Annotated in this window: 406 protein-coding genes, 2 tRNA genes, 2 other RNA genes, 11 pseudogenes, 2 CRISPR repeat arrays and 3 riboswitches (1 of these 426 only partly in view); of the genes and pseudogenes, 217 read left to right on the plus strand and 204 right to left on the minus strand. The window is 61.9% G+C overall.

What is annotated here, in order from left to right:
- Positions 1–943: 943 nt before the first annotated feature.
- Positions 944–2,014 carry an energy transducer TonB family protein gene (locus tag RVAN_RS07725; RefSeq protein ID WP_155942385.1) on the minus strand — a complete coding sequence of 357 codons (1,071 nt, stop codon included), beginning with the start codon at positions 2,012–2,014 and terminating at the stop codon, positions 944–946.
- A 124-nt stretch (positions 2,015–2,138) separates the two neighbouring features.
- On the opposite strand from RVAN_RS07725, the gene RVAN_RS07730 reads away from it, so the two are divergent.
- The gene (locus RVAN_RS07730; RefSeq protein WP_013419184.1) at positions 2,139–2,579 is read left to right on the plus strand and encodes a DUF1810 domain-containing protein; all 441 of its coding nucleotides are present in this window, start codon (positions 2,139–2,141) and stop codon (positions 2,577–2,579) included.
- Between the two features lie 12 nt (positions 2,580–2,591).
- Here the strand turns inward: RVAN_RS07730 and RVAN_RS07735 are convergent, their stop codons facing one another.
- The 3 genes from RVAN_RS07735 to RVAN_RS07745 form a co-directional block, all read right to left on the minus strand.
- The gene (locus RVAN_RS07735) at positions 2,592–4,142 is read right to left on the minus strand and encodes a glucan biosynthesis protein (RefSeq protein ID WP_013419185.1); all 1,551 of its coding nucleotides are present in this window, start codon (positions 4,140–4,142) and stop codon (positions 2,592–2,594) included.
- 203 nt (positions 4,143–4,345) lie between these two features.
- Positions 4,346–5,044 carry a glutathione S-transferase N-terminal domain-containing protein gene (locus RVAN_RS07740; RefSeq protein WP_013419186.1) on the minus strand — a complete coding sequence of 233 codons (699 nt, stop codon included), beginning with the start codon at positions 5,042–5,044 and terminating at the stop codon, positions 4,346–4,348.
- The gene (locus tag RVAN_RS07745) at positions 5,041–5,649 is read right to left on the minus strand and encodes a TetR/AcrR family transcriptional regulator (protein ID WP_013419187.1); all 609 of its coding nucleotides are present in this window, start codon (positions 5,647–5,649) and stop codon (positions 5,041–5,043) included. The genes RVAN_RS07740 and RVAN_RS07745 overlap by 4 nt, the downstream gene beginning before the upstream one ends.
- Before the next feature lie 108 nt (positions 5,650–5,757).
- On the opposite strand from RVAN_RS07745, the gene RVAN_RS07750 reads away from it, so the two are divergent.
- Positions 5,758–6,453, plus strand: a complete 696-nt coding sequence (locus RVAN_RS07750; RefSeq protein ID WP_013419188.1) for a glutathione S-transferase family protein — start codon at positions 5,758–5,760, stop codon at positions 6,451–6,453.
- Positions 6,454–6,492: 39 nt separating this feature from the next.
- On the opposite strand, the gene RVAN_RS07755 is transcribed toward RVAN_RS07750, so the two are convergent.
- Complete coding sequence (locus RVAN_RS07755) at positions 6,493–8,211, minus strand: HAD family hydrolase (RefSeq protein WP_041788597.1); 1,719 nt, start codon at positions 8,209–8,211, stop codon at positions 6,493–6,495.
- A 71-nt stretch (positions 8,212–8,282) separates the two neighbouring features.
- The gene (locus tag RVAN_RS07760; RefSeq protein ID WP_013419190.1) at positions 8,283–9,215 is read right to left on the minus strand and encodes an MBL fold metallo-hydrolase; all 933 of its coding nucleotides are present in this window, start codon (positions 9,213–9,215) and stop codon (positions 8,283–8,285) included.
- A 97-nt stretch (positions 9,216–9,312) separates the two neighbouring features.
- Here RVAN_RS07760 and RVAN_RS07765 point away from each other — a divergent pair, with 97 nt between their 5' ends.
- The 8 genes from RVAN_RS07765 to obgE all read left to right on the plus strand — a co-directional run bounded on the left by RVAN_RS07765 (position 9,313) and on the right by obgE (position 14,830).
- Positions 9,313–9,987: an O-methyltransferase gene (locus RVAN_RS07765; protein WP_013419191.1), complete on the plus strand. Its 675-nt coding sequence runs from the start codon at positions 9,313–9,315 to the stop codon at positions 9,985–9,987.
- 109 nt (positions 9,988–10,096) lie between these two features.
- Positions 10,097–10,441, plus strand: a complete 345-nt coding sequence (locus RVAN_RS07770; protein WP_013419192.1) for an AtpZ/AtpI family protein — start codon at positions 10,097–10,099, stop codon at positions 10,439–10,441.
- A gap of 113 nt (positions 10,442–10,554) precedes the next feature.
- Complete coding sequence (locus RVAN_RS07775) at positions 10,555–11,298, plus strand: F0F1 ATP synthase subunit A (protein WP_041788601.1); 744 nt, start codon at positions 10,555–10,557, stop codon at positions 11,296–11,298.
- Between the two features lie 46 nt (positions 11,299–11,344).
- The gene (locus RVAN_RS07780; protein WP_013419194.1) at positions 11,345–11,572 is read left to right on the plus strand and encodes a F0F1 ATP synthase subunit C; all 228 of its coding nucleotides are present in this window, start codon (positions 11,345–11,347) and stop codon (positions 11,570–11,572) included.
- A gap of 174 nt (positions 11,573–11,746) precedes the next feature.
- Entirely contained in the window at positions 11,747–12,232 is a 486-nt protein-coding gene (locus tag RVAN_RS07785; RefSeq protein WP_013419195.1) for a H+transporting two-sector ATPase subunit B/B', read from the plus strand.
- Between the two features lie 5 nt (positions 12,233–12,237).
- Positions 12,238–12,723: a H+transporting two-sector ATPase subunit B/B' gene (locus tag RVAN_RS07790; RefSeq protein ID WP_013419196.1), complete on the plus strand. Its 486-nt coding sequence runs from the start codon at positions 12,238–12,240 to the stop codon at positions 12,721–12,723.
- Positions 12,724–13,496: 773 nt separating this feature from the next.
- Positions 13,497–13,712 (plus strand): cold-shock protein, encoded by a 216-nt coding sequence (locus RVAN_RS07795; protein WP_013419197.1) that lies wholly within the window; start codon positions 13,497–13,499, stop codon positions 13,710–13,712.
- Between the two features lie 83 nt (positions 13,713–13,795).
- A complete protein-coding gene (gene obgE, locus RVAN_RS07800; protein ID WP_013419198.1) occupies positions 13,796–14,830 on the plus strand; it encodes a GTPase ObgE in 1,035 nt (344 codons plus the stop codon).
- 178 nt (positions 14,831–15,008) lie between these two features.
- Here obgE and RVAN_RS07805 read toward each other — a convergent pair whose 3' ends face one another.
- From RVAN_RS07805 to RVAN_RS07820, 4 genes are all read right to left on the minus strand, one after another.
- Positions 15,009–16,445 carry a coniferyl aldehyde dehydrogenase gene (locus tag RVAN_RS07805; RefSeq protein ID WP_013419199.1) on the minus strand — a complete coding sequence of 479 codons (1,437 nt, stop codon included), beginning with the start codon at positions 16,443–16,445 and terminating at the stop codon, positions 15,009–15,011.
- Between the two features lie 147 nt (positions 16,446–16,592).
- Complete coding sequence (locus RVAN_RS18860; protein WP_049779268.1) at positions 16,593–17,312, minus strand: energy transducer TonB family protein; 720 nt, start codon at positions 17,310–17,312, stop codon at positions 16,593–16,595.
- Positions 17,313–17,320: 8 nt separating this feature from the next.
- A complete protein-coding gene (locus tag RVAN_RS07815) occupies positions 17,321–17,827 on the minus strand; it encodes an ExbD/TolR family protein (RefSeq protein ID WP_013419201.1) in 507 nt (168 codons plus the stop codon).
- A gap of 33 nt (positions 17,828–17,860) precedes the next feature.
- On the minus strand, positions 17,861–18,526 hold the full coding sequence (locus RVAN_RS07820) for a MotA/TolQ/ExbB proton channel family protein (protein ID WP_013419202.1): 666 nt from the start codon (positions 18,524–18,526) through the stop codon (positions 17,861–17,863).
- Positions 18,527–18,846: 320 nt separating this feature from the next.
- Here RVAN_RS07820 and RVAN_RS07825 point away from each other — a divergent pair, with 320 nt between their 5' ends.
- The 4 genes from RVAN_RS07825 (at position 18,847) to RVAN_RS07840 (ending at position 20,937) form a co-directional block, all read left to right on the plus strand.
- A complete protein-coding gene (locus RVAN_RS07825; protein ID WP_041787362.1) occupies positions 18,847–19,593 on the plus strand; it encodes a matrixin family metalloprotease in 747 nt (248 codons plus the stop codon).
- Positions 19,594–20,075: 482 nt separating this feature from the next.
- Positions 20,076–20,273 (plus strand): KGG domain-containing protein, encoded by a 198-nt coding sequence (locus tag RVAN_RS21130; protein WP_013419204.1) that lies wholly within the window; start codon positions 20,076–20,078, stop codon positions 20,271–20,273.
- Between the two features lie 187 nt (positions 20,274–20,460).
- Positions 20,461–20,640, plus strand: a complete 180-nt coding sequence (locus RVAN_RS07835; protein ID WP_013419205.1) for a hypothetical protein — start codon at positions 20,461–20,463, stop codon at positions 20,638–20,640.
- A 48-nt stretch (positions 20,641–20,688) separates the two neighbouring features.
- Positions 20,689–20,937, plus strand: a complete 249-nt coding sequence (locus RVAN_RS07840) for a DUF6496 domain-containing protein (RefSeq protein WP_013419206.1) — start codon at positions 20,689–20,691, stop codon at positions 20,935–20,937.
- A 32-nt stretch (positions 20,938–20,969) separates the two neighbouring features.
- Here the strand turns inward: RVAN_RS07840 and RVAN_RS07845 are convergent, their stop codons facing one another.
- Complete coding sequence (locus tag RVAN_RS07845) at positions 20,970–21,851, minus strand: WYL domain-containing protein (protein WP_013419207.1); 882 nt, start codon at positions 21,849–21,851, stop codon at positions 20,970–20,972.
- Positions 21,852–21,977: 126 nt separating this feature from the next.
- Here RVAN_RS07845 and RVAN_RS07850 point away from each other — a divergent pair, with 126 nt between their 5' ends.
- The 4 genes and pseudogenes from RVAN_RS07850 (at position 21,978) to RVAN_RS07860 (ending at position 25,505) form a co-directional block, all read left to right on the plus strand.
- Complete coding sequence (locus tag RVAN_RS07850) at positions 21,978–22,505, plus strand: hypothetical protein (RefSeq protein ID WP_013419208.1); 528 nt, start codon at positions 21,978–21,980, stop codon at positions 22,503–22,505.
- 101 nt (positions 22,506–22,606) lie between these two features.
- Positions 22,607–22,774, plus strand: a pseudogene (locus RVAN_RS21135) (TetR/AcrR family transcriptional regulator); the annotation flags it as partial.
- Positions 22,775–22,970: 196 nt separating this feature from the next.
- Complete coding sequence (gene fabI, locus RVAN_RS07855; protein ID WP_013419209.1) at positions 22,971–23,744, plus strand: enoyl-ACP reductase FabI; 774 nt, start codon at positions 22,971–22,973, stop codon at positions 23,742–23,744.
- A 117-nt stretch (positions 23,745–23,861) separates the two neighbouring features.
- Entirely contained in the window at positions 23,862–25,505 is a 1,644-nt protein-coding gene (locus RVAN_RS07860) for a Na+/H+ antiporter (RefSeq protein WP_013419210.1), read from the plus strand.
- Positions 25,506–25,587: 82 nt separating this feature from the next.
- Here RVAN_RS07860 and RVAN_RS07865 read toward each other — a convergent pair whose 3' ends face one another.
- Entirely contained in the window at positions 25,588–27,096 is a 1,509-nt protein-coding gene (locus RVAN_RS07865; protein WP_013419211.1) for an alkaline phosphatase, read from the minus strand.
- Between the two features lie 381 nt (positions 27,097–27,477).
- Between RVAN_RS07865 and RVAN_RS07870 the strand changes: the two genes are divergently transcribed.
- Together RVAN_RS07870 and RVAN_RS20095 are read left to right on the plus strand one after the other, a co-directional pair.
- A complete protein-coding gene (locus tag RVAN_RS07870) occupies positions 27,478–29,211 on the plus strand; it encodes an MFS transporter (protein WP_013419212.1) in 1,734 nt (577 codons plus the stop codon).
- A gap of 219 nt (positions 29,212–29,430) precedes the next feature.
- Entirely contained in the window at positions 29,431–29,658 is a 228-nt protein-coding gene (locus RVAN_RS20095; protein ID WP_013419213.1) for a hypothetical protein, read from the plus strand.
- 51 nt (positions 29,659–29,709) lie between these two features.
- On the opposite strand, the gene RVAN_RS07875 is transcribed toward RVAN_RS20095, so the two are convergent.
- From RVAN_RS07875 to RVAN_RS07885, 3 genes are all read right to left on the minus strand, one after another.
- Positions 29,710–31,989: an NADP-dependent malic enzyme gene (locus tag RVAN_RS07875; protein ID WP_013419214.1), complete on the minus strand. Its 2,280-nt coding sequence runs from the start codon at positions 31,987–31,989 to the stop codon at positions 29,710–29,712.
- Between the two features lie 126 nt (positions 31,990–32,115).
- Positions 32,116–32,481 carry a (2Fe-2S) ferredoxin domain-containing protein gene (locus tag RVAN_RS07880; RefSeq protein ID WP_013419215.1) on the minus strand — a complete coding sequence of 122 codons (366 nt, stop codon included), beginning with the start codon at positions 32,479–32,481 and terminating at the stop codon, positions 32,116–32,118.
- A gap of 268 nt (positions 32,482–32,749) precedes the next feature.
- Positions 32,750–33,175, minus strand: a complete 426-nt coding sequence (locus tag RVAN_RS07885; protein ID WP_013419216.1) for a Rieske (2Fe-2S) protein — start codon at positions 33,173–33,175, stop codon at positions 32,750–32,752.
- 238 nt (positions 33,176–33,413) lie between these two features.
- Between RVAN_RS07885 and RVAN_RS07890 the strand changes: the two genes are divergently transcribed.
- Both RVAN_RS07890 and RVAN_RS18865 read left to right on the plus strand, forming a co-directional pair.
- The gene (locus tag RVAN_RS07890; RefSeq protein WP_049779270.1) at positions 33,414–33,770 is read left to right on the plus strand and encodes a lysozyme inhibitor LprI family protein; all 357 of its coding nucleotides are present in this window, start codon (positions 33,414–33,416) and stop codon (positions 33,768–33,770) included.
- Positions 33,770–34,900 (plus strand): rhomboid family intramembrane serine protease, encoded by a 1,131-nt coding sequence (locus tag RVAN_RS18865; protein WP_049779271.1) that lies wholly within the window; start codon positions 33,770–33,772, stop codon positions 34,898–34,900. Before RVAN_RS07890 ends, RVAN_RS18865 begins: the two co-directional genes overlap by 1 nt.
- Before the next feature lie 36 nt (positions 34,901–34,936).
- Here RVAN_RS18865 and RVAN_RS07900 read toward each other — a convergent pair whose 3' ends face one another.
- From RVAN_RS07900 to RVAN_RS07925, 7 genes are all read right to left on the minus strand, one after another.
- On the minus strand, positions 34,937–35,833 hold the full coding sequence (locus RVAN_RS07900) for a transglutaminase family protein (protein WP_013419219.1): 897 nt from the start codon (positions 35,831–35,833) through the stop codon (positions 34,937–34,939).
- Positions 35,830–38,379 (minus strand): circularly permuted type 2 ATP-grasp protein, encoded by a 2,550-nt coding sequence (locus RVAN_RS07905; RefSeq protein ID WP_169309531.1) that lies wholly within the window; start codon positions 38,377–38,379, stop codon positions 35,830–35,832. The genes RVAN_RS07900 and RVAN_RS07905 overlap by 4 nt, the downstream gene beginning before the upstream one ends.
- A gap of 477 nt (positions 38,380–38,856) precedes the next feature.
- Positions 38,857–39,177, minus strand: a complete 321-nt coding sequence (locus RVAN_RS07910) for a YbaB/EbfC family nucleoid-associated protein (protein ID WP_013419221.1) — start codon at positions 39,175–39,177, stop codon at positions 38,857–38,859.
- Between the two features lie 98 nt (positions 39,178–39,275).
- Complete coding sequence (locus RVAN_RS07915) at positions 39,276–41,000, minus strand: DNA polymerase III subunit gamma/tau (protein WP_013419222.1); 1,725 nt, start codon at positions 40,998–41,000, stop codon at positions 39,276–39,278.
- A 164-nt stretch (positions 41,001–41,164) separates the two neighbouring features.
- Positions 41,165–41,261: signal recognition particle sRNA small type (ffs, locus tag RVAN_RS19390), an RNA gene on the minus strand.
- Positions 41,262–41,308: 47 nt separating this feature from the next.
- On the minus strand, positions 41,309–42,304 hold the full coding sequence (locus tag RVAN_RS07920) for a CHAD domain-containing protein (protein WP_013419223.1): 996 nt from the start codon (positions 42,302–42,304) through the stop codon (positions 41,309–41,311).
- A gap of 76 nt (positions 42,305–42,380) precedes the next feature.
- Complete coding sequence (locus tag RVAN_RS07925) at positions 42,381–43,208, minus strand: UDP-2,3-diacylglucosamine diphosphatase (protein ID WP_013419224.1); 828 nt, start codon at positions 43,206–43,208, stop codon at positions 42,381–42,383.
- Between the two features lie 233 nt (positions 43,209–43,441).
- Between RVAN_RS07925 and argB the strand changes: the two genes are divergently transcribed.
- Positions 43,442–44,371 carry an acetylglutamate kinase gene (argB, locus tag RVAN_RS07930; RefSeq protein ID WP_013419225.1) on the plus strand — a complete coding sequence of 310 codons (930 nt, stop codon included), beginning with the start codon at positions 43,442–43,444 and terminating at the stop codon, positions 44,369–44,371.
- A 154-nt stretch (positions 44,372–44,525) separates the two neighbouring features.
- On the plus strand, positions 44,526–45,323 hold the full coding sequence (locus tag RVAN_RS07935) for a pyrimidine 5'-nucleotidase (protein WP_013419226.1): 798 nt from the start codon (positions 44,526–44,528) through the stop codon (positions 45,321–45,323).
- 11 nt (positions 45,324–45,334) lie between these two features.
- Here RVAN_RS07935 and serS read toward each other — a convergent pair whose 3' ends face one another.
- The 7 genes from serS to gatC form a co-directional block, all read right to left on the minus strand.
- A complete protein-coding gene (serS, locus tag RVAN_RS07940) occupies positions 45,335–46,720 on the minus strand; it encodes a serine--tRNA ligase (RefSeq protein ID WP_013419227.1) in 1,386 nt (461 codons plus the stop codon).
- A gap of 131 nt (positions 46,721–46,851) precedes the next feature.
- Entirely contained in the window at positions 46,852–47,889 is a 1,038-nt protein-coding gene (locus tag RVAN_RS07945; protein WP_013419228.1) for a quinone oxidoreductase family protein, read from the minus strand.
- Between the two features lie 179 nt (positions 47,890–48,068).
- Entirely contained in the window at positions 48,069–49,544 is a 1,476-nt protein-coding gene (gene gatB / locus RVAN_RS07950) for an Asp-tRNA(Asn)/Glu-tRNA(Gln) amidotransferase subunit GatB (RefSeq protein ID WP_013419229.1), read from the minus strand.
- Between the two features lie 51 nt (positions 49,545–49,595).
- Positions 49,596–50,249 (minus strand): DUF2141 domain-containing protein, encoded by a 654-nt coding sequence (locus RVAN_RS07955; RefSeq protein WP_013419230.1) that lies wholly within the window; start codon positions 50,247–50,249, stop codon positions 49,596–49,598.
- A 3-nt stretch (positions 50,250–50,252) separates the two neighbouring features.
- Complete coding sequence (locus tag RVAN_RS07960; RefSeq protein ID WP_013419231.1) at positions 50,253–50,570, minus strand: chorismate mutase; 318 nt, start codon at positions 50,568–50,570, stop codon at positions 50,253–50,255.
- Positions 50,567–52,138 (minus strand): Asp-tRNA(Asn)/Glu-tRNA(Gln) amidotransferase subunit GatA, encoded by a 1,572-nt coding sequence (gatA, locus tag RVAN_RS07965; protein ID WP_049779603.1) that lies wholly within the window; start codon positions 52,136–52,138, stop codon positions 50,567–50,569. The genes RVAN_RS07960 and gatA overlap by 4 nt, the downstream gene beginning before the upstream one ends.
- A 16-nt stretch (positions 52,139–52,154) precedes the next feature.
- A complete protein-coding gene (gene gatC / locus RVAN_RS07970) occupies positions 52,155–52,451 on the minus strand; it encodes an Asp-tRNA(Asn)/Glu-tRNA(Gln) amidotransferase subunit GatC (RefSeq protein WP_013419233.1) in 297 nt (98 codons plus the stop codon).
- Between the two features lie 217 nt (positions 52,452–52,668).
- On the opposite strand from gatC, the gene RVAN_RS07975 reads away from it, so the two are divergent.
- Entirely contained in the window at positions 52,669–54,060 is a 1,392-nt protein-coding gene (locus RVAN_RS07975) for a class II 3-deoxy-7-phosphoheptulonate synthase (protein WP_013419234.1), read from the plus strand.
- Between the two features lie 77 nt (positions 54,061–54,137).
- Here RVAN_RS07975 and RVAN_RS07980 read toward each other — a convergent pair whose 3' ends face one another.
- The 3 genes from RVAN_RS07980 to ssrS all read right to left on the minus strand — a co-directional run bounded on the left by RVAN_RS07980 (position 54,138) and on the right by ssrS (position 55,783).
- The gene (locus RVAN_RS07980; RefSeq protein WP_013419235.1) at positions 54,138–54,995 is read right to left on the minus strand and encodes a TIGR00282 family metallophosphoesterase; all 858 of its coding nucleotides are present in this window, start codon (positions 54,993–54,995) and stop codon (positions 54,138–54,140) included.
- On the minus strand, positions 54,995–55,603 hold the full coding sequence (locus RVAN_RS07985; RefSeq protein ID WP_049779272.1) for a 5-formyltetrahydrofolate cyclo-ligase: 609 nt from the start codon (positions 55,601–55,603) through the stop codon (positions 54,995–54,997). Before RVAN_RS07985 ends, RVAN_RS07980 begins: the two co-directional genes overlap by 1 nt.
- A gap of 17 nt (positions 55,604–55,620) precedes the next feature.
- Positions 55,621–55,783: non-coding RNA, 6S RNA (gene ssrS, locus RVAN_RS19605), on the minus strand.
- Positions 55,784–55,990: 207 nt separating this feature from the next.
- Here ssrS and RVAN_RS07990 point away from each other — a divergent pair.
- Positions 55,991–56,380 carry a DoxX family protein gene (locus RVAN_RS07990; RefSeq protein ID WP_013419237.1) on the plus strand — a complete coding sequence of 130 codons (390 nt, stop codon included), beginning with the start codon at positions 55,991–55,993 and terminating at the stop codon, positions 56,378–56,380.
- A 22-nt stretch (positions 56,381–56,402) separates the two neighbouring features.
- Here RVAN_RS07990 and RVAN_RS07995 read toward each other — a convergent pair whose 3' ends face one another.
- Positions 56,403–56,756: a cell division protein ZapA gene (locus RVAN_RS07995; protein ID WP_013419238.1), complete on the minus strand. Its 354-nt coding sequence runs from the start codon at positions 56,754–56,756 to the stop codon at positions 56,403–56,405.
- 442 nt (positions 56,757–57,198) lie between these two features.
- Here RVAN_RS07995 and RVAN_RS08000 point away from each other — a divergent pair, with 442 nt between their 5' ends.
- Complete coding sequence (locus tag RVAN_RS08000; RefSeq protein ID WP_013419239.1) at positions 57,199–58,368, plus strand: MFS transporter; 1,170 nt, start codon at positions 57,199–57,201, stop codon at positions 58,366–58,368.
- A gap of 32 nt (positions 58,369–58,400) precedes the next feature.
- Here RVAN_RS08000 and RVAN_RS08005 read toward each other — a convergent pair whose 3' ends face one another.
- The 3 genes from RVAN_RS08005 to RVAN_RS08015 all read right to left on the minus strand — a co-directional run bounded on the left by RVAN_RS08005 (position 58,401) and on the right by RVAN_RS08015 (position 60,906).
- A complete protein-coding gene (locus tag RVAN_RS08005) occupies positions 58,401–59,465 on the minus strand; it encodes an NAD(P)-dependent alcohol dehydrogenase (protein WP_013419240.1) in 1,065 nt (354 codons plus the stop codon).
- A gap of 67 nt (positions 59,466–59,532) precedes the next feature.
- Positions 59,533–59,799: a N(2)-fixation sustaining protein CowN gene (gene cowN / locus RVAN_RS08010; protein WP_013419241.1), complete on the minus strand. Its 267-nt coding sequence runs from the start codon at positions 59,797–59,799 to the stop codon at positions 59,533–59,535.
- 390 nt (positions 59,800–60,189) lie between these two features.
- Positions 60,190–60,906: a DNA-3-methyladenine glycosylase gene (locus tag RVAN_RS08015; RefSeq protein ID WP_013419242.1), complete on the minus strand. Its 717-nt coding sequence runs from the start codon at positions 60,904–60,906 to the stop codon at positions 60,190–60,192.
- A 161-nt stretch (positions 60,907–61,067) separates the two neighbouring features.
- Between RVAN_RS08015 and RVAN_RS08020 the strand changes: the two genes are divergently transcribed.
- Positions 61,068–61,514, plus strand: a complete 447-nt coding sequence (locus RVAN_RS08020; RefSeq protein ID WP_013419243.1) for a MaoC family dehydratase — start codon at positions 61,068–61,070, stop codon at positions 61,512–61,514.
- A gap of 86 nt (positions 61,515–61,600) precedes the next feature.
- Positions 61,601–62,566 carry a bifunctional riboflavin kinase/FAD synthetase gene (locus RVAN_RS08025; RefSeq protein ID WP_013419244.1) on the plus strand — a complete coding sequence of 322 codons (966 nt, stop codon included), beginning with the start codon at positions 61,601–61,603 and terminating at the stop codon, positions 62,564–62,566.
- A gap of 106 nt (positions 62,567–62,672) precedes the next feature.
- Here RVAN_RS08025 and RVAN_RS08030 read toward each other — a convergent pair whose 3' ends face one another.
- Positions 62,673–65,189 (minus strand): PAS domain-containing sensor histidine kinase, encoded by a 2,517-nt coding sequence (locus RVAN_RS08030; RefSeq protein WP_049779274.1) that lies wholly within the window; start codon positions 65,187–65,189, stop codon positions 62,673–62,675.
- A 285-nt stretch (positions 65,190–65,474) separates the two neighbouring features.
- On the opposite strand from RVAN_RS08030, the gene RVAN_RS08035 reads away from it, so the two are divergent.
- Positions 65,475–66,500, plus strand: a complete 1,026-nt coding sequence (locus RVAN_RS08035) for a LysR family transcriptional regulator (protein WP_049779275.1) — start codon at positions 65,475–65,477, stop codon at positions 66,498–66,500.
- Positions 66,501–66,695: 195 nt separating this feature from the next.
- On the opposite strand, the gene RVAN_RS08040 is transcribed toward RVAN_RS08035, so the two are convergent.
- Complete coding sequence (locus tag RVAN_RS08040) at positions 66,696–67,478, minus strand: succinate dehydrogenase iron-sulfur subunit (RefSeq protein WP_013419247.1); 783 nt, start codon at positions 67,476–67,478, stop codon at positions 66,696–66,698.
- Between the two features lie 130 nt (positions 67,479–67,608).
- Positions 67,609–69,018 carry a methylenetetrahydrofolate--tRNA-(uracil(54)-C(5))-methyltransferase (FADH(2)-oxidizing) TrmFO gene (gene trmFO, locus RVAN_RS08045; RefSeq protein WP_013419248.1) on the minus strand — a complete coding sequence of 470 codons (1,410 nt, stop codon included), beginning with the start codon at positions 69,016–69,018 and terminating at the stop codon, positions 67,609–67,611.
- A 119-nt stretch (positions 69,019–69,137) separates the two neighbouring features.
- Here trmFO and RVAN_RS08050 point away from each other — a divergent pair, with 119 nt between their 5' ends.
- The gene (locus RVAN_RS08050; RefSeq protein ID WP_013419249.1) at positions 69,138–69,788 is read left to right on the plus strand and encodes a hypothetical protein; all 651 of its coding nucleotides are present in this window, start codon (positions 69,138–69,140) and stop codon (positions 69,786–69,788) included.
- A gap of 92 nt (positions 69,789–69,880) precedes the next feature.
- Here RVAN_RS08050 and RVAN_RS08055 read toward each other — a convergent pair whose 3' ends face one another.
- Positions 69,881–71,578 (minus strand): electron transfer flavoprotein-ubiquinone oxidoreductase, encoded by a 1,698-nt coding sequence (locus RVAN_RS08055; protein ID WP_013419250.1) that lies wholly within the window; start codon positions 71,576–71,578, stop codon positions 69,881–69,883.
- 170 nt (positions 71,579–71,748) lie between these two features.
- Between RVAN_RS08055 and RVAN_RS08060 the strand changes: the two genes are divergently transcribed.
- Together RVAN_RS08060 and RVAN_RS08065 are read left to right on the plus strand one after the other, a co-directional pair.
- Positions 71,749–72,600 carry a uracil-DNA glycosylase gene (locus RVAN_RS08060; RefSeq protein WP_041788634.1) on the plus strand — a complete coding sequence of 284 codons (852 nt, stop codon included), beginning with the start codon at positions 71,749–71,751 and terminating at the stop codon, positions 72,598–72,600.
- Positions 72,597–73,706, plus strand: a complete 1,110-nt coding sequence (locus tag RVAN_RS08065) for a calcium:proton antiporter (protein WP_013419252.1) — start codon at positions 72,597–72,599, stop codon at positions 73,704–73,706. Before RVAN_RS08060 ends, RVAN_RS08065 begins: the two co-directional genes overlap by 4 nt.
- A gap of 26 nt (positions 73,707–73,732) precedes the next feature.
- On the opposite strand, the gene RVAN_RS08070 is transcribed toward RVAN_RS08065, so the two are convergent.
- The 5 genes from RVAN_RS08070 to RVAN_RS08090 form a co-directional block, all read right to left on the minus strand.
- Complete coding sequence (locus RVAN_RS08070; protein ID WP_013419253.1) at positions 73,733–74,410, minus strand: NnrU family protein; 678 nt, start codon at positions 74,408–74,410, stop codon at positions 73,733–73,735.
- Between the two features lie 103 nt (positions 74,411–74,513).
- Positions 74,514–75,902: a vWA domain-containing protein gene (locus RVAN_RS08075; RefSeq protein WP_013419254.1), complete on the minus strand. Its 1,389-nt coding sequence runs from the start codon at positions 75,900–75,902 to the stop codon at positions 74,514–74,516.
- Positions 75,895–77,004 (minus strand): AAA family ATPase, encoded by a 1,110-nt coding sequence (locus RVAN_RS08080; protein WP_013419255.1) that lies wholly within the window; start codon positions 77,002–77,004, stop codon positions 75,895–75,897. Before RVAN_RS08080 ends, RVAN_RS08075 begins: the two co-directional genes overlap by 8 nt.
- A gap of 135 nt (positions 77,005–77,139) precedes the next feature.
- Complete coding sequence (locus RVAN_RS08085; protein WP_013419256.1) at positions 77,140–78,138, minus strand: hypothetical protein; 999 nt, start codon at positions 78,136–78,138, stop codon at positions 77,140–77,142.
- A gap of 254 nt (positions 78,139–78,392) precedes the next feature.
- Positions 78,393–79,445 carry a CBS domain-containing protein gene (locus tag RVAN_RS08090; RefSeq protein WP_013419257.1) on the minus strand — a complete coding sequence of 351 codons (1,053 nt, stop codon included), beginning with the start codon at positions 79,443–79,445 and terminating at the stop codon, positions 78,393–78,395.
- A 239-nt stretch (positions 79,446–79,684) separates the two neighbouring features.
- On the opposite strand from RVAN_RS08090, the gene RVAN_RS08095 reads away from it, so the two are divergent.
- From RVAN_RS08095 to RVAN_RS08150, 11 genes are all read left to right on the plus strand, one after another.
- Positions 79,685–80,479, plus strand: a complete 795-nt coding sequence (locus RVAN_RS08095; RefSeq protein ID WP_013419258.1) for a methyltransferase — start codon at positions 79,685–79,687, stop codon at positions 80,477–80,479.
- Positions 80,480–80,637: 158 nt separating this feature from the next.
- On the plus strand, positions 80,638–81,654 hold the full coding sequence (locus RVAN_RS08100) for an acetyl-CoA carboxylase carboxyltransferase subunit alpha (RefSeq protein ID WP_013419259.1): 1,017 nt from the start codon (positions 80,638–80,640) through the stop codon (positions 81,652–81,654).
- A gap of 186 nt (positions 81,655–81,840) precedes the next feature.
- Positions 81,841–83,202: a L,D-transpeptidase family protein gene (locus RVAN_RS18870; RefSeq protein ID WP_013419260.1), complete on the plus strand. Its 1,362-nt coding sequence runs from the start codon at positions 81,841–81,843 to the stop codon at positions 83,200–83,202.
- Between the two features lie 847 nt (positions 83,203–84,049).
- Entirely contained in the window at positions 84,050–84,913 is an 864-nt protein-coding gene (locus RVAN_RS08115; protein WP_013419261.1) for a DUF1499 domain-containing protein, read from the plus strand.
- Positions 84,914–85,312: 399 nt separating this feature from the next.
- Positions 85,313–86,311: a glutathione S-transferase family protein gene (locus RVAN_RS08120; RefSeq protein WP_013419262.1), complete on the plus strand. Its 999-nt coding sequence runs from the start codon at positions 85,313–85,315 to the stop codon at positions 86,309–86,311.
- Complete coding sequence (locus RVAN_RS20100; RefSeq protein ID WP_155942387.1) at positions 86,308–86,568, plus strand: hypothetical protein; 261 nt, start codon at positions 86,308–86,310, stop codon at positions 86,566–86,568. Before RVAN_RS08120 ends, RVAN_RS20100 begins: the two co-directional genes overlap by 4 nt.
- 486 nt (positions 86,569–87,054) lie before the next feature.
- A complete protein-coding gene (locus RVAN_RS08130; RefSeq protein WP_013419263.1) occupies positions 87,055–88,035 on the plus strand; it encodes an RluA family pseudouridine synthase in 981 nt (326 codons plus the stop codon).
- Positions 88,036–88,162: 127 nt separating this feature from the next.
- Positions 88,163–88,873: an HAD-IA family hydrolase gene (locus RVAN_RS08135; RefSeq protein ID WP_013419264.1), complete on the plus strand. Its 711-nt coding sequence runs from the start codon at positions 88,163–88,165 to the stop codon at positions 88,871–88,873.
- Between the two features lie 54 nt (positions 88,874–88,927).
- A complete protein-coding gene (locus tag RVAN_RS08140) occupies positions 88,928–89,866 on the plus strand; it encodes an alpha/beta hydrolase (protein ID WP_013419265.1) in 939 nt (312 codons plus the stop codon).
- 429 nt (positions 89,867–90,295) lie between these two features.
- Positions 90,296–90,778, plus strand: a complete 483-nt coding sequence (fldA, locus tag RVAN_RS08145; RefSeq protein WP_013419266.1) for a flavodoxin FldA — start codon at positions 90,296–90,298, stop codon at positions 90,776–90,778.
- Positions 90,757–91,203, plus strand: coding sequence for a DUF2023 family protein (locus tag RVAN_RS08150; RefSeq protein ID WP_013419267.1), 447 nt, complete (start codon positions 90,757–90,759; stop codon positions 91,201–91,203). Before fldA ends, RVAN_RS08150 begins: the two co-directional genes overlap by 22 nt.
- Before the next feature lie 57 nt (positions 91,204–91,260).
- On the opposite strand, the gene RVAN_RS08155 is transcribed toward RVAN_RS08150, so the two are convergent.
- Positions 91,261–92,154 carry a LysR family transcriptional regulator gene (locus RVAN_RS08155; protein ID WP_013419268.1) on the minus strand — a complete coding sequence of 298 codons (894 nt, stop codon included), beginning with the start codon at positions 92,152–92,154 and terminating at the stop codon, positions 91,261–91,263.
- 130 nt (positions 92,155–92,284) lie between these two features.
- Here RVAN_RS08155 and RVAN_RS08160 point away from each other — a divergent pair, with 130 nt between their 5' ends.
- On the plus strand, positions 92,285–92,527 hold the full coding sequence (locus RVAN_RS08160; protein ID WP_013419269.1) for a DUF1127 domain-containing protein: 243 nt from the start codon (positions 92,285–92,287) through the stop codon (positions 92,525–92,527).
- Between the two features lie 80 nt (positions 92,528–92,607).
- Here RVAN_RS08160 and RVAN_RS08165 read toward each other — a convergent pair whose 3' ends face one another.
- Entirely contained in the window at positions 92,608–92,949 is a 342-nt protein-coding gene (locus tag RVAN_RS08165; protein ID WP_013419270.1) for a hypothetical protein, read from the minus strand.
- Positions 92,946–93,299, minus strand: coding sequence for a hypothetical protein (locus RVAN_RS18875; RefSeq protein ID WP_013419271.1), 354 nt, complete (start codon positions 93,297–93,299; stop codon positions 92,946–92,948). The genes RVAN_RS08165 and RVAN_RS18875 overlap by 4 nt, the downstream gene beginning before the upstream one ends.
- A gap of 157 nt (positions 93,300–93,456) precedes the next feature.
- On the opposite strand from RVAN_RS18875, the gene RVAN_RS08175 reads away from it, so the two are divergent.
- Both RVAN_RS08175 and RVAN_RS08180 read left to right on the plus strand, forming a co-directional pair.
- Positions 93,457–94,149, plus strand: coding sequence for a hypothetical protein (locus RVAN_RS08175; protein ID WP_013419272.1), 693 nt, complete (start codon positions 93,457–93,459; stop codon positions 94,147–94,149).
- Between the two features lie 211 nt (positions 94,150–94,360).
- Positions 94,361–96,184, plus strand: coding sequence for a cation:proton antiporter (locus RVAN_RS08180; RefSeq protein WP_013419273.1), 1,824 nt, complete (start codon positions 94,361–94,363; stop codon positions 96,182–96,184).
- A gap of 17 nt (positions 96,185–96,201) precedes the next feature.
- Here the strand turns inward: RVAN_RS08180 and RVAN_RS08185 are convergent, their stop codons facing one another.
- Positions 96,202–96,591 (minus strand): hypothetical protein, encoded by a 390-nt coding sequence (locus tag RVAN_RS08185; RefSeq protein WP_041787368.1) that lies wholly within the window; start codon positions 96,589–96,591, stop codon positions 96,202–96,204.
- Positions 96,592–96,864: 273 nt separating this feature from the next.
- Between RVAN_RS08185 and ykgO the strand changes: the two genes are divergently transcribed.
- The 3 genes from ykgO (at position 96,865) to hemW (ending at position 98,897) form a co-directional block, all read left to right on the plus strand.
- On the plus strand, positions 96,865–96,990 hold the full coding sequence (ykgO, locus tag RVAN_RS08190) for a type B 50S ribosomal protein L36 (protein ID WP_013419275.1): 126 nt from the start codon (positions 96,865–96,867) through the stop codon (positions 96,988–96,990).
- A gap of 88 nt (positions 96,991–97,078) precedes the next feature.
- Entirely contained in the window at positions 97,079–97,702 is a 624-nt protein-coding gene (gene rdgB, locus RVAN_RS08195; protein WP_013419276.1) for an RdgB/HAM1 family non-canonical purine NTP pyrophosphatase, read from the plus strand.
- Entirely contained in the window at positions 97,638–98,897 is a 1,260-nt protein-coding gene (gene hemW / locus RVAN_RS08200; protein WP_081449421.1) for a radical SAM family heme chaperone HemW, read from the plus strand. Before rdgB ends, hemW begins: the two co-directional genes overlap by 65 nt.
- On the opposite strand, the gene RVAN_RS08205 is transcribed toward hemW, so the two are convergent.
- Positions 98,894–100,111: a penicillin-binding protein activator gene (locus tag RVAN_RS08205; protein WP_013419278.1), complete on the minus strand. Its 1,218-nt coding sequence runs from the start codon at positions 100,109–100,111 to the stop codon at positions 98,894–98,896. The two genes, hemW and RVAN_RS08205, sit on opposite strands and share 4 nt — an antisense overlap.
- A 129-nt stretch (positions 100,112–100,240) precedes the next feature.
- Between RVAN_RS08205 and rsmI the strand changes: the two genes are divergently transcribed.
- From rsmI to RVAN_RS08230, 5 genes and pseudogenes are all read left to right on the plus strand, one after another.
- Positions 100,241–101,203 (plus strand): 16S rRNA (cytidine(1402)-2'-O)-methyltransferase, encoded by a 963-nt coding sequence (gene rsmI, locus RVAN_RS08210; RefSeq protein ID WP_013419279.1) that lies wholly within the window; start codon positions 100,241–100,243, stop codon positions 101,201–101,203.
- Positions 101,200–101,574, plus strand: a complete 375-nt coding sequence (locus tag RVAN_RS08215) for a YraN family protein (RefSeq protein ID WP_013419280.1) — start codon at positions 101,200–101,202, stop codon at positions 101,572–101,574. Before rsmI ends, RVAN_RS08215 begins: the two co-directional genes overlap by 4 nt.
- A 51-nt stretch (positions 101,575–101,625) precedes the next feature.
- On the plus strand, positions 101,626–102,582 hold the full coding sequence (gene gshB / locus RVAN_RS08220) for a glutathione synthase (RefSeq protein WP_013419281.1): 957 nt from the start codon (positions 101,626–101,628) through the stop codon (positions 102,580–102,582).
- A gap of 73 nt (positions 102,583–102,655) precedes the next feature.
- A pseudogene (locus RVAN_RS08225) lies at positions 102,656–103,600 on the plus strand (YifB family Mg chelatase-like AAA ATPase); the annotation flags it as partial.
- A 43-nt stretch (positions 103,601–103,643) separates the two neighbouring features.
- Positions 103,644–104,102, plus strand: a complete 459-nt coding sequence (locus tag RVAN_RS08230; RefSeq protein WP_013419282.1) for a hypothetical protein — start codon at positions 103,644–103,646, stop codon at positions 104,100–104,102.
- Positions 104,103–104,659: 557 nt separating this feature from the next.
- Here RVAN_RS08230 and RVAN_RS08240 read toward each other — a convergent pair.
- Positions 104,660–105,370 carry a DUF5343 domain-containing protein gene (locus RVAN_RS08240; protein WP_013419284.1) on the minus strand — a complete coding sequence of 237 codons (711 nt, stop codon included), beginning with the start codon at positions 105,368–105,370 and terminating at the stop codon, positions 104,660–104,662.
- A gap of 358 nt (positions 105,371–105,728) precedes the next feature.
- Complete coding sequence (locus RVAN_RS08250; protein ID WP_041787372.1) at positions 105,729–106,688, minus strand: IS1595 family transposase; 960 nt, start codon at positions 106,686–106,688, stop codon at positions 105,729–105,731.
- Between the two features lie 84 nt (positions 106,689–106,772).
- On the opposite strand from RVAN_RS08250, the gene RVAN_RS08255 reads away from it, so the two are divergent.
- The 4 genes from RVAN_RS08255 to RVAN_RS19610 are packed head-to-tail and all read left to right on the plus strand — an operon-like array spanning position 106,773 to position 109,215.
- Positions 106,773–107,060 carry a DUF6471 domain-containing protein gene (locus tag RVAN_RS08255; protein WP_013419286.1) on the plus strand — a complete coding sequence of 96 codons (288 nt, stop codon included), beginning with the start codon at positions 106,773–106,775 and terminating at the stop codon, positions 107,058–107,060.
- Positions 107,061–107,070: 10 nt separating this feature from the next.
- Complete coding sequence (locus RVAN_RS08260) at positions 107,071–108,093, plus strand: hypothetical protein (RefSeq protein WP_013419287.1); 1,023 nt, start codon at positions 107,071–107,073, stop codon at positions 108,091–108,093.
- Positions 108,093–108,542 carry a type II toxin-antitoxin system death-on-curing family toxin gene (locus RVAN_RS08265; protein WP_013419288.1) on the plus strand — a complete coding sequence of 150 codons (450 nt, stop codon included), beginning with the start codon at positions 108,093–108,095 and terminating at the stop codon, positions 108,540–108,542. Before RVAN_RS08260 ends, RVAN_RS08265 begins: the two co-directional genes overlap by 1 nt.
- Before the next feature lie 40 nt (positions 108,543–108,582).
- Entirely contained in the window at positions 108,583–109,215 is a 633-nt protein-coding gene (locus RVAN_RS19610; RefSeq protein ID WP_280642136.1) for an ATP-binding protein, read from the plus strand.
- A gap of 184 nt (positions 109,216–109,399) precedes the next feature.
- On the opposite strand, the gene RVAN_RS08275 is transcribed toward RVAN_RS19610, so the two are convergent.
- A complete protein-coding gene (locus RVAN_RS08275) occupies positions 109,400–110,821 on the minus strand; it encodes a glutamate synthase subunit beta (RefSeq protein ID WP_013419289.1) in 1,422 nt (473 codons plus the stop codon).
- A 146-nt stretch (positions 110,822–110,967) separates the two neighbouring features.
- Positions 110,968–115,674 carry a glutamate synthase large subunit gene (gene gltB / locus RVAN_RS08280; RefSeq protein ID WP_013419290.1) on the minus strand — a complete coding sequence of 1,569 codons (4,707 nt, stop codon included), beginning with the start codon at positions 115,672–115,674 and terminating at the stop codon, positions 110,968–110,970.
- A gap of 516 nt (positions 115,675–116,190) precedes the next feature.
- Here gltB and RVAN_RS08285 point away from each other — a divergent pair.
- The gene (locus RVAN_RS08285) at positions 116,191–117,450 is read left to right on the plus strand and encodes a GTPase family protein (RefSeq protein WP_013419291.1); all 1,260 of its coding nucleotides are present in this window, start codon (positions 116,191–116,193) and stop codon (positions 117,448–117,450) included.
- Positions 117,447–119,006, plus strand: coding sequence for a GTPase family protein (locus tag RVAN_RS08290; RefSeq protein ID WP_013419292.1), 1,560 nt, complete (start codon positions 117,447–117,449; stop codon positions 119,004–119,006). Before RVAN_RS08285 ends, RVAN_RS08290 begins: the two co-directional genes overlap by 4 nt.
- A gap of 40 nt (positions 119,007–119,046) precedes the next feature.
- On the opposite strand, the gene RVAN_RS08295 is transcribed toward RVAN_RS08290, so the two are convergent.
- The 3 genes from RVAN_RS08295 to RVAN_RS08305 form a co-directional block, all read right to left on the minus strand.
- Entirely contained in the window at positions 119,047–119,307 is a 261-nt protein-coding gene (locus RVAN_RS08295; protein ID WP_037236817.1) for a DUF2312 domain-containing protein, read from the minus strand.
- A 289-nt stretch (positions 119,308–119,596) separates the two neighbouring features.
- On the minus strand, positions 119,597–120,613 hold the full coding sequence (locus RVAN_RS08300) for an SDR family oxidoreductase (RefSeq protein ID WP_013419294.1): 1,017 nt from the start codon (positions 120,611–120,613) through the stop codon (positions 119,597–119,599).
- Between the two features lie 96 nt (positions 120,614–120,709).
- Positions 120,710–121,624 carry an N-formylglutamate amidohydrolase gene (locus RVAN_RS08305; protein ID WP_013419295.1) on the minus strand — a complete coding sequence of 305 codons (915 nt, stop codon included), beginning with the start codon at positions 121,622–121,624 and terminating at the stop codon, positions 120,710–120,712.
- Between the two features lie 219 nt (positions 121,625–121,843).
- Between RVAN_RS08305 and RVAN_RS08310 the strand changes: the two genes are divergently transcribed.
- Positions 121,844–123,748, plus strand: a complete 1,905-nt coding sequence (locus RVAN_RS08310; protein WP_013419296.1) for an ABC-F family ATP-binding cassette domain-containing protein — start codon at positions 121,844–121,846, stop codon at positions 123,746–123,748.
- A gap of 340 nt (positions 123,749–124,088) precedes the next feature.
- On the opposite strand, the gene RVAN_RS21140 is transcribed toward RVAN_RS08310, so the two are convergent.
- Positions 124,089–124,355 (minus strand): hypothetical protein, encoded by a 267-nt coding sequence (locus tag RVAN_RS21140; RefSeq protein WP_425337401.1) that lies wholly within the window; start codon positions 124,353–124,355, stop codon positions 124,089–124,091.
- A 278-nt stretch (positions 124,356–124,633) separates the two neighbouring features.
- Between RVAN_RS21140 and bfr the strand changes: the two genes are divergently transcribed.
- Positions 124,634–125,125 carry a bacterioferritin gene (bfr, locus tag RVAN_RS08315; protein WP_013419298.1) on the plus strand — a complete coding sequence of 164 codons (492 nt, stop codon included), beginning with the start codon at positions 124,634–124,636 and terminating at the stop codon, positions 125,123–125,125.
- Positions 125,126–125,194: 69 nt separating this feature from the next.
- Here bfr and RVAN_RS08320 read toward each other — a convergent pair whose 3' ends face one another.
- Complete coding sequence (locus tag RVAN_RS08320) at positions 125,195–125,869, minus strand: carbonic anhydrase (protein WP_013419299.1); 675 nt, start codon at positions 125,867–125,869, stop codon at positions 125,195–125,197.
- Between the two features lie 235 nt (positions 125,870–126,104).
- Here RVAN_RS08320 and RVAN_RS18885 point away from each other — a divergent pair, with 235 nt between their 5' ends.
- The 4 genes from RVAN_RS18885 (at position 126,105) to RVAN_RS08340 (ending at position 130,225) form a co-directional block, all read left to right on the plus strand.
- On the plus strand, positions 126,105–126,767 hold the full coding sequence (locus RVAN_RS18885) for a CAP domain-containing protein (RefSeq protein WP_013419300.1): 663 nt from the start codon (positions 126,105–126,107) through the stop codon (positions 126,765–126,767).
- Between the two features lie 101 nt (positions 126,768–126,868).
- Positions 126,869–128,794 (plus strand): potassium transporter Kup, encoded by a 1,926-nt coding sequence (locus RVAN_RS08330; protein WP_013419301.1) that lies wholly within the window; start codon positions 126,869–126,871, stop codon positions 128,792–128,794.
- Between the two features lie 70 nt (positions 128,795–128,864).
- Positions 128,865–129,833 (plus strand): quinone oxidoreductase family protein, encoded by a 969-nt coding sequence (locus RVAN_RS08335; protein ID WP_013419302.1) that lies wholly within the window; start codon positions 128,865–128,867, stop codon positions 129,831–129,833.
- Between the two features lie 95 nt (positions 129,834–129,928).
- Entirely contained in the window at positions 129,929–130,225 is a 297-nt protein-coding gene (locus RVAN_RS08340; protein WP_013419303.1) for a hypothetical protein, read from the plus strand.
- A 91-nt stretch (positions 130,226–130,316) separates the two neighbouring features.
- On the opposite strand, the gene RVAN_RS08345 is transcribed toward RVAN_RS08340, so the two are convergent.
- Complete coding sequence (locus RVAN_RS08345) at positions 130,317–131,939, minus strand: acyl-CoA synthetase (RefSeq protein ID WP_013419304.1); 1,623 nt, start codon at positions 131,937–131,939, stop codon at positions 130,317–130,319.
- A gap of 221 nt (positions 131,940–132,160) precedes the next feature.
- Positions 132,161–132,385, minus strand: a complete 225-nt coding sequence (locus tag RVAN_RS08350) for a hypothetical protein (protein ID WP_013419305.1) — start codon at positions 132,383–132,385, stop codon at positions 132,161–132,163.
- 411 nt (positions 132,386–132,796) lie between these two features.
- Here RVAN_RS08350 and RVAN_RS08355 point away from each other — a divergent pair, with 411 nt between their 5' ends.
- Entirely contained in the window at positions 132,797–133,909 is a 1,113-nt protein-coding gene (locus tag RVAN_RS08355; RefSeq protein WP_169309532.1) for a Ppx/GppA phosphatase family protein, read from the plus strand.
- On the plus strand, positions 133,872–134,594 hold the full coding sequence (locus RVAN_RS08360; protein WP_013419307.1) for an RlmE family RNA methyltransferase: 723 nt from the start codon (positions 133,872–133,874) through the stop codon (positions 134,592–134,594). Before RVAN_RS08355 ends, RVAN_RS08360 begins: the two co-directional genes overlap by 38 nt.
- A gap of 259 nt (positions 134,595–134,853) precedes the next feature.
- Here the strand turns inward: RVAN_RS08360 and RVAN_RS08365 are convergent, their stop codons facing one another.
- The 3 genes from RVAN_RS08365 to RVAN_RS08375 all read right to left on the minus strand — a co-directional run bounded on the left by RVAN_RS08365 (position 134,854) and on the right by RVAN_RS08375 (position 137,275).
- Positions 134,854–135,402 (minus strand): hypothetical protein, encoded by a 549-nt coding sequence (locus RVAN_RS08365; RefSeq protein ID WP_013419308.1) that lies wholly within the window; start codon positions 135,400–135,402, stop codon positions 134,854–134,856.
- 149 nt (positions 135,403–135,551) lie between these two features.
- Positions 135,552–136,331, minus strand: coding sequence for a rhomboid family intramembrane serine protease (locus RVAN_RS08370; RefSeq protein ID WP_013419309.1), 780 nt, complete (start codon positions 136,329–136,331; stop codon positions 135,552–135,554).
- 17 nt (positions 136,332–136,348) lie between these two features.
- Entirely contained in the window at positions 136,349–137,275 is a 927-nt protein-coding gene (locus RVAN_RS08375) for an alpha/beta fold hydrolase (RefSeq protein WP_013419310.1), read from the minus strand.
- A 111-nt stretch (positions 137,276–137,386) separates the two neighbouring features.
- Here RVAN_RS08375 and RVAN_RS08380 point away from each other — a divergent pair, with 111 nt between their 5' ends.
- The 4 genes from RVAN_RS08380 (at position 137,387) to RVAN_RS08395 (ending at position 142,765) form a co-directional block, all read left to right on the plus strand.
- Complete coding sequence (locus RVAN_RS08380) at positions 137,387–137,893, plus strand: Hsp20/alpha crystallin family protein (protein ID WP_013419311.1); 507 nt, start codon at positions 137,387–137,389, stop codon at positions 137,891–137,893.
- Between the two features lie 174 nt (positions 137,894–138,067).
- Positions 138,068–140,356, plus strand: coding sequence for an adenosylcobalamin-dependent ribonucleoside-diphosphate reductase (locus RVAN_RS08385; RefSeq protein WP_013419312.1), 2,289 nt, complete (start codon positions 138,068–138,070; stop codon positions 140,354–140,356).
- 101 nt (positions 140,357–140,457) lie between these two features.
- Positions 140,458–142,404, plus strand: coding sequence for an acetate--CoA ligase (acs, locus tag RVAN_RS08390; RefSeq protein WP_013419313.1), 1,947 nt, complete (start codon positions 140,458–140,460; stop codon positions 142,402–142,404).
- A 178-nt stretch (positions 142,405–142,582) separates the two neighbouring features.
- Positions 142,583–142,765, plus strand: coding sequence for a hypothetical protein (locus RVAN_RS08395; RefSeq protein WP_155942393.1), 183 nt, complete (start codon positions 142,583–142,585; stop codon positions 142,763–142,765).
- Positions 142,766–143,249: 484 nt separating this feature from the next.
- Here RVAN_RS08395 and cimA read toward each other — a convergent pair whose 3' ends face one another.
- Both cimA and cysS read right to left on the minus strand, forming a co-directional pair.
- Positions 143,250–144,914: a citramalate synthase gene (cimA, locus tag RVAN_RS08400; protein ID WP_013419315.1), complete on the minus strand. Its 1,665-nt coding sequence runs from the start codon at positions 144,912–144,914 to the stop codon at positions 143,250–143,252.
- A gap of 101 nt (positions 144,915–145,015) precedes the next feature.
- A complete protein-coding gene (cysS, locus tag RVAN_RS08405; protein ID WP_013419316.1) occupies positions 145,016–146,365 on the minus strand; it encodes a cysteine--tRNA ligase in 1,350 nt (449 codons plus the stop codon).
- A gap of 12 nt (positions 146,366–146,377) precedes the next feature.
- Between cysS and RVAN_RS20105 the strand changes: the two genes are divergently transcribed.
- Positions 146,378–146,605, plus strand: coding sequence for a hypothetical protein (locus RVAN_RS20105; RefSeq protein WP_155942394.1), 228 nt, complete (start codon positions 146,378–146,380; stop codon positions 146,603–146,605).
- A gap of 45 nt (positions 146,606–146,650) precedes the next feature.
- Entirely contained in the window at positions 146,651–147,919 is a 1,269-nt protein-coding gene (locus tag RVAN_RS18890; RefSeq protein ID WP_013419317.1) for a DUF2865 domain-containing protein, read from the plus strand.
- A gap of 188 nt (positions 147,920–148,107) precedes the next feature.
- Here the strand turns inward: RVAN_RS18890 and RVAN_RS08415 are convergent, their stop codons facing one another.
- The 4 genes from RVAN_RS08415 to RVAN_RS08430 all read right to left on the minus strand — a co-directional run bounded on the left by RVAN_RS08415 (position 148,108) and on the right by RVAN_RS08430 (position 152,389).
- Positions 148,108–148,386, minus strand: a complete 279-nt coding sequence (locus RVAN_RS08415; protein WP_013419318.1) for a hypothetical protein — start codon at positions 148,384–148,386, stop codon at positions 148,108–148,110.
- A 155-nt stretch (positions 148,387–148,541) separates the two neighbouring features.
- A complete protein-coding gene (locus tag RVAN_RS08420; protein ID WP_013419319.1) occupies positions 148,542–149,717 on the minus strand; it encodes a vWA domain-containing protein in 1,176 nt (391 codons plus the stop codon).
- A 101-nt stretch (positions 149,718–149,818) separates the two neighbouring features.
- Positions 149,819–151,294: a hypothetical protein gene (locus tag RVAN_RS08425; protein WP_013419320.1), complete on the minus strand. Its 1,476-nt coding sequence runs from the start codon at positions 151,292–151,294 to the stop codon at positions 149,819–149,821.
- Positions 151,295–151,420: 126 nt separating this feature from the next.
- On the minus strand, positions 151,421–152,389 hold the full coding sequence (locus RVAN_RS08430; RefSeq protein ID WP_013419321.1) for a GNAT family N-acetyltransferase: 969 nt from the start codon (positions 152,387–152,389) through the stop codon (positions 151,421–151,423).
- Between the two features lie 362 nt (positions 152,390–152,751).
- Here RVAN_RS08430 and RVAN_RS08435 point away from each other — a divergent pair, with 362 nt between their 5' ends.
- From RVAN_RS08435 to RVAN_RS08450, 4 genes are all read left to right on the plus strand, one after another.
- Entirely contained in the window at positions 152,752–153,315 is a 564-nt protein-coding gene (locus RVAN_RS08435; protein WP_013419322.1) for a TIGR00645 family protein, read from the plus strand.
- A 299-nt stretch (positions 153,316–153,614) separates the two neighbouring features.
- The gene (locus tag RVAN_RS08440; RefSeq protein ID WP_013419323.1) at positions 153,615–155,210 is read left to right on the plus strand and encodes a 2-isopropylmalate synthase; all 1,596 of its coding nucleotides are present in this window, start codon (positions 153,615–153,617) and stop codon (positions 155,208–155,210) included.
- Positions 155,211–155,315: 105 nt separating this feature from the next.
- Complete coding sequence (locus tag RVAN_RS08445) at positions 155,316–155,972, plus strand: Pr6Pr family membrane protein (RefSeq protein WP_013419324.1); 657 nt, start codon at positions 155,316–155,318, stop codon at positions 155,970–155,972.
- Between the two features lie 76 nt (positions 155,973–156,048).
- Positions 156,049–157,722, plus strand: a complete 1,674-nt coding sequence (locus RVAN_RS08450; RefSeq protein ID WP_013419325.1) for a L,D-transpeptidase — start codon at positions 156,049–156,051, stop codon at positions 157,720–157,722.
- Between the two features lie 67 nt (positions 157,723–157,789).
- On the opposite strand, the gene RVAN_RS08455 is transcribed toward RVAN_RS08450, so the two are convergent.
- The gene (locus RVAN_RS08455) at positions 157,790–158,965 is read right to left on the minus strand and encodes a glycosyltransferase family 8 protein (protein WP_013419326.1); all 1,176 of its coding nucleotides are present in this window, start codon (positions 158,963–158,965) and stop codon (positions 157,790–157,792) included.
- 174 nt (positions 158,966–159,139) lie between these two features.
- On the opposite strand from RVAN_RS08455, the gene RVAN_RS08460 reads away from it, so the two are divergent.
- Both RVAN_RS08460 and hspQ read left to right on the plus strand, forming a co-directional pair.
- Complete coding sequence (locus RVAN_RS08460; RefSeq protein WP_013419327.1) at positions 159,140–160,174, plus strand: HpcH/HpaI aldolase/citrate lyase family protein; 1,035 nt, start codon at positions 159,140–159,142, stop codon at positions 160,172–160,174.
- A gap of 73 nt (positions 160,175–160,247) precedes the next feature.
- Positions 160,248–160,580, plus strand: a complete 333-nt coding sequence (gene hspQ / locus RVAN_RS08465; RefSeq protein WP_037234462.1) for a heat shock protein HspQ — start codon at positions 160,248–160,250, stop codon at positions 160,578–160,580.
- 56 nt (positions 160,581–160,636) lie between these two features.
- On the opposite strand, the gene RVAN_RS08470 is transcribed toward hspQ, so the two are convergent.
- Positions 160,637–162,262, minus strand: coding sequence for a GMC family oxidoreductase (locus RVAN_RS08470; RefSeq protein WP_013419329.1), 1,626 nt, complete (start codon positions 162,260–162,262; stop codon positions 160,637–160,639).
- Between the two features lie 293 nt (positions 162,263–162,555).
- On the opposite strand from RVAN_RS08470, the gene RVAN_RS08475 reads away from it, so the two are divergent.
- Together RVAN_RS08475 and RVAN_RS18895 are read left to right on the plus strand one after the other, a co-directional pair.
- Positions 162,556–164,175: a chorismate-binding protein gene (locus RVAN_RS08475; RefSeq protein ID WP_210160458.1), complete on the plus strand. Its 1,620-nt coding sequence runs from the start codon at positions 162,556–162,558 to the stop codon at positions 164,173–164,175.
- A 233-nt stretch (positions 164,176–164,408) separates the two neighbouring features.
- Positions 164,409–167,573 carry a PAS domain S-box protein gene (locus RVAN_RS18895; protein WP_013419331.1) on the plus strand — a complete coding sequence of 1,055 codons (3,165 nt, stop codon included), beginning with the start codon at positions 164,409–164,411 and terminating at the stop codon, positions 167,571–167,573.
- Between the two features lie 186 nt (positions 167,574–167,759).
- Here the strand turns inward: RVAN_RS18895 and RVAN_RS08485 are convergent, their stop codons facing one another.
- The 4 genes from RVAN_RS08485 to lspA form a co-directional block, all read right to left on the minus strand.
- The gene (locus RVAN_RS08485) at positions 167,760–169,709 is read right to left on the minus strand and encodes an SPOR domain-containing protein (protein ID WP_013419332.1); all 1,950 of its coding nucleotides are present in this window, start codon (positions 169,707–169,709) and stop codon (positions 167,760–167,762) included.
- A gap of 46 nt (positions 169,710–169,755) precedes the next feature.
- On the minus strand, positions 169,756–171,513 hold the full coding sequence (argS, locus tag RVAN_RS08490; RefSeq protein WP_013419333.1) for an arginine--tRNA ligase: 1,758 nt from the start codon (positions 171,511–171,513) through the stop codon (positions 169,756–169,758).
- A gap of 197 nt (positions 171,514–171,710) precedes the next feature.
- The gene (locus RVAN_RS08495; protein WP_013419334.1) at positions 171,711–172,193 is read right to left on the minus strand and encodes a hypothetical protein; all 483 of its coding nucleotides are present in this window, start codon (positions 172,191–172,193) and stop codon (positions 171,711–171,713) included.
- Positions 172,194–172,228: 35 nt separating this feature from the next.
- Positions 172,229–172,729 (minus strand): signal peptidase II, encoded by a 501-nt coding sequence (lspA, locus tag RVAN_RS08500; protein ID WP_013419335.1) that lies wholly within the window; start codon positions 172,727–172,729, stop codon positions 172,229–172,231.
- A 175-nt stretch (positions 172,730–172,904) separates the two neighbouring features.
- Between lspA and RVAN_RS08505 the strand changes: the two genes are divergently transcribed.
- The 5 genes from RVAN_RS08505 to guaA all read left to right on the plus strand — a co-directional run bounded on the left by RVAN_RS08505 (position 172,905) and on the right by guaA (position 178,865).
- Complete coding sequence (locus RVAN_RS08505; protein ID WP_013419336.1) at positions 172,905–173,639, plus strand: hypothetical protein; 735 nt, start codon at positions 172,905–172,907, stop codon at positions 173,637–173,639.
- Positions 173,640–173,979: 340 nt separating this feature from the next.
- Positions 173,980–175,050 (plus strand): ferrochelatase, encoded by a 1,071-nt coding sequence (hemH, locus tag RVAN_RS08510; protein ID WP_013419337.1) that lies wholly within the window; start codon positions 173,980–173,982, stop codon positions 175,048–175,050.
- A gap of 300 nt (positions 175,051–175,350) precedes the next feature.
- Positions 175,351–176,649: an RsmB/NOP family class I SAM-dependent RNA methyltransferase gene (locus RVAN_RS08515; RefSeq protein ID WP_013419338.1), complete on the plus strand. Its 1,299-nt coding sequence runs from the start codon at positions 175,351–175,353 to the stop codon at positions 176,647–176,649.
- Between the two features lie 308 nt (positions 176,650–176,957).
- Positions 176,958–177,164, plus strand: a complete 207-nt coding sequence (locus RVAN_RS08520) for a hypothetical protein (RefSeq protein WP_013419339.1) — start codon at positions 176,958–176,960, stop codon at positions 177,162–177,164.
- Between the two features lie 123 nt (positions 177,165–177,287).
- Positions 177,288–178,865 carry a glutamine-hydrolyzing GMP synthase gene (guaA, locus tag RVAN_RS08525; protein ID WP_013419340.1) on the plus strand — a complete coding sequence of 526 codons (1,578 nt, stop codon included), beginning with the start codon at positions 177,288–177,290 and terminating at the stop codon, positions 178,863–178,865.
- A gap of 16 nt (positions 178,866–178,881) precedes the next feature.
- Here guaA and RVAN_RS20810 read toward each other — a convergent pair.
- Positions 178,882–179,034, minus strand: a pseudogene (locus RVAN_RS20810) (uridine kinase); the annotation flags it as partial.
- Positions 179,035–179,352: 318 nt separating this feature from the next.
- On the minus strand, positions 179,353–180,267 hold the full coding sequence (locus RVAN_RS18900) for a L,D-transpeptidase family protein (protein ID WP_169309533.1): 915 nt from the start codon (positions 180,265–180,267) through the stop codon (positions 179,353–179,355).
- A gap of 650 nt (positions 180,268–180,917) precedes the next feature.
- Between RVAN_RS18900 and RVAN_RS20115 the strand changes: the two genes are divergently transcribed.
- Together RVAN_RS20115 and RVAN_RS08540 are read left to right on the plus strand one after the other, a co-directional pair.
- On the plus strand, positions 180,918–181,214 hold the full coding sequence (locus RVAN_RS20115; protein ID WP_155942395.1) for a hypothetical protein: 297 nt from the start codon (positions 180,918–180,920) through the stop codon (positions 181,212–181,214).
- 392 nt (positions 181,215–181,606) lie between these two features.
- A complete protein-coding gene (locus RVAN_RS08540) occupies positions 181,607–182,167 on the plus strand; it encodes a response regulator (protein ID WP_169309534.1) in 561 nt (186 codons plus the stop codon).
- Between the two features lie 29 nt (positions 182,168–182,196).
- Here RVAN_RS08540 and RVAN_RS08545 read toward each other — a convergent pair whose 3' ends face one another.
- Positions 182,197–182,598: a YchJ family protein gene (locus RVAN_RS08545; RefSeq protein WP_013419343.1), complete on the minus strand. Its 402-nt coding sequence runs from the start codon at positions 182,596–182,598 to the stop codon at positions 182,197–182,199.
- A 175-nt stretch (positions 182,599–182,773) separates the two neighbouring features.
- On the opposite strand from RVAN_RS08545, the gene arfB reads away from it, so the two are divergent.
- Complete coding sequence (gene arfB, locus RVAN_RS08550; protein ID WP_013419344.1) at positions 182,774–183,196, plus strand: alternative ribosome rescue aminoacyl-tRNA hydrolase ArfB; 423 nt, start codon at positions 182,774–182,776, stop codon at positions 183,194–183,196.
- A gap of 53 nt (positions 183,197–183,249) precedes the next feature.
- On the opposite strand, the gene RVAN_RS08555 is transcribed toward arfB, so the two are convergent.
- Entirely contained in the window at positions 183,250–184,614 is a 1,365-nt protein-coding gene (locus RVAN_RS08555; protein ID WP_013419345.1) for a TrpB-like pyridoxal phosphate-dependent enzyme, read from the minus strand.
- A 283-nt stretch (positions 184,615–184,897) separates the two neighbouring features.
- Here RVAN_RS08555 and RVAN_RS08560 point away from each other — a divergent pair, with 283 nt between their 5' ends.
- The 4 genes from RVAN_RS08560 (at position 184,898) to RVAN_RS08575 (ending at position 187,674) form a co-directional block, all read left to right on the plus strand.
- A complete protein-coding gene (locus tag RVAN_RS08560) occupies positions 184,898–185,614 on the plus strand; it encodes a TerB family tellurite resistance protein (protein WP_013419346.1) in 717 nt (238 codons plus the stop codon).
- A gap of 55 nt (positions 185,615–185,669) precedes the next feature.
- Positions 185,670–186,461 carry an N-acetylmuramoyl-L-alanine amidase gene (locus RVAN_RS08565; RefSeq protein ID WP_013419347.1) on the plus strand — a complete coding sequence of 264 codons (792 nt, stop codon included), beginning with the start codon at positions 185,670–185,672 and terminating at the stop codon, positions 186,459–186,461.
- A 181-nt stretch (positions 186,462–186,642) separates the two neighbouring features.
- Entirely contained in the window at positions 186,643–187,086 is a 444-nt protein-coding gene (locus RVAN_RS08570) for an EamA family transporter (RefSeq protein WP_245258047.1), read from the plus strand.
- A gap of 102 nt (positions 187,087–187,188) precedes the next feature.
- Positions 187,189–187,674 (plus strand): CreA family protein, encoded by a 486-nt coding sequence (locus RVAN_RS08575; protein WP_013419349.1) that lies wholly within the window; start codon positions 187,189–187,191, stop codon positions 187,672–187,674.
- A gap of 52 nt (positions 187,675–187,726) precedes the next feature.
- Here RVAN_RS08575 and RVAN_RS08580 read toward each other — a convergent pair whose 3' ends face one another.
- From RVAN_RS08580 to RVAN_RS08595, 3 genes are all read right to left on the minus strand, one after another.
- Positions 187,727–188,188: an MgtC/SapB family protein gene (locus RVAN_RS08580; RefSeq protein WP_013419350.1), complete on the minus strand. Its 462-nt coding sequence runs from the start codon at positions 188,186–188,188 to the stop codon at positions 187,727–187,729.
- A gap of 255 nt (positions 188,189–188,443) precedes the next feature.
- The gene (locus tag RVAN_RS20120) at positions 188,444–189,064 is read right to left on the minus strand and encodes a hypothetical protein (RefSeq protein WP_155942396.1); all 621 of its coding nucleotides are present in this window, start codon (positions 189,062–189,064) and stop codon (positions 188,444–188,446) included.
- The gene (locus tag RVAN_RS08595) at positions 189,061–189,537 is read right to left on the minus strand and encodes a GcrA cell cycle regulator (protein ID WP_013419351.1); all 477 of its coding nucleotides are present in this window, start codon (positions 189,535–189,537) and stop codon (positions 189,061–189,063) included. The genes RVAN_RS20120 and RVAN_RS08595 overlap by 4 nt, the downstream gene beginning before the upstream one ends.
- Before the next feature lie 343 nt (positions 189,538–189,880).
- Here RVAN_RS08595 and RVAN_RS08600 point away from each other — a divergent pair, with 343 nt between their 5' ends.
- From RVAN_RS08600 to RVAN_RS08655, 13 genes and pseudogenes are all read left to right on the plus strand, one after another.
- Positions 189,881–190,135 (plus strand): helix-turn-helix domain-containing protein, encoded by a 255-nt coding sequence (locus tag RVAN_RS08600; protein WP_013419352.1) that lies wholly within the window; start codon positions 189,881–189,883, stop codon positions 190,133–190,135.
- A 53-nt stretch (positions 190,136–190,188) separates the two neighbouring features.
- Positions 190,189–190,620, plus strand: coding sequence for a LexA family protein (locus RVAN_RS18905; protein WP_049779293.1), 432 nt, complete (start codon positions 190,189–190,191; stop codon positions 190,618–190,620).
- Between the two features lie 115 nt (positions 190,621–190,735).
- Positions 190,736–191,272, plus strand: a complete 537-nt coding sequence (locus RVAN_RS08610) for a CoA-binding protein (protein ID WP_013419354.1) — start codon at positions 190,736–190,738, stop codon at positions 191,270–191,272.
- 9 nt (positions 191,273–191,281) lie between these two features.
- Positions 191,282–192,403, plus strand: coding sequence for a class I SAM-dependent methyltransferase (locus RVAN_RS08615; RefSeq protein WP_013419355.1), 1,122 nt, complete (start codon positions 191,282–191,284; stop codon positions 192,401–192,403).
- A gap of 11 nt (positions 192,404–192,414) precedes the next feature.
- On the plus strand, positions 192,415–193,191 hold the full coding sequence (gene pgeF, locus RVAN_RS08620) for a peptidoglycan editing factor PgeF (protein WP_013419356.1): 777 nt from the start codon (positions 192,415–192,417) through the stop codon (positions 193,189–193,191).
- A gap of 265 nt (positions 193,192–193,456) precedes the next feature.
- Positions 193,457–194,488 (plus strand): hypothetical protein, encoded by a 1,032-nt coding sequence (locus RVAN_RS08625; protein WP_041787381.1) that lies wholly within the window; start codon positions 193,457–193,459, stop codon positions 194,486–194,488.
- Between the two features lie 135 nt (positions 194,489–194,623).
- Positions 194,624–195,556 (plus strand): ribose-phosphate pyrophosphokinase, encoded by a 933-nt coding sequence (locus tag RVAN_RS08630; protein ID WP_013419358.1) that lies wholly within the window; start codon positions 194,624–194,626, stop codon positions 195,554–195,556.
- Positions 195,557–195,817: 261 nt separating this feature from the next.
- Positions 195,818–196,435, plus strand: a complete 618-nt coding sequence (locus RVAN_RS08635; protein WP_013419359.1) for a 50S ribosomal protein L25/general stress protein Ctc — start codon at positions 195,818–195,820, stop codon at positions 196,433–196,435.
- A 55-nt stretch (positions 196,436–196,490) separates the two neighbouring features.
- A pseudogene (gene pth, locus RVAN_RS20815) lies at positions 196,491–197,027 on the plus strand (aminoacyl-tRNA hydrolase); the annotation flags it as partial.
- A 2,032-nt stretch (positions 197,028–199,059) separates the two neighbouring features.
- Positions 199,060–200,163, plus strand: coding sequence for a redox-regulated ATPase YchF (ychF, locus tag RVAN_RS08645; RefSeq protein ID WP_013419361.1), 1,104 nt, complete (start codon positions 199,060–199,062; stop codon positions 200,161–200,163).
- A gap of 57 nt (positions 200,164–200,220) precedes the next feature.
- The gene (locus RVAN_RS08650; protein ID WP_013419362.1) at positions 200,221–201,186 is read left to right on the plus strand and encodes an IS481 family transposase; all 966 of its coding nucleotides are present in this window, start codon (positions 200,221–200,223) and stop codon (positions 201,184–201,186) included.
- Positions 201,187–201,303: 117 nt separating this feature from the next.
- Positions 201,304–201,505, plus strand: a pseudogene (locus RVAN_RS21145) (IS5/IS1182 family transposase); the annotation flags it as partial.
- Positions 201,506–202,067: 562 nt separating this feature from the next.
- Positions 202,068–202,733: a hypothetical protein gene (locus tag RVAN_RS08655; RefSeq protein ID WP_155942397.1), complete on the plus strand. Its 666-nt coding sequence runs from the start codon at positions 202,068–202,070 to the stop codon at positions 202,731–202,733.
- 49 nt (positions 202,734–202,782) lie between these two features.
- Here the strand turns inward: RVAN_RS08655 and RVAN_RS08660 are convergent, their stop codons facing one another.
- The 7 genes from RVAN_RS08660 to RVAN_RS08690 all read right to left on the minus strand — a co-directional run bounded on the left by RVAN_RS08660 (position 202,783) and on the right by RVAN_RS08690 (position 212,312).
- On the minus strand, positions 202,783–203,007 hold the full coding sequence (locus RVAN_RS08660) for a hypothetical protein (RefSeq protein WP_041787382.1): 225 nt from the start codon (positions 203,005–203,007) through the stop codon (positions 202,783–202,785).
- A 630-nt stretch (positions 203,008–203,637) separates the two neighbouring features.
- Positions 203,638–204,630: an N-acetyl-D-Glu racemase DgcA gene (dgcA, locus tag RVAN_RS08665; RefSeq protein WP_013419365.1), complete on the minus strand. Its 993-nt coding sequence runs from the start codon at positions 204,628–204,630 to the stop codon at positions 203,638–203,640.
- 4 nt (positions 204,631–204,634) lie between these two features.
- On the minus strand, positions 204,635–205,669 hold the full coding sequence (dgcN, locus tag RVAN_RS08670) for an N-acetyltransferase DgcN (RefSeq protein WP_013419366.1): 1,035 nt from the start codon (positions 205,667–205,669) through the stop codon (positions 204,635–204,637).
- Positions 205,670–206,042: 373 nt separating this feature from the next.
- Positions 206,043–208,283: a TonB-dependent receptor gene (locus RVAN_RS08675; protein WP_013419367.1), complete on the minus strand. Its 2,241-nt coding sequence runs from the start codon at positions 208,281–208,283 to the stop codon at positions 206,043–206,045.
- Between the two features lie 70 nt (positions 208,284–208,353).
- Positions 208,354–208,755: a DUF2946 family protein gene (locus RVAN_RS21150; protein ID WP_013419368.1), complete on the minus strand. Its 402-nt coding sequence runs from the start codon at positions 208,753–208,755 to the stop codon at positions 208,354–208,356.
- A gap of 129 nt (positions 208,756–208,884) precedes the next feature.
- Positions 208,885–211,620 (minus strand): bifunctional acetate--CoA ligase family protein/GNAT family N-acetyltransferase, encoded by a 2,736-nt coding sequence (locus RVAN_RS08685; protein ID WP_013419369.1) that lies wholly within the window; start codon positions 211,618–211,620, stop codon positions 208,885–208,887.
- 347 nt (positions 211,621–211,967) lie between these two features.
- On the minus strand, positions 211,968–212,312 hold the full coding sequence (locus RVAN_RS08690; RefSeq protein ID WP_013419370.1) for a hypothetical protein: 345 nt from the start codon (positions 212,310–212,312) through the stop codon (positions 211,968–211,970).
- Positions 212,313–212,576: 264 nt separating this feature from the next.
- On the opposite strand from RVAN_RS08690, the gene RVAN_RS08695 reads away from it, so the two are divergent.
- The gene (locus RVAN_RS08695) at positions 212,577–213,191 is read left to right on the plus strand and encodes a YqgE/AlgH family protein (RefSeq protein ID WP_013419371.1); all 615 of its coding nucleotides are present in this window, start codon (positions 212,577–212,579) and stop codon (positions 213,189–213,191) included.
- A 38-nt stretch (positions 213,192–213,229) separates the two neighbouring features.
- On the opposite strand, the gene RVAN_RS08700 is transcribed toward RVAN_RS08695, so the two are convergent.
- The 4 genes from RVAN_RS08700 to RVAN_RS08715 all read right to left on the minus strand — a co-directional run bounded on the left by RVAN_RS08700 (position 213,230) and on the right by RVAN_RS08715 (position 218,386).
- A complete protein-coding gene (locus tag RVAN_RS08700; RefSeq protein ID WP_013419372.1) occupies positions 213,230–214,837 on the minus strand; it encodes an AAA family ATPase in 1,608 nt (535 codons plus the stop codon).
- Between the two features lie 179 nt (positions 214,838–215,016).
- Positions 215,017–215,883: an outer membrane protein gene (locus RVAN_RS18910; RefSeq protein WP_013419373.1), complete on the minus strand. Its 867-nt coding sequence runs from the start codon at positions 215,881–215,883 to the stop codon at positions 215,017–215,019.
- A gap of 337 nt (positions 215,884–216,220) precedes the next feature.
- A complete protein-coding gene (locus tag RVAN_RS08710) occupies positions 216,221–217,597 on the minus strand; it encodes a glutamate--cysteine ligase (protein WP_013419374.1) in 1,377 nt (458 codons plus the stop codon).
- Positions 217,598–217,663: 66 nt separating this feature from the next.
- Positions 217,664–218,386, minus strand: a complete 723-nt coding sequence (locus tag RVAN_RS08715; protein WP_245258048.1) for a 16S rRNA (uracil(1498)-N(3))-methyltransferase — start codon at positions 218,384–218,386, stop codon at positions 217,664–217,666.
- A 116-nt stretch (positions 218,387–218,502) separates the two neighbouring features.
- On the opposite strand from RVAN_RS08715, the gene ubiA reads away from it, so the two are divergent.
- The 4 genes from ubiA (at position 218,503) to lpxK (ending at position 223,679) form a co-directional block, all read left to right on the plus strand.
- Positions 218,503–219,498 (plus strand): 4-hydroxybenzoate octaprenyltransferase, encoded by a 996-nt coding sequence (gene ubiA, locus RVAN_RS08720; protein WP_013419376.1) that lies wholly within the window; start codon positions 218,503–218,505, stop codon positions 219,496–219,498.
- Positions 219,499–219,503: 5 nt separating this feature from the next.
- Complete coding sequence (locus RVAN_RS08725) at positions 219,504–220,292, plus strand: 3'(2'),5'-bisphosphate nucleotidase CysQ (RefSeq protein ID WP_013419377.1); 789 nt, start codon at positions 219,504–219,506, stop codon at positions 220,290–220,292.
- A gap of 170 nt (positions 220,293–220,462) precedes the next feature.
- Positions 220,463–222,478 (plus strand): glycosyltransferase N-terminal domain-containing protein, encoded by a 2,016-nt coding sequence (locus RVAN_RS18915; protein ID WP_174261948.1) that lies wholly within the window; start codon positions 220,463–220,465, stop codon positions 222,476–222,478.
- The gene (lpxK, locus tag RVAN_RS08735; protein ID WP_013419379.1) at positions 222,468–223,679 is read left to right on the plus strand and encodes a tetraacyldisaccharide 4'-kinase; all 1,212 of its coding nucleotides are present in this window, start codon (positions 222,468–222,470) and stop codon (positions 223,677–223,679) included. Before RVAN_RS18915 ends, lpxK begins: the two co-directional genes overlap by 11 nt.
- 63 nt (positions 223,680–223,742) lie before the next feature.
- Here the strand turns inward: lpxK and RVAN_RS08740 are convergent, their stop codons facing one another.
- A complete protein-coding gene (locus RVAN_RS08740) occupies positions 223,743–224,552 on the minus strand; it encodes a polyphosphate kinase 2 family protein (RefSeq protein WP_013419380.1) in 810 nt (269 codons plus the stop codon).
- Between the two features lie 139 nt (positions 224,553–224,691).
- Positions 224,692–225,339, minus strand: coding sequence for a protein-methionine-sulfoxide reductase heme-binding subunit MsrQ (gene msrQ / locus RVAN_RS08745; protein WP_013419381.1), 648 nt, complete (start codon positions 225,337–225,339; stop codon positions 224,692–224,694).
- A gap of 252 nt (positions 225,340–225,591) precedes the next feature.
- On the opposite strand from msrQ, the gene RVAN_RS08750 reads away from it, so the two are divergent.
- On the plus strand, positions 225,592–226,089 hold the full coding sequence (locus RVAN_RS08750) for a hypothetical protein (protein ID WP_013419382.1): 498 nt from the start codon (positions 225,592–225,594) through the stop codon (positions 226,087–226,089).
- A 49-nt stretch (positions 226,090–226,138) separates the two neighbouring features.
- Here the strand turns inward: RVAN_RS08750 and RVAN_RS08755 are convergent, their stop codons facing one another.
- Complete coding sequence (locus RVAN_RS08755) at positions 226,139–226,663, minus strand: invasion associated locus B family protein (protein WP_013419383.1); 525 nt, start codon at positions 226,661–226,663, stop codon at positions 226,139–226,141.
- A 287-nt stretch (positions 226,664–226,950) separates the two neighbouring features.
- On the opposite strand from RVAN_RS08755, the gene thrC reads away from it, so the two are divergent.
- From thrC to RVAN_RS08775, 4 genes are all read left to right on the plus strand, one after another.
- Complete coding sequence (gene thrC / locus RVAN_RS08760; protein WP_013419384.1) at positions 226,951–228,348, plus strand: threonine synthase; 1,398 nt, start codon at positions 226,951–226,953, stop codon at positions 228,346–228,348.
- Positions 228,349–228,582: 234 nt separating this feature from the next.
- Complete coding sequence (locus RVAN_RS08765) at positions 228,583–229,863, plus strand: M16 family metallopeptidase (protein ID WP_013419385.1); 1,281 nt, start codon at positions 228,583–228,585, stop codon at positions 229,861–229,863.
- A 7-nt stretch (positions 229,864–229,870) separates the two neighbouring features.
- Entirely contained in the window at positions 229,871–230,461 is a 591-nt protein-coding gene (locus RVAN_RS08770; RefSeq protein ID WP_013419386.1) for a GNAT family N-acetyltransferase, read from the plus strand.
- Positions 230,462–230,626: 165 nt separating this feature from the next.
- A complete protein-coding gene (locus tag RVAN_RS08775; protein WP_049779297.1) occupies positions 230,627–233,854 on the plus strand; it encodes a sensor domain-containing phosphodiesterase in 3,228 nt (1,075 codons plus the stop codon).
- Between the two features lie 227 nt (positions 233,855–234,081).
- Here RVAN_RS08775 and msrP read toward each other — a convergent pair whose 3' ends face one another.
- The 4 genes from msrP to dusA form a co-directional block, all read right to left on the minus strand.
- Entirely contained in the window at positions 234,082–235,104 is a 1,023-nt protein-coding gene (gene msrP, locus RVAN_RS08780) for a protein-methionine-sulfoxide reductase catalytic subunit MsrP (protein ID WP_013419388.1), read from the minus strand.
- Positions 235,105–235,201: 97 nt separating this feature from the next.
- On the minus strand, positions 235,202–236,077 hold the full coding sequence (gene rarD / locus RVAN_RS08785; RefSeq protein WP_041787386.1) for an EamA family transporter RarD: 876 nt from the start codon (positions 236,075–236,077) through the stop codon (positions 235,202–235,204).
- 58 nt (positions 236,078–236,135) lie between these two features.
- Positions 236,136–236,981, minus strand: coding sequence for a sulfite exporter TauE/SafE family protein (locus RVAN_RS08790; RefSeq protein ID WP_013419390.1), 846 nt, complete (start codon positions 236,979–236,981; stop codon positions 236,136–236,138).
- Between the two features lie 318 nt (positions 236,982–237,299).
- Positions 237,300–238,331 (minus strand): tRNA dihydrouridine(20/20a) synthase DusA, encoded by a 1,032-nt coding sequence (gene dusA, locus RVAN_RS08795; RefSeq protein ID WP_013419391.1) that lies wholly within the window; start codon positions 238,329–238,331, stop codon positions 237,300–237,302.
- Between the two features lie 116 nt (positions 238,332–238,447).
- Between dusA and RVAN_RS08800 the strand changes: the two genes are divergently transcribed.
- On the plus strand, positions 238,448–239,551 hold the full coding sequence (locus RVAN_RS08800) for a tyrosine-type recombinase/integrase (protein WP_013419392.1): 1,104 nt from the start codon (positions 238,448–238,450) through the stop codon (positions 239,549–239,551).
- Between the two features lie 12 nt (positions 239,552–239,563).
- On the opposite strand, the gene RVAN_RS18920 is transcribed toward RVAN_RS08800, so the two are convergent.
- Complete coding sequence (locus RVAN_RS18920; RefSeq protein WP_049779298.1) at positions 239,564–240,004, minus strand: helix-turn-helix domain-containing protein; 441 nt, start codon at positions 240,002–240,004, stop codon at positions 239,564–239,566.
- A gap of 150 nt (positions 240,005–240,154) precedes the next feature.
- Positions 240,155–240,301, minus strand: coding sequence for a hypothetical protein (locus tag RVAN_RS20130; RefSeq protein WP_155942398.1), 147 nt, complete (start codon positions 240,299–240,301; stop codon positions 240,155–240,157).
- A gap of 2 nt (positions 240,302–240,303) precedes the next feature.
- Between RVAN_RS20130 and RVAN_RS08810 the strand changes: the two genes are divergently transcribed.
- The 4 genes from RVAN_RS08810 to RVAN_RS08820 all read left to right on the plus strand — a co-directional run bounded on the left by RVAN_RS08810 (position 240,304) and on the right by RVAN_RS08820 (position 243,002).
- Positions 240,304–240,510 carry a hypothetical protein gene (locus tag RVAN_RS08810; protein WP_041787390.1) on the plus strand — a complete coding sequence of 69 codons (207 nt, stop codon included), beginning with the start codon at positions 240,304–240,306 and terminating at the stop codon, positions 240,508–240,510.
- Positions 240,511–240,921: 411 nt separating this feature from the next.
- Positions 240,922–241,479, plus strand: coding sequence for a gamma carbonic anhydrase family protein (locus tag RVAN_RS08815; protein ID WP_013419395.1), 558 nt, complete (start codon positions 240,922–240,924; stop codon positions 241,477–241,479).
- Between the two features lie 108 nt (positions 241,480–241,587).
- Positions 241,588–241,725: a hypothetical protein gene (locus RVAN_RS20135; RefSeq protein ID WP_155942399.1), complete on the plus strand. Its 138-nt coding sequence runs from the start codon at positions 241,588–241,590 to the stop codon at positions 241,723–241,725.
- A gap of 362 nt (positions 241,726–242,087) precedes the next feature.
- Positions 242,088–243,002: a hypothetical protein gene (locus tag RVAN_RS08820; protein WP_155942400.1), complete on the plus strand. Its 915-nt coding sequence runs from the start codon at positions 242,088–242,090 to the stop codon at positions 243,000–243,002.
- An 846-nt stretch (positions 243,003–243,848) separates the two neighbouring features.
- On the opposite strand, the gene RVAN_RS08835 is transcribed toward RVAN_RS08820, so the two are convergent.
- The 11 genes from RVAN_RS08835 to trbB form a co-directional block, all read right to left on the minus strand.
- Entirely contained in the window at positions 243,849–244,772 is a 924-nt protein-coding gene (locus tag RVAN_RS08835; RefSeq protein ID WP_013419398.1) for a sulfite exporter TauE/SafE family protein, read from the minus strand.
- Positions 244,769–245,722, minus strand: a complete 954-nt coding sequence (locus RVAN_RS08840) for a sulfite exporter TauE/SafE family protein (protein ID WP_013419399.1) — start codon at positions 245,720–245,722, stop codon at positions 244,769–244,771. Before RVAN_RS08840 ends, RVAN_RS08835 begins: the two co-directional genes overlap by 4 nt.
- A gap of 30 nt (positions 245,723–245,752) precedes the next feature.
- Positions 245,753–247,045, minus strand: coding sequence for a TrbI/VirB10 family protein (locus RVAN_RS08845; protein ID WP_013419400.1), 1,293 nt, complete (start codon positions 247,043–247,045; stop codon positions 245,753–245,755).
- A 97-nt stretch (positions 247,046–247,142) separates the two neighbouring features.
- Positions 247,143–248,063, minus strand: a complete 921-nt coding sequence (gene trbG, locus RVAN_RS08850; RefSeq protein ID WP_013419401.1) for a P-type conjugative transfer protein TrbG — start codon at positions 248,061–248,063, stop codon at positions 247,143–247,145.
- A 16-nt stretch (positions 248,064–248,079) separates the two neighbouring features.
- Positions 248,080–248,769, minus strand: coding sequence for a conjugal transfer protein TrbF (trbF, locus tag RVAN_RS08855; protein ID WP_013419402.1), 690 nt, complete (start codon positions 248,767–248,769; stop codon positions 248,080–248,082).
- A 63-nt stretch (positions 248,770–248,832) separates the two neighbouring features.
- Positions 248,833–250,179, minus strand: a complete 1,347-nt coding sequence (trbL, locus tag RVAN_RS08860; RefSeq protein WP_013419403.1) for a P-type conjugative transfer protein TrbL — start codon at positions 250,177–250,179, stop codon at positions 248,833–248,835.
- Positions 250,179–250,934 carry a P-type conjugative transfer protein TrbJ gene (gene trbJ, locus RVAN_RS08865; protein WP_013419404.1) on the minus strand — a complete coding sequence of 252 codons (756 nt, stop codon included), beginning with the start codon at positions 250,932–250,934 and terminating at the stop codon, positions 250,179–250,181. The genes trbL and trbJ overlap by 1 nt, the downstream gene beginning before the upstream one ends.
- Complete coding sequence (locus tag RVAN_RS08870; protein ID WP_013419405.1) at positions 250,918–253,422, minus strand: transporter; 2,505 nt, start codon at positions 253,420–253,422, stop codon at positions 250,918–250,920. Before RVAN_RS08870 ends, trbJ begins: the two co-directional genes overlap by 17 nt.
- An 8-nt stretch (positions 253,423–253,430) precedes the next feature.
- Positions 253,431–253,718, minus strand: a complete 288-nt coding sequence (gene trbD / locus RVAN_RS08875) for a conjugal transfer protein TrbD (protein ID WP_013419406.1) — start codon at positions 253,716–253,718, stop codon at positions 253,431–253,433.
- Entirely contained in the window at positions 253,718–254,056 is a 339-nt protein-coding gene (locus RVAN_RS08880) for a TrbC/VirB2 family protein (protein ID WP_013419407.1), read from the minus strand. The genes trbD and RVAN_RS08880 overlap by 1 nt, the downstream gene beginning before the upstream one ends.
- Positions 254,057–254,060: 4 nt before the next feature.
- Entirely contained in the window at positions 254,061–255,026 is a 966-nt protein-coding gene (trbB, locus tag RVAN_RS08885; RefSeq protein WP_013419408.1) for a P-type conjugative transfer ATPase TrbB, read from the minus strand.
- Here trbB and RVAN_RS08890 point away from each other — a divergent pair.
- Together RVAN_RS08890 and RVAN_RS08895 are read left to right on the plus strand one after the other, a co-directional pair.
- On the plus strand, positions 255,025–255,207 hold the full coding sequence (locus RVAN_RS08890; protein ID WP_041787395.1) for a hypothetical protein: 183 nt from the start codon (positions 255,025–255,027) through the stop codon (positions 255,205–255,207). The two genes, trbB and RVAN_RS08890, sit on opposite strands and share 2 nt — an antisense overlap.
- Before the next feature lie 361 nt (positions 255,208–255,568).
- Complete coding sequence (locus tag RVAN_RS08895; protein WP_013419409.1) at positions 255,569–255,874, plus strand: helix-turn-helix transcriptional regulator; 306 nt, start codon at positions 255,569–255,571, stop codon at positions 255,872–255,874.
- A 140-nt stretch (positions 255,875–256,014) separates the two neighbouring features.
- Here RVAN_RS08895 and tnpC (RVAN_RS08900) read toward each other — a convergent pair whose 3' ends face one another.
- The 3 genes from tnpC (RVAN_RS08900) to tnpA (RVAN_RS08910) are packed head-to-tail and all read right to left on the minus strand — an operon-like array spanning position 256,015 to position 258,475.
- Entirely contained in the window at positions 256,015–257,622 is a 1,608-nt protein-coding gene (tnpC, locus tag RVAN_RS08900; protein ID WP_013419090.1) for an IS66 family transposase, read from the minus strand.
- 59 nt (positions 257,623–257,681) lie between these two features.
- Entirely contained in the window at positions 257,682–258,035 is a 354-nt protein-coding gene (gene tnpB / locus RVAN_RS08905) for an IS66 family insertion sequence element accessory protein TnpB (RefSeq protein ID WP_013419091.1), read from the minus strand.
- Positions 258,032–258,475 (minus strand): IS66-like element accessory protein TnpA, encoded by a 444-nt coding sequence (gene tnpA / locus RVAN_RS08910; protein WP_013419092.1) that lies wholly within the window; start codon positions 258,473–258,475, stop codon positions 258,032–258,034. The genes tnpB (RVAN_RS08905) and tnpA (RVAN_RS08910) overlap by 4 nt, the downstream gene beginning before the upstream one ends.
- 767 nt (positions 258,476–259,242) lie before the next feature.
- On the opposite strand from tnpA (RVAN_RS08910), the gene RVAN_RS20140 reads away from it, so the two are divergent.
- Positions 259,243–259,938: a hypothetical protein gene (locus tag RVAN_RS20140; RefSeq protein ID WP_155942401.1), complete on the plus strand. Its 696-nt coding sequence runs from the start codon at positions 259,243–259,245 to the stop codon at positions 259,936–259,938.
- A 942-nt stretch (positions 259,939–260,880) separates the two neighbouring features.
- Here the strand turns inward: RVAN_RS20140 and RVAN_RS08920 are convergent.
- Positions 260,881–265,617, minus strand: coding sequence for a DEAD/DEAH box helicase family protein (locus RVAN_RS08920; protein WP_049779301.1), 4,737 nt, complete (start codon positions 265,615–265,617; stop codon positions 260,881–260,883).
- Here RVAN_RS08920 and RVAN_RS18925 point away from each other — a divergent pair.
- Positions 265,603–266,043: a hypothetical protein gene (locus RVAN_RS18925; RefSeq protein WP_049779302.1), complete on the plus strand. Its 441-nt coding sequence runs from the start codon at positions 265,603–265,605 to the stop codon at positions 266,041–266,043. The two genes, RVAN_RS08920 and RVAN_RS18925, sit on opposite strands and share 15 nt — an antisense overlap.
- Here the strand turns inward: RVAN_RS18925 and RVAN_RS18930 are convergent.
- Both RVAN_RS18930 and RVAN_RS08925 read right to left on the minus strand, forming a co-directional pair.
- A pseudogene (locus RVAN_RS18930) lies at positions 266,040–266,327 on the minus strand (TnpV protein); the annotation flags it as partial. The gene RVAN_RS18925 and the pseudogene RVAN_RS18930 overlap by 4 nt on opposite strands.
- Before the next feature lie 194 nt (positions 266,328–266,521).
- Positions 266,522–266,872 carry a plasmid mobilization protein gene (locus RVAN_RS08925; protein WP_013419413.1) on the minus strand — a complete coding sequence of 117 codons (351 nt, stop codon included), beginning with the start codon at positions 266,870–266,872 and terminating at the stop codon, positions 266,522–266,524.
- A gap of 334 nt (positions 266,873–267,206) precedes the next feature.
- Between RVAN_RS08925 and RVAN_RS08930 the strand changes: the two genes are divergently transcribed.
- From RVAN_RS08930 to RVAN_RS21070, 6 genes and pseudogenes are all read left to right on the plus strand, one after another.
- Complete coding sequence (locus RVAN_RS08930) at positions 267,207–267,566, plus strand: hypothetical protein (protein ID WP_013419414.1); 360 nt, start codon at positions 267,207–267,209, stop codon at positions 267,564–267,566.
- Between the two features lie 13 nt (positions 267,567–267,579).
- On the plus strand, positions 267,580–268,335 hold the full coding sequence (locus tag RVAN_RS08935) for a conjugal transfer protein TraL (RefSeq protein ID WP_013419415.1): 756 nt from the start codon (positions 267,580–267,582) through the stop codon (positions 268,333–268,335).
- On the plus strand, positions 268,304–268,819 hold the full coding sequence (locus RVAN_RS08940) for a hypothetical protein (protein ID WP_013419416.1): 516 nt from the start codon (positions 268,304–268,306) through the stop codon (positions 268,817–268,819). Before RVAN_RS08935 ends, RVAN_RS08940 begins: the two co-directional genes overlap by 32 nt.
- A 42-nt stretch (positions 268,820–268,861) precedes the next feature.
- Positions 268,862–269,497, plus strand: a complete 636-nt coding sequence (locus tag RVAN_RS08945) for a tyrosine-type recombinase/integrase (protein WP_013419417.1) — start codon at positions 268,862–268,864, stop codon at positions 269,495–269,497.
- Positions 269,498–269,724: 227 nt separating this feature from the next.
- Positions 269,725–270,045 (plus strand): hypothetical protein, encoded by a 321-nt coding sequence (locus RVAN_RS08950; protein WP_280642137.1) that lies wholly within the window; start codon positions 269,725–269,727, stop codon positions 270,043–270,045.
- Positions 270,046–270,236: 191 nt separating this feature from the next.
- A pseudogene (locus tag RVAN_RS21070) lies at positions 270,237–270,614 on the plus strand (DUF6632 domain-containing protein).
- A gap of 223 nt (positions 270,615–270,837) precedes the next feature.
- Here the strand turns inward: RVAN_RS21070 and RVAN_RS20145 are convergent.
- From RVAN_RS20145 to RVAN_RS20155, 7 genes and pseudogenes are all read right to left on the minus strand, one after another.
- Positions 270,838–271,182, minus strand: a complete 345-nt coding sequence (locus tag RVAN_RS20145; RefSeq protein WP_155942403.1) for a hypothetical protein — start codon at positions 271,180–271,182, stop codon at positions 270,838–270,840.
- A gap of 196 nt (positions 271,183–271,378) precedes the next feature.
- Positions 271,379–271,584 (minus strand): annotated as a pseudogene (locus RVAN_RS20150) (transposase domain-containing protein); the annotation flags it as partial.
- A 96-nt stretch (positions 271,585–271,680) separates the two neighbouring features.
- The gene (tnpB, locus tag RVAN_RS21155; RefSeq protein WP_425337404.1) at positions 271,681–271,863 is read right to left on the minus strand and encodes an IS66 family insertion sequence element accessory protein TnpB; all 183 of its coding nucleotides are present in this window, start codon (positions 271,861–271,863) and stop codon (positions 271,681–271,683) included.
- Positions 271,850–272,029 (minus strand): IS66 family insertion sequence element accessory protein TnpB, encoded by a 180-nt coding sequence (gene tnpB / locus RVAN_RS21160; protein ID WP_425337402.1) that lies wholly within the window; start codon positions 272,027–272,029, stop codon positions 271,850–271,852. The genes tnpB (RVAN_RS21155) and tnpB (RVAN_RS21160) overlap by 14 nt, the downstream gene beginning before the upstream one ends.
- Positions 272,026–272,433, minus strand: coding sequence for an IS66-like element accessory protein TnpA (tnpA, locus tag RVAN_RS21000; RefSeq protein WP_041787398.1), 408 nt, complete (start codon positions 272,431–272,433; stop codon positions 272,026–272,028). The genes tnpB (RVAN_RS21160) and tnpA (RVAN_RS21000) overlap by 4 nt, the downstream gene beginning before the upstream one ends.
- Positions 272,434–272,853: 420 nt before the next feature.
- Positions 272,854–274,125 carry an AAA family ATPase gene (locus RVAN_RS08975; RefSeq protein ID WP_013419421.1) on the minus strand — a complete coding sequence of 424 codons (1,272 nt, stop codon included), beginning with the start codon at positions 274,123–274,125 and terminating at the stop codon, positions 272,854–272,856.
- A 114-nt stretch (positions 274,126–274,239) separates the two neighbouring features.
- Positions 274,240–274,725, minus strand: coding sequence for a hypothetical protein (locus RVAN_RS20155; RefSeq protein ID WP_013419422.1), 486 nt, complete (start codon positions 274,723–274,725; stop codon positions 274,240–274,242).
- A gap of 771 nt (positions 274,726–275,496) precedes the next feature.
- On the opposite strand from RVAN_RS20155, the gene RVAN_RS08990 reads away from it, so the two are divergent.
- Positions 275,497–276,819, plus strand: coding sequence for a S41 family peptidase (locus RVAN_RS08990; protein WP_049779305.1), 1,323 nt, complete (start codon positions 275,497–275,499; stop codon positions 276,817–276,819).
- Positions 276,820–277,273: 454 nt separating this feature from the next.
- Here RVAN_RS08990 and RVAN_RS08995 read toward each other — a convergent pair whose 3' ends face one another.
- From RVAN_RS08995 to RVAN_RS09020, 6 genes are all read right to left on the minus strand, one after another.
- The gene (locus RVAN_RS08995) at positions 277,274–278,167 is read right to left on the minus strand and encodes a hypothetical protein (RefSeq protein WP_041787403.1); all 894 of its coding nucleotides are present in this window, start codon (positions 278,165–278,167) and stop codon (positions 277,274–277,276) included.
- 42 nt (positions 278,168–278,209) lie between these two features.
- Positions 278,210–279,817 (minus strand): IS66 family transposase, encoded by a 1,608-nt coding sequence (gene tnpC / locus RVAN_RS09000; protein ID WP_013419090.1) that lies wholly within the window; start codon positions 279,815–279,817, stop codon positions 278,210–278,212.
- Between the two features lie 59 nt (positions 279,818–279,876).
- Entirely contained in the window at positions 279,877–280,230 is a 354-nt protein-coding gene (tnpB, locus tag RVAN_RS09005) for an IS66 family insertion sequence element accessory protein TnpB (RefSeq protein ID WP_013419091.1), read from the minus strand.
- Positions 280,227–280,670 (minus strand): IS66-like element accessory protein TnpA, encoded by a 444-nt coding sequence (tnpA, locus tag RVAN_RS09010; RefSeq protein ID WP_013419092.1) that lies wholly within the window; start codon positions 280,668–280,670, stop codon positions 280,227–280,229. The genes tnpB (RVAN_RS09005) and tnpA (RVAN_RS09010) overlap by 4 nt, the downstream gene beginning before the upstream one ends.
- Before the next feature lie 22 nt (positions 280,671–280,692).
- On the minus strand, positions 280,693–282,900 hold the full coding sequence (locus RVAN_RS09015; protein WP_245258050.1) for a DUF927 domain-containing protein: 2,208 nt from the start codon (positions 282,898–282,900) through the stop codon (positions 280,693–280,695).
- Positions 282,901–282,967: 67 nt separating this feature from the next.
- Positions 282,968–283,285 (minus strand): 3,4-dihydroxy-2-butanone-4-phosphate synthase, encoded by a 318-nt coding sequence (locus tag RVAN_RS09020; protein WP_013419425.1) that lies wholly within the window; start codon positions 283,283–283,285, stop codon positions 282,968–282,970.
- An 82-nt stretch (positions 283,286–283,367) separates the two neighbouring features.
- Between RVAN_RS09020 and RVAN_RS18940 the strand changes: the two genes are divergently transcribed.
- From RVAN_RS18940 to RVAN_RS09045, 5 genes are all read left to right on the plus strand, one after another.
- Positions 283,368–283,967 (plus strand): helix-turn-helix domain-containing protein, encoded by a 600-nt coding sequence (locus RVAN_RS18940; RefSeq protein WP_155942405.1) that lies wholly within the window; start codon positions 283,368–283,370, stop codon positions 283,965–283,967.
- 102 nt (positions 283,968–284,069) lie between these two features.
- Positions 284,070–284,468 carry a hypothetical protein gene (locus tag RVAN_RS09030; RefSeq protein WP_013419427.1) on the plus strand — a complete coding sequence of 133 codons (399 nt, stop codon included), beginning with the start codon at positions 284,070–284,072 and terminating at the stop codon, positions 284,466–284,468.
- A gap of 967 nt (positions 284,469–285,435) precedes the next feature.
- Complete coding sequence (locus tag RVAN_RS09035; protein WP_013419429.1) at positions 285,436–285,696, plus strand: pyocin activator PrtN family protein; 261 nt, start codon at positions 285,436–285,438, stop codon at positions 285,694–285,696.
- 91 nt (positions 285,697–285,787) lie between these two features.
- Positions 285,788–286,474: a type IV toxin-antitoxin system AbiEi family antitoxin domain-containing protein gene (locus RVAN_RS09040; RefSeq protein ID WP_245258051.1), complete on the plus strand. Its 687-nt coding sequence runs from the start codon at positions 285,788–285,790 to the stop codon at positions 286,472–286,474.
- Positions 286,467–287,342 (plus strand): nucleotidyl transferase AbiEii/AbiGii toxin family protein, encoded by an 876-nt coding sequence (locus RVAN_RS09045; RefSeq protein ID WP_013419431.1) that lies wholly within the window; start codon positions 286,467–286,469, stop codon positions 287,340–287,342. Before RVAN_RS09040 ends, RVAN_RS09045 begins: the two co-directional genes overlap by 8 nt.
- Positions 287,343–288,031: 689 nt before the next feature.
- Here RVAN_RS09045 and RVAN_RS09055 read toward each other — a convergent pair.
- From RVAN_RS09055 to RVAN_RS18945, 3 genes are all read right to left on the minus strand, one after another.
- Positions 288,032–288,784 (minus strand): outer membrane protein, encoded by a 753-nt coding sequence (locus RVAN_RS09055; protein WP_013419433.1) that lies wholly within the window; start codon positions 288,782–288,784, stop codon positions 288,032–288,034.
- Between the two features lie 197 nt (positions 288,785–288,981).
- Positions 288,982–291,648, minus strand: a complete 2,667-nt coding sequence (locus tag RVAN_RS09060) for a spermidine synthase (protein WP_013419434.1) — start codon at positions 291,646–291,648, stop codon at positions 288,982–288,984.
- 43 nt (positions 291,649–291,691) lie between these two features.
- Positions 291,692–293,740 (minus strand): hypothetical protein, encoded by a 2,049-nt coding sequence (locus RVAN_RS18945; protein WP_049779307.1) that lies wholly within the window; start codon positions 293,738–293,740, stop codon positions 291,692–291,694.
- A 347-nt stretch (positions 293,741–294,087) separates the two neighbouring features.
- Between RVAN_RS18945 and RVAN_RS09075 the strand changes: the two genes are divergently transcribed.
- The 11 genes from RVAN_RS09075 to pilO all read left to right on the plus strand — a co-directional run bounded on the left by RVAN_RS09075 (position 294,088) and on the right by pilO (position 303,100).
- Positions 294,088–294,993: a peptidyl-prolyl cis-trans isomerase gene (locus RVAN_RS09075; protein WP_013419436.1), complete on the plus strand. Its 906-nt coding sequence runs from the start codon at positions 294,088–294,090 to the stop codon at positions 294,991–294,993.
- A complete protein-coding gene (locus RVAN_RS09080; protein ID WP_013419437.1) occupies positions 294,990–295,976 on the plus strand; it encodes a HupE/UreJ family protein in 987 nt (328 codons plus the stop codon). The genes RVAN_RS09075 and RVAN_RS09080 overlap by 4 nt, the downstream gene beginning before the upstream one ends.
- A gap of 10 nt (positions 295,977–295,986) precedes the next feature.
- Entirely contained in the window at positions 295,987–296,601 is a 615-nt protein-coding gene (locus RVAN_RS09085; RefSeq protein ID WP_013419438.1) for a HupE/UreJ family protein, read from the plus strand.
- Positions 296,598–297,197 carry a HupE/UreJ family protein gene (locus RVAN_RS09090; RefSeq protein ID WP_013419439.1) on the plus strand — a complete coding sequence of 200 codons (600 nt, stop codon included), beginning with the start codon at positions 296,598–296,600 and terminating at the stop codon, positions 297,195–297,197. The genes RVAN_RS09085 and RVAN_RS09090 overlap by 4 nt, the downstream gene beginning before the upstream one ends.
- Before the next feature lie 124 nt (positions 297,198–297,321).
- On the plus strand, positions 297,322–297,819 hold the full coding sequence (locus RVAN_RS09095; protein ID WP_013419440.1) for a prepilin peptidase: 498 nt from the start codon (positions 297,322–297,324) through the stop codon (positions 297,817–297,819).
- A 74-nt stretch (positions 297,820–297,893) separates the two neighbouring features.
- Positions 297,894–298,424, plus strand: a complete 531-nt coding sequence (gspG, locus tag RVAN_RS09100) for a type II secretion system major pseudopilin GspG (RefSeq protein WP_013419441.1) — start codon at positions 297,894–297,896, stop codon at positions 298,422–298,424.
- Positions 298,425–298,427: 3 nt separating this feature from the next.
- On the plus strand, positions 298,428–299,618 hold the full coding sequence (locus RVAN_RS09105) for a type II secretion system F family protein (RefSeq protein WP_013419442.1): 1,191 nt from the start codon (positions 298,428–298,430) through the stop codon (positions 299,616–299,618).
- Positions 299,615–301,171 (plus strand): GspE/PulE family protein, encoded by a 1,557-nt coding sequence (locus RVAN_RS09110; RefSeq protein ID WP_013419443.1) that lies wholly within the window; start codon positions 299,615–299,617, stop codon positions 301,169–301,171. The genes RVAN_RS09105 and RVAN_RS09110 overlap by 4 nt, the downstream gene beginning before the upstream one ends.
- 137 nt (positions 301,172–301,308) lie before the next feature.
- The gene (locus tag RVAN_RS09115; protein WP_041787409.1) at positions 301,309–301,998 is read left to right on the plus strand and encodes a hypothetical protein; all 690 of its coding nucleotides are present in this window, start codon (positions 301,309–301,311) and stop codon (positions 301,996–301,998) included.
- Positions 301,999–302,267: 269 nt separating this feature from the next.
- Positions 302,268–302,576 carry a PilN domain-containing protein gene (locus tag RVAN_RS20160; protein WP_155942408.1) on the plus strand — a complete coding sequence of 103 codons (309 nt, stop codon included), beginning with the start codon at positions 302,268–302,270 and terminating at the stop codon, positions 302,574–302,576.
- Positions 302,576–303,100, plus strand: a complete 525-nt coding sequence (gene pilO / locus RVAN_RS09125; protein WP_041787412.1) for a type 4a pilus biogenesis protein PilO — start codon at positions 302,576–302,578, stop codon at positions 303,098–303,100. Before RVAN_RS20160 ends, pilO begins: the two co-directional genes overlap by 1 nt.
- A gap of 15 nt (positions 303,101–303,115) precedes the next feature.
- Here pilO and RVAN_RS09130 read toward each other — a convergent pair whose 3' ends face one another.
- The 6 genes from RVAN_RS09130 to RVAN_RS09155 form a co-directional block, all read right to left on the minus strand.
- Positions 303,116–303,601, minus strand: a complete 486-nt coding sequence (locus RVAN_RS09130) for a hypothetical protein (protein WP_041787413.1) — start codon at positions 303,599–303,601, stop codon at positions 303,116–303,118.
- A gap of 47 nt (positions 303,602–303,648) precedes the next feature.
- On the minus strand, positions 303,649–304,062 hold the full coding sequence (locus RVAN_RS09135) for a type II secretion system protein (protein WP_013419448.1): 414 nt from the start codon (positions 304,060–304,062) through the stop codon (positions 303,649–303,651).
- Entirely contained in the window at positions 304,049–304,534 is a 486-nt protein-coding gene (locus tag RVAN_RS09140) for a hypothetical protein (protein WP_155942409.1), read from the minus strand. Before RVAN_RS09140 ends, RVAN_RS09135 begins: the two co-directional genes overlap by 14 nt.
- A gap of 79 nt (positions 304,535–304,613) precedes the next feature.
- Complete coding sequence (locus RVAN_RS09145; protein ID WP_013419450.1) at positions 304,614–306,524, minus strand: FecR domain-containing protein; 1,911 nt, start codon at positions 306,522–306,524, stop codon at positions 304,614–304,616.
- Positions 306,525–306,546: 22 nt separating this feature from the next.
- A complete protein-coding gene (locus RVAN_RS09150; protein ID WP_013419451.1) occupies positions 306,547–307,059 on the minus strand; it encodes a hypothetical protein in 513 nt (170 codons plus the stop codon).
- 814 nt (positions 307,060–307,873) lie between these two features.
- Positions 307,874–309,286: an alginate export family protein gene (locus RVAN_RS09155; protein WP_013419452.1), complete on the minus strand. Its 1,413-nt coding sequence runs from the start codon at positions 309,284–309,286 to the stop codon at positions 307,874–307,876.
- Between the two features lie 553 nt (positions 309,287–309,839).
- Between RVAN_RS09155 and RVAN_RS09160 the strand changes: the two genes are divergently transcribed.
- From RVAN_RS09160 to RVAN_RS09175, 4 genes are all read left to right on the plus strand, one after another.
- On the plus strand, positions 309,840–310,679 hold the full coding sequence (locus tag RVAN_RS09160) for a transporter (RefSeq protein ID WP_013419453.1): 840 nt from the start codon (positions 309,840–309,842) through the stop codon (positions 310,677–310,679).
- 275 nt (positions 310,680–310,954) lie between these two features.
- The gene (locus RVAN_RS09165; RefSeq protein ID WP_013419454.1) at positions 310,955–312,826 is read left to right on the plus strand and encodes a methanol/ethanol family PQQ-dependent dehydrogenase; all 1,872 of its coding nucleotides are present in this window, start codon (positions 310,955–310,957) and stop codon (positions 312,824–312,826) included.
- A 165-nt stretch (positions 312,827–312,991) separates the two neighbouring features.
- Positions 312,992–313,609 carry a pentapeptide repeat-containing protein gene (locus RVAN_RS09170; RefSeq protein WP_013419455.1) on the plus strand — a complete coding sequence of 206 codons (618 nt, stop codon included), beginning with the start codon at positions 312,992–312,994 and terminating at the stop codon, positions 313,607–313,609.
- Complete coding sequence (locus RVAN_RS09175) at positions 313,606–314,100, plus strand: c-type cytochrome (RefSeq protein WP_013419456.1); 495 nt, start codon at positions 313,606–313,608, stop codon at positions 314,098–314,100. Before RVAN_RS09170 ends, RVAN_RS09175 begins: the two co-directional genes overlap by 4 nt.
- Before the next feature lie 463 nt (positions 314,101–314,563).
- Here the strand turns inward: RVAN_RS09175 and pedF are convergent, their stop codons facing one another.
- The 3 genes from pedF to adh all read right to left on the minus strand — a co-directional run bounded on the left by pedF (position 314,564) and on the right by adh (position 317,872).
- Positions 314,564–314,986 carry a cytochrome c-550 PedF gene (pedF, locus tag RVAN_RS09180; RefSeq protein ID WP_013419457.1) on the minus strand — a complete coding sequence of 141 codons (423 nt, stop codon included), beginning with the start codon at positions 314,984–314,986 and terminating at the stop codon, positions 314,564–314,566.
- Between the two features lie 279 nt (positions 314,987–315,265).
- Positions 315,266–316,033, minus strand: a complete 768-nt coding sequence (locus RVAN_RS09185) for a cache domain-containing protein (RefSeq protein WP_013419458.1) — start codon at positions 316,031–316,033, stop codon at positions 315,266–315,268.
- A 318-nt stretch (positions 316,034–316,351) separates the two neighbouring features.
- Positions 316,352–317,872 carry an aldehyde dehydrogenase gene (gene adh, locus RVAN_RS09190; RefSeq protein ID WP_013419459.1) on the minus strand — a complete coding sequence of 507 codons (1,521 nt, stop codon included), beginning with the start codon at positions 317,870–317,872 and terminating at the stop codon, positions 316,352–316,354.
- A gap of 395 nt (positions 317,873–318,267) precedes the next feature.
- Here adh and RVAN_RS09195 point away from each other — a divergent pair, with 395 nt between their 5' ends.
- Entirely contained in the window at positions 318,268–320,619 is a 2,352-nt protein-coding gene (locus tag RVAN_RS09195) for an ATP-dependent helicase (RefSeq protein ID WP_041787421.1), read from the plus strand.
- Positions 320,620–320,704: 85 nt separating this feature from the next.
- On the opposite strand, the gene metE is transcribed toward RVAN_RS09195, so the two are convergent.
- The 5 genes from metE to RVAN_RS09220 form a co-directional block, all read right to left on the minus strand.
- Positions 320,705–323,017 (minus strand): 5-methyltetrahydropteroyltriglutamate--homocysteine S-methyltransferase, encoded by a 2,313-nt coding sequence (gene metE / locus RVAN_RS09200; RefSeq protein WP_013419461.1) that lies wholly within the window; start codon positions 323,015–323,017, stop codon positions 320,705–320,707.
- 99 nt (positions 323,018–323,116) lie between these two features.
- Positions 323,117–323,310, minus strand: a riboswitch (cobalamin riboswitch).
- A 60-nt stretch (positions 323,311–323,370) separates the two neighbouring features.
- Positions 323,371–324,279, minus strand: a complete 909-nt coding sequence (gene prpB / locus RVAN_RS09205; protein ID WP_013419462.1) for a methylisocitrate lyase — start codon at positions 324,277–324,279, stop codon at positions 323,371–323,373.
- Positions 324,280–324,288: 9 nt separating this feature from the next.
- Positions 324,289–325,482: a bifunctional 2-methylcitrate synthase/citrate synthase gene (gene prpC / locus RVAN_RS09210; protein ID WP_013419463.1), complete on the minus strand. Its 1,194-nt coding sequence runs from the start codon at positions 325,480–325,482 to the stop codon at positions 324,289–324,291.
- Between the two features lie 10 nt (positions 325,483–325,492).
- The gene (locus RVAN_RS09215; protein WP_013419464.1) at positions 325,493–327,046 is read right to left on the minus strand and encodes an MmgE/PrpD family protein; all 1,554 of its coding nucleotides are present in this window, start codon (positions 327,044–327,046) and stop codon (positions 325,493–325,495) included.
- 46 nt (positions 327,047–327,092) lie between these two features.
- The gene (locus RVAN_RS09220; RefSeq protein ID WP_013419465.1) at positions 327,093–327,485 is read right to left on the minus strand and encodes an acyl-CoA thioesterase; all 393 of its coding nucleotides are present in this window, start codon (positions 327,483–327,485) and stop codon (positions 327,093–327,095) included.
- Between the two features lie 231 nt (positions 327,486–327,716).
- A riboswitch (cobalamin riboswitch) is annotated at positions 327,717–327,914 on the plus strand.
- Positions 327,915–328,012: 98 nt separating this feature from the next.
- On the opposite strand from RVAN_RS09220, the gene RVAN_RS09225 reads away from it, so the two are divergent.
- The 3 genes from RVAN_RS09225 to RVAN_RS09235 are packed head-to-tail and all read left to right on the plus strand — an operon-like array spanning position 328,013 to position 330,912.
- Positions 328,013–330,070, plus strand: coding sequence for a ribonucleoside triphosphate reductase (locus RVAN_RS09225; RefSeq protein WP_013419466.1), 2,058 nt, complete (start codon positions 328,013–328,015; stop codon positions 330,068–330,070).
- A 24-nt stretch (positions 330,071–330,094) separates the two neighbouring features.
- The gene (gene nrdD / locus RVAN_RS09230; protein ID WP_013419467.1) at positions 330,095–330,298 is read left to right on the plus strand and encodes an anaerobic ribonucleoside-triphosphate reductase; all 204 of its coding nucleotides are present in this window, start codon (positions 330,095–330,097) and stop codon (positions 330,296–330,298) included.
- A complete protein-coding gene (locus RVAN_RS09235) occupies positions 330,295–330,912 on the plus strand; it encodes an anaerobic ribonucleoside-triphosphate reductase activating protein (protein WP_013419468.1) in 618 nt (205 codons plus the stop codon). The genes nrdD and RVAN_RS09235 overlap by 4 nt, the downstream gene beginning before the upstream one ends.
- A 115-nt stretch (positions 330,913–331,027) precedes the next feature.
- On the opposite strand, the gene RVAN_RS09240 is transcribed toward RVAN_RS09235, so the two are convergent.
- Positions 331,028–331,246 carry a hypothetical protein gene (locus RVAN_RS09240; RefSeq protein ID WP_041787422.1) on the minus strand — a complete coding sequence of 73 codons (219 nt, stop codon included), beginning with the start codon at positions 331,244–331,246 and terminating at the stop codon, positions 331,028–331,030.
- 127 nt (positions 331,247–331,373) lie between these two features.
- Between RVAN_RS09240 and RVAN_RS09245 the strand changes: the two genes are divergently transcribed.
- Together RVAN_RS09245 and RVAN_RS09250 are read left to right on the plus strand one after the other, a co-directional pair.
- Positions 331,374–332,807 carry a short-chain fatty acyl-CoA regulator family protein gene (locus RVAN_RS09245; RefSeq protein ID WP_013419470.1) on the plus strand — a complete coding sequence of 478 codons (1,434 nt, stop codon included), beginning with the start codon at positions 331,374–331,376 and terminating at the stop codon, positions 332,805–332,807.
- Positions 332,808–332,904: 97 nt separating this feature from the next.
- Positions 332,905–333,117: riboswitch (cobalamin riboswitch) on the plus strand.
- A gap of 38 nt (positions 333,118–333,155) precedes the next feature.
- A complete protein-coding gene (locus tag RVAN_RS09250; RefSeq protein ID WP_013419471.1) occupies positions 333,156–333,833 on the plus strand; it encodes an energy-coupling factor ABC transporter permease in 678 nt (225 codons plus the stop codon).
- A gap of 56 nt (positions 333,834–333,889) precedes the next feature.
- On the opposite strand, the gene RVAN_RS09255 is transcribed toward RVAN_RS09250, so the two are convergent.
- The 11 genes from RVAN_RS09255 to RVAN_RS09305 all read right to left on the minus strand — a co-directional run bounded on the left by RVAN_RS09255 (position 333,890) and on the right by RVAN_RS09305 (position 347,701).
- A complete protein-coding gene (locus RVAN_RS09255) occupies positions 333,890–334,606 on the minus strand; it encodes a superoxide dismutase (protein WP_013419472.1) in 717 nt (238 codons plus the stop codon).
- Between the two features lie 106 nt (positions 334,607–334,712).
- Positions 334,713–337,376, minus strand: coding sequence for a bifunctional acetate--CoA ligase family protein/GNAT family N-acetyltransferase (locus RVAN_RS09260; RefSeq protein ID WP_013419473.1), 2,664 nt, complete (start codon positions 337,374–337,376; stop codon positions 334,713–334,715).
- Positions 337,377–337,517: 141 nt separating this feature from the next.
- Positions 337,518–338,234 carry an ABC transporter ATP-binding protein gene (locus tag RVAN_RS09265; RefSeq protein ID WP_013419474.1) on the minus strand — a complete coding sequence of 239 codons (717 nt, stop codon included), beginning with the start codon at positions 338,232–338,234 and terminating at the stop codon, positions 337,518–337,520.
- The gene (locus RVAN_RS09270) at positions 338,231–340,024 is read right to left on the minus strand and encodes an ABC transporter permease subunit (protein ID WP_013419475.1); all 1,794 of its coding nucleotides are present in this window, start codon (positions 340,022–340,024) and stop codon (positions 338,231–338,233) included. The genes RVAN_RS09265 and RVAN_RS09270 overlap by 4 nt, the downstream gene beginning before the upstream one ends.
- A gap of 1 nt (position 340,025) precedes the next feature.
- Entirely contained in the window at positions 340,026–340,886 is an 861-nt protein-coding gene (locus RVAN_RS09275; protein WP_013419476.1) for a branched-chain amino acid ABC transporter permease, read from the minus strand.
- 76 nt (positions 340,887–340,962) lie between these two features.
- Positions 340,963–342,147 (minus strand): ABC transporter substrate-binding protein, encoded by a 1,185-nt coding sequence (locus RVAN_RS09280; protein ID WP_013419477.1) that lies wholly within the window; start codon positions 342,145–342,147, stop codon positions 340,963–340,965.
- A gap of 293 nt (positions 342,148–342,440) precedes the next feature.
- Positions 342,441–343,853 carry a porin gene (locus RVAN_RS09285; RefSeq protein WP_013419478.1) on the minus strand — a complete coding sequence of 471 codons (1,413 nt, stop codon included), beginning with the start codon at positions 343,851–343,853 and terminating at the stop codon, positions 342,441–342,443.
- Between the two features lie 94 nt (positions 343,854–343,947).
- Positions 343,948–345,039 carry an MBL fold metallo-hydrolase gene (locus tag RVAN_RS09290; protein WP_013419479.1) on the minus strand — a complete coding sequence of 364 codons (1,092 nt, stop codon included), beginning with the start codon at positions 345,037–345,039 and terminating at the stop codon, positions 343,948–343,950.
- A 3-nt stretch (positions 345,040–345,042) separates the two neighbouring features.
- A complete protein-coding gene (locus tag RVAN_RS09295) occupies positions 345,043–346,230 on the minus strand; it encodes an acyl-CoA dehydrogenase (protein ID WP_013419480.1) in 1,188 nt (395 codons plus the stop codon).
- Positions 346,231–346,539: 309 nt separating this feature from the next.
- On the minus strand, positions 346,540–347,346 hold the full coding sequence (locus RVAN_RS09300; protein ID WP_013419481.1) for a lytic murein transglycosylase: 807 nt from the start codon (positions 347,344–347,346) through the stop codon (positions 346,540–346,542).
- Positions 347,347–347,443: 97 nt separating this feature from the next.
- A complete protein-coding gene (locus tag RVAN_RS09305) occupies positions 347,444–347,701 on the minus strand; it encodes a hypothetical protein (protein ID WP_013419482.1) in 258 nt (85 codons plus the stop codon).
- Between the two features lie 173 nt (positions 347,702–347,874).
- Between RVAN_RS09305 and RVAN_RS09310 the strand changes: the two genes are divergently transcribed.
- From RVAN_RS09310 to RVAN_RS09360, 11 genes are all read left to right on the plus strand, one after another.
- Positions 347,875–349,239 (plus strand): pyridoxal-phosphate dependent enzyme, encoded by a 1,365-nt coding sequence (locus RVAN_RS09310; RefSeq protein ID WP_013419483.1) that lies wholly within the window; start codon positions 347,875–347,877, stop codon positions 349,237–349,239.
- 1 nt (position 349,240) lies between these two features.
- On the plus strand, positions 349,241–350,407 hold the full coding sequence (locus RVAN_RS09315) for a trans-sulfuration enzyme family protein (RefSeq protein ID WP_013419484.1): 1,167 nt from the start codon (positions 349,241–349,243) through the stop codon (positions 350,405–350,407).
- Between the two features lie 234 nt (positions 350,408–350,641).
- Positions 350,642–350,929 (plus strand): accessory factor UbiK family protein, encoded by a 288-nt coding sequence (locus tag RVAN_RS09320; RefSeq protein ID WP_013419485.1) that lies wholly within the window; start codon positions 350,642–350,644, stop codon positions 350,927–350,929.
- A gap of 396 nt (positions 350,930–351,325) precedes the next feature.
- On the plus strand, positions 351,326–351,823 hold the full coding sequence (locus RVAN_RS09325; RefSeq protein ID WP_013419486.1) for a YbjN domain-containing protein: 498 nt from the start codon (positions 351,326–351,328) through the stop codon (positions 351,821–351,823).
- Entirely contained in the window at positions 351,820–352,632 is an 813-nt protein-coding gene (gene proC / locus RVAN_RS09330) for a pyrroline-5-carboxylate reductase (RefSeq protein ID WP_041787424.1), read from the plus strand. Before RVAN_RS09325 ends, proC begins: the two co-directional genes overlap by 4 nt.
- A 150-nt stretch (positions 352,633–352,782) precedes the next feature.
- Positions 352,783–353,151: a hypothetical protein gene (locus RVAN_RS09335; protein WP_013419488.1), complete on the plus strand. Its 369-nt coding sequence runs from the start codon at positions 352,783–352,785 to the stop codon at positions 353,149–353,151.
- A gap of 75 nt (positions 353,152–353,226) precedes the next feature.
- On the plus strand, positions 353,227–353,745 hold the full coding sequence (locus RVAN_RS09340) for a copper chaperone PCu(A)C (protein WP_013419489.1): 519 nt from the start codon (positions 353,227–353,229) through the stop codon (positions 353,743–353,745).
- 117 nt (positions 353,746–353,862) lie between these two features.
- Positions 353,863–354,564: a superoxide dismutase gene (locus RVAN_RS09345; protein ID WP_013419490.1), complete on the plus strand. Its 702-nt coding sequence runs from the start codon at positions 353,863–353,865 to the stop codon at positions 354,562–354,564.
- Between the two features lie 298 nt (positions 354,565–354,862).
- Positions 354,863–358,504 (plus strand): AsmA family protein, encoded by a 3,642-nt coding sequence (locus tag RVAN_RS09350; RefSeq protein ID WP_013419491.1) that lies wholly within the window; start codon positions 354,863–354,865, stop codon positions 358,502–358,504.
- Between the two features lie 135 nt (positions 358,505–358,639).
- Positions 358,640–358,948 carry a hypothetical protein gene (locus RVAN_RS09355; protein WP_041787425.1) on the plus strand — a complete coding sequence of 103 codons (309 nt, stop codon included), beginning with the start codon at positions 358,640–358,642 and terminating at the stop codon, positions 358,946–358,948.
- A gap of 234 nt (positions 358,949–359,182) precedes the next feature.
- Positions 359,183–359,257 (plus strand) — tRNA-Glu (locus tag RVAN_RS09360).
- Between the two features lie 120 nt (positions 359,258–359,377).
- Here RVAN_RS09360 and RVAN_RS21165 read toward each other — a convergent pair.
- Positions 359,378–360,367, minus strand: a pseudogene (locus RVAN_RS21165) (tyrosine-type recombinase/integrase); the annotation flags it as partial.
- A gap of 41 nt (positions 360,368–360,408) precedes the next feature.
- Positions 360,409–360,567 carry a hypothetical protein gene (locus RVAN_RS20165; protein ID WP_155942410.1) on the minus strand — a complete coding sequence of 53 codons (159 nt, stop codon included), beginning with the start codon at positions 360,565–360,567 and terminating at the stop codon, positions 360,409–360,411.
- A 386-nt stretch (positions 360,568–360,953) separates the two neighbouring features.
- Here RVAN_RS20165 and RVAN_RS09370 point away from each other — a divergent pair, with 386 nt between their 5' ends.
- The 4 genes from RVAN_RS09370 to RVAN_RS20170 all read left to right on the plus strand — a co-directional run bounded on the left by RVAN_RS09370 (position 360,954) and on the right by RVAN_RS20170 (position 363,036).
- Positions 360,954–361,586 carry a ParA family protein gene (locus RVAN_RS09370; RefSeq protein WP_013419494.1) on the plus strand — a complete coding sequence of 211 codons (633 nt, stop codon included), beginning with the start codon at positions 360,954–360,956 and terminating at the stop codon, positions 361,584–361,586.
- A complete protein-coding gene (locus RVAN_RS09375) occupies positions 361,583–361,879 on the plus strand; it encodes a toxin-antitoxin system HicB family antitoxin (protein WP_013419495.1) in 297 nt (98 codons plus the stop codon). The genes RVAN_RS09370 and RVAN_RS09375 overlap by 4 nt, the downstream gene beginning before the upstream one ends.
- On the plus strand, positions 361,854–362,039 hold the full coding sequence (locus RVAN_RS09380; protein WP_013419496.1) for a hypothetical protein: 186 nt from the start codon (positions 361,854–361,856) through the stop codon (positions 362,037–362,039). The genes RVAN_RS09375 and RVAN_RS09380 overlap by 26 nt, the downstream gene beginning before the upstream one ends.
- Positions 362,040–362,745: 706 nt before the next feature.
- Positions 362,746–363,036 (plus strand): hypothetical protein, encoded by a 291-nt coding sequence (locus tag RVAN_RS20170; RefSeq protein WP_013419497.1) that lies wholly within the window; start codon positions 362,746–362,748, stop codon positions 363,034–363,036.
- An 87-nt stretch (positions 363,037–363,123) separates the two neighbouring features.
- Here RVAN_RS20170 and RVAN_RS20175 read toward each other — a convergent pair whose 3' ends face one another.
- A complete protein-coding gene (locus RVAN_RS20175; RefSeq protein WP_013419498.1) occupies positions 363,124–363,294 on the minus strand; it encodes a hypothetical protein in 171 nt (56 codons plus the stop codon).
- Positions 363,295–363,376: 82 nt separating this feature from the next.
- On the opposite strand from RVAN_RS20175, the gene RVAN_RS20180 reads away from it, so the two are divergent.
- The 3 genes from RVAN_RS20180 to RVAN_RS09400 all read left to right on the plus strand — a co-directional run bounded on the left by RVAN_RS20180 (position 363,377) and on the right by RVAN_RS09400 (position 364,736).
- Positions 363,377–363,523 carry a hypothetical protein gene (locus RVAN_RS20180; protein ID WP_013419499.1) on the plus strand — a complete coding sequence of 49 codons (147 nt, stop codon included), beginning with the start codon at positions 363,377–363,379 and terminating at the stop codon, positions 363,521–363,523.
- Positions 363,524–363,624: 101 nt separating this feature from the next.
- On the plus strand, positions 363,625–363,906 hold the full coding sequence (locus RVAN_RS09395) for a hypothetical protein (RefSeq protein ID WP_013419500.1): 282 nt from the start codon (positions 363,625–363,627) through the stop codon (positions 363,904–363,906).
- On the plus strand, positions 363,903–364,736 hold the full coding sequence (locus tag RVAN_RS09400) for a zeta toxin family protein (protein WP_013419501.1): 834 nt from the start codon (positions 363,903–363,905) through the stop codon (positions 364,734–364,736). Before RVAN_RS09395 ends, RVAN_RS09400 begins: the two co-directional genes overlap by 4 nt.
- Positions 364,737–364,940: 204 nt before the next feature.
- On the opposite strand, the gene RVAN_RS09405 is transcribed toward RVAN_RS09400, so the two are convergent.
- The 10 genes from RVAN_RS09405 to RVAN_RS09450 all read right to left on the minus strand — a co-directional run bounded on the left by RVAN_RS09405 (position 364,941) and on the right by RVAN_RS09450 (position 378,245).
- Positions 364,941–365,165, minus strand: a complete 225-nt coding sequence (locus RVAN_RS09405) for a Fic family protein (RefSeq protein ID WP_049779313.1) — start codon at positions 365,163–365,165, stop codon at positions 364,941–364,943.
- Between the two features lie 38 nt (positions 365,166–365,203).
- The gene (csb2, locus tag RVAN_RS09410) at positions 365,204–365,956 is read right to left on the minus strand and encodes a type I-G CRISPR-associated protein Csb2 (RefSeq protein ID WP_081449440.1); all 753 of its coding nucleotides are present in this window, start codon (positions 365,954–365,956) and stop codon (positions 365,204–365,206) included.
- Positions 365,953–366,834, minus strand: coding sequence for a reverse transcriptase domain-containing protein (locus tag RVAN_RS09415; protein WP_013419502.1), 882 nt, complete (start codon positions 366,832–366,834; stop codon positions 365,953–365,955). Before RVAN_RS09415 ends, csb2 begins: the two co-directional genes overlap by 4 nt.
- A 14-nt stretch (positions 366,835–366,848) precedes the next feature.
- Positions 366,849–367,142: a CRISPR-associated endonuclease Cas2 gene (gene cas2, locus RVAN_RS09420; RefSeq protein WP_013419503.1), complete on the minus strand. Its 294-nt coding sequence runs from the start codon at positions 367,140–367,142 to the stop codon at positions 366,849–366,851.
- Complete coding sequence (cas1, locus tag RVAN_RS18950) at positions 367,139–368,239, minus strand: CRISPR-associated endonuclease Cas1 (RefSeq protein ID WP_013419504.1); 1,101 nt, start codon at positions 368,237–368,239, stop codon at positions 367,139–367,141. Before cas1 ends, cas2 begins: the two co-directional genes overlap by 4 nt.
- Positions 368,240–368,646: 407 nt before the next feature.
- A CRISPR array of direct repeats spans positions 368,647–369,436; the repeat unit is 36 nt; unit sequence CTCTCAGGCCGCTTCGGCGGCTTGCCCGCGTGAAAC.
- A 65-nt stretch (positions 369,437–369,501) separates the two neighbouring features.
- Positions 369,502–371,802 carry a TIGR03986 family type III CRISPR-associated RAMP protein gene (locus tag RVAN_RS09430; RefSeq protein ID WP_013419505.1) on the minus strand — a complete coding sequence of 767 codons (2,301 nt, stop codon included), beginning with the start codon at positions 371,800–371,802 and terminating at the stop codon, positions 369,502–369,504.
- Positions 371,799–372,440: a type III-D CRISPR-associated protein Csx19 gene (gene csx19, locus RVAN_RS09435; RefSeq protein ID WP_013419506.1), complete on the minus strand. Its 642-nt coding sequence runs from the start codon at positions 372,438–372,440 to the stop codon at positions 371,799–371,801. The genes RVAN_RS09430 and csx19 overlap by 4 nt, the downstream gene beginning before the upstream one ends.
- Entirely contained in the window at positions 372,437–374,125 is a 1,689-nt protein-coding gene (locus RVAN_RS09440; protein ID WP_013419507.1) for an RAMP superfamily CRISPR-associated protein, read from the minus strand. The genes csx19 and RVAN_RS09440 overlap by 4 nt, the downstream gene beginning before the upstream one ends.
- Positions 374,122–376,515 carry an RAMP superfamily CRISPR-associated protein gene (locus tag RVAN_RS09445; RefSeq protein ID WP_013419508.1) on the minus strand — a complete coding sequence of 798 codons (2,394 nt, stop codon included), beginning with the start codon at positions 376,513–376,515 and terminating at the stop codon, positions 374,122–374,124. Before RVAN_RS09445 ends, RVAN_RS09440 begins: the two co-directional genes overlap by 4 nt.
- Complete coding sequence (locus RVAN_RS09450) at positions 376,512–378,245, minus strand: Cas10/Cmr2 second palm domain-containing protein (RefSeq protein WP_155942411.1); 1,734 nt, start codon at positions 378,243–378,245, stop codon at positions 376,512–376,514. Before RVAN_RS09450 ends, RVAN_RS09445 begins: the two co-directional genes overlap by 4 nt.
- 403 nt (positions 378,246–378,648) lie before the next feature.
- Positions 378,649–379,300: direct repeats of the CRISPR family, unit length 36 nt; unit sequence CTTTCAGGCCGCTTCGGCGGCTTGCCCGCGTGAAAC.
- Positions 379,301–379,368: 68 nt separating this feature from the next.
- Between RVAN_RS09450 and RVAN_RS19645 the strand changes: the two genes are divergently transcribed.
- The gene (locus RVAN_RS19645) at positions 379,369–379,824 is read left to right on the plus strand and encodes a hypothetical protein (protein WP_013419510.1); all 456 of its coding nucleotides are present in this window, start codon (positions 379,369–379,371) and stop codon (positions 379,822–379,824) included.
- On the opposite strand, the gene RVAN_RS18960 is transcribed toward RVAN_RS19645, so the two are convergent.
- The 4 genes from RVAN_RS18960 to csx16 are packed head-to-tail and all read right to left on the minus strand — an operon-like array spanning position 379,760 to position 382,749.
- Positions 379,760–380,842 (minus strand): putative CRISPR-associated protein, encoded by a 1,083-nt coding sequence (locus RVAN_RS18960; protein WP_013419511.1) that lies wholly within the window; start codon positions 380,840–380,842, stop codon positions 379,760–379,762. The two genes, RVAN_RS19645 and RVAN_RS18960, sit on opposite strands and share 65 nt — an antisense overlap.
- An 11-nt stretch (positions 380,843–380,853) precedes the next feature.
- Positions 380,854–382,020, minus strand: a complete 1,167-nt coding sequence (csm6, locus tag RVAN_RS18965; protein WP_013419512.1) for a CRISPR-associated ring nuclease Csm6 — start codon at positions 382,018–382,020, stop codon at positions 380,854–380,856.
- Positions 382,013–382,384, minus strand: coding sequence for a hypothetical protein (locus RVAN_RS09470; protein ID WP_013419513.1), 372 nt, complete (start codon positions 382,382–382,384; stop codon positions 382,013–382,015). Before RVAN_RS09470 ends, csm6 begins: the two co-directional genes overlap by 8 nt.
- Positions 382,385–382,431: 47 nt before the next feature.
- Entirely contained in the window at positions 382,432–382,749 is a 318-nt protein-coding gene (csx16, locus tag RVAN_RS09475; RefSeq protein ID WP_342410968.1) for a CRISPR-associated protein Csx16, read from the minus strand.
- 270 nt (positions 382,750–383,019) lie between these two features.
- Here csx16 and RVAN_RS09480 point away from each other — a divergent pair, with 270 nt between their 5' ends.
- The 3 genes and pseudogenes from RVAN_RS09480 to RVAN_RS21170 all read left to right on the plus strand — a co-directional run.
- Positions 383,020–383,286 (plus strand): BrnT family toxin, encoded by a 267-nt coding sequence (locus RVAN_RS09480; RefSeq protein ID WP_013419515.1) that lies wholly within the window; start codon positions 383,020–383,022, stop codon positions 383,284–383,286.
- Positions 383,264–383,563 carry a BrnA antitoxin family protein gene (locus RVAN_RS09485; protein ID WP_013419516.1) on the plus strand — a complete coding sequence of 100 codons (300 nt, stop codon included), beginning with the start codon at positions 383,264–383,266 and terminating at the stop codon, positions 383,561–383,563. Before RVAN_RS09480 ends, RVAN_RS09485 begins: the two co-directional genes overlap by 23 nt.
- A 41-nt stretch (positions 383,564–383,604) precedes the next feature.
- Positions 383,605–383,838, plus strand: a pseudogene (locus RVAN_RS21170) (hypothetical protein); the annotation flags it as partial.
- A gap of 180 nt (positions 383,839–384,018) precedes the next feature.
- On the opposite strand, the gene RVAN_RS09495 reads toward RVAN_RS21170, so the two are convergent.
- The 4 genes from RVAN_RS09495 to RVAN_RS09510 form a co-directional block, all read right to left on the minus strand.
- Positions 384,019–385,854 carry a hypothetical protein gene (locus tag RVAN_RS09495; RefSeq protein WP_013419517.1) on the minus strand — a complete coding sequence of 612 codons (1,836 nt, stop codon included), beginning with the start codon at positions 385,852–385,854 and terminating at the stop codon, positions 384,019–384,021.
- Between the two features lie 228 nt (positions 385,855–386,082).
- Positions 386,083–387,030: a hypothetical protein gene (locus tag RVAN_RS09500; protein WP_013419518.1), complete on the minus strand. Its 948-nt coding sequence runs from the start codon at positions 387,028–387,030 to the stop codon at positions 386,083–386,085.
- Positions 387,031–387,319: 289 nt separating this feature from the next.
- Positions 387,320–389,122 (minus strand): relaxase/mobilization nuclease domain-containing protein, encoded by a 1,803-nt coding sequence (locus RVAN_RS09505; RefSeq protein WP_013419519.1) that lies wholly within the window; start codon positions 389,120–389,122, stop codon positions 387,320–387,322.
- Entirely contained in the window at positions 389,119–389,403 is a 285-nt protein-coding gene (locus tag RVAN_RS09510) for a plasmid mobilization protein (RefSeq protein WP_013419520.1), read from the minus strand. Before RVAN_RS09510 ends, RVAN_RS09505 begins: the two co-directional genes overlap by 4 nt.
- A gap of 531 nt (positions 389,404–389,934) precedes the next feature.
- On the opposite strand from RVAN_RS09510, the gene RVAN_RS09515 reads away from it, so the two are divergent.
- The gene (locus RVAN_RS09515) at positions 389,935–392,040 is read left to right on the plus strand and encodes a DUF262 domain-containing protein (RefSeq protein WP_013419521.1); all 2,106 of its coding nucleotides are present in this window, start codon (positions 389,935–389,937) and stop codon (positions 392,038–392,040) included.
- Between the two features lie 52 nt (positions 392,041–392,092).
- Here the strand turns inward: RVAN_RS09515 and RVAN_RS09520 are convergent, their stop codons facing one another.
- Entirely contained in the window at positions 392,093–395,161 is a 3,069-nt protein-coding gene (locus RVAN_RS09520; RefSeq protein WP_013419522.1) for an AAA family ATPase, read from the minus strand.
- A complete protein-coding gene (locus tag RVAN_RS09525) occupies positions 395,158–396,330 on the minus strand; it encodes an exonuclease SbcCD subunit D (RefSeq protein ID WP_013419523.1) in 1,173 nt (390 codons plus the stop codon). Before RVAN_RS09525 ends, RVAN_RS09520 begins: the two co-directional genes overlap by 4 nt.
- Positions 396,331–396,407: 77 nt before the next feature.
- On the opposite strand from RVAN_RS09525, the gene RVAN_RS09530 reads away from it, so the two are divergent.
- Positions 396,408–397,208 carry a WYL domain-containing protein gene (locus RVAN_RS09530; protein WP_013419524.1) on the plus strand — a complete coding sequence of 267 codons (801 nt, stop codon included), beginning with the start codon at positions 396,408–396,410 and terminating at the stop codon, positions 397,206–397,208.
- Between the two features lie 503 nt (positions 397,209–397,711).
- Here RVAN_RS09530 and RVAN_RS18970 read toward each other — a convergent pair.
- Complete coding sequence (locus RVAN_RS18970; protein ID WP_013419525.1) at positions 397,712–398,584, minus strand: hypothetical protein; 873 nt, start codon at positions 398,582–398,584, stop codon at positions 397,712–397,714.
- 153 nt (positions 398,585–398,737) lie between these two features.
- Here RVAN_RS18970 and tnpA (RVAN_RS21005) point away from each other — a divergent pair, with 153 nt between their 5' ends.
- The 3 genes from tnpA (RVAN_RS21005) to tnpC (RVAN_RS09550) all read left to right on the plus strand — a co-directional run bounded on the left by tnpA (RVAN_RS21005) (position 398,738) and on the right by tnpC (RVAN_RS09550) (position 401,169).
- Positions 398,738–399,145, plus strand: a complete 408-nt coding sequence (gene tnpA, locus RVAN_RS21005) for an IS66-like element accessory protein TnpA (RefSeq protein WP_041787200.1) — start codon at positions 398,738–398,740, stop codon at positions 399,143–399,145.
- A complete protein-coding gene (gene tnpB, locus RVAN_RS09545) occupies positions 399,142–399,489 on the plus strand; it encodes an IS66 family insertion sequence element accessory protein TnpB (protein ID WP_013419097.1) in 348 nt (115 codons plus the stop codon). Before tnpA (RVAN_RS21005) ends, tnpB (RVAN_RS09545) begins: the two co-directional genes overlap by 4 nt.
- A gap of 96 nt (positions 399,490–399,585) precedes the next feature.
- Positions 399,586–401,169 (plus strand): IS66 family transposase, encoded by a 1,584-nt coding sequence (tnpC, locus tag RVAN_RS09550; RefSeq protein ID WP_013418084.1) that lies wholly within the window; start codon positions 399,586–399,588, stop codon positions 401,167–401,169.
- A gap of 173 nt (positions 401,170–401,342) precedes the next feature.
- Here tnpC (RVAN_RS09550) and RVAN_RS09555 read toward each other — a convergent pair whose 3' ends face one another.
- The 5 genes from RVAN_RS09555 to RVAN_RS09575 form a co-directional block, all read right to left on the minus strand.
- Positions 401,343–401,666 carry a hypothetical protein gene (locus RVAN_RS09555; protein WP_013419526.1) on the minus strand — a complete coding sequence of 108 codons (324 nt, stop codon included), beginning with the start codon at positions 401,664–401,666 and terminating at the stop codon, positions 401,343–401,345.
- Positions 401,666–402,136 (minus strand): hypothetical protein, encoded by a 471-nt coding sequence (locus RVAN_RS20185; protein ID WP_155942413.1) that lies wholly within the window; start codon positions 402,134–402,136, stop codon positions 401,666–401,668. The genes RVAN_RS09555 and RVAN_RS20185 overlap by 1 nt, the downstream gene beginning before the upstream one ends.
- Before the next feature lie 75 nt (positions 402,137–402,211).
- A complete protein-coding gene (locus RVAN_RS09565) occupies positions 402,212–405,382 on the minus strand; it encodes a type I restriction endonuclease subunit R (protein WP_013419528.1) in 3,171 nt (1,056 codons plus the stop codon).
- On the minus strand, positions 405,382–406,611 hold the full coding sequence (locus RVAN_RS09570; protein ID WP_013419529.1) for a restriction endonuclease subunit S: 1,230 nt from the start codon (positions 406,609–406,611) through the stop codon (positions 405,382–405,384). The genes RVAN_RS09565 and RVAN_RS09570 overlap by 1 nt, the downstream gene beginning before the upstream one ends.
- Positions 406,608–408,164, minus strand: a complete 1,557-nt coding sequence (locus RVAN_RS09575; RefSeq protein WP_013419530.1) for a type I restriction-modification system subunit M — start codon at positions 408,162–408,164, stop codon at positions 406,608–406,610. Before RVAN_RS09575 ends, RVAN_RS09570 begins: the two co-directional genes overlap by 4 nt.
- Before the next feature lie 1,130 nt (positions 408,165–409,294).
- On the opposite strand from RVAN_RS09575, the pseudogene RVAN_RS09580 reads away from it, so the two are divergent.
- The 4 genes and pseudogenes from RVAN_RS09580 to RVAN_RS09595 all read left to right on the plus strand — a co-directional run bounded on the left by RVAN_RS09580 (position 409,295) and on the right by RVAN_RS09595 (position 412,422).
- Positions 409,295–410,367 (plus strand): annotated as a pseudogene (locus RVAN_RS09580) (IS630 family transposase).
- A 249-nt stretch (positions 410,368–410,616) separates the two neighbouring features.
- The gene (locus tag RVAN_RS20190) at positions 410,617–411,066 is read left to right on the plus strand and encodes a hypothetical protein (protein WP_155942414.1); all 450 of its coding nucleotides are present in this window, start codon (positions 410,617–410,619) and stop codon (positions 411,064–411,066) included.
- A gap of 70 nt (positions 411,067–411,136) precedes the next feature.
- Positions 411,137–411,604: a helix-turn-helix domain-containing protein gene (locus RVAN_RS20490; protein ID WP_169309536.1), complete on the plus strand. Its 468-nt coding sequence runs from the start codon at positions 411,137–411,139 to the stop codon at positions 411,602–411,604.
- A gap of 167 nt (positions 411,605–411,771) precedes the next feature.
- Positions 411,772–412,422: a tyrosine-type recombinase/integrase gene (locus RVAN_RS09595; protein WP_049779324.1), complete on the plus strand. Its 651-nt coding sequence runs from the start codon at positions 411,772–411,774 to the stop codon at positions 412,420–412,422.
- 148 nt (positions 412,423–412,570) lie between these two features.
- On the opposite strand, the gene RVAN_RS09600 is transcribed toward RVAN_RS09595, so the two are convergent.
- A tRNA-Glu gene (locus RVAN_RS09600) sits at positions 412,571–412,645 on the minus strand.
- Between the two features lie 273 nt (positions 412,646–412,918).
- Positions 412,919–413,296 carry a hypothetical protein gene (locus tag RVAN_RS09605; protein ID WP_013419533.1) on the minus strand — a complete coding sequence of 126 codons (378 nt, stop codon included), beginning with the start codon at positions 413,294–413,296 and terminating at the stop codon, positions 412,919–412,921.
- Positions 413,297–413,347: 51 nt separating this feature from the next.
- Here RVAN_RS09605 and RVAN_RS09610 point away from each other — a divergent pair, with 51 nt between their 5' ends.
- The 4 genes from RVAN_RS09610 (at position 413,348) to RVAN_RS09625 (ending at position 417,914) form a co-directional block, all read left to right on the plus strand.
- Positions 413,348–414,424 (plus strand): RluA family pseudouridine synthase, encoded by a 1,077-nt coding sequence (locus RVAN_RS09610; protein WP_013419534.1) that lies wholly within the window; start codon positions 413,348–413,350, stop codon positions 414,422–414,424.
- Positions 414,425–414,527: 103 nt separating this feature from the next.
- Positions 414,528–415,454 (plus strand): RNA polymerase sigma factor RpoH, encoded by a 927-nt coding sequence (gene rpoH / locus RVAN_RS09615; protein ID WP_013419535.1) that lies wholly within the window; start codon positions 414,528–414,530, stop codon positions 415,452–415,454.
- 392 nt (positions 415,455–415,846) lie between these two features.
- Positions 415,847–417,457, plus strand: coding sequence for a malate synthase A (aceB, locus tag RVAN_RS09620; RefSeq protein WP_013419536.1), 1,611 nt, complete (start codon positions 415,847–415,849; stop codon positions 417,455–417,457).
- 181 nt (positions 417,458–417,638) lie between these two features.
- The gene (locus RVAN_RS09625; RefSeq protein ID WP_013419537.1) at positions 417,639–417,914 is read left to right on the plus strand and encodes a DUF1153 domain-containing protein; all 276 of its coding nucleotides are present in this window, start codon (positions 417,639–417,641) and stop codon (positions 417,912–417,914) included.
- Between the two features lie 21 nt (positions 417,915–417,935).
- On the opposite strand, the gene RVAN_RS09630 is transcribed toward RVAN_RS09625, so the two are convergent.
- Entirely contained in the window at positions 417,936–418,211 is a 276-nt protein-coding gene (locus RVAN_RS09630; RefSeq protein ID WP_041787445.1) for a hypothetical protein, read from the minus strand.
- Between the two features lie 355 nt (positions 418,212–418,566).
- Between RVAN_RS09630 and RVAN_RS09635 the strand changes: the two genes are divergently transcribed.
- Together RVAN_RS09635 and RVAN_RS09640 are read left to right on the plus strand one after the other, a co-directional pair.
- On the plus strand, positions 418,567–419,673 hold the full coding sequence (locus RVAN_RS09635; RefSeq protein WP_013419540.1) for a polysaccharide deacetylase family protein: 1,107 nt from the start codon (positions 418,567–418,569) through the stop codon (positions 419,671–419,673).
- A complete protein-coding gene (locus RVAN_RS09640; RefSeq protein ID WP_013419541.1) occupies positions 419,670–420,179 on the plus strand; it encodes a GNAT family N-acetyltransferase in 510 nt (169 codons plus the stop codon). Before RVAN_RS09635 ends, RVAN_RS09640 begins: the two co-directional genes overlap by 4 nt.
- A gap of 34 nt (positions 420,180–420,213) precedes the next feature.
- Here the strand turns inward: RVAN_RS09640 and RVAN_RS09645 are convergent, their stop codons facing one another.
- Both RVAN_RS09645 and RVAN_RS09650 read right to left on the minus strand, forming a co-directional pair.
- Positions 420,214–421,293 (minus strand): hypothetical protein, encoded by a 1,080-nt coding sequence (locus RVAN_RS09645; RefSeq protein ID WP_013419542.1) that lies wholly within the window; start codon positions 421,291–421,293, stop codon positions 420,214–420,216.
- A 122-nt stretch (positions 421,294–421,415) separates the two neighbouring features.
- Positions 421,416–422,405, minus strand: a complete 990-nt coding sequence (locus RVAN_RS09650; protein ID WP_013419543.1) for an MDR family oxidoreductase — start codon at positions 422,403–422,405, stop codon at positions 421,416–421,418.
- A gap of 556 nt (positions 422,406–422,961) precedes the next feature.
- On the opposite strand from RVAN_RS09650, the gene nagZ reads away from it, so the two are divergent.
- From nagZ to RVAN_RS09665, 3 genes are all read left to right on the plus strand, one after another.
- The gene (gene nagZ, locus RVAN_RS09655) at positions 422,962–423,978 is read left to right on the plus strand and encodes a beta-N-acetylhexosaminidase (protein ID WP_013419544.1); all 1,017 of its coding nucleotides are present in this window, start codon (positions 422,962–422,964) and stop codon (positions 423,976–423,978) included.
- A gap of 125 nt (positions 423,979–424,103) precedes the next feature.
- Positions 424,104–425,063 carry a segregation and condensation protein A gene (locus RVAN_RS09660; protein ID WP_013419545.1) on the plus strand — a complete coding sequence of 320 codons (960 nt, stop codon included), beginning with the start codon at positions 424,104–424,106 and terminating at the stop codon, positions 425,061–425,063.
- A gap of 191 nt (positions 425,064–425,254) precedes the next feature.
- Entirely contained in the window at positions 425,255–425,479 is a 225-nt protein-coding gene (locus RVAN_RS09665) for a hypothetical protein (RefSeq protein ID WP_013419546.1), read from the plus strand.
- A 212-nt stretch (positions 425,480–425,691) separates the two neighbouring features.
- Here the strand turns inward: RVAN_RS09665 and RVAN_RS09670 are convergent, their stop codons facing one another.
- Entirely contained in the window at positions 425,692–426,054 is a 363-nt protein-coding gene (locus RVAN_RS09670; RefSeq protein ID WP_013419547.1) for a hypothetical protein, read from the minus strand.
- A 445-nt stretch (positions 426,055–426,499) separates the two neighbouring features.
- Here RVAN_RS09670 and RVAN_RS09675 point away from each other — a divergent pair, with 445 nt between their 5' ends.
- Both RVAN_RS09675 and RVAN_RS18980 read left to right on the plus strand, forming a co-directional pair.
- Entirely contained in the window at positions 426,500–427,291 is a 792-nt protein-coding gene (locus RVAN_RS09675; RefSeq protein ID WP_013419548.1) for a ceramidase domain-containing protein, read from the plus strand.
- Between the two features lie 59 nt (positions 427,292–427,350).
- A complete protein-coding gene (locus RVAN_RS18980) occupies positions 427,351–427,725 on the plus strand; it encodes a hypothetical protein (protein ID WP_155942415.1) in 375 nt (124 codons plus the stop codon).
- Between the two features lie 34 nt (positions 427,726–427,759).
- Here RVAN_RS18980 and RVAN_RS09685 read toward each other — a convergent pair whose 3' ends face one another.
- On the minus strand, positions 427,760–428,509 hold the full coding sequence (locus tag RVAN_RS09685; RefSeq protein ID WP_013419550.1) for a class I SAM-dependent methyltransferase: 750 nt from the start codon (positions 428,507–428,509) through the stop codon (positions 427,760–427,762).
- A 217-nt stretch (positions 428,510–428,726) separates the two neighbouring features.
- Here RVAN_RS09685 and RVAN_RS09690 point away from each other — a divergent pair, with 217 nt between their 5' ends.
- Complete coding sequence (locus tag RVAN_RS09690; RefSeq protein ID WP_013419551.1) at positions 428,727–431,123, plus strand: efflux RND transporter permease subunit; 2,397 nt, start codon at positions 428,727–428,729, stop codon at positions 431,121–431,123.
- A gap of 71 nt (positions 431,124–431,194) precedes the next feature.
- Positions 431,195–431,608 (plus strand): hypothetical protein, encoded by a 414-nt coding sequence (locus RVAN_RS09695; RefSeq protein ID WP_013419552.1) that lies wholly within the window; start codon positions 431,195–431,197, stop codon positions 431,606–431,608.
- A gap of 58 nt (positions 431,609–431,666) precedes the next feature.
- On the opposite strand, the gene RVAN_RS09700 is transcribed toward RVAN_RS09695, so the two are convergent.
- Together RVAN_RS09700 and RVAN_RS09705 are read right to left on the minus strand one after the other, a co-directional pair.
- Complete coding sequence (locus RVAN_RS09700) at positions 431,667–432,290, minus strand: heat shock protein DnaJ domain-containing protein (protein WP_013419553.1); 624 nt, start codon at positions 432,288–432,290, stop codon at positions 431,667–431,669.
- Between the two features lie 100 nt (positions 432,291–432,390).
- Entirely contained in the window at positions 432,391–433,122 is a 732-nt protein-coding gene (locus RVAN_RS09705; RefSeq protein ID WP_013419554.1) for a hypothetical protein, read from the minus strand.
- Positions 433,123–433,297: 175 nt separating this feature from the next.
- Here RVAN_RS09705 and RVAN_RS18985 point away from each other — a divergent pair, with 175 nt between their 5' ends.
- The 4 genes from RVAN_RS18985 (at position 433,298) to RVAN_RS09725 (ending at position 437,892) form a co-directional block, all read left to right on the plus strand.
- Complete coding sequence (locus tag RVAN_RS18985; protein WP_013419555.1) at positions 433,298–434,200, plus strand: hypothetical protein; 903 nt, start codon at positions 433,298–433,300, stop codon at positions 434,198–434,200.
- A 322-nt stretch (positions 434,201–434,522) separates the two neighbouring features.
- Positions 434,523–436,295 carry a Clp protease N-terminal domain-containing protein gene (locus RVAN_RS09715; protein WP_013419556.1) on the plus strand — a complete coding sequence of 591 codons (1,773 nt, stop codon included), beginning with the start codon at positions 434,523–434,525 and terminating at the stop codon, positions 436,293–436,295.
- Between the two features lie 179 nt (positions 436,296–436,474).
- Complete coding sequence (locus tag RVAN_RS09720; protein WP_013419557.1) at positions 436,475–436,729, plus strand: zinc-finger domain-containing protein; 255 nt, start codon at positions 436,475–436,477, stop codon at positions 436,727–436,729.
- A complete protein-coding gene (locus RVAN_RS09725; protein ID WP_013419558.1) occupies positions 436,726–437,892 on the plus strand; it encodes an FAD-dependent monooxygenase in 1,167 nt (388 codons plus the stop codon). Before RVAN_RS09720 ends, RVAN_RS09725 begins: the two co-directional genes overlap by 4 nt.
- Before the next feature lie 89 nt (positions 437,893–437,981).
- Here the strand turns inward: RVAN_RS09725 and RVAN_RS09730 are convergent, their stop codons facing one another.
- Positions 437,982–438,221, minus strand: coding sequence for a hypothetical protein (locus RVAN_RS09730; RefSeq protein WP_013419559.1), 240 nt, complete (start codon positions 438,219–438,221; stop codon positions 437,982–437,984).
- Positions 438,222–438,623: 402 nt separating this feature from the next.
- On the opposite strand from RVAN_RS09730, the gene RVAN_RS09735 reads away from it, so the two are divergent.
- Entirely contained in the window at positions 438,624–438,896 is a 273-nt protein-coding gene (locus tag RVAN_RS09735) for a DUF6460 domain-containing protein (RefSeq protein ID WP_049779611.1), read from the plus strand.
- A gap of 10 nt (positions 438,897–438,906) precedes the next feature.
- Complete coding sequence (locus RVAN_RS09740; protein ID WP_013419561.1) at positions 438,907–440,271, plus strand: MATE family efflux transporter; 1,365 nt, start codon at positions 438,907–438,909, stop codon at positions 440,269–440,271.
- A 17-nt stretch (positions 440,272–440,288) separates the two neighbouring features.
- On the opposite strand, the gene RVAN_RS09745 is transcribed toward RVAN_RS09740, so the two are convergent.
- Positions 440,289–443,009, minus strand: a complete 2,721-nt coding sequence (locus RVAN_RS09745) for a hypothetical protein (RefSeq protein ID WP_013419562.1) — start codon at positions 443,007–443,009, stop codon at positions 440,289–440,291.
- A gap of 206 nt (positions 443,010–443,215) precedes the next feature.
- Here RVAN_RS09745 and RVAN_RS09750 point away from each other — a divergent pair, with 206 nt between their 5' ends.
- The 7 genes from RVAN_RS09750 (at position 443,216) to RVAN_RS09780 (ending at position 450,335) form a co-directional block, all read left to right on the plus strand.
- Positions 443,216–444,160 carry a DnaJ C-terminal domain-containing protein gene (locus RVAN_RS09750; protein WP_013419563.1) on the plus strand — a complete coding sequence of 315 codons (945 nt, stop codon included), beginning with the start codon at positions 443,216–443,218 and terminating at the stop codon, positions 444,158–444,160.
- 1 nt (position 444,161) lies between these two features.
- Positions 444,162–444,497, plus strand: a complete 336-nt coding sequence (locus tag RVAN_RS09755; protein WP_013419564.1) for a hypothetical protein — start codon at positions 444,162–444,164, stop codon at positions 444,495–444,497.
- A gap of 112 nt (positions 444,498–444,609) precedes the next feature.
- Positions 444,610–445,782 carry an FAD-dependent oxidoreductase gene (locus RVAN_RS09760; RefSeq protein WP_013419565.1) on the plus strand — a complete coding sequence of 391 codons (1,173 nt, stop codon included), beginning with the start codon at positions 444,610–444,612 and terminating at the stop codon, positions 445,780–445,782.
- A 60-nt stretch (positions 445,783–445,842) separates the two neighbouring features.
- The gene (locus tag RVAN_RS09765; RefSeq protein ID WP_013419566.1) at positions 445,843–446,820 is read left to right on the plus strand and encodes a radical SAM protein; all 978 of its coding nucleotides are present in this window, start codon (positions 445,843–445,845) and stop codon (positions 446,818–446,820) included.
- Positions 446,820–447,584: a TVP38/TMEM64 family protein gene (locus RVAN_RS09770; RefSeq protein WP_013419567.1), complete on the plus strand. Its 765-nt coding sequence runs from the start codon at positions 446,820–446,822 to the stop codon at positions 447,582–447,584. The genes RVAN_RS09765 and RVAN_RS09770 overlap by 1 nt, the downstream gene beginning before the upstream one ends.
- 76 nt (positions 447,585–447,660) lie before the next feature.
- Complete coding sequence (gene typA / locus RVAN_RS09775; protein WP_013419568.1) at positions 447,661–449,490, plus strand: translational GTPase TypA; 1,830 nt, start codon at positions 447,661–447,663, stop codon at positions 449,488–449,490.
- A 206-nt stretch (positions 449,491–449,696) separates the two neighbouring features.
- Positions 449,697–450,335 carry a hypothetical protein gene (locus tag RVAN_RS09780; RefSeq protein ID WP_013419569.1) on the plus strand — a complete coding sequence of 213 codons (639 nt, stop codon included), beginning with the start codon at positions 449,697–449,699 and terminating at the stop codon, positions 450,333–450,335.
- Between the two features lie 31 nt (positions 450,336–450,366).
- On the opposite strand, the gene RVAN_RS09785 is transcribed toward RVAN_RS09780, so the two are convergent.
- Both RVAN_RS09785 and RVAN_RS09790 read right to left on the minus strand, forming a co-directional pair.
- Complete coding sequence (locus RVAN_RS09785) at positions 450,367–450,807, minus strand: ArsC/Spx/MgsR family protein (protein WP_013419570.1); 441 nt, start codon at positions 450,805–450,807, stop codon at positions 450,367–450,369.
- 5 nt (positions 450,808–450,812) lie between these two features.
- Positions 450,813–451,263 carry the 3' portion of a xanthine dehydrogenase gene (locus RVAN_RS09790; RefSeq protein ID WP_245257972.1) on the minus strand. Its footprint extends 434 nt past the window's final position, so the window shows 451 of its 885 coding nt (coding positions 435–885); its start codon lies off the right edge, out of view; its stop codon occupies positions 450,813–450,815.

The raw sequence follows: 451,263 nt of genomic DNA on the forward strand, positions 1-451,263 counted from the left end.
TTTTAAGAGTCCTAATAGTCACTCGACTTGCCGCCCGGTGGGGGCTGCAAGATTTTACAGAGTGACCCGAAACAGGACCGCCGAAGTCTTTAGTCCCCCTAGCGTTTTACCGCCAGGAGCGCCAGAGCTCCGCCGTCCACGTTTCTCTTTCCTCTAATGTCCAACTTGTCAAAGAACCCGAAACCAAAGTCCCGGTCTGAGCCTAAGCTCCAAAATCTCAAACCCCGCAAAAGCAATCGATCCATAAAGACCAATCAAACCCTCGCCAGAGCGGAAACCCCTTCAGCGTCGCCATCTCGGCAGTGCCTCAGAGCAACCTTTATAACCGAACCTCAAATCGTTGTCAAGAACTTTTTTCTCGACCCACTCTTTTTTAGTTCGCCCCGGAAGCTCAAACCTAAGTCAATCAAGAAAGACTAACCGTAGACCCAAGTAATCCCGAAGTAACCGCCGTTCCGAAACCTTCAAAACCGCGGAGCACGCTACCTATCCCGCTAAGCTAACCCCGTCAAGCTGTTTTTTAAAACAAACTCACCAGGAAATTCGCTCGCAACAGCCTCCCAAAGAGCTACCATCGCCAGTCTTGCGACTGGCTCACGGCCACGTCCCTTTCTAAGGAAGCTGTTCCCACCTCTATCGAAAAAGGCCCGATAAGCGGCAGGGGGAATACTATTTAATCGAACCAGCAAGCGATGTCAAGAAGGTCGTTCCTGAAAAATTTGCTGCTCGAACCGAAGCCAGATCACCAATCAATCCGGAGACTGATTATTGCTTCTCTGTTTTCGGGAAAGCTTCCCGCGATTTCTCAATGACTTGGTCAATCGCTGGAGGCCGTTTTCTAGCCACAGGGCCGCCCTCTGTCAACGCTTAAAACGCGCGCTTGTGGAATTCGTGGGAAAACCGGTTTCGGCCCCACAAGGACAGCTTCGCGCAAGCCTCGCAGCTACAATCTCGGCGTCGAGATATATTCCACCACGAATGTGCGATCCCCGACGGTCAAACCGGAAGGCGGCGTCGGCAGTCTCGCCTGCCGAACGGCCATCAAAGCGCCCTGGTCGAGCCAGTTATCGCCGCTGCTTTTCATGAGGCGCAGACCGTCCACACGGCCCGTCTCGCCCACTGCAAAAGTGACGACCACGCTGCCCCATTTGCCATTACCCATGGGCTTCGTGCCCGCCAGCGCCCAGATAACCGCGCGCTCGAACTCGTTCGACTTGCCGCTCGACGACGCGCCGGGGCGGAACGCCTTCACATTGCCCGCTCGCGTGGCTGGCCGCCGCGATGCTTCACGCTGCTCTTTTTTCTGGAAAGCATGGTCGAGCTGCTGTGAGAATCGTCTCGTTGCCGCCGCGGCGAAGCTCTCCGGATCGAACGGCTTCTCCTTCTCGTCCGACTTGGACTCAAGGGGCGATGCAGATGCCGTCTTTTGCTCCTGTGGAAGAGGCTCGGGCTTTTGCTGCTGTTCAGGCGACTGCTGCGCCTCCTGTACGGGCTCTGGCGGCGTTGGTTCTGCCTGCATTTCGGGCTGCGGGGGCGCAGGTGGCGCCGGCTCGGGCGCGACGCTTCCCTGTTGTTTGAACGGATCCGAGCTAAGCCGCTTCAAATCCTCCGCCGTGATGACAGTGACATTCAGCGGTTCGCCGGTCTCCATGCCGAGACGCTGTGTCGCGTCATCGTCAGGGCTGGGTGCCGACAAGGGAATCAGCGGAGCGATCAAAAGAAGATGCAACGCCAGCGCCGCCACGATTGTCGCGATGATTGCGCGCTGTGACCCTCGCAGCGGTGGAAGCGCTGTCCGTTCGGGGACAAGATCGCAAGCGCGCGGCAACGCTCCGGATGGGATCGACGTGCGCGCGAAAAGCGGCGACGAAACAGCCCCCGCGCGATCGGCCGCCCGCGTCGCGCGCTCCGCCACGAGAGAAAAACCTCCCCATCCGCGACCTGTCGGCGCGGCACGTCCGGAATCGGCATCCGGAATGCGAAGGCTGTGAGCGATGTTGGCCAAGGACGTCACGCGCGAAATCTATCCGCTTCGCGGCAGAGTTGAATAGTTTTCTCTCGCCCCCTCAACACCATTTGAGGAGAACGCACTCGCTCGATCGAATATGTCGGGCGAAAGAGCGGCCACGGCGGAGATCATGACAAGAAAAAGCCCCGAAAGTTTCGATTTGCAGCGATTCGTGGACGCTCAAGAGGCCTCCTACGCCCTCGCGGTGGCGGAGTTGCGGCAAGGCCTCAAGCTCACACACTGGATGTGGTACATCTTTCCGCAACTGTGCGGGCTTGGCCGTAGTCCAACGGCTTGGCGCTACGGGATCGCGTCGCTCGATGAGGCGCGCACCTATCTTTCCCACGCTGTGCTCGGGCCGCGCCTCGTCGAATGCACGCAGCTCGTTCTCGACGCAGGCAAGCCCATCAGCGCAGTCTTTCCCGCACCCGATGACATGAAATTCCACTCGTCGGTGACATTGTTCGCGGAGGCTGCGGGCTCCGGCGAGCCGATCTTCGCCGAAGCCATCGAAAATCTCTGTGAGGGAGAGCCAGACGCCGCCACGCTCCGGCTTCTCGATAAAGCTTAAGCCCTCACGGCGCTATAATGTCGCGAGCGATGCGAGGTGCTGGAACAGCCAGGTTTCGCTCAACGCGTCATTGCCCTTCTTGAGGTAAACGCGGATGTCGACGGGCGTTTCCGACGCGGCTGTGTAGTCGAACATCACCCGCCAGCGCTCGCTATCCACCACGGGGTAAACCGCCTCGCGCTCGACGCGCCCCGTCGGAACCGTGATGACGACATCGATATCGCCGCGCCGCCGAAGCTCGGAAAGCTTGCCGCCTTCAAAGTCGACGACATATTTCACGAGGCCGCGCGGGCGCGGACGCCCCGGAATCCCGCCTGCCCCGACGCGCGTCGAGACCACCTTCGCGAGCGGCGATGGGAACGGCTCTTCGAGGCTCCAGTAAAGCTTGTAGCGCACCTCGCGATGCTGTCCGCGCTTGAACGGCTCCTTCGGCGTCCAATAGGCGACGATGTTGTCGTGGATTTCGTCGTCGGTCGGGATTTCGACGAGTTGCACCGCGCCCTCGCCCCAGTCGCCCTGCGGCTCCACCCACACATCGGGCCGCTTGTTGTAGAACGCGCCATCGTCTTCATACTGCGAATAGTTGCGCTCGCGCTGGAGAAGGCCGAATCCCTTCGGGTTGGTGTCGTAGAACGAACTCGTCTGGATCGAGCGCGGATTGTTGATCGGCCGCCAGATGCGTTCATTGCCGCCCGACCAGATGCTGAGGCCGTCGCTGTCGTGAATTTCCGGCCGCCAGTCGACCGCAACCTTTCGATTCGGCTTGCCGTACCAATACATGCTGGTGAGCGGCGCGATGCCGACGCGTTCGATGTCCATGCGCGGGAAAAGATGCGCGCGAACGTCCATGACCGTGCGGCCCGGATGCTCGACATCGAAGCGATAAGCGCCGGTAACGCTCGGCGAATCGAGAAGCGCATTCACGATCACGCCCTTGCGCCCATCCGCCGGTTTCTCCAGCCAGAACTGCGTGAAGCGCGGGAACTCCTCGGGTCGGTTGAGCGCGGTGTCGATGGCGAGGCCGCGCGCGGAAAGGCCGTATTGCCCAGTCTCAGCCGGGCTTCTGAAATAAGAGGCGCCGAGGAACGCGAGCCAGTCCGGCACGCCGGGCGCGGTCATGACGCGGAAACCGGCGAACCCCGTGTCCGGCGGAAGCGCCTTCGCGAATTCGCTCGTGCCATAAGAAAAGAGGTCGGGGCTGTATTTCACTTCGCGCGCGCTCGCCCCGTCGACGACAAAGATGCGCACCGGCTCCTTGAACCATTTGCCGGGGTGGAACAGCTCGATCGGATAGGGGCCGTCGCCCTTCACCCAGATCGCCGAATCGGAACGGAAGCGGATCTGCTGATGCTCGTCGAAATCGAGCCGTTCCAGCGTGTCGCGGTCCTTCACCTGCGCCTTCTCGAACGGCTTTTCGGAGAGCGCCTTCGCGTCGGCGATGAGCTTGTCGAACGAGAAGGGAATTTGCGGCCCGGACAAGACGCCTGTGCCCTCGGCTGCGAAAGCCTTCGACGCGAGCGCCGCGGCAGCCGTGCCCACCAAAAATGCCCGACGATCTATCATCGCGATCTCCGCTTTATATCTCTACCGAACGCGTATTCTCCGGCGAAAAGAAAAACCCGCCGCGATTTTGACCGTGACGTGACGGCCTTGCGCGTACATTGCGGCAATCGCGAACTTATCAACCGCGCGGGCCATCGTTGCCTGAAAAATCGGGGTCGGCGTCCCGCCCCCGACAATGCCGGTTGCAGAAGTCGCCATCCAGCCTAACGCTTCACCACGCCCGCCGTTTGGCCGAAGAGGATTTTCTTGCCCTCCTCCGTCATCACCGAAGTGTTGCTGATAGCCGCGCCCTTCTCATAGGCGCGTTCCGTGGCTGGCCGCGCCCGGATGGCATCGAACCAGCGCTTCAGATGCGGAAAGTCATCGAGGTTCTGCTGCTGCTTCTTGTGCGGCACGATCCACGGATAGCTCGCCATGTCGGCGATGGAATAGTCGCCCGCGATGAACTCACGGTCGGCGAGCCGCCTGTCGAGCACGCCATAAAGCCGGTTCGTCTCCTTCACGTAGCGATCGATCGCGTAGGGGATACGCTCCGGTGCATATTGGACGAAATGATGATTCTGCCCCGCCATCGGTCCAAGCCCGCCCATCTGCCAGAACAGCCATTGCAGCGCGTCGAACCGCCCGCGCAGATCGGCGGCCACGAACCGGCCCGTCTTCTCCGCGAGATAAAGCAGGATCGCACCCGACTCGAACACCGTGACCGGCGCACCGCCATCCTTCGGCTCGCGGTCGATGATCGCGGGCATGCGGTTGTTGGGCGAGAACGCAAGAAACTCGGGCTTGAACTGGTCGCCAGCGCCGATGTTAACCGGCTTTATTTCGTACGGAAGCCCCGTTTCTTCCAGAAACAGAGTAATCTTGTGACCGTTCGGCGTCGGCCAGTAATAAAGCTCGATCATGCGACTTCCTCCTTGTCAGAATGGTTGCGGAGAGCGGCGAGCGCAGGCGCTACCGCCGCTTCAAGAAACGCGCGGTCGGGATAACAGCGCGAAAGCGCGCGCAGCCCCATGTGCACCGCGAGCAGATTCGCGGCGTGGGCATGGGGATTGATGGGCTTCGGGCACTCGCCGCGCTCGATGGCGGTCTGGATGTGCCACACGAAGAAGCTTTTCATCTCCATGAGATAGCCCGCGATCACATTGGCGAGGCCGGGATCGTGCGGCGCAACGTCGAGCGCAGAATTGACGATCAGGCAGCCCTTGCGCTCGCAATCGGCCGTCGCGCGCTCGATCCCGGCCGCGAAGAACGCCTCGATGGCGGCAAGCCCGCTCGTCTGCGCCTCGATGGCGGCCATGCGGGCGCGCGCGCCCGTATTCCAATAATAATAAAGTGCCGCCTCGAACACGCCGCGCTTGTCGCCATAAGCGTTGTAGAGGCTCGCCCCCGTGATGCCCATCGCGCCCGCCAGGTCGCGCACGGAGGTCGCCGCGAAGCCCCTCGCCCAGAAACAGGCGGCGGCGGCTTCAAGCACCTTCTCCTCATCGAATGCGCGCGGTCGGCTCATGTGGCTCATTTACCATTGAATTAGAGCGATCGATCTAAAATATATTGTCGCGCGCGCCGCTTGCAACCACCTCCCGTGCAGAAAACGCGTCACGCAAGGAGAGCCCCGATGCTGAAGTTCTATTTCAACCCCACGCCGAACCCGATGAAGGTGGCGCTGTTTCTGGAGGAAGCCGCGATTCCCTTCGAGGCCGTCCCCATAGACGTGCGGCTCGGTCAGCAGTTCGCGCCGGAATTTCTCGCGCTGAACCCGAACGGCAAGGTGCCGGTCATTGTTGACGGCGGTCATGCCGTGTTCGATTCGACCGCGATCCTGCTTTATCTCGCGGACAAGACGGGCAAGTTCCTGCCGCCGAACAACACCTGGGCAGCGCGCGGCGAAATGCTCTCGTGGCTTGAGTTCGTCGGAACCGGCGTCGGGCCATTCGCCGGGCAGGCCGTCCATTTCCGGCATTACGCGCCGGAAAAGGTGCCCTATGCGGAGCAGCGCTATTTCTTCGAGGCGGAGCGGCACTTCCGCATCCTCGACGACCGGCTGAAGAATCGCCGCCATATGGTGAGCTACGCCTACACCATCGTGGACATGGCCGTGTGGGCCTGGTCGCGGAACGTGGAGCGCGTGCTGGGCGAAGGCGCGTGGGAGAAGTTCCCCTATCTCAAGCGCCATTGCGACGAGATCGAGAAGCGGCCCGCAGCCCAGCGCGCGCTCGCGCTGAAGGACGGCTTCACGTTTGTGACCGAAACGGATGACGAGGCCCGCCGCCACATGTTCAGGCATCTCGGACGCGAGAACGCGGGCGTTTAAAGACAAGGCCAAGCGGCGGCGGGCGCCGTTGCCGCTTGGCTAATGCTCGTCGGACTTCGCCGGTCCCGTATAGCGCGCGAGAACGGCCTCGCGGATGCGCCTGCGGCTTTCCTTGTGATCGAGACTCGCGTCCCGCTCAATGGCTGCTGCTTCCTCCGCAAGCCCCTTGTCCTTGATCGCGGTTCGGAACCACTCGGAATAATGCGCGCCCTGCCGATGAAACTCCCACGTTCGGTCGTCCACGCCGTCGGCCATCTGAAGGAAGATCATCAAATTCTGGGCGCGCAGATTGAGGGCGTTATCCGGCCCGCGAAAGAAGAAGCTCCGATCCTCGCCGAGTTGGCCTTCCGCGTATTTGCGGCTGTGACGCTTCTGCATACGCATCGGCCGGTCCGGGATGACCGGCGATACGTGACCGTCGCGCACGGTGTAAGCCAGCACCTCCTCTTCGGGGTCGAACGCGGGAAAGCTCGCGGGCGGAATTGCGCCGATTGCCCGGCTGAAGCCCGAGATGACGCCCGCCGCGCCTTCGCCTAACGCGAACACGGTTCTAACGCTGTTGAGAATCTCGACCGCGATGGCTTCGGGATGAACCGTGATGAGGATCGCCGCGCGCAGGTCGTTCGGCAGCACGCGCTCAAGCCCTTCGCGGCGCTGCGGCAGAAGGTGATGCGCCTCGTCGATAAGGAGCCAGTGCGGGCGACCGGTCTCGGCGCGCAGCGAAGAAAAATGCGGAAAAAGCTTCGCGAAAAAAGGCGGCCGATCCTCGACCGGTATCGCCTGCGTGTTCACCACGACGTTTGCATCCACCTTGTGCAAAAGCTTCAGAAGCTGCGCGCGATTCGGCGGCTCCTTCACCCCGCCGACCGAAACAGCATGATCGAGGTCGTCGTAATCGCCTTCCGGGTCGAACACGCAAAACTGAAACTCCGCTTCATGCATACGCTCCGTCAACGCCGTCGCGAGCGTGGACTTGCCGATGCCGGAACTCCCCGCGATCAGCGCGCAACCTTCTTCCGGGTCGATGGTGATCGCGCGGCCGTCGCGATCCTGGCCCACGCGAATCGCGCGCTTCGTCCTTGGCGCGATGGCGGAGTCCTCCCGGCAAATCCGATCCACGAGGTCGCGCACACCTTCGCCGCGCGGCTTGTCGAGCACGACATCGGCGGCTTTCTTCACGCTCGGGAGCGCATTCGCCACCGCAACCGCGCATCCGCACATGCGAAGGAACGGGAAATCGTTCTCTGCATCGCCGACTGCCATGACGTTGTGCGGCGACAATTCGAGATCGTCGAGCGCGCTTTTGAGCCCCGTCGCCTTGTTCACGCCCGAGGGCAGCACCATCACCGCCCCCTTGTTGAAACTGATCTGAAGGCCGAGCCCCTGCTCGCGAATGATTTCGAGGACGGCTTTTTCGTTCGGCTCCCACGTCGCGACGATGCAATCGCCGACCGACAGCGGCTCGATTTGCCGCGCCTTCAGCGCCGCGACGAAAGCGGGTGACGGGGCTTGGCAAACAAGCGTCTTCTGCTTCGTCGCCGGATCGTAGACCACCGCGCCATTCTCTGCCACGACGCGGTCAAACACGCCATATTTGGGAAAAGTGTCCGCGAGTTCGCCGAGTTGGCGGCCCGTTACAAGGATGAGCCGACGCCCGCTCTCCTTGAGGTTCCGCAGAGCTTCAAAGGTCGCATCGTCCACGACGCCGTTTTGGGCAATGGTGCCGTCGAAATCGGCAGCAAGAGCGAGAAAATACACAAAGTCCTCCAACGACAACCGTGTCATCGAAGGAAACCTGTGGGGCGAAGGTTACGTTCCGCCGCCGCCCGTCATGCGAGAAGCGCGAACTCCTGCGCCATGTCGAGCGAACCGGGCCTCGTTGCCGCCACCAACTGCTTTTCGACGAGATGTTCGAGTGTCGCGAACACCGAAAGCGCGGCGGCGGGCACGAGCGCTGGCTCAAGACCGTTGTAGATGCGCGGCACCATGTCGCCGATGCGCGTGGCGCCCGCCCGCAACGCCTCCAGCACTTCAAGTTCGCGCCAGCGCCGGTGGAAGATCAGCGCCTTCACGAAGCGCTGCGGCTCATGCACCGGGCCGCCATGCGCGGGGAAATAAACCGCGTCGTTGCGGCCGATCAGCATATCGAGCGACCGCAGATAATCGCCCATGTTCCCTTCGGGCGGGGCGACGACGCTCGTGTTCCAGCCCATCACCGTATCGCCCGAGAAAAGGATGTCGCCGTCCGCGAGGCGAAAGCAGAGATGATCCGGCGCGTGTCCCGGCGTATGCACGGCGTGGAGTTCAAAGCTCGCGTCGCGCACCGTATCGCCGTGGTGGAGCGGCACATCGAAGGCGACGGGAATCACGAAGTCGCCGCCGGACGGGCCGCGCTTGCCGATGACAGGATCGTCGATCTTGCGCGCCATTCCGTAAGTCGGCGCTCCGGTCCGCTTCTTCAGTGCCGCCGCCGCGCCGCTATGATCTGCGTGGCAGTGCGTGAGTATAATGTGGGCCACCCGCTCGCCGGTCTGGCGCAACGCGTCCAGCAGAAGGTCGACCTGCGCACCGCCCGCCGGTCCGGGATCGATCGCCGCCACATCGCCCTCGCCAACCACATACAGATTCGTGCCCTTGAACGTGAACGGCCCCGGGTTCTCGCACACGATGCGCCGCACGCCCGGCGCAATCTGCTCCAGCTTGCCGTATTCAAATGGCATCTCCCGCGAAAAGGACGGCGTCTTGTGGTTGGGATTCGTCAAGGAAACCTCTAAAATAACGTATCGTTGCGAAGAGCTTTGGGCGCGGGGCGCTTTTGTCAATGCAAAACCCCGCGCGGCAGAGCGCAAGGAGTCTCCGATGACCGACATCTTTTCCGCCGTCGACGGCTATATCGAGGGCCTGTTCGCGAAGGAGGACGACGCGCTCGCCGCGGCCGTCGCGGACATGGAGGCGGCGGCGATGCCGGGAATCAGCGTCTCGCCGGTTCTCGGGCGCTTGCTGTTCGTTCTCGCGAAGGCTGTGCGCGCGCGGCGCATTCTGGAAATCGGCACGCTCGGCGGCTACAGCGCGATCTGGCTCGGCCGCGCGCTTCCTGAGGACGGCCGGATGATTTCTCTCGAAGTCGATCCGCGCCATGGCACCGTCGCGCGCAAGAACCTCGCCCGCGCTGGCCTTTCCGAAAAGGTGGAGGTGCACGAGGGCGCGGCGCTCGACATCCTGCCCCGACTCATCGCCTCAGACGAGCCGCCCTTCGACTTCATTTTCATCGACGCCGACAAGGAACCGTATCTCGACTATTTCGAGCTGTCGTTGCGGCTTTCGAAGCCGGGAACGATGATCGTCGCGGATAATGTGATCCGCCATGGCGCGGTGATCGATCCGGCGCGCGCGGAAAATCCAGCCGTGGCGGGCGTAAAGCGCCTTTCCGACGCGCTCGCCGCTCATCCTGCCGTCGACGCAACCATCATCCAGACGGTGGGTGTGAAGTCTCACGACGGCCTCGCACTTGCGGTTGTGCGGGAGGGCCGATGAAATTCATTTGCCGCACCGCAACGCGGTGGTTGACTTCGCTTTGTAGCGTAGCTTAGAAACGACCTGAAATTTTATACGCGCTTATTATTCCTAACGTGATCGGGCTTCTATGAATCCCTCCGGCGACGGCGATCAGGGCGACCGAAAAAGTTCGCCCGAGACAAGCGAAAGCTTGCGAGAGCGGCTGAGGGAGCTGGAACGAAAGCTCGATCCGGAAGGCAATAAGCGCGAAGGCATGTCCGACGAGGAACTGGAAAAGCGCAGTTCCATGCTCGGGAGAGCGTTCAAGATCTCCACCGAAATGGTGGCAGGTGTGTTCGTGGGGGGCTTTATCGGCTGGGCCTTGGATCAGTGGCTTGACACCCGCTTCTTTATAGTGGTGTTCCTGTTTCTCGGCATCGCTGCCGGGTTTCTGAATGTGATCCGCGAGGCCCAGAGGATGGGTGACAAGTAGAAACGGCTGAGTCTTTCGGCTCGGCGGGGATTGCTATGATCGATTGGTTTATCAGTGCGGCGCATGCCGCCACGCAAGATGGCGGCCATCATGGCGGTGGGGGCTTCGACCCCATGCACCAGTTCGTCATCAACCGCTACACGCCGATTGAGCTGTTCGGCTACGACGCGTCGTTCACCAACGCGTCGCTATGGATGGTGATTGCGACGACGCTGGTGACGGCGGTCCTCGTTTTCAGCACCGCAGGCGCCAAGCTCGTGCCGGGCCGCCTGCAATCGCTCGGCGAAATTTCGTATGAGTTCGTGGCGAACATGGTCCGCCAGAACGCCGGAACGTCGGGAATGCCTTATTTCCCGATCATCTTCACGCTGTTCATGTTCATCCTTTCGCTGAACCTGCTCGGCATGATCCCGATCCCGGGTCTTGGGCAGTTCACGGTGACGAGCCACATCATCGTCACGTTCGCGCTCGCGGCCTTCGTGTTCCTCGGCGTGACTCTCATCGGTATCTTCAAGCACGGCTTCGGCTTCCTGAAGTTGTTCGTGCCGTCCGGTGTGCCGATCGCGCTTCTGCCGCTGATTTCGGTCATCGAGATCATCTCCTACTTCACCCGCCCCATCAGCCTCTCGGTTCGTCTTTTTGCGAACATGATGGCGGGCCACACCATGCTTGCGGTCTTCGGCAGCTTCGTGGTGGGACTTGGCGTGAATGTCGGCTTGGCCGCCGGTGGCGTGCCTCTCATCTTCATGGTCCTTCTCATGGGCCTCGAAATTCTGATTGCGTTCCTGCAGGCCTACGTCTTCGCGGTGCTGTCCTGCATCTACCTCAGCGACTCACTTCATGCGGGCTCGCACTGATTAACTCCCAGCCACTCAACCGAACGATCGAATAGGAGATTTCGTTATGGATCCAGCAGCAGCCAAGCTCATCGGCGCGGGCCTCGCCTGCTCGGCCCTGATCGGCGCCGGTATCGGCATCGGCAGCATCTTCGGCAACTTCCTGCAGGGCGCGCTGCGCAATCCGTCTGCCGCTCCGGGCCAGTTCCCGAACCTTCTCCTCGGCTTTGCGCTGGCCGAAGCGACGGGTCTGTTCGGCCTCGTGGTCGCGCTTATCCTTCTGTTCGTGTTCTAATTAACGAAGAACTGGCGGCGCCAGGAGCCCTTTCCGAACGGATTGCGTCGCAGTCTGGTCGGTTAAAGGGGTTTCTGCTTCAAGTTAAGAGACGAATTCACCGGTCAGGTTGCCACAACCTGATCGGATTCTGTTCTAGCGGCGCCATATCCTAGCGCACAGGCGGTTTTTTCCATGCCACAACTGCAACCCGGCGATTTCGCTCCCCAGTTGATCTGGCTGGCGATTATCTTCACGCTTTTCTATATCGCGCTTTCCCGCCTTGCGTTACCGCGCATCGCGAGAGTCCTCGCCGACCGCAAGGCGAAACTCGGAGGCGATCTCTCGGCCGCCCGCGAAGCGCAGGCTGCGGCAGATCAGCAAGCTCAAATATACGAGTCGGAACTTGCCAACGCCAAGGCGAAGGGCAATGGCACGATCCGGAATGCCCGAGAAAAGCTCGAAGCGGAACTCAACGACAAACGGCGGGTGCTCGAAGCCGAGCTTGCAGCCAAGGCCGCCGAGACAGAGAACAAGGTCAAGGCCGTTCTCGAAAAAGCTTCCGGCCAGATGGAAGCCATGACCGCAGATGTCGTCGCCGACATCGTCAAGGAATTGGCGGGCATCGACGTCACTGAAAACGAGGTTCGAGAGGCGATTCGCCAAGGATCTAAGGAGTGACTAGCATGTTGATGGATCCTGAAGTCTGGGTTGCTATCGCCTTTGTTCTCTTCATTTGTCTCATCCTGTATTACAACATTCCGGGTATGGCTTTGAAGGCGCTCGACCAGCGCTCCGACGCCATCGGGCGGGAACTTGAAGAGGCGCGGAAGCTTCGCGCCGAAGCCGAGACGTTGCTCGCGGATTACAAGCAGCGCGCGGCAAACGCTGAAATCGAAGCTGGGGAAATCATCGCGCAGGCGGAGCGGGAGGCGGCAGCGTACGCCACCGAAGCCAGGGCTTCGTTCGACGAGTTGATTACGCGCCGCCTGTCCGTTGCCGAGCAGAAGATCAAGCTCGAAGAGGAGAAGGCTCGCAAGCAGATCCGCGCGAAGGCCGCAGAGCTTGCGGTTTCGGCCGCAGAGCAGCTTCTCCAGCATAAGGTCACGGGCAAGATCGCCGAGAACACGATCACGGCTAGCCTCGATCGCATCAAGAAGCGCCTTCATTAAACAGGCTCCGGTCCGTTGACGGTTTGAAACGCCCGCCATCGCGTAACGGCGGGCGTTTTTCGTTTTAGCAGCCCGAAGTCCTATTTCACGCCTCGGCAGCGTTGAATTCCTTGCCGGTCCGGTGCGTGCGCGCCGCCAGCCTCGGGAGCACGATGCGCATCCTGCCCGCGCCTTAGAGTGATCCGCTTTTGATTGAATCAAAAGCGCACTTTACCTATTTATTTTGACGCGCGTCTTGTCGGAACCGCCGGCCCAGGAACGCACACCGCCGATCGGCTGGTAACCGGACCCTCCGAGCTGCTACCCCTCGCTTGTCCCGTTTCTGCGGCATTTCCTGTCGTGGAGGGTTATCGGCCGCAACAACTTGGGCGCGACAACCTGGGGCTGACCAACGGTGCGCATCAGGTTGCGCAAAGCGGCCTGTTCGCCCGCAATCTTGCCTGGCTTTTACCCAACGGTAGAGCGTCGGGGCCAGATATATCCTGTTCCCGATAGGCTACAGCCCGAGGCACCTGATGCTGTTCAGCACCAGTTGTCGCAAGTTGTCAAAAAGTGTTTGAAAACTTATCGCTCGGCGCTTTACGAAACGGAGCCGTTCGCGCATACTTCGCAGCAATCGGGCAAATGATCGGAACCCGTGGAACTGCGCGTTTAATAGAATACCGCATTAGCGGGACAGATACGCATGACTTCCCCCGATACCGCTTGCTCGCATAAGTTAAAACACGGTCCGAGACCTTGTTTTTTTCGTTGGGGAAGAGGAGTGTCATCCCATGCGCCAGACCGGAACGGTCAAATTCTTTAATCAGGCGAAGGGCTTTGGTTTCATCACGCCGGACGAAGGCGGCAAGGATGTGTTCGTTCACATCTCTGCAGTCGAGCGCTCGGGCGTCGGCATGCTTGATGAAGGCATGCGGGTGACCTACGAAACCCAGCCGGATCCCAAGGGCAAGGGCCCGAAGGCTGTGAACCTCGAACGCGCCGACTAGCCGATCTGCCAAATCGCCCGGCGAGACTGAAAAACCTCACCGTGTCGCTTGCGTCGGAGAGCAAATCTCCTTAACTGCGAGCTATGCGATTTCTTGATCAGGCAAAAGTTTACATTCGCTCTGGAGACGGAGGCAGTGGCTGCCTCTCTTTCCGGCGCGAGAAATTCATCGAGTTCGGTGGCCCCGACGGTGGCGACGGCGGGCGCGGCGGCAGTATCTATGTCGAATGCGTCACCAACCTCAACACCCTCATCGATTTCCGCTACCAGCAGCACTTCAAGGCCGGAAACGGCCGACCGGGTGAGGGCGCCAACCGACACGGCGCGAGCGGCTCCGATACCGTTCTGCGCGTGCCACCCGGTACGCAGGTCTTCGGGGAAGATAATGAAACGCTGATCGCCGATCTCACGACGCCCGGGCAGCGCGCTCTGATCGCGGCGGGTGGTAATGGCGGCTTCGGCAACGCGCATTTCAAATCGTCGACCAACCGCGCGCCCCGGCGGATCAACCCCGGACAACAGGGCGCGGAGCTGACGATCTGGCTCAGGCTGAAGCTCATCGCCGACGCGGGCATCGTCGGGCTGCCGAACGCCGGAAAATCCACGTTTCTCGCAGCCGTAAGCGCAGCGAAGCCCAAAATCGCGGATTATCCCTTCACCACGCTTCATCCCAACCTCGGCGTCGTCAAGGTGGGCGATACGGACTTTGTGCTCGCCGACATTCCCGGTCTGATCGAGGGCGCGCATGAGGGCGCTGGCATCGGCGACCGCTTCCTTGGACACGTGGAGCGCTGTCGCGTCATCCTGCACCTCGTCGACGTGACCGAGCCCGATGTCGCGGCCGCCTATCGCACGATACGCGGCGAGTTGAAGGCCTATGGCGCGGGCCTCGGACGCAAGCGTGAGATCGTGGCGCTGTCGAAATGCGATGCCGTCACGCCAGAGGTTGCCGCCGAGAAGGCCGCCGCGCTCAAGGCCGTCGCGCGCAAAAATCCGCTGCTCATATCTGGTGTGTCGGGGGCGGGCGTGAGGGACGCGCTGCTGCGCCTGGCAAAAGTCATCCGCGAGCCCACGCGCGACGAGAAGCCGGCTCCGGTCGCTTGGCAACCGGAGCTATAGAGCGCGCGTATTTGGCGACGTTTCGCAAGCGCGAGCGTCGCTTGGCTGCGGGCGCTGCCTCTCCCCGCGTCCTCGCAGCTTAACGAACGCTTGCTGCGTTGGCATATTGTGAATCACCGCGTTCACTGGATAGCCCTCAGGCTCCACGCACTCGCTGCTCAAAACGCCGGGCGCTCGGCTACCGCCCGAGCAGAAACTTGCGCATGAAATCGGCCGCGCGACCATAGGGGGGATGCAGCAGGCTCGCGGCGTTGAAGCGGTTTTGCAGAAACACGCTCTTCGCGTGGCTGAAGGTGCGGAAACCGGCATCGCCGTGATACGCGCCCATGCCGGACGCGCCGACGCCGCCGAACGGCAGGTTCTCCGCCGCAACATGCAGCAGCGTTTCGTTGACCGCCGCCCCGCCCGAGGTCGTCCGCGCAAGCACACGGTCGCGACCCGCCGTGCCCGCTCCGAAATAATACAGCGCAAGCGGACGCGGACGTGCATTCACGAACGCGATGGCGTCGTCGAGCGTGTCATAAGACAGGATCGGCAGCACCGGCCCGAAGATTTCCTCGCGCATCACGGTGAGGTCGGTGGGCGGCTCGATGACAAGCGTCGGAGCGAATTTTCGCGCTTCCGGCACGAGCTGCTCGGACGCCGGATTAATCTGCACGACGCGCACGCCGCGCTCGCGCGCCTCGTCCACGAGCCGCCAGATGCGGGCGTAATGGCGTGCGTTTATGATGCTCGTGTAGTCGGGATTGTCGCGAAGCTTGGGATATAGCGCGCGGATAGCGGCTTCGAGCCCCGCGGCGAAATCGGCGAGCATCGGCTTCGGCACCAGCGCGTAATCGGGCGCGATGCAGGTCTGTCCGGCGTTCAACAGCTTGCCGAACGCGATGCTCCGGCAGGCGGCGGCGAGATCCGCATCCGCGCCAATGATGCAGGGCGACTTGCCGCCCAGTTCGAGCGTGACGGGCGTCAGGTTGTCGGCGGCCGCGCGCATGACGCGGCGGCCGATTTCGGTTGAGCCGGTGTAGAAGAGGTGATCGAAGGGCAACGACGAAAACGCCGCGCCGACCTCCGCGCCGCCAAGCACCGTCGCGACCTTCTCCTCCGGGAAAAGCTTCGCGAGGAACCCGGCCAGAAACTCCGACGTGCGCGGCGTCAGCTCGGACGGCTTCAGCATGACGCGATTGCCTGCGGCCAGGGCTGCGACGAGCGGCGCGATGGCGAGCTGGAACGGATAGTTCCAGGGGCTGATGATGCCCACCACGCCGAGCGGCTGATACAGGATGCGCCCGCGCGCTGGCAGAAGCTCGATGCCGACGCCGACGCTCTTCGGCTTCATCCAGCCGGGCAGCCGCTTCACGGTGTTGCGCGCGCCTGCGACCACCGGCCAGACGTCGGCAACAATCGTCTCGTGCTTCGAGCGCGAGCCGAAATCGGCGGAGATCGCGGTTGCGATGGCGTCAGCGTTTTCCTTGATTGCCGCGATGAGGCGCTTGAGGTCGTCGCGGCGCTCGTCGAGGCCAGGCGCGCCGTCGCGAAGAAAGGCCGCGCGCTGAAGGTCGAGGACCGCATCAAGGCGGGACTGCGGTTTGACGTCCAAAGCCTCAAGAGTGGTCATACTGCCGTCCTCCCCCGTTGCCCGCTTCGATGTACCGATATGCGGGAGTTTTCGAGAAGATAAGACGAACGGGGCTGCCCGAGAAGAGACCCCGCGCCTTTCTGACAGTTTTGTCACCCGCCAGGGCGCGCAGGCAACGGTTTCAACTCAGTTGGACGAGTAATCGAATGGCACAAGCAGGGTGCGCGGCCCCTTCGCGATGTCGTTCGGCATCGGCGGAAACGGTGCCGCGCGCTTCAGCGACGCCATGGCCGTTTCGTCGAGGTCGTTTGCGCCCGAGCTTTTCACCACGCGCTGCGAGAGAAGCTCGCCTGTCGGCGCGATGGTCAGTTCGAGCATGACGCGGCCCTTTTCCCTGTTCTTCGGCCGCGACGCGCTGCGCATGAGCGCTTGATGAACCTTGTGATTATAAGCGGCGAGAAGCTGGGCGACCCGTGCCTGATAGGCGCGCGTCGACGCGCGGGCTTCATCCTGTGCCACGCTCGAAGGCGCGGGCATCGACGGCTGCTCCTGCGGCTTCTCCGGCTGTTCCTCTTCCTTCTTCGGCAGCGTGACCTCGGCCTCCTCCGGCGGAACCTCGATCTCTTCGGCCTCTTGCACCGGCTCGGGCTCTGGCGGCGGGGATTGCTCGCTCCCGGCGGAGGCCGCGCTCTGCTCGACGTTCGCCGTGTCGGGGCCGATACTCTGCACCTCGTCGAGCGAGATGGTCGCGACGATCGTCAGGTCATCGACGCCCGAGCCGGACTGGATCGCGTCCGAGTCGAAATCGGCGGCGCCGGACATCAGCAGCGCGAATGGCGCGGCGTGAAGGACGAGCGCCGCAAGCGCGGAGGCGAGGCGGATGCGGGTCAATGGAATGGCGGTCATGGGAGGCATCACTGCGCGGGCGAAGGCTGACCGTGCGCGGCGTGGGAGCCTCCCGCTTCCTTCTGCACGACCAAGCCCGCAGGCGCGCTTTCGGCAGACGCTTCTGACAACAGCGAGATGCGCTTGTAGCCGGACGCGTCGAGGCGGCCCAGAAGCTCCATCACCTCGCCGTAAGGGATCGTCTTGTCGGCGCGCAGGAACACAAAGCCGTCGCCCTCGGCCGCATGGATCGAGGACAGGCGCGGAACCAGCGAACCGGCGTTCACTTCCTCGTCGCGGATATAAAGGCGGCGCTCGGCGGTGAGCGACACGATCACCGGCTTCTCAGGCTTGGCGATCTTCTGCGCTGAAGTCTTCGGCAATTGCACCGGCACGCCCGCCATGAGCAGCGGCGCCGTCACCATGAAGATGACCAGCAGCACGAGCATCACGTCCACCATCGGCGTGACGTTGATGTCGGCCATGATCTTCGTTTGCGGGCGCGACGACCCATCTCCGGGGATCAGACCTGCCATTCAATCCTCGCAACCACGCGTCGCATTACCATATCAGCGTCTCGCCTGCGCCAGAACCGGCTCGCGCGGCGTTTCACCCTGCCCTGCTCCGTAAACCTTGAGCTTTGCGTAGCGCGTGGAAGCGGCGGCAAAGCGCTCGGCGACGCGGCCAAGCATCACATTGATCTGATTGTAGAAGATGACGGCAGGTATGGCGGCAACAAGGCCGACGGCTGTCGCGAACAGCGCTTCCGCGATGCCCGGCGCAACCACGGCGAGGCTCGTATCCTTTGCCGCCGCGATGCCAGCGAAGCTTCGCATGATGCCCCACACGGTGCCGAACAGGCCGACGAAAGGCGCCGTCGAGCCGACAGTCGCGAGGAACGGAAGCCCGGCCTGAAGGCGCTGCAACTGCGCCGCCGCTTCGCCATGCAGGCTTTTTTCGAGCCGCGCGCTGAACTCGGAAGGCCGTTCGCCGGAAGACCGTGGCTCCTCGTCGACGATCTGGCGCATGCGCGCGACGAGCCAAGAAGACGGCGCGCCGTCCGCCGGGTTCGCGCTCTCAAGCGCCGCGACCTCTTTGGAGAAGGCGATAAGGCGTGCAAACTTTTCGATCGCGATCGTCCAGCAGGCGATGGACGCGACGACGAGGATGGCCATCACGCCTTTGACGACCGGATCGGCATTTGCTAACAGGTCGCCAATCGCGAGGTGATCCATGCTGCTCTCTCTGGGAAGTGGCGTTCGGATCGCAGGCCACCAAGGCGGCAAGCGTTACCTGAAGCTATGCCCCATGAGGAATGACTTCGCAACCATGGCTTCCGCGAAAACACGCCGGCATTGTCCACGTTGACGCAGGCTAACCCTCTCGCCAGCCGCCCAGCACCGCTACAAACGGGGTTTGGCCCAACGCTTGCATTCACTATGTCGCCAATCACGTTCTTGATTTGTTAGTGTTAAACGTGAGTTAATGGCGGTGTTTCGCGTAATCCTGCGGGGGCAGGGGAAGTAAGTAGGTTGAAATGAGACGAGCTTTGCTGATGAGCGTCTTGGCACTTTGCCTCGGAAACGCAGTCGCAACGCAGGCAGGAGTGCTCTTGCAGGTCGATGGTCGGCCGATACGCTGGTCGCCCGAAGGCCCCGGCAAGAAGACCGTCATTACCTATGCGCTTCTATCCGCACCCTACACCGTGCAAAGCAATCGCAGCATCCTGAGCCCGAGCAACTGCGCACATATGCGCTCTTTCGCCGACATCGTGGCGATCTCGCCGGGCGTGACAGAGGAAGCCGCGAAGACCGAGTTGCGCGAGGCCCTGCGTACCTGGGAAAGCGTAGCCAACATCACGTTCGAGGAAGTTTCCGATCCGAGCCGGGCGCAGATCGTCATCGGCGCTGCAAACGATCCGGGAGGGCGCGCCTTCGCCAATCTCAGCTATCGCAGCGGAAAAGGCATCCCGACGCCGGTGACAATGGCGCTCGGCAAGCCTGGCGTGCCCGCCCCGGCCGAACGCGCACCGATAGTCGATGACGGCGACAGTGTTGCGATCGACCAGGCTTATGTCTGCCTCAATCCGAAGTCGCCGTGGAAGGTCGGCTTCGACGGCAATCTCAATGTGTACGACCTCCGGCACACCTTTACGCACGAGGTGGGCCACGCCATCGGCCTCGATCACCCGGACGCGACGGGGGCCATCATGGGCTACCGCTACGATGAGCGGGTGCGGACATTGCAGCAGTCGGATATCACGGGCGTACAACGCCTTTATGGGGTGGCGACCGAGCGCTGAGGTGGTGGCGGGCGAATGTGCCGGGAAAGGATTGAGGAGGCGGCCTCTGCCGCCTTCAGTCTTTTCCAGCAGCGGCATCCCCTTACGCCCCGTCTGGAGACACGCAGACCTTTCACGCAAACCGGTTGCAGCCTGCGACGTCACATGTCCCAAGAGCGACACATCTCTTTCGCCGTGTGGCATTGCTCACATTATGACGCATACGGCCAAGTGGAAACGTATTCTCTCCAAGGTTAAGCCGAGCTTGGCCAATATTTTATCCGTCCACGGCACAATAAGCGGAGCCATAGCCGGTTTCCTGTTAACTTCTCACAATAACCATTGCCTCAGGCTTCGCTGATTCGAAATAAGTTCCGAGCGAATGCCCCGAATTGGGACAATAATCTTTTCCGGACCGCTCCATGGAACCTACCCGGCTTCAACGCCTTCTCCTTCCCACGCGATACAACAAGAGATCGCATGTTCCAGATGGAGTCTACGTCATGGCTGACAAACAGTCGCAGGACAAAAATCCCGGCAACTTCAAGAATGACCCGCAGCGCGCCTCCGAAGCAGGAAAAAAGGGCGGCGATCAGTCCCACAGTGGACAGTCTCAGGGCGGTCAGGGGAGCAAGTCCTCGCAGGGCGGTACGCACGAGCAGCATGTGAAGGCTGGCCAGCAGAGCCACAAGAACAAGTAATTTCCCTGAAAGAAGCGGTGGGTAAGATCCGCCGCTTTTTTGTCTTAATGAGTAATATTTTCGTATAAATGTATTCATTGAGCGGAGATCACGCCCATTCCTGTCAAATAGTCTCTTTTTTGCGGATCAATACAGATAGCGCTGCGTTCCTATCAATGGGCAATGCATCCCGCCAAGGAGGAAGCTTTTGATCAACAACGAAAACATCATCCCCACCCTCGCTTTCGTGACGCTCGGCATCGTGCTCGTGTTCGTTGCAGTGCATTTCGCGCGCTTCAGGCAGAGGCGGCGCGAACGCCAGAACACACCGCTCGTCCGCAGGAGCGAAAACTCGCGGGAAAACGAGCGCGTGTATGACAGTCGGTAAGGAGCGGCGGGCGGCCTGATGGCCGTCCGCCAACAGCGAGGTACGATCATGCCAAAGGACTCCGCCGATCAGAAGGAAGTCGTCGAGCGCGTGATGCATGAATACAAGCACGGCGAGCTCGAATCGGGCAGCGGTAAGCCCGTCAAATCGCGCAAGCAGGCGGTTGCGATCGCGCTGAACGAGGCCGGTGCATCGAACCAGAACAGCCCGCAGAAAAATCGCGAAAACCTTCGCCATACAAAAAAGAAGGAGCGCGAAGGTGCCACCGCCAAACAGCAGAAGGAAGGGCACTCCTGAGTTCGCCGCAAGCAGGGGCGCCCGGGAACACCCTAACCTGATGCCTCGTCGAGCGCTTGCCGGAGCGCCTCGATATTCGCCACCACGACAGGCCGCTCCGCCGGCTTGTCGATCCCAGCGGGCACATCAAGGCGCATTCGCTTGTTGAAATAGTAAAGCAGCGCGTGTCGGATCGGGATCTCGGCCTGCCCGTTCGTCATCCCGTAATCGAGGGCGATCGTCTCCCGCTGGCTCGGCGCAAGCTCGGGGTTTGGAACGAGAACCGCCGTGAACATTGTGTGCCAAAGGCTATCGTCCGCTGCGTCCGCGCCCGCCGCTCCCTCGCCGCGTACCTCTCGGCAACGCGACAACAGGAAATCCTTGAACTTTTCATCCAGGTGACAGAAGGCCCGAACGTGCCAGCGCATCCCGTCATGCGCAAAGGCGTGGGGTGTGATGCGACGCCAAATGGGTTGATCCGCGCGCCTCGATGTCATGGATTGGTAGAGGATTTCGATGGAGCGCCGGTCCCTGATGACACCGACAAGCCGCTTCAGCACGGATGACTCGATGCGCCGCCTCGGCACCGGCACAACGCCTGCTTCCGGCGCGCGCACGATCCACGTCTCATCGAAGCCGATGAGACCGTCGGCCACGCACCAAAGCTGATCGAGATAGCGATCCGCGTCCGGCTTCATGAAGCGCGGCGCGAAGTCGGCCGTGGGCACATAGCGCTTCTCGCTCGCGTCGTAACGCAAATTCAGCGGTGCCAGACGCTGGTAAAGGGCGAGATCGTTGGAGGCCTGGGGCACGGAAACGCCGAATTGCCCGGTGATGTCGCCCCGGCGAATGCCACCTTCCCAGAAGGCGCGAAACTCAATGAACTCCAGACGTTGCTCTGTGCCCCAGCGCAGGCGTTCGTCCGTCGTGTCCAAAATTCGCTCTCCCTACGGATCAAGTTTCTTGACGGGTCGTAAAATTATACGCATAATTGACTATAATCTCGTTCTCCTTGTCTTTCAACGGGGTAGACAGAGATTTCAGTGAAGGGTGGGGCTGTCATGGTTGGAAAGATCGACATTATTGCGGCCACCGGAGCTTTGCTCATTGATATTGGGGACGGCCGGTTGACGCTCGTCTATTCGCAGGAAGTCTCCGGTCGCGACCTTCGCCGGGACGGTGGAAAGGAAGCGAGAGCAGAACTGCGCCGCCATCTGGAAAAATCGGGCCATGATTGCCTCGAAACCGTCTGCATTACTCAACGGGCCGCCTGCAAACACTTCGGCGAGGTCTTCTGGCTCGAACATTCCGTCGCCTATCAGGCGGTGAGCCGCATCCGTATCGGCGAACTGCGCGTGCCTGCCTCGCTTCTGATGGAGGAAGATGCGCGAGACGGGGACGAACTCGTGCGCCGCGAAGCGCTGTTCCGTCTTCGGCGGGGCGAAGGGGTGCTCGTCTTCTGCGGCGTGGCGAACGTCCGGGCATGGATGAATCGCCACGACATCGATTTCGAAAGCCACCAGCATCTGTTTGTCGAGTCCGAAAGCCGCCGTCACGTCGCGGGCGTTCGGACCGCGGCCACGCAGTAGAAACTGGCTTCCTCCACTTGTGGAGCCGTCCATCGATCGCTTTGAACGTCGCACCTTGCGCAGATTCCGGCATGGTGCAATGATCGGCGCGCTCTCTTTCCAGCCCCGACGCGGCAAGGGTTTTGCGCGAGACGATTCTCAAGGATTTCATCGGCTCGCTCGCCGAAAAAATGGGCGAGCCTATTGATGCGCGATTTGCCGCAATCACCGCATTCCTGTCAGGTTTGGGCATTATCAGGAACGTGCTCCAGATTCACCTCCTCGCGTGAGGGCGGAGACCTCGAAGACATGATCGCAAGAGCGATCGAGGCCATGTTGACCACGCCAGTATCTCAGGCACCGCAAACGCCGGCTCACCAAGCCACGGCGTGCGAGTGACCGTAAACCGCACATCAGAAAGCGGAACAGGCAAAAGTTCAGGGGAGAACGCGCAAGGAACGTGTTCAAACTCGAAAAGGAATTGCCATGACCGCTATCGTCGATCTTAATGGAAAACGCGGCCTTGTTATCGGCATCGCGAACGAAAACAGTATCGCGGCCGGATGTGCTGCGGCGTTTCATCAGGCCGGGGCCGAACTTGCGGTCACATACCTCAACGACAAGGCGTTGCGGTTCGTCAGCCCTGTCGCGGAAGCGGTCAGAGCGAGGATCATGCTGCCCTGCGACGTCCGTGTTCCCGGCGAACTTGAGGCTGTATTCGAGACGATCGCCAAGCAATGGGGGCAGCTCGATTTCGTGCTGCATTCCATCGCTTTCGCGCCGCGCGAGGACTTGCAGACGAGCATCGTGAATTGCACCGCGGAGGGCTTCGCGCTCGCGATGGATATCTCGTGCCACTCCTTCATCCGCGTGGCGAAGCTGGCCATGCCGCTGATGACTGACGGCGGCTCGCTTCTCACGGTCACGTTCTATGGATCGGAGCGCGTGGTGCAGCACTATAACCTGATGGGGCCGGTGAAGGCCGCGCTCGAATCGACCGTGCGCTATATCGCGGCCGATCTCGCCGACAAGCGCATCCGCGCGAACGCCATCTCGGCCGGTCCGGTCAAGACGCGCGCGGCTTCGGGCATCGGGCGCTTCGACGAGCTTCTCGACGAAGTTCGCGATCGCACGCCCGGTCATCACCTCGTCGGCATCGACGATATCGGTCGCGTAGCAGCTTTCCTTGCGAGCGATGCGGGCTCATCGACCAACGGTTCCGTAGTGTTCGCCGATAACGGCTTCCACACCGTGGCCTGACGCGAGTTGCGCCGAGGGGCGGTCGCGGGCTTGCGCTCGCGACTGCCCCGGAGCCTCGCACAACGCTTCGGCGCGAGCGATCCCCAATCCGCGCGCCGTTGAAAGGTTAAGAGAAACATGGACACGATCACGACCGCCCTCGTGCTCGCGCTCGCCGTCGTACTGAGCGGATGGGTTTCGCGCGCGCTTCCTGTCGCGTTGCCGCTGCCGCTCGTTCAGATCGCGCTCGGCGCCGCCATCGCCAATGTCGCGGATCTCGGCGTCGAACTGAAGCCGGACATCTTCTTCCTCCTGTTCCTGCCGCCGCTTCTCTTTCTCGATGGCTGGCGCATCCCGAAGGAGGGCCTGTTCCGCGACGCGAACGCCATCCTCGAACTCTCCTTCGGCCTCGTAATTTTTACGGTGCTCGGCGTCGGGTTGTTCGTGCATTGGCTGATCCCGTCGATGCCGCTCGCCGTGGCCTTCGCGCTCGCGGCCGTGGTGTCACCGACTGACCCGATCGCTGTGTCCGCCATCGCCCAACGCGTGCCCGTGCCGCAGCGGTTGATGCACATTCTTGAAGGCGAGTCGCTCCTGAACGACGCTTCGGGCCTCGTCTGCATGCAATTTGCCGTCGCGGCGGCGCTGACGGGGACGTTCTCGCTGATCGACGCGGCGGGCACATTCGTCTGGCTCGCGGCGGGCGGCATCGCCATTGGCACCGGCGTGACATGGGCCGTAACGCGGATGAAGAACTGGTTCGCTCGCACCTTCGGCGAAGATCCCGGCACGCAGATCCTCATCAGCCTTCTCATTCCATTCGGCGCTTATCTCCTGGCGGAGCACCTCCACTGCTCGGGCATCCTGGCCGCGGTGGCTGCCGGCATAACCATGAGCTATGCGGAGCAGACCGGGCAAGCCATGGCTCTCACGCGCGTGAGCCGCGCCGCTGTCTGGGACACTGTGCAGTTCGCGGTGAAGGGCGTGATCTTCGTGCTTCTCGGCGAGCAATTGCCGACGATCGGAGCGGGGGCGGCGCAGGTCGTGCGCGATACAGGGCATATCGACCCGGCGTGGCTCATAGTGTACGTCATGGCGATCAGCGCCGCGCTGATCGCACTGCGGCTCGTCTGGGTGTGGGTGTCGCTGCGCTTCACGCTTTTTCGCGCGGCGCTTCGGGGCGAAGTCATGCGGAAGCCGGGCTGGCGTATCGTCGCCGTCACCGCGCTCGCGGGTGTGCGGGGTGCGATCACGCTTGCGGGCGTGCTGACGCTCCCACTCGTGATGGAAGACGGATTGACGCCATTCCCGGCGCGCGACCTCGCGATCTACCTCGCGGCGGGCGTGATTATCGTCTCGCTTATCGTGGCAAGCATCGCCTTGCCGTTTCTTCTCGGCAAACTTCAGCTTCCGCCTGAGCCCGCGCAAGAAGAAGAAGAGGACAAGGCCCGAAGTCTTGTCGCCGAGGCGGCATTGAAAGCAGTCGAGACGCATAAGCGCACGGGCGGAGACGATATCGAAGACGCGGCTCTCTATGCCGATGTTGCGGCGAATATCGGAGACTTCTACCGCCAGCGTATCCGCGACAAGACCGCCGACGGCGAAGGCCGTGAAACCGTGCGCCGCGCCTATGAGATCGAGCGCGAGCTTCGTCTGGCCGCGATCCGGGCCGAGCGTGTGGAGATTCTCCGCCTGCGGCGCTCGCGGCAAATTTCGGAGGAAGTGGCGCGCAAGCTCGTCCGCGAACTCGATTTCATCGAAGCGCGCCTGATGTCGGCCTGACGTGAGGCACAAAAAAATGGCCACCGCCGGTGGCCATTCATTTTCTATTCGCGCGCTCGCGCGAGGACAGCCGCAAATGTCGTTACTTCGCGGCGGCCGTATCCCGGCCCACCTTCTCCAGAATGCCCGACGCATGCGTCATGACATGGAAGATCATGTTCTGCTCGATGACGCCCTGAAACAGGTGCGCCGAGGGCCCCTGCGCGAAGACGGCCACGTCGTCGCCCGCGTGCGATTCCGCGTCGAGCGGGATCAGCGCCTGCTGGCGGAAGTCGAGGGCGGTGGTATCCACGCCGTTGAGATCGGCGCGCGCCTCGTTCGCCTTGGCGCCCGGCCCGTTCAGATAGCCGAGCGTGGTGTAGGGCTTGCCGTCGAGGCCGTAGCCCGCGAGGCCGAGGATCGGGTTGCCGCGCTTCGGATAGCCCGAGATGGAGAAGACGTGGCTGTGGTCCGCCGTCAGGATAATCAGCGTTTCCTCGGGATCGACCTTGGCGTAAGCGGCCTTCACCGCCTCGTCGAGCGCCAGCGTATCGAGGAGCGCGAGACCGGCCTTGCCGTCGTGATGAGCGTGGTCGATGCGGCCACCCTCCACCATCAGCACGAAGCCATCCTTGTTCTTCGACAGAAAGTCGATGGCCTTGGTGGTCATCTCCGCGAGTGAGGGCTCGCCCGCCTTGTCCTTCGCGCGTTCCGCCTCGTATTGCATGTGGCTGCGCTCGAAAAGGCCGAGCACATGGCCGGTTTTGGCCGGATCGATTGCGTCGAACTGCTCCTTGTTCCAGACATAGGCCGCGTCGTTGTATTTGCGCTGCCACTCATCGACGAGATTGCGGCCATCGGCGCGCGTGCCCGTCTTGCCTTCGGTTTCAGGGTCGGCGACTTCCTTCGGCAGGAAATACGATCGGCCGCCGCCGAGAATCACCTCGAAGCCGTTGCCTGCGGGCCATTCGACGAGTTGCGTGGCGATGTCCTTGCAGCCCGCCGCTTTCGCGGGGCCGGGAAGGTTCGTATCGACTTCCCAGTCGCGGCCCGCCGTCTTGGCGTATGCTGCCGCGGGCGTCGCATGCGTGATGCGCGCCGTCGAAACGATGCCGGTCGAAAGCCCGGCCTTTTCGGCCAGTTCGAAGATCGTCGTGACCTCGGTGCCCTTCTGGCTCGCGCAATTGCCAACCGTCACGTGCTGATCGACGCCGATGGTGCCATTGACCGACTTTACGCCGGACACCAACGCGGTCGCAGTCGGCGCGGAATCCGCCACCTGGCTGTCATGCGTATAAGTCTTCGACAGCGCCACATAGGGAAGAAGGGTCTCGAACGCGAGCGAGTTGCTTTCGCCATCCACGCCGCGCCGCTGCCCGTCCATGATGCGGGCGGCCGTCACCGTCGGAATCGACATGCCGTCGCCGATGAACAGGATGATGTTCTTCGCCTTCTTCGTATTCGGCTGGCGTGCGAGGATTTTTTCGAGATCAGCCTTCGCCGCAAGGAAATAGCTGTCCTGCGCCTGCTTGATGCCCTGCGCCTGGGCGGGTGCGCATAGCGCTGCCACGCCCGCGAGTCCCAAGGCCACCGCGAGGGTTCGTGATGTCATTTCGTGCTCCCGTAATGAGCCGCCGGCCGGTCGGCGAGCCCCAGCTTCCGTTATTACGATAGCCTTGTCACAGATATATGTCGGTGCCCGACAGAAGGGGCAAAGCAAAAGGCGAAGCCTACGTTTGCTATATTAGGCATGCTTTATTTGCATGGCCTAGCCTCAGTCGCGCACAGAGTTGTTCCTCCCTCTTTCGTGGGTATTTGCCAAATTTTCGCTTTGTTTTCAACGTTAAGCCGAAAGTCTTAGCCCCAATGTCTTAGCTCCGTCGCATGGGAGCTATGCTAAATCTGCGATGTATTCGCGCACCGGAAACGCCTCCGGCAAACGCCATTTGTCCGGTTTTTCGAAACAGACGCATATCCAGATTGGGAGGGTTTAGTGACAGACATCGCAGCAGGCAGAGCCTACACACCAGCGGGCGCAATCAGCCCCGCTGAGCAGCGGAAGGTGGTCTTTGCATCTTCGCTCGGCACCGTATTCGAGTGGTACGACTTCTACCTTTACGGTTCGCTCGCGGCCATCATCGGCTCGCACTTCTTCTCCGGCCTGACCGAGTCCGGTCAGTTCATCTTCGCGCTGCTCGCCTTCGCTGCGGGCTTCTTCGTGCGCCCCTTCGGCGCCATCGTGTTCGGCCGCCTCGGCGACCTCGTCGGCCGTAAATACACCTTCCTTATCACCATCCTCATCATGGGCCTGTCGACCTTCCTCGTCGGCGTGCTGCCCGGCTACAATACGATCGGCGTCGCGGCGCCCGTCATCCTGATCGTGTTGCGCCTGCTGCAAGGCCTCGCGCTCGGCGGCGAGTATGGCGGCGCTGCGATCTACGTGGCGGAGCATGCGGAACCCAACAAGCGCGGTTACCGCACGAGCTGGATCCAGACTACGGCAACGCTCGGCCTGTTCCTTTCGCTGATCGTCATCCTTCTTTGCCGCTATTTCTCCCCCGGTGACACGGCCGCCGAAAAGGCTGCCTCGTTCGCGGCCGAATACGGCTTCTGGCGCATTCCCTTCCTCGTTTCCATCGTGCTGCTCGGCGTCTCGGTCTGGATCCGCATGACCCTGAACGAGTCGCCCGTCTTCAAGGCGATGAAGGAAGAGGGCCGCACTTCCAAGGCACCGCTCTCGGAAGCGTTCGGCAACTGGAGCAACGGCCGCCTCGTTCTGCTCGCGCTGTTCGGTCTCACCGCCGGTCAGGCCGTCGTGTGGTACACGGGCCAGTTCTACGCGCTGTTCTTCCTGACGCAGACGCTCAAGGTCGACCCCTATTGGTCGAACATCATGATCGCGATTGCGCTCCTCATCGGCACGCCGTTCTTCGTCATCTTCGGCTGGCTCTCGGACAAGATCGGCCGCAAGCCCATCATCATGGTCGGCCTGCTGCTTGCGATCCTCACCTACTACCCGACCGGCCTTCTGAAGCCGCTCGGCCTCGGCTCCTACGCCTATCCCGGCGTGTTCGAACTCCTGACGCATGCAGGCAACCCGCAGCTTGCCAAGGCCATCGACACGTCTCCGGTTTCGGTCTTCGCCGACCCGAGCCAGTGCCGTCTCCAGTTCGACCCCGTGGGCAAGTCGAAGTTCACCTCGCCTTGCGACGTTGCGAAGTCTTCGCTCGTGAAGGCCGGCGTACCTTACATCAACGAGACGGGTGCGGCTGGTACAGCCACGATCAAGATCGGCGAGACAGTGGTGCAGTCGTATGATGCGGCGGCCCCCGACGCCAAGGTTCAGGGCGAACGCTTCAAGAAAGAACTCGCCGAAGCGCTCAAGACTGCGGGCTATCCGGCGAAGTCTGCGCTCGAAGGCGTGAGCTGGCCGGTGGTCGCGCTTCTCGTCTACCTCGTCTTCCTCGTGACGATGGTGTACGGCCCGATCGCGGCGATGCTTGTCGAACTCTTCCCGACCCGCATCCGCTACACCGCGATGTCCCTGCCCTATCACATCGGCAACGGCTGGTTCGGCGGCTTCCTTCCGATCACCGCCTTCGCCATCGTGGCCTCGACCGGCAACATCTACGCTGGCCTGATGTACCCGGTGATCGTGGCGATCATGACCCTCGTCCTCGGCGTGCTCTTCCTGCGCGAGACGAAGGGCCGCGACATCGTCAACTAAGACAACTCCGCCCTCGGGTCTCGGCCCGGGGGCTTACCGCTCAATGGAAAAGCCCGCGTTTTCACGTGGGCTTTTTTGCGTTTCCGGTAAGGCCCCGCAAGGCATCCGCTGTCATTTGTCGATCAATTCCCGCGCTCCCGTGAGCCATCGCGCGCGAAACGCGTTTCACCGCAATCGCGCACAACGCGCCAAAAATCGAGAACGACAGGAGAGGAAACGATGAAACGAGTGCTCACGGCAGCCGCGATGACCGTCTGTTTCAGCGGCGCCGCGTGGGCCGCTTGCAGCGGCGGCTCGCTCCCGGACGGAAAGGGCGGGTGTTACTACCCGCCCTTCGCATCCGCCGACTGGTACAAGAAGCAAAAGATCCGCGAAGCCCGCATGCGCCGTCTTTGCGCGATGGGGCGGAAATGGGCCTGTCCCGGACCGGGGCCGGTGGTGAGATAGGGCCGGGTCGAACGCGCCAGCCGCGAAGCTCGGCGCGACCGAGGCCGGGCCTTACTTCGCCTCCCGGCTTTCGCCCGCGCCGACCACAGCCACCGCCGTCATATTGACGAGTCCGCGCACGGAAGCGGACGGCGTCACGATGTGGGCAGGCATAGCCGCGCCGAGCAGGATCGGCCCGATGGAGATGGCCGAGCCCAGCACCTTGATCGCGTTATAGGCGATGTTGGCGGCGTCGAGCGACGGCATGATGAGCACGTTCGCCTCGCCTTCGAGCTTCGAATAGGGGAACAGCTCGCGCCGCACGCCTTCCGACAGCGCCATATCGGAATGCATCTCGCCCTCGGCCTCGACGCCCGGCTCGCGCTCCCAGAACAATTGCAGCGCCTCGCGCATCTTCTTCGCGCTGGGCGTATTGCCGCTGCCGAAGTTTGAATGCGAGAGGAAGGCGAGTTTCGGCGTCAGACCGAAGCGGGCCACCTGCCGCGCCGAAAGCACGGCGGCTTCGGCCACCTCCTCTGCGGTCGGGTCGTAGTTCACCTGCGTGTCGGCGACGAAGAACGTGCCCGACTCGAGCACGAGCGCATTCAGCGCGGCGAAATTCTTCACGCCCGCGCGCAAGCCGATGATGTCGGAAATGTCCTTCAGGTGCCGGTCGAAGCGCCCGGTCGTGCCGCAGATCATCGCGTCCGCCTCGCCGCGCTTCAGCAGCATCGCGGCGATCACGGTGTTCTGCCGACGCGCCGCGACGCGCGCATCAGAGCGGGTGATGCCCTTGCGGTCGGTAAGGCGGTGATAGTCGGCGGCGAGGTCGTCGACGGTCGCATCTTCGGTCGGGTCGAACACCTGGAAATCGACGCCGGGCTTCATCGGCAACGCCAGATCGCGCAGGCGCTCTTCCATGAATTTGCGGCTGCCGACGAGGATCGGCTGAGCGATGCCTTCCGAGAGCACCTGATACGCCGCCTGAAGCACCTTCACGCGGTCGCCTTCCGCGAAGATGACACGCTTCGGCGCGCGTTTCGCGGCCTCGAACACGGGCTTCATGACGAGGCCGGAGCGGAACACGAAGCGCACGAGCTTTTCGCGATAGGCGGCGAAATCCGCGATGGGCCGCGTCGCAACGCCGGACTCCATCGCGGCGCGGGCGACGGCGGGCGCAAGCCGCGTGATGAGGCGCGGGTCGAACGGCTTCGGGATGATGTAATCAGGCCCGAAATGGAAGCTCTCCGCGCCGTAGGCCGTCAGCACGATGTCGTGCGCCTCGGCCTGCGCAAGATCGGCGATGGCCATGGCGCAGGCTTTTTTCATTGTCTCGTTGATCTCGGTCGCGCCCGCATCGAGTGCGCCCCGGAACAGGAAGGGGAAGCACAGCACGTTGTTGACCTGGTTCGGAAAGTCCGAACGGCCCGTGGCGATGATCGCGTCCGGGCGAACCGCCTTCACCTCGTCCGGCATGATCTCGGGCGTCGGGTTCGCGAGCGCCATGATGATGGGCCGTTCCGCCATGGTCTTCACCATGTCGGCGGAGACGACGCGCGGCGCGGACAGTCCGAGGAAGATATCCGCGCCCACCAGCGTCTCGGCGAGCTTGCGGAATTCCGTCGGCTGCGCATAGCGCGCGAGGTAGGGATTCATCTCCTCGGTGCGGCCCTCATAGACCACGCCCACGCGGTCGGACACGAAGATGTTTTCGCGCCTGAGGCCGAGGCTGACGAGCAGGTTGAGGCAGGCGAGCGCCGCCGCACCGCCGCCGCAGCACGCGAGGCGCACGCTGCCGATGTCCTTGCCGACGAGTTTCAGCCCGTTAAGGATCGCCGCGGCGACCACGATGGCGGTGCCGTGCTGATCGTCATGCATGACCGGGATGTTCATGCGCTCACGGAGCTTCTGCTCGATCTCGAAGCACTCGGGCGCCTTGATGTCTTCAAGGTTGATCGCGCCGAAGGTCGGCTCAAGCGCCGCCACCGCATCCACGAACCGGTCGGGGTCTTTCGCATCGACTTCGATGTCGAACACGTCGATGCCCGCGAACTTCTTGAACAGCACCGCCTTGCCTTCCATCACGGGCTTGGAGGCGAGCGGGCCGATATTGCCGAGGCCGAGCACGGCGGTGCCGTTGGTGATGACGCCGATCAGGTTGGCGCGCGCGGTGAGGCGCGCCGCCGCCGCCGGGTCGGCCACGATCTCGTCGCAGGCGAACGCCACGCCCGGCGAGTAGGCGAGCGACAGGTCTCGCTGGGTAGACAGCGGCTTCGTCGGCGTGACGGCGAGTTTTCCCGGCGGGTCGCTCTCGTGATATTCGATCGCGCTCTGCTTGAAATCCTTCGCCATCGGGGCCGTTCTCCTGCGGGTGTTTGTCACCCCCACAGCTAGGCCATTCGCGGCGGCTGTTCAATGCACGCTTGCGCTACGCCGACGCGCGACTATCAGCCATGCGGAGGATGGGCGAAACGCGCGTCACACCTTCGGCACGAAGATGAGCCGCTCGACGGGTTCGCCCTCGCAGAGATGCGACACGCAGATCTCGTCGATGTCCTCGACCGTCTTCGGCGCGTACCAGATGCCCTCGGGATAGACGACGACCACCGGTCCCGCCTGACAGAAGCCGAGACAGCCCGTCACCGTGACGGCGAGTTCCGGGTCTTGCAACGCCTGTATCTTCGCGGAAAGGCGCTCGATCAGCGGCATCGCGCCGGAGGCCGCACAACTGCCGCGCGGATGCATCGGCGGCCGCTGCTGCGCGCAGATGAAGACGTGGCGCTTGAACACCAGCGGCAGGTCGAAAGGTCTGCCTTCCGGGGTGGCTGTGAGGGCTTCGGTCATTCGCTTCTCCTGTGCGTAGGCCGCGCGCGGCAGAAGGCAGAGAGCAAGGTTCGTACCGAAAGCGTCGCCGGGTGCTAAACGGCGGATCGCGGGAGATGCGCGCTTCCTGCGGCCGAGCGCGAAGGCTGGAACTGGACTAATTAAACAAAGCGAATGTTCCGTTCCGGCCAAAATGACGCATGCTGAGCGCGCTCGTCCCGACGTTGCCGGCACGAATAAGGCGGCGCGCGTTCGCACACCGCCTGAAACCGCTGCGCTCGCGCGTCGCCTATTCGGAAACGATCATGATTTCCGGCGGACCAGCGTCGTCGTCCTCGGCAAGTTCGACGCCCGCGATACACACGTCGCCGTCGATGATCGCGACGGGTATGCTTTCGAGGCTCTGAAACTTGCAGTCGCCTTCGACGCAAAGCCCCGTATTCGGCTCGAACCTCGCGTCATGCTGCATGCAGTGCAGATGGCGCCGCCCGTCCGACACGTAATTCTCGGACTCTTCGTAAAGCGGCTTCTTCTCGTGCGGGCAGGCATTCACGTAGGCGTAAAACTTCCGAGCCTCGTCGCGCACGATCAGAATGGGGAACGGCTCATCCTTGCCATCCGCGCCTACCTTAGCAAGGGTGAACGGCTGCACCCAGCCGGGCGCAATGTTCGCCTCGCAAACGGCGTAGACGATGGTTTCTTTCGTATCGGTCATCTGATGTCCCTGTGCTGGGTTCACGCCCTGATCTTTCGCCATGTCATGCAAGGAGCATGCCCCGTTGAGCCGACTTTAGAGACATTCCGAAACGGATACCAGCGCATCTTCCCTACGGTGGCATGTCGCTCTAACCGTTGCCTCGCGCGCGGTCGCCGGACATAGTGCGCCCTGCGACGCTCGGCCTTGTGAGACGGACGGAGAGCCCATGAGGATATTTTTCGCATTTTTTATTTGTATGGCTGCGTCTTCGCACGCGCGCGCCGAAGAAGTTCGGCAACCTCTCGACGCCTGCCTCGACAAGGCCATGTCGACGGCGGCCACGGTGGATTGCATCGGCCGCGACTTTGAGCGGAACGATGCCGAGTTGAACCGGATTTACAAGACGCTCCTCGAAAAGAACTCCAGCGAGGACGACGCGCAAGAAATCCGCGGGCGGCTCATTGAATCTCAACGCGCGTGGCTCAAGTTCCGCGATACGAATTGCAATTGGCGGGGAAGCGTAATGCTGGGTGGCACGGGTGAGAAAGTCATCGTTTCGGGATGCGTAAACCAGATGACGATAGACCGGGTCAAGGAACTGAAGGCCGACTGATGCGAGACATCCCCCTGCCGGACGGCCGCGACGCGGTGAGCGCATACCAGCGGCCGCCGTTGACCGCCACGTTGGGCCTGATCGGCGCCATCCTCGCCGTGTATCTGTGCGAGGCCGTGTTTCGCATCGACGGAAGCGGCACCCTCTTCGATCCCGGCATCTCGACGCTCGTCGCACTTGGCGCGCTCGACAAGAGCCTCGTCGTGGAGGGCGGCCAATGGTGGCGGCTGTTCTCCGCGCCGCTGCTGCATGGCGGCGTGCCGCATCTTGCGTTGAACAGCCTCGCGCTTCTGTTCGCGGGCGCGGCGCTGGAACGCGTGGTCGGCCCCATCTGGTTCGCGGCGATCTTCGTCGTTGGTGCGCTCGGCGGCGGGCTGGCGTCGCTCGCCATCAACGCGGCGGACCTCATTTCGGTCGGCGCGTCGGGCGCGATCATGGGCCTTTTCGCGGCGGCGCTCGTCATCGCCTATCGCTTTCCGATGCAATCCCGCCAGCGGCGGCTGATGCTGTCGGGTTCGCTCGGCGTGCTCATTCCGTCGCTTATCCCGCTGTTCGACGGGCTGTTCGGGCAACGCATCGACTTCGCGGCGCATATCGGCGGCGCAATCGCCGGCGGCATCGTCGGGGGCACCCTGCTCGGCCTGTGGCATCCAGATACCGAGGCGCCGCCGCACCGCAAGACGGCTATCGCGATCGCGGTCCTCGGCCTGTGTGGCGCGATCTTCGCCGCGTCGCAGGTCGTCGCGACCTACAGTTCGCAGACGCTTGCGGTTCACGTCATCCCCGACGCGCGGTTGCCCAAGGGCATGGACGAGATCCGGGCGCGCTCGGCGGAGCTTCTCGCGGAGTTCCCGCGCGATCCGCGCTCGCACATTTACCGTGCCGTGACGCTGCAAGGCGACAACGACAACGCCGGTGCGGAACGCGAATGGCGTGCGGCGCTCGCCGAACGCGAGATGCTGCGCGCGTTCTTCAAGCCCGAGCTGGAGCACCTGATCCGGGTGAACCTTGCGCTGCTTTTGAAGGAGAGCGGGCGCAGGGCGGAGGCCGCGGCGATGGCGCAGCCCGTCTGCGCCTTCAAGGGCGAACGTCAGATCTTGCTGGAAAATGCGGGGCTTTGCCGGCGTTGAAGGAGAAGGCCGCGCGATGGCCCGGCGGAGGAAACGTCAGCGCGCGATACTGGCCCAGCCGTTGACGGGGTTCACGTCCACGGCCACCTCGACCTCATGCTCGCCGCCGCCCAGCAGCACGCCGCTGACCGGGCTTACGTCCTGAAAGTCGCGCCCGAAGGCGATGGCGATATGCTCCTCGCCGGGGATCATGTTGTTCGTCGGGTCGAAATCCACCCAGCCGATTTCGGGCGACCACACCGAAATCCACGCGTGGCTCGCATCCGCGCCGATGAGCTTCGGCTGTCCCGCTGGCGGGTAGGTCAGCAGATAGCCGCTCACATAGCGGGCGGCGAGACCCATCGTCCTGAGACACGCAATTTCGAGATGCGCGAAGTCCTGGCACACGCCGCGCCGGATGCGGAGCACCTCCTCGACCGAAGTCGCGGCATCGGTCGCCCCACTCTCATATTTGAAATCGCGGTTGATGCGCGCCGTGAGATCTTGCACGGCTTCGAGCATCGGGCGGCCCTCCACAAAGCTCGCCCGCGCGAATTTGTGGATGTCGCGCGACGGCCGTATGAAGCGCGACGGGCATGAATATTGGATCGCCTCGAACGTTTCCGGGCCGAGATTGGCGCGAAGCGTCGCGGCGACGTCGTTCCAGCTTGCCGTGCGGCTCGTGTCGATCTGCATCGGCGCGAACACCTCGACCTGCGCGCGCGAATGAATCAGCAACTCGCGATGATCCTGCTCAATGGCGATCAGCGAGACGGGGTTGCCGAAATCGTCGACCATTTCCGCCTTGGAGGCGGGCGCCGGATCGATGATGAGGCTGTGCCGTGAAACCGTCTGGCGGTAGTGGGAGCGAGGCGTCAGGTGCAAGACATGGTGGGACTGCGAAACCGGTGCCGAATAGCGATACGTCGTTCGATGGCTGATCTCGAAATTCATGAATGGCTACCGAAGCGGGTGTAGACGCGCCGAAGCTCTTCTTCGGTCAGGTTGAAGTAACGGCGCGTAATCGCTTCGGAGAGCTTCGGCAAGCCCGAAAGCAGGGCGCCCAGCAACTCCTGAAGCTCCACGCGATTGCCGGACGCGTCGGCATGCTCAAGGCTGGCGACCTTCGCGAGGCGCACCTTCGTCAGAAGCTCCAGAATGAGCCGTTGCTCCTCGTTGTGCGGGGCGTGCGGCGAAGCCTGCGGCAGCGCCTGAAGATGGTCCGTGATCGCGCAGAGCTGGAAGCCGATACCACGCGGGTTCGCCTCGTCCACCATGAGGAGGTCGAGCACGAGCGAGAGGATCGGCGCAAACAGATAGCGCTGGCGGAAGGTGATGGTGCTGTCCGCCACGTTCAGCACGAAGAAGAGGCGCGCCGTCTCGTCGTCCTCGCGCTTTACCTCGCCGAACAGAGCGAGCAGAAGTTCAGCCAGATTATACGCGCGTTCGAGCCGCCTACCGATGTCCGTGAAGCGCCAACCATAGTTCCGCGTCATGTTCTCGGCGGTCAGGCCGTTGAGCGACGCCATGGTGACGATGCCCGCATTGAGCCGGTCGAGCAGCTTCACCGAGTCGGAGAGGTCGTTCGCTTGCGGAGACGCAATGTTCGAGAAGCGGAGCAGCGTCTGCCAAACCTCTAGCGAGAGGCGCTCGCGCACGATGCTGCCCACGCGAAGCATGTTGCTTTCGAGGCCGGGCAAGCTGTGCGAGCGGCCGGGCGCGGTCATCAGCAGGCGCACCGATTGCTCGATGGCGCGCGGGTCGTGGCCGATCCCCGGCGCCGAAGCGGGCTGATCCTTCGACAGGATGAGTTCGAGCGCGCGCCGTCCGCCAGCGCCGATGGGCACCGTGCCGGAATCCTCCGAGCGGCTCAACGCGCCGCGCATGAGACGCATCACCCAATCCGCTCGCTCGCAATACCGGCCGAGCCAATAAAGGTTATCCGCAATGCGGCTTCTAAGGCCGATGCCAGCGCGAAGCACGCGCGCAACCTCGGCGGCGGGCCGCATCAGCGAGATATGCGGCGGCATCACCTCCTCGTCGGAGGCGATCCACACATCCCGCGAATGGCCGTCGCGCGCCGACATGGCGACGCCCGGCGTCCCGTCGAGCGACATCGCGAGGCCGCCCGGCATGACACGATAATCGCCGTCGATGCCCGCCACGAACAAGCGCATCGCAAAGCGGCGCGAGGTCAGCCCGTCGGCGGTCCACGACGGTGCATAGGCGCTGTCGGAGCGCTCCTCGGCGACGTAGTCCTGCCCGTTCACATCGAGTTCGAAGCGAAGCGCGTCGAGCGCCTTGGGCGTCAGCGTTTCGAGCATGATGCCGACTTCCGCGCGGCCCGGTCGGCCGGTGCCCTCATGCGCGTGGCGGATCACGAAGCGCTCGGGATGAGCGAACACATAGACCCGCGATTCCATGTCGCCGAGCCAGCGCCGATGTGTGTCGTGGAGGACGAGATCCTGACCGAGAAGCGTGCGGCTGACGTCCTGCAGGAGCGGACCGAGGCCGCGATTCTCCACAATGGACGAGCCGAGGAAGTTCATCATAAGGCGCGGATTGCGCCTGAGCGCTTGCACGAGGCCAACCGGACCGGCAAAGCCGTTCGGGTCGAGTTCGAGCGGATCGCAATGAGAACCTTCCACGCAGCGGATCATGAGATCGATGGGCTTCAGCCCTTCCAGCGTCTTCATGTAGACGCGGCTGCCGATCACGCGCAGGTCGCCGCCTTCCACGAGCTGGAAGCCGAGATAGCGCGAGAGATAGGCGTGGCTGAAATAGTCGTCGTGCTGGGGACCGGGCGTGAGCAGCGTGATGAGCGGATCGTCGCGCTCGATGCGCTGCAAAAGCTCGCTCTGGATATGCTGGAAATGGGACGCGAGCCGAACGGCCCTGCAGCTTCGGAACACGTCGCCCATGAGCTGGCCATGCAGCAGCCGGTTCGCGAGCGCGAAGCCCACGCCCGCCGGCGTCTCGGCATGCACGTCGATGATGCGCCACTCGCCGCTCGCATCACGGATGAGATCGGCGGCGAAGAAATTGATGAGGTGGCCCGTATTCTTCGGCTCACGGCAGGCGCGCAGGAACGCGGGATCGCTGAACACGAGGCGTGGAGGCACACGGCCCGAGCGAAGCAGCGTTTGCGGCCCGTAGAAATCTTTCACCATCATGTCGCAGAGCTGCACGCGCTGGATCATGCCGCGTTCCAGCATCGCCCATTCGGCGGCCGAAATCATGATGGGGATGAGATCGATGGACCAGGGTTGTCGGCTGCCGGGCTCGGCGAAGAGATCGTGCGCTATGCCGTTCTCGGCGACGAGGCGGCGAAGCCTTTCCTGACGCTGGGCCTGTTCTTCGGGAGGAACTGCGCCGAACGCCTCGGAGAAGGCCTGCCATTGCGGCCGGATCCTTCCATCGGCGTCGATGGCTTCATCGTGTCCGACCGTGGGCGGCGTGTAGGCTGCAAGCAAGTCCTGCGGCATAATGGGATTTTGCACCGTGCTGCTCATGGCCGGCACTTAAGCTTCCCCCGGCAATGCCGGAGGACACCATCCGTTTCGGTCGATCATTTCGCCCCCAAGCGGCCGTGGAATGCTTCCAATTTCACGCAACTGTAACATTCCTTCCAGGGCTTCGCCAGCGTGGCGGTTGAAAACGCTAATATCGCCGCGCCCTTCGCAAAAAAAGACTGTTGCAAGCTGCGACAAGGCAGCGCGAGGTGCTCGTACATGTCGTCGGACAGCACCCACACCTGCGGACTCGGACGCTCAGAAGGCCGCCGTTGCGGTCGCGCGCCTCTCCGCTTAGGAAGCGCGGCGAAGCATCATCGTTCGAAAGCGGGAAGCGAACAAGTTCCATTAGCCGGAATGGACCATCCGACCACCGGCGCACTCAATCGGGTGATCGAACGCGAGGTGGCCGAACAAAGGGTGCGACGCGAACCGCCAAAAGGCGCTTGAAAGATGGAGCCGCCTCTAGAACAGCTTCAGGCCCGGAGGCAACGGCAGGCCCGCCGTCAGTTCCTGCATCTTCTCTGCCATGACATGCTCAGACTTCTGTTTGGCGTCGTTGTGCGCGGCGACGATCAGATCTTCCAGAATTTCGCTCTCTTCCGGCTTGATGAGGCTCGGATCGACGGACAGGCCCGCCATCACACCCTTGCCGGTGAGCCGCACCTTGACGAGCCCGCCGCCCGAGGTGCCTTCCACCTGCATGGTTTCAAGCTCGGTCTGAAGCTCGGCCATCTTCGTTTGCAGTTCTTGCGCCTGCTTCATCATCGACATGATGTTTTTCATTCAAAGCCTCTTCTTGGTTCGGCTCCGACCCTCGGCCGAAGCCCGGAACCCGTTTTCGCTCTTCGACCGATCCGCGCGGACGATCTGCCCTGACGCTCTCAATCGAGCTTTCGCACATCCGTTATCTCGGCATCAGGGAAGTGATGGAGAATGCTCTTCACCGCAGGATGCTTGCGAATCTCTTCCTTGGCCTGCGCCTTTTCGTCCCTCATGCGCGCGCCGAGCGGAGGAAGCCCGCGCTCCTCCGACAGCGAAACGATCCAGCGCTCGCCCGTCCAGGCTTGCAGTTTCTTCGCAAGCTCTGGCGCGAGTGATTGAGGCGCGCCTTCGAGCAGGCGAAGTTCCAGAAAGCCCGGCCCGAATTTCACGAGTTCGACCCGTTCTTCAAGGGCTTTTTGCAGCATGATGTCGCGGGCCGCCCTGACTTTTTCAACGATCTCCTCGAAGGACGCGAAGCTGCGCGCGGCTTCTCTTGGTGCTTCGGCCGCGACGGCTTCGCTTCCGCGCGACGAGAGGACGCGGGAACGGGCCGGCTCGAACCCGCCGCTCGTTGCCGAAGCGCCCGCAGCCGAATCGCGGGCCGGAGCGCTGGAGGCCGAATCACGGACTGGAGCGCGTTCGCCGCTGCGCTTCAACTCGCCGATGACATCGGCCGGAGACGGCAACTGCGCCGTATAGCACATGCGGAAGACGAGCATCTCGGCGGCGGCCAAGGGGCGCGGCGCGCGCGCGGCCTCGTCGATACCCTTGAGAAGCATCTGCCAGGCCATGGCGAGGCGTGGAACCGGAAGCGACGCGGCGAGACGGTCGGCGCGGGCGCGATCGTCGGCGGACAAATCGTGCGGGTAGGCGCCGGGCAAAACCTTGAGCCGCGACAGCGCATGCACCGCGTCGGCCACGTCGGAAATGATAAGCGTCGGGTCCGCACCGCGTTCGTTCAGCGCACCGAGTGCGGTGAGCGCGCCCGCCGCGTCGCCGTCGAAGATGCGTTCCAGCAGGTCGAAGATCGCGTCGCGGCCCGAAAGACCCAGCATGTCGAGCACGGAGGCGGCAGTGAGGCGGCCCTCCGCCATGGTCAGCGCCTGATCGAGCAGCGACAATCCGTCGCGCACCGAGCCTTCCGCCGCACGCGCAATGAGCGCCAGCGCCGAATCGTCGGCGGCGTAGCCTTCCTTTTCGAGGATGCGCGCGAAGTGGGCGGACAAGACTTCCGGCTCGACGCGGCGCAGGTCGAAGCGCTGGCAGCGCGACAGGATCGTGACGGGGACTTTGCGGATTTCCGTCGTCGCGAAGATGAACTTCACATGCGGCGGTGGCTCTTCAAGCGTCTTGAGCAGGCCGTTGAAGGCCGACTTCGACAGCATGTGCACTTCGTCGATGATGAAGACGCGATAGCGCGCGGCAGCGGGCTTGTAGCGCACCGCCTCTATGATCTCGCGGATGTCGTCGATGCCGGTGTTGGAGGCCGCGTCCATTTCGAGCACGTCCACATGACGGCTATCCATGATGGCCTGGCAATGGCGGCCGAGTTCGGCGATGTCGAGCGACGGGCGGTCTGGCAGGCCGTCGCGCTCGTAATTCAGCGCGCGGGCGAGAATGCGGGCGGTGGTGGTCTTGCCGACGCCGCGCACGCCCGTGAGCATGTAGGCTTGTGCGATACGGTCCATCGCGAACGCATTTCGAAGCGTGCGAACGAGGATATCCTGGCCGATGAGATCGTCGAGCGTCTGCGGGCGGTATTTTCGCGCGAGAACGAGATAGGACTGCGCTTTTCCCGAAACTTCGGAGGTGGGGAGCGCCGGGGCGTTATCGCTATTGCTCATGTCCCAGATCCGGCAGGCGGACCGTCATGCGCCCGTTTACATGGTGCCGCGAAAGCGGCGTCGAAGGCTCGTGCCGCCAAAGGCGGAACAAGCTGGTGCCGCGACGGGGCATCAAACGCTTCTGCCGCGAAACGGCTACGAAAGCTGTTGCCGCGCAAGGCGGCAGTGAGAGGCTGGACAGCAACCCGCATCGGATTCGTTAGGGCTGCTTCCTTCCGGACCTGACCCGGTTGGCGAGCGATACGCCTGCGCCAACCTCCCGCCCCTTATATCGCCGTTTCGCGCGTTTCTGGCAAGAGGGCTTTGCGTTACGCTTTGGCCGCCAGCTTCTTTTCGCATTTGCAGCCCGGCCCGCATGGCGGCTTCTTCGTGCATTTCTGCTTTTTTCGCCGACCGGGGCGCTTTTCGTCGGTGCGGTTGACGCTCTTCCAGTGGGCTTTCAGCCGAGCATGAAACCCCTTCGGCTTCTCCGAGAAGAGGTGTTCGCCGCGTTCCTTTGCATCGGCGAGCAGCGACGCCTGCTTTTCCTCGATAAAAAGGAGCAGCGTATTCACGTCGGCGGGCGTGCGAAACACTGCGCGGTTTTGCTCGATCATCTCGCGCAGCACGGCGAGGTCGTGATGGAGCCCGAGCGCATCCGACAGCGTCTTCGCGAGTTTCGCGCGCGCCTTCGCTTCCTTGGGCCACGCCGTTCGGAGCAGCAGCGTCTGCCGCCAGTGGCGCTGCACTTGCTTGCGCCACTCGTGCAGATCCTCGGCGTGTTCGGAGGCGAGCGCCTTTTTCATCTCACGCCGGCCGCGCTTGTAGGTTCGCGCGGAGGCGGCCAGCAAATCCTTCGCGGATGCGTCGCCGAAATCGAACTGCGAAAGACACGCCTTCGCCTTGGCGACCTCAGCGATGGCGTTTCCTATGTTTTCGGAAACCGCCCGCTCCAGCACGTGCTCGTGCCGCGCCTGCAGCCATGACGACAGATCAGAAAAAAGCCGTTCATGGGAAGCGTCGGCGAACTCTTCGCGCAGTGTCTCCGCCGCACCTACGGCCACCTGCGCGTCGCGACTCGCGGAAAGCAGCTTCCCCGCACCCGACAGAAGCTTCTGCGAGCTTCGGGCCGCGTCTCCCTTATCCACCGATTTCACAAGATCGAGGAGCGCGCGGGTCCGCTTGAAATGCCGCCTTGCCGCGTGGATAGCGGTTTCGTCATGATCGGCAGTCATGAGCCGCTCAAGCGCGGCGTCCAGTTGCTCGCAGCCAACGGCCGGAACCGACTGACTCAATAGGTCGAACAGGTTTAGCCGATAATTCACTTGAGTATGCTCGTCACAACGGGATGACTCACAAGGTCGGGTGTTGCCGCCGCCTCGTCAAGCGTCGAGATTGCACCTAGGCCGCCTTGAGCACGGGCTCGCGAATTGCCGCCGGTTCGCTTTCGCGATCCCCTTGAAGCCAGCGCAGGATCTCGATTTGTCCGTCTGCGTGCTCGGCTATGGCTGTGCAGTTTTCTGTCCAGTCTCCGCAATTCAGATAGCGGACGCCATTGATCAGGCGGTCGGCCGGATGATGGATATGGCCGCACACGACACCGTCATAACCGCGACGTTTTGCCTCAGCAGCAAGCGCTGTCTCGAACTCGTCAATAAAGACCGCCGCCGCCTTCACCCGCGTCTTCACGTAGACGGAAAGCGACCAGTGCCCGAAGCCGAGCTTGCGCCGCGCCCAGTTAAGCGGCCCGTCGCACCAGAGCACGAATTCGTAGGAGCGGTCGCCGAGGAAGCGAAGCCACTTCGCGTAACGCACCACCACGTCGAACTCGTCGCCATGGAGCACGAACAGCTTGCGACCGTTGGCCGTCGTGTGGACGCAGTCGCGCGTGATCTCGATGCCGTTGAAGGTCATGCCGCAATAGGCGCGCAGTGCTTCGTCGTGATTGCCGGGCACATATACGATGCGCGTGCCCGAGTGCATGCGTTCCAGAAGGATTTGCAGAATTTCGTCGTTGCCGCCGGGCCAGATCACGCCGCGTTTCAACCGCCAGAAGTCGATGATGTCGCCCACGAGGTAGATCGTCTCGGCGTCGTGGGTTCTCAGGAACTCGACCAGCGCGTGCGTTTTCGCCGCACGCGTGCCGAGATGCAGGTCCGAAAGGAAGAGCGCGCGATAACGCCTTTTGCCGAACCGGATCACCGGCACGTTCCGAAAGAAGCCATGCATAAGCGTGTCCCTCATCCCCTTGGCTTACGCTAGACAAGAAAAGGGAAACGCATTGCAACCGTGTGACAGCCGGGCGTTTTCGATTGCGCACACTACAACGTGACCGCGTACGGACGAGAACGCCGCAGGTGCCTCCGCGCCCGGTCCCGAGTGACGCCATCCGCGCGAACGCCCTTGCATCTTCGTGCGCGCGCCGTAATTTTGGACAAGCGCAAAGCCGACCTGGAGACTGCATGTCCGCCGCCGAACCCGATCCGAACGAAGAATTCTACCGGGGCCTCAGAAAGCCCAGCATCGCCGCCGAGATTCTTTCGGAAGCGCTTCCCTACATGCAGCGCTACGATCAGGCGACGGTTGTCATCAAATATGGCGGCCACGCGATGGGCGACGCCAAGCTCGCGGAGAGTTTCGCGCGCGACATCGTCATGCTCGAACAGGCGAGTGTGAAGCCGGTGGTGGTGCATGGCGGCGGCCCGCAGATCGCGAAGCTGCTGAACCGGCTCGGCATCAAGAGCGAGTTTTCCGGCGGTCTTCGCGTGACCGACGCCGCCACCGTCGAGGTGGTGGAGATGGTGCTCGCGGGCTCCATCAACAAAGGCATTGTGGCGGAGATCAACGCCCTAGGCGGCCATGCCTGCGGCATCTCCGGCAAGGACGGCAATCTGATGATTGCGAAGAAGCTGACGCGCACCGAGATCGACCCCGATTCGGCGATCGAGCGTGTGGTAGACCTTGGCTTCGTGGGCGACCCGGAGGAGGTGAACCCGCGCATCGTGCAGGTGCTCGCTGAAAACGAGATCATCCCCGTGGTTGCCCCGCTCGGCCTCGCGCGCGACGGCACGACCTACAACATCAACGCCGACACGTTTGCGAGCGCGCTTGCGGGCGCGCTGAAGGCGAAGCGCCTGCTTCTTCTCACCGACGTGGCGGGCGTGCTCGACCAGAACAAGAAGCTCATTCACCGCCTCACCGTGAGCCAGGCGCGCGCGATGATCGCGGACGGCACCATCACCGGCGGCATGATCCCGAAGGTGGAAGGCTGCATCAGCGTCATCAAGCAGGGCGTGGAGGGCGTCGTGATCCTCGACGGGCGCGTGCCGCATGCCGTTCTGCTGGAGCTGTTCACCGAGCACGGTGTCGGCACGCTTATCGAGCGCGATTAGGATACGGCCGGGGCATCCCGGCCTTTTCTTTTCGACGAGGGGGATCAGCCAAGGCTTGACGCGTAGCCGGATCGAAGCAGGCGCACCATATTTGGCGTGCGGCCGCGCAACGCCGTGCGAAACCGAAAGTAAAATTTTGTCCGACGAGTCACCGATGCGAGCGAGAGCAAGCGCTCACCCCTCCGAATCCCTTCCGGTCCCGGAGGCGGAAGACGCCGACGCGGCCGCCGCAACGCTCGTGGAAGCCGCGGCCGAAGCGGCGCAGCTCGCGCAAGCCTTCGCCGATACGCGGCTGTGGATCTTCGACCTCGACAACACGCTCTATCCGGCCGAATGCAACCTCTTCGCGCAGATCGATCAGCGCATGTCGGGCTTCATCCAGAAGCTGCTCGGCCTCGACCACGCGGCGGCGCGGAAGGTGCAGAAGGATCTCTACTATCACTACGGCACCACGCTTGCCGGGCTGATGGCCGAATATGGCGTGAAGCCGGAAGAGTTCATGGACTACGTCCACGACATCGACCTGGCGCCGGTCTCGCCCATGCCGGAGCTTGACGCCGCCATCGCGCGCCTCGAAGGCCGCAAGTTCATCTTCACCAACGGCTCGACGCGCCATGCCGAGCGCGTCGCGGCGAAGCTCGGCGTGCTCGACCGTTTCGACGGTATTTTCGACATCGCGGCGGGAAATTATGTGCCGAAGCCGAAGCCCGAAAGCTTCAGCGCCTTCATGCGCTATTGCGAGGGCGGCGACTGCAAGGCCGCGATGTTCGAAGATCTGCCGCACAACCTCGAAGCGGCGCATGCGCTCGGCATCAAGACCGTGCTCGTCCGCTCGGACTACCTCGACCACCCGTCGCAGCACGCGCTCGCCGCCGCGACGGCGCTGCCGCCCTACATCCACTACGAGACGGACGACCTTACGCGCTTCCTCGACAGCATCGCGGCGAAATAGCCACGTTGCCCCTATGCTCCGATGCGCGTGACGCCGCCCATGTAGGGCAAGAGCGCGTCAGGCACGCGGATCGAGCCATCCGCCTCCTGATAGTTTTCGATCACGGCGATGAGCGCGCGGCCAACCGCGAGGCCGGAGCCGTTCAGCGTGTGGACGAACTGCAAGTCCTTCGCGGCCGAGGGCCGGAAGCGCGCCTGCATGCGCCGCGCCTGGAAGTCGCCGCAGTTCGACACGCTTGAAATCTCGCGATAAGCGCCCTGTCCCGGCAGCCAAACTTCGATGTCGTGCGTCTTGCGCGCGCCGAAACCCGTGTCGCCCGCGCACAGCACGACGACGCGATACGGCAGGCCGAGCCGCTTCAGGATTTCTTCGGCGCAACTCGTCATGCGCTCATGCTCGGCGGCCGAGGCGTCGGGCGTCGTGATCGACACCATCTCGACCTTGTAGAACTGGTGCTGGCGGATCATGCCGCGCGTGTCGCGGCCCGCCGCGCCCGCTTCCGCGCGGAAGCACGGCGTCAGCGCGGTGAAGCGCAGCGGCAGATCGGCTTCGGGGAGGATGCTCTCGCGCACGAGGTTTGTGAGTGGAACTTCGGCGGTCGGGATGAGCCAGTACAATTCAAAAGCTTCTTGTCGCCCCGTTTTTTCGTTCCGCCGGACATCAACTTCGTCCGCAAATGCCCCAACTGCATCTCCTAAGGAAGTCGTTCCGGCGGTTTTATATAGGTCATCCTCGAATTTCGGAAGTTGAGCAGTGCCGTATAAAGCCCGATCTCTAACCAGCAACGGCGGGTTCACCTCGGTGTAGCCGTGCTCGCTCGTCTGCACGTCGAGCATGAACTGGCCGAGCGCGCGTTCAAGCCTCGCAAGCTTCCCCTTCAGCACCGTGAAGCGCGCGCCGGAAATCTTCGCCGCCGCCTCGAAATCCATAAGGCCGAGCGCCTCGCCCAACTCGAAATGCTGCTTCGGCGCGAAGTCCTCGGCGGCGAAATCGCGGGGTGTGCCGACGCGGCGAAGCTCGACATTCTCGCTCTCGTCCTTGCCGTCCGGCACCTCCGGCGCGGGCAGCAGCATGTTCGGGATGCCCGCGAGCAGCGCGGTGATCGCCGCGTCAAGCTCGCGCTCCTTCGCCTCGCCCGCCGCAATCGCGCCCTTGAGGTCCGCCACCTCGGCCATCAGCGCCTCGGCCTTCGCAGGATCGCCGCCCTTGCCCTTCGCCTTGCCGATCTCCTTCGATGCCGCATTGCGCCGCGCCTGCAAATCCTGCAACGCCTTCTTGTGCGCGCGAAGCTCCTCGTCGAGCGCCAGCACTTTGGACGACAGCGGCTCCGTGCCCCGGCGTGCGAGGCCCTGATCGAAGTCGGCGGGGTTCTCACGAATCCATTTGAGGTCGAGCACGGAAGGTCTCCCAAAGAAGCATGGCCGGGAATGCCCCGGCCATCGAACAAGTTGCGTCAGCTATAGAAGGCTCGCGCGCGGGCGTAAAGACGGTGCGCCGTCGTTCCACCGGCGAAGCGGTCGCGCTGCGGTTAGTTCCCGCCGCCGTCGCCACGATGTGCGTTCGGCACGCGCCGCGTCGCATAATCCGGAAGCAGCACGATGGAACTCGTCGTCTCACGCGCTTCAAGGGCTCGGTGCGCTTCGGCAGCTTCCGACAGGCGATAGACCTTGCCGGCATTGATCTTTACGTGGCGCATTTGCACCATGTCGATGACATCGTTCGCGGCTTCAAGCAGCGCGGCGCGCGTGGCGATATAGGTGTTTAGCGTGGGCCGCGTGGCGTAGAGCGATCCCTTCTGCGACAGAAGCCCCAGTTCGAACGGCGGCACCGGGCCGGATGCATTGCCGAAGCTCACGAACAGGCCGCGCGGGCGCAGGCAGTCGAGCGACCCCGTGAAGGTGTCCTTGCCGACGGAATCGTAGACCACGTCCACGCCGCGCCCGCCGGTGATTTCCTTCACGCGCTCGACGAAATTCTCGGTGCGATAATTGATGACATGCGTGCATCCATGCACCCGGGCGAGTTGCGCCTTCTCGTCCGACCCTGCCGTGCCGATGATCGTTGCGCCGATATGGTGCGCCCACTGGCTGGCGATGAGGCCGACGCCGCCCGCCGCCGCGTGCCACAGGAGCACGGTGTCCTTCGTGACCGGGTAAGTCTCCTTCAGGAGATATCGGACCGTCATGCCTTGCAGCATCATGGCCGCCGCCGTCTCATAGGGAAATTGGCTCGGGATCTTCACCAGCCGGTCCGCCGGGATGAGGCGTTCCTCGGCATAACCGCCGAGCGCCCCGGCATAGGCCACGTGGTCGCCCACCGCGAGATCCGTCACGCCCTCGCCGAGCGCAACGACCTCGCCCGCGCCTTCGCTGCCCGGGATGAACGGAAAGGACGGCTGCGGGTAGAGCCCGGTGCGGTGATACACGTCGATGTAATTGACGCCCACTGCGTGCTGGCGAATCTTGACCTGGCCCGGCCCCGGCGCGCCGACCTCGACCTCTTCCCACTGGAGGACTTCGGGGCCGCCATAGGCGTGGATGCGGATAGCGTGGGTCGGACGCGGCATGCCTCACCTCTCGTGCAAAAGCGCGCCGGACAATCCCAGCGTGCCTTATGGCCTGTTTGTCGCAGTTATGCGGTATTTTTACTCAAAAGTCGACCGAAGTCCAAGGATGCCGCCGCTTATTGCGCTGGCTCCGAAACGCCGCGTTTCAGAACGACGAAGCGCGGCCTGAGCCGCGCCCCTCAGACCTCCTCTGGCACCTGAAGCTTTTGCCGCAGCAGCGCATTGACCGCGTCGGGATTCGCCTTGCCGCCCGTCGCGCGCATCACCTGGCCGACAAACCAGCTCAGCGTCTTCGGCTTCGTCTGCACCTGCTCGACCTGCTTCGGGTTCGCGGCGATGATCTCGTCCACTACCTTCTCGATGGCGCCGGTGTCCGTCACCTGCTTCAGCCCGCGTTCCTCGACGATTGCGCCCGGCGTGCCGCCCTTGTCGAGCATGATCTCGAAGACTTCCTTGGCGATGCGGCCCGAAATCACGTCGGACGAAATAAGGTCGATGAGCTCACCAAGCTGCGCCGCCGAAATCGGGCTCTCGGTGATGTCCTTGCCCGTCTTGTTCAGCGCGGCGAAGAAATCGCCCATCATCCAGTTCGCGGCGAGTTTCGGGTCGCGGCCCCTGGCAACGGTTTCGTAGAAGTCGGCCGAGGCGCGGTCCAGGATGAGCACGCCCGCATCGTATGCCGAAAGCGCGTATTCGCTCATGAAGCGCGCGCGCTTTTCGTCCGGCAATTCCGGCAATACTTTCTTCAAATCCTCGACGAACGCCTCGGATACTTCGAGCGGGAGCAGGTCCGGGTCGGGGAAATAGCGGTAATCGTGCGCCTCTTCCTTCGAACGCATGGGGCGCGTCTTGCCCGACTTCGCGTCGAACAGCCGCGTCTCCTGCTTGATCGTGCCGCCGTCTTCGATCACGTCGATCTGGCGGCGCGCCTCATATTCGATGGCCTGACCGATGAAGCGGATCGAGTTCACGTTCTTGATCTCGCAGCGCGTGCCGAGTGGCGCACCGAGCTTCCTCACGGACACGTTCACGTCCGCGCGCAAGCTGCCCTCTTCCATGTTGCCGTCGCACGTGCCGAGATAGCGCAGGATCGTGCGAAGCTTGGTGATGTAGGCCTTCGCCTCCTCCGACGAGCGGATGTCCGGCTTCGACACGATTTCCATCAACGCGACGCCGGAGCGGTTCAGGTCCACGTAGGAATGGTCGGGATCCTGATCGTGCAGGCTCTTGCCCGCGTCCTGCTCAAGGTGCAGGCGCTCGATGCCGACATCGAAGGAATATTCCTTGAGATCGACCGTGACGATGCCCTCGCCCACGATGGGAAACTTGAACTGCGAAATCTGATAGCCCTGCGGCAGGTCGGGGTAAAAGTAGTTCTTGCGGTCGAAAACCGAACGGCGATTGATCTGCGCCTTGAGCCCGAGGCCGGTGCGGATCGCCTGCTTTACGCATTCCACGTTGATGACGGGCAGCATGCCCGGCATGGCCGCGTCCACGAGGCTCACATGGCTGTTGGGCTCGCCGCCGAAAGCCGCCGAAGCGCCGGAAAAAAGCTTCGCGTTGGAGAGCACCTGCGCGTGCACCTCCATGCCCACGATCACTTCCCAGGGGCCGGTTGCGCCGTCGATGAGGTTTTCTTTTCTCGTGTCTGCCATGGGTTTCGTCCGAAGTCCGGTTTAGATGAAGCGGGTTCGCCCTGTCGCGCGCTAGAAGCGCGGCGGATAGCGAAGCCCGATGACAAGCGTTCTCGGCGCGGCGAGCGCAAAGCGCGCCTTGTAGAACCCGATCCGCGCCGCGACGGGGTTCACGTCTTCAGGAAGCGTCTGGCTGAAGCCGCGTCCCTCGATGGGCCGTTTGAAAAGGCCGGTGTCAAAAATGCCATTGCTGTTTTCGTCGTGGAACACGAACACCGCGTAGTCGCCCTCCGGTACATGCGGGAAGGTGTAGGACACGGTCAGGTTTTGCAGGCTGCCGATCGAGCGGATGCATACCGGGAAATTCGCGAAGTCGCAGGGCGGATCGCCGGGGCGCTCGTCGCGGAACTGGATCTTGGTATGGTCCGGATACTTCGACGAGTCGGTCGCGTCCGCCCAAAGCGCGAGGACCACGCGCCCCTTGTAGCTGCGCAACCCCGAAATATCGACGCGCAGATCCGCGAAATCGTCCGCGAGCGCGGGTGCCGCTCCGGCCAAAGCCGCGAGCGCGATACCGAGATGCACGCCAATGCGCCTTGCTGCAACGCCTGCGTGCAAGGCTTCTGGAATGGCCGTCGAACCGCGCGCGCGCCACTTGCCCCGATCCCGCTGCGGAACAGCGAAAGGCAACGGCAAGCTTCGGAGTATGCGGTCAGGGCGAGCCATGCGTCAGTCCTTCGGCTCTCCGCGTTTCGCGAGTTTCTCTTCCTCGTACTGAATAAACCAACCGATCATCTGACGCCAGAGCGCAACGGCCAGTTCCGGCGGCAGGTCGCGTTCCTTCGCGCGTGCCTCGACCCTGTCGATGACCTGCCGGATGCGCCACGGCACGGTCGCCTCATGCGTGTTCTTCTTCAGTTGCCACGCACGGTCCACATAGGAAAAACGCTCGGCGACAAGGTCGAGAATCGCGTCGTCCACGCGGTCGATTTCCACGCGAACCTGATCCATGTTCTCGCAATCGGCGGCTTTACGGGGCGTCGTCATTTTTTCTTCTTCGCTTTCTTCTCTGGCGCGGTGTCGGCGGCTTCGGCCTTGTTTTTCGCGTTGCCGGAGGGCGTCGCAGCCTCGGCTGCCCACCAAGCGCCGGGGATCGGCATGCGGCCCACCGCATCCTCGATCACCTGACCGGCGCGCAGCACCGTCGCTTCGTCGAACGGCTTCCCGATGAGCTGGAGGCCGAGCGGCAATCCTTCGGCGGAGAGGCCGCCCGGAACCGAAAGGCCCGGAAGGCCCGCCATGTTCACGGTCACGGTGAAGATGTCGTTCAGATACATCTCGACCGGATCTGCGTCCTTCTTCGAGCCGAGTCCGAAGGCAGGCGTCGGCGTAGTTGGCGTCAGCACCACGTCCACCGTTTCGAAGGCGTCGTCGAAGTCGCGCTTGATGAGCGAGCGCACCTTCTGCGCCTTCAGATAATAGGCGTCGTAATAACCAGCGGAAAGCACATAGGTGCCGATGAGGATGCGCCGCTTTACTTCCGCGCCGAAGCCGTGGCTCCGCGTCTCCTCGTACATGTCCACGATGTCGCGGCCATCGGCGCGAAGCCCGTAGCGCACGCCGTCATAGCGCGCGAGGTTGGACGACGCCTCGGCGGGCGCGACGATGTAATACGCGGGCAGCGCCGCCTTGGTGTGCGGCAGGCTGATATCCACGATCTCGGCGCCTGCCTGACGGTAGATGTCGATGCCCTTTTCCCAGAGCGCCTCGATCTCCTTCGACATGCCGTCGACGCGGTATTCCTTCGGGACGCCGATCTTGAGGCCCTTGAACTTCTGCGTCAGCGCCTTTTCAAGGTCGGGCAGCGGACGGTCGACGCTGGTCGAATCCTTCAGATCGTAGCTCGCCATCGCCTGAAGCATCAGCGCCGCGTCCTTGATGGAGCGCGTGATCGGCCCAGCCTGATCGAGCGAGGAAGCGAACGCCACCATGCCGTAGCGCGAGCAGCGGCCATAGGTGGGCTTGATGCCAACGGTGCCGGTGAAGGCTGCGGGCTGGCGAATGGAGCCGCCCGTGTCGGAGGCCGTCGCCCCGAGGCAAAGCCCGGCCGCGACCGCTGACGACGATCCGCCTGACGATCCGCCCGGCACGAGGTTCTCGTCCGAGTCCTTCGCGCGCCACGGATTCACGGTCTGGCCGTAATAGCTCGTCTCGGTGGATGAGCCCATGGCGAACTCATCCATGTTGAGCTTGCCGAGCATCACGGCGCCCGCATCCCATAAATTCTGCGTGACCGTTGATTCATACGGCGGCTCGAAATTGCCGAGGATGTGCGAACCGGCCGTCGTGCGGACGCCATCGGTGCAGAACAGATCCTTGATGCCGAGCGGAATGCCTTCGAGCGCGCGCGCATCCTTTGCGTTCGCGGCGAGGCGCTCGTCGCTCTTCTTCGCCTGTTCCAGCGCCTTGTCGGCGGTGACGACGAGATAAGCCTTCAGCGCGTCGTTGCCCGCCTCGATCGCGGAAAGACAGGCTTCGGTGAGTTCGGTGGCGGTGATTTCCTTGGCGCGGAGCTTGTCGCGCGCGTCGGAAAGTGTCAGCTCGTTCAACGACATGGTTTTCGACATGGGGCTATTCGATGACCTTCGGCACGAGGAAAAAGCCGTCTTCGGACTTCGGCGCGTTCTTGAGCACGTCGGCGGGTTTGTTGCCGTCCGTAACCACGTCCTCGCGCATATGGAGCTTCGCTCCGCCGACGCTCGTCAGCGGTTCGACACCGTCCGTCGGGATCGCGTTCAGTTCTTCCACCCACGAGAGGATGCCGTTCAGTTCGCGTTGAAGGCTCTTCGCCTCTTCCGCGGTCACTTTGACACGGGCGAGATGCGCGATCCGCCGCACCGTCGCTTCATCGATTTCAGATTTTGTCATTTGGGATTTTGCCGACGATTAGGCTGAAAATAGTCAAGGTTTTTGTACGCCGGTTCAGCTTCGCTCCGCAACAGTCTATTGCCAGACTAAATTCTGGAATGGCACATTTGCAAACCGAAATCGTAAAAGTTGTCGGAACGCTTCACAATCCTTATAACACGGCTTGGGAAATGGGACTGTAGGGCGCAAGCGCATGCTCGCGCGAAGGAGCTTGATGATGTCATCGCCGCGTTGGACGCCGGAAAGCTGGAGGTCAAAGCCTGTCGAGCAGGTTCCGGTGTATCCCGACGAAGCAGAACTTGTCGCGGTCGAGAAGGAGCTTGCCAGCTTCCCGCCGCTCGTATTTGCAGGCGAGGCGCGCGGACTGCAAAAGGGCCTTGCCGAAGTGGCGCACGGGCGCGGCTTCCTGCTTCAGGGCGGCGACTGCGCGGAGAGCTTCTCCGAGCATGGCGCGGATTCCATCCGCGACTTCTTCCGCGTGTTCCTGCAAATGGCCGTGGTGCTGACCTATGCCGGCAGCCGCCCGGTGGTGAAGGTCGGCCGCATCGCGGGCCAGTTCGCGAAGCCTCGTTCCGCGCCGACCGAGAAGCACGGCGACGTAGAACTGCCGAGCTATCGCGGCGACATCATCAACGACATCGCGTTCTCGCCGGAGTCGCGAACCCCCGATCCGCGCCGACTGCTCAAGGCCTATCGCCAGTCGGCGGCAACGCTGAACCTGCTGCGCGCCTTTGCGCAAGGAGGTTACGCCGATCTCGAACGCGTGCATCAGTGGACGCTCGGCTTCGTGAAGGACAGCCCTGCCGGTGAGCGCTACGAGGAGCTTGCGAACCGCATCTCCGACACGCTGCACTTCATGCGCGCCTGCGGTGTCACGTCGGACAATTCCGAGCGGCTGCGGACGACCGATTTCTACACGAGCCATGAAGCGCTGCTTCTCGGCTACGAAGAGGCGTTCGCGCGGGTCGATTCGACCAGCGGCAACTGGTATGCCACGTCCGGCCACTTCCTGTGGATCGGCGACCGCACGCGCCAGCTCGACCACGCGCATGTCGAGTTCCTGCGCGGCATCCGGAACCCGATCGGCGTCAAGATCGGCCCGAGCATGAAGCCGGACGAACTCATCGACCTGATCGACATCCTGAACCCGACGAACGAGCCGGGCCGCCTCACCCTCATCGGCCGTTTCGGTGCGGACAAAGTGGGCAAATATCTGCCGGAGCTCATCCGCGCGGTGAAGAGCGAGGGCAAGATCGTGATCTGGTCCTGCGATCCGATGCACGGCAACACGATCAAGTCTGCGAGCGGCTACAAGACGCGACCGTTCAATCAGGTTCTCGCCGAGGTCGAAACCTTCTTCGACATCTGCCAGGCGGAGGGCGTCTATCCGGGCGGCCTGCATGTGGAGATGACCGGCAAGGACGTGACCGAGTGCACGGGCGGCGCGCATTCGATCTCGGACGCCGATTTGTCGAACCGCTACCACACCTATTGCGATCCGCGCCTCAACGCCGATCAGGCGCTGGAACTGGCGTTCCTCGTCGCGGAGCGCCTGCGCCGTGACCGCACGCTCCATGAGACGAAGGCGGTGTTTTTCGCCGCGGAGTAGTTGCACGGCACAGATGCAAAAAGCCGCCCAATGGGCGGCTTTTTTGTGGCTCACAGAGAGACGAACGGGCCATAAGCCTAACGGTTCTTCTCCAGCCACTCGGCGATGGCGCGGCTCGTAAGCTCATCCTCGCGCTTGCCGCCGAGCGCCGCGCCGTCGCGCACCGGCACAATGGAAGTTGCGAGCCCCGTCGCGTCGTCGATCTCGATGAACGCACCGCAGATCGTGGCGGGGCCGAGCGCCGGCGTGAACCGCCCCGAGGGGATGCGCGTCAGGAAGCGATGCACCGGCTCTTCCTTGTCCATGCCGATGATGGAATTGTAGTCGCCGCACATGCCCGCGTCGGTGAGATAAGCCGTGCCGCCGGGAAGCACGCGCGCGTCGGCCGTCGGCACATGGGTATGCGTGCCGATGACCGCAGTCACGCGCCCGTCGAAAGCAGCGCCGAGCGCCTGTTTCTCCGATGTCGCTTCCGCGTGGAAATCGATGAAGATCGCGTCCGCTCCGCGCTTCAGCGGACAGGCCGTTATCTCGCGCTCGACCATCTTGAACGGGTCTTCGAGCGCGTCCATGAACACGCGGCCCATCACATTCAGCACGAGCACATCGGCGCCGTTCGTCGCGCGGAAGAGCCCCGCGCCGAGCCCGGGTGTGCCAGAGGGAAAGTTCAGCGGACGAAGCATGCGCGGCTGGCGGCCGATGAAGACGAGCGCCTCCCGCTGGTCCCACACATGGTTGCCGGTAGTGACGACGTCCGCGCCCGCATCCAGCAGATCCTGGCATATCACCTCGGTGATGCCGAAGCCGCCCGCCGCGTTCTCGCCGTTGACGATGACGAAATCCGCCGCAAGCCGCGCGCGAAGATCGGGCAACGCCTCGCAAACGGCATTGCGGCCCGCGCGGCCAAGCACGTCGCCAAGGAAAAGAAGGCGCATCAGGAAGCCTCGCGGGTGAGGAGGCGTGTCGGTGTCAGCACCATGTCGAGCGGCTGATCCAGCGGTTCGGCGGGAATGGCGGGAAACTCCTGTTCATCGAATGCGACGCCAACCGCCAGCACGCGCCGTTCAGCGCGCATCGTGCTCAGCGCCACGTCGTAAAAGCCTGCGCCGTAGCCGAGGCGATTGCCGCGCGCGTCGAAGGCGAGAAGCGGTACGAAGAGGACAGACGGATGCAGTTCCTCGGCCGTTTCGGGCGGTTCCAGCATTCCGAGCTTTCGGCGTTCCAGGGGTGCGCCGGCCGTCCAGGCGTGAAAGGTAAGCCGCCGCTCCGGGTGCGAGCGCGGCAGCGCGACAGGATAGCGCTTCGCCTGAAGGGCGGCGAGGAGCGGCACCACGTCGAGTTCGTAACGGAAAGGATGATAACCGGCGATTATTTGCTCGCCATCGAGGTTTGCGGCAAGGCGCAACCCGGCCTCGGCGACGGCTTTAGCCGCGCTTTCGCCCGCCCGCGTCCACGCCTCGGAGCGGCGCGCGGAGGCCTCTTCACGGAGCCGGACTTTGAGCCCAGATACCGCGTCGAGGTCGTGAGTCGCTTCTGTCAGCACGAAAACCGGTCTTGAATAATGGAGCCGCGAAGGCCGTCGGGGCATTTCGATCCCCTGGGTCCCTGGCTAGCAGGTGGGTGCCGAGTATCCGAGGCCAGGGCCTCAGTCAGGGTCAGCTCCCTTAAGGATCTTATAGGGCCCGGGTATTCAGTGAGCCCCTAACGCACCCCGCAGCTATCAAGATATAAATGACGCAGCGGAAAATGCTAGCCCCGGCGTCGGTCAAAAGCTAAAAAACGGAGCGTATTTGCGCAATTCGCGTGGCGCGCGCTTTTAATGACGCGTTGGACGCTCCACGCTTCTGCTGGCGATCAGCGCATCCGCGTTCGTTTGGATGCGTGTCTGTCCTGTTCCGGCTCAACGTCCGCAATTCGAGAAGGATCCGCAATGACGAGCATCAATTATATGGCTGCCATCGGCCGCATCATGATGGCGCTGATATTTATTGCCTATGGGTTTTTCCATCTGCTGACGAAGGACGAAACGATTGCGCGGTTTGCGTCCATCAACATGATCGAGCCGACGATCGTCTATTACGTCGCGACATCGATTGAAATCTTCGGCGGCATCTTCCTTGCGTTGGGCCTCGGCACCCGCTACGCCGCGCTCATCCTTGCCTTCTACACGCTCGCGGCCGCGATCGGGTTCCACAGCAACCTCGGCGACTCCAACCAGCTCCAGCACTTCATGAAGAACGTCGCACTCGCGGGCGGTCTCATTCAGGTGTTCGCCTTCGGTTCCGGCGGGTTGGCGCTGACGCATCGGCGCCCGAGATAGGGGCGCGGCCGCCGCGAAGACGTTACGAGCCGTTCGAGATCCGCGGCAACGGTTCAACCCTTGCAGCCGCGGCTTCGAGCGCCCTCGACAGGTCGCGCTGCATCGCCTGCGCGCCGCCTTCGATGACGTGATAGGCTCGGCCGTCCACCAACTGACGCGCGCGCTGCAATTCGGCCTGCGCGTCGGAAAGCTGATCGGCCAGCACCAGCGCCGCCATGAGAAAAAGGCGGTCGTCCTGCGTGGCTTTCGCGTTGCCTTTGAGCTTCGAGATCAGCGAATCGATTTCTCCGGCCAACTCCTGAACGCGGGGTTCTTCCCCGTCACGGCAGGCCAACCTGAAGCTTCGACCGTTCACGACAACTGAGACCTGGGCCATCGACGCCCTCCTTCGTTACATCACGCTCAAAAGCCCGACTTTGCCGCATCGGCCCTGGAGCATTTGCGGTTAAGGAACACATGCCGGCGAGGGTTAACGCATCGTACCTGATCAGCGTTCATTATGAGCTAAAGGTCGTGAACAATCCGTAAATGCGATTTAACCATCTGATTGCGCAGCGTCGTGCGGCCGAACCATTGCATCGGAATATCCGATCCATCTTGCACCAGACTTGAAGCGGTGGCGACGCCAGGTTAACGCTCCGCGAGCTCCGGCGATTGACCGCGCGGAAGTGTTCGTCTAATTCTTCCGCCATGAACGAGGATCGTTTCACGCCCGACATCAAACCGCGTTAAAGCTTTTTCCGCGTACCATCCAATCGCGAAAAGCTCTCGGCTCGCCGGTCACGTATTCTCTCAACTCGTTCGAAAGCTTCAGCCCGATGAAAGCCCTTGCCCGCGCTCAAGCCGCCCGCCTCGGCTGCGCCTATTTCTTTCTCGTCAACGGCCTCGCCTATGGCAGCGTCGTCGCGCGCATGCCCGCGCTCAAGATGCAGACGGGCGTGAACGACGCGCAACTCGGTCAGGCGATCTTCTGCCTCGGCATCGGCGGACTGTGCGCCTTTCCGGTCGCGGGCGTCCTTCAGGCGCGCATCGGCTCGAAGATGCTCGTCGGAGTTGGAACCGCTCTCATGCTCGCGACATGGCCGCTGATCGGGCTCGCCGGCGAATGGTGGCAACTCGCCGCCTCGTTCTTCGTGCTCGGATACGCTTGCGGCACGCTGGAGGTGGGCGGCGGCGTGCAGGCCGTCATGGTGGAGCGCGCGCTAGGCCGCCCGGCGATGTCCGGCTTCTTCGCGCTGTTCAGCACGGGAGGCCTTGCGGGCGCGCTCATTTCCGCCGCCGCGAGTGACATCCCGCCTGCCGCTCAGTATGCGGCGCTCGCGGCCGTTTTCCTCGCGCTGCTGCCCTTCGCCATGCGCCCTCTCCTTGCCGACGCCGAAACCGAAAGCGGGGAGAAAGGCGGCCTCAGGCTACCGCCGCTGCCGATCCTCGGTCTCGCGCTTCTCTGCCTGTGCGCGTTCCTCTCGGAAGGCGCGATCTCCGACTGGGGCGCGCTCCTTATGAAGGCCGCCCATGGAAGCACCGACTCCGTCGCCGCCCTCGCCTTCGCAGCGTTCTCGGCGACGATGATCGTCGGGAGACTCGCGGGCGATGGCCTGCGCGCCCGCTATGAAATGACTGCGCTCGTGCGCACCCTCGCGGCCGTCGCTACCGTCGGCATGGCTGTGGCGTTGCTCGCACCCCATCCCGCCCTTGCCATCGGCGGGTTCGCGCTCGCGGGGCTGGGGCTGTCGGTGATCGCACCGGCGCTTTTCAGCGCGGCGGGCAATCATCCGGGCGTCGATCCGGGCATCGCGGTGGCTTCGATCTCGACGCTCGGCTATGGCGGGCTGCTGCTCGGGCCGTCGGTGATCGGCTTCCTCGCGCATGGCATCGGGATACCGGCGGCGATGCTCCTTATCGTGGCGATGTGCGCGGCGATTGCTGTCTTCGCGGGTGGGTTGAAGCGGAGCGTGCCATCCGCCTACGGCGCTCGCCCCGCCGAATGAAAAAGCCGGGTCGACGCCCGGCCTTTCCAAACTCACGCCGCCTGCTTCAACGTCTCCATATCGATGACGAAGCGATACTTGACGTCGCTCTTCAGCATGCGATCGAAGGCGGCGTCGATGTCTTGCATCGAGATCATCTCGATGTCGGCGACGATGCCGTGATCGGCGCAAAAATCGAGCATCTCCTGCGTCTCGCGAATGCCGCCGATGAGCGAGCCAGCAATGGCGCGGCGGCTGAAAATCAGGTTCGCCACGTTCGGCGAAGGGTGCGGCTCGGACGGCACGCCGACGAGCGTCATGGTGCCATCGCGCTTCAACAGCGACGTGAACGCATCGAGGTTGTGCGACGCGGCGACGGTGTTGAGGATGAAATCGAACGTGCCCGCGTGCGCCGCCATCTCGGCCGCGTCCTTTGAGACGACCACCTCGTCGGCGCCGAGCGCCAGCGCCGCCTCGCGCTTCGAGGGCGACGTTGTGAAGGCCACGACATGCGCGCCCATCGCGTGCGCGAGCTTGATGCCCATGTGGCCGAGGCCGCCAATACCGACGATGCCGACCTTTTCGCCCGGCATGATGCCCCAGTGGCGCAACGGCGAATAGGTGGTGATGCCCGCGCAAAGCAGCGGCGCCACGGCGGCGAGGTCGGCTTCCTTGTGGCGGATCTTCAGCACGAAGCTGTCCTTGACCACGATGGACCCTGAATAGCCCCCGAAAGTGTTTTCGCCACCACCCTTCATAGCGCCGTTATAGGTCTGGATGAAGCCGTGCTCGCCTTCGCAATACTGCTCCTCGCCCTCCTCGCAGGAAGGACACTCGCCGCAACTATCGACCATGCAGCCGACGCCGACGATGTCGCCCGGCTTGAAGGCGGTCACTTCATCGCCGACAGCGGTCACTCGACCGACGATCTCGTGGCCCGGCACCATCGGGAAGCGCATGCCCGGCCACTCGCCGCGCGCGGCGTGCAGGTCGGAATGGCAGACGCCGCAATAGAGGATGTCGATCGCGACGTCGTCCGCGCCGGGTTCGCGGCGGTCGAGGGAAAACGGCGCGAGAGGCGAGGACGAGGCGTGCGCCGCATAAGCTTTGGTTTGCATTGGACTATCTCCGTTCAGAGGCAAACACCGATGCAGGCAATTTAGTGCGCGTTGCGGCTCTCGCCTATCACATGCAGGTGTATTCGAGATCTTCCAGTTGCGCGAGAAGCTCGTCGTCTTCGATCAACTCCTTGAGCGTCGGCAGGTAGTTATGCAGCACGCGCAAATCGTCGTAGCCCTTCGCATTGAATTCGGCGCGCTTCTGCTGGAAGTAGGCCCAGAACGGATTTTCCGCCGCCTGAATATAGGGCTGCAACGCGTCCATCATCTGCCCGGCGCGCGCATTGCAATCGATGTTCTTGAAACTCACGTAGCGGTCGATCTGCTCTGACATCTGGTCCTGTTTCCTGCCTGATACTGCGCGCGAAGCGTTGCGGCAGAACACCGATCCTGCCTGAAAAAAGTGCGCCGAACCCGCCAAGCGGACAGCGGGCGCGCCACCGGCCACAATCCAGGTAATCCCATCGAAGGGCATCGGCTTCTTATCTTACAACAACCGAAATCGAAAGAATGTCGTGCACACGACATTTCGCGGCCTTTTCTCCGACGGCTCCGTCGCCCGGCGTGCAGGACAGCTACACCGAAACGCGGGGTTGATTGCTCGCACTCTCGCATTACACTATAGGTTGTATAGAGGTTTGTAATGCGTACCCTTGCCATCTTGTCCGTCCTGCAAAGTATGACGACAGGCGCCTATATCGCGTCGTGCGTGGAAGCGCGCGTGTCAGCGGTCGAGTGGGTCTTCGCGATCAGCCTTGCGATCATGAGCGCGGTCTTCGCCTGCTACGTGGCCGTCGAGCGCGACCGGCGCTGAACGAGCGTTGCGGCGTGCCCTCCCCTGCCCGTTGAGCGCGGCCGGACCGCTGACGAACCGGCTGCCTTTCAGATAGAATCGGAGCGGAAGATGCGCGTCGCGCGTGATGCCGATGCGCGTGCTCATCCCGATGTCGCCGCCCGCCGCGCCGTCCGAGCCGAGCCACAGCGGACCGCGCGCGCAAAGATCGGCGCCGTCGTGGCTGCGGTCGATGGCCAGCGCGCTGGCGAGCCGCCCCGGCCCCCGCAGGAGATCGCGCGTCGGCACCTCGCCCCGATGGCGCATCATCGCGTCAAGCCCCGTGACCGGCTCCGCCGCCCGAATGAGCACCGCCTCGCCGATGCCAATGGCCGCGTTCGTCACGTTCAGCATCCAGCACACGCCATAGGCGCGATACACATAGGCGTGGCCCGGCGGACCGAACATCGTACGATTGCGCGGCGTCGGCCCACGAAAGGCATGGCACGCGGCGTCATCGGCAAGGTAAGCCTCGGTTTCGACGATGCGCGCCACGGCGAACCCGTCGGGAAGCGCGCGCAGCACGAGCTTGCCGATGAGAAAGCGTGCGAGGTCCGCCGTGCTTGCGGGAAGCTCGTCGCGGGAAAGCGGGCGTGCGAACTCATGCATGCCGCCACCATAGAAAAGTGCGCAGTGGCCGCCAAGCCTTCCGCGCTTCGGGCCTCGACCGACTTCATGGCCAATGGCGTGACGCGATCGCTCGCACGATGTTGCGCAAGTCAGGGCCGACGCCTATGACAAAGGCTCGGTTTGGCGTCACGGAGGAACACATGACGGGCACGGCACAGCAGGGGCTTTATTTCGAGGATCTGTCGGTCGGGCAGGAGGGCAGCCTCACCAGCACGGTGAAGGACGAGCACATCACCGGTTTCGCCGAGATTTCCGGCGACACGAACCCCGTCCATCTCGACGAGGCGTTCGCCGCGACGACGCCATTCAAGCAGCGCATCGCACACGGCATGCTGTCGGCGGCCTATATCTCCGCCGTGTTCGGCACGAAACTGCCCGGCCCCGGCTGCATTTACATCTCGCAGACGCTGAATTTCAAAGGCCCCGTCCATATCGGTGACGAAGTTGTCACCACGGTGCGGGTTACGGACTTGATCACGGAAAAGAGACGGGCAATCTTCCACTGTGAGTGCAAAGTGGGTGGGAAAACGGTTGTCGTCGGCGAGGCCGTTATCATGGTTCCGTCGCGCGAACCGAAGCAGAAGTAGCGCAACCCCTTCTCGCGAAGAACGCGTTAACAGGACTGAACCTTTTCGCGGGGCATGACTTCGCGAAAAGCTCTGAGTGAGGTGGAATGGACGTTGTCCACGGGTGGCATGAAGTTCCGGACTCCGCGAAAGGTGCATCGCTCGCGATCGGCACCTTCGACGGGGTCCATCGCGGCCACCGCGCCGTGCTCCACGCCGCGCAGGAGAAGGCTCAGGACGGCCGTCTGCCGATGGGGGCGATGGTCTTCGAGCCGTACCCGCGCAAATTCTTTCAACCGCAGAAGACGCTGTTCCGGCTGACGACGCTTCAGCGCAAGCTCGACCTGCTGGCCGCCTATGGCTGCGGCTTCACGGCGGTGATCCCGTTCGACGCGGACCTTGCGGGGCTCCCGGCGGATGCTTTCGTCGAGCAAATCCTCGTCGACGCCTTCGCCATCAAGCACGCAAGCGTTGGCTACAACTTTTTCTTCGGCAAGGGCCGCAGCGGCAACCCGGACGTGCTTGCCGCGCTCGGGCGACAACATGGATTTGGGGTGACGGTCGTGTCGGCACAGGGTTACGCAGGCGACGTGTTTTCATCGACGCGCATCCGGGAATTGCTCGCGGAGGGCGATGTTGCGGCGGCGGCCGAAATGCTCGGCTCATGGTGGCGCATCGCCGGACCGGTCGAGGGCGGAGCCGGGCGCGGCAAGGTGCTGGGCTACCCGACAGCGAATATTCGCCTCGAAGACGGCGTGTCGCTGAAGCACGGCATTTACGCGGTCAACGCCTATGTGGACGGCCGCAAGGTGCAGGGCGCATCCTATCTCGGCACGCGGCCGACTTTCGACGCCGGACAGCCGCTGCTTGAAACCTTCCTCTTCGATTTCGACGGCGATCTCTACGGCAAGACCATCGAAATCGAGTTCATCGCCTACATCCGCGACGACGCCAAGTTCAAATCGGCCGAGGCGCTGGCGCAGCAGATGGCCACCGACGTGGCGAAGGCGAAGGAAATCCTCGGCCGCGCGGGCGGATCATCGCCGTCGGCGGAGGGGAGCGACGGCGCTTGAGCCGGGCGCTGCGACGTGGTTCGTCGGCGCATCCATCCTGAACGCCGCATCTCCCAATCCTGCTAAAAGCCACCCAAGTTGAACGCCGCGCCCGCCAGCGCTGCGATCACTGCGCGGGGATGGCGCGTGCAGCCTTGCGGTCGGCGCCGGTCTTACCCTTTTTCAGCGCCGGATGATTGTCCGGCAGGAACACCGTGACCGTGGTGCCAGCGCCGGGCGTCGAGCGCAGATCGATACGCCCCTTGTGCAGTTCGACGATGCTCTTCACGAGCGTCAGGCCCAGCCCCGCGCCGCGATGCCGCGAACCCTTGCTGCGGCTCTCGAAGCGATCGAATACCGTCGCCTGCTCTTCCTCCGGGATGCCGAGTCCGGTGTCCTGAACGCTGATCGCCACGCCGTTCTTCTCCCGGCGGCAGGCGAGCGTGATCGTGCCGTCTTCCGGCGAGAAGCCGATGGCGTTCGAAAGCAGGTTATAGAGCACCTGGATGAGCCGGTTCGCGTCCGCCATCACGGTGCCCGCGCCGCTTGCGATGTGAACGTCCAAATTCACGTTCGCGCGGCTGAGGCGTTCACGCACACCGAGTTCGGCCGCCTCGATGAGGCTCTCAATCTCCACCGGCGCAAGTTTCAGGTCGAGCGCGCCCGCGTCGAGCGCGGCGAGGTCGATGATGTCGTTGATGATGTTGAGCAGCACCTCGCTCGACGTCTTGATGTGGTCGAGATATTCGCGCTGCTTGTTGTTGAGCGCGCCGAAAGCGGGCTCGGCCAGCATGTCGGTGAAGCCGATGATCGTGGTGAGCGGCGTGCGCAATTCATAGGACACGTGGCTGAGGAACGCCGTCTTCAGCCGGTCGGACGCTTCGAGCGCCTCGTTCCTTTCGAGCAGCACCTCTTCGAAGCGCTTTCTGTCGGTCACGTCGGCGAAGGTGACGAGCGTGCCTCCGTCCGGCAGCGGCGTCACCACATAGGCGAGATGTGCGCCATCGCTTTTCGCAACCGTGCCGCTGAAGGTGTCGCGCGCTTCAGGCATGCCCGTGATCGACTCGCGCAGCGTGTGCCAGAAATCCGGGTCGGGCGCCAGCATGTCGCTTGCCTTGCGGATGTCCTCGAAATGCGGCTGATCGCCGAGCATATCCTCGGGCAGCGCCCAGATGGACTGGTACGACGGGTTGTAGAGGTCGAGCCGGCCGTCCGCACCGAACACGGCGATGCCTTCGTTCAGATGGTCGAGCGTCTCGCGCTGGCCCTCGATGAGCGTATGGAACTGGCGTTCGAGCGCAAGCTTCTCGGTCACGTCATCGAACAGGAAAGTAAGGCCACCATCGTCGCGGCAATCCTTCACCACATGAACGGTGCGTCCATCGGGGAGATGCCAGAATTCGTCGAGCGTGCGGTTGCGGTCGAAGGCGATGATCTTGCCGTCGCGCCATTTGCGGTAATCGGGCTGCTCTGGCAAGAGGCGGCGCTGGCGAAGCTGGTCGAAAAACTCCGACGCGGCGGGCTTCGCGGCGAGCCACGCGATTTCCAGCTCCCAGATCTTGGCGAAGGCGTCGTTGCAGTAGAAAAGCGAGCGATCCACGCCGAACACGGCCACACCCGTCGACACCTTGTCGAGCGTCCGGGCATTTGCCGCGATCTGCCGCTCCAGCTCGTCGCGCTGCGTCTTCAGCATCGAGACGTCCAGCGCCGCGCCGCCGCTGCCCCGCTCGATCGGAGCCGTTATCGCCTCGTAGGTCTGCACGCAGCCGTTTACGATCGTCTGAAGCTTGATGCGACCCGGCTTCCTGGACTGGCTCATGCGGTGCAGATCGGTCCGCTGCCGAGTCTCGAACAGCTCGATCTGCTTGTCGATGGCTTCCTCGCGGCTCTTCGCGTCGATGGCAGTAACATACGCCGTGTTGACCCATGTCAGCGCGCCCTTCGCGTCGCGCAGCCAGACGGGTGTTTGCAGCGCATCGAGAATGCCTTCGCGGTCCTGAATGGCCTGCTTGAGCCGCTTGTTGTCTCCGATGAGCCGGACGAGTTCCTTGTTGACCGGCGAGAAGGCCCGGATGCGCAGCACGGTGTCGGCGCCGGAGACCGCGCCTGCTATCTCGATCACATGGCCTTCAAGCGTGCTGGCGTTAGAAACGAAGCCCTCGCCGCGCGATTGCAGTCGCGCCAGATTTTCCGCCGTAAGGCTCGCGTCGTCGGGATGCAGCCACGAGCCGAACCGCAGCAACTGCGCAAGCTTCGACGGAACACCGATAGTCCCCTGCATGGTATGCAACGCAAGCCGGGCGTGGTTGTCGCTCCAGATCACGAACACCTGCGGTTCGAGCGCGGCGAGGGCACGAAAATTGCCTTCGATGGTGAAAAGCGCGTCGAGCCTCCCGTTCTGGCGGAGAAGTTGTTTCGCGCGGTAACGCGACTGCTCCCGGAACACGAAGGCGAGGACGCCGAATGCGACAGCAACGCCGCCGATGAGGGCGACAATCAGGAGAAGATCGGCGCTTCCGAACGGACACGTCGCGGGAACCGCATCGCTTGCGGCCTTCGCGGTACCGTGAAACAGCGCAAGCCAACACGAGGCAACCGCGGCTGCCCCCGCTGCCCGCCGGTACCATACCCGGAAATTTCGCATCGTTTTCTCCCGCGGGGACGGACTGGCAATTCGCACATATGCCGAGTCGAGTGTTAGTTTATCGTTAATTTTTTGTTGGCGAGGTGTAGAAAGCGCCACGCGCACAATCATACGTGGAAATCCTGTCGTGGAACATTCAGATACACGAAATCGCTTACGTTACGCCGCAGGTTGTAATATGCAATAGACCAAGGGCAGACTGTCTATCCGGGCGCCCTATACCGCAAGCAAGACAATCCACTCGCCAGGTTAGATGTGAAAGAGCGCAGGCCGAACCCCTCGCAGATGGAACGGGGACGACATGATTCTCTAGAAATCAATCTTCGTTCACTGGACATTTTCGTTCTTGTCGCGGAATGCGGCGGCATTAGTCAGGCCGCGCGCCGGGCGCAGCTTACGCAATCGGCAGTAAGCCAAATCATCGCCAATCTCGAACAGTCTATCGGCGTGCAGCTTTTCGACCGTCAAGTGCGGCCCATCGCGCTGACGCCATCCGGCGCCGTCCTTCTGGATAAGGCTCGGGGCGTGCTCCTCGCGGCGAGAGAGGCCATTCAGGCGGCACGTGCGCCCGTGATGGCTGCGCTACCCAAGCTCAATATCGGTCTGGTCGACACGCTCGCAGGCACCATCGGGCTTGATCTCGTTTCGAGCTTGCGCAGCATCGCCGCACTCTGGTCGGTGCAGATCGGCCTTCACAGCCAGCATCGCCGCGCGCTTCTGGCCCGCGAGGTCGACATCATCATCTCGCCAGACCCCCTTGAAGACCAGCCCAATCTCGAACGGTATAGAATTCTGCGCGAGCCGCTTCTTCTCGCGGTGCCGCGTGGCGTCGATCCTGACATCGCCGATCTCGGCGCGCTCGCCCGCGAGCGGGATATCGTGCGGCTCAGTTCGCGAACCATGCTCGGCCGCGAGGTCGACCGGCTTCTGCGCCGCCTGCGCATCGAGGCCGCCGGGCGTGCGGAGTTTGACGATTCCGAAACCGTGCTTGCCATGGTGGCATCGGGGCTTGGTTGGACGATCGTGACCCCGCTGTGCATGCTGCGCGGGCAGGCGTTCTGGCCAAGCGTGACCTTTGCGCCCTTGCCGAGCATCATTGCGTTCCGCGAGGTCCACGTCCTCGCGCGGGAAAGGGAGCTCGGCGATATTCCGCGTCAGGTGGCGCAGACCGCCAAGGCGGCGATTGCCCGCCGCATGAGCGAAGAGATCGCTCCAAGCTATCCATGGATCATGGAGACGTTGACTCTGCCCGGCATTTCCGTGGTGAAGCCGGAAGAAACGCCCGAGAGATGGCGCGCGAGTGCGAGTTAGAGCGACGCGGATGGCGCTTGAGGGCGTGGCTCCAAGCGGCTTTCAGCGCGATGTCCCCGCGACGTGGACGGTCACGCTGATCGCTATCGGTACTAACTTCTGAATCCGGATCTAACTCGCCCGAGCCGATCAGGTTGAACCCTGACCGGTGAAGTTTACCGATCGAATCGCGATGCAATCCGATCGGAAGCGGCTCTAAAGCTGGCGCTCGACCATGAGCTTCTTCAACTCGGCGATAGCCTCACCCGGGTTCAAGCCCTTCGGACAGACCTGCGCGCAGTTCAAGATCGTGTGGCAGCGATACAGGCGGAACGGGTCTTCGAGGTTGTCGAGGCGTTCGCCCGTGCGTTCGTCGCGGCTGTCCGCGATCCAGCGGCGCGCCTGAAGCAGCGAGGCGGGGCCGAGGAAGCGCGCGCCGTTCCACCAGTAGGACGGGCACGACGTCGTGCAGCAGGCGCAGAGAATGCACTCATAGAGGCCGTCGAGCACCGCGCGGTCATCGCGGCTTTGCAGCCATTCGGTCTCCGGCGGCGGCGAGTCGGTCTGAAGCCACGGCTCGATAGAGCGATGCTGCGCGAAGAAATGGCTGAGGTCGGGGATGAGATCCTTGCTGACGCTCATATGAGGCAGCGGATAGATCTTCACCGTGCTGGAGATTTCCTTGATGGGCTTCGTGCAGGCCAGCGTGTTCGTGCCGTCGATGTTCATCGCGCACGACCCGCAGATGCCCTCGCGACATGAGCGGCGGAAGGCGAGCGTCGGGTCGATCTCGTTCTTGATCTTGATGATGGCGTCGAGCACCATCGGGCCGCATTCCTTGAGGTTCACCCAGTAGGTGTCCATGCTCGGATTGTGCCCCGTGGTCGGGTCCCAGCGATAAACCTCGAAACGCTTCCAGTCTTTCGCGTTCGCCCCCGGAGAGTTCCAGGTTTTGCCTTTGCGGATTTTCGAGTTTTTCGGCAGCGTGAGCTGAACCATGGCGGCTCCAGACGGGATGCGGATTTTCGGCGATTGATTGATATGTGGCAGCCAACGCCGCAAGAGGCAAGGTTACATGTGCCGCACGGCCAAGCTGCCGTACGGTTTATGCACCTAGGATTAGTCTAGATCAAGCCGCGTGCCCACCACGGGCTGAAACCATATCCGTCTCAAGCCAAAGATCAAGCTCGACGAGCGCGCGCTTTGATAACGCTTTCTTTCTGGCCGCGCCTTTCGCTTCGCCCCGCACCTTTTTTTGCGGTTCGGCAAGCGGCGGGAACAGGCCGAAATTGACGTTCATCGGCTGAAAGCTTTTCGCGCCGCTCTCGATGGTATCGGAGAGGTGGCCGCCCGTAATATGCGTCAGCAGCGCGCCGAGCGCGGTCGTCTGTGGCGGCGGAAGCGGATCGCGGCCCACCAGTTCGGCGGCGGCAAAGCGTCCCGCGAGCAGGCCGATGGCCGCCGATTCGACATACCCCTCCACGCCCGTCACCTGCCCGGCGAAGCGCACATGCGGGGCGGCCTTCAGGCGAAGCGCGCCATCGAGCACTTTCGGGCTGTTCAGGAACGTATTGCGGTGCAGGCCGCCGAGCCGCGCGAACACTGCGTTTTCGAGCCCCGGAATCATGCGGAAAACGCGGCTCTGCTCGCCATGCTTCAGCTTGGTCTGGAAGCCGACCATATTCCACAGCGTGCCGAGCGCGTTGTCCTGTCGAAGCTGCACCACGGCCCATGGCTGCTTGCCGGTGCGCGCATCCATCAGCCCCACTGGCTTCATCGGGCCAAAGCGAAGCGTATCGCGCCCGCGCTCCGCCATCACCTCGATGGGAAGGCAGCCCTCGAAATAGGGCGTCTTCTCCCATTCCTTGAAGCTCGTCTTCTCGGCGGCGAGCAACGCATCGATCAGCGCCTCGTACTGGTCGCGGTCGAGCGGGCAATTGATGTAGTCCTTGCCGGTGCCGCCGGGGCCGGGCTTGTCGTAGCGCGACTGCATCCACGCCACGTCCATGTCGATGGAGTCGAACAGCACTATGGGCGCGATGGCATCGAAGAACGACAGCGCGTCCTCGCCGGTCGCCGCGATGATCGACGCCGAGAGCGCGGGCGAGGTCAGCGGGCCGGTTGCAATGATAGTCGGTCCCCAGCCGGCGGGCGGCAGCGCGTCCACCTCGCCGCTCGCGATCTCGACATTCGGATGGGCCCGAAGCCGCTCCGTCACTTCCGCCGAAAACGCATCGCGATCCACCGCCAGTGCACCGCCCGCTGGCAGCTTGTGCCGCGCCGCTGCGTCCATGATGAGCGAGCCCGCGCGCCGCATCTCCTCATGCAGGAGGCCCACCGCGTTCGTCTCGAAATCGTCCGAGCGAAAGGAGTTCGAGCACACGAGTTCCGCGAAGCCGCCCGTCTTGTGCGCTTGCGTTTGCCGCTCGGGCCGCATCTCGTGCAGCACCACGCGCGCGCCGCGCTCCGCTGCCTGCCATGCCGCTTCCGATCCCGCGAGACCCGCGCCGACGATGTGTAAGGGTGAGTTGGATGTCATGTTTTCTTTTTGTTGCTGTGTCGCGACAACCTAGGTGAAAACTCCGCGCCACTCAACGGCAAGCCTTGCTCTGCTCGTGCCATAAGGTAGGCTGCGGCTATCGAGAGGATGGATTTTTCATGCGCGCCCTTTCCGTGGCACTTGCGTTCGCGATGATGGGCGGCCTTTCCGCCTGCACGTTCGACCGCGAGGGCGCGCCGGAACTGCACTACGCCGACTTCAAGGGCGAACCGCCGCGCAAGAACAGCGTCTGGCTTTGCCACGCCTATGGCTGCCAGCAGAAGACCAAAGTCACCTTCGGCGCGCAGCAACTCAGCGAGATCGCCGCGCTGATGGCGAAGACGAAGAAGGCCGACACGCCGCACGAGGAGCGTCGCGCCATCGCCTACGCCACCGCATATATGTATGTGTGGACGGGCAACCTCGTCGGCACCATCAAGGATCGGCCGGGGATGGATTACGAGGCGTCCGGCGATCCGACGCAGATGGACTGCGTGGACCATTCGACCAACACCACCAGCTTCCTGCTCGTGCTCCAGAACAACGGGCTGTTGAAGCATCACACCGTCGGGCGACCGTTCGCCAAGGGCAACATCCTGCAGGGCGTCGGCCATTGGCCGCACTGGACGGCGGTCCTAACGCAGAACGACACGAAAGTGCGCTGGGCGGTCGATAGCTGGGTCTATGCCATCGGCGAGAACCCGATCGTGATCGAGGCCGACAAGTGGTATAACGTCGACCTCGACAACATGCCGAAGGGCACGACTTAGCTCGGCGCACGCGTCGGCCCTGAAACAGAGCAAGCCTGCGCCAGACCCAGCCGAAGAATGGCCGGGAAGGTCCGGCCATCGCATCCTTAGCCTTACATCCCGGCGTAGGTCGGGCCGCCGCCGCCTTCGGGCGTCTCCCAATTGATGTTCTGCGCCGGATCCTTGATGTCGCACGTCTTGCAGTGGATGCAGTTCTGCGCGTTGATCTGGAAGCGCGCTTCGCCCTCCGCGCTCGTCACCACCTCGTACACCGCCGCCGGGCAATAACGCTGCGCGGGCTCGGCATAGAGCGGCAGGTTCTTGCCAATCGGGATGCTCGGATCGGCGAGTTTCAGGTGAACCGGCTGATCTTCCTCGTGGTTCGTGCCCGAAAGCGGCAGCGACGACAGGATGTCGAAGGTCAGCTTGCCGTCCGGCTTCGGGTAGGCGATGGGCTTGCAGTCCTTCGCGAGCTTGAGCGTCGCGAAATCGGGCTTGCCGTGGCTGAGCGTCGGCGACAGCGCGGGTACGAGCTTGTTCAGCCACATGTCGATGCCGGCGAGGAATGAGCCGATCGTGGTGCCATAGCGCGACAGGAGCGGCTTCACGTTGCGAATCGGCTTGAGGTCTTTCGCGATGGGGCCGGTGCGGACAGAAGCCTCGTAGGCGGTGAGTTCGTCGCCCGCGCGGCCCGCATCGACGGCCGCGAAGGCCGCATCCGCCGCCGCGATGCCGGACAGCACCGCATTATGCGAACCCTTGACGCGCGGCACATTCACGAAGCCCGCGCTGCATCCGAGCAGCGCGCCGCCGGAGAACGTGAGCTTCGGGATCGACTGCCAGCCGCCCTCCACGATGGCGCGCGCGCCGTAGCCGATGCGCTTGCCGCCCTCGAAGATCGACGCGATGGCGGGGTGCGTCTTGAACCGCTGGAACTCATGGAACGGGCTGAGATAGGGGTTCTGATAGTTCAGATGCACCACGAAGCCGACCGCGACGAGGTTGTCGCCGTAGTGATACATGAACGAACCGCCGCCGGTCTTGTCGTCGAGCGGCCAGCCGAGCGTGTGCTGCACGAGGCCGGGCTTGTGATGCTCCGGCTTGACCTGCCACAGCTCTTTCAGGCCGATGCCGTATTTCTGCACGTCTGAGTTCGCATCGAGCTTGAACTTGCCGATGAGCTGCTTCGCGAGCGAACCGCGCGCGCCCTCCGCGATCAGCGTATATTTGCCGAGCAGCGCCATGCCGCGCACGAAGTCGTCCTTCGGCTTGCCATCGCGGCCAACGCCGAGATCGCCCGTGGCGACGCCGATCACCTTGCCGTCGTCGTCGTAAAGCACTTCGGCGGCCGGGAAACCGGGGTATATCTCGACGCCCAGCGCCTCGGCCTGCTCACCGAGCCATTTCACAACCGCGCCTAGGCTGCCGATATAGAAGCCGTCGTTGCGCATCGCGGGCGGCAGCAGGTGATGCGGGAAGCCGGAGGACTTCGTCTCCGTGAGGCGGAGGAATACGTCCTTCGTTACCTGCTGTTCGAGCGGCGCGCCCTGCTCTTTCCAGTCCGGGATGAGCGCGTTCAGGCCGATGGGATCGATGACCACGCCCGACAGGATATGCGCGCCGATCTCCGAGCCTTTTTCGAGAACGACGACGGAAATTTCCTTGCCCGCCTTCTCGGCGAGTTGCTTCAGCCGGATCGCCGCCGACAGACCGGCAGGACCGCCGCCGACGATGACGACGTCGAATTCCATCGTCTCGCGTTCAGGCAGAGCCTCCTCTTCGGGGACTTCCGCGACTTCGTTCAGTTCCATGAGGTTTTCTCCCGGCCAAGCGGCCCCGCGCTCTCCACCGGCAATTCCGTTGGACCGACCGCAACCTAAGAAAGAGTTAGAGCAGTTCTTTTTGCATCGCACTCAGGTACGGTAAAAGTGCTTCCCCGCCAACTTGATTATTCGTCTAAACCGTGGGCAATCTCACCGGCATGCGCGCGCCTTCGGAGAATGCTGAAATTCTGCTCGAATGGTATCGAGCGATGGGGGTCGACGAGACCATCGCCGATGAAACGCGCGACTGGCTTAGCGAAATTCCCCGCGCAGAGCAGCCTTTACCTAAAGGTATAGACGTTGACGCAAACGTCAACCGGAAACCGCTCACGCGAGAGCGGGCGGATTTGACGCACCTCGCAGCACCCACGCGCGCCGCGCCCGTGGAACTGCCCGCCTCGAACGACGTCATGGCGGCCCGCGAACTCGCCCGCAGCGCCAAAAGCCTCGAAGAATTGCGCGCACTCCTCGAAAGTTTCGAAGGGTGCGGCCTCAAGGCCACCGCGAGCCGCCTGTGCCTATCGCGCGGCTCGCCCTCCGCCCCGCTGATGCTCATCGGCGAAGCGCCCGGCAAGGACGAAGACCGGCTGGGCCAGCCCTTCGTAGGCCGCGCGGGTCAACTTCTAGACCGCATGCTCGCCGCCATCGGACTTACCGAAGCGGACTTCTACATCACCAATATCGTGTTCTGGCGCCCGCCCGGCAACCGCACGCCCTCACCGGAAGAAGTGCTGGTGTGCCAGCCTTTTGTGGAAAGGCAAATTGAACTCCTCGCGCCTAGGATCGTTGTGTTCCTGGGAAATGCTGCGGCCAGGCAGCTCACCGGAGCGACGGAGGGAATCATGAAGCTGCGCGGAAAATGGCTGGAACTGCCGGGGCACCCTGGCGTGCGCGCGATGGCGACGCTTCACCCGGCCTATCTCCTGCGCACGCCCATCGCCAAACGCCTGGCCTGGCGCGACCTGCTCGCGGTTCGCGCGGCGCTCGACGCACTTGACGGCCGCTCATGAGGCCGCTCGCAACGGCCCAGCGCATCGGCTTCGTCGACGTGATGCGGATCGTCGTTCCGGTTGCGGCGCTGGCGCTCTACGCAGCCATCACCTTCCTCGGCGGACAGGCGATCAAGGACCAGCCGCCGCTGTGGCTGTCGCTCGTCGTCTTTCCCATCCTGTTCGCAACCGTCATCGCGGCGGTCGTCAGCGCTGAGGAGATCGCACACGAAATCGGCGAGCCGTTCGGCACGCTCGTGCTCACTATTTCGGTGACGATCATCGAGGTGGCGCTCATCATGTCGATCATGCTGGAGGACAAGGGCAATCCCACGCTCGCGCGGGACACCGTGTTCGCGGTGGTCATGATCGTCGCCAACGGCCTTGTCGGCATCTGCATGCTGGCGGGTGGGCTTCGCTATTACCAGCAGGATTTCGAGGCGAAGGGCGCGAACGTCTATCTTGCCGTGCTGACCGCGCTCTCGATGCTGACGATGGTGCTGCCGAATTTCACCGTATCGTCGGCTGGACCCGTGCTGACCACGTCGCAACTCATCTTCGTGTCGATCGTCACGCTGCTGCTTTACGCCTTGTTTCTTTACATCCAGACAGTGCGGCACACGGAATTTTTCACCGCCAATAGCGAACATAACGGCGACGAGAAAAGCGGGCACGGTCTTCGCGCCCGCGCGCCGCTCCTGCTCATCGCGTCGCTCGTGGCGGTGGTTCTGCTCTCGAAGACATTCACCGCCTCGTTGCAAGGCATCCTGACGGACCTCGGCGCACCGGAGCCGTTCCTCGGCTTCCTCGTCGCGCTGCTGATCCTCTCGCCGGAGGGCATCACGGCGGTTCGCGCCGCGCGCATGAACGAGCTTCAGCGGTCGATCAACCTCGCGCTCGGCTCGTCGCTCGCCACCATCGGCATGACGGTGCCAGCCGTCGCCGTCATAACGATCTACACGGGCAAGGATCTGATCCTAGGCCTCGGCTCGGAAGCGATGGTGCTCCTGTTCCTGACGCTGCTCGTGAGCGTCTACACCTTCGGCACGGGGCGCACGAACATCCTGTTCGGCTTCCTGCACCTCATCATCTTCGCGACGTACATCTTCCTGATCTTCGTGCCGTGACGGCTTGAGCCGCTACTGTCCGAGCGTTAGCGGAGCGCCGGAACGCCCGCGATCCACGCGTGAAAATGGAGCGCCGCCGCCCAGACCGCGACACCGATGGCAACGCGCCACCAGCCGAGTGGGGCGAAGCTCAGATGCGCGCGTCCGTCGACGATGGCGGCAAAAGGTATGAACGAAGTCCTGGCCTCGAAATCGGCCCAGCCGGGCACAGTCGCCCGCTTTCGCCGCTGCTGAAGCCAACTGCCGATCAACGCGGTAGCCGCGAGCGCACCGAAGAAGAGGAGGCCGCGCACCGTCCCCTGCGAAAGAAGGTGAGCGACGGCCCATATGGCGAACCCCCACATCACGGGATGACGCGTGATGGCGAAGATGCCGCCCGATGCGTCACGTTTTTCGAGCACCTTTTCCGCTCCTGGCGAAGAGGGGTTAGGCGTCAGCAACCCGCCCACGAGCAGAATCGAAGCGAAGAGAATGAGACCCGCCTTCAGCCAGATCCACCAGACGGGCATGGACAAGAGCTTTTCGCCGGGTGACGCCGCGTTGAACTCGACAACCGCCCAATAGAGCGCGGCCAATGAAAGGATCGAAAACACCGCCGAATACACGCCCTCACCTGCAATCGCGACCGAGCGGCGCCGCAGCGGCGTTGACGGGAAAAGGTGCAGAAAGAAGAAAGCGGATGATGCCGCAAGCAAGCCGTTCATGGTCCCCTCCGAGTCACATCGCAGGTCCGAACGATTACATGGGTTTTAGTCTTGCAGGAAGTGGCACACGCGTCACGTGAAAGCGACGAGGCAAAGGCTCGCGTCAGCTGAGCACGATCTTCCGGCCGAACGGCACGGTGGCGTTGGCGAAGGCTTCCGGCACCGCCCAGAGCACGGGAAAGCGCGGACGGAAGCGCGCCGCGCCATCGAGGTCGGTCAGCACCACGGCGATGTCGGGGCAGTATTTGTCCGCCTCCATGAGGAGCGGCGTGAAATCCGTGTCGCCGCGCCCGTCGAACTCGATCTCGCGCAGGTTCGACACGCCCGGCTCATAGCGCACCACCTTCCTCACGCGGTCGTCGCCGATGATAAGCATCAGCCCGGACTCCTGCCGTCGCGTGATGGCCTCGATCTCCAGCGCGAAACGGTCGAGAAGCTTCTCATCGACCGAGCCCGACACATCCACCACCACCACGAGGCGCGGCACGGGCTTCGCGAGGCTGAACCCCGGCTCGAACGGCATGCGCCGCGTGCCCATGCGCCCCTGATTGGCGATGTAGGAGCGCGCGGGCCGCGACCACGACAGGTCGAGCTTCTTCGACAGTGCGCGGGCAAGCTGCGAGCGAAGCGCGCGCTCCCACGGCGTCTTGATCTTCGGCAGATCGGCGACGAGCGCGCGCAACATCGAGTGCATGCCGTCGCTGGCGTGGCTCCGCTGGATGCGCTCGCTCCATTGCAGCGCCGCTTGCGCCTCGGCTTCGGGGGGGGCGTCGGGATCGGGCGTCGGCACGAGGTCGCGCAAGACACCGGCGCCCTTCGCTCGCGCCGCCGCCGCTTTCGGGCCATCCTTGCGCTCGTCGGGCTTCGTCTCTTGTGACGCCTGCTGCGTTTCGTTGCCGTTTTTGCCGTCCTGACTTTCCTCCGAACCGCCCTGCTTCTCGCGGCGCTGATCGCGCTTGCCGCCATTGTCGGCCTGCTGACGGTCGTCGACGGCGCGATAAAGCCGCTCCACGTCCCATTCGAGCAACGACTTCTGCACGTCCTCGCGGAGGCCGAGCGTATCGCGCAGAAGCTCGTCCAGATAAACCGAGCGGTGCGGCAGCCTCAGCCACGTCAGATGCGACAGCGAGCTGTTGACGATGGCGTCGGCGCAGATGTTGAAGAGGTCGAGATCGACATCGCCGATGAGTTGCTGCAATTCGAGATAGCGTTGCGGATGGCGCAGCGCGATGTGCAGCACCTCATGCGCCACGAGGCCCACCTGTTCCGCGACCGGCGTTTCCGTGAAGGCCGGGCCGTAGCGAAGCGTGGTGCCATCCGTGGAGACGACGGGCGCGGCGGGGTCGGCCACGTCGAGGTGCTTCACCCACAGCGCGAGGCCGCCGGTCGAGGGCGCGAACTCCACCATGCGCTGAATGGCCCGCGTCCCGCGATGGCCGGGCGGCAGGCCCGCACCCGCGCCGAAGTCGCTTGCGCCGCTCCCGTCAGGCATAGGTCGGCTCCTTCGCGCGGGCCTCCGCATAGCGGCTATAGGCTGGGCTTTCGAGGATCGCGCCCTCAAGGCCGGTCGCCAGCGCCTTTTGCATGATGAGTTCCATCGCGAGCGTCTGCACCTCGCGAAGCGGCAGGCGGATTTCCGCCCTCACGTCGGGCAGTTGCTCCACGATTTCGAGCGTGCGGGCGACGCTTTCCGAGTCGACGCAGGCCGCGAGAAGCCCGTAGGTCATGCCGTAAAGCCCGTCGAGCGAGCGCGGCAGCAGTGCCACCGTCTCGGCGCCGGGCTTCGCCGCCATGAGCTTGAAGACATCGACGCTCGCCTGGATCTCGCGCAGCACCCCGAAGAATTCTGCCGCGTTGGAGGCGCCGATGCGGCCCTGCACGAAAATGCGCTTCGCGTGCTCCGACATCTCCGACTTCAGCACGTTCGAGATGTCTTCCCAGCCGCGCGGGCTGGAGCCGATAAGGTGGTCGTTGGAAAGCTGCGCCTCGGTGTCGTCGAGCTTGTCGGGCCGCACCTTGAGATAGGCCATTACCTCGGGCGCGAAATTGTTGGCCATCGCGTATTCGAGGAAGGCGTCGATCACCGACTGCACGTGGAAATGGAACATCCGGTCGGCGAGAGCGGTGCCCATGTCGTGGCACACCGCACCGTGGAAACTGGCGTTGCCCGCCGCGACCACCTGCCAGCCGTCCGGCAGTTCGTAATGTCCCACGCGGCGGTCGAGGATCAGCGAATAGGCCGAGATTTGCAGGCGCTGGTCGGCGGCAGTCAGCTCGTCGAGGAACAGGATGCCTTGCGGCTGATCGCGTCCGGGCAGGAACTCCGGCGGAAACCACACCGTCTTCGCGAGCGTATCGTCCGCGTAGATCGCGCCGCGAATGTCCACCGGCTCGATTGTGGTGAGGCGAAGGTCCACCAGCGGCACGCCGTAATGGGCCGCGACCTGCCGCACGATGGAGGATTTGCCGACACCGCGCGTCCCCCACAGCATCGTCGCCCTGCGGCGCAGGACGGGGTTGGCGAACTGCTCGATCAGCGCCGCCTTCGCGGTCGCGATCGAGACGGGGGGCACGTTCATCGGGTTTCCGGCCATTCCTCACCCTCGGCGCAAAGTTAATCAGTGTACTTGCAATGCACAGATAGTTATCTTGTTCCCCTAGTCTTTCGGCTGTAACTCGCGCTCTGGCTTGCCTCCGTTACTTTTCTCGGCGCGTATTATCGCGCGGCCTCAGGCCGGCTCCGGGTCCAGCATCCATTTCGATGCTTTAAGCCGACGTGGCAGCGGCGGGATTTCGATCTGCGGCAGCCTGCGCATGCAAAACACCGACACCATGAGAAGCGGCGGCGCGTTGAAAATCAGCATGCGCAGCAACGAGTCCTCCGATAGTTCGAGCCGTGAGGACAGCGCGGCGAGGCCGATCAGCGTGAGCGCGATCAGCAAGGGGAGCGAGCGGCGGAATGCGACGCCCCAGCGCGCCTTGTAAAGCCGGTCGTGGAAGCGCGCGGGCGCGTCCTCGAAAGTCTGCACGAGATGCTCGACCATCTTGTCGAGGTTCAATTCCGCCCGCCGACTGCGGTCCGGCTCGCGACCCGACGTCTTGAGAATGGCGCGCCACGTATCGCGCCGCTTGCGGAGGAGGCTCCAGTTCCAGCCAAGCACGGCGAGCAGGTCTTCCGGCAGACGCAGATGCGCGCCTTCAGGCGGGTCGATCTCGATGATCGTTTCGGGATCGGCTTTCACTGTCGGCGCGGTGGCCTTCACGGTGAGATCGCCAAGCGTCGCCGCCATGTGGGTGAGGGCTTTCTGCGTCGTGGGCTGACCGGTGGGCGTCTTGCCGCTGCCGCGCAGGAGCCGCCAGCATTTCACCATCTTGAAGCCAGGCCCGAAGCGGAACTGGCTCGACGACGGCACGGTCTCGAAGCAATCCAGCATATCGGCGAGATCGCGGCCCTCGATTTCGAGCCGCGCCTCGAAATTCTCCGGCGCGGTCGAACACACGGTCGTTCGTTTCAGCTTGTGCGGCGTGGCGGTGCCGCTCGTACAGTAAAGTTCGAGCGTCTCGGTATAGGCGGGCGCACCCTCTCGTTCGCCGAGGCGTTCGACCGGTTTGAAGACAAGTCGTCGTTCCTGCCGGTTTGTGGCCTGCAAGTCGGGATGCAGTCCGCGGCGAGTGAATGGCGCGACGAGGCTCAGGATTTCATGATGCGAGAGAGGATGCAAAGCCAAGGTTCACTCCGGTCAAACAGGTGCGGCCAGCAGCCGGAACGCCGTATTTTCGAGCCGTGAGAGCCTTTCTCCCGGACCGTTTCGTGACCGGCCGCGTTTGGATCATTCTAAATGATTTTAACCTGTACTCGAAGCCAACAGTTCCAACAGTGCCGTTATTGCACGTGCTCTGACGGTTAAATTTACGTGATCGGAGGATATAGTTTTCTGGCTCAGCTTGAGCTTGGATCGTCTTCGATCTACACGCTGGGGATCTACACGCGCACGCTGGCAAGCTGCCGCATGAAGCGCGTGAACCGGCGAAGCTGCTGCAGTTCTACCGGCTCGATGCCGTCCGGATCGAAATGCATCACGTCGTTCCTGATCTTGCGCACCGCGTCGAGCGACTGGCAGAAGACCTCGCGCTCGATGTCGATCCCGAGTCTGCTCCAGTTCGGCGGCAATTGCAGAAGGCGGATATACTCACCGAATGACAGATCCGCGACGGTTTCGACGTAGGCGACCCGCGACGCGTCTGCCGGATTGCAGGCGGTCTTGAGTTCGTCCGCTGAAAACGCGTTGCCGATCATGTTGCGGACCAGATTTTCGATCTCGCCGAGGAGCAGGAACGGCTCGGTCAGGTCATGAAACTGGAGGCTCAGATCGTTCGCCGTGACGATGCCGGTGATGCGCCCATCCACGCCGCGCACGAGCACGTAATCGTTCGCGACGATGGCCTGGATCGCATCGAAGATGGAAACATCGGATCGCACCTCGTGATGCGGTTCCATCGCGTCGCCGACCAGTGGCGCTGGCCGGTTCAGGACCATGCGTGTGCCGACGGAGCGCCAGCTCAGCATGCCCAGAACTGTCTCCTCGTCCGTCATGACGGGAAGCTGGGAGTAGCCGCCCAGCATCATGATCGTGACGGCCTGGGCGACAGACTTGTCAGGCGGGACGGAGACGATGCCCTGGTTCGCGGCGGCGAGCCTGCCGACCTTGTAGGTCGCCTCGCGGGTCTCCCAGCGGCCCGGCGGAACGGTCTCGGGCGCTTTCTGCGGTTCTTCGCCGGGCACCTTCGGCTCGAAATTGACGAAAATGCCGTTCCCTTCGGAAAGGACGAATTTGATCGGCGCGTCGATCCAGACCGTCTCGAAATCGGGCACGGTGCACACGCCCTCTTTCGCGAGTTCGTCGCGGATGTTCTGAACGATCCTGTAGCGCCGGCGCTGGGCGTCGAACCAGCCGAGAAATGTCCGGACGCTGACTTCAGGCGGGGTCTGTCCCGCGCGGAGATCACTGGCAATGGAGCTGATACGCGTATCCAAGAAACACCCCTCGAAAATATTTGCGAATTAAATAGAAAATCACCGACTTTGCAACTTGAACGACGAGACGTTAGAAGCATTCCCGTTGCGTCATTTCGCGGCATCGGTGGAGCGTTTCGCTGCGACGACAGAGCAACGAGCCTTGCGCTTTGGCCGCGAGAGAGGGAAACAGGGGCGGTTGGCCCGCTCGTCCCGGCGACGGCGCCCGTCTCTTTTCAGGAATCCCAAGTGAGAACCCCATGTCCCGCAAGGGCATAATCGCACGCCGCTTCTCGGAAAGCGTCTCGACCTACGACGCCAACGCGGCGCTTCAGGAGACGGTGGCTGCGCGCCTCGCCGAGTTTCTGCCCACCGCGAACGCGCCGCGCGTTCTCGAAATCGGTTGCGGCACCGGGCTTTTCTCGCGCCATCTGCTCGCGCGCTATCCTCGCGGCCGGTTCCTGTTCACCGACATCGGCCCCGACATGGTTTCGCGCTGTCGTGAAAACATGGCGGCGGCAGGCGAACGGGACGCGGAAATGACGTTCGCGGCGATGGACGGCGACCGCCCGGCCGTTTCCACCGGCTTCGACCTCGTGGCCTCAAGCATGACGCTGCAGTGGTGCGACGATCCGCGCCGAAGCCTCGAAAACTGGCGGCGACTGCTGAATCCCGGCGGACGCATCGTGTTCGCCACCATCGGCCCCGGCAATTTTCCCGAATGGCGCGAGACACTCGAAAGCCTTGGTGAGGCCATCGGCCTGCTCGATATGCCCGCGCTCGACTGCATCGTGCGGGAGGAAACCATCACCGCCGAATATGGCGACGCGGCGGGCTTTCTCCGGGCACTGCGAAACACGGGCGCGCGCCAGCCGAGGCCCGGCTATCGGCCGCTGTCCCCAACCGCGCTCAGGCAGGCGCTGGCAGCATTCGATCGCCGTCACGGGGGCTGCGTCACATGGCGCATCGTCTATGGCGTTTTCAGCGCGCCCAGTGCTCAGGCGCAGACGTTTGGTCCACATCGCTGCACGCTCCAAGCGAACGCATGCGCCTGAAAAGCACTGGCAACGAATTGATTTACCATGCAGTTTTCGAATTTTACATTTGATGCCGGTGCCAACAGCGGGTGTGGATCAAATGTAAAATTCACTGCACTAGTCCCCGGAAATGAAGGGGCGGCGCCGGAACGCGCACTAGCCCTTGCCAGCCGCCCATGCTAGGCAATGGGCAAAATCACCCGCTTCTCGTTCCAAGCTCCAAGGCCATGCGCACCTATCTCGACTTCGAAAAACCTATCGCTGAACTCGAAAGCAAGATCGCGGAATTGAGCGCGCTCGGCGAAGGGGAAAGCGGCGTCTCCATCAACGATGAACTCGCCAAGCTCCGCGAGAAGGCGCAAACGGCGCTTCAGGAAACCTACAAGAGCCTCGATCCCTGGCAGAAGACGCAGGTGGCGCGCCATCCCGCGCGGCCGCACTCGGTCGACTATATCCGCGAGCTTATCGCCGATTTCACGCCGCTCGGCGGGGACCGCTATTTCGGCGAAGATCTTGCCATCATCGGCGGGCTCGGCCAATTCAACGGTCGCACTGTGATGGTGCTCGGCCACGAAAAGGGCGCGGACACGCAAGGCCGTCTCCGGCACAATTTCGGCATGGCGAAGCCCGAAGGCTACCGCAAGGCCGTGCGTTTGATGGAGCTGGCGGACCGTTTCGGCATTCCGGTGGTCAGCCTCGTCGACACGGCGGGAGCGTATCCCGGCATCGAAGCCGAGGAGCGCGGTCAGGCCGAAGCCATCGCGCGCTCGACGGATTGCTGCCTGTCGCTTTCCGTGCCGATGATCGCGGTCGTGATCGGCGAGGGCGGCTCCGGCGGCGCTATCGCGATTGCCGCTGCGAATCGCGTGCTGATGCTCGAACACTCCATCTACAGCGTGATCTCGCCCGAAGGGGCCGCCTCGATCCTCTGGCGCGACAGTTCCAAGGCGCGCGATGCCGCGACCAACATGAAGATCACCGCGCAGGATCTCCTCCAGCTCGGCGTGATCGATCAGATCATTCCCGAGCCGGTCGGCGGCGCCCATCGCGAGCGGGAAGCCGCCATTCGCAATGTGAGCGACGCGCTCGAACGCGCCCTTTCCGAATTCGAATCGCAGGAGGGTCAGGCCATCAAGAAGCAGCGGCAGGATAAATTCCTCGCTATCGGCCGTACCTTACCGGCCGCGCGGTAGGCTTGCCCGTGGGGGTGTGTCGCATTTTAGCCTCAATATCACTGCCAAGTCTCTGTTGCAGAAAAGGAATCAAGGGCTTACAACTCCAGGATGCGATCACTAAAAAGCACACGCAAGATGCAACCTCTTTTTAACCCAGACGGCCGATGCTCACCTGACAGCGCCACCGCGCAGAGGAAAGGCCTTATGAGAGTTGCGTTGCGTTTTGCGTCGGTTGCGCCGCTGTTGCTGGGCCTGACTGGGTGCCTCAACCTCTTCGGGTTCGGCGGCGACGCCGAGAACGCGGTCCCGCCAGCGGAGCGCCAACTTCCCGCGTCGACCCAGGCGATGCTCGCCATCAAGGGTATGCGGACCGATGCTCCGATCTTCATCCGCATCTTCAAGGAAGAGTCGGAGTTGGAAGTCTGGAAGTTAAAGGACGGTCGGTTCCAGCATTTCCGCACCTATCCGATTTGCGCGTGGTCCGGCACCCTCGGCCCCAAAATTCAGACTGGCGACCGGCAGTCTCCCGAGGGGTTCTATACCGTCACCCGCGGCCAGATGAACCCGCGCAGCAATTATTACCTCGCTTTCAACATCGGCTATCCGAATGTCCACGACCAGGTGAACGGCCATACGGGTTCGGCGCTGATGGTGCACGGCAACTGCAAGTCGGTCGGCTGCTACGCGATGACCGATGCCTATATCGAGGAAATCTACATCCTCGCGCGTGAGGCATTCGACGCGGGCCAGACGAAATTCCATGTGCAGGCTTTGCCCTTCCGCATGACGGCCGCGAACATGGCGAAGCACCGCGACAACCCGTGGTATGCGTTCTGGGCGCGGCTCAAGGAAGGCTACGACTCGTTCGAGGCGAGCGGCAAGCCGCCGATCGTGAAGGTTTGCGGCAAGCAATATCAGGTGAACGTGCAGTTTCCCGGTGTTCCGGGCGATCCCGCGCCCGACGGTCCGTGCCCGATCTTCGCCAAGGTCGATCCAAGAATGCTACCCGGAGTCGATGGCGTGCCGCAAACTGTTCTGGCCAACCTGAACAGAGCGCCCGACGCCGCGCGGCCACAGTCTGGCCAACCGGTCGCCGTGGCCGCGGTTGCGCCGCAACCGCCGATGCGCTCCTTTACGCCGGCGTATTCGCAACCGGCGGCCGCATTCGCCAGCGCGCCGCAGCCGTCGGAGACCGCCTCGCTCGCTTCCATGTCCGCGTCACCGGTGATCCGGACGCCAGCCAGCAAACCCATGTCGATCGCAAGCATGCAGGCAACGCACACCGCGCCCCAGGCTCCCGGCGTCGCGCCCGCCTCAGGCCCGGCTTTCGCGGCCGCGCGCATCGAACAGGAAAGCGGCTCACAGCCTGTGCGGTATCAGTTTGGGACCACAACAGCGCAGGCTCCGGCACCCACCGCGCAGCAGAACGCGGCCATGTCCGATCCCGACGCGCTACAGAAGACCAACCGCTCCGGCAAGGGCGGCAAGCTGGCAGCTCAGCCTGACGCTGTCGAAAACACAACACCGGCTCCGCCTCCGATCATGCTGGGATACACGCAACGCTGACGTTCCGTCTCCTTGTGCTGAGCTTTGCGCGATAAATTGGTCGCCCGGAGCGCGTCGGCGATTACCCCAGTCGAATGTTCCGTATGCTCGTGGCCACAAAGCGCATGCGCGGCGCACCGCGATCCGCGCGTTTTCGAGCGTGGCCCGAAAGCGTCGTCATTATCGCCGGAGCAACGCAAGAGCGGTACGCCGTCGGCTCAACGAAGAAGCACTTTGCTCCGCGTTGCCCTCGGTCCTACATCAAGCGAGCGCGCGATCGTGCAACCCGAGGCGTCGCGGGCCGTATGTCAGCAAGATCGAACGGCAGTTCGAGTTGTTCGACCGGCATGCTCGCCGAGGGCTTGCTCAGCAAGCCGTTGCCGCTTTCTTCTCGCGCAAGGTTCGCGACAGATTGCGACCCCACTGTCAGGACGGAACGCAGCACCGGCTTCGGCATCGCGCCGCTTCGAACAGCTTTCGCCCTCGCGTCAAGAAGCACCGCATTGACGATTGAACCAAGCTGCCGCCATTGAATTTCTTCAGCCACAGTCGCACTCCATCGTTTACTAAACTAACTCACACTCATACTGTCCTGCCAATGTTTGTCGATTCGTCGGCTTAATTGCGACAGTGCAAGCGAAATCCCCGGTTACATTTTCGAAAGACGGTTGGCAAATCCCGCATCCGAAGCTAAGGCACCGCGAAGCATATTGCGATAAGGTGACGGCTGACCGAGCGGGAAGGCGCGCGATGTTGTTTCGTTGCGGCGCCGAACACTGCGGCAGGATGGCGCGCAAACCGATGGAATGACGGCGAAGCGGCCGCGCTTCAGCCGAACGATTTTGGAACGGCACGGCGGAGAGGAACTTTGCGTCTTTACGAAACCCTTTCGAGACGGGCGGCGTGGAGTTACCGGATCGCAGCCCTTTCTGTCTTTGTTTTTGCTGGCGCTTTTGTCTGGCATCGCTTCTTCGGCCTTGCAACTCCGCTGGCGTTCAAGATCATGGGGGCCGCGATCGCCGGGGCAATCGTTGCCGTGGTTGTGGCGATCGCGGCACTTGTCACGATATGGAACAACGGCGATCGGGGAGCGGGCCGCGCGACAACCGCACTTCTACTCGCCGCGCTCGTACTCGCGGTTCCGCTTTGGTCGTTGCCAGCATTGCTTACGCTCCCTCGCCTTTACGAAGTGACCACCGATCCAGCTGCACCTCCGGCCTTCGATCGCGTTGCCAGAATTCGGCAAGGTCAGGCAAACCCGACGCGCTACGAAGCCGCTTTCGCACCACTTCAGGCGCAGGCCTATCCTGACTTGAAGCCCCTCGTGATCCAACGCCCGCTCGTAGATGTCTATACGTCGGTTCGCGATGTGGTGAAGACGCTTAACTGGAAGATTTTGGAGGAACAGGCTCCTGAGACGACCAAGGCGGGCCACATCGAGGCCGTGGAAAAAACACTCCTTTTCGGGTTCATGGATGATGTTGCAATTCGCGTGACCGGCAACTCAAAGTCGGCTCGCGTTGACGTCCGCTCGTCCTCGCGCTTCGGCCAGCACGACCTCGGCCGCAATGCAGAGCGAGTGCGTCGGTTCTTCACGGAGGTGAAAAACCGCATCGCCGCGCTGGAACGTCTTGAGCGCATGGAACGCGTTGTCGCGGCCCGGCAGGCGGAAGAGAAAGAAAAAGCGAAGACCCCGGCGAAGCCCGCGAACCGCAAGCGGGACACCAATTAACCGAAAGCAAAGCACTCATATTCATACCGCTGACAATCAGGCTTCTTCGGTCGATCGTTTCCGAACCTGCGGTACGGCCGTTGCACCGCCTTCGTTACGAAGCTTTTCAGAGCCTTTTTGCGCTCCCTATAAACATTTCCTAGACACGTCAAAGGGGCGATCGAGGAGGCGAATTGATGCATCAGTCTGTCTACCCGACCGCGCCTTTTTGCCCTGCATATGCGGCGCACACCGCCCCCAGTTCTTCCCAACTTCAGGAACTTGAGCACCATTTCAGGTTTACCTTGACTCGCGCACCACGATAAGTACAAAACGATACGCAAAGAGAACGTAGGCAGAACTTAACGTCGTACGCCGATCATGTCAACCGCGTATAAATGTTGCGAGAGGAGTTGCACCATGGGGCTTCTGGTCGATGGGGTGTGGAAGGATCAGTGGTACGATACAAAGTCCTCCGGCGGCCGCTTCCAGCGCCAGAAGAGCCAGTTTCGCAACTGGATCACGCCCGATGGAAGTTCTGGGCCCAGCGGCGCAGCGGGGTTTAGGGCGGAGCCTGACCGCTATCATCTTTATGTTTGCTACGCCTGTCCATGGGCGCACCGCACGCTGATTTTCCGTGCGCTGAAGGGGCTCGATCGCTTCATTCCGATTTCGGCGGTGAACTGGTATATGGGTTCGGAAGGATGGACGTTCGAACCTGGTCCCGGCGTCATCCCCGATACAGTTAACGGCGCGACGCGTCTCCATGAGGTCTATACAAAGGCCGATCCATCCTATTCTGGCCGCGTCGTCGTCCCCGTGCTTTGGGACAAGCATCAGCAGACGATAGTAAGCAACGAATCGTCCGAGATCATCCGGATGTTTAACTCGGCCTTCGACGGTATTGGCGCAACCGCCGGCGATTATTATCCGGAAGCGTTGAGGCCAGAGATCGACGCATTGAACACGGAGATTTATGATCACGTGAACAACGGCGTCTACAAGGCAGGCTTTGCTACCTCGCAAGAGGCTTACGAGGAGGCCGTGCGGCCCTTGTTCGAGACGCTCGACAAGCTCGAAGCGCGGCTCGCTACGCACCGTTATCTTTGCGGCGACCGTATAACGGAGGCGGACTGGCGGCTATTCACGACGTTGCTGCGCTTTGATCCCGTCTATGTCGGCCACTTCAAATGCAACATCCGCCGCATTGCGGACTATCCCAACCTCTGGGGCTTTACGCGTGAACTATATCAATGGCCGGGCGTAAAGGAGACGGTTAATTTCCAGCATATCAAAGGACATTATTATCAGAGCCACATGACGATCAATCCGACAGGCATCGTGCCGGTTGGACCCGAAATCGACTACGCGGCGCCACATGGCCGCGACGCGCTTTCGGGGGCGGGCGGCCTAGCATGAGACGGCCACCAGCATCCCTCGCGTATCGCCCGGTGCTGTGCTTCAGGATGCGAGGTCATGCACAATCGGCGAGGCGTTTCGACCGGCCGGGGTTTCGTGAGGCCGCTATTCCCATCCCGATGCGCGCCGCCGCTTTCCTGATTGATGACGGCCCTGATCCAGACAATGGGGATGCCGAAGCGTCGGGACGCCTCGACAACGAAGTCGTCTACCGTCTCCCCTCGCGTTTCGCCGAACGCGGCCGCTCAGCCGCATAGCCGCGATCGCTTCCGTAACGGGGCGTTTGGCTGTACGCGTCGCGGCCGAGGGTGGGTAGGCCTGGATGGCATTGCCCGGAGCGGAAGAGCAAGCCCCGAACGCGCAGCTGCCGCTCCTCAACCCGGCCGACCGTCGGTTGACCGAAAGCCAGAACCACAGGCAGGGTCAGAATCAGGGCGCGGAACGATGTCATGGTTTCAATTGCCGGATTTTTGAGGCTTGGGAGGAGGGCGAGCGAGGTGATAGCTAAAGGCAACCTACTTGCGCTTGATGCAATTTCAATAAAACATGCGTGGTGAGAAACCGTTAACGTTTCGGTCGGGTTGGCATCGGCATGGCTCGCAACCGGCCGCGCCTGAGGCGGCGCCGGCGGCACCACGAGGGCGTCGCCAGGATCGCGCCTCCGCCGAGGTCGGCGGTCAACCCAAGTTGCCGCTTTACTTTACCCGCGCGGCGCGGCCAAACTGCGCGCGAGGAGTTCCCATATGACCATCGAAAAGCGTGCGGTCCGCACCGACGACGACGGCCTTCGTCTCGACCGCTGGCTGAAAAAAAATTACCCGACCCTGCCGCATACCCTCGTGCAGAAGCTTGTCCGCACCGGCCAGGTTCGCGTCGACGGCGGCCGCGTGAAGGCGGATAGCCGCCTATCGACGGGGCAGGAAGTGCGCGTGCCTACGCATTTCGCCGAGCCCGAGAACGCGCCGCAGCCGTCGCTAAAGCCGCCGCCGGGGCTGTCCAAGGCCGACCGCGATTTCATCGAGCGCATGATCGTGTTCGAGAACGACGAGATGTTCATCCTAAACAAGCCGTTCGGTATCGCGGTTCAGGGCGGCACGAAGACCACGCGCCACATCGACGGGCTGCTCGCGGGCATGGCTGACCGCTTCGGCGGCGAACGCCCGCGCCTCGTGCATCGGCTCGACCGCGACACGACCGGCATTCTCGCCGTCGCGAAGGATCGCCAGACGGCGGCGCGGCTTGGCCGCCTGTTCCAGACGCGCTCGGTGCAAAAGATCTACTGGGCGATCACGCGCGGCATCCCGAAGCCGACGCAGGGCAAGGTCGAGGCCGCGCTCGTGAAGGCGTCAGGGCCTGATGGCGACCGCGTGCGCAAGGCGCGCCCCGGCGAGCAGGAACTCGCGCAGCACGCGACGACGTTTTACTCCGTCATCGACCGCGCGGCGAACATGGCCTGGGTGTCGCTGAAGCCCGTAACCGGCCGCCAACATCAGCTTCGGGCGCATATGGACATTCTCGGCACGCCCATTCTCGGCGATCAGAAATATGGCGACGGGACCGAAATCCCGATCGAAAACATCGAGCGGAAGCTTCACCTTCACGCGCGGCGACTGACGCTGAAAGATCCGAAGCTCGGCGAAATCGACATTTCCGCGCCGCTTCCATCGCATATCGCGCAGACGTTCGAGCTTCTCGGATTCGACGCCGGGCGTTACGGTGAATAATTGTGCATAACAGGTATGAGTCTAACGTTTAGCTTCACGCGGCGTTAGCCCGGCATAATGTAGATCGTGCACTCTGGGGGATGATTATCCGAACGGGGCGGAAACTGAACCTTCGCAGGTGCGAGATATGGCATCAACTCCTACGCTTATTGTTTTCGACTGTGACGGTACACTTGCCGATAGTCAGCATATCATCGTCGAGTCGATGAGGTTTTCTTTTCAGCATCTCGGGCTGGCCCTGCCTCCGCGCCATTCGATCCTGCGCACCGTCGGCCTTTCGATGGCGGAGGCCATCGCCAGTCTCGCCCCCGACCTGTGCGAAGCCACGCGCGACGACATCATCGCGACCTATCGCAACAAGTGCATGCAGCTTCGCAACGCCCGCCAAAGCGAACCGATGTTCCTCGGCGCGGCGCAGCTCCTGTCGAGCCTTGCAGCACGCGACGACGTGCTCCTCGGCATGGCGACGGGCAAATCCCGACGCGGCGCGCTCCGCTTCATCGAGGAAAACGGGTTTTCCGCGATGTTTTCAACGGTACAGACTGCCGACGATGCGCCATCGAAGCCCCACCCCACCATGCTGTTCCAGGCGATGCGCGAAACAGGCATCCCGCCACAATCGACGATCATGATCGGCGATACCTCCTACGACATGCTAATGGCGGCGTCGGCGGCGAGTGCCGGAGTGGGCGTTACGTGGGGGTACCATTCCGTGGCGGAGTTGACGCGGGCGGGAGCTCATCTCCTTGTTCACAGCTTCGCGTCCCTTGAGAAGGCGTTGTGTCATGCGTTGGAAGGCGGGCGCTTGCGTCCCTTCTGCAGGGAAGTGGCGGCTTGACCGCTGCGATCCGAGTGAAGTCGCTCCCGGCGCCGGTGTTGCGGGGCGACAAGCATGACTTTCGACCCCGATACGGAAAAACTGCTGGACAACCTCCGGCGCGCGAAGCCCCTCGCCACGCAGGATGTTGAGGAGGCGCGCGAGGCCTATCGCCAGAAATGCCAGCGCCTCGGCGGCGACGCGCCCGCCATGTCGGAGGTCAGCGATCATCAGGCGGTCGGGCGCGGCGGACCGCTTCGCGTTCGGCTTTACCGCCCCGAAGGCGTTGTCAGCCCCGGCGCCGCGCTCGTCTATCTTCACGGCGGCGGCGGGGTCATCGGCGATCTGGAAAGCCACGACAGGATTTGCCGCCGCATCGCCGCGCTAACGCCTTGCCGCGTGCTCGCGGTGGACTACCGGCTCGCGCCCGAGCACCCCTTTCCGGCGGGGCTCGAAGACGCAATCGCCGCCATTGGCTGGGCTGCGGCCAACGCGAGACTGCTCGGAATCGACCCGGCGCGCCTGTCCATCGGCGGCGACAGCGCGGGCGGAGCGCTCGCGGCGGCCGTCTGCCTCGACGCACGCGAGCGTGGCCCGAAGATCGCTTCGCAGGTGCTCGTCTATCCGAGTACGGACAGCACGCCGCAGGTCAAGCTGTGGCCGTCGCGCATGGCCTTCGCCGACATGCCGCCCATCGACAGGGATGCGCTGCGATGGTTCTCGACCAAATACATGCCGCAGGACGCGGGCATCGACCGTTGCGACGAACGCCTTTCGCCGCTCTATGCCCGCAGCCTCAGGCGCCTTCCTCCTGCGCTCGTGCTGACGGCCGAGAACGATCCGCTTCACGATGAAGGCGCAGCGTATGCGGACCGCTTGCGCTGCTCGCGCGTCGCGACCGATTACCAGGACTTCGCGGGACAGATCCACGGCTTCATCGAATATGGCGGCGTGCTGCCAAGCGCTCGCGAGGCGGCGAGCACGGTGGCCACGTGGCTTCGCGCGCGCTCTTGAAGCAGCGCGGGCTAACCGTTCGACGCCTTCGAGAGCCGAAACTCCGCCAACACGCGGCGCGCAAAACGGCATTCCTTCGCTTGCGGCGAAGGCGGAAGGTAATGCCGTTTCAGCTTCGAAAAATAGCAACCGGCTCGCGCCGCGTGATCTGCACGCAAGAGAAAGCGCACCCAATTTGGAATTGTTCTTTAGAACTGTTCTTTAGAACGATTATTCGTTCGTCGCGCGTTTTTTGATATGGCGAATTAGAACTATTATACATCCATGAAATAATCGAAGATATAAGCGATATATCGTGGTTTTATATTTGAACCGGCCAACGCCATGCGCTAACTTCTTAAGCGTTGGTGTTCGCGGTTGAACACGCGCGGCTGCGGGGTCTTGCTGCCGCTTTTCTTCTGCTTTGCGACAGGGTGAAAAGTCCAGACCATGAGTGTGAACGTCATTTTCGGCTCCGACGGCGGCGCGACCAAAGCTGTCGCCTCCAAGATCGCCAAAAAGCTTTCCGGCAAAGCCATCGACATCAAGGACGCGACGACGGCTGACTTCGAAAGCCCGAGCCTTCTCATCCTTGGCTCGCCGACCTACGGCAACGGCACCCTCCAGACCGACTGGGAAGACAACATCGAGAAGCTGACCTCCGCCAATCTCGCCGGCAAGAAGGTCGGCATCTTCGGCACGGGCGATCAGGAGGGCTATCCCGAGAGCTTCGTGGACGCGATCGGCATCCTCTACGACTACGTGATTGACACGGGCGCGGATGTCGTCGGGTTCACCGACACGGTGGGCTACAACTATTCCGGCTCGACCGCCGAGCGCGACGGCAAGTTCGTCGGCCTGCCTCTCGATCAGGACACGCAGTCGTCCAAGACAGACAAGAGGATCACGGATTGGATCAGCCGTCTGACGTAAACGCGGGCGTCATCCGCGTCTTCAATCACCACCTCTACGAGCTTTCTCGGGGCATCAGGCCACTCAGCATGCTGACCATGACGAAGGCGGCGTCGGGGGTCGTGGTGGCGCGGCTCGTGCGCGAAGGTGTTGCGTATTATGTGCACGAAGCCTGCCCCACGAAGCTGAACGTCGTGTTCGGCCGCCCGGCGGCTGTGGAAGCGGCGCGGCGGTTCCTTACCGGGCCGCTGTGCGATCTGTCGCCCGAGCATGATTTCATGCTCGGTATTCTCCTCGGCTACGACCGCGAGCAACAATGCGTGCGCTACCTCGAAAGGTCGACAGCGACGGGAGCCCCGCAGGTGCTTTCCGCGCCGGATTTCGACGATACGGCCACAGCATGGCTCGATGCCGCCGTCGAAGCGAACCCGGAGCGCGCGCACTGATCGCGCGCTTCGTTTTCGCTCAGGCCAGACCGACGCGCACCGCCCGCATGCCGCTCGTCACGCGCTGATGTTCGTAAGCCGGTCGCGGATTTCGGGCATCGCCGGATGCGGCGGCTTATCCTTGTGCACGATCAACCCGAGCTGCCTCACAAGCGGCGGCGATAGCGGCCGTGCCACGATGCTGCGCCCGAGATAGAGATCTTCCCTGTTCTCGATGGCGAGGATCGCAACCCCGACGCCCGCCGCAACCATCGCCTTCAGCGCCTCTGAATTGCCGAGATACAGCGTCGGCTTCGGGTGGAAGCCCTGCGCCTCGAACCAGCCGACCACGAGCCGGTGCATCTGCGTCGTCGGCAGATCCAGAAGGAGCGCGCGCTTCTTCAGATAGTCGGCGGTGATCGTGGCCGGCAGGCCCGCGCCTTCGTGCACCGGAAAAACCGCCATGAGCGGGTCTTCGCGCACCTTCGTCACCGAAACCGGCGCCGCCTTGTCGATGGGCAGCGCCACGAGGCCGATGTCGAGTTCGTTCGCCGCGACCTTTTCCACGATGACGTGCGACAGGTCGATTTCGATGGAAACTTCGAGTTCGGGGTGGGTGCGGCGCAGTTCGCTCAGCAGCCTCGGGAGCAGATAAACGCAGACCGTTATGGTCGCGCCGAGCCGGATCGGACTCATCCAGCCGTCACGGAAGCGGCCCACCGCGAGCACGGCCTCCTCGGCGTCGGCGACCAGCCTCGCCCCACGCCCCGCCAGTTCCTTGCCCGCGTCGGTCGCGAAGGCGCGCTTGCCGAGCCGCGCGACGAGTTGCACGCCAAGCCGCCCCTCAAGCTCCTTGATCTGCTGGCTCACGGCGGGCTGCGTCAGGTTGAGAACGCGCGCCGCCGCCGTGAAACTTCCTCGTTTCACGACCTCCAGAAAGGTCCGCACCTGATCGAGATTGAGATCGCGCACGCGAAAGACCCAAAGCGCTGCTTATCGTTACGCAAACAATAATCGATTTCATTTATCGAAGGAAGGGGAGCATATCTGGTGCCCGCCAGCGTCGGCGGAAAAGCGGCGCAGGAAATTGGAGACCAGTACGATGACAACGATGAAACACGCTCACCCCTTCAGCGATGCGGCCGCGACCTCGGCCACGGAGACGGGCGGCTTCTTCGACAAGGCGCTCGGCCTTTTGTCGTCGGTTAAACGCCGCTGGAGCGAGGAAACTGAAATTCGCCAGGCAGTCGCCGAACTCGAACAGCTCGACGACCGTGCGCTTCGCGACATCGGCCTCAACCGCTACGATCTGGAAGATAGCGTTCGCAAACATCACGAGCATTGAAGCATGGTCCGCAAAGCTGACGCCGCTTTGCCGAAAAGAAAAAGGCGGGACAATCGCCCGCCTTCAAGCTTGGCCATCGCTCACGGATAGCTCGACACCATGCGATGCGAGGCTTCGAGCGTGCGCCATATGTCGATCGTGAGCCGCGCGTGCGCCCGCGCCGCCTTCAGTTCTTCGAGCGCGGCCGCCGCCCTCGCCTCCTCAGCCAGCGCTTCCGCATAAGCCTCGCTCGCATAGGCCTCGCGCTCCTGCGCGGCAACCGTCAGGTCGGATGCGGCTTTCATGGCGAGTGCCTTCACGCGCCGCACGTTGCCTTCCGCGATCAGCGCGCGTTCGATGAGCACGCGAAGCTCGGCGGCGCTGCGTCCGTCGAAGTCGATGGCATTCATCAACTGCCGGTCCGTCACCATAGCCTTCTTCACAGCCCGCCCGCCCCGCGCGACATGCGCTTCTCTCCGAAGCCGCGCCGCGCAATGGCGGCATTCGATGGCGCGGCGCTCTCCAGGTCATTCGCGAGCATTTCTTCCAGCGCTTCATATTCCCGGCGCAGAGACGCGCAGATATTCAGGTGCCGGTTGACGTCGTAAAGCCACGAACCCGCCTGCCCGCGCGCGATCTCGGTGCGCCTCGCCGCCTTGAGCTTTGCAATGATGGACAGACGACCGTTGAGGCTCGTATCGCCCGCCTCGGCTTCGCCAATGCCGAGAAGATAGGCGAGCGCCTTGCGCCGCTTGATCTCTTCCGGCTCGAAAGTCCCGTTCTGTACGCCCACAGATAGTCTCCCGAAATCGCAACAACTGTTCCGGGTGATAGGGGAAAGCGCTTTAACCTTCGGTGAATCGAAACCGGGAGGAAAACGGCGCCCACGCAAATTGCGCTTGCGTGCTTCTCCAATTTTACGAAAATCCCATTCAACTGTTGGGGACGCCATGTTCGAAGTCATCCGCGACGCGCTCATCTGGCTCATGAGCTGGGTTCTGGACAAGCCGCCTCAGGGCGGGGAAGCGTTCAGGCTCCTGTTCCTGATCGGCTTTTCGGTGTTCGCCACCTGGTTAAGCATGTACTGGCGCGATCTCGCCTATCGCTCCCGCACGATTCGCCGGAGGCTCAAGCCCGAGGAGCGCTATGCGGGCCGCTACTTTCAGGCCGTCTGGCAGAAGGGCGACCTGCGCTACGCCTTCGTGAATATCTTCTTCGACTGGCGGGCGCGGCGCTACAAGGCGGCTGGCCGCGCCTATGGAGCCGATGGCGCGGAATTGGCCTCCTTCGCCTCGTCCTATGTGCGCTTCCCGTCCGAAAAGGATTCCGAGATCGAATTCATGTGGAAGAGCAATTCGGGCGTGTCGGGCTATACGCGCCTCGGCATCGAGGACTCCGACGAAGACCTGATCCAGGGCGATGGCCTCGTCGTGCATATCGACGGCGAAATTTGCAGCTATCAGATGAAGTTCAAGCACATGCACGACCGCTACGTGCGCGAGGCGCTCGGCGTCGCGGTCCCTAAGGATTCCTCGCAGGAGCCGAATTTCGTGCGCCTCTTCAACGTGCGCTATGGCCCGGCTGTGCGGGGCGGCTTCGCCTCCGCGCCCAAATCCGATCCCGAGCCAGCAATACCGGCGTAACGCGAGCGGACCCGCTTCCCGCCGCTCCGATCGCGGGCGGCTCAAATCCGCGTGCGAACAATCTCTTATCCCTCGCTCGTGGATCGGCAAGTTTCTTGCTATGCTCGCCGAGCGTGCTAGCCGCGGACACTGCCAACGGCTGAACGCGAGCGCGTCTTCGTCCGGCTGGCCGGTTCGAGGCTCCCCTCATAACGAGGCTGAAAGGCACGGCATGACCACGCCCCTGGGCGGCGAAATTTATGGCGATGCTCTCGTGGTGCTTGGTACCGCGGGCATCGTCGTGCCGCTGCTTCGTCGGCTCGGCGTCAGTTCGGTGCTCGGCTATCTCGGCGCAGGCGCGATCCTCGGCCCGTACGGACTCGGCTCGCTGCGCGCGGACTATGGCGTCCTGCCATGGATCACGATTTCAGACACGAAGTCGCTCGGCGGCATTGCGGAACTCGGCGTCGTGTTCCTGCTCTTCACCATCGGGCTCGAACTCTCGTATAATCGGCTGCTGACGATGCGCCGTCTCGTTTTCGGGCTGGGCTCGCTTCAGGTGGTCGCCTCGACGGCGGTCATCGCTGCGATCTGCGCTGCGGCGGGGCTCGACCTCCGGCTTTCCATCATTCTCGGAGGATGCCTTGCACTGTCCTCGACCGCCATCGTGGTCGACGTGCTCGCCTGCCAACGCCGCCTGGCGACCGCCACCGGGCGCGCGAGTTTTTCGATCCTCCTCGCGCAGGATCTCGCTGTCGTGCCGCTGCTCCTTTTCCTGCTGATTCTCGGGTCGAGCGCCGAAGCGTCCGTTTACGAAGCGCTCGCGCTGGCGCTCATGAAGGCCGCCCTCGGCCTCAGTTTCATCCTGATCGTGGCGCGGCTTTTCCTTCGGCCGCTGTTCCGACTCGTGGCCTCGGCCGGGTCGAGCGAGCCTTTCATGGCGGCGACGCTGTTCGTGGTGGTGGCGACGGGCGTGACCGCGAGCCGCGCTGGGCTTTCCATGGCGCTCGGCGCGTTCGTGGCCGGGCTTCTGCTCGCCGAGACTGAATACAGGAAATCGGTCGAAATCGCCATTGAGCCGTTCAAGGGCGTGCTGCTCGGCCTGTTCTTCTTCACGGTCGGCATGGGGATCGATTTCCGCGAAATTTTGCACCATCCCGGCCTTGTCTTCGGCGCGATCGTCGCCCTCGTGATCGTGAAGGCCGCGATCGTCCTCGGCATTGCGCCGCTCTTCAGCGTACCGATTCCCGCCGCGCTAGAGACGGCGCTCCTTCTCGGACCAGCGGGGGAGTTCGCGTTCGTCGGCCTCGGGCTTGCGGCTGGACTGAAACTGATCCCTGCGGAAATTTCCGGGCCCGCGCTGGCTGTGGTCTCGCTGTCCATGGCGTTCATTCCTCTCCTCGATATCGCGGGGCGGAAACTGGCGGAGCGGGCGGCGGCGAAGCGTCCGAGCCTCGACGCCGCTCTTTTCGCCTTGCCGGAGACGGAGTTGAAGGACCATGCCATCGTCGTCGGTCATGGCCGCGTCGGGCAAGTGCTCTGCTCGCTCCTCGAACGGCACCGCTTTCCGTTCATCGCGAGCGACAAGGATCCGGATGTCGTTTCCCATCACAGGCGTCTCGGCCGCGAAGTCTATTATGGCGACGCCGCCAATCCCGCGTTCCTGAATGCCTGCGGCCTGCAACGCGCGTCGGCTCTCATCATCACCATCACGGCGGGCGACCAGATCGTCGGGATCGTGAAGACCGCCCTGAACCTCAGGCCCGATCTCGTCATCCTTTCCCGCGCCCGCGACGCGACGCATGCCCATCAGCTCTACGCCATCGGCGTGACCGACGCCGTGCCCGAGACGATCGAAGCGAGCCTTCAGCTTTCGGAAGCATCGCTCGTGGCGCTCGGTATCCCGGCGGGTCCGGCCATCGCGTCGATCCACGAGATGCGCGACGAATTTCGCGCCGAGTTTCAGGACGCGGCGCGGAGTTCGGGGCGGCAGGTGACGCGCGCGATTCGCCGCAAGACGCTCCGCGACCGCGCGCCGAAAAGCGCCGAGCCGTAAGAATTTGCCCGGAAGCCTTACCGCGTACAGGCTGCGGGTCTGACGGAGATCACACGGACGGCCCAACCGCTATCGGGGGCGGCGTCGACATGCGAACCGTTGAACGCGAGGAAGGGATTTCTCACCACGTACCGCGAGATGCCGACGTCAGGGCCGAGACCAGCGCCGACAAGCGCGGCACCGTCGCTGCCAGACAACGCTCTGAGGCCGTCGTTCTGCAACGCCGAAATCGGGCTTGAGCATGGCCGCAACGCCGAGCCCGCCTCCGCGCCAATCGCGACGCGTTTCATAAGTCCTGTATCGCTGGTGCGCGATGCGGGACTCGGTTGCGCGGGCACCGCGAGGGCGACCGGCGAGGTTGCCGTACAGGCAATCAGGCTCATGGCGAGCGCGCGAAAATGGATCATACGCATAGAATTCACGCAAAACTTTCACTGAACGCTTAAACGACCACCCGACGCGGGTTCTTTTTTGACGATTTCGCGGCCTTTTGCCGGTTACGCGGGCGCTTCTCCTATTGTCCAACGCCGGAGAGGGGTTGGAAAGCGCAAAAAAGCATGCTAGTCAAAAGCGCTCGACAACGTGCGCATTTTGTCTTCGCGCGTTCGCAACCTCAACCTTATTGGCTTGCGCTTGCCACCGGCCTGATGGCGACTGAGTGGAGCGCTTGGAATTTGACCATGAAGATCAAGAATTCAATCAAGACGCTTCGCACGCGCCATCGCGAAAACCAGGTCGTTCGTCGGCGTGGCCGCCTCTACATCATCAACAAGAAGGTTCGCCGCTACAAGGCTCGCCAGGGTTGATCGGCCTCCGCCCGGTGGCTTTCCGCGCGCCCTTCGGATGCTGCGCGAAAGCTTTCTCTTGCCTCGAAGCAACGAGGAGGGCGGATTGTTGACCAGTCTCACGCTGACAAACGGCGATTGCCTCGTCATCGCGACGCACAACAAGGGCAAGGTTCGCGAGTTTGAAGACCTGTGCGCGCCGATGGGCGTAAGCGTGGTGTCTTCGGCTGTTCTTGGCCTGCCGGAGCCGGAAGAGACGGGCACGACCTTCGCGGAAAACGCGAGGCTGAAGGCTGTGGCGACCGCCGTCGCGACGGGCAAGATCTCGCTCGGCGACGATTCGGGGCTGGCAGTCGATGCGCTTGACGGAGCGCCGGGCATCTATTCGGCGCGTTGGGCGGGCGAACCTCGCGATTTCGGCGCGGCCATGCGGCGCGTCGAGGCCGAGCTTGTCGCTCGCGGCGCAACCGCGCCCGACGCACGCCGCGCGCAATTCGTTTGCGTGCTCTGTCTTGCCAATCCGGCGGGCGAGGTCCAATTCTTCGAGGGAACCGTCGCGGGCCATCTCGTGTGGCCGCCGCGCGGAACGAACGGTTTCGGCTTCGATCCGATGTTCGTCGCCGACGGCCGCGATATCACCTTCGGCGAAATGGACCCGGCCGCGAAGCATGCGATCTCCCACCGCGCCAACGCCTTTGCCGCTTTCAAGGACGCCCTCGCCTCCCCGCGCTGAGGCGCGCGCACCTGTCGAGCCGCTGGCCGTCTACGTGCATTGGCCCTTCTGCGAAAAGAAGTGCCCCTATTGCGATTTCAATTCCCACGCCGCACGCAGCATCGACGAAGCCCGCTGGCTCGCCGCGATCCTGCGCGAGCTTGAGACTTACGCGTGCGAGACAGCGCGCCAGCCTGTCGCGAGCGTATTTTTCGGCGGCGGCACGCCATCGCTGATGCAGGCACGCTCGGCGGGCGCGGTGCTCGATCGCATCGCGGCTTTGTGGCCGATCTCCGAGACGTGCGAAATCACGCTCGAAGCGAACCCGTCGAGCGTCGAAGCGGGGCGTTTCGCGGGCTATCGCGCAGCGGGCGTGAACCGCATTTCCCTCGGCATTCAGTCGCTCCACGATGACGCGCTCAAGGCGCTCGGCCGCATCCATGACGCCGCCGAGGCGCGAGCCGCGCTCGACATCGCCGCGCGTACCTTCGACCGAATGAGCTTCGATCTGATCTACGCGCGTCCCGGCCAGACGCTCGATGCGTGGCACGCCGAACTCACCGAGGCGCTTTCCCTCGCGCGCGGGCATCTCTCGCTGTACCAGCTCACCATAGAACCGGAGACGGCATTCTTCGCGCTTCAGCGACGGGGGAGGCTCCGGCTTCCCGAGGCGGAGCTTGCCGCTGAGTTCTACACGCTGACGCAGAAGCTTTGCCAGGCGACGGGGCTTCCGGCCTACGAGGTGTCAAACCACGCAGCACCGGGCGAAGAGAGCCGGCACAACCTCGCTTATTGGCGCTATGGCGATTATGTCGGCGTGGGGCCGGGCGCGCATGGCCGCTATCGCGGGGCGGCGGGGCGCAAGATCGCCACTGCGGCGCTGAAGTCGCCGCTCGCGTGGGCCGAGAAGGTGGAAGCGCTGGGCCATGGCCGCGAGGAGCGCGTCGAGCTTGGCGCGCATGATGAGGCCGAAGAGGCCGTGCTGATGGGGCTCCGTATCAGCGAAGGTCTCGATGTGCGTCGTCTAGAGGCAAGGACAGGGTTTCGCCCCGCCGCATCGGTGGTTACGATGCTGGAAAGCGAGCGACTGATCGAAGGCGCCGACGGCCGGATCAGCACCACGGGGGCGGGCCGCCTCGTGCTGAACGCCGTGGTGGAGGCTGTTGCGTCGAGCCTCGAACCGGCAGACCAAGCCTCCCATTTGCCGACGATTTAGTACTGCGCCGCGACGGCCGTACCAAAGCTTGCGGGTGCGGGATCAATGGTCTGGTTGCCGGTGGCGCGCACTTCCATGATCGCGAAGCCGCGCTCGGCCGTGCCATCTGGACGGAGCCGGAACAGGCCGTCCACGCCATTAAATCCGCTGCCGCGCATCAGCTCGGAGGACGCGAACCGCCGCTCCGGCGGATTGCTGGACAGCGAGATCGCAAGGCTGACCGCGTCATAGGAAAGGCTCGCGAGCCGGGGCGGTGTACCGCCGTAAGTCTCGGAATAGCGGCGCGTGAAGTCCTCCCAGCCCTTCGAATCGGTCGCGGGGAACCAGCCGCCCTGCAAGGCGGCTTCCTTGCCGACGCCGACATAGTCCCAGCCGGAAAGGCCGATCATCTTCACCGCCTGCGTATCCATCTCGTAATAAGGGAACAGCGGCGCGAGCGAGGGCAACGTGTCGCCGCCAGCGGGCACGAAGATCGCATCGACCTGCGGAGCGGAGTCCTTCTTCGCAAGCGGCGCAAGCTCTTTCACGGAGGCGAGCATGCCGTTCGCTTCGGGCGGGAAGGTTTTCGTGAGCACGACCTGCCCGCCATTCGCCTGCACGGCGCGGTTGAACGCCTGCTCGACGATACGACCGTAATCGTTTTGCGGAAACAGCGCGGCGAAGCGCTTCTTGCCGTGCGCCGCAGCGTAGGAAACCATGCGCGGGACGTCGCTGCCCGCCACGAAACTCAGGAGATAGACGCCGTTTCCGGCGACCGTGCGGTCGCTTGAGAAGGCGAGCACCGGAACGCGGGCGGCTTGAGCCACTGGCGCAACTGCGGTCACTTCATTAGCGAACAGCGGGCCAATGATAAGTTCGACGCCTTCCTTGACGGCTTCGTCGGCGGCCCGACGCGCGCCGTCCGGCGTTCCCCGCGTGTCCTTGGGAATGAGCTGGACGTTCGGCTTGTCGAAATCGAACAGCGCAAGTTCGCCCGCCTGCTTCATGGCCTTCGCGACCTGCTGCGCGTTAACATTGCCCGTCAGCGGCAGAAGGAGCGCGACTTTCACCGTTCCGCCGGCAGGTGCGCCGCGTGGCGGCGTCGCGGACGAAATGTTGCCGCTACCCGTGCCACCTCCGACCGAGCAGGCCGCGAGGCCAAGGCATACGAACAGAAATGCGAAGCCGAGAAAGATGCGGGATCGCGCGAAGGCGTGTTCACTCGTGAGTTTCATCGGGATCGAATATCAGCTTTCCGTTGACCTGCGCCGGTTATGAAGGCAAGACCACCTTGTTACGAGTCGCGTCTGACGCGAAGCGCTTCGAGCACGTTTACCGTGTTTGGCAACTGTGGCTGATTGGTGATGACGAAGCGACGGGCGCCGAAAATTCCACAACCGGACGCCAACGACACGACCTCAGCGATAGAGGCGGAGCGCGCTGCAGCGCTTCTGGCGGCCGTGTCGAGGCAGTTCGACAAGCTGGGCGCGAGCCCCCTCGACCCTGGCCTTTATCTCGTTTCGACCCCCATCGGCAATCTCTCCGATATCTCGATCCGCGCACTTTCCGTGCTGGCGTCCGCCGACCGCGTTTACTGCGAGGACACGCGCCACAGCCGGAAGCTGTTTTCCGCGTTCGACATGGGGCGCAAGCTCGAAGCCTATCACGACTTTTCGGGCGAGGCAGACCGCGAGCGCATTCTCGACGCGCTACGCGAGGGCAAGGCGGTCGCGCTTATCTCGGACGCAGGCACGCCTCTCATCGCGGACCCCGGCTACAAGCTTGTGCGCGATGCGGTCGCCGAGGGCATTCGTGTCTATCCGGTGCCTGGCGCTTCGGCGATCCTGTCGGCGCTTGTAGCGAGCGGCCTGCCGACCGACCGCTTCTTTTTCGGCGGCTTTCTGCCACCAAAGGAGGGTGCGCGCCTGGAAGCACTCGAAACCATGCGCGCTGTGCCGGGAACGCTCGTCTTCTATGAAACGCCGTCGCGTATCGGAGCCGCGCTCGCCGCCATCGAGACCGTGTATCCGGACAGGATGGTGGCGGTCGCTCGCGAACTCACGAAGCTGCATGAGACGATAGCGAAAGGGACCGCGCGCGAACTGGCGGCGGCCTTCGAGATCGAGCCGCCGCAAGGTGAGATCGTGCTCCTCATCGCACCCGGCGAAGCCGCCGCCGCAACGGAAGCCGACGTCGAAATCGCACTCCGCGCCGCGCTGAAAACGGCGACGCTCAAGGAGGCTGTTGAAGACGTATCGAAAGGACTTGGGGTAGCAAGAAAATTGGCTTACAACTTGGCATTGAAGATCAAGGGTGAAGCGTCATGATCGCAGCCAGTCGGGCCAGAAATGCTCCCAATTCTTACAAGATCGGCGTCGCGGCGGAAACGCGCGCGAAACTGCTCCTTGAGGCGAAGAGCTATCGCATTCTCGCCGAGCGTTACAAGACGAAGGGTGGTGAGATCGACCTCGTGGCCCAGCGTGGCGATCATCTCGCCTTCGTTGAAGTGAAGTGCCGCCGCACTCAGGAGGAAGCGGCCTATGCGGTGCTGCCGCGGCAGCAGGCCCGGATCGCAACCGCCGCAGAGGTTTTTCTCGGTGAGCATGCCGGGCTTTCCCACGAGTCGGCCAGTTTCGATGTCATTCTCGTGAGCCCGACGCAGGGCCTCTCCCATATCGAGCAAGCCTTCCTTGCCTAAATCGCGGCTGCCCTTTAAGTCTCCTCCGAACCCTCTCCAAGCGAGGACCGGATGCGTCTGAAAACCGGGGTCCAGATGGACCCGATCGAGAAAATCAACATTTGGGGCGATTCAACCTTCGCGCTCCTTCTCGAAGCACAGAAACGCCAGCACAGCATTTTCTATTACACGCCGGACAAGTTGATTCTGCGCGGAGGTCGCGCCTTCGCCGAGGGGCACGAATTGCGCGTGCACGATATCGAGGGAGCGCATTTCGAGCTCGGCGCGCGGCAGAAGCTGGCTCTCGACGAACTCGACGTGATCCATCTGCGGCAAGACCCGCCGTTCGACATGGCCTACATCACGACGACGCACATTCTCGACAGCGTCCATCCGAAAACGCTTGTGGTGAACGATCCGACCAGCGTCCGCAACGCGCCGGAAAAGCTGTTCGTCACGCAGTTCCCCGACCTCATGCCGCCGACGCTCATCGCCCGCACCCTCGGCGACGTCACCGCGTTTCGTGAGGAGTTCGGCGACATCATTGTCAAGCCGCTCTATGGCAATGGCGGCGCGGCCGTGTTCCGGATCAAGCCGGACGACACAAACACCGGCTCGCTCGTCGAGCTGTTTCAAACTGTGTTCCGCGAGCCGTTCGTCGTGCAGCGCTATTTGCCGGACGTACGCGCGGGCGACAAGCGCATCATCCTCGTTGACGGCGAACCGGTGGGCGCGATCAACCGCGTGCCGGCTGCGAACGAAACACGCTCCAACATGCATGTGGGCGGGCGCCCCGAAGCGACGGAGCTTACGCCGCGCGAGCGCGAGATCTGCGCCGCCATCGGGCCCGAGCTCAAGAAGCGGGGCCTCATTTTCGTCGGCATTGACGTCATCGGCGACTATCTGACCGAGATCAACGTCACCTCACCGACGGGCATCCGCGAGGTGAAACGCTTCGGCGGTGCGGACATCGCAGCGCTCGTCTGGGATGTTGTGGAAGAGAAAGTTCGTTCCGCTAAAGTTCCTTGAATGTTCTTGATTTTGTAAATTCTGGCGATAATATCCATTCCACTTATTGAAGGTAGGCGAGTGGGTGGCGTAAATGTTCGCGCAGATATCAACCGTAACGTTCGAGGGCATCGACGCGAAACAGGTCGATGTTCAGGTGCTGATCGCACCCGGGCTCCCGTCTTTTTCCATCGTGGGCCTGCCGGACAAATCCGTGGGAGAAAGCCGCGAACGCGTACGCGCAGCCCTTACCGCAATCGGCCTCGGGCTTCCCGCGAAGCGCATCACCGTCAATCTCGCACCCGCCGACCTGCCGAAGGAAGGCACGCATTACGATCTGCCCATTGCGCTCGGCGTGATGGCTGCGGCCGGGGCGATCCCCGGTGACTTGCTGAAGGATTTCATCGTTATCGGTGAGCTCGGCCTCGACGGCTCGCTCGGTCCGATCACAGGCGCGTTGCCTGCGGCTTTTGGCGCGAGCGGCCTTGACAAAGGGTTGATCTGCCCAGCCGGTTCAGGGCCGGAGGCAGCATGGGCTTCGGCGGAAATGCCCATTGTTGCGCCTTCGCATCTCACGCAACTTGTCAATCACCTCAAGGGCACGTCCACGCTCGCACGGCCAAAGCCCCATCTCGAACGCAGCGCCGGATCTTCCTCCGACCTGAGGGACGTGCGCGGGCAGGAAAGCGCCAAACGCGCGCTGGAGGTCGCGGCCGCTGGCGGACATCATATGTTGATGATTGGCCCGCCGGGTGCAGGCAAATCAATGATGGCCCAGCGATTGCCCGGTATCTTGCCACCACTCGAGCCTCATGAGTTGCTCGAGGTTGCGATGGTACAAAGCATCGCGGGGACTATTGTGAATGGAACGCTGACCGCGACCAGGCCATTTCGCGCGCCGCATCACTCGGCGAGCATGGCCGCTCTGGTGGGCGGCGGTGCGAAGCCAAAGCCGGGCGAGGTGGCGCTCGCCCATCACGGCGTGCTCTTTCTTGATGAATTGCCCGAATTTCCCGGTATTATGGAGCAAACTCACCAAATTTAGTTATTGATATCACCTTATAAGGTGATATCATGTGGGGATGACAGAATACGAACGCCCCAACACCGTCTCTGGCCTTGTCGCCAAGCATAAGGAGCTTTGCGACCTACGCGAGCGTTATCGCAACGAGATCAAAAAACTAACTGTGGACATAGACCACTTAGACGCCTGCATCCGTCTATTCGACCCGAAGGCGGATACCCAAGCGATAAAGGAATACGTCACGAAGCACCGCGCCCAGAAAGGCAGCGTGAAGCGCTTCGTTCTCAGCACCTTGCGTGAGGCGTCAAGCCCGATGACATCAAGGGATCTTACAGAGCTTTGGGTTAGGGATCGCGGCTTGAATGCCGATGAGGCCACCTTGACAGCGATAAGGAAGCGCATCGGGGCCTGCATAAAGACTGCTGTAAATCAGGATCTCATTGAGTGCACGGGCCAAACGACAGACCACGGCGCGAACGGCCCTTACAAGCTCTGGAGACTGAAAAGGGGCGGATAACCGCCCCTCCTTGCCGCCTAAGCAGATGGGAAATCTGCCGGAAGTTGGCTCGCTGGCGGGATGTTGGGGAAGAGCCTCCCCTTCACAACGTCCGCGACCCGGCCCTGATTGATGACGTAATACGACGCGATTCGCGCGTAATTGATCTTCATCTGTCGGGCCAATTTGATAACCGGAACCATGTCCGGTGTTACTTTCCGGTCCTGCATAATATTCCTTTCTTCATGCAGGGACCGCTCAGTGGGTTGACGTGCGAATCAATATGATTCATATGTCAAGAGCTGATTCGTCGACCGCTGAGCGGTCTTCGGTTCCTACCAGGGGTAATTCCCTGATAGGTTTGGGCTTGGCTTACATCCTCGCCCAATTATCATTGCGGGGGGCCATGCCATTGGGAAGCGATCTCAATGACATGGCCTCACCGCTACGTTCTTATAATGCGGACTTTCCGCACTTTCGATCACCCTGCCTTTCGGTTACGCCCGCTTCAAGGGGCTGGGTTAGCGGGCGCGACCCGCCATTAAACGGCCTCGGACGCCACATCCGAGGCCGAAATCTTATGCGCGGTCTTTGCGCGCCATTTCCTGAAACTGCTTAAAGCCCTCAAACCAAGCCTTCTTTAGATCTTCGGTCCATGACGGGTCGAAGGCTGGGAATTTTTCCAGCAACAGCTTTTCATATGAATCGTCATGCGACGTCTGTTGATGGGGCGTCGGTGAGGCGGTTACAGTTTCCTTTTTATTTTCAGGGCTTGGCTTGCTGGTTTGCGATGTTCCGTTTGACGCCCTTTGACTTTTTTGCGGCGGGCTCGATGGACGCCGGGGTTGGCTCCCACGTTTTTCCGCAACCATACCAGCAGCAGCCAGCAGGCCAAGGAAAAGGGTTATCATTCGAGCCTGCTGGCCTACTGGTTGGTAGCTTCTGAATGCATCCCTAATCTTGGTTTCGTCGTCGTCTGCGGGGTCAACGAACTTCAATACGTCAGCGTATGCGCTTTGTAACCACTGAGATAGGCGTTGCTTGTACTCGGCTTCAGGAGCGAGGCGGAGGCCCTCAAAGGTCTTGGTTGGAGCACCCTGTTCATCGATGAGGTCGAGAACTTGCAATGCATATAATGTCCTAGAAACAAGACTCTGGGAGATCCCAGCGCGCAATAGTACGTCGGCTGTTACCGGGGACGGTAGGCCGCGATTGCGGTATCGCTCAATCAATTCGACGATTGATGAGTGGGGAGCGTAAGGGGCTGGTTTCTCGGATGTAACTGGCACGTTTCGACCTCTGCATTGCCTTGTACAGATAACCCAGCGCTGTACTTGGCGTCAACGCCTTGTTACGTACCAATCAAAAGAATCTTATAACAATTTGATTATATTGCGGATTTTTTTTTATAATTCGCTTGTTGTGGGTGTGAATGGACAAGAGAAGCTCTCATGGAGAACAAGCCTATGCAAATCGCTCCTGAAATTAGCAAGAGGCGTAGCGGTGGATGGATCGCGGTATCAGGGCGAGACGCGCCCCTGAAAATCGGGGTTACAGCCAACAGTGAAGAGGACGCGCGCGCCGCGTTCAATCAAGCTGTGATTGAATGGGAGACAATCTTAAAATCTGGAACTATTAGGGAATAGCCTAGGCGCACCGACGCTGCCAGTAGCCGCGCCATTGCTCTGACTTTGGCGCGGCGGCGGCAGCGCTGACAAGCATCGCAAATTGATTCCCGTTCGACTGACGGCGGGCGTCTTCCCGCCACGCCATTTCCGTAGCGTAAGCATGCAGGTAAACGCCCGCGACATGGTGGTGAATGCCGATTTCGGCGCGACGGATGCGAGAGAAGAAGGATTCGGCTTGGTTGGTGCAGGCTCCATCGGCGGCGCTGTATTCGACCTGATGGTTGATACGCTTTATCGGGAAGTTGGCCGCGAGTTGGTCCCAATGCGACGCTTCATCAGCGTGAACGGTTGAGCCGGTCGCGATGGACTTGCGAGCAAAGGCCACGCCCGCAGCTTCCGTCTTGGCAACGGTCGTGATCGTGCGACCTTGACGCTCGCGAGCGACGACGACGACTTGGCGCTTGCCGGTCTGGTTTTCAGCAAGGCGGCGGTCCTTGCGATCTTCCTTGCGGTTTTCCGGGCGAACGTGGCCGCCGAAATAGGCTCCATCAAGTTCAACATCGCCTTGCAAAGCGCCTTCATCGCGAGCCGCCTTTATGGATTCACGCAGCTTGTGGAGGAGAACGAAGCAGGTCTTGTAGTCGCAACCAAGATCGCGGGAAAGCTGAAGCGCGGAATAGCCCTTCGCGCCATTGGTGAAGATCGCAATGGCTCCGAGAATGTCGCGGATGCGAAGCTTGCGGCTGTGAAAGATCGTGCCGGAGGTGAGGCTGAATTGCTTGGAGCACGCCTTGCACTTCCAGACAGGGCGGCTCTTGAGGTCGTAGTGGCTTGTTCCGCCGCACTCCGGGCAAACCGGATTGCCATCCGCCCACCGGACCGCGCGGAAGGCTTCTTCTGCTTGCGCGTCCGACATGCGAAGAACCTTCGCAAGGGAGAGTGTGCGAGCCGCCGGGGAAAGAAGGAAGTGCTGAGCCATATCAATCACCATATTTGGTGATTTGAATATGCACCTAGACCGCTTGCGCGTCAAGTGTTAAAATCACCAAAAGAGGTGATTTGCATGCCAGAAGCGATGATTGCACAGCGAAGCCTTCCGCCAAAGCCGGAGGCCCGCAAAGATAACCCGATAAACGCGCAATTCGAGGACAAGGCGAAGGCCCTGTTACGTTACGCCATGGTACAGAAGGGGGTCGGTGTTGAGGAGTTGGCCGCGCGCCTGAATGAAATGGGCGTGCAGATAAGCGCGGGAGGCCTTGCCAACAAAATAAGCCGGGGCGGCTTTAGCTCCGCCTTCCTGCTCCAATGCATGGAAGCGATGGGAATAAACTTAGCCCCCCTTCCTCGATAACGAGAACACCATGGCTCGCGATCTAACGACATCAGCAGTCCACCGGCAAAATATCCTGAACAATAAGCATGCTGTTTCAGAGATAGAGCCACGTGCAGGAATTTCAGGAATCCAATTTGAAGGTAAGACGGTAGTCACAAAGGAGCAAATAGCCGAATTCTTTGATGTGAGCACAAGAACAATTGATGCATACATTGAACGCTATGGCGACGAGCTGGTAGGCAATGGCTATGAGGTTATCAGGGGTAAGCGCCTGAAAATGTTCAAAAACGCCCTTGAGACAAACGAGGGTAGCGAAGCCCTCTTCGTTACCCTAAAGACTGCATCTGTTCTTGGTCTATTCGATTTTCGAGCGTTTTTGAATTTGGCTATGCTCCTCACAGAGAGCGAGCGTGCGCGCGTGCTACGACAGGCTATCTTGGATGTGGCGATTGATAGCGTCACGTCACGATCAGGCGGCGGTACGAAATATATCAACCAGCGAGATGAAGGGTATCTTCTGGCGGCGTACGCTGGGGATAGCTATCGGAAACAGCTTACCGATGCGCTCAAGGCGTACGTCGTCGATAGGCAATTCAAATACGCATATTACACCGATAAGGTATACGAGTGCATTTTTTTGGAGAAAGCGCGGGAATACCGGAAGGTACTCCGATTGCAAAAGGAAGATTGCACTCGTGATACGTTCTACTCAGAAGTGCTGGACTTGATCGCCTCGTTCGAGTTCGGCTTTGCGGACGCGCTGCATAGGGAATTCGAACACAAAGGAAGTCCGCTTTTGATCAACGAGGCTGACGTGGTTTTGAAGCAATTCGACGCACAAGCCCTCTGGCATCCTCTGAAAGAACGTGCACGTCAGCGCATGGCTAGCCGAGATTTGGCTTTCCGAGATGCCCTACATGTGCAGCTCGAAAACTATATCGTTCCGGTGACGCCCGCAGAGTTCGAAAGGTTTTTAGGTGAGAAGAGCAAGGATCTAGAAAAGCGTCTGGAAGATGCCAAGGACGCGCTAAAACGCCTTAAGGATCGCTAGTGCCACCAAGTCTAATATATTTGCGTTTTGATGACGTAATCGAGGCCCACGCGAGCATGCTGCGGGTGAGCGGTGGGCTTCCTGGTATTAGAGATGCAGGGCAGCTAGAAAGCATACTTTTTCACGTCCAGAACGACGATTACTACCCAACTATCTCCCACAAAGCATCACACGTTTATTATGCTATTTGCAAAGGGCACTGCTTCAATGATGGAAACAAAAGAACAGCACTAGTGGCGACGGCGCAATTCTTTTCATTGAATGGGTATGATTACATAGCCGACGAATTTATTGTAAAAATGGAAAACGTCGTAGTGGCAGTTGCCGACAATCGAATCAACAAGGAACTACTACATAAGATCATAGTCTCCATGATCGCCATGGAAGATGACAGCGAGGAATTGAAGCTCGCTATCTATGAAGCTATGGCTGGTGTGATGGAAACTTAACCCGATAACGTATCACCATAAATGGTGAGTTTGCTCCATAATACCGGAATTTCCGCCACACGTTCTCGATGCGCTCCGGCAGCCTATCGAAAGCGGCGAAACCATCATTGCCCGCGTCAACCACCGCATCCGGTATCCATCGCGCTTCCAACTCGTGGCGGCGATGAACCCGTGCCGCTGCGGCCACGCCTGGACACCGGGGATAACCTGCAAGCACGGAAAGCGCTGCGAGGAAAACTATCGAGGACGCATTTCCGGTCCACTCTGGGACAGGATCGATATCCAGACCCCCGTGGCGCCGGTCAAGGCGACCGACCTCGCCCTTCCGCCAGCGCAAGAGGGCAGTGCAGAGGTTGCAGCGCGTGTGGCTGCGGCCCGCTCAATCCAGATGAAACGCTATTCCATTATCGGTAATGAATCGATCACGACAAACGCCAATTGTCCGGCCGCGCTGCTCGACGATTTTTGCGCCCTCAGTCGCGAAGCCCTCGCCATGCTGGAGAAGGCGGCGGATATCGCGAGGCTTTCGGCGCGGGGCTACCACCGCACCCTGAGGCTTGCGCGCACCGTGGCCGATCTCGACGCAAGCTCCGGAGTTCACGCGATCCACGTCGCCGAGGCGCTAAGCCTCCGGGGCGAGGTGGCGGCAGCTCGGCGAGCGGAAGCCGCATGACGCGAAGACCGACCGGAGCGATGGCATTGACCCACACAAGCCCGGGCTCCTATGTCGGAGGGCTGATGTATATAGCTTGACGTTTTCCTTCGCGAACCGGGTGTGTGAAAGCCCTTCCCCGAGTCGCTTGGACGCGGGTTGCGAACGGCGGAGAACGGCGCCAGTCTTGGCTCCGGGTGAACTTTCATCGCGGCAGAAGCGTCGTCCCCATCAGCGCAATGTCGATCGCATGCGCGGCCTGACGACCCTCGCGAATCGCCCAGACAACGAGCGATTGCCCGCGCCGCATGTCGCCCGCCGCGAAGACCTTCGGGCGCGACGTCGCATAGTCGCTGTCGGTTGCCTTGACGTTGCCGCGCCCGTCGAGTTCGACGCCGAGGTCGGCAAGCAACCCCTCCTTGACCGGTGAAACGAAGCCCATCGCAAGCAAAACAAGATCTGCGTCGAGCACGAATTCGCTGCCGGGAACGACCTTCATCCTGTCGTCGACGCGCACGCAGTGAAGCCGCGTGACGTCGCCCTTGGCGTTGCCTTCGAAGCGGCTCGTCATCACGCTGAACTCTCGGAGGGCACCTTCCTCTTGGCTCGACGACGTGCGAAGCTTCAACGGCCACTGCGGCCAAGTCAAATCCTTGTTTTCCTTCACGGGGGGCTTCGGCATGATTTCGATCTGCGTCACCGACGCCGCGCCCTGACGAATGGAGGTGCCGATGCAGTCCGAGCCGGTGTCGCCGCCGCCGATCACCACGACGCGCTTGCCCGTGGCAAGGATCGGCTCCACATCGCCGAGTGGCTCGCCCGAAACGCGCCTGTTCTGCTGCGCGAGGAAGCTCATCGCAAATTCGACGCCCCTCAACTCACGACCCGGGACCGGAAGGTCGCGCGGGCGCTCCGAACCGCCGGCCAGAAGCACGGCATCAAAATCGCGCTCGAGTTCTGCGACTGGCACCGTCACGCCAACATGGACTCCGCAATGGAAGGTCACGCCCTCCGCCTGCATCTGCGCGACGCGCCGTTCGATGACCTGCTTCTCAAGCTTGAAATCCGGGATGCCGTAGCGCAAGAGACCGCCCGGCATCGCGTTCTTCTCGTAAACGTGCACATCGTGGCCCGCACGCGCAAGCTGCTGCGCGGCGGCGAGCCCCGACGGACCGGAGCCGACCACGGCCACGCGCTTGCCGGTCTTCACCTCGGCCGGTTCCGGCACGATGAAGCCCTCGTCAAAAGCGCGGTCCGCGATGGCGCACTCGATGCTCTTGATGGTAACGGGCACGTCGTCGATGTTGAGCGTGCAGGAGGCCTCGCAAGGCGCCGGGCAGATGCGTCCCGTAACGTCGGGGAAGTTGTTCGTCGAATGGAGGTTTCTCGCCGCTGCTTCCCATTCGTCGTGATAGACGAGGTCGTTCCAGTCCGGGATCTGGTTGTTGATCGGGCAGCCGCGATGGCAATACGGCACGCCACAATCCATGCAGCGCGCGGCCTGACGGCTCACTTCCTCGCTCGTCGGCGGCAGCACGAACTCGCGGAAATGCCGCGTGCGCTCCGCGACGGGTGCGTAATCGCGCTCCTCGCGCTCAATCTCAAGAAAACCGGTGATCTTTCCCATTGTCTTACCCGCGCTGCATGCTGTCGGCCCGCATGCGCCAGCCGTCGTTTCCTGTTGTTCGGCGTTGCCGCCAAGCGTCGCAAACCTCCGCTTCCGTCGGTGGTCCAACGACAAAGGGGCAGCGCCGTGGCTACCCGCTCGCGTCGCTAGCCAGCGGCGGTCACACCGATGGAGATTTCCGCCTGCTCCGGCGGGGTCGGCGCAACCTTCAGCCGCTTCTGGTTTTCGAGCGCCTTGCGATATTCGGTCGGCATGATTTTCACGAATTTCGGCAGATACAAGGACCAGTTTTCGAGAATGGTCTTCGCGCGTTCCGATCCGGTGTAGCGGCGATGATTTTCGATCAGGCGCACAAGGCGCAGTTCGTCGTCGCGCGTCATGTCGTGCATGAGGTGCACGTAGTTGAAGCGCTCCAGCGTGTCGCCGCTTGCCTGATTGAAGGGCGAGACATCGCCCGGATCGACGGGCTCAAGCTCGACCATCGCCATGTTGCAGCGCTTCGGGAACGAGCCGTCCTCGTCGAGCACATAGGCGATGCCGCCCGACATGCCCGCCGCGAAGTTGCGCCCCGTCTTGCCGAGAACCACAACGCAGCCGCCCGTCATATATTCGCAACCGTGATCGCCGGTCCCTTCGACGACGGCAACCGCGCCCGAGTTTCGCACCCCGAAGCGCTCACCCGCGACGCCGCGGAAGTAGCACGAGCCGGAAATCGCGCCATAAAGCACGGTGTTGCCGACGATGATGCTTTCCTCCGGCACAACCGACGTGTTCGACGGCGGGCGCACGATCAGCTTTCCGCCCGAGAGGCCCTTGCCAACGTAGTCGTTGCCATCGCCTTCGAGATCGAGCGTGACGCCCTTCGCGACCCAGGCGCCGAAGCTCTGCCCGGCCGTGCCCTTGAGCGAGATCCAGATCGTGTCTTCCGGCAGGCCCGCATAGCCGTAAGCCTTGGCGACGCGGCCGGACAGCATCGCGCCTGTCGAACGGTCGGCGCTGTGGATCGGCACTTCGAGCTTGACGGCTGTGCCCTCTTCGAGCGCAGGCTTCGCGAGTTCGATCAGCTTCCGGTCGAGCACATGCGCAATCGGGTGGTTCTGCCGCTCGCTGTGGTAGCTCGCGACGCCCGCCGGCATGTCCGGCTTGTGGAACATCTTCGTAAAGTCGAGGCCCTGCGCCTTCCAGTGCTGGATCGCCTTCTCCTTGTCGAGCCAGTCGGTGCGGCCGACAAGCTCGTTGAAGGAGCGGACGCCAAGCGCCGCCATATATTCGCGGACCTCTTCCGCCACGAAGAAGAAGTAGTTGATGACATGCTCCGGCGTGCCCTTGAAGCGCGCGCGCAGCACAGGGTCTTGCGTGGCGACGCCGACGGGGCATGTGTTGAGGTGGCATTTGCGCATCATCACGCAGCCCGCCGCGATCAGCGGTGCCGTCGCGAAGCCGAACTCGTCCGCGCCGAGAAGCGCACCGACGAGCACGTCGCGGCCCGTGCGGATGCCGCCGTCGACCTGTAACGCGATGCGGCCGCGCAGGCGATTGAGAACCAGCGTCTGTTGCGTTTCGGCGAGGCCGATTTCCCACGGACTGCCGCAATGCTTGATCGAAGTCAGCGGCGAAGCGCCCGTGCCGCCCTCGAAGCCCGCGATGGTGATGTGGTCCGCGCGCGCTTTCGCGACGCCCGCCGCAACCGTGCCCACGCCCACCTCGGAGCCGAGCTTCACGCTGACGTCGGCTTCGGGGTTCACGTTCTTCAGGTCGAAGATGAGCTGCGCCAGATCTTCGATAGAATAGATGTCATGGTGCGGCGGCGGCGAGATGAGGCCGACGCCCGCCGTCGAGTGGCGCACCTTCGCGATGGTATCGTCCACCTTGTGGCCCGGAAGCTGACCGCCTTCGCCCGGCTTCGCGCCCTGCACCACCTTGATCTGCATCATGTCGGAGTTGACGAGATATTCCGTCGTAACACCGAAACGGCCCGACGCCACCTGCTTGATGGCGGAGCGCATGCTGTCGCCGCTCGGAAGCGGCTTGAAACGGTCGGCTTCCTCGCCGCCTTCGCCCGTGTTTGACTTGCCGCCGATGCGGTTCATGGCGATGGCGAGCGTCGTATGCGCCTCGCGGCTGATCGAGCCGAAGGACATCGCGCCGGTGGCAAAGCGCTTCACGATCTCGACGGCCGGTTCCACTTCTTCGACCGGCACCGGCGCGCGCCCGAGTTCGCCCGCGTCCTTGATGCGGAACAGGCCGCGAATGGTCATCAGGCGCTCGGCCTGCTCGTTGATGCTCTTCGCGAACGAGCGATACTTATCCGGCAGATTGCCGCGCACCGCATGCTGGAGATCGCCCACGGTGTCGGGCGTCCAGACGTGATCCTCGCCGCGCACGCGATAGGCGTATTCGCCGCCGACATCGAGCGCGCTCTTGAGCACGGGCGCGTCGGAGAAGGCAAGGCGATGACGCTCGGCGGTTTCGCGCGCGATCTCTTCCAGCCCGACGCCCTCGATGGCGGTCTGCGTGCCGGTGAAATACTTGTTCACGAAGTCCGAGCGAAGCCCCACAGCGTCGAAGATCTGCGCACCGCAATAGGACTGATAGGTGGAGATGCCCATCTTGGACATCACCTTCATCAGGCCCTTGCCGATGGCCTTCACATAGCGCTTCTCGGCTTCCTTCTTCGGGATCGGCTTTGAAAATTCGCCGAGCTTCGCCTCGATCGTCTCGAAAGCGAGATACGGGTTGATGGCTTCCGCGCCGAAGCCCGCGAGCACCGCGAACTGATGGATCTCGTGCGCCTCGGCCGTTTCGACCACGAGGCCGACGGACGTGCGCAGGCCCTTGCGGATGAGGTGATGATGCACAGCGCTCGTCGCGAGAAGGCTCGGGATCGGGATGCTGTCAGGCCCCGCCTCGCGGTCGGACACGATGATGATGTTCCAACCCTGAAGGACGGAGGTTTCCGCGCGCTTGCAAAGGAGGTCGAGCGCGCGTTCCATGCCGGGCGCGCCGAGGTCCGCGCCGTAAGTTGCGTCGAGCGTGATGGTGCGGAACGGCGTGTCGGGGTGATCCGCGATGTGGCGGATACGCTCCAGATCCTCGTTCGTCAGGATCGGCTGCGAGACTTCGAGCCGCTTCAGCTTCCACGTGCCGTGCAGGTCGAGGATATTCGGGCGCGGGCCGATGAACGACACAAGGCTCATGACCAGTTCCTCGCGGATCGGGTCGATGGGCGGGTTCGTGACCTGCGCAAAGTTCTGCTTGAAATAGGTGTGGAGCAGCTTCGGCCGCGACGAGAGCGCGGAAATGGGCGTGTCGGTGCCCATCGAGCCGATGGCTTCCTGCCCGGTCTCGATCATCGGCGCAAGAAGGAATTTCCAGCTTTCCTGCGTGTAGCCGAACGCCTGCTGACGGTCGAGCAGCGCCACGTTCGTCTTCGACTGCGACGGCGCGGCAGCCGGCAGATTTTCGACGCGCACCTGACCGTGCTTCAGCCACTCCTGATAAGGGCGCATGCTGGCGAGTTCGGTCTTGATCTCGTCGTCGGAGATGATGCGGCCTTCTTCGAGGTCGATCAGCAGCATCTTGCCGGGCTGAAGCCGCCACTTGTGGACGATCTTCTCTTCCGGCACCTGCAGCGTGCCCGCTTCGGACGCGAGGATGACACGGTCGTCGGTGGTCACGATGTAGCGCGCCGGGCGAAGGCCATTACGGTCGAGCGTTGCGCCGACCTGCTTGCCGTCCGTGAATGCGATGGCCGCCGGGCCGTCCCACGGCTCCATGAGTGAGGCATGATATTCGTAAAAGGCGTGCCGCTTTTCGTCCATGAGCGCGTTGCCGCCCCAGGCTTCGGGGATCAGCAGCATCATGGCGTGCGCGAGGCTATAGCCGCCCTGCAACAGAAATTCGAGCGCGTTGTCGAAGCACGCGGTGTCGGACTGGCCCTCATAGGAAATCGGCCAAAGCTTCTGAATCTCGCCGCCAAACAGCGGGGACGAAACGCTCGCCTGCCGGGCCGCCATCCAGTTCACGTTGCCGCGCAGCGTGTTGATCTCGCCATTGTGGCAGACCATGCGATACGGGTGCGCGAGCTTCCACGACGGGAAGGTGTTCGTGGAGAAGCGCTGATGTACGAGCGCCAGCGCCGAAGCGAACAGCGGATGATGCAGGTCGTTGTAATATTCGCCGAGTTGGTACGACAGGAACATGCCCTTGTAGACGATGGTCCGGCAGGAGCACGAAACGGGATAGAAGTTGATGTCGACGCCGACTTCCGCGCGAACGCGGTTCGAGATGATGCGCCGCGCCACGTAAAGCGCGCGCTCGAAGGCGCTCTCGTCGGAGATGCAATGCGGGCGGCCGATGAACACCTGCCGCTGGAACGGCTCGGTCGCGGTCACGATCTCGGGCAGCGACTCATTATTGACCGGCACGTCGCGCCAGCCGATGAACGGCAGCCCCTGCTCGGCGAGCACCGTTTCCACGACGGTTTCGCACTTCGCGCGAACCTCGGCGTTCTGCGGCATGAAGAGCTGGCCGACGCCATAATATCCGGGCTGCGGCAGCTTGAAGCCGATCCGTTCGCCTTCCGCGACGAAGAAATCGTGCGGGAGCTGCACGAGAATGCCAGCGCCGTCGCCCGCGAGAGGGTCAGCGCCGACCGCACCGCGATGTTCGAGGTTGAGCAGGATCTTGAGCGCGTCCTGCACGATTGCGTGGCTCTTTACGCCCTTGATATTGGCGATGAGGCCAAGACCGCAGGCGTCATGCTCACGCGAGGGATGATAAAGCCCCTGAGGCTCGGGAAAGCCGTGGGCGGAATGGGAGCTGTCACAGGAAGGCATCGCGGTATCGGTCATGGCTCTAGGTATTCGCAAGGGATTTTTAATGAGGAGTCGGTTCTATGTCGTTCATCGAGCGCGCTATCGAACCGTGCCGCGCGCGCGGCTATCAGCGGCGATGTTTTCGCGTTGCGGTCTTGGCCGCTTCGCTTCCGTAATTCCCGCTGTCAATGCCGCCCGTCGTCATTTTCTCGTCCCCTGCCCAGTTATCATTCAGGCACGCAAAAGCTCGATCCCGAAACGCATTTGTTTCGCTAAACAAATGGTTCACGGGCCGAGCGTTGCCCAGGCTATCGCGCCAACAGTGGAAGCGTGCCAGAATTTTGGAACCGTGACAAGTCTGCAATGGCCCGCGAGCGTAGCGAAACACCCGCCGCGCCTGCGGGCGAACTCGTCACAGAAGATCCAGTGCGCCGGGCCTGTAACGGCGTCGCTACTCCCTATATAATAGCGCGCATCCTTAAGAAAACACCGCTTCGCAGGGTGTTTCATGGGTTAAATCGATAGCTCGCTTTATGGGCAGAATCGGCGGCGATGACCTGGCGTGAAGAATTTGAAGGCACCTTCTCCCGCAGTTTGAGGGCAGTGCGCGACAATGTGCTCACGCCGCAGGCAGCGAGCGCGCCGTCCGACGAGCGCGTGGCGGAGCTTGCGAAAAGCAGGGCGCCCGTCATCTGGCTCATCGGCAAGGTCCAATCCGGCAAGACATCTATCGTGCGCGCGCTAACGGGCGTCACGGCGGCGGAGGTTGGGCAAGGCTACAAGCCATGCACGCGGACCGCGCAGATCTTCGATTTCCCGTCCGACGCGCCCGTGATCCGCTTTCTCGACACGCGCGGCCTCGGCGAGGCGGGTTACGATCCGGCAGAAGACATCGCCGTGCATGAAAGCCAGGCGCATCTGATCCTCGCGGTCATGAAGGCGCTCGATCCGCAACAGGACGCGGTGTTGAATGCTGTGAAGGCGGCGCGCGCGCGGCACCCCGGCTGGCCGGTCGTTGTGGCACAGACCACGCTGCACGATGCCTACAAAACGGGCGAAGGCCATCCCGCCGCCTATCCCTACGGCGAGCCGGGCGCGGCGCTCGAAGTCATCGGCCCCGTACCGCCGGACCTCGCCAGAAGCCTCGCCCACCAGCGCGCACTGTTTGCCGATTTGCCCGGCGATGGCCTCCTGCTGTTCGTACCCATCGATTTCACCCAACCCGACGACGGCTTCGAGCCGGTGAATTACGGCCTACCCCAGCTACTCGCCGCGCTCGAAAAGGCCGCGCCCGCCGGCATTGTCGCCGCCTTGAAGGACGGCAGCACAAGGGCCGGAGACTCGTTCTCGAACGAAGCGCATCCGCATATTGTCGGCTATTCCAGCGCCGCCGCCGCTGCCGACGTGGTCCCGCTGGCAGGCGCGGTCGCGGTGCCCGCCGTGCAGGCGAAGATGCTGCACAGCCTCGCCCGGATCTACGGCGTGGAATGGAACCGTCGCACATTGTCTGAATTCGGCGCATGCCTCGGCGCCGGCGTGGTGACGCGCATGGCCGCAGCGTTTGGCGCGCGCCAGCTTGCGAAGCTCATCCCGGTCTACGGGCAGACGGCGGGGGCTGCTGCTGCTGCTGCTACGAGCTTCGCCACCACCTTCGCCATCGGCAAGGCTGCGTGCTATTTCCTTGCACGCCAGCGTTTGGGACAGAGCGACCCGAAAGGCGTGGCCGAAGCCTACGCCGCTGCGCTGTCGGAGGCATTCCGGTTTCGAAAGAAGGCGGAAGCCGACAGCAAGCCCGAAGGCGCGCCTGCATGAGCGGCCGCAAGGACAATCTGATATGGCTTCGCTTCGCGCTGGTCGCGCTGTGCTTCGTGCTCCCCTCGCTGACGCTGATCCCGCTTGGCGGCCTGTGGCTGTGGGAAAAGGGCTACGCGCTCTACTGGGTCGCGGGCGCATTCGCCTTCGTCGGCCTCGCCTTCCTGTTCCAGCTCGCCATGTTCCGCCGCCTCGACATCCCGCTCCGAGCGCCGCGCGACGTAGAGCTTCCCGAGGACGCCGCCGCCGATACCTGGACCCCGCGCGAAAATCAGGCGTGGGATGCAGTGCTCGAAGTGGCCGACACGGTAAAGGTGGACGACCTGACAAGTTGGGCGGCGTTCTGGGCGCTCGGAAAGCGCACCATCGACGCCGCCGCCCGGAAGCTTCACCCGGAACAGGAAAATCCGCTTTGGGAGTTCACCGCGCCCGAGGCGCTGACGATCATCGAGCAGGTCGCCGTGCGCCTCAAACCCGTCGTCGCCGACAACATCCCGCTCGGCGACAAGCTCACCATCGGTCAAGTGATCCGAATCTATGAGTATCGCTCGCTGATCGACGTGGCGCAGAAGGGCTACGACATCTGGCGCATCATTCGCATGTTGAACCCGGCAGCGGCGGTCACGCAGGAGCTGCGCGAGCGCATGTCGAACCAGATGTATCGCTGGGGGCGAGAGGAACTCGCCAAGCGTCTCGCGCGGGCCTACGTGAAAGAGGTCGGCCGCGCCGCCATCGACCTCTACGGCGGGCGCCTGCGCGTCGAGCCGGAAGACCTTCAGGCGCATGTGACGGAAGCCACGGAGCGCGACCGCCGCGCCGCATCGAAAGTAGAGGCCGAGCCGTTGCGTCTTCTCATCGGCGGTCAGGTGAATGCGGGCAAGTCGAGCCTCGTGAATGCGCTTCTCGCCGAAATCCGCGCCGGGTCCGACGTGCTTCCGCTGACGAACGGCTTCACGGCTTACGAACTGAAGCGCGAGGGCGTGCCGCAGGCGCTGCTGCTCGACAGCCCCGGCCTCGACAGCCCGGACCAGCCGTTGCAGGCGCTTGTGGAGGAAGCGGCGAACGCGGATCTCATCCTGTGGGTCGCGAGCGCCGTGCGGCCGGATCGCGACCTCGACGCCCGCGCGCTCGAAGCCATCCGCGCGCATTTCGCCGAGCGGCCGAACCGTCGCCGCCCGCCCATGCTGTTCGTGCTGAGCCATGTGGATCGGCTGCGGCCCGCGCGGGAATGGTCGCCGCCCTACGATCTCGACGACGCGTCGAACGCGAAGGCGGCCTCGATCCGGGGCGCGGTCGAAGCGGCGGATGCGGACCTGGGGTTCGCTGCCGAGGACACAATCCCGGCCTGTCTCGACACGGGCGTGGGCCTCTATAATGTCGATGCGATCTGGGCTGCGATCACGGAGAAGATGCCCGAGGCGCAGCGCGCGCAACTCGTGCGCACGCTTCAGGACATCGACAAGGGCTTCGACTGGCGGAAACTCCGCACGCAGGCTGCGAACGCGGGCCGCATCATAGCGAAGGCCGTGTTTTCCGGCGGCGAGCGGCGTCCGTAGCGATCCGCGCCCGCTAGCGGGAAAGACGCTCCCCCCGCCGCTATTCGAGCATGCCGAGGGCGTGCATATACGTCGCGAGGATGGCTTCCTCGGTTTGCCGCTCGGACGCGTCCTTCTTGCGGAGCGAAATGATCTTCCGCAGCGCTTTGGTGTCGAAGCCGTTCGCCTTGGCCTCGGCGTAGATGTCCTTGATGTCGCCCGCGAGCGCAGCCTTCTCCTCTTCGAGCCGCTCGATGCGCTCGACGACCGTGCGGAGCTGCTCCTTCGCCGACTTGTCGATGCTGCCGCCGCTGGCGCCGATATCCGCTCCGCCGTCGAACCCTGATGCGTCGTCCACGCCGCTCTCCTGTTCCCCCGCCGCAAGCCTGGCTCACGGCGAAAATCACGCTGTTTCAAGGCTCAGCGCACCCCGCGCGCCCCAAGCCTGATTTGAGGCGCGAGACTATAGCGGCGCGATTGCGCATTCAACGTGGCAGCGCAGGCCGTCCACCTTTCGGTTGCGGCTGTGGACACGGGCGAGGTGAGGGTTGCATCGGCCGCGACTCAGCCAGCGTATCGGCTGACGCTGGCCCAACAATCAGCACGAGGCGTTACGGTCCGCCGCGACCGCCGACCGCGCCGAAAATCTGGCCCGTCGAATAACTCGGCTCGCCTGACGCCAGCAGCACGTAGAGCGAAGCGAGTTCGCCCGGCTGCCCAGGTCGCCCCATCGGCGTGTTCGCCCCGAATTCCGGGAGGTCTTCGCGAAACTGCCCGCCTGTGACCTGTAGCGGCGTCCACACCGGCCCCGGCGCAACGCCGTTTACGCGGATGCCACGCGGCGCAAGTTGCTTCGCCAAGCCCTTCGTGAAAATCATGATCGCGCCTTTTGTCGTCGCATAATCCAGGATGTGCGGCGAGGGATCGTAGGCGTTGACCGACGTCGTATTGATGATGGACGAGCCGGGCTTCATGTGCGCCAGCGCGGCCTTCGTGATCCAGAACATGGCGTAGACGTTGGTCTTGAACGTCTCGTCGAACTCCGCCGTGGTGAGGTCTTCAAGGCTATCCCTCGCAAACTGACGCGCGGCGTTGTTCACCAAGATGTCGAGACCGCCGAGCTTCTCCGTCGCCTCGCTTACGAGCCGCTCGCAAAAGGCCTCGTCCTTGATGTCGCCGGGGATCAGGACAGCCTTGCGGCCCGCCTCGCGAATCAGATCGGCCACATCGCGCGCGTCCGGCTCTTCATAAGGGAGATAGTTGATGGCGACGTCGGCACCCTCGCGGGCGAATGCGATGGCGGCGGCCCGCCCGATCCCGGAGTCGCCGCCGGTCACGAGCGCCTTGCGGCCGGAGAGCCTCCCTGAGCCGCGATAGGATTTCTCGCCGCAATCAGGCACCGGGGTCATGTCGCGGTTGAGGCCGGGCCAGGGCTGCTGCTGCTTCTCGAAAGGCGGCTTGGGGTGCAGACCCACCGGATCGACAAGGCCGCGAGGCTGCGATCCGCCGCCCGCCTGTGCCTGCGGCTGCTGCGTTTTCTGCGCGAACGTCGGTCCGGCGACGGCGGCGGCCAGTCCGCTCGCAACGCCCCCAACCACGGCCCGGCGTGACGTATCTTTCAACGGCATGAGTGCTCCTTCTCCGAATGACAGGGTTTCGAAGAGAACACACGGAACCGCGATTTGATTGCTCGCGCCGGTTGTAAATGGAAGCCGCGTCGCTGGCTATTCCTCGCCGCTGGCAGTTTCCACATCGCCTTTTTCCACGCGCTCCATCACGCGGTCAGCTTCTTCGTCCGAGCGCGATTCATAATATTCGAGGCGTGAGAGCGGCTCCGCATGCGCTGGATCGGCGAGGATCGCGGCGAGGCTGTCGGCGAGGATCGCGGCCCATTCGAGCTGCCCGGCCTCCTCGCGGATGAGATCCTGTCGCACCTCCACGAGCACATTCGGCAGGCCGCGCAGCGTCGCATGGCGGAAGATCGTGTCGTTGCGCAGGAACCCGGAATAAGGCTCGTTGTCGCCGATTTCGAAGCCCGTGCGCTCGCGAAGCTGTTTCAGCGTGGGGACGGGCAGGCGCGGGTCTTTATCCCACAAGACGGCCGCTTGCCATTTGCGCGGAACCCCACGCCAGACATTCGTGAAGCTGTGCATCGAGAAGATGACAGGGATCTGCCCCCGCGCCAGCATGGCGTCGATCTCGGCGGCGACGGCGGCATGGTAGGGCCGGAAGAAGGCCGCGATGCGCCGCTCCATCTCGGCATCATCGACATGCGTATTGCCGGGAACGACCGCGCCATCGGAAATGCGCATGATGAGCGTCGGATCGTCCTCGCCGCGATTGGGATCGATGAGCAGGCGCGAAAAGCGCGACGAAACGACGGTCGCGCGAAGGCGACGGCCGATCTCGCGCGCGATCCCGAGCGCGCCGATGTCATAGGCGATGTGCCGGTTGAGTTGCACGTCGTCGAGGCCGAGCTTGCCATATTCGGGCGGCATCAGGTTCGTCGCGTGATCGCACAGGACGAGCAACCGCGTGTCCGGATCGCCAGGCGAGACTTCGAAGCTTTTCCAGCTCTCGCTGCTGGGTGCCGGTTTGCGGCTGGAGGACGTTTCTATGGATGGAGGCTGGTATAACATGCCGCTCAATATTGTGAGGGCCGGACGATTTTGCTCGCCCGGCGGCGAAACTTGCGTGTTGTGGGCTTCTTGCTGTGGCCAATAAACCACTTTCGTGACGGTGAGTTCAAGCCCGTTGCCCTATCGGCTCGCCGAACCGGCAGCGCGGCGCGCGATCAGAGCTTTGCATTCGCGCGCAGAAGGCTTGCGAAAGCGCCGTAACCGCAGCATGGTCGGCGCATGCTGCATATCAATGAACTATCATACCGCATCGAGGGACGGCCGCTGTTCGAGAACGCCACAGCGGCGATCCCGGAAGGCCACAAGGTTGGTCTGGTCGGCCGCAACGGCACCGGCAAGACGACGCTTCTCCGCCTGATCGCCGGCGAGATCGCGCCCGATGGCGGCACCATCGGCTTGCCCAGGAACGCGCGCCTCGCCCATGTCTCGCAGGAAGCGCCGGGCGGCCCCGAGACGCTGCTCGACACCGTGCTCGCAGCACATACGGAGCTTGCGGCCCTGACCGCCGAGGCCGAGACAGCGCACGATCCGCACCGCATCAGCGAGATACACACGCGCCTTGCGGACCTCGACGCGCATTCCGCGCCGTCACGCGCCGCCCGCATCCTTTCGGGCCTCGGCTTCGACGAGGCGGCGCAGCAGCGGTCGTGCAGCGAATTTTCGGGCGGATGGCGCATGCGCGTGGCGCTGGCGGGCGCGTTGTTTGCCGCACCCGACATCCTTCTTCTCGACGAGCCGACAAACTATCTCGACCTCGAAGGCGTGCTCTGGCTCGAAGACTTCATCGCGAGCTACCCTTATACTGTGCTGATCGTCAGCCACGACCGCGATTTGCTGAACAACGCGGTCGACAGCATCCTTCATCTGACGGAAAAGCGCCTCTCGCTCTATTCCGGCGGCTACGACCGCTTCGAGGAAACGCGCCGCGAGCAGCAGCGCCTGCAACTGAAGTTGAAGAAAAGTCAGGACGATCAGCGCCGCCACATGGAGGCGTTCGTAGAACGTTTCCGCGCGAAGGCCACGAAGGCGAAACAGGCGCAAAGCCGTCTCAAGGCGCTGGCGAAGTTGCAGCCCATCGCCGCCGAGGTCGACTCGCAGGTGGTGCCGTTCCGCTTCCCGTCGCCGGAGCGACCGCTCGGCAATCCGCTCATCCGCATCGAGAGCGCGAGCGTCGGCTACGATCCCGAACGGCCCATTCTGCGCGGCGTCACGCTTCGCCTTGACGCGGACGACCGCGTGGGGCTGCTCGGCGCGAACGGCAACGGCAAGTCCACGCTCGCGAAGCTGCTTTGCGGGAAGCTCGCGCCCATGGACGGCCAGCGCCGCGCCTCGAACAAGCTCGACTACGGCTATTTCGCGCAGCATCAGCTCGACGAGCTTCGCCCCAAGCTTTCGGCCTACGATCACATCGCCGAACTCATGCCGGACGCGACCGAATCTCAGAAGCGCGCGAAGGTGGCATCCATCGGCTTCGGCTCGGACAAGGCCGATACGGCGTCGGAGAAGCTGTCCGGCGGCGAGAAGGCGCGGCTTCTGTTCGCGCTCGCCACGTTCCACGCGCCGCATCTCCTCATTCTCGACGAGCCGACGAACCATCTCGACGTCGACAGCCGCGAGGAGTTGATCCACGCGCTGAACGATTATGAAGGCGCGGTGATTCTCATCAGCCATGACCGGCATTTGCTGGAAGCGACGGTGGATCGCCTGTGGGTTGTCCGCAACGGCACGGTGGCGCCCTATGACGGCGACCTCGAAAGCTACCGCGCGGAAAGCCTTGCGGCGGCGAGGCAGGCCGCGAAGACCGGCTCGGGCTCCGGTGGCGACCGCCCTGCGGAAGCGAAGAAAAGCCGCGAGGAGGAGCGCCGCCAGACCGCGCAGCGTCGCGCCGAACTCGCGCCGCTCAAGAAGCAGATGACCGATCTCGAAAAGCGGGTTCACGATCTTCAGAAGAAAATGGCGACCATCGACGCGCGCCTCGCCGATCACACGCTTTATGAGCGGGAGCCGGACAAGGCGCGCGCGCTGACGCTCGACCGCGCGGCGTTGCTGAAGGATCTCAAGACCGCCGAGGATGCTTGGTTCGAGGCGTCGCTCGCCTATGAAGAGGCGGCTGTCGACGTTTGACGGCGGGCGCTGCCGATCCGACGCGGCCACTCTTTCCCCCAGCCCTGCCGATTCGCTCCCTTCCGACGCCGCCGCGAGCGTGGCACGGCCCTTGCTGTTCTTTTTAAAATCGACGCCCGCCTTGCGCCGGCGAATGCCTTTTGTCGGCTTTTTGTCGTGAAGGCCACGACGTAGATGTCGGCAGCTTTCCCAACTTAGAATTATTATAATTTCGTTTCTTCTGTCTCTAAGCTCAGTCTTGCTTCGCCGTGTTCGGAGTATTGGTCCTTTAGAATGATTATAAGTGCTGATTTTTATTGCGAAGCAAGGAGCGCTTGCGTATTTAATCGATGTAGGCAAGTCAAATGTAGATAATCGGCGCGATGATCATCTGTTCCTGCAATGTGTTGAGTGATGAGGCGGTTCGGTCGGCGATGTCGAGCCCGAACCCGCCGCGCACGCCATGCCAGGTGCACCGGCATTTCGGCTGCACCGCGAAGTGCGGCCGCTGCACCCGGTCTCTGCGCGACGCCATGGATGACGGCAGAGCTGAGCAGCCGATGGAGCAAATGCCGGTCGCCAAGGTCGCCTGACCGGGCTTCGGTCGCCTGCTGGCCGTTTCCGACACTCCCTCAGTTTTCTTATTTTACCCGGACGGGAATCGCCTCGCTCCTCGGGCCAAGCCCGTTGCGATCAGTTCGGATCTGTGAACCGTTTGCAGATCGGCTGCGTGCAATCTCATCGGAGCGGGCTCTAGGCATTTGCACTGGCGATGAAATTTCTGTGAGCTGTTTAGAATTACTCCATTTCCAGCATTGATTTTGAAAGAGCCCATCCGAGATTCTCCTCCATGATCGCGTTGCGATTCTCACCGCAGCCAGCCTGCCTCACCACTCGGAGAACAGAATGAAGGGCGACCCCAAAGTCATCGAATATCTGAACGCGGGACTCAGATCCGAACTGACTGCCATCAATCAGTACTGGCTGCATTACCGCATGCTCGACAATTGGGGCTTCCTCTCCCTTGCGAAGTACTGGCGCAAGGAATCGATCGAAGAGATGGAGCACGCTGACAAGCTTACCGCGCGCATCCTTTTCCTCGATGGCTTCCCGAACCTTCAGGTGCTCGACCCGCTCCGCATTGGCCAGACCGTGAAGGAAATACTTGAGGCCGACCTCGCCTCGGAGATCGGCGCGCGTGCGCTTTATCAGGAAGCCGCGACCTATTCGCATTCGGTGCAGGATTACGTCTCGCGCGATCTGTTCGAGAAGCTGATGCACGACGAGGAGGAGCACATCGACTTCCTCGAAACGCAGCTCGGCCTCGTGGACAAGCTCGGGCTTGAGCTTTACTCGCAGTACCACATCGGTGGCCTCGACAAGGAAGGCATCGACTGACGATATTCCGCCGGGTCGAGGGAACGCCTTCGACCCGGTATGTTCGGCAAAGGCGCCTGACGCGCGGCGCTACTTCTTCTGCGAGTACCGCACGATGAGCTTCGGCGTCGCCTGCGCGGTCGAGTCCCTCGTCAGGGTCACAAACTCCTGCTTTTCGGCGTCGAACGTGTCCACCGTCCCGCTGTCGATATTATAGACCCAGCCGTGCAGGCTGAGCTGTCCCGCCGCGAGCTTCGCCGCGACCGCAGGATGCGTCGCCAGATTGCGGAGCTGACACAGCACGTTCTCATGCACGAGCGCATTCAAACGCCTCTTTTCGTCCTCCTCCGGCGAGAAGCGCGCCTCCACGATCTGCTTCGCCGCGGCCGCGTGTTTGATCCAGGCGCCCACAGCAGGCATCTTGTCGAGCTTGTCATCGCGGAGGATGGCTTTCATCGCGCCGCAGTCCGAATGGCCGCACACGATGAGGTTCGGAATGCCGAGCCCCTGAACCGCATATTCGATGCTGGCAGACACTCCGCCAGACGCGGGACCATAGGACGGGATGATGTTGCCCGCGTTGCGGATCACGAAAATATCGCCCGGGTCGCATTGGGTGAGCAACTCGGGCACGACGCGGCTGTCGGAGCAGGCGATGAACACGGCGAAGGGCTTCTGGCGTTCGCCGAGTTCGCTGAACAGTTCCTGTCGCTTGCCGTGGATTTCTGTCTGAAAACGCAGAACGCCGTCAATGATTCTGTGCATGGAAGATGTACGGCTCCGGTTATAAGGTCCGGCAATTTAACACCGTTAGGACCGGCATGCGAGCGGCGTGCTGTCTCGCCGTCGAGACGAGCGATGAAACGCGCCCGGCCGCCTCCTTCGATCAAATAAACATGATATTGTCCAGATCGCGCGCTACGCAGGCTTTGCCGGTGGGGGGTCAAGCGTTCGTTAACCACGATTTGACATAATCGGCATTGTTCCGGGGGCCGATGTCATGTGGCGTACTCTTGGTTTGTTCGTGTTTTTCGCGAGCCTTGGCGGATGCGCCGCAACGGGCGCGCTGCCTTCAATGTCAGGATTTGGCGGCGGCCTTTCCGATACGGAGCCGCCCAAAACCGCGATGGCTGCGGAGCCGGTCGCGGCGTCTACCGCCTCAAGCTCGGGGTCGTCTTCCGGGATTTCCGGGATATGGTCGAATTTCTCGTCCGCCTTCAGTTCAGGAGACGCGGCGGCGGCATCGAAGTCGCCAATCGGGGAGCAGCCGGACGTTCTCGATCCGAACGAGGCGCTGCGCCTCGTGAACGACTACCGCGCGTCGCAGGGGCTGCCCTCGCTCTCGCTGGAGCCGCACGCGACCGAAGCCGCCTATATCCTCGCGAAAAACATGGCGAAGACCGACAAGATGTCCCACGTCGGGCCCGGCGGTGCGGATGTCGGCAAGCGCCTGACGCTGGCGGGCTATCGATACCGCGTCGCGGCCGAGAACATCGGCGCTGGCCAGGCATCGGTCGCTCAGATCATCGACGGCTGGAAGCATAGCCCGCCGCACAGCCGCAACCTGCTATTGGCCGACGCGAAACACATGGGCATCGCGTTCGAGTACAAGCCGGACACGAAGTTCAAGAGGTTCTGGGCGCTTGTCGTTGCAGCGCCGTAAATCGACGTCGGCGGCATGCTCGCAAAGTTGACGATGCACGAGGTTCAAATCCCTGATAAAGCTGCGCCGCTCGTGAAAGATTCGCAAGAGCTCGGGTGGTGATGAATATCCAGGGTCAGGTCGCAGCGGAGCCGCAGGGCGTCGCGGCAGCGCCTCAGGGACATACGAAAGCCATGGCTCTTGCGGCCCTTGGCGTCGTGTTCGGCGATATCGGCACGAGTCCGCTTTATACGCTCAAGATCGTGCTCGCCGCGAGCGGCCATCAGGTCGTCGACCGCGCCATGGTGCTGGGGTCGCTGTCGCTCATCATCTGGACGCTTATCATCGTGACGTCGGTGAAGTACATCGCCGTGGCGATGCGCGTGGACAACCACGGCGAAGGCGGCATCATGGCGCTGATGGCGCTCTTGAGCGGCGGTCGCAAGGGGCTCGGCGGCAAACGGCAGAGGCGAACCTTCGTCGTTATTGTCGGCCTCGCGGGCGCTGCCCTCATCTACGGCGACGGCGTCATAACACCCGCAATATCGGTGCTGTCCGCGCTCGAAGGCCTCGCCATCAAGGCGCATAGCTTCGAGCCGTACATTCTGCCCGCAACCATCGTCATTCTTGTGCTGCTGTTCCTTGTTCAGCCGCGCGGCACAGCCACAATCGGCCGCCTTTTCGGGCCGATCATGCTCGTCTGGTTCGTGACACTTGGCCTGCTCGGCATCGGCGGCATCTGGGAAAACCCCGACGTGCTGGCCGCGATCAACCCGGCATACGGCCTCTATTACCTCTTTGAAGGCGGCCTGACGTCGTTCCTGATCCTCGGCGGCGTGTTCCTCTGCGTCACGGGCGCGGAGGCGCTCTATACGGATATGGGCCATTTCGGGCGGCGGCCGATCCAGATGGCGTGGTTCTTCATCGTCTTCCCCTGCCTCGTTCTCAACTATGCCGGTCAGGCTGCGCTCGTGCTGCATGGAACCGCCATCGCCGAGAACACCTTCTACGCGCTGTGCCCGAGGGAACTGCTCATCCCCCTGATCGTCCTCGCGACGATCGCCACCATTGTCGCCAGTCAGGCCGTGATTACCGGCGCTTTCTCCATGACGCGTCAGGCCATCCAGCTCGGGTGGTTGCCGCGCCTCCACATCACGCAGACGTCCGCGCTGGGCTTCGGACAAATTTACATCGGCGTCGTGAACTGGACGATGATGGTCGTCACCATCGGGCTGACGCTCTCGTTCCGCGAGGCTGACAACCTCGCCGCCGCCTATGGCATCGCCGTGTCCGCCACCATGCTGATGGACTCGTTTCTGCTCTACATCGCGATGCGCGAATATCTCGGCTGGGACCCACGGCTCTCCGCGCTGCTGGCGGGCTGCTTCATCATCGTCGACTGCGCCTTCGTCATCGCCAACTCGGCGAAGATGCTGGATGGCGCGTGGGTGCCTCTGCTGCTCGCCGCGATTGTCGCGGGGCTGATGTGGGTCTGGCATTCAGGGCGGCGCGCCGTCATGGCCGTCCTCGTTTCGAGATATCGGCCGATCCACGAGTTTCTTGCCGAACTCAAGGAAACGGGCGTGCCGCGCGTTCCGGGAACGGCAGTTTTCATGACGCGCTCCAGGAAGGGTGTCCCCCCGGTCATGGCGTGGCACGTGAAGCATAATCGCGCGCTGCACGAGCGGGTGGTGGTGGTCCATGTGTCCATCGAGCCCGTGCCGTTCGTGAACCCGGAGCATCGCCTCCACGTGGAGACGGAGGATGACAATTTCTGGCGCGCCATGGTGTATTACGGCTTCATGGAGCGACCGGACATCCCGCCCATCCTCGAACTCGTCAAGGAGCGTGGATACGACATCAACCTCGACGACGTGACCTATTACATCGGACGCGAGACGGTCGTCGCCCGCGAGGATGGCAAAGGGCTGCCGCGCTGGCAGGAAAATATCTTCTCCATCATGGAGCGCAACGCTGCGCAGGTGACGGACTTCTTCCGACTGCCCGTCGACAGGGTGGTGGAGATCGGCCGGCAGGTCGCGATCTGAGTCGATGCCGGGGGCGCAGGCGGCTTTGCGTCGCCGCGCAGGAACCGCGCTGCAAAGAGAGGGCATGCGGATGAAAGCGTTGGTGGTAAGCGACTTCGAACGGACACCGGAATGGACGGATTTTGCGGAGCCCGTGCCCGGCGAAGGCGAGGTGCTTGTGCATGTTACGGCGGCGGGGCTTAGCAATCTCGCGCGCATGCAGGCGAGCGGCAGGCATTATGCGAGCCCAACAGCGGTGCCCTTCGTGGCGGGCATCGACGGTGTTGGCCGGCTCGACGATGGAAGCCGCGTTTATTTCTTCGCGGGCCGCAGGCCGTTCGGCGCATTCGCCTTGCGCAGCATCGCGCCCGCCGAGCTATGCGTTCCAGTTCCCGCCGATGTCAGCGACATCACCGCTGCCTCCATCGCCAACGCCGCGATGTCGTCATGGGCGGCGCTCATACAACGCGCGGCGATCCAGCCCGGCGAGGCGGTGCTCATTAATGGGGCGACAGGTGCATCGGGCAGCCTTGCGGTGAAGATCGCCAGGCATCTCGGCGCGGGCAAGGTGATCGTCACAGGCCGAAATCCCGACGTGCTCGCAAAGCTCACGGCGACGGGCGCGGATGAGGTCATTCCGCTCACCCTCCCGCCGGAGGAGCTTGCCCGCGAGTTTCGGCGCAGCATCGAATCGAACGGGATCGGCATTGTGCTCGATTATCTTTGGGGCGCGTCGTCAGAGGCGATCCTGAAGGCCGTCGAAGCGCTGGGCCGACGCCATGCCGCGCCTGCGATCCGGTTCGTGCAGATTGGCTCGATCAGCGGGCACACGATCACCTTTCCGGCGGCGGTCCTCCGTAGTACAGGGTTGCAGGTTATGGGGAGCGGCCTCGGCAGCGTGTCGGATCGCGAGTTGGTGGCCGACATTGGCGCGGCGTTCAAGGTAGCGACGAAGCTCGGGCTAACCGTCGGTGTAAGTCCGATTCCGATGGCGGAGGGCGCGGCGGCATGGGCGCAAGGCGGCAGCCGTAGCGAGCGCATGGTGTTCACGCTGGACTGAGCCACAGGCCGTCGCACGCCAGAGTTGAATAGAATCGTAAGAAAGGGTAAGCTTTGCCTTGTCTATAGTCTTCGAGACTTTCAGGCGAGGCACACATGATCAAAGCTGTCTTTGCTGCGCTGGCGCTTGTCGCCGCGGCGCTGATCGCACCGGCCGCGGCCGCCCCTGCGGCGCCCGCGACCGTTTCAACGGAAGCCGTCGCTTCCGAGGCGGTCAATGTTTATTATCGCTATTACCGCCACCGCCGCTACTATTACCCGCGATATCGCGTATATCGCAGGCATTACTACTATCCCCGCTATCGCACCTATTATTATCCGCGGTACAGATATCGCTACTATTACCGGCCGCATCGCCACTACTATCGCCGACACTACTGGCGCCGTTGGTAGTCCGTGTCGCCGCACCGGTTTTCGCCAAGCCGCACCGGGCGACTTGAAACACCACCCTTCCGCCAACCGGCGGAAGGGCTTTTCTTGAGGCTCAGGATTTCGCCATCTCGCGCAGAATGTACTTCTGGATCTTGCCGGTGGACGTCTTCGGCAGTTCGTTGAATACCACGTGGCGCGGGCACTTGTACGCCGCGAGATGCTGGCGGCACCACGCGATGATCTCCTCTGCCGTCACGGTCGCGCCCGGCTTCAGCTCGATGAAGGCGCAGGGCGTCTCGCCCCATTTCTCGTCATGCTTCGCGACCACGGAGGCCGCCTGCACGGCCGGATGCTTGAACAGCACGTCCTCGACCTCGATGGACGAGATATTCTCGCCGCCCGATATGATGATGTCCTTCGAGCGGTCCTTCAGCTGGATGTAGCCGTCCGGGTGCATCACGCCGAGGTCGCCCGAGTGGAACCAGCCGCCCGCGAGCGCGTCGTCGGTGGCGTCCTTGTTCTTGAGGTAGCCCTTCATGACGACATTGCCGCGAAACATGACTTCGCCGAGCGTCTCGCCATCGGCGGGCACGTGCTGCATGGTGAGCGGGTCGATCACGCTGAGGTCTTCGAGCGGCACGTAGCGCACGCCCTGCCGCGCCTTCTTCTGCGCCTGTGCGCCGCCGTCGAGCGCGTCCCATTCGCCCTTCCACTCGTTCACCACAGACGGGCCGTAGGTTTCCGTCAGGCCGTAAACATGGGTGACGTTGAAGCCCGCCTCGCGCATTTCGGCAAGCACAGCCTCGGGCGGCGGAGCGGCTGCGGTGAGGAATTGCACCTTTTGCTTCAGCTTGCGCTTCGCATCGGCGGGCGCGTTCAGGATCGTCGACATGACGATGGGCGCGCCGCAAAGATGTGTGATCTCGTTCTCGTAAAGCGAGGCCCAGATCGCGTCGGGGCGCACATAGCGCAGGCACACCTGCGTGCCGCCGACGAGCGGAATCGTCCAGCCGAAGCACCAGCCGTCGCAATGGAACATCGGCAGCGTCCAGAGATAGTTCGGGTGCTTGCCGATCTGGCCCGCGAGCGTATTGCCGAGGCTCGTCAGATACGCGCCGCGATGGTGATAGACGACGCCCTTCGGGTTGCCGGTGGTGCCGGATGTGTAATTGAGCGAGATCGCATCCCATTCGTCGTCGGGCATTTTCCAGGCGAATTCGGGGTCGCCGCCAGCGATGAAGTCTTCATATTCGACGTCCGAGAGGCGCGCGCCGAGCCCCGGAAACTCCGTATCCGCATAGTCGATGATGACGGGCTTGTGCTCCGAGAGCTTCAGCGCCTCGGCGACGACCTTCGCATATTCGGTGTCGGTGATGAGCACCTTCGTTTCGGCATGGTCGAGCATGAACGCAATGTTCGCCGCGTCGAGGCGCGTGTTGATCGAGTGGAGCACCGCGCCCGCCATCGGCACGCCGTACTTCGCATCGAGCATCGCGGGCACGTTCGGCAGCATCACCGATACGGTGTCATTCTTGCCGATGCCGAGCTTCGACAGCGCCGAAGCCAGCCGCCGCGAGCGGTCGTAGAATTCGGCGTACGTATAGGTCTTCGCGCCATGCACCACGGCCGGGTGGTTCGGGTAGACCCGCGCGGCGCGCGCGAGGAAGCCGAGAGGCGTCAGCGGCTGGTGGTTGGCGGGGGTCTTGTCGAGATTTTGCGTGTAGGCGGCGGTCATGGTGGCCCTCGGAGCAGCGCCGTCAGCGCGAGCGGAAGCCAATAAGTCCGGTGCCTCTTCAGGACATCGACCGCAAGCGTTCTGCCCGTGATGACGCTTTCTTCAACATCTTTACGGCTTTTATCGTAATTCGCAGGGTCGAAAAACCGAAACCTTGGCGCATCAGACCAAGGGATACGATCCGCCAGGACGGTTGACCAGCCTCGCGCACACTTGGCCCGTTAAATGTTAGGGATACCGCACTTCCGGCCCGCGAGCGGCAGCCCGGTACAGGCAAGAATGCTCTTGGGCGGCTCCGGCGTAACCGTATTTTCGACGACCTTCTGGCTGTCCGCGGGAATGGCGGCGGGGGCTTGTGCCACCGCAGCGACGGGTGCCCGTGGCGCTTCGGCAGCGCAGGCGGACAGGATGAGCGAAATCGCGACGCAAGAGAACACGCGGGCCATGACATGCCTCCGTGCCAGGATCATTTTTGCGATTCCTCTTTCATCGAAGGCGGCGATTCGCTCAATCGATAAATTGTAAGGAAGTTTTAACGCCGGCCTTTCGGCGCGACGGCTTCAGGCTTCGTCGCCAGCCACGTCTTTCGTTTGCGGATGCTAAAAAAACTGTTAGTCTTCTCTGTTAGTGGGGCGGCAAAACACAATCTGCGAAACAAAACGCAGACGGAGGTTCGTTTGGCCATCGGAGAGCGAGGCGGCGCCATTTTCGGAGAGCAGGATACCGCCGTCTGCGATGAAACGGCCGGAACCGCATTTCCTATTCCAAGCGCCGCTTGCGCCTCCACGGCTTCCCCGCTGTCAGCCATAAAGGTTAATCCGCCGGTCTATCGTCCGGCGAAAGTTTCACGCTCCGACGTGACGGAAGCCCCTTCGTCCGCAATTTACGGCGCGCTCGACCTCGGCACCAACAATTGCCGCCTCCTCGTCGCACGGCCCTCGCGTCGCGGCTTCTTCGTGATCGACGCCTTCTCGCGCATCATCAAGCTCGGCGAAGGGGTCAGCATATCGGGCGTGCTGTCGGAAGAGGCCATCACCCGCACTATCGAAGCGCTCAAAGTGTGCTCCGCCAAGATGACACGGCGCGGCGTGACGCGTTCGCGGCTCGTGGCGACGGAAGCCTGCCGGATCGCGAAGAACGGGCCGGACTTCATCGCCCGCGTGAAGCGTGAGACGGGCCTCTCGCTCGAAATTATCGGCCGGGAGACCGAAGCGCGCCTTGCCGTATCGGGCTGTGCCTCGCTCATCGACAAGCAGAGCGACTATGCGCTCATCTTCGATATCGGCGGCGGCTCGTCGGAATTCGTCTGGCTCAACCTCAAGACCGGGCGGCGCGCGCGGCGCATCTCCATTGAGGATCGTCTCCGCATTCAGGATTGCATCGAGGCGTGGACGTCCCTGCCCTTCGGCGTGGTGACGCTCGCGGAACGCTTCGGGTCGAGCCGTGCCGAGGGCTTCCAGTTCGAGGACATGGTGCGTTTCGTGCAGGCGGAACTTGAACCCTTCAGCCGGGTGAACGGTATCGGCGCGAAGATCGCAAGCGCCGATACGCATCTGCTCGGCACGTCGGGCACGGTGACGACCATCGCGGGCGTCTATCTGGGCCTCGCTGAATACACGCGCGCAAAGGTCGATGGCTGCTGGCTCTCGACCGACAGCATCCGCGACGTGTCGAAACGCATCGCGGCGATGAACTGGGCGGAGCGCGCGGCGCAGCCCTGCATCGGGGCGGAACGGGCGGATCTCATCCTCGCGGGCTGCGCGATCATGGAAGCGATGATCCGCGTCTGGCCGGTGAATTCCCTGCGTGTCGCCGACCGGGGCTTGCGCGAAGGCATCCTCGCAACGCTGATCGCCGAAGACGCCATACGCGAGCGCGGCGTCGGCGAAAAAAATGTCGGCAAACTTCGTCTCGATCCGGCATTATCGGCGCATGACGAAGCGAGAGCAAAATCCGGACCGATCCTTTAAGATCAAGCTGAAGAAGACGCGCGGGCGCACGGCCTCGCAGCGGCAATGGCTTGAGCGGCAGTTGAACGACCCTTATGTCGCCGCGGCGAAGCGTGACGGCTACCGAAGTCGCGCCGCCTACAAGCTCGAAGAGATCGCTGAGAAATACGGGCTTCTGAAGCCCGGCGACATTGTCGTCGACCTTGGAGCCGCACCCGGCGGCTGGAGCCAGGTTGCGGCGAATCGCGTGAAGGCGGCGGATGGGCGCGGCGCGGTCGTCGCGCTCGACTATCTCGATTTCGACGCGATCCCGGGCGTGACTATCCTCCAGCAGGATTTTACCGATCCCGTCGCCGACGGACGTCTGCTCGACATGCTGGCAGGCCGCCGCCCGAACGCGGTCCTGTCCGACATGGCCGCGCCCACGACGGGCCACCGCCAGACCGACCATTTGCGCATCATGGGGCTCGCCGAGGAAGCGCTGGCCTTCGCCGTGCGCGTGATGGCTCCGGGCGGCTTTTTCCTCTCGAAAGTGTTTCAGGGTGGCAGCGAGAAGAGTCTGCTCGACGTGCTGAAGCGCGATTTCGCGACCGTGCGCCACATCAAGCCGAAGGCGAGCCGGGCGGAAAGCCCAGAGCTATACGTGCTGGCGACGGGGTTCCGCGGGAAAGCGCGTGAGCAGGATAGCGCCGAGGAAGAGGAATAGCCCTCAAGCGACACCCGTGCCCAGCGGTGAACAACCTGATTAATTTGAAATGTTCGCCGCCACGCAGGATCGTCGCCCGCGCGCTGGTTGCTTACCCAAGCCCCGATGGATCCAGCGCGTCAGGAACGCCGGTCATGCTTCGATCCAAGTCGGAAAGAGTCGAGGTGAACGGCAAAAGATGACGGCATGGGACATACAAAAACCCCCAGCTTTCACAGGGGGTTTTTAAATGTCTGCTCGCCATGGCGGTCGAAGAAGCCTACGCCGCCACGCTCGCGGATTCCGTCAGAGGCTCGCCCGCGTGGGCCCTGGCAAAGCGGATGCCGTCAAGCGCCAGATAATGCGAGCGGAAAACCTTCCGGTCGAAAATGACGGTCCCATAGAAATAAAGACGCGGAATCGCGTCGGTAAGGCCGTTCGCCGTCGCGTAAGCGTCCCATTCCTTGCCTGCCTTCGCCCATGACGCATCGTCGAAGCCGGGAGCAAACGCAATCGCCGGGCCAGCCTCGCCGCCCGTCGGCGGCTTCAGATAGGCGAACTCGCCCATGCGATCGTCCTGACGCGCGAAATCCTTCCGCGAGAAACTGAGGTTGCGCTTGCTGAAGGTGGACAGAATGACGACCTGCTTGCCGGACCATTTGTAGCGCGGCACCCCGAACAACGAATATTTCGTGTGAGCGGCGAATTCAGCGAACGTGATGGGCGAGTATTTCACGCCATTGTACTCATACGGGTCAACGGGGGTGACTGCCTCATCGGAGGTCTGAGCGATGGCCTCGCCTTGTTCGATCGGTTGTTCTTCGGTCATCTCCACCGCATCTCTCTAACAGTTACCGGGACAGCGTCCTTGCCAGCAGTGCCGCATGACGCAGGTATTCAACCGCAATTTTCTCCGCCACTGTGGCAAAACGGGGACAGATGCGCAAGGCGTCCATGCGCCGCGCTGCGACGAAAGGCTTATCCCCACGGGCCGGGCTTCCAGGGTCGCCCGGCGTCTGGCGATGCGGTCGCGACCGGCGGCAGAAAACGCGGCGGCTGCGCCTCGTCATAGGTTCGATCGGGGGCGAAGCGCCAAAGCGGGATCAGCGCCACGCCCGCCGCAAACCCGCCGATATGCGCCCACCACGCAATGCCGCCGCCCGTATTCGCGTCGCCCGACAGGTCGATGAACCCCTGCGCGAACTGAAAGCCGAACCAAACGAGCGCGAAGAAAAGGGCGGGCACCCTGAAAAACAGCGGAATGACGACGATCAGAATCAGGATCGTGAGGCGCGCGCGCGGGAACGTGGTGGCGTAGCCGCCAAGCACACCCGCGATGGCCCCTGACGCGCCAAGCGTCGGCACGTCCGAAAGCTGGTTGAACCACGCATGCACGTAGCTCGCGGAGACACCGCAAAGGAGGTAGAAGCAAAGAAACTGCCAGCGCCCCACGCGCCCTTCAAGCGACGCGCCGAAGATGAACAGCATCCACATGTTGAGGATGAGGTGCCACCATCCGCCATGCATGAAGGTGCCGGAAATGAAGGGTAGATAATCGGTGCCGGGAAGGCCTGTATAGGCGGCCCAGACCGGATCGAAATACCGGCGCGGAATGAGCGCGTAGTCTATCGCGAAGGCGTGTGCCTCGCTCTGGCTGAGGCTCGACTGGTAAAAGAAGACGAGCGCGTTGACGAGGATCAAGGCGTAGGTGACGACCGGCGCGAACGGGATTCGGATCGAATCTTTGATCGGGAACATGCGGCGTCCTTCCCGTCTTACGACGCAGCGGTGATGCTGTCCTTGAGCGCGCCGAGAACCTCCTCCATGTGATCGAAGATCCAGTAATGACCCGCGCCGACAACGCGAACAGGTCTGCATTGCGGCACAAGCTCACCGAGATGCAACGCGGCCGAAACCGGCACGTTCCGGTCGGCCAGCCCCTGCCAGAGGAGGAACGGCGCCTCGATCGCCTCGAACGGAATGTCCCACCGCTCCGAGAAAATCCTGAACTCCTGCACGACACCGCGAATGCCCGGCCGGATGCCCTCGATCACGCCCGCGAGCACGTTCGCCTTGACCTCCGGCCGCGACAGGATCGGCGCGTCGGCTGGCCCCGCGCGGCGCATCAGCCCGCGAAACATGGCGTCCGGCGCGGCCTTGAACAGCGCGCGGCTCAGCGAAAAGACGCCCGTCATCGCGAGCGTATAGTGTGGCATGGAACGAAAGAAGATCGCCTCGCCGCGCGGCAGATTTGCCGGGCCTTCGGGCGGGCACATCGGACCGACAGGGCTGACGAGCGCGGCGGCCATCACGCGGTCGGGTAGAAGTGCGGCGCACGCAGCGGCATAAGGCCCACCGCCCGAGACGCCCGCCACCGCGAACCGCCCGATGCCTAGGCGATCCGCGAGCGCCGCCACGTCCCCCGGCCAGTCGACGAGCTTCCTCCCCGGCTGGAAGTCCGATGCCCCGAAGCCAGGCCGGTCGGGTGAAATGAGGCGCAGGCCGAGCCTACGCGCGGGCGCGTCAGCCAGCCGATACATGAGGCGCGATCCGGGCGTCCCGTGAAAGACGAAGACGGGCAGCCCCGCGTCGTCGCCATATTCAGACCATGCGAGCTTGCGGCCGCCGGAAAGCGCCAGCGTTCGCGGCTCCCCCGCGAAAACGGCGGCGTTGCTATGCCGGGTGCTGGTTGCAAACGCCATGATGCGCCCCTCCGGTTGAAACATCGCATGCGGATTTAAATATAGAAAAGAACCGCCTCAAGAATGAGGCGGCCATCTCGGAATGTTAGCACATCAGACAAGGAGAGAACGATGGCTGACGAAGGTTCGAGCAAAGGTCGTGGCGCCCCGCCCCCGCGCTACGGAGACCCGTTTCAATCGTTCCGAACGGAAATGGACAGGCTTTTCGAAAACTTTCTCTCGGGAGTTCCGCAACTCGCCGGTTTTCGGCAGGGCGTTCCGGCAGGCCACGGCCTGACGCCGTCTCTCGACGTGAAAGAGACCGACAAGGAACTCGTGGTGAAAGCGGAACTGCCCGGCATCGATGAGAAGGATCTGCAACTGACGGTGCACAACGGGCAGCTTCGCATCAGCGGAGAGAAGAAAAGCGAGAAGTCGGAGGAGCATGAAAACTATTACGTGAAGGAGCGCAACTTCGGCTCGTTCACGCGCACGATCCCGCTACCCGACACCATCGATGAGGACAAGGTCGAGGCGACCTTCGACAACGGTGTGCTTACGGTTACTCTGGCGAAGAAGGACGATCACATAAAGCCGCAGAAGAAGATCGAAATCAAAAGCGGTCAAATCTCCACTTAGTCCGCGCGTGACCAACAAAGGCGGCGCGATAAATCACCGCGCCGCCTTTTCACGGTTTGGTGCCTTCGTTCACGTTTCGTTAACAACTTATCCACATGGCAGACTTGACACTCCAGGACAAAAGGGGAACATTTGGGGATCGTAACGCGTATATCAAAAGGTTTGGACGCTTCGATGCTGATCCCGATTTCCCGGCAGATATGGGAAGCCAAGTATCGTTACACGCCCGCCCATGGCGAACCTGAGCAATCAGTGGAGGAAACTTTCGCCCGCGTGGCAAGGGCGGCCGCATTGGCAGAACAAGAAGCCAGCCAGAAAGATTGGGAGAAGCGCTTTCTGGATGCGATGGCGGATTTCGCCTTCATACCGGCGGGACGCATCCTCGCGGGAGCTGGCACGGGCCGCGACGTCACCTTGTTCAATTGCTTCGTCATGGGCGAGATCGGCGACGATATGGGCTCGATCTTCGCGCATGTCCGGGAGGCTGCGCTGACGCTCCAGCAGGGCGGCGGTATCGGCCACGATTTCTCCACGCTGCGGCCAAAGGGCGCGCCCGTGAAGGGGGTGGGCGCGGATGCGTCCGGCCCGGTCAGCTTCATGGACGTGTGGGATGCGATGTGCCGAACGATCATGTCCGCCGGATCGCGCCGCGGCGCCATGATGGGCACGCTCCGCTGCGATCATCCCGACATCGAAGCCTTCATCGAGGCGAAGGCGGACCCTGCGCGGCTCCGAAACTTCAATCTTTCGGTGCTCGTGACAGACGCTTTCATGGAGGCGGTGAAGGCGGATGCGCGCTGGCCGCTCACGTTCGAAGGCACCGTTTTCCGCGAGGTTAGCGCACGCGGCCTGTGGCTGAAGATCATGCGCAGCGCTTACGACTATGCGGAGCCGGGCGTCATCTTCATCGACCGCGTCAACGCCGCCAACAATCTTGCGTGGTGCGAGACGATCTCGGCAACAAACCCTTGCGGCGAGCAGCCCTTGCCGCCTTACGGCGCCTGTCTTCTCGGGTCAATCAACCTCGCCGCGCTGATCGAAAAGCCCTTTGAACCCGAGGCCCGGCTTGACGAGGCGCGCCTTGAAAGGCTTGTGCCCGTCGCCGTGCGGCTTCTCGACAACATCATCGACGTGTCGCGCTACCCGCTGCCATCGCAGGAACGCGAAGCGAAGGCGAAGCGGCGCATCGGCCTTGGCGTCACGGGGCTTGCAGACGCGCTGATCTTTTGTGGCGCGCATTATGGCGAGGAAAGCGGGCGCGCACTCGCGGCGTCGTGGATGGCGCGCATTTCGGAGCTCGCTTACGAGGCCAGCGCGGCACTCGCGAAAGAAAAGGGCGCTTTTCCCCTGTTCGACGCCGAGGCTTTCCTCGCGCGCCCGTTCCCCGCCTCGCTTCCGCCACCGCTGCAAAAGGCCATCCGGCAACATGGCATCCGAAACGGCGTTCTGACCTCGATCGCTCCCACGGGCACGATTTCGCTTCTGGCGGGCAATGTCTCCAGCGGCGTCGAACCCGTTTTCGATTTCGAGTTCAGCAGGCGGGTGCTCCAGCCGGATGGTTCCGCGCGACACGAAACGGTTGAAGATTACGCCGTACGGATCTTCCGCGAAAGGCAAGGCAGCGAGCCGCTGCCGCCCGCGTTCGTCGCGGCGCGCGAACTGACGCCCGCTCAACACCTTGAAATGCAGGCTGCGCTCCAGCGGCATGTCGACGCTTCAATATCCAAAACGGTCAATTGTCCGGCGTCCATCCCGTTCGAGGACTTTGAAATGTTGTATGCCGACGCATATCGCCTGGGTTTGAAGGGCTGCACCGCGTATCGCCCCAACGCAGTGACGGGGGAAGTTCTCACGCCCGCTTCCACCGAAGAGCCGCCCGCCCAGCCCGCGCTTCCACTCGCTGCCGCCGTGGCGCGCGAGGGACACTCCATAGAACCGATACCTCGCTTGCGCGAACCGGTGCTTTCGGGCTTCACCTACAAGCTGAAATGGCCGGGCTCGGACCACGCCATCTATGTAACCATCAACGACAGCATCGAGAACGGCGAGCGCCGGCCCTTCGAAATATTCATCAATTCCAAGAATCTGGAGCACTACGCGTGGACAGTCGCGCTCACGCGCATGATAAGCGCCATTTTTCGGCGCGGCGGTGACGTGAGCTTCGTGGTGGAGGAACTCAAGGCTGTGTTCGATCCGCGCGGCGGCGCCTGGATGGAGGGGCGTTACGTGCCGAGCCTCCTCGCTGCAATAGGCGACATCGTCGAGCGGCATTTCATCCATATCGGCTTTCATGGCGGGGCTTCCGAACTTGCGCGTGCCGTACCGTCGCCGCCGGGAGACGATAGCGTGCAGGAGGGCGGGATATACCTGACGAATTTCTGCCCGAGATGCGGGGCGCCGGGGATGATTTCGCAGGAAGGATGCCGTGCCTGCCGCGTCTGCGGGTTCTCCACATGCAATTGAACGACGCTTCAGCTCTTCGGGTGTTCGACCTTTGCGCAACTTGCCCTAGGATGGGCAATCAAACATAAATGACGCTGAAAAAGCGGATTGTGGAGGACGACATGACGGGCAAAATTTATCCAGTCTCCGAGGCCTGGAGCAGCTCGGCCTACATCGATGAAAACAAGTATCGCGCGCTCTACGAGCAGAGCGTCAGCGATCCCGAAGGTTTCTGGGGTGAACAGGCCGCCCGCATCGACTGGATCAAACCGTTTACAAAGGTCAAGAACACTTCATACGATCCTCATAACGTCTCGATCAAGTGGTACGAAGACGGCTCGCTGAATGTTGCCGCGAACTGCATCGACCGCCATCTCGAAACTCGTGGCGACCAGATTGCCATCATTTGGGAAGGCGACGAGCCGAATCTGGATCTCAAGGTCACGTATCGAGAACTACATGACCGCGTCAGCCGCTTCGCGAACGTGCTCAAGAAGCACGGCGTCAAGAAGGGCGATCGCGTCACGATCTACCTTCCGATGATCCCCGAGGCCGCCTATGCGATGCTCGCTTGCGCGCGCATCGGAGCAATCCATTCAGTCGTTTTCGGCGGGTTCTCGCCGGACAGCCTCGCGAGCCGCATTGTCGACTGCGACTCGAGCGTCGTCATCACGGCCGACGAGGGCGTGCGCGGTGGCCGCAAGGTTCCGCTCAAGGCGAACGCCGACAAAGCGCTTGAAAAGTGCCCAAGCGTGGAACGCGTGCTCGTGGTGAAACGCACCAATGGCACGGTCGGCTGGACACCCGGCCGGGATTACTGGCTTGCGGAAGAAATGGAGTCCGTCTCTGCAGATTGCCCGCCGGAGGAGATCAACGCGGAAGACCCGCTGTTCATTCTCTATACGTCGGGCTCGACGGGCCAGCCGAAGGGCGTGCTTCACACATCCGGCGGATATCTGGTTTATGCTTCTCTGACGCACCAATACATCTTCGATTACAAGGATGGCGATATCTATTGGTGCACGGCAGACGTCGGCTGGGTCACCGGCCACAGCTACATCCTCTACGGCCCGCTCGCCAACGGCGCGACGACGGTCATGTTCGAGGGCGTGCCAAACTATCCCACGGCATCGCGCTTCTGGGATGTCATCGACAAGCATCAGGTGAACACGTTCTACACAGCGCCAACCGCGATTCGCGCGCTGATGGGCGCCGGGGACGAACTCGTCAAGAAAACGAGCCGCAAGTCATTGAAACTGCTTGGTAGCGTCGGTGAGCCGATCAATCCCGAAGCTTGGGAATGGTATTACCACGTCGTCGGCGAGGAACGTTGCCCCATCGTCGACACCTGGTGGCAGACTGAAACCGGCGGCATTCTCATCAGCGCTCTGCCCGGTGCTATCGCCCTTAAGCCCGGCTCGGCCACGCTGCCGTTCTTCGGCATAAAGCCCGCACTCGTGACGCCTGATGGGCAGCCGATCGAGGGCGCTGGAGAGGGCAACCTCGTCATCACCGATTCATGGCCCGGCCAGATGCGCTCCGTCTACAAGGATCACACGCGTTTCGTCCAAACCTACTTCTCGGCCTACCCGGGCACCTATTTCACGGGCGATGGCTGCCGCCGCGATGAGGACGGCTACTACTGGATCACCGGCCGCGTCGACGACGTGATCAACGTGGCGGGGCACCGCATGGGGACGGCCGAGGTCGAGTCGGCGCTCGTGGCTCACCCGAAGGTGGCGGAAGCGGCCTGCGTCGGCTATCCGCACAGCCTGAAAGGTCAGGGTATCTATGTCTACGTCACCCTGATGGAAGGCATCGAGCCGACCGAGGCGCTCCGCACCGAATTGCGCAATTGGGTGCGGCAGGAAATCGGGCCGATCGCGACGCCGGACCTCATCCAGTTCGCGCCCGGCCTGCCGAAAACGCGCTCCGGCAAGATCATGCGTCGCATCCTGCGCAAGATCGCGGAGGACGACTTTTCGAACCTCGGCGATACGTCCACGCTGGCGGAACCGGGCGTGGTGTCGGATCTGATCGAGAATCGCATGAACAAGGCAGTCGCCTGATTTGAATCGGCGGGGGCGCGCTTCGGCCACCCCCGCCTTTTGTGATCGTTAAACCTTACGTGGGGCTGTTACTTTGGTGCAACGGCCTTCGGTGAGAAGCGCTGGCAGTGTCGCGGAAGCATGCATTTTCTCTCGAATCCGGTTAGTAGGCAGGCCGTGGATGACATTGGAAAGAGCCATGCCTGAGCGGAACATCGACAATGCCGAGGTCAGAGTGAACTTGGGCTTTCGGCCCACGCTCCTGACCCCGGTCATGGAAAGAAACGCACTCGAAAGCAGCGACGTTGAGGACTTTCTCTCGGTCCGCCTCTCCGCGACCGATGAGCCCGGCAAAGCCGAGGCTGAGCTTTGGCTCAGTTAGGGTTTTGATCCGACCGCCCCGTAGACAAGCCTGAAGCGCTCGTCGCTGCTTCGGCTTGCGCCGAAATCGCCCGCGCCCCTATCAGACGGTGCGATCAAGCTGCTTATGACGCCGACGCCTTGCGAAACGCCCTCGAACAGCGCCGCGCGTGGGGCGATACGCCGTACAGAAGAAGCGCCCGGCCTCTCGGCCTAGCTTTACCGCCGCCGTAACGGCGTTAGCGCTTTTTCAAAAAACTTAAACACTTCCGTGCCGTCGCAACTCGATACGACAAGCGGCGACGACAATTTTCTTGCATCTGTCAAGCTCGCGTCAGTCCATATCGACCTAGAGCAATGGCCGATATTGGACTATATCCGGCAGCTTCGAAGAAATTCTCGCACTCCCAAGCGAAAGAGATTGGCAATTCGTCCGATCGCAGCCCATACGCCTTGGAAGACCATCCGATTCAAAACGAACGGCTTCCGCACAGTGGAGCAACATTTCAAATTCGCTCCACCTGGCTCCGGCGCACGGCTGCACCGTCGAACCGCACCACACTCTCGGTGCGCGCCACTGCTGCCACTCCGTCTTTCAAAAGCTTGAAATTGACCGAGTCGAGCAGCGCCTCGAACGACGCGTCGACAATATTCGGCGACACCCCCACTGTGAACCAGCGCTCGCCGGTAGACTTTTCGCGGCACTCAATGAGCACACGTGTGACCGCGTCAGTGCCGCCCGTCAGGATACGCACGCGAAAATCCACAAGTTCGAGATCCTGAATGCTCGGCTGATACGCGCCGAGATCCTTCCTCAGCGCCTGATCGAGCGCATGCACCGGGCCGTTGCCCTCGCCCGCGTTCATAAGAACGTCGTCGCCGATGCGCACCTTGACCACGGCTTCGGACACGGTGACGAGCTCACCTTTCGCATTGTGGCGGCGCTCCACCATGACGCGGAACTGGTCCACGTCGAAGTAATCGGGCACCTCGCCAAGCGCGCGCCGCGCGAGAAGTTCGAAGGAGGCGTCGGCCGCCTCGTAGGCATACCCTTGCGCCTCGCGGATTTTCACATCGTCGAGGAGCGCGGCGAGGCGCGGATCGTCCTTCGCCACTTCCATGCCGATGCGGGCGAGTTCAGCGAGGATGTTCGACCGCCCCGCCTGATTGGAAACGAGCAACTTGCGCGCATTTCCAACGCTTTCCGGCGGCACGTGCTCGTAGGACTTCGGCTCCTTGTTCACCGCCGAGGCATGGATGCCGCCCTTATGCGCGAAGGCCGATTCGCCAACATAGGGCGCGTGGCGGTTCGGCTGGCGGTTCATGAGTTCGTCGAACTGGCGCGAGACGGAGGTGAGCGTCTTCAACGCGGCGGGCGTTACGCGCGTCTCGAACACGCCCGCGAAATCGTCCTTCAGCAGCAGCGTCGGGATGATCGAGGTGAGGTTCGCATTGCCGCAGCGCTCGCCGAGGCCGTTCAGCGTACCCTGGATCTGACACGCGCCCGAAAGCACGGAGGCGAGCGAATTCGCCACGCCCTGCTCGGTGTCGTTATGCGCGTGGATGCCGATATGGTCGCCGGGGAGCACGCTCGTCACCGCCGCCACAATCTTCGCGACCTCGTGCGGAAGCGTGCCGCCGTTCGTGTCGCATAGCACCACCCAGCGCGCGCCGGCCTCATACGCCGCCTTCGCACAGGCGAGCGCATAATCCGGGTTCGCCTTGTAGCCGTCGAAGAAGTGCTCGCAATCGATGATGCTTTCGCGCCCGCGCTCGACCACCGCCGCGACCGACGCGCGGATGGCGTCGAGGTTTTCATCGAGCGTGATGCCGAGTTGCAGGTCAACATGGAAATCCCACGACTTCGCAACGAGACAAACCGCGTCCGCCTTCGCCGAAAGAAGTTGCTGGAAGCCGGGATCGTTCGAGGTGGAGCGGCCCGCGCGCTTCGTCATGCCAAAGGCGACGAGCTTCGCGGAAAGCTTCGGCGGCGCCTCGAAAAACGCCGTGTCCACCGGGTTCGCGCCGGGATAGCCGCCCTCGATATAATCGATGCCGAGCACGTCGAGGCGCTTCGCGATGAGATGCTTGTCTTCGAGCGAGAAATCGACGCCGAGGGTTTGCGCACCATCGCGCAGCGTGGTGTCGAACAGATACAGCCGCTTTTTCATAACTTGCCCAATCAAACAGGAATGCGCCCCTCGCCAGCCGGGAGCGCCGAAAATCGCGCACGCTTTGCAAGCTTCGCCCCGTTTCCGGTCGGCGGGCAGGTCTAGCGCGCGATTTCCCAGGTCGTTTCGATTTCGCCCGTCGCGGGGTTCTTCGCGTCCATCAACGCAACGCCCATCGCGGCGAGTTCGTCGCGGATGCGATCTGCCTCCGCCCAGTTCTTCGATTTGCGGGCCGCCAGCCGCGCGGTAATTCGCGCCTCGATTCCGGTTTCATCCACAGCCATGAGGCGCGGGTCTTCCGCCGGTTCGCCGAGGCCGAGCAGATCGAGCGCGAACTTTCGGCCGGAAGGCCCCATCTTATGGATTTCCGCGATAGCCATCGGGGTGTTAAGGTCATCCGCGAGATCGCGTCGAAAAAACTCAAGCTCCGCGAAATCTTTGCTATCCAGATCGTCTTCGGAAGCCTCGTGCGAGAGATTCGTGCGCCAGCGACGCAACATTTGGTCGCTCTCGGCCAGCCCTTTCGCCGTCCAATCCATCGGCTGACGGTAATGCGTGCGCAGCATGTTGAGGCGGATCACGTCGCCCGGCCAGTCCTTCAGCAGGTCGCGGATCGTGATGAAATTGCCGAGCGACTTCGACATTTTCTGGCCTTCGACCTGAAGATGTCCGTTGTGCACCCAGTAATTCGCCATGACTTCGGTGTCGTGCGCGCAGGTCGATTGCGCCAGCTCGTTCTCGTGATGCGGAAAGAGCAGATCGATGCCGCCGCCGTGGATGTCGAACACGGTGCCGAGGTGCTTTTCGGCCATGGCGGAGCATTCGAGATGCCAGCCGGGGCGACCAAAGCCCCACGGGCTTTCCCATCCCGGTTCCGCGCCTTCGCTCGGCTTCCACAGCACGAAGTCCATCGGATCGCGCTTGTAGGGCGCAACCTCGACGCGCGCGCCCGCCCGCATGTCGTCGACGGAGCGGCGGGACAATCCGCCATAATCGTCGTCGGACGGCACGTTGAACAGCACGTGACCTTCCGCCGCATAGGCGTGGCCTCGCTCCACCAGCCGCTCGACCAGCGCAATCATCTCCGCGATATGCTCGGTCGCGCGCGGCTCGATGGTCGGCGGCAGCGCGCCGATGGCGGCAGCGTCGGCGTGAAATTGCGCGGCGGTGCGCTCCGTCAGCTCGCGAATCGAAACGCCCTCGGCGGCCGCGCGCGCGTTGATCTTGTCATCGACGTCGGTGATGTTGCGGGCATAGATGACATGCTCCGCACCGTAGATGTGCCGCAGCAGCCGGAACAGCACGTCGAACACGATGACGGGGCGCGCATTGCCGATATGCGCGAAATCGTAGACGGTCGGTCCGCACACATACATCCGCACGGCCTTTGGGTCTATGGGCCGGAAGAGTTCCTTGCGTCGCGTCCGCGTATTGTAAAGCTTAAGCTTCATAAGCCCTGGCCCTTGCTGGCGGGGCTTGTCTTTGAAACAAAAATCCTGTGCCGCGCCAGCGTTTTTCTAGCTCGCGTTAATAATGCACCGGCTGCAGGTGGAAACATTTTGTCTCATGATCCGAACATTGCCGCAAATTTGTACGAGGTCAAGCCGGACAGTGCGGGACTCACCGATTTTGCAGTGAAATTTCGCGTGAATCTCAAGGGCTGGTTTGCGAACGGCAGCAACTGGGGCTAATACTTCGAGGCAGGGGCCGCCCGGCCCCGATCGGCGGCAGGTGATATGACGACTTTCTTTCGCGGTGTAAGCTTGTTTTGCTGGGCGGCGGTGACGCTCGCGTTCGGTGCCACGGAGAGCGCGGCGCAGTGGGGCAGTTCCGGCCGTTACGATGCGCCACCTTACGGGCAGCAGCAGCCCGTTTACGGCCAGAACCCGGCACCCTACGGACAGAGCCAGCAGCAGCCGCCTTACGGCCAGCCCTATGGCGCGCCGCCCTCCGCTTCCACCTATGGCAATCAAAACCCGCGGTGCCGCGACCTCGAAGCGCAGCTTGCAGGCGGCGGGGCAAACACCGGGCAAGATCAATTGCCGAGGATCGACGCCGACATGCGCAACGCCGACATGGCGTTTCGCCGCGCGCAGTCCGACGCCGACCGCTCCGACTGCTATGAAGACATGTTCCTGTTCGGCAAGACGCTACGTCGCACGCCGCGCTGCCTCGACCTCGACCGGCAGGTGCAGGAAGCGAAGGCCAACCTCACTCAGTTGAAGTCGCGGCGGGATGCCATCGTGCGCGGCAGCGCCCCCCGCGCTCGCCATGACGACATCGTGGCCGACCTCGCGCGCAACCGCTGCGGCGATCAATACGCCCGCGAATATGATGCGCAGCGCAGGCGCGACAATTCCATCTTCTCGTTCTTCAGCAACGAGGAGGATTCCGAACCCGCCGCGCCGCGCTCGACCTGGACCACGACACCGACCTATGGCGGCGCGTCAACCTACCGAACGCTGTGCGTGCGCGAATGCGACGGCTTCTATTATCCGATCTCGACCGCCACGAGCGAAAGCCAGTTTCCAGCCGATGCGGAGCGCTGCCAGTCGCAATGCGCGTCCCCGGCCGAGCTTTATTATCACCGCTCCGACCAGGACGTGGACCAGATGGTTTCGCTGTCCGGTCGCCTCTATGTGACGCAACCCTTCGCGTTCCGGAACCGCAAGGTTTTCGTGAAGGGCTGCTCGTGCAAGGCGACCGAGTATTCGCGCGAGGAAATCGCCAAGTTTGAGGAAACGCAGCGGACATCGAAGCGCGCGGATGCGAGCGGCAGCAAGGCCGGCAAGTCGGCGGTGGCTCCTGCCCCGGCGGCGCCTACGACGGCACCCAGCGCAGGCGGCGATCCGAACTTCGCTCAGCGCATCTCGCAGGCCGTGCAGAATGCGCCCGCGACGCCGCCCGCCAAATTGCCCTCCACGCCGCAAGCCGTCCCGTCGACCTCGTCAAGCGTAGCAACGGATGGCGATATTACCGTGACCCCGATCCCGAGGGGGCGTTGACGCCTTTTGGATGGCAGCAAGGATGCCTATGTCCGGCTGAATTTTGGCCGTCGCACTACAGGAAGGCCCGCTTCGGCTCGCGCTCGCTGCTAAGCTCGCGGCGTGCATTCTGCCCTCCCCTCGCCCTGCGGTAAGATCACTGTTCCCGCAGCACGGAAATTCGCCAGCGATCCATTGGGAGAAGGGCTTCACATGCGATCTCGGCCCGTGCGTGGGTCGGAAGCAGGTGCTTCCTCCCGGCGGCGTCCGTACCGGGCCCTGAGCCTCGGCGTCAGCCACCACGAGATCGGCGCGGCAAGGATGAAGCTCGCCGCAACAATGGTCCAGATGCCAGTGCTCGCCTGATCGTGCGGGCCGATCGAATCGCCGTTCAGAAAGAGCAGCATCCCCGCGCCGAACAGCACGGCATTCACCATCATGTAAACCAGCGCCATCACCGCAAGGCGGGTCTTCGTTTCCCCTGTCATTCGCGATCCTTTCCGAAAAATACCTCACCGCTTCGCTATCGGACGGATGCGATGCGGTCATCGTCGGATTTGAGGATTATTCGATAAAGGGTGAACCGGGCCGAATCCGATTGGTTCCTCCGCGATGTGGGAGACACCCGCGGCGCGCCGTCGCGTTACCGCAGCAGTTCCGCGATGGCCGCCTCGATGCCGTCGAGCGTCAGAGGATACATGCGGCCTTCCACGATCTGCCGCATCATTTGCAGCGACGGCGTTTCGCTCCAGTAGCGCTCGGGCGTTGGGTTGAGCCAGACCGCGTGCTTGAACGTGTCGAGCATGCGCTGCATCCACACTTGCCCGGCTTCCTCGTTCCAGTGCTCCACGGACCCGCCCGCGAGCGCGATCTCATACGGCGACATCGCCGCGTCGCCGACGAAGATCACCTTGTAATCCGACGGATAGGTGTGGATCACGTCCCACGTGGGCACGCGCTCGGCGTGGCGGCGCGCGTTGTTCTTCCAAACGCCTTCATAGATGCAATTGTGGAAGTAGAAATAATCCATGTGCTTGAATTCGGAGCGCGCGGCGGAGAAAAGCTCCTCCGTCTCCTTGATGTGGTAGTCCATCGAGCCGCCGACATCGAAGAACAGCAGCACCTTCACCGTGTTGCGCCGTTCGGGGCGAAATGCGATGTCGAGATAACCCTTGTGCGCCGTGCCCTTGATCGTGCCGTCGAGGTCGAGTTCTTCGGCCGCGCCCGCCCGCGCGAAGCGGCGGAGCTTGCGAAGCGCGAGCTTGATGGTGCGCGTGCCGAGTTCTACTTCGCCGTCGAGATCCTTGAAGTCGCGCTTGTCCCAAACCTTCACCGCGCGGAAATTGCGGTTGCCGTCCTGGCCAATGCGCACGCCTTCGGGGTTATAGCCATACGCACCAAACGGCGATGTTCCGCCCGTGCCGATCCACTTGCTGCCGCCTTCGTGGCGCTCCTTCTGCTCGTCGAGGCGCTTTCTCAGCTCCTCCATGATCTTGTCCCAGCCGCCGAGCGCTTCGACCTGCGCCTTTTCCTCGTCGGTGAGGAAGCGTTCGGTGAGCTTGCGCAGCCAGTCCTCGGGGATCTCCGCCTCGATGCCTTCGCCGACGCTTTCGAGGCCCTTGAAGACCTGCCCGAACACGCGGTCGAACTTGTCGAGATGGCGCTCGTCCTTCACGAGCGAGGCGCGGGAGAGATAATAGAAGTGTTCGATCTTCTTGCCCGCGACGCCCGCATCCACGGCCGAAAGCAGCGTGAGATATTCCTTCACGCTCACCGGTAGCCCGGCGTTTTTCAACTCGTAGAAGAAGTTCAGGAACATCGTGTTCGCCTCGGGCCGTGCGGGTCTCGCGCTCGGATTATCGCGGACCATCCTATCATTGCCACCGCCGTGGGGAAATGGATGGCGCGCCGCCTGCCTTGTCAGCCGAAAAGATGGTGGCCCTTTTTCTTTGCGGGCTTCCCTTCCGGTTGAGGCTTCGCGGCCCGCCCGCCGCTTGCATCGGCGGCCCCGTCCTGCTCCGCGCCGACACTTTCGAGGCGGTCCAGCAGCGAGCCGCCGCGCTTCCCGCGAGGCGGTTCTGCGTCGGCCGCCCTTCGCTTCGACGGCGATTTCTGAGCGCGCCCGCGATTGCCGCCCGCATAGGCGGAAGCTGGCATCAGCAGAGCGCGAAGTGGCTCCGGCGCTGCCTCGGGCGCGGCGGCGGCTTCGGTCCGCGTCGGCGCAGGCTCACCCGCCGACGGACGCACGGCAAGTTGCTTGTTCTTCTGCGGTGTGACCTTCGCCTGAATATATTGCAGCCCGCGAATGAGAAGCGCGATGCCGATCACCACGCGCTGGCGCAGCCAGTCCGACGCGCCGCCAGAGGTCTCGCGGAACTGCTCGGCGCGGCGCTCCAGTTCGAGCCGCGCGAGGAACTGCCGCCCCTTCTCGCTGACATGCGGCGCGCGGGCGAGAAGTTCCGCGTAGCGCGCGCGAAGCTCCTGCGCTTCAAGCACGAATTCGTAATGCCGCTTCAGCCCCTCGCCGCCCTTCCGCGCAAGGCCCCCCGCACGTTCGAAGGCGTTCGCGAATTGCCCCGGGAGGTCGGTGCGCGCGCGGCGCAACTCCTCGGCCGCAGCCGCAAAGCCCTTCTCGCCGACTGAGCGGGCGAACCGCCGCGCCGTGGCCGCCGCATCGACCGCGATGCTCCGCCCTTCGCGCCAGACCGTGCCAACCGCGCGGAACAGCGACAGCGGAACCGCCGCGATTTCGGCCGGGCGTGGCATGCGGCCTTGCTCGCGTTCCGCCGCGATGATGCCGGCGATATGGCCCGCGAAGGCTTCGGCCTCCTGCCGCGCGAGCGACAGACGCAGCGCCACGGGGTCAGTGTCGGCAATTTTCGGGTTCCAGTCGGCTTCGGGATCGCGGAAAAGCAGCGCATGCGCCTCGTCGCGGAAGGTTTCGAGCGCGTGCTCGTCGGCGAGTTCCGGCCCAAGCAGCCGAATATCCTCGATCAGGAAAATTTCGGACGCCGCCCAGAAATCGCGCCTGATTTGCAGCACCTCGGCAAGCGGCGCGAAATCCGCCACGTCGAACGCGGTCTGGAGTTTCTTCTTCGCGGCGTTGACGCGCTCGAAATAGGCGCTGTTCGCCTCGATGCCGTTCAGAAGGCGGCGCACATCCTCGCGCACATCTTCCTCGGTTTCGAAAGACGCAATGCGGCGGGATGCGGGCGAACGCCTGCGAAGCGCGGCAAGGATTTCCGCGCCCTCGTCCACCAGCGCGCGCGCGTCATCGACGAGCGCCTTGCGACGCGAGCCGTCGTGACTGCGGAAGAGGCGATAGAGAAGCCACAGCGCGAAGCTCACGCCGAGCCAGAGCGCCAGAACGGCCCCGAGCGACGAAAAAGCCTTCATGCGTGTCCCTCTGTTTCCGCTTTTTCCCGCGTTGCCTAGCTTCGGCCTGCGAGGCTCACACGTTCAGCGCGCGCCCCGTTCGCACAGCGGATGAAAAAGCGCCCTCGCGAGCGCGCCGCCTGCCGCCTAATGAACCGCGCGGCCCTTGCGCCCTTGCGCCGGTGTCTCGTCGGGCGCGCCGAAATGCGAGAAATAGCGCTGGTCGATCGCTTCCATCGGCAGCACGATCAGCACGTCCGTCGTACCGAATTGCTTGTCTACCACCGCGCCGTCGCCGATGTAGCAGCCGAGGCGGAGATAACCCTTGATGAGCGGCGGCATGCCCTTCAACGCTTCCTTCGCGTTGATCTCTTCCTTCGGGATCATGTTCATGTCGACCTTGATGTCGGGATGCGCCGAGACGAGCCAATCCTCCGGTGCGCGCGAGAAATGATGCAGGAAGCTGAGCGCAAGCGCATGCTCCTTCGGGTCGGTGCCGGGAAAGCTCGCGCAGCCGATCATGACATTGGCGCGCTGCTCGCGGATGTAATTCCACAGGCCCTGCCATAGCAGCTCAACAGTGCGCTTGTTGCGGTAGGGCTTGAGCACGCAGGAGCGGCCCAGTTCCATGAATTTGTGCGTCGCGCGCTTCCTCTCGACGAGGGGCGCGATGTCGTATTCGCCCTGCGTGTAGAACCCCAGGTTCTTTTCGGCGACGTCCTGAAGGAGCACGCGATAGGTGCCGACCACCTTCGACCGCTTCGGCCAGGGCCGCTTCGCCGTGCGCTCGACCGCCTTGTCGATAACGAGCAGATGGTCGCAGATCGGGTCGTACTGATCCTCGTCGCGCTTCTTGATGCGCGTCCGCGCGTCGGCGATGGCGGCCATCTCCTTGTAGAAAACTTCGAAACGGAGGCGCTGCGCCTTCTTGATATCGGCGACCGAGCGCGCAAGGCGCACTTCGAGGTTGCCGATCTTGCCGTAAATCCGCTTCGGCTTCCTGAGCGGGAAGATCGGGAAACGCCGCCGACGCTTTGCCGCGAGCCGGAGGAATGACAGGGGCTTCGACCTGAACGAAGGCAGTCCGCCAGACCGGCCGTTGGAGGGTATGCGCATGAAACCTCTTTGTGTCAGTCACGGCATGATCTGCCGTTCCCATCCCGTGGAGGCGGATTTGAAGCTCGCCACATGGCGGAACGAACCCCGCCTGGAAACTCGACAATCCGAAACCACATCAGAAACGTAGGCTTTGCTGGTGCTGTCCGAAATCCGTAGCCTTTCAAAAGCCCGCCGCGACGTCTGACGAACTCCGTATTCGGGACACTAGCTTCTGGCTCGAAATTCTGCCATCGCTAAAAAGGAATATTAAGGCATTGCCATGTCGCCGCAAGATGCACTGTGAAGCATCTGCTGGAGCGGCGTGTGAGTTTTCCCGCACCCGCGGTCCGGTTCCGGGATCGCCACCCATCGGAGGATTAATGAAGCGCATAGAAAACGCTCTTGAATCGGGAATTTTTGCGAGCCGCTGGCTGCTCGCGCCGTTCTATCTCGGCCTCGTCGTTTCGCTGGGGCTGCTGCTCGTGACGTTCGTGCGCGAGTTCGTCAAGTTCGCGCCCGAGGTGCTGGCCGGCGCCGAAACCGGCAAGGTGATCGTCACCGTGCTGTCGCTCGTCGACATCGTGATGGTGGCCAATCTCGTGCTCATCATCGTGTTCGCAGGCTACGAGATTTTCGTCTCGAAGATGCACATCACCGACCATGAGGACCGCCCGGACTGGATGGGTCACATCACGTTCTCCGATCTCAAGATCAAGCTGATGGGCACGATCGTCGCCATCTCCGGCATCGAGCTTCTGAAGACCTTCGTGAACATCAAGAACGTCAATCAGGAAGAGATCATCTGGCGGCTCGTGCTGCATCTCACCTTCGTCGTTTCGGGCGTTCTGTTCGCGATCATGGACCGCCTTTCGGAAGGCCATCACAAGCTGGAAGAGTTGGAAGCGGAGAAGTATCGGCCCCATAAGGACACGCCTGTGTCCTAGCGCGCCGTGATTGATCGTTGGTAGAGCTTGTCCGGAGCCTGAAGATGTGCGATATGACCGCTATGGAAATCACAATGGCCATGTCTGTCGCGCATTTTTCGGGCTCCCGGGCTTCTGCCCCGTCCCGTGTAAGCGCACGCATGCGCCCCGCGACGAGCGGCCTCCTTCTCCTTATCTGCCCCTGAGCGCTGACGGTCCGGCGAACGGGCGAGCGCTTGGGGGTTAAAACCTGGGCGCTCCATTAGAGGTCTTGCCCGGTTTGTGATATGCTCCACACATCCAGGTAAGGACTCCTTTAGATGACCGTTTCCAATTCCCCCGCTTCCGCGGACGCTTTCGCCGCCCGCTCCGAAAAAGACCGCATCCTGATCTTCGACACCACACTGCGCGACGGCGAGCAGTGTCCCGGCGCGACCATGAACTTCGAGGAGAAGATGCAGGTCGCCGAAATCCTCGACGAGATGGGTGTCGACATCATCGAGGCTGGCTTCCCCGCCGCGTCGGTGGGCGACTTCGAATCCGTGGCCGAAATCGCAAAGCGCTCGAATAACGCCGTGATCGCCGGGCTGGCGCGCGCCAACCCCAAGGACATCGACCGCGCGGGCGAAGCTGTGCGCCATGCGAAGCGCGGCCGCATCCACACGTTCATCGGCACATCGCCGCTGCACCGGCAATATCAGCTGCAAATGAGCGCCGAGCAGGTTTACGAGGCCGTGGTGATGTCTGTCACTCGCGCGCGCAACCTGATCGACGATGTCGAATGGTCGGCGATGGACGCAACTCGCACCGAGCCGGATTATCTGTGCCGCGTGGTGGAAGCCGCCATCAAGTCGGGCGCGACCACCATCAACATCCCCGACACGGTCGGTTACACGGTGCCGGACGAGTTCGTGGACATCATCACGATGTTGAAGGAACGTGTTCCGGGCGCAGACGATGTCATCTTCTCCACGCATTGCCATAACGATCTCGGCCTGGCCGTCGCGAACAGTCTGGCGGGCGTGAAGGCGGGCGCGCGGCAGATCGAATGCACGATCAACGGTCTCGGCGAGCGCGCAGGCAACGCCGCGCTGGAAGAAGTCGTGATGGCGATCAAGACGCGCAACGACGTGATGCCCTACTGGACCAACATCGACAGCACGATGATCGCGCGCGCCTCGCGCCTCGTCTCGGCCGTCACCGCGTTCCCGGTGCAGTACAACAAGGCCATCGTCGGCAAGAATGCGTTCGCACATGAGTCCGGCATCCATCAGGACGGGGTGCTGAAGAACGCGTCCACATACGAAATCATGACGCCGGAAAGCGTCGGCGTGCGCGCCAGTTCGCTCGTCATGGGCAAGCATTCGGGCCGCCATGCCTTCCGCGAAAAGCTGCGCGATCTGGGCTACGAGTTGGGCGACAACGCCTTCGAGGACGCGTTCGTGCGCTTCAAGGCGTTGGCTGACCGCAAGAAGCACGTCTACGACGAGGACATCGAAGCGCTGGTCGATCAGGAAATCGCGCAGGCGAACGACCGCGTGAAGGTGCTGGCGCTGACGGTCATCGCCGGAACCAGCGGCCCGCAGAAGGCGACGATCACGCTGGAAGTCAACGGCAAGCAGGAAACGGCGGAAGCGACGGGCGACGGTCCGGTGGACGCGACGTTCAACGCGATCAAGGCCATCGTTCCGCATGAGGCACGGCTGCCGCTGTATCAGGTGCATGCCGTAACCGAAGGCACCGACGCCCAGGCCGAAGTGAGCGTGCGGCTGGAAGAGAACGGCAAGACCGTCACCGGGCGCGGCGCGGATACGGATACGATGGTTGCATCGGCGCGCGCCTATGTGTCGGCGCTGAACAAGCTCGCCATCAAGCGCGACCGCGTGCATGCGCAGTCGGGCGGCACGGCGGCTTAACGGCCACCTTCGAGCCGCGCAAGAAATTGAGCCGGGACAGGGCACAAAGCCGCGTCCCGGCTGTTCGTCCTCCGGCTGACAATCTGCGAAGGAGGACTTCGACCGATGCTCGCGAGACGGCTAACCGCGACCTTTGTCGCCGCCTTGTGCATAACTGCGCTCGCCATCCAGCTTCATCTCGCGATCGACCGCGCGCACCCCGGCGGTCACAGCGTCGGCGGCGCGATCCTCAACTACTTCAGCTATTTCACGATCCTGACCAATCTAGCCATTGCGGCTTTGCTCGGCGCAACCGCCGCAAACGCGTCCGACGCGCGCATATGGAACCGGCCGTCTGCGAATACGGCGCTCGCCGTTTACATCATCGTGGTTGCCACGGTTTATGCGGCGCTCCTGCGGCACCTGTACGCGCCGTCGGGCATCGAATTTCTGGCCGAGCGAACGCTTCATCTCGTCGTACCGGCCGTTTTCGTCGGATACTGGCTCATTCTCATTCCCAAAGGCACACTCCGCCTCAAGGACCAGTTGGGTTGGCTCGTCCCGCCAGCCATTTTCTTCGTCTGGACGCTCGTTCACGGAGCTTTGACGGGCTTCTATCCCTACCCATTCCTGAACGTAGCGGAGCGCGGCTACACCAGCGTGTTATGGAGCGGGTTATTGTTTTCCGCGTTTTTTCTGACTCTGGGAACTGTCCTCATCATAGTCGACTGGCTTCTGGGCTCGCTTCAGAACCGCTGGTCGGGTGAGGTGCCGACCGCGTGACGATCCAAACGCACACCGAATTGTAACTCCAGCGGCCTTATGAACCTTATAGAGAACCCTTTAGTGAAGGCGTCCCATGGTTGTATGCGTCGCAAATCCGTCGCTCGATCATGACGCTGAAACGAAGAAAAGGCTTACCATGATGCGTCGAGCTACGGCTGGGGGGGCCGATCCCGTGAACAACCCGCTTCGTACGTCCTTCGCCCGCTGGCGTGATCTTGCTCTTGTCTCTTGCTTCGCCGCTGCCTCATTCGCGCCGTTTGACGCGGCCGACGCGCGGACGAGATACCGCTCCTACGACCGTCCGAAGCAAAAGGTGGAAGCGCCCGCGCCTGCACCGCTGAACCGCCCGTTGTTCTTCGTCGTGAATATCGGCAAGCAGCGCGTCACCGCCTATTCAAACGACGGCATCTATGCGCAGGCGCCGATCTCGTCGGGCGCGCGCGGCCATGCTACGCCGACCGGCATCTTCAACATCATCCAGAAGAACAAATATCACCGCTCCAACATCTACAGCGGCGCGCCGATGCCGTTCATGCAGCGGCTGACGTGGTCGGGCGTGGCGATGCATCAGGGCGCGCTGCCAGGCTACCCCGCGAGCCACGGCTGTATCCGCTTGCCGGGTGATTTCGCGAGCCGTATGTTCAACGCCACCGAGGGCACCGAGCGCGTGATCGTGGCGAGGGGCGATGTGGTGCCGATGCCGTTCTCGCACGCTAAGCTGCCGGAACCCGCGATGTTGCAGGCCCCTGGGAGCGAACAGACTGCGTCGATTTCCGGGCGCATGCTGGCGAACGCGGTGACCATCGCGGAAGGCGCTTCCGCCGCCGACGCGCAGAAAATCGACGTCAAGGCCGAGGCTCCCGACAGCGCCAACGCGGGTGGCAAGCTGCTCAATCCGCGCGAATATGCGCTCACCATGACGAAGATTGCCGCGAAGACCGCCGATGAGGCCGAACGCGCGGCCAGTCCCGCCCGCCGCAACGTCGAAGCGCGCGTGCAGGAACAGCGCATCGCCGCGACCGACCTTCGCAAGGCGCAGATAGCACTGTCCGTCGCCAGCAATCGCCTCGACGCGGCTGACAAGCGCCTGGCCCGCGTCGGCGACAACGAGACGAAACGCACCGAGGCCGAAGCGGCCAAAACCGAAGCCGAAACGAAGGTGAAGGAAGCGCAGACGCAGGTCGAGACCGCCGAGCGCGCCAAGGCCGAGAAGGACGAGGCGGCTGCTGTCGCGCAGAAGGCCTTCCGTCAGCTCGACGTGACCCGGTCGCAGGCCGCGAACAGCACATTGTTCTGGAAGCGCAGGCTCGCGCCGGTTTCCATCTTCATCAGCCGGAAGACCCAGCGGCTTTACGTTCGCCAGAACTACATCAAGGTGTTCGATGTGCCGGTTACCATCCGCGACCCCGGCAAGCCGCTCGGCACGCATCTCTACATGGCCATGCAACCCGCGAAGGGAGGGAGCGTCGAAGGCGCGCCGAAGCTTCGCTGGCTCTCCATGACGCTCACGGAGCCCAGCGAAGACCTTGCCGAGCCGCGCACGCGTCGCCGCAAGGGCGAGGAAGAAAAGCCGCGTTTTGCGCCGAATGTATCCGCATCGTCCGCGCTCGACCGCATCGAAATCCCGGAAGAAGTCGAAGACAAGATTTCGGAAATGCTCTGGTCCGGTGGTTCTATCATCGTTTCGGATTCGGGGATCAGCAACGAAACCGGCGAATACACCGATTTCGTCATCCTCACGCGCTGACCCGTCCCGCGATAAACCGCATGCATTGAAAGCCGCGTGCGTCCCACGCGGCTTTTTCGCGGAGAAATCAGAAACAGCGTTCCCGTGCGAATTTCAGGATCGCCTTCCGTTTCTTGCGCCGTCGCTTGCCAATCGGAAAAAGCATGTAGCCTATGATCTGCGCCGAAGAGCGGATACTTCTGAGACCGGGATGCATTTTCCGCTCTGGCTGTGAGGATGCCCCAGAGTTTTCGCGGCGCTCACGGATTTCTCGAAGCAGTTTTTCATAAAGCGGTGTCTTTGCTGCATAGCGCCAGTAATATTCCGCCATATGAACCGTCGGATCATTCCACGGCTTATTGCCGCCTATGTAATGGACCACATGAGGTGCGGCACCCGCATCAAGATAACGCGCATACAGATCCGGTTCCGAGAGATGATATAACCGCTCGCAGTCGATTACCATGTTCCATGAATAATCTATCAATTTCACTTTGTTTTCGAAAACAATATTTAAAATATCTTGATCGACGTAAGCAAATAATTTCGTCCCGATCAATGCTATAAGCCTTTCAGAAATTTGAGATCCATTGATTTTGTTTATGTTGAACAATACTAATCCAGAATTAAAGTAATTACTTATGCCAATCAATCCCAAATAATCCTTGACATAAGTTTCATAGTATATTTTTTTCCCAACTATATCCAGCATCTTTTTATTCTGTGTTGCAATCATCGCGAAATCGCGGACGGCTGCGATATAGTATCCGTCGACATCGATATCGTAAAGATCAGCTAGATCCCGATTGGTGATCGTGTCCGCATCGATATACACAACTTTGTCAAAATCCCTCATCAAGTCCGGGATTTTGAGCCGATAGAAGTTCTCCTTCCTAAAATGGAAGTGAGTAATGAAGTTTATTCCGTCGAAGCATCGACTGACGTCGAAAAATCGCAGGGATATGTTTGGTTTATCGCAAACATTGCGTAACATATCGCGATCTTCGCTCGCCAAATCATCGGCGAAGACGATGAGATCATAAAGTCTGTTGGGCGACGCGTGCTCAGCAATCGACGCGATAAGCGCAGCACCTCCCGGCATATATCTGCGGTTGAAGCACATCACGACAGGAACTGCCGTGGCAGCGCCTGGAAAAGCCGGTTCGATGGTCGGCGACTGGGTGCCATCTTCGGCAATGACATGCGAACGCCCCTGTGTCTCCCGCACGTGGTCGGAAGGGGCTTCCGATAGGGTAAGCGACATATAAAGACCTTTTCCCAAAAATGATGTGTTTAGGTGCTTAATTCAAAATCCGACGAGGGGCAAATCCTGTCTGCGCGAACATGCCTATTACGCCTTTCGGAGCGGGCAGGCTCTCCCGTTCTTGACCCGCGGATTCAGCGCGGGCAAATAGAGGGAGCATTCGCGGAGGCTCCAATGGCAGTGACAAAGACCCCATCCAAATTTTTCAAGGCCCTCGCGGCGGGTGCTCCGGCTCCGTTCGTGGAAAAGCCCGTGCGCCTCGAACGAATGATCCACTTCGTCGCGCCGCATGTTGAGAAGATCCGCGCGAAGGTGCCGGACCTCATCAAGCAGGTCGACGTGGTGCTCGGCAATCTCGAAGACGCGATCCCCGCGACCGAGAAGGAAGCCGCGCGCAAGGGCTTCATCAAGCTCGCGCAGGAGAACGAGTTCGGCAACACCGGGCTTTGGACGCGCATCAACGCGCTGAACAGCCCGTGGGTGCTCGACGATATCGTCGAGATCATTGCAGCGGTCGGCGACAAGCTCGACGTCATCATGCTGCCGAAGGTGGAAGGCCCGTGGGACATCCACTATCTCGACCAGCTGCTCGCCCAGCTTGAGGCGAAGCATAACATCAAGAAGCCTATCATGATCCACGCGCTGCTTGAGACGGCGGAAGGCGTGGCGAATGTCGACCACATCGCGGGCGCGAGCCCTCGCATGCATGGCATGAGCCTGGGGCCGGCGGACCTTGCAGCGAGCCGCGCCATGAAGACGACGCGCGTCGGCGGCGGGCATCCGTCCTATGGCGTGCTGGCTGACGCGTCGGGCGACGCAGCCCGCGCCTTCTTCCAGCAGGATCTGTGGCATTACACCGTGGGCCGCATGGTAGACGCCTGCGCAACTTACGACCTCAAACCCTTCTACGGCCCGTTCGGCGACTTCTCCGACACGGCGGCGTGCGAAGCGCAATTCCGCAACGCCTTCCTTCAAGGCTGCGCCGGGGCATGGACCTTGCATCCTTCTCAAATCGAGATCGCGCGTCGTGTGTTCACGCCGGACCCAGCCGAGGCGGCCTTCGCCCGGCGCATCCTCGAAGCCATGCCGGACGGCACGGGCGCGGTGATGGTGGACGGCAAGATGCAGGACGACGCGACCTGGAAGCAGGCCAAGGTGATCGTCGACCTCGCGAACCTCGTCGACGCGAAAGACGGCACTTCCCAGTGACCGCGTGACATCTTGTAGCCCAGAAGCATTAGTGCGAAGTTTTTGAAGGATGCGGGAAGAACTCAATAACGCCATGGCGAAAGAACGGCGCGCGCGGTTTGCCATAGGGGAAGTCGTGAAGCATCGCTTTTTCCCATTTCGGGGAATTATCTTCGACGTCGACCCCGAGTTCGCGAACACAGATGAATGGTGGCTGGCCATCCCGGAGGATATTCGTCCGGAGAAGGATCAGCCGTTCTATCATCTGCTTGCCGAGAACGAAGAGACCGAATACGTCGCCTATGTCTCCGAGCAGAACCTTCTGCCTGACGACAGCGGCGAGCCGCTGCGCCATCCGCAACTCGACGAGCTTTTCGACGAGCTGGAGAATGGCGGCTACCGCTTCCGGGGGCCAAGCGCGAACTGACGTGGCGAGGCAAGGCGGCGCGCGTGGCCGCCTTGGCGCGGAAGGCGGATGCTGGGTCAGGCCGCCATCGCCGCGTCACCCGAATCTGACGAAGCCACCACACCCGACAGGATAATATCCGCCGCCCGTTCCGCGATCATGATCGTCGGCGCGTTGGTGTTGCCGCTGATAAGGCGCGGCATGATCGACGCGTCCACAACGCGCAAGCCCTCCAGCCCGCGCACGCGCAGCGTCTCGTCCACCACCGCCATGTCGTCCTGCCCCATCTTGCAGGTGCCGATCGGGTGATAGATCGTCTCGGCCGTGCGACGGTTGTAGTCGTCGATTTCGGCGTCGGTGCGCACGGTGTCGCCCGGCTGAAACTCCTCCCCGCGATACGGATCGAACGCAGCCTGCGCGAACACGTCGCGCAGCATCTTGAAGCCGTCGCGCAGCGTGCGCAGGTCGGCCTCGTTTTGCAAATAGTTCGGCTGGATCGCCGGATGCGCCAGCGGGTCAGCCGATTTCAGCACGATCTCGCCGCGCGCATGCGGCCGCTGCATGTTGTAATAGCCCATATAGCCATGGCGCTGGATCATCTTGCGCCCGTGATCGGCATATAGGATCGCCGCGAAGTGATACTGAACATCGGGCGCGACCACCTCGGGCCGCGTCTTGAGAAACGCGAGCGATTCAAGCCCCACGATCGACGCCGGGCCTTTGTGCGTCATCAGATAATAAGCGACATGCCGGACGAGCGCGCTCGGCTTCACGATGTTGTAGTAGGAGACGGGCTTCGGGCAGTAATGCTTGATCGCGCCGTGGATGTGGTCCTGAAGGTTCTTGCCGACGCCGGGCAGATGGTGCACCGGCTCAATGCCGTGCGGCGCGATTTCGTCCGCCGGGCCGATCCCTGACAACAGCAGCAGTTGCGGCGAATTGATCGCGCCGCCCGACACGATCACCTCGCGTTCGGCGCGGATGGTGCGCTTTTCGCGGCCTTGGGCGTATTCCACGCCGACCGCGCGGCCATTCTCCACCACGATGCGCGTCGCCTGCGCCCGCGTAATCACGGTGAGGTTCGGCCGGTCGATCACCGGCTTGAGGTAGCACACCGCGGCGCTCGCGCGACGCCCGTTCGACACCGTACAGTCTATCGGGCCGAAGCCTTCCTGCGACGCACCGTTGAAATCGTCCGTGTAGGGGTGGCCGGCCTGCTTGCCCGCCTCGATCCAGGCCACGTTCAGCGGGTTGACGACGCCCGGCCGCGACACCTTTAGCGGTCCGTTGCCGCCGTGATACTCGTCCGCGCCGCCTGCATAGTTTTCCGCCTTCTTGAAGTAAGGCAATACGTCGTCCCACGCCCAGCCGCGATTGCCGAGTTGCGCCCACGTATCGTAATCGCTCGGCACGCCGCGAATGTAGATCATCGCGTTGACGGAGCTTGAGCCGCCGAGCACCTTCCCGCGCGGCCAATAGAGCCGCCGCCCGTTGAGGCCCGCCTGCGGCTCGGTGTGATAGCCCCAGTCTACCCAGCCGGTTCGCATCAGGCCCGCATAGCCCGACGGCATATGAATGAGAAAATTCCAGTCGCGCCCGCCCGCTTCGAGAAGCGCCACCTTGACGGACGGATCGGCAGAGAGCCGGTTCGCGAGCACGCAGCCCGCCGAGCCACCGCCCGCGATGATATAATCGTAGCCCATGTTTCCTCCGAGCTTATGTATCTTTTTCGTCCAGATTGCTCCCCGCATGGGCCGGGCGCAAGCCCCCGCACCGTGAGCGGCGTCTTCGCCTTTAGCCGTGTGTCGCCTCGCGTGCGAAACCTGTTTGCAGCGGCCGGTTGCGTTGATACGCTCCGGCAACACCTCCGAAGCCTCAGGATCGCCCGCTGTACGCCCGCGCTTTCATCGATTTCCCCAAGGACGACGCGCCGCCGCTGAGCCTCGGCTTCGCCTCGCCTCGCGCGCTGCTCGTCGCGGAGCGTATGGAAGAGGTGATGCCAGTTATCCGCGAGGCGGAGGCCCAGGCGCAGGGGGGCCGCTGGGCTGTCGGTTTCGTGGCCTATGAGGCGGCGGCGGCTTTTGACACGGCTTTAAGGACGCTCGCGCCCGACCCAGGCTTTCCGCTGGCGGCGTTCGCCGTGTTCGACGCGCCGACACCGCCGTGCGAAGCGCCCTCGGCATTCGCCTGCGCGGGTTGGCAAGCCGACATGACACACGCTGCCTACGCGGAGAAGATCGCGCACATTCGCGACGGCATCGCCGAAGGCGCGCATTATCAGGTGAACCTCACCATGCGCCTTGCGTCGCGTTTCGAGGGCGACCCGCGCGGCCTGTTCGAAGCGCTGCGACGCGCGCAGCCGCACGCCTACGCGCTTTATCTCGATTTCGGCGGTGTGCCGCGGGGATGTCAGATCGCGTCCGTCTCGCCGGAACTGTTCTTCGCGTGGGAGCCGCGAACCCGCGCGCTGCTCGCCCGCCCCATGAAGGGCACCGCGCGCGCTGATGCGCCTCCAGAAGCGCTGCTGGCCTCGCCCAAGGAGCGCGCGGAAAACCTCATGATCGTGGACCTTCTGCGCAACGACATCGCGCGCGTCGCCGTCGAGGGCACGGTCCGCGTGCCTAAGTTGTTTTCCATCGAGAAACTGCCAACCGTGCAGCAGATGACGTCGACCGTCACCGGCACCGCCAGCCCCAAAACCGCGCTCGCCGATATTTTCGCCGCGCTGTTCCCATGCGGCTCCGTCACCGGCGCGCCGAAGATCGCGGCGATGAAATCCATCGCGACGCTCGAAACCGGCCCGCGCGGCCCCTATTGCGGGGCGCTCGGCATCATCGAACCGGGCGGCGCGGCGACATTCAGCGTCGGCATCCGAACGGTCGCCATCGCGAACGGCACCGCCGTCTGTGGCGTGGGCAGTGGCGTGACGTGGGATTCGAATGCCGCCGACGAATATGAGGAGTGCATCATGAAGCGCCGTTTCCTTCTCCGCGCGAGCGCCCCTTTCGAGTTGCTGGAAACGATGAGGATCGAGAACGGCGCGGTTGTGATCCTGCATCGCCACATGTCGCGGCTCGCCCGCGCGGCGGAGCATTTCGGCTTTCCTTTCGACGAGGCCGAGGTCCGCCGCGCAATTGCGGACGTGTGCGCAGACTTGGCGGCGGGCGCGCATCGCCTGCGCCTGCTTCTGTCGCGAGACGGTGTGGTGACGCTTGAGACCGGCCCGGTTCCGCACACGCCTGCGGACCCCGTCGTGATGCTCGCGAAGTCGCCCGTCTCAAGCGACGACGAGTTTCTGCGGCACAAGACGACGAACCGCGCCATTTACGAAGCGCACGCCCCGAAGAATACTGCCATCTTCGACACGCTCCTTTTCAACGAGCGCGGAGAAATCACGGAATTCACGCGAGGCAACGTCGCCATCATGTGTAACGGAAAGCTCGTTACGCCGCCCGAGACCTGCGGCCTCTTGCCGGGAACGCTTCGCGCCGAGCTGCTCGCCCGTGGCGATGTCGCCGAAGACCTGTTAACGCGAAGGGATATTGTCGCAGCAAGCAACATTATGTTTCTTAACACTCTTCGAGGATTGATTTCCGTTCGGCTGCAAATTGAGTAATCTTCCTTGTCCGCCGGACAACAGCGGCGCTGCCGCTAGAGTCGGCTCTGCGGCCAGAACGCTGCGAGGCGCGCGCTTTCGCAGGTGCATATCCTCATCATAGGCTGTTTTTGTCTTGTCGAAGCTTAGGGTAGCTTTATTCATAGATGTTTCCGACAGCGTGTTTTGAAGCGCCTCGCTACCGCGACAAGCAGCCTGAGGGAAAGGCAGCTTCCTCAAGTGAAATGAATGGAATGAGCGACAAAAGAACGGGGCTTTCATCGCAGGAAGGGGCTCTTAGTTGCTTTGAGCTTGCCAGCGAAGCGGCTGGATTTGGTATATACGAATACGATATCGCCAACGAGAAGGTGCGCTGGTCTGGATATATGCGGCGTCTGCTCGGCATCGCCGAGGAGAGCAAAGCATGTATGGACAGCGTGCTGCCGTGCATCCATCCCGATGACCGCGAACGCGTCCGCGGCGCGGCGAAAGCCATCGTGCGAACGGTAGGGCGATATCACAACGAGTTTCGCATCGTGCGACCGGGCGGCGAGATCCGATGGATTCTGGACCGGGGGCAATCGCTCGGTCCCGTCAATCCGGCAACGGGCAAGGTGGCGCTTTCCATCGGCACGCTGATCGACGTGACGGAGCAGCGGCAGGCCGAAATCGACCGCGCCCTCTGGGAAAGTCGCTTTCGCAGCATTTACAAGTATTCGATCGCCGGGATCGCCATCACCGGCCCTGATGGCCATATCCTCGAATGCAATCGCGCTTACAGCCGCCTCGTCGGATATTCCGAGAGTGAGCTTCGCGAAAAGCATTTTTCCGAATTATTCCATCCCGATGAATACGAGGAGCACGTTGAACTTGCCCGTGCAATGCAGGCGGGCGAAATTTCATTCATCGACGTTGAAGGCCGCTATGTGCACAAGAGCGGGCGGCCCGTCTGGACGCGCAAGATCGTTTCCCTGCTGCCCGATGAGGTTGGAGGGGGAGCGCGCCTCGCGATGGTGCTTGCGACGGACATAACGAAGCGCAAGCAGGCCGAAGAGGCGCTGCGCGAGAGCGAAAAGCGCGAGCGGCTCAGGCGGCAGGATCTCGAAGCCGTTCTGGAGGCTGTGCCTGCAGCCGTGATTTTCGGAGAAGACCGCGCCTGTTCGCGGCTGAGCCTCAATCGGATGGCGGAGGATATTCTCGGGCTGCCGGGGCAGCTTGAGGTTGCCGGATTTCCCAAAGTCGTCAGAGTTTCGAAAGATGGACGCTTGGTCGAGGAAGGCGAGTCCCCCCTTCATCGAGCAGCCGGGACCGGACGGCCGGTTCTCGGCGAGGATATGGAACTTCACTACCCGGATGGCCCATCGCGATTCATCCACGGTAACGCCCTGCCGCTTTTCGACGAAAAGGGCGGGGTGCGCGGTGCCGTTGGTGCGTTCTTCGATTGCACCCAATGGAAACAGACTGAAAAGGCGCTGCGCGACAGCGAAGCGACGCTGGCACGCGACGCGGCGGCGCTCCGCCGCCTTAACGACGCCAGTTCGAGGCTCTGGCGCGCCCGCGATCTCGCAAGCGGGCTCGATGAGGTACTCAGCGCGGCGATCGAGCTTCTGGGGGCGGATCGCGGCGTGATCCAGGTTTACGATGCCGAGCGCGGAGTTATACGCATAGCAGCAGTCCGCGGCTACGATGAGGCCCTCGTCGCCGCCTTCGAAGAAACGAGGATTGATGACTATCCTGTTCTCGCCGAGGCAATACGGAACGGCGAGACTCTCGCGATAAGTGACATTCTGAATGATCCGCGCTTTGTCGATCCTCAATACCCGCAAGTCGCGGGCGTTCTGGGGTTTCGGGCCGCGCAGTTCAGCCCGCTCGTCTCACGCGACGGCACGGTGCTCGGCGTGCTGTCCACGCAGTTTTCGCAGCCGCACGATCTCTCGGAGCAGGATTTTCAGAGGCTCGCCCTTTTTGTACGGCAGGCCACCGACTTTCTGGAACGCTGCCGCGCGGACGAAGTCCGGCGGGAGAGCGAGGAACGTCTCCGCGCGATCGTGGATACGGCCGTCGATGCCATTATCGTCATCAACGACGAGGGGCTGATCCAGTCGATCAATCCGTCCGGCGAACGGATATTCGGCTATAGCCAGGAAGAACTTGCCGGGCAAAACATCGCAATTCTGATGCCTGAGCAGAACCTCGCCCTGCACAATAATTATATCGCCAACTATCTAAAAACCGGTAAGGCGATGATAATGGGGAGTGGCCGCGAACTCATGCACCGGCGGAAGAACGGCACGATCTTCACGGCCGATACTGCCATCGCTGAGTGGCATCTCGCGGGAAAGCGCTATTTCACCGGCACCATTCGCGACATCACCGAACGAAAGCGGCATGAGGAGGAGGTGCAGCTTCTGCTGAGAGAAGTGAACCACCGATCCAAAAATTTGCTGGCCCTTGTTCAGGCCATCGCGCGGCAGACGGTATCCACCAATGCCGAGGACTTTCTCGAACGCTTCGAAGAGCGCGTGCGCGCCCTTGCGGCTGCGCAGGATCTCCTCGTCAAGTCGGAATGGAAGGGCGTCGTTCTCACGGAACTGATCCGTTCGCAGCTTGCTCACTTTCGCGATGCTATCGGCGAGAGAATTTCACTCGACGGTCCGCCGCTGTTCATTTCCGCTCCGGCGGCGCAGACGCTCGCGATGGCGTTGCATGAACTGGCGACGAACGCGGGCAAATATGGCGCGCTTTCCTCAAGCGAGGGAACAATCCACGTAAGCTGGTCCGTCGGCTGGAACGCGAGCGAAGATGCCGACAGCTTCGAGATGGAATGGCGCGAGGCCCACGGGCCGGCTGTCAACGCCCGGGCCAGGGAAGGATTCGGTTCCACGGTTCTCGGACCGATGACGGAAATGAGCCTCGATGCGCAGGTTCAGTTCGACTTCGAGCCGTCCGGTGTGATTTGGCGCCTGCACTGCCCGCTGAAGAACATGGTGGAGGGACGATCGCCCGCCTCCGTTCCGGCCAAGCCACCGGCGGGAGGGCCGCAGTCAGGGCGCAGGTGTGTGCTTGTCGTAGAGGATGAAGCGCTCGTCGCGCTGGAAATCGTGCACAGCCTTAGGGAAGCTCGCTTCGAAGTGCTGGGGCCAGCGCGCAGCGTGGCGCAAGCCTTCGACATACTGAAGAAATCCCGCTGTAGTGCTGCGGTGCTCGATATCAATCTCGGATCGGAGACCTCGGAAGCCGTCGCGGTCGAACTCAATCGACGCGGCATTCCTTTCGTGATCGTATCGGGATACTCGCTCGACCAGCTTCCGCAGGCTTTCGAAGGCGTGCCGGCGCTCGTGAAGCCGGTGCGGCCAGACCTTCTCAAGAAGGAACTGAACCGCCTCATGGGAGATGACAGCCGCTGCCCAGCGATCTAGTGGTCCGGCCTCAATTGATGTCCATGCTTTGCATCTTCGACATCCAGCGAACCTCACCGGAAGCCTAGGATCAGCCTTCGCGCGTGCCGCAACCTCATTGAGTATCAAGTTTAGAGACCTATCCGATCAGGTTAAACCAACCTGATCGGCGCGTCTGTCTCTGACCATAAAAGCGCTGGCGGTGCACTAGTTTGTCACGAAGCAGGATTTGTCACCGCCGATACCCTTGATCCTCTGACAAAGGTCCATCGCTTCCTGACGCGTGCCGAGCGGACCCGCCACAGCGCGATACGTGACGCCCCTGGCACCAAGGTCTGCGATCTTCGCTTGAAGGGGCACGGCGCCAAGCGCGCTTTTGTACTTGTCCGCCAGGATGGGGATATCGCGCTGAATCGCCCTTTCGTCGGGCGCGGATTTCAAGGACACCCAGAAGCTGCCCGCCGGTGCTGGGGTGGCATACGCCGTCGCAGGTTCCGCCGGCGTGAGCGATGCCGACCGGGTGACGGGCGCGGCCGACGACACGGCGCCGGTGCGGAACGGCTGAACCGCAGGTGCCGGAGACGGAACTGCTTGAGTGGTTGGGAATGTGGACGGCCCGTTGCCGAACGGCGGCGGCAACTCGCCATTCGCCGCGCTGGCTATACTCTGGGCCGGGGCGCGGTTTGTGTCGACGCGGGTTCCATCCGGGCGATAGACTTCGCTTCGCACCACTGTGGGCAGATCGGGACCGCGCGCGATGGGGCCCGAAGGCTGCGGCGCGTCGCCGGTGCGCTGGGCTTTACGCAACGCCTCGTCTATGCGGTCCTCAAGCGAATTCGGCTGGCCGCCGCTCGTGGACGCGGATGCATAGCTTTGCGGAGCGGGCGCGGAGGCCGGAGCCGCAAACGCCGCCTGCACCTGCTGCCCGTCCGGCGTCAACCGGTCGTAGATCGTCTTTTCGCCGTTGGGAAACTGCTTTCCGCCCGGATTTTCCGGCGCGGCTTTCAACGGACGAGGGTCGGCGCGGATCACGCCAGTCTCGTCCACAGGTCCGCTCATCGACTTGTAGAGATACGCTCCGCCACCGCCGACCGTTATAGCGCCGACGAGCGCCATCGCGACGAAAAGCTTCCGGCTGCGTTTGCGCTGAGGCGCGTGATCCTGTTCGAGTTCATCCTCGTCCGCGAAGAAATCCTCATCGAGTTCGTCCGCGTGGGGATTATGGCGGCCGAGATCGTCGCCGTGGGGAGCCGCGTCGTCAGCCCATCCGCCCTGTGCGGGAAAGCGCGCGCTGTAATCTTCCTGCTGCGGCGCATATGTGTTTTGAGCAAAGCTCTGAGGCTGTTGCGGAGCGTAGCCGCGATCAACCGGGGCACTTTGCTGCGGCGGTTGCGGGACATATCCGCGATCGACGGGAGCTTTCGGCGGTTGCACTGCGTAACCTCGATCGGCCGGCGGCGTAAATCCGCGGTCCGGCTGCGCGCTCCGAGGCGGCAACGGAGGCTGCGCCTGGGGTTGCTCCTCCGGCAAATAGAAACGCGACGCCTGCCTTTCCTGCGCGGCGAAACCCTGATCGTAGTCATCGACCGTGGAGCGCGCCTCCCGCTGGTAGTAGGCCGCGTCGTCCTGACGCGGGGCCGGCGGCTGGGGCGCGGGCGGAGCCTGACGGACCGGCAGATTCGCGTAAGGATCCTGCTGACGCTGGACGGGCTGATCGTAGAGATCGTCCTGATAGGCGGGGCCTTTCGCGGGGAACGGTGCCGGATCGAATTGCGGCGTATCCCTCATGAAAAGATCGTCGCCGGCATCCCTGCGATAATCGAGCGGGCCCGGTTCAGGGGCATAGGGCGACGGCGGCGGAACATAGCTCGCCGGGCTCTGGTCGGAAAACCGCGGCGGCTCGTTTCGCGCAGGGAACGGAGGCTGAGCGGGCGGCTGCGGAACCTGACGCGGCTGCTCGTAAGCGTGGCGGCTGAAATTGGAGAATGCCGGGCGCTGCGGCTCACGACCGCGCTGCTCGGGATACCCGCCGGAAGCTGGATCGCGCGACGACGATTGCTCCCATCTCTCGTCGCGTTCCTGTGCGGCGGGGTTTCGCCTCTCCCCCTCGACAGGACTACGTCCGCGCCGCGATGCCGAATCGTCATTCGTAGACATCGAACGATTGTCCTCCATATTCGCTAGTTCACGGACCTGGGCAGGACTAACGCATTTCTGAAATTGCTTCCACACCGAGCAACTTCAAAGAAGAGCGCAATACTAGCGCGGTCCCTGTTATAAGCGCCATTCGCGCCATTGTAATGTCCGAGCTTGCGGGAACCATGAAACGCAAATGTGGCAGTTCTTTGCCTCGCGCCCAGAGACTATGGAATAACGCTGCGATTTCATGCGCATAGAACGCCACGCGGTGCGGTTCATGGGCCTGCGCCGCCTGCTCAACAAGTCGTGGATATTCCGCAAGTTTCCGCGCGATCGCAACCTCCGCATCGTCGACAAGCAGCGAAAAGTCAGCTTTTGCGAGCGAATCAGGTGACAGATCCATATCCGGGAAGCCCTCGTGCGCCTTGCCGAGAACCGAGCAGGCGCGGGCATGCGCGTACTGCACATAGAACACCGGATTGTCGTTCGACTGTTCGAGCACCTTCTCGAAGTCGAAATCGAGCGTCGCGTCGTTCTTGCGCGTCAGCATGATGAAACGCACCGGCCCCGCACCGACCTCGTCCACCACCTCGCGCAGCGTCACGAACGAGCCCGCGCGCTTCGACATCTTCACCGGCTCGCCGCCGCGGAACAGGCGCACGAGCTGGCAGATCTTCACATCCACCTGCGCCTCGCCGCCCGACAGTGCCTTCACAGCCGCCGTGAGACGCTTGATGTAGCCGCCGTGGTCCGCGCCGAGCACGTTGATGAGCGTCTTGAAGCCGCGCTCGATCTTCGTCTTGTGGTAGGCCATGTCGGCCGCGAAATAGGTGTAGGAGCCGTCCGACTTCTTGAGCGCACGGTCCACGTCGTCGCCGAAATCGGTCGCGCGGAAAAGCGTCTGCTCGCGGTCTTCCCAGTCGTCGGGCAGCTTGCCCTTGGGCGGCGCGAGGCGTCCTTCGTATATGAGCCCCTTCGCTTTCAGGAAGTCGATCGTCTCGGCGATCTTGTCCTCGCCGTTCGCGGTGAGCGAGCGCTCCGAAAAGAACACTTCGTGCTTGATGCCGAGCGAGGCGAGGTCGTCGCGGATCAGGTCGAGCATGGCGGCGATGGTGCGTTCGCGCACCTTCGGCAGCCATTCGGCCTCATCGCCCCTGAGCGTGTCGCCGAACTCCTTCGCGAGCGCCTCTCCGACCGGCTTCAGGTAGTCGCCCGGATAAAGGCCAGCCGGGATCTCGCCGATATCCTCGCCGAGCGCCTCGCGGTAGCGCAGATGCGCCGAACGTGCGAGCACATCGACCTGCGCGCCAGCGTCGTTGATGTAATATTCGCGTGCGGGCTTGAACCCGGCGAAGTCGAGCAGGCTCGCCAGCGCATCGCCAAAAACCGCGCCGCGTGTATGGCCGACATGCATCGGACCGGTCGGGTTGGCAGAGACATATTCCACGTTGACGGGCTGGCCCGCTCCAAGCGTGCCGCGTCCGTAGTCGGCGCCTTGCGTGAGCACCGTGCGCAACACGTCGCCCCAGATCGCCGGTTTCAGCGTGAGGTTGATGAAGCCCGGCCCGGCGATCTCCACCTTCTCGACGTCCGGGTCGTGCGCCAGCTTCGCGGCGATTGCTTCAGCGAGCGCCTTCGGGTTTTGGCGGGCAGGCTTTGCCAGCACCATGGCGGCGTTGGTCGCGAGGTCGCCATGGGTCGCCTGACGCGGCGGCTCGACCACGAACGTATCGAGCTTCGCATCTTCGGGCAGCATGCCTTCGGCCTGCATTTGGAGCAGGATGTCGCGAATGCGCGTTTCAAAATTCTGGAAAATGTTCATGCCTTCTCATAGGCGAAATGGCGCATGTCGCGCAATCCCATCGCCTCGAAAAGCAGCCGTTCTCAAGCAAAGAAAAGCAAGCGTGAGCGATCAAAGGCGCGAGCGCTTGCGTCAACGCGCCCGAGTGTCAAGAACTCAAGTAAAAGCGCCTTGGGCTGGGGACTCTCGATGCCGCCAAGAGGCTGGCACGCGTCGCGCTAATGAACCTTTTTGCCCTTGTTCTCGTCCTCGTCCTTCGTCGTGCCGATGGCGCGCGAAACCCAGTCCGGACGGCAACGGGTGTCCTGATTGACGTTCTTGTTGAACCTGTCGATGTTGCCCTTGTCGTCAGTCCATTCGCCGTTGCGGCAATATTCCTTGCGCTTGACTTCGGCGTCTTTCTTGGCCTGCTTTTTGGCTTCCTCGGGATCGCTGGGCCACGCCTGCGCGGAAGCAAGTTGCGGCCCTTCACCCGGAACCGGCAGTGGCGCATGCGCCGGCGGCATCACGAGAGGAGCGCGCTCCTGAAGGTTCGGCTCAGGCGCGGGCTTGCCCATCAGGGTTTCCTTGACGTTCACGCCAGCCGCATCAAGCAGCGGCGCGTTGATTTCGAGATCAGGCCCGCCATCGCAGCCAGCCAGAACCACGGCAAGCGCAAACGCCGCCGATACGCCAATCACGCTTTTTCGCGATGCGAACATGGTTGACCGCCCCCGATTCCCGTCAAAACCGAGCGTTAGGCTTGGTTTCCGGCTTCTTTATGGCTTGATTTTAACGAGTCGTAAAGGAGGCCCCCGACGCCCGCCACGATGGCGACATCGGCGAGGTTGAACACATACCAGTGGAATGAGCCGACATGGAAAGAGAAGAAGTCCGCCACCGCGCCATACTGCATCCGGTCGATGGCGTTGCCGAGCGCGCCGCCCATGATGAGGCCGACCGCCGCCGCCGAAAGACGCGTCTGCATATGGGCCAGCCACAGGAACAGCGCGAGCGTTGCCGCAAACGCGAACGCGATCAGAATCCATTGGCCGGCGGCGCTGTCCTGCTTGAATAGCCCGTATGATACACCGCGATTCCACACGAGCACGATGTCGAAAAACGGCGCGACGACGATCTTAGCGGTTTCTCCGCTCTGGAAGAAAGCGATCGTCCAGACCTTCTGACCCTGATCCACGAGAAGGGTCGCGGCGGCGAAGATAAGGCCCGTCAGGCTGTACAATCCCCAGATTTTCATCGGCGCCTCTTGAAACCTAGAGATGAAGACGAGCCTCTCTAGCCGACCGACCGGGCTTGCACAAGCGCGGCTCTTTAAAGAGCAGGCCTCGAAAGCGGCGAGAAGTGCAGGTGACAGCCGCGCGAGGCCGGTCTATAAGCGCGAACAACGGGACGGCGACGGAAATTCAAAAGCGATGAGCCAGACGATCATCTCCATGAAGTGGGGCAAGCGTTATGGCCCGGACTACGTCAACCGCCTCCACTCCATGATTCGCCGTCACACAACGCGCCCGACGCGTTTCGTCTGCTATACCGACGATGCGGAGGGCGTTGACGAAGGCGTGGAAACTTACCCGCTGCCGCATATCGTACTGCCCGAGAAACAGCGATGGTGGCCCTGGCGCAAGATTTCGCTGTGGCAGAAGGAACTGGATGGGATTTCGGGCGAAGTGCTGTTCCTCGACCTCGACGTCGTCATCACCGGCGGCCTCGACGACTTCTTCGACTACAAGCCGGGGCACTTCTGCGTGGCGCGCAACTGGACGCAGCCCAAGGAGCACATCGGCAACACGTCCGTCTATCGCTTCCCCGTCGGCGGCCACACTTATCTATATGACCGGCTGATGAGCGACTTCGACGGCTACTATGGCAAATACCGGAACAGCCAGACCTTCATCTCGCGCGAAATCACGGACATAGAGTTCTGGCCGGATTCGTGGTGCCATAGCTTCAAGCACAGCCTGATCCCGACATGGCCGCTCAACCTTATCAAGACGCCGCCGCTGCCGGATGGAACGAAAGTAGTGGCTTTCACCGGGAAGCCCGACCCGGACGAGGCTGTGGTGGGAAAATGGCCGCGCGATCATTGGTATCACGTGTTCTACAAGCAGGTGCGGCCGACTCCCTGGATAGCGGAACACTGGCGGTGATTCGGTCGATGCGGCGAATTACGGCCTTGCGCAATGATCCTGTTTAACAAAACGTTGCATAACCGGACTAAGAAAGGCGGCGTCAGGAGACGTTGCGGCAAAATGGTACTAACACGTTGTTCAGCCTGCGTTTGCCAACGTCGGAGGGGATCACCATCTCCTACCGGCGAGCATGCGTTTTCGTCACTGCTCACGAAAAATCGATTATTTTTTGGGCATATCTAGACGTAGGTAGGATGACACGCTGCGATCGACGCGCTAATCAAGTATTTCGTTTGCGGGCACAAACGAGCACTAAAATTGCGGCGTCAGATCGCGAAAGCAGGTGGGAGGCGGAATTATGAACTTTATGCCGCAGCGCTTCTGGGGAGTCGCACGTGCTCCGCTGGCTGCGCCTGCCGACCATCCACTTGTGAATTACGGACGCATCGGGGTGCTGCTCGTCAATCTCGGTACGCCCGACGGCACGAGTTATTGGCCCATGCGGCGCTACCTCAAGGAATTTCTGTCCGACCGGCGCGTGATCGAGGCTAATTCCGTTGTCTGGTGGCTGATCCTCAACATGGTGGTGCTGACCAAGCGCCCTTTTACGTCCGGGGAAGCCTATCGTTCCGTCTGGAATTCCGAGCGCGATGAATCGCCGCTCCGCACCATTACGCGTAGCCAGAGCGACAAGATCGGCGCGCTTCTCGCGCGCGACCCGCGCATCGAGGTCGACTGGGCGATGCGCTACGGAAATCCGAGCATCAAGTCGCGGCTAGAAGCGCTTCAGGAAAAGGGCTGCGATCGCATCCTGATTTTCCCGCTTTATCCCCAATATTCGGCGGCGACTAGCGCCACCGCCTGCGACAAGACTTTCGACGCTTTGAAGGAAATGCGCTGGCAGCCAGCCATTCGCGTCGTGCCGCCCTATTTCGAAGATCCCGACTATATCGATGCGCTTGCTTCGTCCACGAAGGCGCGTATCGCTGCGCTCGATTTCGAGCCGGAGGTTGTAATCTCCTCGTTCCACGGCCTGCCGCGCTCCTACACCGACGCTGGCGACCCGTATTACTGTCACTGCGCGAAGACGGTCCGGCTGCTTGGCGATGCGCTCGGCTGGTCCGAAAACCGCCTTCTGCTCACCTTCCAGTCGCGCTTCGGCTCGGCGGAGTGGCTGCAACCCTACACCGCCGACACCATAGCGGACCTCGCGCAGAGAGGCGTGAAGCGCGTGGCGGTGATGACTCCCGGCTTCTCTTCGGACTGCATCGAAACGCTGGAAGAGATGGGCATTCAAGGGGCGGAAATTTTCCTGGAGAATGGCGGCGAGAAATTCGCGGCCCTGCCCTGCCTGAACGACTCGAACGAGAGCATCGACACGCTGACGACCATCGTCAAACGCGAGCTTTCCGGCTGGGTCGACTTCTAGCGGGGCAAACTTGAAGTCGCGTGTGGCCGCGAGTTTACGCGCCGAACGCGCGCTTCAGGCACCGCCCGTTTTTCGTGACTGCCATGCTCAAATTCGACCTCGCGACGAGATCAGCTTTTCAATAAAATTTCGCGATCTCGTTCTTCTACTCTTCCGTCGGTTGCATTGCAGAGAGGCGCTCATCTGGCCGGTCCTCAATTAATCGAAAGTTTTTCCCAAAAATCCCGGCTTTTCCTTGTTTTCCATCTGCTTATCGGCAAATCTCCCCGTGCCGACGAACACTCTTGACCAAGGGAACGCATGCAGACGGGCGCGCGACTTCAAGCAGCGATAGAAATCCTGTCCGAGATCAGGGAGCGGGGCAGACCGGCATCGGTCGCGCTCGCCGACTGGGGCCGCTCGCACCGCTTTGCCGGGTCGGGCGACCGCGCCTGGATTGGCAACCTCGTTTACGACAGCCTGAGGCGGAAGGGTTCGCTTGCCTTTCTCATGAACTGCGACGAGCCGCGCCCCGTGGCGCTGGCGGCGCTGCACTGCTCGTGGGGTCTGACAGCCGACGACATCGCCGTCTTGTGCTCGGGCGAGGAGCACGCGCCGGAACCGCTGACGGCCGCTGAAATCGCGGGGCTTGAGAGCGGCGACCTTTCAGCCGCGCCAGCGCACGTACAGGGCGATTACCCTGAGTGGCTCGCCGCATCCTTCGCAGCAGCCTTCGGCGCGCGTGCGATTGAGGAAGGAAAGGCGCTCGCGAACCGCGCCCCGGTTGACCTCCGGGTCAACACGCTGAAGGCGACGCGCGACAAGGTGCTGAAGGCGTTCGACCGTCATAATGCCGTTGAAACGCCGTGGTCTCCCATCGGCGTGAGGCTGCCGCCGCGCGAGGGTGGCGCGCGCAATCCGAATGTCGAGGCCGACCCGGCGCACGGCAAGGGCTGGTTCGAGGTTCAGGATGAAGGCAGCCAGATCGCGGCGCTCATCGCGGACGCGGAACCTCGCATGCAGGTGGCCGACCTCTGTGCGGGTTCGGGTGGAAAGACGCTGGCACTCGCGGCGCATATGCAGAACACCGGCCAGATTTACGCCTACGACGCGGACGCGACGCGCTTTCGCCCCATCTTCGAGCGGCTGAAGCGAGCAGGCGCGCGTAACGTGCAGACGCTCCAGCCGGGCGAGACGGCGGCGCTCGACCCGCTGGCGGGCCACATGGATCTCGTGCTCGTCGACGCCCCGTGCACAGGCACAGGCGTTTGGCGGCGCAAGCCGGATGCGAAATGGCGGCTTTCGCCCGCGCAGCTTGATGAGCGCGTCGCGACACAATCGACGCTCCTCGACGTCGCAGCGACCCTCGTAAAGCCGGGCGGTAAGCTCGCCTACGTGACCTGTTCAATCCTGCCGGAAGAAAACCAACACCAGATCGAGGCGTTTCTCGCCCGCGCGCCTGGCTTCGCTGCCATCGACGTCGCCCGCCGCGCAAAGGACGTTCTCGGCCGAACCGTCGAGACAGCCTATGCGGGCGAAGGACACGGGCTTCTTCTCACGCCCGCGAGCCACGAAACGGACGGCTTCTTTATCGCCCTGCTGACGAGAACCGCCGATTGAACTTGAACGCGACGTTTGGAAGTGAGGAGCGGGTGCGGCTTAAAACCCGCTTACCCAAGCCGCAAAAGCGTCGCAAAGGCACAAAATTGCCTAAAATTCGCCCAGAGACGGTGTCCTAGCTCGTCGCCGATCCGCAAACAAACAGTCACAACACGGATCTAACAAACACTCGCGCATGAGCCGCGTCGGCACGCCGTACGATGACGGCAGCATGCGTGAAAAAGGGCTGTCGCGCGATTGACCTTTCGTCTGATGGGCGTCGCGCCCGGTTCGCCAATCTTTCACACTCAGGACAAGCGAGTTTCACCATGGGTTTCCTCAAGGCCATCATCTCATTGGTTCTTTTCGCCATCATCGCCGTTGCGGGCTACTGGCTCATCGCCTCTTACACCACGAAGGGCGAGTTGCCTTACTGGGCAGAGATCAACGCCAACCTTCCCGAGCCGCTCCGCAGCTTCGCCTGCGCGAACATCAAGAAGACGGATGCGACGGCGGTCGTCGCGAGCTGCCAGTAACGCCGAGCCTCGCGGCCGGTTTGCCGCCGGAACGCTTTACGCGCGCAAAAACAAGGCTATGTTAGGAATGGGTTCGCGCTTGCGCGGACCCATTCGATTTTCTGGACAGAAGTGGAGCTTCTCTTGGCCGGTCTTCCCGCTACGGATGCCGTTCTCATTGTCGATTTCGGTAGCCAGGTTACGCAACTCATCGCGCGGCGCGTGCGCGAGGCCGGTGTCTACTGCGAAATTCATCCCTATCAATCGGCGGCGGCCGCCTTCGAGACGTTGAAGCCGAAAGGCGTGATCCTCTCCGGCGGCCCGGACACGGTGACGCGCGAGGGCAGCCCCCGCGCGCCGCAGGCCGTGTTCGATGCCGGCGTTCCGATCCTCGCCATCTGCTACGGCCAGCAGACGCTCGCCTTGCAACTCGGCGGTGACGTCGAGGGCGGCCACGCTGCCGAATTCGGCCGCGCCGATGTGGAGATCCTGAAGCCTTCGCCGCTTTTCGATGGCATCTGGCAGGTCGGGCAGCGCTACCCCGTCTGGATGAGCCACGGCGACCGCGTCACGCGCGCGCCCGAGGGCTTCGAGGTGATCGGCGTTTCCGAGAACGCGCCCTTTGCGATCCTCGTGAACGAAGCGAAGCGCTATTACACCACGATGTTTCACCCGGAGGTGGTGCATACGCCGGACGGCGCGAAGCTCCTCTCCAACTTCGTGCACAAGATCGTCGGCCTCAAGTCGGACTGGACGATGTCCGCCTACCGCGCGGAGATGATCCGCAAGATTCGCGAGCAGGTCGGCAACGAGCGAGTGATCTGCGGTCTTTCGGGCGGCGTCGATTCGTCGGTGGCGGCGGTCCTCATCCACGAGGCGATCGGCGACCAGCTGACCTGCATTTACGTCGACCATGGCCTGATGCGCCTCGGTGAGAGCGAGCAGGTGGTCGGCATGTTCCGCGACCACTACAACATCCCGCTCGTGCATGTGGATGCGTCTGACCTTTTCATCGACCAGCTTGAGGGCGAAGCCGACCCCGAGAAGAAGCGCAAGACCATCGGCCGCCTGTTCATCGAGGTGTTCGAGGCCGAGGCGAAGAAGATCGCCGCCGACGGACGCGGCGCGCCGCGTTTCCTCGCGCAAGGGACGCTCTACCCCGATGTGATTGAAAGCGTCAGCTTCTCCGGCGGCCCGTCCGTGACGATCAAGAGCCATCATAATGTCGGCGGTCTGCCGGAGCGCATGCATATGAAGCTGGTGGAACCCCTGCGCGAACTCTTCAAGGACGAGGTTCGCGCGCTCGGCCGCGAACTCGGCCTGCCGGAGAGTTTCATCGGCCGCCATCCGTTCCCGGGGCCGGGCCTCGCCATTCGCCTGCCGGGTGGCGTCACGCGAGAAAAGCTCGACATCCTGAGGAAAGCCGACGCCATCTATCTCGACGAAATCCGCAAGGCCGGGCTTTACGATCACATCTGGCAGGCGTTTTCCGTACTCCTGCCGGTGCAGACGGTGGGCGTCATGGGCGACGGGCGCACCTACGACCGCGTGCTCGCGCTGCGCGCCGTCACCTCGGTCGACGGCATGACCGCCGACTTCTTCCCGTTCGACATGGGCTTCCTCGGCCGCACCGCCACGCGCATCATCAACGAGGTAAAAGGCGTCAACCGCGTCGTCTATGACGTGACGTCGAAGCCGCCCGGCACCATCGAGTGGGAATGATTTTTGCCCCTCCGGCATCAACGAGCGGACAGACAGCTGCGCGTCCACGGTCTATAATGCTCGGTCCGCCGATCTTGATTACCGTCGCGTCGGCGAGAATCCGATAATCCGCTGCCTTTTCCACGGCCGCCAAAAGCTCCGCATCGGTGAGAGAGAGTTCTCTGCCGATATTCCTTAAAAGCGAGTGTTTTTATCTCGGTGCCGTTGGCAGCAGAAGGACGCGTCTGGCGCGTCAGCGGGTGCTTGTCGGGAAGGGCACCGATCCAGCCGACCTCATGATCCTCCGAACGCCCGCGGGCATGATCCCCATGCAAAACAGCCAGCGGAACTCGCTATTTTGATCCTGGCGGAAATTGTAGCTGCGGCCAAGGACAGACATTAATCGACCTGAACAGAAAGCTCCGCCGGAAGAGCTTCCCGGAATCAAAAAAGAGCGCCCGGCGGTTAACCCGCGGGCGCTCTTTTTCTTCTAAACCTCAGGGAGCGATCAGCGTTCCGTTTTCTCGGCACCCGCCTTGATCGTCAGCTTGGCGTAGCGCACATGCGCGCTCGCGTGCTGCTTGCAATGCGGGAACTTCAGCGGACAAATCTTGCTGCTGATCGCGGCCTTCAGGACATGGCTGCCGCGTTGACCGTTTTCGTTGGATACCTTGTGAAGCGTGGGCATGGTCGGCATGGCAGCCGGAGCTTCGGGCTTGGGCTGCTGATCGATGCCCACCGGCTTGATGTTGTCGGAGGCGTTGCTGGCCTCATCCTGTCGCGGTGCAGGGCGCTGCTTTTCGAGGGGCTTGCAGCCCGGAAGCTGGACCGCGTGGCGGGCCTTGTCGCCGCGGCGGTCGGCGAAATAATAGCGGTTGTCGCAGACATAGGCCATGGGCGGCAGGCGGTCGCGGTCGAACAGAAGGTCGGCGCGGCGCAGATCGGACCAGAATTCGTTCAGCTTGCGCGTATCATCCAATTCCGGGGCGTATTTCGCAAAGCGGAAGGGCAGCGCGAGCACGGGCACATGGGATTGGCCGCCGCGCAGAGCCGCGCGAACCGCGTCGTAAACTTCCTCGACATTCGCATCCTGAATGGCGAAGCAGCCGATGGACGAGCACTTCCCGTGAATGAGGATGCTCGAACCGCCACGGCCGTTCATCTTGTCGAACGCGTTCGGGTAGTTGATGTTCATGGCGCGATGCCAACGGGGGTTGGGGCCGATAAGGTCATCCCACTCCACGCGATACAGGCCTTCCGGGGATTGGCGATCGCCTTCGTACATCTTCGGACCGAGGCCACCAGCAAACTTGCAAATGCCGTAGGTCTTGAAGAGTTCGTAGCGCGGACCTTTTTCGACCCAGAGTTCCAGTGTCGAGCTTTGCTTGTAGATGCGGATGAAGACGGGGGAACCGAGCTTCATGCCTTTGCCTTCGAATTCAGCTGCGAGCGCATTCTCCTTCTCAACCGCGCCGCGCGCGTCCCGGCTTGTGGCGGAGGCTCCCTGGAAGGAAGCCAGGCAAAAGGCGATCGCGCTTACCAGCACGCACACTAAACGATACTGCATCTTCACTCCTTGTAAACTACGCCAGACTAGCGCTCACGCCAAGTGGCGGTTTGAAGCTGTTCCAAGTCATGTCAAGAACAGGCTCAAGCTTCATTTCCGGAATCGAAATGTGATCTAAGTATGACCACCGGAAAACGAATTATTTAAAGCTTTTAATAGAATTTTATTTAAAGAATTTACCTGCTTTAATTCCTGGACTGTAGCTCCCGAACATTGAATTTGCAAGGCAATATGTTCAAGGCACGATTTGGTAACCTTTGGACCCGGGCTTTTGCTTCAGAAAAGCGGGCCTGAATCGCTCTTCGCAGCGCTGCGCGGATCCCAATCGGCGGGCTGCCCAATACCTTGAAATCGATAATGAAAACTGGCGTTGCAGGCTCGGGAGGACACAAACTGCTCAAGACGTCCCACTTAAACTATAGCTTGCTATATCGCTTGCGGTTCGCGAGCTACTTAGGAGACGGCCAGAAACAAACCTGACAATTGCCGTTAATCTATGGGAACGCGTGAAAAAAGATATTTGGAGCGTAAAAACTGCTCTCTTCTTCGGCGGCCTGCGCGCATTTTGCGCACCACCTCCCACAACCGGAGGCGTCAACACATCGCAGCCGCCGGGCGCTGTGATGGGGAGCGGTCCACTGCGCGACGCCAAATTGGCAAATGCCGGCCGTCGTTCAACCGCTTTTTGCAGGATCGGCGATAAACGGGCGGATACGTCGCAGCGAGCGGCGGTGGCGATATTGTATGCCAACTATTTTGGCGCGATAATTGCTTTAACTGCTGGTACGCCGCGCAAGCCGTGATGGTCGGATTGGCGTGACGTGACCCAAGTTGGAACGGGAAACTCAATCGCCGGTTGCTCAGGGTGCTCCCTTGCCCTGGCACCGGCGCTTTTTTTGCGGGAACGGCACCGTGGGCATCAACCCGAGATTAACTTTCAGCTTCTCCTACACTTTCATCTCCAGTATGGTCGCATATCCTAGCCGAGCCAATGCTTGGACGTTTAGGTGAGGATCCGTTCATTATGGGCGATGCTATCTCCGGAAAACTTTTAAAAAATATTTTTCGATATGCTTCCTGCATACTGGGCAACAGGCAATTGAGCCGTATTGCCGTTGTTGAAGCTTTGAAAGCGCAGGGCATTAATGGCGGATCGTCGAGATTCGAACTTTACCGCCTGGTGAACGAAGCTGCCGTGTCGAGTGCGCCTCTCGCTGAGGTGCGCTTCAGCGGAGGGTGCGGTATCGGCACCGAACTTCTGAAGCTTCCTCACCAGCGCCGCCAGATCGTGGCGCTTCGGGCGGTCATGGGGTTCTCTTACGGCGACGTGGGCGAAATAATGGGGATGACGGAGGCGGCCGTTCGCCGGGCCTACGTCTCTTCGCTGCTGGAAATGCGCGCGAAGCCCGCAGTGCTGATAATCGAAGACGAGGCCATGATCGCGCTCGATCTCCAGAAGATCATCAAGACGCTCGGCCTCTCCGTCGCTGGCATCGCTAAAAACCGTGAGGAAGCTTTGCGGATCGTGGGCTTGTCTCACCCGAAGCTGATCGTCGCGGATTATCGGCTCAGGGATGAGACCGGCATCGATGTGGTGAACGCGATCCGCGAGCAGATCCACGCAGACGTCATCTATATCACCGCTCATCCCGAAGCCGTCACCGAGCAGCTTGGAGCCGCTAGCGAAGTGGTGCTTTCGAAGCCGTTCAACGCGCGCGCTCTCGTCGCCGCGGTCCAGTCGAAGCTCGCGGCGTAAGGCGCGCCGCGAGATGGAACGATGACGGATCAGGGCTGCTTTTCGAAGTCGCCGTCCACATAAAACCAGCGCCCGTCCTCGCGAACGAAGTGGCTTGTTTCGCGTATCTCCCAAACGCGGCCCTTCGCCTTGTAACGCGCGACGAATTCGACATCGGCGGTATCCGGGCCGGTCGCCTCATGGCGCGTTACCTTCAGGCCCAGCCAGCGGCGTGCTGACGCTTCAACGTCCAGATCGGTCGGGCGCGTGGTGGGATGCCAGGTTTCGAGCAGATAGTCCTGAAGCTTCAGCCCGAACCCCGTGTAGCGGGACCGCATCAGCGCCTCGGCATCGGCTGCCGGTTCACCGTTGTGCAATCTCTGGCAACAGCGCTCATAGCTTAACAGGCTGCCGCAGGGACATGGACCGCGATACGTCTTTTCCTCTTTCATGTCGGCCGTGTCCTTCCGTTTGCGCCCATGCTCATGAATAGCGAAGTGCAATTTCGCCGTCTGCACCGCGTGCTACCGCGTTTCGTAATCCGTATCGAAGACGGCGAAGTTAAGCTACAAGCAAGGGCGCCATTTCGGGCGACAAAGCACCACAACCACGCGGGCGGGAATCGGGATGATCGCGATTACGGACAGGATCGACCTCGACGAGGGCGAGATCGCCGTGACGTTCATCCGCGCGAGCGGTCCCGGCGGCCAGAACGTCAACAAGGTTTCGACCGCCGCGCAGTTGCGCTTCGACGCGCGCCGCTCACCGAGCCTTCCTGAGGCCGTGCGCTTTCGTCTTGAGCGCATCGCCGGATCGCGGCTGACCAAGGACGGCGAGATCGTGCTCACGGGCGGCAGCTACCGCACGCAGGAGGCCAACCGGAGGGACGTCATCGACAGGCTTGTGCGCATGATCCGGCAGGCCGCCATCGAGCGTCCGGTGCGCAGGCCGACGCGGCCAACGTTCGGCTCGAAGCAGCGGCGGCTCGCCGGTAAATCGAAGCGGAGCGACGTCAAGCGCCAGCGGCAGGCACCCGGCACCAGCGATTAGGAATCTCTGCGGCATCGCGCCGAAACTCGACGCCGCAGGGTGGTTTCAAGCGATCACGCGGCCACGGCGGGCAGTTCGGATAGAGCCGTAGCAAGCGCGCCTTCGTCGTAATTCTGATCGATCATCCGGCCTTCGAAGTAGTTGATGTAAGCGCCCATGTCGAAATGGCCGTGGCCCGACAGGTTGAACAAGATCGTCTCGGCCTTGCCCTCCGCCTTGCAGCGCAGCGCTTCGTCGATCGCGCAACGCACGGCGTGGGTCGACTCCGGCGCGGGCACGATGCCTTCACAGCGCGCGAACTGCACGCCCGCATCGAAACATGCCTTCTGGTGATAGGCGCGCGCCTCGATCAAGCCCAGTTCATGGACATGCGAAACCATCGGCGCCATGCCGTGATAGCGCAGGCCGCCGGAATGCGTCGCGGGCGGCATGAACGTCGAGCCGAGCGTGTGCATTTTCATGAGCGGCGTCAGGTGCGCGGTGTCGCCGAAGTCGTAGGCGTAGGTGCCGCGCGTCAATGTCGGGCAGGAGGCAGGCTCCACCGCGATGATGCGCCGTTTGCGGCCGCCGCGCAGTTGCAGCCCGAGGAACGGGAACGCGATGCCCGCGAAGTTCGAGCCACCGCCCGTGCACCCGATCACGACATCCGGGTCATCGCCGGCCATTTCGAACTGCTTGATGGCTTCCTGGCCGATGACCGTCTGATGCAACATGACGTGGTTCAGCACGGAGCCGAGTGCATATTTCACAGCCGGGTCTTTGGCGGCGATTTCCACCGCTTCCGAAATAGCCATGCCGAGCGAGCCGGGGCTGGTCGGGTTCAGCGCGAGCATGGCGCGGCCGGAGTCGGTCTGGTCCGACGGCGAGGCGATACAGCGCGCGCCGTAGGTTTCCATCAGCGCGCGACGATACGGCTTCTGGTCGTAGGACACGCGGACCTGAAACACCGTCACGTCGATGCCGAACAATGCGCCCGCGAACGCGAGCGACGCGCCCCATTGTCCCGCGCCCGTCTCGGTGGAAAGGCGCTGGATGCCCGCTTCCTTATTATACCAGGCTTGCGGCACGGCGGTATTCGGCTTGTGCGACCCCGCGGGCGAGACGCCCTCGTTCTTGTAGTAGATCTTCGCGGGCGTGCCGAGCGCCTGTTCGAGACGGCGCGCACGGTAGAGCGGCGACGGCCGCCACATGCGGTAGACATCCCGGATCGGCTCGGGGATCTCGATTTCGCGTTCGCTCGTCACCTCCTGCTCGATGAGCGCCATCGGAAACAGCGGCTCAAGGTCGGCAGGTCCGGCGGGCTGTTTGGTGCCCGGATGCAGGACGAGCGGCAGCGGCACCGGCAGGTCGGCCGTGAGGTTGTACCAGAATTTCGGGATTTGCGTTTCGTCGAGAACATATTTGAGTTGGTTGCTCATGCGGCCTTCCTGCTTCATTTTTGGGCACCATACACGAGCAAAGAGGGGCGTAACCGTGGCACTTTGCGGCGGGCGGCTTCTATGATGAAATTGCACGGCCGGGCATCGTCCGCGCAATGCAAATCTCTCCGATGCGCCCAAACTGGCAAAAGACGAAGGTTTGGCCTCCTTGCAGAGCGCGATAGACTGCAAAAGCTCCTGCGGCGCTATCCCCTTTCTTTTTCAACCCGGTTTCGGCTAAAGTACCTGCTGCAACTTCGCTTTGGCGGCTGGATCCGAAACGATGTCAATTTGGGGAAAACTTGCCGGAGCTGCGGCGGGCCTCGCGTTCGGCGGGCCGCTCGGGGCGCTGTTCGGCGGCGTGGCGGGCCATGCGGTCGATCGAACCCTTTCGGATTCGGGGCATGACAGGCAGGTCGCCTTCACCATGGGCGTGATCGCGCTCGGGGCGAAGATGGCGAAGGCCGATGGCGTCGTCACGATCAGCGAGATTCAGGCCTTCAAGGAAGTGTTCAAGATCCCGCCGGGCGAGGAGCACAACGTCGCGCGCGTCTTCAACCTCGCGAAGCAGGACGTTGCGGGCTTCGAGATGTATGCGCGCCAGCTTGGCCGCCTTCTCCGCAACGACCGGCAATTGCTCGAAGACGTGCTAGACGGCCTGTTCCATATCGCCATTTCAGATGGCCAATTGCTTCCCGCAGAGGATCAGTTTCTCGCCGACGTCGCGAAGGAATTCGGCTTCACCCATATAGACTATATGGGCATTCGGGGGCGGCATTTCCGCTGCGACCTGTACGATCCCTACACCGTGCTTTCGGTATCGCCGAATATCTCGGACGCGGATCTCAAGGCGAAGTACCGTAAGCTCGTCGCGGAAAATCACCCGGATAAGCTCATCGCGCGCGGCGTGCCCGCCGAGTTCATCGAGATCGCGACCAAGAAACTCGCCGCCATCAACGCCGCCTATGATGAGATCAGGCAATCCCGTCACGCCGTTTAGCGCAAGAGGCCGGCGGCGGGCGGCAAAGCCTCAGAAAGCGTAGCGTATCATCAGCATGACATCCGAAATCCCCCCCGCATTCCAGCCCGATTCCGAGCTCGTGTCGCGCATCGTCGCCGCCGAAAACCGCGAGGACCGGCGCGGCTGCTCCGCCCCGAATATCCTCATCCTGCATTACACGGGCATGGAAAGCGCAGAGGCGGCCATCCGCTGGCTTGCGCTCCGCGAGTCGGGCGTCTCCTGTCATTACGTCGTCGACGAGACGGGCGCGATCACGCAACTCGTGCCGGAAGGCTCGCGCGCCTGGCATGCGGGCCTCTCCATGTGGGAAGGCCGCGACGACGTGAATTCCCGCTCCATCGGCATCGAGATCCACAATCCCGGCCACGGCCTCGGCTATCCCGACTTTCCGCGCGCGCAGATGCTCGCCGTCGAAAAGCTCTGCCACGACATCGTTTCGCGCAACAAGATTGCGCCGCGTCACGTGCTCGCCCATTCGGATATCGCGCCCGCCCGCAAGGACGACCCCGGCGAGAAGTTCAATTGGGCATGGCTGGCGCTTGGCGGCATCGGCCACTGGGTCGAGCCAGCGCCGATTGTGGAAGGCGACGCGCTCGACACGGGATCGTGCGGCGCTGCCGTTCGCGAGTTGCAAAAGAAGCTCGCGGCCTATGGCTACGGCATCGACGTCACGGGCGCGTACGATGACGCCACGCGGATCGTGGTGAGGGCGTTTCAGCGCCATTTCCGGCCCGCGCTTGTGGACGGGCGCGCGGACCCATCGACGCTGAAGACGCTCGATGCGCTGCTAGAGGCGCTGCCGGAAACCGACGCACGCTCTTTTTAATAAGGGTGCGCGGTCCGGCTGAGCAGCCTCGTGCAACCAACCTGTGGCCGAAACGCCGCATCCCGGGCGGAAATTCCCGTGGCCCGTTGAGGCGTTAGCCGCTCCGGGCTATGAATGCCGGATGATTATTCCGCGCAAATTGCCCTTAAAGGTAGCATTCGGCCTCGTCCTTGCGATCGTCGTGGATTCCGCTATCCAGATTTTCTGGAAGACGGCGGTGCTCGATCTGCCGGACGACGCCTCGTTTTTCGCGATCTTCAAGGAGCCGCTGTTCCTCGTCGTCATCACGATCATGACCCTCCAGTTCTTCAACTGGATGGTCGTGCTAGCCAACGCTGATCTGAGCTTCGCGCAGCCGGTGACGGCGCTGAGCTATGTTTGCGTTGCAGTCATGTCAGCGATCTTTCTGCGGGAATCCGTTGACGTCGTGCAGATGCTCGGCATCGCCCTCGTGATTGCGGGCGTCTACTTCATCAGCCGCACCGATCACCTCACGAAGCGCGCCGAGCCGGAGGCGGACCTCATCGCCGAGCGCGCCGAGCATTTGGTGGTGCGTCCCGTCGCGATCCTGCCCGCGCCGAAGTTGGCTCCGGCTGCTCCCAAGCTGAAAAGTCACGCAGCTTGACGCGCTTCTGGCTTCGTTGAATGCGGATAAAGCAGCGCGCGTCCTTTGCGTTTCGCTAACGGCGAACGATATGGAGACGATCCAAGGGGCGCGGAGGTTTGCATGGAACGGAATGTGGGCGGGAAACTGCTGATTAGCGCGGTGCTGGCGCTAACGGCGCTGGCGGGCGGTGCTGCTCGCGCCGACGATATCGGCTGCATCAGCACGGCATTCCGCCTCATCGGCAAGAACGACAAGGTGTGCGTCAGCGCGTTCGACGACCCGAAAGTGCCCGGCGTGGCCTGCCATATCGCGCAGGCGAAGACCGGCGGCCTCGGCGGCACGATCGGACTCGCGGAAGATCCGAGCCGCTTCTCCATCGCGTGTCGTCAGGTCGGCCCGATCACGGTCGATATCGGCAAGCTCGGCGAGAACGAGGAAGTCTATTCCGACCGCACCTCCATCTTTTTCAAGAAGACGCACGTTTACCGGACCGTAGACAAGAAGCGGAACACGCTTGTTTATGTGGCCATCAGCGACAAGCTGATCGAGGGATCGCCTCAGAACTCGATTTCCACGGTGCCGGTCATGCCTTGGGCGGCGCGATAGATCGGCCGAAATCGGGCTCGATTTGCGCAGTGAGGAAAGGTCCCCGCGTGGGCTAGGCGCTGCCGGGCGGGCGATGCTCGTCTTTGTTATTCTGCGGAACGAGCAGGCGTTCGAGCCGCTTGCCGAGCGCGAGGATCAGCGCGACCAGCACGGCGGCGGTGACGACAATTGGCCATGCGCCGAGCCCGCACGCCATCCCGATGCATGCGGTGAACCAGATGGCGGCGGCGGTGGTAAGCCCCCGAACCTTGTCGCCAGAATCGCGGCGAAGGATCACGCCCGCCCCAAGAAAGCCGATGCCGGTGAGCACGCCCTGAATAACCCGGCTCGATGCATCCGCCTGAACGCCGGAGGGATGCTCGCTCAAAAGCACCGCCAGCGCCGAGCCGAGCGCCACGATGGAGAGCGTGCGGACGCCGGTCGGCTTGCCGCGCGCTTCACGGTCGAGGCCGATGGCCGCACCCACCGCAGCGGCAGCGGTGAGGCGCAGGACGGCATCGGGCCAATCAATCATGCGAACCTCCACGGGAGCGGCTGGAAAAAGACAGTGCTCGCGCCACGACTGCGGGCGGGACGGCAAAACGCGGTCCCGCAAAGAGTTCCGTACCCGGAGTCGAATTGCCGCGCATGAGACGGCCGGCGATTGCACTCCGCCTGACGAAACGAGGCATTCGGAACGCGAGAAGGACGGCAGAGCATCGCGCCGCGTAAAGCCGAGTTTGCGCCCAGCGTGAGACATTGACGGCTTGCCGCCCAAGCGCGAAGCCCCTCAAGGCGTTCGCGTCTCTCGTTCGATCGGCTCGCCACGCTGTCGAGGTGCGACCGCGAAGGCGTCGTAGAGCCGAACGGCCGCCGCCGCCGCTTCCGCACGCCCGCCAGGAACGACTCGTCGGGCTTGAAAACGCCGCTGTAGCCCGGATCGAGAAGGGCAACGAGCCGCAGCACCGCCGCGCGATCCTCCGCGCACAGACCTTTCAGCACGTAGCTCACGCCCGCGATCTCGCGCCGCTGCCTCTCGCCGAACGGCACGCGGCCGCCCGATGGCGGCGAGCGCACCTCCGATCTGAGGTAATTGACCGCACCGGCATTTGAGAGCGGCGATGCAGGACGATAGCCGTTCTAGCGCTTGCGCCTCGCGGTCGGAGAGCGCGCGGTCCAGCACGGTCAAGCGGCGGCGAAGGGAGCGGATGCGCACGGCTTCCGGCTTTCCCGCCGCGTCTTCGAGGATCGCAAGCCGCATTTCGTGCGGGGTCAGGATCGGCCGGGCCCGGTGGCGTGCGACGACGGGGGCGCCGGGCGGTGTCAGCACATCGCGCGTGAACGCGGTATGCTGGCGACGCCAGGGCGACGGGCCGTCGGAAAGGTCGCGGCGGCTTTTCGCTTCTGTCATGCGCCCCTCGGTTCTTCCTGACGCTGGAAAGCCAGCTGCCAATGTTTCTTGCAGTACGAGCGGCCGGGTTCGGCCTTGCATCCGCAGAACGAAAAATCCGGCTCCGCGGGATCGCCAAGCGGCCAGCGGCACGCGCCGTCGGGCAGATGCTCCAGCGCCGCAGCTCCGTAAATCGCGGAGGGGCCTGCGACCGAGCGCCGGACGATGAGACCGCCGTCTTGCGGCTCGTCCCGCCGGGCATGTTCGCGCAACACGCGCAGGCTGATGCCATTGCGGCGAAGGAGAGAGCGCAGCGCCTTTGGATTGACGCCGAGAGTTCTCGCGATATCGCTTGTCCTGAGTGTCGCGAGGGCTGCAATGATTTCGGTCAGGTCGCCCGTCGTCCAGCGCCGCCGTCCGTGGATCGGTTGGGGCGCAGGTTGCGACAAACGCGAGAGAGCAAGGGCAGGAAGGGCCTGGGAGGCGGCCTGCATCGCTCCAGCGCGTGGGAGGCGAAGCGGGGTAAGATTACACATCTGAGGGCACAAGAAAGAGTGAACGCTTCTGTGTGGAAACATACACAAAACGTGTAAAATTATCGTAAGTGCTAATCTGTTTTGGAATAAGAGCGGCGGTGCCCCTACCCTACGGAAGAGGCGCCTATGGAAAAAAGTTCATGTTGGAATTGATGTTAAGGGGAGCGGCAAGCCGCCGCCTGATCGCTATGCAAGCGTGTTGCATCACAAAGACCTGCGAATCAGATCAAACTCTTACGTTCCCTCACCATGTCACGTTCGGCAGACGTGTTACACAATACGTGTAGGTAGGCAAAGTTAGATGCGAGATTGGACCCCGGACGAACTCAAATCGATTGCGGATCGCCTTCGGCGAGCGCGCATCGATGCTGGGTATGACAAGGCAAGCGACGCGGTCCGCAAATTCGGCTGGGGCTATAGCCGCTACATGAATTATGAGAACGGCGAGCGTGCGGTTCCGCCGAAACAGGCCATCCTGTTTGCTGCCGCATTTGGCGTCACGGTCGATTATATATATTTCGGAAAAGGTTCTGTTTTAAATAAGGCTGAGGGGTGAAGGCGTTATCGTCTCCAACGATCCGGCACATACCCTTGCTAGCGCTCGATAACATGGATGAACTGAAACGTATCGCTGAAGGCTCCGAGCCCGTATCCTCCCTTGCCATGCCTGTCTTTGGCGAGGAGGGGTTGCCCGGCCGTTGCGTCTTCATCGACATCCGCGACAAGTCGATGTCGCACCCTTATGAACGTGTCTCCTTCGAGCCGGGCGACAAGGCGCTGATCGACCTCGATGCGAAGCCATCGCCGTCGGATTTTGTGCTGGCGCTCGTGCCCGAGGAGCAAACCGCCCTGTTTCGTCTCTATCGCGAGGTTGGGCGCGCGGAGGACGGCTCGATCATCATCGATCTCGTGCCCCTGAACCCCAACTTTCGCACGATCCGCATTTCCAGCATTTCGCCCGGCCAGATCATCGGGGTGTGCCGCAGCATCCATCGCGTTTTCGATCTCTCAACGCCGACGCAGCGGCCGCGCCTCGGGTGAGCGTGAGGATCTTCCGCCGCGACCCGTTCCGAGAACGGTGGGCAAAAGCCGAGCGGCGCGCTTGAAAAGCAGCGCCGGGCACTATATGGCGGAGTCCACTGCGGCAGGCGAGCACATGAACCACGACACCTATCCCGACACCTACATCGCGAGCATCCTTCACGATGCGAAGACTTTCGCCATGATCGGCGCGAGCGCGAACACCGTTCGCCCGAGTTTTTTCGTGCTGAAATATCTGCTCGCGAAAGGCTATCGGGTGTTCCCGATCAATCCGGGACACGCGGGCGGGGAAATCCTCGGTCAGAAAGTTTTCGCCAGCCTCGCCGATCTGAGCGAGCCGGTGGACGTGGTCGAAGTCTTCCGCAGTTCGGGCGCCGCGCAAGGCATCGTGGAAGAAACGATCGCGCTGAAAGACAAGCTTTCGATCAAGGTCATCTGGATGCAACTCGGCGTGCGCAATGACGAGGCCTCCCGGCTCGCAGAGAAGGAAGGGATCAAGGTCGTCATGAACCGCTGCCCGAAGATCGAATATGGCAGGCTGTCGGGCGAAATCGGCTGGGTGGGCGTCAATAACAACCGCATCTCAAGCCGGAAACCCCTCATCCTCGGCAAGGGCTACCAGCAGCTTTCCATCCGCCCCGACAAATCGTAAAACGGCTGCATGCCGTCTGACGCTTCCGATTCTGGCTTGACGCCGCTCGCGCTGAAACTTCGCCGCGACATTGCAGAGCGTGGGCCGATCCCGCTTCACGATTATATGGAAGCGTGCCTTTACGACCTCCAGCACGGCTATTACCGCAAGCGCGATCCGCTCGGACGCGGGGGAGACTTCATCACCGCGCCTGAAATCTCGCAGGTTTTCGGCGAGTTGATCGGCCTCTGGGCGGCGCAAGTCTGGATGCAGATGGGCCAGCCGCAATCGGTGTGCCTCGTCGAGCTTGGGCCGGGACGCGGTACGCTCATGGCGGATGCGCTTCGTGCCGCCCGCGTTATGCCCGGCTTCTTGCAGAGCATCGCGGTGCATCTCGTGGAAAGCTCCGAGGTGCTGCGCGAGGCGCAGAAGGCGACGCTCGCGGGCGTTCCCGTTCCGATCCAATGGCATGGCGACATGGGCGAAGTGCCGAGCGGCCCCGCCATCGTCATCGCGAACGAATTTTTCGACTGCCTGCCCGTTCGCCAGTTCGCATTCGACGGCGCGGCCGAGGTGTGGCGCGAGCGCGTTGTGGCTTTCGAGGATGGCGCTTTCCATCTCGCGACATCGGCCGACGTTGCGCAGCCGCCGCTGACAGCCGCCTCTTATGGTGAACCGCGCGACGGCGATATCCTCGAACACTGCCCCGGCGTCGGGCCGCTTCTCGCCAAATTCGCGGCGCGCGCGGGAGACGCTCCGCTTGCGGCGCTCGTCATCGATTACGGCTACGCGAAACCGGCCTTCGGTGAGACATTGCAGGCCGTGCGCCGTCACAAGTTCGCCGGGCTGTTCGACGCGCCGGGCGAGACAGACCTCACCGCGCATGTGGACTTCTCACGGCTCGCGCGGCTTGCGGAGGAAGCGAGCTTCGTCGTCTTCGGGCCAATGGCGATGGGCGAATGGCTTCTGCGTCTCGGCGTCGAGGCGCGCGCGAACCAGCTGCTTGCCAGCACTTCGGCGGAGGAGGCGCGCGCCATCGCGCAGAGCATCGCTCGGCTCGTCGATCCGGCGCAGATGGGGGCGCTTTTCAAGATCCTTTCATGGACGCGTGGCATATCGGAGCCACCGCCGCCTTTCGGCGAGCACGTTTAAGGAGGCAGACGGTGGCTGAGGCAGTGACATTCAAGGCGGCGGAGGGGCTTTCGGTCCCGAGCATCCGGCACGGCTTCTTTCTGCGCACGGGCGGCGTGTCCGAGGGCATCTATGCCTCGCTCAATTGCGGGCGCGGCTCCCGCGACCGGCGCGAGGCCGTCGATGAAAATCGGGCGCGTGTTGCCATGGTGCTCGGCGTCTCGCCCGCATCGCTGATCGGGCCTTATCAGATCCATTCGCCGAAAGCGGTGATCGCGCACGAGCCGTGGGAGCCGGGTGACGCACCGCAGGCCGACGCCGTCGTGACCGCAACGCCGGGGCTTGCGATGAGCGTGCTCACGGCCGATTGCGCGCCCGTTCTTCTGGCCGATGCGGAGGCAGGCGTCGTCGCCGCGGCGCATGCGGGCTGGAAGGGTGCGAAGGCGGGTGTGCTCGAAGCCGCCATCGAGGCCATGGAGAGCCTCGGCGCGAAGGCGTCGCGCATCTCAGCCGCAATCGGCCCCGCCATCTCGCAACGCGCGTATGAGGTCGGGCCGGAATTTCGCGCGGCGTTCACCGAAGGGGCACCGGAGAACGACAAGTATTTCTCGGATGCGTTCGGACCACGCCCGCATTTCAACTTATCCGCCTATGTGCTGGATAGACTTGTCTCGGCGGGAGTGAAATCGGCGGAAGACATCGGCGTCTGCACGCACGAAAACGAATCGATTCTCTTCAGTTACCGACGCACTTGCTTGCGCTCCCAACCGGATTACGGACGCCAAATTTCCGCCATTGTGGTCGGGTGATGTGGATAACTAGGGGGTCTATACCCGATATTAACGTGTTTTTGTGTCGCTTCGCCGCTTTGGACCGCGTGGTTCTGGACGCGTTTTGCGGCGGCGGCTAAATTTCCTTCGTTATAAAGATTCGGCGGAATTATAGGTGCCGGTATAGTCAAGTACCGCCGTTCCTGAAGCAAAAAAGCAAGGAGTGGAGAAAGTGACGCGCGAGAACAAACTGGCCGCGCCAAGCGCAGCTCGCCGTGCCGCGTCGCTCTTGACTGGGGGACTTATGCTTGCCGGCCTCGCCGGGTGCAGCGGTGATCTCTTTCAGAATAGCGACAACGCCAGCCTGACTCAGAAGGCCAAGCCTGCTGTCGCCCTGTCCGCTGGACAGGGTGTTCCGCAGACTTACGCAAGCAAGGTCGACGAGCAGCTTGCTGCCTCGATCAAGGCCAAAGGTATCGTCCTCGTCGATGCGAAGGACGCCCAATATATTTTGAAGCCGACTTATGCCGCGGCCACCGAAAAGAAGGGCACGAAGGTCGCGTATACGATCGACGTGACCGACAAGGCCGGCAACAAGGTTCGCACGATTTCCGGCGAAGAGGTCGTTTCGAACAAGCGCGGTGGCGACAACTGGAAGCATCTGAACGACGAAGGCATCCAGAAGGTTGCGCTCAAGTCCGCGACGGACGTTGCTCTGTGGGTTGAAAATCCGAACGCTCCGCAGGCGGCTCCTGCCGTTGCGGCTGCTCAGCCTGCGACGCCTGTGAAGGCGGCTGCGGCTCCGGCCCCGACGCCCGTAAAGGCGGCTGCGGCTCAGCCTGCCGCGCCGAAGGTCCGTCAGCCCGCTCCCGCCGCCGAGCCTTCGCTGGCTTCGGCCGTTGCCGCTCCGGCACCGCGTGCGCATGCTTCGGCCAATCCGGCTGAAGTGGTTGCCGTGGTTTCCGGCGTGACCGGTGCTCCGGGCGATGGCAAGACCTCGCTGACCGAAGCCATGAAGCGGGCGCTCAATCGCCAAGGCATCAAGCTTTTGTCATCGGCGACACCTGGCTCCTACAAGATCCAGGGTCAGGTCGAAATGGGCGCGGCCCAGAACGGCCAGCAGCCGATCACGATCCGCTGGGTGGTGGTCGATCCGACCGGCAAGCAGCTTGAGAAGACCGTTGTCCAGAACAACAAGATCAACGCGGGCATGCTCGATGGCGCGTGGGGCGAGATCGCGGATCAGGCGGCCGGTGCCGCTGCGGCCGAGGTCACGAAGCTGCTCAGCAAGTCGCCCACCGGTCAGGCTCAGGCTGGCAACGGCACCTCGGGCTAATCCCGAAGTCATTATAACTCAACCTGTGGGTGGCCACGACGCGCTCACAGGTTTACAGATGACGAGCGCGCTGATACAAGCGCGCTCGTTGTTGTTTGTGCACAACTCTCGTCATCCAATGGACAATCCCGCATCATGAAGCTGGTCGCTGGCAATAGCAATCGGCCCCTGGCTAACGCCATCGCCGCTTATCTGAAAACACCGCTGACGGAATGCCTCGTGCGCCGCTTCTCGGACATGGAAATCTTTGTCGAGGTGCGTGAAAACGTCCGCGGCGAAGACATCTTCGTGATCCAGTCGACGTCCTACCCGGCGAACGACAATCTCATGGAGCTGCTGATCCTCACCGATGCGCTGAGGCGCGCGTCGGCGCGACGCATCACGGCGGTCATCCCGTATTTCGGCTACGCCCGGCAGGACCGCAAGACGCTGCCCCGCACCCCGATTTCGGCGAAGCTCGTGGCGAACCTCATCACGCATGCGGGCGCCGACCGCGTGCTGACGGTCGATCTCCACGCGGGCCAGATCCAGGGCTTTTTCGACATCCCGACCGACAACCTCTATGCCGCACCGGTCATGGTGCGCGACATCACCAAGCGCTACACCGACGGTAACATCACCGTTGTCTCGCCGGACGTTGGCGGCGTGGTTCGTGCACGTAGCCTCGCAAGTCGCATCGATGCGCCGCTCGCCATCATCGACAAGCGCCGCGACCGTCCGGGTGAATCCGAGGTCATGAACGTGATCGGCAACGTGACCGGCCGCCACTGCATCCTCATCGACGACATCATCGACTCCGGCGGCACCCTGTGTAATGCCGCGCATGCGCTGATCGAGAAGGGTGCCTGCTCCGTCGCAGCCTACGCCACACACGGCGTGTTTTCCGGTGGCGCGGTGGCCCGCATACAGGCGTCGAAGATCGACACGCTCGTCATCACGGATACCATCGTGCCGACCGAGGCCGTCCGCGTTGCGAGCAACATCGAGGTGCTGTCTTTGTCCGCGCTGATCGGCGAGGCGATCCTTCGCACGTCCGGCGAGGAGTCGGTTTCCAGTCTGTTCGATTAGCGGGCGCGGGGCGTCAAGCCCCGACCAATTTTTGCAGGCGATTAGCTGCTATCGTTCCAAGCGATGCACCTCGATTTCAAAGGTGCGCGCGACGAAAAGGCCGTGCGCACTCGATATGAATGACGGTTGAACGAACGAAGCAGCTTATTGTCTTTCGTTGAACTTGCCCTTATAGAGAGGGTTTGAGACATCCCTGAGTGCAGAACGTCCGCGTGCTTGATCGCCGCAATGACGCGCTCATCCAACAAAACAGAGACAAAAATGGCTGAGGTTATCGAACTCAAGGCGCAAGCGCGCGAAGGCACCGGCAAGCTCGCGAACCGCGCGCTTCGGGCAAAGAAGCTCGTTCCGGGCATCGTCTACGGCGGCGAAAAGGGCCCGGCGAATGTCGCGCTCGAATATCGGCACGTCTGGCAGCACTATCAGACCGGCCACTTCCTCTCGACGGTCTATCTGCTCGACATCGACGGCAAGAAAGAGCGCGTGATCCCGCGCGACGTGCAGGTCGATCCGGTGCGCGATTTTCCGATCCATGTGGATTTCCTGCGCGTCTCGAAGTCCTCGCGCATCGAAGTCGAAATCCCGGTGCACTTCGTCAATGAAGAAGCCTCGCCCGGCCTGAAGCGCGGCGGCGCTCTCAATATCGTGCGCCATGCGGTCGAACTGTCGTGCCCGGCTGATTCAATCCCTGAGTTCATTACGGTCGACCTTACCGGCTACGACATCGGCGACAGCATTCACATCTCGGCCGTGAAGCTTCCGGCCGGCATCACGCCCACCATCACCGACCGCGATTTTACTGTCGCGACGATCGCGGGTGCGGCTGCGCAGATCTCGGAAGAGGCGGCTGAAGCTGCCGCGGCCGAAAAGAGCGAGTAGCATCCTCCCATACCAGTTCGGCGTTCATCATCGATAAATTGTGAGAGATTTCATCATGAAGCTGATCGTCGGATTGGGTAATCCGGGTGAGAAATACGCGGGAAACCGTCATAACATCGGGTTTATGGCGGTGGACGAGATGGCGCGGGGCTACGGCTTCGCGCCATGGAAGAAGCGATTTCAGGGTTTCGTCGCCGAAGGGCAGATCGGCCTTCAGCGCTGCATCCTCCTGAAGCCCGCCACCTATATGAACGAGAGCGGTCGCGCGGTCGGCGAAGCCATGCGCTTCTACAAGATCGCTATCGGTGACGTAATCGTCATCCATGATGAGATCGACCTTGAGCCCGGCAAGATCCGCTTGAAGACTGGCGGTGGCAATGCCGGGCATAACGGCCTTAAGTCCATCACGGCGCATGTCGGCAACGATTATCGCCGCGTCCGGCTCGGCGTCGGCCATCCCGGCGACAAGGCGCTCGTCGCCAATTACGTTCTCCATGATTTCGCGAAAGCCGATAACGAATGGCTCGTGCCGGTCCTTGAAGGCGTGGCGCGCGGCATGTCGAACCTCGTGGATGGGAAAGAGGCCAGTTTTTTGAGCGAAGCCGCCCGGGGACGGAAGCCTCTCCCGAAGGCGGCGGAAGCGCTCGGCTCCGCTGAAACGGCGCCGGAGCGTGTCGAAGAGCCGTCTATCGAGGTTCCGCTGGCGACTGGCGCAGCGGCGGTCGCAGCGAGCGCTGTTTTTGAGGCAGTAGCCGAAGCGCCTGCGCCCACCGAGGGCGAAGCCGCTTTTGCTTCGGTCGAAGACGCCATCGCATCGCTTGGGATTGAAACGCCAAGCGTTGCGGAAGCACCTGCCGAGACTGAGGTGGAAGCAACGTCGCTCGCGTCGGTAAGCGAAGCGGTGCCCGAGCCGGAAGCCGAGGCCCCCGCCGCTGAAACTGTCGCGGTGGAAGAGATCGCGGCCGACCCGGTGGCCGAAACTCTCGCCGTCGAAACTCCCGCGCATGAAGAGATCGCTTCCGAACTGGACGCGACTGAACCTGAGGCGGCGGCCGAAGAGGTTGCCTCCGAGCCGCTAGAGGATGATCCCGAAGCCGAAGCGCTGGCCGCCATCGTGGCTGCCGCAACGAAGCCCATCGAGCCAATGCCCCTTCCCCCGATCACGGTTTCGGCCGGGCGCGACGGAAGCGGCGGCGCCGTTTCCTCCGCAGTCATGTTGCCGCACCCGGAAGCCGAGGGGGCCTCGGAAACCGTTTTCGATCTGGAACGCGAAGTGCCGCCGCAACGCGTGCCCCGCGATCAGGAGATCCTTGCCGCGAGGGAAGCGCTTACCGAGGTGGCGACTCCGAAACAAGCCGAACCCGAGGCGACGCCCATTGCTACGAGCGGCGACGAAGAAGCCATCGCGGAAGCGACAGGCGAGGAGGAAGCTGTCTCGGATGAGGCGGCTGTCACGGAGTGGCCTGATGGACAGGTCGAGCCGGACCTCGCCCAAGCAGAACCCCAACCGGACTACTTGGCAGCGCCCGAAACGGAAGACGCTCCGCTCGCGACGATGGGGGAGGACAGTCCCGCCGAAGCGGATATCGCGCCGGTTCTGGATGACACGTTCGTCGAAACCGCTGTTGGCGAGGCGGAAACCGCCGACGTCAGCATCGAGAGCGAAGCCGCAGAAACGCCGATCGTGCAGGAGGCCTTTGTGGCCGCCGAGTCGATCGCGTTCGAGCGTGCAGAAACTTCGGTGGAACAGGAAGACGAGCGCGCAATCGAGCCAGAGCCAGCCGCAGAGCCGGTTCAGTCTGGAACGCCGGACCCCGAACCTGCGCCATCGCCTGAGCCGATCATCGATCCAGTTCCCGCGCCGGAGCCGCAGCCGATTCCCGAGCCTGAACCCGTGGGCGATCCAGACCCTGCGCCTGACCCAGCGCCCGTTCCCGATCCGGCCCCGGTCCACGAACCAGAGCCCGAGCCGCTTCCGGAGCAGGCGCGCGAGCCTGAACCGGTGGCGACGTCCGCTGTCGTGGAACCCGCGCGAGAGCTGGAGTTTGCAGGCGCCGCCGCCGCAGTGATCGACCGGCCGAGCGCTGTGGAACAACCGTCCGCGCCGACTTCTGAAAGCCAGCCTGCTAAAGCGCCTGTTGCGAAAAAGAAGGGCGGCGGTTTCTTCGGCTGGTTCCGCCGTCGTAAGGATTCGTAATCGTGAAGCCGTATCGGCGGGTCAAAGTTCGCCCGCCGTCTGGACTTCGGTGGCGCATGACCTTATAGCAACCGCAGGCTGCCACGGCGGCCGTGCGCGATGGTTCCGCGATGCCATCGTGCGAACGTTTTCGGCGGCGGTCAAAATGCGCCGATGAGTTCGGGCGTGAGTGTCGCCATCTGGGATTGGGATCGAGGGCGTGCGTTGTGGTGTCGTTTGGGCGTCATCACGCTCCATCTCACTGATTTGACGCGCTTTCTTCAAGCGAATATTTGCTCGAAGACGCTCTTAGACCGGATCAGATCAGGTTGAGCAACCTCATCGTTTGCATCCGTCTCTGATCCAGGGGAAGAGCACGGTTTGATCTGATTGCGATGCAATCGATTGGCCCGGGTTCAGGCATAGATAAGCATCGACAGGACGTTTCATGGGTTTCAAGTGCGGTATCGTCGGCCTGCCAAACGTGGGTAAGTCCACGCTTTTCAATGCCTTGACGCAGACGGCGGCAGCGCAGGCCGCAAACTATCCCTTCTGCACGATCGAGCCGAATGTCGGCGAAGTCTCCGTGCCCGACGAGCGCCTTCAGAAGATTGCCGCCGCCGCGAAATCCGCCGCGATCATCCCCACGCGCCTCACCTTCGTGGACATCGCAGGCCTCGTGCGCGGCGCGTCTAAGGGCGAAGGTCTCGGCAATAAGTTCCTCGCCAACATCCGCGAATGCGACGCCATCGCCTATGTGCTCCGCTGCTTCGTAGACGACGATGTGACGCATGTCGAAGGCCGCGTCGATCCACTGGCCGACGCGGACACGATCGAGACGGAACTGATGCTCGCCGATCTCGAAAGCCTGGAGCGCCGCCGCCCTGCGCTCGAAAAGAAGGCCAAGGGCGCAGACAAGGAAGCGAAAACCGCGATTCAGTTGATCGATATCGCCCTCAAATATGTCGCGGAGGGTAAACCCGCACGCCTCGCGCTGGCAGAAATTCCCGAGGCCGATCACCGCGCCTTCCGCAATCTCCAGCTTCTCACGGCGAAGCCCGCGCTTTACGTCTGCAATGTGGACGAGGCGAGCGCGGGGACTGGCAACGAATATTCGAAAATAGTGGAGGATCGCTTCAAGCCCGAAGGCGCGGAAGTGGTCATCATCTCGGCCAAGATCGAATCCGAACTTGCGCAGCTCGACGAGGAGGAGCGCACGCTCTATCTGGCCGATCTTGGCCTGACCGAGCCGGGCCTCAACCGCCTGATTTCAGCGGGTTACCACCTTCTCGACCTGATCACCTATTTCACCGCTGGCCCGAAAGAAACACGCGCCTGGACGATCACCAAGGGCACGGCTGCACCCGCTGCCGCTGGCGTGATCCACTCCGATTTCGAGAAGGGCTTCATCCGCGCCGAGACGATCGCCTATAGTGATTTTGTTTCGCTCGGCGGCGAAACGGGGGCCAAGGAGGCCGGTAAATTCCGCCTCGAAGGGAAGGAATACGTCGTCAACGACGGCGACGTGTTGCATTTCCGCTTCGCAAATTAGGTGTTTGATCCCGGCATTTGATGGTGCATTATTCTCCCTCGGCTGGAAGGATGCGCTATGGGACAAATTCTTCATGGGAGCGCCACAACGACTGAGGCGGTCCGTCGAGCGATACAGCATAGTCAAGAGAGCTTGAGGGCCCTGGCCAAGCGCTACGGCATCAACACGAAGACGGTCTCGAAATGGAAGAAGCGCTCATCCGTCGCCGATGTGCCGACTGGACCGAAAGAGCCGAAATCCACGGTTCTGTCGGTCGAGGAAGAGGCGATAATCGTCGCCTTCCGCAAGCATACGCTCTTGCCGCTCGACGATTGCCTCTATGCGCTACAGGCGACGATACCGCATCTGACTCGCTCGTCGCTGCATCGCTGTCTTCAACGCCACGGTATTTCTCGGCTGCCGGACGTCGAAGGCGACAAGCCCGCCAGGAAGAAGTTCAAGTCCTATCCGATCGGCTATTTTCATGTCGACATAGCCGAAGTGCAGACGGCCGAAGGCAAGCTCTATCTCTACGTCGCCATTGACCGCACGAGCAAATTCGCCTTCGTGCAACTCGTCAAAAAGACCGGCAGGACGTCCGCTTCAGCCTTCCTCGTCGCCCTGATAGAGGCAGTTCCCTACAAGATTCACACGGTGCTCACCGACAACGGCATCCAGTTCACGTTTCCGCCGCGTTATGCCGATGGACCAACGGCCAGATACATGACGCACATGTTCGACATGCGATGCAGCGAGAACGGCATTGAGCACCGCCTCACCAAGGTCAAGCATCCCTGGACAAACGGCCAGGTCGAGCGAATGAACCGGACGATCAAGGAGGCGACGGTCAAACGCTATCACTACGACCGTCACGAGCAGCTCGAAACCCACCTATCGGACTTCATCAACGCCTATAACTTTGCTCGCCGACTAAAGACCCTCAAAGGCCTCACGCCTTATGAGTTCATCTGTAAATGCTGGACGAATGAGCCGGAAAGATTCAAGATCGATCCAATCCATCAAATGCCGGGACTGAACAATTAGGCCGTACACTCATAAAATGAGTGGCGTTTGATAACGAACACTGATTCAAGGCTTTCGGTTAAAAGGGAGGCCTTGATGACGCGCCGACGTTACGAACTGACGGACCTTGAGTGATCGATCCTGAAGCCGCTGCTGCCGAACAAGCCGCGAGGCGTGCCTCGCGTAACGACCGGCGGGTGCTGAACAGCATCCTCTGGCGGTTCCGCACTAGCCCTAGGCGGAAATTCCGGAGCGTTCTCGAGGCAGGCTTACGAGCAAGATCCACGCGCTTGTCGACGCCGAAGCCGCGATCGGCTTTGCGCTGACAGGCGGCCGGGTGCCCGTTATCGAAAAAGCCTTCTCGAAACTCAGGCCCTTTTGCGGGCGAAAGCCGAACGCTCTGATGTACGACCTTATGCGAAGCCTCGGCTCGTTCCGAAGCCCCCCGTTTATCCCATAAACATCACGTCTGTAGTGGACTGGTTCAGCCGCAAGGTGTAACTGCGCGCCCTGATCGGTGTTGAAGATCTCCGGCTTGCCGAAGCGGGCCAGAGCGTCCTCAACCGCCCCGCCGAGATGCAGAAGGCGATGTCCATCGTGATCGCGAGTTCACCGGCTTGCTGATTGGCGCCGACATCAGGATGCCAGCGCGTCAGAGCTACCACCAGTCGACGGCCCCGTCAGGACGAACGCCATTCCTAGGCAAACGCCTGTTGCTTAGAACTACCTTGGATGAGGTAGACGCGGTCTCACCTTGTTTGTCGCCACCGCCCCAACGGCTTGCAGGCGCAATCAACTTCCGTTGTTCTGGACGACTCTTCTTCCCCAGCGGCCAATAACGACTAATATGGGCCATGCGCCTCGTGTCATTGCTGCGCTGACTATCGGCATCAGATAGTTAGTTGGGCCTGAGTTTGATGTTCGACTGCCAAGCCAGCGGAAAATCGCGAACAGATTTGAAACCAATTGCAGGTTACTGTGCGTCCGATTTCAGAAACAATATCTGGGGCAAGCGGCCCTTCCGGGCGGACAGGCGAATATCCGGAAAAAAGGCAAGTGGCGGGCAAGCGAGGAATGTGATGACAACAGGTAATACGTTCAAAACGATAGCATTCGACGACGGCAGCTATGCAGTGGCCTCCGTCGACGCTGGCGATCCGAGGAAATTTGAAGTGGTAGCAACCTTCTTCGACATCGATCGTGCGCGCGACTATGCCGCAAAGGAAAGCAACAAGCCTTCGACCAAGTCCCCGGCGCGCGCCGAAGCGAGGACGGAGCCGAGGCGGTCTTCCGCCAATCAGGACGCACCCGCCAGCGCGGTCAGTCCGGCGAGCGACGCGACCTCAGATCTGAGCGAGCGCCAGGCTGCGGTTTTGAAGACGCTCCGCAGTCGCAGGAATGAAAACAACGAGGTCGAAATGCGGGCGGCTTCCCTTGCCAGCGCGGCCAAGATCCCCCTCGGATCGCTACATTCAGTTCTTCAGTCGCTCGAAAAGAAGAACTTCATCAAGACGGCCCGCGCTGGTTCAGCCAAGGCGCCCGCCATCTATGAAGTTTTGGAAGGCTGATTTCCGCAGGGAAATCAATCCTGGAAAAGAAAGCAATCCCGAGGGCAAATCAAAGCTGGAAAGATGTCTTTCCTGGCTTATTACAGGATTGCCTCTTCGGGACTTCGAATCTTTCTTTCTCCCACTTAAGCATGGATTCGCGTGCAATCACGTCGAGCATGATATTGTCGATGCGCTTCTGACGAATGCGTTCAGCTTCGTCGGAATCTTCCGCTGCGATGTATTTAGTCCAAAAAACGGATAGGCGTTCCCTCACCTTCAGAAAAGACATCATCAACTCCCGCCAAACATGCTTTAGGTTGAGGACAAGCAAAGCTACGCGCTCTGATTAATTAATATGCACCAGAGAACCGCATCGGAAACTCATATGCAATATATCTTTTTGCATATCCACCCTTAGCGAATCTTAAAACGCGTTTGTGATTTCGACTCACGTATCGCTTTCCTCGCCACGCTTGAGTTTGCTGCCGCGCTGCGGCGCTTTTCGCTGGCGATGATCTCTTTGCAGCCGCACCATTCGCTTTCTTCTCCGGTAGCGGCTCTGCCTTCCCGACGAGTTCCTTTGGAGGAAGGTAGCTGTCGCGTTCTTCCTCGGCATGGGCAGGAAACTGGGCAAAACAACTGAGCACTGCCGACAGCATGGCAGCTTTCAGACGAACGAAACGCATGACACCTCACAGCCGCAATGCGAAGACAGCCCCAAGCAAAGGGAGCGACTCACTTGGCCATGTTACGGATTTCTGACGCTTCGGCGCGTCAAATCCACGGCGGCGGTTAGTTTTGAATCAAGACGTATGAAGCAATTCGTCGGATGTCTTGAGCTGTGCCCTGCGCGCCGTCGCGCCCGCGGTTCTCGGCGAGGTGAACGGTGGCAGTTTTCGAGCAAACAAGGAGCCGCCTTGCCCTACCCCCACAATGCAGCAGGCAGTCCGTCAATGACGCTGCCCTCGAAAGCAAGGCCGGGGTCGCGGTCGCGCGCCAGCAGCAGCGGACCGTCGAGATCGACATAGTCCGCGCCGTTGGCGAGAAGCAGCGCGGGTGCCATCGCGAGCGACGTGCCGACCATGCAGCCGACCATGATCGACAGTCCGCGCGCGAGCGCCTCGCGCTTGAGTTCCAGCGCGGCGGTCAGGCCGCCCGTCTTGTCGAGCTTGATGTTGATCGCCTGATAGCGCGCCGCGATCTGGTCGAGGTCTGCGGCGGTGTGGATGCTTTCGTCGGCGCAGAAGCGGATGAGGCCGCGCTCTTCCTCCGCGACATCGGCGAGACGCGCGTCGGCTCCGGCGGGGAGCGGCTGCTCCACGAGCGCGACGCCGGCGGCGCGGCATGCCGCCAGATTTTCCGCGAACACAGCGTCGTCCCATGCCTCGTTGGCGTCGGCGATGAGCGTCGCGTTGGGCGCACCGCGACGCACTGCGGCGATGCGTTCCGCGTCGCCAGCGCCGCCGAGCTTTACCTTGAGGATCGGCCGATGGCTTGCAGCGCGCGCGGCGGCCTCCATCGAAGCGGGATCGCCGAGGCTAAGTGTATAGGCGGTGGTGGCTGGTTGAGGCGCGGCGATACCCGCAAGCTCCCACGCGCGCTTGCCCGCAAGCTTTGCTTCCAGATCCCAAAGCGCGCAGTCGAGCGCGTTACGCGCCGCACCTCCCGGCAGCAGCGTCAGGAGATCGGCCCGCGTCGCCCCGCCCGCTATCGCTTCGGCGAGGCTTTCGATTTTCGCGGCCACCCCTTCGACGGTTTCGCCGTAGCGCGGATAAGGCACGCATTCACCGCGCCCACGCGCGCCGCCTTCCTCGACGGTCGCGACCACCACACGCGCTTCGGTGCGACTGCCCCGCGAGATCGTGAACGCCCCCGCTATGGGCCAGCTTTCGATGGCGACAGAGAGCTTGCGCATCGCACTAGCCCGCCTTCACCGCACCGCGCGTCAGCGGAAAATCTGCCGCGATGCGCTCCACGATAGAGCCGACGCCGAAGCGGATCGGGTCCGCAGCAGGGAGGAAATGCTCATCCTGAAGCCGCTTCAGATAGTCGGTCGCGGCTTTCTCGTCGAGCGCCTGCGTGTTCACGGAAATACCGATAGGCCGGATGCTCGGATTGGTGAGCGCGCCGAGGCGCACGGTCATGTCGATCACTTCGCGGATCGATGGCAGCGGGTGCGCGACGTTGCGCATCGTCTTGCGCGTCGGCTCATGACAGACGACGAACGCATCGGCCTGCGCGCCGTGCAAAAGCCCCAGCGACACACCCGCGAAAGACGGATGGAACAGCGAACCCTGCCCTTCGATCAGATCCCAATGGCTGATATCGGCGGCGGGCGAAATCCATTCCACTGCCCCGGAAATGAAATCGGCGACCACCGCATCGATTGCGACGCCGCGCCCCGAAATGAAGACGCCCGTCTGCCCCGTCGCCTTGAAATCGGCGTCGAAGCCTCGCGCGCGCATCTCCTTTTCAAGCGCCAGTGCGGCGTATTTCTTGCCCACCGAGCAATCGGTGCCAACGGTGAGAAGCCGCATGCCCGAGCGCTTCGTGCCCTTGCCGACGGCGAATTTCTGGTCGGAATGGCGCACATCGAACAGTTCGCGGCCGCATTCGCGCGCGGTTTCCGCAATCGCCGGGATGGACGACAGCCGCACATGCAGCCCGCTCGCCACGTCGAGCCCCGCCGCGAGCGCCTGCTGAATGACGCCGATCCAGTGCTCGGGCAGCACGCCGCCCGCGTTCACCACGCCGACGATCAGCGTCTTCGCGCCCGCATCGGCGGCCTGCTGAACCGTCATGTCGGGCAGGCCGGTATCGGCCTCGCAACCCGGAAGGCGGAGTTGGCCGAGACACCAGTCGCGCCGCCAGTCCACGATGCCTTGCGCGGTCTTGGCCGAGAGCTGATCGGGAACGTCGCCGAGAAAAAGGAGATAGGGATGGCGAATGAGCATGGAGCGCCCCTGAGAAATTGATGCGGGATCATAGTCTTTAGCACGAAGGGTGCCAAGCCGCACGAAGTGGTGCCAAGCCGCACGATGGGTGTCGGGCAACGCGTGCAGGGTTGGATCCGTCTCACAGGACGGTCGTTCAAGACGCGGGAAATACCGGTGCGCCATGCGAGGTACCGGGCGAGGTACCGCGGAGCATCTGCGTTCGCGGCACTCCTGATTGGCAAATTTGAGCGGCCTGCCACCTCAGAGCGATCCATCGGAGGATGAGGCGGCCGCAGCGTCGTGCCCAAATAAGAAGCGGCACGACGCTGCAAGTTTCAGTGCTCGATCAGCTTCTCTGCGTGAGATCGAGTCCGATTTCACGCAAGCCTCTCTAGAACTTCACGGTGACAGCCGCGTTGAACGAGCGGCCGACGCCCGCCACGGCGCCGTATTCCGCGCCCGAAGTCGCCTTGAAGTCGGCATAGTCGAAGCCGCCGAGCGGCTGGTAATAGAGCTTGTCGAATACATTCTCCACTGCGAGATCGAAGCGCACATTGCTCCAGAGATAGCTCGTGCGCAGGTTCAACAGCGCATAACCCGGCGTCTCGAATTCGTTGCGCAGGCTCTGCACCTGATCCTTCGATGCGACGAGTTGCACCTCCGCCGTGCTCGACCAATTGCCGAGGCTATGCGTAAGCGCGGCACGCGCGTTGAGCGGCATGATGCGATAGAGGTTCACGCCGTCGGTGCGCTCGCCTTCCACCCAGCCGATGGTGCTGTTCACGCCGAACCGCCCATAGTCGGCGCTCGCCCAGAGCGGAGCCTTGCCCGAGACGTTCACGCCGTAGAGTTCCGCGTCGTGGTTCGCGAACTGGAACTGGCGGAATTTTCCGTTCTGGAAGTTCGACGTTGTGAAGGTCTTCAGGTAATTTACGTCGATGAAATCCTCGACGTAAGAATAGAACGGCGTGACCTTCACTTCATACTCACCCGCTGGGCCGGTGCGCCACGCTGCCGTGGCGCTAACGGTGTGCGCGACCTCTGGATCGAGATCGAGGTTGCCGACATAGCCGTTGCCGTCGCCAAACCAGCCGATCATGGTGCTAGCCATCATGCCCTTGCCCCATGAATAGCGCTCATAGAGGTTCGGCGAGCGGGTCTTCCGCGCATAACCGAATTCGTAGGCGCTCGCGGCGTTCGGCTCATAGCGGGCAAGCGCTGTCAGGTCGAAGTTGACGTCGGTGCGGGCGTGGTCGCGCGCGTTAAACGCTGTGGCTGCGGCTATGTCGTCAGCCTGCATCATCGACGTCCAGCTATAAGGCCGAACGTCGCCGGTATCCATCCACACGATGTCGTTGCGCGCGCCGAGGAGCGTGCTCCACTCAGGCGTCCATTTGCGCTCCCACTCCGCGAAGGTGCCAACGCGGGCGCGCGTGCCGCCATTGATGTTCTCATAGGTGTCCGGCCCCATCATCGCCATGCCAGCAACCGGCGGCCACCAGTCGTCGAGTGTCTGACCGTGGAACTCGTTGCCGATGCGAACCTTGTCGCGCGGCGAGGTGAGGATTTCCGCCTTCACCGAATAGCCGAAGTCGCTGCCATCGGTGTTCATCGGCATGTTGCCGCCCTTGTCCGCAAGGAAGTTCATCTCGTGCAGCGTGCGCTGGTAATACGCGCGTGCGTCGAGCGTACCCCACCCGTAATGCTGGAGAGCGCGGGCGTTGACCGCCCAGCCCTGATTGTCCGTCAGGTCCATGCGCTGATTGACGAAGCCCTGATACGGGATCTTCTGATAGGTGCCTTCGAGCACGTACAGGTCACGGCCGTCGCGCGCTGTGAGCGTGAGCGCGTGGTTGCCCGCCTCATATTCGGTAGAGCGGACTTCCTCGCCGCCGCCGCGTTCGTAGTTACGCGATTGGCTCCACGCGCCGTTATAGGTGGCGTTCAGGTTCTGCGTCGCCGCCTCGGCATGGACCGAGCCGCCGAAGCCGTCGCCGTTGCTGCGGTAGAAGGTTGTGAGCGTCGCCGCTGTCAGCACCTCGCCCGGTACGGTCGCGAAGTTTGCGGGCGCGCGCTCGACCGAGATCGTACCGCCGATCGAATCGCCGCCCTTGCTAACCGGCGCCAGCGCCGTATTGACCTCCACCTTGCCGATGGCCGACGGATCGACATAGGACAGCGCCGGGTTCATGCGGTTCGCGCATGCCGACGTGATGAGCATGCCGTTGAGTTCGGTGCGGATGCGCTCATCGCCGAGGCCGTTGATGGCCGGGAGCGCCGACACGCCGCCGCCCGTCGCGACGGCCACGCCGGGCGCTGCGGTCAAAAGTGCGGCTGCGTCGCGTTCGCCGGGACGCGCTTCGGTGAGAGCCGCGCCGGAAAGGACTGTCCCCGATAAGGGCTTCGCCAGCGTTTGCGGCTCCGGCTCGGCGAGGTCTTGCGGCACCGCCTCGGCCGCGCCGTTGGCTTCGGTCGAAGGCGTGGCCTTCTTTTTTCCAGGCTTCTTTGCCTTCTCTGCGTTCACCACGATGGGCGGCAGGGTGGACGGGCGATCGGTTGATTGTGCAACGGCCTGCTCTGCGCACAGCCCCGCTGCCGCGGTGCCAAGCACCGCGATGATGACTTTCGACATGGATATTCCCTCAAGTGCAAGAATTCGCACGCGCGGCGGCTCCCACGGCCGGGATGCGCGTCAGAAGCAATCAGGCTTGCAGGGAGGGGGGAGCGCGACTTTGCTGCAGTCGAACGTTTGTCGCCGCGTGGGAACTATGAAGGGGAATGACTGGAAGGGCAGCGCCGAAAGCAGGCGGCACGGGCAAGGGAGGCGCTTCGGCGGGCGGCAGCGCGTGCGCGAATGCGAGGCCAAGGCAGACGAGGCACGATTTCGGCGCGCCCGGCGCTTTCTTTCCTGGCTCCGCGCCTGCGCCGTCGTCTCCCGCCCCGGAGCGACACAACGCGTGTTCGTCGTAAGCCTCGGCAGCCGCCAGCTGTTCCGCCGCCGCCACCGCCTCGCCGAAAACGACGAGATGGTGGCGCGCGAGCGTACCGGCATGCAATAGCACGCCGATTATGGCTAACGAGCAAATCCAATGCCTTGAGCGCATGTCCCCACCGTGCCCAAATCGCTGGGGGGACGTTATCGATTTCGGAAGTTACAGTGCAAAGAAATAAAGCGGCGCATAACATGCGACGGAATAGCGCATGCGATGCGCCGCCTTTAGAACAAGAATGATCTATTTGGCGTGATGTTGCCAGTTCTTCAAAACTTCATCAACTGCGCGTGATGAGAGATCGAGCGTTACAGCAAATACCCTGCTGTCATCCGGGTCGCGCACGACATGAAAACCTAATTCGCGGCACATTTGCAGCATGCCCGTATTCTCATCCAGCACGCTCCCGTAAAGCTGTTTCAAGCCCTCCTCGCGCGCATAGCCGATGAGCTGGCGCATCAGCACCCAGCCCAGCCCGCGCCCCTTGAGATCGGAGCGGATCAGCACGGCATATTCGCCCTTTTCGTAATCCGGATCGGCGAAGAAGCGCGCCACGCCGAGCATCTCCGACGCGCCACCATCTTCGGCGGGCCGCACGGCGATGAAGGCCATCTCCCGCGCGTAGTCGATCTGCGTCAGCCGGGCGAGGAAATGATGCGAGAACTGCCGCACCGGGCTGAACAGACGAAGGCGCAAGTCTTCCGGCGTCACATGGCTCATGAACGACGGATAGAAGTGCTCGTCGTCCGGGCGGATCGGGCGAACCGTGACCGGCGTGCCATCAAGCAGCGTCTCGTGTTCCTCCCACCGCACGGGATAGGGCCGGATCGCGCATGGCACCGGCTTGTGTTCTGCCGGATCCACCACCTTGATGCGGGCGTCGAGCGCGATCATGCCCTTCGCGTCGATCAGGAGCGGGTTGATGTCGAGTTCGCGGATAGCGCGATGCTGCACCGCGAGCGACGACAGCTTCACGAGGCAAAGCGCCAGCCCGTCGAGATCGACAGGCGGGCGGTCGCGGAAGCCTTTGAGCAGCTTGTAAATGCGGGTCGAGGCGATGAGATCGCGCGCGAGCTTGAGGTCGAGCGGCGTCAGCGACATTGCCGTGTCGCCGATGGCCTCGACGCCCGTTCCGCCCGCGCCGAACAGGATTACCGGGCCGAAGGTCGGGTCCGTCGTGATGCCGAGGATGAGCTCGTAGGCGTTCGGGCGTCGCACCATCGGCTGCACGGTGACACCTTCGAGTATCGCGTCGGGCCGCGCTTCGCCGATGGCCTTGAGCATCTGGTGCGTGGCGGTTTCAACCGCTTCGGCCGACATGAGATCGAGACGAACGCCGCCGATGTCGGACTTGTGCGACAGGTTGCGCGACAGGATTTTCACAACGACCGACGGCGACTTGCGCAGAAGTTCGGCCGCCGCCTCGCCCGCTTCTTCCGGCGTCCGCGCAACAAGCGTCGGTACGGTCGGGATGCCATAGGCGGCGAGCACGGCCTTTGCCTCCGGCTCCGTCATCAGATCGCGTTTTTCCGCGAGCACGCTTGCAATCTCGGCCTTGACCGTGTCTGCGTCGAAGACGAGGTCTTCGGGCAGCGCGGGCGGCGTCTGCATCAGTTCGGTCTGTGCGCGGCGATAATGGACGAGGTGCATCATGCCGCGAACCGCCGCGATGGGCGTCTCATACGACGGGATCTTCGCCGCCGCGAACGCATCGCGGATGCCGGTTTCGTCGTGCCGCGCGAGCCAGTTGGCGATGACGGGCTTGTTCCTACCCTTCGCGCGCATCTCCTGCACGGCCGCGACGACCGCCTTTGCGCCGTCGAGCGACGAGGCGAGAGCCGTCGGGCAATTCATCACGAGGACTGCGTCCGCATTCGGGTCCGCGAGCACGGCATCGAGCGTCGCGCGGTAGCGGTCCGGCCCGGCGTCGCCGATAATGTCGACGGGGTTGCCGCGCGACCATGTGGTCGGCAAGGCAGCATCCAGCGCGTCGATTGTCTCGGGTGCCAGCGTCGCCAGCGTGCCACGAAAATCGGTCAGGCTATCCACCGCGAGAACGCCCGCGCCGCCGCCGTTGGTGACAATGGCCACGCGGTCGCCCGGCATTGCCGGCACATAGGCGAGCATCTCCGCGGCGTCGAACATGGCATCGAGGTCGGTCACGCGCAGCACGCCCGCGCGCCGGAGCGCCGCACCGTAAACGTTGTCGGACCCGGCGAGCGCGCCGGTATGCGATGCGGCGGCTTTCGCGCCTTCGGGATGGCGGCCCGCCTTGATGGCGATCACGGGCTTCACACGGGCGCAGCGCCGCGCCGCCGACATGAACTTCCGCGCGTCGCCCACGGATTCGATATAAAGAAAGACGGCGCGGCTTGTCGTTTCGCCCGCGAGGTAGTCGAGCATGTCGCCGAGGTCTACGTCCGCAGCATCGCCGATGGACACGACGTGACTGAACCCGACGCCTTCGACGGACGCCCAGTCGAGCATCGCGGTCGTGATCGCGCCGGACTGCGAGACGAGCGCCACGCTACCAGCCTTACCCAGCACCTGCGCGAAGCTTGCGTCGAGCCCAAGGCGCGGCACCTGCATGCCGAGGCAATTCGGGCCGATGATGCGCAGGAGATGCGGGCGCGCCGCTTCAAGCATCCGCTTGCGCAGGTCGCCGGAGACGCCCGCCGTGATGACCACCGCGGCGCGGCACCCTTTGCGGCCGAGTTCCTCGATGACGCCCGGCACCGTCTCGGGCGGGGTCGCGACGACGGCGAGGCCCGGCGTGAAGGGTAGCGCGTCGACGGATTTGAAGCAGGGTTGCCCGAGGATCGCCGGGCGCTTCGGATTGATGAAGGCGATATCGCCCGTGAAACCGCCCTTCAGCAAGTTTTCGGCGACGTGCTTGCCGATTGATCCCTGACGTTCGCTGGCCCCTATGAGGACGACATTGGCCGGATTGAAGAGGAGATCGAGATTGCGGATGGTCATAAGTGGCACTCCGTCGAGGCTCGGTCAAAAATGGCATGACCGAGCAGCCGCGAGCGCCGTCTTCGAGGGAACTCGGTACCAACTCAGCCATCGATAAACCCGCCCGCAGCGTGTGCTTGCGGACAGAGCGGGGCCCTTTCGCCTGCGCAGGCCGTGACGGTAAAGGATACGTTGCGCGGCACCAGGGTTGCCTGCGCGCCTTATCTCACACTTTGGTAAGCGACGCATATGTCGAACTGGTAACAAACGTGATGAGCGGCGTTTTGGGTGGCGTGACGGTCGCAAGGCCAAGGGCGGCCGTGCCATCATAGCCCTTGCGCGCGGTCGAGGGCTCCGCAGCCGCGGCTTTAGAAGTGGACGTTATTGACGACCCACGAACCGGCGGCGGCGGTCGCGCCTGCGATGAGGATCGGCGGCAGGGCGCGCATGAAAACCTGAAACAGCGTCATGATCGCCGCGAACGCCTTCTCACCGGCGGCCAGAAGCTCCCGTGCCGCTTTCGAGACGAAATAGAAGACGATGGCGGAACTTCCGAGCAGGATGATCACCTTGGAGCCGGGCATGTCGCCGAGCTTGTCCCACGGCACCGCGAGAATTTGCGTCAGGCACCATTGCCACGCCGAATTTGCGACGCGCGCAATCGCGTAAACGCTATCCTGAATCAGCTGCAGGATCTGGACGATGACTTGCATAGCTCAAGCTCATGTTGTTTCGGTGTCCCGGAAACGATGTGGATTATGCGCCAATAAGCATGTGGCGAGCTTGCGCGCTCGCGCCGTTGAAGGCGCGCGACGTGCGGTGTGAGCGCGCAATTTTTGCAGCCGGAAACTCGCGGCCCGATTTGCGGTTTATCCCGTTATCAAAGCAGGAACGCTGACGGCACAAAGAGTTGACTTCCGTCGGATTTCTTCGAGTCCCATCTTCACAACATGTGGGCGGAGGCGCTACCATAGGGCATGGCAACACGACACGGTCACATCGGCTGCTTGAAAAGCCACGGTTATCTCGACGGGCAGTTCCTCATTGCGATGCCGTCGACAACGGACTCGCGCTTTCATCGGTCGGTGATCTACGTCTGCGCCCATTCCGAAGAAGGTGCGATGGGGTTGATCGTCAATCAGCGCGCCTCGCACATCACGATGCCGAAGCTTCTGGAACAGCTCGACATCCCCATGAGCTGGTCGCGGCCGACTTCCATTCGCATGGACGCCATGGCTGTCCATCTCGGCGGCCCCATCGACATCAGCCGTGGCTTTGTGCTGCACAGCTCGGATTATTTCGTGGCCGATGCGACGCTTCCGATCAACGGCGGCGTTTGCCTGACGGCGACGGTCGACATCCTGCGCGCCATCGCCAGGGGACGCGGCCCGAACAACGCCATTCTGGCCCTTGGCTATGCAGGGTGGGAACCTGGTCAGCTTGAGCGCGAGATCCAGGAAAACGGTTGGCTCAATTGCCCGGCCGATCCGGCCATTATCTTCGACAGCGATCTCGACACGAAATATCACCGCGCGATGGAGAGTATCGGCATCGATCCCTCGCATCTCGTTTGCGCCGCTGGGCGCGCGTAAGGAGCCGGTTTGCCGCGTTTCTCGCACCGCGAGGCGGTTTATTTCAATGCGTTTTCGTCGCTCGAACCGGTTTCGGTCGAAAAAGCCCTCGAGTCGAGTTCCCGCACGATGGCTGCGGCACACGCGCCCCTTTCACCGCTCGCGTCGACGCGAAGCCAATCGGCCGGCGGTTCGATCGTCCGCAACTGATATTCGACCACCGCGGTGTCCGCGTCGGAAGCATCGCCCTCGCGCGCGATGACGCGCTCGCGCAGGATGTCGGGTCCGGCGTCAAGCCACACGCCGAGGAACCCGGCGCCGGCCCGCTGCGCGACTTCATGAAGCCGACTGCGCTGGATCGCTTCCGGGAATACCGCGTCCAGGATGACCGAATGCCCGCTGTCGAGCGCAACTTCCGCCTTCTTGATGACGCGGCGATAGACTTCATCGCGGCTTTCCGAAGTGTAAGTTGCGCGCGGCAGGCGATGCGTGAGTTGAACGCCATGCATGCTCTTGCGCTCGACGTCCGTGCGGATATGAAGCGCACCGGGAGCCGCGCCGATGAAGGGCGCCGCCTCGCGGGCGACCGTCGTCTTTCCCGTGCCCGACAGCCCGCCGATTGCGACAAGTCTCGGCTGGCCCGGCGAGATAACGGCGGCTGCGAAGGCGGCGTATTCGCGCACCTCACGCAAAAGCCGGTCGTGATCGCTCGGGGCGCAAACCGCCAGCGCGTGAATACCCGTCATCGCGCGGATGGCCGAACGAAATGACAGGAACAGCGGAAGCAGCGCGAGCCCCTTCACCTCGCTGATCGCCGCCATTTCGAGGTAATGGTTGAGGATGATATTCGCCTGAAGCTTCAGCCCGCGTTGCCACAGGTCCATCAGCAGAAAGGCCAGATCGTAGAGCACGTCGATGGTCGAAAGCCGGTCGTCGAATTCGAGCGCGTCGAACAACGTCGGCTTCCCGTCCCATAGCACGATGTTCTTGAGATGCAGGTCGCCATGGCAACGCCGCACGAAGCCCTCGCGCTGCCGCGCTTCAAGAAATGCGAAATTTTCGTCGAGTTCGCGTCGCAGTTTCGCAATGTAGGGGCAGACTTGCAACCCCTGCGATTGCGCCCCCGGACCGCATAGCGTCGCCTCCAGCGTATCGGCGACGCCGCGCAGCGACCGTGCGAAGCCCGAGTTCGTCACAACGGAGGCGTGGCGGTGGAAGTGCTCGACGGTGTTGGCGAGATCGACGGCAATTGCGCGATCGAAGCGGCCATCGCGGGCCAGCGCATCGAGCAGGAGCGTCTGATCGAAACGGCGCATGACCAGCACCCAGTCGACCGTTTCACCGGGACCGCCAAGCGCCAGCGCGCCATTCTCGCGCCGCGTCACAGGCTGGATCGACAGGTAAAGCTCGGGCGACGCATGGGAGTTGATGCCGAATTCGCGCGAGATGATGGCATGGCGCTTTTCGAGCGTCGAGAAGTCGAGATAGGGGAGCTTCACCGCGCGCTTGAGCTTGTAGGCGCGATCCCCGGCAAGAAAAACGATGGCTCCATGGGTTTCAACCCGCTCAACCTCGGAAACACCGTAGGTTTCGGGCTCGCAAAGAAAGGCGATGACGGCTGCCTGACCGGCGCTTTCCGCGTTGCCGTGGTGCATGGAGTTCGACAAGGAGGATCGGCTCCCTTTCAATGACTCCGGCCATCATCTTCGCGTTCACTCCCTCGCGCAACGGGAATTGCTCGCCGGATGCGCGGCGTTTTCCCGGCGGCGGCGAAGATGTCGCCCCTCCGGCAAAAAAGAAAGGCCCCCTTGGTGGGGGCCTTCGTTTCGGCGGTAAGGGTACCAGCCTACTTGAGCGGCGTGTAGACCGGCGCCTGCGAGAGCTTGTAGTTGACGCCGAGCTTGACGGTGTCGACGGTGAAGCTGTCCTTGAACAGACGCCAGTTGTTGTAATCGACGTCCCAGTCGTTCCAACGACGGTTGTTATTGTTGTCGAGTTCGAAGTCGTAGTGCAGGTACTCGACCTTGACCGACCAGTTCGGATTCAGCAGGAATTCGAGACCGCCGCCGATCGTCCAGCCGGTGAGCGTGTCATCGTAGGTGTGGCTGGAGGTATAAGTACCATTAGGATCATCATCGATAGAAACAACAGTCCTGACCTTAAGCTCCGGCTGAATCCAGGCAAAACCGCCCTTGGCATAGAGCAACGTGTTGCCCCAAGCGTAACCCAGGCGTCCCGTCACGTCGCCATAGAAGCCGCCCTCTGACTTAACGTTGACTACGGCGGTGCTGTAGGCGCTAGAAAAAGTGACGTCGTTGTAGGTCGTCGCAAGGAACGTGCGCTCGTTGTCGCTGCCGAGACCGCCGATGTCGACTTCGATACCGAGAACGAAGTTACCGCCGGTCTGCCAGTTATAACCGAACTGACCACCACCGAAGGCGCTCTGGTCGTTCAGATTTTTGCCGCCGAAGGTTGCAAAGCTGAGATCGCTGTCGTCGTAGCCGTCCCAGTACTCGTTCTTGCGCGTCTCAAGCTGAGTCCAGGCCGCGCCGAGATGACCACCGAAGTAGAACCCGGTCCATGTCGGAGGGACGACGATAATCGGAGCGTCCTTCATGCTGGGTGTGTAGATGTCGGCAGCGTTGGCCTGGGCAGCGATTGCAAGCGTGCCGAGGGCCACAGTGCTGGCCAGTGCGAATTTCGTGAGAGTCATGTCTCTCCTCTTTCCCCGCGAGTTGTAACGTCATATATGAACTCAACTGGGAATTGTGATCGCACGACCTTTTTCTAAACTCAAGGTTGTCTAGTATTGCAGGCGCACTTTTTCAGAGCCGCCAAGATGGGGCATCCTCGAAACATCAACGATTTCAATGGTACATCGGCCGGTGTGACAAAAATCTGTTGAAAAACTGCAACAGTTTTCGCAACCACCACAACTTGAGATAGGTTGTATAGTGCCTTGATTGCGGGCGCGGCGGCTAGTCGAGGGACGAATCGCCCCTCAACTTTCGAGTCGCCGGCTCACAATTATTGAAGGAAACGTGCCGTTTTCAGTAGGCGTTCTCGGTAAAGACCGGGCGCACGTCGCCACCCCATTCGAGATGATAGCGCCGGAGCAGGACATCCGCCTGCGTGAGTCCGCTTTCCAGAATGTCGTGAAGCGGATTCAGGAAGGAGCTCTCGTCCTTGAACCCGTGCTCGCGAGCGCGCGAGGCGAGGCCCGCTTCGGCGATTGCGACCGTGGCGCTGGCCAGATCGCGCACCGTGCCGCGGCGAAATGGCGTGGCAAGGCCGAGGCGCGGAACGTCGTCGCGGAGTTGCTGACGCTCTTCGTCCGTCCAGTCCTTCACGAGATCCCACGCCGCATCGAGCGCGGACTGATCGTACAGGAGTCCGGCCCAGAGCGCGGGAAGAACGCAGAGCGTCGCGTGCCAGGGGCCGCTGTCGGCGCCGCGCATTTCGAGGAAGCGCTTGAGGCGAACCTCGGGAAAGATCGTGGTGAGGTGGTCGGCCCAGTCTTCGATGGTGGGCTTTTCGCCGGGCAATTGCGGCAGCTTCCCTTCGAGGAAGGCGCGGAACGATTGGCCCGTCGCGTCGACATATTTGTGATCGCGCCGCACGAAGTACATCGGCACGTCGAGTGCGTAATCGACGTAGCGCTCGTAGCCCATGCCGTCCTCGAACGCGAAGGGCAGCATGCCCGCTCGCGCATTGTCCGTGTCGAGCCAGACGGCGCTGCGGAAGCTCAGATAGCCGTTGGGCTTGCCTTCCGTGAACGGGGAATTGGCGAAAAGCGCCGTCGCGATGGGCTGAAGCGCGAGCGAGACGCGCATCTTCTTGACCATGTCCGCTTCGCTCGCGAAGTCGAGGTTCACCTGCACGGTGGCAGTGCGGTACATCATGTCGAGGCCGTAACGACCGACCTTCGGCATGTAATCGGTCATGATCTTGTACCGGCTCTTCGGCATGCGCGGCGTTTCGGCGATGGTCCACAGCGGCGAAAAGCCGAGCGCGAGGAAAGAGATGCCGAGCGGGTCGGCGATTTCCTGCACCTGATCGAGATGCCGACCGACTTCCTCGCAGGTTTCGAACAGCGTCCTCAAGGGCGCACCGGAAAGCTCGAACTGTCCGCCCGGTTCCAGCGTGATGGAGCCGCCGGAACAATTGGCGGGCGCTTCGAGCGCGATCACTTTTTCGAGATCGTACACCGGCTGCCAGCCGAAACGTGCCGCGAGGCCTTGAAGAAGCGCCGAAATTCCCGCGTCGCCTTCGTAGGGCACCGGCCGCAACGTGTCCCGATAGAAGGGAATCTTTTCGTGCTCGGAGCCGATGCGCCAGTCGGCCTTCGGCTTTTCGCCTTTGGCGATTTCCGCCACAAGTTCGTCGCGGCTTTCGATCGAAGGCGCTTTATCGTTGTTCGCTAACATGAGAGGCCCTGTCGCCGCCTGAGTTTGGATGTTTGGCGACACTATAGTGACTCGTACGACGTTTTTTCAACGCCGCCAGTCTCCCACCGTCACATTAAGCAATGCGAGCACGGCGACGGCAGCCGTGTCCGCACGCATGATGCGCGGACCGAGCGAAATCGGGCAAACGAAACTCCGCGAAAGGAGATCGGCGCGCTCGTTTTCCGAAAACCCGCCTTCCGGCCCAATAAGCGCCGTCACCTTCCTGCCCGAGAGCGCCGAAAGCGCGTCGAGCGGCGAGGCAACCTCCGCGCGTTCGTCGCAGAACACCAGCGCGCGATCCTTGTCGAACGCCTGAAGGAACGCCGCAAACTTCACCGGCGCCTTGATCTCCGGCAGGGTGAGCACGCCGCATTGCTCCGCCGCCTCGATGGCGTTCGCTTTCATCCGGTCCGCGCCGAGGCGAGGCACCGCCGTGTGCTGGGTGATAACCGGCTGCAAAAGCGATGCGCCCATCTCCACGGCCTTCTGCACCATATAATCGAGCCGCGCCTGTTTCAGCGGCGCAAACGCATAATGAATGCCGGTCGGCGCGGTCTGTTCGCGCACCTTCTCCATGAGGCGAATCGTGCAGGCGCTTTTCCTTGCCTTGACGATCTTGGCGCGCCATTCTCCGCTCGTACCGTCGAACGTCAGAACTTCCGCTCCCTCCGACAGGCGCAAGACGTTCAGCAGGTAGTGAGCCTGCGCGGTATCCAGCGCGATCTCCCCGTCGGGGTCGAGTTTGTTTGCGACAAAAATCCGTTGCATGGCCATGGCGTTGAACAGTGCTGTTTGGGTAATGTGCAGGACACGGGCTGAAACTTAGCATAGGATTTGCAGCAATTTCGCGCGACGGAGAAAAATCGGCTGGGAACGAGGATTCGATGCCAACGACATGGCCTGAAACGGGAAGCAAGGTAAGCGCGGGCGCATCTCCCGCCGAGACGATTCCCGATGCGCCAAACCGCAATATTGTCGACCGTCTGGCGCCCGAGAGCCTCAAGCCCTGGCTCCGGCTCATGCGGGCGGACCGGCCCATCGGAGTGTGGCTTCTGTTGTGGCCTTGCTGGTGGTCGGTGGCGCTGGCGGCCCGCTATCTCAACGACTTCCCCAATTTCGCTTCGACGCTTCCTTACCTCTGGCTGCTCGTGCTTTTTGCCATCGGCTCGTTCGTCATGCGAAGCGCGGGTTGCGTCTATAATGACATCCTCGACCGCGACATCGACGCGAAAGTGGCGCGAACGCAGAGCCGACCGCTGGCGAGCGGACGCATCTCCGTCAAGGCGGCGTTCGCCCTGATCCTGGCGCTCTGCCTCGTTGGCCTCGCCGTGCTGATCCAGTTCAATGTCTTCGCCATCGCGCTCGGTTTCGCGTCCGTCGGCATCGTGCTCATCTATCCCTTGATGAAGCGCGTCACCTTCTGGCCGCAAGCTGTGCTGGGCCTCGCCTTCTCGTGGGGCGCGCTCATGGGCTGGGCGGCCATCTTCGGCTCGCTCGGCGTTGCGCCGATCCTGCTTTACGCGGCGGCGGTGGCGTGGACCATCGGTTACGACACGATCTACGCGCATCAGGACAAGGAAGACGACGCCGTCATCGGGTTGAAATCAACGGCGCTGCGCTTCGGGAAAAACACGCCCGCGTGGCTCGCGCTCTTCTATGGCATCACCATCGTCGGCATCACGCTAGCGGGCGTTCTCGTCGGCGCGGGCTATGTCTTTTATGGAGGCATGGCGCTCGCGGCCGGGCACCTCATCTGGCAAATCACGACGCTCGATATGGACAACGGGCAGAATTGCCTCGACCGTTTCCGCAGCAATCACCTGTTCGGCGCGATCGTCTTTTTCGCGCTGATCCTCGACATGATCCCGATCCCGGTTTGACACACATGACGTATGACCTCGCACGGGATTTCGAACTGGTCCGTGAGACCGCGCGCGAGGCCGGTGAACTCGCGCTGTCCTATTGGGGCCGGGGCATCCGCGAGGAAACGAAGGCGGACGGAACGGCGGTCACGGAAGCCGACCGCGCTGTCGACGCGCTCTTCGCGGCGAGGCTTCGCGAGGCACGTCCCGATTACGGCTGGCTGTCCGAGGAGAGCGCCGAGCATGAGGCGCGGCTTTCGGCGCGGCGCGTTTTCGTTCTCGATCCAATAGACGGCACGCAGTCTTTCATCCACGCAAAGGATGACTGGACCGTCGCGCTATCGCTCGTCGAGGATGGCGAAGTCATTCTTTCCGCGGTGGTCAATCCCGTTCGCGGTGAATTCTACGAGGCTTACCGCGGCGGCGGCGCCTTCCTCAACGGCCGCCCGATCGCCGTCAGCACACGCGACACGCTTTCCGGCGCGACGCTCATCGTTTCGCCCTCGCATCTCAAAGGCAGCCGGTGGAAGCGCCCCTGGCCTGAGGTGCATCCTGTCCACATTTGCTCGATGACCTACCGCCTTTGCCTCGTTGCGAGCGGCGTCGGGGATGCGTCCTTCGCTCTGCCGCCGAAATGGGAATGGGACGTGGCACCCGGCTCGCTGCTTGTCGCGGAGGCAGGCGGCGTCGTTACGGACGCGAGCGGCGAGAGGTTCCGCTTCAACAACAAAAGCGCGAAGGTGCCTGGCTATCTCGCGGCCGGACCCCTCCTGCATCCCCTCCTCGCGGAACGCATGGGCGACGCACTTTAGTGCATCTGCCCAACGGATAAGCAGGGGGAGCCGAAGCTTAGGGCTTTCATGCTGCGATCCTTTGGGCTAACACCGTCCTTGCCTTCAGGACATACGTGCAGCGATTGATGACGTCAGCTTCCCCAAAGCCAGAGAAATTCCTCCGTCGAGTGCAGCAATCGGACCTGTTCATGGACAGGATCAGCGGGCTGGCGGCCGGTCATGTCCGCATGGTCCTTGCCACGTCCAAGGTCATCCGCGATCCCGTGGACACCGACGCGCGCCTTCTGAGCCACCATCCGTCCATCGTCGCGATGTGGCACGGCCAGTTTCTCTGCATGCCGCTGATAAAGCCGAAGACCATGCCGGTCAGCAACATGGTTGCCAAGCACGCGGACGGCGAAATGATCGGCCGGACGCTTCTGCATTTCGACATGGGGCTGATCCGCGGCGCGGGCGCTGGCGAATCCGGCAAGGATCGCGGCGGCGCGGGCGCGCTTCGGGCGGCGCTGAAGGCGCTGAAGGGCGGCACCACCGTCGCCATGACAACGGACATTCCGCCGGGGCCTGCGCGCGTCGCCGGGCTCGGAATTGTCACCATCGCGCGCATGTCCGGGCGGCCGATCCTCCCGACCGCCGTCGCGACGGGGCGGTTCCTCACTCTGCCGACGTGGAGCCGCATGACGATCAACCTGCCGTTCACCCGGCTTGCCATGGTCGTCGGCGATCCGATCCATGTGCCGCGCGATGCCGACGAAGCGGAGATGGAGCACTACCGCCAACTCGTGGAAGACGCGATGAACGCCGCCACGGTTCGCGCCTATGAACTCGCGGGCGGCAACGTGATCCGCACGCTGCCGGACGAAAAACGACCGCCGCGCAAGTCGGGCTTCCTGCTTTCTGTCTATCGCGGCGCGACATGGGCGGCCCGTCCCGCCGCCATGACCATCCTCAAGCGGCGTGCCGCGCGCGGCAAGGAAGTGCCGGAGCGGCTTGGTGAGCGCCTCGGCATCGCCTCCGCGCCGCGTCCCGAGGGCGCGCTTGCGTGGTTCCACGCGGCAAGCGTCGGTGAGACGAACTCCGTCCTTGCGCTCATGGACGAGCTGAAGCGCCGTAATCCGACACTGAATCTGCTCCTGACCACCATCACCGCGACCTCGGCCAAAATCGCGAAGGAGCGGCTCCCCGAAGGGGCGATCCATCAATTCGTGCCGCTCGACAATCCCGCCTTCTGCAAGCGCTTCGTCGAGCATTGGCACCCCGATCTCGGCCTCTTCGTCGAATCCGAAATCTGGCCGAACCTCATCGTCGAGGCGAGCGACGCGGGCGTTCCGCTCGCGCTCGTCAACGGGCGTATGTCGCAGCGTTCGACGCAACGATGGCGGCGGCTGTCGAGCCTGAGCCAGCCGGTCTTCTCGCGCTTCGACCTCGTGCTGACGCAGAACCGCCGGATCGCAAAGCGCCTCAAGAGCCTCGGCGCGCGCAAGATCGTCGTGACCGGCAATCTGAAATACGACGCACCGCCGCCGCCGGTCGATGCAAGAGCGCTGGACGATCTGCGCGGCGCCATCGGCGAGCGCCCGATGTTTCTCGCCGCGAGCACGCATCCGGGCGAGGACGAAATCGTGCTCCGCGCGGCGGAAATGCTGCGCGCGGCCGTCCCGTCGCTTCTGACCGTGATCGCGCCGCGCCACCCCGAACGCGGCGGAGACGTTGCGGCGCTTGCCGAGGCGCGCGGCGACACGGTCGCGCGGAGATCAGCGGGCGACGCGATCGCCGACACCACGCATATCTATGTCGCGGACACCATCGGCGAGCTTGGCCTGTTCTATACGCTCGCCGAGGCGGCCTTCATCGGCGGCTCGCTCGTCGAGCACGGCGGACAAAACCCGATCGAGGCCATCAAGCTCGGCGCGGCTATTCTTTCAGGGCCGCATACCTTCAACTTCACCGAAACCTACGAGACGCTTGGACGCTTCGAAGGTTTCCGCCTCGTCCACGATGCAGACGGAATCGCCGCCGCCGCGCGACAGATTTTCGAGCATGCCGAGGCGGCCGCGCACATGAAGCGCAACGCTGCCGCCGCGATTGCTACGCTCGGCGGCGCGCTGGAAAAGACGCTCGAAGCGCTCGCGCCGTGGCTTCCGGCCTCCGCGCCCGGCGAGGCGGCACCTCAACCCGAACTCCTTCCGCACGATGCGCCTTGAGCCACCGCGCTGGTGGTACGGCGGCGGAACCCCGCTCGCGGCCTGGGTGCTTTGGCCCGTGTCGGCCGTTTATGGCGCCATCGCCGAGCGCAGGTTTCGCAAGGCCGAACCTTATCGCAGCACCCTGCCCGTCATCTGCGTCGGCAATTTCACGATGGGCGGCGCGGGCAAGACGCCGGTCGCGCTGAAGCTCGCCGCTTTGCTACGGGGGATCGGTCGGCAACCCGCCTTCCTCACGCGCGGCTACGGCGGCTGCGAACGCGGCCCTTATCTGATCGACGGCGATGCGGACGGCGCACAGCGGGTCGGCGACGAGCCTCTGCTTCTGGTACGCGCCGCGCCAACCGTGTTGAGCCGGGACAGGCGAGCGGGGGCGCGGTTCATCGAGGGAATGGGCGCAGGCCCTAGCGAACCACTGGCGGAAGGCGCATCGGTCGCGCATGCGTCTTTGCCGACGGAGCATGACGGACCGGCCGCACTTGAAGCGGCGAATATCCATGAGGAGATCCTCGCGTCGATGCCACGAGCGGGCGCGCGCTCGGCGATACCGGCGCACGCCGCGCACGACAGCGCAGCGCCCGACATCATCATCATGGACGATGGCTTTCAGAACCCGTCGCTCGTCAAGGATTTCTGCCTCGTGGTGGTGGACGGCGGCGTTGGGATCGGCAACGCCCGCGTGTTCCCGATGGGACCGCTGCGCGCGCCGCTCGATGCACAACTGTCCCGCGCCGATGCGGTCGTCGTCCTCGGCGGCGCGGCCGTGTCAGCGTTTCCGGGCGAAGACGAGCTGAACCACGCCGGTGTGCCCGTCTTTCGCGCGGAGATCGTGCTGCTGATCGACGATGCGCTTCGGGGGCTGCCGGTGCTGGCCTTTTGCGGCATCGGCAGACCCGGCAAGTTCTTCGATACGCTGAGCGGCGCGGGCATCGTCGTGGCGGAGGCGCGGGCGTTCCCGGATCATCATCCCTTCACGGAGGCGGATGCGCGCGGGCTACTGGCGCGTGCGCGGGCTCTCGACGCACGTCTCGTCACAACCGAAAAAGACCGGGCGCGGCTGAGAGGCGGACCGGGCGCGCTGGCCGAACTCTACGAGGCCGCCGAGGCTCTGCCCATCGACGTGCGCTTCAAGGTGGAGGACGAAGCGGCTCTGCTGGCGGCCATCGCTCGCTCGACCCGGGCCGTGGCCTCCAAGCGTTAAGTTCCGCTATTACGATCCGCCACAGGCGAAGAGGCCCGCGCCGCTAAACCGAAAGATCGCCCCCTATTCCAGCGAACCGAACAGCGCCAGAGCCGCCTCGGCCGTTTTCTCGTCCAGCGGCTTCGGTTCCAGGTCCACGCCTTTCCCCAGCCTGTCGATCAGGATCTTGAACGCGGCGAGGCGGGCGTAATTCTTGTTGTTCGCCGGAACGAGGTACCATGGCGCATAGTCCGTCGAGGTCTTTTCGAGCATATCCTCGATAGCGTTCTCGTAGTCGGCGCGATGGTCGCGGTTGCGGAAATCTTCGTAGGTGAGCTTCCAGCGCTTGAGGGGATCGGTGAGCCGGTCCTTGAACCGCTTGAGCTGTTCCTCGGCGGAGATGTGCATGAACACCTTCGCAATGCGCGCCCCGTCATCGACGAGAAGTCGCTCGAACTCATTGATTTCGCGATAGGCCCGTTTCCACTCGGCCTTTTTCGCCAGACCCTCGACGCGCTCCACCAGCACGCGGCCATACCACGAACGGTCGAACACGACGATCTGGCCATGCTCGGGCAACCGCTTCCAGAAGCGCTGAAGATAGTGCTCCTTCTTCTCGTTCGGCGACGGTGCGGCAATCGGGTGCACCTTGAAGCTGCGGGGATCGAGCGTCCAGCCAAGACGGCGGATAACGCCGCCCTTCCCCGCCGTGTCCCAGCCTTCAAGCACGACCACGGCATGTTCGCGCGTGCCGAGATACGCCTGCTGAATCGATTGCATGGTCTTTTGCAGGGCGACGAGCTTGTGATTGTAATCCTTCTGATCGACGTGATGGCCGTCGCCAAGAGAGGCGAGCGATGGGTGCCCGCTCACGATGAATTTGTCTGCCTTCACGAACGAAATCTCCCAGGACGCCTCCCGCGATGATCCGGGAGCGCGCGTTAAGAATCGATGCAGGGGAACGCGCGGCTACAGCGCACGCCGGTCTTCGGGCAAAAGAGCCTAATACTGTTCGAATGCTTTGCGCAGACCATCAGCCCGTCTCGACCGGCTTCGGTGGCCGATTTCCGCGCACGGATGAGAACACGCGAAACAGGAGAAGCGCCGCCACCGCCGCCGCATAGGCGAGCGGCTCCAACGTCCACGATTTCAGCGACAGAAGGTAGTGCGCAATGGCGAGTACCGCCGCGAGGTAAACCCACCGATGCAGGCGCTGCCACGCCGCCCCACCCATGCGCTTGATCGCGCGCGCGTTGGAGGTCCACGCGAGCGGCACCAGGATCGCGAAGGTCACCATGCCGAGGGTGATGTAGGGGCGCTTCACGATATCGCCGAGGATCGCGGCCATGTCCGGCCCACGGTCGAGCACGACCCATGTCAGAAGGTGAGCGCAAGCGTAAAAAAACGTGAGCAGGCCCAGTGCGCGCCGGAACCGGACGAGGTTCGGCCCGCCGAGTCGGCGAAGCGGCGTCACCGCGAGGCTCGCGATCAGGAAGCGCAGCGCCCAAAGGCCGAGCATGTGTTCGAGCGTTTTCACCGGATCGGCGCCGAGTTGATCGCTCACCGCGAGCCAGAAAGTCCACACCCCCGGTAGCGCGCCGACCAGATAGACGGGCCAGCGCGGGAAAGTGCCGATGGCCCGCTGAGCGGCGCGCCTTGGCGATGCTTTCGGCTGTGTCATGGCCTGTTCCCTGCTTGCGACGCGGCGCGACGGCGTCCCGAGACGCCCGCGCGTGCTTGTTCAATGACATGGGCTGCGCGGAGGGCTTTTCGAAGCGGCGCATCGTTCACAGCGCCGCGAGGTGCGGCGATTTTACCGACGTGTCCGGCCAACCGCCTGCGAGGAGGATTAAGACCCTGTGAAATTATACTAAAAATTTACGCGAAGTCTCGATACTTGCCCGGAGTAGTTCCACTTGAGAGGGCGTTGAGTATGAGAGTTTTAGTGGCATGCGTGGTCTTCATGCTGGGCGCGGCAGGCGCTCAGGCGCAAGGCCGAAATCCTTACTACGGTGAGCCGACCGACTATCTGGGCACATGGAATAACGTCGAGATCCAGCGCAATCTGGTCGTGCGCATCGAAATCCGGCCCGAAAGTCCCCGAGGCGGCGTCTGCGTCACCGTTTTCGGGCTACGCGACGGCGAACCCGTCGTTTTCGGCGAATATCGCGGCCGCACCTTCCTTTCCAGCTCTCCGCGCGAGCGCGAACAGGACAATTCGGCGGTTCTCGTCCGCATCAACCAGCCTAGCCTTCGCGGCAATGTGTTGCTGCGCTTCAATGGGCGCGGCGAGATCGTGGCGCACTCCCTGCTCAACATTTCCGGCCGTGGCGACGTCTACAGCGTGGAACGGTTCGCGGCGGCCGATCGCGGCAGGCGCGACTACGATCCTCGCGACCGTCGTCCGTACGAGCGGCCCTACGGCTACTAAGAGAGAACGCAAAAAACCCCGTCGCTCACCGCGCCGGGGTTTTCTTATCTCAGTTCAGGCCCTTGAGGCCGTCCGAAAGCCCCGCCAGCGGGGCCGGAAAACCGACGCCTGAGTCCGGTGTTGGAAACACGATGAAGCTTGCCGTCTGGCCGCTCGTGAATTTTCCGATCAGCTGATCGTCCACGATCACCTCGGCGAGGCAACCGAACTTGCGGCATTTGAGAAACTTCACGTTGCCCACGTCCTTGCCATCCACGCGAAGGCCGAGACCGGCGGGAAGCACGACGTCGAGCGGGGCCACGATGCGCAGGATCTTCTTGTTCTGATCCTCGAAGGCCCGCATCAGAAGCACGGTCATGAACATGTTGGGCCGGTCTTCGAGCTTCAAATCCTGCACGAGCGCGCATTTTTCTTTCTTCGCGCCTGCGAGTTGCGCACATTTCAGCTTCCATGCGCCGTAGATGGCCTTCACCTGACCGGAGCCGATTTCCTGGGCTTGAGCCGCACCAAGCCCCGCAGCGCAAGCGCAGGCGGCGAAAAGGCACGCGGCGAGAAGTTTGGCCGTTCTTTGCATGGTGGCGGTCCGTGTCGAGAAAGCGCTGAGCGCGAGGATATAACCTTGCACTCGGCAAGAATTCAGGCCGAATTGAGACTGGAGCGCCAGCGCGTCGTCGATCTCGGGCTTGCTGTTCGCCGCCGAACGGTTCCGCGGCCGCCGTGGCGCGATGCGTCGGCACAACCTCCGGTTCGAGTGCGAATTTGCTGCGTCGGAGATGACACAGGCCAAAGTCCGTCCTATTGTGCTGAAAATCCGACAGCCTTTGCCCAAAGCGGTTCGCCGCTCGCGGAACAAGAAACGATATGATGTACGTCTCGACACGAGGGGCCGCGCCGAAAGCGGACTTCGAGGAAGCGCTTCTCGCCGGTCTCGCGCCCGATGGCGGGCTTTACATGCCGGAAACCTGGCCGCAGCTATCGTCCTTGCCGGCATCGCCCACAGGCGCCTACGCGGCGGCGGCGGCGCATGTGATGACGCCATACATGGGCGGCAACCCCGGCGAGGCGGAGCTTTTCGCGCTTGTGTCGGATGCCTACGAGCGCTTCGCCGATCCCGATACCGCGCCGCTCAAGACAATCGGGCTGGATCTCTATCTGCTTGAGCTGTTCCACGGACCGACGCTCGCCTTCAAGGACTTCGCGATGCAGGTTCTGTCGCGGCTGATGGAGCGCGCGCTGAAGCGGCGCGGTCAGCGCACGACGATTGTCGGCGCGACATCGGGCGATACGGGCGCGGCGGCGGTCGAGGCGTTTCGTGGCCGCGACGACATCGAGCTGTTCATTCTTTATCCGCATGGCCGCATCTCGGACGTGCAGCGCAAGCAGATGACGACGGCGACCGAGGACAACATCCACGCCATCGCCATCGAGGGCACGTTCGACGATACGCAGGCCATAGTGAAGGCGCTCTTTGGCGACGCGGAATTCCGCACGCGACACGCGCTTTCGGCGATCAATTCCATCAACTGGGCGCGCATCGTGGCCCAGACGGTCTATTACTATACGGCGGCGGCGAAGCTCGGCACGGCGTGTCACCCGAGCTTCTCGGTGCCCACCGGCAATTTCGGCGACATCTTCGCGGGCTTCGCGTCGTCGCTGATGGGCCTGTCCATGGGCCGCCTCGTCATCGCGACGAACGAGAACGACATCCTCGCTCGCACACTTGAGACGGGCCGCTACGAGCCCAAGGGCGTCGTGCCGACCGACAGCCCGAGCATGGACATCCAGATTTCGAGCAATTTCGAGCGGCTTCTGTTCGAGGAGAGCGGCCGCGATGCCGACCTCGTGAACCGCGCGATGGCCGATTTGAAGGCGAAAGGTCACTTCGACCTGCCGCCCGCTACGCTCGCCCGCATCCGCGAGCGCTTCACGGCGTGGCGCGTGACGCGCGATGAGGCCGCGGACGCGACCCGCGCGCTGTTCAATGAAACCGGCATGATTATCGATCCGCATACCGCCGTCGGCGTTGTTGCGGGCAAGCGCGAGCAGGAGCGCAGCGGCGGTTCGATGGTGGTGCTTTCGACGGCGCATCCCGCAAAGTTCCCGGAGGCCGTAACGCGCGCGACAGGCCGCGCGGCCGATATTCCCGAACGCCTCGTGGAGCGCCTTCAGGGTCGCGAGCGTTTACAGATTTTGCCGAACTCGGCCGCTGCGGTAGCGGACGTGATCGCCCGGCACGCAGCAAACAGGCCGCAAGCATGATCCGCAAAAAGTGGCTCGCGGTTGCGATCAGATCGTGCGTCGACACTACGCATGATCCGCAAAAGCGGACGCCGGTTTTGCGATAGGATCATGATTTACAAAAAGGCATGATCCGCAAACAGATTTCCGGGTTTGTTATCATGCTGACAAGATGCTGTTAGCGAGGGCGCGTCGCCATTCGAGGCGATCTCGCTTGAAGTCGTGAATTTTTGAGATTTGCCCGAGGTTCTGCCCATGACAGTCGAGACCAGCCAGCTAGCGAACGGAATGCGGATCGTCACCGATCGCATGCCGGGGCTCGAAACGGCGACGGTCGGCGTTTTCGTGACCGCTGGCGCGCGCTCCGAGACGGACAACGAGCACGGCGTCGCTCACTTCCTCGAACACATGGCCTTCAAGGGCACGCCGACGCGCTCGCCGATCGAAATCGCCGAGGAGATCGAGGGCGCGGGCGGCGCGCTGAACGCGGTCACATCGTCGGAAGCGACCAACTATTACGCGCGCGTGCTGAAAAGCGACGTGGAACTCGGGCTTAACCTCATCGGCGACCTGCTTCTCAACCCGTCCTTCTCGGACGAGGAGATGGACCGCGAGCGCGAGGTCATCCTTCAGGAAATCGCGGCGACGCAGGACAGCCCCGACGACATCGTGTTCGATCTGGCGCTCGACGAAGCCTATCCGAACCAGTCGCTCGGCCGGTCCATCCTCGGCACGGAACGCACCATCTCGCGCCATTCCGCCGCCGACCTGCGCCGCTTTCGCAACGAGAACTATTCGGCTTCGCGCATGATCCTGTCGGCTGCGGGCGCAGTCGATCACGACGCGATCCACAAGCTCGCCGAGAGCCTGTTCACGGGCCTCCCCGAGGAGGCGCCGCGCCCGATCAAGCGCGCGAAATTCGAAGGTGGACACGCCACCGTCGACAAGCGCTTCGAGCAATGCCACGTGATCTTCGCCTTCGAGGGCTTCCCGAATGGTCATGAAGACTCGTTCGCCGGACGCATCTTCGCCGGGATCGCGGGTGGCGGCATGGCCTCGCGGCTGTTTCAGGAGGTGCGCGAAAAGCGCGGCCTCTGCTACGACATCCACGCCTTCGATTGGGGCTATTCGGACAGCGGCATCATTGGCCTCCACGCGGCGACGAGCGCGCAGCAGTTGAAGGAACTCAGCGCGCTGTCGCTCGGCATTTTCGCTGACCTCGCCGAAAATGGGCCGACCGACCGGGAACTCGCCCGCGCAAAAGCGCAGATCAAGGCGGGGCTTTTCATGAGCCTCGAAAGCTGCGAGTCGCGCGCGGGCCAGATCGCCTGGGATTTGATGGTGTTCGGACGGACAATCTCGAACGAGGAACTTATCGAAAAGGTCGATAGCATAACCCGCGAGCACGTTCAGGCCGTCGGCCTCGGCTTCCGCGAACGGCCGGAAATTGTCTCAGCGGTGGTGGGCGGGCGCGGATCGGCGGCCGCTGCGGCCGACGCGGCCGAGGCCTTCCTCTCCGGCGAACTCGCCGCCTGAGGCCGCCATGATGCTCGGCGGGTCGCGCATGTTTTTCCCCGAGACAAGGCCCTATGTGGAGGGTGACGGCGTCTATCTGCGCGAACCGCAAATGTCCGACTACAAAGAGTGGGCGGCGCTCCGTGGAGAAAGCCGCTCTTTTTTGGAACCGTGGGAGCCCCGCTGGGCGAAGGACGAGCTTTCCCGCGAAACCTACCGCCGCCGCATCCGCTATTATTACCGCGATGCCCGGCAAGATGTCGGTTACGCCTTTTTTCTGTTCAGAAGCTCTGATAACGCCTTAATCGGCGGCTTGACGTTGAGCAATATTCGGCGCGGCGTAAGCCAAAGCTGTTCTCTCGGGTACTGGACCGGCGCTCCGCACGCCCGTCAGGGATACATGACCAAAGGAGTACAGTCGGTCATATGGTTCGTGTTCGACGTTTTGCGTCTTCATCGGCTCGAAGCGGCCTGCCTGCCGGAAAACAAGCCTTCGGCGGCTCTGCTGGTCCGTACGGGGTTTCAATATGAGGGCCTGGCCCGTCGATATCTCAAGATCAATGGCGTGTGGCAGGACCACTGGCTGTTCGCGCTCCTCAACGACGACCCGTTGCCGTAACTCCTTTTCAAATGAGGCGGATGCCGGTTCGCCAAGCGCAACCGCGCTCGCCGATCGGACTGATTCCCGTTCAATGCGCGCGGTACGCTGATGCGAGGTCGAATGCTGCTTTGCGCCGCCGAAACGGCCGCCTCCGTTCGACCTCGCCTCCGTGGGGTCGCGCGAATGGTGCTCTGCCTATGCGCCGCATGGACCGCCGCCGCGCTGATGTCTTCGTCGCCTGCATCAGCGGTGGAGCCCATCGTCGTCGGCTCCGCGCAGGAAAAGATCGACATCACCCTTCTCGGCGAGTTTTACGAGCGGCGCGGCGACAAGATCGCCGCCGAAACCGCAGCCAATGCCGACGGCATCGCGGGCCGCATGACCGTCTCCGCGAAAACGCCCGGCACCAATCCGAGCTGGATCGTCTTCGCGCTCTCGAACCCGACCGACAAGCCGGTGATGCGCTTCCTCAGCGCCCAGCGCTACGACATCGTCAATTCCGGCGTGTTCAAGCCTGACCTCGACGCGCCACGCATCACGAACGTTACGCCATCGCTCGGCTTCCGCCCGGAGCGGGTCGAGGATTACGACTTCCTCGACATCTACCGTCTTTCCATAGAACCCGGCACCACGGTGACATTCATCGTGGAACTCGCTTCGGCGTCGGTGCCGCGCCTCTACCTTTCGTCCGCGCAGAATTTCGGCAAGCGCCTGCGCGACGTCAATCTTCTGAACGGCATTCTGCTTGGCATCACGGGCCTACTCGCGCTGTTTTTCACCGTGATCTTCGCCGTCAATCACAAGTCGATCTTCCCGGCGGCGGCGCTGCTCGCCTGGTCGGCGCTAGCCTATCTTTGCGTGGACTTCGGCTTCTGGCACAAACTGTTCCAGCTATCCTCCGAAGATAACGGCACCTATCGAGCGATGACGGAGGCGTCGTTTGCGGCGAGTCTCGTCATCTTCCTCTACGCCTTTCTCAATCTCAGGCTGTGGCACTCGTGGATTTCCATGGCCTTCTTCGGCTGGATCGTAGCGCAGCTCGGCCTCATCTTCTTCGGGCTCGTGGACGCGCAGGCAACCATGAGCCTCGCGCGCCTGTCGCTGATCCCCATCTCGGTCATAGGAACGGCCGTCATCGTGTTCCTGGCGCTCAGGGGACAGGAACGCGCGCTTTCGCTGCTGCCAGTATGGATGCTGTTTCTCCTGTGGTTGTTCGCAGCCGCCGTCATCGTCACCGGCAAAATGTCCGGCGACGTGGCCGTGGTGGCGATCTCGGCGGGCCTCGTGGTGTTCGTCATGCTGATCGGCTTGACGGTGACGCAATACGCGTTCCAGAGCGCCGATCCCGGTGCGTCCGGGGAAGATCCAGGGCAGTTCAAGCTGCGCGTCATGGCGCTGGAGGCCTCCGGCGCGAGCGTCTGGGAGTGGGACGGGCGCCGCAATGAAATCAACGCCGGGCCGGAGGTCGAGAACGCGCTCGGCGTTCCTCCCGGCACGCTTCGCTGCTCGCAGGACGCCTGGCTTCAAAATCTCCACGCCTCCGACCGTGAACGCATGCGCCTCACGCTGTGGACACTACGCGAGCGGCAGGGCGGCGACATCAACCTCGAATTCCGCATGAAGCGGGCCGATGGCGGCTATCTCTGGTACGAGCTTCGCGCCGCCGTCACGCCGCAACGAACGACGCGCCAGCTCCGCGGCGTCGGCCTCCTGCGCAACGTCAACGCGCAGAAGCGAGCGCAGGAGCGGCTGCTCCACAACGCCATCCGCGACGGCCTCACCGGCCTGCCGAACCGTGAGCTTTTCCTCGACCGGCTGCAGTTCGCCGTCGCCCGCGCGCAACAGGAAAACCTGAAGCCGACTGTCTTCTTCGTCGACCTCGACGCGCTCAAGAACCAGAGCCGCTCGGCCGATTTTGCCACCAATGACGGCGTACTGCTGACCATCTCGCGGCGGCTCCAGCGATACATCTCGCAGCAGGACACGTTGGCTCGCGTCAGCGCGCTGCAATTCGCGATCCTTATCTCCGACGACACCGAGCCGCGCCATATCGCCATGCTGGCCGAGCGCGTGCGCCGCTCGCTTCGCACGCCGATGAAGGTCGGCGGCCGCGATCTGGTGCTCACCGGCAGTATCGGCATCGCCATGTATGACGGCACGCAGGAGCACGCGGAAGACCTGTTGCGCGAGGCCGAAAGCGCCATGTATCGCGCCAAGCGCGCAGGGCCCGACCGCATCGAGCTGTTCAAGCCCGAAATGCGCGGCGCCACCGACGAGCGCGCCATCGTGCAGGCCGATTTGAAGCACGCCATCGAGCGCCGTCAGATCCGCATCCTGTACCAGCCCATCATGCGCATCGCCGACGAGCGGCTGGCGGGCATGGAAGCGTTCGTCGTGTGGGAGCACCCCACGCTCGGCAAGCTTTCGCTGCCGGAATTCGAGGCGGCCGCCGAAGCTGCGGGGCTTTCGGGCGAGCTGTGGTCATACGTCTTCGAGCGCTGCATCCGCCAAGGCGCGCGCTGGCACCGCATCCTTCAGCGCGACGACCCGATTTACCTCTCGATCAACATGTCGAGCCAGCAGCTTTTCCACCACGATCTGGTGCAGAACCTGCGGCTCATCATCGGGCGTGAGACGCTGCCCAAGGGCGCGCTGCGGCTGGAAATCGCCGAGACGCTCATCAACGCGAACCCCGAGCAGGCGATCGAGATTCTCGACTGGCTGAAAAGCCTCAACGTCTCCATCGCGCTCGACGAGTTCGGCGTCAGCTTCTCGTCGCTGTCCTACTGGAACCGCCTCTCCATCGACGCGATCAAGATCGACCGCTCGCTCGTGACGCTCTCCGACAAGGACCGCTCAAGCGCCATGGTGCTGAAGGCGGTGCTGTCCATCGCGCACGAACTCGGCAAGGACGTCGTGGCGGTGGGCATCGACAGCGAGGAGGATCTCGCTTATGTCCGCGCGCTCGGCTGCGATTACGGTCAGGGCTTCTTCTACGCGGACCTCATGTCCGACAAGGACGTCGTCAACCTTCTGAACGCCATCGCGCGCTCGACCAAGCGCGACAACAGAGCCATCGAGAAGGAAGAGCGTCGCGCCGACCGCCGCGCGCAAAAGGGGCGCGAGGAGGAAAGCGAAAAGGCGTTGGTTCTCGCCGAAAGGGAAACGCTGACAGCGGGGGACGGCGCGCCGGAGGCGTCCGCCAAGCCGTCGCGAGCTATAGGCCGCCGTTTCCGTCGCGGTGACGCGAGCAGGACGCGGACAAAGGGCGAGGCGGCAGCGCCTAAACCGGAAGCCGCGACGCAAGCAGCAAGCCTTGTCCCAGGTCAACCGCCCCAGCCCGGTCAGGGCTTCGCCACCGACGCCCCCAAACCGCCGGGGCAGCCTTTCCCGCCGTTCAATAAGCGGTAGAGCTTTTCGCGGCTGCTCGGTCAGGCGTGCGTTGAATCGGACCCGATTTGACGCCGCGAAGGTCGACATCCAAGACTTACATCGTCGTGCCGAACGCTGTGTCAATAGCGAGAAGCCGTATCCGATGGTTCAAACGTCTTTTTTACGCCAACCGACACCCGCTTCGTTGGCACGCATAACCGCCAAGGCACTGCCGTCTATGGCGATGATAGCGCGGCGGCGGAACCTCAGAAATAGGTCTTCAGGTCCATGCCCGCGTAGAGAGACGCGACCTGCTCGCCATACCCGTTGAAGGGAAGCGTCGGGCGACGCGGCGCGAACAACCCGCCCTCGCCGATACGCCGCTCGGTCGCCTGGCTCCAGCGCGGATGATCCACCGCCGGGTTCACGTTGGAATAGAAGCCGTATTCACGCGGGTTCTGCATGTTCCACGAGGTCGGCGGCTGGCGCTCCACGAGGCTGACGCGCACGATCGACTTGATGCTCTTGAACCCGTATTTCCACGGCACGACGAGGCGCAGCGGCGCGCCGTTCTGGTTCGGCAGCGTTTCGCCGTAAAGGCCGACCGCGAGGATCGTCAGCGGATGCATCGCCTCGTCGAGGCGCAGGCCCTCGCGATAGGGCCAGTCGAGCGGCTGGAAAAACCCCCTCTGCCCCGGCATTTCGGACGGCCGCACCAGCGTTTCGAAGGCGACGAACTTCGCGGAGCCGAGCGGCTCGACTCGGGCGAGAAGCGCCGACAACGGGAAGCCGATCCACGGGATCACCATCGACCAGCCTTCGACGCAGCGCAGCCGGTAGATGCGCTCTTCAAGCGGCGCAAGCTTCAGGATGTCGTCCAGCGCGAGGGTCGCGGGCTTCGCGACGAGCCCGTCGATGGCGACGGACCAAGGGCTCGTCTTGAGCTTGCCGGCGTAGGAGGCGGGATCGCCCTTGTCCGTTCCGAACTCGTAGAAATTGTTGTAGGTGGTCACGTCCTTCTTCGGCGTCAGCGGCTCGGTCGTGCCGAACGGGCCTTTGTCGAAGGCGAGCGGCTCCGCGTTCGAGGGCGACGGTAGGCCCAGCGCCAGCGACGCAATCGCCCCGCCGATGAACTCGCGGCGACGCAAATACAGCGCGCGCGGCGTGATCTCGGAGGAAGGGATGGGCGGCCCCAGCGCGTCGCGCGTTCCGACAGCCGCGCTCTGGCGCACGGATTTCTTGCCGCGATCCGGGTCGCATGCGGGTTGATCTGCGCGTTTGTCCGACATGACACCTCGCTTCCGATCCGCATGTGGGCGTCGCTTTGGGAAAGCGCCACCGGGTGTCCATCACAAGGCGGAGAGGCGGCGCTCCTCGCTCGCCCTCTCAGCCCGGCAGCGCCGCCGGGTGAGGCCGTCGCGCGAGGCCGTAGAGATAGACGATCAGCCCGCACCAGATGATCGCGAAGCCGGCGAGTTTCGCCTCCGTCAGCAACTCGCCGAACACGAAGACGCCGATCAGGAATTGCAGCGTCGGCGCGAGATATTGCAGCATGCCGATGGTGGAGAGCGGAACGCGCTTCGCGGCGAGCGCGAAGGTGATGAGCGGCACGACGGTCACCATACCGGAGCCCGCGAGCAGGAGGTCGAGCGATACGGGGCCGTGCAGCATCGCAAGTTCGCCGCGCATGCCCATGATCCACAGCAGCACTGCGGCCGGAAGCGCAAGGATCGCCGTTTCGAGGAACAGCCCTTCGGCTGCCGGAAGGGGCGCGGTCTTCTTGATGAGACCGTAAAATCCGAAGGATAGCGCCAGCGTGAAGGCGATCCACGGCACGCTCTGCGCGCCAAGGCACAGATAGGTCACGCCCGCCGCCGCCGTCAGCACACCCGCCGCCTGCACCGACGAAAGCCGCTCCCCGAGTGCAATGCGCCCGATAATCACATTGACGATAGGCAAGATGAAATAGCCGAGGCTCGCCTCCACGGTTCGGTTGGTCGTCACCGCGAGGATATAGACGCCCCAGTTTATCGATATGAGAACCGCCGCGAGCGCATAGAGACCGACAAGCCGCAAGTCTAGGCGGCGCATCAGCGCTCGCAGGTGCCCCGACAGCAAAAGCCATGCGAGGAGGAAGACGAGCGACCACAGGATCCGCTGGGCGAGAATCTCAAGCGCCGAAGCCGGTTTGAGGAGCGCGAGATAAAGCGGAAGCAGCCCCCAGATGAAATAGGTCGCCAGCGCGAACCCGAGCCCGTGCATATCCACTGCCCTTCCCTCCCGGAGCGCCGCGCATCCTGATGAGCATCCGCTTGACGCCTCAAACCCCCCAAAGAAGGCTCACGATGAACCTCCCCGCGATGAACAGCAGGAAGGACATGAACGTGATTTCGAGCGTCCGCCGCGAAAGCCGATGCGCTACCTTCGCGCCGAGCGGTGCCGCGAGTACGCTCACCGGGCCGAGCACGATGAAGCCGAGAAGGCTGACATAGCCCGCCGACAGAGGCGGCAGCGCGGCGACGTTCCAGCCTTCCACGATATAGCCGATGGTTGCCGGGATCGCGATGATCGGCCCGAAGCCCGACGCGGTGCCGACCGCCTGGTGGATCGGCCAGCCAAGGAACTTCATGTAAGCCGTGACATAGGCCCCGCCGCCGATGCCGATGAGCGTGGAAATCAGGCCGATGCCGAAACCTGCGACGAGGTTCCACGGCGCGGGCGGAAGCGCCGCGTCAGGGTTTGGCTCACTTTTGCCGAAGGCGAGTCGCGAGGCGATGAAGATGCACGACGCCGCGAACACGGCCTTGAGGAAGCTCGACGGCGCGCGCGACGCGATGAACACGCCGAGCACCGCGCCTGCCACAACCCACGGCCCGAGCCGCCGGATTACCTCCATCACCACCGCGCCGTGCTTGTTATGCGACCTTACCGAATTGATCGCGGTGGGGATGATGATGGCGAGCGATGTCGCCACGCAGACGCGCATGATGATGCTCTCGTCCACGCCGACCAACCGGAACAGCTCGTAGAGCACAGGGACGCTCACCGCGCCGCCGCCGATGCCGAGAAGGCCCGCGAGAAAGCCGGTGATGATGCCGCCGATAAGGAGCGCGATGGACAATTCCGCGATCTGATACCATGGCAGATGTTGAACGAGGTCGAGCATGGCGGGACATGAAATGAAGAGTTGAAAGGCGAGCGGAGACTACAGTTTTGCCGCGTGCATGCAATTATTATTATTTTCGGCCATTATTGTATGCATTTTCGTGCTTATCGCATGCATTTTATCACAAGGCTTCCGCCGGACGACGAACCGGTGCCCGATTTTGGTAGCTCGTCACGGCTTTGGTCGCGTACGGACATGCCGACAACGTATCGGCTAATCGAATTTCTAACACCGCGACCTTGCCCAGCGCATAGGGCCGGGGCGGTTTACGCGGCGATTGAAGGATTTCGCGCGTGCGACTCAAGCTTCACCGGCTGGTCACGCCGCGAGCGACGGCGCCTCTTCCACCCGCCGCGCCGCCTCGATAGCGGCGTGTATGATGTCCAACCCCGCGCCCGGCTTGACGCTTTCCTCGGTCAGCAGACGCCGGAAAGGCCGCGCGCCCGGCCTGCCGTTTACGAGCCCGAGCATATGGCGCGCGATGGCGGAAAGCCGCGTGCCGCGCTCAAGCTCGCGTTCGATGTAGGGTAGCATGCGCTCCAGAGCCTCGTGCGGCCGGAGCGGCGCAGCCGTCTCGCCATAAAGCGCGGCATCCACTTCGAGCAGCAACGCCGGGTTTTTGTACGCTGCGCGGCCGAGCATCACGCCGTCCACCATTTCGAGATGCTTCGCACTCTGTGCGATCGTCTCGATGCCGCCGTTGATGATGATCGTCAGTTCGGGGAACGCGGCCTTGAGACGATAGACGCGCTCGTAATCGAGCGGCGGCACGTCGCGGTTCTCGCGGGGCGATAGGCCCTTGAGCCACGCCTTGCGCGCATGAACGATGAAGATCTCGCAGCCCGACGCCGCCACCGTCTCGATGAAGCGCGTGAGGTCGGCCTCGCTGTCCTGCTCGTCGATGCCGATGCGGTTCTTCACGGTAACGGGGATCTGGCCGCCGACGGCGCTTTTTATCGCCGCCACGCACGACGCGACAAGCTCTGGCTCCGCCATCAGGCAAGCGCCGAACCGGCCCGATTGAACGCGGTCCGACGGGCAGCCGCAATTGAGGTTGATCTCGTCATAGCCGAAACCCGCGCCAATTTCGGCCGCGCGCGCGAGTTCGACCGGGTCCGAGCCGCCGAGTTGCAGCGCGACAGGATGCTCTGATGCGTCGAAGCCGAGAAGCCGCTCGCGGTCGCCGAACATGATGGCGCCGGACGTGACCATCTCGGTATAGAGTCGCGCGCGACGCGACAGTTGACGATGGAAGAAACGGCAATGCCGGTCCGTCCAATCCATCATGGGTGCTACGCAGAAGCGCCAATCGGCCCCTTCTGAGGATTTTTCCTTATTTAGCAGTAGCATATATTCGAAACCGATCTTCTTCGTTGCGCCCGTTCTTGTCTGATTTTACCCCGTTTGCGCCCATTTTTTCAATGTGGTACGACATATGTCGTACTTCTGAGGGGCGCTGTCGTACCATGGGGACCATCCTTCCACGAAAGAGAAAAGACGGGTCCATAGGATATATCGCGCAAATCTTCATTAAGCGCGAGGGAAAGAGACATCGTGAGGCGCGGACCTTTGATCGAAAACAAGCTGCCGCAGCATGGATCAAGAAGCGCGAAACCGAAATTTCAAGGTCCGACGCGCTTTTTGGCGTAAGCCAGACCAAAAGAAACGCTCTGCTTCGAGACGCCATCAACCGCTATGTCGCCGAGAGCCGCAAGGAAATTGGTCGAACGAAAGCGCAGGTTCTGAACGCGATCAAAACCTTTGATATCGCCGACATGCCTTGCGCCGACATACGGTCTCAGGACATCGTCGAGTTCGCAACAATGCTTTCATCCGGACGCACACCGCAGACCGTCGCCAACTATTTATCGCATCTCTCGGCTGTGTTTCGGATCGCAAATCCTGCGTGGGGATATGCGCTCGATCCACAGGCCATGAAAAACGCCTTCGTTGTCACCACGAATCTTGGCCTAACTGGCAAGTCAAGGGCTCGTGACCGCCGCCCGACGATTGCCGAACTCCACCTCATCCTGGATCATTTCACAAAGCAGCGAAGGCGCGCGCCGCAGGCTGCTCCGATGGCCGCAATCGCGGTCTTCGCTCTGTTTTCCACGCGACGTCAGGAAGAGATCGTCCGTATTCAGTGGAAGGACCTCGATCGCGACAGCAAGCGCGTTCTCGTGCGCGACATGAAACACCCCGGCGAAAAGATCGGCAACGACGTGTGGGTCGACATTCCCGATCATGCATTCCGGGTCATCGAGGCCATGCCTCGAAAAGATGAGCGCATCTTCCCGTACAGCACAGATGCGGTAAGCTCCGCGTTTACACGCGCCGGAAAGCTGCTTGGAATTGACGATCTGAATTTCCATGACCTCAGACACGAAGGCGTTTCGCGTCTCTTCGAGATGGGATGGAGTATTCCACGTGTCGCCGCCGTTTCCGGTCATCGATCATGGCAATCGCTGAAGCGGTATACACACCTGCGGCAAGCCGGGGACAAGTACGAGGAATGGCCATGGCTCGATAGGGTCTGCACCGACCTCATCGCACATGAGCGTGAACGCTAAGAACAGCGCCCCTCAGGGGAGCACTGACAAATCGTCAAGCGCTTCTGGATCGCCGAGCGCGGCTTCCGAAATCGCTCGCCTTCCATCCTCTGAAAGCCGCGCAAACTTGTCCGGCCTTTCAGTCCAGAACTTCGCTAGAACAGGATCAAGCGCCCGCAAGCCGCCTTTACCTTGCTCGTCTTGCGCCGTTCCTGTGGCTTCTGATTTCCGCGAGGGCTCGACGCCAAGTTTTAGCGCGACACCCGCTCCTCTTTCATCCGTCGGATCGAGAAATGCAACGCCGTTCGATTCAAGCGCCTCTTGAAGCTTGACCATAGTGGCGTAATAGGCCCGCCCCCCCGCTTCGGCACGCGCGATCGTGCTTTTGTCGATCCCGGTGATTTCCGCGAGATCGCGAACCGTGAGCTTAAGCGCTGCGCGCGCCATACGGAGCTGGTCTCCTGTAATCGCCATGCCTATTTTGTCTCATTCTTGCGGACAATGTTGCATAAAGATTAACCCTCGCGTACAGTGTCCGCGTAATCGCCGCTCAGTACGGACATTGCCATGCAATTGAGCACTGCGGAACTGAAATCAGTTGCGACGCTGATCGGGCGCGCTCGTCTATTTGTGGAAGATGCCCTCAGCGTTGCCGAAAGTGGAGGCGACGTTGGCGTCACGGCGCGAGTGAAGACGCTCCTTTTTCGAGCGCGCGATGTCGAGCAGGACATTGAGGCCCGCCTTGCGGCTGCCGAGAAGGCGGAGCGGCAATCGTGATTTTTACTCGCCTAGAGGTAGAAGCTGCGCGCGGCTTCGTCCGGCAGGCGCGCGCCTTGGCCGAAGCTGTCGCGGAAATCCTACGCCGTGGTGGCGATGAGGAAGGCGCCGAGCGCATGGATGCAATCCTCGACGCCCTTGACGCGGAAGCGGAATATCTGATGCGTCGGTCAGCGGCCACGCCTATTGGAGGCCGCGCTTGATCGCCATGGAATGGCGAAAGCTTACGGCGAGCGCGTGCCTGTAAAAGCGCGCGCGGCTGCATGGGCGCAATTCGCGCAGCGCAGACGCACTGAGGCATTCATCGATATAAGACGCCGTCGGCAGGCTCGCGTACTCTACCGCGTAGACGGTAGGGTCCTATGGCTCTCCATTCGGGGCTCTTTTCTCTTCCAATGGACACGGTGGGCGTGGACGCCGCTCAAAAGGCTTGGGAAGGCTTCATGAGCGCGGCTCGCTGCGAGGCGCTGCGTTGATGGCGGGACCGAGCTCAATTTCTGGAAAAGTGACGAAGAGGGCGGACAAGGCTCTTGATCAATCGACTGATAGTGCATAGACAATCATAAGTGAGGCGCTACGGCCCTCAATGAAACTCCTCAAACCGGTCCGAGCCGATGGTGACCCAATCAATCCGGCCATTTTCAGGGCCTTACCTTAGGCCAAGCGCGCCCTTTCGTGCGGGGCTCCCGGCCCCGCAAATCCACAGCGATGTTTTCATCGCCGACACCGCGAAGATTTTGGGAGACGTGCACATCGCGGAAGGCGCCAGCGTCTGGCATTATGCCGTCATAAGAGGTGACGCCAACGCGATCCGGATCGGCCGGCAAGCGAACATTCAGGATGGTGCGATCATCCATTGCAGAGCCGCCCATCCCGTGAGCATCGGAGATGGGGTTTCTATCGGTCACGGCACCATCCTTCACGGATGCACGATCGCAAATCATTGCCTCATCGGACTTGGCGCACGGGTGCTCGACGGCGTGCGGCTCGCAGAAGATACGCTTGTCGGTGCCGCTGCGCTCGTGCTCCCCGGTGTCGAGTATCCCGCGAATGTCCTTCTAATCGGCGCACCGGCTCGAATTGCCCGCCCGCTCACCGAGGGCGAGCGCCAGGAGATCAGGCTCAATGCCGAGCGCTACGTCTCTCTCAGCAGGGTTTACGAGGCCGCGTAGCTCGCTGCCGCGGGTGCGACGAATAGCGAAGATGATCGTGTGAGAAAGCGAAATTTGAGCCATTTTTTGGCGAAGCCCCAAGGCAGGCTCGGAAACACATATACCAATATGACATTTTCGATGCCGCGTGAGACCGCCGCGCGTTTGAGCGACGCAGGGGCGGCGAGAGGCACGGATGTGCAAGGGGTCATCGAGCTTGCTGTCGATGAATGGCTTGCGCGCCAGGCCGAGATTCCACAGGCCTAGCGATAGCAACGTTCAGCGCCCGCTCGACGACAATCATGAAAGCGGGATTGATGCTCCGGCGCAGTCTTCAAAGCCTGCGATTTTCAAAGTGCCGAACGATAAGCGGGCTTATTGAAATGGGGTAACGAAATCCCCGCCCTTGACCATGCGAGATCAAAAGCGGCGCTCACGGATCTCGGGGCAAAGGTCGAAAGAGGCCGGGAGCGGAAGAAGCGGGTCTCCCGAAATGCTCAAGCGGCCACGCCGGCTTACAGATCTCATAGCGGGCCATGCTGGAGAAGCGCCAGCTGCGGGCAGAGAGGGCCAGCAGCAGACACGGCGGGGCGGCTGGGCTATGCTGGTCCGGGAATTGGGTGACACTCATGCACAATCACTACGAAGATATCCTTGAGCGAATCGCTGAACCGCCGACATGGTTCGACGATTATGGCGTGCCGCGGTTTGCAGACTTCTCGCCGCGGCGGCTCAGCAATATTTACGCGCGCGAGGCAGCGCTTGCCGAAGTCACATGCCAGGGGTGCGGCCGTATGTTTAAAGTTGCGCTCACAGACGTTTTCCCTCCTAAACAGTTGAGCTTAAGCGACGCAATCCGGCTCCGGCAGGTGCAATATGGTGACCCGCCGAACGTCAACTGCTGTGCCGCCGGTCCTACTATGACCAGCGTGATGCATAGAATTCTGCAGTATTGGTCGCGTGACTATGAAGTCGGCACGGACTGGCAGCGCGATCCAAAGCTTGAAGGAGAAGTTCTGGAACCACCGCTTGACCAACCGGATACGGTCGCAAGAGCACTTGCCGCCGTCGGCTCAGGCAAGCGGTCAATCCTCGTCATGTGCACCAGTCATCGGAACCGTTACGACCTCGCGGGCCGAATCACGGCGGCGATGGCAAATGATGGACGCGTCCTCGTCGCCTTTCACGAAAGTTACCCTGTCGTTGCTTGGAAGATGCTCGAAGGCCTCGTGCCGGCGGCGAGTATGGGTCATTGGAAAGATGGTCGCACTGTAACGCTGGCCGAATTCGCACGCGTCAAGGATATTCAACTCGCAACGATCGACAGCATTATAATTCTCGCGGGGCCGCGCCCTGTCTCCATATCGACGTTGACCCCAGTCGGCTTGGCAAGAAAAGAAGCTAGGCAAAAGGTCTGGAGCGATGTTGCCACCCAATTCGCCACCGAAGCTTGTAATAAGGTCCAGATCGAATTCGCGTTGGCGCATTCGATCTGTATGATCGCTAATCCTGACCTCGTGATCGACGGCGCGCAGTCTAAATAATCGCGGCTTTGGGTCAAGTGCGGGATTGTGTCGGCGTTTTCGGATAAGCCCGCAATGGGATCCATTAGCCGAAGTGGTGCGCTTGGAATCGCGAGAAAGCCTGCAGGACCGCTCCCGACCCGACTCGGAAAACTTGGCGACCGGGGATAAACGCCTGTCGGTTCGGCATTGCGTTCAACCGTCGCGGCGCAATGGGGTCTGGTGAGAAGCTCGATCAGGGACGAAAGCGGTGAGAGAGATACCCTTGACGCCAGAAACTTCGAGGATCGCTAGGCGGATCATCTGGTTCGAGCGGTCGTCTGCTGCGCTTTCCGATCCCGTTCGTTTCATGGCTTATGCTATGGCGCGCGCCACCCATGAGGACATGCAGGTGCTTCGCCGATATGTTCCGCTGGAAGACTTGGTCGAGGCGCTCGATCGGGCGCCGCCTGGGATCATCGACGCGCGATCTTGGGCGTATTCGAACCTGATTGCCGGCCGTTATCCCGCGCCTCCTTTGCCCAAGAGGCAGCTTTAGAGAGTCGCTGTTCGGCTGAATATGGCGTCGCGATCATGATTTGGCGGCACGTTCCGCGGCTGCAAGAGACTGAGAGAGGCTAATTGAACGCCGAGGTGCCAGCGCCTGGAGGGCGTTCGGATGAAAGCGAAGACAACGAGCCCGACGGCTTGACGGCTCTCGATTGCGAGTTGGTCGACCATTGGCGCAAGCGACCACAGCTTTGGCACTCGCTTTCGGAGACAGGTCAGCTTGTGCTGTCCCGCGAAATGTTTGGCGAGGATTGCGCAAACGAGGTGCGCCCCGGAGAATGAGGCGCGACCCCTGATCCTTCGTCGTGTCCTCCCGAATCAAGGACGGTGGAGCCCTCGAAGGCTGAGCTTCGCTCCGACCCGGTCTCGGCAAACGGGCTCAGCGAGACGAAGCAAGAGAGCTTTTAGATAAGGCGCGGGACGCGGGATCGCGGGCGTGATTTTGAGCGTGAGAGACGCGGCGGTGAGAAGCAGGAGCACGGCGAAGACGCGCTTTAGAAGCGTAACCGGCAGGCTATGCGCGAGCCTCGCTCCAACAGGCGCAGTCAGAACGCTTGCGACGCCGATTGCGCCGACAGCCGGCATGAAAATCGCGCCCGCGCAAGCGGTGGAACAGCCTTCGGGCGAAGGCGCGAGAAGATAGCCTGCAACGCCCGCCGCAGCGAGCGGAAGGCCGAGCGCGGACGCCGTTCCGATCGCCTTCTTCATGGACACGAAGCGCGACAGGATCGGGACGCAGAAGAAGGCTCCGCCAAATCCGAGAAGCGCCGCAAGCGCCCCGCCGCTCACACTCTTCAGCGCGGTCTCTGCCAGGCGTTTGGCGCCAAGTCGGTCCAGGGCGGCGGCTTGTTTCGCCCTTTCGGGCCTCAGCACCCCCCATGTGAATACAATCGCGTAGAGGACGAAGACGGCGACGATCATGCGCGCATCGAGAAAGGGCGCGAGCATGGTTGCCAGAAAGGCGCCCGTGATAAGGGCGGGCGCCAGGAGGACGGCGCATCTGAGACAGACGGCGCCCTTTGCCGCATGGGCCTGGGCGCTTGCAAGCGCGGTTGGAATGACGAGCGCCAGCGAAGTGGCGGTGGCGATTCTCGGCACGTCCGGCCCGAAGATGCCCAACAATGGCAGCCCGTAGATGAGGCTTGGCACCACGACGAGGCCGCCGCCGATGCCCAGCAGTCCCGCGGAGAGACCTGAGATGCAGCCGACGGCAGCGAGCAGGAGCCAGTCAACCGGCGTCATCGGGCCTCGCTGATAGGCGTTAGGGCCAAGGTTTCATGATCGAAGATTGGCGCGGCGGGAGCGGGCTGTGGCTCGCAAAGCGAACCCAGCACAAGGTCGAGAGCGCTTTCTCGAGTCTCTGCCAAAAGGCTGCCAAGGCCCTCAGAGCGAAGGCCGGCCGTGCACAGAAGTGCCATGGCGAAGAGCGCGAGCGAGCGGCTCGCCGGGGCCGACGGCAAGAAGGGTCTGAGCCGCAGCGCAAGCGGCGCGATGAGGACGGCACTCATGCCGATTGCGGCCAGAGCAGGCAGAAAGATGACGCCTGCGCAGGCCGGCCCGCAGGTCAGGGGCGCCGGGACCAAGAGAGCGCCGACCGAGGCGGTGAACGCAAAGGGCAAGGTCAAGGCGCTTGCGGTGGCGGCCGCTTTAGAAGGAAGGGCCTTGGCGAGAGAGCGCGCCAAAACCAAGCCCGCGCTTACACCGGTAAGGGCGGCGAAGGCTCCGCCCGCAACCGTTTTCAGAGTCAGGGCAATGAGCGAAGGATTGCGCGGCTGACCATCGGCTCCGCCGCCGCCCGCATGCCTCGAGAGTCGAAGGGCCAGAAGGATGGGTCCTGAACTGAGAAGAAGCGCAACGATCCGGCCGTCCAAATTATCCGCGACCATCGCGGCGATCACCGCGCCAACGGCCGCGCCTGGCGCAAGAAGGAGGATGAGGTCCCAATCGGTCGCCTTCCAGGAGTTCTTGCCCTCCGCTTGGCCAATCGTCACCGGGATCAAGATCGCAAGGGCGGTCGCCGCGGAGAGCCGGGGCGCCGCCTCGGCGGTCACGCCGCAAAGGGGAAGCACAATGAGAAGGGCCGGAGCGAGGGCAAGGCCTCCGGCTTGGCCGAACAGCCCGAAGCAAAGGCCGATAGCGCCGCCCGTCAGGATCAGAAGTCCCCAGGCGGATGGATCAAGGGCAACGTCCATGGCCATCTCCCTTCGTGGGTTCGGATGGCCTCATCGCTGCACCCCGTCGCGATAGGGATACCCCCCGAAAAACGCCGTCGCCTTGTCGCCTGGGATCCAGGGCCGAAGGATCAGATCCTTCGTCACCTGCACCACGAAGCGGTAGCCGGGCCTTACCTCGAGCGTCGGCTGGATTTGCAGATTGCGCCTTGCCATTTCCATGCCGAGTTGGCCCATCTGCTGGCCAGTGGACGCCGCGATGGTCTGCGTCGCGTTGAGCCCGCCGCTCGTCTGGTTGTTGCCATTGCCCTGGCTGACCTGAATGCCAGCGGAGAAGGCCGAGAGCAGAATGGCGTTGCTCCAGATCTTCCAGACATGGTTGTTGACCTGATCTTTGAAGCCCGCATAGCCGCCTTCGTCGGCGCCGGGCATCCGGCCAAGATCGAGCGAGGACGCATCGGGATAGATGATCCGCGTCCAGGCCACGAGCACCCGCTCCTGGCCGGTGGTAATGCCGGAATCGTAGGTGCCGACGAGCTTTGATCCTTGCGGGATGACAATGAAGCGCCCGGTGGCGGTGTCGTAGACGTTCTCTGAAACCTGGGCCAGAAGCTGGCCCGGTAGATCGGAATTCACCCCGCCGATCATCACAGCCGGGATCACCGTGCCGGCGCGCACCTCGTAGGGCGAGCGCGGCGCTTCGCGGCGGGCCTTGAGCGTGTTCTGGTCGGCTGTTTTCGGGTCCTGGTCTGCGAGGAAGGCGCGCTTGTCGCGCTGCCGGTTGAGATCGTGCTCGGCATCGCCGCCGAGCTGCGCAAGTCGGTCCGCCGCCAATCTCGCAAACTGTTCCGAGGCCGAAAGCGGCGCGGGCACTGCCTCGCTTGCCGGCGAAGCGGTTCGTCTTGGAAGATTGGCCTGGATTTCGGAACCGGCTCCAAGTGCTGTCAGCGCGAGCTTTTCTCGGGCCTCGCGCAAGTGCTCGAGGCGCTTGTAATAGCTCTCCCAGGCAAGACGATTGGGATCGGGCGCGTCTGGAACAGGCGGCGCCGGTTGGGGCGCAACCGGTTGCGGCAGCACCGGGATGGTCTCGGGCGCTTTGGGCGGAATGTAGCCCGCGTCGGGAGCGTTCGCGAGAATGCCGATCGGTGTTTGCGTCCGCCCACCCCTGCCGGGGTCTTGTTTCGAGGCCTGCAGGCGCAAATGATAGGTGTAGGCGATGGTTGCCATGATGAGCGCCAGGATCGCCATGGCGATCATGAGCGGAACGCGGTTCAGGCGCCGAACGCCTGCGCCGCGTGACGGCGACCCGCCCAACAGATCGGGAGAAGAAGGGGTCTCGTTCACCGTCTGACCTCTCGAAGCGTGAAGCTGCTGCTGAAAATTGCGGCCCTGCGGGCGAGTTCGCCCGGTTCGAAGCGCGCGGCCGAGGGGCTTTGCATGATCAATCCCTCCTCGTCCGGGTGATGGTGACACTGCTCGCGCTGTTGCCCACACCCGAGGTGAGCCGCGCCAGGGTCAGGACCTTGTCGACTTCGAAGCGGTGCTCGACGAAGCGATAGTTCACAAGCCGCGTCGTCGGCCCGTTGAAGAGGCTGTCGAGGCCAAGGATGCTCGCGTCCTCGGCGATCTCGACAAGGGCGGGAAGCTCGCTCGAGCCCACCTCGGGCGGAAACAGAATGTAGGTCTTGACCCCGTCGGTATAGACGCGCGTCGGCTTCCAGGGCGCGTCGCCCGAAACCGCGAACTCAAAATCGAGTTTGCCGGGCGCGGGCAGCACGGCCGCCGCACGCATTTCGCGAGTCTGCTCGACCTTGGTGCGGTACGCCTTCCATTGGCTGCTGGCGTCATCGGGATAGTCGAAGGAAACGCGCGGCATCCAGTCTTGCGAGCGGCTCACAAGCTTGATGATGTAGGTGCGCCGATTGGTGGTGATGACGAGATTGGTGATGAGCCCCACATCGGTCGGCTTGATGATCACATGGGTGATGATGGCCTCGCCCGCCCCTTGCGTCGCCGGCGTGATCTTCCAGCGCACGCTGTCGCCAACATTCAGATCATTGACGCTTTCGCCTTCCTGCAGAGCAAGATCGCAGACGTAGAACGGCGCGCACACGATGGTGGGAAGCGTCGAGCCGAACACGAACACGGTTGCACCCTCGTCGCCGCGCGCCGGCCCCGCACGGTTGCCGGCCCACTCCTTGCCGTAGGCCAAGCCCTTTTGCTCCTTCGGCGCCAGAGGCGGCTGCGGCCCGGACAAGAGCGGCACGCGCGGCGGTGGTCCGTCAGGAATGGTCTGCGGCGCTTGCGCCAGCGCCGCGCCAGAAAGCAAGACTGATAGTACAAAAACAATCACCGTGCGCATGAAGTTTCCCCTCGCGTCAAAGCCGTTGCGACCAGCTGTAGCTGTTGATGTAAATGCCAAGCGGGTTGAGGCGGATGGTGGCCTCGTCCGATGGCGGGTTCAGCGTGATGGCGATCGTGGCCTGCCAATGCTGGGTTTGAGGCTTCGAGCCGTCGCGGGTTCGGGTTTCTTCGCGCCACTCGATGCGCCAGCTATCGGCGGACAGCGGCAAAACGCTTTCGACCTCCACCATGACGGTTTCGGTCTTGGCGCGCTCGAAAGGATCGCGGGCGCGCATGTGGTCGTTCAGCCGCGCATAGGCGTCGCCCCGCTCGTTGATCATGGCATAGGCTTCTTTCAGAAGCGCGCGCTCGGCGCCCGCGTCGGTGTAGACGCTTCGGATGTTGGCGATGAAGCGCGCGAGGCTCGCGACGATGAGCTGGTGGTCCGGCTTGACGAGCCGGTCGGCGCGATCGACAGCGGCGGCGGAGCCAAGCTTGTCGACGCGCACGACATAGGGAACGATCTGGCTTTGGCTTGCCACATAAACGAGGCCTGCGCCCGTGATCAGCGCCATGACGAGGGCCAGAATGGCGGCCAGCCGCCAGTTTCGGGCTTGCGCGATGTAATCGCCATAGCGCTCGTTCCATTCGCGGCGCGCGTTGAGATAGGGATTGCTCCCTTCCCCACGGGAAGAACCAAGCTTCCCGTCCTGATGGCTGCTCATGATCCCTCTCGATGGCTCATAGACAATCTTGATAACCGCGCATTTCTGCTCCTGGATCGCGGCTTAAGGCTTTTTCGGCGGCTTGGCGGTTTGACTTTGCTGCGCGGCTTGGCTTGGCTGTGCCGGTTGGCCTCCGCCCGTGACCGACCCCTGCGGCTGGGCGGGCTCGCTCGCGCTTCTCGCCGCCTGCCGGTCGACGGTTCGTTCTTTCAAAGCCTCGGCCATCTGCCCGGCCCAGGTGCCGTAATGGATGCGCCCGCTAAGCCGCATGCCAAGCGTATCGCCGGCGGCCATGGCGGTATTGCCGGCCATGCGAACCACCCTGCCTGGTCCGAAGCTGCCCGACGTGCGTGCATCTTGCATTTGCTCGCTCGCAAGCGCCGAGCTTCGGGCTGCCACCATGCCAGCGCCAATGCCGCCCTTGAACGCGCCCCAACCAACGCCGGCAGCGCCTGCGGCAACACCGGCGAGTGCGCCGCCGCCGCTCACTTGCGTGCCATTGATGAGGCCCTGGATCATGTCGGGAATGATTTTGGTGAGCGCCAGCATGACGATGGCCGAGCCGACCGAGACGAGAAGATCGGACGTATTTGTCTCGAAATTCTGGAGGAGCGCATTGAAGATTTGCTGGCCAAGCCCGATCAGGAGCTGCAGCACGAACAGCTTCGCGCCGACGCTCAGCGCGTAGGTGACCATTTTCAGCGCGTAATCCTTGGTCCAGCGCGATCCGCCGAAGCCCATGAACAGGATGCCGGCCGAGATGACGACGTAGGATTCGACGAGCGCCAGCACCAGAAAAGCGGCGATGAGGGCGAAGCATATAAGGAGAACAAGCGCGAAGATGATGAGACCCACGCTCGAGCCGGGGCTCCAGATGCTCGATTGGTCGAGCACCTTGTTGGCCATGCTGAGCCCGATTGCAAAAATGTCCGACGGCGCGATCAAGCTCGTGCCGCCCGAGGCCTGCACGGCCTCATTGGCGGCGGTCCTGAAGCTGTTGACGATCGCCGCCGCCCAGGCGCTCGAATTGACCAGCAGCGCCAGGAAAAAGCCGATGAACAGGATCTGGTTGACGAGTTCGGCCATCCATTGGCTGACATCGGCGCCGCGAAAGGCAAGCCGGATGGCGGCATAGGACATCTCGATGGCCGCAAGCAGCCAGAACAGCGTTTGCGCGTAAGTCGCAAGCGTCGCTTCCCATTTCTGCGCGTTTTGCTGGTAGAGCCGCACGATCCCATCGAGCGCGTTGGTCGTGGGCTCCGCCGCCGCGGCCGGGCTTGCTGAAATGATACTGACGACAAGAACGCCAAGGGCAACACCGATCAGCGCCCATCCCGCTCCGATCGCAGGCGATGAGCCAAGAGGAGAGCGAGACGCTCTCGGCGGCGTTCTTGGCGGGAGCCGCCTCATCAAAATCGCGCTCCGCCGGTGGTCGGGATAGTTTCCGGAGCCTTTATGAACCTCCGCCAGGCCGCCTGTTGGGAGGCACTCTGATCGGCCTCAGTCTGGATGGCGTTCGCCTTAAGGCTCGTGTCGGCCAGGATGAGTTGGCGCAGCTTCTGCAACTGCTCGATATTGAGAAGCCCTACTTGAGCAAGCGTCTGTAGCGCCTCGAGATTGCCTTGCACCGCACCGGTCTGGATCTTGAGGCGGTTGATGAGTGCGAGCTCGTCGCCGCCAATCTGGCCCGACTGAAGGGAACCCGCTTCCAGCGTCGAGAGCACGCTCGCATTGGCGTTGGTAGACCATTGCTGATATTTGTCGGCAAAGGCTGCGCTCGTCGCGGGCGAAGTCAGGTAGCTGTCGTACGTGCCATAGTGCTGGCTAAACTGCGCCGTGAGCCCCGACTTGGCGAATGACAGCGAATTGGCGCTCGCCAGCGCCGTGTTGACGGATTGGATGTTCGCCGCTCCATTCCCCCATTCGAGCGAGGGCAAAGGCGTCGTGTTCACCGTCATGGTCTGGAACTGGTTGGTGTTCGTCTGAAGAATATTGCCTTGCGTGCCGAGCTGATCGACGAGCCGCGCCAGATTTAAAAGTTGCGTGATTTCGCTCGCGCAATTGGTGCAATAGACCGCCTGGGCCCGGCTTTGCCGGACACTCACGACGGACACGCAAGCGATTGCTACAAGCGCAAGCGCCGCCACCTTAAGCTGCCTTTTCATTGAGCCCCTCCTCCGCTGGTCCGAGAATGTCGTTGGGATCGAGGCCCCGCTCTGCGAGCCAGGCTCGCGGCCAGTCTTGTCCGTGGCCCTCGATGAGCGCGCGCACGCGGGCCACGTCCTCGCGGGATGAGACGGCGGTAAAGGCAAGGGCAACCGGGCCGAGCCCCAGTTCAAAGAGACGCCGTCCTTCGGGGCTCGTGTAGTAGTAGTGCCGCTTCTTGACTGCTCCCTTCAGGAGCGCGATCTCGGTCTCGTTCAGACCGATCAGGCGGTAAAGATCGAGGGGACCGGGCATCGCGCCGGAGCCACCCTTGTCGGCTTCCTCGTTCGGCAAAAGGATCCTGGTCGGGCAGGATTCGAGGAGAACATCGAGGATGCCGGAGCGCGCCGCGTCCGAAAGGCTCTGGGTCGCCAGCACCACCGCGCAATTGGCCTTGCGCAGCACTTTCAGCCATTCGCGGATCTTTTCCCGAAAGACAGGGTGGCCCAGCATCACCCAGGCCTCATCGAGAAGGAGAAGGGCGGGCGCGCCTGTAAGCGAGCGCTCGAAATGGCGGAAGAGATAAAGAAGCACCGGGATCAAATTCTTGTCGCCGAGCGCCATCAGCTCTTCGATCTCGAAGACCGTGAATGAGGCCGGCTCGATACCGTCGGACCTGGCATCGAGAAGATGGCCGAGCGCACCTTCGATCGTATAGGTGCCAAGCGCCGCCCGGATGTCCTTGTCCTGGACGGTGGCGATGAAGTCGGTGAGGCTTCGGCCTTCGCCGCTTTTGGTTTCGCGCATCAGCCGCACCGCGCGATGGATTTCTTCTTTCTGTCGCGGTGTCGGTGCGCTCCCCTGCTGAAGCTCGTAGCAGGTGGCAAGCCAGTCTTCGGCGAACGCCACATCCGAAGCCGTCTCGAGTTTGCCGAGCGGACATAGGCCCGGGCTTGCCGTGTCTCCCGCCAGATCATAGTGCTGCGCGCCGACCGCATGAGCGAGAGCGAACAGCGAACGACCCTTGTCAAAGACCGTGATGCGGGCATGCCGGTAGCGGCGGAACTGTGCGGCGATGAGTGCGAGCAGCGTCGACTTGCCAGCACCTGTCGGCCCGAAGATCAGCGTGTGGCCGACATCGCCCACATGCAGATTGAGCCGGAACGGCGTCGAGCCGGTGGTGGCGCCGTAAAGGAGCGGCGGCGAGCCTTCCGGGAACAGCGGGCTTGGACAGACGGGAAGTCCCGGCCAAATGGAGGATGCCGGCATGAGGTCGGCGAGGTTCAAACTGTGGACGAGCGGCCGCCTCACATTGGGCACGGTATGCGCCGGCAAGCTCCCGAGAAAGGCCTCGAGCGTATTCACCGTCTCGACGCGGCTCGCAAAGCCTTCGCGCCGAAGCTCGCGGGCCACAAGGCGCGCCTCATCGAGAAGCGCGTCCCTGTTTTCGCCCATCAAGATCAGGACCGGCGTGTAATAGCCAAAGGCGACGAGGGCGGAACTGGCGTCGGTGATGGCGTCTTCGGCCTGCGCCGCCATCAGGGCAGCATCCTCATTCACGACGCCGCCTTCGGTGCGGAATACCTGCGCAAAGAACCCCCGCATCCATTGCCGCCATTTGCGCCGGTACGCGCGAAGGAGCCCGAGGCTTTCATGGGCGTCGAGCGGGATGAAGCGCGAGGAAAAGCGGAACGCAATCGCGAGCGTCTCGAGCCGTGCGAGCATGTTGGGATAGGATTCGGCGGGAAAGCCCTCGATCGCAACCGCTGCGATGAAGTGCTCGCCGATCTTCGGCGTATCGCCGCCATAAAGCTCCTGGCCGCCGAGCCAGGCATCGCAATACATCGGGCATGGCGGGACGTTGAGGGGGCTGAGATGCCCCGTGACGGCGAAGCTTACATAGTTGATGAGCTCGTCTTGCAGATGAGAGCGCCCGCTTTCATCGCTCACGCGGTAGGCCTTCATGCGTCGTAACCGCAAGATATCCGACAGGCCGTCTTCGAGATCGCGAAGCACGCGCTCGAAGATCTTGATCTGACGGTCGCCGGGGCTTTCGGGCTCGGCTTTCGGATCGTCGTCATAGATGAGATCGGCGATCTTGGTGGTGCGGCGAAGCGGCGGCGTGTAGGCGACGAGGAGCGCGTATTCCGTCTCGAAATGAGCGCCTTCGCTCAGGAACTGACCGCGCCGCTCGGCATCGATGGCGACCGTCACAGGGTCCGGAAAATGCGAGGCGTCGGTCTCCGGGTAAGCGGCGGCTGGAAGGCGCACGGCGTCGATCCAGAGCGCAAAACCGCTGCCGAGCCTCGCAAGGCTCGCATTGATGCGGCTTGTCACATAGTTGAGCTCGGCGGGCGTTGCACTTTGGCTGTCGGGGCCGCGATAGAGGAAGCCGGCCAAAAGCGAGCCGTCCTTGCAGAGCACAAGGCCATCGCCGATGAGGCTCGCATAATTCAGAAGATCGGCGGTGCCTTTGGCGCGATCGCGGAACTGTTTCAGGCGCAGCATGAGACCCCCTAATCCAGCCTTGAGCCGCGCGACCGCGCCGTAAAATAAGCGCCGTAGCGGAGTTGCCGCAGATAGACCCTGGTCATGAACGGGTCGGCCTTCGCCATCATGCGGAATACGCCGATCAAGACGAGCCAGAGGCCGACGCCGATCGTAATCGCGATGAGATTGAGGCTCGATACGGCGAGGCCTGCGCAGATGATCGCGGTCATCAGCACGGGCTCGCGCTCCCCGCCGAGGAAGAGGTTCGGCCGGTGCAGGGCGCGATAGAGCGGAGAGCGTCGAAGTGCGCCCATCAGATCACCGCCCCGGCGCTGAAAAGCGTGCTCAAGAGGTCGGTGGCAAACACCATGAGCGAGACGACGAGCACGAGCATGATGACGCGGCGCACGAATTCATTGATCTCGCCGCCAAAGACGAGAATGGCGCCCGTCACCACGATGCCCATCAGCGAGACGGCATAGGCGACGGGGCCCGTGATGCTGTCGCGGACCTTTTGCAGAGGCGTTTCCCATTGGAGCCCGCTGCCGGTCGAAGACGCGAGCGCGTGCTCGGGAAAGGCGATCAGGAGAACAAGCAGCGCCGGCAGCGCGAGGCTCCAAAATCCAGTGAAATCGCGTTGGGCTTGTTTCATGGGGTTACTCCTCGGCTTCGGTGACGTAATCGCTGCCATCGTGATCGATGACGCGCAGAAGCTCCTGCACTTGGCGGCCGGATTTGGTGGCGGCTGTCTTCGCAATAACAATGATGAGGTCGACGGCGGCAGCGATCGTCTTTTGCATGGGGGCCGCGGTGACTTCGCCGACGAGGTTTTCGAGGCGGATGAGGCCACCCTTCGCGTTATTGGCGTGAACGGTCGCGACGCCGCCAGGATGGCCGGTGTTCCAGGCCTTCAACAGATCGAGGCACTCGCCGCCCCTCACTTCGCCGACGAGAATCCGGTCCGGCCTGTAGCGCATGGTCGAGCGGAGAAGCCGCCGCAAATCGATTGCTTCGGTGGTGCGCTTGAAGACGTGATTGGGCGCGGCACACTGGATTTCGGGCGTGTCCTCGAGGATCAGCAAACGCTCGCCGGGAAGTTCGGTGCCGATCAGATGGATGACGGCGTTGACGAGCGTCGTCTTGCCAGAGCCGGTGCCGCCAACAATGAGGATGTTCTGGTGACCGAGCGCTGCTGCCCGGATCAAGGCCCGCTGGCGCTGGCTCAGGGTCCCGGCGCGCACATAATCGTCGAGGGTGAAGATGCGGGTGGCGCGTTTCCTGATGCAAAAGCTTGGGGCCCCGACCACGGGCGGGATCAGTCCTTCGAAGCGGCTCCCGTCGAGCGGCAGCTCGCATTCAAGGATCGGGTTCTCGCGCGTGATGGTGGTCTTGTGAAGCGCCGCAATGGTTGCCATGGCGGCCTCGGCTTGATGCGGGGGTATCTCGCCAAGGCGCGCCATGGGGTGCCCAGTACGCTCGACCCAGAGGACACCATCGGGGTTCAGCATGATCTCGATGACCTCCGGGTCTCGAAGACAGCCGAGAATCTGTTCGCCAAGCTCGCGTTCGAGCTTCTGGCCGACGCGGACAGCGTGTTCGGACGCGGAACGATAAGGGGCCATGAACGCATCGGCTCGGATCGGCTTTGTTGCGATACGCTCGCTTATAGACGATCAATACTGGATCGACAAACCTGCAAACCCCGGCGGCGGTTCTGCCGTCTTCGCGCTCTTCGTATTCATGGTCTTTATTGCTAAGATTTCGGATAACATGGCGCTCTGGCTTTCGCCGTCTGTCGAGTAACGATTCCGTTCGATGGAATATTTATTATAATAATGTTTGCTCTCGAATCGGTATATATCTCTGCACTGAATTCGATCGCGATGCCATCGGCAAAAACTATGCCCCAGCACTGACAAGGATGGCTCAGGTTTTATTGCATACCGGCGATGAACGACTTGCGATCATACGCCATTGCACACTGTGTCCTGGGTGCATCATAGATCGTTCAAAAACTATCGCATGTTGATAAGCTGCGTCACGGGGCGCTCTCGCCTTGTTCTGTCAAAGCCATTTTCCGGGGCCGCTCTTGCCTCCCAGGCAAGACCGCCTATAGTGCACATACGATAGAAGCCCTTCGCCCTTCGCGACGCCCGAGCCATTAATGCCCGATAAGAGCCTGTCCTCTGAAACAAGCCCCGCCGAACCGCGCAAGCGGAAGCGGGCGTTACCGGTCCTCGCCAAGAAGAGGGCGCCAGACAGCCAGCCGGAACGGGAGATATTTGCGAGGAATTTGCGCAGGGCTCGCATCGATGCGAGCCTGAGCCAGCGCGAGCTCGCCGCGGTCACGGGCATTGCCCAGGCTCATATTTCCGAGCTGGAAAACGCGATGCACAATGTCTGCATCGACACCATGGTCAAGCTTGCCCAGGCCGTGAAGAAGCCGCTGTTCCAGATGTTTCAGCCTTAGACCCTAACCCTCAATGTTTGCTTGCATTAGCAAGCCACTTCGGCAGCGCAGAGATAGCGGAAGTCGGTTGTTTCAACAAACCCGTGCCTGCATGGACGCTGAGTCGGGTCCGCAGCAACCCTGTAAGGTAAGCGGTGTTCTCAGACCACGGGAGCAGCCTTTTGGTGAACGGCAAAGGCCCAGGGCATGAGTTCATCGATTTTGCGCATCGGCCAGCCATTGACGAGGCGTGAGAGAATGCTGGCGAGCCAGGCCTGTGGATCGACGCCATTGAGTTTGGCCGTTTCAATGAGCGAAGCGACGATTCCCCAATGCTCTGCTCCGCGGTCGTGGCCGGCGAAGAGTGCGTTTTTCCTGTTCAGAGCCAAGGGCCTGATGGAACGCTCGACGGTGTTGGTGTCCATCTCGATGCGCCCGTCGTTCGCGAACAGGATGAGGCCGTCCCAATGGTGGAGAGCATAGCGGATGGCCTTGGCCATTTTGGAGCCGCCGGGAACGAGGGAGAGGGTCTTTTCAAACCAGGACTTGAAACGATCGAGTAGCGGCATGCTCTTGGCCTGTCGGACCTTGCGGCGCGCTTCGGCGCTCTGGCCACGGATGGTTTCCTCGATTTTGTAAAGCGCTGCGATCTGCGCGAGCGCGGCGTCGGCGAGCGGCGCGTTGCCGCCCACAGCGATTTCATAGAACCGCCTCCTCAGGTGCGTCCAGCAGAAGGACAGGATGAGCGGTGCCGACGCTGGCCGGTTGCTCGCGAGGTCCTTGTAGGCGCTATAGCCATCGACCTGCAGGATCCCGCTGAAGCCTGCGAGATGGCTTTTCACATGCTCCGATCCGCGGCCTGGCGCATAGCAGTAGACAACGGCGGGCGGATCGGAGCCGCCCCAGGGCCTGTCGTCGCGGGCGTAAGCCCAGAGCTGGCCGAGCTTCACGCGCTTTCGTCCCGGATCCAGGACGGGGCAGCGCGTCTCGTCGGCGAACAGTTTCGGCGAGGTTTTCAGGATCTCGAACAGGCGCGTCTGAAGCGGCGCCAGAAGCGCCGCCGCTTTGCCGACCCAGTCAGCGAGCGTGGAGCGATCGAGATCGACGCCCTGGCGGCGATAGATTTGCGCCTGCCGATACAGCGGACAGTGATCGGCATATTTCGCGGTCAGAACGTGAGCGACCAGTGCCTCGGTCGGGATGCCGGCCTCGATCAGACGCGTTGGCGCCCGAGCCTGAACCACAGCGCCTTCGCAGGCCCGGCAGGCATATTTCGGCCGGCGCGTCACGATCACTTTGAACTGGGCCGGGATCACGTCCAGCCGCTCCGAGCGATCCTCGCCCATGACATGCATGGCACCGCCACAACACGGACAAGCTGTGCTTTCCGGTTCGATGACGATCTCCTCCCGCGGCAGATGGGAGGGCAGCGCCCCGCGATTGACAGAGCGGGGTCCTTTGCGCGACGCTTTCAGCGTCGCGTTCGAGGTCTCATCCGTGGCACCCGTTTCGGCGATCGCCTGCTCGGTCTCCTCCATGGCGAGGCTCAACTGATCGGGATCGAGCTTCTCCGATTTGCGGCCGAACTGCGCGCGACGCAGCTGGCGCAGCGTCTCCCACAATCTCGCATTGGCGCCCTGAACGCGGGCCAGTTCGGCGTCCTTTTCGGCGAGCGCTGCGTCTTTCGCCGACGCTTGTTCCGCCCAGTGCGCCACCAGAGCTTTCAGGACGCCGATATCGTCAGGGAGCTGATCCGTAGCTGCAATCATGACGCGAACAGCACCATGATTTGCAATCACAATCACGCAAAAACAGAGAGATATCAGGCTTATTGCACCGCCTGAGGACGCGCCCTTCGAACCGCACGGACCCGGGCCCAGTCCAAGCCCTCGAACAAGGCGGACGCTTGCGCAGGCGACAGACGCATGACCCCGTCCTCGATCCTTGGCCAGCGGAACTTCGCATCCTCGAGCCGCTTGTAGATCAGGATCAGCCCCGAGCCATCCCAGATCAAAATCTTGATCCGGTCCGCCCGCTTGGAGCGGAAGATGAAGGCAGCGCCGCAAAACGGATCGAGCTTCAAGACCTCCTGAACCGTGGCCGCAAGCCCATCCATGCCTTTCCTGAAATCGACAGGCCGCGTCGCGATGTAAATCCGAGGTGGAATGGCGCCGAAAATCACCGCCGCCTCATCGAAAGCCCGTCGATAATTGCCAGGATAACCTCGCGGCCGGCCGTCACCGGGATCCGCGCCCGTCCCCCTGCGAGTTCGAGTTCGATCAGCCCGGATGGCGGTGCCTCTTCTTTATGCTCAGGCTGAGGCGCATCCTTTTTCTCGATCAGCAAAGGGGCAAACGTCACCGGCTCTGGTTTGGGCGGTCGCGATCTGAGCCCCGCTTCACGGCGCCATTTGAAAAGCTGGCTCGCAGCCACGCCGTGTCGGCGCGCAACCTCGGAAACGCCGACCCCGTCCTCAAGCGTTTCCTGCACGATCGCCGCCTTCACATCGGACGGCCACGACCGTCGCCGGGCAACGCCGGTGATCACCTCAATGCGCTGGAACGTGTCGGCCCGCGCGCACGACGCAAGCTCCGTGATAGGACTACGACCAGGATTAGACATAAGACGATCCCTCAATGAACCGTCACACTCGCAGCCGTTCGTGCAAAATGGAAGGTGAGGTCAGAACGCCGCTTACGATGCCTCCTTCGGGCCAAAAGCTGCCGAACCGTATCTCCAAAAGGCGCGCCGAGTTTTCCGAGTCGGGTCGAAACCTGACGTTCCGAAATTTGGAACCAAATGCCGGAAGACCTCAATGAGCGGAAATCGGCCTGCCGATATATCTGCAAACGCCATCGGTCGTGGCGTCCCTTACGAAGGGGGCGCAGCTGTAAGATCATCCGTCTCGCGCGTTTACTTCCTTTTTAATTCCCTCACCCCGCAGCCATTTTGGACCAAGGTTGAATTGAATATGTGGATGCTTTTAGCTAAGTATCCAGCGTGCGCATAAATTGCGCCTCTTTCTCGCGAAGGTAGCCCTGACTGAGGGCTTTCCCGCCATACCATCCAGCACGATAGCGTAGCGCGCAACACCCCACGTTTAGGAGCTCTGATCTGCCGGCAGCGCAGCTCCTATTCGCAAGCAAGTCTGAGCGAAAGGGGAAGGAATGTTAAACAGCCCAATCAAGCAACTCGTTTCTATCGTACAATTTCCGCATCCTCAGGATGAACCTAAGCCGGGAATTTCGCCAACCCAACAGCCATGGAATACCGGCAGGCACTGCCGTAAATTCTTGCGGAATATGGGGTACTACGTGTTACCCGGAGGTGAGTGCAGTGAGAGAACATCCCTTGTATTCTGGGGGGAGTGGGAGCCTCCTTCCAAGATTGTGAAGTCGTGGAAAGAGGAAAAACTTCTGCCGTCTTCTCTTCATGAACCCTATTGGGAGCGTAATGCACCTGCTGAGCGGCAGAACACCGACCCTTGGATATTTGGTGATCATTTCCTGTACAGCAATTGCAAACAATTTAACCCTAGGCGACAAAGCCGCACGGCGAAGCAATACACGCCCTCTCGGGAGCCTTCGGCGCTGCAAAGGTTGCGGCCAGGGTCTATTATTCTTTTTGGTTCCGTGATCGGTGATGACTTTGTCCTGGACACTGTTTTTGTGGTGAAGGACTCGGAACACTTCACGCTGCGTCATCCGCCGCGCAACATAAGTGATGCGTTCAGATTTTGTACGATCGAGTCCTTAGCTGCAGCCGATGATGGCGAGGGTTGTGCGGCAGGAGCCGATGATGTGTACACCTTGTATAGAGGGGTGACTTATGATGATCGGGAACAGTACAATGGCACGTACTCTTTTGTTCCTTGCTGTAGGGAAGATGCAAAGGACTTTCGATTCCCACGACCAGTCATTTCACTACCCGGTTATATAAATCCTTGCAACAAACAGGCTCCTTTGGGAGCACTAAAGTTTATCGAGGCCGACGAAGCTCGTAAGCAGTGGACCAAGGTGCAAGAGCAGGTGAACGAGGCTGGCCGCCTGATCGGAGTCTCATTTGAGACGCCCCCGCAGAAGTAGTCACCAAAATCAGCGTCGCTTTGTCGAGCGGAGGATTGAAACGCTTCACGAGCGTAAGGAGCGCTGCCGTTGAGAGCCGACGGCAACCTCATCGCTTTTCGTAAATATCTATGCGGGTATCGGCGTGAGGTGGTTTGTACCGCTGTTCGAAACCTATACAGGATATCTCGCTGACGTCGGCGCTTGTCATTCATGCCGGTGAATTTGTTGGGTACGGAAGCGATGCGCATGGACATGCTGACCGATGACGGCCTTCTTTTTTTCTACAGTCGGCGAGCCTTGGAAGAGAGGGATATGACCAAAACATGATGAATCTCACAATCGCGCTTATCTTTGCGTTTCTCTCCACCACTGCTGTCTATGCAGAAATTTACAACTATTCATGCAAGGCCTGCGTATTCCCGAGGATTGTTAGTGACGACGGTTACGACGGATGCGATGTCGTCGATGGAAAGACGTATCCACTTCGGGTGGATGACAGCGAAAATGTCCTCGAATGAAGGGGGAAGAAATACAGCCTAACCGAACAACCTAACTGTGGGAGATATGGTTGGCATGCTGAAGGTAATGGAACGTCCTTTGACTTCTGTACTGCGACGCAGGGATACGGAGCCATTAAGAACAAGGACGAGGTCAGAGTCCGATGCGATCTTAAAAGGTGATAGGGCTGACCCGACTGGTACGCCAATGGCCCAGGCAGCCTAATAAAAAGTAGATATGGAAAAGCGAAGGGCGCGCTTCGAGTGATGGGCAAGCGTCGGGCATGAACGACGGCTCAACCTCCAACAGCAGGCACTCCCCGAAATCGGCCCGATGTACCTTCCCGGCCTTGACCTGAGATCGGAGCGTCGAGACGGCCAGGGCGGCTTTGGGTCAAAATCACCCCAACCCGTTTCCGGTGACTGCCGCTGCAGTTGGAAAAGAGACATGCGTCGTCTCAGACTACGATCGCCCACGGCCGTTTTGCCGAGCTTGCGTTTCACTGAACTCGGCTTCCAGGAGCGCGATCTTGGCCCGCTGACTTGGTGGACTGTATTCCAGACCGGCAACGCTCGATACCGATGGCCTCGCTACATGAACAGGCGTGTCCGCATGGAGCGCAGCGCTTTCGCCATTCTTTGCCGCGCCGTGCTCCGCCGGCTGCAGGGCCTTCTCGATGTCCGCGATCCGGGCTTTTACCGCGTTGAGCCGATCGGCGCGGGCGAACCCGGTCGCCGTCAACTGGCGCTCGAGCCTTGGGAGATCGGCCCTGGCCTTCGACAGCTCCTGCTCTTCGGCGGCGAGCACGGCTGGGACTTGCTTGATGCAGTTCTCAAAGCGGCGCAGGAGGCCTGCCGGGTCGATTTCGTCGCTCAACAGATAGGACTCCTGTTTGGCGTAGCCCCTCTCTCGTTCAATCTCGATGGTGTAGGAGAGACCGTTCGCGCCAGAGCGAACATAGGCTTCGAGCATGAACCCTCGCAGGCGCGCCTGCAGGGCGGCTTTTTGAGGCTGACCGAGGCCAAGTGGCGCCGCCTTCGAAACAAGCATTGCCTTTAACGCTTCGCCCGCTGCTTTGCGCTCCGAGAACCGCCTGTCTCCAATGGTGAGCAGGAACGCCGTTGTTTCGGATGCGCGGACCTGCTCGGCGTCGGCGCCAAGGCCCTCGATTGCCGTCTCGTGAGCGGCGATCTTGGAGGTGAGCCGCGCATAAGCCGATTTCGCGGCGAGGACGGAGCGCTCCTGGCCTCGTTTTGCCGCCTCAAGCTCGCGCAGCTCCTTGGACAGCTCCGCGTGCTCTATGATGAGCGGATTGCCGGTGGCCGCCGCCTTGATCATGGCGGCTTCCGGAAGCGGGGAATCGATGTCCTCGGCGGTCCGCACCCCGCGTGCGCCGGCCCGCAATTGCGCGATGAAATTCGCCTTCCTGGTCAGCGTCTGCCAGCGATAGGCGTCGAGGCTGCGAAGCGTAATGTAGCGGATGATCTCGACTTCGGAGTTGAGGTTCCCCTGCCTCAAGATGCGCCCATCGCGCTGCTCGACATCGGCGGGCCGCCAGGGCGCGTCGAGATGGTGCATGGCGACAAGCTGGCGCTGCACGTTGGTGCCGACACCCATTTTGGCGGTGGAGCCGATCAGGATGCGCACCTGCGCCTCGCGAACGGCGGCAAACAGCCGTGCCTTCTTGATGTCGTTGTCGGCTTCGTGGATGAAGGCGATCTCTTCGCGCGGTATGCCTTTTTGCACCAGCCGCGCGCGTACATCCTCATAGAGATTGAAGGACGAGCCGATCTCGTTGGGAAGGGCGGCATCGTTGTCGTCCGCATCTTCACCGAACTCCTCGTCGTCGGCAGACGGCGCTTTCATCCCGGCTTTGGAGTTCGGCACGCCCATGTCGAGAAACACGATCTGGCACAGTCCAGGCTTGGTCCCATCCTGCCAGATCCGCGCAATGCGCTCGACCGCGGCCACTGTCTTGCCATGCGGATTGATGGGCGCTTGCGCGTCGAGCAGGCGAATGTCGGTCGCAAGCCGCAAGCCTTCGCCGAGGATCTTCAGCATGTTGTCGCCGCCGGCTTGCACGCGCTTGCCCTTGATGGCTTCGGCGCGTTGCACAAGCTCGTCCATCATGTGAAGCTCGCGCTCCGAGAGCTCCGCCTCGACAACGGTCACCTGGCCTGCCTTGAGCTTCGGGCGGGGCAGGTTCAGCATCTCGGGCGTTTGCGTGTCGGCGACGCGGCTGTAAAGCGCGATCAGCTCGGGGATGTTCACGAATTTCGAAAACGACCGCGTGGTGCGGAAGCCGCGGCCCGAAGGCGCAAGCTCGACCTCGGTCACGATGTCGCCGAAGGTGGCCGCCCAGGCATCGAATTCATCGATGTCGTAATCGGCAAGCAGCCTTCCCTGCAGATAGCGCTGCATGGTGTACATTTCGGCGATAGTGTTCGAGACGGGCGTTCCGGTGGCGAACACCGCGGCGCGGCCTGGCCGCTGTTCCTCCAGAGAACGGATTTTCAGATAGAGATCGGTCGCGCGCTGGGATTCCGTGCCGGAAAGCCCCTTCACGCGGGTGTGCCGCGTGCGGAAGGCGAGGTTTTTGAAGGCATGGGCTTCGTCGACAAACAGAAAATCGACGCCCAGTTCCTCGAAGGTGATGCCGTCGTCTTTCCGCTCCTGGTTGAGGAGTTTGTCGAGCTTGGCTTCGAGCCTTCTTGCCGCCTTCTCCAGCTCCTTGACGGTCGGCGAGCCGCGCCCCTCGTCGGCTTCCGCCTTGGCTTTGAAATCTCCGAGCGCGTCGAGCTCATCGCGAATGAAGCGCTCGTAAGCCGCGTCCGACATGCGGATGCGCCCGAAGGCATCGTGGGTGATGATGATCGCGTCATGGGCGCCAGCGGCCATGCGCGCGCTAAACGCGCGGCGCTTGTCTTTCGACATGACCTCCTTGTCGGCGACGAGGATCTCGGCGGCGGGGTAGGCTTGCAGGAACTCACGCGCAAACTGCTCCAGCATGTGATTGGGCACGACATACATGGGCCGGCGGATCAGTCCGAGACGGCGCTGCTCCTGGCCCGCGCCGATCATGGTGAAGGTCTTGCCGGCGCCGACCGCATGATCGATGAGCGTGTTGCCGCTCGAGACCACGCGCCAGATGGCGTTCAGCTGGTGCGGGTGCAGCCGGAAGGGCCGAGGCTCTTGGTTGGGGCCGGCATTGATGAAGCGGGCAAGGCCCGGCATGGTCTGATGGGCGCCGTCATAGACGGTCGGCACCAGGCGGTTGAAGCGGAGATTATAGAGCTCTTCGAGCTGCCGCGCCCTCTCCTCATCGGTCCAGACCCAGCCTTCGACACCGGTCTCGGGCGCGCCTGAGAAGAGTTCGCGGATGGCGCCGACTTTCGCGTTCGCTTCCTCGGAAGCGGGTGCGTTGTAGATGGGCGGGCTATCGGCGGCGGGTCCTGGATCGAAGATGCGGATTTCGCCATTGTTGAGCGCCGCCACGATGATGTCGAAGGCCCTGGCGCGGGACGTGCCATATTGCGCCTCGGTCGAGGCCGGGATCTCCGGCTTCGTCGTGAACTGCCATTTCTTCGAGACCTCGTTCAGGATCAGCGTCTCAGCCGGCACGCTCAGCGCCTCGCCAAGAAAGGCCCGGTAAATCTCGGGCGGAACCCAGGGCGCGCCGCAGAGGATGCGGATATCGACGCGCGTGAGCGGGGCGGGCTGCACGCGCTCGAGAGCTTCCACGTTCTTGCCGTAGCGCTCGTCATCCTTCGCCGCGACACGGGCGTCATCGAGCTTCTGGACGACATCGCCCGACAGGTAATCGGCCGAGGTGCGCCAGATATCGCCCGCTGGATCGAGCCAGATCGCGCCATCGAGCGCGTCTCTCGCTTCTTCCTCGCTCGCGTTCAGACTTTTGGCGATCAGCGCAAGATCAACGCGGCCCGTTTCATTGAGGGAGACGGCGAGCGCATCGGCCGCACTTCTGATCTCAGGCTCTGGCGCTTCCCGGATGATGTCGCGGCTGAAGATGGCGGTCTTTGCCGCCTTGTCCTCTCTCTCGTCGTAATCCTCAAGGGCTGCGACCTTGAAGGCGTCGGGATCGTCGCGAAACGCCGCAAAGTTTGGCATGCGCCTAAGCACAACCGGCGTGCCGTCTTTCTTGAACCGGTTCGTGACCGTCTGGATGGTGCGGTTGATCGGGCCGTGGCGCGCGACAAAGCGGTCATAGGCCGCGTTAAGGCGCGATCTCAGCGCGTAGCGTTGCCCGGCCGCAGACTCTGCTTGTGGCTTCAGGAGGTTGTTCACCATGTCCCGCATCTCGATGAGGGCGACGAGTTTGGTGCGGTCCATGGCGCTGAGCGCCTGCTCTTCGGCGATGCCGGCGACGCGCTGGTGAACCTTGCCGGCCTCGATGAAATACGCGCCTTCCTTCTGAAGGCTCGCGTCGACGACCGGGATCAACCGCACCGGCTTGTCGCCGCGGCCGCGATAGGCGTCCTTCGGAAGCTGGCGCGCCGCCTGTTCGATCTCAGTTTTGAGCTCTTCCGGCGCACTCTTGCCGATCAGGACGGGCGTCGGGCTCGCATACATGGCGCGCTCAAGATGCATCTCGCCCAGCATCATGGCGGGATGGTCGGCAAAATAGCGGTTGATCTCGATTGGGCCGTCCGGTGTCTCGATGGCTTTGAGGTCGAGCCAGTCTGGGCCGCCTGGCTCTTCCCTCTCGGCGCGGCGGCGCAGGAACATAATATCGGCGGTGACCTCCGTTCCGGCATTGGCCTTGAACGCGCCCTTATCGCCGCCGGGAAGCCGGATCGCGCCGAGGAAGTCGGCGAGGCGCGCCATCTCGCGGCGGGCGGCATCGGCCTTCTTGTCGAGCGTGTAGAGTGAGGTGATGAACACGACGAGCCCGCCCCGCCGGACCTTGTCGAGGGCTTTCACGAAGAAATAATCGTGAATGGAGAGGTGGCGAAGCTTCGCGTCGCGCACCCCGTAATTGCCGAATGGCACGTTCGAGATGGCGAGATCGAAATAGCCTTGCGGCCAGCGGCTGTCTTCGAAGCCCTCGATCCGAACATCGGCGCCGGGATAGAGCGTTTTGGCGATGCGGCCCGAAAGCCTATCGAGTTCGACGGCACTCCAGGCGGTACATGCCCGAAGCCAATCAGGAACAAGTCCGATGAAATGGCCGACGCCCACGGCCGGTTCGAGAGCCCGGCCGCCATCAAAGCCCAAGCCCTCGACGGCGCTCCAAACGCCCTTGATGACGGCTTCGGAGGTGAAATGTGCGTTCAGCGTCGAGGCCCTGGCCGAAGCCCATTCTTCGGCTGTGAGGAGGTCCTGCAGTTCCGCGCGTTCCGCAGCCCAAATCCTTGCCGCCTGGCTGTACGGGTTCTTGTCGAAGATCGCCTGGGCGAAAGCGCCCCAGCCCGTATAGCGGACGAGGCCTCGTTTTTCCTCCGGCGTTGGCTCGCGCGCGTCCTCTTCGAGAGATTTGAGGATGCGGATCGCTTCGATATTGGCGCGAACCTTCTCCTTCGGCGTGCCCTGGCCGATCGCATCGGCGGCCGTAATGGCATAATTGCGCTGCGCTCTTTCACCGATCGCAACGGCGGAGGAAGTTAAAGCGTCAGAACCACCTCGTGGAGCGCGATCTCCTCCGCCATCAGCCAGAGTTGTGTCTCCTTGATCTCCCTCTCCTCTGCGTCCTTGATCGCCTCGATCTCGGGCCTTTTCTCCTCGAAGATCCGCTCCATCATCGCGCGGGCTTGCCGGCCGATCTCGTCCAGATGCTGGTTCAACTGCCCCGTCTTCTCCAACTCCGCGTAAAGCGCGGGATGGCTCTGCGCCAGGTAGCCCTTGCGCCGGCTCGCGAATTTGCTCTCGATCCTCATGGCCTCTCTCATCGTCTTGAGTGCTGGGTTCCGCCGTCACGCTTGTTGCAAGGCGGTCCTCGTCCTTCAAACCTTGGGGCTCATCTCGTGTCTCAGCCTCCTTCCGCTCGAACAAGCCGAGAAAAGAAAGCTGCCCGAACACACTGAAACCGCTCTTCCGCCGCGCCATGGCGTGATCCCCGTCGCCACCTCTTTGAATAGCACATAGTTTATAGACGATCAATAAGCGCGCGAAGCTGAATCTGCACGGTCTCTATGTCATGCAGCAGTCGGCGGACTTCGCCCGGCCCCGCTCCCACGCCTGCTCGCGATACAAGCCAGAGCTTCAAGAGACCGCCAAGCCGGCCTTGGTCGGCATTCAGCTGCAACAGCGCCAGGATCGCCTTTTGGTCGTGGACGGATGTGAGCCTGACGCCGAGGGCTGCCGCGCGCAGATAGGCCGAGACCGAAAGGCCCGCGGCTTGTGCTCTTGTCTCGATCGCCACGCGCTCTCTAGGACTGACAAAGGTCTTCAGCGGACGCGTGCGGTCTCGCGGTTCGGACGGGATTTTATACGCCATGCTCGCATGTTAGTCCTCTGGCGGCGGTCTCGACAAGAGACCGCGCTTCCGTCGAGCGAAGCGAGTAAGGAACGGCGTGATGGGGGCATCGGCTCTGCCGATGTGGGCCCACATCACACATCTTGCCATCCAAACCTTCCGTCCACCACTGACGATCATTGTCGCCCTATGGCGCTCTCTGACCGCCTCCGTCCATCTTTGGCGATCTTTGTCCATCTGTGACGCAAAGGCCCGGCGAAGTTTGGCGATCTTCGGCGGACTTCGTCCATCTCTGACGATGTTCGTCTTTTTGCGACGTTTGAGTTTGAGGGTGGCGCGTGATAGTCTATGAACCATGCGCGAGGGTGAGAAGGGAGGAGAGAAGCCACGGGCAAAATGGGGCGACGGGCGCATCGCGTTCACCGCGCTGCTTCCGGAAATTGCCGGCGAGTTGACCCGCAAGGCGCCAATGTCGCGCATCTACGCGAAGCACAAGACCCGCTTAGGCGTCAGCTACCGGCAGTTCATCCGCCTGGTCCGCGAATACCGCGACCAGGCCTCTGACGCTGCCCCGGTTGGGCTTCCAGGCCTTGGGGCTGCGAGCCCTTCGCCTCCTGCCCACGGCAGGCCTCGAACGCCCCTTTATGTCGGACCGCCCGAAGAGCGGACGTTTCACTTCGATCCCATGGACGCCTACAGGAAAAAATACGACTGAAGGAGATCTTCGCATGGAGAACGGTTCGCAGTCACGGCGCGCGGTCAATCTGTTCTTGAACAGCAAGGGCGGCGTCGGCAAGTCCCATCACGCGGTGCTACTGGTGCAAGCCTATCAGGCCGCGGGCCTGCCCGTGATCGCCATCGACGCCGATGCCACCTCGGCGTCGTTTTCAAGCTTTCACGCGCTTGGCGTTAAGCGTGTCCAGCTCATGGAGGGCGATGCCATCAACCCTCGCGTTTTCGATGACATCACCGAGGAGTTTCTCACGACCGACGCGAATTTCGTCATCGACACCGGCGCATCAGCCTTCGTTGAGCTGAACCGCTATCTCCTGAAGAACAAGGTCCCCGAGCACGTCCGCTCCGCCGACAAGAGGCTCGTCGCCCACATTATCTTGACCGGCGGCTCGACCTTCCGCGAAACGAGCGCCAATCTCGAAGCCATTGCCGCCCAGACGCCACCTTCTGTCGAGATTGTCGTGTGGATCAACGATCATTTCGGCCCCGTGGTGCCTGTCGGCCGCAGGTTCGAAGACCTCCAAATCTATAGAAATTCCGCCGGGCGCATCTCGGCCATCGTGCATCTTGCCGATCACACCTTCAGCGAAAAGGACACCTTCGGCGTCGACGTCAAAAAGATGATGTCGGCCGGCTTGTCGTTTGCCGAAGTACGGGAGTCGCAAGACTTCACCATCATGGCGAAGGCCCGCCTGCAGCTCGTCGAACGGGAAGTGAATGGACAGCTTTCCTCCATCATCGCCCTCTGAGCCGGACCCGGAGGCGGAAATCCATCGGCTCATCGGCGAGGTCGCCAAGCGCCACAGGATCATCTTGGCGCCAGGCGACCCGTTGTTTGTGGTGCTCACGCTTCTTGAGCTTGTCACCGATCGCTATCTGGAGAAGGCCGATGCGATCCTCAAGGCTGAGCGCGACACCTCTCTCGATGCGATGGAGCGCGCGGCGGCTTCGGCAAAAACAACCGGCGAAGGCCTCATCACGGCCGCCGCCGACTACGTGGCCAAAACCGTTCGGTCTTCCACGGTTGAGTTGACGGACGCCTTGTCGGGCACCGCCGCCGCCGAGCGCGCCAAGATCGAACTCACAGCCAGGGATGCGAGACGCATGACCTGGCTCGGGTCGATCGTTCTCGCCATCCTGTTCTCGATCTTGACCGGCATCGCGATCGGCATCTGGCTGGCGCCGGAAGCTAACGGCCGGTTTCTTCACTGCCCGATCTCATCGGCGGCATAGGCATGGCACTCTCAAGTCTCGCACCCAAAATGGAGAGAGACCATGAGTACAGGTCAAAGCGTCAACGCGAGTGGCGCATCGCGCCGCCCCTGGAACAAGGGCAAGCTTGTCGGACCAAAGCCGCCCCTGCAGCCAAAACACGTCTGGGCCATCCGAACCCGACTTCAACTCCAACGCCGAACCCGCGACTTGGCGCTATTCAATCTCGCGATCGATAGCAAGCTTCGAGGCTGCGATGTGGTTGCCCTCAAGGTGGAGGATGTCGCACCGCACGGATACGCCGTCGAGCGAGCGACTGTCCGGCAACGAAAAACAGGGCGTCCCGTACGCTTCGAGATCACCGAGCAGACGCGACAGTCAGTCGATGAGTATCTGCGCGTGACGCAAAGGAAGCCTGGCTACTTCCTGTTCGGCGGCCGGCGCGGCGAAGAAAGGAGCCTCACCACGAGACAATATGCGCGTCTTGTCTCGACCTGGGTCGCCATGGTTGGGCTTGACGCCAGCCTCTTCGGCACGCATTCCCTGCGACGGACCAAAGCGACACTGATCTACCGGAAGACCGGCAACCTGCGCGCCGTGCAGCTTCTCCTCGGTCATACAAAGATCGAAAGCACGGTCCGGTATCTTGGCGTCGAGGTTGATGACGCGCTTGCGATCTCCGAGCAGGTCGACATTTAAATGGTGGCGGGCGGAGCCAACGCTCCGCCTTGCAAAGGAGTCTTCAGGGTCGAGTGCGGACTCGGGTGCGGTTTGAGGCTAAAGCCGTTCCACTTTCGACAGCGGAAATCCGTGCTCGAAGCTGCGGAGGCGCATACGAGACTACTGTGTATCCTGGTCTCAACGCTTAAGTTGTCGCAACGGTACCCGGCAGGAGGAGCGCTTCCCCCGGCGCTGCATGGAACTATATCAGCGGGGAGGGCAGCGCGAACCTTAAAAAGGGCGGCCTCGCCTTCGAAGCGAAGCTGTCGGCGGAGGAGCGTAAGCTCGCGATCTGGGCCGCGCATCGGCTGGGGCTGAAATTCGCGGGCGTGGATATTTTCCGCTCGTCGAAAGGACCGCTGCTGCTGGAAGTCAACTCGTCGCCCGGCCTCGAAGGCGTGGAGCGAACGACCGGCGTCCATGTGGCGGGGCTCGTGCTCGACTATATCGAGCAGCGCAGTTTCGGCACGCGGCCGCGGCTCAGGAAAGCAGCGCAGCTGATGCGATTTCGGAAATACTCAGGTTGAGCAAATGTGCGCAGCCACCCCTTCAAGACCGGTGGGACAAACGAGGGCACCGATTTCTTCGGGAAATGGAGGGAGAATTTAGGTCAATTAGGTACGCGAGGTGCCTATCGACCAAAGCTGGCAAAATATGCTAGAATTATCATCTGCGCCGTTTTGGCATTCCGGTAGCGCAGATGATCTGAGCACTCCCAATGAACATTAAACGCCGCTTGCTTTATCTACGCATCGCGCTGATTGCCTTTGGTCTCTTCGCCATCTTCGCATTTTATCCGCTTACCGTTGTCTGGCCCTCGGGCTGGGCCTGGGGACAAGGGCATTCGCATTATCTGATGATGATTGTAGGCATCTATGCAACATTAGGTGTTTTTTGCTGATCGCGTCCCGAAACCCAACGGCTCAAGAGCATAATCTGGTTCACTGTATGGTCTAGCGTGATCCACGGAGTGATCATGGCGGTCCAATCCTTTAACGACCCAGCGGAGCGCGGCCATCTCGTTGCAGATATTCCGTTTCTTTTCTTCGGCGCAATCGTCATTGCAGTTCTAATGCCGCGAACTGAGCAAGGCTAAATTCCCCTAATTCTAAGCGACTTCCCTAGCGCATCAGAAAATGCTGCTCATGCCTGTTGCGACGATACGCACGTCGTCCACGGTCACGGTCACTTTTGCAGACATAACGAACAGAATCCTCTGCGCCGCCTTCAGCGCCGAAGCATGAGCATTTTAGCGAGGCGTCTCTTGGCTACATCCTCACGAGAGTTTCAGAAGGCACAGTTGCTAGTCCCTGCTACCCTCAGTATTTCCGGCCAGCCCATTCGAGGCCGCGAGCGATGCATTCGAATGTGCCGTCCTTGTATGTGCCGATGAAATGACGAAAACTTGAGAAAATGCCCGGGATATGCTGGATATGGAAGCTATTGCGTAGTTCCAGTTCCGCAAGCCAATCTGAGTTGGCGACCTCGTGCATGGCGTAATACGTCAAACCGCGTCCCCACAGGCGATGCGCGTGCAGAACCTCGTCGTTGGGCCAGCCGATGTAATGGGCCAAGACGCGATCGAACTTGATGCCTTCGACAATGAGCCCGAATTCCGTGAATTCGAGATTGATCTCGCCTCCGCTCATTGGCCCGAACGTCATGTCGGGTATCAAGACCTTGATGTGACAATCGTCAGGTATCGGTTGGTGGAGCAGCACTGCAGTCGCCTTTCGAATTGATGTATTCCGCGCTTGCAGCGCGATACAAGGCGAAGGACTGTATTCTCGGTCCCGCGCGTTCTCTTTTACAAGGATCTCAACGCCTGTATCGGCGCTTGGCAGGGTACTAAATTCCGCTCGACGCGGCTGTTTGCAGCTCCTCGAGTTGTAGCTCCATCTGAGCCGCGCCTTGTGCTCCGACCGACTGCCGTAAAGCACCCGCCGCAACTTCTCGATCTCGAGCTTGAGATGGGCGATCAGCGCGTCCGTGCTGGATGTCGCCGCGCGAGCGCGAGCCGCAACGGCTTCGGCGTCCAAGCGGGCGGCGCGCTCGGCGAGGATCATCGCATGCGCGGCGGCAAGGTCGGAAGGAAGAGCGTCAAGCGGCGTGGTCACCCGACAAGAGAATCATGGTTCGCTAGCGTTTTCAAAGGCAAACCGTCAGCCAACCGAAGTCGGTCTCCAGGTTTTTTGCGGATTGCGCCAATCGATCCCGGAGAGCAGATAGCCAAGCTGCGCGGGCGAAATCGAGATCGCGCCGTCCGCCGGGCTCGGCCACAAGAATTTGCCTCGCTCCAGACGCTTCGTAAAAAGGCAGGCGCCCTGGCCGTCATGCCAGATCACCTTCAACAGGTCCCCCCGGCGGCCGCGAAAGCAAAAACAGATGGCCGCTCAAAGGATCGCGCCGCAAAACCTCCTGGACCTGCAACGACAGCGACGGAAAGCCCCTGCGCATGTCGGTGTGACCCGTCGCCAGCCACACCCGCACGCCGGTCGGAACCGGGATCATCTTTGTCTCCCGTCCACAATCTCGAGAATGCGCTTCAAGGGCCCCATGTCGGCGCCGGGCCCGACCCGCACGCGCCGCCCGTTTAAAAGCTCGATCTCGATGCGGCTGTCAGCGGCGGGCGCGTCGCCGGTGGTGTGATCGCAGTTCGTGTCGCGGTTCTTCGCTGACGCCGTCAGAGAGACCGGCAGGAATGCCGGCGCGGGCTCTGGCTTCGCGTCGTTCTTCGCCAGCTTCCTCCAGCGAAACAGAAGGCTCGGCTTGATCCCATGCCTACGGGCGACCGCTGACACGTTCACGCCGGGCTGCAAAGCCTCGGCGATGATCGCCTGCTTCTCGTCATCGCTCCAGCGGCGCCGGGTATCAGCAACTACGGAATACCGGCGGGCAAAAGTATCCCCAGACATAGGCACGGGCATAGCTCCTGTCGCGACAAGCGCCACAGACAAGACATGTCTCTTACCCGCCCCGCAAGGCGGCCTTCACCGAACGGATACATAGCAGCGCTCACGATGCAAAATGCAGGACACCTCGACGGCGTGAAGGGTCGGAAGCGGAAATACAATATATCCGAACAGCCGCATGACTTGGGGACGCTCAGACATGGCAAATCGTCGTTGCGTCTTGAGCGCATTGGGCGCTTCGGAGCAACGCCCTACAACATCCTTTCGTTGAACGTGCGCATGGGGAGTCTGTTGCCCGTCACTAAGGCACGCTGGCAGCGATAGCTCTTTCAAACCTCCGTCCTGAAGAATATATCAAGCCGGAAGGCGAAGTCTCGCCACTCGCAGGGAGAGCCCGCCGCCAACTCCGAGCGGAGAGAGGCGTCATTTTTGCGTGAGGGCTGTTGTCGCCTCTTCTCCCGCCAAGGCAATGACCTTGCCATCCTGGATCTGCAGAGCGATGCTCGAAATACCCCGCTGCCGGGCTTCAATGAGCACGTCTGCAACAGACTCCTCTATGGCTCGTACGAGGTCGCGCGCGGAAGCACCGAGCCCCATTTTCTTCTGGCGCCCCATCAAATCGATGAGGATGTGCGGGTCGATCCCGCCCTGCCTGATTGAAAGTCCGTAGCTCAAAATCATCTGCTCGATCTCGAGCGCTGCAACGCGCGCAATGTCAAGGTCGGCAAGCGGCTCGAACACAAAGATGCGGTCGATCCGGTTGAGCACTTCGGGCGCGAAACCCGCAGCGCGAAGGGCGGAGACGGCGGCGCGCCGCAATTCATCAGGTTCGCGTGCGTATTGTCGGCTCAGATCGGCAAGCGCCTCTACAGCGGCGTTCGTCGTCAACACGAAAATCGCCGAAGTGCTCGAGATCTGGCGCCCATCGGACGCCTCGGTGATGAAGCCGTCATTCCAGGCGGTGAGAAAGTTCTTGTGGACGTCGCCGTGCGCTTTTTCAATTTCGTCCAGAAGCACAACCGCGTCCGGGGTTTCGCGCAGCGAACCCGTCAATTTCCCGTAAGAACTAGATCCGACATAGCCCTTCGAAGCGCCGAAAAGTGACGTCGCTGCAAACCCCGCGCCTCCATATTGCGTCATGTCGAAATGCAGCAGCTTGCGGCCCAGCGCGTTAGCGAGGGTCTTTCCCAGATATGTTTTTCCGGAGCCAGGAGGACCGGCAAAGAGAAAGACGCCGACTGGCTTGCCGCGCTGCTGGAGAGCAAGACGCCTGCGTATCTGCGCCGCCAGATCTTCACAGATCGCATTTTGTCCGACAACTTTGGACCGAAGAGCCTCCGTCAACGCTTGGGCGTCGACAAAAACAGGCTCCGTTCTCGATTGCAGGCTCCGCTCAAGTTCTTCGCGGTTCGTAAGACGATCCAGAATGTCCATAAGCCAGCTCCACCGGTTGAACGCGCGCGGCAACTTTTCGCGGAATCGGAGATAGGAAAGCAAGGCCAGAAGCCAGCATACTCCGGCGGCTACCCCGAGAACGCCAGCGATCGGCCCCGCATGAACTTCGACCCAGTCGAGCGGCGCCGTTCCCCGAAACGACACGCCAAGGAAATTCAGGACCTGGACAACTGCGGCGAGAGCCATGATGCCCATGAATAAGGGCATCCAACGGTTCATTCTTTCGAGAACGCCATTCATCGGTCTGATCCGTCAGCAATGGCCGCTGCCTTTATGCTCATTGGATACCCCGCAACAGCCCCTGTCCAATTAAAACCCGGATGCTCGCAAAAGTCATTCACCCGGTGAAGCCGCCTATTCGCCGGTGCCACGGCGGGGTAAAACTCCGGTCGCGAGATTGGGAATGTAGTGACATGGCAAATTAGGGGCACGATATCCTTGGACATAAGTGATGTAATCTCCCGCCTTCACTGTCATATCGGGCGGTAACACCACATAGCTGTGTTTTGAAACGCGCACGCGCGTGCGATCGATATAGTCGGGATGCAGGGTGCCTTGTGCAAACGCCTGGCTCTTCTGGATTACCACGAGCGACTCCTGGGGCGTCAAAATTTGAGTGACATAGTCGCTTTTGACTTCGCCCGCTCCGACGCGTTGCAAGTTGCACGCCACCTGCTCGGATTCCTGCGGCAAGCCGCTGGCATAGATCAAAGCGATCAGGAGAAAACCGGCAAATCCGCCGACACCGATCAGGAAGCTTCCCAGCGCTCCGGCCGCCCCTTCGGGCGACGGTTGATATTCTGTAACATGCTCCGGGATTTGATTATGGCTGCGGATCATGTCTGGCGCTTTCCGACAAGAGCGAAGCTGCTATTGACCGTCTAACTGAACTCAATGCGCCCCGGGAGACCTGACCGACCGTTCAAGACGCGTTATCAACGGCGGCGTGTAATGACATGGCAGCTTAAGATCGGTGAATGCGCCCTGATATTGCACGATATCTCCGACCACTGGCGCTGTCATCCCGTTCGGCACAGCGACAACCGCCGATTCTTTTCTCTCCTGCCCGACGACAACTCTCGTCAAGGCGATATAGTCGGCGCTTATGTCTTCCTTGAGGCAGTTAGCTGTGGAACTCAAGTACCGTGCGGTCTCCTCCGCTTGCATTGTTCTGAGAACACGACCGGAGCCGTCAAGGCTGAGCCTGCCAAGCGGGAGGCTGCACCACGCAGCCTCGTCAGGCCGACATTTCGTGCCGATGTCGGAAGGAGAGTGACGGGCTACGCTCGGAAGCGCGATAGCGAGAAGCGTGAGGATGCTCGCCGCCATCAGCGTTTTTCGCCACGCTGGCGACCTGGACCAGAGGCCGCGACGAACGTCATTGACCTCGTCCGCAGGCAACCGGGGAATTCGTTGGCCCTTGCTCATAAACCTACGCTCACGCCGCCTTCTGCGTCGGGAATGTCCTTCGTTTCGGCTCTTTTTGCAACTAGAGAAATCGAAAGTCGGGCGCGGGGGACTTGCGTTTCCCGACACGTGGAATGGTTGCGCCCACCTGCTGCGTAGGGATAATTTATGACTAATAGATCGCGCCGGCCTTTGCGCCTCTTCATGGCAGCGCTTTTTCTTTTTGCCGCGACCGCCACTGCTTCTGGGGAAGTCGCCGGCGTAGCCAGGAACGGTACCCGAGCCGTGGACCTCCGGCCGCTCGAACTTTTTGGCATTGCCCTTCAGCGGATCAGAACGGCCTACGTCGATAAGGTCGACGACAGCTTGCTCCTGAAGAACGCAGTATTGGGCGTGACCGCCGCATCCCCTGTAATGCAAGAGCATCCTGCAACAAAGAAAGCCTTACGCCGCCTCGACGACGGCACGCAGGATATTAAATCCAAGCTCCAGGTATTCGGCGATTTTCTCGTTGCGGCGAGAGGGGCGACCAATGAGACTTTGGATAAACTCTCAGCCGCCGCCATCGAAGGAATGCTGAAAGGCCTCGATTCCCGTTCGAAGTATGTAACGCCAAAAGAAATGCACGACCTGCAATTCCAGACTCGTGGCGACAATGGCGGGTTGGGGCTTGAGCTTAAGTTGGAAGACGGCATCCCAAAAGTAATTTTGCCTATCGAAAACGCTCCCGCGGACAGGGCCGGTGTTCAAGCGGGCGATAGTATCACCCAGATCGATGGTGTATCGCTTCGAGGATCGACGCTCGACGAGGCGGTTGAAAAGATGCGTGGACCTGTCGGCAGTTCTGTGCGGTTGACAATCGTGCGAAACGGCTCTCTCGACCCCATTCAATTAAGCATTTCCCGGGACATTGTCCGTGTATATCCAGTTCGGTATAGACTCGATGGGGATATCGCTTACATCAATATAAAGACGTTTGAGAGTGCGCATGTCTATGAATACCTCAAGCGAGCAACAGAAGATCTCAAGCGCACAGCCGGTTTGAAGCTAAAAGGCTATATCATCGACCTCCGTAATAATTCCGGCGGCCTTCTGGATCAGGCGGTAAACGTGGCGGGCGCCTTTATCGAAAGTAGCACCGTCGTATTGGAGCAGGGACGCTCTTCAACCGAAAGGAAGGAAGCATCTGGAGGCGATCTTACCGGCGGCAAGCCGATTGTGGTGCTTATCAACAAGAACACTGCTTCCGGAGCCGAAATCGTTGCCAGCAAAGTCCAGGATGAACATCGGGGCACAATCGTTGGCAGGCGAAGCTTCGGTGCAGGCACGGTACAAACCTTGTTCCGGCTCGACGACGAACGGGCGATCAGGCTCACCACCCATCGGTTGCTGAGAGCGAACGGTCAATCCTGGGATGGCAAGGGCGTTGAGCCGGACGTCGTCGTGGACGCGGCCGCCGAATTGCCTGCCAAAGGTCAGTACGATCCGGATTTAGCCGCTGCTTTGGACATTCTTCGCAAGCAATAAGTCGCCTCGCGGCAATAGCCGCCTCTTAGGTGAGGAACCGTCAAATAGAACTATGTCCGCTTGACCTTCCATTGCGTTCTTCGCGTCAGCAACCCTGAACTTCTCCTTTCGGCCTCTTGCAGCTATCCCCGGGACCCGTGGTAGCCCCTGAATGACGCACCCCGCCCAAACGCCGGTTCGTCCGCGGGCATGGTCTCCTTTTCCGTGTAACGCGTGTAATAGGCGTTACAGTGCGGAATCACGAAGAAAATATCTGTTACACTCGAAAACCGACGAGGCGTAACAGGCGTAACACGCCCGGCTTAAAGCGAGAATATCGCGATCAGGATTCGGCGAAACGCGCAGCGATGTTACACTTGTTACACGAGCTCCTCTTTCCCGTGTAACTGAAAAAGTCACGGCATATCAACAATGTAACACCTGTTTCACCTGTTACCCGGAAAAAGCGATCACCCTATTGGTCCGGCGCCGTGAAATCCGGCCCGACGGGCACCCAAGCGCTGCCATTCACTTGCGGTGAAGGCTCATCCTCATCGCCAAAGAGAAGAGATCCATCGATCTCGTAGCTCCGCCTCGGGCCCATGCCGGGCAGGCGAACGACGCGCTGATACTTTCCATCGTTGTCCGGCTTGATAATGCCGCGCTCCACCATGGCGCTGGCGATCGATCGCGCGTCGTGACCGCGGCAGATCTCTTTCCACCCTTCGGGCAGCACGTAATAGACCACCTTCTCGTCGTCTGCTCCCTGATCGAAGATGCGGTAGAAGCCAACCCTGTTCACGGTCGGCTGGCCAGGCGTATGCCAGGAGCTGAAGCGCGAGGAGCCATGCAGCTCGATGAAGCCTTTGACTTGCAGAATTCCGTTCTGCGTCTCGAGCGGCCCCGAGGTGCCGCGCGCGGCAACCCACTCGAGAAACAGCCGCTTGCAAGCCTCGCGCACCTCGCCGCGGCGCCAAGGCACGATGTCGGCCGCGATCGCAAGCTCGCCGGCGGCAGCGATAAGCCCGAAGCGGCCCGCCACGCGCGCAACCTGGCCGTCGGCGTCTTTGGCGCAGGCTTGTTGCACGAAGCGGCCGATAAAGGCTTTCGCGCCTTCGGTCAGCCGCTCAAGATCGCTTGTCAGATGGCGAATGAAGGCGGTCGCCGCATGGCCGTAATGCTCCCGCCCGCTCGCATTGAGCGCCTCGGCGAGCTGCTTTGGTTCCTTGAACCCGTGCAGACTTTGAAACATGCCCATGCCGTGGCCTGCGTCGGCACTGATTTCGACAAGCCGCACCGCTTGGCCGCCCGTTGCGCGCATGCGGTCTTCGGAGAGCTTTTCGGCCATGCCGATCTCGCCTGTGGACATGAAGAGGAGCCGCCAGGTGCACGCGCTTCGTAAGCGGTGTTCTCAGACCACGGGAGCAGCCTTTTGGTGAACGGCAAAGGCCCAGGGCATGAGTTCATCGATTTTGCGCATCGGCCAGCCATTGACGAGGCGTGAGAGAATGCTGGCGAGCCAGGCCTGTGGATCGACGCCATTGAGTTTGGCCGTTTCAATGAGCGAAGCGACGATTCCCCAATGCTCTGCTCCGCGGTCGTGGCCGGCGAAGAGTGCGTTTTTCCTGTTCAGAGCCAAGGGCCTGATGGAACGCTCGACGGTGTTGGTGTCCATCTCGATGCGCCCGTCGTTCGCGAACAGGATGAGGCCGTCCCAATGGTGGAGAGCATAGCGGATGGCCTTGGCCATTTTGGAGCCGCCGGGAACGAGGGAGAGGGTCTTTTCAAACCAGGACTTGAAACGATCGAGTAGCGGCATGCTCTTGGCCTGTCGGACCTTGCGGCGCGCTTCGGCGCTCTGGCCACGGATGGTTTCCTCGATTTTGTAAAGCGCTGCGATCTGCGCGAGCGCGGCGTCGGCGAGCGGCGCGTTGCCGCCCACAGCGATTTCATAGAACCGCCTCCTCAGGTGCGTCCAGCAGAAGGACAGGATGAGCGGTGCCGACGCTGGCCGGTTGCTCGCGAGGTCCTTGTAGGCGCTATAGCCATCGACCTGCAGGATCCCGCTGAAGCCTGCGAGATGGCTTTTCACATGCTCCGATCCGCGGCCTGGCGCATAGCAGTAGACAACGGCGGGCGGATCGGAGCCGCCCCAGGGCCTGTCGTCGCGGGCGTAAGCCCAGAGCTGGCCGAGCTTCACGCGCTTTCGTCCCGGATCCAGGACGGGGCAGCGCGTCTCGTCGGCGAACAGTTTCGGCGAGGTTTTCAGGATCTCGAACAGGCGCGTCTGAAGCGGCGCCAGAAGCGCCGCCGCTTTGCCGACCCAGTCAGCGAGCGTGGAGCGATCGAGATCGACGCCCTGGCGGCGATAGATTTGCGCCTGCCGATACAGCGGACAGTGATCGGCATATTTCGCGGTCAGAACGTGAGCGACCAGTGCCTCGGTCGGGATGCCGGCCTCGATCAGACGCGTTGGCGCCCGAGCCTGAACCACAGCGCCTTCGCAGGCCCGGCAGGCATATTTCGGCCGGCGCGTCACGATCACTTTGAACTGGGCCGGGATCACGTCCAGCCGCTCCGAGCGATCCTCGCCCATGACATGCATGGCACCGCCACAACACGGACAAGCTGTGCTTTCCGGTTCGATGACGATCTCCTCCCGCGGCAGATGGGAGGGCAGCGCCCCGCGATTGACAGAGCGGGGTCCTTTGCGCGACGCTTTCAGCGTCGCGTTCGAGGTCTCATCCGTGGCACCCGTTTCGGCGATCGCCTGCTCGGTCTCCTCCATGGCGAGGCTCAACTGATCGGGATCGAGCTTCTCCGATTTGCGGCCGAACTGCGCGCGACGCAGCTGGCGCAGCGTCTCCCACAATCTCGCATTGGCGCCCTGAACGCGGGCCAGTTCGGCGTCCTTTTCGGCGAGCGCTGCGTCTTTCGCCGACGCTTGTTCCGCCCAGTGCGCCACCAGAGCTTTCAGGACGCCGATATCGTCAGGGAGCTGATCCGTAGCTGCAATCATGACGCGAACAGCACCATGATTTGCAATCACAATCACGCAAAAACAGAGAGATATCAGGCTTATTGCACCGCCTGAGGACGCGCCCTTCGAACCGCACGGACCCGGGCCCAGTCCAAGCCCTCGAACAAGGCGGACGCTTGCGCAGGCGACAGACGCATGACCCCGTCCTCGATCCTTGGCCAGCGGAACTTCGCATCCTCGAGCCGCTTGTAGATCAGGATCAGCCCCGAGCCATCCCAGATCAAAATCTTGATCCGGTCCGCCCGCTTGGAGCGGAAGATGAAGGCAGCGCCGCAAAACGGATCGAGCTTCAAGACCTCCTGAACCGTGGCCGCAAGCCCATCCATGCCTTTCCTGAAATCGACAGGCCGCGTCGCGATGTAAATCCGAGGTGGAATGGCGCCGAAAATCACCGCCGCCTCATCGAAAGCCCGTCGATAATTGCCAGGATAACCTCGCGGCCGGCCGTCACCGGGATCCGCGCCCGTCCCCCTGCGAGTTCGAGTTCGATCAGCCCGGATGGCGGTGCCTCTTCTTTATGCTCAGGCTGAGGCGCATCCTTTTTCTCGATCAGCAAAGGGGCAAACGTCACCGGCTCTGGTTTGGGCGGTCGCGATCTCAGCCCCGCTTCACGGCGCCATTTGAAAAGCTGGCTCGCAGCCACGCCGTGTCGGCGCGCAACCTCGGAAACGCCGACCCCGTCCTCAAGCGTTTCCTGCACGATCGCCGCCTTCACATCGGACGGCCACGACCGTCGCCGGGCAACGCCGGTGATCACCTCAATGCGCTGGAACGTGTCGGCCCGCGCGCACGACGCAAGCTCCGTGATAGGACTACGACCAGGATTAGACATAAGACGATCCCTCAATGAACCGTCACACTCGCAGCCGTTCGTGCAAAATGGAAGGTGAGGTCAGAACGCCGCTTACCGCGCTTCGAAGATCGGAGGTTCTTTGCATCCGCTCCTTCTGCCGACCATTGGCGAGCGCGTAGGCCGCCCGGAAGAGCGCTTTGGATTCGATTTCGGCGATCTCATCGAGGGCAAGAAACGCATTGTTGTGGATGGCGGCGACAGCTTCGAGCGCGTTGTCGGTGGCGCGCCAGGTGCGCATGAAGCCATATTGCCCGCCGCCGCCCCAGACGGTGCCGGCGGAGCGAAGGATCGTGGTCTTGCCGGCCGTCGACCCGCCTCGGAAATGAATGCCGCCGCCTTCCATGCCGATCGGCTCGAGGAGCGGCGGCGCTAACGCGGCGGCGATCGCAAACATGAGCCGGTCGTTGCCGCGCGCGTAAGCCGCCACACCGTCTTGCCAGCCTTTCAGGTTGCCGCCTTTTCGGTAGAAATGCTCAACCGGCTTGTGCGGCTGAAAGACGACGGCGCGGCCTTTGCTGTTCCCGATGGTTTCATCGGGGAGCACAAACACCCCGTCGTGAAACCCGACCTTCGGAACACACAGCGCATAGGATTTGGGCCGATAGCGGACGAGCAGCTCCCGGAGCTTCGTCTTCGCTCTTGGCGTGATGTTGAAATCGAGCCCGTGATAGGCGAGGTGCTTGAAAATATCCTCGGAGCTCGTCACGAGGTCGGTTTTCGGGATGGCGGCCTTGTGCCAGACGGCGTTGCGCGTCTTGATTTCGAGATAGAGGCCCCAGTCCTTGCTGTCGGCGTTGAGCGTGGTGGCGAGGAACTTCACCTCGGAGCAGAGCCAATCCCACTCATCCTCCTCCTCGCCGTCCTCACCCTTCACGATGCGGCTCAAGAATTCGAGGCCTCGGCCGTTCTCCTGCCAGCGAAACCCGAAAGGCAGATCTTCCCAGGGCTCGGCTTGAGCCAGCGCCTCGCGCACGGCATCGAGCCCATCGCTTACGAGAAGGTCATTCCAATCCTGCCATTTGCCGTTCGGCTTCGGCCGCGCCGGCGGATAGGTGATGGCGGCCGAGACTTTTCTTTTGCGATCGGCGGTGGCTGCATCCTCGGCATAGTCTTCGCCCGCCTTGCCCTTGCCCTTGCCGGCGCCGCGGCCCCGGTCGCCGGCTATCAGCACGCTTTTTACACTTGGCGGCGCCACCACGTTTTTCAGATTGGCGCCGCTAATGGCGGAGGCAACAAAGGGGCGGCCCGCCATGAAACAGACAAGCGCGTTTTCAGGCCCCTCGGCCTTCACAAGCTCGCCGCCTTCTTGCGGCGTGCCAAACCAGATGGCTCCGCCCCCATACTCGCCATAGGCCTTTTTCGGGCTTGCGATCTTGGCCTTGCCGCCATCCTCGCCGAGATAGAGGCGGTGAAGGGTCTTGAGTTCGCCATCATAGGCGTCCGAGACCCGGAACAGGATCGCTGGATAATATCCGTCGCGCTCACTGCACCAAAGACGGGGATGAAAGCGGATCGCCGTCTGAAAGAGCGGCCAATCGAGCACAATGCCGCGATGCTGCTCGAGATAGGTCTGAGCAAGCGTGCCGGCGACGGCTTTGGCCTCGCTCCAGAGCTGGAATGCGCGCTGGCGTCTTTTCTCGATGTCGTCATCGGCTGCATCAAGGACCGGTCGCCCGGTCGGCCCACCGGTAGCAGCATCGGCGCTTTCATCGTGGGCATCGGACAAATCGTCAGCGGCTTCTGCCTCAGCCCTATTTTGTGAGGCGCGTTCAGCGGGCTGCTGCTGGCTGATTTTGCGGCGTGTTTTTCGCTCGTGCTTCGGCGCTTCGTAAGCGCGGCCGAGAAACTCCGTCTCGATCAGATCGAGGGCTTCCTGAAAGGACAGTCCCCTCATGCGCTCGACGGCATGAAGGATGTCGCCACCGGCGCACTGGCTGCAGAACCATGCCTTCTTTCGCGTGTCCCATCGCCAGGACGGGTTCTTGTCGTCGTGGCCCGGAAACGGGCAGTGGATATGCGTTTGACGCCGTGCCGGTGGCCAGGCAATGCCGATCCAGCGCAGGATATCGAGCTCCCGGCCGGCGAGGTCGGCTTTTACGGACTCCCATCCGCCTGATGACGCCATACCTGATGTCTCGCTTGGCGATGTCTTGTTTGGCGACGTGTCGCCGTCGCGGGCTTTAGCCTTGCCGCCCGATCCCCGTTTCATGCGACATCCTTTGCTTCCCTGCTTGCATGCGAGCCGCGCCTGGCTCGGGCCTATCGCAATGCCGCGCTCATCCGGCTGATCTGCACTTGGGGTGCTTCGCATCGCCCTCGATGGCGCGCCCGCAGAGCGGGCAGGCGGTCTCCATCACGAAGGGCCTTTCGCGCGTGGCGCGGTGCGCCCGAAAGTCCTGGATGGTGAGGAGGCCTTCGGAGGCCGAGATCAGCCGGAGGAGGGTTGCGAGCGTGGCTTTTCTCTCCGGCTCCCTCCCATCCTGGGGGATGAGCCGCGATAACATCGCGGGCGTGACGCCTGCACGCTTCGCGAAACTCGTGCGGGTATGTCCCGTTAATTGCAAAACGCTCTGGAATTTGTTCGCCAAGTTCATGCGTGCCCGCGCCCCCCTGACAAGTTTTGCCTTTGACTTGCCGATTGTTGCCTGTTAGACAATGCTCAGCCAAGGTCTTTTTTTGGACAAACTCTGGATTGCCACCAAGAAAGATGGCAAGAAGCCCTCCATGGCAATCAATCGAATCCGGCAACTGAGACTTGAACGCGGCTTGTCGCTGACCGAGCTCGCAAAAAAAATCGGCATCTCGGAGAGTCATTTATCGCGGGTCGAAGCGGGCGCGCGGGGGCTGCATCTCTCCAAAATGGAGGCGCTCGCCGGCGCGTTGGGCGTGCCTGTGACCGAAATTCTCTCGGTTCAGAGCTTGAGCTACATGGCCGACCTTGCGCCCTATATCCCGCCCAAAGGCTCGGCCATCGAAAAGGCGCTGACATCTTCGACGCAAAAGATGTTCAAGGTTCTGTCAAACGTGATGAGCGAGCTTGGCATCACCGAGGGCGATCCGATCATCGCGGATATGGACCCTAAGGGATTGCAGAAATTGGAGCTTGGCCAGTTGGTGATCGCCCAAATCTTTACCAATAACTCCGTAGAAGGCGTTTTGCTGTTGCGGCAATACATCGGGCCGCACCTTTTGATTACCAACAGCGACGATCAAAATGCCATGCCCATTCATAGGCTTAGGGCAAAAGCGACCGTGATCGGCCGCGTCCTTCTTTGAAGAGTTCCGCCCACATTCTTCGAACTGCATCGGATCTCAGATTGCAGTTTCAATTTGAATGAAGAAGTCTAAGTCTAGGGCAACGAAGCGGAAAAGCGGCCTATGAGACTTGCGCGTGCATGGGCGTCGGCTTTGGCGGCCGAGGGGCAAAGCGGTCTCGATGACGATCTGATCGCGCTTGATCGCAGTCATGCCAGGTCTGGCTCCGATCCCTCCCACCAGGTCTACGAAGTTCGCTCTCGCGTTCTGTCCGACAGCGGCGTGTTTCCTGGCGATCTCCTGACCTTGCGCCTTCTTGATGAGGGTGAGACGCCTGCGGTGGTTTCCTTCGCGGCGGTCACCGTCGGATCACCGCCCAGACAGCTCTTGTTGTTGCGGCTGTTCGTGCCGCCCCGGCAACTCACCATCAACACCGGCTGTCTCGATCTGCCGCCGCTGGTTCTTGGCCGCCATGTCCGGCTTATTGCCGCTGCCCCCTGGGCTCAGCCATCCGCCAGGTAATTTTCCCCAGCTTGTTCGTCGCGCCTTATCCCAAACAGCGTCTTTTGCTTGAGGCGAATTTTGCCATAGTTGCCCTATTTTGGACGACTTTTATTTTTTGCTTTTTAGACAATATTGGGCAAGCCTTGAGCGTATCAGGCAGTTGGCTTCTTGCTTCGTACCGTGTCTTGGGGTTGCCAGCATGATAGGCAGAGTTTCTGCTTCCAAGGGACGCGTTTCGCCCGAAGGCGCGCGACAAACGCCGTCAATCACATGTGTAAAGGCGGCGAGCGATCACGTCCCTCGTCCAGCCTCGACAGAAGGCGGCTGCGTTGCGTGCCGAAAGCAGCCGGCAATCGCCCTTCATGCATTGAAAATCCGAATACCCTCGCGAAAACCGGTCTGGGCCTTGCCACTGTGCCGCGTTTGCCTGAACCTGGCTTCGCCGCTTGGGCCGGTGGCTGAATTGCTGTGGCTTCAGTCTATCGGCGTGGATGCCCTCGCGGTTGCTTCTGCAGGGCACAAGCCCCCGGTGCGCGGCAAGCCCAGGAGACGAGCCCGCGTCAAGCCACCAAGCGACGTACCAGAACCCGGCACTTCGGACGAATTCGAACGGATCCATGCGGCGGCTGTGGCTGTCTTTGGGCGAGCCTATCCGGCTACGGCGTCCGGCCAGGCGCTTTACTGGGATGAGCTGATTACGTCCTTTGCGCGGGCGCATGGCGCAGACCTCACCGCAAAAGTCTTCGGCGTCGAGGTGCGCACGGGACGAGAGCTTTTGTTTCCCGCAACCACAGCTCCTTCAGATGGATGACCCTACAAGTTACGAGCGATAGTTCACCGGACCTCCCGCGCGCGGGTGCTCCCTTCGATGAAGCAGTGTTGTCCTAAGCCTGCAGAAGGTATCAACTTGAAGTAATTGCCTTTAGGAATTCCGATCTCCGTCACTGCGAGATTGTAGGCAAACGACAAGGGAGGGGTGAGGCTAGTGAATACTGCGTTCTTGCTCATGGCTCAATACAACGGCCAGGCTATCATCCCTATAGAAACTGTTTGCCGCGATTATTTTTCGCACCTCACACTCCCCAAATTCCTGCGCAAGGTCGGTGCTGGCGAAATAGATTTGCCTGTGGTACGGATTGAGGCGAGTCAGAAAAGCGCCAAGGGTGTCCATTTAATGGACCTTGCCACCTACTTGGACAAACGTCGAGCCGCAGCTTTCCGGGAGGCAAACAACCTCTCTTCGTGATGCCTCTGCCTTTGGAGACGAACATGGGACAAGACTCGGGTGAGACGCGCGCTAATTTCGCAAATGCGTCGATTGATACGAATCGTTGTATATGGAGTTGACATATACTCCTTTTCATATCATGCTCGCGGCTGTGAACACTCGCTATCCAACTCAACAAGATCGCGCCATTGCTCTCCTCGCCGAGCGGGGTATGGCCAAGCTTTCCGAGTTTACGGCAAGCGGCATCACTGCGGCCACCATATCCCGCATGAAAGAACGCGGCCTTATCCTTCAGCTCAGCCGTGGCCTTTACCAACTCCCCGATGCTCCTCTTGACGGAAACCACTCTCTTGCGGAAGCAGCGAAGCGCGTGCCTAAAGGAGTGATTTGCCTCGTGTCGGCGCTTGCCTATCATGAGTTGACCGATACGATACCGCGCCTCGTTTGGATCGCAATCGGCGCTAGGCAGAAGAAGCCCGTGGTCAAAACGCCGCCGCTTAATATCGTGCGCTTTGGACAGATGGTCTTCTCCACCGGCATCGAGGAACACATGATCGAAGGCGTTAGAGTGCGCATCTATAGCCCCGCCAAAACCGTCGTTGATCTTTTCCGTTACCGCCAGCGCGAAGGCAGACGCTATAAGAGTAGTCCAGGCATCAACCCCGTGCTGGAAGGCATGCGCGAAGCATTGCGGCAGCGGAAGGCGACGCCGGCCGATATCGCACGCTACGCCATGGAAGCAGGGGTTTGGAGCAATCTGCGCCCTTATCTTGAAGCGATGACTTCACATGCCTAACATTGCTGCCTCTGTTCGCGCTCGCCTTCGTAACGTCGCGGCCACGCGCAATGAACCCGTCGAATTGCTGTTGACGCGGTATGTGTTGGAGCGCCTTCTCTACCGGCTCAGCACCACCGAACATCGCAAGCGCTTCGTCCTAAAAGGCGCAATGCTGATGAGGATGTGGTTCGACATGCCATTTCGGCCAACGCGCGACTTGGATCTTCTTGGCTTTGGTGATCCAGATCCAGAAGCGATGCTCGCTATTTTCAGAGGCATATGCTCGATTCAGCTTGATGATGGCGTCGAATTCGACGCTGAGGGTTTACGCATCCACCGCATCCGCGAGGACAACGAGTATGGGGGTCTGCGGCTCAAAACAATCGCGACGCTTGCAGGAGCGCGGATTGCCGTTACCATCGACGTCGGTTTTGGTGATGCCGTCGAACCTGAAATCACCGATGTCGAACTGCCTGTGCTACTCGACCTGCCGCCTCCACGTCTTTACGCCTATCCGCGAGAAACGGTGATCGCCGAAAAGTTTCAGGCGATGGTCAATCTCGGCCGCGCCAACAGCCGCATGAAGGACTTTTATGATATTTGGCAGCTTTCAATTGCTTACGACTTTCATGGCGAAAGCCTGCCGCGAGCCATCGCTGCAACATTTGCACGGCGCAACACGCCAGTTCCTTCGGAAAGCCCCGACGCGTTGACGGCGGCGTTCGCCGAGGACCTTGTCAAACAACAACAATGGAACTCGTTTTTGCAGGACATCGACGCGCCGTTTGTGCCTCTCGCAGAAATCCTTGCAGCTTTGAACTCTTTTCTTATGCCTCATGCGGAAGCCGCTCGGACGATAGCGGCTTCAAAGGGGCTGCCTTCCTAAATCCGACCAATGTGCGGGTGCTGATCGCCACGAAGCCAGTGACTTCCGCAATTCAATTGCGGACGAACCGGCGTATGCCTTCTGGTCAAGTGGGAACTGTTGCCAAGAGCTACTGGGGAGAGCGAACGACGCGCTCTTGCCTCGTTGACAGGCGGTACGATTTCAGTACGACACGCCTTTCGAGGAACGTCATAGTAGATTGATCTAGAAGACTTTTTCAGACCTAGCGTTCCAATCCATCATGGGTGCAGTGCAGAATTTCCACGTGCTGAAGTTGTACTTGCCGATCGCCTGTTTCATTGCTCATGTGTCTGCTGGTGTGTTGGTGGGCATCAAACGGAAGAAGTGGCTGTGCAGCATGAGCCAATTTGCACCATACCGGAAGTCTCCCGCCTCCGCCTTCGGCAAATCCATTCTTGCCATGGAAGTTAGGCGCTATCGCTCCCTGTTTCTTGCTTAAAGCGTCGATCTCAACGATTTCGGCGCGGCGCGCTACCGAGTAGCGGATCTTTGCCTGTACCCGCCGAGCCGGAACCGAAAATGACGATTCGTCCTTTCCGGATGGCTGTATTAAGTAACTTGTTTGGTCGGGCTTCGTTTTGTGAATGCGTGGACGATGCATCAAGCCTTTAGGAGCGAAAACGAAAACGGCGCCCAACGGCGCCGTTCCGCAATCCAAAGTGATCGACCTACTTCAGCGACTCATAGCTGTGACCGAAGTGATAGTTAAGGCCGACACGCACGGTGTGGAAAGCGTCGTCTTCCAGTTTTGTACCCTCTAAATCTGTGTAGTGTTGACCGGTGCTTGTGTCAACGGGGTTATTCTTTCCAAGATTGATGTATTGGTACTCAGCCTTCAGAGACCACGCTGGCGCTAATTTATATTCGACGCCGCCGCCAACAACATAGCCAGTGGCGTTGCCATCAAACTTAAATTCCCCCGCGCCAAGATGGCGGGCGTCATAGTCATTCTTGATCCCGCCGTAGGCAAAGCCGCCCGTCGCATACACGAGCGCGCTGTCGATGGCGTATCCGAGACGCCCACGGACAGTTCCGAACCAATCAACCTTGGATGAGTATTTATAAGTAGCGGAATCGACGCCCGAGTCGCTGATATCAGAACCCTGGATATCCGCCTCGATGCCAAGCACGAGGTTGGGATGAACGAAGCCCTGCAGATTATAGCCAATCTGGCCGCCGCCGAAACCACCCTCGGGAGAGAGACCGTAGAAAGGATAATTAGGGTCCACATAAGCCAGCTGATCGCTTGACTGGCTCCAGGCGTAGCCGCCGTTCACGCCAGCATAGAAGCCTGTCCAGGTCGCAACATACGGCGCGTCCTTGAGGCCACCGCCGGCCGGCGCACGATATAAGTCAGCCGCATTTGCGGAGACTGTAAGAGCAATCGCGCTTACCGTACCAATAATTCCAAGACGTATCATACCATTCCCCATGATAAAGACCATACCCCGACTTTTGCAGTTAACCCAAATAGTCTGAACTCGTAAGCAACCTGTGGTTGCCATGCCTGACTATAGTGTTGGCGTTGCAAATAGGTCACCGATTTAGAGCCGCATTAACTGAAATAATAGAAATAAATTTTGCATAAGCAGTGATCACCACTGAGGAAGCCAGCTCGTCATCGTGATGCAGCAATCCCGTCAAGCAGTCGTTGGGCCTCGTGTCTGGTCGGGTTTGCCTCCGCAAGATCTGTCAACAGACTCCTCGCTGCCTCGCGGTCGACGCGGACCAGCGCTGACGCGAGTGAAAGAAGCGGCATATAGGCGGGCTCGAAATCCGAACTTGTGCGAACCACCGCAAGCAAAGGCTCACGCACCCTCCGCACCATCTCATTTACATCGTTACTCGGCGAAACGCCGAGACCGGCCTTGAGGAACTGATTCCGCGCCTTCCAATATGCCGCGAGGCGGGCCTCCGCGTCGGACTCCCCGTTCACGGGGGCGAGCAGCACTTGCTGCGGCTGCGGTCTGAAACGATCGATAAGATCGACGAGCCTTTCGCCTGAAGGGCCGAGCGGCGTATAGACGGTAGACGGGGCGCGGAATGTAACCAGCGGGCGATCGTCAGTATTGAGGGGACCGTCTCCGGCGACCCCCCGCAAATCGTCTGGACCGGCGACGAATGCGCCAAACAGCGCATAGGGATCGTCAAGCCGCGAGTCTTTCAATTTTTGCTGAAGCTGCGGATCGCTCAGCCGCGCATCGAGCCAATTGGCGGAGAACCGCATCGGCTTCGTTCCGCTGACCAGCGCCAGAAGCGGCGTTTGCAGGCTGTAATGCGCCAGATAAGCGGTTGCGTTCGGATAAACGGACTGGAACGTCCGAGTAATTGTGCCAAGTGTTTCCAGGTCAAGCTGATGGAGCGGCAGCCACTGGCAGAAAATGCCCCCCTCAGCAAGGCGGGCGCGGATCGCCGCGAAATGCTCCCGCGTGTAGAGCGAGCCCGATCCGTCCAGAGCTGGGTGGAACAAGTCTGCGACAATAACGTCGTATTTATTGTCTGACGCCTGTATGTAGCGGCGAGCATCCGCCGCCAGCAGACGCAGCTTTGGCATCTTCCTGAAGTCACCGGTAACCGCTTCGAAGTTGGGCAGAAGCGAGAGGATTTCGGGAACGAGTTCAACGCCGTCGGCCTCAAGCCCGGGAAAGTCGGCTGCTCCGGCGAAAGTTGCGCCCGTGCCGATGCCGAGAAATAGAGCCCTTTTCGGATCAGGATGCAGCAAGAGTGGAATATGTGACTGGCGCCGGTCGGAGAACTTCGTCGCAGTGCTTCCCATCCGAAAATGGTTGTCTACCTTGAGATAGCGAATGTCTTTGTCGTCCGCTACAACGCTCACTGCCGCGATCACGCCTTCGACATATTCCAGAACACGGCCGCCCGGAGGAACGCTCACATTATTCAAGTTGAGCGGAAGGAGCAGGAGGGCAAGTCCCGCGGCAAGGCCCAGGCTCGCCGGCAGCAGTGCGCGCGGGCCGCGCTGCGGGATCATCACAAGATAGCACAGGCTCACAGCAGTTAGGGTTAAGAGCGAACCCAGCATAGGCAGAGCCACAACGCCAAAGAGAATCGGCGCTAGCGCCGCGCCAAGGGTGTTGAATGCCAAGGCTCGGCCTAACCCGCCTGACGCCCCTCGCGCGCCCTGCGCAAGATGGCTGAAAAGGGCGCCCATCACTATGGTCGGCAGCAGAAAGACAAGACTTGCTATCCCGATCTCCGAGGCAACGGACCCCGCGAAAGAGCGGCCGAAAAGGTTCAGCAGGAAGTCGTATGCGGCAGGCGCAGCGGATAGCAGCACAATTCCGAAAAGGCATGCTCCACATGCCGCTTGAAGCAGCCGCGTCAGGGTGGCGTCGAAATCCCCCCCGCGCACGAAACGCTGATAAAGAGCCGCGCCTAGCGCCGTTCCGAGCAGATAGACGGACAGCGCCGACGCGAAGCTGTAGACCGTATTTTCCATCACCTGGGCGAGCGCACGGACGACCAGCACCTCATAGCCAATGCCGATCAACCCAGTGATGAACAGCGTGACGAACAAGCGTCCACCACCGGGGATTGCCGAGGCCGCATCGACGGGAGGACGCACTGATTCTCCGCGGGCCGCCCCCAGCGCCACACCGGTTGCGCAAAGGACATTGGCGGCCGCGAGCGTCAAAAGCGCACCGCTCACGCCGAGGTGCGGAACAATGACGAAGGTGGTGAGAAGCGCGCCCGCGAAGGCGCCAAATGTATTCGCTGCGTAAAGAGCGCCGACCGACCAGCCGTCCTGCGCCAACCGAGAGAAGAGGCGCTCCATAGCAGGTAGCGTGCCACCCATCGCCACGGTTGCGGGGAGCAAGAGCGCAAAGGGAACAATGAAAGCGATGGCCCAATGAAGAGCGGGCGAGGGATCGGCGCCGATAAGCGTGGCGACAAAGCGGTTTGCCGCCGGGATCAACGCGACGAGCGCCACCGACCAGACCGCAATGATCAGCTCGAAGGCGGCATACCATCGCCCCGGAACGCGACTGCGCGAGACTGGACCGTCGAGCGCCCAAGCGCCGAGCGCAAGCCCGGAGAAGAACGCGGCAATTACGGCAAGAACGGCAATAATCTCGTGACCCAGGCCGACCGAGAGCATGCGTGTCCACACGATCTCGTAGCCGAGCCCGGCAAATCCCGACAAAAATAGAAGCACATAGAGAAGCGTCAGATGGAGACTGCGGCTCACGATATTTCCGATCGGGCTTGGAATGCTGGCTTCGCCTACAGCGGGCTGCCTGCTTGACGCGATGGGAAGGGTGCCCAAAGGGCCCCCTTCCCTGATCTGGTTAGAAAACGCGACTTAGGGTTTACGACGCGCTTCCCTTGATCTGGATGAAGATCGGGTTGGCGAAGAAGGAGAGGTCGCTCCAGCCCTCGATGTCGGCTTCGAACTTGCCGTTGACGTGCGCCGGGCAAGCCGGATCGGAACACTTGATGTTGTTCGAGCCAATATCGTCGCGCAGCGGGTTGCCGTCCGCATCACGCTTGTTAGGCGTGCCTGCCGGAAGGTTGCTGCCGCGAACCCGGATGTATTTATTGGCGGTGACTGAACGTATGACGTATGTGACTGTCTTCCACTCGCTGGCCGCCTTGACGGGGAAGTTCCAGCTCTTGGCGATCTTGGTAGTGGCTGGCGCAAGCGGATCCTTATAAGCGTCGGGATTTGCGCTGGCCGTGTAGGGCGCATGAACATCGCCCTGAATCAGATCGATCTGTGCAACCATCGGCTTGTTTATCGGCTGCTTGATGCCGAGTTGCAACAGAGCAGGATTATTGAAGCTATAGGGGCTCAGATTTGTGCCGTTTGGATCGTGCACCGCGATGGTCACGGTGACATCAGCGCCACTGTTCACGGTGAGCGTCTCGCCCATGGTGGCGCAAGCGTTGGCGGTGCAAGCCTTGAACGACATATCGTCGATCAAGCCGCCCATAGCGACAAAGTTATTGCCGCTGCGAAGCCCGTTTACGATGTCCTGAGCGGGGCCAGCACTGGTTTTACGAACGAAGGTCCAGTTTTTCTGATATTCGCCGGGCCAGAAATCCTGGGTCGAGTACTTGTCGAACGGGGCGAAGTTCCCGCGATTATGCCAATCCGAGGAGGCAAAGAACCAATAGTGGCGGCCTTCGGAGAGCATGGCATCCCACATGGTGCGGACGCCGGGTTTACATAGCGTCACGCCAGTAGGGTTGGCGTTGGACGGAATTCCCGCGAAGCGGCCGTTCGGGCCGAAATCGGCCGCGGTGAGCGCTTTACCGTCGAAGTCGTAACCAGGTTTTGCAGATTCCGCAGCGGCATAGCAGCCGGTGCCGCCGTAGGTAAATTGTCCCGCAGACCCGTTAGGTGAGCGGTCGGCGCTGTATTCGCCGCGGTTCGAGGCTGCCTGGTGGCCGGGCTGGCTTTCGAAACCGAAGGCGACGTCCGGGGCGGCGTTATTCCAATCGCGCAGGTGCTCGATGTTATAGCCTCGATTCTGACCCGGCACGAAAGCGCCAGCCCGTTCGAGATGCGCGGGCACGGCATAGGCGGCGCCAGCATGCTTCTCCTGCATCCAGTAGACGGCCGCTGTGGACTTCACATGCTCGCCGTTGTCAGCGATGTTGATGCCCTTCGTGCCCAGCGTGCTGTTGTAGTCACCGGTCCCTTGGTCGCTCTTGCCGGCCCCGAAGCGCGTGCGCAGCTTGTCGTTATCCGCGTTGGTGATTTCGCAGGTCCAGCCCTGACCACCGCCTCCGCTGGTGTCGTCGCTATTTACGGCGAAGCAGTATTCGAACTGGGCCTGCCCGTTGACGTTCGGAACCGCAGCGTACTGCCCGGTAATAATGGCGGTGCTGGTATGCTCATGGGCGGGCACCACCCACTCCATGCCTGCCATGATCGGCTGTTGAAGGGCGTTTCGCCGCTCGATAAGGTCCGGAAACTGATACTCCTGCAGGCTCTGCCAGCGCCACATCTGTTGAGCGGAGCGCACCGTGCCGTTGGCATTGTGGCCGGTGTTTGAGGTCGTGGTCGGGGCAGGATCGCCCTTGATGGCTGCTTTGCCGACCGTGTCCTCCCAAAGCTTGCCCTGGCCGTCATCCGGGCCGTCATAGGCGAAATCGTCGAACCGGCAGTCGCGCGGGTAGGCGCCGCCATGGTCGGTGTGAACGAACCAATCGAGATTGACCATCGACTGGGTGGCCAGCGTCTTCACGCTGACTGCGCCGTCGGCGCATGTAGTGTGATTGTGGAAGTCGCCGGACATATAGGCGCCCGCCGCCGTGTACTTGCTGTTGAAATCCCCAGCCAGCACGGCTGACGGAGCCATGAGGCTTGCCGCAGCCACTGTCAGCGCCGTCACGCTGACGCTTGCTAACATTACCTTCTTCACAAGTCTTCCCCCAAATTTGCCCATAAAAGCGCATGCCGAAAATATATAAAGATGATCTGTAATAAAACTGTCATCTTATGATTCAGGCGCACGCTGCGAGCCGATCTAATCAGGGAAACATAACGGATTAATGAAACATTTGTGAAATTTGAAGGGTGTGTTTCTACATATCTGCTCGCGGAAGTTATGGTGTTGCGCTATGGCCTGTGATGAATGAAATTGTAATCTGTTCCCCCTGTTATTCTTGACAATGCAATCTACGCTTGTTTATAGCCCCTCGATCGCAGTCAATGCGTCAGTTCCAACATTTGCCGACCCTTCGAGGGCCTCCGAGAATGAAGAGTTCAACGTTGCTGCGGGAGCCCCTGCTACACTTTCTAGTGCTGGGGTTGCTGATTTTTGCGGCCGACCACTATATCCGTCCTCCTGATCGGCTTACCATCACCATCAATAATGCAGTTGAAAGGGAACTCGTCACGCTGTTCAAGGATGCGCGCGGCAGAGAACCCACAGACTATGAACTGAATCAGCTCTTCAGTCGCTGGCTGCAGAACGAAGTCTACTATCGCGAGGCGCTCGGGCTCGGGCTTGACCAGGGCGACGAGATGTTCCGCTCCCGCCTCGTCCTTAAAATGCGGGAGGTGGTAATGGGCAATCTGGTCGTTCCCACCCCGTCAAATGATGAGCTAAAAGGCTGGTTCGAGTCGCACAGGGCCAACTACGATTCGCCTGAGCGCTTTGACGTTAGCCAGTTCTTCGTCGCAGATCTCAAAACCGGCAATCAGAAACAGGTTAGCGATCTACTCGAAACTGTGCGGGAGGCGGTGCCGCAGCCCTACACCGACCAGGTTCGCAGCTATCGGAATCTCTCACCCGAAAATCTCAGTCAGGTGTTTGGGTCCGATTTCGCGGCCGCCCTCCTTGCGAACCGCGACACGACATGGCGCGTGCTTCAATCCAAGCAGGGGTGGCATATCGCCCGCGTCGATGCCCTCCACCCAGCAGTCCCGGCTGTGTTCGACGAAGTGAAACACATAGTGAAGGCGGATTGGGAAGCGGCCCAGAGGAGGCAAAAAGCCCTCGAAGCGATCCGGGACATGCGCATGCGTTACACAATCGTGATGTCTCATGCAAAGCGGCTCGAGACAGCGTTCAACACTGCTACGAGCGACAAGCCCGGCGAGGAGTTCGACGCTTCGGCTCTGGTCGAGCCCAAGCAGACTTGGGCGGAAGATAAATGAGAAAGGGGGCGCTACTGATCCTTTCTCTGGCGGCGGTCCTCGGGGTGATGCTGCTGGCGGTGCAAACGGCTGCTTATGCCCATGACACGCCGATTGCAGTCCTGCAGATCAAGGAGGACACGCCGGGCCGCTATACTACGAAGTGGGTGTTCGAATCCTCCAAAGGCATCAGCCCCCCCTCGGTGGTCTTCCCTCCGCATTGCAAATCTGCGCCCCCTCTCCTGGAATGCGGCGACCGTAAGCTCGTCGGCACGCTTACCGTGGAGAAACTCGGCGAGATTTACTCGGGCGCGGTGGTCCAGATCACGTTTGCGGACGGAAAAACGCAGTCCACGACCTTAACTGGCGGCAACCCGAGCCTGACCATGGGACCGGGCGACGGCGCGAGTCTGGGTGCCATTACTGACCTTGTCAGAGCCTATATCTCCATCGGCTTCGAGCACATCCTGCTCGGCGTCGATCATCTGATGTTCGTTCTGGGGCTCATCTGGCTCGTGCGCTCGCGATGGATGCTGGTCAAGACCATCACCGCCTTCACGGTGGCTCACTCCATCACGCTCGCCGCGGCGACGCTGGGCTGGGTGGGAGTGCCGGAGCGCGCGGTCAACGCATCGATTGCCCTGTCAATTGTGTTCGTCGGCATCGAGATTATCAAGCTTCAGCGTGGGCAAGTCGGGCTAACCGTTCGACATCCATGGGTCGTGGCGTTTGCCTTCGGGCTGCTGCATGGCTTCGGCTTTTCAACCGCATTGGTCAAGCTCGGACTGCCGCAAGATAGCGTTCTGCTGGCATTGCTCGCATTCAATGTCGGCGTCGAAATCGGACAAATCGTTTTCGTGTTCGTCGTGCTCGCCCTCCAATGGGCGCACCGCATGCTGGAAGTACGGTTCGATCCCCGGTTCGATCCAGCGCCGGCCTACGCGATTGGGTCAATTGCGATGTTCTGGTTCATCGGTCGGATGAGCGTGATATTGGGCGCGTAAGGAGAGGGAAATGGCGCATTCTTATCGGTTTGGTCTTGGTTCTCTGGCTGCATTTGCCTTGTGTTTGACGGCGTCATCTCCGGCCTTCGCGCATACGCAGGTCGGGGTAGCTGGCGGCTTTCTCAGCGGCTTCACCCACCCAATCTTCGGGGCCGACCATCTGGTTGCGATGGTCGCTGTGGGCTTGTGGGGAGCCCAGCTCGGAAGCCCGGCCATCTGGGTGCTCCCGATCGCTTTCCCCTCGGTTATGGCCATCGGCGGATTGTTCGGCGTGCTTGGCGTGCCGCTGCCGATGGTGGAGCTTCTCGTTTCCGGTTCGGCCGTCGTATTGGGCCTCATGGTAGCGCTGAACGCGCGTCCGCCGCTTGTCATCGCGGGGCTCATCGTTGCCGCCTTCGCCATCTTCCATGGTCATGCACATGGCGCCGAACTGCCGGAGGCCGCCAATCCGCTTGCCTACGGCGTCGGCTTCGTCCTCGCCACCGGACTGCTGCATCTTTGCGGCATTATCATAGGGCTTCTCGTCGCCTGGCCGATGGGCGCACGGCTGGTGCGGGGCTGCGGCGTCCTGATCGCATGCCTCGGATGTTACTTCGTTGCTGGCTGGGCCGGGGCCATCGCATGAGCATGCGTCTCGCCACACTGCTTGCGGCCTTGGCAATAGCCGTCGCCCTCCCGGAACCGGCAAGTGCACATCTTGTAAATACGCGTTTCGGCAATTTCTACGACGGGATGCTGCACCCTTTGACCGCTCTTGAGCATATGGTGCCGTGGCTTGCTCTCGGCATGCTGGTCGGGTTGGAACCGAAAGCCGGGCGGTTGGCTCTCTTGGCCTTTCCGATCGGCATCGGACTTGGTGTCGCCATTGGCTCTGTGCAACCTGATCTGGCATTTCTGACGACCGCAAATATGGTCTCGATCCTCGTGCTCGGCGCTCTGGTTGCCCTGACCTTGCCGCTGACGCCCTTTGCTGTCGGCGCTCTTGCTTTCGCCTTCGGCATCAGCCACGGCTACTCCAACGGCGCGGCCATGACGGAGGCGGTGAACCCTGCGCTGTTTGCTCCGGGCGTAGTCGTTGCGGGCTATATCACCGTCCTCATCGTCGCTGCTATCACTGCAATCCTGACGCAGCGCTGGCGAGCGGCCCGCTTCGGTGTGCGAGCGCTGGGAAGTTGGATCTTCGCTATCGGCGTAATGATGCTTGGCGCAAGTGTTTTATGAAACGCTGTCACAAATCTTTCGCTGGGCGCCAGCTATTCTCAACCCGGCATCGCAATCGTGACATGACCAAATTGTCAAGTTTGGGTTTTCATGTCATTCAACCGCGCGTCACGGGTAAGGGACAATGCTGATAAGCCTTGTCTTCGGCTTGGTTTTTCTTTCGTGTGTGGTTGTCATCGCTCGCGACGACTGGGCGTTTGGCATCGTGCCGGATTATCCCTTGCTTGCCCTTGGCGCGGCGGGCGCGGCTTTCGCGTTCTGCGATCCTGAAGCCAGTTACACGAGCGCGTTGGAAACGTTCGAGCAACTCGCCGCTAGAGCCGCTATTCTCGGCTTCTTTGGCTATTCTGTCGCTGTGCTCTTCAGACTCATTCGTGGGAGGGACGGGCTCGGTCTGGGCGACGTCAAGTTAATGGCCGCGGCTGGGGTATGGTCGCCCACGCTCAGCGGCTTTTATGCCATCACGTCCGCGTCCGTCGCAGCGTTGGTCTTGGCGTTGGGCGCGCAAGCATGGCGCGGTCAGTCTCCAGCGCTGACGGAGGCGCTTCCGTTCGCGCTATTTCTTGGGCCGACCTTTTTTGCCTTCTGGGTCTTCGAGAGGATGAATTTGCTATCGCCCTAGGCGGGTCGCCATGCAGCGACCAACCCATTGTCTTGAAGATAGCAGCTGTCTGCCTATGATTTGAGGAAATGCTCATGAACCGCCTTCCACCTAGACGCATCAGTTTCCCGGAACCGCTGCACTTGTCGGGACAAGTTAAAGACTGCGGCGCGGCACCCAAAAGCGGCTCTCCGGGCTTCAGCCTAATCGAGCTGCTTGTCGTTCTCTCTATCATCGGCCTTATCGTCGGTCTGGTGGGGCCGAAAGTCCTCAACTATCTCGAGACAAGCAAGGTGAAGAGCGCGCGTTTTCAAATCGATGGCTTCAGCAAAGCGCTCGACCTGTACTTCATCGACGCCGGCCGCTATCCCAGCACGGCGGAAGGGCTCGACGCTCTTGTTCGTAAGCCGGGCTCCTCGGCGGCCTGGAATGGGCCCTATCTCAAGAGCGACAAGCTCCCCGCCGATCCCTGGGGGAACCGATACAACTATCGATCTCCCGGCGAGCATGGCAAATACGACCTCTACTCTTATGGCGCCGATGGCCGAGATGGCGGAGTCGGCAACGATGCCGACATCACGAGCTGGGATATTGGTGCGGCAACCGCATCGACGGAGAAGCGCTAAGCCGTGGCGATCTTTTCCTACAGCGCGCTTACTTTGAACGGCGAGCGCGCGCAGGGCACGGAAACAGCGGATTCCGTCGAACATCTACGTGAGATCCTTGCCGCCCGCGACTTGATCCTCAAGTCCGGCCGGGCGCAGCGCAGCGCAGCGTCGAGCCGGCGGCCGCCCTTCAAGCACATCGCGAATTTCAACCGGGAGCTGACTGTTCTCCTGCAGGCGGGGCTGTCCATTCCCGAGTCGCTCGCGCTTCTCGCTGTGCGTCCGGGGCAGCCAAGACTCGAAAAGGCGCTGCGACTCGTCTTGAGTGAGGTCAATCGTGGCGGTTCTCTACGGGAAGGGATGAGCAAGGCGCAAGGCGCGTTCGATGCCGACTATATCGCCCTCGTTGGCACGGGCGAAGAGGCTGGCGCATTGCCGAACTGCCTCCAACGCTATCAGAATTATGCCGATCTCAAGATGAAGATGCGGGCGCAGGTCTTGAAGACGATGACTTATCCCGCCGCGCTGCTCGCGACACTATCGGCGGTGCTTACATTCCTGTTTCTGGAAGTGATTCCCAACTTCATTGGCATGTACCGGGAGCTTGGAAGCGAACTGCCGGCGCCTACTCAGATCCTTATCGCAGTCGAGCGGCACTTCCCGGCCATAGCGATCGGGATTACTGCGGCCGTTATCGGCGTCTGGATATTGGACCGCATTGCGGTTTCAACCCTCAAAGGCGGGATCATGCGCGACAGGCTCCTCCTTCAAATTCCCCTGCTAGGCGGTTTCCGACGCGTTTCCGCCGCAGCTGCCACGGCAAGGATGCTTTCCATCATGATCGCCTCTGGCGCAACGGTCACGAAGGCTTTGACCCTCGCAACGAAAAGCGTCTCGGATCGATACTTCGCTCACTTTCTCGATGACGCAAAGCGCGCCGTCCAGGAGGGCGTCCCTCTTTCGAAAGCGCTCGCCAGCGGAGGCCTTTTTCGCCCCATGAGCTTGAAGATGATTGCGGCAGGTGAAGCCAGCGGGAGCCTGGACAGCATGCTCGGCGCGGTAGCGGCGCAGCAAGAGGAGGAACTTGCCGACAGCCTCGCCCGGCTGACCAGCCTCATGGAGCCCGCCGTTCTCTTGATTGCCGGTTTCCTCGTCGGTGGCGTCGTCGTGGCCATGTATCTCCCGATCTTCACACTGACGGAACTGATCAAGTGACGCCCGAAATCGCGCACCGCTATTGGCTGCCCTTCGACGATCTGAACGGCGTCAAGATCGAACCCGAGGCGCTTGAGCGCTTGGCGGCTTCGGACGCGAGACGGCTCGGAGTGGCCCCGCTACGCGTCGAAGGCCCCATTCTTTACGTCGCCACCAGCCGACCCGACGACCTGGAACTCGAGCAGACGCTTAGCCTTTTGTGCAAAAGTCAGATAGAATTTATAGGCAGCCCGGCCGAGGCGATTGACGCCTTGCTCAACAAGTCCGGCGATGGCCGCACGCTGCTCGAAGACGTGAGGGACGAGTTCAGCCTCGCGCTTGTACGCGAGACGGAGCAGGGCAGCAGCGAGGCCATCGATCTGGACGCCTTCGGCAAGGACGCCGCACCGGTGGTGAGGCTCGTCAACGAAACGATCCGTGCGGCGCTCCAGAAGCAGGCGAGCGACATCCACATTCACTCGGATGCGGCTGGCGTCTCGGTCGATTTCCGGACCGATGGCGTTCTGACGCGGGCGCTCGGGCCTTTCGACCCTGCCTATCAGCCCACAATCGTGTCGCGGATAAAGGTCATGGCAGACCTCGATATCGCCGAGCACCGCATTCCGCAGGATGGCCGCTTCCGGCTTCGCGGCAGGCAAGGCGATATCGATTTTCGCGTTTCCGTATTGCCGGGAGTTCACGGCGAAGACATCGTCATCCGCGTGCTCGACAAAGCCCATTTGATGGAAAAAAGCAGGGCACTGACCCTCGAAGCGCTTGGCTACGAGGAGAAAGACCGCGAAACGCTCGCCCGCATAGCCCGCGCGTCGGCTGGTATGCTCCTTGTTACGGGGCCAACCGGGTCGGGTAAAACAACCACCCTTTACGCCTGCCTCTCCGAGTTCAGCACGCGTGAGGAAAAGGTCATCACCATCGAGGACCCGGTCGAGTATGAGCTGCCCGGCGTGTTACAGGTACCTGTGGCCGACAAGAAGGGGCTGACCTTCGCCCGTGGCCTCCGGTCCATCCTGCGGCACGACCCGGACAGGATCATGGTGGGCGAGATCCGCGACCGGGAGACAGCGTCGATTGCCGTTCAAGCGGCTCTGACGGGGCACTTTGTCTTTACGACCGTGCACGCCAACAACGCCATCGACGTGATCTCTCGCTTCACGCATATGGAGATCGATCTTCATGAGCTTGTGGCGGCATTGAGCTGCGTCGTCGCACAGCGGCTCCTGCGCCGCCTTTGCAGCTCCTGCTCCGTTCCTCGCGTCTACGCTCAGCGGGAGCTTGCGGCCTTGGGCCTCGACGAGACATCCTTTGCCGTCGGCGCATGGCGCGAAGCGAAAGGATGCGATGAGTGCGACGGCATGGGGTATGCGGGGCGCACGGTCGCCGCTGAAGTGCTTATCCTGACCCCCGAGTTTAAACAGATGATCGTGGAGCGCCGCGCCACCGAAGACATGCGAGCGGTGGCGTTGCGAAACGGGTTCCGGGAAATGCGGCAAGCGGCGCTGGCGAAAGCAGCCCAAGGCTTGACTTCGCTTCCAGAAGTGGCGCGGGTGACATGATGCGCATGATGTCGCCGGCTAGGTGCTTTGTGAAAATAGGCGCGGCGCATGTCTGGGGTACGTGGCGCCCTCAAGCTTGGCCGCGTGCAGCGGTGAGAAATGCGGAAATCAGCTTTGGCGACGATCCATCCCGCACTATGCGGAGTGCGCTCGACGAGGTCCTTGACGCCATCGTTCCGGGCCGCAGGATAACATCGCCGTTCGTTCAAGTAAGCCTCGAAGGCCAGCGCATCCTGTCCGGAATCAAGCGCTTTACTGTGCTTCCCAAATCCGCCTCGGATCGCCGTCTCGTCATTTCTCAGCGCTTTTGCCGGGACCATCGGCTCGAAGCCGACGCCTTCGACGTCATGGGCTCGCCCCTGGCAGGCGACGAAAGCCTCAAGAAGATCCTGTGTCTCGCGGTAGAAAAAAAGACGCTTCAAACGATCAGGGAGGCGTTTGCGGCCAAAGGTCTGCACGCCGATGTCATTGCGCCGGAATACCTGATGCGCCTGGAACCGCACAAGGAGAGCCTGGAAAGACCGGGCCTCGCCGTTTTCGACGAACACGGCGGCACATCGATCGCCGTGTGGGATGAATCAGGCGCGCTCGTACACCTCGCATCCATCAAGGCGCTCGATCCGTGTGACGCGGTAGCCTCAGGCAGGATGTTGAATCGTTTGACCCGCTATGCGCTCATAGCGGCGGAAGGCTTCGACACTCCAGCGACGATCTATGCGGAACAGCCCATCGCAAGCCTTCTTTCCAGCACGGTTCTCCGTGAACGCGGCCTCAAGCTTCTGCAATGGCCCGACGCGCCGCCTGCCTCAAGGGCGGTGGCGTCATGAAAGGGCCTTTGCTTCTTCCAGACGGAAATTTTTCGCGCGACACGCGGGCGGTCTCTTTCCTCCTTGCGGCTAGCCTTATTGCGCTTTCAATCGGTGCTCTGGCGGTGACAGTCGCGCTCGTCGCAGAAAGCGCATCATATGGCAAGGCAAAGGACCGAGCCGTGCAAGCGGCCAAGAACGCCGCCGCTCAATTGGCGGACCTTCGAGCGCAACCGCTCAATGCGCCGGACGCCGCCTCCATCAGCGCGTTGCGCCGCCGAATCGAAGCGGTGAACGCGCTCGACTTTGGCGCCGCGCCGTCCCTCCTGGCCGTCCTCTCGGCGCTGGAGGCGTTGACGCCGCCTTCAGTCGCAGTTGCAAGTCTGGAATACGATAGAAACCGCGGCTCTCTTGAAATGCTTGCCGTCTCCCGCTCCAGCGAAGAGCTGACGGCCTTCTTCGACAAAGCGAGCCGCAGCGCCTCTTTCAAGGAAGTTCGGCTCATCGACAAGAAACAGACTTCATCGGCGGAGGGCTCGGAGCCTCTTTTTCAGGCCAGATTGTCCATGCGCCCCTTCAGGATGGAGCCGCGTACATGATGGGAGCCACGCTCGCCCATATCGTCCGTCATCCTGCCGTGATCGCGGCGGCTCTGATCTTGATGCTGGCGTCGGCGTTGCTCGGCTCGGTCGCAGCGCTGGTTTGGCGTCCTGCGGCAGTGGAAGCCCAGGAGGCCGACAACGCTCTCGAAGGACTGAACGCGAATATTCGGAGCCTGCGCGCCGCGGCCAGCACAGCACAATCCTACGCCCTGCGTCTTTCTCAGGCGACGGCGCTGGAAGCAAAGCTCGGCCATCGATCTTCGGAACCCGAATTTATCCACGCCATCGAAACGCTTGCGGCCTCGAGCGGCGCGACCATGCAGCAGATCTCTTCGCCGGGAGCGGAAAAGTCCGCCGGGCCGATTGAACTGGTTCTGACTGGGACGTACGTAACCATCATCAAGTTCGTAACAGGTCTTAACGATCTTCAGGATTATGTCACCGTCGACCGCGCATCAATGTCCCGTGACGGGGACAACATCCGGGCTTTCCTTGTCTTGACAAGACCCCGTCCGCGCTAACGCCAGCGACACGGTTTAATCTGTCTCCGAAGAGTCGTCGCCATCAGAAGTAGCTGCAATGAGGGGCGCAATCTCTGAATTGCCGGGCTGAGACTTGGCGGGCTGAGTACGTGCGGTGAACCGCCACTCCGCATATGTCTTTGCCAACTCGAACCCTCTTAGCCCCTTTTCGAAATCGACCTTCCGGAAGGGACTTGCTGCGCTTGAGCTTACCACACCGGTAATCTCCCCCTCGCTTGTCCGTATGAGATCAAAATCCTTGCCGGTCACCGGATCCTTGTAGAGTTGCCGGATGAAGCCGCTGGCGCCCGCGCCCGATCCTGCCAATTCAGCAAGTCTGCGCGGATATTTGCCGTTCCTCGTATGGAAAGCGTCAATGGCCTTCATATAGGCGAGCCCGCGGAAGAGAAGCTCATCCTCTTTATCGCGCTTCAGCCTGTAACTCGCCGCAACTTCAATGCGTGATGCCCCATAAGCCAATGCCGTGATAATGACGAGCATAAGCGGAAATGTATATCCAGGCGATCCCTGCGGCTTTCGGTCTGACATCACCATTCGCTATATGGAACGCCATTTTGGCCGCGCTCAGTCGATAGAGAACGCACATCCAAAACCCCGCCCTCCTTTGCCGAAACGCCTTTCCAAGCCGTCTTGTTTCCGTTTACCGGATCTGGCGGCATCGCTCGCAGATAACCCTGATCTACAAGCGTTTGAAGCGACGGTGGGAAGACGCCCTTATCAGTGTAATAGTCGTCGATCAACTTGCGGATGGTCTTCAGGTCTTGCTGGAGTGCGGCCTCGCGCGCTCGCGTAAGCGCGCCCATTACGGAAGGGGCCACCACGGAAGCAAGGACGCCTATAATTGCAAGCACAAGCAGCATCTCCATGAGCGTGAAGCCAGGGCTGCCGCCTCGACGCGAGCCGCGCTTTTGCTGGCCTTTTTTCAAATCACCAGTCCGCATAGCGCGACCCATCCAGAGCGATGCCATCTGTCATGGCGTGAAGATCGTAAATGTCCTTATCCCCGCTCACCGTCTGGACTTCCGCAAGCGTCGTTCCATAGGATGACGAGGTGATGCCAGCGTCCCCCCGTTGGTAGCTGACGAATGTCCATTGCGCCTGGAAAGGCGTCCCAGCTGGCGCAAAGGGATTGACGGGCAACGACCGCAGGTAGCGCTTCTTCGGGCCGTTGGCGGCGCCGTCGACGAGAACCTGAAGCGCTAGAGGATATCCGTTCGGGCTGGCACCGCCTCCTTTTGCGTCTTTGTCCTTCCTTTTCGTCATGTCGGCGTGAAAGCGATCGATGGCGTTTCTTACAGTCCTCAGCGTTTCCCTGAGTTGTATTTCCTTGTCGCGTTTCAAGTTCATACGAGCGTGCGGCGCCGCTAGTGCGGCCAGCAAAGACAAAATGGCGAGGACGACCACCATTTCCATGAGTGATGACCCGGGGGAACCTTGCCGTCTTGCGGAAGCCTTGGAACCTGAGCGCAGAGGCGTATGCATAAAGCGTTGCCTAGCGCCCGTATGTCGTCGGCTGGATTCCGTCAGGCGTACCGCCGCTCGCGGCTGCACCTGCTGATGGCTTCGTATTATCCGGCTTGATGACGTATCGGGGCGCTAACCCAGACTCTGGGGCCTTCTTGAGATACTCATGCTCGGCCCGGATCGAATAAGTACCTTCCGTGCCGCTATAAAAATCGGTCGCGCTCCGTTGCGCGAAGGATTGCGGCCGAATAAGTCGGGGGGTGATTGTAAGCAGCAGTTCGCTTCTCCCGACCTTATCGCTTGAGGTCGAAAACAGTCTGTCCAGAACGCTCACCCCGCTGCGCTCCACTGGAAGGCCGTTCATATTGTGTTGTTCTTCCTCTTTGATCAGTCCGCCGAGCAGCGCTGTCTCGTTCTCCCGCAAAATCATAGTCGTATGAACATTACGCGATCCAATGGCGTAAGCGGGCTGCGCGGCGGTGCCGAGGTTTGAACCGAGGGAACTGACCTCGATCTTGAGGTCGACAAAAATCGAGCCGTCGAGATGGTATTTTGGGATCACGTCCAGCTGAATGCCGATGTCGTGATATTCGAAAAGCGTACGGGTTTGGCCCGTGGTATCCTGGACGAATGAGGACTGTAAAGGAACGCGGTCGCCCACGTGAATCTTCGCAGGCTGGCCATCAACCGTGCGAATGCGGGGGTTGGAAAGTGTCCGTGCGCCGACGTCGGTCTTTAAGTAGTTGAACGTCACTGTGGGGAAGGTGATGACGCTGTTCGTCGCGAGCTTGGCCCCATTGGCCAAATCGGTGAATGAGACCTGCGGCAGTTGAACGGTGATAGAGCTCCCGTAATCCAGCCCTAGCTGTTCGGCCTTGGTGCGATCTATTTCAAGTATCTCGACCTCAAGCATGATCTCCGCGGGTTTTCGGTCATTTGTGGCGATCAGTCTTTCAGCGACTTCAAGAGTCTCCCGCGTATCGCGAATTTGAATAGTTCCTAGATCGTTGTTCGCGAACACGGTTTTTACGTCCATGGAAGCTTTGAGAATCTCGGCCATGCGTTCCGCTTTTAGTGTCGAAAGATGGAATGTCTTGAAATAGCGATCCGCATATTGCTTTCGCTTTTCGGGGGTATCCTCGTAGATAAATATCGAGTTTGTACCAAGTACTTTGTAGGCTGCATTACTCGATTGCATGATCATATTGAATGCTTGCTCGAAGCTTACATTTCTTGCGCTGACGCTCACGTCCAGATTGTCCGCGTTCTTATCGAAGACAAAATTGAGAGCGTAGGGATCGCACAAGGTCTTGAGCGCATCCTTAAGCTTCGCATCTCGAAAATTGACTGCGACCGGGCTGGCGGAGCGGAAAGCAGCGAGCACCAAGCGCTGATCGTCGCCCCTCTTGGAACGATCAAGCTCCGCCAATTCCTTTTTCAGGATGGGATCATGCGCATCGAGGGTCGCCGCCCGCTGCAGCAAGGTCTGCGCGAGGTCCGTGTTACCGACCATTTTCGCCTGCTGGCCTTCCGCGTAGAGACGCGCTATTTCCTTGCGCTCGACCGAGGACTGGCGTTGGCGCTGCAAGTCCATATTGGTTGGTTGAGCCAGCAGCCCCAGTTCATATTTTTCGATAGCCTCCGGATAGCGCTCCGCCTTTGCGAGTGCGGAGCCGGCGGCGAGAAAATAGGCGGCAGCCTCGGATTCAGCCCGGTTCAGTTCCTGCTGCCCCTCGGTGTCGGAAGAGCCAAGATAGCGCCGGCGTAATTCCATAACGGTTTGCAAACGCTTCCGATCGTCGTTATCGCCGGTCTGGATTGAGGTTGGCCCGCTTTGCTGCGAGGATTGCGACGACACCCCGAGGTTCGGCAGACCGCTGCCCATGCAGGCGGACAAGGACGAGGAGAGCGCCAAAATAGCTACTGTTCTGAAATGCATCGGACTGTCCTGATACCCCGCCTCAGTCTTCGCTCAATGTGAATGCCCGCGCCCTTCGCGAAGCCTTATCGATAATGACGACGTCTCGCCCTTGGACCGATTGCACCGCGAGACGTCCCTGCGCTCCAAACGGCTCATCGAGAGCGACCGTCTTGAGAGACGGACCTTCGCGCAGGAGGATAGTTATGGTGTCGGAGCGCCGGACGAGGCCCATCACCTGGACGCCAGAAAAGCTGTCGGGCTCGTCCGCTCTCGCCATCACAGGATCCGGTGCGATTGGAAGGACGACCTGCGGCGGCGCCTCGGTCTCGCCATTGAAGCTCACAAATGCAAACAGATCGCGGATACCCGCCCTATGTGCAGCGCTAGCGTAGAGCCCGATTTCAGGAAGCGTGTCGCTCGGAACAGCTTCGGCAATACCAGCCCGCTGGACCTCATTTTCCTCAGTTTCGAGCCAAAGATAGCCGGCAAATGCACCCAACGCGACGAGCCCATACGCGGCATAACGGAGACGCTCGCCCATACTCAACGCCATGTCTTTCGGCCCCTGTTCGACTGAAGTCACCCGCGGTCAGCACTCACCAACTCCCTGCGATCCGTGAATCACTAGGGGTAAGGACTTTGACAGGCGCCAGTCCCCCACCGTCGCCAAAGCGCGTACAACGGTCTTGGACAGGCGAAGCAGACGCTATCCGAAACCTAGCCGCTCTATCGTGACAGGTTCGTGAACCTTACGCGACGCTGACATCCTGAGCCAAATCCTGTTGCGCGAATGTCGCGACATCATCAGGGAGGCAAGCTCATTTCGGTTGCTGAAGCGGGCGAAAACTTGTCCCACCTGGAAAGTCCGACCGAAGGAATGTACGAAGTCGTCAGCGGCACAGTGTGCGCCTCACGTGCGTCGATACCGCTGAACTGCATGATGGGCGGCGCCCCATCCCGATCGAGGCGGGATGAATCTCCATCTCGCAGCATGTTTATCGAGAGGAGCACGAAGGACAAGCTCTCGCCTCATAAGAGCCGGTACGACTTCAGTACGACACGCTTTTCGATGAGCGTTATAAGAGTTTGTTATAGATGGACTTTTAAGACAACGCGGTCCAATCCATCATGGGTGCAGTGCAAAATTTCCATTGATTATCAGTCACTTGCACTCCCTGTTCGTCCAGTCCTCCGATGATCGCATCACCCGCGCAATTCTAACATACGGATAGGTGGCCGATCACGGGGGACAAAACCGCGTTTGCCGCGGCGTGTCAAATTGCGTTGTGACAGTCGCCGCCAAAGCGCGCATTGCCCCCGGGCCAGCATTTTATATTGGCGCCGCCCGATGCAGCGACGACATCACCTCAAAACCGGATCATGACTTGAGCGCGTCCGTAGTCGGAGTCTGAACCTCTCGCACCATCCGTGCCTTTGGCCGCGCTGATGTAATCGCCCGCGAAGACGTGCGCGTAGACCGCCTCGATCTTGACGAAGGTATTCACGTCCCATTCGAGTTGCAGTTCCGCTATCTCGGCAACGCTACGGGCGGTCGATCCGGCAGTTAATATGGTGCCCGGCGGCCCATAGACGGAATCGGCGACGGTATCCTTCCAGACCCAGTTCCAGTTCACTTCGATGAAGATGTCGTGCGGAAGCTGAAACTGTAGGTAGGGCGAGATGTTGATCGCGTTCGAAAGGCCGATGAGCGACATTTCCGCGATCTCGCTTGCGGCAGGGTAAGGCGCTGCGAAGGTGCGAAAGGTTCCGTCATTGAGGTTTCTATCGCCGGTGCCGTAATGGGTGCGGAAGCCGAACCGCGGCTTGATTTCCGATTCCTTCGGGATCCCGACGAGGCTTCCGACGCCGCTGCTGATGTCGCTGTTGAAGCCGAAGGCGGAGATGTCGGCGGTGCCGAATGTGCCGAACTGATAGGCGCCCTCGACCGCGTATTTCATCGGCCCGATGTCGCCCGACACGCGCGAGCCGAGCGTCCATCGTTCTTCGCGCGCGGTGCCTCGGGCATAGCGCACACTCTCCTGTTCGCGATCCATCAGGTATGTTTCCACCGTGAAGGGCGCGCCGAGGGGCTTTTTGGCGATCGCGTAGACGCCCTTGAACGTCTCGATCTCGGATGTCGTATCGTCGAACCAGCCCTTGTCGATGATAACGGGTTTTGCGTCGAAAGCCCTGACCGTAAGGCCCCCGTTTACATATTCCACGAGCGCACCGTCGAAAGTGCGGCGAATATTGGTCGGGTCGCGCACAGCGAGCCAACGCGTCGGGCCCAGCCAGAGCTCCTGCCGACCAAGCCTGATTGTCAGCGTACCCTGGTCGGCGGATGGCAGGATGAAGTCCGCGAAGCCCTGCCTGAGGTCGAGACCGCTCTGATCGTAGGCGCGCGTTGTAACGCGACCGTCCTCAGTCGATGCATCCACCTGCATGAAGGCACGGAAGTTCTTTGAAAGATGCACATCCGTGTGGAGCATGATCCGCTCCTGATTGGAGGCGAAGTCTTTCTGTCGGGCGTTCAGATCGAACAGATAGGGCGCGAAGGTGTCGAGCCGGTAGCGGATCTCACCGCCGAAACTGATATAGTTATCGGGCGAGCCGAACAGCGGCATGTATTTGAGTTGTTCGTAGCCGGTGAGCGGCTCGTCCTTTTTTGCCAGCCAGGAGTAATCTTCCTTCCAGCGGTAGAACTTGAACTCGATCTCTTCCTTGCTACCAACTGATGATGCGCTGCCCTCGGCCTCGGCGCGCGCCGTCGCGAGAATCATCGCGCAAGACGTACAGAGCAGGAACAAACACGCCCAGCCGCGAACCCACAAAGCCCGCGCTCGACGCGGTGCTCGAAAATGCCCACCCATTGCTTTCCCCCGGCCCGGCCCGCACTTCCGCGGGGCGCGGACGACTGCCCAGTCGCTGCTTTTTTTTCCGAGTTGCGCCTATTGTTTTGCCCAAAGCGCAACGAGAAATTCGTTCTAAGCCAGATCGTTGAACGCCGTCATGTAGCTTTTCGGCTAGAGATTCGCGCCAATGGATGCGCCGCTCGCGACGCCTCATCCCAAACCGGGTTCAACCGCCGGACTGCCATCTGGATCTCCTCTAACGTGTGTCTTTCCGGTTTCGCTAGTTCGCAAAAGCGTAAGCGAAGCGTTAGCTGCTCGCCAACCCTATTGACTAATAATATTTCAATAGCGATCATACAAACGAATTTTTCGATCCGGTTCTCGGTGTTTTGTTTCAGGAGTTTGTATCTATTTTTCCGATAGTTTCAATAACCAGTGCGGGTCGGGCATCTCAGGGCGATTATTGAAGAGGGCAGAGGGAATGAAGCTGAGGATAGCGGCAGCCGCAGTTGCGGCGCTAGGGGCAGGCGCTTTTGAGGCGCGGGCCGGTTCGATAACGCAGCCGGGCGAGACGGTAGGCCTCGCGCTAGGCGCACCCCTGCCGGAGGGGGTATATTTTCTCAACACAGGCAGTGTTGGCGGTTTTCGAGCAGTGGGCGACGATGCCACGCTCGGTGTGAATATTCCTGTGCTGGCGTGGTCGACGCCATGGCAGGTGGCCGGCGGCCGCATCGAGGCCTACGCAGCCGCGCCGTTCGTCGGCTACAGCCTGGCCAATGATACGGATCATTTCGACATCTATAATCCGTTCTTCACGGCCGGCATCGCATGGGATCTCGGCGGCAACTGGGGCTTCAGCACCTTTGTCGGCGCTTACGGCCCGGTCGACAACGAACTCGGACAGAATATGTGGGTGTTCAACAGCCGTTCGGCGTTGAGCTACACCGGTAATAACTGGAACCTGACTGCTCATGTCATCATTGGTCTGACCGGCGAGGATGAAAATGCTGGCGTCAGGACACATCCCGACTATGTCAACCTCGACCTGACTGCGGTCAAGGTCATCGACAAGTGGCAGGTGGGTCTCGTTGGCTTCGGCTCGTGGGATACGAGCGGCACTTTCTACACAGACAAGAAGCAGTCTCAGTTCGCGCTGGGCGGTCTCGTTGGCTACGATTTCGGGAAGTTCACGCTGCAAACCTACGTGACGCATGATGTCTGGACGGAAAACTATGAGACCGAGGAAACGCGCGGCTGGCTGCGCCTCATCCTTCCGGTTTGGTCCGCGCCGCAGGCAGAACCTGTCACCTACAAGCGCTAACCTCGAAACGGGCGGCATCGTCTTCGAATATTATAGCCTTTTCACCGAAAGGACGAAGATCTTCGACCTTTGGGCAATATCAGCGACTATACAGCCGCCATAGAGTTAAACAGCCTTCACATCAAGTGAAGGGAAATAAGAAAATTGGGGAGGGACGCCGGTCGTCACAACATCGGCAGTCTTGCATCGGCGTTCATTTTGTAGGGCGCGAGCGCTGCTTCTCGCCCAGCAGCCCCATTGCCTTTGGATAGTGAAACGACCAGGAGACTCACTGCATGAAATTGCCTCGTTTTAAATCTGCGGTGGCGGCTGCGGGCTTGCTCGCCGCCCTTGCCGGGGCCGTGCCGACCTTGGCCGGTCCGGTTACATGGGATGAGATCGCCAACGACGACAAAACGCCGGGCGATGTCCTGAGCTACGGTCTCGGCCTCAAGGCCCAGCGCTTTAGCAAACTGGACAAGATCACCACGGATAACGTCGGCGCCCTGATCCCGGTGTGGAGCTTTTCATTCGGTGGCGAGAAGCAGCGCGGACAGGAAGGCCAAGCGCTGGTTCATGACGGTGTGATCTATATCACCGCGTCATACTCGCGTATATTTGCTGTCGACGCGAAGACCGGCAAGCGGCTATGGGAATACAATTACCGACTGCCCGATGATATCCGCCCGTGTTGCGACGTGGTCAATCGCGGTCCGGCTATCTACGGCGACAAGGTTTTCTTCGGCACGCTCGATGCTGGCATCGTGGCGCTGAACAAGGACACCGGCAAGCTCGTCTGGAAGAAGAAGTTCGGCGATCACACGGTCGGCTACACCATGACCGGTGCACCTTTCATCGTGAAGGACCAGAAGAGCGGCAAGGTGCTGCTCATCCATGGGTCTTCGGGTGACGAGTTTGGCGTCGTCGGCTGGCTGTTCGCCCGCGATCCCGATACGGGCGAAGAGGTGTGGGCGCGTCCGCTGGTCGAGGGACATCTCGGACGTCTCGGCGGCAAGGAATCGACCCCAACCGGCGATCCGAAGGCGCCTTCCTGGCCACGCGACAAGGACGGCAATCTCGTTGAGGCCTGGAACCACGGCGGCGGCGCTCCGTGGCAGACGGCCAGCTTCGATGTTGACACCAACACCATTGTGATCGGCGCGGGTAACCCAGCTCCGTGGAACACATGGAAGCGCACCAAGGAAGGCGACGATCCGAAGAACTGGGACAGCCTGTTCACCTCGGGCCAGGCCTATGTCGACGCCTCGACGGGCGAACTCAAGGGCTTCTTCCAGCACACGCCGAACGATGCCTGGGACTTCTCCGGCAACAACTCGATCATCCTGTTCGACTATCAGGACGCGAACGGCAAAACGGTGAAGGCCTCGGCGCATGCCGACCGCAACGGCTTCTTCTTCGTCACGGATCGCGAGAAGCTGGCGACCGGCGCGGGCTACCCGAACAAGCCAACGGCGTTGATTGGCGCCTGGCCATTCGTTGACGGCATCACCTGGGCTTCCGGCTTCGATCTCAAGACGGGCCGTCCGATTGAAAAGGACAATCGCCCACCGCTGCCAAAGGGCGACGCGCAGAAGGGCGAAAGCATCTACGTCTCTCCGCCCTTCCTTGGCGGCACCAACTGGATGCCGATGTCCTACAGCCCACAGACCGGTCTGTTCTACATTCCGGCGAACCATTGGGCTATGGACTACTGGACCGAGCATCTGACCTATAAGGCTGGTGCGGCGTATTTGGGCCAGGGCTTCCGCATCAAGCGCGTCTACGACGATCATGTGGGCATCTTGCGCGCCATCGATCCGAAGACTGGTAAGATCGCTTGGGAACACAAGGAGAAATTCCCGCTTTGGGGCGGAACGCTGACGACTGGCGGCGGCCTTCTGTTCACCGGAACGTCCGATGGCTTCGTCAAGGCGTTCGACGCGAAGAACGGCAAGGAACTCTGGAAGTTCCAGACCGGCTCGGGCGTCGTCTCCATCCCGATCACCTGGGAAATGGACGGCGAGCAATATCTCGGCATCCAGTCCGGCTATGGCGGCGCGGTTCCGCTGTGGGGCGGGGATATGGCCGAGCTGACGAAGCAGGTCACGCAGGGCGGCTCCATGTGGGTGTTCAAGCTCGCCAATTTCGGAAAACAGGCGAGCAAGTAGTTCTGCCTCGCTGAAAGGCATAAACCGGCCTTGACGCCGCCCGGACAGTCCCCGGCGGCGTCTCATTGCCGGCTAACCTCTGAATGCATGGCGCGGAGGCATGCCTTCCGCGCTTCCCGCAACCGTCAGTCGGTCCCCCGAATTGGCGTCCGACACGAGGAAAGCATGACCTTTCGATTTCCGAACAAAAAACTACGCTGGTATTTGGCTGGCATCGCGTTGGGGAGCCTGCTAGCCACAGCTTCGTCGCTGTCGGTGCATGCCGACGACGCCGACGAAGATTCCCTTGTCAAGAACGGCTGCGGAATGTGGCCACACGCTCAGTGTCAAGGGGTTGATCTACGGCACGCAGATCTCTCTGGCAAAAATCTTGCCGGTGCCGATTTTTCGGGAGCAAAGCTTGCGCGGGCGGATCTGCGCGGAGCGAACATTGCGGGCGCAAACTTCGACAATGCCGACCTCACGGCGGCCCGTATGAGCAAGATTACCGCGCCCACCGCAACTTTTCGTAATGCTCGGCTTGTCGGTGCGGATCTGGAATTCGCCCGCCTGTTTCGCGCCGATTTTTCGGGCGCCGATCTGACGGCAGCCAATCTGGAGGCGGCTCGGACCAATTTCGCTTGGTTCGTCGGTGCCAAGTTGGTCGATGCCAATTTGCAGGAAACGAAGTTCTTCACGGTGAACTTCAAGGACGCGGATTTGACCGGCTCTTACCGACGCTTCACCATTTTTCCTGAGTCCTTTTTCGAGGGCTGCAGAGGGTGTCCGGAGGATTGGAAATGAGGCGATTGTTTTTCTTCGGCTTCACATTTCTGGCAGGACTGTCCACAGTTCAGGCTCAGGAAGCGGCCAACCGGCCTAGCGTGGACGCGTCACAGCTCACGCCGTTGGGCACCGAGTGGCGGCGCGTGAACCCGTACCGCGGCAACGCTGGCGCGATCGAGATCGGTGGACAGGCATTCGCCCAAACTTGCGCTCGCTGCCACGGACCGGAAGCGAACGCAACCGGGCATCCAGCGCCCGATCTTCGCCGCATGGATGTCGCCTGCAGACGCATCAAGACCCCCGAAATCAAGGCGAAGTGCGTCGCCGACAACGACGTTTTCTTCAGCAACAGCGCGCGCAAGGGAAAGACCATCGTCGGCGTCGTTCATATGCCCGCTTGGGAGCCGGTGCTGGGGCAAGAACTGATCTGGGCCATTCGTTCTTACATCGAGACGCGTCCGCTCACGCGCCTTGAGCCGAACCCATCCGAAACGATGGCGGCGCACTAGTGGTCCGATTCCGACATTCGCATCCGTTGGCAGCACCTCGTGAGCAAATGTCGGAATCACAAGGACCACTAGCAACTTGATGATTTTAGTGGAGCTTTTGAATTTGACATTTGAGCGAGAGCTCGCTGCAACCGGGCCTCAAATGTCAAATTCGCTCCACTAGGTTTACCCAGTTTGATGAAGGCGAGTTGCAAATACTTCCTGCTACCGCACGCCGTTCAGCGCTCCTTCACCGGTTCAGTCGCTGTCTGAACAACGAAAAACTCATCGACATTGATCGAGCGTGAACTGAAGTTTCCCTTCCCCGGCAGCGCTGGAGTGAGGTGGCAAGCGATGTTGAACTACAAACGTCCGGCGGCGCGCCTCCAACCCAAGGCAGGAGGCGCGCCGACGATCTAAGGCATGGTCATCTCTCTGAAAATACGTAAGGATTTCGTGCGCCCGCGACGCCGAGCAGCTTCGACTACTCCTCGTGGACCGTTTCCAGCCACGCCCGGATGCTCCACATCGCTTCCTGGCTGAGGATACCCTCGAATTTCGGCATATAAACGCGGCCATCGCGAGTCGAGCCCCCGCGAATGCGCGTCAAGAACCACTCATCGCCATCGAGGCCGGCTGGCAGGTAGCGCAAGTCCGGTGCAATGCCACCCGAGACCGCTCCGAGACCATGGCAGCGAGCGCAGTTCTGATTGAAGGCCGCAGCGCCGATCTCGATGGCCTTCGGATTGCTGCGATAGGGATTTTCGGGCAGCCATGCCTCGCCGAGTTTTGGCAAGTCTTTGGTGTCGACTGGCTGGGGAGCCATGTCACCATGCGCTAGTGCTGTGCCTGTCGCGGCCGCGAGGAGAAGGGCGGCACCGCCCAGGATCGTCTTCAGCGTTTTCATCGTCTCAGGGCTCTCGCAGATTAAGTCGCGTGTTTGGTGTCAATACTACGATAGGTATGGCTCCGGCATATTCAGCCATTTGCGCAAATACCTGACAAAGGCGTGCATCTATTGAGATGCTGCGCCAGATCGCCTTGATGTCGCAAACCGCTCTATTTGAACGGGTTGGGCGAATGCATGTTAGCTCGGGCTTAGTCAGCGTAGTGACGCCGAGCTAATCATCGGATCGGTTGGTCTTCTGGCGAGCTGCGTCTGACGCAGGCTTGAGAGCAGATAACATCAGTTGAGGTAGTAGCCCACGCCTACGATGTAATCGCCCACGCGGCGGATGAACGACCGCTTGTGCTCCACCTTGTTTTCGGCACGGTTGAGCCAAACGTAATCCACCTCGCCTGATCCTGCTGACTGGGCAATATTAATCATTTCGCGGACCAATTCCTTGCCTTCGGCGTCTTTCATTGCAAGAACATCCGTGCCTGTAAGGGCAGGATTTGCACCCGAGGCCATGTATCGGCCCTTCATGTCGAAGACAAAGACATAAAGTTCTCGAGCAACGAACCCACCATTGGCCCGATCATTGAAGGCGGCGAAAGCGCGCTGCGGTCCTTCGCGCTCAACAAAGCTGACAGCGCGATCAAGAAGAACCTGCGCCTGAGCCGGTCCCATGTTGTCGGACTGCGCCTTGAGGTAAGCGAGAAGATAATCTTGCTCCGCCCTGTCGTTAATGGCGACATGTCGCATCCGCGTTCCCGGTACGAGCTTCGTATTGTCCGAGATCCACTTCCTTAGCGTTTCCTCATTCCAGACCAGCCCGGATGACTTCAAGCCGTCGGAATAAACGAACGTCGGGAGCGACGCGGCCGGCCGCCCCACAATCCCATGCAAATTCGGCCCAAAACCGAGCTTGCCTGGGTCAACTGAATGACAAGCCTGGCAGCGGTGAAACACCTGCCGTCCGGCGATTTCCTCTACCGTCTCCGCCCCCGCGATATTCGCGGATCCGAGGACGCCGACGATCGCCAGAATCGCACCGCTTTGACGTCTCATCTGTTTGATATCCCTCCAAAAACCACTGGGCCCAAGCTAGCATGCTGCCAGCTATTCGACCTAGTGGCCCGATTCCGACATTTGCATCCGTTCGCAGCACCTCGTGACCGGGACTCAAATGTCAAATTCGCTCCACTAGGTTGCGTGCAAGCCGCCACGACGTTGGCATCTTCCGGGTCTTCCCCCAGAACGCCCACGCTCACGAGGCAAGCCCCGACCAGCTCATCGTGGACGAGCTGCAGACTTCTGAGAATGTCGGCACCATGCGCCGCTCCGCCGAGCTTTTTGAGAGCCGGGGCGGAGCAGCCATTGCGTTTATCAGAAGAAGCCGAGCGCCTTGGGGCTGTAGCTGACGAGCAGGTTCTTCGTCTGCTGATAGTGGTCGAGCATCATGTGATGGGTCTCGCGGCCGATGCCCGACTGCTTGTAACCGCCGAAGGCCGCATGCGCGGGGTAAAGGTGGTAGCAGTTGGTCCACACGCGGCCCGCCTTGATGCCGCGGCCGAAGCGATAGGCGCGGTTGCCGTCGCGCGTCCACACGCCCGCGCCGAGGCCGTAGACGGTGTCGTTGGCGAGATGCAGCGCGTCCGCCTCGTCCTTGAAGGTGGTCAGCGCCACGACCGGGCCGAAGATCTCCTCCTGGAAGATGCGCATGCTGTTGTTGCCCTCGAACACGGTCGGGCGGACGTAGAAGCCCGTGTCGAGTTCGCCGCCGAGATACGCCCGCTCACCGCCAATGAGGCACTTGGCGCCTTCCTCAAGCCCGATGTTGACGTAGGACAGGATCTTGTGGAGCTGCTCCTGCGAGGCCTGAGCGCCGATCATCGTGTCGGTGTCGAGCGGGTTGCCCTGCTTGATGGACGCGACGCGGGCTAGCGCGCGGTCGACGAAACGATCCCGCAGGCTTTCCTGTACGAGCGCGCGGCTGGGGCAGGTGCAGACTTCGCCCTGGTTCAGCGCGAACATCACGAAGCCCTCGATGGCCTTGTCGAAGAATTCGTCATCGGCGGCGGCGACATCGTCGAAGAAGATGTTCGGGGATTTGCCGCCGAGTTCGAGCGTTACCGGGATGAGGTTCTGCGACGCGTATTGCATGATGAGGCGGCCGGTAGACGTCTCGCCGGTGAACGCGATCTTGGCGATGCGCGGGCTCGACGCGAGCGGCTTGCCCGCTTCGAGGCCGAAGCCGTTGACGATGTTCAGCACGCCCTTCGGCAACAGGTCGCCGATGATTTCCGCCCAGACGAGGATGCCGATGGGCGTCTGCTCGGCGGGCTTCAGCACGACGCAGTTGCCGGCGGCGAGCGCGGGGGCCAGCTTCCACGCGGCCATCAGGATGGGAAAGTTCCACGGGATGATCTGGCCGACGACGCCGAGCGGCTCCTGGAAATGATAGGCGACGGTGTCCTCGTCGACCTGGCCGAGCGTGCCTTCCTGCGCGCGGATGCACGACGCGAAATAGCGGAAATGGTCGATGGCGAGCGGGATGTCGGCGGCGAGCGTTTCGCGGATCGGCTTGCCATTGTCCACGCTTTCGGCATAGGCGAGCTTTTCGAGGTTCTGCTCCATGCGGTCGGCGATGCGGTTCAGGATCAGCGAGCGCTCGGCGACGGAGGTGTGGCCCCATCTCTCGGCGGCGGCGTGGGCGGCATCGAGCGCGAGTTCGATGTCTTCGGCCTGCGAGCGGGCAACCTGCGCGAAGGGCTTGCCGGTAATCGGCGTGACGCTTTCGAAATACTGGCCGCCAAGCGGCGAGCGCCATTCGCCGCCGATGAAATTGTCGTAGCGCTCCTTGAAGGTGACGATGGCTCCGGGCGTGCCGGGTGCGGCGTAAATCATGGTGTCCTCCCAATGCGTTTCGCAGAGAGGCCGTCTGGCGGGCCTCATGGAGCTGATTTAGCACGGGGCGTGCCAGACTCCCAAGTTATTGAAATATATACGTATCGGGATATTCGCGCACTCGAGTCGGGCTGTCCTGTTTCGTAACGCTGTCCCAAAACGGGACAGCGCATGGAGGACAGGACAATGCAGTGAAGAACGCTGATTTGCGGCGGGACATTCCGAAAACAGCCCTGGAGGGCCCATAGCCCCGGTTGTTCCACTTTCGCAGTAAGTCTCTGTTTTGAATTGAGCGACTAGGCGCCGCATTAAAAGCCCCCAGGCAACTCAACCCCTTTTGGTGAAAACCGTCGCCGCTTCGTGGCATGCCGGCCACCGCGTGCTATATCTGTTCCATGGCAACGAGTCTGAACATAGCGGCGGCCATCGCCGCATCGAACGCGCTGGCGCCCGAGCCGCCCTATCTCCAAGGTCTGAACGCCGAGCAGCGCGAAGCCGTCGAACGTCTCGACGGGCCGGTGCTGGTGCTCGCGGGCGCGGGCACGGGCAAGACGCGCGTGCTTACCACGCGCATGGCGCATCTTCTGTGGACGCATCGCGCGCGGCCGAACGAAATCCTCGCCGTCACCTTCACCAACAAGGCGGCGCGCGAAATGAAGGAGCGCGTCGGCAAGCTTGTCGGCGGCGCGGTGGAGGGCATGCCGTGGCTCGGCACTTTCCACTCCATCGGTATGCGCATCCTGCGGCGCCACGCGGAGCTTGTCGGCCTCTCGCAGAATTTCACGATCCTCGACGTTGACGACCAGATCCGGCTCATCAAGCAGATCATCCAGGCGGAGCGGCTGGACGACAAGCGCTGGCCCGCGCGGCAACTCGCGGGGCTGATCGACGGCTGGAAGAACAAGGGCCTCGTGCCGGAGAAGGTGCCAGCGGGCGACGCGTTTTCCTTCGCGAACGGGCGCGGCATCGAGCTTTACGCGGCCTATCAGAAGCGGCTCAAGGATTTGAACGCCGTCGATTTCGGCGATTTGCTGCTCGAAAACATTCGCCTGTTTCAGAATAACCCGGATGTGCTGAAGCAATACCACCGCTGGTTCACCTACATCATGGTGGACGAGTATCAGGATACCAACGTCGCGCAGTATCTCTGGCTGCGCCTTCTCGCGCAGGGCAGCCGCAACATCTGCTGCGTCGGCGACGACGACCAGTCCATCTACGGCTGGCGCGGCGCGGAAGTGGACAACATCCTGCGCTTCGAGCAGGACTTTCCCGGCGCGCATGTCATCCGCCTCGAACAGAACTATCGCTCCACGCCGCACATCCTCGGCGCGGCTTCGAAGCTCATCGCGAACAATGCTGGCCGTCTCGGCAAGACGCTGCGTACCGGCATCGATGGCGCGGACATGGGCGAAAAGCTCGCTGTGCGCGGCATCTGGGACGATGACGAAGAGGCACGCCTCGCCGCCGAGGACATCGACCGCTTCCGCCGCGAGGGCATTGCGCTGAACGACATCGCGATCCTCGTCCGCGCGAGCTTTCAGATGCGTGCCTTTGAAGACCGCTTCGTGACGATGGGCATGCCGTACCGCGTCATCGGCGGCCCGCGCTTCTACGAGCGGCAGGAAATCAAGGACGCCATCGCCTATCTCGAAGTGCTGCAAAATCCGGCGGCCGATCTCCGCTTCGAGCGCATCGTGAACGTGCCGAAGCGCGGGCTCGGCGAACAGGCCGTGCAAACCATCTTTGGCCATGCGCGCGCCGAGGGGCTGAGCCTGTTCCACGCCGCGCGGCAGATCACCGAGACGGAGGAGTTGAAGCCCGCGGCGCGCCGGTCGCTGCGCGCGCTAACCGATTGCTTCGAGCGCTGGCGCAGCCTCATGGGCGCGATGCCCCACACGGAGCTTGCCGAACTGATCCTCGACGAGTCCGGCTACACCGAGATGTGGCAGAAGGACAAGTCTCCGCAGGCGCAGACTCGGCTCGAAAACCTGAAGGAACTCATTCGCTTCATGGATCAGTTCGACAACCTGGCTGCGTTTCTGGAGCACGTTTCCCTCGTGATGGACGCCGATCAGGCCGCCGATGGCGACCGCGTCAGCCTCATGACGCTGCACGGGGCGAAGGGCCTCGAATTCGGCGTGGTGTTCCTGCCCGGCTGGGAGGAGGGGCTGTTCCCGCATCAGCGCGCGCTCGACGAGAACGGGCAGGAGGGGCTGGAGGAGGAGCGCCGCCTCGCCTATGTCGGCATCACGCGTGCGAAGCGGCGGCTTACCATCAGCTTCGCGCAGAACCGGCGCGTGCACGGCTCATGGCAGTCGGCGCTGCCGTCGCGCTTCCTCGATGAACTTGCGGTCGAGCATGCCGAACTCAAGATTGAGAGCGGCGGCTATGGTTACGGGCGGTTTGGTGCGGCGAATGGGGGCTACGGCGCGAGCCGGTTCGACGAGCCCGAGGTTTCGCCATTCGATTACGAGGAGCGCGGCACGCCCGGCTGGAAGCGCGCGCAGACGAACTGGCGGAGCGAGGGCGCGGCGAAAAATCGTCAGCGGCCCGTCCCGCGCGAGATCGACGGCGAGCTCGTGGCGAAGAGCGTCGCCGAGGTGTGCGCGTTCTCGGTCGGCCAGCGCATTTTCCACCAGAAGTTCGGCTATGGCCGCGTGGCCGAGATCGAGGGCAACAAACTCACCGTGGATTTCGAGAAGGCCGGACAGAAGAAGGTTGTCGCCAGTTTCGTGGAGGCGGTTTAGCAAGCGAGGCCTCTCGCAAGGCCCCGCTTTCTCTCGTAACGTCGCGCATCTTCTGAGGAACGCAAGGAAAGCCGTTCGGGCAGGATCAATCTGCCGGATTTCGCTCTCTTAATTCGCGCGCCGCCGCGACCATGTTGGCGATAGCCGGGCGTACCTCCTCCCAGCGGCGCGTTTTCAGCCCGCAGTCCGGGTTGACCCAGAGCTGGCCGTCCGCTAGCCGCTCGCGTGCGAGTTTCAGAAGCGTCGTCATTTCCTCCACGGCAGGCACGCGCGGCGAATGGATGTCGTACACGCCGGGCCCGATCTCGTTCGGATATTTGAAGCTTTTGAACGCATCCAGCAGTTCCATTTTCGAGCGCGACGTTTCGATGGAGATCACGTCGGCATCCATGGCCGCAATGGCGTCGATGATGTCGTTGAACTCCGAGTAGCACATATGCGTGTGGATCTGCGTCTCGTTGGCGACGCCCGACGACGCGAGCCGGAACGCCGTAATCGCCCAGCCGAGATAGGTCTTCCAGTCAGCGCGACGCAGCGGCAGCCCCTCGCGAAGCGCGGCCTCGTCGATCTGGATCATCGGCGCGCCGGCCTTTTCAAGATCCGCCACCTCGTCGCGGATAGCGAGCGCGATCTGGCGGCAGGCGACGCTTCTCGGCACGTCATCACGCACGAACGACCAGTTGAGGATTGTGACCGGCCCTGTCAGCATGCCCTTCATCGGCCGGTCGGTCTGCGACTGCGCGTAGTGCCACCAGCCGACCGTCATCGGTTCGGGGCGCGATACATCGCCGTAGAGAATCGGCGGGCGAACGCAGCGCGAGCCGTAGGAGTGCACCCAGCCGTTCTTCGTGAACGCGAAGCCGGAGAGCTTCTCACCGAAATATTGCACCATGTCGTTGCGCTCGAACTCGCCATGAACGAGCACGTCAAGGCCAACTTCCTCCTGCCAGCGGATCGTGCGCGTGGTTTCCTCGCGGAGGAACGCATCGTATTCGGCATCCGTCAGCGCGCCCTTGGCGTGGGCGGCGCGCGCCTTGCGCACCTCGGCCGTCTGCGGGAATGAGCCGATGGTTGTCGTCGGGAACAGCGGCAGGCCGAAGCGGCGGCGTTGAAGCGCGGCGCGTTCGGGGTACGGCGAACGGCGGAGCGCCATCTCCGGCGTCACGGCTGCGAGCCGCTGGCTGACGGCGGCGTCGTGAACCTTGGGCGATGCGCGCCGCGCGGCGAGCGCTGCGGATGCGGCTTCGAGCGCGGGCGCGACCGACGCGCGCCCCTCGGATAGCGCGCGGCCGAGCGTCGAAAGCTCGCCCATCTTCTGCACACCGAAAGCGAGCCAGCTTTTCACATCGGCGTCGAGATCGCGCTCAAGCTCCAGATCGACCGGCGTATGCAGCAGCGAGCACGACGGCGCGAGTTGGACGTGATCGGTGCCGCGCTTCGCCACCACGGGCTCAAGCCGGTCGAGGATCGCGGCGAGGTTCGCACGCCAGACGTTGCGGCCGTCGATGACACCCAGCGACAGCACGAGGCCGCGCGGCGCTTTCGCCAGCACATCGTCGAGTTGGCCGGACCCGCGCACGAGATCGACATGCAGCCCCGCCACAGGGAGCGAAAGCGCCGTGTCCAGATTGTCGCCGAGCGTGCCGAAATAGGTGGCGAGCATGATCTTGAGGCTCGGCAGCGCGTCGGCGAAGCGGCGGTAGGTCTTCCGAAGGGCATCGCGCGTTGCGTCGTCGAGATCGAGCACGAGGCACGGCTCATCGATCTGCACCCACTCGGCGCCGTTGGCGGCAAAGCGGCGCAGCACGTCGAGATAGACGGGGAGCAGCGCGTCGAGAAGGGTAAGCGGATCGAGCGTTGGATCCTTGCTCTTGCCGAGCTTGAGGAACGTCACTGGCCCGAGCAGCACGGGCCGCGTCTCAAAGCCCAGATGTTGCGCCTCGCGATATTCGTCAACGGCCTTCAGCGAGGCCAGCGTGAAGCGTTGACCCGCTGTGAACTCCGGCACCATGTAGTGATAATTCGTGTCGAACCACTTCGTCATTTCCTGCGCGGGCGCGCCGCCTGCACTGCCCTCGCCATGCGCGCCGCGCGCCATCGCGAAATAGGTGCCGAGGGTAACGCCGCCGGTCTTCCAGCCGTAGACCTCGGGGATTGCGCCGACCATGACGCTTGTGTCGAGCACCTGATCGTAAAAGGAAAAGTCGTTCGACGGGATCACCGTCACACCCGCCGCCTTCTGGCGCGCCCAATTGTCGGCGCGAAGCCGGGCCGCCGTCTCGCGCAGCTCCTTCTCGCCGATCTTGTGCGCCCAGTAGGCTTCGAGCGCGGTTTTCAACTCGCGGCGCGGACCGATGCGCGGCGTGCCGAGCGTTGCGATTTTTATGCTGGAAGACACGTTCTAACCCCATTGCGTTGGGGCAAGGCTGTGATGGGACGCGCGCGAACGCCGCCAGTCGGCGGGCCGCAACCGCTCCATCGGGACACCCCGCCCGAGGACTTCGATTTCGTCGCGGCAGGTCTCCTGGCTTGCGGGTCAGCGCTCCGGCCCGTCTTCCCGAAGCGGATGCTTCAGTGACATGGTTGGGCCGGAACTCGCCGCTTACAGTTGCGGGGGCAGCACCGGACTTGCACCGGCTTCCCTCTTGGCATCGGGCTATGCGCCCGAAGACCGCGACAATGATGAGTGTGATCGAGATCGACGTCGCCGTCAATCTCGATATAACGACATCTTTATATGCCGATGCCGTTCTATGTTTGCGGCAGCACCGTCCGCACGATGGACGCGTCGAGCGCCTCGTAGCGGGCGAGGCCGATGGTGTCGTAAAGCTCGGCGCGCGTCTGCATATCGGGCAGCATCGCCTCCGTGCTGCCGTCACGCGCGAGCGTGGCATAAAGCTTCGCCTGCGCCTTGTTCGCGACACGAAGCGACGAGACGGGCCAGATGACCATGGCGTAGCCCCAGGCCTCGAACTCGGCGGCCGTATAATGCGGCGTACGGCCGAACTCGGTCATGTTGGCCAGCAGCGGCACGCCGGGGAGACGCCGCGCGAACTCCTGGAACATGGCGGCGCTCGTCAGCGCTTCGGGGAAGATCGCATCCGCGCCCGCCTCGACATAAAGCCGGGCCCGCGCCACTGCCGCGTCGATCCCCTCGCTCGCGGCGGCATCCGTGCGGGCCACGATGACGAGATGGCGGCGCGCTTTCGCAGCGGCGGCCACCTTCGCGGCCATGTCGCGCGCATCGGCAAGCTTCTTGTCGTTGAGGTGCCCGCACTTCTTCGGCAGAAGCTGGTCCTCGATATGCACCGCGCCCGCGCCCGCATCCTCGAAGGTGCGGACCATGTGCATGACGTTCAGCGCCTCGCCGTAGCCCGTGTCGCCATCGACGAGCAACGGCAGTCCGCTGGACCGGGCGATTTGCCGGATGAAGAACGCCACCTCATCCACCGTGATGATGCCAAGGTCGGGCAGCCCCATGGAAGCCGTCATCGCCGCGCCCGAGAGATAGAGCGCATCGAAACCCGCCGCCTTTGCCTGAAGCGCCGCCATGCCATTATGCGCGCCGGGAAGCTTCAGAATGCCGCGACGCTCCAGCAGTTCGCGGAAGCGGAAGCCCGCCGTCTGGTCCGGCAGGTCGAAACCGTTGAGATAAGGCATGTCCGCTCCTTACGCCGCACGCGCGGAAGACGATGCAGGCGCGCGCCCGCGATCTTCCAGCGGCACGAACGCCACGTTTTCCGGCCCGACATAGTTCGCGGACGGACGGATGATCTTGTTGTCCTGCCGCTGCTCGATGATATGGGCAGCCCAGCCGCTCGTGCGCGCGATGACGAAGAGCGGCGTGAACATCGCCGTTGGCACGCCCATCTGGTGGTACGAGACGGCGCTGAACCAGTCGAGGTTCGGGAACATGCGCTTCGTCTCGGCCATCACGCTTTCGATGCGCTCGGCGATCTCGAACATCTTCGTCGCGCCGACCTCGCGGGAGAGCCGCCGCGCGACCTCCTTGATGACCTTGTTGCGCGGATCGGCGACCGTGTAGACCGGATGGCCGAAGCCGATCACCACCTCTTTCGCCTCGACGCGGCGGCGGATATCGGCTTCCGCTTCGTCGGCGGAATTGTAGCGCTTCTGAATTTCGAAGGCCGCCTCGTTCGCCCCGCCATGCTTTGGCCCGCGCAGCGCGCCGATCGCGCCCGTGACCGCCGAATACAGATCCGAGCCCGTGCTCGCGATGGAGCGCGCGGTGAAGGTGGACGCGTTGAACTCATGCTCGGCATAAAGGATCAGCGAAGTATGCATCGCGCGGACGTGGCTTTCGCGCGGACGCTCGCCGTGCAGCAAGTGCAGGAAGTGCCCGCCGATGGAATCGTCGTCGGTGTGCACGTCGATGCGGCGGCCGTTATGCGCGAAGTGATGCCAGTAGAGCAGCATCGAGCCGAGCGAAGCCAGGAGCCGGTCGGCCACATCGCGCGCAGCGGGGTGGTTGTGGTCGGCCGGCTCCGGCAGCACGCAGCCGAGCGCCGAGACGCCAGACCGCAGTACGTCCATGGGATGCGATGCGGCGGGCAGCGCTTCGAGCGCGGTGCGAACCGCCGAGGGAAGGCCGCGAAGGGCCTTGAGCTTCGTCTTGTAGGCGTGAAGCTCGGTCGGCGTCGGCAGCGCGCCGTGAATGAGGAGATGCGCGATCTCCTCGAACTCGCAGGTCTCGGCCACGTCGAGAATGTCGTAGCCGCGATAGTGCAGGTCGTTGCCGGTGCGGCCCACGGTGCAAAGCGCGGTATTGCCCGCGATGATGCCGGAAAGCGCGACCGACTTCTTCGGCTTTGGCCCGGCGGCCTTCGTTGCGTCCTGTAGCATGGTGTCCTCCCTAAGCGCCGACGACGGTGCAGCGGCCCGTCTCGCGCGATGTGCCGTTCCATTCGAAAAGGCCGGTCGTCCGCCCGGCGCCGAGCGCGGCGGGATCGACGGTGAAGTTGAGGCCGAGAAGTTCGTCGCCGCGCAGCCGTTCGAGCCGGTCCACGGTTTCGAGGAAGCGCTGCTGCTCGGCGGGCGAGACGATGCCTGCGGAAAGCGTGAGGAACTTCTCGATATATTGCGGGCGGGCGAAGGGGCGCGCGCCGAGCGGGTTAGCGTCGGCGATGGCAAGCTCGTCATCGATCACGCGACCATCGCGCAGGGTGACGACGACGCGGCCGCCGAACGCCTTTTCCTTCGGGTCGCGGCTGTGATAGCGACGCGTCCATTCCGCGTCTTCGACGGTGGAAATCTTGTGCCAGAGCGCGACCGTCTCCGGCCGCTGCGCGCGCTCCGGCGCATAGGAATTAACGTGGTGCCAGCCGCCGTCTTCCAGCGCGACGGCGAAGATGTACATGATCGAATGGTCGAGCGTTTCGCGGCTCGCATTCGGGTCCATCTTCTGCGGGTCGTTCGCGCCCGTGCCGATCACGTAATGAGTGTGATGGCTCGTGTGGATCACGACGCTTTCGATGGCCGCGAGATCGCCGATCTTGTCGCGCATGCGCCGCGCGAGGTCGATCAGCGCCTGGCTCTGATATTCGGCCGAATATTCCTTGGTGTAGGTGTCGAGAATGGCGCGCTTCGGCTCGCCCTTTTCCGGCAACGGCACGGTGTATTCCGCCTTGGGGCCGGAGAGCAGCCACGCGATGAAACCGTCCTCGCCTTCCCATGCGGGCGACGGCGCACCTTCACCGCGCATCGCGCGATCCACGGCCTCGACCGCCATCTTGCCCGCGAACGCTGGCGCGTAAGCCTTCCAGCTCGAAATCTCGCCCTTGCGAGACTGGCGAGTCGTCGTCGTCACGTGCAGCGCCTGTTGGACGGCCTGCCAGATCGTCTCGGTCGGAAGACCAAGCGCCGCGCCGATGCCCGCCGCAGCCGACGGCCCGAGATGGGCGATATGGTCGATCTTGTGCTCGTGCAAGCAGATGCCCTTCACGAGATTGACCTGAATTTCGTAGCCCGCCGCGAGGCCGCGCACGAGCGCTTCGCCCGAAAGCCCGCAATGCTGCGCGACAGCGAGGATCGGCGGGATGTTGTCGCCCGGATGCGAATAGTCGGCGGCAAGGAACGTGTCGTGGAAATCGAGTTCCCGCACGGCGACACCGTTGGCCCATGCGGCCCATTCCGGCGAAAAGCGGCGATGTGAGGCGATGCCGAACACGCCGGCGCCGGGCTTGAAGGGATGGGCGAGCGCCTGATTGCGGGCATTGGCCACCGGGCGGCGCGCGAGCGAAGCGGCAGCGACGGCGGCGTTATCGATGATGCGGTTGCCGATCATCTCGACCACGGTTGGCTCAACCGCAACCTGGTCGGCGGCGACTTCGGCGATTTTCCACGCGAGCTGTTCGGCGCGGGGCAGAGGCTCGGCGGATTTGTATGTGCGGACGGTATGCGACTTCACGGGGCAGGTTCCTCTCTTGGCGGCGGCTGGAAGTTGGATCTGGAAATCAGGGGCGGAACGCCGTGGGGCGCCCGGCTTCGTCGACAGCGACCATCTCGAACGAGCCACGCACGGCGAGGCGGCGCTCGCCCGAAAGCAGCTTCTCGGCGACCATGTCGACGTTGACGGTCATGGATGCGCGGCCGACACGCACGACGCGGGCGGAGAGCTCGACGAGTTCGCCGACCTTCACGGGCACGTGGAATTCCACCTTGTCGGATGTGGCCATCACCACGGCGCGGCGCGCGCGCCTTGTGGCAGCGACGAAGGCCGCCTTGCCCATAAGGTTCAGCGCATTGCCGCCGAACAGCGTGCCGTAGTGGTTCGCCTGCTCGGGGAAGACCATCTCCACAAAGGTGGTCGTCGCCTCGGTGGCGGCTTCATCGATAAGGGTTTGCATTCGAGCGCCCGGGGTTCGTTTCGGCTTCACAATATCCGCAACGATGAACGTGTCGTAAGGGCTGAAAATGTGGATGTTTGCGAAGGCTTCGCCGCAAATCTGCGAGCTTTGCGAATTTGCGGTTTTCGCAAACGGCGGGGGTCGCAAGCGGCAATGTTGCCCATTCCCCGCTGTTCACACGTTTGAATGAATTTTGTAGCTCCGCTCGTGACTCGACAAAGCGAATCACACCCTAAATGTGGGGGTCACGGTGCCCCGATAGCGCAAGATTCGGGAGCCAAGAGGGAAGCCGGTGCAACTCCGGCGCTGCCCCCGCAACTGTAAGCGGCGAGCCGCCGTCGATAGCGTCACTGGTGCGAAAGCGCCGGGAAGGCCAGACGGAAGCATTGACCCGCGAGCCAGGAGACCTGCCGCGACGCCGAATTAAACGTCCTCGGGCGGGGTGTCCGCAGGCCGAGCCGTAACCGGTGAGCCGGTTGCGTTCGCGTGCCTGTCGCTCCCGCCCCCATGATCCAACGGGGGTTTACTTGTCTTCCAGTCCTGACTCCACGGCGGTCGTATCCGCCGCCCGCCTGCCGCTCAGCATCGTGAAACGCTCGGGCGCGCTTGCGCCGTTCGACGCGGCGAAGATCCGCTCCGCCGTCGAGCGCGCGGGCCGCGCCACCGGCGATTTCGACGCCACCGAGGCGCATCTCCTCGCCATTCAGGCCGTGAAGGTCATTGCGCATCGCTTCGCGAGCCGGTCGCCCCACATCGAGGAAATTCAGGACATCGTCGAGCAGGTGCTCATCTCCGCGAACCACTTCGCGACCGCGCGCGCCTACATCGTCTACCGCGAGCAGCGCGCGCGCCTTCGCGCCGACCGCCACGCGGCCATCGACGTCGAAAGCTCGATGAACGAATACCTTGAGCGGGCGGACTGGCGCGTGAACGCGAACGCCAATCAGGGTTATTCGCTGGGCGGCCTGATCCTGAACGTCTCCGGCAAGGTGGTCGCGAATTACTGGCTCAGCCACGTCTACCCGCCGGAAGTCGGCCGCGCGCACCGCGATGGCGACATCCACATTCACGACCTCGACATGTTGGCGGGCTACTGCGCGGGCTGGTCGCTGCGCACGCTTTTGCAGGAAGGGCTGAACGGCGTGCCCGGCAAGGTCGAGGCCGCGCCGCCGAAGCATCTGTCGAGCGCTGTCGGGCAGATCGTGAACTTCCTCGGCACGCTTCAGAACGAGTGGGCGGGCGCGCAGGCGTTTTCCTCGTTCGATACCTACATGGCGGCGTTCATCCGCAGGGACCAACTGCCCTATCATGAGGTGCGCCAGTGCATTCAGGAGCTGATCTATAACCTCAACGTGCCGTCGCGCTGGGGCACGCAGACACCGTTCACGAACCTGACTTTCGACTGGACCTGCCCGGAAGATCTTCGCGATCAGGTGCCGGTCATCGGCGGCGTCGAGATGGATTTCACCTACGGCGATCTTCAGGCCGAGATGGATATGATCAACCGCGCCTATATGGAGGTCATGATTGCGGGCGATGCGAAGGGCCGCGTTTTCACCTTCCCCATACCGACCTACAATATCACCCCTGATTTCCCGTGGGAGAGCGAGAACGCGACACGCCTCTTCGAGATGACGGCGAAATACGGCCTCCCCTACTTCCAGAACTTCGTGAATTCGGAGCTGAAGCCGAACATGGTGCGGTCCATGTGCTGCCGCCTCCAGCTCGACCTGACGGAGCTTCTGAAGCGCGGCAACGGGCTGTTCGGCTCGGCGGAGCAGACGGGCTCGGTCGGCGTCGTGACCATGAACTGCGCGCGGCTCGGCTTCCTGCACAAGGGCGACGAAGCGGCGCTGTTCGCGCGGCTCGACGATCTGCTCGACATCGGCCGCACGAGCCTCGAAATCAAGCGCAAGGTCATCCAGCGCCACATGGATGCGGGGCTGTTCCCCTACACGAAGCGCTACCTCGGCACGCTGCGCAATCACTTCTCGACGCTCGGCGTGAACGGCCTCAACGAGATGATCCGCAACTTCACCGACGACGCGGAGGACATCTCGACGCCGTGGGGCCACGCCTTCGCGCTCCGCTTCCTCGACCATGTGCGCGCGAAGATGGTGGCGTTCCAGGAGGAAACCGGCCACCTCTATAACCTCGAAGCGACGCCCGCCGAGGGCACGACATACCGCTTTGCGCGTGAGGACCGGAAGCGCTTCGACGGCATCCTTCAGGCGGGCACGGACGAGACGCCGTATTACACCAACTCCAGCCAGTTGCCTGTCGGCTTCACCGACGATCCGTTCGATGCGCTGACCCGGCAGGAGCCACTACAGGCGAAGTATACCGGCGGTACGGTGCTTCATCTCTACATGGGTGAACGCATTTCTTCGGCGGAGGCGTGCAAGAAGCTCGTGCGCCGCGCGCTCGAAAACTTCCGCATCCCCTACATCACCGTGACGCCGACGTTCTCCATCTGCCCGACGCACGGCTACATCGCGGGCGAGCACAAGTTCTGCCCGATCTGCGACGAGGAGCGGCTTGCGGCGAAGCGGGCACGGCTCGGCGCACGCAAGGCGGCGGCGTAACACATCAACAGAGGGAGCAAAGACATGAACGCACATTGGACCCCCACCGCCGACGACGTGACGCTGGCCGACGACGAGCGCCAGCCCTGCGAAGTCTGGACGCGCGTGATGGGCTATCACCGGCCCGTCTCGTCGTTCAATCAGGGCAAGGTCGGCGAATTCAACGAGCGGCTGTATTTCCGCGAATGCAAGGCCGAGCGCGCCGACGCCGACAAGAGCGCGCAATGACGCTCATCGAGATTGGCGGGTTCGCCCGCCTTTCCTCCGTCGACTGGCCGGGGCAGCTTGCGGCGACCGTGTTCTGTCAGGGCTGCCCGTGGGCCTGCCGCTACTGCCACAACGCATCGCTGATGCGGGCGGGCAGCGGCGCGGGGCCGTCATGGGCCGAGGTGCGCTCCTTCCTCGAAACGCGACGCGGACTGCTTGACGCGGTGGTGTTTTCTGGCGGCGAGCCGACCTTGCAGACGCATCTGCCGGAGGCGATGGCCGAAGTGCGCGCGATGGGCTTTCGCGTCGGCCTCCACAGCGCGGGGCCATATCCGGCGCGGCTCGCGGCCGTCCTGCCGCTGGTCGACTGGGTGGGCTTCGACGTGAAAGCGCCGTTCGCTGAGTATGAGAGCATCACGGGCGTTCCGGGCAGCGGCGAGCGCGCGGCGGAAAGTTTGCGGCTGCTGGTGGCGAGCGGCGTGGCGTTCGAGACGCGGACGACGGTTCACCCCGCCCTGCTGGACGACGCGGCGCTCGCGCGCATCGCCGCCGAACTGGCCGCACTCGGCATCGCGAACAACCGAATCCAGCCGTTTCGCTCGCTCGGATGCACAGACGCCGCGCTTGCTGCATGAAACAAGCGCGGCGTCGCCGCATGCCGACGGCCTTGCGCCGCCTGCCCGTGGCTCGACGGCATGCGTTTGGGGTCAGGCGAGGGGAAGCCTGGCGCCCGATGTGAACGGCACCGTGCTATCGGGATGTGCACGTCGCTCCGTCGATTTGACGCGGCGCATCGCCGAGGCTTGCGCTGCGTTCGCGCGGGTCAGGCTCGCACCAGTCCGCGTCGCAGCCGAGGGGACACGCGGAGAGTGCGAACTCGGCGGGACGATCCGGCCAGCGAGGCGGCTCCATCGTGTGCGCGGGCAGTGCTTCCGCCGCCGTCGCCTTGTAAACCAATCGCATCGTCATGAACCCCCTTGTCGCCGAGCCGTGGGTGTTACAATATTCGCCGACGAGACTATTTCGAAGGGCTGAAAATGCAGGGTTTTGCGAATGGGTATCGCTCGTTTTGCGAATTTTGCGAATGGACGATTGAATGAAGAAGGTCTTCGTCGGTGTAAAGCTGAAGCGGCTGCGCGAAGAACGCGGATTGACGCAAATCGCCTTCGCTGAAGCGATCGGGCTGTCGGCGAGCTATCTGAACCAGCTTGAGAAGAACCAGCGGCCGCTCACCGTGCCGGTCCTGCTGCGCATCAACGCGACCTTCGGTGCCGACATGCAGCTTTTGTCGGACGGCGACGAAGCGCGCATGATCGCCGACCTGAAAGAGGTCTTCTCGGACCCGGCGAGCGGCGAAACCGTCAGTCTCGCCGAGATCCGCGAGATCGCCGCCTCGATGCCTGCTGCGGGCCGCGCGATCGTGGCGCTTCACCGAAGGTTGCGCCACGTGACGGAACGCGGGGACGCGATGGCCCATGAATTGGGCCTGGGTGCTGCCGGTCTTGCAACCGTTGCGCCCATGCCGTTCGAGCAGGTGCGCGACTTCTTCTACCGCCACCACAACTACTTCGCCGAACTGGATGAGGCTGCGGAAAAGCTTTTCGCCGAGGCTGAGCTGGTCGAGGGCGAAGTCGTCGAGGGGCTTGCGCGCTATCTGGAGCAGCGGCACGGCGTCCGCATCGGCGTGAGAAAGCCCGAGGGAGAGGCTCCGAGCCGGCAGGCCAACCGCGACTATAATCCGAAGGAGCGCGTGCTTCGCCTCTCCGCGCGCCTCGATCAAGGCCAGCGCGCCTTTCAAATGGCGACGCAACTCGCGTTCCTTGAGATGGGGGAGCCGCTGAACCGGCTCGCGAGGGAAGCGGCGCTGGGCTCGCCCGCGACGCACGCGCTTGCGCGTATCGGCCTTGCCAACTATTTCGCGGCGGCCCTTCTGATGCCCTACCGCGCTTTTCTTGCTGCCGCCGAAGCCGCGCGCTACGACATCGACAGGCTCGCGGAGCAATTCGGCGTCGGCTTCGAGACGATCAGCCACCGACTTAGCTCGCTTCAGCGGCCCTCAGCGGCAGGCGTTCCCTTCTTCCTCATCCGCGTGGACCGCGCGGGAAACATCTCGAAGCGCCAGTCTGCCACCGATTTCCATTTTTCACGCGTGGGCGGCGCATGCCCGCTCTGGAATGTGTACGAGGCTTTCGCGCAGCCGGGTCGCACGTTGACACAGGTGGCGCAGATGACGGACGGACGCACCTACCTATGGATCGCCCGCGCGGTGCGGCATACGGTTGGCGGCTATGGCGAGCCGGACAAGACCTTCGCCATCGGGCTCGGCTGCGATATCCGCCACGCGCCACGGCTCGTCTATTCCAAAGGGCTCGATCTCGACGATCCCGCCGCTGCCACGCCCATTGGCGCAGGATGCAAGGTGTGCGAGCGCCCGTCCTGCCCGCAACGCGCCTTCCCGATGATCGGACGGTCGCTCGCGGTAAATGAAAATCGGAGCACTTTCCTGCCCTACGCTGGCGCGTCTGTATAACCGGACCGAGCCACGACCATGCGTGAGATCCCTCCCGGCTACTGACACTTCTCCGCAACCGTCCTCAAACAGCTTGACAGCTGTCCGTGTTCGGCGGCGTGTTGCAGGTGCGCACGGTGTTTGGATGCGTCGCATCCGAACTGAAACGGGAACGGGGAATGGTGTTGAGCCAGAGCCCCGACCGCCCCCGCGACTGTGAGCGGCGAGTAACTTTCGATGGTGCCACTGGCACGGGCTTCGGCCCAGCCGGGAAGGCGGAAGGTTGCAGCGACCCGCGAGTCAGGAGACCGGCCGAGCGCATGACATCAACCTTTCGCGCCGTCGGGTGAGACGGCAGAGGAAAAATCCATGCATATTGAACCCGGTCTCGTGGACGGCGGGAAAATCTGGCTGAGCTATGCCACGGCAGCAGGCGCTGGCGGCTATGCCCTGAAACTCGCCTATGATTCGGCGCGCGAACGCGGAGTGCTGTCTCTGCTTTCGCGGAGCGCGGCGACAACCGCCCTTGTCTTTTCATTCTTCGAGGTGCTGCCGCATTACCCGGTCGGCGTGTCGGAGGTTCATCTCATCCTCGGCTCGACGCTGTTCCTGATCTTCGGCGCCGCGCCGGCGGCGATAGGGCTCGCGCTCGGGCTCTTGGTACAGGGCCTGTTCTTTGCGCCCTTCGATCTGCCTCAGTACGGCATGAACGTGACCACGTTGCTCGTGCCTCTGTTCGGCATCAAGGCGGTGGCGGGCCGCATTATCGCGCCGCACACGCCTTATGTGGAGCTGAAATATTTGCAGGCACTGGCTCTTTCGACGACCTATCAGGCGGGCATCGTGGCATGGGTGGCCTTCTGGGCCTTCTACGGCCAGGGTTTCGGCATGGAGAATGTGACCGAGATCACCACGTTCGGCGGTGCTTACATGCTGGTCATATTGGTCGAGCCGCTGGTCGACCTCGGCGTGCTCGCCGTGGCCAAGGCCCTACACCACCTGAAAGGCAACGCCCTTCTGGAGCGCCGTCTCTTCGAAGGCGTCTGAGCCGAAAAGGAGGCGCTTTCGAGCGCCTCTTCTCCATCGGGCTTGTCCATCGCTCGCTAAATATCCAGATCCCCGGCCTTCGCGGCGGCGTATCGGTCGCCGACCGCTTTCCAGTTCACCACGTCCCACCACGCTTTCAGGTAATCGGGCCGCCTGTTCTGATATTTCAGATAATAGGCGTGCTCCCAGACATCGTTGCCGAACAGCACGCGCGTTCCCTTCATCAGCGGCGTGTCCTGATTGGGCGCTGCGACGAGAGCCAGCTTGCCGTCCTTATCGACTGTTACGAAGACCCAGCCTGACCCAAAGACCTTGGTTCCGGCCGTGTTCAGCTGCTCCTTCAGCTTGTCGAGTCCGCCGAAATCGCGGTCGATGGCGGCCTTCAAAGCGCCCTGCGGCTCGCCGCCGTCCTTGGCCATCACCTGCCAGAACATCGTGTGATTGGCATGCCCGCCCGCGTTGTTGCGCACGGTCGTGCGGATCGTGTCGGGGATCTCATCGAGTTTCGCGAGGATCTGCGAAAGCGGCCACTCCGCGATCTTCGGGTGATCCTTGAGCGCGGCGTTCAGGTTGTTCACATAGGCGGCATGATGCTTGTCGTGATGGAGTTCCATCGTCTTGGCGTCGATCGTCGGCTCAAGCGCATCGAATGCATAGGGCAATGGAGGGAGCTTGAACGGGCCGGACGCTTGAGCGAAGGACCGATCAATCACTATGAACGTGGAAAATGCCGCTGCTCCTGTGAGGAAGGCCCTGCGATTCACGGCGATCATTCTGGCTCCTTTCGGCGTGACACGGATCAATGCAGCTTTTGCTGACGAGCCGATAACGGCCAAGGCGGCCTGAGGGTCCATCGAGGGGGACGGCTATTGGCGTGATTCAAGCTGTTTCCGGGTTGACACGAAGCGTGCATTCCACAAGGTCTGGATCGGCACCGGTCACAGCCTCAAACCCGAATTTGCCCCCTAGCCTCAGCATCGGCTCGTTGCCCGCGAGCACCTGCGCGCCGATCGCTTCGGTTTGTCGCTTGCGATGGTAGCGAATGATCCTGTCCATCAGGATGCTGCCGAGGCCGGTTCCCTTGAGATCCGATCGCACGAGAATGGCTAGTTCCGCCCTCTTGTTGTCGGGATCGGTGACTGTACGCACGACGCCCAGCGTGGAAGCGTGACCATCCGTTCCCGTGGTTGAGGCGATGAAAGCCATTTCCCGGTCATAGTCGATCTGTGTCATGCGGGCGAGTTGGTGGTGCTGCAATTTCTGCGTGGAGCCGAAAAAGCGATAGCGCAAATCTTGCGGGCTCGTTCGGCCGATGAGATCAGCGTGAGCGGGCTCGTCCTCCGGGCGGATCGGACGCAGCAAAATCTCCGAGCCGTCGTGAAGCGTCGTCGCTTCTTCCAGCCCGGACGGATATGGCAGGATCGAGAACCGACGCCGGTCCGTGTCGTCGGGCGCCACGAGCTGGATGCGAGCGTCCACCGCGACCACTCCCTGATGGTTCGCGAACAACGGATTGATATCGCAGGCTGTGATTTCCGGATTATCGACGAGCAGGGCCGAAAGGCGCACGAGGGCTTGCGCGATGGCGTCCCGATTCGCCTCCGGGCGCAGGCCGTGCGCCTCGAACCGCCTCGAAATGCGCGTGCGGTCGATCATCTGGCGAGCAAGCGGAAGGTTCAACGGCGGCAGCGCAACCGTGTGATCGCGGACGAGTTCGACGGCGCGGCCGCCTTCGCCGAAGACGAGAACCGGGCCGAACAGCGGATCGCAGGAAATGCCCATCATCAACTGGCGCGAATGCGGCCATACCACCATGCGCTGGAGTGCAAAGCCCTCGATCCGCACTTCGGGGGCGACGTCTCGGACGCGCCGCATGATGCCTTCTGCGGCGGAGCGCACGGCATCAGCGTTTTCGAGGTTCAACGCGACCGCGCCCGCATCCCATTTACGAGGCAGGTCGGGAGAAGATAGCGTCAACGCCACGGGGTAGCCGATGCGCTCGGCGACCGCCGCGGCTTCGTCCGCCGTCCCGACGAGAATGCTTTCGAGCGTCGGAATGCCATAGGACGCGAGCAGGCGGCGGCTATCCGGCTCGCTGAGCACGCCGTCGGGCCGCGAAAGACCGTTTTCAACGATGGCCCGCGCCGTGACGCGGTCGGGCGCGAAGTTCGCGAGATCCGCCGGAGGGGTTTCCATCAGCATCGCAAGGTTGCGGCGATGCTGTACGATATGACCGAAGCCGCCTACCGCCGCGCCGATGGAATTATAGCTGCACAGGCCCGCCTCTGCGAAAAGGGCGAGCGCCGCACTCGCCGTCTCGCCACCGAGCCAGCACGCCAGCACGCCGCTTCGGTAGCGTTTCTGCGCCTCGACGACGGCGCGCGCGATTTCGGAGCTGTCCGTCATCGCATTCGGCGCATGGATAATCAGGATGCCATCGACCTCGAGCGCTTCGGAAAGCACCTTCAGCGCGGCCGTATAGTCGTCCGCCGACGCGCCTGCGCCAAGATCGACGGGATTGGCGGGGCGTCGACCGCGCGGCAGCACTTTCGCCAGCTGCGAGAGCGTCTTCTCCGAAAGGTCGGCGATAGAGCCTCGCTCCGCCGTGTTGATCTCGTCGATTGCCATGATCGCCGCGCCGCCGGCGTTCGACAGAATCGCGAGACGCTCTCCGCGCACCTGTTTCGTACGCGACAGCGTTTCCACGGCCGAAAACAACTCGTCGATGGAGTACACCCTCAGTGCCCCGGCGCGCCTGACGGTCGCATCGAAGGCCCCATCCGGCGAGGCGAGCGTCTCGGACAGAAATTGACCGATGGGATGGTTAGTGGAGCGATTGCCGCCCTTCAGGATTAGAACCGGCTTGTTGCGCGCGGCCGCTCTGGCGGCGGAGACAAACCCACGCCGCTCGCGGATTGTCTCGATATGGAGCAGGATCGCTTTCGTCTCTTCGTCCTTCGACAGATAGTCCATCATGTCGGCGAAATCGATCTCGACCGCGTCGCCGAGCGACACAACGCAGGAGAACCCGATGCCGCGCGGCTTCGCCCAATCGAGAGCGGCGGCACACAAGGCGCCCGATTGGGAGACGAAAGCCACCCGGCCGGGGTGCGCCTGCATGTGGGCGAAGTTCGCGTAGAGGTTCGCTTTAGGCACGCACACGCCAAGGCTCGCCCCGCCGAGAAGACGCAGGTCGTATCGACGCGCAGCGGCCAGCAGCGCATCGGGGTCGCTCATGTCGGCCGCTACAATGGCTGCGCGGGTTCCTCTTTTCCCGAGATCCTCGATCACGCCGGGGACTGCCGGGCCGGGTGTGCAAATCACCGCCAGTTCCGGGCAAAGCGGAAGATCCGCAACAGTCTTGTAGGTGAGAACACCGGCCACGGCCTCCCTTCGCGGATTGACCGGAAGTATAGGCCCGGCGAAACGCCCATCCAGAAGGTTGCGCATGACGATATTGCCGACCGAACGAGGACGCTCGCTCGCCCCGATCACCGCGATCGATTTGGGAGCGAAAAAATACTGCAAATTCTGAATGGACATGCAGTCGCCTTTTGGGTTCGCTGCAACCTGGGCTGAAATGTCGAATATCTCTACGAGCTTAGATATAGGATTTCACGACGATCCGGGAAAGGAAGAAGGAGCGGGACACGGCGATCCCGCGCCCCGCTGGAGGGTTCTTTTTCAAAGCCCCAACTGGCTGCGCACAAAGTCGTCATTTGCCGCCAATGCGTGCGTATCGCCCTCGAACACGATCTGGCCCTTCACGAGAATGATATGGCGGCGGCAGAGCTTCACGACGTCGTCGAGGTTCTTGTCGACCACGACGATGGCAACGCCCCGGTCCGCGATAAGTCTCAACGTGCGCCAGATATCGTCACGCACGAGCGGCGCTAGCCCCTCCGTCGCCTCGTCGACCAGCAGCAGCGAGGGATTGCTCATCAGCGCGCGGCCGATTGTCAGCATCTGCTGTTCGCCGCCTGACAATTGATTGCCCCAATTGGTGCGACGCTCCGCGAGCCTCGGAAACAGGTCGATAACCGCTTCGCGTGTCCAGTCACGACGCCCATCCGCGCCTTCGCGCTCGGCGAAAACGAGGTTCTCCTCAACGGTCAGGTTCGGGAAGATGCCGCGTCCCTCCGGCACGAAACCGACGCCGGCGCGTGCAATAGCGCTCGGCCGCCAGCCTCTCATTTCGACACCGGCGAAGCGGATATCGCCGCTCTTCGGCACGACGAGGCCCATGAGCGACCGCATCAGCGTCGTTTTCCCCATACCGTTGCGGCCGAGCAGACTGACCGTCTCACCGCGCCCGACATGGAAATCGACGCTGCGAAGCACGTGGCTCGCGCCGTAGTATGTGTTGAGGCCGCGCGCCTCAAGCAGCGGTGTCTCGCTCATGACTTCGCTCCCTCGGTCTCGATCTCTGGCGCGTGACCGCCGAGATAGGCGGTAATCACCTCTTCGTTGCGTCGAACTTCGTCGGGGGTGCCGTGCGCAATAAGACGTCCCAGCGCCAGTACGGTCAGCGTATCCGCGACAGCGAAGACGGCGTCCATGTCATGCTCGATCAGCACGATGGTGTGGTTCTTCTTGAGGTCGCGTAGCAGGTCGATCACGCGCCGCGTCTCCTCCGGTCCCATGCCTGCGAGCGGTTCGTCGAGAATGAGGATGCTGCCGCCGCTTGCGATCAGCATCGCAATTTCGAGCTGGCGCTGCTCGCCGTTGGACATAGCGCCAGCAATGGTGTCCGCCTTGTCGGCGAGACCTACGACGGTGAGCGCATGGGCGACTTTGGCCTGTTCGGATGCGCTCAGGCGCTCGGTCAGGCGCACCACCGATGGATGTCGGGCTTGTGCCGCGAGCCGACAATTTTCCTCGACCGTGAAGGTTGCGAAGATATTCGTCCGCTGGAACGAGCGTCCGACGCCGCGTCGCGCGATCTTGTATGCCGGAGCCCCTGCCACATTGACGCCATCGACGGTCACTTCGCCCGCGGAAGGCTTCAGCGCGCCGGACAGGAGATTCGTGAACGTCGTTTTCCCGGCTCCATTGGGCCCGATTATCGCGTGGACGAGATCGGGCTCGAAAGAGATCGTGACACCATCGACCGCGCGCAGGCCGCCGAAGGTTTTGGCAAGATCCTTTGTCGCCAGTATCGACGCCCTGCGTGGCTCGGCAGGCGCGTCGCCGGAGGGCTGAAGCAACGCTTTCTTCGCGGGGCGAGCGGCGTTGCGCAAGAACCCGGCGAGCCCATCAGGCGACAGCAGAACGGCGATGACGAGCACAGCGCCGGTGCCCAGGAGCCAATGCGACGAAACGAAGTCGCCGACGAGGCTCGCGGTCTTCAGGGTCTCTTCGAGCGAGACATAGAAAAGAGCGCCGAGGATCGGTCCGAACAAGGTTCCCGCGCCGCCGAGAACGACCATCATGATCGCGAGGCCGGACTGATGCCAGGAGAAGAGATCGGGCGTCACGAAGCCGTCGATGCAGGCGAACAGCGCACCGGCGAGACCGGCGAACGCGCCGGAGACGACAAACGCGGCGAGCTTGAAGCGATAGGCATCAAAGCCAAGCGCCGACAGCCGCGTTTCGTTCGACTTCAATCCCTGCACGACGCGCCCGAACGGCGTTCTGGCGAGCATATACAGGGCAACGACGGTGAACACGAGCAGCGCCAGGCAGACATAGAAGAACACGCGGCGGTCGTCGAAATCGATCAGCGTGTGGCCCAGGATCGTCAGGTCCGGCTTGATGTTGATGTAGGCGCCGTCTGCCCCCTTGGCGATATCGGTGTCGTGAAACAGCGAGAACATCATCTGGCCCGCCGCCAGCGTGACCATGATGAAATAGAAGCCGCGCGTGAGGCAGGCGAAAGCGCCGATAACCAGCGCGCAGACCGCCCCCACCCCGACGCCAGCGCCGAGCGCGACGAAAACGTTGGCCGCGCCTTCGTCCGATGACACGAAATAGACGGCATAGGCGCCCACGCCGAAAAAGGCCGCGTGTCCGAAGGAGATGAGCCCGGCGAGCCCGAGCGCGAAATCGAGGCTTACGACGAAGATCGACAGGATGATGAGCCGCGTGGCGAATTTGATGCCATACGGCCCGACGAAAAACGGCAACGCGGCGAACAGCAGCACCAGAAAGGCGAGCAGCAGCAACGCGCGGAGCGATGGTGTTTTCAACATCTCACGACCTCCCGAACAGGCCAGAAGGCCGCACAACCAGGATCAGCGCCATCACCGCGTAGATCAGCACGCTGGAGAATTCCGGTACGAAGACTTTCCCGAAGGCGTCGGCGAGGCCGATCAGCAGCGCGCCGAGGAATGCGCCTCGGATCGAGCCGATGCCGCCGATGACGACGATGACAAAGGAGATGATCAGAACGCGATCGCCGATCCCCGGATAGGCGCTCTCGACTGGCGCGGCGAGAATGCCAGCGGCCGCCGCCAGCGCCACACCTGCCGCAAAAACCATCCGGTACAGGATGCGGGAATCGTAGCCGAGAGCCTCGACCATTTCCGGATTGGATTCAGCTGCGCGGATCAGGCGGCCGACTCGCGTCCGCTGGATGACGAACATCATTGCGAGTGCCAGAGCGACGCAGATCCCCATCAGCGCGAAGCGATAAACCGGATAGCCCAGATCGGGCGTGAGAGAGATGCTCGACGAGAGGTAGGACGGCGTCGGAATGGAGAGCGGGTGATTGCCCCACAGCGTCTGCTGCACTTCCTTGAACACGAGGATCAGCGCGAAAGTCAGCAGAACCTGCTGGAGATGATCGCGCTTGTAGAGGTGACGGATGAACAGCCATTCGATCGCCGCGCCGAACACGAAGGCGAGCGGAATGCCGACCGCCAGCGCGACGAAAATGTCGCCGAATTGCGCCGTCAGCGTCACCGCCAGATAGGCTCCAAGCATGTAGAACGAGCCGTGGGCGAGATTGATGACGCCAAGAATGCCGAAGACCAACGTCAGGCCGCTGGCCGCGAGGAATAGCAACAGGCCGTATTGCAGCCCGTTCAATATCTGGACGAGGACAAGGCTCATGAACACAATCCGGGGGCTTCGGGAGCGGTCGATATCGACACGCCCCCGCGATGAATGAAAAGTTCGAGACTGTCGTTCAGGTCATCTTGCAGCCGGTGGTGTCGCCGGCGAGCTTTTCGGCCGCGAGCCCCAGAAGCCTGTTTTCGCCACCGCGCAATTCACGCAGGTAGAAATTTTGAATTGGATTGTGCGAGGTTCCGAGTTTGAAAGGTCCACGCGGGCTATCGAACGAGGCGTTGCGCATGGCGGCGAACATTTCCGGCCGCTTCTTCGTGTCACCGCCGACCGCTTCGAGGCCGATGCGCAGCAACTGCATGGCGTCCCATCCCTGTACGGCGTAGACGTCCGGCGCCACATTGTATTCCGCCATGAAATCCTGGGAGAACTTCTTGTTTTCCAGATTATCGAGGCTTTCGACGTAGTGAAGCGCAGTCTTGACGCCGTCGCCCGCAGGTCCAGCCGCCTTCTCGATGCCGTCCGTAAGGAAGCCAGGCCCCCAGAGTTGTATCTTCTCGTTGAGCTTGGCGCCGGCATAGTCCTTGATGAACTTGAGGGCGCCGCCACCAGCGAAGAACGAATAGACCGCGTCCGGCTTGAGTGAGCCGACCTCAGCGAGGATCGATTGAAACTCTACGTCCGGGAAGGGCAGCGTGATGTCCTTGATGATTTCGCCGCCGCCAGCGATGAAGGCTTTCTTGAAGCCAGCGACCATTTCCTCGCCTGCCGCATATTTCCACGTAACGGTGACTGCCCTCTTGATGCCAGCTTTCAGCATCGCTTGCCCGGTTGCATCGCCAACCTGACCGTTACCGAATGAAGTGCGGAAAATGTTCGGTGCGCAGCCGCCGCGTGTCATCGCGTCCACGCCAGCGTTCGGAATGAGCGTCGGCAAGCCGTCTTCACGCGCCATTTTGGCCATTGCCATGGCAACGCCCGAGTGGACGGTGCCCACGAGCACGTCGACTTTTTCGCCGGATATCAGCTTGGTCGTGTTCTCCGTCGCCTTGGCCGGTTCGGACGCGTCATCGACCTTGACGAAGACGATGTCGCGGCCGGCGAGCTTGCCGCCTTGTTGCTTGGCGTAAAGCTCCATCGCTCGGGTGATCGCTCCGCCAAGCGGAGCATAGGTGCCCGAGGACGGGAGGAGCAGGCCGATCTTCAGCGTGTTCGCCTGCGCCCAGGAGGGCCGGATGAACGGCGCTGCGATGGTGGATGCGCCAGCGGCACCTGCGAGTATGAGTAGGCGGCGTCTGTTGATCATGTTTTTCTCTCCCCTTTGAGCTTTCGCTTCATTTTATTGTTCGTCAGGCAGGCTTCGCTGGATCGCGTCTTGCACCCATGCTTCGTTGCTCACCTCGTGTGGCTCGAGCCGAAAGAGACCACCCAGTTCCCCGCCTTTAGGCGGGCAATTTCTCCGACTATTGAGCGTCCCTGCGACAAGTCGCAGGGCAGCGATGGCGCGGCGATCGCTGCTGGACCGCCGAACCCTGCTATCGAAACTTCCTGGCATTGCGGATCACTGCCGAACGAGCCAACATGGCTCGCTCGCCGCCGTCAGAACTTCAGGCGCATGCCTGTCACGACGTAGGTGTCTTCATCCGAGAGGTAGCCGGCAACGAGACCGCCGCTTCCTGCCGTGTAGCCGATGCCCGAATAGACATCGAGATGCTTGTTGACGGCGTAGTCGACCATGAACGACACCTGATCGTAATCGCCGCTGCAATTCGCGCCGGTCGAACATTTGGTGCTGTTGACACCCGTGAGCCAGGAATTCTGGTTGAAGTGATACCAGCCAGCGGCGAAGCTCCAGCCGGACGGCATCTCATATTTCGCGCCAGCAAAGACGAGATTGAGAATGCGGTCGGTCTGGTAAGCCTGATTGTTGATGCTCGCCAGCCTGTAGCCGCCGATGGTCGTGTGAGAACCGCTCAACGGATCGTCGGGGTTTGAAAGCACCGTGTACTGATATCCGCCGTATACCGTCAGCTTGTCGCCGGGCGCGTCCTTCAAACCGCCACCGAGATTGAAGGTGTATTTGCCCATGATGGAGGCCGACGTGTTGTCGGTGATGGTCGCGGCCAACGCATTCTTCTGGTAGGTGGCAAGCCTGCCTGCATTGACAACGCTGTTTTCCTGCGCGAACACGGCATCGACGGAAAGCCCCTGCCATTTGCCACCGACATTGAGGCCGTAGGCGTCAGCGTGGATCGCTGTGTCTTCAGCACCGAAGGCGTACATCGCGCCTGCGTGGAAGGCGCCGAAATTGTAGGTGTAGCGGATGGAGTTATCCCAGCGCGCGGCTTCGGTAGACCCCATGCCTGCCGTGACACCGACCATGCCGATGAACGAGAACGCGTAAGAGGCTCCCATCGGATCGTATGCGATGACGGAGTCGAGATTGAACGCGTTCTGCCTGCCAAAAGTCAGCGTGCCGTAATTCGCGTTGCTGATGCCTGCGAAGGCGGAGCCGTTGATGGCTTGTCCGCAGCGCGAACCATCCACGTTCGCGGTCTGCTGACGCAGCGATGTTCCGCTGTTGTTCGAGAGGCTCGCGCAGGCATCGGAAAGCTCGAGCGAAAGCGGATTGAAACCGGTGTCGAATTTTCCGACGACGGACCACCCTTCCCCCAGCGGCTCCTCGATCTTGACGCCGACGGAGGATTGCGACAGGCCGCTCTGGGCAAAACCCCAATACGCCTTATGGGCGCCGGGTGCTCCGAGAAGACCGTAGATGGTGCCGGGATAGAGATCGTCGTCGAATGGCTGGCCCTTCGACTGCCACGTGTAGTTGACGTCGATAACGCCGTACACGGTGATACCCTTCCAACTGAGTTTCTCCGGCAGCGGATCCTTGATCGTATCGATCCAGAAATCCGCCGCACCGGCGGGCGACAGCATTACCAATGCCGTCGCGGCGCACGCAAACAGCCCGCTCGCGCCGCGAAGGCGCGCTTTTCTCTTCGTCATTTCCCCACCCCTAGGTGCCCTTGAATTACCGGTTCGACAGCCGACTCGAACCGGGTTGCATCTGCCCTGATATCATTCAGAGTAATAAATGCAATTATTTTGCGCTGTATGTGATATTTTGTTTCTCACCAGCGCTATATTCTATGCATCCCTCCGCGATCAGAGAATTGAGATGTGACAGCGTTTCTGCGACGGCGAAAAGGAGATCGTGGCCGCTGAGCGTACGCGGGAAAAGCCTTTCCATGACATCCGCGCCCGATGACGGATCGCCGCAGCAGTCGAGTGTATGCTTCAGCCGGTCGTCGTGATGGGCCTTCAGCGCCTTGCAGCGCTGCCTCAACCCCGTGAATGGTAGCCCGTGAGACGGCAGGACGAGCGCGTCGTCCGAAAGCGTCATCAGCCGGTTCAGCGAGGCGAAGAATCCGCCAAGCGGATTGGCCTCGGGTTCGTTGCTCCAGACCCCGATTGTCGGGCTGATCTTCGGAAGCACCTGATCGCCGGCAATCAGCACGTCGGCTTCCGGACACCAGAGGCAGACATGTTCCGGAGAATGTCCGCTGAAAGTCAGCACGTGCCACTCGCGGCCACCGATCGACAGGCGGTCGCCGTCGCTGATCCGTATGAAATCGAGCGGGATCGGATCGATATATTTGCGGTAGTTGTTGCCCTCGGCTATCGCCAGACGAAGCCGTTCGTCGCGAAGGCCGAAGCGGACAAAATGATCGCTCGCATGAGTGAGGAAGTCCTCGCCGCTTTCAAGCCAGCCTAGCCGCCCGTGAGTCCATTCGCCGATTGTCGTGGTCATCCTCACGCCAAAGCGCGCATGGAACCAGCTCGAAAGCCCCATATGATCCGGGTGGTGATGCGTGCAGATCAGGCGGGTGATCGGCAAACCGCCAAGCTGTTCTGCGAAGATCCGCTCCCAGAGGCCTCGCGTTCTTGCATCGGCCATCCCGGTATCGATCAGGGTGAAGCCCTGACCGTCGCGCAGCAGCCACACATTCACATGATCGAGCGCAAACGGCAGGGGCATGCGCGCCCAGAAGATCCCGTCCGCCACCTCGACGAGCGAACCCTCCGGGGGCTGCTGCGGCTGTACGCCACCGGCGGCCACAAGCGGCAATGGCTCACCGGTCACGCCCGCGCGGGGGCGCGCTTCGATCGGGGATGTCGAGCATGTTGCCATGGCTCAACCGCCGAACGCGTTGAGGCCGGTGATCGCGCGGCCGAGGATCAGCGCGTGAACGTCGTGCGTTCCTTCATAGGTGTTGACGGCCTCAAGGTTCATCGCGTGGCGGATGACGTGAAACTCGTCGGAGATGCCGTTGCCGCCGTGCATATCCCGCGCGATGCGCGCAATGTCGAGCGCCTTGCCGCAGTTGTTGCGCTTCAGCATGGAGATCATCTCGGGAGCCATCTTCTGCTCATCGAAGAGGCGTCCGAGCCGCAGGCACGCGTGGAGCCCGAGCGCAATCTCGGTTTCCATGTTGGCGAGTTTCAGTTGAACGAGCTGGGTGTTGGCTAGCGGCCGACCGAACTGCTTGCGGTCGAGCGTGTATTGCCGCGACGCGTGGAAGCAAAACTCCGCCGCACCCAGCACACCCCAGGCGATGCCATAGCGCGCGCGATTGAGGCAGCCGAACGGGCCTTTCAGCCCTTCCACATTGGGAAGCCTGTTTTCGTCGGGAACGAAAACGCTCTCCATCACGATTTCGCCCGTGATCGAGGCTCGCAGAGAGAACTTGCCCTCGATCTTGGGCGCGGACAGACCCTTCATCCCCTTTTCGAGAATAAAGCCCTTGATGATGCCCGCATCGTCTTTCGCCCAAACCACAAAGACATCGGCAACCGGTGAATTGGTGATCCAGATCTTGGAACCCGAGAGGAGCCATCCGCCATCCGTCTTGCGCGCGCGGGTTTTCATGCTGCCGGGGTCCGAGCCAGCATCCGGCTCTGTCAGGCCGAAACACCCGATCCACTCACCGCGAGCGAGTTTTGGCAGATATTTACGGCGCTGTTCCTCCGTGCCATAGGCGTAAATCGGGTACATCACCAGCGACGACTGCACGCTCATAGCCGAGCGGTAGCCGGAATCCACGCGCTCGACCTCTCGCGCAATGAGACCGTAGCAGACGTAGTTCACGGCTGCGCCGCCGTAAATCTCGGGCAGCGTCGAGCCGAGAAAGCCGAGACTGCCCATCTCCGTCATCACCGCGCAGTCGAAGACTTCATGCCGGTTCGCCTCGCGGATGCGCGGCAGCAACTGGTCCTGACAGTAGGATCGCGCGGAATCGCGAACCATCGTTTCCTCTTCCGTCAGGGCGTCTTCGAGCAGAAGCGGATCATCCCAACGAAACGCGTTCTTGCCGATAGACATGGGCGACCTCCTAAAAATGGTATTATGGTACATGAATACGATTATTAAGGTGCTGTCAAGCTTGAGAGTGAGCGCGTCCGTAATTCAAACGGTCGCGCAGGCGACGCCAATAGCTACGCATTAACGCCGGGCGCAGCCTCCCGCCGGATATTTATGCCTGACGCCTGCAAGCTTCTGTCGCATAATGCCAACGCGTATGAGCACCGGCGCTTCCTACGGGGCGTCGTGATCTTCAGGTTAGTGCCCTCTATTTTGCGCCGACATGCTGCCGAGCACGGCTTGGTCTTGGCCCCTCAGGTGAGGAAGGTCTCACTGGCCCGCCAACCGCCCGGCGAAGTAGACAATCGTTTTGCGATACACCTCGGAGCGATTCCATTCGCGCAGAACCTGAAAGTTCGCGCTGCCCTCGCCGTAGGAGGCACCCGCGCGCCAGCCGTTGACCTTGAGCAGGTTCGCGGTGGAAGCGAGCACGTCCGGCACGCTGTGGCGAAGGTCGACATGGCCGTTTCCGTCGAAATCGACGCCATATTTTATGTACGAAGAGGGCAGAAACTGCGTCTGGCCGATTTCACCCGCATAAGCGCCCTTCAGGTCCGAAAGCGGAAGGTCGCCGCGCTGAACGATCTTGAGCGCCGCAATCAACTCGCGCTGAAACAACTCGGTACGTCGGCAATCCCACGCGAGCGTCGCAAGCGTGCGGATCACGGGCCGATTGCCCATGTCGCCCGAGCCGAAATCGGTTTCGAGGCCCCAGATGGCGACGACGAGCTGCGGCGGCACACCGAACCGCTGCTGGATGCGCGATAGAAGCGCGGCATGACGTTGCAACATCTCCCTGCCGCGCTTGATGCGCGCAGGGTGCACGCGCTTTGCGGCGAAGGCCTCGAAGTTGGGGCTACTGAACGAACTGCGCTGCTTGCGGTCGAAGGCCAGTACCGCCTGATCGAGGCCCGCGCCGCCGAGCCCACTGTCGATGACGGATCGCGAAATGCCGGCCGCCACTGCGTCGCGCGACACCTGCGCAATGAAGCCGGAGAAATCGCCGCCACATTGCGCGGCCTGCGCGACCGGAACCGGAAGTGAAAGAAGAACTGCCGCGACGATGCGCCTGATCATGCCATGCCCCTTCTCTTCGCCGACGCCTTCATCGCACGGGGATGGTTAAGGGGCAATGCGCGTCGTCTGGCCGGGCGGAGCGGGCCGCGTCAGGCAGCTACCGAAGCTTGCGCGCCAGCGGCGGCGCGATTTCAGGCACTTCGACGACGCCTTGTCCCCTGAAACAAGCCTCGCGATTGCGCCCCGCGATAGAAAGCAAAGCGGCGCCGAAGTTCGGGTTCAGCGAGAGACGCGCGTTCTCGAAACGAGGAATCCATAGAAACCAGCCATCGTTGAAGCTGATGTCAGAGGAATGCGGCACCAACAGCCCAACCGAAGCTCGGCAGTTTGGGCAAAAAAATTGCTGGATTTCCATATGTTGACCTTGCAGAGCAAAGAGACACATTCCGCTTGTGGGCGAGGCGCAAAAGGCTCGGGATCCGCCTGCGATCGCGCGCTTGGCAGTCGATCGGCTTCCAACGAACTTTTGAGACACGCTCTGGTGTTGAATGAAACACGCGGGGTTGGAAAACGCAGGAAGGTCGGACGATGACAAACTACAATGGCCCCTTGGCACTTATCGGCGATACGCCAATTGTCGAACTGACACACCTCGACACTGGCCCTTGCCGCCTGTTTGCGAAGCTCGAAAGCCAAAATCCCGGCGGCTCAATCAAGGACCGAATCGCGGTTTCGATGATCGATGCCGCCGAGAAATCCGGCGCGCTGAAACCGGGCGGGCGCATTGTCGAGGCGACGGCGGGAAACACGGGCCTGGCACTGGCGCTCGTCGCCACGCTGCGCGGCTACACCCTGACGCTCGTCATCCCCGACAAGATGAGCCGCGAGAAGATCGCCCATGTCCGCGCGCTGGGGGCGGAGGTCATCCTCACCCGCTCGGACGTGCCGAAAGGCCACCCCGAATATTATCAGGATCTCGCCCAGCGCATCGCGAAGGAAACGGGCGCGTTCTTCGTGGACCAGTTCAACAATCCGAACAATCCCGCCGCGCATGAGCGCAGCACCGGGCCGGAAATCTACAAGCAACTCGACGGCAAGGTGGACGCCATCGTGGCAGGCGTCGGGTCGGGCGGCACCATCACCGGCATCTCGCGTTACTTCGCCCGCGTATCGCCCGCGACGGATATCGTGCTTGCCGATCCGAAAGGCTCGATCCTCGCCGAATACATCAAGTCGGGCGATGTCGGCGAGGCCGGAAGCTGGCTCGTAGAAGGCATCGGCGAGGATTTCGTCCCGCCCGTCAGCGACCTTTCGCGCGTCACCCACGCCTACACGATCACCGATGGCGAGAGCTTCGCGGCGGCGCGCGAACTGCTCCTCAAGGAAGGCATTCTCGCGGGGTCGTCGTCCGGCACGCTGCTTGCCGCCGCGCTTCGATATTGCCGCGAGCAGACCGAGCCGAAGCGCGTCGTCACCCTCATCTGCGACTCCGGCAACAAATACCTGTCCAAGATGTATGACGACCGCTGGCTCACCGATCAGGGCCTGTTGGAGCGGCCGCGCTTCGGCGACCTGCGCGACCTCATCGCCCGCCGTCATGACGAGCACGCGGTGGTGACGGTCGGCCCTGAAGACACGCTGCAAACCGCGTACAGCCGCATGAAGCTCTACGACGTGTCGCAGGTCCCCGTGCTCGATGGTGATCGCTGTGTCGGGCTGCTGGACGAAAGCGACCTTCTCGTCGCGCTTACCTCCGGCACGCTCGACTTCCATCGACCGGTAAAAGCCGCGATGGCCGCCAAGGTCGAGACCGTTCAGGCCAACCGGCCGCCCGAGAGCCTGCTGCCGCTGTTCGACCGCGGCCTTGTCGCTGTCGTCGTCGATGGCGAGCGCTTCCTCGGCCTCATCACCCGCATCGACCTCCTCAACCACCTACGCAGAAAGATGGACTGACGTGGCCAAACATCACCGACACACGAAAACGGCGACAAAAGTTGTGCATGCGGGCGTCGAGCACGATGCCACCGGCGCCGTGATGACGCCGATTTACGCCTCATCGACCTTCGCGCAAAGCTCGCCCGGCAAGCACACCGGCTGGGAATATGCGCGCTCCGGCAACCCGACGCGCGCGGCATTTGAAAAAGCGGTGGCCGACCTCGAAGGCGGCATCGCGGGCTTTGCCTTCGCGTCGGGCATGGCGGCCGAGGCGACGGTGCTGGAACTGCTCGACCATGGCAGCCACATCGTGGCGAGCGACGACCTTTACGGCGGCACGTGGCGGCTTCTCGAACGCGTCCGCAAGCGCACGGCGGGGCATTCGGTGACGTTTGTCGACGTGACCGACCTCGACGCCGTCAAGGCGGCCGTGCAGAAAGGCAAGACGCGCGTCATCTGGGTGGAATCGCCGACGAATCCGCTGCTCAAGGTGCCAGACCTCGCCGCCATCGCCGCCATCGGCAAGAGCGCGGGCGCGCTGACGGTTGCGGACTCGACCTTCGCCTCGCCGGTCATCCAGAAGCCGCTCGATCTCGGCTTCGACATCGTGCTGCATTCGGCGACGAAATATCTGTCCGGCCATTCGGACATCATCGCGGGCGTCGTCGCTGTGAAGGAGCCCGCGCTCGCGGACGCGCTGCGCTTCCTGCAAAACGCGACGGGCGCGGTGCTCGATCCGTTCCCGGCGTTCCTCGCCCTTCGCGGCCTGAAGACGCTGGCGCTTCGCATCGAGCGGCACAGCGCGAACGCGCTCGCCATCGCGCAGTCGCTTGAAGGCCATCCAAAGCTCAAACGCGTGATCTATCCCGGCCTGAAGAGTCATCCGCAGCATCAGGTTGCCGCGCGGCAGATGAACGGCTTCGGCGGCATGCTGACCATCGACATCGATACAGACGAGGGAGGCGTGCGGCGCGTGCTGGAGAATCTCAACCTGTTCACGCTCGCGGAGAGCCTCGGCGGTGTCGAAAGCCTCGCGGGGCACCCGTACACCATGAGTCACGGTTCGTTGCCGCCGGAACGCCGCGATGCGCTCGGCATCGGCTGGGGGCTCGTGCGGCTCTCGGCGGGTATCGAGGACGCGGGCGACCTCATCGCCGACTTGCGGCAGGCGTTGGAGCGCGCGTAAGCGCTCTTTGCGGGAGGCGTGTCACTTGCTCGCCGCCTCCCCGGCCGCGGCCCCTTGCGTCAAAAACGAGCGCCGCCCGATCTCGCGGCGCAGCAAGCTATTGTTATATAAGCGCCTTTCCGCCCGCAATAGCTGCGACTGGATGGCGGGGCGATCCATGGCGCTCGCGCGTGCTTGAAGCCGCAACGCGCAGTGATTAGGTTGCCGCAAACACCTTTCCATCGGGGATCGAACATGACGCAGACGACAGGCCGGTTTTTCGACGATATCGCCAAGTTCATGACGGACGCGGCCGGGGCGGCTCAGGGCGCGCGGCAGGAATTCGAGACCGCCGCACGCAGCCAGGCGGAGCGCTTCTTTCGCAGCATGGACCTGCCGCAGCGCGAAGAATTCGAGGCAGTGAAGGCCATGGCGCTGAAGGCGCGCGAAGAGAACGAGCGCCTCGCAAAGCGCGTCGATGAGCTTGAGGCGGCGGTCGCTCGCTTGCAGGGCGCGCCGACGATTGACGGCGGCAATTTCTGACGAGGGCGCGCATCTCTCGCGCCTTGCGTTCCATCTGACCGGATGGCGTAAGCGGCGGCTTCAACTCGCCGTGTCGCTCTTCGGTTGCGCCGCCGGTTCGCGCAACACGTCACGCCGCAGCTTCGTGAGTAGGCGCGCCTGCGGAGCGTTCGCGCCCGCGACGCGCTGCGGCCTCGCGACCTTTGCGTTCGCCCGAAATCGACACATTGGCAACACTGTCAAGCTAACGCCCCTGCCACGATGTTTTCCCCGTGGAGAAAGTGTTGACGTGATTGCGCGTGACAGGCGGATCACCCCATAGGCTGAGAAGCATATGCGGTGAGACCGGGCGAATACGGCGGTTGTCGTAAGGGGCATGTCCGGAACATTCTCGCCGCAGCTCAGAAGGGAATTGGGATGACCACTGCCGGGCAGGATTACAACCGACTTTCACACCCCGTGGACCTCGTGGAACAGATTGCGTGCGTGCAGGATTGGACCTTCGAGCGTTCGAGCGAAGATGAGTTGACGGTATCCGTAGCGGGCGAGTGGTGCGATTATCATATCTCGTTCAACTGGCGCGACGATCTTGAAAGCCTGCATATGGCCTGCGCTTTCGACTTCAAGGTGCCGCGCAACCGCATACCCGAGATCTATCGCCTCCTGGTGCTGATCAACGAGCAATTGTGGCTCGGACATTTCGACATCTGGTCGTCGGAAGGCCTGCTGCTTTACAGGCAAGGGTTGATGCTGAACGGTGCGGAGCCGACGGCGAAGCAGTGTGAGGCGCTTTTGCAGGCTGCTATCGACACGTGCGAGCGCTATTATCAAGCCTTCCAGTTCGTCGTGTGGGCTGGAAAGCGCGCGGAGGACGCGTTGGCAAGCACCATCTTTGAAACCGAGGGACAGGCGTGACCGACACAGGGCGGACTTCATCGATCTTTCTCGTCGGAGCGGGCCGCATGGGCGGCGCGCTTCTTCGCGGCTGGCTTCGTGCAGGATTTCCGCCCACCGCCATCGCCGTACGCGAGCCGCAGCCTTCCGCGCAAATGACCGCGCTTCTTCAGGAAAAGGGCATTCCGATGCTCCCCGAAGATGAGCCGGATGTCATGGTTCTTGCGGTGAAGCCGCAGATACTGCCGGAGGTGCTGCCCGAGGTCGTCAACCATGTCGGCCCGCATACGGTGGTGCTGTCCATCGCGGCGGGACGGACGGTGTCCGGCATCGCGGACCAGTTCCGCGACGGCACGGCCATCGTGCGCGCCATGCCGAATCTGCCAGCCGAGGTCGGTCGCGGTGTGACCGGCGCTTTCCCGAACGCCAATGTGACGGATGCCCAGCGCGAGCTGTGCGACAAGCTTTTGCGCGCTGTCGGCGAGGTTGTCTGGGTCGACGATGAAGGGCAGCTCGACGCGGTGACCGCCGTTTCTGGCTCCGGCCCGGCCTATGTCTTTTATCTCGCCGAGTGCCTTGCGCATGCCGCCGAGGAAGCCGGACTTCCGAGCGATATGGCGATGAAGCTCGCGCGCGCCACGGTCGAGGGCGCGGGGGAGCTCATGCATCGCTCGCCGCTCGAAGCTGCGAAACTGCGCGAGAATGTCACCTCTCCCGGCGGCACCACCGCCGCCGCGCTCGCGGTTCTTTCGAAGGACGAGGGGCTCAAGGCACTCATGCGCGAGGCTATCGCGGCCGCAGCGCGGCGCTCGCGCGAGCTGTCGCAATAGCTGCGGGCTCCGATTGGCGGCGGAAGCCGCCCTTATATTGCGCTCTGAGCATCTGATGACCTCGCCTGCTGCCCGTCATCACAAAAGCGTGCGTAGAACAAAAGAGCGCATGGCTTCAGGCTCCGGCAAATCAACCGGATCGGCGCTGGAATGGGAAAACCGTTCGAACAGTTTCGCACCGTCGCGATATGGCTCGCGTTAGCGGCGGCGCTCACGCGCGTTGTGCTCGTGGCCGGGTTAATGCCAGTTGTCGCCGACGACGGTTTCGCACTCGTCGTCTGCCGGGGCGTGACGCCCGATCCTTCGCGCGAAGGCGCGCCCGTCGACCGCACACATGATCCTTGCCCCTTCGCGCTCAATGGCGTTGGATCGCCCGCGATTGAGCCGTTCAACTCGCCAAAACCGCGATGGACCGCTGAGCGGATTGCCACCCCGGTTCCAGATAGTCTGCCACGCCGCCCCGTCGCGATTTCGACCTTCCGGCCGCGCGCGCCTCCCGTTATGGGGCTCGTTTCGTAGTCGACTGCCGCACTGCGCCCCGTTCGGGCACTTGCGGCGTTTCGCAAAACCACATCAAACGCAACGGATTGGCACATGAAAAGACACCTTCTGGCGGCAGGCGCGCTCGCGCTTTCGGGCATCGCCGCAGCTTCCGCGCATTCCTATCTGCAAAACGGCATCTCGATCCTGCATCCGTGGGCACGGCCGACCGCCGAAGCCGCGAAGACCGGCGCTGTCTATCTCTCGCTCAGCAACAGGGGCGACGCCGCCGACACCCTCGTTTCTGCCTCCACACCAGTCGCGGACAAGGCCGAGATCCACGAGCACGTCGAGGAGAACGGCGTCCTCAAGATGCGCGCCGTGCCGGGCGGTCTGAAGCTCGCGCCGGGCGCTTCCGCCGAATTCAAGCCCGGCGGCCTTCACGTCATGCTTTTCGGCCTGAAGCAGCGGCTTGAGGAAGGCGCGTCCTTCCCGCTCACGCTGGTTTTCGACAAGGCCGGCCCGGTGCCTCTTGAGGCGAGGGTCCAGCGCGGCCCGAGCGGTGATGCGGCGCCCGCCGATGCGTCTGGCTCACACGGCGCGCATCAATCGGGGGATCACAACAGCCACTGACGTGTTGATCAAACCGCGCAGCATAGGCGAAGCAGAGCGTTTGCGGCTTTTCATCAGGCAGCTTGAAACGAAGCCGCAGGCGATATCCTGCGGCTTTTTCATTCAGGGAGATTACGAATGCCCTCCGAAGTAACGGGAAACATGTTGAAAGCAGGCGCGGCGATGCTCGGCTTTCATCTCGACCGGGAAGGGGGAACCTACTCTCTTCCGCCGCTTCCGTACGACTACAACAAGAACGAGCCTGCCATCGATGGCGAAACCATGCGGCTTCATCACGACCGCCATCACGCATCCTATGTTCAGAAGCTCAAGGCGGCGGCGTCCAAGGGCGGTGCGTGGACGAAGAAGCCGTTGCACGAAATCTTGGCGTCGCTGTCGTCGGTGCCTGAATCGGTGCGCGCGGCGGTTCGAACGAATGCAGGCGGCCACGCCAATCACACCATGTTCTGGCAGATCATGGGCGGCGATGGCGGCAAGCCGACCGGCGAACTCGCGGCGGCCATCGAGCGAGATTTCGGCAGCTTCGAAAATCTTCAGGCGGCGTTCAACAACGCGGGCGCCAGCCACACCGGTTCCGGCTGGGTTTTCGTCACCGTTGACGGAGACGGCAAGCTCGGCCTTACGACGAAGCCGAATCAGGACACGCCCTTGATGGATGGCGAGCGCGTGCTGTTCGGCAATGATGTGTGGGAACACGCCTATTACCTGAAATACAATGATCGCCGCGCCGATTATCTGCGCGCGTGGTGGTCCGTACTCGATTGGGACAAGATCGCCGAGCGCTACGAGGCGGCGAAGCGCGGCGCGCTTACCGTTTGACGCCGCACGGAAAGAGAGAGCATGATCTCATCGCACAACCGGCAACCACTTTTGCGGATCATGCTCTGACGTCGGCCGGTGCGTCGGCTTCCCTGTGCAACTCACTTGTGGAAGTCTCGGTCGCGCCGAGGGGGAAGGCGCGCGTGAGCGGGCAAAATCTGGCACAATCCGAATCGGGGTCGACGCTTGTGTAAAGGGCGATTTCGCCCCTGCCCCTTGCAAGCCTTCTTTTAGATCGATACGTCAAGCTCGAAGCACGGCGCGCGTTCTTCGTACTCCTGATCAAAGAGGAATCGTTTTGGGCCGCCTCCTGGCAACATTCGCGACGCTTCTGGTGCTGCTCATCGGCGCGGCCTTCACCGTGCCCGCTTTTCTGGACTGGAATGCACTTCGGCCGGACATCGAGGAGGCGGCATCGACGCTGTTCGGTCAGAAGATTCGGATCGTCGGCGATATCGACATCGCACTCCTGCCCGAGCCGCACGTGCGCGCCGCGAAGATTGCGACCGATCCCGCGCCGGGCGACAAGCTCGCGCTGAGCGCCGAAGCGCTCGATCTCTCGCTTTCCCTTCAAGGGCTGATCGGCGGGCATGTCGAGGCGAGCCGCCTCAAGCTTGTGCGGCCGGTGGTCATCGTTCAGGCGGCGCGGCGTGGTGCCAACCGCGCGGGCGCAAGCGCGGCGGGCCTCGCGTTGCCGTTCACGGCAGATGTCCGCTCACTCGAAGTCGAGGGCGGCCGCTTCACATTTGTGCCCGAACACGGCGCACCGCTCACACTTTCCGGCATTGACGGAAAGGTCACCGCGCCAACGCGCGGCGCTCCCTATCGGGCAAACGTCAAGGCCACCTTCGACGATCGCCGGTTCGATCTGAGACTCATGGCCCAGCTCGCGCAAGACTCCGGTATCAAACTTTCAGGCAGCGCGACCGACCTCTCCAGCAAGACGGTCTTGCATGCGGACGGCGTGCTCCGCGCCAGCTTCGCGCCGACTTTCGAGGGAGCCCTGACGCTGAACGCCCCGAAGACGGCGGGGCTTGGCGCGCCTTTGGACGTGCAGGCGAGTGCTCGGGCGAAAGTCGATCTCGATAGCGCCGCGCTGTCCGATCTCGTGCTGACGCTCGACGGCGCTAACCGCCCGCAGATTCTCGCAGGCCGCGCGACGATCCCCTTCACCGGGAACGCACCCGCCGAAATTTCCCTTCAGGCGAAATCGCTCGATGCGGATTCGTTGCTCGCGAAAGCAAGCCCCGCCGCTGGATGGGCCGTCACCACCCAGAAGCGCTGGGACGATACCCGCGCCGTGGCCGACCGCCTCCTCTGGCTTTATCCCGAAACGCCGGTTCGCCTCGATCTCGCGGCTGAGCATGTGCAACTGAAGGACGATTTCATTGACGGCGTGAAGCTCGAAGGCGCGCGCGACGGCAATATCTGGACGTTCTCAAACGCTGGGGCAACGCTTCCCGGCGACACCGCGCTCGCCTTTACAGGCACGCTCGCGCGCGACAGCGGCAACTCCGAACTCGCGGGCAAGCTCTCCGTCGATGCGCGGCACCTCGTGCGGCTCAATCGCTGGATGGCACCAGAAGCAGGCGGCAAGTATCCACTTGCGCGAGCCATCGCCTTCACCGGCGGCCTCAAGCTTTCCGAAAACGTGGCGGCGCTCGAGAACCTTGCAGGAACCATCGACGGCTCTCCCTTTACCGGCGGTGTCAGGCTTGACAGCCAACCGGCGCGCCGACTTTCGCTAACTCTCGCGGGCGACAAATTCATCCTCGCGGGCGCTGACGCAGCGCAGGACGCCGAGGCTTTTTCCACCGACGCGTTGAAATCCGCATGGCAAGGGACGCTCGCGCAGCTTGCGCCGTTCTTCGGCGAAGACCTTTCGGACATCAAGAGCGGCGACATCAGCCTCTCCGCTGGCGAGCTGCACGCAAGCGTCATTCATGCGAAGAACCTCGCCGCGCAGATCAGGTTCAACCCGGACCTCGTCACCGTCACGAAGCTGAGCGCTGAGACGCTGGACGGCCTGTCGGTTCAAGGCGAAGGCGTGGTGCCGCTGAAAGCCGCAGCGCATGGCCGGTTCGAGGGGCGGGTCGAGGCGCGTACGCCCGAAGCGGTCGCTCAGGCCGTTGCCGCTCTCGGCATAGCGCCGGAACGGCTTGGCGCGCGAGCGCGGATGATGGCGCCGGCCGTGCTCGCGATCAACTACGGCGCGGAGGCGCTGGGGCAAGGCGGAGCGGGGCAGATTACCGGCACACTCGGCGATGTCCGTGTCGATGGCCGCGCGCAGATCAAGGGCAATCTCGCCGACTGGCGGACGACGCCCTTCACCGCTCAGATCGGCGCGTCGTCGGCCGATGGCAACAAGCTCCTCGCGCTTCTCTATCCGAAAATCGCCCCGGCATCCTCATCACCGCTCTCGCCCGGCACGCTGAACCTTCGCCTTGGGGGCACATCGCAGCGCTTCGATACCTCGGGCGCGCTAAAGACGCAGCCCCTGCAAGCGCAGATCGACGGCGCAACGGCCATCAAGGAGCAACAGCCTTCGTTCTCCGGAAAGGTCTCCGCGACGGCCCCATCGCCCGAACAATTCCTCTCGGCACCGCTTCTGGCACTGCTCGGTGCGGAGACGAAAGCGCCGTTGCGCGTTGAGGCGACCGTCACGGCGACGCCCGAACGCATCGAAGCGACAAAGCTCAAGGCCGAGTCCGGGCGGAATGCCATCAACGGCACACTGGCCGCCATCCTCGCCGAACAACTCGGCATCGAAGCATCGTTGAGCGCCGATCAACTGTCGCTTCCGTCGCTGCTCGGTCAGTTCCTCGCGCCCCCGTCTCACGAATCCCCGCCAACCGACCCGGCTCCGCTGTGGAGCGAGCGCCCGTTCAACAAGATTGCGTTCGAGGAAACCTCAGCCCGCATCGCGCTCGGCGTGCGGACGCTGAAGCTCAGCGACGGCTTTGCCCTTTCCGACGCGCAGGTTTCCGCCGTGCTCGACAAGGGACGCCTCGACATCCGCAAGCTCGACGGCAAGGCGCTCGGCGGCACGTTGTCCGGTTCGCTCGTGCTCGACGCGAAAGGCCCCGCCGTCACCGCGAACGCCAACCTCTCGCTTTCCAATGCGGATCTGGCGCAGCTGCCCACGCAGAACATTTCGGCGCTCCTGTTGGGCCGCACATCGTTCATCATCAAGGCGTCCGGTCAGGGGCTTAGTCCGCGCGGGCTCATTTCGGTGCTCGGTGGCAAGGGGGCGATCGCGCTTTCAGAGGGGCAACTCGCGAAGTTGTCTCCCGCCGCCATCCAGAAGAGCGGGGACGATATGCAGGCGGCAGCCGCACCGCTCGCGGAAGACGCCATTGCGCGCAAAGCACAGGACGCCCTTCAATCGGGCGACTTTAAATATCGCAGGCTGCGCTTCCCGCTCGTCATCCGCGATGGAACGCTGGAAATTCCGCGTGCCTCCTTCCGCAATCTCCGCGACGGCACCGTTCGCATGCAGGCCGATCTTGACCTCGCGACGATGCAGGCCGACACTACGTGGCAGCTTGGCGTCAGTTCCGACCGCCGCAAGTGGCCGCCGGTCAAGGTCGTCATCGCGGGGCCGTTGCGCGAGTTGGGCGGTGCGCGCCGGTCGGTCTCCGCCGAGGCGTTCGTTCGCGCCGTGCTGGTGGGCAAGATGGAAACCGACATTGCGCGGCTCGAAAGCCTGAACAGGCCACAGCCCTCCCAGCCCGCCCAAGCGACTCTGCCACAGCCGGCGGCGACGCCCGCGCAGGCGTCGTCATGGACCACCGCGCAGGAGCCCGCACCGCGCCCTCGCCGCAAGGCGGATTCGGTCGCGGAGCAACAGCCCGTCGCGGCACCGGCGCGCCTGCCGTCCAGACAAACTGATTTCGAAAAGCGCATTCGCGATATGCTTGCGCCGCAGGGCGGACGCTGATCCGCTATTCGAAGAACTGCCCGCGAGGCCTCGAAACTGCATGAGGGGCGGGTCGAGGCGCGCACGCCCGAAGCGGTCGCTCAGGCCGTTGCCGCTCTCGGCATAGCGCCGGAACGGCTTGCCGCGCGAACGCGGATGATGGCGCCGGCCGTGCTCGCGATCAACTACGGCGCGGAGGCGCTGGGGCAAGGCGGAGCGGGGCAGATTACCGGCACACTCGGCGATGTCCGTGTCGATGGCCGCGCGCAGATCAAGGGCAATCTCGCCGACTGGCGGACGACGCCCTTCACCGCTCAGATCGGCGCATCGTCGGCCGATGGCAACAAGCTCCTCGCGCTTCTCTATCCGAAAATCGCCCCGGCATCCTCATCACCGCTCTCGCCCGGCACGCTGAACCTTCGCCTTGGGGGCACATCGCAGCGCTTCGATACCTCGGGCAGATGAGAGAGCAGCGCTTCTTGTGTTCGACGGCACAAGGCTCAGCGTGGAAAGCCCACTCGAATTCCGCCTCGTTTCGCCAAACCGCGTGAGCACCGCCCCGCCTTCGGAGAGACAGAAACCTCTTTCAGCAACCTTCGTGGTCGCCTGCACGGAATTGCTTTCCAGATGCGTCTTGGCCCTTGCCAAGCCGCGCAAAACCCGCTTTATATCGCCGAGCCGGCCGCAAGGCCGCACAGCGCCCCCTTCGTCTATCGGTTAGGACGCAAGATTTTCAATCTTGAAAGAGGGGTTCGACTCCCCTAGGGGGCGCCAACACTCTCCCAAGTCATTGATTTTGTTACCCTTTCTGTCCAGTGGGACAGAGGGTGGGACAATGCTCTCCAGGCTGAGCTTGGCCGCGCCGCTTGCGGCGAGCTTCTTTTGCGCGGCCTTGCGGGTGTAAATGCGCGCCATATTGGCGTCGTCCCAGCCGAACATCGCCATCAACTCATGCTCGCTTGCCCCGGCTTCGGCCGCGCGCACCGCACCGATCTTCCTCAACCCATGCGGCGAACATTGCGGCAGTCCTGCCTCTCTGCACCACTCACGAAAAATGTTGCCAAAGCCCGCCGCGCTGTGCGGCTTTCCGTAGGCCGTTTCAAGCCACGTCTCCGCCCCAAGCGCGCTCGCATCGAGGATGACGCGCAGCGGCGGCAGGATCGGCAACGTCAGAACTTTCGCGCCGTTCTTCCGGCCCTTGAACTGAGAGAAGGTGACAAACAATCCATCCCTGCTCTCGTGCTTCTTGCCAATCCGCACGGCATCCGAGCGGCGCACGCCAAGATAGAGCATGATCGCCATTGCGAGCCGTGGCTTCGAGCCAACGGGCCAATGCGCCTCGAAGGCGTCCACATCATCGTCGGTCCAAGTGTAAAAGCCGTCCGACCCGCTTTTCAGCTTTTCCACCTTTTCAGCCGGGTTGGTCGCGACGAGATCGCTCTTCAGCGCCCAGGCGAACAAGGCCGAGAGTTGCTTAAGGCGGAAATTCGCCGCCTCCGGCAGATCGGCCTTCATGTCCCGAAGCTTGCGGACATGCGCTCTCTTCATGGCGGCGAAGGGGGCGTCCCCGAGTTTCTGGCCGTTGCCGCCAACGATGGCGCAGATTTCGGTGAGGGCTGTGCGCTTGCGTCGCTTGGTGTAGTCCTCGAGCGACTGGAAAGCAGCCGATTTATAGTAGCGCTCGCATAGCCACTCAAAACTCTTCTCGGCCTTCGAGGCGGGCCCTTGCTCGCCAAGAGCAGCCTTGTACGCCGCCAGAAACTCTTCCGAGCCGGGAAGCCCGCGAAGTCGGGTTTTCGGCTTTCCGGGGCGGCGAAAATAATAGCGCACAGTCCCGTGTCGATCACGATCCCGCGTAATATATCTGAATTTCACAAAGGCCATAATTATCTAACCTCGAAATACATCCCCTGTTTCCCGGCACCTTATCCGAGCGCCTCATCCCACGGATTGCGTTCGATGTCCGGCGCTTGGGTCGACGTAAACGAGCCTTCCGCCTCTTCCTTCATCCGGTCCCAATCGGTCGCGAGGGTCGCCGCGTCGAAGAGAACCACGTTTTTGCGGAGACGATATGGCCTGTGCACCTTGCCTTCATGCACCATTGGCGCAGTTGGCTTTCGCTCACGCCGAGCCTCGCCGCTGCCTGGCTGGCTCGAAGCGCCAGTGGTGATGCAACATCGCCGATCCGAGACATGGGTGCCCCCGAGTGATGCGTCGTTAGTGGCTAGCATAATATTGCTATCAAATTTATTATAGCGTTCGCTAATGGCGCGCCAAGCACTTTCTTGTCTAACACCTACTTTTCGGTGACGACCTCGGCGGAAGGCAAGAAACCTCGGCAACCCCAATCGCAACCCGAACCTTTGATGTTAAGCTCCGCCGTCGAACAAGACACGCGCTGGTCAAGAGGCATCAAATCTGCTAGCAGATGCAAGAGTGCGATCTGCGGTGCGGCGATCCGGAAAGACCCATGACGACGATCACGATCACATCGACAAAGGGAGGCGTGGGCAAAAGCTCGCTTGCGGCAGGGCTATCGGTGCTTGCCGCCCAGGAAACGCGCCAGGTCGGGATCGTCGATCTCGACGACAGCCTCGGATCCTTGAGCCAGTGGTGGGCGCTTCGCGGCGAGCCGGCGGCCCCCTATCTCATTCGCCTGGAGGGCGCGCTCGCGGACGACGTCAGGCGCTATGCGGCGATCTTCGACTGGATCTTCATCGACACCTCGCCCTACGACCTCGGCGTCATCGAAGAGGCGATCAAAATTGCCGAAGCCGTGGTGATCCCGACGCGGACGAGCTTCTTCGACGCGATGGCGGCCAAGCAAGTGTCCGATCTGTGCCGCGAGCATAAAAAGCCGTTCGGCTTCGTCCTGGTCGGCTATCACAAGAGCCTCGACGACCTCGCGCGGCAAACCGAAGACGCGCTGTCTCCATTCGGAACGGTTTTCCGGACGAAGATCACCTTCGACCGCTGCTTCATGGAAGCGCCGATCCACGGCAAGGCCGGGCATGAGATGAATGCGAAGGCGCAAGCCGAAATGACCGCGCTCTGGCGCGAGGTCAAGGAACTTGCGGCGCAGGCCGAAGGAGGCGGGGAATGAGCGAGGGTGAAAGCGGCCGCACCATGAGCGATGCGATGCAGATCTCGCTCGCCAAGGGCTTCGGGACACCGAGGCGACACGCGCAAACGCCGCTGAAGGCAACCGGCCGTCTCATCCGGCGCGCGGGCGACGCCAAGCCGAAGGGGCCGCTGTCGCAGTTCAATGTGCGGATTGAACTAGACCTCAAGGAAGCCGTGACGAAGGCGGCCGAACGAGAGGGCGTGTCCCTTGTCGAATGGGTCGAACGGAGCTTCCGGGCCTCGCTCGATGCGAGTGAAGAAGCATCCGGCTGACGCGGCGGCGGCCGTCGTCCTGATCAAATATGATGCGTTCCGCCGCCTTTCCGGCGAGCATGAAAGTTCGCTCCTCGATCATCTCCTGCGACAGGATCGGCCGAACGCCAATTCCGTCTTCGAGCCGCCGCGCCTCGACGACGGCTTCGCCGCCCACTGACCTCTGCTGATGTTCCTGCTCGATACCAACGCCCTCTCGGAGCTGCGCCCGCCGGAACGGGCGAACGCGGGGCTCCCTGCATAGGCGGCGGGCGCAACGCGCGCGGAACTGTTCATCTCGGCGAACGATCGAGCTTGGCGTTGCTGAGGCCGAACGCAAGGATGCGATCAAGGGAGCGGTCTTGCGCGCGTGGATCGACGCGTGGCAGACTTTCGCGATCGCATCATGCTGCAACCTCCGGAGGCATGCTCAAGTTTGCTTGGCCGCGCCAATCCGGGTGGTTACAAAGGTCGACCTTATGCCAGGATCATTTGCGATCCCTAAAATCGTCGCTTCCTTCTATCGCCTCACGCCGAATTCGTTCTAGCACCTCGGATGAACTTCCTTCTAGCATGTTGCTAGAAGGAAGTTAGGCTGAAGTGATAGATCCATTCTAGCCACTTGCTAGCATGTTGCTAGAAATTTGGGTCATTTCGATCTAGCAACATGCTAGACGCGTTCTAGCACCTTTCTGCGCCCGAAACGGGTGGTCGCGATAAGGCTCATCCCCCCTTCGAAAGTGATGGCAAGATGTGTGAAAGCGGGCCCACTAAGAGGGCCGCTTTCAGCCGCGCTTACTCTCCTTCGGATCGACGCGGACGCCGCAAACGACACCGAATTGACGTGCAGGTCATGCGTCTGCATGTCGGCGACTGAGCATGATGAGATGCCAAAAGCGTCGTCCGGTAATGCGCGAAATTTCGGCGAGGTCCGGCGCTATTTGCGGCGCGAAGTTCGCCTGAAAAAGGACGGCGCTGGGCGTTCCTGGAGGTCAGCAAAGCCTCTGCTCGACGCGCATTTTTACCTCTCGCGCTTGGCGCAGACCTCACCCCTTCAGCCGCAACCCCTCGTTGTCCAGGAACTCGATCCCGGCCTGTTCGAACGCCTGCCTGATGGAGCTGCGCACGATGGCGAGCGGCGTCCGTCGGCTATTCTCGAAATCCCGAGCGATCAGTAGCGCGCCCTTCTGATGAGCATCGTATCCAGCCCGCGAGGGCAGCGTGGCCGGGATACCGCAACCGCTGTTCGGTGACGGAAAGGGGGCCTACCGAACGGTCTTGTCCGGCACCCCTGACTTCGCTTCGAGCCATTCCTCGATGACGATCGCCGCGAGTTGAGCGGGCGGTCTCTTGTCAGCCTTGGCAAGCTGCACGAGGAGCGCCTTCTGGGAAGGCGTCAGGCGGATGGTCAGGGTTTCAGTTTTCTTCTCGTCCATGAGCACGCTGTATTCGATAGTGCTCTAAGAATTCATCGTGTACAAAAAAATCATGCGAGTGTTGTGAACACGGAGTTGCACGATGGAGAATGAAATCCGCCAGATCGCCAGCGATCTCGTCGAGGTCATCGTCAGATTGCAGTTTCTTGCGGTGAGGCTGGAAAGAGCGGTCAGGGAAGCTGGGCTGAGCCGAAGCGGGCCGATCGGTCGTCTTGAGGACTCGCTTTGACCTCGATTGCGCCTTTTTGACTTATACCTAAGTAAATAGGTTGGCGTCAGGTCGAGAACAGGTTATGAGCATTCGGGGCGAAGACAGGGAGGAAAGCCGGCATGAGCGAGCCCGACTGCTCGGACGACGGTTGGAACAGCGAGGTTGTTATTAGGCAAGAACAAGCTACTGACGACATGTTTGCCTATATAGACGAGCTGTATCTCAAGCATAAAGATGCAACGCGTAGCGGCGACCAGGATAACATCGCATTTCTTGAAGCTAAAATAAAAGAGGCTATCACGCTTCAGAGACGTCTTTACGCTTCCTTCGGCGTTGAAGTCTTTGAGCACTGCGCCGCTGAGTTACATGCTCTCAAAAAGTATTTCAGGAGGGATGCGTGAACAGCCGCTCTTACAAGCTTTCTCCTGAGATCCACAACGAGATCTTCGAGACCGTAAAACACAATACGCTCGCGAACGCCCAAGCCGCCGCAAAGCCGGTTCTCGCCATCATCGGTGCCCAGCCGGGCGCGATGCGATGGAGAATAAGTGCGGCATTAATAGAAGGCATGGACCCGGATCCGGTCATTTTCAGCGTAGCTGGCGCTCGGCACCTCCATCCTCTCGCCGACGAAATTTTGGCCGAGAATGAAAAGTCGTTCGTGCAGGCAACGGAAGCCGATGCCGAGAAATGGACCGAAAGCCTCATCCTTGCAGCAGTGAGCTGCCGTCGTAACATTCTGCTGGACGGTTTTTTGGGGCGTAAGGACGCAACGCTCAACGTCCTCCGCCAGGCGCGCGAGGCCGATTACGACACAAGAGTCGTGGCTATCGCAGTTCCCGAATCGATCTCGCGAGCGCGGATCGTAGACCTCTACGAGGCCGGAAAAGAAAAGCGCGGCTCGGGAACGTGGATCTCCGCCCATGCACACGACGGGGCCGTGCAGACCTTAGTGCATACGCTCACCGCGATTGAGGTTCGAAACCTTGCCACCATTGATGTCTTCGACCGAGACGGCGCGCTCCTTCTTTCAACGGAAGAGCGCCGGGATGCGGGCGGGGCCTTTCGGCGGGAAATGGCCAGACCGCTCGATGCGATCGACAAGGAGCGGCTGAAAACGATCCAGTTGCGTATCGACGCAAAGATGGAAGCGCGGCAGGCCGGTATCCTCGAAAAACTCGAGGCCCAGACGGTCATCCACAGCGGCCGCAGCACGGGGTTGGAGCGGTAGCGCTGCCGGGGCCTTTCAACGGCCCCGGCCAAGCGAACTGCCGCGTCGTTAAGAGAGTAAGCAGACCGGAGCCAGTTGTGACTCCGGTTTTCACTTATATTGCATCAATTTTGGTGAAGGCCATCGGGCTAAATTGAAATGTTTCAAGTTTCGAGTGCAAGTTTATCTAGCGCGCGGTGCAAACCTTTTCCAAGGCGTCGCGGATCATCTCTCACCGTGACAGGCAAACGCCAGAAGGGTCGCAAGATCGCCTCTGTCGGCGGCACGCAAGGCGGCGATATACACTAATCGCCGCTCATTCATCCTCTGCAGATCGAATCCGCCCGACCAGTGGATCGGGTTTTGATTATAGACGCGGGTCAGCACCATGTCGGCCATGATGCGGGCATGACGGCCATTGCCGTTCGGAAACGGGTGGATGAAGACCATGCGATGGTGAAGCCTAACGGCGGATCAAGCCCAAAGCGTTAAGATATGTGCAGGGAGTTGCATGCGGACCCAATCTGCGGAACCAGCAGCCCTAGCCCGAAGTGCGCGGCGTGACCGAAGGCGAGCGGCCCGGGAACTGGCTCGGCGAAGACGATTGCGGGGAAAGACGCGACAGCATCGGCGGGCGGCCCACCCCGCTTATCCCAATTGATCGCGAACTGCGATGCAAGCACGTTGTCCTCGCCGCACCAGGCGGCTGGCTCCCAGCCTATTTCGACGGGCGCGGGCAAGCCTCTCAGCAGAAGCTCTCGCAGCAACTGGGCCTCGGGCGTTTCATCTGCTCGCTCCTTCCCGGTTTTCGTCAGACGCCGCCGCGATGTGACGTAAGGCGTCACCCCCTGCCAAACCGCCGACGGCCCGAAAATGCCGTCAAGCGGACGCGGCCCCATCCATGAGGGCGCGACTTCATACCGGACGCCTTCGGCCCGGAACCACTCCACGGAAGCAAGCGCTGCGATCGTGCGCGCATCCATCCCGCTCGCGCAGGAAACCCAGATGTGGTCGATGAGGCCATCGCCATCTTCATCCTCCGGCAGCCAGAACGCATGGGCGTGTCCGCCTCTATCCGCGCCGTGGAAGCTCTCCGGAAAAAGGCCGTTGCCCATCTCGCGGCGCATGAAGATCGCGGCGCCGCGGATCGCCTCCATCACGGGGACGGTCGCCGTGAGGTGAGGCCCGGGAGGCGAAACCGACCACCGCCAGGCCTGAACAGGTTGGGTCCGTTGCATCATGGTTGGGTATCCCAGACGGGCTCGACCGTCTGTCCAAGAAAGATGAAGGCTTCACTCGGGGCGAGGATACGCGTCTTGCTCATGTTGAGCTTCAGTCCGCGCGCGGCAAGATGAGACGCCACAATGAGCTGTGCCTTCTGGGCCAGCGCCTTGCTCCTGCATAACACAACGAAGTCGTCAGCGTAGCGGACAGAAGCAAGCCCCTCCAACTCGAGGAGACGATCCATCGGATGGAGGAACAGATTGGCTAGCAGCGGTGAGATCGGCGCACCTTGCGCGATGCCACGGCCCCAGTAAGAGAAGCTCCGCAACCACAGTTGAATGAGCCTGACGATCCGAAGATCGTCTACCCAGATGAACAGGTCGTCGATCAGCCTCTTGTGAAGAATGCGGTCGAAATACTGCATGATGTCTGCGTCGAAAGTCCAGAAAAGGCCGCTGTTCCGAAGTCGGCGGAGATCGGCCAGCGCGTCGTCGACCCCTCGTCCCTCGCGGTAGGCCCAACTCGCGCTGCTGAAGTGATGGTCTACAGTTTGACCGAGCGAAAGCATCGTCGCCGTTTGCAGAATGCGGTCCACGACGGATGGAATCGTCAGCTTGCGCTCGCCACCCTTTGGTTTGGGTACGATGGCATGCCGCACCTTGCGCGGCCGATAGATGCCGGCAAGCGTCTCGGCTCGGAGCTTCTCCAATTCGACCTCCGCATTTTGCGCGAAGATCTCGATTGTTACTCCGTCGCCGCCGGGACCACCCTTGTTTTTTCGAACCCGCGTCCACGCTTGCTGAAGGCACGCGGGCGCGACCACCTTTTCAAGCGTAGCACCTTCGACGATCTGATTTGCGCCTGCGCAGCACGCTGACTGGGCTTGAGAATTCATTCGAGACTCCATCCTCACAAAATCGCGGCTTTCAGGTCGGCAATATCGTTGATCGGGTTCAGCAAGCTGAGTTGCGCCTGTGTATGCGCCGGGCCAAGGTCGATGACCATCAGCCGGTCTTCCTCGTCATGCATGATACGATGCAACCGGTTTTCGAGGCGGCGGATACGAGCGGGTGTCGCGCGGCAGAAATGAACCGACAACTGGCTTCGCCGGCAAAGGCCCTTGATCACCTTCTGAACGCGCTTCCAACGGCGCGGGCAGGAAATGTCGTAGGCAACCAGATAAAGATGGGCCGCCTTGCTCATGGCCGCTCCAGCGCTTCGAAGCCCGCGCCCGTTTGCAAAGCCGTCGCGATGCCCCTGGCTTGCCGCCCGATCGCTTCGCGGTAGCTCACCTGCTGCTCTGTTCCGCTGACTGAAATCGCGGTTGTGAGGCGCTTCTCCATGAGATCGATGACCGTGCGCTTGCCGGTCTCTCCGAGCCGCCAGCCATCGTCTGCTTCCGCGGCGTCGCCGGTTCTGATTTGCCCTGTATTGAAGCCCGTCAGCACCGCCTGGTCTGCAATCAGGGGACGGAACGGCTCCATGAGATCCAACGCCAGCGAGGCGCGGCCGCTGCGCGGCTGGTGGAAGACGCCGAGCCTTGGATCGAGCCCGACGGCCGCGAGCGCGCAGACGCATTCAGCGCTGAGCACCGCATACGCATAGGAGAGTGTCGCGTTGACGGCGTTCTGCGGCGGGCGGCGCGAGCGGACTTCGAATTCGACATCGCCCGCGCGAGCGGCGAACATGTGCGGCCATGCCGAGAAATAGAAAGCCGTGGCGCTGCCCTCGATGCCGAGCAGGCTTTCGCGGGATGCGTGCTTTGCCTTTTTCGCCAGCGCGGCGAGCGCGGTGAGACAGTCCCGGCCTTCGATATTGGCTCGACGCCGCACCAGACCGCGCATGTTCTGGATCTTCGCGGATATCAGCGCCCGCGCTATGGCGAGGCCGCGTTCTCCGGCCGCCTCGAAATATTGGGCGCGGCGGATGTCGAGCCCAGCGCCGTGCATGGGTTGGGCCAAAGCGACGGGATATCCATGCAAGCCCCGCCAGACGACTGTTGCGCCTTGGGCCGTCAGGCGGCCGATGCAAGCGCCGGTGACGCGCGCCCACCCATGGATATGCAAGGTTGAGACGAGTTCTATGGGCCGCTCGAAAACCGGCTCACCTGGCCGCTCGACGAGGAGCGTGCTATTGTTGACACGAACGACTGCGGCGCCAGAAAGAACGTGAACCGGCGCGGCTGCGGGAGAAAACCTTATGTCCTGCTCTGCTTCTTCTTCCAAGGAGAGGGGAGGCGGCCAATCGCTGGGCGGTGGCGCGGAGCCGAAAAGGCGCTGGAAAGAACCCCAAGACAGCATTGCTTTACCCGGTTACTGAACTTCAACTGGGCGCAGCATGCCGCAACTTGCCAGCCGAAAGCCACCTCTGCAAGCTTGCAAGCAAACAGCGGGAATTTTTGTGGTTCTTGGGCATCCACACTGTTGTGCAAATGCTCCATTAAATACAACCCGATGACCACCAAGGATGTGCTGGCCCGTTGATAACTGTGATCGAGGGGATACAGTGAAACCACTAAGCCAAAGAAGTCGACCGTGGCAACTGCTAGAAAAACGGCGCCGACCCGGCAACAGCTTGATTTTTAGTTCAATTCCCGCTATTGTGACGATGCAGTTCACGCTTCGTCCCGGGGCAAAATCGGATGCTTTTGGCGAGTCGTCAAAACTGCCGAAATCGCTCTTTGAAATCAGTGCGTTACAAGGTGTACCTCTCAGGCCGCTTCGGCGGCTTGCCCGCGTGAAACTTGCCTGCGGCGTCGGTTTGACACTTCTTGCTACTCTCAGGCCGCTTCGGCGGCTTGCCCGCGTGAAACGTTTTTCACGGCTTTCGTGCGCCGTGTTTCATCTCTCAGGCCGCTTCGGCGGCTTGCCCGCGTGAAACCAGAACAACAGGATGGGATTGAAAAATATCTGACCTCTCAGGCCGCTTCGGCGGCTTGCCCGCGTGAAACATTAATTGAAGTGCTATCATCACGTACATGAGACTCTCAGGCCGCTTCGGCGGCTTGCCCGCGTGAAACCGGATTTGGTCACCGGTGGAGCCGGTTGCAAACTCTCAGGCCGCTTCGGCGGCTTGCCCGCGTGAAACCGATGACATCGTCGGACTTCATCACCCCTCCGCCTCTCAGGCCGCTTCGGCGGCTTGCCCGCGTGAAACTACGAATACGAACGGGCTTGCCAATGTTGGAACTCTCAGGCCGCTTCGGCGGCTTGCCCGCGTGAAACGAGAATTCGTCCACCGTCTTGGCTTCACGCAGCTCTCAGGCCGCTTCGGCGGCTTGCCCGCGTGAAACAGGCGGGGCCTCGTCAACACCGCCGCGATGACCCTCTCAGGCCGCTTCGGCGGCTTGCCCGCGTGAAACGGACAGAGTCTGCTTTGGTCTTTTCCCGCGAACTCTCAGGCCGCTTCGGCGGCTTGCCCGCGTGAAACCTTTCAGTTCACGCATGGCGTTGCCTCCGGCTCTCTCAGGCCGCTTCGGCGGCTTGCCCAAAATGAAAAACGCCCCAGACCATGGGGCGTTTTTTTGTGCGCGGAGAGGAATGCTCGGTGAGGAATGTGATCGCTACTGCGTTGGATCGAGAGGCAGTCCTTCGTCATCTGTAATCGCCGGGAGTGATAGCCGTAAGCCTTTGCGCCTGCGCGGTTCCTCCTTCCTGCCGGATTCGTTTTCCCCGAACCATTTATAGTTTTCGCCCGCGGGATTCGGATAGTGGTCACGGCGCGGGTAGTGTGTCGGGAGGCCATCACGGTAGCCCCGAGCGGCCTGCAGGAAAGCTTGCGCATTTGGCAGGCTCACAAAGGCGCTGCCCCACGCCGCTTCAGCCTTCGCAATGAACGCGCCCGCGACGGTGGGGCCGCCGGTGAGCGGCGCTTCGATGCCGGAATAGTCGGGCTGACCGAAAAAGGCGCGATAGTCTGCAGCCTTGGCTGCACCCGTTTTCAGGCTGACATGCGTGATCGAAATCCGCGCGCTGCCGAAGCCAAGCGGCTTGCCGCCCCCGAGCCGGTGAAACGCTCGCGGCTTGACGGGTGGATCGAGCAGCCAAAGCAGAACGCCAAGCTCGACAATATTGAGGTTGACGACGTCGATGGCGGCGGTGAATTTCGTGCCGGGGCGAACCCATTCGGTAATCGAGCGGTTCTGGCTGTCTTGATTGCCCGTCTCCGAGAGCTGGCCGTTCTTGTCGCGTTTCAGCCCGCGCCGGCGGATATATTCGCGATAAGCTGCGCCGGGAGCTTCCAGATCGACGATATGCTCGTCTGATATTGTTGGTTCATAGTGCGCTTCCTCTACGGCTTTTTCTGGATCCCAATAGCCAGCGGCTTTGGCTTTGGCGCTGAGGGTAGCCGCGTGATGCGGATAAACCTTCCGCCCGCGCAGGTTCCATTTCTCGTGAGCGTCTTTGCCCTTTTCGAAATACGCGCCGCCCGCCGTGTTCGTGTTCGTTGGCATCGCTCTTCCGTCTGGCTTGCCGACATAGAACCGCGCCTGCGCTTCTTTCGGCGCGCCCAGAATGGCGAGCGGCAGGGCGGGATCGAATTTGTCGACGGCTTCCTCGGCTGCCGTCCCGCATTTGACCGAATGGATGCGAAGCTGGCCCTTGTATGCGCCCGCGCCCTGCTGATTGACCCAGCCGAATACGCGGTCCGCTGGCGACAGTTCCCGCGATTTGGTCGCTGGATGCAATTCGTGGGGCAGCAGCCGTTCCGGTGCAGCTTGCCCGAGTTCTCGGCTGATCATCACGGGGTATAAGCCCTCGATATTGCCGGCCCGGTCTATGCGTGCATAAACAAGGTCGCCAGGATTGAGCCGGGCTTCATCGGGATTGCAGACATGACGCGACCACGCGGTCCTTCCCGGCTCGTTGCCGTAGAATTTATCGAATGGCTCTTTTCGTCGTTTGCGCTGCTCGAGGTCGCTCTTATGTGTCCGATGATAGTCACGGACGAGATCGATATAGCGGTCCCGCCAATCAGTCACTAAAGGCACTTGATGCGATGCGCTTCCAGAGCTTGAAAAGAAAACACGCTCATCGTGTTTTTTCCCGAAGTTTTGGTTCGTCTTCACGACCCAGCCATTTACTTGGATGAGGCGCGCAGCCACACCTCCGACAGGTCTATGCTGGCCATATCCCTGCGTGCTCGCTGGTGGTTTTCGCAAGTTCGAAGAAAGACCGATTGCCGCGATCGATCGCACTCTCCAATACTTGAAAGGGCCTTTCGCCCAGAGTTCTATCCAGCAACTCACCGCCTGCGCATGCTTTGGCCAGCCTCCCCCGTTCAACTGCACACCATGTGTATGATCATACCCACCGGTGCCCTTCTGATACTGAGGTAGCCAAGCAGCATAAAGCGTGTCGTTGGGTAGTATCCAACGACCTAAATCATTATTCCATGTCGGCCGCGCCCCACCCCAGGTGAGCCCGTCGTGCGAGCCAAGCAGCATTTCGAGGTTATATCCGTCATCGGAGATCCGGGCCGGCACCATGGCAAGGCCGTCGCCGGCAGCCATTCGTCTGGCCGGCGGCTTTTCGTGCTTCTCGAAAACGCTGAACCGCGAATTCGTGACCACTTCAAAGGCTGAGCGCAGCGCACCCTTCAGGCTCGTCGCGGGCAGAAGCGGCCGCCCGTCCGGCCCTCGGCGCACGCCGAACGTCTTATGCTCCGCGTCATCCTCGTGTTCTTCCGCCCTCGCGGCATCGCGGATTAGAAGCGGCGTTACCGTCTCGATCTCGATCTCGATGCGGCCGCTCCACAAATCGCGGTGATAGCGGTCATGTCCCTTGGGCTTCTCTTGCCCCAGAAGGCCCTCCAGCTTTCGGCCAAGCGGGACGAAATTGTACGGGTTGTGAAACTGTGTCACTGGCTCGCTCCGCTCTTCTTGCCGTCATCCGCAACTGCCCGAAGTCCCGTCAGCCGCTCGCCGACGAAGACGGCATTGCCGTATTTTGCTGTTCCGAAATATTCGTACGCGGTCAGTTCGACACGCGCGCTGCTCTCGACCGGCACCCAGAGCGTTCCGATCCGCGACGATGTCAGTTTCGTGCCGCCTTCGCCGGGCTTACCGACCGGTTCGCCCCAGATGAGGTAGCGGTTTTCCCGCTTGATCACATAGGGAACGGCTTCCCCGCCCTTTTCGGTCACGTCATCATTCGGTTGTTTGAGTTGAACTTCATGACCCGTAGCGGAGCTATCCGAGCAGATCCGGAGTTCGCCCGTCAGGCCGCTTGTCCTCTCCCATCGAGCATCGAAATTCGGGCCAAACAGGCGAAACTCGAAGACCAAGTCAGGATCGAGAGCTTGCCCTTCCGCAGTCTCGTCGCACCCGTAAAGAGAAACGTCAGCGCCGCTACCCCGAAGCGTGCAGAAGCAGGCCTGCTCGGGCGAAAGGACGAAGCCCCTCGACACCTCGCTTCCGAGTGAGTTGCCTACGTATGACAGGGCTTCGGCGGCCGTCATGTTCTCGAAGCGCCATTGCCGATATTCGAGTTTTTCGGTCATGCCGCCGCTCCAATCTGTTGATTTGCAGGGCTTTCCATCCGGGATAGCCGCTCGATCCCCGCTCGCCACGCCTTGCGCAACCGCTCGACCGCCCCACCGTCAAGCCTCAGCTTGCCCTCTTCCCCGTCGATGCTTGCCGTCAACCCAGCAAGATCCTCGAGAACGTTCCGTACGAAGCCGTCCGGATGAGTGTCGAATGCCGGGACATCGAGGTTCAGCTCAGTCGCCTTGGCCGTGCCTAGCCCTCGGTTCGCTCCGAAGCCGAGCGCAATCTCGCCGCCGACAAGGTCGGCGAGCGTCAGCAGCAGGAGAGCTATTGCCGCGAGCGCATCGGCCGTGTTGCCTGCCTCACCTCTTCTTGGAAGTCGCGCGGGATCGATAACGATCTCCAGTTCGTTCCAAGAAAAGTTGCACGGCTCTAGTACGGAGAACAACGCGCCATCAGATGCGCCGCCAAGCCAGCGGTCGATGGCGACATGCGCGGCCGGGTCGAGATAGGGCTCGCCGGAATCGTTCCACTTCAGTTCGGGAAGGCCTTCGGTCCAGAAGCGCAGATCCGCGCCGGACGCGCCGCTCAGCATATGCTTCTGGACATCGGGACTTATTTCCGTTGTGGAGAAGCAATCCCCGACGCTGAGGGGCGAGCGCCCGGGAAGCCAGTGCCGGTTTTCGTTTTCCCCAGAAGCGGATGCATTGGCGGCCCCGAACAGATCTGTAACGATCTGAAACCGGGCGAGTTGCTTGAGAAAGTTCTTCCGGAGTTCTGGATGCTCGGTCGGATCGAGGAGCGTCGCGATTATTCGTTCGGCCTGCGAACGAAGCGCACCTTTTACCGAAGAGCCTGGCAGCACGAGGCGCAACGAGCCGTCCTTCGGGCTCGTCAGCGGGAGCATGTCGACGGCCATGCCATCGACCCCTGACTTCACCATAAGCGGGCCTTCGGGTTTCCACTCGATTTTGATCTTGATCAGTGGACGGTCGCGAGCCTGCTCTTCCCAGTCGGCGCAAAGCACCTCGAGCCCGCCGGGTACTCCCTTACCCCGCAGAGCAGCAAGGGCATGTTCCTTCCTCCCGAACCTCTGTTCGTTGACTTCAAGTTTTTCAAGCCGGACAGAACCAAGACCTCGACTCACCGATGCCCCCAAAGGCACCGCGCCCTGCTGAAGCGCGTGGACGAGCGACGCGACTATTTTCGCGTTTTCGGCTTCTCCGGCTGTCTCTTCAAAGACCAAATGGAAGAAAAGCCGGGTTCCGGCGGGCAAGACCTCGCGGTCGAACTTCACCTTGTCGGCGGCCGTGCCCGTGTAGCGATCAATTCCGACGCCATCGCGAACCTCGGGCGCAAGGGCACCGTCCTCGACAATCGCATCCTCGACGATCACGAAACTGGCGCGGTCCGGTTTCGTGCGAGCCTTTTTTTCCTCTTCGCTTTCATTGTCAGGTGCGACTGGAAGCTCCTGCGATCCCACACCCCACAGGTTCATCCATGTGTCAGGATAGGTCTCCCGGCACCACGCTCGAAGAGGCCCGGCCAGACTGGTGCCCGGCACGTAGAACTTGCCCTCGCCATTCATGGCAAGCGGCAGATCCGAAGACGACGGGGTGTCGAGGCCGCCGACGTGAAGCGGCGTCAGGCAGAGCAGTTGCCCTTCGACAGTAACCCGCCGCGCGATATGCCGACTCATGCCGCCTCCTGATTAGTATTGTTCGTGGCCCCGTCCTGGTCAGCCGTGCCGTTTTTTTCGCCATGCCGCTTGTGGGCGCGCATGGCTTCGAGAATAAAAGTGCGGACCGCGAAACGGGCGAGTTCCGGATGAGTTGTCGAATCGAAGCCGTCGGTTGCGGGACGTGGAGCGCCCAAGAACCGCTCATCGTCCAGTCCCTGCAACCCGAGATTCTGCCAGATCTTTTCGTGCGGCCAGGTCTTTTCGCACGTCCGCTTGAGCAACTCCTCAAGCGAATCCATCGCCTTGCCGTCCCATTTTTTGGAATCCCGCAAACGCTTGAGCCAATCTTGCAGGAATTCGATGTCCTTCTCTGTCAGCGTACCCATCGCTGCCCTGAGCCCGCCAAGCTGGCTCATGCTGGGCTTGGCGCCAGTCCAGCCAAGAAGCTCTTTGCGCGCGTCCTCGCTCGAAACGGCCATCTCTGCCCTGAGCGCAATGCAGCGTTCCCAGGCGACGCGATGAATCCTGTTCAGATACTTTTCTTGCTGGGGATCCTTTTCGCGCTTCCCCGCAGGCTGATTGCCGTCTTCAAAACTGCCGGGCTTCGCCTTCTCTTGTCGCATGTCGCTAGACTCGTTCACGAGATGGGCATGGTTCACGAGGAGGCAGCCGAAGCCTTCGCCCTTGCGCGCGCCGATCCCCTCGCGTTCGAGCGCCTCTACCTTCGCGGCATCGATGGTCACGCCTTTAGCGAGTTTCAGTTCGGCGACCGAGCCCGCTTGCAAGGCGACAAGCGTCGGCCGAGGCAAGTTCCACCGCGACTGCCAGCCATCGATGCGTTTCCACCGCAAATTCGCCCAGGAACCTTCGAGATCAAACAGAGCATCTGCACGGGAGCCCAGCAAGCGCGCGACTGCCGAGGCAATTGCCTTCAATCCGCCATCCAGTTCCACGCTCGGAAGGATGGCATCGGAGGTGAGCCAGATCGTGACATATCCGTCCCGCGTTTTCCGCTCGCTCGCCCCGCTGGCGGCCCCAAGAGGCTCAATCTCGACGACGCCATATCCGGCCTGCCTCGCCCGGCCGAGGCGCACGGTCCCTGAAAGCGCGGCGCTATCGACGGCACCGCCCCTGATCCAAACCTCGGAGCGGAATGTAAGACCGGGTGCGAGGGCCTCGTAGGTGTAGACACCGCCGACCGTTTCATCCGGACGCTGTCGCTCATCCTCAATGGTGTTGTGCGTGCGGATCACCTTTGGAACCGATCGCAGATGAAACTCGCTAGCCCCAACGAAGCCAGCCCGAATGGGAACATATTGCGCGTTTTCACCGCTGGCGGTTCGCGGTATCTGCCTATAGACGCCTTCGCCTTTCTTCGCTTTTTCTTCCTCCCAACAGAGAGGGACAGGAAGCCCGCGCCCACCGTCGATTTCCGGCGTCGCGGCAAGTATGCGGACATCGCCATTCGCGATCAGGGTCCAGATGTTTGCAAGTCCGGCTGCTGCAAGGCGGCTTGCGATTGGCGCGAGAAGAAGAGCGCTCGGAATGTAATCCCGGCAGGTGATCACGTTACCGCGCACATCGTCAGCCGCCACGAGCGGCGCCAGAAGCTTGAGTCGGAGCGGTATCTTCTGCCAGTCACCCGATTGAACCGAACCGAAGGCCCGCTGCTCGACGCCGCTGTTGGACGCATTGGGCAGCGATGGCGCATCCGAAGCCCCAAGTATGGCTGCCGCCCCGGTTGCATCCGCAGGCAATCCGGCGTTTGAGAACGACAGCTTCACTGCGCAGCGCCCGAGGCCGCGACGCCTTTTACCGCCGAGCCTTTCGATCATCGCGGCCGCGCCCAGAAGGAAGGCTGCCACCACCCGCATATCGGCATCCGGGCAATCCACAATCCCTTTCGCTTCAAGAACGGCGCCGCCGCGCGCGACCTCCTCGAAGCGCAGGAAGTCTTCCTTCGCCGTGCCGGAGCGCGGATCGATCGATACGCCGGGCTTGATGAAGGTGAGCGCCTGACGCAGCACCTTCTTGCCGGCGGCGCGGGTCGCCGAGTCGCCGCTCGCGTCTGCGAATTCGGCGCGCAGGCTTGCCGGAAAGCGCGCGTCATCGACCGTCAGAAGACTCGGCGTCGGCGCATCCTGGCGCTTCGGGGTCAATACGGGTTCGCTGCCGAACAGGCGGTCGGCAAGTTTCGACCACGGACCGTCCTCCACGCCATCGTCGAGGCCGCGCGCGAGAAGCTGGGCGGAGTCCCGCCAGATGCCGCGAACCGTGGCAGCCGGGATGTACGGGAGATCGTCCCTGTCGCGGTCGATGAGGCGGTCGATGGAGCCATGCCGCCCTTGCCCCGAACCGATATGCCAGTCCGAGATCATTTCGATGGATAGGCTGAATTGTAAGGTCATTGATCGCTCGCCGCGAGGGGTTCGAGGGCAGCCTGGCCGGCGAGGTCGGCCAGATCCATGGCGTCGAGGAGATAGGTGCCGACGAGCCTGTGTTCGTTGCCCTCTTCGTCCTTCCAGGTGCCGTCATCGACGAAGAGGCTCCGACTGTTTCCGGTCAGGCTCTCCCACGCGAAATTCGGATAGCGGTGATGGATCTGCGCCAGCCGCCCATCGGCCACCTTGCGCCCGAGATAGATCGCTTCACGCAGCGCGTGGGCCTGCGAGCGGGGCAAAAAGGCATCGTCCCCGCGCTCCTTGTCCGGATCCGGCTTCTTGAGCAGCGCCGCGACGGCGCACAGAAGCGAGCGCTCGCCTTCGCTGTAATGACGGCGCTCCGCCCACTCCTTCGCTTCGTCCGTCGCGGCCTCAAGCCTCTCCTGCGGGGTGACCACGTAGGGGCGCATGGTGAGCGAGGTCTTTGTCTTGTCGGCGTCTTCGAGGATGAGCCGGTCGCGGATCGGTTCGAGCTTTCCGCCCGAGGAGTCGAACACCACCTGAAAATCGAGCGCCGAACAGGGGATCTCCTTGAAATGCTTCTTCGCGGCCTTTGCGGAGCCCGTCAGCTCCTCCGCGAGCTCGTAGGCGCGGTGGAACGGGAAGTGCGGCTTCACGATGGCGATGCCCGCCGCCACCGCCACGAAATCCATGCCGATGTTGGGAACGAGCTTGCCGAGATCGCCCGCCAGCGCCTCGCGCGACACGTCCTCGAAAGCGCGGATATAGGCTGCGGCGAAGCGCACCGCGCGCTCGCCCTCGCAGATCACGGTGAGGTCGTCGCCGCCAAGCACGACGGGCGCGACCGGCAGGAAGTATTTGCGGCCCTTGCCGGTTTTCTCCCGATCCTCGATCTTCTTCTTGATGTCGCCCCAGGTTTCCTCGATGGCCTTTCCGGCGGCGGCGCGCGACCAGTCGTCCACCGCGCTTGAAAACCCCTTCAGCGCCTTGACGTAGTCGTCGGCTGAAGCGTCTTTCTCGATTCGGTCGACGAAGTTGAGGAACACCTGCCCCAGCCCGTTGCCGTCGGCGTGCACGATGGCGATCCAGTCTCCGATGGTGCCGTCCTCGGAGGCTTCCTCGAAGGCGTCGAGCGACTGGGCCAGCGGAGCCTTGGTAATCTTGCCGATACGTTCATGCGCTTCCGCACGCACCTTCCCATCGCGGCGGGCGAAAATCACCTCGGAATGGGCGGGTGCGTTGCCGTCGCGGCTTGCCTTCCAGTTGAGCGCTGCCGCCGGATAGCTGCTCGACGCGCAGTTCTCGACGAACGGCAACCGCTGGAAACGCGCCTGGGGCGGCGGCAACCGGGACGCGACCTCGTTCACGAGGCGGTGCGCTTCCCTTATGGCATTGTCGAGGTCTTTCGCACTCGGCCCCTTGATCTCGGCATGAGCGCCGCGCGCGACGACGCCGGGGCATTCGAGCAGCGTCCGCAGCGTCACATCGCGGATGATAGCCTCGGCGTTCGTCCTGCCGCGCACCAGCACGATAGCCTTGCCCGACGCGCGCACGACGATGTCCGCGCTTCCGGGTTCGAGCTTCTTGACCGCTTCGTCGACGAAAACTGTGCCGACCCTGTAGATGAGTTCCGACGCCCCTATATTTTCCCGGAGGCGATTGGTCTGAAAAATGGTGTGCTGGTTGCTGGCGGTCTCGATGAGAACGACATGATCGAAAGTGTCGGAGCTACCCACATGCATCCCCGTTAAAAAATGAACTATGCAAAAATACAGATACCCTGATGCAGCGACAATGCCTGCAAGCTTGCGAGCACGCAAGGAGGTTTTGCGGCGCAACTGGGACACCCACACTGTGGCAGCCGCGCCTCAATCAACACATCCAAAAGCCCTATGGGGATGTGCCCGCCTGTTGATAACTGTGGCTGCAAGGGAACAGTGAAACCACAAAGCCAAAGAAATCGAACGCGGCAAATGCTCGAAAAACGGCGCCGACCCGGCAACAGCTTGATTTTTAGTTCAATTTCGGCTATTGTGACAATGCAGTTCACGCTTCGTCCCGGAGTAAATTCGGATGCTTTTGGCGAGTCGTCAAAACTGCCGAAATCGCTCTTTGAAATCAGAGGATTACAAGGTAGCCCTTTCAGGCCGCTTCGGCGGCTTGCCCGCGTGAAACTCGCCAAAACCCCGATTTTTTAGGAGCTTTTCTCTTTCAGGCCGCTTCGGCGGCTTGCCCGCGTGAAACGGATTAGAGCGAGGCCGAATGCACCTTCCACACTTTCAGGCCGCTTCGGCGGCTTGCCCGCGTGAAACTCGCGACTCCGCATACCAGTAAGATAATCATCGCCTTTCAGGCCGCTTCGGCGGCTTGCCCGCGTGAAACTTCAACAGCATCGATATCGCGCCAAATAAAATCTTTCAGGCCGCTTCGGCGGCTTGCCCGCGTGAAACGGCGAACCTCGTCAGGATTGGTAATCCAATTCCTTTCAGGCCGCTTCGGCGGCTTGCCCGCGTGAAACCTTCTCGATGACATACGTCAACATTAGCTTTGGCTTTCAGGCCGCTTCGGCGGCTTGCCCGCGTGAAACCCATTTTCCGCGACAGCATACGGCCTGATCGCCTTTCAGGCCGCTTCGGCGGCTTGCCCGCGTGAAACCTGCGCAAGAACTCCGATAATTTCATGATGCGTCTTTCAGGCCGCTTCGGCGGCTTGCCCGCGTGAAACCCGTTTTCACTGATTAACGAAACCCAGAATTCTTTCAGGCCGCTTCGGCGGCTTGCCCGCATAAAAAAGCGCCCCGTTTGAGGGCGCTTTTTCTCATTGCACGCAGACAGATTTTGACGATTCCGGAGATTTTCGATGCTTGTTTTACTCAGGGATTTTCTGACCTCGAACGACTTCACTGCCTTCCTCAATGTCATTCAGCTCGGCGGGGTGCTCGGTATCGGCGCCACGCTTTGGCAGATGGGCCGGGACCGTGAGCCGATTGCGATCTGGGTCCAGTCGGATGACGGGCGGACCAAGCTGATCGGCACGATCCCGCGCCGCGTGCTCACGCGCGCCGAAGTCACGGGGTGGATTTCCATGAAGGCGGGGCGGCCGCGGCTCGATTTCACGCGGTTCGAGCCCAACTACAGCTTCCCGGATGATAAGGTCGTCGTTCCGATGACCGCGGCCGATTTCGAGTTGCTCGAAAAGCCGCCGCACCGTCCGAAGCGAGCACCCTCGAAAGGGCGCTCATTCGTGCGCCTCACTCCCAGCGGTGGAAGTCGTCCCCGTCGAATTCCTCGCGCCACACGCCCTTGCCTTCAGTAGCGACGTCGTATTCGTCGTGGCGCAGGATTTCGGCGACGTGAACCCCGTTGCGCTCCACCCAGTAGAACAGGCGTGGCCATGATCCCGTCGTGGTCTTCCAGATGAGGAGGTTGGTCTTGCCCGCATAGCGCTCGCAATGACCCGGCTTCGCGCGCAGCAGCGGATCGCGGATTTCGGCGAGCGCCTCGAGCGTGGCGGGCTCGGTGCCGCTGCCCTTGGCCTTGCGCCAGGCGCGCGGCGACAGCAGCACTTGGCTCGTCGACGCTTCGAACGCAAGACGCTCGAACATCAGGTCGCCCGCCGCACTCGGAACCACGAGGCCGTCGTCTTCCTCGATCAGCACGCGGAACAGCGGATCATCGCGATAACCGTGGCCGGGCAGCAGCGCCTCGAACTCGTGCGCCTGCATGATGCCCTTGTCGCGAAGCGCGATCAGCGCGTCAGCCGCGAAGCCCAGCCGGTCCCAGTCGAAGGTCAGCGGAAGCGCGGGCAGCTTGATGAGCGTCGATGTCCATTCGTAAGAATAATAGGACGGCGCTTGCTGCGTCATGCCGTAAAGCGCCGCGAACGGCAGCACCGACTTGAACCCACCATTCATGTTGAGCACGAAGTCGAGGCCAAGCTCCTGCGCCTTCGCCTGCGCGCGCCGAAGTTTCTCGAAGAGATTGCGCACGCCGTCGCGGCGGAAAAGCGTGGCGTCGGTCATTTGCAGGCCGGGCACGGGCTGCACCTCGCCTTCGGCGCCGAATTCGTTCTTGACCGTCTCGCGGACTAGTTCGGCGCAGGCTTTCCCCACCGGCGTGTCGCTTGCGAGAAGCAGCACGTGATCCTCTTCCGAGCAGCCGAGCTTGCTCAGCACGTTGATCTCGGCGCTGGCTACCGTGTAGTAGCGCGCGCCGTCCTTTGCCTTTTCGTCGCGGAGCCGCTGCCTGACCCGGCGGCTGAAACTGTCGGCCGGTTCATACTCCTCCCGGCCAGCGACGGAGATGCCCGTCAAACCAACGATAAGCCGTCCCATTGCCCTCTCCCTCAATTGCTTTCGGAATCGTCGTCCACCGCGCCAAACCGGATCGCCGAAACCGGAAGGTCGAGCCCCAACAGCGACTGCGATCTGGCCTTGCGCGATTTGACTTCATAAGTCGGCGAGAAATGACCGAGCCGCTCGCGGATGCGCTCGTTGAGGCGCGCCTTGGCCTGTTCGAATTTGTCCGGGCGGGGATCCTCCTGTTTCGTGTCGCCGATTTTCGCGAAGTCGCGTCTCAGTCGATTGAGATCGTGGAAAGTTGTGAGCGGCAGGCTTTCGATCTCGGCGATGAATTCATCTCCGCCGATTTCGGTCCAGTGCACGAAGCCATCGCTTCCCATTCCACAGAGCCGCCGCTTCGCCAGCAGCGAATAGAGCGAAAACTGCATCGGCGTCAGTTCGAAGATGATGCCCTGACAGGAGACTTTTTGAGCAGCCCGGTCGATGACGAGTTCGGGAGAAGTCACCGCCGCCTGCGCCCGCGCGACGGTTTCGGTGAAACTCCACGCGCCCTCAAGGAGATGCATTGGCAGCCCTTGCCGCAGCCGAACGAAGGGGATCTCGGCCAGCACGATCCGGGCCTTGTCCGTGCTGATCGGTACACCGGGGTTGAACTTGTCCTCAAGGTCTCGCGCAATTCGAGGCGGGAAGAAAAACTCCGGGTGCTGTTCGAGCGGCTGAGGCTCAACGAGCACATGACTGAGGCTGTCCTGCGGGCGGGCGAACAGGGAAACGGCAAGCCCAAGAAGAACGCCCATCGTCTTGCGTCCCCCCGCGATCGAGAAGTGGATTGCCGCACGGTCGTCTCTCGTCACCTCGTGCACCGTCTGAATGATGAGGTCCGCGAGGGCCTTGTTATGCGCCTCCGTCGAGATGTCCCCGAGTTGAACGCCGTCCGCCTGAACCACATGGATGCGTCCGACCGTCAGAGCTTCAGCGACTGGAAAGCCGAACTCGGCCTCGAATTTCGCGAGCTGCTCCTGGGGCGGATTGAGCAGCATTTGCCTCGTCCGCGCCTCGCCCTGGGCGGTGGTGATCACGTGAATCTCGGTCGGCAGGAACGGCGGCGTTCGCTCCATACAAAGAGCGTAGAGCGTTTCCGTCACGATCTGAGGCGCAAGTCCTACCGTGCAAAGCAGAATGCGCCTCGAAAAAGTGGATGCGTCACGCATTGACGGCAACTTTCTGACCGGTCAGCAGCGCAAAAGAAGAAGGGGGAAAGTGGAACCGCGCCTTTCGCGGGATCTTGTCGTTCCACTTGAAGCAACTCGTGTCGAGCTGATTGCCCCCGGCCTGAAGCCTCATGATGCCGAGGACTTCGCTCCGTGTGACCTGGAAGCGGGGGATCCTCGCGACGGCAAGGCTCTCGCCGGAGCGGTCGTTCACTGCAATGATCGTGATCTTCTGGTTGTTCCGCAGAGTTTTCGCTAGATTCCATGCCACCAGAAAGAACGTCGCGTAGGTTGTCACGATGCGAATGTTCTGTTCGGTCACGAATCCTGCGATGATATCGAACCACGTGTAAAATGCCGCCATGACACAATCCCCATTGTCTCAAGCATTATAAATATGACGTCGGGCTATCAGTTTTCTGAAATCCGGCGCGCCTCATATTCAATCAATTGTGCTCCGAGCCGCTCCATATCATCAGCCGTCAGCGCGATCCCGCGTTGATCGGCCGGCAGCGACATTTCAAGATGAAGATATCGCGCGCCGCGTTCGTTGATTTGCGCGATGATCTGCACAGGCAAAGTGCCGAGCACGACATCGCCCTTTTCGATCTTCGAAGGATCGAGATGGGTCACGAGTTGCGCCTCAATTCCCTTCCGAAGCGCCCAGTCGATCGCCCCCTCATGCCTCGTTACAAAATATGTCGCCATCTGCGCCTCCCAGCAATTCATGCAAGTCACATTATACTTGCGTCAACGAGATGGAAGCGTCGCAAGCTTGCGGCTGCTGAAAGAGCCGAATCGCGACCAAAGTGTTCGGACCATCGATCCCGCAGAAGCCGCATCATACCGATTCACATCGTGAAGCGTTGCACGCGGCTTTGCAGGGCCGTCGGAGGACGGCTCTATCGGGATGAGCGGCTGCCCGGCGTGCAAAAACGCTGTCGCGCGTATATACAGAAACCTTGACTTTCAGCAGAGGTTTTCGTATATACACTCTCCATGGTGACTATCGTCTGGGACGAACCGAAGCGGCAGAGCAACCTCGCCAAACATGGCTTGGACTTCGCCGATCTGGACGAAGAGTTCTTCCTCGGCGCTCTGGTCGTCCAAGCGAGGCACGAGCGTTTCCAAGCTATAGGGCGTTTCGCCGATGGGACGATAGCTGTGGTGTTCGCCGTTCTTGGCTCTGAGGGCGTCTCGGTCATATCGATGCGCTCCGCGAGCCGTCGCGAAAGGATGCTGTATGGGAAAAAAACATCTCTCTGACGCCGAAGAGGCCTTCATTCAGAGGCAGATAGCAAGCGATCCGGGCAATCCCGAGTGGACGAACGAGGACTTCGCCAACGCGAAGCCATTCGCGGAGGCATTCCCCGCTCTCGCTGAAAAAATGCGCAAGAATGTCGGCGGCCGCCCAAAATCAGACGCTCCTAAAGTCGCTGTGTCTCTGCGCCTCGATCAGGATGTGGTAGATAAATTTCGCGCTACTGGGGCCGGCTGGCAGACCCGGATCAACGATGTGCTGCGCCGAGCAGTCGGCGGATAGTGTCCTGAACGGCAAATCAGCTACATTCCCTCCGTGTCTGGCAGCCGCATCGTTCGGAGATGTTCAAACTGTCGTCCGATCCGCTCTTTGTTGAGAAGGTGCGTGATATTGCGGCTATATTCAATTGCGAAGCGCGCTCATGGCACGGGTGGCATCGCCATATGAGCCTCGTCATGGCTGCGGCGCCCTTTGACAAGCTAGCCGCCGATTTGCGACGCGCTGCTGCATCAGGCAAGCCGAACAAAACGAGGCCGCCAGAAACAATCGCCGCCTGACCGTCATGGCCGCGCTCGTCCCATCCGTTCGGAAATCCGCTATCTCCTCGCTCGTATCCCCTGAAGCCGCCTCTTGGCAAAGCCTTCGTCATCGCCTGGTCGCTCTGGCGACGAGCGCATCAGCTGAACGCCGCTTACGCCCATTACAAAGACGCCAAGAAGCGCAATTATAGTGCCAGTCTACCCGACGAACTCCTCGTGGCTGACGGTTTTGTTTTGCGCCGTGTCTTTTTGTGCCTTCCGAAGATCGCCCTCCGAGCCGCTTTTACCAAGCTTGTCGTAGAAGTTCTCGATGACTTGAGGAAGCTGGCAGGAGCAAAATTCTGACTTATGATCACCGTTTTTCGAAGCGCCCTCTAAAACGAGGCAACCGTCGGCAACGGCACGCTTCAAAACCAAAAATCGAGGTAACGGACTGCCGTCAATGGTAGACATCGCAAGGTTACTCACAATATCGATTATCTGCGTATCCTTTTCGTAGGGCAGATCGTCCAGATGAGCCACACGCGCAGGCGGGTACAACGTGTTGCCATGCCCGCAATTGGTATCATCGAGAGCGCCGCCATAGACGATTCTCAAGGTTCTCCCCAGGGCCTGTTCGCGCGCGAAGATCTCGCTGAGGGACGAACAGACCTTGGCGGCTAGATTCTTCTTTAACGTATGGAAGGTGGTCGCGTCCGCGATGTTGCCATGTTCGAAGAAGACAAGGAGATTTTTCCAGTAGACCTCTTCTTCTTGGAAAAATGGGGCCCCATTTCCATCCTGGATCACAAACATTATCCAAAGATAGGCGGTATAGTAGTTTGAGACATCATTCGTAGGTGTATCCTTTTGCGGGTTTTTTGTGCGGAACCCTTGCGGATCGCATTCCAGGACAACCCTGCCGCGACCCGGGTCGCGGATCAGTTTTTGGGCAGCGCAGACAACATCTTCTCCCAGGTCCGGTCCCCACTTGAACCTGCCCTGGACTACGCTCGGAACGGCCAAGATGGCGCTTGGCGCGAAGCCGATCCTCGGATCAATATTTGGGTCTTTCAAGCTGAGCCGCCCCCGGATCAGCGCACCAAAGTCGCCATTGTCATTATCCTTGAATATAAGGTCAATGGATTGGTTTTCGTCACCATAGCCGTATTGCAGGGTCGTTGTAAGGCCCTCGGTCTGCCATTCAGGACAATCGCAGGGCGAAATGCTCGGCCCCCAAAGCAGCCAGCAGTTAAACAGGAAGGCTCTAAGCTCACGCGTTTCAATCGAGTAATGGCGGTCGTCCTTAACCAGTGCACGGTATCGATCAATGATCAAGCGCCAGCCATCCTCGTCGTCAAACCGATTGAGGATGCCGGTCAAGAGGAAGATCGGCGAGATGTAGCCAAACTTAATCGTTGTTTGAGTGAGGAACTTCTTCTCCGCGTCAGGGTCCATCTGACCCAAGACATTGAAGTAGCGCTTGATAAGCTCACGGTTGTCATCGAGCTTCTTAAAGCTTTTGAGGACGACAGAGTTCTGTTTGGCTCCCTGCGATTGCGACCTGCGGAAGGGCGACTGCAGGAACTTGAAGATCTCCGCCTTGAGATCCCATCCATCACCTTCAAAGCCGGTTTTGGGATCAGAAAGAACCTTGCGCAAGTCGCTTACGATTTCCGCTTCGCGGACCTGTTGTTGCTTGCGCCAAGCATCTATTTTTTCTTTATATTTCTGTTCCGACTTGAAATCGTACTCGTTTGGCTCGGGGTCCGCAGGATTTATGATTTCCAGTTCGACGAGTTTACGGGCCGCCGCAAAGCGGTTCGCGTTGGAGAAGAAGAAGGACTTGAAGTCGGCTCTCAAGATCAGAAGCATTTTCGCGCGTGCTTCGCTGTGCGAATCGCCCGGACCAAGCAAAACGCGTTTGATGAAGGAAACGCCTCGATAGTAGCCGCGCAAGCGGTAGCCGATCAACATAATAAGAGTAAGGGCACCGAAGGCGCTGCCAATCCATTGCTTGTAAGCCTCGACTTCAGACCAAGAGAGAAAATGCATCGATTTGTCCCCCAATATTTTTAATTACATACAAATCTCCAGGTCGGTGAGAACCCAGTTCGAAGGAGCCCACGCGAGTGCTCTGGCGCATACTTTTGGCCAGAGTGCTGCACGCTCTCAAGCAAACGGATGCGCCTCAAGAGCTCGAGCAACCAATTTATTCTTGTGCACATTCAAATTTTAATCTTGATGACGGTGGCAACAGTGTGGGTGACTTAAGAACAATTTTCACTGCTCTCGTGAAGCGAATTTGACATTTGAATCAGTTCCTCTCGCGAGAAAATCCGAGCCGGGGAGAAGGGGAACTTTCTCTCCGCGAAGGCACTTGGCGCGCAGCTCCGTAATCTGTGCGTTTGCACATCCGTCCGTTGAGGCATCCTTGCCTTTCAGGACCGAAATGCTGAAAAACCTTTCGAGGTGAGCGCTCAGCAGGCAGGTGCCGACCGTCTCATCTTCCAAGCCGAGAACGGCATAGACAAGTGTCGTGTCGGGTGCCTGGTCGGCCGACAAAGGCGGCTGAACGTAAGGCGTATCAACGATCCTTGCGCCCAGGCTTGCCCAGATTTTTATGCGGCTTATCTGGTCGACTCCTGTAAGGCTTGTGTCGCGGTCGTACTGATCCGGGGACATCCTGAACGGGTCGTTTTGTTCGATGAATATCGGGAGTTGCGACCGAGTCTCGCGTAGGGCGTCATCGGGGTTTGTTTGCTGGAACAGCCTCATGGCTATGTCGGGCAAATCGGATACGAGCCGTCTAAACTTTCCTCGTTTTCGCTCGCTCAAATTGATGAAGATGTAATTCAGATTTATCGAGACGGTTTGCACACCTCCGGAAGCCGATGCCGGCAACAAAAAAACGGTGAAATTTGCTCCGCCTATCCTAGCACCTGTCGAGGGATCCCGCGCAACTAGCGCAAACTCGCGGAATGGCCCATACCTTAGAGCCAATTGGGCGTAGGTCTCTCCGCCGTTGAGGGCAAAACATCTGACGAAGCCTTCAAAGGTTTCCTTCTCGTTTTCGAGCACGAACGCCTTGTCGTAGTCGGCGTAAAACTCCTCAAAAAGGTCGTCCGCCTCAATCGTAGCGTCGATTTTGAGCCCTGTATCCGAGGTGAAGCCGAACTTGCCGCTTATACCCGCCACCTGTTTCCCAACTCCAGTTACGGCAGGCGACATGCACTGCCGACATACTTTTACCTTCGTCCGAGTATCTGCGATTAAATAAGTTAAAATTATTACGAGATCAAGAAATTCGCGTGGCGGGGTGCAAGCCGCCTTATCTCCGCCGAGGCCTATTTCGACTCAGCAATGTTCTCAGAGACCGGCGACGCCTTGAACGTGTAGCTGAAACGAAGGGTGAGGCCGATCTGTGCCATCACGTTCGGGACTGGCTGACGGGTCCAAAATTTTGGCAAGCAACTCAAGGCCCTGAGGTTCCCAACACCCTTCGAAGCCATCCAAATACTCAGCGAGGAAGAAACCAGACCTCTTCATCGGTGTCGGCTGTCATCTCGACAAGCCGTGGCGTTTCTCGATGATCTGTTCGAGCCGTTGCAAGGTCACCCCGCGCGTCAGTTTCGCGAACGCCTCTGCTTCCTGCAGGGTGACGGGCTTGACGATATAGCTGTCGCCTTGCTGGAGCACGATCGCCGGGCGGCAGCGTTCTCCGGCCGCGATAGACGAAGGGACCGCGATCTGTCGGACAAAACGGTCGATGCGGCGGAAAGCCGGGGCTGCGTGCGGCGTGCTCGTTGCGCCGCGCGATGTAGTCGTCGAGGATGTCTTGCCGCTCGGCAAGCGCCGCTTGCCTCTGCGCCTCAAGGCTTCGATCTTCGAGCGTGATCTGAAGGCCGGAAACTGCCGCCGCCTTCACCACCGCCGCCTTGAACTCCGCCGTTCCCTCGATTCTGAGCGGTTGGCCTCCGAACCGCGTCGCTCCGAGATCGATGGCGAGATAGGCCGCCTGAAGCGAAACCTCGGGCACATAAATCCTGTCGGCACTGTCGATCGCCTTGCCGCCGTCGCGCAGGTAGTAGATCGATGACCCGTTCTTCAGCACGTAAGGCTTCAGGTGGCTGTAGACGATCCGCCGCGCATCCGCGCCGCTCGGCGCCCAGGTGAAGGCGGTATTCAGCGCCTCCCGCTCCCTGCTGCGGCGCTGGAGAAGCGCGAGCGCCTGTCCATCGCCCTGCTGCGCAACGTGCGCCAGATAATCGTCGAAGCTCCAACGCGGCCAAGCGCGGCTGACGACATCCTGTCTGTCGGACATCTCGTGGGCGATCTCTCTCGCCCGCCGCGTCATCTCCTCGCGAAGCCTTTTGAGATGATCCATCCGGCCCTCGGGCGGCCTCTTGTTTGCGCTCCTCGACCTCAAACGCTTGTACTTGTCGAGCACCGGCTGAAAGGCGTCGTTGGCGTCCTTCCTGATGCGCTGGAGTTCCTTCTCGCGCGCCCTGCGCTTCCTGATGCGGTCGAGGTGATATTGCGTCCAGAGGCGGTCGTAGACCGGATCGCGCCTCGTTGCCCGGTTGACGTGACCGGGCGCAAACGTTTGCCCATCGCCTTGAAAAGGGCCAAACCGCTTCACGAACTGGCCGATGCCGAAGGCGCGGTCGACGGTGCTGGCGCGGACGCGGCGACCGGTCTCGTCTTCGATGCATAGACCCGCGCCGCGCTGCCTGAGGGCGAGCTTTCTCGCCTCGAAGCGTCGATGCACCTCTTGCCAATCCGCCGCGCCGTCGAGCATCGCGATCCCGACGCCCGATTTCTGGAGGTCCGCCCGAAAGGCGCGCGTGACCTCGATCGGCTGCGGGTCGGTCGATCTGCCACGAAATTTGGTCGGGTGGATCTTGTTGATGGCGATATGCATGTGAAGGTGGTCGGTGTCGATGTGGACCGCCGACATGCGTTGATGCGCTTCGAGCCCGATGGCGGAAACGAGCCGCTCCTCGATCTTTTCCAGCACCTCGTCGCCAGGCCGCTCGTTGTCTGCGAAGCTGACGACGAGGTGGTAGGTCTTGTCCGCGCTGGCGCGCGTGTTCTGCTTTTGCGTCGCGATAATGTCGGAGAGCGCCCAGTCGGGCTCGTCCGTCCCGCAATTCGTGATCCTGATGCCGCCGACGCGACCGCCGGCGCCTGCCTTGTCGAGGATGTAATCGGATAATCGCTCGATCACCTCCTTCCGGCGCGCGCCCTTCGGGCCGAGGATATAGGTCGCAAGCCCCGTATAGCTCGACGCGACGCCGCGCTTCACGCGCTTGGCGATCATCCTTCGCGCTCGGACAGGATGCTCGCGTTCACCGCGGCTTCGAGTTCAAGCGCTGCGCGCAGTTCCGCTTCGGGCATCATCTCCAGCTTTGCTGCCTCGAGGAAAATCGCCCGCCGCATGGTCCCGATGATCTGTGCCGCTTCATCCGGCACGCTCAGAAGCCGCGCTCTTCCCCAGGCGGAGAGGCTCAATCCCTCGGCACCGGCCCGCTCCTTCAGGGCGTTCATTTCAGACTTCGTAAGCCTAATCTTGAGCATAGACGCCCGGTTCTCATTACCCATCGCTTGCCTCGCAGTTTGTCAAAGGAGATGCAGTCTTCGATGATCGGCAGCACTGTCGCGCGGTCGCCAGAAAGCTCATTTGCGGTGGGACATTCGTGAAAAGAGCCATGAGATTACATAGGCCCTGATTGTCCCACTTTTTCTACTAAGTGATTGTTTTATCGCGCTTGTTCGACTCCCCTAGGGGGCGCCAAATCTTAATGGGATCAATGCGTTAGCATTCCCAACCCGCAAAAATCCCCGCATTGAATCGCATTGGGTATTCCGGAGAAATCCCAAACCTTTCTTGACGGCGTTTCCGCGCCGCGGCGGGGGCTTGCGCTCCTCGATCGCCACCTGCCAACCTGGCGCGTGACGCGTGATCTGTTGAACGCGGCGCCTCTTCGCCACGAGGAATGGCATTAGCGAAAAATCGTTCGAACAGTCAGGCTGCGGCTGACTCGCCAGATGCGCGTTTTGTTCGAATGGCCTAGATTAAGATTGCCGCTTCTCTTGGCATTTTGATTTTCGCTATTCAGCATGGACGTTCACATGATCGAGAACCGCATGCCCGTTGACCTTGCTTTCCAAAACCAGGTCGCGACGCTCCCGCTTTCCGGCCTCGTCGATATGTTTCTTTCTAATGCTCACCCTAAACTCTGGCTTCCGCCAATCCAGAGATCGGTCGTCTGGAGAAACAGCCAGATCATAAATTACTGGGATAGCTTGTTTCGGGGCTATCCAAGCGGCACCGTGATGGTTCACCGAGCCGTTTCATTCGGGCGTGATAGCGAGGGCAGGACTGGAGATGTTCATCCTGAGGATTATCTCCTGTTCGATGGTCAGCAGCGCCTGGCAACCGTCTTGCTGGGCTTCGGCAAAGGTCCGCTAACAAGGGAGCGTCGGATCTGGGTCGACCTGGGAAAGGAGCAAACGGGCGAACTGCGATTCCACCTGCGCATAAATTCGACGGGGCAACCGTTCGGCTACAGGGAAAACGAACCCAACCAGAAACTGGAATTACGAGTAAGGCGTGCTTCCTATGATAATTGGAAGGGGGAGAAGGCCGACGAAACACCTCAAGCGATTTTCGCAGGCATCCCCGATGCGTTCCCATGGCCTTATTTTGCCGATAGTGCGTGTGCCGTTCCGCTGGATCACGTGACCGCTATCTTGGTGGAAGGGGGGTGCGAGGACGCAGTGAAAAAGCTATGTGGATACGACAACGCCAAGCCAGATGTCGTAAGCGCTCTCATTGAAGCTCTGGAAGCGGCTCTCAGCTCCACGGTGATTTTGACGCAGGTGGATCCGTCTATTGTCTCGAGATCGGACGAGTATGCTCGCCTGTTCGCTCGTATTGGCCAGGGGGGAACGTCCCTCACCAATGATGAACTGACTTACTCTCTCATCAAGTACAAGTTTCCGTTCGTGCACGACACGATGGGTGCGATCACAGAGCGGGTAGGACGTTTCGCCTCCGAGGTCGACCTTGTGCTTGGCGCATTTCGCATCTCTAAGGCCTTGGCTCCCTGGGTAGAGGCTAAGGACTGGGAGAAGACAGGCCGCCCCATCCCCCAACAGATCGACAAGCTCAATAGCGGCAATGCCGCAGCCACTAAGGATCATTTCCTTTTCCTCATCCCGGCTCAACAAACATCTGACGTTTCCGGTCAGCTTTTTAGCGCGGTTAAAAAGCTGAAGGAGGCCCTCATTTATGACACGCAGCGAAATCCTTCAGGCCTGCCACCGATGCTGATGGCGCGCTTATCGCGCGAATTGCTTGATGTCCTTCTGCTGCTGGCCGTCCATGAAAAGGACGTTGATTGGTCCGCGCGCAAAGAAAATATCATCGCCTTCACGCTTTACTGGCTCCTGTTCGTTGAGAACCACGAGAAAGCAGCCCTCCATGTATTCAGCGTTGCGGCGAATACGAAGCCGGGAGGCGTATCGACGGAGAGCGAGAGCCTAAAAGCCCTCATTGCCGACCTAACCAGCAAGTCTCTTTCGCGTCAGGTACCGGCGTCATGGATGTGGGATGAATATAGGAATAGGATCCTTGGTTGCGGCGGGCTCCTGACATGGGAAGATCGGTTCAAAGCGTTTGATGAAGAAGGCCGCAGTCCTGGAGCATCTTTGCGTCTTCTTTCAACTCATCAGGAGCTGATTTTACAAGCGTTGACGTGGCTTCAAAGGTCTTATCTTGCCGATAAATTCAGCAATTACGATCCAACATCGGCGCGAGACGAAGATTTACCCGTCGATAAAGACCATCTCATCCCACAGCATATATTTGGACTCGACTTGAGGTCGACTTTTTATCCAAAAGATTATCGGGTTAGCAAAAACTTCCGTGAGCGTCGTTGGGTTATCGGAAACTCCCTCGGCAATTTCCGACTTATTGACGCCTCAGAAAACCGTCGACGTAAAGCTACCAAGATCGATAACGAAGAGCATATAGAGGGCGGTCGCTACGATTTTATCGATGACCTTGATGCCTGGAATGGTCTGATCCGAGTTTCTCGCAAGGAAGACGAGGAGTCTGCATGGACCGAGCAGGATGCCCTATTATTCCAGCGTTTGATCGACACGCGAACCCTGGATCTTGTGCAGAAGATCGTCGAAGAGGGAGGGATTTCGAAGCTGCTTCCTGAATCATGAGCTCTTATGGAGTTTTTCCGAGCCCGTTGGGATCTGAGGAACTGGAGCGCGATCAGAACCGCGCTTCGATCATGCTGCCATTGGCGGCGGGGACGATTTCGAAACCATTGGGGATATGCTGGCGGACCAGCGGCACGTGTGAGATCACGCCAACAGCGCGCGTCTGACCGGCGAGGTTGTGCAGCGCGGTCAGAACGCGATCGAGCGTCCCCGACTCATTGTCGGCGTCGAGGCTGCCGAAGCCTTCGTCGATGAAGATGGTATCGAGGCGGATGGCGCCATTGGTGCTTTCAACGACGTCTGAAAGCCCGAGCGCGAGGGCGAGAGCGGCGATGAAGGTTTCGCCGCCGGAGAGGGTGGACGTCGGACGCGTGCGCCCGGTGTAAATGTCATCCACGCACAGCCCAAGCCCCTTGCGCCCCGCGCCCTTGGTCTCGGGCTCGCGTACAAGCGTGTAGCGGTTCGCCGTCATGGGCCGCATTCTGGCGTTCGCAGCTTCGAGCACGCGGTCGAACATGGCACCGATGGCGAAGGTTTCGAGATCGACCTTGGCACCGTCCTTCCCGCTCATATAGCGGGCCAGTTCGCGAACCGGCGCTGTTTCGGCTTCCAGCTTTTCAACGTGGCGAAGGCGCGCCGTTACGTCCTTTTGCAATTTCTCGCGTGTCTCCAGCACGTGGCGCGCATCATGGCAGGCTTCATCGGCGAATTTCTGCGCCTGCTCCGCACCGTCATGCGCCTTCTTCAGGGCGTCGATGTCGGGCCGATTGAGGTCTTTCGTTGCTTCCTCGGCCTTGCGGACATCTTCTGAAGCGATGGCCACGGCGGTCGCATATCGCCTGATGTCTTCCTCCAGAGCCTCAATGCTGGCTATGAATGGCTTCGACGCCTGATAGGCTTCCGGTGAGAGACCCGCCGCCGCGCGCGCCTCGTCAAAGGCGCTCTGCGCTGCCGCAAGCTTTCTTCTGGCTTCGGCCAGATTGCTCTCGGCGTTGGTCGCATCGCGATCGGCGGCTATAAAAGCCTCTTTGGCCTTGTCTTTCGCTTCCTCAGCCGCCCTTAGCGACGCGTCATACTGCTGGATGGCCCGTTTCGCCTCATCGATGGCGCGGTCGAGCGCAGGGCTATTGCGCAGGTCGTTCGGTATCGAGGTCAAAGCCTGCTCAAGCCGCTGATTCGCAAGAGCCTTGCACGTCTCGGCCGCGTCTCGCGCCTGACGCGCCGCCTCGATATCGGAGTCGGCCTTGGCGACAGCCGCTTGAGCCTTGCCAAGGGTCGCTTCCAGAACCGCGAGGTCGCGATCAACTCCGAGCTTTTTGAGGCTCGCCTCGGCGGCTTGCAGGGTATCGCGCAACTGCGTGGAGGCCTGAGCGGGCGCTTTCAGTTCGGCAAGGTTGCGCGCGATTTGCGCATGGTGGGCTTGGGCGGTGGCGCGGGCAACGCTGGCGCGGTCGTAATGGTCTTGCGCGACCCGAAGTTTTTCCCGAGCACTCTCATAATCCGCCGCGACGCGCTCACTTTCATCGCCTCCTTCGGCAGGCGATGGATGATGCAGGGACCCGCAAACAAGACAGGGCTTGCCATCTATCAGCCGCCCCGCCAGCAACGCGGCGTGGTTTCGGAACAGGGCAGACTCCGCGTCTGTCATGGCCGCCTTTGCCGCTTCGAGTGATCGCGATGCGTCATCGAAAGCGGCGGTCTGTCTCGTAAGGCCGGCTTTAGCGGTCGCGATTTCCCGAGACTTTGTCTCAAAGGTCAGCGCAGCCGTCAGGTCAGCGTTGAGGCCGGCAATCGAAGCCCGAAGACCGGCGCGCTGAACCTGATTTCCGCGTTCCGCGTCGAGGGCGTTTTGGCACCTCAGAGCCTCATCGCGTGCGCGCGTGGCGGCGCGAGTCCCAGCGTCCAGCGTGGTATTGGTCGCATCGAGCGCAGCAATGGCGCTTGTCAGTTCATCGCGATGGGCCGCGGTGCCAAGGAGTGTTTCGCGATGCTTGAGAAGGTCGCGTTCGCGGACGCGCTTTTGCTCAAATTCATCTTTGCGCCCGGCGAGAAGCGCGTGCGCTTTCTCCCGGTCGGCGTAATTTTTTTCCGCCGCAGAACGGAGGGCGCGGGCGTTCGCGAGCGCTTCGGCGAGGTCGGCGACGCCTTTCTGTTCGATACGCACCTGATCGTCGAACGCGACGAGGGTTTGAGCTTTCCGAGCGCTGCTGACCCTCTCGCGCTTGACGGCGAACGCGTCGGCTTTCTGCTTGAGCCCGTTCAGCGCTGAGATGGCGGCCGCGTATTGCTGGAAGCTTTTATCCTGCTGAGCTGCGGTCTGAAGTGCCGCAAAGGCGGCTGCACCTTGCGCCTTGCATGCGGTCAGTTCTTCCAGTTTCAGCTCGACGTTCTTCCGCGCCTCCTCAATGCCGATGGCAAGGGCATCCATCCCGGTAAAGCCTGCGCTTTGGAGAAGCCCCTCGCAGACGTCCCGCTGTCTTCGGACCTCCTTTTCAGCATCGTCCGCCCGCTCTTTCATGCGTTCGGTGATGCTGCGATAAAGGGAGACGTCGAAAAGCTCTCTCAAAATCCCCATCCGCTGGCTCGTATCGGCGGTGAGAAATGTTTCAAACCGGCCTTGCGGCAAGAGCACAATCTGACGGAACTGCTCGGCCTTGTAGCCCAGTAGCGCCTCGACCTTGAGATTGACGTCCCGCACCTTCCCTTCGGCTATCAGGGAGCCGGGGGCTTCATCGTTCAGTGCCTCAGCAGGCTTGCCCGTGACATCGAACAGCCTGGCTCTATGAGGTTCGCTCGTCGTGCCGCCGCCTCGTTTGGCGGGGCGCTCCTGCTCTGGCGAGCGGGCGACGCGATACTGATGGTCGCCAATCGCGAACACGAACTCCACCTGCGTCGGGAGATTCGGCGCGGCGTGGTGGGATCGAAGCGAGGCGTTATCGACCTTTTCCTTCACCGCCTCGCCAAACAACGCGAACGTCATCGCGTTGAAAATGCTGGACTTTCCCGACCCGGTCGAGCCGTAGATGCCGAACAGCCCGCAGTCGAGCGCATGCCGGAAGTCCACCACATGGCGGCCTGCGAAAGGGCCGAATGCCTGAATGACGAGGTAGATCGGCTTCATGCGATCTCCAGTTCCGGCTCGCGGCTCTCAACGGCAGAGCCATGCAGCGCTTGTGCGATAAGGGCCTGCTCCGCGTCGGTCGGCGGGCTGTTGCGCGTAAATTGCAGGAATTCGGCGATGACCTCCGCCGGATCGGTCAGTTTGGTCGCGCGGGCGACACCGGGGTGGTGGGCTTCAAGAGCGATATCCTTTTCGTATTCGAGGAGGCAGGCGTTCGGATAGAACTCCCGGATGCGCTTCATCGGGTCGATCGCCCTGGCGTCGTCGGTCAGGACAATGCGAAGGAAGTCCTGGCTGGGATTCAGCGCTCCCTCGCTCAGGATGGCTTCCATCGTACCCCTGATGGTCCGTGCGCGCCGCTTCAGTTGAAACGGGATGAAGCGCTTGGCGATACCGCCATGTTCTGCCAGATCGACTAGCAGCATCCCCTTGTCGTGATCGTCCTCGCCGAAGGCAAACGGTAGCAGCGAACCGGAATAGCAGATGTGTTCGGCACCAGCGACCGTCTGCTCCCGGTGCAGATGTCCGAGCGCCACATAATGCGCGCCCTCGAAAACATCGACGGTGACGGTTTCGATGCCGCCGACGGCGCGGCTGAGCGAGCGCTCGCTTTCACCCACAACGGCACCGGAAACAAAGGCATGGGCGGCGATGACCCAGCGCGCACCGGCGGGCACATGCTCCTTCGCCGCGGCGACCTGAGCCCGCAAGACATCGACCGGCGCGGCGATAGCGGTGTCGTGAAAACATTCGCGTGCCGCGTATTCATAGGCGAAAGGTAGGCCCGAGATGGCGACGGGGCCGAACTCGTCTTCAAGGATGAGGGGCACTTCAATGGCGGTGAGCGGGCCGCGAACCAGCGCGCGATTGCGGCTTGCGAGCAAGCCCATGGCGCCGATGCGGTCGGCAGAATCGTGGTTCCCGGCGATGACGATGATCGCGGTTTCGGTATCTCTCACGACGCGCTGCACGAAGTCGTTGAAAAGCCGGACGGCAGCTTCAGAGGGGGCCGCGCGGTCGAACAAATCTCCGGCGATGATGAGCGCCTGCGGCTGCTCAGCCACGATGACCGCGTACACTTGTTCGAGCACATGCGCGTGGTCGTCGTCCAGCGCGCGGCCATCGAACTGACGCCCGAGATGCCAGTCGGCGGTGTGCAGCAATCGCATTGTCTTCCCCCGCAAATCCCCTCGTGCGTCTAGTTTTTAGATGGACTGCGGAATATGGTCAAGATAACTTGTCGCTCATGCACAGGAATGATCCAGCGCAGGCTTTCCGCCATGGGGCTTACGAACGGCTTCGGTTCATAGAGGACCGGCTGTTCTGGGAAGCGCGCATCAATCGCTCCGATCTCATCGAAGCCTTCGGCATTTCGCCAGCTCAGGCTGCCATCGATTTCCGCGAATACATGAAGCTTGCAGGCGAGGCGATCTCGTACGATACGCGCGCGAAAGCCTACACCGCCTCTTCGTCCTTCGTGCCCGTTCTCGAAACCGTCGATGCGCGGGCGCGACTGGATGAACTGGCGCAAAGCGGAGATCCGTTTACCGCGAAACTGCCGCACCTGAACCGGCCTTTGCCTGCCGATGCGGCGGCCCGCCTGAGACATGCAGCACAGAAGGGGCGGAAGGTTCTGATCGACTATCAGTCCATGACGCGTCCTGACGCTCACGAGCGCTGGATTGCGCCGTCGCGCCTTGTCAGTGACGGTGAGCGCTGGCACACGCGCGCCTGGTGCTATGAACGGCGGGAATGGCGGGACTTTGTGCTGGCGCGGATTCTGGCCCTAAAGGCCGATGAACCTGCCGGAGAGGTTCCCAGCGATGATGAGTGGAACACTCAAATCGCGATTATCCTGAAACCCGCGTCGTGGCTCTCGGACGCTCAGAAGGCCGCCGTTGCTTGCGAGTACGCCATGAGCGACGGGAGCCTTCGCATCGTCATTCCAAAAGCCTTGCGCCTCTACGCGATGCGGCGCTGGGGGCTGCACCAGAAGGATAGCAGGCTGGAACTCGCCGAGGAATGCGTCGTCGATGCATGCAGTTGAGGGGCGATCCAGGCGAATGCCAACTGCTGGCGACCTTGGTCTTACAGTGGCGTGCAGCTTCTATTTTCTCTTCTATCCCCGGCCGCGACGATCATCGCCATGGCGATGATGGATCACACCCCCACCCAATAAAAAGAAAACACAACGATTCAATGATTTGAAAGGTATTGGCGCCCCGTAGGACTTTAGCAAAAGCTAGTAAGAACAATAGCTTATGACTGGAACCGGAACCCAAAAGCGCAAGAACGTGCAAGGAAACTAAATAAGAGGTGAAACCGGGCGCGGCCGAAACCGCGCCTTCAACAGTCCCATCATCGTGAAATGTAGGGCAATACCCGAGGCAGAACGGTATTAACGTCTTCTTCCGCGCCAATCTCGAATGGAAAACCTGCACCAGCAAAAAATTTCGACACGATGCTTACACGAAGGCGAATAAATGCATTCTGTTGTATTTGCTAAACACTATTTCTTGCCATTTTAGACCCGACAAATTATGACATCCGTCAAAACTTTGCTGTTATATGCGCTAGCCATTCGGTTACAGCTTGCACCGCTTCAGAAATGGAAGGGAAATAAACTGCCGCCAAACCTCCAACTATCGCCGTTCCCGCAGCCTTTCCAAAAGCTTCGACGAAGTGATCCACAGCTTTATCAGCTTTGTTCCCTAACCAGTTTGACACCTTCTGTAAGCGCGAGGTTGCCTCGGCAACTTGAAGGGCGTTTGGTTCCTGCTTGGTAAGCTCGGCAGAGATAGTTTCCTGTGCTTCTCTTGCCTCATGAACAGCGGCTTCCTCGGACGCCTCTTCGTCAAACGGAGGTCTATTATGCCCTATGGCACCATGCGAGGGCGTTGACGCAGCCAAAGCTTGTTTAAGATGTACCAGTTTTTCGATAGCGGTTTGACGAAGCTGTAGCTCAGCGTCGTCACCGTATTTTGGCGTGATGCCAGATTTCAAATCGATAAGAATGTCATCCAATGACTTGCGTTTTAGCTTTTCATCAAGGATTTCTTCTTCCCATTCGTCAGCTGGCGGCTTTTTGTCAGAATGATCAAGCCCCGGAGCCCATTCCAGAATGCCATCTTCGTCCTCGATATTCTTGGCCGCTTCCTCGATACGTTCGAAACGTATTATGCTGCCAAATTCAGCTTCAAGCTCTTCAAGGGCATCGTAAGGTCCGCCCCACAAATATTGGTAGCCTCCCTCGCGGCTTTCATAAGGGGTTTCGTGAGCAGGATCTTCAAAGTTCCGCTCAAACCAATACCGCATATATGCATTTTGGCGCTCCCGACTGAGACGTTTCAGTTGCGAGGGCGTAATGCCCCTTCCGTTCAAATGATCGTCCATGTCGCTAAAATAGCGTGTTTTTGCGGGCATTGATTAATCGACCAAATTTTTTCGTAAAGCTAGTTGTTTATTCGAGGGAGGTATATATCTGTCGTAAGCCTCCGCTGAGGGCCGCCTTGCGGGGCGTGTAAGAGACAGGTCTTGTCTGTGACGCTTGTCGCGACAGGAGCTATGCCCGTGCCTATGTCTGGAGATACTTTTGCCCGCCGGTATTCCGTAGTTGCTGATACCCGGCGCCGCTGGAGCGAGGACGAGAAGCAGGCGATCATCGCCGAGGCTTTGCAGCCCGGCGTGAATGTGTCAGCGGTCGCCCGCAGGCATGGGATCAAGCCAAGCCTTCTGTTTCGTTGGCGGAAGCTGGCCAAGAACGACGAGAAGCCAGAGCCCGCACCGGCATTCCTGCCGGTCTCTCTGACGGCGCCAGGGAAGAGCCGCGACACGATCTACGATCACAGCGCCAGTGACGCGCCCGCCGCCGATAATCGCATCGAGATCGAGCTTTTGAACGGGCGGCGCGTGCGGGTTGGCCCCGGCGCCGACATGGGCGCGTTGAAGCGCATTCTCGATATTGCCGACGGGAGGAGACCATGATCCCGGTTCCGACCGGCGTGCGGGTGTGGCTGGCGACGGGTCACACCGATATGCGCAGGGGCTTCCCGTCGCTGTCCTTGCAGGTCCAGGAGGTTTTGCAGCGCGATCCTTTGAGCGGCCATCTGTTTTGCTTTCGCGGCCGCCGGGGCGATCTTCTGAAGGTGATCTGGCATGACGGCCAGGGCGCCTGCCTTTTTACGAAGCGTCTGGAGAAAGGCCGGTTCTTGTGGCCGAGCCCGGCTGACGGCGCGATCTCGATTTCGCCCGCGCAGCTTGGCTATCTGCTCTCCGGGATCGATTGGCGCAATCCGCAAAAAACCTGGAGACCGACTTCGGTTGGCTGACGGTTTGCCTTTGAAAACGTTGGCGAACCATGATTCTCTTGTCGGGTGACCACGCCGCTTGACGCTCTTCCTTCCGACCTTGCCGCCGCGCATGCGATGATCCTCGCCGAGCGCGCCGCCCGCCTTTCCGCCGAGGCCGTTGCGGCTCGCGCTCGCGCGGCGACATCCAGCACGGACGCGCTGATCGCTCATCTGAGGCTCGAGATCGAGAAGCTGCGGCGGGTGCTTTACGGTAGCCGCTCGGAGCACAAGGCGCGGCTCCTGGAGCAGATGGAGCTTCAGCTCGAAGAGCTGGAGACAGCCGCGGCCGAGGACGAGCTTCTCGCCGAGACAGCCACAGCCCGGACGCAAGGCACGCCATCCTCTACGCGCAAGCATCCATCGCGCAAGCCTTTCCCGGCGCATCTGCCGCGCGAGCGCGTGGTGCTCCCGGCGCCGACATGTTGTCCGTCTTGCGGCTCGACGAAGCTGTCGAAGCTCGGCGAGGACGTCACCGAGACGCTCGAGGTTGTTCCGCGCCGCTGGAAAGTCATCCAAACGGTGCGCGAGAAGTTCTCCTGCCGGTGCTGCGAGGCGATCGCGCAACCGCCGGCGCCCTTTCATGCAACGCCGCGCGGTTTTGCCGGGCCGGGCCTTTTGGCCATGATCTTGTTCGAGAAGTTCGGCCAGCACCAGCCTCTCAACCGGCAAAGCGAGCGGTATGCGCGCGAAGGCGTCGAACTTTCCGTCTCGACGCTGGCCGATCAGGTTGGGTCCTGCATGGCGGCGCTGCAACCGCTCCAGGCGCTGATCGAGGCCCATGTTCTTTCGGCCGAACGGTTGTTTGGCGACGACACGACGGTGCCGATCCTGGCGAAAGGCAAGACAGTCACCGGCCGCATCTGGACCTATGTCAGAGACGATCGCCCTTTTGGCGGGACCGCGCCGCCGGCCGCGCTTTACTACGCTTCGCGAGACCGAAGGCAGGAGCATCCCGAGAGCCATCTTCGAGACTTCGCCGGCATTTTGCAGGCCGACGCCTATAGCGGCTATAACGGGCTTTACGATCCGGCGCGCGAAAAAGGCGCCATCGTCTCGGCGCTGTGCTGGGCGCACGCCAGGCGCCAGTTCTTCGAACTGGCTGACATCGCCGCCAACGCGAAGCGCGGCAAACAGGCGCCGGCCATCTCCCCGATTGCGCTGGAAGCGGTCAAGCGCATCGACGCGCTGTTCGACATCGAGCGCTCCATCAACGGCCTTCCCGCCAGCGAGCGCCTGCGCGTGCGCCAGAAGCAAAGCGCGCCGCTTCTGGCCGATCTGAAAACCTCGCTTGGCGAGGAGCGCTCGCGATTGTCGCGCTCGGCTTCCGTCGCCAGGCCCATCGATTATCTGCTCAAGCGCTGGGATCGGTTCGCCGCTTTCCTTGGCGACGGCCGCATCTGCCTGAGCAACAACTCGGCCGAACGAGCGCTGAGAGGTTTTGCGCTCGGAAGAAAGTCGTGGCTCTTCGCCGGTTCAGATCGCGGCGCCGACCGGGCCGCCTTTATGATGACGATGATCATGACGGCCAAACTCAACGGCATCGATCCGATGGCTTGGCTGGCCGATGTGCTCGCCCGCATCGCAGGCCAGCCGCAAAGCCGACTCCATGAGCTGCTGCCCTGGGAATGGAAGCAGCCCGGCTTGCAACTGGCGGCGTAGTCATCAACCGCAAGCGCTCACGCTGCGGCCCTCACCGGATGCTTACTATCTGTCGCGACATTATATTCAAGCTCAAGCCATCAACTTTTGCTCATAGCGATGCGAAAATCGGTAACAGACGAAGCTTGCAGAAAAGGGGAAAGGGGCACGGTCTCGGCCGCGCCCCCTCGGTGTCAACGGTTGCGCTGAAGGGCGACAGCCGGGCGCTTCGGCAGCGTTTGAACCTGTGCTTGCAGGCCCGAGAAGTCGGCCCGGTCGACCAAGCGTGGTGAACGTACCACCCGAGAATGACGGCAGCGCCCGCCCCAAGCCAGCAACGCCCCTCGAAGCTTTTTGCTCAAGTCGACAATGATTGACACGAAGCCCTTGAGCAGAGCTAGCAGCGCGTTCGCCGCCGGTCCGAGGAAATTCGAGAGCCCGGCGGAAAGCAGGGTTGCGACATTGCCGAGGCCCCAAGCCGTCAACCGGCCGAGAAACCACGTCAGGACTGTGCCCATTATGCAGCCTCCTTTACGGAAGGTTTCGGCCCTTGATAGGTGCCGTCTTGGTAGTCGGCCGCGCGCCGCTCCTGCGCCCAAGTCGAGAAGCCGGAAACAGCCTCGCCGACGCCTTGAACCTTCCCTAGCGTTTCGGGCAGGTTGTCGGCCGCCCCGATTGGAATGCCGAATAGCATCGCAACCAACGCGATCAGGTTGCGGCCGGCGCGCAGAATGCGGGAAAAGAAGTCGCCCTCCTTTTCGAGCTTTTCGCTGGAATGGCCGCCACGGCTCCGCAGTGGCCTCACCGAAGTTGCCGTCAACATTTTACCGGGCTTGTAGCTAAGCGCCCGCAGACGGGCTTGCAGGGCGAATAGCGCCGTCTCGCGAGGTGTCTTCTTGGATTTGCTAAAGTCCCGTGAGCGGGAGACCAACTGCAACCTCACCAAATGCTTCGACAACGGCAACCCAGTGAAGCTCGCAACAAACAATGGTTGCACTCGCAACAGGAAACCAAACTGAAACAGGGCGCGGCCGAAACCGCGCCCTGTTTGTTTTTGGCGAAGCTACAGCCGAACGTCGCCGGATTGGTTTCCGTTCCTATGATAGACGTATTGCCAGACAGCCTCGACTTTTTCCTCCCATAACGTCTCCGGGTAGGGCTCTTGCGGTAAATCATCTAGTGTAAAGCGAATTTCGGAATGGACGGCCGCCCTCGTCTGCTGGTTTTGTCGCCAGAACTCAACCCGAAGCCCCTTCAGCTTTGCGAACAACTCCCGCGCCACTTTCTTAACCTCGTCTTCCTGAGCCTTCGTAAGCTTTGGCTCCGGGCGGGTCAGGAGGTCGAAAATTGCTAGTTCGTCTTCGGTCAGGCCCTCGGCAACGGCGCGGCGCTCTTCCTCCTCCATTCGCGCGATCAGCTTCTTTAGCGCGTCGAAGAAGGCTTCGACGTCGAGCGTCCCGAGGTTATAGGCGTCGACGAGCTTTTCGAGCTTCTCCACGAAATGGACGCGAGACGGATTTTGAGCTGCCATCTCCGCAGCCTTCTTTTCGACAGATGACCGGAGTTTCTCCGCCGTCGTCTTGGGCTTCTGATTGAACAGCCAGCCGAGCTTATTGAAGTCGATATCGGAAAGGTCAATGCGACCGCCGCATTCGTCGCCCTCGATGATCGGGGCGCTGATGGCGATACCTTCGATCCGTTCGTCCAGGAGCGCTTCGATCCTTGCGGCGACCGCCGAGAGGTCCACGGGACCAAGCTTGGCCCGCAAAGCCTCAGCAAGCACATGCAGCGTCGCAACCTGTTTGAAGTACGCCGACGCCTTGTCGTCGGGGAGCAAAGCCTTGTAGGAGCGAACCGCGCCTCCTGCGCGACGCATGAACTCCCGGCGCCGCTCGTCCGGGGCGATAAGGGTTTCCACGGCGTCACCTATCAGCTTCAGGCGGGAAAGCTTGTTTGCGGCTGGGATGGCGTCTAGGTCCACGCCTATCTCATCGCAGAAGCACCGTGCCGACGCGAGCGCTGCCACCAGCTCCTCGACAAGCCCGTCCTTGTTCTTGATCGGGCTGTCACCGCCCTGAGAGGCGGCATAGATCGCGAGCGCCTTTTTCAGGTTCTGGAAGACGCCAACGTAATCCACGACCACGCCAGCGGCCTTTCCCGGCGCGCGTCGGTTCGCCCGCGCTATGGTCTGCATAAGCGTGTGGTTCTTCATCGGCTTATCGAGGTAAATCGTGCTGCATGTCGGCACGTCGAAGCCGGTGATCCACATCGCGCAAACAAAGACAAGGCGGAGCGGATCGTCCGGGTTCTTGAAGCGCGTTTCGAGGTCTTCCTCCTGCATCCGCTTCCGATGGGGAACGATGTCGAGGCCCTTGGCCTTCAGGTCGGCGATCTCATTCTGCCCTTGGCTGACAACGACCGCCATATCGAGGCTCTTCATCCAGTCGAGGCGGGCAGCCAAGGCGGCCTTGGCCTCGTCCGGAGTGGCCGCGAGGCGCTGCTCCTTTTCCGCAATCAGCGCTGCCCACTGGACCCGAACCTTGTCGTACATGCGGACAGCGGTGGCCTTGTCGATGGCCACGAACATTGCTTTCCCGAGGTAGCCTCGCGCTGAGAGATGACGGACAAGGTCGGCCGCGATCTCGTCGAGCCGGTCGTCGCGCGTAATCAGGTGATACTGGCGCCCGAACTCGCGGTGAAGCTTCTTTTCCTGCTCCTCGTTCAGAGACACTTCGTCGAGAAGGGCTGTCAGATCGTCCCGCAGTGCGTCCGAAGCGATCTGCAACTCCGGTTTCCGGTTTTCGTAATAGAGGGGGACCGTCGCACCGTCGGCTGCCGACTGCGCGAAGTTGTAGACGGAAACATATTCGCCGAAGACATCGCGGGTTCGCTCTTCTTCGCCAGCGATCAGCGGCGTTCCCGTGAAGCCGATGAAAGCAGCGTTCGGCAATGCGCGGCGCATGTTCGTCGCGAGCTGATCGTATTGGCTGCGGTGTGCCTCGTCCGTGATGACGATGATGTCCTTCCGTTCGGAAAGCACCGGCATCTGCTCGAAGCTCTCAGTCGAAAACTTATGAATGAGCGTGAAGACGTAGCGTTCTTGCCCCGCGAGAAGCTCTCGCAGGTGCACCCGGCTTTGCGCCTGCGCGTCTCTTATCTGCTTCGTCAGCGCCCCCGTGGCGGCGAACGTCTGCGCGATTTGGTCGTCAAGCTCCTGCCTGTCGGTGACGACGACGAACGTCCAGTTGCCGCCGAGGCGCCGCAAGACCTTCTCGGCGAACATCACCATTGAGAAGCTTTTGCCGCTGCCCTGCGTGTGCCAGAAGACGCCGAGGCGCCCCTGATTGTCGGCGATCTTCTTCACCGCCTCGATAGCGCGATTGACGCCGAGCACCTGATGGTATTTCGCCGTCAGCTTCCGCAGCCCTTCGCGCCCTTCCTCGAAAAGCACGAAGTTTTCCAAGAGGTCGAGGAAGCGCCCCGGCGCGCATGTTGCGCGCAGCATGGTTTCGAGGTCCGGCCGGTCCGGGCCGTCTTCTTCTAACTTCTTCCATGGCGCGAAACCCTCGAACGCCGCGTGGGACGGCCCCATGAGCGTTTCGATCCCGTTGGATAGCAGCGTGAAACCGTTCGCGTCGAAGAGCCTCGGGATCGTATCCCGGTAGTCGCGCAGGTTGGCGTCGTAGGCTTCCTGCACAGGCGCCGTGGGCGCCTTCCATTCACACAGGAGGACGGGAATGCCGTTGACGTATCCAACGGCATCCGGGCGCCTCGTGTAGCTCTCGCTTGCGATCCAGATTTGCGAGGCAAGGCAGAAGTCGTTGGCGTCGACATTCACCCAGTCGATGAGTTGGACGCGCTCAGGCTTCAGCGAGCCGTCCTCCTGTGCCACCTGTACGGCCACGCCGTCCCGCAGAAGCCGATAAACCTCGCGGTTGGCTGCCACCGCCGACATGGCGGAACGGTCGGCCGTCAGTTCGTCTTCGGCCTGCGCAAGCGCCTTTGGCGGCAACGCGGGATTAAGCCGCTGGAGCGCAGCCCGCAGCCGCGCTGGCAGATAGACAGTCCGAGGCGATAGACGGCCTGTCGGGCTTGTTGGCCCCAACACCTCCTTGAAGAGGTTTTGAACCTCCCAGCCTAGACCCTCGAAAAGCTCAAGGGCGCTTCCCTCGACAAGCTCACCCTCGCTCGCAAGCGCGCCTGAAAGTGAGCTTGAGAGGTCGGCGGGAGACATCAGGCGGCGCGCTCCAATTCGCGTTCGGCTGCGGTGACCGAAAGTTCACCAGAGATCAGGCGTGGGAGAAGGAGGTCGCGGGAAGCAACTAGCCGCCGATTGGCGGCCTGCAGCGTCGCGGCCAACTGCACACCGTTCAGCACATAGTCACTGAACTTCTCGCGCAGCTCAAGAGGCGGCAAGGGAACGGGGTATTTCACCAGAACAGGCCAATTGGCCCTCGGCATCTTGGTTCCATTCGAGGTCTGCACGGCGTGTGCAACGAAAGCATCACTTGATGCGACTGAAAGCACAATGGCAGTGAGGTCATCTGAACGCGCTCGTATTACAATAGCGTCCGACGAGCTAATTCCATCACAGGGCGCCCATACTACCTTATGGAAATACGGCCTTATTTTTCCGAAGAGGATGTCTCCGGGTCGAAATTTGAGTTTGGTGCTAGTCACTTCATCGACGTTTCCCCATTCACCCAAGGTCGTGGACCTTCGAGGCAGATGCTCAAGCCCAACGTACGGGGTATCGGGACTTACATCCGACGGCAGCACGGCATCACGCACTTCAGACGCAAGCTCGCCTAAGGTGCTCCAAATCCAACCTGACGGCAGGCGCCCACGAGGGATATCGGCCTGATATCCAGGGAAGCGGAAGTGGACGAACCACTCCTCGAACAGCCGCCGCGCCATCTCCTCCAGCACCGCGATGCGTCGCCGGTTCACCTCGATCAGGTCGTCATACGCGCGTAGAATTGAACCAATCCGACGTTGCACGGTAATAGGTGGGCACGGGATCAAAACTCCTTCTATCTGACTACTGCTCATATTCGGCTGAGCGGCACCGTCTGCTAATCTAAAAAAAATACGTTCGTAGTCCTTGCTTCCAACTAATGCCCAGAAGAATGCAGCATCAACGTCATTTGGTCTTAGTCTTGCAACTCGTTGATTAAGAAGAATTGAACGTGAAGTCCTTACCCTCCCAGCTTTTCCTGCGGTCGCTCCCGTCATAGCAATAATTATATCGCCATCTCTCAGCTCGAAACGCCCGAGTTTCCTAGAAAAGAGTGTTGGAGGTATGCAGTCGACATCGTTTAGGTCTACGGTCCCATCGCCAGCTATATTCTTAATTTTTACAACGGGAATGCCCGCATGGGACCAATCCTGACTTTTAAAAGCATAGCCAGGCGTCACTTCACAGACTTCACCCAGGCGAACGAATGGCCAGCCGCTCTTCATACGTTCATTAGCTCCAAAGTTCGTTTATTAATAATAGCTTGAAGCCTTTCAGCCTCCGCGTTCAGCTTTTCAAGTTCATCCCGCAACGTGTGCCATTTCTCTCGAAATTCGTGGTCGTCCTGCTTCTGACCGGGCGCGAGGCCGACGTAGCGTCCGGGGCTCAGGCTCCAGCCTTCGGCTTCGATTTCCTTGCGCGTTGCGACGCGGCACAGTCCCGGCACGTCGCGGTACTGAGTTTGTGGGAAGGCCTCCTTGATCAGCGCCGCGCTTGGCCCGACTTGAATGTCCTTCCCGCGCCAAAGGCGGACGATATTTCCGAGAAAATCAATGTGCTCGGGATCGAAGACGCGGTGTGCCCGCGTCTCTTGCCGGAACAGATGCCGGGCGTCGATGAACAGCACCTCGTCCGCGCGTTTGCCGGTGGCCTTCCCCTTGTCGAGGAACCATAGCGTTACCGGCAAGGTGACGGTGTAAAACATGTTTGGGCCGACGGCGACGATGCAGTCGACGGCGCCGCTGTCGATCAACTTCCTGCGGATTTCCCGCTCGCTGCCGCCCGCGTCGCTTGCGCTGTTGGCCATGACGAAACCGGCGCGGCCTGTGGCGTTCAGAGCTGCGAAGAACTGATTGATCCAGAGGTAGTTCGCATTGTTGACCGAGGGCAGCCCGAGCGGGAAGCGGGCGTCCACCTTCCCGGCGTCGTTGACGAGGCGCTTCTGATCGACCTCCGGCTGGTTGAATGGCGGATTGGCCATGACGAAGTCGAACTTGCCGATGAGCTTGTGCGGGTCGTCGTAATACGAGTTCGCCTCGCGGATGTCGCCCGAAAGCCCGTGAACCGCCAGGTTCATGCGGCACAGACGGAGCGTGTCCGACATCTTCTCGACGCCGAAAACCGCGATTTCGCTCGCGGGTGCCTTGTGATGGCGGCGGACGAACTCCGCCGAATGGACGAACATGCCGCCGGAGCCGCAGGCCGGGTCGAGGATCGCGCCGTGAAACGGCTCGATCACTTCGACGATGAGCTTCACGATGGATGCGGGCGTGAAATACTCGCCGCCTTTTTGCATGAAGGACGAGGCGAACTCGCCCATGAAATACTCGAAGATGAGGCCGTATGCGTCGCCCTCGATCTTCAGAGGCGCGAGGAGGCGCAGGATTTCGCGCAGCGTGTCGTTGGGAATGTTGCCGTATCCACGGGGAAGCGCGCTCGCCAAGTCCGGGTTGGCGTCCGCGATGCCCTTCATCGCTTCGTTCAGTTCCGCGCCCAGGTCGGCCGTTCCCGGCAACGCGAGGAGGCGCGAGAAACGCGCCTCGGGTGGCAGGAAAACGGCGCCGCGCGCTTGGTAGTCGGCGGGCTTCGGCTTCAGGCGGCCGGTGAATTTCGGCGCCAGTTGCGCGTGGACCGTCTCGAATTTGGCCTCCATCTGCCGCAAGGCGATAAGAGCGAGGACCGGCTGCGCATACTGGTCCGGCCGGAGCGCGCTGTTCGTCCAAAGTTTGTCGGCGGCGGCAAAAAGGGTCTTCGAGAGTTCGTTCAGGTCGGTGGCCATGCGTTCCGTGCGTTCGGGGCGCCCGCTTGGGCGATGGTTTCCAAATTGCTTATGAAGCCGTCCTAAAGCGGTGCCGTCAATGTGGCATCGCCGTTTCGGTGGCCGGTTCGCCGCGAGGCGGTGCAACGGCGTCACAAACGATAATGGCGCGCGCTGCTAGCGCGAGACTTTCGGCGAGCGCGACAGGCGGCTCGCGCATGCGATGCCGCGCGGCTCTGTGCGAATTTCGGGGGCCTCTCTTTAGCTTCCTTCGACGACGCAAGCAGGAAGTTTCTGACTGAACACGGAAGGAGAGAGACAACGAAGCGCCTAGTTGACTGGCGATTGCCTCGACAGGGAGGGAAAAAGATGCAGCAAGGAGGGGTAAGAGAATAAGAGCTGTTTATAGGCGCGCCAAAAAGCGCGCGCCAGATGGTGACGGCAGAAGCAGGGTAGCAGCAAATGATGAGTTGGAGGCGGCAGTTGAAACAGGTCCGCAGGGTAAACTTCTCACCAAAGCCAACACAACGGTATCACTAGCCGCAGCGCTTATAATCGGAGAGGCCTACGATTAGGGGCGCATTCTGGCGCCCCTATCAACGACGCTAGTTCAACTCGCGCGTAGGTACGTTGGCAAATTTGCATGTGTCAAGAACAAATTAAGAACTTTAATAAAAACAAAAACTTAAGGTAGCAAAAAAGGTCCTATTGTCTGTGTACGGACTTCGATTTTTGAGTTGTAATTTTGCAACACCGGAAAATCCGCTGTCGATTTCGCTGCTCAGGTGGATGGCGTGAAACGGGCTTCTAGCAGCCGGTGTGGTGTAGCGAAATGCGAATTTCAGCCCCGCAAAAACACGTCTTTTGCGGGGGCCGCGCGCCCGCATTGGCTTGGCATACCACAAAGAACCTAAACATACCCCCGGGGGGAGGGGAGCCAGCGCTAACGCTAGCGGCCACAGGAAGCCGCAGGGAGCCGTTTGTTTCGGCCGCATACGTTATAGCGCTTTTTCGTCTTCCGCGTATGTGTCGCAGCCAGTGCCCGTCAGGTTAGTTAATCAGCGCCAAGGTTTGCTATGAAGTGAGGACAGCTAGTGCACTGACGCAAACATAGGATTCACAAAGCAGACGAAGCAAGGCATGCTTCAGGCATGGCTCAAACCGTCTGCATCCTTCTCTCGTCCGAAGACCGCTCACGTTTGGCGGCGGTCATCGGGGACCGCAACAGCCCGCAGAAGCACGCGCAGCGGGCAAAGATCGTGCTTCATTCTGCTGAGCGCCGTTCCGTTTTCGACGTCGCCCGCTTAAGCGGCGTCAGCCGGCCAGCCGTATGGCGTTGGCAGCGGCGCTACGCCGAAAAAGGGGTGGACGGGCTGTTGCGCGACCAGACCCGCAAGCCAGGCAAGCCGCCTTTGTCAGCGAAGAGCGTCGCGAAAGTGCTGGCGCTGCCGTGTTCCGAGCCCCCCGGAAACGCCACGCATTGGACCGGACGCGCTGTCGCCAAGGCGGCGGGCGTCAGCTTGCGCACGGTGCAGCGCATCTGGGGAGCCCACCGCCTTCAGCCGCACCGCTTGCGCACGTTCAAGAAGTCGAACGATCCCGCCTTCGCCGAAAAGGTCGAGGATGTGGTGGGCCTCTACATGAGCCCGCCCTGCCATGCCGTGGTCCTGTCCATCGACGAGAAGAGCCAGATCCAGGCGCTCGACCGCACTCAACCGGGCCTGCCGTTGAAGCCCGGCAAATGCGCGACCATGACCCACGATTACAAGCGCAACGGAACCACCACGCTGTTCGCCGCACTCAACGTGCTGGATGGAACCGTGCTCGGCCGCTGCATGAAGCGCCACCGCCATCAGGAGTTCATCAAATTCCTCAACGCCGTGGAGCGCAAGGTCCCAGCCGGCAAGATCATCCACGTCATTCTGGACAACTACGGAACCCACAAGCATCCCAAGGTGGACGCCTGGCTGGCGGATCATCCGAGGTGGGTTTTTCACTTCACGCCGACCTCGGCGTCCTGGCTGAACGCGGTCGAAAACTTCTTCTCCGCCATTACCCGGCGGCGCATCCGTCGTGGCGTCTTCAAATCCGTCGCCGACCTCGAAGACGCCATCAAGCGCTACATCGCCGATCACAACCGGAACGCAAAACCCTTCGTCTGGACCAAAACCGCCGATGAAATCTTCGACAAGCTCAACCGCCTCAATCTGCACCTTCTGAATGAGTCAGTGCACTAGTTGAGAGGCGGCGACAGCCGAAGCGCCTATCTGCGGGCCAATCGGGCGCTCACCGGAAGCTTCCACGGGTGCCGTATCTCATCGGCAGAAGTACTCGCGCAGCCCGCGCCAGATCGTCGACTAACAAATATCAGTTATGCTGTATGACACATGCCTATGGGTAAGGCGAAAACACCGCTGGCTTCCACGTCGGGTCGGCGTATTCTTCGGCCAAGACGCCGACGAATGAGGAAGAAATGCTGCGCTCTGTATCCGGCATATCGGTGGCAACGCTTATTTCCCCAAAAGCCGTCGCCGTACCGAAGTTCGACATCGGTCGATTTTGCCACGAGTGGCGGCAACTCATGCCGAGGCAGACGAGCAACTTGCTCGGCAAAATTGAAGCAGGTACTCCCCAGAAAACGCGAAGTTCTAGTGCGAGCGCCTGGCAGCGAGAGTTTGCTGAACTACATGGTTTGTTTGTCAGAGCATTGAGAGGACAAATGATGATGCACCGGCTCAGCAATAAGACCGATCACGATACTAACAAGGTCGACAACTGGCGTCGAATTTTCCCGGAGCCCTGCGAAGGTGGCATCAGGATCAAACTGCCGGTGGAAGGCGAAGACAGCATCGGCAATGAGCGTCGAGAAGAGGCTGAACGGGCATCCGGTTCACATCGAAGAAAGAAAGCCGGTGAACGGTGAGTGACGGGGAAGTGCTTCATGAGGCGAAGTCGGCGGAGGCGCGAAGTTCAAGCCGGCGCCCATTCCGGCGATGACAAAAGTAGCGGGAAAAGCTGGGAGGGAGTTGCAAAGCGCCGTGGCCCGCAGTAAGACTGCGGCAGTCTCAGAGTGCCACGTTTTTAGTTTACTCACGCCGCCCATGCGCGGCCCGGCACCTGCCTTGAATACATTCCCCCCGGCATACCTGCGCCCCGCTGCGGCGGCCGAACATATCGGCGTGTCGCTGCGCCAACTCCAAATCTGGATCGATGAAGGAAAAATCCGCCCGCCGTATTCGGCCGGGCGCATGAAGGTTTTCGAGCGCTCGCGGCTCGAAACTGACATGGCCGCGCTCGTCGGCCATGTCGTGGAAAGTGAAACGGAAAAAGGATTTAGCATATGGGAAAGCCTGCACAGCAAAGCTTCAAATACGTCCGGCGAAAGAAAGGCCGGAACGGGAAAGAACACCTCTACTATGAAGAGCCGGGCAAAGAGCGGGTCGCGCTGCGCGGTCCAATAGGTAGCCCCGCGTTCCTCGCCGACTACAACGCGGCCACGGAGGCAGAGGAACTGCCCAAGCGACCGCGTGCGGCCGCTTACAGCCTAACCGCTCTCGTAGCCGCATACCAAGGCAGCCAGCGTTTTCGCGCGCTCGCGCCGTCCACGCAGGCAGTCCGTCGCCGCATCATGTCGCGCTTGGCCGCCGTATATGGCGATGGCGACATCCGCAGCATGAAGCGCGGCGACATAGTTCGCATGACCGAAAAGCTCGCCAGCGGCCCGGAAGGCGCGCGAAGCCTTCTCAAGCTGACCCAACAATTAGTAAAGCTTGCGATTGATCTCGGCTGGCGCGACGACAACCCGGTGCGGGACATTTCCCGGCCGCGCATCAAGACGGACGGACGGCACTGCTGGACGGAGGCCGAGATTGCCGCATACCGCAAGCGGTGGGACGTCGGAACGCGGCAGCGGCTGGCGTTAGAGCTTCTTCTGCAAACGGGGCAGCGGAAGGGAGACGTGGTTCGCCTGTCCCGCGAGCATGTAAAAGGCGGGCGGCTGAAACTGACGCAGGAAAAGACGCACGTTTGCGTCGACGCGGCGATCAAGCCGGAACTGCTCAAGATCATCGCGGCAACCGTTACGGGCGTGCAGACCTTGCTCGTCTCAACGAAGGGCACGCCCTATGGCACGAAAGCGTTCTGCGGCGTCTTCCGGGCTTGGTGCGACGAGGCCGGGCTGCCGCCCGAATGCTCGGCGCACGGGTTGCGCAAAGCGTTCGCGCGGCGCATGGCCGAAGCGGGCGCAACGGCGCACGAAATTATGGCTGCTGGACCTTGAACGAGGTCGAGCGTTATTGCAGGGCTGCGAACCGGGCGCAGCTTGCGGACAGCGGAACAGCGAAGGTGGCCCGCATGTGAAACCGCTTCCAAAATGGTTTCAGTTTTTAGCTGTAACGTTTTGTTTTTATTGCAGAATTTTTGCTAATTGGCGCCCCGTAGGAGAATCGAACTCCTGTTTCAGCCGTGAGAGGGCCGCGTCCTGACCGCTAGACGAACGGGGCGAGCGAAGCCACACATTAGAATGCGCCGCGCCATCGATCAAGCGCAAAACCGACGACACGCACCGAAACTTGAGCCGACCCGAAGTGCCGAGCTTTGCGCAGGCGGCCGAGGGGCGTATGACGTAACGTCAAGCGCGGAGGCGGACGTAAAGACTGCCTTTCAGTTGGCTTTTTGGAGGCCGGTACTCATCGCTTTCGGCCCCTGCCGCCCTAAGGACTCGGGGAGGCCGAAAGCGCGCCGACCCACCGCTGTCGCCCTTTGGCCGCTGCCCCCTACCGGCGCGGGACTTGAAACCGGCCGCGCTCCTGCCCACTTAGGGGGTCCAGTACGATAATCGTGTCGCTACCCTCCCCCTTATAGTGCAGAATGATCGATCCGTTGTCCGCGGATACGCTCCTGAGTTCGCCCTGCCCCAAGGCAAGCGTTTGCGCGTAAGGCGTGGTCGCGGGCCCTGTGGCCGGGCTTGACAGAGCGGGCCTCGTCGCGGATGCCGGGCCAGAACTGAGTTTCGCCGCCTGCCGCGCCACTCCATAAAGGAGCGCGATGATGCCGGCGATGAGCAATGTCGTCATGATCGTGACGGCAATCTTGAGCATTCGGACGCGTTCGGGCGTCCAGGGGCCGGGGACCGGGCTTTGCGCGTTTGTCATGGTGATGATCCAGTCCGGTGACGGCTTTCAAGAGGGGCAGGCAGAGGGTCAATGACGAGCGACGAATTTTCTCCCGCCCGCTATGAAGCTTCAGAAGACGACGCGGGCGTGCGCCTCGATCGCTTTCTCGCGAGCCGGATAGAGACACAAAGCCGGGTTCGCCTGCAAGAGCTTATTCGCGCTGGGCACGTGGTGCGCCTGGCGGCGGGGCGCGATGCCGAGACCTCGACAGATCCGAGCGCGAAGGTGCGTCTCGGCGATACGTTCGAAGTCACGACGCCGCCCGCCGAGAATTACGCCGTCGAGGGCGAGGCCATCGAACTCAACGTCGTTTACGAGGATGCCAGCCTGATCGTGATCGACAAACCGGCGGGCCTCGTCGTGCATCCCGGCGCGGGAAATCCGAATGGGACGCTCGTCAACGCGCTGATCGCACATTGCGGCGACAGCCTTTCCGGCATCGGCGGGGTTACGCGGCCGGGCATCGTGCATCGGCTCGACAAGAACACCAGCGGGCTGATGGTCGTCGCGAAGACGGACAAGGCGCATCGCAGTCTGTCGGCGCAGTTCGCCGATCACGGCCGGACGGGCGCGTTGCGCCGCGAATATCTGGCGCTGGTGTGGGGAGAGCCACAGCCCACATCCGGGCGGATCGAGGCGCGGATCGCGCGGCATGCGGGATCGCGGATCAAGATGGCGGTGGTGCGCAATGGCGGGCGCGAGGCTGCCACGATTTACGCAACCGAGCGCGTCTTCCGGCTTGGAAATGTAGAAAGCCAGAGCGCGGCAATGGGGAAGTGGAACAAAACGGCCACGCTGAGTGTCCTTAGATGCAAACTGGAAACGGGCCGCACTCATCAGGTGCGGGTGCATCTCGCGCATATCGGCGTCCCCCTGGTAGGAGATTCCGTTTATGGCGCAGGCTTTAGAACAAAAGCGCTCGCCCTCCCGGACGAAGCAGCAAGGAATTTTGCGTGTGCGGAGAGACAGGCGCTTCACGCCGCGGGCTTAAGGTTCGAACATCCTTCGTCACGGAAGGTTCTATCTTTCGAGAGCCCGTTGCCTGAAGACATCGCGCAATTGTGTAACGCTCTTGAAAGGTTCGATGCAAAACTGTCCAAGAATTAAGATGCAGACGCATAGCGGGAAGCGTAATGTGGGTTCAATCGTTCCGGAAACGCGAACGAGTTCTCCAACGGCAGCGGGTCATCCGATGCGGAGGGTTTGAAGCATGAGTTCATTGCCGTCAGTCGCTGCAAGTGGTGGCCTCGCCCGCTATCTCGAAGAGATTCGGCGTTTCCCGATGCTTGAGCCTCAGCAAGAATACATGCTCGCCAAACGTTGGCAAGAGCACGAAGACGCCAAGGCCGCGCAGAAGCTCGTTACGTCGCACCTTCGCCTTGTGGCGCGCATCGCCATGGGCTATCGAGGCTACGGATTGCCCATCGGTGAGGTCATCTCCGAAGGCAATGTCGGGCTGATGCAGGCCGTCAAGCGCTTCGATCCAGACAAGGGCTTCCGCCTTGCCACCTACGCTATGTGGTGGATACGCGCTGCCATTCAAGAATATATTCTGCGCTCGTGGAGCCTCGTGAAGATGGGCACCACGGCGAGCCAGAAGAAGCTTTTCTTCAACCTGCGCAAGGCGAAGAGCCAGTTGCAAGCGCTGGAGGAAGGAGATCTTCGTCCCGATCAGGTCAAGACCATCGCGACTAACCTCGGCGTGCCGGAAGAGGACGTCGTGTCGATGAATCGCCGTCTTGGTGGCGACGCTTCGCTCAACGCTCCGCTGCGCGCCGACTCTGAAAGCGGCGAGTGGCAGGATTGGCTCGTGGACGAGGGTCCGAATCAGGAGACGCAACTCGCCGAAAGCGAGGAGTTGAGCCGCCGCCGCGAATATCTCGGAGCGGCGATGGATAGTCTGAACGAGCGCGAACGCCGCATCTTCACAGCGCGTCGCCTCGCCGACGATCCGCTCACACTTGAAGAGCTTTCGTCCGAGTTCAACGTGAGCCGCGAGCGCATCCGGCAGATCGAGGTGCGCGCGTTCGAAAAGGTGCAGAAGGCGGTGCAAAAGGCTGCCCTCAAGGCCGAAGCACCGCGCAGCCCGGTTTCCGGCGGCGGTATGCCAGCGTTCTCGGCTTCCGCTGCACAATAACGCACCGTTACAAAAGCATCGAAAGCCAGCCATTGCGCTGGCTTTTTTTGTGCCTGCGGTGTGAGTGCGCCAGTCGCCGCCGGCGCTTCCCCACGACGCGACCCCACGCTGCCAACCAACGCGCCAGCTGCTTCTATGCAGCAACCGGCACCGGGGGCCCCATCGCTAGCGGCCGCTGCGGAAATTTCGGCCACGCCTCCCTCGCAATCCAGCTCGGCTCTGCCGGAGCAAAGCGGCACTCGTTTGCATTTATTGGAAGTCACGCTCAAATTCGCCAAGCCGCATAGACCGAAGATTTCACTCGGTTGTACTACTCAGTGGGTATGGACGCGCTTGGTCGACTGCATTTGAATGGATCAAAACGAGGCTTCACCTCGAATGGGAGAACGACCATGTCCACTGCCCCGATCCTGCACCTGGCCATTCCCGACGGCATGAAGATCACGGGTCCGATCGAACCTGGCTATGACCGGGTGCTGACCGGCCCCGCGCTCGAATTCATCGGCGAGTTGCATCGCCGCTTCGAGCCTCGGCGGCGCGAGCTTATGGAGGCGCGCGGCGTACGTCAGGCGGCGTGGGACAGCGGCGCGTTGCCTGATTTTCTGCCGGAGACGAAGAAGATCCGCGAGGTGGACTGGACCATCGCGGGCATCCCGGACGACCTGACCGACCGGCGCGTGGAAATCACCGGGCCGACGACGCGCAAGATGATCATCAACGCGCTGAACTCGGGCGCGAAGGTGTTCATGGCCGATTGCGAAGACTCGTTGTCGCCGACCTGGGCGAACGTCGTCGAAGGCCAGATCAACCTCGCCGATTACTGGCGCGGCAACATCGATTTCACCGAGGAAGACACCGGCAAATCCTATGCAGTGGGGCCGAACCCTGCCGTGCTGATGGTGCGCCCGCGCGGCTGGCACCTCGTCGAGCGTCATGTGACGGTGGACAAGCAACCGGTTGCGGGCGCGCTTTTCGACTTCGGCCTCTATTTCTTTCACAACGCGCAAGCCGCGCTGGCGAAGGGCAGCGGCCCTTACTTCTACCTCCCGAAGATGGAGAGCCACCTCGAAGCGCGCCTCTGGAACGAGGTGTTCCTGTTCGCCGAGGAGCACCTGCAACTCCGCACCGGCACCATCAAATCAACGGTTCTGATCGAGACGTTACCGGCCGTCTTCGAAATGCACGAAATTCTCTACGAGCTTCGTGACCATATCGTCGGCCTCAATTGCGGTCGCTGGGACTACATCTTTTCATACATCAAGACGCTGCGCACGAAGCCAGATCGCATCCTGCCCGACCGCGGTCAGGTGGTGATGAGCAAGGCATTCCTCAAAGCCTATGCCGAGCTGCTGATCCAGACATGTCACCGGCGCGGCGCATTCGCCATGGGCGGCATGTCGGCGTTCATCCCGAACCGCCGCGACCCCGAAGTGAACGACAAGGCGCTTGCCGCCGTTCGCGAGGACAAACTACGCGAGGTCACCTACGGCCATGACGGCACGTGGGTGGCGCATCCCGATCTCGTGCCGGTCGCGCTCGCCGTATTTGACGAGCACATGCCGAAAAAGAACCAGCTTTCGAAGCTGCGCGAAGATGTCGCAGTGGGACAGAGGGAGCTGCTCCAGCCCCACGACGGCACGCGCACCGAGGAGGGGCTTCGCGTCAACACGCGCGTCGGCATTCAATATATCGAGGCATGGCTGCGCGGGAATGGCGCGGTGCCTTTGTATAATCTGATGGAAGACGCAGCGACGGCCGAGATTTCGCGCACGCAGAATTGGCAATGGCTGCATCATGGCGCGACGCTGGAAGATGGCCGCAAGGTCACGCCCGAGCTGATCGAAGCGATCATCTCCGATGAGATGCTGAAGCTTCACGAAAAGCTTGGCGCGTACTACGAGAGCGGGCGTTTCCCGGAAGCGATCGCCTTGTTTCGCGACCTCGTCATGAGCGGGGAACTCAATGCGTTCCTGACGCTTCCTGCTTACAAACTGATCGAATGAGGCGGCACGTCTTCGCCAAAGTAGTAAAAGCAGAAACGAAAGTACAGCCTAAACGTGTATCAGTACACTAAGCAACCAAAGGTGGTGGATGGGAAGGTTTTTTATACCGACCCGGTTAAGCGCGTTTTAAATAGGTCGCAATAAAGTTCACCTCAGGTCTTTGATCGCGTGTGAGAGTACTATGACCGACTTGTTCCGCCCTCGCCTTCGCTATGTGCTCGGCCCCGATGGGAGTCCGCTGACCATCGCGGATCTTCCTCCCCCAAATACGAAACGCTGGGTTATTCGCCGAAAGGCTGAGGTTGTCGCGGCTGTTCGCGGCGGCCTTCTGAGCCTCGACGATGCCTGCCAGCGCTATAAGCTGACGATCGACGAGTTCCTAAGCTGGCAGCGCCTCATAGACCGGCACGGCTTGCCGGGCCTGCGGGCGACCAAGGTTCAGGACTACAGGAACTGATGCGCAAAAGGCGGCGGCTGCCTATTGAGCCGCCTTGCCTTGCGCCGCTGCGTTGTCGAGGAACAGCAACCCGTCTTCAAGAGAGACAATCTCGGGTCCGTCGAACTCGTAGTCCTCGCCATCCGCAAGACGGATCACGCAGCTTTTTTCGCAAAGCGTTAGCTGTTCGCCTGCCTTGATGGTCTGTTCCGCCTGTTTGTCGCCTTCAATGACGATCAATGTTTGATCGGTAGCGTCGCGATTGGTCACGGATATGCCGAAAGCGGACGCCGGCAACAGCGCGAAGGGCGCGATCATGAGTATCCTGCAAGCCAGCCGCATGGTTCCCTCGGGGCGTGTGGTACGACGGTGATACGGGCTATGCTTACAGGAGGATGCGGAAAAAGGGGAAGAGTTCTCTTCCGCCTTTTCCTCGCCAACAATTCCTACTTTTTCCCGCCCTTTTTGGGTGGGGCCTTCTCTTCGGCTTTGCCTTTCGGCTTCGCGGCTTCCTTCGGCTTCGCTTCAGGTTTCTTTGCCATCGTCGTATCACCTTTGAAGAACGCGCCAAATCGAATAGGCGCATCACGGAGTTTGCGAGCAACTTTACCGGAGCGCAATTAAAATCTGCGCCCGGCAGTAGAAGCTGCTCCCGCCTGAGAGAAGAACGAGCATGACCCGCCTTGCCCACTTGATCGCCCTATGTATAGCCGCTGCCGTTGCTTGCTCCCTGGAGGCCAGGGCGCAGGGGCACGCCTCCGGGGGAGCGTGCTGGTCGGCCGCCGAACTCGCGGGCAAGCCGGGCGAAAAGTCAATTCACCGAGAGACTTACGATCCCACCATTGAGCCGCGCGACCTGGCCGAGCCGCTCGCGCCCGTGGCGCCAGCGCTTCGCGGCTCCATTCGCAGCGTGAAGCTTCCGCCGGGCGAGAAGCTCGTCGCGCTCACCTTCGACCTCTGCGAAAACGCGTGGGAGGTGTCGGGCTACGATGCTTCCATCTTCGACACGCTGCGCAAGAGCGGCGTGAAGGCCACGTTTTTTGCGAGCGGAAAGTGGCTGATGGATCACAGCGAACGCGCCCAGCAACTCATGGCCGATCCGCTGTTCGAGGTCGGCGCGCATAGCTGGACGCACAGAAATTTCCGCCTCCTGCCGCCGGACGAAATGCGGCGCGACCTTTCGCTTAATCTCAACGCGGACGGTCGCCTTCGCCGCGAGCTTTCCGGCCGAAGCTGCTATCGCCCCGGCACAGGCCCGGTTGAAGCCAGCCGCCCGCTCGTCTTCCGCTTTCCATTCGGCACCTGCAACACGGAGGCGCTCGACGCCGTGAACGACGCCGGGCTGCTCGCCATCCAGTGGGACATCCCGACCGGCGACCCGGCACCCGCCCAGACCGCCGACGCCATCGCAAAAAGCGCCGCCACCGCGAAGCCCGGCTCGATCATCGTGATGCACGCGAACGGGCGCGGCCATCATACGGCGGAGGCTTTGCCGCACATGATCGATGAGTTGCGGAAGCGCGGTTTCGGGTTTGCTACGGTGAGCGAGTTGATCGCGAAGGGCACGCCGGTCATCAAGGACACCTGCTACGAGCTCAAGCCGGGGGATAACGTGAAGTACGACAAGCTTTTCCCGCTGGACCGCGCGAATAACGCGGCACCGCCGCCCGCCGCCGCTGCGAAGCACGCACCCGCCCCGACCGGCTGGGGCGCAGATGTCAAGAACACTGCCCCGGCAGCGACGCACCCCGCCGCGCCAATCACGGCGGACAGGCCATGACTGCCTCGCCGCACGGCCCGTTCGAAAATTTGCGCCACGATCTGGGCGACGCGCTCATCTTGAGGCCCCTCAAGCCCGAACACGCGAAGGCGCTCGGCGCGGCTATGGCGGAGATCCCGCCCTGGTCGGTCGTCAACTGGAGCGCCCCCAGCATCGCCGCTTCGCTCCAGCGGGAGGTTCCCGCCCTCAAGCGGTTCGAGGTTCTGCAAGATGGGCGGCTCGCGGGCATCGTCGCGATCCAGAATCCGTTCCTGCACGGGCCTTATCTCCAGCTTTTCTGCGTGCTGCCGGAGTTTCAGGGGCGCGGACTAGGCCATCGCCTGCTGCAATGGATGGAGGACGAGGCGCACAAAGGCGGCGCGCGCCAGCTCTGGCTCTGCGTCTCCACGTTCAACACGCGCGCAGAAGCCCTCTATCGCCGCTTCGGCTTCGAGCAGGCCGGGCTTTTCGACAAGCTCGCGATCGACGAGTCGGATGAGATTTTCATGCGCAAGCGGCTGTTTTGAACGCGGTCGAGCGGTGCGACTGCAACTTGGTTCATCAAGCGTTTTGATCGGCGGACTCCGTCGTCGGCGACGACGTCTTGCGCTCCCCAATGTGCCAGATCTTCTCGGCGCGACTGCCGAGTAGCCAGAAACTTACCGCAAGGATCGCAAAGAAGATGGCCTTGTGAGTGCCGTCCCAGAAATGTTCGAAAAACTTGGTGTAAAGGGCGATGCCGAGGAAGGTGAGGCCAAAGCCCTTGATCGTTCCGTGCTCGCACCTGAGCCCGTAGCCTATAGCGACAAGCGCAGCGAGGCCGAAAGCGATGGACCACAACGCCAATTCAAGGTCGCCGCTCCTGTGGAAATGCGTGAAATCGACCTGATAGCCGAAGATAGACAGGATCCAGAGGGCGATGAAGAAGTAGAGAAGCCCGACGACAAGCGTAGAGCGGGCAAAATCTGGAAACCGCTCGGACCTTTCAACAAGGACACCAGCTACGGCGAGGAATGCTCCGAAGGCGACGAAACGAATGGGGTAGTCCATTCCGAGGTAATACATGCCGAAACCGGAGACATAGCCAGACTCAGCGCCCATCCAGCTACAAAGGCTTAACAGCGCAAAGATCCAGATCAGGTTCGAGCGCGACCAGAGCGCGACTGCCGCATAGATCAGTGAGGCCAGCAAAAGCAGCAGCGAGAGGTGTCCCTTTTCGGCGTCGAAAGCGTATGACAACTGGCCGACCGCACCCACTGTCGCCACGCCGCCCAGCGCCATGATGGCTTCGTTGCTGAACACCTTGTGCGGGCTCACCTCACGCCGTCGCGCTCCGAGCCAATAGAAGGCTCCCGCAAGGACGCCGAGTGCCGCACTTTTTACCTGATAGGGGGCAGAAAAAATTCTCCTCAACAGGGCGAGCAGTTGCTCGTCGGCGAGGACAGCCCCAATCGCGATGACGACGCAGGCAAGCGCAACCCAGAAGCAATATTTCGCCAGCGCTTTCCAGTCGAAGCCGCGCACTACGATGGTAGCGGCGAGGCGCTCGGCTACGGCGGGGTCGAGCGCACCATCCTGCTTCCAGGCGACGACCGCGCTCAAGATCGCTTTCGCCTGATTTCTGCCGACCACCACGCGCATGCTGGCCACCTCTGCCGATGGAGTTCCATTGCGTGGCCCATGTATAGGCGCGCAATGCGACGGCAAAAGGGTGGCGAAGCATGGTCGGGCCAGTGCAGCCCGAAAAAGCGCCGCGACTCTGCCTACGCCACCTCAAGCACGACGCGGCCGCGAACCTTCCCCGCCAGGATGTCCTCGGCGAGCGTGACCGCATCCTTCCACGAATGCGTTGTCGTCAGCGCGGCGAGCTTCGCGCGGTCGAGGTCTTGCGCAAGCCGCGCCCAGGCTTCGAGCCGTTTCGCCTTCGGTGCCATGACCGAGTCGATGCCCGCCAGCGTCACGCCGCGCAGGATGAACGGGGCGACGCTCGCGGGGAGGTCCAGACCTTGCGCGAGCCCGCATGCCGCGACCGTGCCGCCATATTTCGTCTGCGCGAGGACATTCGCGAGCGTATGGCTGCCGACGGAATCGACCGCGCCCGCCCAGCGCTCACGGCCGAGCGGCTTGCCCGGCGCCGAAAGCTCCTGCCGCGCCACGATCTCCGACGCGCCGAGCGATTTCAGGTAGGCTTCCTCTTCCGGGCGGCCCGTCGAAGCATGCACCGTGAAGCCGAGCTTCGACAGCAGCGCCGCCGCGACGCTGCCGACGCCGCCGGACGCGCCCGTGACAAGCACCGGCCCCTTGTCCGGCGTCACGCCGTGCGCTTCGAGCGCCAGCACGCAGAGCATCGCCGTATAACCCGCCGTGCCGATGGCCATCGCATCGGCGCGCGAAAGCTCGGCGGGCAGCGGCACCAGCCAATCGCCCTTCACGCGGGATAATTGCGCATAGCCGCCGAGATGGGTTTCGCCCGTGCCCCAGCCGTTCAGCACCACCTCATCGCCGGGGGTGAAGTCGGGATGCGACGACGTTTCCACGACGCCCGCGAAATCGATCCCCGGCACCATGGGCCAGCGGCGCACCACCGGGGCCTTCCCCGTGATGGCAAGGCCGTCCTTGTAGTTCACGGTCGAATGCGTCACGCGCACCGTGACATCGCCCGGCATGAGGTCCGCATCCGAAAGCTCGGTCCACGCGACGGCCTGACCGGTTTCGGTTTTCGTGAGAAGGAGCGCTTCGAACTTTTCCGTCATGGTCGAACTCTCATCGCGATTGAAACGGGGATGCCCGCAGCCGGGCGGTTTTCGCGATTATAGGAACGTTCGTCCTCTGCCGCGACATGCCGCCGCGACCGCCTTTAGGCGTAGCCCTCAAAAAGAAAAGCCAGTGCTCAAGCGGAGGCGAAACATAAAACAGTTCAACCGGATGCGGCCCGGAATTGGGATGCGACGTATCCATTTCGTAGGGAGGCGAAATAATCGTCTGATATTGCAGTGCGTTAGCTGCATTGCACAAACGAAAAACATTTGCACTTTCGCATAAGAGGCCCGATCATTCGCGCAGAGGTCAACATCTCGAAGGATGCACGTAGATGCCCCTGTCCGTCGAACTCGTTCGCATCGCCACGTTTGCGGTGTTCGCGTTTCTCACAGCCTTCGTGATCGGCGTGGTCTGACCGCACCGTCAACGGTCGCGCGATATCGTTAACCCTCGCGACGAACCTCGCAACCGCGCGTTGTCCCCCACGTTGTCGCCCCTGCGAAACGCGCCTATAGTCCGGCGCAATCGAAATGCGACCCCGGAGGCATTGTGACACGGCGTGCATTCATCTGCGGCCTGGCTGGCCATTCGCTGAAGCCCGAGGAGCGGGCATTTCTCAGCGACACGCGGCCCGCCGGCATCATCCTTTTCGCGCGGAACGTCGAAAATCCGAAGCAGGTCGCGGCTCTAATCGACGAGGCGCAGGACGCGGCGGGTGGAGACGGGCGCATGATCGTCATGGTCGATCAGGAGGGCGGGCGCGTGCAGCGTCTTTGCGAGCCTCACTGGCCAAAATATCCGCCCGCGCGCGCGTTCTGCGCCATGGAGGCTGCGGACGAAAGCCGCGCCGAAGCGGCAAATCTCTGCGCGCAGGCTATGGCGGCGGACCTCGCCACGCTCGGCTTCAACACCACTGCCGCGCCCGTGCTCGACGTGCCCATTCCCGGCGCGGACAACATCATCGGCGACCGCGCCTATGGCGAGGACGTCGAAACCGTGATCGCGCTGGGCCGTGCGGTGGCGGACGGGCTTCTCGCGCAGGGCCTCCTGCCGATCATGAAGCACATTCCGGGGCACGGACGCGCCATGGCGGACAGCCATCTCGCGCTTCCGGTGGTCCACACGCCGCTTGCCGAGCTTGAGGCGCACGACTTCGCGCCCTTCCGCGCGCTGAACGACATCCCCATGGCGATGACGGCGCATGTCGTCTTCACCGCCGTCGACCCCGCCGCGCCCGTCACGGTCTCGGCGAAGGCGATCCACGAGGTGATCCGGGGCTACATCGGCTTCGACGGCCTGCTCATGAGCGACGACCTCACCATGAAGGCGCTGAAGGGCACGCCCGGCGAGAACGCACAGGCGGCGCTGGCGGCGGGCTGCGACCTCGCGCTTCATTGCACAGGCGACCTGGACGAGATGCGCGCCGTGGCTGCCGCGTCGCCGGTGCTTGAAGGCGATGCGCGGCGGCGCTTCGAGGCTGCGCTCGCCCGCGTGAAGGCGCCGCGAAGCTTCGATGTCGCTGCGGCTGAGGAAGCGCGCGCCAAATCACTCGTGGAGCGAATTTGACATTCGGGTTCCGGCATTTGCTCGCGAGAGCGCGGCGGACAAACGCAAATACCGAGATGGAACCACTGGCAGCGCTCGCGTGAATCGCTCAAAGTGATCGCGCGAGGTGTCAAGCGGAGATTCGCGTGAGCGACGAGACAGATAACGGAGGAAGCAATGAGACGCGTGCGGTGCGGCCGGATCGCGGCGCGGATGCCGTCGATAGCTGGGACGCGCCGGAGCGCATCGAGCCGGAAGACGAGGCGGACATTCTGCTTCTCGAACTCGACGGCTTTGAAGGCCCACTCGACCTGTTGCTTCAACTCGCGCGCACCCAGAAGGTCGATCTCGCGAAGCTTTCCATCCTCGACCTCGCGAATCAGTACCTCGCCTATATCGAGGCGGCGCGCGCGCTCCGGCTCGAAATCGCCGCCGATTATCTCGTGATGGCTGCGTGGCTCGCCTACCTGAAATCCAAGCTGCTGCTGCCGGAAAAGGAACAGGAGCAAGATGGCCTGTCCGGCAAGGAACTCGCGGCGCAGCTCGCCTTCCGCCTGAAACGTCTCGAAGCGATGCGCGAAGCTCTGGCGAGCCTGATGGGTCGCAAGCGCCTCGGCGTCGATCTTTTCCCGCGCGGCATGCCGGAAGGCATCCGCATCGTGCGCTCGAACGTCTATCAGGCCAGCATCTTCGACCTGCTCAAGGCCTACGCCGAACAGCGCCAGCGCACCGCCGTCACCGAGGTGAAATGGGGTGGACGCGTCGTCTGGTCGATAAAGATGGCGCGCGACCGGCTCTCGAAGCTGCTCGGCAAGTTGCCGGACTGGGCCGAACTCGACACCTTCCTCGAAGAATACAAACCATCGGCAACACTCGCCAACACCGTCACCGCGTCGAGCTTCGGCGCGACGCTTGAGCTTGCGCGCGAGGGTTATCTCGAACTGCGGCAGGATCGGGCGTTCGGGCCGCTTTATCTGAAGTGGCTGACCGACAAGCCGAACGGGATCGACGTGCTGGGCGTGGACGTGACGGCCGACGAGCGCAGCGACGACGCAACGGAAGAAGCCAATATCGAGGACACCGGACTGGCCGAAGACGCCGCCTGATCTTGCGCGCGCACTGGCAACCCGCGCCCGAAAAATCACCACAATTAAAGTGCTGGCGGTCCGCGCGACAGTCAAGCCCGTGCTGTGCGTGCGGCGGGCCAAAAGCGTGATTCGCAAACATGGCGCGGGGTTTGCGATGCGATCAATGCTTCAGGAGCGCGCTTTTTATCGATAATGGGGGAGCCGCATCAATGGCGAGCGAGCACGGCATTGTGTGCGAGAACGCGTTCTGCGCATGCGAAACGGTGGAGTCTGAGCACGTGTCGGTCGAGGGGCGGCGCTTTTGCTGCATCGCCTGCGCGGAAGACTGGGTTCGCCACAACGGCGCGCACGTCGAGGCACCTGTCCCGGCGAATCGGCACGGAGCGCGGCCGACCGACGCCCCGCTCGGCGACGTCGGTGATTCGCTCATCTGATGCGATTTCGGCGCCGCCTGCGAGCGACTGCCTGAGCGCGAAGCATCAAGGTAACGCGCGGAAACGACATGAAAACTAAAAGACCCTGTTCGTCGAGACGAACAGGGTCCAGCTTCAGGCTCGTGGGGAAAGCACCTTGGGGGGATGCTTGTACGGATTTTTCCGTTTCCTGCCCCTATGAGCAAGTCACGTTTTGTTGCAAAGTCTTCCGCTCAGAACCCGTCGTTGCGGCAAGGGCGAGCTACAATAACGCAGCGCTTCAGGTTCCAGACCTGTTGACCGCCGCCGACGCGAGCCGGGTCGCAGTGATACTCCACGACCTTCGCGTTTTCCCAGGTGATGAAGCGTTCGCCATGCGCGTTGATGACCTGCTCCTGCCAACGCTTGATGGCCGAACGGCGCGCCGAGCGGATCACATAATAGGCATCGCCCGCCGCGCGAACCGGTTCGCGGCAGGCCGCGCGTGCTTCCCTCTCCCTTTCATACTGGCTGGACTTGCGCCCATGCTGCGCGGACGCCGGGAGGCTCATTGTGGCTGTCACCGCCAGGGCCAATAGAACTGCTAGAAATCGCATGTCTCACTCCATCTTTGCGAGCAAAGCTATCACTACGGACAAGCAAGCAATCATTGGCAATGCCCCCCGCTCTCCGACTGAAAAAGGCTGCGGCGCTCAGCTTCCGCCAGCTTGATCGGTTAACATAACCGAGGCGCGAAGCAAGGTGACGATTGGTCAATAAACAGTTACCGCTGATGTCTATTGTTGAAATGTTTGTCAAAGTCGCATTCGGCTGCGGTCTTAGACAAATTAATCGTGGAAAACTTGTGTAAAATGCGGGCTTCGGCGTATTTACGCCGATTTTGCCTGATGCTGCCGACCGTGACTTGGAAAAGGTGCACTGCGATGCGGGCCAAAACGGTGCGCATCGAAGGCTAATGATCGCACCTCTTTGCGAGCGGCATATTGCCCGTGCAACGCCGCTCGGCTAAAGCTTGTTGGAAAAGGCACAGGAGAGCGCCCCATGGACTTCGGCCCCTTGCTCGAATCTCTGTCCCGTCCTGTCGACATCTACTGCGAGCGCGCGAGCGCCGCCTTCGATGCGGAGCCGCTCAACGCGATCTCCAATGCCGCATTCCTGATCGCCGCCTACGCTGCATGGAACCTTCGGGCTCGTCGGCCGGACGATTCGCATAGTGCCGCGATCAAGGCGCTCTGCATCCTGATCGGCATCGTTGGCATCGGCAGCTTCGTCTTTCACACCATCGCAACCAAATGGGCGGAGTGGGTCGACGTTATCCCGATCCTCGTCTTCATGATCTTCTATTGCTGGATGATCCTGACAGTGTTCTTCGAATGGCCCGCATGGCTCAAGGCTGCCGCCTGCGCTCTTCTCTTCGCCTCAACCTTTTATCTTGAGGCGGAAGAATTTGCGCCCGTTTTATGGGGCGGCGCGATGTATCTGCCATCACTCTTCTTCATGGTGGCGGCGGGCGCGGGCATCTGGATGCGAAACGCGGCGGCGGGCAGGGCTTTCTACGCGGCGGCGGCAGTCTTCGTCGTGTCATTCACCGCGCGGACGCTCGACATGCCGCTCTGCAATGACATCCCGATCGGCGTTCACTACTTCTGGCATCTGTTCAACGCGACGGTGCTTTACCTGCTGGTGAGGACGCTTATCCTGCATGCGCCAGTTCGGAGCGTGGCGGCCAGCACGCCCGGCTCTGGCTCCAACTCGGTCCCCAGCGGCTCGCCCCGGAGCAGTTCCGCAGCGACAGACGCCGGAATAGGCTTTCCTCTGTTTCCTCAAAATTGACGTTTTACAATCCGATGCTCGGAAAAAGAACCATCACCAAGTATTCGATGAGGCTAATCGTGAAATTTTCTTCATGTTCCGTCGCGGCTGTTCTTCTTGCGCTTGGCCTCGCGGCTGGATCGGCTGCGGCGCAGACGACAACCAATCCGTTCGGCGGCACGGCGCAAACGGGCACCCCCGCGCAGGCCGCGCCCGCTCCCGCGCCGAAGAAGGCGAAGGCACCCGCAGCGCTCGGCACCGGCCAGTTCGCGAGCGAGACGGAGGCCAAGGCAAGCTGTCCCGGCGACACGGTCGTGTGGGCCAACCTCTCGTCGAAGGTCTATCATTACTCAACCGCCAAGACCTACGGCAAGACAAAGCACGGCGCTTACATCTGCGAGAAAGGCTCGGCGGCTGCCGGTTTCCGCGCGGCCAAGAAGGAGCAGCGGCCATAAGCGGCCTTCGCGTCCGTGCGGCTCCGCCATCCGGTCAAGCAGTCTTGCGGGCGACGACGAGTTCCAGCGCGGTAAACACCAGCGGATAAAGCGTTCGCGGTTTGTCTACCTTGAGCCCGGCCGCTTCGAGCGCCTTCGCATATTCGGCGCCGTGCCCGACATCGGCGATGGCGACAAGGCCGCGAGGCCTCAGCACGCGCGCGATCTCGCGGCATACGGCGGCCCGCGCCGCCTCCGTGTCGAGCGTGTGCAGAAACGACAGCGAGAGCACCACGTCGAAGGACTTGTCGACGAAGCCAATATCGCGCGGATCGTCGTTGCGCAGTTCCACGCGGTCGGCCACGCCCGCCAGATCGAGATTGCGCTGAGCGTCTTCGATGGTCGCGGACGCCCGCGCGCTTTCCCAAGCGTCGATGCCGACAACGATCCCGGTCTTCAGGCGCCCCGCCGCACCGATGGCCAGCAGGCCGCGCCCGGTGCCGAGGTCGAGCACGGTTTCGTTGCCGCGCCATCGAACGAGGTTCAGCATGCGATCCCGTACGACGAACTTCCCCTTGAGCGACCATGCGAGCATGAGCGCACAGGCGCCGAGGCTGAGGCAACCGAGCGCGAGGAGCGTCGGGCCGAGGAGGGGAGCCGTCACCGCAGGCGTCTCGTACGATGGCAGCAGATAACCCGCCGCGAGCGCCGCCATGCCCGCAAGAAAAAGCCGCGCCAATGCTTTCGGCTTGTCGATTCCATAGTCCGGCTTGAGCGGCCGCCGCGTCCGCAGAGCTTGCTTCATCGAGGTTTAATCTAACTCGGCAATGGTGCCGTTGCGACCCCTTCGTGAGGTGGCGCGGCTGCGCTCAATTCATCGTGTGAGGCAATTCGTCTCTTAACCAATCGCTCCCGGCAGCCCTTATTCGGGTGAACTGTTACGGCAACACGCGACGCGGTCTTTTCGGGGTTTGCAGGGCGGATTTACCGGGTGGGCAAATTGGATTTCAGGGGGCAATTTGATGGACGGCACGGATGGGAAGCAGCGGCCCGCAAGCCCGGAGGCCAAAAGCCCCGCGCCTTTGCCACCCGCGAAGCCCGATAACCTTGTCCTCGGACTTGAGCGATCCGGGCTGATCGCGCTGCGTACACCGATCCTCGCCGCAATTCTTGTCGCGCTTCTTTCCATCGTCGCCGCTTTCGGCGTGGCCCGGCTGCAAGTGGACGACTCGCTGAGTTCGCTGTTCCGGTCCGACACGCCCGAATTTCGCCAGTTCGAGGATCTGACTAAGCGCTTCCCCTCACATGAGTTCGACGTGTTGATGGTCGTCGAGGGCGACCGCCTCCTTCAGCGCGGCCCCATCGATCAACTGCGCGACCTCGTGACCGACGTTCAGCTTATCGAAGGCACGCGGGGCATCCTGTCCCTGTTCTCCGCACGTGAAGCGCCTGAAGAGGGCAAGCTTCCCGGTCCCCTGTTCCCGGCGGACCTGCCCGAGGGCGAGGATTACGACGCGCTTATCAAGCGTGTGCTCGCCAACGACATCATCAAGGGCAAGTTCATCTCCGACGATGGCAAGCTCGCGCTCATCGTCATCGCCATCGATCCCGCCGTCGCCAATGGCGAGCGCATCGCGGAGGTGGTGAAGCAGATCCGCGAAACCGCCGCGCAGGATCTCGAAGGCTCCGGCCTCAGGGCCGAGTTGTCGGGCGTGCCGGTGATGCGCCTGGAAATCCGAACCGCCGTCGAGCGCGACCAACTTCTCTACAACGGCATCGGCTTCCTCGCCGGGTGCCTGATAGCGATCATCTTCTTCCGCCGCCTCTCGTTCATGGTGATCGCGGCCGCGCCGCCTTTGCTGGCGATCCTGTTCGCGCAAGGCGTCCTCGGCTGGATGGGCTTCACGCTCAACACCTTCCTGAACGTGATGACGCCGCTCATCATGGTGATTTCGTTCTCGGACAGCATGCAGCTCACATTCGCCGCGCGCGACAGGCTCATCCGAGGCGACAACAAATATCAGGCGTTCAAGAACGCCATCCTCATCGTCGGCCCCGCCTGCGTGCTGACGCATGCAACGGCGGCCCTCTCCTTCGTGGCGCTGCTCTTCTCAAGCTCGGACATGATCCGCCATTTCGGCGAAGGCGGCATCATCGCCACGGTGATCGCGCTGTTCACGGTCATCACCGTGCTGCCGGTGCTCGGCGTTCTGCTCGTGCGCAAGGAAACGGCGTTCGCAGCAAACATGAAGGGGTCCGATACCGCCGTGGACGCGCTGCGCGCCTTTTGCGGATGGATCGCCCATCGTGTCGTGGCGCGGCCGGGCGTTTACAGCGCCATCGCCGTTCTGGCAGTCTTGGGTCTGGCCTCGATCTATGTCGGCCTCGAAACACGTTATCGGCTCGCCGATCAGGTGCCGGACAAGCGGCAGGCCGTCGCCGCGAGCCAGCGCCTCGACGCGAAGCTCACCGGCTCGAACCCCATCAACGTGCTGATCGAGCTTCCGAAGGGCGTCTCCGCTTACGACCCGCAGGCGCTCAAGGTGCTCGCCGATGTGCATGCCGCGGTCGAGCATCAGAAGGGCGTCGGCAATGTGTGGTCCGTGGAGACGCTGCGCCGCTGGATTGCGGAGAAGCTCGGCCGCTCCGACATCGAGACTTTACAGCGCTATATAGGCTACCTGCCGCCCCATCTCGTGCACCGCTTCCTCGCGAAGGACGGCGATGCAGTCGTCGTTTCGGGCTACATCCCCGACGAAGACGCCAATGAGCTTCTGCCGCTCGTGAACCAGCTCGACGCGACGCTCAACACCGTTCGCGAGGCGAACCCCGGCTACACGGTGGCCGTGACCGGGCTTTCCGCCGTCGCCGCCCGCAACAGCGCGCTGATGATCCAGCGTCTCAATACGGCGCTTACGATCGAAATCGTGTTCGTCGCCGCGTTCATCGGTCTGGCTTTCCGCTCCTTCGTTGTGATGCTGTCGGCGATCCTGCCCGCGATCATCCCAATCCTCGCCTCGGGCGTATTGCTGTGGCTGGTCGGAAGCGGGCTGCAATTCGCAAGCATCGTTGCGCTGACGGTATCTTTCGGCCTCGGCCTCTCCGCAACGATCCACTTCCTCAACCGGCTCAGGCGCGAGGACAGGCCCGGTCAGCCGCCCGAGCTTGCGGTGGAGCGCGCGACTGTGCTCGTCGGCCCGGCGCTGATCCTGACGACCGTCGTGCTTGCCTGCGGGCTGGCCGTGACGGTGTTCTCGGACCTGCCGTCGCTCAGGCTGTTCGGCTGGCTCTCGGCCTTCGCCATGATCGCGGCGCTCGTGGCCGATCTCTTCGTCCTGCGTCCAATCATTATGTTTCTCTTGCGTCTTACGCGTCGAAATACGGTCGGAGCCGAAACGAAGGCGGAACCAGCGCAGTAGAGCGCCGTTGCCGTGGAACACTTTGTTTAGAGCCGCGACATTATGACGGACTCACAATCAGGAGGCGAACCGTGAAACCAATCTATGTACTGCGTGTCGGTTATGGTGCAGCCGTGGCTGCTGCCCTTCTTTTCTCGCTCAATGCTTCGGCGGAACCCCGCGCCGCCGCAGGCTCTTCGCTGTCCGGTTCATGGAGCGGCGGCGGCACCGTTGTCATCGGCGGCCAGCCCGAGCGGGCGCGTTGCCGGGCGAGCTATTCAGGCGGCGGCAGTACCGTCGTGATGAACGGCACCTGCGCGACAGCGTCGGGCAGCGTTTCCCAGACGGCGCGTCTTCGCCGCGTCGGCGCGAACACCTATGTCGGCAGCTTCCACAATCCGCAGCATGGCGTGAGCGGCAGCATGCGCGTAACGGTGAACGGGCGTAGCCAGAACGTGCACCTCAGCGCGGCTGGTGGATCGGCGTCGCTGACGCTTCGCCACTAATTCTGTCAACGTGCGCCCCGGGAAGCCGCCACGCTTGCCGGGGCATCTGCCATTTCTCTCAAGCGCCGATATTCTTCAGCAGCAGATCCTTCGCCGCGTTGATCTGCGATGCGAGATAATTCGAGCCGCCCTGATCCGGGTGAAAGCGCTTCATGAGGTTTCGGTGTGCGGCATGCACATCGTCGCGTTTGGCCCCGCGCTTCAGCCCCAAAATGAGATAGGCCTCGTCGAGCGTCATAGTGCGTGCCGGCCCCGCGCCCGAGCGATCACCGCCGCCGCGCCCGTCTGCTGACCAGTCCGGGGAGACACGATCGAGCCACGCCTCGAACAGCTTCGCGCCCTGTGCATCTTTTGCACGGAGTTCGGCGAGAACTTCGCCCCGCTCGGCTTCCGAAAGATCGTCGAGCGCCTTGCCCTCGAACCGCCCTTGCAGCAAACGCCCCGATATCGCGCCAGTCCGGTGGTCGAGCTTCATGTCGAGCCATGCCGTCCGCACGCCTGAGGTTCCACCGCCCACGCCGATCTTGCCCTTGCCGGGGAACCAGCCGGTTCGCTGCATGAAGGACCACGCGGCCATTCCGGCGAGCAGCGCCAGGCCGATATTGCGCGTCATGACGAGAGCCGCTCCGAACGCGACGAGCACGACGCTGCCCTTTCGCAGATACACCGCGAGTTTGCCCATGTCGGCGCGCGAAAACCAGGCGAGCAGGTAGAGACCTGCCCCCAAACCGACCAACAGGATAAAGAGCTGTAAAATCGCTGCGCCCTCGGCTTAACCGCACTCACGGCTTCGACATTTGTTCGAGCAGCACCGTAGGTGCGGCGCGGCCTTTTGCATAGTCGGCAAGTGCGCGCCGTCCACCGGCAGCGTAATGGGCAACGGCAGCGAGCAACTCGCGGAGTTCGGCCGCCGATCCCGGACCGAAACGGCAGGTCGCGCCTCCCGTCAGCCGCGCGATCTCGCGGAATGCCGCCTGTGTGATCCCGTCGTGTCCTTCCTGAAAGAGGAAGACCGGCACCGAAAGAAGCCCGAGCTTTCCAGCGAGGTCAGCCAACTCGTCGACATTTTCCTCCATCGCGTCGCCGACATAGACGACCGCGCTTACTTTGCCCGCCCCGGCCTCGGCGAGCGCATGCTTCAGCACCTTGCGGATCTGCGTAAAACCGCCCCTGCATGAAACCGCCGTCATGAGCCGCGCGAGCGCTCCGGCGTCGTTCACCCAGCGGCTCGCCTTGCATTCGTCGGTGCCCCGGAAGAAGACGAGTTTCACATCGAGGCCGCCAACCGCCTTCACCGCATCGAACATGTCCGCCTGCACCTTGAGCGCCATGTCCCACGTCGGCTGGCGGCTCATGGTTGCGTCCATCGCGAAGATCAGCCGGCCATGCCCCGAGGAGGGCGGCGGCGTCGAGCGTACGCGATCGAGAAAGGCGTCGATTTCCGAGCGGCCACTCTCTTCCTTCGCGAGCGGCGCTTGCTCCTTTTTCGTCGGCGGTTTGGTGATTTTTGCCATGGCATCTCCGAACAGGCTATTCCCGTAAATATGGGCAGCCGTTCGCCCCAAGGAAATGCCCCCACTCGCAACCGCAGGTAGCCAAAGCTGTGCATTATCGTCTTCAAGACTTGCGCATGACGGCGCTGGCTGCAAAATCGGCATAAGTGTTTCTTTTCGGCATTGGAAAACAGCAATGAAGGTCGCCGCCAAGGTTTATCATCTGGCCAACCGCGCTCTGGACCGTGTCGGGTTAACCCTCGTTTCGGCCTCGCGGGATTTCGATTGCCGCCTGACCGATGAAGAGAGCGAAAGGCGCGTGACCGAAGGACTGGCGAAGCTCGTCAACGAGTGGCTGGAGCGGCAGACGCTTTTCGAGGTGCGGGCTTTCGTCACGGGCGACGACGCGCATCGCTTTTACCGGGCATACCTCGCTTCACCGTTCCGCTCGCGCTTCGGCGGCAGCCGCTTCAACAACCTGTTTGCCTTGTACGCGGTGGCCAAAGCCTACGATCCGGAGATTATCCTCGACAGCGGCACCTATGAGGGCGCGAGCGCGTGGGCGCTGCGAAGCGGTTGCCCTTCGGCAAACCTCCTGAGCTTCGACATCGATCTGAAAAGGCTTCTCCAACGCTCGGAAGGCGTGACTTATGTCGAGCGCGACTGGGCTGAGTACATCCGGCCCGGCGATCCTCTGACAAAGAAGAAGATCCTTGCTTACTTCGACGATCATGTCGATCAGGCGCGCAGGCTTCTCGAAGCCGGCGAGCGGTCGGTCGAAGTCGCGATTTTCGATGATGATTTCCCGGTCACGAGCTTCGCCGAGATGGCGCATGGCGGTGCGGCCCTGCCGAAAATCGAATTCGTGCTGGACGACGATCTGAGGTCGGCCGATGTCCTGCGGTGGACCGCGAACGGCCGTGACCATGAATGGATGGTAGACGCCGCCTATCTCGACCGCGCGCGCGCCGCCATCCTCGACACTGACCGCATGCCGCAGACGGCGTTCGTGACCGGCATCCATCAGACGCCATACCGGGTCGTTCGTCTTCGGAGCGCCAGCCCAACTCCTGCACCTTTTCCCGCCCTTTCGGAATAGCCGCTCCCCGGGGTAGCTCAGGCTTGCGAGCCGCCACCTGCGCGGCAGAGCCATTTCCGTTCAGGTTGTGCTTTCCAGATCCGCCGCCTCCGCCTATTGTGGAATGACAATGATTGCCTGCCCTCTGTCTCAGCAGCCGGGAGCCGGTGACACCGATTAAACCTGCCGCGAGACTTGGGTTGCGCCTTGGAGCGTTTTCGGGCGAAGTGCTAATCGGCTCGCGTGAAGAAAACGCGCCAGATCAATACGCCTGAATCCGTTTTGCGACTCTGAACGCAAAAGCTCTGTGTGCATTCGCCTTGGAAGGCCGGTGGTGGGGACCATGAACGACCATTCCGCAGCGACCGTGGAACTGCCGCGGACAACTTATCTCGATCACACGCTGAGGCGCGCGCGCAGCGCCGCCGAGCAGCGTTCGCATCGCTATGTCACGCTCGAACATCTCCTTTTCACGCTTCTGGACGACCCGGACGCGTCGCGGTTGTTGACGGCCGTCGGCGCGGATGTGGCTTTGATCCGAGCGGCAATTACCGACACCGTGAATAACAGGATGAGTTCGCTCGCTGTGCCGGACGGGCGCCCGCCGAACTTCAGCTACAAGTTCGACACGCTGTTCATTGCTGCGTCGCAGGACGCGGCGCGGGCCGGACGCCATGAAATCGACGGCGCGCTTGCCTTGCTCGCGGTGGCGCGGGAGCCGGAAAGCAACGCGTCCGCGATCCTTGCCGCGAATGGCTTCAACCCGTCGGCCGCGCTTCATGCGATCGCCTCGTCCCGCGCCCCGCTGCGATCGCCGGATAGCGAATCTCCGCAGCAGCCGCCTCAGCCCGTGGCGCGCACCGAGGCCAAAAAACAGGCGCCTGTCGCGGCTACGCCTCAGAAGGCGAGCGCGCCCGCTGTCGACGACGATGACGACGGCATGGACGACATGCTGGCGAGCGTTCGCGACATCCTCGAAGCCGAACAGCGGAAGGAAGCGGCAAGCTCCGCTTCGCCAGCCTTCCCAACGCTCGCCGCACCCGCGCCACCCGCCGCGCCCGCGAAGGCCGTGCCCCAGCCGTCATCTCTCGGCCCGGCGCTTCCCGCGCAGACGCCGCCCCCCCTGCCGCAAAGCGGATATGTGCCGCCTCCATACCGCGATGCCCCACGCGTTGAGCCGGGCTTCGCCACCGCCATCGAGGGATACACCACAACGCCGCCCCCGCCTGGGCCTCGGCTCGGGATGGAACCGCCGCAACAGCCCGCGCACAACGACGCGGCATGGAGCTTCCCCGCGCCCGAAAGCCCGCGCGCCTCAGGCAACCATGGCGTCGGCGTGCCGGGCTTTGGCGAGCCCGAAGCGCCGAGGTTCGATCTCGATTACCCGACGCCTGTCGGCCGGGCTAGCTTCGCCGAACCCGCTCCCCCCTCTTTCGACCTGGAACGGCCGGTCGCGTCGCCGCCACCTTTTGACGCGCCGCCCCCGCGTTTACCGCCTGTCGTCGCCGAGCCAGCCCGCGCGCCTGCCGACGCGAAGGGCGACAAAAAAGGAAAGCGACGCCCCAGAAACGCCGATAGCGCCACCGGGCTTCTCGCGAAAATCCTCCAGCCTATCCCTCGCCGGACGCGCATCGCGGTGCCGGAAACGGTAGAGCTTCTCCTGCCCAGAGAGGAGGCGTGGGCCTTGTTTGCCCGCGCGCGTCCGCAAGGCGCAAGCGCCGAAGCAGCGGCGCATCCGCCAGTGCGGGCCATCACCGTGCGTCTTACGGCACCCGAAGGCGGCTTCTTCATCGAAGGACAATCGCCGGAAACGCAATGGCTTATGGATCGCCCCGCCTTTCTCGGCGAGGAGCATTTCGGCAGTTGGGTCTGGCTTGTCGTGCCGAACGACAAGGGGCCGTTCTCGCTGGTCGTCTCCCTTTCGGCCCGCGACATCGATGCGAACGGCGCGGCTTCCGACCTGCACATCCCCGATCAGCTCGTGAAGGTGCAGGTGCGCGGTAACTTCTGGCGCGGCTTCGGCAGTTTCGTGCGAACGGTACTTCTGCTCGCAGCAGGCGGTGGTCTCGGGGCTGCGGCTTATTATGGATTGAAATTGATGGGCAAGGTGCCGTAAGGCAGATTAGAATTCTTCCCGACACAGGCGAGGCAAAAGCGGCTTCGTCGCATCCGAAAAAAGGCCCAAGGCTCAAACGGGTAACCGAGGCGCGGCGTTTTGCCTAAGCGTCCTCACACCACTTGCAAGCCTTGTTCTTTTGAGTATCGTGCGGCCCGCGCAGCAGACAGGCGGTTTTGATGGCGAAAATTGGAGTACCGCATTTCCATAACGACATCGGAGTCGAAAAAATCCATATCGGTGTGAAAGAGTTTCAGTGCGTGGGCGCGCGACCGCCCGTCGACCATCCTCACGTTTACCTCGATATGGGCGCGGACGATCAGATCGTGTGCCCCTACTGCTCCACCCTCTTCATCTACGATGCGAATTTGCGGCCCGATCAAACGGACCCACCCTATTGCCTATTCGAGCCACAGGAGGCTGACGCGCGATGACGAACAGCGCACAAAAAGAAAAAATCGCGATTGCCGGCGCTGGCATCGCAGGTTTGAGCGCGGCCATCGCTCTCAGGCTCGCCGGTCACCCGGTCGACATCTTCGAGGCGGAACCGAAGCTTCAACCCTTCGGCGCTGGCATCCAGATCGGCCCGAACGCCACCCGCATCCTCGAAAGCTGGAATGTCGCGCTCCTCGGCACGGCCTGCGAGCCCGAGAACATCGAGATTCACAACGCCCGCACGGGATCGTTGCTCAACACGGTCCCGCTCCGTGAAGCGGCCCGCGCCCGCTATGGCGCGCCCTATGTGACGGTGCTGCGGAAGGATTTGCAGAACGCGCTCCTTTCCCGCGCCCGTGACCTCGGCGCGGTTCCGAAATATTCCTCGCCCGTGACGGGTGCCGAGATGACGAAGGACGGCTTCCAGGTCACCGCCGGCGGCCGACCCTACACGCTCGACGCTCTCATCGGCGCGGACGGCATCGGGTCAGCAGTGCGCAAATTCGCCTGGGGCAAGAAGCAGCCTGTCTCCGCGAACGCGGTGGCGTGGCGCGCGATCCTGCCCATCACGGCTGTGCCTGAAGCGGCCCGCAAGAATATCGGCGTGTGGATGGCCACGGGCGGCCACTTCGTCCATTACCCGGTCTCGGGCGGCTCGTCGCTGAACGGCGTGCTCGTCCTCGACGACGATTATCGCAACGACGGCGAGCCGGATCGCAACGACCCGCTGCCCTACCTTTTGCACCGGCTCGAAGGCTGGGCGCCTCAGGTCCGCGAGACGGTGTCGTCAACCAAGGCCTGGCTCCCGTGGCAGTTGCGCGGCCTCGAAAAGTGGGACGGCGGTCATGGGCGCGTCCAGTGTATCGGCGATGCATGGCATGCGATGCGGCCGTATCTCGCGTCCGGCGGCGTCATGGCTATTGAGGACGGAGCTGCACTGGCATCCGTTCTCTCGGGCAAAGGGTCCATCGAAGCGAAGCTCGCCCGCTTCCGCGAGAAGCGCGCGGCTCGGGTGTGGCAGGTGGCCGAACGATCGGCGCTTATCGGCCGTATCTATCATGTCGCGCAGCCGTTCGATGTCGTCCGCGATCTGGCCATCAAGAAGTCTTCGCCCGCGAAGCTGCTTGAGCGGAACGACTGGCTTTACAACACCCGCGTCTAGCTTTGGCTCGGGACAAAAAAAAGATCGGGATCGCCTCCAGGGGCGGTCCTCGATCTTGATGAAAGGATCGTCCAAGCGTCGCTTGATTATTACGTCAAGCTTTGCTCGATCGATTGGAAGCTTGGACGCGCGGCCATGTGATCGCTCTGACCGCTCAGGCTCATGAGTCTTTCCTTGCCCTTGCGGCTGGTTAGCCAGCGAGCAGCGTCTTCCTCGGTGTGAAAGCAGTAGGGCAGGACGTGCACGCGATCGAACCCGGCGGGAACCAACAGTTCGAAAGTGCCGTCGTCAGCTTCTCTGAGATAAGGTTTCGGGGCCATCGTAGCCATCGTTTCTCGTTGCCTTAACTGATCAGGACATACTCCTGTAAACAAAGGGCAAACAAAGCGAACTCGCCGATGTTCCCGCCTGCGCCGATGTGTGCCACTTTTTTGCGCTCGTCGCCGAACTGCCAATAAACAAAGCACCGGCGCGGCCTTTCACAGCGAGACGCCCTCACGAAGGCGGCTCGAGAAGTTGCGGGGGATGCCACGCCTTCTATGGGGCGGACGGCGATGCGCGGCGGCGACCTCCAATCGCGAGACGACCATCTCGCCAGTAGCGAAATTCGCTTTTCGTTTCCCGCGGCGCCCGCTATCGATATTGGCGTTCGTCAACGACCGGATCGAGCTTGCGAGCTTGATCGCGTCTCAACCACGGCGCTCATCGCGCAAGAGCGAGTGCAGGCTTCCATGGAACGCTTTTTTGGCGGCAGCCCCGCAACCGTCATTCTGAAGCTCGCGATCGCTTCGCTCATCATCGGCATCACGCTGTCGTTCTTCGGCCTCGATCCGGCGAACATCTACGATGCGATGCTGCGTCTTGGCGACTGGATCTCCTCGCTTGGCCTCGACACGCTGAAACAGGTTGTGCGTTACATCGCGCTCGGGGCGGTGATCGTGGTGCCGATCTGGATACTCGTGCGCGTGTTGAGCCTGCTCGGCTCGGATCGCCGGAGCAAATAGGACGACCGCCGTGACGGCATCAAGCGCACCCGGCGGGGCGTTGAGCAATCGCGACGTGCTCAAGATCGCAATCCCGCTGATCCTCTCCAACGCAACCGTGCCGCTCGTCGGCATCGCCGACACCGCCGTGATGGGCCGCCTCGACAATCCGGCGCTCATCGGCGGCGTGGCGTTGGGCGCGACGCTTTTCGCGATGATGTTCTGGGCATTCGGCTTCCTGCGCATGGGCACGACGGGGCTGACCGCGCAGGCCGTCGGGGCGGGCGAGAGCCGGGAGGTGGCCGCCAATCTATGGCGCGCGCTCGTCATCGCGGGCGTGGCGGGATTGGCATTGTTCGCGCTGCATGGGCCCTTGATTGCGTTCATCCTGAAATTCGTGGGCGGCAGCGCGGCGGTCGAAACCGCCACCGCCGACTATTTCAGCGCGCGTATCCTCGCGGCACCCGCCACGCTCGCGAATTACGCTTTCGTCGGCTGGTTCATCGGCCTGTCGCGGGCGAACCTCGCGCTTGCGCTGCAATTGTTCCTCAACGCCGTGAACATCGCGCTCGCGGTCACGTTCGTGCTGTACTTCGGCATGGGCGTGAAAGGCGCGGGGCTTGCGGCTGCCTGCGCGGACTACGCCGCCGTGGCCGTGGGGCTCGTCATCGCGCGCCGCATACTCATTGCGCGGGGAAGCGCGAGCGCGCGGATTTTCGAGCGCCGCGCCTTCCGCAAGCTCCTCGCGGTGAACGGCGACATCATGATCCGCACCTTGTGCCTGATGTTCGCGCTCACTTTCTTCGCGGCGCAAGGGGCGCGGCTCGGCGATGTGGCGCTCGCAGCAAACGCTGTGCTTCGCGGGCTTATCGATCTGTCGGCCTATGTGCTCGACGGCTTCGCTTTCGCGGCGGAAGTGCTCGTGGGCCAAGCCATCGGCGCGGGCGATCCGGCGCGGTTCCGGCGAGGTGTCCGGCTGTCGAGCATATGGGCGGCTGCGCTTGCGGCATCCGTCAGCGCGATGTTCTTCGTCGGAGGCGGCGCGATGATCGACCTCATGACGACGACGCAGGCCGTGCGCGACGCCGCTTACGAATATCTGCCGTGGGCCGCCGCCGCGCCGCTGTTCGGCTTCGCGTGCTTCCAGCTCGACGGCATCTTCATCGGCGCGACCCGCACAGCCGACATGCGCAACATGATGATCGTCGCGCTGGCCATCTATCTCGCGGCGTGGGCTGTGCTAATGCCCGCTTACGGTAATCACGGGCTTTGGGCGTCGCTCATGGTCTTCTTCGCGGCACGCGCGCTGACGCTCGGCGCGCGGTTTCCAGCGCTGGCCCGTGCGGTCGCGTCGGATGAGCCGCGCGCTTCGTCGGAGGCAGCCGTCCGCGCCTGATTGTGAATCCGTCTGCTCTACGGCCGCAGGAACGCCTTCGCCTGCTCGGTGAGATAGGCGAACGCCCGCGCGCGCTTCACGTCGTCCTGAAGCACGGACGGCAGCACGCCATAAAGCGCGATCTTGTCGGTGTGCGAGCCGGGCATGCGGCACACATAGACGCCTTCCGGGGCGCTGGGTGCGGGCCTGATGCGGGACACGTGGAGCATGCTGCGCGCGGCGTCTTCGCTCCAGATTTCCAGCGCGAACGTGCGCCTCGCGAGGCGCAGCCATTTTGGCGCGCCGAACGGGTCCGCGTCACGGCTCACCGGCTCCTGGCAGAAATAGCTGCCCTTCTCGTCCTTTACATCGCCGGTGACGACCAGCAGCGTTTCCTGCTTCACGCCGGAGCGGGTGACGACCCCGGCCTGCGCGCGGATGACGTCGAGCGCGGTGTCGAGATAATATCGCTCAAGCGAACCCGGCTCGAAAATCGCTTCGGGTGCGGGGTTGACGTGCGAGGCAGCAATCAACTCACGCAGGAAGTCGTTGCGCGCGCTCCCATCGGCCAGCGGTGTCGCGCCGTCTTTGACCTCAACTTTCTTGGTGTCGAGGTTCACGCCCGCCTGCGCGCGCGCCAGCACCTTCTTTTCATAGCGCGCCGACGACACGGTGCGCACCAGATCGAAAACATCCGTCCACGTTGCTTCCACCGCGACCGCGCCGATGGACTCGGCAAGCTTCGAGTCGGCCGATAGCACCGTGATGAACGTGGACCCGACACGCTGCAACGATCGCGTGATCGTGCCGTCGCGGATTTCCTGCGCGGTGACGAGGGGCCGCGCTTCGAGTTCGCACATGGGTGCGCTCGGCCCGTTCAGGATGATGGCGGCGGCGCCCGCTTCGGCCGTGCTGATGAGAAGCTCGCCCGCATCGACGGCGGGAGGCAGGCGCAGGCGGTAGGCGCTGCCGTCGCTGACGGTGAAGGGCAGTCCGCGCGGGCGCTGCTGCGGCTGAAATTTGGGCCAGCCCTCGCCGATGCGTCGGTTCATGGATACGTCGAGCGCGAGATCGCAGCCGCGAACCGGTTCGCCCGTCGCGCCCGTGATCCTTATGGCAAGGTCGGCGGCGCGCACGAAGAGCGGCTCGACCGTCACCACAACGCGCTGTCCCTCGGTCTTCACGTCGCCGATGCGGAAGTGCGGCATCTGCATTTCCAGATAGGCGGGGTCTTGCACGCGCTTGAAGGAGGCTTCCGGCAGGTCGGCGACGAGGCCGACAGGCGTCGGCGTCAGGATCTTGCCGTCGATGCTGATGCTTCCCTCGGCGCGAAGCACGTCTTCCGCCGGGAACAACTCGCCCGACTGACGCCGGAACACCAGCGTGAGGCGGCGCGCAGTTGCGGCGGCTTGGGGCGTCGGCGCGGGGACGTCGGCGGGAGGTGCGGCGGACGGTGGTGAGCTTTCGGTTGGCTTGTCATCGGAAGCAGGCGGCGGCGCTTCATGCTGTTGCGGCGCAGGCAGAGCGGGCGGCGCAGGCGTGGGAGCAGCGGGAGCCTGCGGAGCGGCTTGAGGTGTTTGCGGCGCAGCGGTGGCGCGCTCTTCCTCGCCGTAGGGAGACGACTGCGGCGCAGGCAGCGCCTCGGGTGGCGCGGCTTTTTCGGCCTCGGCTGAAGGCGCGGGTGTGTCTTGAGGCGCGGGCTTGCCAACCTCCGGCGGAGCAACAGGCTCGGGCGCGGGCTTCGTGTCAGCGGGTTTGGCGTCGGCAGGCGAAGACGGTGCGGGCGTCGGGCGCGCGGTGTCGGCCTTCGGCGCGGGCGCTTGCTGTTGTGGCGCGGGCGGCGTCTTAGGCGGCGGTATGATGAGCGACGGCGTCGGCGGCGGGGCGACCGGCGCTGGCTGGGAAAGCGCGGGCGGCAGTTCGCGACGCGGCTCCTCCGTTGGCGCGGGCGGCAGCGAAGGCGCGGGCTTATCCTTCGCTTCGGGCTGCCTCTTCGGTTCCGGCTTCGGTTCTGGCTTCGGCTCGACCGGCTTTTCAGGCTTGGAAGGCGTGTTGATCGGCGGCGGCGCTTTCAGCGGCTTTTCCGGCTCGACGGTTCGAGGCTGCTCGACGCGCGCCGTCGCGGTCTGTCTCGACAGCACGAGGTCGTTCACAAGCGACGCGCCAAGCGTCACCGAGTCGGGCGGGCAAGAACTCTGGCAGACGAGCAGCGCCGGCACTCCGCACAGGAAGAAGGGGCGGATCTCGTCGAACCGCGAGCCGCCACGCTTCAGGCGGAAGCTTACATCGGCGAAACTCGTGTCGAAGTCGAGGAGCTTCGACGGCGCGAACGCGACCATCTCCGCGTCCTCCTTCAGATCCTCCAGCGACGCGCCCTGGCGTCCCACGAAGAAGACCGGCACCTTCATCGGCGATTGCTGGGCGCCGTCGCGCGCGAGAACGCAGGTGCGCGGAGCCCGGCTTGTGAAAACGCCGATGCGATCCGATACGTCGAGATAGAGAGCGAACGGTTTGTGATAGGTGCTCCGTCCGGCGGACGACGGGAAAAACGGCATTGCCTCCGCAGGCTCGCCGAAAGGTTCGAGAAGGAAGCGGCGCGATTGGAGGTCGTGGCCGATGATAAGCGTGTTTTGCGGCCACTTCGTGCAGGCATTCGAAAGCCAGTCCGCAGCCGCCGGGGCAGAGCAGATTGCAGGCGCGAGACCGGCCAGAAGGGCCAGCGCGCTGAAAACGCGTCGATAAACGGGCGGTGCGGGCATGCAGTGGAAGCGGGCCGGATGGTTGATGCGCGCAATTTACCTCGAATTGCACAGTTTCGCAAAAGCACGCGCTCCGCATCGTTAATTGAGTGTCTCTTTCCACTCGGGCGGGGACAAGAACCTTCGCAGCCGTGGAAACGAAGTCTTGTCTTGGCGCATGTTACGGCTAAATGAATGGCGAGGTTTTAGGACATCCCACAGCGATCATGGCTGACCCATATACAATTCTCGGCGTCTCCAAAACGGCGACCGACGACGAAATCCGCAAGGCATATAAATCCCTCGCGAAGAAGAACCATCCGGACCTGAACCCGGGCGACAAGGAAGCGGAGGCGCGCTTCAAGGATATTTCCGCCGCGCACACATTCCTCAGCGACAAGGAAAAGCGCCGCGCCTATGACGCGGGCGAAATCGACGAGCAGGGCCAGGAAAAGCCGCAGCGGCGCTATTACCGCGACTACGCGGATACGGGCGCGGGCGAACGCTATTACACGAGCCCCGAAGGCGGGTTCGAGGGCTTCGGCGGTTCGGGCGACTTCAGCGATCTTTTCGGCGACATCCTGCGCCGCCGTGACGCGGGCACCGGAACGGGCGCGGGTACCGGACCGGGCGGCGCTCAGTTCCGCATGCGCGGCGGCGACGCCCATTACGCGCTGCCGGTCGACTTCCTCGAAGCGGTCAACGGCGCGAAAAAGCGCGTCGACATGCCCGACGGCAAGACGCTCGACATCACCATCCCGGCAGGCGTGGAGGAAGGCCAGACGCTGCGCCTGAAAGGGCAGGGTATGCCCGGCATCGGCGGCGGCCCCGCTGGCGATGCGCTCATCACCGTGAGCGTTTTGCCGCACCCCGTTTTCCGGCGCGAAGGTCAGGACATCAAATCCGTGCTGCCGGTTACGCTGGGCGAAGCGCTGGCGGGCGGTTCCGTCCCGGTCGAGACCGTCACCGGGCCGGTGAACGTCAAGATCCCGAAAAACTCGAACACCGGGCGCGTGCTGCGTCTGCGTGGCAAGGGCGTGCAGGGCAAGGCGAAGGGCGACCATCTCGTGGAGCTTCAGGTGGTGTTGCCGCCCGAGCCGGACGCGGCGCTCGAAGACTTCGTGACGGCTTGGGAGCGCGACCATCCCTATAATCCGAGGCAGGGAGGCTAACATGATGATCGGCGAAACCGAGATTGTCGCCCGCTTCAGGCTCGACGAAAAGGTTCTCCAACGGTGGATCGCCGCCGGCTGGGTGAAGCCGAGGCGCGGCCCGGAGGGCTTCCTGTTCGACGAAACCGACGTCGCGCGCACGCATTTTCTGTGCGACCTCAGCTACGACATGGACCTCGGCGACGAGGAGATGACCATGGTGCTGTCGCTGGTCGATCAGCTTCACGGCGCGCGCGCGCTGCTTCGAGCGATGACCGAGGCCGTCCACCGCCAACCCGACCCCGTCCGCGAAGCGATCCTGACACACGTCCGCGTCGTCGTGACCCCGCGCGATTGATCGCGGCAACGCGCCGCCTCGCAAGACGGCGATCCGCGTTCATTTTCTTGACGCGCAGCAAAGCGCTCGCTTTATGCTCGGCGCGAGCAGAAGCAAGTAGCAGGGTGAGCGCGTGGCGCCGACAATGAAGGACATCGTGCTGGTCGGGGCTGGCCTCGCGCACGCCAATACGTTGCGCGCGATCTGCAAGAGCGTGCATGACCATGCCCGTCTCACCGTCGTCACCCGTCACCCGCGAACGCCCTATTCCGCGATGTTGCCCGGCCTCATGGCAGGCATCTATTCGAGCGACGATATCCATATCGACGTCGCCGCGCTGTGCCGGTTCGCGGGCGCGAAGCTCGTCGTTGGCGAGGTGTCCGGTATCGACCTCGACGCACGCCGCGTGTTCTGCGAAGGCCGCGATCCGATCCCGTTCGACATCCTGTCCATCGACACCGGCTCGACACCGAACACGCACGACGTGCCCGGCGCGGGCGCGCACGCCGTCGCGATCAAGCCGGTGGACAAGTTTCTCGCGGGCTTCGAGGCGGCGCGGGCGCGGCTTCTGCAACGAGGCGCGGCGAAGTTCGTGGTGGTGGGCGGCGGCGCGAGCGGCGTGGAACTCATCTGCACCATGGAGCGCGTGCTCCGCGCCGATCTGCAACGCGAGGGGCGCGACCCCGCAGCCGTCACCTTCACGCTGCTGACGCGCAAGGCGGCGATCCTCGACATGTTCTCGCGCGGGCTTGGTGCGCGCTTCGAGAAAATCCTGGCGGCGCGCGGCATCGAAGTCATCACCGGCAAGAATGCGCGCCGGGTTGAGGCGAACGCGGTTATCACGGATTGCGCGGCGGTCGTGCCCTATGACGAGCTGTTCTGGACGGTCGAAGCCTCCGCCGCGTCTTGGCTCGGCGATACCGGCCTCGCGCTGGACGAGCGCGGCTTTATCGAGGTTCAGCCCACCATGGAAAGCACGTCGCATGCCGACGTCTTTGCGGCGGGGGACGTGGCGTCGTTCATCGGCCGCACTGTTCCGAAGGCGGGTATCTATGCCGTGCGCCAAAGCGTGGTGCTGGCCGAAAACCTTCGCGCAGCAGCCGAGCGAGCGCCGCTCAAACCCTTCATTCCGCAAAAGCACTATCTTCAGCTCATCACCGCAGGCGAACACTACGCGGTCGGCGCGCGCGGGGGCCTCAGCTTCGAGGGCCGTTGGGTCTGGCACCTCAAGGTCCGCATCGACCGGGGCTTCGTCGCCGGGTTCAAAAAACTTGCTCCAATGGCGGAAATGGTCAAGTCGGCGTGAAATCGCTTGGCGGGGCGTCCGCCGCATCCCTTATCCGCATGTGAATCATACGGAGCCCCAATGCATCAGGCCGCATCCGCATCGAACAGCCGACAATCGAGCGCGACGGAGAAGTTCGCCGATCCCGTCTGGACCGCGAAGGGCGAGCGGCGTGCCTCGGTGCCGCTGACGCGCCTCGATACGGTGTGGTTCAACACCGGGACGCTGTGCAACATCGCCTGCGAGCATTGCTACATCGAAAGCTCGCCCAAGAACGACCGGCTCGCCTGGCTGACCCTTGCCGACGCGGTGCCCTTTCTCGAAGAGATGGCGCGCCTGCCGCTTCCGGTTTCGCTCGTCGGATTCACTGGCGGCGAACCGTTCATGAATGCAGACTTCATCGCCATCCTTGAGGAGACGCTCGCGCGCGGCTTTGAAACGCTGACACTCACCAACGCGCTGAAGCCCATGGAACACCACAAGGCCGACATCGCGCGCCTCGCGGCGGTCCACGGTCCGCGCCTTCGCATGCGCGTGTCGCTCGACGATTTCCGCGACGGCGTGCACGACCGCGAGCGCGGCGGCGCGACCTTCGCCCGCGCGCTCGACTGGCTGGAATGGCTGTGGAACGCGGGCGTTCGCGTGGAGATCGCTGCGCGGTCGCTTCAGGGCGACGACGAGCATTCGCTCCGGCGCGGCTTCGCGGCGCTGTTCGCTAAGCGCCGCATCGTGCTCGACTGCGACGACCCGCAGGTGCTCGTGCTCTTGCCCGAAATGCGCACCGATGTTTCGCCGCCCGAAATCACCGAAGCCTGCTGGGGCATCCTTCGCAAGACACCAGACGACGTAATGTGCTCGAACGCGCGCATGATCGTGAAGCGCAAAGGCGCGGCGCGGCCCGCTGTCGTCGCGTGCACGCTGCTGCCGTATGACGAGCGATTTGAACTCGGCGCAACGCTCGACGAAGCGGCCCGCGCGGTACCGCTCGTGCATCCGTGGTGCGCGACGTTCTGCGTGCTCGGCGGCGGCTCCTGCGGCTCGGCGCGGGCCGCTGGCTGATGCGCGCTCGACTGAAAAACCCGCTGTTCTGGCTCGCACTCGTGGCAATCGGCCTTGCGATCACGGTGCATGTCATCGGCTGGCCGAGCTTTCTTACCTTCTCGCATCTGAAAGCGCACCGGCAGGAGATACTGGCCTTCGTCGCAGAGCATTACGCGCTATCCGCCGCCGCGTATGTCGCGCTTTACATTTTCGTGGTGGCGATGTCGCTGCCGTCTGCCGTGCTGCTGACACTCACCGGCGGCTTCCTGTTCGGCGCGGTTGCGGGCACGATCCTGACCGTGGTCGGAGCGACGGCGGGCGCGGCGCTCGTCTTTCTTCTGGCGCGGGCGCTGGCGGGCGACACGCTCATCGATCGCTTCGGCGCGACGGGCCAAAAGCTCGTGCGCGAGATCCGCGCGAACGCCTGGTCCTATCTGCTCGTGCTGCGCCTCGTGCCGCTGTTCCCGTTTTTCCTCGTGAATATCGTGCCTGCCTTTGCGGGCGTGCGCTTATCCACCTTCGTGCTGACGACGTTCTTCGGCATCATGCCGGGCACGGCGGTTTATTCGATGTCCGGCGCGGGTCTCGGCTCGATCCTCGACCGGGGCGAAACGATCTCGTTCAGCGCCATCATGACGCCCGAAATCCTCGGCGCGCTCATCGGACTTGCTGGCCTGAGCCTCGCCATGATCCCGATAAGGCGCAGATTTTCAAGGGCAGCCGAAGACAAGCAGGCACGGGAGGCGGGTGAAACACAGCCCGTTCGCGAGCATTCTCATTGACGTGGGCGTGCCTTTGCCGCACATCTAGCCCCAAATCTCGCATTGCAACACGACGGAAAGAAAGGCGCGGCTCGGCATGGACTTGCGCAACATCGCCATTATTGCCCACGTTGACCATGGCAAGACGACGCTTATCGACGTGCTTCTGAAGCAATCCGGTTCGTTTCGCGATAATCAGCGCGTCGCCGAACGAGCGATGGACTCGAACGACCTCGAACGCGAACGCGGCATCACGATCCTCGCGAAGGTGACCTCCATCAACTGGAAGGACACGCGCATCAACATCGTGGACACGCCCGGCCACGCCGACTTCGGCGGCGAGGTGGAGCGTATCCTGAACATGGTGGATGGCGCGATCGTGCTGGTGGACGCGGCCGAAGGCCCGATGCCGCAGACGAAATTCGTGGTGTCGAAAGCGCTGAAGATCGGCCTTCGCCCCATCGTCGCAATCAACAAGATCGACAAGCCTGAAGAGCGCCATGTCGAAGTCGTGAACGAAGTGTTCGACCTGTTCGCGAACCTCGACGCGACAGAAGAACAGCTTGAATTCCCGATTCTCTACGGCTCCGCGAAGCAGGGCTGGATGGCCGTCGATCCGCATGGCCCGAAGGAAAGCATGGCCCCGCTGTTCGACCTCGTGCTGAAGCATTTTTCACCGCCCAAGGCCGATGGCGGTCCGTTCCGCATGCTGGCGACCACCATCGAAGCCGATCCTTTCCTTGGCCGCATCCTCACCGGCCGCGTGTCGAACGGCGTCGTAAAGCCCAATCAGGCCATCAAGGCCCTGTCACGCGACGGCAAGGTGATCGAGCAGGGCCGCATCTCCAAGGTGCTAGGCTTTCGCGGCCTTGAGCGCACGCCCATCGACGAGGGCACGGCGGGCGACATCATCGCCATCTCGGGCCTGACCAAGGCCACCGTGGCCGACACGATTTGCGATATGTCCGAGACGCACCCGATCGAAGCGCAGCCCATCGACCCGCCGACGCTGACCATGACCTTCCGCATTAATGACGGGCCGTTCGCCGGTCTTGAAGGCGACAAGGTGCAGAGCCGCGTGATCCGCGAGCGTCTGTTTCGCGAGGCGGAAGGCAATGTGGCGCTGCGCATCGTCGAGACGCCGGACGCTGACGCCCTGGAGGTTTCCGGCCGTGGCGAACTCCAGCTTGGCATTCTGATCGAGACGATGCGCCGCGAAGGCTTCGAACTGACGGTGTCGCGCCCTCGCGTGGTGTTTTCGACCGACCCGGAGACGGGCCAGCGACTTGAACCGGTCGAGGAAGTCATCATCGACGTCGACGAAGAGCACTCCGGCGCGGTCGTCTCCAAGCTGTCCGAGCGGCGCGGGGAGCTTATCGACATGCGGCCTTCGGGCGGCGGGCGTCAGCGGCTGACCTTCTACGTGCCGACGCGCGGCCTCATCGGCTATCAGGGCGAGCTTCTCACCGACACGCGCGGCACGGCCATCATGAACCGGCTGTTCCATAACTACATGCCGCACAAGGGCGACATTCAGGGGCGCCGCGCGGGCGTCCTCATCTCGAACAGCACGGGCGAGGCCGTCGCCTACGCGCTTTGGAACCTTGAAGATCGTGGGCCGATGATGATCGATCCGCAGACGAAGGTTTATCCCGGCATGATCGTCGGCGAGCACACCCGCGAAAACGATCTCGAAGTGAACGTCATCAAGGGCAAGCAGCTTACCAATATCCGCACGACGAGCAAGGACGAGGCGGTACGCCTGACGCCGCCGATCAGAATGCCGCTTGAAAAGGCGCTCGCCTATATTCAGGACGACGAACTCGTCGAGGTGACGCCGAAGTCGATCCGCCTGCGCAAGCGCTATCTCGATTCGAACGAGAGAAAGCGCATGGAGCGCTCGGCGTCGACGGCGACCACGAGCTGACCTTTCTTATCAGCTGCTAGACCCATGGAAGCGCCGCACGAGCGGCGCTTTTTTTGCGCGCCGCGCGATGATCGAACGAGCGCCAAGCCTCGCCCAAGACAATGTGATTTTTCCGTGTGCGGCATGATGCGCCACTGTCTCGGAGGGGCGCGCCGCGTCGTGCGTTGGCGACCACGGTGGCGAATCGCATCGCAAGGGGCAAGCGCATGAAAATCCTTTCCGGTCTGGCAGTCGGAGCGCTTGGCCTCGTGTCCCTCGTCCTCGCGGCGACCTTCATCCTGCCGTGGGCGGCGGGCTACGGCTATTCCGCGACGTTCTTTTACGCCTACGACTATGCTTGCCCCGGCAAAAGCGCACCACTGACGGAAGACAACTACCGCGTTTTTCTGCTGAATCGCGGATGCTCGCTCGATGATGCGGCGCAGGATCTCGCGCGCGAATATCGCAAGACGCCGGAGCGCGTGGTGGCGCTCTATCGCGGCGAAGCGCAGCCGCAAAGCGCGGACGAGGTGATGATGACCGACGCGATCCGCGCCGAGTTGAAACGCTCCTTCAAGCCGTTCGCTCCGGCCGCCAACTGCAAGCCGGGCGAGATTTGCAACGACGGCCTGTCGCCATTCTGGGGCGATGACGCGATCAGCCGCCTTTTCGCGAAAGCCGGAGACCTCTATCTCGGCAATGCGGTTCCGATGTTTTACGACGGCCTTGGAACGGGCGCGCAGCATATCGCAGCGGTGCTTGCCAGCGGGCCGCTTGCCAAGGGGCTGTTGTTTGTCGTCTACGCCATCGGCGCAGCGTTCCTGCTAAATTTTGTATGGGGGCTGTTGCGCAAGGCGATATCGTAAAACGATTGCCAGCCCGGCGTTGGGGCATGCGTCAATCGGGTGTCGAGCAATCGGGCTCGGGCTTGCCAGCAGCACGCGCCGTTTCCTGCACGCAGGTATCGGTGACGGGCGCCGCGGTGTAGATAAGCCCAATCCACGCGCGCACGCGCTCCGCGTCGAAACCCGCTTCGCGGCGGCCGTCCACTTCCATCAGCGGGCGCCGGATCAAAAGATGATCGGCGAGCATGAGCGCGATGGCTTCCTCGGGTTCAAGCGTCGCGGGCACGATCTCGCCGGACTTCACGCGCGGCGAAGACACGTTGAACCACTCCGCCACGGGGCGCGCGCCGAAAAAGCTCCTGATCCGCTCGCCGTCCCACGCTTCGTCGAGGATGCTGCGCACGTCGAGCGTATGGCCGCTTGCCTTGAGCAGCGCCTTCTGCCTCGCGTTGCCCGCGCAGCCGGGCTTCTCCCAGAAGATGACACGCGCCATGTTGCCTAGCCCGATTGCCGCGCGGAAAGCCGCTTCGCCGCATCGGTCTTCGCGGGGCGCGGCTGCCCGTAGGTCAGCGCCGTGATGATTGCCTGCGCGATGTCGCGCCCGCCTTTGTCGATGCCCTCCCAAGAGGCGCAACGGCCACGCGGATCGATTTCGAGAATTTTCGTGCCGGTAAGCACCTCCGTGCCGTCGCGGACGATGCCGCGCACGATGCCGTCGATCGGTGCCGTCACCGCCTCGCCGTTCAGGACGCCGACCGGAAAATTCTTGAAGACGCGCGTGCCGATTTCCACGGCGCAATGCCAGCGCCCCGCAGACCTCGCGAAGGCGAAGCGCTCCGTTCCGACGCCGCCGAGACGACGCTCCTTCGAGGCGGGCGCAGCGGTGCGGCCCGCAAAAAGTGTGATGCCGTTCTTCGTCGGCTGCGTCTCGATGGCGATGTCGCAATTC

This window comes from Rhodomicrobium vannielii ATCC 17100, from assembly GCF_000166055.1.
GTDB classification, from domain to species: domain Bacteria; phylum Pseudomonadota; class Alphaproteobacteria; order Rhizobiales; family Rhodomicrobiaceae; genus Rhodomicrobium; species Rhodomicrobium vannielii.

What these genes read in the sequence shown, in the direction of transcription:
- RVAN_RS07915 (WP_013419222.1), bottom strand. Translation starts at nt 41,000, where the DNA reads ATGAGCAATAGCGATAACGCCCCGGCGCTCCCCACCTCCGAAGTTTCG.
- lpxK (WP_013419379.1), top strand. Translation starts at nt 222,468, where the DNA reads ATGCGCCTTGAGCCACCGCGCTGGTGGTACGGCGGCGGAACCCCGCTC.
- RVAN_RS09480 (WP_013419515.1), top strand. Translation starts at nt 383,020, where the DNA reads ATGGTGACTATCGTCTGGGACGAACCGAAGCGGCAGAGCAACCTCGCC.
- RVAN_RS08305 (WP_013419295.1), bottom strand. Translation starts at nt 121,624, where the DNA reads ATGTTATACCAGCCTCCATCCATAGAAACGTCCTCCAGCCGCAAACCG.
- RVAN_RS09345 (WP_013419490.1), top strand. Translation starts at nt 353,863, where the DNA reads ATGCCCTCCGAAGTAACGGGAAACATGTTGAAAGCAGGCGCGGCGATG.
- RVAN_RS08495 (WP_013419334.1), bottom strand. Translation starts at nt 172,193, where the DNA reads ATGTTCGCATCGCGAAAAAGCGTGATTGGCGTATCGGCGGCGTTTGCG.
- RVAN_RS09080 (WP_013419437.1), top strand. Translation starts at nt 294,990, where the DNA reads ATGAGAAAGGGGGCGCTACTGATCCTTTCTCTGGCGGCGGTCCTCGGG.
- prpC (WP_013419463.1), bottom strand. Translation starts at nt 325,482, where the DNA reads ATGCTACAGGACGCAACGAAGGCCGCCGGGCCAAAGCCGAAGAAGTCG.
- acs (WP_013419313.1), top strand. Translation starts at nt 140,458, where the DNA reads ATGACGGGCAAAATTTATCCAGTCTCCGAGGCCTGGAGCAGCTCGGCC.
- csm6 (WP_013419512.1), bottom strand. Translation starts at nt 382,020, where the DNA reads ATGCGTGACGCATCCACTTTTTCGAGGCGCATTCTGCTTTGCACGGTA.
- RVAN_RS09630 (WP_041787445.1), bottom strand. Translation starts at nt 418,211, where the DNA reads ATGATCGCGCCCTTCGCGCTGTTGCCGGCGTCCGCTTTCGGCATATCC.
- RVAN_RS07745 (WP_013419187.1), bottom strand. Translation starts at nt 5,649, where the DNA reads ATGAGCCGACCGCGCGCATTCGATGAGGAGAAGGTGCTTGAAGCCGCC.
- RVAN_RS09485 (WP_013419516.1), top strand. Translation starts at nt 383,264, where the DNA reads ATGGGAAAAAAACATCTCTCTGACGCCGAAGAGGCCTTCATTCAGAGG.
- RVAN_RS07990 (WP_013419237.1), top strand. Translation starts at nt 55,991, where the DNA reads ATGACGAGCATCAATTATATGGCTGCCATCGGCCGCATCATGATGGCG.
- RVAN_RS09445 (WP_013419508.1), bottom strand. Translation starts at nt 376,515, where the DNA reads ATGACCTTACAATTCAGCCTATCCATCGAAATGATCTCGGACTGGCAT.
- RVAN_RS09240 (WP_041787422.1), bottom strand. Translation starts at nt 331,246, where the DNA reads ATGACGATGCGATTGGTTTACAAGGCGACGGCGGCGGAAGCACTGCCC.
- argB (WP_013419225.1), top strand. Translation starts at nt 43,442, where the DNA reads ATGTCCGCCGCCGAACCCGATCCGAACGAAGAATTCTACCGGGGCCTC.
- RVAN_RS18920 (WP_049779298.1), bottom strand. Translation starts at nt 240,004, where the DNA reads ATGGCGATTACAGGAGACCAGCTCCGTATGGCGCGCGCAGCGCTTAAG.
- RVAN_RS08610 (WP_013419354.1), top strand. Translation starts at nt 190,736, where the DNA reads ATGAACCACGACACCTATCCCGACACCTACATCGCGAGCATCCTTCAC.
- trbJ (WP_013419404.1), bottom strand. Translation starts at nt 250,934, where the DNA reads ATGAAAAGGCAGCTTAAGGTGGCGGCGCTTGCGCTTGTAGCAATCGCT.
- csx16 (WP_342410968.1), bottom strand. Translation starts at nt 382,749, where the DNA reads ATGAATTGCTGGGAGGCGCAGATGGCGACATATTTTGTAACGAGGCAT.
- RVAN_RS08485 (WP_013419332.1), bottom strand. Translation starts at nt 169,709, where the DNA reads ATGTCTACGAATGACGATTCGGCATCGCGGCGCGGACGTAGTCCTGTC.
- nrdD (WP_013419467.1), top strand. Translation starts at nt 330,095, where the DNA reads ATGAACGCACATTGGACCCCCACCGCCGACGACGTGACGCTGGCCGAC.
- RVAN_RS09690 (WP_013419551.1), top strand. Translation starts at nt 428,727, where the DNA reads ATGGACGGCACGGATGGGAAGCAGCGGCCCGCAAGCCCGGAGGCCAAA.
- RVAN_RS08055 (WP_013419250.1), bottom strand. Translation starts at nt 71,578, where the DNA reads ATGGAACTGAACGAAGTCGCGGAAGTCCCCGAAGAGGAGGCTCTGCCT.
- RVAN_RS08380 (WP_013419311.1), top strand. Translation starts at nt 137,387, where the DNA reads ATGGCTGACGAAGGTTCGAGCAAAGGTCGTGGCGCCCCGCCCCCGCGC.
- RVAN_RS08335 (WP_013419302.1), top strand. Translation starts at nt 128,865, where the DNA reads ATGAAAGCGTTGGTGGTAAGCGACTTCGAACGGACACCGGAATGGACG.
- cas2 (WP_013419503.1), bottom strand. Translation starts at nt 367,142, where the DNA reads ATGAGCAAGGCGGCCCATCTTTATCTGGTTGCCTACGACATTTCCTGC.
- RVAN_RS09325 (WP_013419486.1), top strand. Translation starts at nt 351,326, where the DNA reads ATGACCACTGCCGGGCAGGATTACAACCGACTTTCACACCCCGTGGAC.
- RVAN_RS09635 (WP_013419540.1), top strand. Translation starts at nt 418,567, where the DNA reads ATGACCCGCCTTGCCCACTTGATCGCCCTATGTATAGCCGCTGCCGTT.
- thrC (WP_013419384.1), top strand. Translation starts at nt 226,951, where the DNA reads ATGATGTACGTCTCGACACGAGGGGCCGCGCCGAAAGCGGACTTCGAG.
- RVAN_RS08635 (WP_013419359.1), top strand. Translation starts at nt 195,818, where the DNA reads ATGGCTGAGGTTATCGAACTCAAGGCGCAAGCGCGCGAAGGCACCGGC.
- RVAN_RS07840 (WP_013419206.1), top strand. Translation starts at nt 20,689, where the DNA reads ATGCCAAAGGACTCCGCCGATCAGAAGGAAGTCGTCGAGCGCGTGATG.
- RVAN_RS09570 (WP_013419529.1), bottom strand. Translation starts at nt 406,611, where the DNA reads ATGAAGAGCGGCTGGCCATTCGTTCGCCTGGGTGAAGTCTGTGAAGTG.
- bfr (WP_013419298.1), top strand. Translation starts at nt 124,634, where the DNA reads ATGAAGGGCGACCCCAAAGTCATCGAATATCTGAACGCGGGACTCAGA.
- RVAN_RS08945 (WP_013419417.1), top strand. Translation starts at nt 268,862, where the DNA reads ATGAGTACAGGTCAAAGCGTCAACGCGAGTGGCGCATCGCGCCGCCCC.
- RVAN_RS08370 (WP_013419309.1), bottom strand. Translation starts at nt 136,331, where the DNA reads ATGTTCCCGATCAAAGATTCGATCCGAATCCCGTTCGCGCCGGTCGTC.
- RVAN_RS18925 (WP_049779302.1), top strand. Translation starts at nt 265,603, where the DNA reads ATGGCCGACGCCCACGGCCGGTTCGAGAGCCCGGCCGCCATCAAAGCC.
- RVAN_RS20190 (WP_155942414.1), top strand. Translation starts at nt 410,617, where the DNA reads ATGCTGCGCTCTGTATCCGGCATATCGGTGGCAACGCTTATTTCCCCA.
- RVAN_RS09705 (WP_013419554.1), bottom strand. Translation starts at nt 433,122, where the DNA reads ATGGCAAAAATCACCAAACCGCCGACGAAAAAGGAGCAAGCGCCGCTC.
- cysS (WP_013419316.1), bottom strand. Translation starts at nt 146,365, where the DNA reads ATGAAGCTTAAGCTTTACAATACGCGGACGCGACGCAAGGAACTCTTC.
- cimA (WP_013419315.1), bottom strand. Translation starts at nt 144,914, where the DNA reads ATGAAAAAGCGGCTGTATCTGTTCGACACCACGCTGCGCGATGGTGCG.
- RVAN_RS09295 (WP_013419480.1), bottom strand. Translation starts at nt 346,230, where the DNA reads ATGTCTATCGGCAAGAACGCGTTTCGTTGGGATGATCCGCTTCTGCTC.
- RVAN_RS08180 (WP_013419273.1), top strand. Translation starts at nt 94,361, where the DNA reads ATGACCACGCCCCTGGGCGGCGAAATTTATGGCGATGCTCTCGTGGTG.
- RVAN_RS09170 (WP_013419455.1), top strand. Translation starts at nt 312,992, where the DNA reads ATGACCTTTCGATTTCCGAACAAAAAACTACGCTGGTATTTGGCTGGC.
- RVAN_RS08365 (WP_013419308.1), bottom strand. Translation starts at nt 135,402, where the DNA reads ATGACCGAAGAACAACCGATCGAACAAGGCGAGGCCATCGCTCAGACC.
- RVAN_RS08005 (WP_013419240.1), bottom strand. Translation starts at nt 59,465, where the DNA reads ATGCAAACCAAAGCTTATGCGGCGCACGCCTCGTCCTCGCCTCTCGCG.
- RVAN_RS09280 (WP_013419477.1), bottom strand. Translation starts at nt 342,147, where the DNA reads ATGATCAACAGACGCCGCCTACTCATACTCGCAGGTGCCGCTGGCGCA.
- RVAN_RS20175 (WP_013419498.1), bottom strand. Translation starts at nt 363,294, where the DNA reads ATGGACGAGAAGAAAACTGAAACCCTGACCATCCGCCTGACGCCTTCC.
- RVAN_RS09340 (WP_013419489.1), top strand. Translation starts at nt 353,227, where the DNA reads ATGAAAAGACACCTTCTGGCGGCAGGCGCGCTCGCGCTTTCGGGCATC.
- RVAN_RS08185 (WP_041787368.1), bottom strand. Translation starts at nt 96,591, where the DNA reads ATGATCCATTTTCGCGCGCTCGCCATGAGCCTGATTGCCTGTACGGCA.
- RVAN_RS07890 (WP_049779270.1), top strand. Translation starts at nt 33,414, where the DNA reads ATGGCTGCGTCTTCGCACGCGCGCGCCGAAGAAGTTCGGCAACCTCTC.
- RVAN_RS09155 (WP_013419452.1), bottom strand. Translation starts at nt 309,286, where the DNA reads ATGATTCTCGCGACGGCGCGCGCCGAGGCCGAGGGCAGCGCATCATCA.
- RVAN_RS09020 (WP_013419425.1), bottom strand. Translation starts at nt 283,285, where the DNA reads ATGAACTTGGCGAACAAATTCCAGAGCGTTTTGCAATTAACGGGACAT.
- trmFO (WP_013419248.1), bottom strand. Translation starts at nt 69,018, where the DNA reads ATGACATCCAACTCACCCTTACACATCGTCGGCGCGGGTCTCGCGGGA.
- RVAN_RS18945 (WP_049779307.1), bottom strand. Translation starts at nt 293,740, where the DNA reads ATGTTAGCAAGCGTCAGCGTGACGGCGCTGACAGTGGCTGCGGCAAGC.
- trbB (WP_013419408.1), bottom strand. Translation starts at nt 255,026, where the DNA reads ATGGCCCCTTATCGTTCCGCGTCCGAACACGCTGTCCGCGTCGGCCAG.
- RVAN_RS07880 (WP_013419215.1), bottom strand. Translation starts at nt 32,481, where the DNA reads ATGACCGAAGCCCTCACAGCCACCCCGGAAGGCAGACCTTTCGACCTG.
- RVAN_RS08230 (WP_013419282.1), top strand. Translation starts at nt 103,644, where the DNA reads ATGACAGAATACGAACGCCCCAACACCGTCTCTGGCCTTGTCGCCAAG.
- RVAN_RS08820 (WP_155942400.1), top strand. Translation starts at nt 242,088, where the DNA reads ATGCACAATCACTACGAAGATATCCTTGAGCGAATCGCTGAACCGCCG.
- RVAN_RS09530 (WP_013419524.1), top strand. Translation starts at nt 396,408, where the DNA reads ATGCACAGGAATGATCCAGCGCAGGCTTTCCGCCATGGGGCTTACGAA.
- RVAN_RS08650 (WP_013419362.1), top strand. Translation starts at nt 200,221, where the DNA reads ATGGGACAAATTCTTCATGGGAGCGCCACAACGACTGAGGCGGTCCGT.
- RVAN_RS08450 (WP_013419325.1), top strand. Translation starts at nt 156,049, where the DNA reads ATGGTTGTATGCGTCGCAAATCCGTCGCTCGATCATGACGCTGAAACG.
- RVAN_RS20170 (WP_013419497.1), top strand. Translation starts at nt 362,746, where the DNA reads ATGCCAAAAGCGTCGTCCGGTAATGCGCGAAATTTCGGCGAGGTCCGG.
- RVAN_RS09765 (WP_013419566.1), top strand. Translation starts at nt 445,843, where the DNA reads ATGCATCAGGCCGCATCCGCATCGAACAGCCGACAATCGAGCGCGACG.
- RVAN_RS09755 (WP_013419564.1), top strand. Translation starts at nt 444,162, where the DNA reads ATGATGATCGGCGAAACCGAGATTGTCGCCCGCTTCAGGCTCGACGAA.
- RVAN_RS08515 (WP_013419338.1), top strand. Translation starts at nt 175,351, where the DNA reads ATGCAGACGGGCGCGCGACTTCAAGCAGCGATAGAAATCCTGTCCGAG.
- RVAN_RS09730 (WP_013419559.1), bottom strand. Translation starts at nt 438,221, where the DNA reads ATGGCTACGATGGCCCCGAAACCTTATCTCAGAGAAGCTGACGACGGC.
- RVAN_RS08290 (WP_013419292.1), top strand. Translation starts at nt 117,447, where the DNA reads ATGAGCGGCCGCAAGGACAATCTGATATGGCTTCGCTTCGCGCTGGTC.
- RVAN_RS09520 (WP_013419522.1), bottom strand. Translation starts at nt 395,161, where the DNA reads ATGAAGCCGATCTACCTCGTCATTCAGGCATTCGGCCCTTTCGCAGGC.
- RVAN_RS08375 (WP_013419310.1), bottom strand. Translation starts at nt 137,275, where the DNA reads ATGGCGTTTGCAACCAGCACCCGGCATAGCAACGCCGCCGTTTTCGCG.
- RVAN_RS08940 (WP_013419416.1), top strand. Translation starts at nt 268,304, where the DNA reads ATGGACAGCTTTCCTCCATCATCGCCCTCTGAGCCGGACCCGGAGGCG.
- RVAN_RS07805 (WP_013419199.1), bottom strand. Translation starts at nt 16,445, where the DNA reads ATGACCACTCTTGAGGCTTTGGACGTCAAACCGCAGTCCCGCCTTGAT.
- RVAN_RS08350 (WP_013419305.1), bottom strand. Translation starts at nt 132,385, where the DNA reads ATGGCCCGCGTGTTCTCTTGCGTCGCGATTTCGCTCATCCTGTCCGCC.
- RVAN_RS08870 (WP_013419405.1), bottom strand. Translation starts at nt 253,422, where the DNA reads ATGCTGCGCCTGAAACAGTTCCGCGATCGCGCCAAAGGCACCGCCGAT.
- RVAN_RS08160 (WP_013419269.1), top strand. Translation starts at nt 92,285, where the DNA reads ATGACAACGATGAAACACGCTCACCCCTTCAGCGATGCGGCCGCGACC.
- RVAN_RS08890 (WP_041787395.1), top strand. Translation starts at nt 255,025, where the DNA reads ATGAACGCATCGGCTCGGATCGGCTTTGTTGCGATACGCTCGCTTATA.
- RVAN_RS08385 (WP_013419312.1), top strand. Translation starts at nt 138,068, where the DNA reads ATGCTGATCCCGATTTCCCGGCAGATATGGGAAGCCAAGTATCGTTAC.
- RVAN_RS09335 (WP_013419488.1), top strand. Translation starts at nt 352,783, where the DNA reads ATGGGAAAACCGTTCGAACAGTTTCGCACCGTCGCGATATGGCTCGCG.
- RVAN_RS09640 (WP_013419541.1), top strand. Translation starts at nt 419,670, where the DNA reads ATGACTGCCTCGCCGCACGGCCCGTTCGAAAATTTGCGCCACGATCTG.
- RVAN_RS09375 (WP_013419495.1), top strand. Translation starts at nt 361,583, where the DNA reads ATGAGCGAGGGTGAAAGCGGCCGCACCATGAGCGATGCGATGCAGATC.
- RVAN_RS09700 (WP_013419553.1), bottom strand. Translation starts at nt 432,290, where the DNA reads ATGGGCAAACTCGCGGTGTATCTGCGAAAGGGCAGCGTCGTGCTCGTC.
- RVAN_RS09130 (WP_041787413.1), bottom strand. Translation starts at nt 303,601, where the DNA reads ATGCTCGTCATTATCACGGCATTGGCTTATGGGGCATCACGCATTGAA.
- RVAN_RS21150 (WP_013419368.1), bottom strand. Translation starts at nt 208,755, where the DNA reads ATGCGCTCAAGGCATTGGATTTGCTCGTTAGCCATAATCGGCGTGCTA.
- RVAN_RS09140 (WP_155942409.1), bottom strand. Translation starts at nt 304,534, where the DNA reads ATGGAAATGGTGGTCGTCCTCGCCATTTTGTCTTTGCTGGCCGCACTA.
- RVAN_RS08695 (WP_013419371.1), top strand. Translation starts at nt 212,577, where the DNA reads ATGGCAACACGACACGGTCACATCGGCTGCTTGAAAAGCCACGGTTAT.
- cowN (WP_013419241.1), bottom strand. Translation starts at nt 59,799, where the DNA reads ATGTCAGAGCAGATCGACCGCTACGTGAGTTTCAAGAACATCGATTGC.
- RVAN_RS08300 (WP_013419294.1), bottom strand. Translation starts at nt 120,613, where the DNA reads ATGCCGTTGAAAGATACGTCACGCCGGGCCGTGGTTGGGGGCGTTGCG.
- RVAN_RS18900 (WP_169309533.1), bottom strand. Translation starts at nt 180,267, where the DNA reads ATGAAGCTCGGTTCCCCCGTCTTCATCCGCATCTACAAGCAAAGCTCG.
- RVAN_RS09165 (WP_013419454.1), top strand. Translation starts at nt 310,955, where the DNA reads ATGAAATTGCCTCGTTTTAAATCTGCGGTGGCGGCTGCGGGCTTGCTC.
- fabI (WP_013419209.1), top strand. Translation starts at nt 22,971, where the DNA reads ATGACCGCTATCGTCGATCTTAATGGAAAACGCGGCCTTGTTATCGGC.
- RVAN_RS20490 (WP_169309536.1), top strand. Translation starts at nt 411,137, where the DNA reads ATGACAAAAGTAGCGGGAAAAGCTGGGAGGGAGTTGCAAAGCGCCGTG.
- RVAN_RS08100 (WP_013419259.1), top strand. Translation starts at nt 80,638, where the DNA reads ATGCTAGGCAATGGGCAAAATCACCCGCTTCTCGTTCCAAGCTCCAAG.
- gatC (WP_013419233.1), bottom strand. Translation starts at nt 52,451, where the DNA reads ATGACAAAATCTGAAATCGATGAAGCGACGGTGCGGCGGATCGCGCAT.
- RVAN_RS08420 (WP_013419319.1), bottom strand. Translation starts at nt 149,717, where the DNA reads ATGTTCCTGAACTTCTTCTACGAGTTGAAAAACGCCGGGCTACCGGTG.
- typA (WP_013419568.1), top strand. Translation starts at nt 447,661, where the DNA reads ATGGACTTGCGCAACATCGCCATTATTGCCCACGTTGACCATGGCAAG.
- RVAN_RS09495 (WP_013419517.1), bottom strand. Translation starts at nt 385,854, where the DNA reads ATGCATTTTCTCTCTTGGTCTGAAGTCGAGGCTTACAAGCAATGGATT.
- RVAN_RS07750 (WP_013419188.1), top strand. Translation starts at nt 5,758, where the DNA reads ATGCTGAAGTTCTATTTCAACCCCACGCCGAACCCGATGAAGGTGGCG.
- RVAN_RS08445 (WP_013419324.1), top strand. Translation starts at nt 155,316, where the DNA reads ATGCTCGCGAGACGGCTAACCGCGACCTTTGTCGCCGCCTTGTGCATA.
- RVAN_RS18985 (WP_013419555.1), top strand. Translation starts at nt 433,298, where the DNA reads ATGAAGGTCGCCGCCAAGGTTTATCATCTGGCCAACCGCGCTCTGGAC.
- RVAN_RS08060 (WP_041788634.1), top strand. Translation starts at nt 71,749, where the DNA reads ATGCGCGCGCCTTCGGAGAATGCTGAAATTCTGCTCGAATGGTATCGA.
- RVAN_RS09595 (WP_049779324.1), top strand. Translation starts at nt 411,772, where the DNA reads ATGTCGCGCTTGGCCGCCGTATATGGCGATGGCGACATCCGCAGCATG.
- RVAN_RS08990 (WP_049779305.1), top strand. Translation starts at nt 275,497, where the DNA reads ATGGCAGCGCTTTTTCTTTTTGCCGCGACCGCCACTGCTTCTGGGGAA.
- RVAN_RS08030 (WP_049779274.1), bottom strand. Translation starts at nt 65,189, where the DNA reads ATGCGAAATTTCCGGGTATGGTACCGGCGGGCAGCGGGGGCAGCCGCG.
- RVAN_RS08475 (WP_210160458.1), top strand. Translation starts at nt 162,556, where the DNA reads ATGCCAGTTATCCGCGAGGCGGAGGCCCAGGCGCAGGGGGGCCGCTGG.
- RVAN_RS07730 (WP_013419184.1), top strand. Translation starts at nt 2,139, where the DNA reads ATGACAAGAAAAAGCCCCGAAAGTTTCGATTTGCAGCGATTCGTGGAC.
- RVAN_RS18910 (WP_013419373.1), bottom strand. Translation starts at nt 215,883, where the DNA reads ATGACTCTCACGAAATTCGCACTGGCCAGCACTGTGGCCCTCGGCACG.
- RVAN_RS07790 (WP_013419196.1), top strand. Translation starts at nt 12,238, where the DNA reads ATGTTGATGGATCCTGAAGTCTGGGTTGCTATCGCCTTTGTTCTCTTC.
- RVAN_RS08800 (WP_013419392.1), top strand. Translation starts at nt 238,448, where the DNA reads ATGGGGACCATCCTTCCACGAAAGAGAAAAGACGGGTCCATAGGATAT.
- RVAN_RS09015 (WP_245258050.1), bottom strand. Translation starts at nt 282,900, where the DNA reads ATGAAACGGGGATCGGGCGGCAAGGCTAAAGCCCGCGACGGCGACACG.
- RVAN_RS07980 (WP_013419235.1), bottom strand. Translation starts at nt 54,995, where the DNA reads ATGCGCCTTCTTTTCCTTGGCGACGTGCTTGGCCGCGCGGGCCGCAAT.
- RVAN_RS09045 (WP_013419431.1), top strand. Translation starts at nt 286,467, where the DNA reads ATGCCTAACATTGCTGCCTCTGTTCGCGCTCGCCTTCGTAACGTCGCG.
- RVAN_RS08175 (WP_013419272.1), top strand. Translation starts at nt 93,457, where the DNA reads ATGTTCGAAGTCATCCGCGACGCGCTCATCTGGCTCATGAGCTGGGTT.
- RVAN_RS08320 (WP_013419299.1), bottom strand. Translation starts at nt 125,869, where the DNA reads ATGCACAGAATCATTGACGGCGTTCTGCGTTTTCAGACAGAAATCCAC.
- RVAN_RS08775 (WP_049779297.1), top strand. Translation starts at nt 230,627, where the DNA reads ATGGTGCTCTGCCTATGCGCCGCATGGACCGCCGCCGCGCTGATGTCT.
- RVAN_RS08275 (WP_013419289.1), bottom strand. Translation starts at nt 110,821, where the DNA reads ATGGGAAAGATCACCGGTTTTCTTGAGATTGAGCGCGAGGAGCGCGAT.
- RVAN_RS09645 (WP_013419542.1), bottom strand. Translation starts at nt 421,293, where the DNA reads ATGCGCGTGGTGGTCGGCAGAAATCAGGCGAAAGCGATCTTGAGCGCG.
- RVAN_RS07825 (WP_041787362.1), top strand. Translation starts at nt 18,847, where the DNA reads ATGAGCGTCTTGGCACTTTGCCTCGGAAACGCAGTCGCAACGCAGGCA.
- arfB (WP_013419344.1), top strand. Translation starts at nt 182,774, where the DNA reads ATGATCGCGATTACGGACAGGATCGACCTCGACGAGGGCGAGATCGCC.
- RVAN_RS08255 (WP_013419286.1), top strand. Translation starts at nt 106,773, where the DNA reads ATGCCAGAAGCGATGATTGCACAGCGAAGCCTTCCGCCAAAGCCGGAG.
- RVAN_RS08840 (WP_013419399.1), bottom strand. Translation starts at nt 245,722, where the DNA reads ATGGACGTTGCCCTTGATCCATCCGCCTGGGGACTTCTGATCCTGACG.
- RVAN_RS18895 (WP_013419331.1), top strand. Translation starts at nt 164,409, where the DNA reads ATGAGCGACAAAAGAACGGGGCTTTCATCGCAGGAAGGGGCTCTTAGT.
- RVAN_RS08565 (WP_013419347.1), top strand. Translation starts at nt 185,670, where the DNA reads ATGACATCCGAAATCCCCCCCGCATTCCAGCCCGATTCCGAGCTCGTG.
- RVAN_RS09055 (WP_013419433.1), bottom strand. Translation starts at nt 288,784, where the DNA reads ATGATACGTCTTGGAATTATTGGTACGGTAAGCGCGATTGCTCTTACA.
- RVAN_RS09260 (WP_013419473.1), bottom strand. Translation starts at nt 337,376, where the DNA reads ATGTCCATTCAGAATTTGCAGTATTTTTTCGCTCCCAAATCGATCGCG.
- RVAN_RS09575 (WP_013419530.1), bottom strand. Translation starts at nt 408,164, where the DNA reads ATGGCCACCGACCTGAACGAACTCTCGAAGACCCTTTTTGCCGCCGCC.
- ychF (WP_013419361.1), top strand. Translation starts at nt 199,060, where the DNA reads ATGGGTTTCAAGTGCGGTATCGTCGGCCTGCCAAACGTGGGTAAGTCC.
- RVAN_RS18915 (WP_174261948.1), top strand. Translation starts at nt 220,463, where the DNA reads ATGGACAGGATCAGCGGGCTGGCGGCCGGTCATGTCCGCATGGTCCTT.
- RVAN_RS08340 (WP_013419303.1), top strand. Translation starts at nt 129,929, where the DNA reads ATGATCAAAGCTGTCTTTGCTGCGCTGGCGCTTGTCGCCGCGGCGCTG.
- tnpC (WP_013419090.1), bottom strand. Translation starts at nt 257,622, where the DNA reads ATGATTGCAGCTACGGATCAGCTCCCTGACGATATCGGCGTCCTGAAA.
- RVAN_RS08035 (WP_049779275.1), top strand. Translation starts at nt 65,475, where the DNA reads ATGGAACGGGGACGACATGATTCTCTAGAAATCAATCTTCGTTCACTG.
- RVAN_RS20180 (WP_013419499.1), top strand. Translation starts at nt 363,377, where the DNA reads ATGGAGAATGAAATCCGCCAGATCGCCAGCGATCTCGTCGAGGTCATC.
- tnpC (WP_013419090.1), bottom strand. Translation starts at nt 279,817, where the DNA reads ATGATTGCAGCTACGGATCAGCTCCCTGACGATATCGGCGTCCTGAAA.
- RVAN_RS09565 (WP_013419528.1), bottom strand. Translation starts at nt 405,382, where the DNA reads ATGTCTCCCGCCGACCTCTCAAGCTCACTTTCAGGCGCGCTTGCGAGC.
- RVAN_RS07785 (WP_013419195.1), top strand. Translation starts at nt 11,747, where the DNA reads ATGCCACAACTGCAACCCGGCGATTTCGCTCCCCAGTTGATCTGGCTG.
- RVAN_RS07820 (WP_013419202.1), bottom strand. Translation starts at nt 18,526, where the DNA reads ATGGATCACCTCGCGATTGGCGACCTGTTAGCAAATGCCGATCCGGTC.
- RVAN_RS09095 (WP_013419440.1), top strand. Translation starts at nt 297,322, where the DNA reads ATGCTGATAAGCCTTGTCTTCGGCTTGGTTTTTCTTTCGTGTGTGGTT.
- RVAN_RS08615 (WP_013419355.1), top strand. Translation starts at nt 191,282, where the DNA reads ATGCCGTCTGACGCTTCCGATTCTGGCTTGACGCCGCTCGCGCTGAAA.
- RVAN_RS08755 (WP_013419383.1), bottom strand. Translation starts at nt 226,663, where the DNA reads ATGCAAAGAACGGCCAAACTTCTCGCCGCGTGCCTTTTCGCCGCCTGC.
- RVAN_RS07860 (WP_013419210.1), top strand. Translation starts at nt 23,862, where the DNA reads ATGGACACGATCACGACCGCCCTCGTGCTCGCGCTCGCCGTCGTACTG.
- RVAN_RS09750 (WP_013419563.1), top strand. Translation starts at nt 443,216, where the DNA reads ATGGCTGACCCATATACAATTCTCGGCGTCTCCAAAACGGCGACCGAC.
- RVAN_RS09145 (WP_013419450.1), bottom strand. Translation starts at nt 306,524, where the DNA reads ATGCATTTCAGAACAGTAGCTATTTTGGCGCTCTCCTCGTCCTTGTCC.
- msrP (WP_013419388.1), bottom strand. Translation starts at nt 235,104, where the DNA reads ATGTCGGACAAACGCGCAGATCAACCCGCATGCGACCCGGATCGCGGC.
- RVAN_RS08025 (WP_013419244.1), top strand. Translation starts at nt 61,601, where the DNA reads ATGGACGTTGTCCACGGGTGGCATGAAGTTCCGGACTCCGCGAAAGGT.
- dgcN (WP_013419366.1), bottom strand. Translation starts at nt 205,669, where the DNA reads ATGCTCATTCGCCATCCCTATCTCCTTTTTCTCGGCGACGTTCCCGAT.
- RVAN_RS08250 (WP_041787372.1), bottom strand. Translation starts at nt 106,688, where the DNA reads ATGGCTCAGCACTTCCTTCTTTCCCCGGCGGCTCGCACACTCTCCCTT.
- RVAN_RS09505 (WP_013419519.1), bottom strand. Translation starts at nt 389,122, where the DNA reads ATGATCGCCAAGCGCGTGAAGCGCGGCGTCGCGTCGAGCTATACGGGG.
- RVAN_RS09285 (WP_013419478.1), bottom strand. Translation starts at nt 343,853, where the DNA reads ATGACGAAGAGAAAAGCGCGCCTTCGCGGCGCGAGCGGGCTGTTTGCG.
- RVAN_RS19645 (WP_013419510.1), top strand. Translation starts at nt 379,369, where the DNA reads ATGCTTGTTTTACTCAGGGATTTTCTGACCTCGAACGACTTCACTGCC.
- RVAN_RS08685 (WP_013419369.1), bottom strand. Translation starts at nt 211,620, where the DNA reads ATGACCATCCGCAATCTCGATCTCCTCTTCAATCCGGCCAATGTCGTC.
- RVAN_RS09605 (WP_013419533.1), bottom strand. Translation starts at nt 413,296, where the DNA reads ATGACAAACGCGCAAAGCCCGGTCCCCGGCCCCTGGACGCCCGAACGC.
- cas1 (WP_013419504.1), bottom strand. Translation starts at nt 368,239, where the DNA reads ATGCTGTCTTGGGGTTCTTTCCAGCGCCTTTTCGGCTCCGCGCCACCG.
- RVAN_RS09715 (WP_013419556.1), top strand. Translation starts at nt 434,523, where the DNA reads ATGAACGACCATTCCGCAGCGACCGTGGAACTGCCGCGGACAACTTAT.
- RVAN_RS08690 (WP_013419370.1), bottom strand. Translation starts at nt 212,312, where the DNA reads ATGCAAGTCATCGTCCAGATCCTGCAGCTGATTCAGGATAGCGTTTAC.
- RVAN_RS08470 (WP_013419329.1), bottom strand. Translation starts at nt 162,262, where the DNA reads ATGGGCTACGATTATATCATCGCGGGCGGTGGCTCGGCGGGCTGCGTG.
- csx19 (WP_013419506.1), bottom strand. Translation starts at nt 372,440, where the DNA reads ATGACCGAAAAACTCGAATATCGGCAATGGCGCTTCGAGAACATGACG.
- fldA (WP_013419266.1), top strand. Translation starts at nt 90,296, where the DNA reads ATGAGTGTGAACGTCATTTTCGGCTCCGACGGCGGCGCGACCAAAGCT.
- RVAN_RS09555 (WP_013419526.1), bottom strand. Translation starts at nt 401,666, where the DNA reads ATGGGCACAGTCCTGACGTGGTTTCTCGGCCGGTTGACGGCTTGGGGC.
- ubiA (WP_013419376.1), top strand. Translation starts at nt 218,503, where the DNA reads ATGCCAACGACATGGCCTGAAACGGGAAGCAAGGTAAGCGCGGGCGCA.
- RVAN_RS08880 (WP_013419407.1), bottom strand. Translation starts at nt 254,056, where the DNA reads ATGAAACAAGCCCAACGCGATTTCACTGGATTTTGGAGCCTCGCGCTG.
- gatA (WP_049779603.1), bottom strand. Translation starts at nt 52,138, where the DNA reads ATGTCGTTGAACGAGCTGACACTTTCCGACGCGCGCGACAAGCTCCGC.
- RVAN_RS09085 (WP_013419438.1), top strand. Translation starts at nt 295,987, where the DNA reads ATGGCGCATTCTTATCGGTTTGGTCTTGGTTCTCTGGCTGCATTTGCC.
- RVAN_RS08345 (WP_013419304.1), bottom strand. Translation starts at nt 131,939, where the DNA reads ATGACCGCCGCCTACACGCAAAATCTCGACAAGACCCCCGCCAACCAC.
- RVAN_RS08750 (WP_013419382.1), top strand. Translation starts at nt 225,592, where the DNA reads ATGAGAGTTTTAGTGGCATGCGTGGTCTTCATGCTGGGCGCGGCAGGC.
- trbF (WP_013419402.1), bottom strand. Translation starts at nt 248,769, where the DNA reads ATGAGCAGCCATCAGGACGGGAAGCTTGGTTCTTCCCGTGGGGAAGGG.
- RVAN_RS08790 (WP_013419390.1), bottom strand. Translation starts at nt 236,981, where the DNA reads ATGCTCGACCTCGTTCAACATCTGCCATGGTATCAGATCGCGGAATTG.
- hemW (WP_081449421.1), top strand. Translation starts at nt 97,638, where the DNA reads ATGCGATCTCCCACCGCGCCAACGCCTTTGCCGCTTTCAAGGACGCCC.
- RVAN_RS08440 (WP_013419323.1), top strand. Translation starts at nt 153,615, where the DNA reads ATGACCGTTTCCAATTCCCCCGCTTCCGCGGACGCTTTCGCCGCCCGC.
- hemH (WP_013419337.1), top strand. Translation starts at nt 173,980, where the DNA reads ATGAACTTTATGCCGCAGCGCTTCTGGGGAGTCGCACGTGCTCCGCTG.
- RVAN_RS09075 (WP_013419436.1), top strand. Translation starts at nt 294,088, where the DNA reads ATGAAGAGTTCAACGTTGCTGCGGGAGCCCCTGCTACACTTTCTAGTG.
- RVAN_RS20100 (WP_155942387.1), top strand. Translation starts at nt 86,308, where the DNA reads ATGAGACGGCCACCAGCATCCCTCGCGTATCGCCCGGTGCTGTGCTTC.
- adh (WP_013419459.1), bottom strand. Translation starts at nt 317,872, where the DNA reads ATGATTTACGCCGCACCCGGCACGCCCGGAGCCATCGTCACCTTCAAG.
- RVAN_RS18870 (WP_013419260.1), top strand. Translation starts at nt 81,841, where the DNA reads ATGAGAGTTGCGTTGCGTTTTGCGTCGGTTGCGCCGCTGTTGCTGGGC.
- RVAN_RS08715 (WP_245258048.1), bottom strand. Translation starts at nt 218,386, where the DNA reads ATGCAACGGATTTTTGTCGCAAACAAACTCGACCCCGACGGGGAGATC.
- RVAN_RS07815 (WP_013419201.1), bottom strand. Translation starts at nt 17,827, where the DNA reads ATGGCAGGTCTGATCCCCGGAGATGGGTCGTCGCGCCCGCAAACGAAG.
- trbD (WP_013419406.1), bottom strand. Translation starts at nt 253,718, where the DNA reads ATGGGCGCACTTCGACGCTCTCCGCTCTATCGCGCCCTGCACCGGCCG.
- RVAN_RS20145 (WP_155942403.1), bottom strand. Translation starts at nt 271,182, where the DNA reads ATGACGTTCGGGCCAATGAGCGGAGGCGAGATCAATCTCGAATTCACG.
- dgcA (WP_013419365.1), bottom strand. Translation starts at nt 204,630, where the DNA reads ATGCGCAAGCTCTCTGTCGCCATCGAAAGCTGGCCCATAGCGGGGGCG.
- RVAN_RS08580 (WP_013419350.1), bottom strand. Translation starts at nt 188,188, where the DNA reads ATGATTGATTGGCCCGATGCCGTCCTGCGCCTCACCGCTGCCGCTGCG.
- RVAN_RS09195 (WP_041787421.1), top strand. Translation starts at nt 318,268, where the DNA reads ATGGCAACGAGTCTGAACATAGCGGCGGCCATCGCCGCATCGAACGCG.
- pilO (WP_041787412.1), top strand. Translation starts at nt 302,576, where the DNA reads ATGGGAGCCACGCTCGCCCATATCGTCCGTCATCCTGCCGTGATCGCG.
- RVAN_RS09725 (WP_013419558.1), top strand. Translation starts at nt 436,726, where the DNA reads ATGACGAACAGCGCACAAAAAGAAAAAATCGCGATTGCCGGCGCTGGC.
- RVAN_RS09735 (WP_049779611.1), top strand. Translation starts at nt 438,624, where the DNA reads ATGGAACGCTTTTTTGGCGGCAGCCCCGCAACCGTCATTCTGAAGCTC.
- prpB (WP_013419462.1), bottom strand. Translation starts at nt 324,279, where the DNA reads ATGCCTTATCTCAACGGTTTCGACCTGCCGGACCAGACGGCGGGCTTC.
- RVAN_RS21130 (WP_013419204.1), top strand. Translation starts at nt 20,076, where the DNA reads ATGGCTGACAAACAGTCGCAGGACAAAAATCCCGGCAACTTCAAGAAT.
- RVAN_RS09265 (WP_013419474.1), bottom strand. Translation starts at nt 338,234, where the DNA reads ATGAGCGAGACACCGCTGCTTGAGGCGCGCGGCCTCAACACATACTAC.
- RVAN_RS08435 (WP_013419322.1), top strand. Translation starts at nt 152,752, where the DNA reads ATGAAGCGCATAGAAAACGCTCTTGAATCGGGAATTTTTGCGAGCCGC.
- RVAN_RS09470 (WP_013419513.1), bottom strand. Translation starts at nt 382,384, where the DNA reads ATGGCGGCATTTTACACGTGGTTCGATATCATCGCAGGATTCGTGACC.
- RVAN_RS09305 (WP_013419482.1), bottom strand. Translation starts at nt 347,701, where the DNA reads ATGGAAATCCAGCAATTTTTTTGCCCAAACTGCCGAGCTTCGGTTGGG.
- RVAN_RS09275 (WP_013419476.1), bottom strand. Translation starts at nt 340,886, where the DNA reads ATGAGCCTTGTCCTCGTCCAGATATTGAACGGGCTGCAATACGGCCTG.
- aceB (WP_013419536.1), top strand. Translation starts at nt 415,847, where the DNA reads ATGTCCACTGCCCCGATCCTGCACCTGGCCATTCCCGACGGCATGAAG.
- RVAN_RS09610 (WP_013419534.1), top strand. Translation starts at nt 413,348, where the DNA reads ATGACGAGCGACGAATTTTCTCCCGCCCGCTATGAAGCTTCAGAAGAC.
- RVAN_RS07910 (WP_013419221.1), bottom strand. Translation starts at nt 39,177, where the DNA reads ATGAAAAACATCATGTCGATGATGAAGCAGGCGCAAGAACTGCAAACG.
- RVAN_RS07875 (WP_013419214.1), bottom strand. Translation starts at nt 31,989, where the DNA reads ATGGCGAAGGATTTCAAGCAGAGCGCGATCGAATATCACGAGAGCGAC.
- RVAN_RS08895 (WP_013419409.1), top strand. Translation starts at nt 255,569, where the DNA reads ATGCCCGATAAGAGCCTGTCCTCTGAAACAAGCCCCGCCGAACCGCGC.
- RVAN_RS09090 (WP_013419439.1), top strand. Translation starts at nt 296,598, where the DNA reads ATGAGCATGCGTCTCGCCACACTGCTTGCGGCCTTGGCAATAGCCGTC.
- RVAN_RS09380 (WP_013419496.1), top strand. Translation starts at nt 361,854, where the DNA reads ATGCGAGTGAAGAAGCATCCGGCTGACGCGGCGGCGGCCGTCGTCCTG.
- RVAN_RS07735 (WP_013419185.1), bottom strand. Translation starts at nt 4,142, where the DNA reads ATGATAGATCGTCGGGCATTTTTGGTGGGCACGGCTGCCGCGGCGCTC.
- RVAN_RS08050 (WP_013419249.1), top strand. Translation starts at nt 69,138, where the DNA reads ATGCGCGCCCTTTCCGTGGCACTTGCGTTCGCGATGATGGGCGGCCTT.
- tnpB (WP_013419097.1), top strand. Translation starts at nt 399,142, where the DNA reads ATGATCCCGGTTCCGACCGGCGTGCGGGTGTGGCTGGCGACGGGTCAC.
- RVAN_RS09675 (WP_013419548.1), top strand. Translation starts at nt 426,500, where the DNA reads ATGGACTTCGGCCCCTTGCTCGAATCTCTGTCCCGTCCTGTCGACATC.
- RVAN_RS09290 (WP_013419479.1), bottom strand. Translation starts at nt 345,039, where the DNA reads ATGGCAACATGCTCGACATCCCCGATCGAAGCGCGCCCCCGCGCGGGC.
- RVAN_RS08430 (WP_013419321.1), bottom strand. Translation starts at nt 152,389, where the DNA reads ATGCGCATACCCTCCAACGGCCGGTCTGGCGGACTGCCTTCGTTCAGG.
- RVAN_RS09395 (WP_013419500.1), top strand. Translation starts at nt 363,625, where the DNA reads ATGAGCGAGCCCGACTGCTCGGACGACGGTTGGAACAGCGAGGTTGTT.
- RVAN_RS08660 (WP_041787382.1), bottom strand. Translation starts at nt 203,007, where the DNA reads ATGATGTCTTTTCTGAAGGTGAGGGAACGCCTATCCGTTTTTTGGACT.
- RVAN_RS09785 (WP_013419570.1), bottom strand. Translation starts at nt 450,807, where the DNA reads ATGGCGCGTGTCATCTTCTGGGAGAAGCCCGGCTGCGCGGGCAACGCG.
- RVAN_RS09720 (WP_013419557.1), top strand. Translation starts at nt 436,475, where the DNA reads ATGGCGAAAATTGGAGTACCGCATTTCCATAACGACATCGGAGTCGAA.
- RVAN_RS09160 (WP_013419453.1), top strand. Translation starts at nt 309,840, where the DNA reads ATGAAGCTGAGGATAGCGGCAGCCGCAGTTGCGGCGCTAGGGGCAGGC.
- tnpC (WP_013418084.1), top strand. Translation starts at nt 399,586, where the DNA reads ATGATCCTCGCCGAGCGCGCCGCCCGCCTTTCCGCCGAGGCCGTTGCG.
- RVAN_RS08215 (WP_013419280.1), top strand. Translation starts at nt 101,200, where the DNA reads ATGATCGCAGCCAGTCGGGCCAGAAATGCTCCCAATTCTTACAAGATC.
- tnpA (WP_041787200.1), top strand. Translation starts at nt 398,738, where the DNA reads ATGTCTGGAGATACTTTTGCCCGCCGGTATTCCGTAGTTGCTGATACC.
- RVAN_RS09500 (WP_013419518.1), bottom strand. Translation starts at nt 387,030, where the DNA reads ATGTCGCCTGCCGTAACTGGAGTTGGGAAACAGGTGGCGGGTATAAGC.
- RVAN_RS09115 (WP_041787409.1), top strand. Translation starts at nt 301,309, where the DNA reads ATGCGGAGTGCGCTCGACGAGGTCCTTGACGCCATCGTTCCGGGCCGC.
- RVAN_RS08360 (WP_013419307.1), top strand. Translation starts at nt 133,872, where the DNA reads ATGACGAAGCGAGAGCAAAATCCGGACCGATCCTTTAAGATCAAGCTG.
- RVAN_RS08975 (WP_013419421.1), bottom strand. Translation starts at nt 274,125, where the DNA reads ATGAATGGCGTTCTCGAAAGAATGAACCGTTGGATGCCCTTATTCATG.
- RVAN_RS08600 (WP_013419352.1), top strand. Translation starts at nt 189,881, where the DNA reads ATGCGAGATTGGACCCCGGACGAACTCAAATCGATTGCGGATCGCCTT.
- rpoH (WP_013419535.1), top strand. Translation starts at nt 414,528, where the DNA reads ATGAGTTCATTGCCGTCAGTCGCTGCAAGTGGTGGCCTCGCCCGCTAT.
- RVAN_RS09670 (WP_013419547.1), bottom strand. Translation starts at nt 426,054, where the DNA reads ATGCGATTTCTAGCAGTTCTATTGGCCCTGGCGGTGACAGCCACAATG.
- RVAN_RS09270 (WP_013419475.1), bottom strand. Translation starts at nt 340,024, where the DNA reads ATGTTGAAAACACCATCGCTCCGCGCGTTGCTGCTGCTCGCCTTTCTG.
- gatB (WP_013419229.1), bottom strand. Translation starts at nt 49,544, where the DNA reads ATGGCAGACACGAGAAAAGAAAACCTCATCGACGGCGCAACCGGCCCC.
- RVAN_RS09300 (WP_013419481.1), bottom strand. Translation starts at nt 347,346, where the DNA reads ATGATCAGGCGCATCGTCGCGGCAGTTCTTCTTTCACTTCCGGTTCCG.
- RVAN_RS09515 (WP_013419521.1), top strand. Translation starts at nt 389,935, where the DNA reads ATGATCGAGAACCGCATGCCCGTTGACCTTGCTTTCCAAAACCAGGTC.
- RVAN_RS09320 (WP_013419485.1), top strand. Translation starts at nt 350,642, where the DNA reads ATGACGCAGACGACAGGCCGGTTTTTCGACGATATCGCCAAGTTCATG.
- RVAN_RS08815 (WP_013419395.1), top strand. Translation starts at nt 240,922, where the DNA reads ATGGTGACCCAATCAATCCGGCCATTTTCAGGGCCTTACCTTAGGCCA.
- RVAN_RS08020 (WP_013419243.1), top strand. Translation starts at nt 61,068, where the DNA reads ATGACGGGCACGGCACAGCAGGGGCTTTATTTCGAGGATCTGTCGGTC.
- RVAN_RS09780 (WP_013419569.1), top strand. Translation starts at nt 449,697, where the DNA reads ATGAAAATCCTTTCCGGTCTGGCAGTCGGAGCGCTTGGCCTCGTGTCC.
- RVAN_RS09355 (WP_041787425.1), top strand. Translation starts at nt 358,640, where the DNA reads ATGATGGCGCCGGCCGTGCTCGCGATCAACTACGGCGCGGAGGCGCTG.
- RVAN_RS18860 (WP_049779268.1), bottom strand. Translation starts at nt 17,312, where the DNA reads ATGACCGCCATTCCATTGACCCGCATCCGCCTCGCCTCCGCGCTTGCG.
- RVAN_RS18885 (WP_013419300.1), top strand. Translation starts at nt 126,105, where the DNA reads ATGTGGCGTACTCTTGGTTTGTTCGTGTTTTTCGCGAGCCTTGGCGGA.
- obgE (WP_013419198.1), top strand. Translation starts at nt 13,796, where the DNA reads ATGCGATTTCTTGATCAGGCAAAAGTTTACATTCGCTCTGGAGACGGA.
- RVAN_RS07900 (WP_013419219.1), bottom strand. Translation starts at nt 35,833, where the DNA reads ATGAATTTCGAGATCAGCCATCGAACGACGTATCGCTATTCGGCACCG.
- RVAN_RS09665 (WP_013419546.1), top strand. Translation starts at nt 425,255, where the DNA reads ATGGCGAGCGAGCACGGCATTGTGTGCGAGAACGCGTTCTGCGCATGC.
- RVAN_RS18905 (WP_049779293.1), top strand. Translation starts at nt 190,189, where the DNA reads ATGGATGAACTGAAACGTATCGCTGAAGGCTCCGAGCCCGTATCCTCC.
- RVAN_RS20120 (WP_155942396.1), bottom strand. Translation starts at nt 189,064, where the DNA reads ATGACAGAAGCGAAAAGCCGCCGCGACCTTTCCGACGGCCCGTCGCCC.
- RVAN_RS09685 (WP_013419550.1), bottom strand. Translation starts at nt 428,509, where the DNA reads ATGAAGCAAGCTCTGCGGACGCGGCGGCCGCTCAAGCCGGACTATGGA.
- RVAN_RS09185 (WP_013419458.1), bottom strand. Translation starts at nt 316,033, where the DNA reads ATGAGACGTCAAAGCGGTGCGATTCTGGCGATCGTCGGCGTCCTCGGA.
- RVAN_RS08285 (WP_013419291.1), top strand. Translation starts at nt 116,191, where the DNA reads ATGACCTGGCGTGAAGAATTTGAAGGCACCTTCTCCCGCAGTTTGAGG.
- RVAN_RS07865 (WP_013419211.1), bottom strand. Translation starts at nt 27,096, where the DNA reads ATGACATCACGAACCCTCGCGGTGGCCTTGGGACTCGCGGGCGTGGCA.
- tnpB (WP_425337402.1), bottom strand. Translation starts at nt 272,029, where the DNA reads ATGATCCCGGTTCCGACCGGCGTGCGGGTGTGGCTGGCGACGGGTCAC.
- RVAN_RS08015 (WP_013419242.1), bottom strand. Translation starts at nt 60,906, where the DNA reads ATGCATGAGTTCGCACGCCCGCTTTCCCGCGACGAGCTTCCCGCAAGC.
- RVAN_RS09625 (WP_013419537.1), top strand. Translation starts at nt 417,639, where the DNA reads ATGACCGACTTGTTCCGCCCTCGCCTTCGCTATGTGCTCGGCCCCGAT.
- RVAN_RS09220 (WP_013419465.1), bottom strand. Translation starts at nt 327,485, where the DNA reads ATGCAAACCCTTATCGATGAAGCCGCCACCGAGGCGACGACCACCTTT.
- RVAN_RS08995 (WP_041787403.1), bottom strand. Translation starts at nt 278,167, where the DNA reads ATGTCCACAGGCGAGATCGGCATGGCCGAAAAGCTCTCCGAAGACCGC.
- RVAN_RS08140 (WP_013419265.1), top strand. Translation starts at nt 88,928, where the DNA reads ATGACTTTCGACCCCGATACGGAAAAACTGCTGGACAACCTCCGGCGC.
- RVAN_RS09440 (WP_013419507.1), bottom strand. Translation starts at nt 374,125, where the DNA reads ATGAGTCGGCATATCGCGCGGCGGGTTACTGTCGAAGGGCAACTGCTC.
- dusA (WP_013419391.1), bottom strand. Translation starts at nt 238,331, where the DNA reads ATGCTACTGCTAAATAAGGAAAAATCCTCAGAAGGGGCCGATTGGCGC.
- RVAN_RS08770 (WP_013419386.1), top strand. Translation starts at nt 229,871, where the DNA reads ATGATGCTCGGCGGGTCGCGCATGTTTTTCCCCGAGACAAGGCCCTAT.
- RVAN_RS08545 (WP_013419343.1), bottom strand. Translation starts at nt 182,598, where the DNA reads ATGAAAGAGGAAAAGACGTATCGCGGTCCATGTCCCTGCGGCAGCCTG.
- RVAN_RS08415 (WP_013419318.1), bottom strand. Translation starts at nt 148,386, where the DNA reads ATGACAGGGGAAACGAAGACCCGCCTTGCGGTGATGGCGCTGGTTTAC.
- RVAN_RS20135 (WP_155942399.1), top strand. Translation starts at nt 241,588, where the DNA reads ATGACATTTTCGATGCCGCGTGAGACCGCCGCGCGTTTGAGCGACGCA.
- RVAN_RS08330 (WP_013419301.1), top strand. Translation starts at nt 126,869, where the DNA reads ATGAATATCCAGGGTCAGGTCGCAGCGGAGCCGCAGGGCGTCGCGGCA.
- RVAN_RS07975 (WP_013419234.1), top strand. Translation starts at nt 52,669, where the DNA reads ATGTCATCGCCGCGTTGGACGCCGGAAAGCTGGAGGTCAAAGCCTGTC.
- RVAN_RS07765 (WP_013419191.1), top strand. Translation starts at nt 9,313, where the DNA reads ATGACCGACATCTTTTCCGCCGTCGACGGCTATATCGAGGGCCTGTTC.
- RVAN_RS08080 (WP_013419255.1), bottom strand. Translation starts at nt 77,004, where the DNA reads ATGGCCGGAAACCCGATGAACGTGCCCCCCGTCTCGATCGCGACCGCG.
- csb2 (WP_081449440.1), bottom strand. Translation starts at nt 365,956, where the DNA reads ATGATGCAACGGACCCAACCTGTTCAGGCCTGGCGGTGGTCGGTTTCG.
- RVAN_RS07780 (WP_013419194.1), top strand. Translation starts at nt 11,345, where the DNA reads ATGGATCCAGCAGCAGCCAAGCTCATCGGCGCGGGCCTCGCCTGCTCG.
- RVAN_RS09040 (WP_245258051.1), top strand. Translation starts at nt 285,788, where the DNA reads ATGGAGTTGACATATACTCCTTTTCATATCATGCTCGCGGCTGTGAAC.
- RVAN_RS20095 (WP_013419213.1), top strand. Translation starts at nt 29,431, where the DNA reads ATGAAACGAGTGCTCACGGCAGCCGCGATGACCGTCTGTTTCAGCGGC.
- RVAN_RS09245 (WP_013419470.1), top strand. Translation starts at nt 331,374, where the DNA reads ATGAAGAAGGTCTTCGTCGGTGTAAAGCTGAAGCGGCTGCGCGAAGAA.
- RVAN_RS08040 (WP_013419247.1), bottom strand. Translation starts at nt 67,478, where the DNA reads ATGGTTCAGCTCACGCTGCCGAAAAACTCGAAAATCCGCAAAGGCAAA.
- tnpA (WP_041787398.1), bottom strand. Translation starts at nt 272,433, where the DNA reads ATGTCTGGGGATACTTTTGCCCGCCGGTATTCCGTAGTTGCTGATACC.
- RVAN_RS08065 (WP_013419252.1), top strand. Translation starts at nt 72,597, where the DNA reads ATGAGGCCGCTCGCAACGGCCCAGCGCATCGGCTTCGTCGACGTGATG.
- RVAN_RS20155 (WP_013419422.1), bottom strand. Translation starts at nt 274,725, where the DNA reads ATGATCCGCAGCCATAATCAAATCCCGGAGCATGTTACAGAATATCAA.
- gshB (WP_013419281.1), top strand. Translation starts at nt 101,626, where the DNA reads ATGCGTCTGAAAACCGGGGTCCAGATGGACCCGATCGAGAAAATCAAC.
- RVAN_RS08120 (WP_013419262.1), top strand. Translation starts at nt 85,313, where the DNA reads ATGGGGCTTCTGGTCGATGGGGTGTGGAAGGATCAGTGGTACGATACA.
- rarD (WP_041787386.1), bottom strand. Translation starts at nt 236,077, where the DNA reads ATGCACGGGCTCGGGTTCGCGCTGGCGACCTATTTCATCTGGGGGCTG.
- RVAN_RS08520 (WP_013419339.1), top strand. Translation starts at nt 176,958, where the DNA reads ATGGGTTTCCTCAAGGCCATCATCTCATTGGTTCTTTTCGCCATCATC.
- RVAN_RS07740 (WP_013419186.1), bottom strand. Translation starts at nt 5,044, where the DNA reads ATGATCGAGCTTTATTACTGGCCGACGCCGAACGGTCACAAGATTACT.
- RVAN_RS08455 (WP_013419326.1), bottom strand. Translation starts at nt 158,965, where the DNA reads ATGTCGCTTACCCTATCGGAAGCCCCTTCCGACCACGTGCGGGAGACA.
- RVAN_RS08075 (WP_013419254.1), bottom strand. Translation starts at nt 75,902, where the DNA reads ATGCCTGACGGGAGCGGCGCAAGCGACTTCGGCGCGGGTGCGGGCCTG.
- tnpA (WP_013419092.1), bottom strand. Translation starts at nt 280,670, where the DNA reads ATGTCTAATCCTGGTCGTAGTCCTATCACGGAGCTTGCGTCGTGCGCG.
- RVAN_RS08725 (WP_013419377.1), top strand. Translation starts at nt 219,504, where the DNA reads ATGACGTATGACCTCGCACGGGATTTCGAACTGGTCCGTGAGACCGCG.
- RVAN_RS08925 (WP_013419413.1), bottom strand. Translation starts at nt 266,872, where the DNA reads ATGGCGTATAAAATCCCGTCCGAACCGCGAGACCGCACGCGTCCGCTG.
- RVAN_RS08460 (WP_013419327.1), top strand. Translation starts at nt 159,140, where the DNA reads ATGGCAGTGACAAAGACCCCATCCAAATTTTTCAAGGCCCTCGCGGCG.
- gltB (WP_013419290.1), bottom strand. Translation starts at nt 115,674, where the DNA reads ATGACCGATACCGCGATGCCTTCCTGTGACAGCTCCCATTCCGCCCAC.
- msrQ (WP_013419381.1), bottom strand. Translation starts at nt 225,339, where the DNA reads ATGACACAGCCGAAAGCATCGCCAAGGCGCGCCGCTCAGCGGGCCATC.
- RVAN_RS08070 (WP_013419253.1), bottom strand. Translation starts at nt 74,410, where the DNA reads ATGAACGGCTTGCTTGCGGCATCATCCGCTTTCTTCTTTCTGCACCTT.
- RVAN_RS09135 (WP_013419448.1), bottom strand. Translation starts at nt 304,062, where the DNA reads ATGCGGACTGGTGATTTGAAAAAAGGCCAGCAAAAGCGCGGCTCGCGT.
- RVAN_RS08675 (WP_013419367.1), bottom strand. Translation starts at nt 208,283, where the DNA reads ATGTCGAAAGTCATCATCGCGGTGCTTGGCACCGCGGCAGCGGGGCTG.
- RVAN_RS18960 (WP_013419511.1), bottom strand. Translation starts at nt 380,842, where the DNA reads ATGGGACGGCTTATCGTTGGTTTGACGGGCATCTCCGTCGCTGGCCGG.
- RVAN_RS09255 (WP_013419472.1), bottom strand. Translation starts at nt 334,606, where the DNA reads ATGATCGCCGTGAATCGCAGGGCCTTCCTCACAGGAGCAGCGGCATTT.
- RVAN_RS08630 (WP_013419358.1), top strand. Translation starts at nt 194,624, where the DNA reads ATGAAGCTGGTCGCTGGCAATAGCAATCGGCCCCTGGCTAACGCCATC.
- trbG (WP_013419401.1), bottom strand. Translation starts at nt 248,063, where the DNA reads ATGCGCACGGTGATTGTTTTTGTACTATCAGTCTTGCTTTCTGGCGCG.
- RVAN_RS07935 (WP_013419226.1), top strand. Translation starts at nt 44,526, where the DNA reads ATGCGAGCGAGAGCAAGCGCTCACCCCTCCGAATCCCTTCCGGTCCCG.
- RVAN_RS09650 (WP_013419543.1), bottom strand. Translation starts at nt 422,405, where the DNA reads ATGACGGAAAAGTTCGAAGCGCTCCTTCTCACGAAAACCGAAACCGGT.
- RVAN_RS08710 (WP_013419374.1), bottom strand. Translation starts at nt 217,597, where the DNA reads ATGTTAGCGAACAACGATAAAGCGCCTTCGATCGAAAGCCGCGACGAA.
- RVAN_RS09370 (WP_013419494.1), top strand. Translation starts at nt 360,954, where the DNA reads ATGACGACGATCACGATCACATCGACAAAGGGAGGCGTGGGCAAAAGC.
- RVAN_RS08595 (WP_013419351.1), bottom strand. Translation starts at nt 189,537, where the DNA reads ATGCAGGCCGCCTCCCAGGCCCTTCCTGCCCTTGCTCTCTCGCGTTTG.
- RVAN_RS07945 (WP_013419228.1), bottom strand. Translation starts at nt 47,889, where the DNA reads ATGCCGCGTCCGACCCACGCTATCCGCATCCACGCCTATGGCGGCCCC.
- RVAN_RS09250 (WP_013419471.1), top strand. Translation starts at nt 333,156, where the DNA reads ATGCATATTGAACCCGGTCTCGTGGACGGCGGGAAAATCTGGCTGAGC.
- RVAN_RS08935 (WP_013419415.1), top strand. Translation starts at nt 267,580, where the DNA reads ATGGAGAACGGTTCGCAGTCACGGCGCGCGGTCAATCTGTTCTTGAAC.
- RVAN_RS08505 (WP_013419336.1), top strand. Translation starts at nt 172,905, where the DNA reads ATGAGCCAGACGATCATCTCCATGAAGTGGGGCAAGCGTTATGGCCCG.
- RVAN_RS08425 (WP_013419320.1), bottom strand. Translation starts at nt 151,294, where the DNA reads ATGAAGGCTTTTTCGTCGCTCGGGGCCGTTCTGGCGCTCTGGCTCGGC.
- RVAN_RS09415 (WP_013419502.1), bottom strand. Translation starts at nt 366,834, where the DNA reads ATGAATTCTCAAGCCCAGTCAGCGTGCTGCGCAGGCGCAAATCAGATC.
- RVAN_RS07775 (WP_041788601.1), top strand. Translation starts at nt 10,555, where the DNA reads ATGCACCAGTTCGTCATCAACCGCTACACGCCGATTGAGCTGTTCGGC.
- RVAN_RS08560 (WP_013419346.1), top strand. Translation starts at nt 184,898, where the DNA reads ATGTCAATTTGGGGAAAACTTGCCGGAGCTGCGGCGGGCCTCGCGTTC.
- lspA (WP_013419335.1), bottom strand. Translation starts at nt 172,729, where the DNA reads ATGAAAATCTGGGGATTGTACAGCCTGACGGGCCTTATCTTCGCCGCC.
- RVAN_RS08260 (WP_013419287.1), top strand. Translation starts at nt 107,071, where the DNA reads ATGGCTCGCGATCTAACGACATCAGCAGTCCACCGGCAAAATATCCTG.
- rsmI (WP_013419279.1), top strand. Translation starts at nt 100,241, where the DNA reads ATGACGAAGCGACGGGCGCCGAAAATTCCACAACCGGACGCCAACGAC.
- pedF (WP_013419457.1), bottom strand. Translation starts at nt 314,986, where the DNA reads ATGAAAACGCTGAAGACGATCCTGGGCGGTGCCGCCCTTCTCCTCGCG.
- RVAN_RS09235 (WP_013419468.1), top strand. Translation starts at nt 330,295, where the DNA reads ATGACGCTCATCGAGATTGGCGGGTTCGCCCGCCTTTCCTCCGTCGAC.
- RVAN_RS08625 (WP_041787381.1), top strand. Translation starts at nt 193,457, where the DNA reads ATGCTTGCCGGCCTCGCCGGGTGCAGCGGTGATCTCTTTCAGAATAGC.
- RVAN_RS18970 (WP_013419525.1), bottom strand. Translation starts at nt 398,584, where the DNA reads ATGCCCGCAAAAACACGCTATTTTAGCGACATGGACGATCATTTGAAC.
- RVAN_RS08135 (WP_013419264.1), top strand. Translation starts at nt 88,163, where the DNA reads ATGGCATCAACTCCTACGCTTATTGTTTTCGACTGTGACGGTACACTT.
- RVAN_RS08205 (WP_013419278.1), bottom strand. Translation starts at nt 100,111, where the DNA reads ATGAAACTCACGAGTGAACACGCCTTCGCGCGATCCCGCATCTTTCTC.
- RVAN_RS07795 (WP_013419197.1), top strand. Translation starts at nt 13,497, where the DNA reads ATGCGCCAGACCGGAACGGTCAAATTCTTTAATCAGGCGAAGGGCTTT.
- RVAN_RS18865 (WP_049779271.1), top strand. Translation starts at nt 33,770, where the DNA reads ATGCGAGACATCCCCCTGCCGGACGGCCGCGACGCGGTGAGCGCATAC.
- ykgO (WP_013419275.1), top strand. Translation starts at nt 96,865, where the DNA reads ATGAAGATCAAGAATTCAATCAAGACGCTTCGCACGCGCCATCGCGAA.
- RVAN_RS07885 (WP_013419216.1), bottom strand. Translation starts at nt 33,175, where the DNA reads ATGACCGATACGAAAGAAACCATCGTCTACGCCGTTTGCGAGGCGAAC.
- RVAN_RS08930 (WP_013419414.1), top strand. Translation starts at nt 267,207, where the DNA reads ATGCGCGAGGGTGAGAAGGGAGGAGAGAAGCCACGGGCAAAATGGGGC.
- RVAN_RS08000 (WP_013419239.1), top strand. Translation starts at nt 57,199, where the DNA reads ATGAAAGCCCTTGCCCGCGCTCAAGCCGCCCGCCTCGGCTGCGCCTAT.
- RVAN_RS08765 (WP_013419385.1), top strand. Translation starts at nt 228,583, where the DNA reads ATGACAGTCGAGACCAGCCAGCTAGCGAACGGAATGCGGATCGTCACC.
- RVAN_RS09175 (WP_013419456.1), top strand. Translation starts at nt 313,606, where the DNA reads ATGAGGCGATTGTTTTTCTTCGGCTTCACATTTCTGGCAGGACTGTCC.
- hspQ (WP_037234462.1), top strand. Translation starts at nt 160,248, where the DNA reads ATGGCGAAAGAACGGCGCGCGCGGTTTGCCATAGGGGAAGTCGTGAAG.
- RVAN_RS09770 (WP_013419567.1), top strand. Translation starts at nt 446,820, where the DNA reads ATGCGCGCTCGACTGAAAAACCCGCTGTTCTGGCTCGCACTCGTGGCA.
- RVAN_RS08575 (WP_013419349.1), top strand. Translation starts at nt 187,189, where the DNA reads ATGGAACGGAATGTGGGCGGGAAACTGCTGATTAGCGCGGTGCTGGCG.
- argS (WP_013419333.1), bottom strand. Translation starts at nt 171,513, where the DNA reads ATGAACATTTTCCAGAATTTTGAAACGCGCATTCGCGACATCCTGCTC.
- RVAN_RS09745 (WP_013419562.1), bottom strand. Translation starts at nt 443,009, where the DNA reads ATGCCCGCACCGCCCGTTTATCGACGCGTTTTCAGCGCGCTGGCCCTT.
- RVAN_RS08835 (WP_013419398.1), bottom strand. Translation starts at nt 244,772, where the DNA reads ATGACGCCGGTTGACTGGCTCCTGCTCGCTGCCGTCGGCTGCATCTCA.
- RVAN_RS08555 (WP_013419345.1), bottom strand. Translation starts at nt 184,614, where the DNA reads ATGAGCAACCAACTCAAATATGTTCTCGACGAAACGCAAATCCCGAAA.
- RVAN_RS07850 (WP_013419208.1), top strand. Translation starts at nt 21,978, where the DNA reads ATGGTTGGAAAGATCGACATTATTGCGGCCACCGGAGCTTTGCTCATT.
- RVAN_RS08130 (WP_013419263.1), top strand. Translation starts at nt 87,055, where the DNA reads ATGACCATCGAAAAGCGTGCGGTCCGCACCGACGACGACGGCCTTCGT.
- RVAN_RS09150 (WP_013419451.1), bottom strand. Translation starts at nt 307,059, where the DNA reads ATGGCGTTGAGTATGGGCGAGCGTCTCCGTTATGCCGCGTATGGGCTC.
- RVAN_RS18890 (WP_013419317.1), top strand. Translation starts at nt 146,651, where the DNA reads ATGACGACTTTCTTTCGCGGTGTAAGCTTGTTTTGCTGGGCGGCGGTG.
- RVAN_RS08395 (WP_155942393.1), top strand. Translation starts at nt 142,583, where the DNA reads ATGCCTGAGCGGAACATCGACAATGCCGAGGTCAGAGTGAACTTGGGC.
- RVAN_RS09310 (WP_013419483.1), top strand. Translation starts at nt 347,875, where the DNA reads ATGACAAACTACAATGGCCCCTTGGCACTTATCGGCGATACGCCAATT.
- trbL (WP_013419403.1), bottom strand. Translation starts at nt 250,179, where the DNA reads ATGAGGCGGCTCCCGCCAAGAACGCCGCCGAGAGCGTCTCGCTCTCCT.
- RVAN_RS07995 (WP_013419238.1), bottom strand. Translation starts at nt 56,756, where the DNA reads ATGGCCCAGGTCTCAGTTGTCGTGAACGGTCGAAGCTTCAGGTTGGCC.
- gspG (WP_013419441.1), top strand. Translation starts at nt 297,894, where the DNA reads ATGAACCGCCTTCCACCTAGACGCATCAGTTTCCCGGAACCGCTGCAC.
- RVAN_RS07770 (WP_013419192.1), top strand. Translation starts at nt 10,097, where the DNA reads ATGAATCCCTCCGGCGACGGCGATCAGGGCGACCGAAAAAGTTCGCCC.
- RVAN_RS08310 (WP_013419296.1), top strand. Translation starts at nt 121,844, where the DNA reads ATGCTGCATATCAATGAACTATCATACCGCATCGAGGGACGGCCGCTG.
- RVAN_RS07960 (WP_013419231.1), bottom strand. Translation starts at nt 50,570, where the DNA reads ATGACGACGCCCCGTAAAGCCGCCGATTGCGAGAACATGGATCAGGTT.
- RVAN_RS09525 (WP_013419523.1), bottom strand. Translation starts at nt 396,330, where the DNA reads ATGCGATTGCTGCACACCGCCGACTGGCATCTCGGGCGTCAGTTCGAT.
- RVAN_RS09030 (WP_013419427.1), top strand. Translation starts at nt 284,070, where the DNA reads ATGAGACTTGCGCGTGCATGGGCGTCGGCTTTGGCGGCCGAGGGGCAA.
- RVAN_RS09510 (WP_013419520.1), bottom strand. Translation starts at nt 389,403, where the DNA reads ATGGGTAATGAGAACCGGGCGTCTATGCTCAAGATTAGGCTTACGAAG.
- RVAN_RS09405 (WP_049779313.1), bottom strand. Translation starts at nt 365,165, where the DNA reads ATGGTCTTCATCCACCCGTTTCCGAACGGCAATGGCCGTCATGCCCGC.
- tnpA (WP_013419092.1), bottom strand. Translation starts at nt 258,475, where the DNA reads ATGTCTAATCCTGGTCGTAGTCCTATCACGGAGCTTGCGTCGTGCGCG.
- RVAN_RS07925 (WP_013419224.1), bottom strand. Translation starts at nt 43,208, where the DNA reads ATGCATGGCTTCTTTCGGAACGTGCCGGTGATCCGGTTCGGCAAAAGG.
- RVAN_RS07955 (WP_013419230.1), bottom strand. Translation starts at nt 50,249, where the DNA reads ATGGCTCGCCCTGACCGCATACTCCGAAGCTTGCCGTTGCCTTTCGCT.
- RVAN_RS08095 (WP_013419258.1), top strand. Translation starts at nt 79,685, where the DNA reads ATGTCCCGCAAGGGCATAATCGCACGCCGCTTCTCGGAAAGCGTCTCG.